The 434547-nt window shown below is 56.9% G+C and carries 323 protein-coding genes, 5 tRNA genes, 1 other RNA gene and 3 pseudogenes; 201 read left to right on the top strand and 131 right to left on the bottom strand.

Annotated features, from left to right (window positions below):
- Nucleotides 1–261: 261 nt before the first annotated feature.
- Together BLR44_RS15505 and BLR44_RS15500 are read right to left on the bottom strand one after the other, a co-directional pair.
- A complete protein-coding gene (locus tag BLR44_RS15505) occupies nt 262–1725 on the bottom strand; it encodes a T9SS type A sorting domain-containing protein (RefSeq protein WP_089683537.1) in 1464 nt (487 codons plus the stop codon).
- A gap of 240 nt (nt 1726–1965) precedes the next feature.
- A complete protein-coding gene (locus BLR44_RS15500; protein ID WP_089683535.1) occupies nt 1966–3360 on the bottom strand; it encodes a (R)-1-hydroxy-2-aminoethylphosphonate ammonia-lyase in 1395 nt (464 codons plus the stop codon).
- Between the two features lie 379 nt (nt 3361–3739).
- Between BLR44_RS15500 and yiaK the strand changes: the two genes are divergently transcribed.
- The 15 genes from yiaK (at nt 3740) to BLR44_RS15420 (ending at nt 23132) form a co-directional block, all read left to right on the top strand.
- Nucleotides 3740–4732, top strand: a complete 993-nt coding sequence (gene yiaK, locus BLR44_RS15495; RefSeq protein WP_089683532.1) for a 3-dehydro-L-gulonate 2-dehydrogenase — start codon at nt 3740–3742, stop codon at nt 4730–4732.
- A gap of 744 nt (nt 4733–5476) precedes the next feature.
- Nucleotides 5477–6178, top strand: coding sequence for a hypothetical protein (locus tag BLR44_RS15485; RefSeq protein ID WP_089683528.1), 702 nt, complete (start codon nt 5477–5479; stop codon nt 6176–6178).
- Between the two features lie 193 nt (nt 6179–6371).
- The gene (locus BLR44_RS15480) at nt 6372–8519 is read left to right on the top strand and encodes an outer membrane protein assembly factor BamB family protein (protein ID WP_089683526.1); all 2148 of its coding nucleotides are present in this window, start codon (nt 6372–6374) and stop codon (nt 8517–8519) included.
- A 236-nt stretch (nt 8520–8755) separates the two neighbouring features.
- Nucleotides 8756–9964, top strand: a complete 1209-nt coding sequence (locus BLR44_RS15475) for an imelysin family protein (RefSeq protein WP_089683523.1) — start codon at nt 8756–8758, stop codon at nt 9962–9964.
- Nucleotides 9965–10076: 112 nt separating this feature from the next.
- Nucleotides 10077–11465 carry a di-heme oxidoreductase family protein gene (locus BLR44_RS15470; RefSeq protein ID WP_245706078.1) on the top strand — a complete coding sequence of 463 codons (1389 nt, stop codon included), beginning with the start codon at nt 10077–10079 and terminating at the stop codon, nt 11463–11465.
- Complete coding sequence (locus BLR44_RS15465) at nt 11462–12568, top strand: DUF4856 domain-containing protein (RefSeq protein WP_089683521.1); 1107 nt, start codon at nt 11462–11464, stop codon at nt 12566–12568. The genes BLR44_RS15470 and BLR44_RS15465 overlap by 4 nt, the downstream gene beginning before the upstream one ends.
- An 18-nt stretch (nt 12569–12586) precedes the next feature.
- Nucleotides 12587–13693 carry an imelysin family protein gene (locus BLR44_RS15460; RefSeq protein ID WP_176956069.1) on the top strand — a complete coding sequence of 369 codons (1107 nt, stop codon included), beginning with the start codon at nt 12587–12589 and terminating at the stop codon, nt 13691–13693.
- Nucleotides 13694–13865: 172 nt separating this feature from the next.
- On the top strand, nt 13866–15248 hold the full coding sequence (locus BLR44_RS15455) for an HTTM domain-containing protein (RefSeq protein ID WP_245706077.1): 1383 nt from the start codon (nt 13866–13868) through the stop codon (nt 15246–15248).
- A gap of 178 nt (nt 15249–15426) precedes the next feature.
- A complete protein-coding gene (locus BLR44_RS15450; protein ID WP_089683517.1) occupies nt 15427–17922 on the top strand; it encodes a TonB-dependent receptor in 2496 nt (831 codons plus the stop codon).
- Between the two features lie 267 nt (nt 17923–18189).
- Complete coding sequence (locus BLR44_RS15445) at nt 18190–18678, top strand: hypothetical protein (protein ID WP_143017315.1); 489 nt, start codon at nt 18190–18192, stop codon at nt 18676–18678.
- 302 nt (nt 18679–18980) lie between these two features.
- A complete protein-coding gene (locus BLR44_RS15440) occupies nt 18981–19457 on the top strand; it encodes a hypothetical protein (protein WP_143017314.1) in 477 nt (158 codons plus the stop codon).
- Between the two features lie 455 nt (nt 19458–19912).
- Nucleotides 19913–20473 carry a hypothetical protein gene (locus BLR44_RS15435; protein WP_089683510.1) on the top strand — a complete coding sequence of 187 codons (561 nt, stop codon included), beginning with the start codon at nt 19913–19915 and terminating at the stop codon, nt 20471–20473.
- 64 nt (nt 20474–20537) lie between these two features.
- Nucleotides 20538–21464 (top strand): helix-turn-helix domain-containing protein, encoded by a 927-nt coding sequence (locus tag BLR44_RS15430; RefSeq protein ID WP_089683508.1) that lies wholly within the window; start codon nt 20538–20540, stop codon nt 21462–21464.
- 138 nt (nt 21465–21602) lie between these two features.
- Entirely contained in the window at nt 21603–22367 is a 765-nt protein-coding gene (locus BLR44_RS15425; protein ID WP_089683506.1) for an SDR family NAD(P)-dependent oxidoreductase, read from the top strand.
- 39 nt (nt 22368–22406) lie between these two features.
- A complete protein-coding gene (locus tag BLR44_RS15420; RefSeq protein WP_089683505.1) occupies nt 22407–23132 on the top strand; it encodes an SDR family oxidoreductase in 726 nt (241 codons plus the stop codon).
- 114 nt (nt 23133–23246) lie between these two features.
- Here BLR44_RS15420 and BLR44_RS15415 read toward each other — a convergent pair whose 3' ends face one another.
- Complete coding sequence (locus BLR44_RS15415) at nt 23247–24176, bottom strand: NYN domain-containing protein (RefSeq protein ID WP_245706076.1); 930 nt, start codon at nt 24174–24176, stop codon at nt 23247–23249.
- A gap of 261 nt (nt 24177–24437) precedes the next feature.
- Here BLR44_RS15415 and BLR44_RS15410 point away from each other — a divergent pair, with 261 nt between their 5' ends.
- Nucleotides 24438–24665: a hypothetical protein gene (locus BLR44_RS15410; protein ID WP_143017313.1), complete on the top strand. Its 228-nt coding sequence runs from the start codon at nt 24438–24440 to the stop codon at nt 24663–24665.
- A gap of 79 nt (nt 24666–24744) precedes the next feature.
- The gene (locus tag BLR44_RS15405) at nt 24745–25677 is read left to right on the top strand and encodes a prephenate dehydrogenase/arogenate dehydrogenase family protein (protein ID WP_089683499.1); all 933 of its coding nucleotides are present in this window, start codon (nt 24745–24747) and stop codon (nt 25675–25677) included.
- Here BLR44_RS15405 and BLR44_RS15400 read toward each other — a convergent pair.
- The gene (locus BLR44_RS15400; protein ID WP_176956068.1) at nt 25664–26383 is read right to left on the bottom strand and encodes an OmpA family protein; all 720 of its coding nucleotides are present in this window, start codon (nt 26381–26383) and stop codon (nt 25664–25666) included. The genes BLR44_RS15405 and BLR44_RS15400 overlap by 14 nt on opposite strands.
- 268 nt (nt 26384–26651) lie before the next feature.
- Between BLR44_RS15400 and BLR44_RS15395 the strand changes: the two genes are divergently transcribed.
- Complete coding sequence (locus tag BLR44_RS15395) at nt 26652–28259, top strand: DUF4139 domain-containing protein (RefSeq protein WP_218127095.1); 1608 nt, start codon at nt 26652–26654, stop codon at nt 28257–28259.
- A 78-nt stretch (nt 28260–28337) separates the two neighbouring features.
- Here the strand turns inward: BLR44_RS15395 and BLR44_RS15390 are convergent, their stop codons facing one another.
- The 5 genes from BLR44_RS15390 to BLR44_RS15370 all read right to left on the bottom strand — a co-directional run bounded on the left by BLR44_RS15390 (nt 28338) and on the right by BLR44_RS15370 (nt 33268).
- Entirely contained in the window at nt 28338–29411 is a 1074-nt protein-coding gene (locus tag BLR44_RS15390; RefSeq protein WP_089683491.1) for an efflux RND transporter periplasmic adaptor subunit, read from the bottom strand.
- Between the two features lie 103 nt (nt 29412–29514).
- Entirely contained in the window at nt 29515–30774 is a 1260-nt protein-coding gene (locus tag BLR44_RS15385) for an ABC transporter permease (RefSeq protein WP_089683490.1), read from the bottom strand.
- 40 nt (nt 30775–30814) lie between these two features.
- Nucleotides 30815–31183, bottom strand: coding sequence for a four helix bundle protein (locus tag BLR44_RS15380; protein ID WP_089683488.1), 369 nt, complete (start codon nt 31181–31183; stop codon nt 30815–30817).
- An 87-nt stretch (nt 31184–31270) separates the two neighbouring features.
- Nucleotides 31271–32515 carry an ABC transporter permease gene (locus tag BLR44_RS15375; protein ID WP_089683486.1) on the bottom strand — a complete coding sequence of 415 codons (1245 nt, stop codon included), beginning with the start codon at nt 32513–32515 and terminating at the stop codon, nt 31271–31273.
- Nucleotides 32516–32572: 57 nt separating this feature from the next.
- Nucleotides 32573–33268 carry an ABC transporter ATP-binding protein gene (locus tag BLR44_RS15370; RefSeq protein ID WP_089683484.1) on the bottom strand — a complete coding sequence of 232 codons (696 nt, stop codon included), beginning with the start codon at nt 33266–33268 and terminating at the stop codon, nt 32573–32575.
- A 239-nt stretch (nt 33269–33507) separates the two neighbouring features.
- Here BLR44_RS15370 and BLR44_RS15365 point away from each other — a divergent pair, with 239 nt between their 5' ends.
- Nucleotides 33508–34068, top strand: a complete 561-nt coding sequence (locus BLR44_RS15365; RefSeq protein WP_089683482.1) for a nitroreductase family protein — start codon at nt 33508–33510, stop codon at nt 34066–34068.
- 141 nt (nt 34069–34209) lie between these two features.
- Here the strand turns inward: BLR44_RS15365 and BLR44_RS15360 are convergent, their stop codons facing one another.
- On the bottom strand, nt 34210–34965 hold the full coding sequence (locus tag BLR44_RS15360; RefSeq protein ID WP_089683480.1) for an RDD family protein: 756 nt from the start codon (nt 34963–34965) through the stop codon (nt 34210–34212).
- Between the two features lie 21 nt (nt 34966–34986).
- Nucleotides 34987–35976 (bottom strand): YihY/virulence factor BrkB family protein, encoded by a 990-nt coding sequence (locus BLR44_RS15355; RefSeq protein ID WP_089683478.1) that lies wholly within the window; start codon nt 35974–35976, stop codon nt 34987–34989.
- 129 nt (nt 35977–36105) lie between these two features.
- On the opposite strand from BLR44_RS15355, the gene BLR44_RS15350 reads away from it, so the two are divergent.
- A complete protein-coding gene (locus BLR44_RS15350; RefSeq protein ID WP_089683476.1) occupies nt 36106–36402 on the top strand; it encodes a hypothetical protein in 297 nt (98 codons plus the stop codon).
- 166 nt (nt 36403–36568) lie between these two features.
- Nucleotides 36569–39082, top strand: coding sequence for a family 16 glycosylhydrolase (locus BLR44_RS15345; protein WP_143017312.1), 2514 nt, complete (start codon nt 36569–36571; stop codon nt 39080–39082).
- Between the two features lie 3 nt (nt 39083–39085).
- Here the strand turns inward: BLR44_RS15345 and BLR44_RS15340 are convergent, their stop codons facing one another.
- Genes BLR44_RS15340 through BLR44_RS15330 form a run of 3 tightly spaced genes read right to left on the bottom strand, consistent with a single transcriptional unit; the run spans nt 39086 to nt 41077 of the window.
- Complete coding sequence (locus BLR44_RS15340; RefSeq protein WP_089683472.1) at nt 39086–39463, bottom strand: hypothetical protein; 378 nt, start codon at nt 39461–39463, stop codon at nt 39086–39088.
- Nucleotides 39460–39756, bottom strand: coding sequence for a hypothetical protein (locus tag BLR44_RS15335; RefSeq protein ID WP_089683470.1), 297 nt, complete (start codon nt 39754–39756; stop codon nt 39460–39462). The genes BLR44_RS15340 and BLR44_RS15335 overlap by 4 nt, the downstream gene beginning before the upstream one ends.
- Before the next feature lie 58 nt (nt 39757–39814).
- Nucleotides 39815–41077, bottom strand: a complete 1263-nt coding sequence (locus BLR44_RS15330) for a DUF2264 domain-containing protein (RefSeq protein ID WP_089683468.1) — start codon at nt 41075–41077, stop codon at nt 39815–39817.
- Nucleotides 41078–41888: 811 nt separating this feature from the next.
- On the opposite strand from BLR44_RS15330, the gene BLR44_RS15320 reads away from it, so the two are divergent.
- Nucleotides 41889–43394 (top strand): amidase, encoded by a 1506-nt coding sequence (locus tag BLR44_RS15320; protein ID WP_089683464.1) that lies wholly within the window; start codon nt 41889–41891, stop codon nt 43392–43394.
- A gap of 1 nt (nt 43395) precedes the next feature.
- Here the strand turns inward: BLR44_RS15320 and BLR44_RS15315 are convergent, their stop codons facing one another.
- Nucleotides 43396–44391 carry a YihY/virulence factor BrkB family protein gene (locus BLR44_RS15315; RefSeq protein WP_089683462.1) on the bottom strand — a complete coding sequence of 332 codons (996 nt, stop codon included), beginning with the start codon at nt 44389–44391 and terminating at the stop codon, nt 43396–43398.
- 213 nt (nt 44392–44604) lie between these two features.
- Between BLR44_RS15315 and BLR44_RS15310 the strand changes: the two genes are divergently transcribed.
- Nucleotides 44605–45252, top strand: coding sequence for a DUF6624 domain-containing protein (locus BLR44_RS15310; RefSeq protein ID WP_143017311.1), 648 nt, complete (start codon nt 44605–44607; stop codon nt 45250–45252).
- 181 nt (nt 45253–45433) lie between these two features.
- On the opposite strand, the gene BLR44_RS15305 is transcribed toward BLR44_RS15310, so the two are convergent.
- Nucleotides 45434–46039 (bottom strand): 5-formyltetrahydrofolate cyclo-ligase, encoded by a 606-nt coding sequence (locus tag BLR44_RS15305; RefSeq protein ID WP_089683459.1) that lies wholly within the window; start codon nt 46037–46039, stop codon nt 45434–45436.
- Nucleotides 46032–47600 (bottom strand): bacillithiol biosynthesis cysteine-adding enzyme BshC, encoded by a 1569-nt coding sequence (gene bshC / locus BLR44_RS15300; protein WP_089683456.1) that lies wholly within the window; start codon nt 47598–47600, stop codon nt 46032–46034. Before bshC ends, BLR44_RS15305 begins: the two co-directional genes overlap by 8 nt.
- A gap of 154 nt (nt 47601–47754) precedes the next feature.
- Here bshC and BLR44_RS15295 point away from each other — a divergent pair, with 154 nt between their 5' ends.
- From BLR44_RS15295 to BLR44_RS15285, 3 genes are all read left to right on the top strand, one after another.
- Entirely contained in the window at nt 47755–48258 is a 504-nt protein-coding gene (locus BLR44_RS15295; protein WP_143017310.1) for a hypothetical protein, read from the top strand.
- A 69-nt stretch (nt 48259–48327) separates the two neighbouring features.
- The gene (locus tag BLR44_RS15290; RefSeq protein ID WP_089683452.1) at nt 48328–48897 is read left to right on the top strand and encodes a DNA-3-methyladenine glycosylase I; all 570 of its coding nucleotides are present in this window, start codon (nt 48328–48330) and stop codon (nt 48895–48897) included.
- 134 nt (nt 48898–49031) lie between these two features.
- Entirely contained in the window at nt 49032–49640 is a 609-nt protein-coding gene (locus BLR44_RS15285) for a tetratricopeptide repeat protein (RefSeq protein ID WP_089683450.1), read from the top strand.
- An 80-nt stretch (nt 49641–49720) separates the two neighbouring features.
- Here the strand turns inward: BLR44_RS15285 and BLR44_RS15280 are convergent, their stop codons facing one another.
- The 4 genes from BLR44_RS15280 to BLR44_RS15265 all read right to left on the bottom strand — a co-directional run bounded on the left by BLR44_RS15280 (nt 49721) and on the right by BLR44_RS15265 (nt 55559).
- Nucleotides 49721–50308 carry a DUF3347 domain-containing protein gene (locus tag BLR44_RS15280; protein WP_143017309.1) on the bottom strand — a complete coding sequence of 196 codons (588 nt, stop codon included), beginning with the start codon at nt 50306–50308 and terminating at the stop codon, nt 49721–49723.
- A gap of 47 nt (nt 50309–50355) precedes the next feature.
- The gene (locus tag BLR44_RS15275; RefSeq protein ID WP_089683446.1) at nt 50356–52518 is read right to left on the bottom strand and encodes a heavy metal translocating P-type ATPase; all 2163 of its coding nucleotides are present in this window, start codon (nt 52516–52518) and stop codon (nt 50356–50358) included.
- Between the two features lie 164 nt (nt 52519–52682).
- A complete protein-coding gene (locus tag BLR44_RS29400) occupies nt 52683–52772 on the bottom strand; it encodes a hypothetical protein (protein WP_410493089.1) in 90 nt (29 codons plus the stop codon).
- A gap of 111 nt (nt 52773–52883) precedes the next feature.
- Nucleotides 52884–55559 (bottom strand): MGH1-like glycoside hydrolase domain-containing protein, encoded by a 2676-nt coding sequence (locus BLR44_RS15265; RefSeq protein ID WP_089683442.1) that lies wholly within the window; start codon nt 55557–55559, stop codon nt 52884–52886.
- Between the two features lie 562 nt (nt 55560–56121).
- Between BLR44_RS15265 and BLR44_RS15260 the strand changes: the two genes are divergently transcribed.
- From BLR44_RS15260 to BLR44_RS15235, 6 genes are all read left to right on the top strand, one after another.
- Nucleotides 56122–57000: a DUF2911 domain-containing protein gene (locus tag BLR44_RS15260; protein WP_176956066.1), complete on the top strand. Its 879-nt coding sequence runs from the start codon at nt 56122–56124 to the stop codon at nt 56998–57000.
- A 105-nt stretch (nt 57001–57105) separates the two neighbouring features.
- A complete protein-coding gene (locus tag BLR44_RS15255; protein ID WP_089683438.1) occupies nt 57106–59799 on the top strand; it encodes a TonB-dependent receptor in 2694 nt (897 codons plus the stop codon).
- Nucleotides 59799–60773, top strand: a complete 975-nt coding sequence (locus tag BLR44_RS15250) for a DUF4249 domain-containing protein (RefSeq protein WP_176956065.1) — start codon at nt 59799–59801, stop codon at nt 60771–60773. The genes BLR44_RS15255 and BLR44_RS15250 overlap by 1 nt, the downstream gene beginning before the upstream one ends.
- A gap of 31 nt (nt 60774–60804) precedes the next feature.
- Nucleotides 60805–62952: a hypothetical protein gene (locus tag BLR44_RS15245; protein ID WP_089683433.1), complete on the top strand. Its 2148-nt coding sequence runs from the start codon at nt 60805–60807 to the stop codon at nt 62950–62952.
- Between the two features lie 83 nt (nt 62953–63035).
- The gene (locus BLR44_RS15240) at nt 63036–63767 is read left to right on the top strand and encodes a hypothetical protein (RefSeq protein WP_089683431.1); all 732 of its coding nucleotides are present in this window, start codon (nt 63036–63038) and stop codon (nt 63765–63767) included.
- 59 nt (nt 63768–63826) lie between these two features.
- Nucleotides 63827–64312, top strand: coding sequence for a tetratricopeptide repeat protein (locus BLR44_RS15235; RefSeq protein WP_143017308.1), 486 nt, complete (start codon nt 63827–63829; stop codon nt 64310–64312).
- Here the strand turns inward: BLR44_RS15235 and BLR44_RS15230 are convergent, their stop codons facing one another.
- Nucleotides 64313–64522 (bottom strand): hypothetical protein, encoded by a 210-nt coding sequence (locus tag BLR44_RS15230; protein ID WP_089683427.1) that lies wholly within the window; start codon nt 64520–64522, stop codon nt 64313–64315.
- 218 nt (nt 64523–64740) lie between these two features.
- Here BLR44_RS15230 and BLR44_RS15225 point away from each other — a divergent pair, with 218 nt between their 5' ends.
- Nucleotides 64741–65994 (top strand): TlpA disulfide reductase family protein, encoded by a 1254-nt coding sequence (locus tag BLR44_RS15225; protein WP_176956064.1) that lies wholly within the window; start codon nt 64741–64743, stop codon nt 65992–65994.
- A gap of 103 nt (nt 65995–66097) precedes the next feature.
- Nucleotides 66098–66616 carry a hypothetical protein gene (locus BLR44_RS15220; protein WP_089683423.1) on the top strand — a complete coding sequence of 173 codons (519 nt, stop codon included), beginning with the start codon at nt 66098–66100 and terminating at the stop codon, nt 66614–66616.
- A 98-nt stretch (nt 66617–66714) separates the two neighbouring features.
- Here BLR44_RS15220 and BLR44_RS15215 read toward each other — a convergent pair whose 3' ends face one another.
- The 10 genes from BLR44_RS15215 to BLR44_RS15170 form a co-directional block, all read right to left on the bottom strand.
- Nucleotides 66715–68832 carry a ComEA family DNA-binding protein gene (locus BLR44_RS15215; RefSeq protein ID WP_089683421.1) on the bottom strand — a complete coding sequence of 706 codons (2118 nt, stop codon included), beginning with the start codon at nt 68830–68832 and terminating at the stop codon, nt 66715–66717.
- The gene (locus BLR44_RS15210) at nt 68829–69671 is read right to left on the bottom strand and encodes a PorV/PorQ family protein (RefSeq protein ID WP_089683419.1); all 843 of its coding nucleotides are present in this window, start codon (nt 69669–69671) and stop codon (nt 68829–68831) included. Before BLR44_RS15210 ends, BLR44_RS15215 begins: the two co-directional genes overlap by 4 nt.
- Nucleotides 69672–69802: 131 nt before the next feature.
- Nucleotides 69803–70201 carry a GtrA family protein gene (locus BLR44_RS15205; RefSeq protein WP_089683416.1) on the bottom strand — a complete coding sequence of 133 codons (399 nt, stop codon included), beginning with the start codon at nt 70199–70201 and terminating at the stop codon, nt 69803–69805.
- A gap of 319 nt (nt 70202–70520) precedes the next feature.
- On the bottom strand, nt 70521–71150 hold the full coding sequence (locus BLR44_RS15200) for an NUDIX hydrolase (RefSeq protein WP_089683414.1): 630 nt from the start codon (nt 71148–71150) through the stop codon (nt 70521–70523).
- A 63-nt stretch (nt 71151–71213) separates the two neighbouring features.
- On the bottom strand, nt 71214–74216 hold the full coding sequence (locus BLR44_RS15195; RefSeq protein ID WP_089683412.1) for a glycosyltransferase family 117 protein: 3003 nt from the start codon (nt 74214–74216) through the stop codon (nt 71214–71216).
- 124 nt (nt 74217–74340) lie between these two features.
- Nucleotides 74341–75150, bottom strand: coding sequence for a hypothetical protein (locus BLR44_RS15190; protein ID WP_089683410.1), 810 nt, complete (start codon nt 75148–75150; stop codon nt 74341–74343).
- A 7-nt stretch (nt 75151–75157) separates the two neighbouring features.
- Complete coding sequence (locus BLR44_RS29395; RefSeq protein ID WP_089683407.1) at nt 75158–75601, bottom strand: YkvA family protein; 444 nt, start codon at nt 75599–75601, stop codon at nt 75158–75160.
- Between the two features lie 97 nt (nt 75602–75698).
- A complete protein-coding gene (locus BLR44_RS15180) occupies nt 75699–77723 on the bottom strand; it encodes a LysM peptidoglycan-binding domain-containing protein (protein WP_176956063.1) in 2025 nt (674 codons plus the stop codon).
- Between the two features lie 137 nt (nt 77724–77860).
- On the bottom strand, nt 77861–78508 hold the full coding sequence (locus BLR44_RS15175) for an O-methyltransferase (RefSeq protein WP_089683403.1): 648 nt from the start codon (nt 78506–78508) through the stop codon (nt 77861–77863).
- Nucleotides 78509–78551: 43 nt separating this feature from the next.
- The gene (locus BLR44_RS15170; protein WP_089683402.1) at nt 78552–79967 is read right to left on the bottom strand and encodes an APC family permease; all 1416 of its coding nucleotides are present in this window, start codon (nt 79965–79967) and stop codon (nt 78552–78554) included.
- A gap of 167 nt (nt 79968–80134) precedes the next feature.
- On the opposite strand from BLR44_RS15170, the gene BLR44_RS15165 reads away from it, so the two are divergent.
- The gene (locus BLR44_RS15165; RefSeq protein ID WP_089683400.1) at nt 80135–80815 is read left to right on the top strand and encodes a porin family protein; all 681 of its coding nucleotides are present in this window, start codon (nt 80135–80137) and stop codon (nt 80813–80815) included.
- Here the strand turns inward: BLR44_RS15165 and BLR44_RS15160 are convergent.
- The gene (locus BLR44_RS15160) at nt 80801–83266 is read right to left on the bottom strand and encodes a DEAD/DEAH box helicase family protein (protein WP_176956062.1); all 2466 of its coding nucleotides are present in this window, start codon (nt 83264–83266) and stop codon (nt 80801–80803) included. The two genes, BLR44_RS15165 and BLR44_RS15160, sit on opposite strands and share 15 nt — an antisense overlap.
- Nucleotides 83267–83558: 292 nt before the next feature.
- Nucleotides 83559–84626 carry a hypothetical protein gene (locus tag BLR44_RS15155; protein WP_089683397.1) on the bottom strand — a complete coding sequence of 356 codons (1068 nt, stop codon included), beginning with the start codon at nt 84624–84626 and terminating at the stop codon, nt 83559–83561.
- 279 nt (nt 84627–84905) lie between these two features.
- Here BLR44_RS15155 and BLR44_RS15150 point away from each other — a divergent pair, with 279 nt between their 5' ends.
- Nucleotides 84906–87029 carry a hypothetical protein gene (locus BLR44_RS15150; RefSeq protein WP_089683395.1) on the top strand — a complete coding sequence of 708 codons (2124 nt, stop codon included), beginning with the start codon at nt 84906–84908 and terminating at the stop codon, nt 87027–87029.
- Here BLR44_RS15150 and meaB read toward each other — a convergent pair.
- Nucleotides 87026–88012: a methylmalonyl Co-A mutase-associated GTPase MeaB gene (gene meaB / locus BLR44_RS15145; protein ID WP_089683393.1), complete on the bottom strand. Its 987-nt coding sequence runs from the start codon at nt 88010–88012 to the stop codon at nt 87026–87028. The genes BLR44_RS15150 and meaB overlap by 4 nt on opposite strands.
- Nucleotides 88013–88509: 497 nt before the next feature.
- On the opposite strand from meaB, the gene mraZ reads away from it, so the two are divergent.
- From mraZ to BLR44_RS15075, 14 genes are all read left to right on the top strand, one after another.
- Complete coding sequence (mraZ, locus tag BLR44_RS15140) at nt 88510–88995, top strand: division/cell wall cluster transcriptional repressor MraZ (protein ID WP_089683392.1); 486 nt, start codon at nt 88510–88512, stop codon at nt 88993–88995.
- Nucleotides 88996–89018: 23 nt separating this feature from the next.
- The gene (gene rsmH, locus BLR44_RS15135; RefSeq protein WP_089683390.1) at nt 89019–89936 is read left to right on the top strand and encodes a 16S rRNA (cytosine(1402)-N(4))-methyltransferase RsmH; all 918 of its coding nucleotides are present in this window, start codon (nt 89019–89021) and stop codon (nt 89934–89936) included.
- Nucleotides 89937–90012: 76 nt separating this feature from the next.
- Nucleotides 90013–90396 (top strand): FtsL-like putative cell division protein, encoded by a 384-nt coding sequence (locus tag BLR44_RS15130; protein WP_089683388.1) that lies wholly within the window; start codon nt 90013–90015, stop codon nt 90394–90396.
- Nucleotides 90386–92488 carry a penicillin-binding protein gene (locus BLR44_RS15125; RefSeq protein WP_089683385.1) on the top strand — a complete coding sequence of 701 codons (2103 nt, stop codon included), beginning with the start codon at nt 90386–90388 and terminating at the stop codon, nt 92486–92488. Before BLR44_RS15130 ends, BLR44_RS15125 begins: the two co-directional genes overlap by 11 nt.
- Before the next feature lie 54 nt (nt 92489–92542).
- Nucleotides 92543–94003, top strand: coding sequence for a UDP-N-acetylmuramoyl-L-alanyl-D-glutamate--2,6-diaminopimelate ligase (locus BLR44_RS15120; RefSeq protein WP_089683383.1), 1461 nt, complete (start codon nt 92543–92545; stop codon nt 94001–94003).
- On the top strand, nt 94003–95241 hold the full coding sequence (gene mraY / locus BLR44_RS15115; protein ID WP_089683381.1) for a phospho-N-acetylmuramoyl-pentapeptide-transferase: 1239 nt from the start codon (nt 94003–94005) through the stop codon (nt 95239–95241). Before BLR44_RS15120 ends, mraY begins: the two co-directional genes overlap by 1 nt.
- A gap of 186 nt (nt 95242–95427) precedes the next feature.
- Entirely contained in the window at nt 95428–96783 is a 1356-nt protein-coding gene (murD, locus tag BLR44_RS15110) for a UDP-N-acetylmuramoyl-L-alanine--D-glutamate ligase (RefSeq protein ID WP_089683380.1), read from the top strand.
- Nucleotides 96780–97970, top strand: coding sequence for an FtsW/RodA/SpoVE family cell cycle protein (locus BLR44_RS15105; RefSeq protein WP_089683378.1), 1191 nt, complete (start codon nt 96780–96782; stop codon nt 97968–97970). The genes murD and BLR44_RS15105 overlap by 4 nt, the downstream gene beginning before the upstream one ends.
- Nucleotides 97945–99060, top strand: coding sequence for an undecaprenyldiphospho-muramoylpentapeptide beta-N-acetylglucosaminyltransferase (gene murG / locus BLR44_RS15100; protein ID WP_089683376.1), 1116 nt, complete (start codon nt 97945–97947; stop codon nt 99058–99060). Before BLR44_RS15105 ends, murG begins: the two co-directional genes overlap by 26 nt.
- 80 nt (nt 99061–99140) lie before the next feature.
- Nucleotides 99141–100547, top strand: a complete 1407-nt coding sequence (gene murC, locus BLR44_RS15095; RefSeq protein WP_089683374.1) for a UDP-N-acetylmuramate--L-alanine ligase — start codon at nt 99141–99143, stop codon at nt 100545–100547.
- A 68-nt stretch (nt 100548–100615) separates the two neighbouring features.
- Entirely contained in the window at nt 100616–101389 is a 774-nt protein-coding gene (locus BLR44_RS15090; RefSeq protein ID WP_143017307.1) for a cell division protein FtsQ/DivIB, read from the top strand.
- A gap of 11 nt (nt 101390–101400) precedes the next feature.
- Nucleotides 101401–102717 (top strand): cell division protein FtsA, encoded by a 1317-nt coding sequence (ftsA, locus tag BLR44_RS15085; protein WP_089683370.1) that lies wholly within the window; start codon nt 101401–101403, stop codon nt 102715–102717.
- Between the two features lie 74 nt (nt 102718–102791).
- Nucleotides 102792–104357, top strand: coding sequence for a cell division protein FtsZ (gene ftsZ, locus BLR44_RS15080; protein ID WP_089683368.1), 1566 nt, complete (start codon nt 102792–102794; stop codon nt 104355–104357).
- A 158-nt stretch (nt 104358–104515) separates the two neighbouring features.
- Nucleotides 104516–105514 (top strand): beta-ketoacyl-ACP synthase III, encoded by a 999-nt coding sequence (locus BLR44_RS15075; protein ID WP_089683366.1) that lies wholly within the window; start codon nt 104516–104518, stop codon nt 105512–105514.
- Here the strand turns inward: BLR44_RS15075 and BLR44_RS15070 are convergent.
- Nucleotides 105483–106478 carry an ABC transporter ATP-binding protein gene (locus BLR44_RS15070; RefSeq protein WP_089683364.1) on the bottom strand — a complete coding sequence of 332 codons (996 nt, stop codon included), beginning with the start codon at nt 106476–106478 and terminating at the stop codon, nt 105483–105485. The genes BLR44_RS15075 and BLR44_RS15070 overlap by 32 nt on opposite strands.
- A gap of 208 nt (nt 106479–106686) precedes the next feature.
- Here BLR44_RS15070 and BLR44_RS15065 point away from each other — a divergent pair, with 208 nt between their 5' ends.
- Together BLR44_RS15065 and BLR44_RS15060 are read left to right on the top strand one after the other, a co-directional pair.
- The gene (locus tag BLR44_RS15065) at nt 106687–107625 is read left to right on the top strand and encodes a sterol desaturase family protein (protein WP_089683582.1); all 939 of its coding nucleotides are present in this window, start codon (nt 106687–106689) and stop codon (nt 107623–107625) included.
- A 460-nt stretch (nt 107626–108085) separates the two neighbouring features.
- Nucleotides 108086–108559, top strand: a complete 474-nt coding sequence (locus BLR44_RS15060; RefSeq protein WP_089683363.1) for a hypothetical protein — start codon at nt 108086–108088, stop codon at nt 108557–108559.
- Between the two features lie 63 nt (nt 108560–108622).
- On the opposite strand, the gene BLR44_RS15055 is transcribed toward BLR44_RS15060, so the two are convergent.
- From BLR44_RS15055 to BLR44_RS15035, 5 genes are all read right to left on the bottom strand, one after another.
- Entirely contained in the window at nt 108623–109456 is an 834-nt protein-coding gene (locus BLR44_RS15055) for a choice-of-anchor V domain-containing protein (RefSeq protein ID WP_089683361.1), read from the bottom strand.
- A gap of 36 nt (nt 109457–109492) precedes the next feature.
- Entirely contained in the window at nt 109493–110047 is a 555-nt protein-coding gene (locus BLR44_RS15050; RefSeq protein ID WP_089683358.1) for a YceI family protein, read from the bottom strand.
- Between the two features lie 25 nt (nt 110048–110072).
- A complete protein-coding gene (locus BLR44_RS15045) occupies nt 110073–110984 on the bottom strand; it encodes a DUF5777 family beta-barrel protein (protein ID WP_245706075.1) in 912 nt (303 codons plus the stop codon).
- 8 nt (nt 110985–110992) lie between these two features.
- Complete coding sequence (locus tag BLR44_RS15040) at nt 110993–111358, bottom strand: c-type cytochrome (RefSeq protein WP_089683356.1); 366 nt, start codon at nt 111356–111358, stop codon at nt 110993–110995.
- Nucleotides 111359–111614: 256 nt separating this feature from the next.
- Nucleotides 111615–111962, bottom strand: coding sequence for a hypothetical protein (locus tag BLR44_RS15035; protein ID WP_089683354.1), 348 nt, complete (start codon nt 111960–111962; stop codon nt 111615–111617).
- Nucleotides 111963–112221: 259 nt separating this feature from the next.
- On the opposite strand from BLR44_RS15035, the gene rpe reads away from it, so the two are divergent.
- The 3 genes from rpe (at nt 112222) to BLR44_RS15020 (ending at nt 115888) form a co-directional block, all read left to right on the top strand.
- Nucleotides 112222–112899: a ribulose-phosphate 3-epimerase gene (gene rpe, locus BLR44_RS15030; RefSeq protein ID WP_089683352.1), complete on the top strand. Its 678-nt coding sequence runs from the start codon at nt 112222–112224 to the stop codon at nt 112897–112899.
- A 19-nt stretch (nt 112900–112918) separates the two neighbouring features.
- On the top strand, nt 112919–115327 hold the full coding sequence (locus tag BLR44_RS15025; protein ID WP_089683350.1) for a TonB-dependent receptor: 2409 nt from the start codon (nt 112919–112921) through the stop codon (nt 115325–115327).
- A gap of 228 nt (nt 115328–115555) precedes the next feature.
- Nucleotides 115556–115888, top strand: coding sequence for a hypothetical protein (locus BLR44_RS15020; protein WP_143017306.1), 333 nt, complete (start codon nt 115556–115558; stop codon nt 115886–115888).
- A gap of 62 nt (nt 115889–115950) precedes the next feature.
- Here BLR44_RS15020 and BLR44_RS15015 read toward each other — a convergent pair whose 3' ends face one another.
- Nucleotides 115951–117393, bottom strand: coding sequence for an arylsulfatase (locus BLR44_RS15015; protein ID WP_089683345.1), 1443 nt, complete (start codon nt 117391–117393; stop codon nt 115951–115953).
- 204 nt (nt 117394–117597) lie between these two features.
- Between BLR44_RS15015 and BLR44_RS15010 the strand changes: the two genes are divergently transcribed.
- The 16 genes from BLR44_RS15010 (at nt 117598) to BLR44_RS14935 (ending at nt 140976) form a co-directional block, all read left to right on the top strand.
- Nucleotides 117598–118380 carry an SDR family NAD(P)-dependent oxidoreductase gene (locus BLR44_RS15010; protein WP_089683578.1) on the top strand — a complete coding sequence of 261 codons (783 nt, stop codon included), beginning with the start codon at nt 117598–117600 and terminating at the stop codon, nt 118378–118380.
- A 6-nt stretch (nt 118381–118386) separates the two neighbouring features.
- Nucleotides 118387–119241 (top strand): fumarylacetoacetate hydrolase family protein, encoded by an 855-nt coding sequence (locus BLR44_RS15005; RefSeq protein ID WP_089683342.1) that lies wholly within the window; start codon nt 118387–118389, stop codon nt 119239–119241.
- A 14-nt stretch (nt 119242–119255) separates the two neighbouring features.
- Nucleotides 119256–120086, top strand: coding sequence for an amidohydrolase family protein (locus BLR44_RS15000; protein WP_089683339.1), 831 nt, complete (start codon nt 119256–119258; stop codon nt 120084–120086).
- Nucleotides 120087–120124: 38 nt separating this feature from the next.
- Nucleotides 120125–120922 (top strand): L-fucose dehydrogenase, encoded by a 798-nt coding sequence (locus BLR44_RS14995; RefSeq protein ID WP_089683336.1) that lies wholly within the window; start codon nt 120125–120127, stop codon nt 120920–120922.
- Nucleotides 120923–121337: 415 nt separating this feature from the next.
- Nucleotides 121338–122375, top strand: a complete 1038-nt coding sequence (locus BLR44_RS14990) for a serine hydrolase domain-containing protein (protein ID WP_089683576.1) — start codon at nt 121338–121340, stop codon at nt 122373–122375.
- Nucleotides 122376–122509: 134 nt separating this feature from the next.
- The gene (locus tag BLR44_RS14985) at nt 122510–123493 is read left to right on the top strand and encodes an amidohydrolase family protein (protein ID WP_089683332.1); all 984 of its coding nucleotides are present in this window, start codon (nt 122510–122512) and stop codon (nt 123491–123493) included.
- Nucleotides 123494–123620: 127 nt separating this feature from the next.
- Nucleotides 123621–126368, top strand: coding sequence for a PQQ-dependent sugar dehydrogenase (locus tag BLR44_RS14980; RefSeq protein ID WP_089683329.1), 2748 nt, complete (start codon nt 123621–123623; stop codon nt 126366–126368).
- A 119-nt stretch (nt 126369–126487) separates the two neighbouring features.
- Nucleotides 126488–127108, top strand: coding sequence for an RNA polymerase sigma factor (locus BLR44_RS14975; protein ID WP_089683326.1), 621 nt, complete (start codon nt 126488–126490; stop codon nt 127106–127108).
- Nucleotides 127109–127225: 117 nt separating this feature from the next.
- On the top strand, nt 127226–128164 hold the full coding sequence (locus tag BLR44_RS14970) for a FecR family protein (RefSeq protein WP_089683323.1): 939 nt from the start codon (nt 127226–127228) through the stop codon (nt 128162–128164).
- 26 nt (nt 128165–128190) lie between these two features.
- Nucleotides 128191–131823, top strand: coding sequence for a SusC/RagA family TonB-linked outer membrane protein (locus BLR44_RS14965; RefSeq protein ID WP_218127093.1), 3633 nt, complete (start codon nt 128191–128193; stop codon nt 131821–131823).
- Between the two features lie 37 nt (nt 131824–131860).
- Nucleotides 131861–133705 (top strand): RagB/SusD family nutrient uptake outer membrane protein, encoded by a 1845-nt coding sequence (locus tag BLR44_RS14960; protein ID WP_089683573.1) that lies wholly within the window; start codon nt 131861–131863, stop codon nt 133703–133705.
- Between the two features lie 46 nt (nt 133706–133751).
- On the top strand, nt 133752–135338 hold the full coding sequence (locus tag BLR44_RS14955; protein ID WP_176956061.1) for a DUF4957 domain-containing protein: 1587 nt from the start codon (nt 133752–133754) through the stop codon (nt 135336–135338).
- Nucleotides 135339–135462: 124 nt separating this feature from the next.
- Complete coding sequence (locus BLR44_RS14950; protein ID WP_245706074.1) at nt 135463–136890, top strand: pectate lyase family protein; 1428 nt, start codon at nt 135463–135465, stop codon at nt 136888–136890.
- A gap of 224 nt (nt 136891–137114) precedes the next feature.
- Nucleotides 137115–138440 (top strand): pectate lyase family protein, encoded by a 1326-nt coding sequence (locus BLR44_RS14945; protein WP_317042791.1) that lies wholly within the window; start codon nt 137115–137117, stop codon nt 138438–138440.
- A 42-nt stretch (nt 138441–138482) separates the two neighbouring features.
- Nucleotides 138483–139253, top strand: a complete 771-nt coding sequence (locus BLR44_RS14940) for a rhamnogalacturonan acetylesterase (protein WP_089683318.1) — start codon at nt 138483–138485, stop codon at nt 139251–139253.
- A gap of 91 nt (nt 139254–139344) precedes the next feature.
- Complete coding sequence (locus BLR44_RS14935) at nt 139345–140976, top strand: glycoside hydrolase family 43 protein (RefSeq protein ID WP_089683316.1); 1632 nt, start codon at nt 139345–139347, stop codon at nt 140974–140976.
- A 106-nt stretch (nt 140977–141082) separates the two neighbouring features.
- On the opposite strand, the gene BLR44_RS14930 is transcribed toward BLR44_RS14935, so the two are convergent.
- Together BLR44_RS14930 and BLR44_RS14925 are read right to left on the bottom strand one after the other, a co-directional pair.
- Nucleotides 141083–141541 carry a hypothetical protein gene (locus tag BLR44_RS14930; RefSeq protein ID WP_089683313.1) on the bottom strand — a complete coding sequence of 153 codons (459 nt, stop codon included), beginning with the start codon at nt 141539–141541 and terminating at the stop codon, nt 141083–141085.
- Between the two features lie 201 nt (nt 141542–141742).
- Nucleotides 141743–142819 carry an acyltransferase family protein gene (locus BLR44_RS14925; RefSeq protein ID WP_176956060.1) on the bottom strand — a complete coding sequence of 359 codons (1077 nt, stop codon included), beginning with the start codon at nt 142817–142819 and terminating at the stop codon, nt 141743–141745.
- A gap of 605 nt (nt 142820–143424) precedes the next feature.
- On the opposite strand from BLR44_RS14925, the gene BLR44_RS14920 reads away from it, so the two are divergent.
- Complete coding sequence (locus tag BLR44_RS14920) at nt 143425–143700, top strand: hypothetical protein (RefSeq protein WP_089683306.1); 276 nt, start codon at nt 143425–143427, stop codon at nt 143698–143700.
- Nucleotides 143701–143703: 3 nt separating this feature from the next.
- Here the strand turns inward: BLR44_RS14920 and BLR44_RS14915 are convergent, their stop codons facing one another.
- Nucleotides 143704–144489 carry a DUF3050 domain-containing protein gene (locus BLR44_RS14915; protein WP_089683303.1) on the bottom strand — a complete coding sequence of 262 codons (786 nt, stop codon included), beginning with the start codon at nt 144487–144489 and terminating at the stop codon, nt 143704–143706.
- A gap of 157 nt (nt 144490–144646) precedes the next feature.
- Nucleotides 144647–146434 carry a translation elongation factor 4 gene (gene lepA, locus BLR44_RS14910; protein WP_089683300.1) on the bottom strand — a complete coding sequence of 596 codons (1788 nt, stop codon included), beginning with the start codon at nt 146432–146434 and terminating at the stop codon, nt 144647–144649.
- 91 nt (nt 146435–146525) lie between these two features.
- Here lepA and BLR44_RS14905 point away from each other — a divergent pair, with 91 nt between their 5' ends.
- Nucleotides 146526–147665, top strand: coding sequence for a DegT/DnrJ/EryC1/StrS family aminotransferase (locus BLR44_RS14905; RefSeq protein ID WP_245706073.1), 1140 nt, complete (start codon nt 146526–146528; stop codon nt 147663–147665).
- Between the two features lie 37 nt (nt 147666–147702).
- Here BLR44_RS14905 and BLR44_RS14900 read toward each other — a convergent pair whose 3' ends face one another.
- Nucleotides 147703–148779: a glycosyltransferase family 4 protein gene (locus BLR44_RS14900; RefSeq protein WP_089683294.1), complete on the bottom strand. Its 1077-nt coding sequence runs from the start codon at nt 148777–148779 to the stop codon at nt 147703–147705.
- A gap of 268 nt (nt 148780–149047) precedes the next feature.
- Between BLR44_RS14900 and BLR44_RS14895 the strand changes: the two genes are divergently transcribed.
- From BLR44_RS14895 to BLR44_RS14885, 3 genes are all read left to right on the top strand, one after another.
- Nucleotides 149048–150172 (top strand): ABC transporter substrate-binding protein, encoded by a 1125-nt coding sequence (locus tag BLR44_RS14895; protein WP_176956059.1) that lies wholly within the window; start codon nt 149048–149050, stop codon nt 150170–150172.
- A 95-nt stretch (nt 150173–150267) separates the two neighbouring features.
- Nucleotides 150268–150804 (top strand): ATP-dependent protease subunit HslV, encoded by a 537-nt coding sequence (hslV, locus tag BLR44_RS14890; RefSeq protein WP_089683289.1) that lies wholly within the window; start codon nt 150268–150270, stop codon nt 150802–150804.
- A 125-nt stretch (nt 150805–150929) separates the two neighbouring features.
- Nucleotides 150930–152036, top strand: coding sequence for an SGNH/GDSL hydrolase family protein (locus BLR44_RS14885; protein ID WP_089683287.1), 1107 nt, complete (start codon nt 150930–150932; stop codon nt 152034–152036).
- A 1-nt stretch (nt 152037) separates the two neighbouring features.
- Here the strand turns inward: BLR44_RS14885 and BLR44_RS14880 are convergent, their stop codons facing one another.
- A complete protein-coding gene (locus BLR44_RS14880) occupies nt 152038–152628 on the bottom strand; it encodes a riboflavin synthase (protein WP_089683567.1) in 591 nt (196 codons plus the stop codon).
- A gap of 93 nt (nt 152629–152721) precedes the next feature.
- Nucleotides 152722–153249, bottom strand: coding sequence for a DUF4168 domain-containing protein (locus BLR44_RS14875; RefSeq protein WP_089683283.1), 528 nt, complete (start codon nt 153247–153249; stop codon nt 152722–152724).
- 291 nt (nt 153250–153540) lie between these two features.
- Here BLR44_RS14875 and BLR44_RS14870 point away from each other — a divergent pair, with 291 nt between their 5' ends.
- Complete coding sequence (locus BLR44_RS14870; protein WP_176956058.1) at nt 153541–154752, top strand: tetratricopeptide repeat protein; 1212 nt, start codon at nt 153541–153543, stop codon at nt 154750–154752.
- Nucleotides 154753–154820: 68 nt separating this feature from the next.
- Nucleotides 154821–154893, top strand: a tRNA-Gly gene (locus BLR44_RS14865).
- A 262-nt stretch (nt 154894–155155) separates the two neighbouring features.
- On the opposite strand, the gene BLR44_RS14860 is transcribed toward BLR44_RS14865, so the two are convergent.
- Nucleotides 155156–161827 (bottom strand): choice-of-anchor D domain-containing protein, encoded by a 6672-nt coding sequence (locus tag BLR44_RS14860; protein WP_176956057.1) that lies wholly within the window; start codon nt 161825–161827, stop codon nt 155156–155158.
- A gap of 845 nt (nt 161828–162672) precedes the next feature.
- Here BLR44_RS14860 and rnpB point away from each other — a divergent pair.
- Nucleotides 162673–163073: RNase P RNA component class A (gene rnpB, locus BLR44_RS14855), an RNA gene on the top strand.
- Nucleotides 163074–163123: 50 nt separating this feature from the next.
- Here rnpB and BLR44_RS14850 read toward each other — a convergent pair.
- A complete protein-coding gene (locus tag BLR44_RS14850) occupies nt 163124–164095 on the bottom strand; it encodes a type 1 periplasmic-binding domain-containing protein (RefSeq protein ID WP_089683273.1) in 972 nt (323 codons plus the stop codon).
- 322 nt (nt 164096–164417) lie between these two features.
- On the opposite strand from BLR44_RS14850, the gene BLR44_RS14845 reads away from it, so the two are divergent.
- Entirely contained in the window at nt 164418–165995 is a 1578-nt protein-coding gene (locus BLR44_RS14845; RefSeq protein ID WP_089683271.1) for a sodium/sugar symporter, read from the top strand.
- Between the two features lie 41 nt (nt 165996–166036).
- A complete protein-coding gene (gene galK, locus BLR44_RS14840) occupies nt 166037–167185 on the top strand; it encodes a galactokinase (protein WP_089683269.1) in 1149 nt (382 codons plus the stop codon).
- Between the two features lie 113 nt (nt 167186–167298).
- Here the strand turns inward: galK and BLR44_RS14835 are convergent, their stop codons facing one another.
- The gene (locus BLR44_RS14835) at nt 167299–167829 is read right to left on the bottom strand and encodes a hypothetical protein (protein ID WP_089683266.1); all 531 of its coding nucleotides are present in this window, start codon (nt 167827–167829) and stop codon (nt 167299–167301) included.
- 329 nt (nt 167830–168158) lie between these two features.
- On the opposite strand from BLR44_RS14835, the gene BLR44_RS14830 reads away from it, so the two are divergent.
- From BLR44_RS14830 to BLR44_RS14735, 20 genes are all read left to right on the top strand, one after another.
- A complete protein-coding gene (locus BLR44_RS14830) occupies nt 168159–168776 on the top strand; it encodes a response regulator transcription factor (protein WP_089683263.1) in 618 nt (205 codons plus the stop codon).
- 213 nt (nt 168777–168989) lie between these two features.
- Nucleotides 168990–169769 (top strand): WecB/TagA/CpsF family glycosyltransferase, encoded by a 780-nt coding sequence (locus BLR44_RS14825; protein ID WP_089683260.1) that lies wholly within the window; start codon nt 168990–168992, stop codon nt 169767–169769.
- 923 nt (nt 169770–170692) lie between these two features.
- Nucleotides 170693–172087 carry an undecaprenyl-phosphate glucose phosphotransferase gene (locus BLR44_RS14820; protein WP_089683257.1) on the top strand — a complete coding sequence of 465 codons (1395 nt, stop codon included), beginning with the start codon at nt 170693–170695 and terminating at the stop codon, nt 172085–172087.
- A gap of 66 nt (nt 172088–172153) precedes the next feature.
- A complete protein-coding gene (locus BLR44_RS14815; RefSeq protein WP_089683254.1) occupies nt 172154–172933 on the top strand; it encodes a polysaccharide biosynthesis/export family protein in 780 nt (259 codons plus the stop codon).
- A 3-nt stretch (nt 172934–172936) separates the two neighbouring features.
- Nucleotides 172937–175288 carry a GumC family protein gene (locus BLR44_RS14810; RefSeq protein ID WP_089683251.1) on the top strand — a complete coding sequence of 784 codons (2352 nt, stop codon included), beginning with the start codon at nt 172937–172939 and terminating at the stop codon, nt 175286–175288.
- A gap of 19 nt (nt 175289–175307) precedes the next feature.
- Complete coding sequence (locus BLR44_RS14805) at nt 175308–176660, top strand: flippase (RefSeq protein ID WP_218127092.1); 1353 nt, start codon at nt 175308–175310, stop codon at nt 176658–176660.
- A 1-nt stretch (nt 176661) separates the two neighbouring features.
- Nucleotides 176662–177648, top strand: coding sequence for a sulfotransferase family protein (locus tag BLR44_RS14800; RefSeq protein ID WP_089683246.1), 987 nt, complete (start codon nt 176662–176664; stop codon nt 177646–177648).
- Nucleotides 177649–177676: 28 nt separating this feature from the next.
- Nucleotides 177677–178432 (top strand): glycosyltransferase family 2 protein, encoded by a 756-nt coding sequence (locus BLR44_RS14795; RefSeq protein ID WP_089683243.1) that lies wholly within the window; start codon nt 177677–177679, stop codon nt 178430–178432.
- A gap of 8 nt (nt 178433–178440) precedes the next feature.
- Complete coding sequence (locus tag BLR44_RS14790; protein ID WP_089683239.1) at nt 178441–179700, top strand: O-antigen ligase family protein; 1260 nt, start codon at nt 178441–178443, stop codon at nt 179698–179700.
- 45 nt (nt 179701–179745) lie between these two features.
- A complete protein-coding gene (locus BLR44_RS14785; RefSeq protein WP_089683236.1) occupies nt 179746–180651 on the top strand; it encodes a glycosyltransferase family protein in 906 nt (301 codons plus the stop codon).
- A 22-nt stretch (nt 180652–180673) separates the two neighbouring features.
- A complete protein-coding gene (locus tag BLR44_RS14780) occupies nt 180674–181273 on the top strand; it encodes a WcaF family extracellular polysaccharide biosynthesis acetyltransferase (RefSeq protein WP_218127091.1) in 600 nt (199 codons plus the stop codon).
- Between the two features lie 27 nt (nt 181274–181300).
- On the top strand, nt 181301–182782 hold the full coding sequence (locus tag BLR44_RS14775) for a capsule assembly Wzi family protein (RefSeq protein ID WP_089683228.1): 1482 nt from the start codon (nt 181301–181303) through the stop codon (nt 182780–182782).
- A gap of 58 nt (nt 182783–182840) precedes the next feature.
- Complete coding sequence (locus BLR44_RS14770; protein WP_143017305.1) at nt 182841–183947, top strand: DUF6588 family protein; 1107 nt, start codon at nt 182841–182843, stop codon at nt 183945–183947.
- Between the two features lie 158 nt (nt 183948–184105).
- On the top strand, nt 184106–185371 hold the full coding sequence (locus tag BLR44_RS14765; RefSeq protein WP_089683223.1) for a WcaI family glycosyltransferase: 1266 nt from the start codon (nt 184106–184108) through the stop codon (nt 185369–185371).
- A 161-nt stretch (nt 185372–185532) separates the two neighbouring features.
- Nucleotides 185533–186969, top strand: a complete 1437-nt coding sequence (locus BLR44_RS14760; RefSeq protein ID WP_176956056.1) for a capsule assembly Wzi family protein — start codon at nt 185533–185535, stop codon at nt 186967–186969.
- Between the two features lie 420 nt (nt 186970–187389).
- Nucleotides 187390–188874 carry a capsule assembly Wzi family protein gene (locus BLR44_RS14755; RefSeq protein WP_089683217.1) on the top strand — a complete coding sequence of 495 codons (1485 nt, stop codon included), beginning with the start codon at nt 187390–187392 and terminating at the stop codon, nt 188872–188874.
- A gap of 284 nt (nt 188875–189158) precedes the next feature.
- Entirely contained in the window at nt 189159–190280 is a 1122-nt protein-coding gene (locus BLR44_RS14750; RefSeq protein WP_089683213.1) for a hypothetical protein, read from the top strand.
- Nucleotides 190281–190284: 4 nt separating this feature from the next.
- A complete protein-coding gene (locus tag BLR44_RS14745; protein ID WP_143017304.1) occupies nt 190285–191106 on the top strand; it encodes a hypothetical protein in 822 nt (273 codons plus the stop codon).
- A gap of 44 nt (nt 191107–191150) precedes the next feature.
- Nucleotides 191151–194039: a tetratricopeptide repeat protein gene (locus BLR44_RS14740; RefSeq protein WP_089683207.1), complete on the top strand. Its 2889-nt coding sequence runs from the start codon at nt 191151–191153 to the stop codon at nt 194037–194039.
- Between the two features lie 7 nt (nt 194040–194046).
- Nucleotides 194047–194952 carry a hypothetical protein gene (locus tag BLR44_RS14735; protein WP_143017303.1) on the top strand — a complete coding sequence of 302 codons (906 nt, stop codon included), beginning with the start codon at nt 194047–194049 and terminating at the stop codon, nt 194950–194952.
- A 3-nt stretch (nt 194953–194955) separates the two neighbouring features.
- On the opposite strand, the gene murI is transcribed toward BLR44_RS14735, so the two are convergent.
- Nucleotides 194956–195765 (bottom strand): glutamate racemase, encoded by an 810-nt coding sequence (gene murI, locus BLR44_RS14730; RefSeq protein ID WP_089683566.1) that lies wholly within the window; start codon nt 195763–195765, stop codon nt 194956–194958.
- Between the two features lie 295 nt (nt 195766–196060).
- Between murI and BLR44_RS14725 the strand changes: the two genes are divergently transcribed.
- Nucleotides 196061–196354 (top strand): hypothetical protein, encoded by a 294-nt coding sequence (locus tag BLR44_RS14725; protein ID WP_143017302.1) that lies wholly within the window; start codon nt 196061–196063, stop codon nt 196352–196354.
- 51 nt (nt 196355–196405) lie between these two features.
- On the opposite strand, the gene BLR44_RS14720 is transcribed toward BLR44_RS14725, so the two are convergent.
- On the bottom strand, nt 196406–199288 hold the full coding sequence (locus tag BLR44_RS14720) for an ATP-binding protein (RefSeq protein ID WP_089683200.1): 2883 nt from the start codon (nt 199286–199288) through the stop codon (nt 196406–196408).
- Nucleotides 199289–199566: 278 nt separating this feature from the next.
- Between BLR44_RS14720 and BLR44_RS14715 the strand changes: the two genes are divergently transcribed.
- Both BLR44_RS14715 and BLR44_RS14710 read left to right on the top strand, forming a co-directional pair.
- Entirely contained in the window at nt 199567–201450 is a 1884-nt protein-coding gene (locus tag BLR44_RS14715; protein ID WP_089683197.1) for an ABC-F family ATP-binding cassette domain-containing protein, read from the top strand.
- Nucleotides 201450–201803, top strand: a complete 354-nt coding sequence (locus BLR44_RS14710; RefSeq protein WP_089683195.1) for an avidin-fold protein — start codon at nt 201450–201452, stop codon at nt 201801–201803. Before BLR44_RS14715 ends, BLR44_RS14710 begins: the two co-directional genes overlap by 1 nt.
- A 46-nt stretch (nt 201804–201849) precedes the next feature.
- On the opposite strand, the gene nudC is transcribed toward BLR44_RS14710, so the two are convergent.
- From nudC to BLR44_RS14695, 3 genes are all read right to left on the bottom strand, one after another.
- Nucleotides 201850–202683: an NAD(+) diphosphatase gene (gene nudC / locus BLR44_RS14705; protein ID WP_089683192.1), complete on the bottom strand. Its 834-nt coding sequence runs from the start codon at nt 202681–202683 to the stop codon at nt 201850–201852.
- Between the two features lie 70 nt (nt 202684–202753).
- Nucleotides 202754–204133 carry a GAF domain-containing protein gene (locus BLR44_RS14700; RefSeq protein WP_089683190.1) on the bottom strand — a complete coding sequence of 460 codons (1380 nt, stop codon included), beginning with the start codon at nt 204131–204133 and terminating at the stop codon, nt 202754–202756.
- A 21-nt stretch (nt 204134–204154) separates the two neighbouring features.
- Complete coding sequence (locus tag BLR44_RS14695) at nt 204155–204766, bottom strand: TlpA family protein disulfide reductase (RefSeq protein WP_089683188.1); 612 nt, start codon at nt 204764–204766, stop codon at nt 204155–204157.
- Between the two features lie 496 nt (nt 204767–205262).
- On the opposite strand from BLR44_RS14695, the gene BLR44_RS14690 reads away from it, so the two are divergent.
- Nucleotides 205263–205901 carry a carbohydrate-binding family 9-like protein gene (locus BLR44_RS14690; RefSeq protein ID WP_176956054.1) on the top strand — a complete coding sequence of 213 codons (639 nt, stop codon included), beginning with the start codon at nt 205263–205265 and terminating at the stop codon, nt 205899–205901.
- Between the two features lie 58 nt (nt 205902–205959).
- On the opposite strand, the gene nagB is transcribed toward BLR44_RS14690, so the two are convergent.
- Genes nagB through BLR44_RS14670 form a run of 4 tightly spaced genes read right to left on the bottom strand, consistent with a single transcriptional unit; the run spans nt 205960 to nt 211240 of the window.
- Nucleotides 205960–207891 (bottom strand): glucosamine-6-phosphate deaminase, encoded by a 1932-nt coding sequence (gene nagB, locus BLR44_RS14685; protein WP_089683183.1) that lies wholly within the window; start codon nt 207889–207891, stop codon nt 205960–205962.
- Nucleotides 207892–207915: 24 nt separating this feature from the next.
- Nucleotides 207916–209262 carry a Gfo/Idh/MocA family protein gene (locus BLR44_RS14680; RefSeq protein WP_089683181.1) on the bottom strand — a complete coding sequence of 449 codons (1347 nt, stop codon included), beginning with the start codon at nt 209260–209262 and terminating at the stop codon, nt 207916–207918.
- Nucleotides 209259–210128, bottom strand: a complete 870-nt coding sequence (locus BLR44_RS14675) for a sugar phosphate nucleotidyltransferase (RefSeq protein ID WP_089683180.1) — start codon at nt 210126–210128, stop codon at nt 209259–209261. The genes BLR44_RS14680 and BLR44_RS14675 overlap by 4 nt, the downstream gene beginning before the upstream one ends.
- Nucleotides 210125–211240: a mevalonate kinase family protein gene (locus BLR44_RS14670; RefSeq protein WP_089683564.1), complete on the bottom strand. Its 1116-nt coding sequence runs from the start codon at nt 211238–211240 to the stop codon at nt 210125–210127. The genes BLR44_RS14675 and BLR44_RS14670 overlap by 4 nt, the downstream gene beginning before the upstream one ends.
- A gap of 288 nt (nt 211241–211528) precedes the next feature.
- Here BLR44_RS14670 and BLR44_RS14665 point away from each other — a divergent pair, with 288 nt between their 5' ends.
- Nucleotides 211529–212533 carry a LacI family DNA-binding transcriptional regulator gene (locus tag BLR44_RS14665; RefSeq protein WP_089683178.1) on the top strand — a complete coding sequence of 335 codons (1005 nt, stop codon included), beginning with the start codon at nt 211529–211531 and terminating at the stop codon, nt 212531–212533.
- A gap of 95 nt (nt 212534–212628) precedes the next feature.
- Here the strand turns inward: BLR44_RS14665 and BLR44_RS14660 are convergent, their stop codons facing one another.
- The 4 genes from BLR44_RS14660 to BLR44_RS14645 form a co-directional block, all read right to left on the bottom strand.
- Nucleotides 212629–214149 carry a DUF4832 domain-containing protein gene (locus BLR44_RS14660; RefSeq protein ID WP_218127089.1) on the bottom strand — a complete coding sequence of 507 codons (1521 nt, stop codon included), beginning with the start codon at nt 214147–214149 and terminating at the stop codon, nt 212629–212631.
- 255 nt (nt 214150–214404) lie between these two features.
- The gene (locus BLR44_RS29275) at nt 214405–215265 is read right to left on the bottom strand and encodes a PKD domain-containing protein (protein WP_262482289.1); all 861 of its coding nucleotides are present in this window, start codon (nt 215263–215265) and stop codon (nt 214405–214407) included.
- Nucleotides 215266–215291: 26 nt separating this feature from the next.
- The gene (locus BLR44_RS14650; protein WP_089683172.1) at nt 215292–216812 is read right to left on the bottom strand and encodes a RagB/SusD family nutrient uptake outer membrane protein; all 1521 of its coding nucleotides are present in this window, start codon (nt 216810–216812) and stop codon (nt 215292–215294) included.
- Between the two features lie 12 nt (nt 216813–216824).
- Entirely contained in the window at nt 216825–219827 is a 3003-nt protein-coding gene (locus BLR44_RS14645) for a SusC/RagA family TonB-linked outer membrane protein (protein WP_089683171.1), read from the bottom strand.
- A gap of 315 nt (nt 219828–220142) precedes the next feature.
- Between BLR44_RS14645 and BLR44_RS14640 the strand changes: the two genes are divergently transcribed.
- Nucleotides 220143–221327, top strand: coding sequence for an acyltransferase family protein (locus tag BLR44_RS14640; protein ID WP_245706071.1), 1185 nt, complete (start codon nt 220143–220145; stop codon nt 221325–221327).
- Between the two features lie 12 nt (nt 221328–221339).
- On the opposite strand, the gene BLR44_RS14635 is transcribed toward BLR44_RS14640, so the two are convergent.
- From BLR44_RS14635 to BLR44_RS14620, 4 genes are all read right to left on the bottom strand, one after another.
- Nucleotides 221340–222263 (bottom strand): helix-turn-helix domain-containing protein, encoded by a 924-nt coding sequence (locus tag BLR44_RS14635; protein ID WP_089683560.1) that lies wholly within the window; start codon nt 222261–222263, stop codon nt 221340–221342.
- A gap of 62 nt (nt 222264–222325) precedes the next feature.
- Nucleotides 222326–223213, bottom strand: coding sequence for an SDR family NAD(P)-dependent oxidoreductase (locus tag BLR44_RS14630; RefSeq protein ID WP_089683169.1), 888 nt, complete (start codon nt 223211–223213; stop codon nt 222326–222328).
- Nucleotides 223214–223326: 113 nt separating this feature from the next.
- The gene (locus tag BLR44_RS14625; RefSeq protein ID WP_089683167.1) at nt 223327–223788 is read right to left on the bottom strand and encodes a YybH family protein; all 462 of its coding nucleotides are present in this window, start codon (nt 223786–223788) and stop codon (nt 223327–223329) included.
- 92 nt (nt 223789–223880) lie between these two features.
- A complete protein-coding gene (locus tag BLR44_RS14620) occupies nt 223881–224441 on the bottom strand; it encodes a Crp/Fnr family transcriptional regulator (protein ID WP_089683165.1) in 561 nt (186 codons plus the stop codon).
- 296 nt (nt 224442–224737) lie between these two features.
- Between BLR44_RS14620 and BLR44_RS14615 the strand changes: the two are divergent.
- Nucleotides 224738–227479: pseudogene (locus tag BLR44_RS14615) on the top strand (ATP-binding protein); the annotation flags it as partial.
- A 116-nt stretch (nt 227480–227595) separates the two neighbouring features.
- On the opposite strand, the gene BLR44_RS14610 reads toward BLR44_RS14615, so the two are convergent.
- The 5 genes from BLR44_RS14610 to BLR44_RS14590 all read right to left on the bottom strand — a co-directional run bounded on the left by BLR44_RS14610 (nt 227596) and on the right by BLR44_RS14590 (nt 235430).
- A complete protein-coding gene (locus BLR44_RS14610; RefSeq protein ID WP_245706070.1) occupies nt 227596–228753 on the bottom strand; it encodes a glycoside hydrolase family 26 protein in 1158 nt (385 codons plus the stop codon).
- Nucleotides 228754–228773: 20 nt separating this feature from the next.
- A complete protein-coding gene (locus BLR44_RS14605) occupies nt 228774–231335 on the bottom strand; it encodes a M14 family metallopeptidase (protein ID WP_089683161.1) in 2562 nt (853 codons plus the stop codon).
- Between the two features lie 109 nt (nt 231336–231444).
- The gene (locus BLR44_RS14600; protein ID WP_089683159.1) at nt 231445–232281 is read right to left on the bottom strand and encodes a universal stress protein; all 837 of its coding nucleotides are present in this window, start codon (nt 232279–232281) and stop codon (nt 231445–231447) included.
- Nucleotides 232282–232382: 101 nt separating this feature from the next.
- Entirely contained in the window at nt 232383–233345 is a 963-nt protein-coding gene (locus BLR44_RS14595; protein ID WP_089683157.1) for a DUF3667 domain-containing protein, read from the bottom strand.
- A 114-nt stretch (nt 233346–233459) separates the two neighbouring features.
- Nucleotides 233460–235430 carry a TonB-dependent receptor plug domain-containing protein gene (locus tag BLR44_RS14590; RefSeq protein ID WP_089683154.1) on the bottom strand — a complete coding sequence of 657 codons (1971 nt, stop codon included), beginning with the start codon at nt 235428–235430 and terminating at the stop codon, nt 233460–233462.
- A 180-nt stretch (nt 235431–235610) separates the two neighbouring features.
- Between BLR44_RS14590 and BLR44_RS14585 the strand changes: the two genes are divergently transcribed.
- From BLR44_RS14585 to BLR44_RS14575, 3 genes are all read left to right on the top strand, one after another.
- A complete protein-coding gene (locus BLR44_RS14585) occupies nt 235611–236099 on the top strand; it encodes a Fur family transcriptional regulator (protein ID WP_089683151.1) in 489 nt (162 codons plus the stop codon).
- 65 nt (nt 236100–236164) lie between these two features.
- On the top strand, nt 236165–236509 hold the full coding sequence (locus BLR44_RS14580; protein ID WP_089683150.1) for an STAS domain-containing protein: 345 nt from the start codon (nt 236165–236167) through the stop codon (nt 236507–236509).
- Between the two features lie 139 nt (nt 236510–236648).
- Nucleotides 236649–237938 (top strand): adenylosuccinate synthase, encoded by a 1290-nt coding sequence (locus tag BLR44_RS14575; protein WP_089683148.1) that lies wholly within the window; start codon nt 236649–236651, stop codon nt 237936–237938.
- A gap of 1 nt (nt 237939) precedes the next feature.
- Here the strand turns inward: BLR44_RS14575 and BLR44_RS14570 are convergent, their stop codons facing one another.
- Together BLR44_RS14570 and BLR44_RS14565 are read right to left on the bottom strand one after the other, a co-directional pair.
- A complete protein-coding gene (locus BLR44_RS14570; RefSeq protein ID WP_143017301.1) occupies nt 237940–238530 on the bottom strand; it encodes a porin family protein in 591 nt (196 codons plus the stop codon).
- Between the two features lie 94 nt (nt 238531–238624).
- Entirely contained in the window at nt 238625–239803 is a 1179-nt protein-coding gene (locus tag BLR44_RS14565) for a hypothetical protein (RefSeq protein WP_143017300.1), read from the bottom strand.
- Between the two features lie 505 nt (nt 239804–240308).
- Between BLR44_RS14565 and BLR44_RS14560 the strand changes: the two genes are divergently transcribed.
- The 15 genes from BLR44_RS14560 to BLR44_RS14490 all read left to right on the top strand — a co-directional run bounded on the left by BLR44_RS14560 (nt 240309) and on the right by BLR44_RS14490 (nt 254157).
- The gene (locus BLR44_RS14560; RefSeq protein WP_089683141.1) at nt 240309–241745 is read left to right on the top strand and encodes an anthranilate synthase component I family protein; all 1437 of its coding nucleotides are present in this window, start codon (nt 240309–240311) and stop codon (nt 241743–241745) included.
- Between the two features lie 59 nt (nt 241746–241804).
- Entirely contained in the window at nt 241805–242377 is a 573-nt protein-coding gene (locus BLR44_RS14555; protein ID WP_089683139.1) for an anthranilate synthase component II, read from the top strand.
- 130 nt (nt 242378–242507) lie between these two features.
- Complete coding sequence (gene trpD / locus BLR44_RS14550; RefSeq protein WP_089683137.1) at nt 242508–243518, top strand: anthranilate phosphoribosyltransferase; 1011 nt, start codon at nt 242508–242510, stop codon at nt 243516–243518.
- A 76-nt stretch (nt 243519–243594) separates the two neighbouring features.
- Entirely contained in the window at nt 243595–244431 is an 837-nt protein-coding gene (gene trpC / locus BLR44_RS14545; RefSeq protein ID WP_089683135.1) for an indole-3-glycerol phosphate synthase TrpC, read from the top strand.
- A 32-nt stretch (nt 244432–244463) separates the two neighbouring features.
- Nucleotides 244464–245120, top strand: coding sequence for a phosphoribosylanthranilate isomerase (locus tag BLR44_RS14540; protein WP_245706069.1), 657 nt, complete (start codon nt 244464–244466; stop codon nt 245118–245120).
- Nucleotides 245121–245124: 4 nt separating this feature from the next.
- A complete protein-coding gene (gene tnpA / locus BLR44_RS29390) occupies nt 245125–245544 on the top strand; it encodes an IS200/IS605 family transposase (RefSeq protein WP_089683133.1) in 420 nt (139 codons plus the stop codon).
- A gap of 178 nt (nt 245545–245722) precedes the next feature.
- Nucleotides 245723–246946 carry a tryptophan synthase subunit beta gene (trpB, locus tag BLR44_RS14530; RefSeq protein ID WP_089683131.1) on the top strand — a complete coding sequence of 408 codons (1224 nt, stop codon included), beginning with the start codon at nt 245723–245725 and terminating at the stop codon, nt 246944–246946.
- 67 nt (nt 246947–247013) lie between these two features.
- Nucleotides 247014–247814 carry a tryptophan synthase subunit alpha gene (gene trpA / locus BLR44_RS14525; protein ID WP_089683129.1) on the top strand — a complete coding sequence of 267 codons (801 nt, stop codon included), beginning with the start codon at nt 247014–247016 and terminating at the stop codon, nt 247812–247814.
- A gap of 4 nt (nt 247815–247818) precedes the next feature.
- Entirely contained in the window at nt 247819–248301 is a 483-nt protein-coding gene (locus BLR44_RS14520; RefSeq protein ID WP_089683127.1) for a hypothetical protein, read from the top strand.
- Between the two features lie 54 nt (nt 248302–248355).
- Nucleotides 248356–249366, top strand: a complete 1011-nt coding sequence (locus tag BLR44_RS14515; protein ID WP_089683125.1) for a bifunctional 3-deoxy-7-phosphoheptulonate synthase/chorismate mutase — start codon at nt 248356–248358, stop codon at nt 249364–249366.
- A gap of 35 nt (nt 249367–249401) precedes the next feature.
- Nucleotides 249402–249779, top strand: a complete 378-nt coding sequence (locus BLR44_RS14510; RefSeq protein WP_089683123.1) for a four helix bundle protein — start codon at nt 249402–249404, stop codon at nt 249777–249779.
- Nucleotides 249780–249822: 43 nt separating this feature from the next.
- Nucleotides 249823–250440 carry an imidazole glycerol phosphate synthase subunit HisH gene (gene hisH, locus BLR44_RS14505; RefSeq protein ID WP_089683121.1) on the top strand — a complete coding sequence of 206 codons (618 nt, stop codon included), beginning with the start codon at nt 249823–249825 and terminating at the stop codon, nt 250438–250440.
- A 189-nt stretch (nt 250441–250629) separates the two neighbouring features.
- Nucleotides 250630–251352 (top strand): 1-(5-phosphoribosyl)-5-[(5-phosphoribosylamino)methylideneamino]imidazole-4-carboxamide isomerase, encoded by a 723-nt coding sequence (gene hisA / locus BLR44_RS14500; protein ID WP_089683119.1) that lies wholly within the window; start codon nt 250630–250632, stop codon nt 251350–251352.
- Nucleotides 251353–251554: 202 nt separating this feature from the next.
- Complete coding sequence (locus tag BLR44_RS14495; protein WP_089683117.1) at nt 251555–252259, top strand: 3'-5' exonuclease; 705 nt, start codon at nt 251555–251557, stop codon at nt 252257–252259.
- Nucleotides 252256–254157: a DUF294 nucleotidyltransferase-like domain-containing protein gene (locus BLR44_RS14490; protein ID WP_089683116.1), complete on the top strand. Its 1902-nt coding sequence runs from the start codon at nt 252256–252258 to the stop codon at nt 254155–254157. Before BLR44_RS14495 ends, BLR44_RS14490 begins: the two co-directional genes overlap by 4 nt.
- A gap of 27 nt (nt 254158–254184) precedes the next feature.
- Here BLR44_RS14490 and BLR44_RS14485 read toward each other — a convergent pair whose 3' ends face one another.
- The 6 genes from BLR44_RS14485 to BLR44_RS14460 form a co-directional block, all read right to left on the bottom strand.
- Nucleotides 254185–255342, bottom strand: coding sequence for an aminotransferase class V-fold PLP-dependent enzyme (locus BLR44_RS14485; RefSeq protein ID WP_245706068.1), 1158 nt, complete (start codon nt 255340–255342; stop codon nt 254185–254187).
- A gap of 68 nt (nt 255343–255410) precedes the next feature.
- Nucleotides 255411–256172: a DUF2490 domain-containing protein gene (locus BLR44_RS14480; protein ID WP_089683112.1), complete on the bottom strand. Its 762-nt coding sequence runs from the start codon at nt 256170–256172 to the stop codon at nt 255411–255413.
- Nucleotides 256173–256272: 100 nt separating this feature from the next.
- Nucleotides 256273–258471 carry a carbohydrate binding family 9 domain-containing protein gene (locus BLR44_RS14475; RefSeq protein ID WP_089683110.1) on the bottom strand — a complete coding sequence of 733 codons (2199 nt, stop codon included), beginning with the start codon at nt 258469–258471 and terminating at the stop codon, nt 256273–256275.
- A gap of 98 nt (nt 258472–258569) precedes the next feature.
- The gene (locus BLR44_RS14470) at nt 258570–259913 is read right to left on the bottom strand and encodes a glycoside hydrolase family 28 protein (RefSeq protein ID WP_089683108.1); all 1344 of its coding nucleotides are present in this window, start codon (nt 259911–259913) and stop codon (nt 258570–258572) included.
- Between the two features lie 47 nt (nt 259914–259960).
- Nucleotides 259961–260959, bottom strand: a complete 999-nt coding sequence (rlmF, locus tag BLR44_RS14465; protein WP_089683554.1) for a 23S rRNA (adenine(1618)-N(6))-methyltransferase RlmF — start codon at nt 260957–260959, stop codon at nt 259961–259963.
- A gap of 76 nt (nt 260960–261035) precedes the next feature.
- Nucleotides 261036–264821: a hydantoinase B/oxoprolinase family protein gene (locus BLR44_RS14460; RefSeq protein WP_089683106.1), complete on the bottom strand. Its 3786-nt coding sequence runs from the start codon at nt 264819–264821 to the stop codon at nt 261036–261038.
- 179 nt (nt 264822–265000) lie between these two features.
- On the opposite strand from BLR44_RS14460, the gene BLR44_RS14455 reads away from it, so the two are divergent.
- From BLR44_RS14455 to BLR44_RS14415, 8 genes and pseudogenes are all read left to right on the top strand, one after another.
- On the top strand, nt 265001–265606 hold the full coding sequence (locus BLR44_RS14455; RefSeq protein WP_143017299.1) for an RNA polymerase sigma factor: 606 nt from the start codon (nt 265001–265003) through the stop codon (nt 265604–265606).
- A 98-nt stretch (nt 265607–265704) separates the two neighbouring features.
- Nucleotides 265705–266688, top strand: coding sequence for a FecR family protein (locus tag BLR44_RS14450; RefSeq protein WP_089683101.1), 984 nt, complete (start codon nt 265705–265707; stop codon nt 266686–266688).
- Nucleotides 266689–266719: 31 nt separating this feature from the next.
- Complete coding sequence (locus tag BLR44_RS14445) at nt 266720–270268, top strand: SusC/RagA family TonB-linked outer membrane protein (RefSeq protein ID WP_245706067.1); 3549 nt, start codon at nt 266720–266722, stop codon at nt 270266–270268.
- A gap of 20 nt (nt 270269–270288) precedes the next feature.
- Nucleotides 270289–271710 carry a RagB/SusD family nutrient uptake outer membrane protein gene (locus BLR44_RS14440; RefSeq protein WP_089683550.1) on the top strand — a complete coding sequence of 474 codons (1422 nt, stop codon included), beginning with the start codon at nt 270289–270291 and terminating at the stop codon, nt 271708–271710.
- Between the two features lie 192 nt (nt 271711–271902).
- On the top strand, nt 271903–274269 hold the full coding sequence (locus tag BLR44_RS14435) for a GH92 family glycosyl hydrolase (RefSeq protein ID WP_089683099.1): 2367 nt from the start codon (nt 271903–271905) through the stop codon (nt 274267–274269).
- Between the two features lie 149 nt (nt 274270–274418).
- The gene (locus BLR44_RS14430; protein ID WP_089683097.1) at nt 274419–276803 is read left to right on the top strand and encodes an ABC transporter permease; all 2385 of its coding nucleotides are present in this window, start codon (nt 274419–274421) and stop codon (nt 276801–276803) included.
- A 444-nt stretch (nt 276804–277247) separates the two neighbouring features.
- A pseudogene (locus tag BLR44_RS14420) lies at nt 277248–278870 on the top strand (ammonium transporter).
- 155 nt (nt 278871–279025) lie between these two features.
- Nucleotides 279026–279709, top strand: a complete 684-nt coding sequence (locus BLR44_RS14415; protein ID WP_089683091.1) for a DUF6090 family protein — start codon at nt 279026–279028, stop codon at nt 279707–279709.
- Between the two features lie 105 nt (nt 279710–279814).
- Here BLR44_RS14415 and BLR44_RS14410 read toward each other — a convergent pair whose 3' ends face one another.
- Nucleotides 279815–283582, bottom strand: coding sequence for an integrin alpha (locus BLR44_RS14410; RefSeq protein WP_218127087.1), 3768 nt, complete (start codon nt 283580–283582; stop codon nt 279815–279817).
- A gap of 554 nt (nt 283583–284136) precedes the next feature.
- On the opposite strand from BLR44_RS14410, the gene BLR44_RS14405 reads away from it, so the two are divergent.
- The 9 genes from BLR44_RS14405 to BLR44_RS14365 all read left to right on the top strand — a co-directional run bounded on the left by BLR44_RS14405 (nt 284137) and on the right by BLR44_RS14365 (nt 295894).
- Nucleotides 284137–285174 carry a sensor histidine kinase gene (locus tag BLR44_RS14405; protein ID WP_089683087.1) on the top strand — a complete coding sequence of 346 codons (1038 nt, stop codon included), beginning with the start codon at nt 284137–284139 and terminating at the stop codon, nt 285172–285174.
- Nucleotides 285174–285956, top strand: coding sequence for a LytR/AlgR family response regulator transcription factor (locus tag BLR44_RS14400; RefSeq protein WP_176956052.1), 783 nt, complete (start codon nt 285174–285176; stop codon nt 285954–285956). The genes BLR44_RS14405 and BLR44_RS14400 overlap by 1 nt, the downstream gene beginning before the upstream one ends.
- Nucleotides 285957–286175: 219 nt before the next feature.
- Nucleotides 286176–286787, top strand: a complete 612-nt coding sequence (locus BLR44_RS14395; protein ID WP_089683083.1) for an RNA polymerase sigma factor — start codon at nt 286176–286178, stop codon at nt 286785–286787.
- A gap of 68 nt (nt 286788–286855) precedes the next feature.
- A complete protein-coding gene (locus tag BLR44_RS14390; RefSeq protein WP_143017298.1) occupies nt 286856–287335 on the top strand; it encodes a hypothetical protein in 480 nt (159 codons plus the stop codon).
- 227 nt (nt 287336–287562) lie between these two features.
- The gene (locus tag BLR44_RS14385; protein WP_089683078.1) at nt 287563–288504 is read left to right on the top strand and encodes a FecR family protein; all 942 of its coding nucleotides are present in this window, start codon (nt 287563–287565) and stop codon (nt 288502–288504) included.
- A gap of 476 nt (nt 288505–288980) precedes the next feature.
- On the top strand, nt 288981–292001 hold the full coding sequence (locus BLR44_RS14380) for a SusC/RagA family TonB-linked outer membrane protein (RefSeq protein WP_410493088.1): 3021 nt from the start codon (nt 288981–288983) through the stop codon (nt 291999–292001).
- 12 nt (nt 292002–292013) lie between these two features.
- Nucleotides 292014–293474 (top strand): RagB/SusD family nutrient uptake outer membrane protein, encoded by a 1461-nt coding sequence (locus tag BLR44_RS14375; protein ID WP_089683548.1) that lies wholly within the window; start codon nt 292014–292016, stop codon nt 293472–293474.
- A gap of 100 nt (nt 293475–293574) precedes the next feature.
- Nucleotides 293575–295029: a glycoside hydrolase family 30 protein gene (locus BLR44_RS14370; RefSeq protein WP_089683074.1), complete on the top strand. Its 1455-nt coding sequence runs from the start codon at nt 293575–293577 to the stop codon at nt 295027–295029.
- A 130-nt stretch (nt 295030–295159) separates the two neighbouring features.
- Complete coding sequence (locus BLR44_RS14365) at nt 295160–295894, top strand: hypothetical protein (protein WP_218127086.1); 735 nt, start codon at nt 295160–295162, stop codon at nt 295892–295894.
- 133 nt (nt 295895–296027) lie between these two features.
- Here BLR44_RS14365 and BLR44_RS14360 read toward each other — a convergent pair whose 3' ends face one another.
- Both BLR44_RS14360 and BLR44_RS14355 read right to left on the bottom strand, forming a co-directional pair.
- The gene (locus BLR44_RS14360; protein WP_089683070.1) at nt 296028–297404 is read right to left on the bottom strand and encodes a M16 family metallopeptidase; all 1377 of its coding nucleotides are present in this window, start codon (nt 297402–297404) and stop codon (nt 296028–296030) included.
- On the bottom strand, nt 297397–298725 hold the full coding sequence (locus BLR44_RS14355; protein WP_089683068.1) for a M16 family metallopeptidase: 1329 nt from the start codon (nt 298723–298725) through the stop codon (nt 297397–297399). Before BLR44_RS14355 ends, BLR44_RS14360 begins: the two co-directional genes overlap by 8 nt.
- A 706-nt stretch (nt 298726–299431) precedes the next feature.
- Between BLR44_RS14355 and BLR44_RS14350 the strand changes: the two genes are divergently transcribed.
- The 3 genes from BLR44_RS14350 to BLR44_RS14340 all read left to right on the top strand — a co-directional run bounded on the left by BLR44_RS14350 (nt 299432) and on the right by BLR44_RS14340 (nt 304162).
- Entirely contained in the window at nt 299432–300409 is a 978-nt protein-coding gene (locus BLR44_RS14350) for a formylglycine-generating enzyme family protein (protein WP_089683066.1), read from the top strand.
- Between the two features lie 807 nt (nt 300410–301216).
- Entirely contained in the window at nt 301217–302524 is a 1308-nt protein-coding gene (locus BLR44_RS14345) for a Gfo/Idh/MocA family oxidoreductase (protein ID WP_089683065.1), read from the top strand.
- 351 nt (nt 302525–302875) lie between these two features.
- Nucleotides 302876–304162, top strand: coding sequence for an alpha-L-fucosidase (locus tag BLR44_RS14340; RefSeq protein WP_245706066.1), 1287 nt, complete (start codon nt 302876–302878; stop codon nt 304160–304162).
- A 4-nt stretch (nt 304163–304166) separates the two neighbouring features.
- Here the strand turns inward: BLR44_RS14340 and BLR44_RS14335 are convergent, their stop codons facing one another.
- Together BLR44_RS14335 and BLR44_RS14330 are read right to left on the bottom strand one after the other, a co-directional pair.
- Nucleotides 304167–304550, bottom strand: a complete 384-nt coding sequence (locus tag BLR44_RS14335; RefSeq protein WP_143017296.1) for a hypothetical protein — start codon at nt 304548–304550, stop codon at nt 304167–304169.
- Nucleotides 304547–305395, bottom strand: a complete 849-nt coding sequence (locus BLR44_RS14330; protein WP_089683060.1) for a TIGR02587 family membrane protein — start codon at nt 305393–305395, stop codon at nt 304547–304549. Before BLR44_RS14330 ends, BLR44_RS14335 begins: the two co-directional genes overlap by 4 nt.
- Nucleotides 305396–305716: 321 nt before the next feature.
- Between BLR44_RS14330 and BLR44_RS14325 the strand changes: the two genes are divergently transcribed.
- The 3 genes from BLR44_RS14325 (at nt 305717) to BLR44_RS14315 (ending at nt 311334) form a co-directional block, all read left to right on the top strand.
- Nucleotides 305717–309178 (top strand): hypothetical protein, encoded by a 3462-nt coding sequence (locus BLR44_RS14325; protein ID WP_143017295.1) that lies wholly within the window; start codon nt 305717–305719, stop codon nt 309176–309178.
- A 181-nt stretch (nt 309179–309359) separates the two neighbouring features.
- Nucleotides 309360–310907 carry a sensor histidine kinase gene (locus BLR44_RS14320; protein WP_089683056.1) on the top strand — a complete coding sequence of 516 codons (1548 nt, stop codon included), beginning with the start codon at nt 309360–309362 and terminating at the stop codon, nt 310905–310907.
- 19 nt (nt 310908–310926) lie between these two features.
- Nucleotides 310927–311334, top strand: a complete 408-nt coding sequence (locus BLR44_RS14315) for a response regulator (protein ID WP_089683054.1) — start codon at nt 310927–310929, stop codon at nt 311332–311334.
- A 44-nt stretch (nt 311335–311378) separates the two neighbouring features.
- Here BLR44_RS14315 and BLR44_RS14310 read toward each other — a convergent pair whose 3' ends face one another.
- Both BLR44_RS14310 and BLR44_RS14305 read right to left on the bottom strand, forming a co-directional pair.
- Nucleotides 311379–311957, bottom strand: coding sequence for a DUF6434 domain-containing protein (locus BLR44_RS14310; protein ID WP_089683052.1), 579 nt, complete (start codon nt 311955–311957; stop codon nt 311379–311381).
- Between the two features lie 394 nt (nt 311958–312351).
- The gene (locus BLR44_RS14305) at nt 312352–312906 is read right to left on the bottom strand and encodes a 2'-5' RNA ligase family protein (protein ID WP_089683050.1); all 555 of its coding nucleotides are present in this window, start codon (nt 312904–312906) and stop codon (nt 312352–312354) included.
- A 108-nt stretch (nt 312907–313014) separates the two neighbouring features.
- On the opposite strand from BLR44_RS14305, the gene BLR44_RS14300 reads away from it, so the two are divergent.
- Nucleotides 313015–313974, top strand: a complete 960-nt coding sequence (locus BLR44_RS14300; protein WP_089683048.1) for a calcium/sodium antiporter — start codon at nt 313015–313017, stop codon at nt 313972–313974.
- A gap of 25 nt (nt 313975–313999) precedes the next feature.
- On the opposite strand, the gene BLR44_RS14295 is transcribed toward BLR44_RS14300, so the two are convergent.
- Nucleotides 314000–314722, bottom strand: coding sequence for an FkbM family methyltransferase (locus BLR44_RS14295; RefSeq protein ID WP_089683046.1), 723 nt, complete (start codon nt 314720–314722; stop codon nt 314000–314002).
- A gap of 68 nt (nt 314723–314790) precedes the next feature.
- Nucleotides 314791–316188, bottom strand: coding sequence for a sugar transferase (locus tag BLR44_RS14290; protein WP_089683044.1), 1398 nt, complete (start codon nt 316186–316188; stop codon nt 314791–314793).
- Between the two features lie 450 nt (nt 316189–316638).
- On the opposite strand from BLR44_RS14290, the gene BLR44_RS14285 reads away from it, so the two are divergent.
- The 3 genes from BLR44_RS14285 (at nt 316639) to BLR44_RS14275 (ending at nt 321408) form a co-directional block, all read left to right on the top strand.
- Nucleotides 316639–317301, top strand: coding sequence for a protein-L-isoaspartate(D-aspartate) O-methyltransferase (locus BLR44_RS14285; protein WP_089683042.1), 663 nt, complete (start codon nt 316639–316641; stop codon nt 317299–317301).
- A 227-nt stretch (nt 317302–317528) separates the two neighbouring features.
- A complete protein-coding gene (locus BLR44_RS14280; protein ID WP_089683039.1) occupies nt 317529–319604 on the top strand; it encodes a M43 family zinc metalloprotease in 2076 nt (691 codons plus the stop codon).
- A gap of 103 nt (nt 319605–319707) precedes the next feature.
- Nucleotides 319708–321408 carry a PHP domain-containing protein gene (locus BLR44_RS14275; protein ID WP_218127085.1) on the top strand — a complete coding sequence of 567 codons (1701 nt, stop codon included), beginning with the start codon at nt 319708–319710 and terminating at the stop codon, nt 321406–321408.
- On the opposite strand, the gene BLR44_RS14270 is transcribed toward BLR44_RS14275, so the two are convergent.
- Nucleotides 321397–322176, bottom strand: coding sequence for an O-methyltransferase (locus BLR44_RS14270; protein WP_245706065.1), 780 nt, complete (start codon nt 322174–322176; stop codon nt 321397–321399). The two genes, BLR44_RS14275 and BLR44_RS14270, sit on opposite strands and share 12 nt — an antisense overlap.
- An 8-nt stretch (nt 322177–322184) precedes the next feature.
- Nucleotides 322185–322574, bottom strand: a complete 390-nt coding sequence (gene apaG / locus BLR44_RS14265) for a Co2+/Mg2+ efflux protein ApaG (protein WP_089683035.1) — start codon at nt 322572–322574, stop codon at nt 322185–322187.
- Nucleotides 322575–322688: 114 nt separating this feature from the next.
- Between apaG and ung the strand changes: the two genes are divergently transcribed.
- On the top strand, nt 322689–323351 hold the full coding sequence (gene ung, locus BLR44_RS14260; RefSeq protein WP_089683033.1) for a uracil-DNA glycosylase: 663 nt from the start codon (nt 322689–322691) through the stop codon (nt 323349–323351).
- A 37-nt stretch (nt 323352–323388) separates the two neighbouring features.
- On the opposite strand, the gene BLR44_RS14255 is transcribed toward ung, so the two are convergent.
- The gene (locus BLR44_RS14255) at nt 323389–324009 is read right to left on the bottom strand and encodes a DNA-3-methyladenine glycosylase (RefSeq protein WP_089683031.1); all 621 of its coding nucleotides are present in this window, start codon (nt 324007–324009) and stop codon (nt 323389–323391) included.
- A gap of 22 nt (nt 324010–324031) precedes the next feature.
- Nucleotides 324032–325009, bottom strand: coding sequence for a YheT family hydrolase (locus BLR44_RS14250; RefSeq protein WP_089683029.1), 978 nt, complete (start codon nt 325007–325009; stop codon nt 324032–324034).
- Nucleotides 325010–325159: 150 nt separating this feature from the next.
- Between BLR44_RS14250 and BLR44_RS14245 the strand changes: the two genes are divergently transcribed.
- The 4 genes from BLR44_RS14245 to BLR44_RS14230 all read left to right on the top strand — a co-directional run bounded on the left by BLR44_RS14245 (nt 325160) and on the right by BLR44_RS14230 (nt 328475).
- Nucleotides 325160–325236 (top strand) — tRNA-Asp (locus BLR44_RS14245).
- 246 nt (nt 325237–325482) lie between these two features.
- Nucleotides 325483–325902: an RDD family protein gene (locus BLR44_RS14240; protein WP_089683027.1), complete on the top strand. Its 420-nt coding sequence runs from the start codon at nt 325483–325485 to the stop codon at nt 325900–325902.
- A 315-nt stretch (nt 325903–326217) separates the two neighbouring features.
- Nucleotides 326218–326889 (top strand): class I SAM-dependent methyltransferase, encoded by a 672-nt coding sequence (locus BLR44_RS14235; RefSeq protein WP_089683025.1) that lies wholly within the window; start codon nt 326218–326220, stop codon nt 326887–326889.
- Nucleotides 326890–326909: 20 nt separating this feature from the next.
- Nucleotides 326910–328475, top strand: coding sequence for an FAD-dependent oxidoreductase (locus BLR44_RS14230; protein ID WP_089683023.1), 1566 nt, complete (start codon nt 326910–326912; stop codon nt 328473–328475).
- 99 nt (nt 328476–328574) lie between these two features.
- Here BLR44_RS14230 and BLR44_RS14225 read toward each other — a convergent pair whose 3' ends face one another.
- Entirely contained in the window at nt 328575–329579 is a 1005-nt protein-coding gene (locus BLR44_RS14225) for an aldo/keto reductase (protein WP_089683021.1), read from the bottom strand.
- A gap of 354 nt (nt 329580–329933) precedes the next feature.
- Here BLR44_RS14225 and BLR44_RS14220 point away from each other — a divergent pair, with 354 nt between their 5' ends.
- Nucleotides 329934–330743, top strand: a complete 810-nt coding sequence (locus BLR44_RS14220) for a HipA family kinase (RefSeq protein ID WP_245706064.1) — start codon at nt 329934–329936, stop codon at nt 330741–330743.
- Nucleotides 330721–331110, top strand: coding sequence for a DUF3037 domain-containing protein (locus BLR44_RS14215; protein ID WP_089683016.1), 390 nt, complete (start codon nt 330721–330723; stop codon nt 331108–331110). Before BLR44_RS14220 ends, BLR44_RS14215 begins: the two co-directional genes overlap by 23 nt.
- 43 nt (nt 331111–331153) lie before the next feature.
- On the opposite strand, the gene BLR44_RS14210 is transcribed toward BLR44_RS14215, so the two are convergent.
- Entirely contained in the window at nt 331154–331456 is a 303-nt protein-coding gene (locus tag BLR44_RS14210) for a hypothetical protein (protein WP_143017294.1), read from the bottom strand.
- Between the two features lie 335 nt (nt 331457–331791).
- On the opposite strand from BLR44_RS14210, the gene BLR44_RS14205 reads away from it, so the two are divergent.
- Nucleotides 331792–334506 (top strand): alpha-L-rhamnosidase, encoded by a 2715-nt coding sequence (locus BLR44_RS14205; RefSeq protein ID WP_089683012.1) that lies wholly within the window; start codon nt 331792–331794, stop codon nt 334504–334506.
- Between the two features lie 8 nt (nt 334507–334514).
- Here BLR44_RS14205 and BLR44_RS14200 read toward each other — a convergent pair whose 3' ends face one another.
- The 3 genes from BLR44_RS14200 to BLR44_RS14190 form a co-directional block, all read right to left on the bottom strand.
- The gene (locus BLR44_RS14200; RefSeq protein WP_089683010.1) at nt 334515–335690 is read right to left on the bottom strand and encodes a PepSY-associated TM helix domain-containing protein; all 1176 of its coding nucleotides are present in this window, start codon (nt 335688–335690) and stop codon (nt 334515–334517) included.
- 29 nt (nt 335691–335719) lie between these two features.
- A complete protein-coding gene (locus tag BLR44_RS14195) occupies nt 335720–336157 on the bottom strand; it encodes a hypothetical protein (RefSeq protein ID WP_143017293.1) in 438 nt (145 codons plus the stop codon).
- 92 nt (nt 336158–336249) lie between these two features.
- Entirely contained in the window at nt 336250–338721 is a 2472-nt protein-coding gene (locus BLR44_RS14190; protein ID WP_089683006.1) for a TonB-dependent receptor, read from the bottom strand.
- Between the two features lie 120 nt (nt 338722–338841).
- On the opposite strand from BLR44_RS14190, the gene BLR44_RS14185 reads away from it, so the two are divergent.
- On the top strand, nt 338842–339813 hold the full coding sequence (locus BLR44_RS14185; protein ID WP_089683003.1) for a helix-turn-helix transcriptional regulator: 972 nt from the start codon (nt 338842–338844) through the stop codon (nt 339811–339813).
- A gap of 65 nt (nt 339814–339878) precedes the next feature.
- Here BLR44_RS14185 and BLR44_RS14180 read toward each other — a convergent pair whose 3' ends face one another.
- A complete protein-coding gene (locus BLR44_RS14180) occupies nt 339879–342305 on the bottom strand; it encodes an endo-1,4-beta-xylanase (RefSeq protein WP_176956050.1) in 2427 nt (808 codons plus the stop codon).
- 227 nt (nt 342306–342532) lie between these two features.
- On the opposite strand from BLR44_RS14180, the gene BLR44_RS14175 reads away from it, so the two are divergent.
- The 5 genes from BLR44_RS14175 to BLR44_RS14155 all read left to right on the top strand — a co-directional run bounded on the left by BLR44_RS14175 (nt 342533) and on the right by BLR44_RS14155 (nt 351554).
- Entirely contained in the window at nt 342533–344650 is a 2118-nt protein-coding gene (locus tag BLR44_RS14175; protein WP_089682999.1) for a thioredoxin domain-containing protein, read from the top strand.
- 82 nt (nt 344651–344732) lie between these two features.
- Nucleotides 344733–346316 (top strand): tetratricopeptide repeat protein, encoded by a 1584-nt coding sequence (locus BLR44_RS14170; RefSeq protein WP_176956049.1) that lies wholly within the window; start codon nt 344733–344735, stop codon nt 346314–346316.
- A 186-nt stretch (nt 346317–346502) separates the two neighbouring features.
- Nucleotides 346503–349640, top strand: a complete 3138-nt coding sequence (locus BLR44_RS14165; RefSeq protein WP_218127084.1) for a T9SS type A sorting domain-containing protein — start codon at nt 346503–346505, stop codon at nt 349638–349640.
- Between the two features lie 92 nt (nt 349641–349732).
- Nucleotides 349733–350470 (top strand): carboxypeptidase-like regulatory domain-containing protein, encoded by a 738-nt coding sequence (locus tag BLR44_RS14160; protein ID WP_089682993.1) that lies wholly within the window; start codon nt 349733–349735, stop codon nt 350468–350470.
- Between the two features lie 268 nt (nt 350471–350738).
- On the top strand, nt 350739–351554 hold the full coding sequence (locus BLR44_RS14155; protein ID WP_245706063.1) for a sugar phosphate isomerase/epimerase family protein: 816 nt from the start codon (nt 350739–350741) through the stop codon (nt 351552–351554).
- A gap of 138 nt (nt 351555–351692) precedes the next feature.
- On the opposite strand, the gene BLR44_RS14150 is transcribed toward BLR44_RS14155, so the two are convergent.
- Nucleotides 351693–352445 carry an RDD family protein gene (locus BLR44_RS14150; RefSeq protein WP_089682990.1) on the bottom strand — a complete coding sequence of 251 codons (753 nt, stop codon included), beginning with the start codon at nt 352443–352445 and terminating at the stop codon, nt 351693–351695.
- A gap of 28 nt (nt 352446–352473) precedes the next feature.
- Between BLR44_RS14150 and BLR44_RS14145 the strand changes: the two genes are divergently transcribed.
- The 14 genes from BLR44_RS14145 to BLR44_RS14080 all read left to right on the top strand — a co-directional run bounded on the left by BLR44_RS14145 (nt 352474) and on the right by BLR44_RS14080 (nt 375015).
- Entirely contained in the window at nt 352474–353430 is a 957-nt protein-coding gene (locus BLR44_RS14145) for a stage II sporulation protein M (RefSeq protein ID WP_089682987.1), read from the top strand.
- Nucleotides 353423–354298, top strand: a complete 876-nt coding sequence (locus tag BLR44_RS14140) for a hypothetical protein (protein ID WP_089682985.1) — start codon at nt 353423–353425, stop codon at nt 354296–354298. The genes BLR44_RS14145 and BLR44_RS14140 overlap by 8 nt, the downstream gene beginning before the upstream one ends.
- A gap of 21 nt (nt 354299–354319) precedes the next feature.
- The gene (locus BLR44_RS14135) at nt 354320–355231 is read left to right on the top strand and encodes a DUF7847 domain-containing protein (RefSeq protein WP_089682982.1); all 912 of its coding nucleotides are present in this window, start codon (nt 354320–354322) and stop codon (nt 355229–355231) included.
- Between the two features lie 17 nt (nt 355232–355248).
- Nucleotides 355249–356091 (top strand): hypothetical protein, encoded by an 843-nt coding sequence (locus BLR44_RS14130; RefSeq protein ID WP_089682981.1) that lies wholly within the window; start codon nt 355249–355251, stop codon nt 356089–356091.
- Complete coding sequence (locus BLR44_RS14125; protein WP_089682979.1) at nt 356075–356794, top strand: DUF4129 domain-containing protein; 720 nt, start codon at nt 356075–356077, stop codon at nt 356792–356794. The genes BLR44_RS14130 and BLR44_RS14125 overlap by 17 nt, the downstream gene beginning before the upstream one ends.
- Nucleotides 356791–358008, top strand: coding sequence for a DUF4350 domain-containing protein (locus BLR44_RS14120; RefSeq protein ID WP_089682977.1), 1218 nt, complete (start codon nt 356791–356793; stop codon nt 358006–358008). Before BLR44_RS14125 ends, BLR44_RS14120 begins: the two co-directional genes overlap by 4 nt.
- A 22-nt stretch (nt 358009–358030) precedes the next feature.
- Nucleotides 358031–359026 (top strand): AAA family ATPase, encoded by a 996-nt coding sequence (locus tag BLR44_RS14115; RefSeq protein WP_245706062.1) that lies wholly within the window; start codon nt 358031–358033, stop codon nt 359024–359026.
- 68 nt (nt 359027–359094) lie between these two features.
- A complete protein-coding gene (locus BLR44_RS14110) occupies nt 359095–360429 on the top strand; it encodes a DUF58 domain-containing protein (RefSeq protein ID WP_317042790.1) in 1335 nt (444 codons plus the stop codon).
- Between the two features lie 92 nt (nt 360430–360521).
- Complete coding sequence (locus BLR44_RS14105; protein WP_089682971.1) at nt 360522–361472, top strand: mechanosensitive ion channel family protein; 951 nt, start codon at nt 360522–360524, stop codon at nt 361470–361472.
- Nucleotides 361473–362955: 1483 nt separating this feature from the next.
- A complete protein-coding gene (locus BLR44_RS28905) occupies nt 362956–364194 on the top strand; it encodes a T9SS type A sorting domain-containing protein (protein ID WP_176956047.1) in 1239 nt (412 codons plus the stop codon).
- Between the two features lie 385 nt (nt 364195–364579).
- Nucleotides 364580–366973 (top strand): ABC transporter permease, encoded by a 2394-nt coding sequence (locus BLR44_RS14095; protein ID WP_089682967.1) that lies wholly within the window; start codon nt 364580–364582, stop codon nt 366971–366973.
- A 109-nt stretch (nt 366974–367082) separates the two neighbouring features.
- The gene (locus BLR44_RS14090; RefSeq protein ID WP_089682965.1) at nt 367083–368384 is read left to right on the top strand and encodes an MFS transporter; all 1302 of its coding nucleotides are present in this window, start codon (nt 367083–367085) and stop codon (nt 368382–368384) included.
- Between the two features lie 557 nt (nt 368385–368941).
- Nucleotides 368942–371950, top strand: a complete 3009-nt coding sequence (locus tag BLR44_RS14085) for a T9SS type A sorting domain-containing protein (RefSeq protein ID WP_089682963.1) — start codon at nt 368942–368944, stop codon at nt 371948–371950.
- Between the two features lie 221 nt (nt 371951–372171).
- Nucleotides 372172–375015 carry a PQQ-dependent sugar dehydrogenase gene (locus tag BLR44_RS14080; protein WP_089682961.1) on the top strand — a complete coding sequence of 948 codons (2844 nt, stop codon included), beginning with the start codon at nt 372172–372174 and terminating at the stop codon, nt 375013–375015.
- 48 nt (nt 375016–375063) lie between these two features.
- Here BLR44_RS14080 and BLR44_RS14075 read toward each other — a convergent pair whose 3' ends face one another.
- Nucleotides 375064–375699, bottom strand: a complete 636-nt coding sequence (locus BLR44_RS14075) for an HD domain-containing protein (RefSeq protein ID WP_218127083.1) — start codon at nt 375697–375699, stop codon at nt 375064–375066.
- Between the two features lie 85 nt (nt 375700–375784).
- Between BLR44_RS14075 and BLR44_RS14070 the strand changes: the two genes are divergently transcribed.
- The gene (locus tag BLR44_RS14070) at nt 375785–376711 is read left to right on the top strand and encodes a bestrophin family protein (protein WP_089682959.1); all 927 of its coding nucleotides are present in this window, start codon (nt 375785–375787) and stop codon (nt 376709–376711) included.
- 237 nt (nt 376712–376948) lie between these two features.
- Here BLR44_RS14070 and glgX read toward each other — a convergent pair whose 3' ends face one another.
- The 3 genes from glgX to BLR44_RS14055 all read right to left on the bottom strand — a co-directional run bounded on the left by glgX (nt 376949) and on the right by BLR44_RS14055 (nt 383623).
- Nucleotides 376949–379081 (bottom strand): glycogen debranching protein GlgX, encoded by a 2133-nt coding sequence (gene glgX / locus BLR44_RS14065; RefSeq protein ID WP_089682957.1) that lies wholly within the window; start codon nt 379079–379081, stop codon nt 376949–376951.
- Between the two features lie 306 nt (nt 379082–379387).
- Nucleotides 379388–381064 carry a glutamine--tRNA ligase/YqeY domain fusion protein gene (locus BLR44_RS14060; RefSeq protein ID WP_089682955.1) on the bottom strand — a complete coding sequence of 559 codons (1677 nt, stop codon included), beginning with the start codon at nt 381062–381064 and terminating at the stop codon, nt 379388–379390.
- A 126-nt stretch (nt 381065–381190) separates the two neighbouring features.
- Entirely contained in the window at nt 381191–383623 is a 2433-nt protein-coding gene (locus tag BLR44_RS14055; protein ID WP_089682952.1) for an ABC transporter permease, read from the bottom strand.
- A 374-nt stretch (nt 383624–383997) separates the two neighbouring features.
- On the opposite strand from BLR44_RS14055, the gene BLR44_RS14050 reads away from it, so the two are divergent.
- A complete protein-coding gene (locus BLR44_RS14050; RefSeq protein ID WP_089682951.1) occupies nt 383998–384300 on the top strand; it encodes a hypothetical protein in 303 nt (100 codons plus the stop codon).
- Nucleotides 384301–384303: 3 nt separating this feature from the next.
- Here the strand turns inward: BLR44_RS14050 and BLR44_RS14045 are convergent, their stop codons facing one another.
- The 5 genes from BLR44_RS14045 to BLR44_RS14025 are packed head-to-tail and all read right to left on the bottom strand — an operon-like array spanning nt 384304 to nt 387886.
- Complete coding sequence (locus BLR44_RS14045; RefSeq protein ID WP_143017292.1) at nt 384304–384972, bottom strand: hypothetical protein; 669 nt, start codon at nt 384970–384972, stop codon at nt 384304–384306.
- A 13-nt stretch (nt 384973–384985) separates the two neighbouring features.
- On the bottom strand, nt 384986–385678 hold the full coding sequence (locus BLR44_RS14040; protein WP_089682946.1) for a DUF4097 family beta strand repeat-containing protein: 693 nt from the start codon (nt 385676–385678) through the stop codon (nt 384986–384988).
- 10 nt (nt 385679–385688) lie between these two features.
- A complete protein-coding gene (locus BLR44_RS14035) occupies nt 385689–386561 on the bottom strand; it encodes a DUF4097 family beta strand repeat-containing protein (protein WP_143017291.1) in 873 nt (290 codons plus the stop codon).
- 55 nt (nt 386562–386616) lie between these two features.
- Nucleotides 386617–387387 carry a HEAT repeat domain-containing protein gene (locus BLR44_RS14030; RefSeq protein ID WP_089682938.1) on the bottom strand — a complete coding sequence of 257 codons (771 nt, stop codon included), beginning with the start codon at nt 387385–387387 and terminating at the stop codon, nt 386617–386619.
- Nucleotides 387374–387886: an RNA polymerase sigma factor gene (locus tag BLR44_RS14025; RefSeq protein WP_089682936.1), complete on the bottom strand. Its 513-nt coding sequence runs from the start codon at nt 387884–387886 to the stop codon at nt 387374–387376. The genes BLR44_RS14030 and BLR44_RS14025 overlap by 14 nt, the downstream gene beginning before the upstream one ends.
- 246 nt (nt 387887–388132) lie before the next feature.
- Here BLR44_RS14025 and BLR44_RS14020 point away from each other — a divergent pair, with 246 nt between their 5' ends.
- From BLR44_RS14020 to BLR44_RS14005, 3 genes are all read left to right on the top strand, one after another.
- The gene (locus BLR44_RS14020) at nt 388133–388672 is read left to right on the top strand and encodes a hypothetical protein (protein ID WP_089682934.1); all 540 of its coding nucleotides are present in this window, start codon (nt 388133–388135) and stop codon (nt 388670–388672) included.
- A gap of 896 nt (nt 388673–389568) precedes the next feature.
- Entirely contained in the window at nt 389569–390129 is a 561-nt protein-coding gene (locus BLR44_RS14010) for a hypothetical protein (protein ID WP_143017290.1), read from the top strand.
- A gap of 324 nt (nt 390130–390453) precedes the next feature.
- Entirely contained in the window at nt 390454–391104 is a 651-nt protein-coding gene (locus BLR44_RS14005) for a DUF3826 domain-containing protein (RefSeq protein ID WP_176956046.1), read from the top strand.
- On the opposite strand, the gene BLR44_RS14000 is transcribed toward BLR44_RS14005, so the two are convergent.
- Entirely contained in the window at nt 391105–391770 is a 666-nt protein-coding gene (locus BLR44_RS14000; RefSeq protein ID WP_089682927.1) for a Rossmann-fold NAD(P)-binding domain-containing protein, read from the bottom strand.
- A 291-nt stretch (nt 391771–392061) separates the two neighbouring features.
- On the opposite strand from BLR44_RS14000, the gene BLR44_RS13995 reads away from it, so the two are divergent.
- A complete protein-coding gene (locus tag BLR44_RS13995) occupies nt 392062–393183 on the top strand; it encodes a Gfo/Idh/MocA family protein (RefSeq protein ID WP_089682925.1) in 1122 nt (373 codons plus the stop codon).
- 34 nt (nt 393184–393217) lie between these two features.
- Here the strand turns inward: BLR44_RS13995 and BLR44_RS13990 are convergent, their stop codons facing one another.
- The 8 genes from BLR44_RS13990 to BLR44_RS13955 form a co-directional block, all read right to left on the bottom strand.
- Nucleotides 393218–395530, bottom strand: a complete 2313-nt coding sequence (locus BLR44_RS13990) for a GH92 family glycosyl hydrolase (RefSeq protein ID WP_089682923.1) — start codon at nt 395528–395530, stop codon at nt 393218–393220.
- 55 nt (nt 395531–395585) lie between these two features.
- A complete protein-coding gene (locus BLR44_RS13985; RefSeq protein WP_089682921.1) occupies nt 395586–396905 on the bottom strand; it encodes a M1 family metallopeptidase in 1320 nt (439 codons plus the stop codon).
- A 26-nt stretch (nt 396906–396931) separates the two neighbouring features.
- On the bottom strand, nt 396932–399553 hold the full coding sequence (locus BLR44_RS13980) for an ABC transporter permease (RefSeq protein WP_176956045.1): 2622 nt from the start codon (nt 399551–399553) through the stop codon (nt 396932–396934).
- 60 nt (nt 399554–399613) lie between these two features.
- Nucleotides 399614–402220 (bottom strand): ABC transporter permease, encoded by a 2607-nt coding sequence (locus BLR44_RS13975; RefSeq protein ID WP_218127082.1) that lies wholly within the window; start codon nt 402218–402220, stop codon nt 399614–399616.
- A gap of 10 nt (nt 402221–402230) precedes the next feature.
- Complete coding sequence (locus BLR44_RS13970; protein WP_089682919.1) at nt 402231–402578, bottom strand: PadR family transcriptional regulator; 348 nt, start codon at nt 402576–402578, stop codon at nt 402231–402233.
- A 116-nt stretch (nt 402579–402694) separates the two neighbouring features.
- A complete protein-coding gene (locus tag BLR44_RS13965) occupies nt 402695–403516 on the bottom strand; it encodes a maleylpyruvate isomerase N-terminal domain-containing protein (RefSeq protein WP_089682917.1) in 822 nt (273 codons plus the stop codon).
- A complete protein-coding gene (locus BLR44_RS13960; RefSeq protein ID WP_089682915.1) occupies nt 403513–403977 on the bottom strand; it encodes an ankyrin repeat domain-containing protein in 465 nt (154 codons plus the stop codon). Before BLR44_RS13960 ends, BLR44_RS13965 begins: the two co-directional genes overlap by 4 nt.
- A 2-nt stretch (nt 403978–403979) precedes the next feature.
- The gene (locus tag BLR44_RS13955; RefSeq protein WP_089682913.1) at nt 403980–406397 is read right to left on the bottom strand and encodes a TonB-dependent receptor; all 2418 of its coding nucleotides are present in this window, start codon (nt 406395–406397) and stop codon (nt 403980–403982) included.
- Between the two features lie 178 nt (nt 406398–406575).
- Here BLR44_RS13955 and BLR44_RS13950 point away from each other — a divergent pair, with 178 nt between their 5' ends.
- Both BLR44_RS13950 and BLR44_RS13940 read left to right on the top strand, forming a co-directional pair.
- The gene (locus tag BLR44_RS13950; RefSeq protein ID WP_176956044.1) at nt 406576–407436 is read left to right on the top strand and encodes an FKBP-type peptidyl-prolyl cis-trans isomerase; all 861 of its coding nucleotides are present in this window, start codon (nt 406576–406578) and stop codon (nt 407434–407436) included.
- A gap of 150 nt (nt 407437–407586) precedes the next feature.
- Complete coding sequence (locus BLR44_RS13940; protein ID WP_089682910.1) at nt 407587–408132, top strand: DUF3124 domain-containing protein; 546 nt, start codon at nt 407587–407589, stop codon at nt 408130–408132.
- Here the strand turns inward: BLR44_RS13940 and BLR44_RS13935 are convergent.
- Entirely contained in the window at nt 408111–409328 is a 1218-nt protein-coding gene (locus BLR44_RS13935) for a potassium/proton antiporter (RefSeq protein ID WP_143017288.1), read from the bottom strand. The two genes, BLR44_RS13940 and BLR44_RS13935, sit on opposite strands and share 22 nt — an antisense overlap.
- A gap of 183 nt (nt 409329–409511) precedes the next feature.
- Here BLR44_RS13935 and BLR44_RS13930 point away from each other — a divergent pair, with 183 nt between their 5' ends.
- A complete protein-coding gene (locus tag BLR44_RS13930; RefSeq protein ID WP_089682906.1) occupies nt 409512–410951 on the top strand; it encodes a high affinity choline transporter 1 in 1440 nt (479 codons plus the stop codon).
- An 11-nt stretch (nt 410952–410962) separates the two neighbouring features.
- Here the strand turns inward: BLR44_RS13930 and BLR44_RS13925 are convergent, their stop codons facing one another.
- A complete protein-coding gene (locus BLR44_RS13925; protein ID WP_089682904.1) occupies nt 410963–411334 on the bottom strand; it encodes a hypothetical protein in 372 nt (123 codons plus the stop codon).
- Nucleotides 411335–411684: 350 nt separating this feature from the next.
- On the opposite strand from BLR44_RS13925, the gene BLR44_RS13920 reads away from it, so the two are divergent.
- On the top strand, nt 411685–412848 hold the full coding sequence (locus BLR44_RS13920) for an App1 family protein (protein WP_089682902.1): 1164 nt from the start codon (nt 411685–411687) through the stop codon (nt 412846–412848).
- Between the two features lie 733 nt (nt 412849–413581).
- Here the strand turns inward: BLR44_RS13920 and BLR44_RS13915 are convergent.
- Nucleotides 413582–416050 (bottom strand): ligase-associated DNA damage response DEXH box helicase, encoded by a 2469-nt coding sequence (locus BLR44_RS13915; protein WP_089683539.1) that lies wholly within the window; start codon nt 416048–416050, stop codon nt 413582–413584.
- 241 nt (nt 416051–416291) lie between these two features.
- On the opposite strand from BLR44_RS13915, the gene BLR44_RS13910 reads away from it, so the two are divergent.
- Nucleotides 416292–417350, top strand: coding sequence for a spore photoproduct lyase family protein (locus BLR44_RS13910; RefSeq protein ID WP_089682900.1), 1059 nt, complete (start codon nt 416292–416294; stop codon nt 417348–417350).
- A gap of 16 nt (nt 417351–417366) precedes the next feature.
- Here BLR44_RS13910 and BLR44_RS13905 read toward each other — a convergent pair whose 3' ends face one another.
- From BLR44_RS13905 to BLR44_RS13880, 6 genes are all read right to left on the bottom strand, one after another.
- The gene (locus BLR44_RS13905) at nt 417367–418956 is read right to left on the bottom strand and encodes an ATP-dependent DNA ligase (protein WP_089682897.1); all 1590 of its coding nucleotides are present in this window, start codon (nt 418954–418956) and stop codon (nt 417367–417369) included.
- Nucleotides 418957–419091: 135 nt separating this feature from the next.
- The gene (locus tag BLR44_RS13900; RefSeq protein WP_089682895.1) at nt 419092–419778 is read right to left on the bottom strand and encodes a dioxygenase family protein; all 687 of its coding nucleotides are present in this window, start codon (nt 419776–419778) and stop codon (nt 419092–419094) included.
- Nucleotides 419779–420102: 324 nt separating this feature from the next.
- Complete coding sequence (locus tag BLR44_RS13895; protein WP_089682893.1) at nt 420103–420873, bottom strand: EcsC family protein; 771 nt, start codon at nt 420871–420873, stop codon at nt 420103–420105.
- Nucleotides 420874–421039: 166 nt separating this feature from the next.
- On the bottom strand, nt 421040–421711 hold the full coding sequence (locus BLR44_RS13890) for an outer membrane beta-barrel protein (protein WP_089682891.1): 672 nt from the start codon (nt 421709–421711) through the stop codon (nt 421040–421042).
- A gap of 169 nt (nt 421712–421880) precedes the next feature.
- Nucleotides 421881–422970 (bottom strand): peptide chain release factor 2 gene (gene prfB, locus BLR44_RS13885; protein WP_143017287.1). Its coding sequence is split into 2 segments (ribosomal slippage): nt 421881–422909 and nt 422911–422970, totalling 1089 coding nucleotides; the frame shifts between segments, so codons are not numbered across the junction.
- A gap of 184 nt (nt 422971–423154) precedes the next feature.
- Nucleotides 423155–426637 (bottom strand): choice-of-anchor tandem repeat GloVer-containing protein, encoded by a 3483-nt coding sequence (locus BLR44_RS13880; RefSeq protein WP_089682888.1) that lies wholly within the window; start codon nt 426635–426637, stop codon nt 423155–423157.
- Between the two features lie 887 nt (nt 426638–427524).
- Between BLR44_RS13880 and BLR44_RS13875 the strand changes: the two genes are divergently transcribed.
- Entirely contained in the window at nt 427525–429108 is a 1584-nt protein-coding gene (locus BLR44_RS13875) for a hypothetical protein (protein WP_089682885.1), read from the top strand.
- Between the two features lie 2 nt (nt 429109–429110).
- Here BLR44_RS13875 and BLR44_RS13870 read toward each other — a convergent pair whose 3' ends face one another.
- Nucleotides 429111–429812, bottom strand: coding sequence for an SH3 domain-containing protein (locus BLR44_RS13870; RefSeq protein WP_176956042.1), 702 nt, complete (start codon nt 429810–429812; stop codon nt 429111–429113).
- Between the two features lie 128 nt (nt 429813–429940).
- Here BLR44_RS13870 and BLR44_RS13865 point away from each other — a divergent pair.
- From BLR44_RS13865 to BLR44_RS13830, 8 genes are all read left to right on the top strand, one after another.
- Nucleotides 429941–430013, top strand: a tRNA-Lys gene (locus tag BLR44_RS13865).
- Between the two features lie 56 nt (nt 430014–430069).
- Nucleotides 430070–430153 (top strand) — tRNA-Leu (locus tag BLR44_RS13860).
- Between the two features lie 127 nt (nt 430154–430280).
- Nucleotides 430281–430353: transfer RNA gene (locus tag BLR44_RS13855), tRNA-Thr, on the top strand.
- 1093 nt (nt 430354–431446) lie between these two features.
- Nucleotides 431447–431725 (top strand): phage integrase N-terminal SAM-like domain-containing protein, encoded by a 279-nt coding sequence (locus BLR44_RS29385; protein WP_410493087.1) that lies wholly within the window; start codon nt 431447–431449, stop codon nt 431723–431725.
- A gap of 45 nt (nt 431726–431770) precedes the next feature.
- Nucleotides 431771–432283 carry a tyrosine-type recombinase/integrase gene (locus BLR44_RS29380; RefSeq protein ID WP_410493086.1) on the top strand — a complete coding sequence of 171 codons (513 nt, stop codon included), beginning with the start codon at nt 431771–431773 and terminating at the stop codon, nt 432281–432283.
- A gap of 224 nt (nt 432284–432507) precedes the next feature.
- Nucleotides 432508–433005 (top strand): hypothetical protein, encoded by a 498-nt coding sequence (locus BLR44_RS13840; protein ID WP_089682876.1) that lies wholly within the window; start codon nt 432508–432510, stop codon nt 433003–433005.
- A gap of 114 nt (nt 433006–433119) precedes the next feature.
- Nucleotides 433120–433998 carry a hypothetical protein gene (locus BLR44_RS13835; RefSeq protein ID WP_218127081.1) on the top strand — a complete coding sequence of 293 codons (879 nt, stop codon included), beginning with the start codon at nt 433120–433122 and terminating at the stop codon, nt 433996–433998.
- 6 nt (nt 433999–434004) lie between these two features.
- Complete coding sequence (locus tag BLR44_RS13830; RefSeq protein WP_089682872.1) at nt 434005–434406, top strand: hypothetical protein; 402 nt, start codon at nt 434005–434007, stop codon at nt 434404–434406.
- A 21-nt stretch (nt 434407–434427) separates the two neighbouring features.
- On the opposite strand, the pseudogene BLR44_RS13825 reads toward BLR44_RS13830, so the two are convergent.
- A pseudogene (locus BLR44_RS13825) lies at nt 434428–434547 on the bottom strand (integrase core domain-containing protein); the annotation flags it as partial.

The raw sequence follows: 434547 nt of genomic DNA, 5'->3' as shown, positions 1-434547 counted from the left end.
GGTCGGTAGGATACATCTTTGGCGAGATTTACCTGCTAACTTATACTGGTTCCCTTGCTTGTCTTCAGTCCTTAAGCAATTTTTGGACAGGGTCTAAGGACTCAGTAGGAGGTTAATTTATTTCTGCTGTTCGGGCTGCCCGCCCCGTTGGGCATTGCCCTGTTGACCATCAGTGCGCAAACCCTGCGCGCCGCCCGCGCCAATCCGGTCGATTCGTTGCGGTACGAGTAGGCCTTCTGTAGTTTTTTGAGCTATCTTTTTTCAGTGAGTTACCATTACTTTCCGGGTAGCATGTCCTCGCTCGGTTTGTAAGTAGAGTAGATACACATCGGCCGGTAAACGATGAAGCGCTACTTGATTTTCTTCGCTTGTGATAGTGGCTTCATGCATCAGTGCGCCGGTCATGGAAAATAGGCGAATGTGCGCCTGCCGAGTACCTTCCGGAAGGGAGAGCAACACTACATCTTGGGTCGGGTTAGGGTAAAGCTTCCACGAATCGGCGGCGAGGAGATTTGGTGCGGAAGTGAGCGGAGTGGAGTAGTAGAAATACGTTTTTTCGGTGAGTATCCACGCATCAGAAGTTTCATCCTGCTCATATAAAATGCGCAAGTGTAGTGTTAAGTCGGCCTCATAGCGCGACTCGTATTTGAGAACCTCCGTCCAGTAGCGTTGGGCTTCATCCCACTCGTAATAGAAGCTGAGAAGCTCGTTGTTTTCTTCGTCATACGTATACTCATCTTTATACAGGCCCTTCCACCGGAGGTTATCCGGATCCCACTGGAAGTAAGCAAACAAGGTGGTGTTACCGGCGGCATCGTAAGCGGCTTCGTACTTGTCATCGTTCACCCACTGGGCAGTATTCGTATCCCACGCCGAAGAGACGGTCAGCGTATCGCGCCAGGCCTTGTCGTAAGCGATTTCGTACTTCTGCGCCCGCTCCCATTGATTAGCTGTGCTCCAGTTGTAACTGATCCCGGTACTGCGGAAGGCGTTTTCATCGTAGGTAGCTTCGTATTTACGGGTGGGTGTCCAGGTTTGAGCGCCATTGTCCCACTCAAAATCAGTGCTCAGGATTTCGTTGCCTCGGCTATCGTAGGCATTTTCCGATTTCCGGTTCAGCGACCACTGGGAAGAGAGAGCGTTCCACCGGGACCAGACCACCTCTGTGTCGTTGCCTGCCGCATCGTAGGTGAATTCAATCTTGAGGTTGTTTTCCCATTGAGAGGCGACGTCATCCCACTCCGAGGAGATGCGCAGGATCAGGTTCCCGGACTCATCGTAGCGATCGTCATACCTATTGCCGCCTTCCCACTGCTCTGTATCCTCATCCCACCAGTAATTGGCAAACAAGGTTTGATTCCCCGTTGCGTCGTAGGCCGCCTCTTCTTTATACCGTTCAATCCAGTGGGCCGCGGTCGGGTTCCACCCGTATGAAATCCGTGAAAGTTGCTGGCCGGCAGCATCGTACGTATAAACGGATTTGTAGGAACGCATGGAATCCTGCGGCGTGTAGAATTCATAGCGGACGATGCTATCCAGGTTTGAAGTTGCGGCTGCGAGCCTTTCGCGATGCGCATCCGGTTGGCGAGCGGGCATGGCGAAGGGAGACTTTTTGACGAATAACGTCTCTTTTTTAAGATCCTCAGGGGCGGGGACACGACGAAGCGATTGCGCCATCGATACCTGGAGGACCAGCAGGAAGGCAGTAAACAGACAGTAACGCATGGGAGCAAAGGACTAGGTAGTGGAACGGTTGTAATGCAGATCAGTCGAAATCGTAACAATCTGATATGCCTTCGCCCGAAGAGGCTCTTCTCAAGATACTAAAAAAAAGGGCAGTAGGTAAATCATGAGGAACTCAGTCCGGCGGCGATCTGACGGTAGCGATGGGAAAGCTAAAAAGGGGCGTATGCTTTGCGTTTGAAACCTGAAGAAAGGCTTTCCACCACTCCTAATTTTGTGACTCTACCCGATCCACGCGAAGGCGGCGCGGAGCGTCTCGACGATGAAGTCGGCGTCGTCGCGGGTCAGGACGAGCGAGGGGCGCATCGTGATGACGCTTCCGTCGATGATCTTGAAGGCCAGTCCCCGTTCCAGGCAAAACAGCATGATCCGTTCCGCTTCGTCGGTGGCGCGTTCCTTCGTCCGACGGTCTTTCACCAGATCGACGCCAAGGTGGAAGCCCACGCCCGCCACGTTCCCGATCAGCGGATAAGTCTCCTGCAAGGCCCGCAACTGGTCGATCAGGTAGTCGCCGAGGGTGGCGGCATTTTCCACCAGCCGGTATTGCGCGATGTAGTCCAGTTCGGCGAGCCCGGCGGCGCAGGCCAGCGGATTTTTCTCGTGCGTGAAGTGCCCGATGGAGCGGTGGCCCAGCACGTTGTGTTCTTCCCGCGTCACGATGCCCGCGAACGGCAACAGCCCACCGCCCAGCGATTTACCCAGCACCAGCACGTCGGGCGTCACGAAATGCTCGCAGGCAAACAGCTTGCCCGTCCGCCCGAAGCCCTCGATCACCTCGTCGAAAATCAGGAATGTGCCGTGTTCCCGGCAAAGGCGTTGCGCCTCCTCCCAGTAATGCCGACTCGGAATGGTGGGCGTGGAGGAAATCGGTTCACCGATCAGCGCGGCCACGTCCGGGTTCCGTTTGAGCACCGTGTGGAGCTGCCGCAGACACTCTTCGTCGACGCGCGCGGGATCGTCCCACCCCCAAGGGTTGCGGTAGTAGTCGGGAAAATCGACGTAGAAACTGCCGGGCACCATCGGGCCGTTGCCGCCCGTGAAGTGCTCCATGCCGCCCAGCGCCGCCGCCTGAAAGCCGGTGCCGTGGTAAGCATCCCAGAACGAAATCGTTTTCCAGCGGCCCGTCACCTGCTTGGCCAGCATCACCGCCATCTCGATTGCCTGCGAACCGCCGGGACAGAAGAGCACCCGCGACAGTCCCTCGGGCGTCACCTCCACCAGCCGTTTCGCCAGTTGAATCGCGGGCAAGTTGGTAAAGCGCCGGGGCGTAAAAGCCAGCCCTTCGGCCAGTTGCCGCTGCACCGCCTCCACCACCTGCGGATTGTGGAACCCGGCATTGTGGACTCCGTTGCCGTGCAGGTCGAGGTAGCGCCGCCCCTGCAAATCGTAAATGTAGGCGCCCTCCGTCCGGCTCAGCACGTTCATGACGGGCGTGGACAGCGCCTGGTGCAGAAAGTAACGGGCGTCCTCTTCCAGCCAGTGGCGGGTGGCTTCGTCCAGTTCGCGGGCCTGGTACGCCTGGCGCGTCGCGGTGTAGTTGACGTCTCCCTGGTCGGGGACCCCTCGGTCGGGGCCGCCCTGGCTAGGGAGTTCAGGGAAGGAAGAAGCGTTTTGCATGAGAAGGAGGGGAGAAGCGGTACGGCTCAAATTACACCGATTTCGATGTGGAAACACACGAGTCGCATTATGGCTTTATTAATTTGAGCAAGAATTTGGTGCGGTGGACCGGAAATTCAGCGAGGGGCGCGGTGGCCCTGCGCGGAGAAGCATTGAATTTCCTAGACTTTTTTGGTTACTTTTTGTGGCGATGACAAAAAGTAACAGAATATATTTCCTAAAGTAGATGCGTTGGCTACATGCAAAATACTTTGAACGAGTTCAATGACAAAAAGTAACATCTACATAGTAAGATAGGGTCATCATAATTAGGTATTTAGCAGAAGCGTATAGATAGCTTCCATCTACAAAACACAAACAACCCCCTTTACTTTCCCGCATGCGCATTCCCTTCGAGACCCTGCACGCGACCTTCCGGCGCGTGTTGCTGAAACACCACTTTTCTGAAGAACGGGCCGACCTGTGTGCCCGCCTGTTCACCGAAGCCAGTTGCGACGGCGTCGCGTCCCACGGCTTGAACCGCTTCCCCCGGTTTATTGAGTACATCGAGAAGGGCTACGTCGATCCGCAGGCCGAAGCCGAGCCGGTGTTGCGGCTGGGCAGCATCGAACAGTGGGACGGCAACCAGGGACCGGGCAACCTCAACGCCCACGCCGCCATGAGCCGCACCATCGAACTGGCGCAGGTACACGGAATGGGGCTGGTGGCGCTGCGCCACACGAACCACTGGATGCGGGGCGGGGCCTACGGCTGGCAGGCCGCCAATGCGGGGTGCATCGGGGTGTGCTGGACCAACACCATTCCGAACATGCCGCCGTGGGGCGGGAAGAAGAACGTGCTGGGCAACAACCCGTTGATCATCGCCATTCCCCGGCCCGAAGGCCACCTCGTGCTCGACATGGCGCTCTCGCAGTTCTCGTTCGGGAAGGTGGAATCGTACCTGCGGAAAGGGGAGACGTTGCCGCACGACGGCGGGTTCGACAAACAGGGGAAGGTGACGCGCGATCCAGCAGCGATCACTGAGTCCATGATGGGCCTGCCCATCGGGTACTGGAAAGGAGCGGGGCTGTCGCTGATGCTCGACCTACTGGCGGCGTTGCTGTCCGGCGGCCTCTCGTCGGTACAGGTAGGTGAACTCGGGGTGGAACGGCAGGCCTCGCAGGTGTTTCTCGCCATCGACCTGACGCAACTCGCCACGCCCGTCGGGGTGGAAGCCCTCACCGATACGGTCCTCACCGCCCTGCACGACGCGGGCGCGACTTCCGGCGACGTTCGCTATCCGGGCGAACGCACCCTCGCGACTCGCCGCGAGAATCTGGAAAAAGGCATCCCCGTCGACGAAGGCTACTGGAATCAGGTCTTGGGAATGTGAGGGGGGAAAAGGTATTGAAATCCAACACAAAGCGTTGATAGGTATTAGCTGAAATACCGAGTTCTACTTGCAGACAACTACGGTGGTAAAATACAGAATTTAGGGTGCATTCAGATTCGGCTTGTGCAATTCATTAGTTAAGTCAAGCACCACAGAGGTTTAATAAAAGCAATATAAAAATGTGCTCTTCGATGGGAAGTGATCATAAAAGAGCAGCAATTTGGGCACTCATTCTCTCAATGATCATTACAATTGGTGCTGGACATGGCGTAGCACCCATCATACTTATTCAACTTGAGTCGATACGTACATTAAGTAGTGGTTCTAAAGGTTGGTTACTCCCCGTGGCTTTGTTTTCGACAGGACAAATAGGGTTCTTACTATCCATGTTGAAGAGCAAAAAAAAGTCTTACTACTCTTTTTACTATTCAGGCGTAATCCTATGCATTCTTGGAACTGGCTCCCTGATTTCAATAGGCCTGGAAGACTATAACTCAGCTATACCAACGTTCATCACGGTCATTCCCTTCGCAGTAGCAATTATCAAAAGTGTAATAAACGACTTCTGGAACATTACGTAAAGCGATATACCGATTACAGGCTGATTCTGGCTTTTGCCTTTTCGTAACACCCAGATAGACGTGCTCCTCAGCACCGGTAGTCCTGTCCTCATTCCTCTCAACATGATCAGGTTGCCAAATCCTGCCTTCTGTCGCTAGTTTATGAGCAGAACGGTTTTATTGTATGACACCGGAAGACAGGCTGGAGTTTTGTAGACTTTGTTGGCATCGCCGCTTCCTGGCGGGCGAAGGGATCGTGTGTGGTCTCACGAATGTAAAGCCTCAATTTGAAGGACGGTGCCCTGATTATGTCGAAGAGGACTACGAGCGAAAGTTGTACGAAGAAAACTTGTTCGACCGTGTAATCAACGGGCATGAAGGGTCCTTCAGGAGTCAATATCCTACCCATCTCTGGTGGATCGCTCTCTTTTCACGTTACTTGCCCCCTCAACTGACGCTGCGTGCGCTCGACCTCTTTCAGTACGCAATGATGGGGATTTTCCTCTTTCTCCTCGGAGTCGTAGTGATTGTGCATGTGACGCCGAGTCAGTTGCACCAACTATTCGTTGGATTTGCCTTTGTCGTTCTGGCAGGTTGGGTCGTCTATCAGCAAGGACGAAAAGTTTGGTACCGAGCGCCTGTTGTAGCGACACTTGATCATCATGGGATTATTTTTCAGGGAGGGCAGTACCTCCCTTGGCAGGATGTTGAGCTTGCCTATATACAAAGTGGCGGATGGCGGAATAGCCGCAGGTATTTCCTGAAACTAAAGTGCCTGGGGCGCGTCGAGCCAATTGCCGTGCCGATCGCAGCCATAGGAATGCCCGCCCTAGTGCTCACTTGTGTAGAGGCCTACCGTGAACGCGCACGGCAGCGGGTAAGCTAAGGGAGCCAACCTTCTCTTGCGGAGAACATTAGCGTGATCCTATTTACAAGAAGACGCGCCCAATCTATTTTTGCCAATGCTCTTTTCCATCGGAACAAAAAGGAATTCATCATACTTCTCTTTTCTGTTTTGAGTAGCTTGACACCCTGAGTCTTCTCCTATCAAGCAAAACACCAAGCCACCACCACTCCCCATGCGCCACCACCTCTTGTGCCTTTTTATCGGTTGCCTGTTGGCGGCCTGTCAGCTCGAACGTTCATCTCCTGAAGCAACCCAAACCGCAGAGGAGGACGATCCGCGGAACTGGGCGGTGTACGGCGGGGATTTTGCCGGGAGCCGCTACAAGGCGTTAGGGCAACTCGATACGTTAAGCGTGTCGCACCTGGAACGGGCCTGGACCTACCGCACCGGCGACTGGGACGAAACCAGCAAAACGCAGATTCAGACCAACCCGCTGGTGATCGACGGGGTGTTGTACGGCGTGACGCCACAACTGAACTTATTTGCGCTGGATGCAGCCACCGGCAAGGAGAGGTGGACGTGCCCAACGCAGGTGGAAGGATTGCCCAGTTGGTCGGGGTTTAGTCGGGGGCTGGCGGCGTGGCAGGACGGGAGCGAACTGCGGTTGTTGTTCGGCGCGGGGGCTTTTCTGCACGCCATCGACGCGGCGACGGGCCAGCACATTTCCTCCTTTGGAAAAAAAGGAGTCGTAGACCTGCGCGAGGGACTGGGCGCAGATCCGGAAAAAGTTTTTTACGTGGCGACCACGCCGGGCGTCGTGTACAATAACCTGATCATTATGGGGGGACGCGTGTCGGAAGAGGCGGGCGCTGCGCCCGGGTACATTCGCGCCTTCGACGTGCGGACCGGCAAACTCGTCTGGACGTTCCACACCATTCCGCAGCCGGGCGAACCGGGCTACGACACCTGGGAAGACCCGGACGCGTGGCGCACGGCGGGGGGCGCCAACGCGTGGTCGGGCCTGAGCCTGGACCGCGCGCGCAGGCTCGTCTTCGCGGCCACCGGCTCGGCGTCGTACGACTTCTACGGTGGCGACCGACCGGGACAGAACTTGTTCGCCAACTGCGTGCTGGCACTGGATGCGGCCACCGGCGAGCGGAAGTGGCATTTCCAGACGGTGCACCACGACATTTGGGACCGAGACCTGCCCGCCCAGCCTAACCTGGTGACGATCCAACACAACGGAAGAATGGTCGATGCCGTGGCGCAGATCACCAAGACCGGGTTTGTCTTCGTGCTGGACCGGGACACGGGCGAACCTATTTTTCCGGTGAACGAAGTGCCCGTCCCGGCGTCGCCGCTGCCCGGCGAGAAGGCATGGCCCACGCAACCCGTGCCTGTCGCGCCGCCGCCCTTTACCCATCAGGTGTTGACGGAAGAGCTGCTGACGACCCGCACCCCGGCTGCCCATGCGGCAGTGAAACACCAGTGGGAGGGCTACCGCCACAAACAGCGTTTTGAGCCGCCTAGCCTGGAGGGAACGGTCCTGTATCCCGGCTACGACGGCGGCGGCGAGTGGGGCGGGGCGGCGTTCGACCCGACGAGTGGCTACCTGTACGTCAATGCCAACCAGGTGGCGGCCGTGCTGACCATGAAGAAAACGGAACCCGGACAACCCGACGGCACGACCCTGACCTTGGCGCAGGCCGGCAAGGTGCTCTACGACCAGACGTGCGTAGGCTGCCACGGTCCCGACCGGGCGGGCAACGGCAAACAATATCCTTCGCTCTTGCAGCTCGAAACGCGCCTGTCGCCCGAACAGATCGACGGCGTGATTCACAACGGACGGGGCATGATGCCCGCCTTCACGCACCTGACGAAAGACGAACGGAGTGCGCTGATCGCGTTTCTGACCGACAAAGAGGGGGGCGGTTCGCTGCAACTGGAAGCCAAAGCACAGCCGCCCTACGTCTCGACCGGCTACCACTGGTTCCTGGACCCTGACGGCTACCCAGCTACCAAGCCGCCGTGGGGCACCCTCAACGCCATTGACCTCAACAAAGGGGAAATCGCGTGGCAAGTGCCGCTGGGCGATTACGCCGAACTCGACGGCCCGCCGACCGGCACGGAAAACTACGGTGGACCAGTGGTCACGGCCGGGGGCTTGGTGTTAATCGCCGCCACACGCGACGAGAAATTCCGGGCGTTCGACAAACGAACTGGCCAACTGTTGTGGGAGACCCAATTGCCCGTCGCGGGGTACGCCACCCCCGCCACCTACGAAGTCGACGGGCGACAGTACGTCGTGGTCGCGGCGGGCGGCGGGAAACTCGGTACGCCCTCCGGCAACTATTACATCGCCTACGCCCTGCCCCAATAACCCCCTTGCATAAAGCCGTTTTAGCGCGTACTTCCTCCCCGGAGGGGCGTGCCGTGGCCTGTTCTACGTTTCAGTTACTTGTTTAGAAAGATTCCAGAAAAGCCTTTGTGGCCTTGGCTTCGCTTTGTATCATTGCAGTCAATTTGTAATCAGTCTAAATTAAGTTTAGAGAACGGTAACGCCTTTTTCGCGACTTGCGAACGCAGGGCTCTCCGTTCGTCCAACTCCTCCTGTATATGCGAAAAATTTACCTCCTGGGCGCGTTGAGCGGGGCACTGCTCGCTACCTCGTGCGACAACAGCAAAGACGTGGTGGAGCCTGAAGATCAGGTCACGCAACAGCAGGTCGTCAACCATTATGCGGAGCTGGTGTACGCCACCTACGTGGACGCGCATAGTCAGGCGGTGACCTTAAAAGCCAAAATCGATGCGTTGATCGCCAGGCCGTCGGAGACGACGCTGGAGGCCGCCAAACAGGCGTGGCTGGCGGCGCGCGAACCGTACGGCCAGTCGGAGGCATTCCGTTTTTACGGCGGACCGATCGACGACGAGGACGGCCCCGAAGGACAACTCAACGCCTGGCCGCTCGACGAATCGTACATCGACTACGTTGACGGCAGTGTGAACGGCGGCGGCGAAAACGCCAGTGTGAACATCATCGGCGATGAAGCCTCGTTCCCGACCATCGACAAAGCTCTGATTGCGTCGCTGAACGAGGACGGCGGCGAAACCAACATCACCGCGGGTTACCACGCCCTCGAATTTCTGCTGTGGGGGCAGGACGTGAGCGCCGGTCCCGGGGGCGGCGAACGCTCGTACACCGATTACGAAACCGGCCTGTTGTGTACCAACGGCCACTGTGACCGCCGGGGCGATTACCTCCAGGCAGCGACCGAACTGTTGCTGGACGATCTGCAAATGCTGCTGGACCAGTGGCAACCGGGGGGCGCCTACCGCACCGCGTTTACCGCCTCCGACGCCGTAGACTCTTCTCTTGAAAAGATGCTGATCGGCATGGGCAAACTCAGCAAAGGCGAGCTGGCCGGGGAACGCATGTTTGTGGCCTGGGACGAAAAGAGCAAAGAAGACGAGCACTCGTGCTTCAGTGACAACACGCATCGCGACATCGTGACCAACGAAAAAGGCATCGTGAACGTCTACACCGGGCGCTACGTCTGGTCCGACGGCACCGTGCTGGAAGGCCCCAGCCTGGCGCAACTGGTACAACAGGACGACAGTGACCTGCATGAGTCGCTGATGAGTACGATGAACGCGGCCATGACCGCCACACAGGCCATCCAGCCGCCGTTCGATCAGGAAATTCTGACGGAAGCCGGTCGGGTGCGTGTGAAAAACGCGATCGATCTGCTGCGCGAACAGGGCGATAAAATTGCAGAAGTGTCGGCCCTCTACGGCTTTGCGCTGGACCCGTCCGACCTGGAATAGCACCTACGAATAACGCATTACGACGCAGACATACCTTCTGAAAAGGGGGTATGTCGCGTGCATTACAAACCTCAAGCTGGTTGCCGGCGTGAACAAGGGAAAGAAGCGCATCTTGATCGGAACCCTGCTGGCGTACGCCGCAGTGATGGGCGTGATCGGCTGCCAGCCCGACGGCGAGCCGGGCATTACCTGGCTGGAAACGAACGAAGAATTTGGCGGCGGGGCCACGACGGTTTCGGACGTGTCGGTGAATGCTTTTGGCAATGCTGCGCCCAACCTGACCGGCGACAAAGACCTGTTGTTCGTGACGGGCAATTCCTTTTTTAATCGCAACTGGGTGACCGCCCCGTCGTCTACCGAAGACCTCGACGGGTTGGGCCCGATGTTCATCGCCCGCTCCTGTTCCTCGTGCCACTTCAAAGACGGACGCGGGGCACCTCCCGCCGCCGACGAAGCGCCGGTTGCGCTCCTGTTCCGGCTCAGTGTCCCGGGCCAGGCCGAAGACGGAGGTCCGCAGCCCGAGCCGACCTACGGCAGCCAGCTCTCGACCCACGCCATTCTGGGCACTACCGCCGAAGGGTCGGTGCAGATCCAGTACGAAGAAATTACCGGGCAATACGCCGACGGCACGTCCTACCACTTGCGCAAACCGCGCTACACCTTTACGGAGTTGGGCTTTGGGCCGATGGACCCGGCCGTGCAGGTATCGCCCCGCGTGGCGCAACACATGATCGGCCTCGGGTTGCTGGAAGCCATCGACGAAGTGACACTCACGAGCCTGGCCGATCCTGACGACCGCAACGGCGACGGCATTTCGGGGCGGATCAACCGGGTGTGGGACGTGGAAAAAGGGCAGGAGTCCATCGGGCGCTACGGCTGGAAGGCCAACCAACCTTCGGTACGGCAACAGGTGGCCGCCGCCTTTGTGGGCGATATCGGTATTACCTCGTCCGTCTTTCCGACTGAAGAATGTGCCGATGCCGAACTCGGCTGTCAGGGCATCGACGCCGGCGAACCCGAATTGAAAGAGAGCATCCTCAACAAAGTGGTGCTGTACAGTTCGTCGCTGGCCGTACCGAAACGCCGGAACTGGGACGACCCGACCGTGCTGAAAGGCAAGCAGTTGTTTGTCGAAGCGAACTGTTCGTCGTGTCACGTACCGAAACTGACCACCGGTACCCATCCCGACTTTCCCGAATTCAGCAACGAAACCATCCGGCCTTTCACCGACCTGCTCCTGCACGACATGGGCGAAGGACTGGCCGACGGACGTCCCGATTTTCTGGCCACCGGCAGCGAGTGGCGCACCCCGCCGCTGTGGGGGATCGGGCTGATCGAAACCGTGAATGGCCACACCAACTTCCTGCACGACGGGCGCGCCCGCAACCTGGAAGAGGCCATCCTTTGGCACGGCGGCGAGGCAGAGGCCGCAAAAAAAGCATTTCTGAACATGAGTGGCGAAGACCGTCGCTCCCTAGTAACCTTTCTTACATCTTTATGAGTACCCCTTCTTTTCCCACTTTCGTGTGTGCATCGGTGGCAATGGCCCTGACGTTGAGCGCCTGCCAGCAAGACGATCCCGGTCCCTCCAGGCAACTGCCGGAGACATACGCGTTCGAGAACGTCAACTATGCCGGGCAAACCACGCGACTGGACATGCTCAACGAAATTGTAACCTACGCGAAAACCAGCAACCTGGGCCTGCATGTGGAAGCCGATGTGCTGCTGAACATGTACGCCAACCAGGACTACACCTGGCAACAGGCCGACCTGAACGAAGCCACAAAAAAGATCGCCGACAAGCTCGACGCCACCGGTGCCACGCAACTGACGCAGTGGATTCAGGAACTGGACGAGTTGAGCCAGAACCCCGGCGAAGGCGATGCCCAAACCGCCGGGTTGGTGCGCAGCCAGGATGGCAGCAAGGAGTACCTGTTGACGGCCGAAGGGTTTGAGCTGGCGCAGTTGCTTGAAAAAGGCACCATGGGCGCGCTGGCGTATTACCAGGCGACGGCCGTTTACCTGAGCGAGAGCAAAATGAACGTGGACAACACGACCGTCGAGCCCGGGGAGGGAACGGCCATGCAACACCACTGGGACGAAGCGTTTGGCTACTGGGGCGTGCCGCAGGCGTTTGGCTCCGCCGATTTTGTTTACGACAATACCGCTGACTACCACCGGTTCTGGGCGAAATATACCCACGCCCTCGACGAAGCCCTGGGCGTCGATGCTACGCTGATGCAAGCCTTTATCAAAGGCCGCGACGCCATCGACCGTGCCGATTACGCTACGCGCGACGAAGCCATTGCAGAGGTGCGGAACACATGGGAGCTGGTCGTGGCGGGCATGGCGATTCACTACCTCAAAGGTGCCGAAGAGAACTTTGGCGATCAGGCCCTGCGCAATCACCAACTTTCGGAGGCCTACGGATTTATCTGGAGCCTACAGTTTAACCCGACGCACCGCATCAGCGATCATGCCTTGCAGCAACTGCTGGAAACCAACCTCAGCAACCTCAATACCCTGACGGTTGCCGACCTGACGGCCGCTAAGCAACAACTGGCGGACGTGTACGGGTTGGAAGACAAGCTGGCTGTACTGTAATCAATTCTTTCCATGAGCATGACGATCACTAGAAATTGGTGTTGGGCCTGCCTGCTTCTGCTGGGCATGGGCGTAGTGGGGTGTGGAACCGAAGCGCCGGACCCGGGCGATACGTTTGACCGGCAAGCCATGCTGGAGAACCTGGGCACGAACCTGATCGTCCCGGCCTACCAGTCGTTTGCGGCACGCACGGATGCCCTGGCGGATGCGACCGAAGCGCTGGCCGAAGACCTCACCGAAAGTAAACTTGTCGCGGCGCAGGCCACCTGGAAAGCCGCCGCCTTGCAATGGAAGGCGACCGAACTCTACAACCTGGGTCCCGTCGATGACCTCGCCCTGCGGACGTCCATCGACAACTGGCCCACCAACGCCAACGCCCTCGAAAACGCCATTGCCGACGGCACTACCATCAACGAAGCGTACGTGCATGCGCTTGGTTCGTCCAGCAAAGGCCTGCCCGCCCTCGAATACCTGCTGTTCGACAAAGAGGCGGGGAATGCGGCCATCCTGGAACAACTAGAGGACGATGCAAAGCGGGTGGCCTACCTCGTGGCGCTGACGCAGGACCTGCGTACGCTGGCGCACACGCTGTACGATGCCTGGAATCCGGCGGCCGGGAATTACCTCGCGACGTTCACGGCGGCCAGTGGCAAAGACGTGGGCAGTGCGACCAACCAACTGGCGAATCAGTTGCTGGTCCTGACCGAAGAAGTGAAGAACCAGAAGCTGGGCATTCCGCTCGGGAAAAAGAGCATGGGCGTGAAATTGCCCAACAATGTAGAAGCGTGGCGCAGCAGCACCTCTCTGGAACTGTTGCAGGCCAATGTCGATGCGCTGAAAAACGTCTTCACCGGCCAAAACGGCTCCGGCTTCGACGATTACCTCCATGCGGTGAACGCGCAGTACAACGGCGAAGCCCTCGCGACCGCCATCACCAACCAATTCGCGGTGGTGGAACAGTCCCTGGCGGCCATCTCGGTCCCGTTACAGGACGCCCTGGAAACCGAAAACGATAAGGTAGAAACGGCCTACGCGGAAACACAACGGCTCGTCATTCTCCTGAAAACGGACATGATGTCGAGCCTCGGTCTGCTGGTCACCTACAGCGACAACGACGGCGATTGATTGCGCTTTTGTAGCGACGGATTTTAATCCGTCGCTACAGATCCGGCCTCAGGCCAATCCTGAAGCGACAAAGGGAAGTGTTACGCTTCCTACCCAGACATCAGGAAACGTCAGCCTGCGCGTCGCGTCCGCAAGTGGAAAAAGAGTAGTAGAAAACAAATGTCCTAACTCAGTGCGTACTTTCTTTCACCGCCTTCAGGAGCCTTTTCCCATCGCGCCACTGGTCGTTTTCCGGCTGGTGTTCGGGGCAATGATGCTGGTGAGCACGGTGCGCTTCGTGTGGAACGGCTGGGTCGAGACGCAGTACCTCCAACCCCGATTTTTCTTCCCGTTTTACGGCTTTGCGTGGGTGAAGCCACTGCCCGCCACGGGCATGTACCTCGTGTTCGGTGGGATGGCGCTGGCGGCGGTGGGCATGTTGCTGGGGTGGCGCTACCGGCTGTCGAGTGTGGCGTTCTTTCTGCTCTTCACCTACACGGAACTGATCGACAAGACCAACTACCTCAACCATTATTATTTCGTCAGCCTCGTCAGTTTCCTGATGATCTGGTTGCCCGCCCACCGGGCCTTCTCGCTGGATGTGGTGCGCAACCCGCAACTCCGGCGGACGCACGTGCCGCGCTGGACGGTCGCGCTCCTGCAACTGCAACTGGGGTTGGTCTACTGCTACGCGGGCATCGCCAAGCTGAACCGCGACTGGCTCTTCGAGGCTCTGCCTCTGAAAATCTGGTTGCCGGTCCACATGGATTTTCCGGTGATCGGCCCGCTGTTCCGGTACGGCTGGGTGGCGTTTGCCTTCAGCTGGTTCGGGGCCCTTTACGACCTCACCGTTCCCTTCTTTCTTCTCTTCCGCCGGACGCGGCTGTGGGCGTACGGCGCGGTCATCGCCTTTCACGTCCTGACGTGGTTGTTGTTCCCCATCGGGATGTTTCCGTTCATCATGATCGGCATGACCCTGATTTTCTTTTCCCCGCGCTTTCACCAGCTTCTGTTGGCCAACCTGCGCCGTCTTGGCGTGCGCTTGCGGCTGGTCGGGCAACGTCCGGCGGGGTACTTGCCCCGCCTGTACCGACCGCGTGCCACGGGTGCGTTGGCGCTGATGCTGGGTGTGTACGTGGTGATACAACTGCTGCTGCCCTGGCGTTACCTGCTCTATCCGGGTGATCTGTTCTGGACGGAAGAAGGCTACCGCTTTTCGTGGCGCGTGATGCTGATGGAAAAGGCGGGCTACGTGACGTTCCACATCACCGATCCGGCAACCGGCCACGTGAGTGAGGTGTACGCCAGCGATTACCTGACGCCGCAACAGGAAAAGATGATGGCGACCCAACCCGACATGATGTTGCAATTCGCGCACTTTCTGCACGACGAATTCCAGAAGAGAGGCATTGCCGATCCGCAGGTGCGGGCCGAGGCCTATGTGACGCTGAACGGGCAGGGCAGTCGTCTGTTCCTCGACCCGACGGTAGACCTTGCGCAGGAGCGGGAGAGCTTCCGTCACAAGCGTTGGATTTTACCGTATCAGGCGACCCCCCATCTTTCTGCCCATGAGTAGTGCTAAGCAACATCGCGGGCGGAGTAAGCAGCTACAAATGATACCTTCCTGGCTTCAGTTTGTAACTGAAGCCTTCCGACCCAGGGAAGCTTTTAGCTTCCTGGATCGCCGGGTGCAGGAAGCTAAAAGCTTCCTAGTGTCAACGGGTTTCAGGTTGAACCTGAAACCAGGAGCGGTAATGCACTCATCCGTAGCGACGGATTTAAATCCGTCGCTACGGATCCGAACCCTAAAATCCAGGCGTTTTCAATCTTATATCGCGGCACTTGTAGTAACGCTGTTTTCTTTTACCGCGCAGGCCCAATCCATTCAGCTCCGGGGGCAGGTGAACGAAGCGGCGACCGGCCAGCCGCTGCCGGGTGTGGAAGTACTGTTGCAGGGCACCGGCCACCGCACCTTTACCGATGGGCAGGGGATGTACCGCCTGACCGATCTGCCATCGGGGACCTATACCGTCGTCGCCTTTTACGTCGGATTGCAAAGCGCATCACAGGAACTCGAACTCACGTCGGGAACCTATACGCTCGATTTCTCGCTGCACGAACTCGGGCAGACGCTCGACGAAGTGGAAGTGGCGGGCGTGCGGGAAAGCTTTGCGGGCATGCGGCGACTCGAAGCGGTGGAAGGAGCGGCCATCTACGAAGCGAAGAAGAACGAGGTGATCGAGGTGCAGGCCCTGACCGCTAACCTCGCGACCAACAACAGCCGCCAGCTCTACGCGAAGGTGCCGGGCCTCAACATCTGGGAGAGCGACGGCGCGGGGCTGCAACTCGGGATCGGGGCGCGGGGGCTGGACCCGAACCGGACGTCGAATTTCAACGTGCGGCAGAACGGTTACGACATCAGTGCCGACGCGCTGGGTTATCCCGAGAGCTATTATACGCCCCCAGCCGAGGCCATCGAACGGATCGAGGTGGTGCGGGGGGCAGCTTCGTTGCAGTACGGGACGCAGTTCGGCGGGCTCCTCAACTTTGTGTTGCGGCAAGGTCCGGACGACCGGAAACTTCAGGTGACCACCCGGCAGACGGGGGGCTCGTTCGGGCTGTTCAATTCGTTCAACAGCGTGGGCGGAACGGTCGGGAAAGTCAACTACTACGGATTTTACCAGCACAAGCGCCGCGACGGCTGGCGTCCTAACGAAGGCTTCACGCTCGACATGGCCTACGGGTCGGTAGTGTATCAGGCGACGGATCGGCTGTCGCTGACCGGCCAATACACCTACATGCACTACCTCGCGCAGCAACCGGGCGGCCTGACCGACGCACTCTACGCCCAAAATCCCCGGCAGTCGATTCGGAGCCGGAACTGGTTTCAGGTGAACTGGAACCTGGCGGCACTGTTGCTCGACTACCGGATCACAGACCGCCTCAAACTGAACGTACGGAACTTTGCGCTGCTGGGCGGACGGGATGCGCTGGGCAACCTGAACCGGATCGACCGGGTCGACGACGGCAGCGAGCGGAACCTGTTCGTGGACGATTTTCGGAACTTCGGGAACGAGACACGCCTTCTTTACCACTACAAGCTCGGGGCGCAACCGGCCGTAGGATTGCTGGGCTTCCGGTACTACCAGGGCTTTACGCACCGCATGCAGGGGAACGGCGACCGCGGCGATGGCCCCACCTTTCAATTTCTCCAGCCCGACAACCTCGAAAACTCCGATTTCGATTTTCCGAGCCAGAACGTAGCGCTGTTTACCGAGCACGTCTTCAACCTGACGCCCCACCTGAGCGTGACGCCGGGTCTGCGCTTCGAGCACATCCGCACGCAGTCGGACGGCTACTATCAGGATCGGGTGCTGGTGGCGAATCCGGAGACGGGCCTCGCCGAAGATTCGACCTTCCAGGTGCCGGAACAGCGCGACCGCCGCCGCTCGTTTGTCTTCGCGGGCTTGGGCGTCAGCTTCAAACAGACGCCTTTGCTGGAATGGTACGGCAACTTCTCGCAGAACTACCGCGCCATCAACTTCAACGACATCCGCGTGGTGAACCCCAATCAGACGGTCGATCCCGACATCCAGGACGAGACGGGCTACAACTTCGATCTGGGCATCCGGGGCACGAAAAACGAGCTGTTCAACTACGACGTCAGCCTGTTTTACCTGCGCTACAACGGCCGCATCGGCTCCATCCTCCGTACTGACGACGCCACCTACCGCATTTACCGCTATCGCACCAACGTCGCCGACTCACGTCACATCGGGCTGGAAAGCTTCGCCGAACTCAACTTGCTCAAACTTCTGCGTCCCGCCACCGCGCACCGTCTGAACCTGTTTGCGAACCTGTCGTTTATCGATGCGCGCTACATCGCGACCGACGAGCCTTCCATCAAAAACCGGCAGGTCGAACTCGTACCGCCGCTCAATTTTAAAACGGGACTGTCGTTCCAGCGCGGCCACTTCAAAGCGGCGTATCAATTATCCTATACCGCGCAACAGTACAGCGACGCGACCAACGCCCGCTTTACTCCCTCTGCCGTTGAGGGCGTCATCCCCGCTTATTCCGTGATGGACCTGTCGGCCAGCTACCGTTACCGATGGGTTACGCTGGAAGGCAGCCTCAACAACCTCCTCGACCGGCACTACTTCACCCGCCGCGCGGCCGGCTACCCCGGCCCCGGCATCATCCCCTCCGACGGTCGCAGTTGCTACGTAACCTTGCAGGTGCAGTTTTGATGCGGAAACTAGCGCGTTAAGTGCCTACCGGCGTGTGCTCCGGCAGCAGGGCGCGTATGCACCATTCCGGTACCCCAGAAAGCCGACCCCGAAGCAGCAGCGCACGAACCGCTTGCCTATACACCTTACACCCGCCCGTTCGAACCTGGAGAAGGCCAACGGAATAAACCGCTATCTTATGACGCATTGCCCACGCTTACGGCAGGGGGTAACATAACGAGGGCTTTGTCGTGTGTAAGCCGGCGGCCTACTACAGGAACATATCTTATGGCATCAAACGACACAGAAATGCATCCGTACCTGCCCAGCGGCGAATGGGAAGGCTTTTATTGTTACGGCGATTCGCCGAAGCAGCACAAAATGGCCATTGAACTCCGGTTTGCGGAGGGCGTAGTTTCCGGATCGGGCGTCGACGACGTAGCCCCCTTTGCGTGGAAAGGCACTTATACCCTGGATGCTTTTCGGGTGAGCATGACCAAGACGTACCCTACGCACCAGATTGCCTACCAAGGGGATGTCGATGAAAACGGGATCTGGGGCATGTGGGATGATTTAACAGATTTGAGTGCGCATTTTGATGCCGAAATGATCCAGTACATCAAAAGCGCCATGCACGATAAAATCAGAGGTGGGTTTCACATCTGGCCTAAAAAAGCGACCCACGAATTCGACGAAGAAGCCCTGACGGAGTCTAAAAAACTAGCGGAACTGTTCGTTGAAAAGATTGCGGTGCCGGTCAGAACCAAGTCCACGTAAGTTGTGCCACCGTAGCGCCGATCTTGTGCACCGGCGTAGGCCACTGACCGCGTAGTATTAAATTATTGATGGAAACTTTGGGTAGACTTAAGCATTTGGGCAAACAGACTACCACCGGTGGTTCACTCTGTACCGGACCTGACAGGACCTCCCAAGTCACGGCGTCGACACGTTTGAGTACAGGGCCGAAACGGGTGTCAGTATGGTCGACCGGGTAATGGAAAGGAGAGGGGTGGCAGAGACGATGCAGAACAGATGAGTCGGATTTTGAGTATCAAGAACGATTACTAAGTCTTAATGAAATGCGCCGAGAATTTGTACTTCCTTCACCTAAATCCTCTTTTCCGCGGAAGGGCATTGTTTTATTCGCATTGGCTTGTCTGATCGGAGGAGGAGTTGCTTTGATGGGAAACTGGGACCGGATGGATCTGGGGGCTTTCTGGTTTATTTTTCCGGTGCTGATAGGCACTGCCTTACTGGGGTTGGGGGCCGTTTTTCTCCATCTCCGGGCTCAGAAGCATCAGTGGATTTCATATCAACTGGTTATCGACAAGAAGGGCATCACACGCCATCAACTCAAACGTCCGTCCATTCATATCCAAAAGGAGGCGATGCGCGATGTGCTCGTGCATGAAAATGGCACGCTGGAAATCCGTTCGCGTTACACCGATGGTTCCCCTATTTACATTCCACCAGCCTTACTCGGTTTCGACGAAGTCCGTAAACTCCTTACCGCAGAGTGGAGCGTGCCGATGTATCCCGTCAATGAAGCCCCGTAAGTCACCGATAAAAATCATTCACTTTGCACGGGGGCTGATGAGCGTGATGCAGTACGTGCCTATGTCTTTTAGGCGTTTTGTAGTGCTGTTGATGTATGCAACGAAAATTCACGCTCTCCGCACAGGATACAAAGGTTCCGTGTAAATCACTGTGTGGGATCGTGCTACCGATGGTGTTGATGCTGGCGGCTGTCGCGTAGAATTTAACCCACCGCCCAAGGCTTCGTTTCCCTACTGGCAGGTATTCATGGCGCTGGTCTCCCCTTCGAGGCGAAGGCGCGCCGTAAGGCCTGCGAATTAATGAAACAAGCTCTTCAAAAGCCCCCGCGTCGGAGGCGTATCCCGCTTTAAGAATCATGTGCCTATCCGGGGCAGTGCCAGGGCACGAAGTAACGCAAGCGGCACAATACGAGAGCGTAGGGTTACGTTTCCATACATCACTTCACACAAACACCATGCGCTCAACATCCACATTTTTCGTCTGTTTTTGTGCATTTCTCCTGTTTTCGCTCACCGCTAAAAGTCAATCGGCCGATGTGGCACGCAACACCGTCTACTTTGAGGCGGGAGGGGCGGCCTTCTTTTATTCCCTAAATTACGAGCGGCTGCTGTTCAAAAGTTCGGACCAGAACCTGGCGGTTCGGGTGGGTTTTACAGGCGTGCCCATGTTCGACCGCCGGCGGCATGTATTGGGTGTGCCGGTGGGTGCGTCGTACCTGAACCGCCTCCGGGCCAGCAACAAGTACCTGGAACTGGGCGTTTCGGTGGCGGGTTTGCTGGACCGGTACGACTCTACCCCTGAGCCGCAAACGGCGGGCTACGAAAGGAACGAACTTGTGGCCATTCCCAGCATCCGCGCTGGCCTTCGGAAACAACCCCAGGGGCGGGGACTGTTCTGGAATGCGTTGTTGCAGGCCTCACTACTTGCGGTAGACGACGCGTCGCATTTCTCGTTCGCGCAGGCAGAAAAGCAGGTGCTACCTTTCCTGAGTGCCGGGCTCGGCTACAGCTTTTGAGTATCGTCTGGTGAAACGAACCGGTTCTTTTTCGTACCTTTGATTTTTGCAAACAAAGGGTTCCATGGAAATTACGTCGGTCGAGCAGTTTTACCGGGAGGCGATGGCCCTGAGTCCCGAAGGCACGGAACTGATCCCGAAGGGAATCAGCAAAGAAATCGGGCACTTTAACGTGTTCAACACGGCAGAAGTACGCGAGCGCATGAAGGTGAAACCCGCCATGCCTTACAACCGGCGTGCCTACTACAAAATCAGCCTGATTCAGGGGCGGAACCGGGCCGAATATGCCGACAAGGTGATCGACATCGAGAAAAGTGCGCTGTTGTTCGCCACCCCCAAGGTACCCTACCATTACCTGCCGCAGGACGATGACCAGGCGGGACACTTCTGCATTTTTACCGAGGCGTTCATGACGTCGGCCAAAACGGGCGTGGTGCTGGACGATTTGCCACTTTTTAAGGCAGGCGTGGTGCCGGTGTTTCACCTCACGGAAGAGCAGGTTCAGGAGCTGGGGCAACTTTTTGGGAAAATGCACCGGGAGATCGCTTCCGATTATGCCTACAAATACGATCTGCTACGCACCTACGTATTGGAACTTCTCCACTTCGGGCAGAAACTGCAACCCGCCACGGCCCTCCATCCGACCCACAACGCTTCGGCCCGTGTGTCGTCGCTGTTTGTGGAACTGCTGGAGCGGCAGTTTCCGATTGAGTCGCCGCAACAGACGCTACAGTTGCGGACCGCCAAAGATTACGCGGAGCGGCTGGCCATTCACGTGAATCACCTGAACAAAGTGTTGAAGGAAAATACTGGAAAGACCACGTCGCACCTGATCAAAGGCCGGATTGCGCAGGAAGCGAAACTGCTCCTGAAACAGACCGACTGGAGCGTGTCAGAAATTGCCTACAGCCTGGGTTTTGAGGAAGTCGCCCACTTTTCCAACTTTTTCAGGAAGCACACCACGCATTCGCCGATGGCCTTTCGGGCGTAATTAAGAGATTTGATTTTTGCAAAAGATGGATTGACTTTCGCAAACAGCACCTTGCGGTTTGGGAGCAACTTTGTGGTGTCGAAAGGGTTCTACTCGTCGACACGATAACGCGTCTTTTCATTTCAAATCAACATCGACATGGCAGAGCAACCTAAAATTGCACTCGTGACAGGCGGCAGCCGCGGCTTAGGCAAAGACATGGCCTTGCGCCTGGCCGAAAAAGGGCTGGACGTAGTATTAACGTACCACCGTAAAAAAGAGGAAGCGGAACAGGTGGTGGCTGCAATTGCGCAAACGGGTCGGAAAGCGCTGGCCTTGCAACTCGATACCAGCAGCGTGGCAGGCTTTGAGACCTTTATGGAAACACTCAAATCGGCACTGCGCCGCACGTTCGGCACCGACCGCTTCGACTACCTGATCAACAACGCCGGAACGGGGCATCACGCCCTGTTTGCCGAAACGACTGAAGCGCACTTCGATGCCCTTTCTCAGATCCATTTCAAGGGCGTTTTCTTCCTGACGCAAAAGGCGCTTGCTCTGATGCACGACGGGGGCGGCATCGTGAACATTTCGTCGGGACTGGCGCGGTTTTCCTTGCCCGGCGCGTCGGCCTACGCGGCGATGAAAGGGGCCATTGAGACGCTGACCCGCTACCAGGCGAAAGAGCTGGGTGCGCGCGGGATTCGTGCCAACGTTGTGGCACCGGGCGCCATTGCGACTGATTTTGGCGGGGGCGCGGTGCGCGACAATGCGGAGCTCAACCAGAGGGTCGCCGGCATGACCGCCCTGGGCCGGGCCGGAGTGGCCGAAGACATTGGCGGGGTGGTGGCTTTTTTGTGCACGGAAGAGGGCCGCTGGATCAACGGGCAACGTATCGAAGTATCAGGAGGAATGAATTTGTAAACAAAGCGGGAATCCCATCGCAACTAACCAGAAAGACTTATGAAATTATCCGGCCATAAAATTTTGATTACCGGCGGGGCCAGCGGCATTGGGCTGGGCCTCACCGAGCGGTTTGTGCAGGAAGGTAACACTGTGCTGATTTGCGGTCGGCGCGAAGCGCCGTTGCAGGAAGTCGCTCAAAAGCACCCGCAGGTGGTGACGCGGGTTTGTGACCTAGCGCTCGAAGAGGAACGCGTTGCGCTTTTTGAGTGGGTCGCCGCCGAGCATCCGGACCTGAATGTGCTCGTCAACAACGCTGGCATTCAGCAGTGGATGCAACTCACCGATGCCGATTTTTACCAGCGCGCCAAAGCGGAGATCACTACGAACGTAGAAGCGCCGCTGCACCTGACGTCGCTGTTTCTCCGGCTGCCTTCCCTGACCACCGTGTTGAACGTTACGTCGGGGCTGTCGTTTGTGCCGTTGACCAAAGTACCGGTGTATTCGGCCACAAAAGCCTTTTTCCATTCCTTCACCTTGTCGGCGCAGTATCTGTTGCAGGCGAAGGGCATAGAGGTGATCGAAGTGATTCCCCCGGCGCTCAATACCGACTTGGGGGGCAAGGGCCTGCACGATGCCGCTCCGCCGGTCAGTGCTTTCATTGAGGCCATTTTTGAGCAGTTGAAAGAAGGAAAAACTACCCTGACGTTTGGGTTTAGCGAGGCCATGGCCAAGGCAACACCGCAGGAACTAAAAGGCGCTTTCGACCGCATGAATCCTCGCTAACGAGCGTTGCAACTTGTGTTCCGCTATTGGCGCCTTCTGTACCTGTACTCAAAATCAAAAGCCGCCCCGCTCTTATGGACGGGACGGCTTTTGAGTAAACTGCGGGAAGCGCGTTTATACTTCTTCTTCGTAATTGTACGGAGCTTCTTCGGTTTCTTCGTCCCGATCCATGTACTCGACCTTCTGAATCTCGATGGCGCACTCGCCGCGGTCGTTGCGTCCCAGTTTATACTCTACCACGTCGCCAATGCTCAGGTCATTGAAGTCGCAGTTGTCCAGTTCCGAGTAGTGGAAAAACAGGTTTTTGCCGTTGATGTCCGCATCCAGAAAGCCGAAGCCGTTCAGCAACTGCGCAATAGCATTCCGGCGCGGCTCGTGCGACAGCACCGTGATGTTCGGCGTATGGTTGCTTTTGAAGTGTTCTTCGGGCAGGAACAGGTTGTTGATGGCCGGGTTGTTCCGCTGCGTTTTGTCGTCGATCACGTTCTGCATCAGCACCGGATAAGTCACTTCGTCGAACAGCGCGACCGAGGTGGTCGTCACCTGCCGGAAATTATTCTGGTCGGTGTATTCGAAATCCCATCCCAACAGCATTACCCGAATGCCGAGTGTGTTCAGTTTCCGGACCAGCGGTACATAATCGCTGTCGCAGGCGATCAACACCACTACGTCGAACTGTTTGTAAATGGCCAACTCGTAGGCTTCCAGCGCCAGCCATACGTCGATGCCCTTTTCGCCCCGCGGCGTCATCGGCAGAAAATGCGTCACCACATTCTCCTTCATCAGGACATCTTCGAAAATCCGGTCCGTCAACAATTTGTTACGTTCCTTGGCTTCGTGGGCAGAAAAGCGCCCGCGGAAATAATGGGCATCGACGATGCGGCAATAATTTTTGTCGACGCCTTCGAGGGCAGCCACACGGTTTTTGATGAATTCGTGAATCCCCGTGATGCTGAGCCGAGCACGACGTGGGTGCGTATAGTTATAATAATTGCTAACGTGCCAGAAATAACCTCCGTCGTAAAAGATTCCGATTTTTACCAAATTGTTTTGTTGCGACTTTATCATGTTAATGATGCAATAGAAATTTTATAAGAAATGTTGGAAAAGTTTTCTCGTTAATTTGTCTCGATTTCTGCTTCTGAGCCGTGCGGTGGGGCAGTGCACTTTTGCAAAAATAATGCACAGCGCTAACTTGGCGGGGGCGCCGTGGGGCTTTCTGCGGAATACCCAAGCGCATTCCGACAATTGTACTTACTTTATGGGCAGAACGAATTTATTCTCCGAAAATTTTACTTTCTTTTCATGAAGACAGATCCCATTCACCTGATTACCCGGCGCCTGCCGCTGGAATTTTCCGGCGACGAGGCCAATACCAAGATCGACATTGACGCCATTCGCCGCGAGTTCGAAGAGAAGAAGTATACGCTGCTGTCCGAACGGCCGGTGTCGGTTTCCGTAGGGGACAAGTGGTTGTACGTGACCTTCCTCTTGCAAGAGAAACAAGAGCGAACCTCGATTGGTTTTCAGTAAGTTGTGTGTAGCGCCGACTGCCCAGCCACAGCCTTTGCTCCCGCAAAAGTAGCTGGATTTGTTTAGTTTAGCCCACAATATGGATAAAGTGAGGCTTACGTACGGCGTAATCGGCGGCGGCCAGGGGCTGGGCGGCTGGTTCGCCCGTTTTTTGCGCAAGAAAGAATTGCCGGTGTTGGTATCGGACATCAGCGGGAAAGGGGATTTTACCGACAACCGCGAACTGGCACGGCACGCCAACGTTGTGATTCTGGCCGTGCCCATCAAAGCGATGATTCCCGTGCTGGAGGAGATTTATCCTGAATTACACGGCAAGGTTCTGATCGACGTGTGCAGCGTAAAGGAGTTTCTGGTGGAGCGCGTCGAGCAGTTACGCGAGGAAAACCCGGACCAGCACACGTACTATGCCTCCATTCACCCCATGTTCGCCCCGACGATGGAACAACTGCGCGGCCAGGGGTTGCTGTGGAACTACGAAACGGTATTGCCGGCACGATTCGAGCGCTTTTTCCGGGGACTTTTTTCGAAAGACGGAGCCCGCTGGTACGACGTCGATTACCGCATGCACGACCGATTGATGGGCGTGGTGCAGGGGTTGAACCATTTCAACGTGTTTGTCAGTGCGAAGGCGTTGCGCAAGTGTGGCGTGGCGCTGGCCGACATTAAGAACTTTGCGTCGCCGCCCTACCGCATCTTCATCGTTTTCTTCACGCGCTACGTCTTGCAAAATCCGGCGCTGTATGCCGACATTCAGATGTACAACCGGCACGTGGCTCCGGTGTTGCGCCTGTTCCGCGAGGAGGTCGACCGGTTGCTCACCATCATCGAAAACCAGGATCGTCCGGCTTTTACGGAGTACGTAAACGAGATGCAACCTTACTTCGAGCCGAATCAGGACGACAGTGCGTTGTCGAGCCACCTGATCCATCAGTTGGGGGTTTACCTGGACCGCGCCCGCAAAGCCGAAAGCCAGCAGGCCACTGCCGAAGTAGAAGGCACTAAAAAATCTTAAAGTCGACGCGGCGGTTCTTCTGCCGTCCCTCTTCCGTATTGTTGTCGTATTTGGGCTGCGATTCGCCGTAGCCCATCACCGAAACCCGGTCTTCGGGGACGCCCATCTGGTGCATCAATTCCTGAATGCGGTTTACGCGCTTCATCGACAACTGGAGGTTGTAATCGTCGCTGCCCCGGTTGTCCGTATGGCCTTCCACCAGCACCACGCGCCCCTGCAAGGCAAACTCGGCGGCGATCAGGAACGGCTCCATATCCAGGATGGCAAACTCGTCCTGGTCGGTGACGAAATAAAGCGACTCCGTGGTGGGTTCCCCCGGCTTCATGCTTTCCAGGCGTTTCCGGACCTCTTCCCGAATGCGGGCGTGTTTTTCAGAGATGGGCGGGGGTAGCTTTTCTGCGGGCGGCTTGGGCTTCTGCTCCGTTTTGGCCACGGAAGGTGTCGACGCTTTCGGCGATGTCGCCTTGCTTGGCGGTGGTTCTTGCGTCTTTACCTGCTCCCGGTACGAAGGCTTGGGGTGCCACGTATACGGCTCGCCCCCTTTTTCTTTCCGAAAAAAACGCTGTTTTTTGGGGCGTCGTGCCTTGTTCAGCTGACGGCATTGCTGATGAGGCAGGAATTGCGCCGCTACCTCATGCGTAGCCAGGAACCCCAGCAGACCGACGAGCAGTACAATGCGTAACGATATACTCTTTACATAAGCCATGCGAAGCCCGAAAATACGGGGGGTATCGCTTCGTAGAAACGTGATCCGCCCGGCGAGCACACAGGTGTAGGGTTTCGGAAGAGAAAACGGAAATCGCGAGGCGAACGAGTTTGTTCTGAGGGAGTTGACGCATGTAGAAAGGCCGTAAAATCTGACGTGCAGAGGTAGCGAGGGGCAGTCAGCGAAAAAAAGGCAGGAAAATTTCTGCCTGCCGTTGTGGAATTCGCAGGTTTGCGGCATCCTACGTAAAATTCACAATGCTATGGAAATGCGTAATCTTCTTTTCTTATTTCTTCTGACCATGACTCTTTCCTCGCTCCAGGCCCAGTCCACCACCGCGGTGGACGCGCAGGTCAAGGCTGTTACAGTCTACCTGAACCGGGCACAACTCACCAATACCGTACGGGCCAGCGTCCAAAGTGGCGCCAACGAAATCGCCATCGGCAACATCTCGCCGTCCATCGATGCGCAGAGCATCCAGGTTGCCTCCACGGGCGGCAGCGGCGTGGTGATGGCGGCCGTGCGGTTTGAAGAAAATTACCTGCGCGAAGACGAAAAGCCCCGTGCATTGACCGAGCTGGAAACTTCGCTCGAAGCCGCTCGCGACCGTCTGGAACAACTCAACAACGAGCAGGAAGTGTTGCAACAGGAAGAGTCGCTCGTGCTGGCAAACAAAGGCCTCGGCAGCGAGAATACCGCCGTGACGGCTGCACGCCTGGCCGAGATGGCCGATTTTTTCCGCACGCGCCTGACGGAGATCAAGCGTCGGCTTCAACGGGTAAAAAAGGAAATCAAAGACGCCGAAAAAGAGGTCGAGCAACTCACCCGGCAAACCCAACAGTACCGCGCTTCGAACCGCTCCGGACGGATTTTGGTGACGCTACGCAGCGATCAGGCCCGCACAGTAGAGCTAAACCTTACTTACGTGGCCTACCAGGCGGGCTGGTCGCCGAGCTACGACCTGCGTGTGTTGGAAGTAGGCCAGCCGGTGCAACTGACCTATCGTGCCCAGGTAACCCAGAGCACTGGCGTCAACTGGGAGGGCGTTAGGCTGACCCTCTCGACGGCCAATCCGTCGGCGGGTGGCAACAAGCCGGAGCTTATGCCGCAGTACGTGCGGATTTTTGAGCCGCAACCACGCCCTCAAATGGCCAAACGGATGAGTATGCGGGCACCTGCTCCAGCGAAAGAGGAAATCGATGCTGACATGATGTTAGAATCGCAAGCGGCGGGCTCTGCCGCCGATTACACCGCTGTGCAGGAAAATACGCTGGCCACGGAGTTTGCGATCGATCTGCCTTACACCATTCCTTCGGGCGGGCGTCCCGAACTGGTCGACATTCAGCGGTACGACCTGCCTGCCGAGTACCTCTACGCCACGGCGCCGAAGCTTGATCCGGCGGCGTTTCTGCTGGCCAGCATCACGGGCTGGGGCGAGTACAACCTGCTGTCGGGACCGGCCAACGTCTTTTTCGAGGGTGCGTACGTGGCCGAAACCTTTCTGAACGTGAACGCCACCACCGATACGCTCGACGTGTCGCTGGGCCGCGATGCCCGGATTGTGGTGAAACGGGAGCGCATCAAGGAATTCAAGGAGAAAAACTGGCTGGGTACCAAACGTGGCGAACAGTTCGGTTACGAGCTGACGCTGCGCAACACCAAGTCGGTGGCCGCCACGATTCGTGTGGAAGACCAGATGCCCATTTCTACAAACGAATCCATCAAGGTGACGCGCGGCGACTTGGGCGGTGCCGAGTATGAGGAGAAAACGGGTAAACTGACCTGGACCCTGACTGTGCCGCCCGGCGAAACCCGTACGCTCCAGTTCCGCTACACCGTCGAATACCCGAAAGGCCAGCAGATCACCGGCTTGTAATCAAAAAAAGCCGTACCACGTTTACTTTCGCATCGCTTCGGTAAACGTGGTACGGCTACAAATTGAAGCGGAGCTTCCTTAAAGCTTTTTGACGGGGGTGGCTTCGTCGATGCCGGACACGACCTCGATGTTGATGCCGTCGGAAAGGCCCACTTTGACGGGCCGTTTCTCGAACTGTTGTGGGGCGGTCATCACCTCGACGAAGGGTTTGCCGTTGTCGAACTGCAAATTACTTTCTTTGATGGCCAGCACCTTGTCGCGCTTGTCGAGGACAATGTCGGCATTGGCACTGTAGCCCGCCCGCAGGAACGTCCCTTCTTTCAGGTTAACGGCCGCACGGATTTCGAACTGAATGGCGCCCTCTTCTTCAATGCCCTTCGGCGCAATGTATTCCAGCTTGGCGTTGAACGTTTCCGTTTCGAGCGCGCCTACTTTCAGGACCAGGTCCATCCCTTCTTTCAGCTTCCCGACTTCTGACTCGTCGACCTGCCCCTCAAAAATCATTTCGTTCATGTCAGCTACTGACGCGATGGTCGTTCCTTCGTTGAACGAGTTGCTCTCGATCACGAAGCTGCCTTCTTCTACCGGTACGTCGAGGACCATGCCCGTCACCGTCGAGCGCACGATGTTCGATACGTTCTGTGAATTTTTCGAAGCGCCGTTTTTAATTAATTCCAGGTTGTTCTCGGCACCTTCCAGTTCCTGTTCGCGGAGGTTGTAATCCAACTGAAACGAACGGAACTCCTGCTCCGAAATGACTTTCTGCTCAAACAGCGTTTTGTTCCGCTCCAATTCGCGCTCGGCATTTTTGAGGTTGATTTGCGCGGTTTTCAGGCGATTTTGTGCGTTTTCGACCTGCACCACGTCGGGAATGATGCGGATTTTAGCAATCGGATCGCCTTCCTTGACCTGTGCGCCCGCTTCCACAAACAGCGTGGCAATAACGCCCGGCACCTGCGATTTGAGTTCGATTTCGCGGCGCGGCACGATGGAGCCGGTCGCCACAGTTTTCTTCACAATGTTGGTCACAAACAGCGAGTCGGTCTGGTAGGTGACGGGCGGCTCGGCCTGTTTTTGGTACAGGAAGTAGCCCGTTCCCAGCATACTGACCACTAAAACGATGATGATGGTAATGATGGCAAAACGATTCATGGGTAATGGCAAATAGCAAGTTTCAGATTATAACTAGTGAATGAGTTTTTGAGTCAAAAGCGCAGAACAATCCGGCATCCGGACGCCGGTGTCCTGCCTTCTTTTATTCATCGCGGATGGCTTCGATGGGTTGAATGGCCGCGGCTTTGGAGGCCGGTAACAGACCGGCCAGCCCGCCGCCGATTACAATGATGGCAAACGAAAGCAGTGCAAATTGCAAACTGACCCCCGGTCGGGCGAACATGTCCACACCACCGGCACTTTCGAGGGCGTTGTTGATGGCTTCCAGCAGCGCAATGCCGCCCAGTAGCCCGAGGTAGCCCGCAATGGCGGTGATCACGATCGACTCCTGAAGAATCAGACTGATGATGGACCCCGGCGTCGCGCCAATGGCCTTGCGGATGCCGATTTCGCGCGTCCGCTCTTTCACGATGATCAGCATGATGTTACTCACGCCAATGATGCCGGCCAGCAGCGTGCCCAGTCCCACAATGCCCACAAACACCTTGATGCCCGTAAACAGGCCGACCAGCTGCTTGTATTCCCGCTCCATGTTCCAGGAACCGATGGCGGCCTTGTCGTCGGGGTGCACCTTATGACGCGAGGCGAGCAGCGCCTCTACCTTCTCTTCCACCTCGGAGGCGGGTACGCCCGGCTTGGAGATGACGATGAACCAGTTGACCCGATCGCCGTAATTGTAGGTCTGCTGCACCGTCGCAAAAGGGAGGTACACCGTCCGCAGTTCGCGCTCCGCCCGGTTGCCGCTCACGTCCATGTTGAACACGCCCACCACCATAAAGTAGACGCCGTTGATCTTCACGTACTGCCCGATGGCGTCTTCGCCGGGTTCGAACAGTTCTTCGTACACCATCCGCCCGATCACCACCGACTTCCGCTTTTCTTTCATGTCGATCTCGTTGATGAACCGCCCGGCCATCATGTCGAATTTCTGCACCTTCGTGTAGTCCGGCACGTCGCCCGTTGCGTTGTAGCCCTCACTTTTCAGACCCCGCGTAATGGTGGCGGTGCCCCGCCAGCCTCCCAGCTGGTTCCGCGGACAAATCACCTCCGCCTCCGGAATCTGCTGGCGAATGGCCTGCATGTCCTGCGTCGTAAAATCGAAGTAACGTCCCGGCTTCATGCCCGCGTAGGGCATCGTCGTGGCTTGCGACCACATGTTGAACGAGTTGGTGGCCCGCCCCCCGAAACCGTCCAGCACACCGTTTTGCAGGCCCTTGCCTGCGCCCAGCAACAGCAGCAGCATGAAAATGCCCCAGAAGACCCCAAACATCGTCAGAAACGTACGAAGCTTGTTCTTCCGAATGGTCGCCCAGATTTCCTGCCATTTGTCAAAATCGAACATAGAAGAATTGGTGGGTTAGTGGATTGGAGGATTTATGGGTTTAAGATCTCTTACTTCTTGCCCTCAATGTACTTCTGGATTTGGCGAGAAATCCGCGGATTGCCTCGGATTGCGTAATTAAGGGCTCAAGTTGTTCGGTAGAACAAATCTCGGCTTCTTTCAGAAGTTCTAGCCAAAAGCAGGTTTCATCTGCCTCTTCAACGGCAATCGACAGTTTCGCATAAAACTCGGCGCCGGAGCGCCCTCGCGTGGCAGCACGGTAATTGGCTGCCGTTGACGTAGCAGCTCTCAAAAGTTGCTTTCCAAGGATGCGGGCCTCATCTGTCTTGGGTAATGTCTGATAAAACCGAATCACAGCCAATGCCAATAGCTTGGTACGTTGTCTAAATTCTTCCGCCAGTTCGTTCATCGGATTTTTATCTAGTAATCTCCCAACCCCTTAATTCACCAATCCACCAACCCACCAACCCACCAACCCACCAATCCTCCCATCTCTTCACTCCTCCCGCAGCGCTTCGATGGGGGGGATGGCGGCGGCTTTGCGAGCGGGGAAGAACCCGGCCAGTGCGCCGGCGATGACCAGCAGAAGCGTAGCCATCAGGGCCGTTTGCAGGTCGATTTCCGGATTGCGGAAGAAGTCGACCCCGCCGCCCGAGCTCTGGAGGAGGTAGTTGACCAGCTCGATGAGGCCGACGCCTGCCAGCAGCCCGAGGTAGCCCGCCACGATGGTGATGAAGATGGCCTCCTGCACGATCAGCCCCACGATGGAACCGGGCGTCGCGCCCAGCGCCTTGCGGATACCGATCTCCTTAGTGCGTTCTTTCACGATGATGAGCATGATGTTGCTGACACCCACAATGCCCGCGATGATGGTGCCGATGCCCACCACCCAGATGAAGATGTTGATCCCGGCGAACAGGTTGACGAAGCGCTGAAAGTTTTCCAGGCTGTTCCACATCCGCACGGCACTGCGGTCTTCCGGATCGAAGCGGTGGTGGCTGATTAAGATCTTCTTGGCTTCCTCTTCAATCTCCTTACTCTCTTCGACCGTGGCGTCGCCCATCGTAAACATCAGGTTGTCGATGCGGTTGGCGCCTCCGTAGGCCATCTGCGCCGTGGTGATCGGGATGTAGAGGGTTTCGCCCTCGCCGTCGTTGCCATCGTCCACAAATAGGCCCACTACGTTGTAGACGATGCCGTTCACGTCGATTTCGGTGCCCATGGGCTCTTCGCCGTTCGGGTAGAGGATTTCGGCGACTTTGGTGCCGATCACGGCCACTTTGCGGCGTTCGTTCAGGTCGATGGGGTTCAGGTAGCGCCCTTTTACCATCTCGGTCTTTTCCAGGTAGCGGTGGTCGGGGTGCACGGCCCGCACGTTGAACGACGAGTAGTAGTCGCCACGCCGCACGGTCGAAGCGCTTTGCAGGTAGAAGCGACCCGTCAGGTGCTCGACGCCCTGCATGCGTTCCAGCGCTTTGTAGTCTTCGTCGGTAAGTTGGATGCGCCGGTTGATGCCCATGCCGTTGGCGGCTTTGCTGGTGGTGCCCCCCGCGATGAAAATACTGTTGACGGCATCGTCGCGGAATTCGTACATCACGCCGTTGAGGAGTCCGGCCCCGAACCCTTGCAACAACAGCAGCATGAAGATGCCCCAGAACACACTGAACATGGTCAGGAACGTGCGGAGTTTGTTCCGCCCGATCGTGTAAAAGATTTCCTGCCATTTGTCAAGGTCGAACATGAGATCAAGTGTGAGGTGGCGATGTGGTGAACTGGTGAAGTAGTAAAGCTGGCACCTTTAACTCTTCACGCCTAACTCTTCATTGACCTGATCATCCACAATCAGGCCGTCGCGGACGCGGATAACGCGATGGGTCTGGGCGGCGATGTCTTCTTCGTGCGTCACGATGATGATGGTTTTTCCGGCTGCGTTCACCCGCTTGAAGATCTCCATCACTTCATAGGAAGTTTTCGTGTCGAGCGCACCGGTCGGTTCGTCAGCCAGAATCACCTTCGGATCGTGAATCAGCGCCCGGGCGATGGCGACGCGTTGTTTCTGTCCGCCCGACATTTCGCTGGGCATGTGTTCGGCCCAAGGCCCCAGTCCCACCTGTTCCAGGTACTGCAGGGCCAGTTTGTTGCGTTTGGAGCGCCCCACTTTCTGGTAATAGAGCGGCAGGGCGACGTTCTCCGCGGCGTTTTTAAACGACAGCAGGTTGAACGACTGGAAGACAAACCCCAGAAAACGGTTGCGGTACTGCGCGGCTTTTTTCTCCGACAGGTTTTTGATCAGCGTGCCCGCCAGGTGGTACTCGCCCTGGTCGTACATATCGAGGATACCCAGGATGTTAAGCAAGGTCGATTTTCCCGAGCCCGACGAACCCATAATCGACACGAACTCGCCTTCCTGAATGGTGAGGTCGATGCCTTTCAGGACGTGCAGCGACTGTTTCCCGGTCTGGTAAGATTTATGGATGTTACGTAACGTTAGCATGCGAAGAGAAAAGTTAAAGATAGAGAAGCCCTGGCTGGCAGATGGCGAAAAAATGATGAAAGGTAATTACAGGGTACAAGCCGAAAAAACCTCTGGTTGCTGGCGAGCCTTTGCCCCGCCCGCCGAAGAGTCCCCTCGGAAGGGGGAGTCCCTGCACGGGTTCCGACCGCAGGAAAATCGCGGAAAAAGCAGGCACAACGCGCCCGAAATCGTTTCCTTTGCGGAAAACAAATGTTATTATGGCTTTACCTACTCCCGAGCAAGTGAACGAACTGATTCACGAGCGTCGTTCCATATTTCCGAAATTCTACACCGGCGAACCCGTCGACGAGGCCATCATCCGGCAGCTCCTTGAAAACGCGAACTGGGCGCCTACGCATAAATTTACCGAACCGTGGCGATTCCAGGTGTTTACGGGCGCGGCCCTGGAGCGCATTTTTACCAAAATGGCGGATATGTATCCCGACAAGGCAACAAAGCTCCTGGGCATGCCCGAGGTAGTGTCGCACCTGATCGCCATCATCATGCACCGTGATCCGAATCAGGCCATTCCCGAAGTGGAGGAAATTGCGGCGGTTTCCTGTGCTGTGCAGAACATGTACCTGACTGCCACGGCATACGACCTGGGCGCGTACTGGAGCACCGGCAACGGCACCTACTCGGAGGTGATGAAACAGTACCTCGGTCTGGGTGAGCACGACCGCCTGATGGGGTTCTTTTTCGTAGGGCACCACAACATGAAAAATCCGAAGAGCATCCGCAAGCCCATTGAGGACAAAGTCACCTGGGTACGGGAATAGGCCTGTGGTGAGGTGGTGGTGTAGTGGGATGCGTTGGTAGGAAGAAGGGATAACGCCTTGAGAGAATGGGGTGAGGCGTGCGAGTGCATCCCGTGCCCGCTTCTCTTTCTCACGTCATTACCTCACCATCCCACTATAGGCTCACTCCTGCACGACGACGGTTTCGGCGATTTTGTCGTGGGTGGTCTGGTGGGCATGGTCCCAGAAGTATTGGAAATAGCCCATTAACAAAAAGGCCGAGGCAGAGTAGCCCGTAAAGCGCTCCACACTTTGCCAGAAGGTGAGGGGTTTGCCGTTGAGTTTAACCACGCGCAGCTTGAACAACCGCTTGCCGATGGTCTGTCCCTGCCACTTGTAAGTCAGGATGGAGAAGTAGAGAAAACCGCCTAAGAAACCGGTAAATATCGTTTTGAGCTGGTTGGCTTCGGCAAAGCGCTCCCGGAAAAAGCCGGTAAAGCTGTTGCCCACATTGGCTTCGACAAACGTCACCGCGTCGTGCGGTGTAAACCAGCGGACCAACGTGATCAGGATCAGGGCAATGGCAAAAACAACGGGTGCCCAGATCAGCACGTAGAGGTAGATGCGCATGTGGCGCTGAAACTGGTGGCGCAGCTTTTCTTCGATTTCGTAGTCGGCCAGGCGGATGTCGAGCTGACGTAACTGGCTGCGGACCATCACGGCCGCCCGCCGCAGGTTGGGCCGGAATTTTTTAGTAATCACCAGCACCAGAAACAAGCCCACAACCATGTATTCCATCACGGCCGAAGCGGCGGCAATGATGGCCAGATCGAGGCCATACGCCAGCGCGCGCCGGTTGAAACTAGCCAGATACGCCCCGTGCAGTTTTTCGTCGAAGCGTAAATGATCGAGATTGAGTTGTTCCTGGACTTTGGGCATACAAGACAAATGTAAAAAAAATCATGTCTTGTTTTTAGGGTGATGGGGGGCTTTTTTTGCGGCTTTTTCCAGTTCTTCCTCCACTTCTTCGTGCTCCTGTTCGTCGTGGATCTCGACCTCTTTGCTCACAACCTTGACCGAATTGTGCGTCGGCTGAATCTGGTGGCCACGTTCCGAAATCCAGACTTGCGTAAACGATGCGCCAAACAATACAATGAGGGACGAATAAAATACCCAGAGCAAAATGCTGACGAAGGCTCCGGCCGCGCCGTACGTCGCCGTAATGCCGATGTTGCTGAGCATGATGCCGATCACAAACTTGCCGACTTCGAACAGCAGCGCCGTAACGATGGCACCCACCCACACGTCTCGCCACTTGATTTTGACGTCGGGCAGTACCTTGAAAATGGCGGCAAAGATGATCACCGTAATGCCGATCGAAACGAGCGTATTCAGCGCCTGCATCAGGTAGACCGTGCCCCCGGAGAGGTAAGTCGAGATCAGCTGCCGGAAAAACGAAAGCATGGTATCGAGCAGGAGCGAGACCATCATCAGGAAGGCCAGCCCGATGATGATAGCAAAGGACGTCAGGCGGTCGATGCCGAACTTGACGATGCCCCGGCGGGGTTTGGGCTTCACGCCCCACAACGCATTGAGCCCCTGTTGAATGAAGTTAAAAATGACGGTCGCACTGAAAAGCAGTGTGCCCAGTCCGACGATGCTGGCCACTACGCCCGAACCCGTCTGGTTGGCATTTTCGATGACCGCCTGAATCTGTTGCGCACTCTCCCGGCCAATCAGGTCCTGCACCTGGGTATTGAGTTCGCCTTTGATGGCACTTTGGTCCAGAAACAGCCCGGCCACCGAAATGACAATGACCAGAATCGAGGGCAGCGAAAAAATGGTGAAAAAGGCAATGGCCGCGGCGTAGATGATCGGGCTTTCTTTGGAAAACTTTTCTACGGTGCAGCGAATCAACGTCCAGGTTTCGCGTGGCGTAATTACTCTCATGTAGGTACGTACGATTTTTTTATCGGATTGATTTCGAGTCGGTTGAAGAACGTCTCGTCAGTACGCTGATTTTTTGGCAAAAGATTTGATTAGTCGAATTAACATAGATTAACCCAAAAGCCAATTGCCATGAGAACGTTACTGAAGAGCCTGGTCCTGATCGGAATGTTAACCGCTTTTTCGGCCGATGCGCATCCGGTGCCGCCCCGCAAGCGTGTCGTGAATCGCATTGACCGTCGCGAGGACGTGCGCGATCGTCGGGAAGACCGTCGCGACCGCCGCGAAGACGTCCGGGATGCGCGCCATCAGGGGGGCGTGTTGGATCGCCTGGAAGATGTACACGATCGCCGTGAGGATGTAAGCGACCGGCGGGAAGATCGTCGCGACCGCCGCAACACCCCGGCCACGCGCCGCCGTCGCGGCTAGACGTCCGTTAACGCATCCCTGCCACAAGGCCCTGCGCACCCCTGGTGCACGGGGCCTTGTGGTGTAAATCGGTGAAAGAGAAGAGTTTAGGGTGCCTTTTTTGGAAAATCGTGGCAAGTTGCTCAACTTAAGTGCCACCTACAATTCCATCCAAACCACCACGTGTATGCCTACTTTCTACCGTTTTGTATCGCGTAGTTTTCGCTTCTCTCTGTGCTGCGGCGGGCTGTGTCTGTTGCTCGGCACCGTGCCACCGCTGGCCGCTCAGGACTATCAACTGGTCTGGGCCGACGAGTTCGACGCCGACACGGTCGATCAGACCAAATGGTCGTTCCAACTCGGCGACGGTACCGACGTAGGGCTGCCCGCCGGATGGGGCAACAACGAACTGGAGTACTACCGTGCCGAGAACGCCACCGTGGCCGATGGCATGTTGACCATCACCGCGAAGCAGGAATCGTTCGAAGGGTACGACTATACTTCGGCGCGTTTACGCACCCTCGGAAAAGGCGACTGGACTTTCGGGCGCATGGAGATGCGGGCGAAACTGCCGGTGGGGCAGGGCATTTGGCCGGCATTCTGGATGCTGCCTTCCGACTCTCCGTATGGTGGGTGGGCCGCCAGTGGTGAGATCGACATCATGGAATACACGGGCGACGAACCGAATCGTGCGTTCGGCACCCTGCACTACGGCGGCCCCTGGCCCAACAACGTCTATTCCGGCAACGACTTTTTTCTGACCGAAGGCACGTTCCCCGAAGCGTTTCACGTATTCGCCATCGAATGGGAGTATGGCGCAATCCGCTGGTATGTCGACGACTCGCTGTACGCTACACAAACCGATTGGTACTCTACGGCCGGGCCATATCCGGCACCGTTCGACGTCGATTTCCACATCGTCCTGAACCTGGCCGTCGGAGGAAACCTGCCTGGCAATCCTGACGAAAGCACGGTGTTTCCGCAGCAGTACATGATCGACTACGTGCGGGTGTACCAGAAAGAACAGGCCGCCCCGACCGTTATGCTGACCAGTCCGGCCGACAGCGCGATGCTGGAACCGGGGAGTGCCGTGACCCTGACGGCAGACGTGGTGTCCGAAGGCGTGGTCCGCAGTGTGCAGTTTTTCCAGGGAGATGGCCTGTTGGGGGAAGATGCTGAAGCACCGTACGAACTGACGGTGGAGGGCATTGCTGCCGGGTGTTACGAATTGATCGCTACCGTAACCGACGACCTTGGGCAGACCGGTGCCGATACCCTCCACGTGACCGTCGGGGCCGAGTGTGTACAAGCGCCTTACCTGATGCGTCCCGCCCCGTTGCCCGGCCGTATCGAAGCCGAAAATTTTGATCTGGGTGGAGAAGGAACTGGCTACCACGAATCCGACGAAACCAACCTGACGGGCGTGTACCGGACGGGCGAAGGGGTTGAGGTCGATGCCGTGCAGGACGGTGGTGCGGGGTATGCTGTGGCCGGTATTCAGGCGGGCGAGTGGCTTTCCTATACCGTTGAGGTCGCCGAGGCGGGTGAGTACGATCTGCAACTGCGGGTGGCAGCTGCCGATAGCGGAGCCGTCGCGATTGCCTTCGGGGAAGCCACGCCGATGGACACCCTTCGCTTTGCCGGTACCGGTGGAAACAATCAGTGGAAAACCGTGGGCGTGAACCGCCTCATGCTGGAAGCGGGCGTGCAAACCTTATGGCTGACGATGTTGCAAAGCGATTTTCGCATCAACTACGTCGCCGTCACCGCCTCGATTCCGCCCGGAACACCCGTGGTGTTCGACGACATGGAGCACGGCGCGCCGGAGGCCAACGGCTGGATTGCCTTCAACGGCGCGGTTGGGGGTGGGGGCATCGGACCCAACAACGCCGATCTGCCGCCGATGAATGGCGGTAGCTATTCGCTGCAAACCGGCTGGGGATCGGGAGGAACGCCCGGCTACGTGGGCGGCTTTGGCCGGAACCATCCGGTCGACCTGTCCGGCCTCACCTACTTCCATTTGTGGATTAACCCCGACTCACTCGACGGGGCCGAACGCGAGCAAACCTATACCCTGGAAATCAACCTGCAGGACGACGACGACGGGGACAATGCCATTCCTTCACCTAACAACGGTGCTGACGATGAGTTTCAGTACAACCTGACCGTGGGGCCGGAGGGCTCGGGGGCGGAAGTGATTACGGGGCAGGGGTGGCAGTGGGTTTCCATTCCGCTGAGCGAGTTTGTCGACGATAACTCTTTCCTGACAGGTGGCAATGGCGTGCTGGATGCCATCTCGACCGGCAACGGCGGCAACGGGCAGCTGGTCTACGTGATCGTGACGGTGATCAGCACTTCGGGGGCCGACGCTACGTTCCGCACCGACTACTGGCTGTTCGACGATCAGGATGTAACCGATGTATCGGACCTGGCAAGAACGCATGCATCGTTGCAGGCCTATCCCAACCCCGTAACCCGCGAGGCGACCCTCCACTTTGCGCTGCCGCAACGTAGTCCGGTTTCGCTACACATTCTGAATGCCTTGGGGCAAGTGGTCGATGTTTTGCTGGACGAAGCCTCGGTTCCGGCCGGTCCGCAACAAAAAACGTGGCGACCAGTGGACCTGCCCAACGGCGTTTATTTCGGTCGGTTGCAAACGCCGCAAGGGACGTATGTTCAGAAGCTCCTGTTGCAACGTTAACCGTTACGAGGGTTGCGTCACGGCCGGGCGGTTGAGCCAGCGCAGAAACCCCCAGGCCCCGAGCGCATACATCACCACGTCGAGCAGATCGGCCGTGTAACCGGCATGAAAGTGGGGAATGACCACTTCGAAGGCGAGGGCAAAATAAGCTGTGGCAAATACGACCTGCCGTGTGGAAAGCGTGTAGGTCGGTTGCCGCACCACGCCTTCGCGCAGCGCCACCAGCGCCAGCGAAAGTACCACCGGCAGGCACAGCAGATCGTCCAGGTAGTTGTCGAGCAACGGAATCGCAAGCCGAAGTCCTTTTTGCAGGAACTGATGCAACCCGAACAGCGCGGCGGCCGCCAGAAACAGGGGGTGAACAAGGGGCGTCAGTTTCATCCTGCCATCACGGTAATCAACCAGATAAAAAACGAGAGGATCGCGACGAACACGAGCTGGACCACATTGAACACCCGTTTGCCCAGGCGGGCAAAAAATCCGTCTTCCGGGTGAATGGGCAGCACGATGGCCTCGATTTTCTTTTTGTTTTCGGCTTCCTGTTCAGCACGTTCCTGTTCAATCGTGTGGGCGCGCGGATCGAGCAACGCATCACAATAGAAACAACGGTCATCCGGTTTCTGAAGCCAGGGCGACCATTCGCCGCAGGAGGGACACTTTTTCTGGGCTTTCATACGCAACAGGGATGGTGGAGCACCGGCAAGTTACAGCAGCGCGGGCAAAGCCCACAGGCTACACGCCAAGGGCATGATCGGGCGGTACGTTCAACCCCGCCCATACCTTTTTGGCCGTCCAGTCGGCATCGGCTTCCGACCAGAATACATCGTCCGGGGGCAGGCCGAGCGGCAGCAGCCCGACGCTGCACAGGTACAAACTGCCCGTCGAAATGTAGGTTTCGGCAATGTCGGGCTGGTGGCCGAAAAAGCCGATGCGCAGCCAGCCGTCTTTGTCGAACGTGCCCGGCGCCTCGATCATGCGGTGGATCACCGCCGTCAGGGCGCTCCGCACCTGCGAAGGCTGGATGTGGAGCGGCAGTGCGCGTAGCAAGGCCATCTGGGCCAGTAACTGAAAGGCCCCGAAGCGGTACGGAAGCGAGCGACCGATGGGCGGAAATGTGCCTTCCGGCGAAATGAGCCGTTCCTGAATTTCGGCATAGCGTTGCGCCCGCGCCAGCACTACGTCCAGGTGTTCGCCCAGCGGATGCTGGTACTTGTGCAGCACGCGCAAAATGTCGAGCAGCATCGGCTGGATCACATAGCTGTTGTAATAGTCCCAGTGAAAATCGGGGCCGTCGCCGTACAGGCCGTCGCCTTTGTACCACTCCAGGTGTTTGCGCACGGCCAGGTCCACGCGCATTTCGTCCCAGGGTTGGCCTGCGTCCAGCAGAAACGCTTCGACCATGGCGCTGAACAGGAGCCAGTTGCTGTAGTAAGGTGCAATGGCCCGCGACGAGACCATCGCGTCGATGAGGCGCTGTTGCGTGGTAGCGTCGGCTTTTTGCCAGAGTTGCGTGGGGGCACGCAACAACCCGTGCGCCAGAAACGCCGCATCGACGAGCGGCTGCTTCCCCCGGTTAAAGTTCATAAAATCGGGTCCCTTCGGATCGACGGCCTGTTGCAGCGCCCGGTGCGTCACCTGCAGGTAACGGTCGCGCACCTGTCCCTCCGACGTGCTGTCCGGTCCCAACTCAAGCCAGGGGGTCATTCCTGCCAGTAAGCGTCCGAAGGCTTCCAGGTACGTTACCTCACGGCGGTCCTGTTCGTGCCCGGCTTTCGCTTCCACAGGCATCCGTTTTTTCAGTTTGCCCATCGCCAGGTTGTCCAGTACCGGGTCGGCAATGCGCGCCAAGGTCGAATACCAGAAGTGGCGCACATTCGCGGGACCCTCCAGCGACGTTGCGCTGCGCAGCGTAGTCGCTGCTTCGGGCGTAGCGTGGGCAAGGGTAGGAGCCAGCAATAAAGCGGGAATGGATTTGGCAAAGGTACGGCGGTGCATGGGTGCTGAGTGGTCTGTCGGTTGTGTTTACCCGATCCGACTTTTCTTTGTACTCCTAGCGCGTGCTAAGCCAAACAGGAAGAAAAGAAAGCCGTAGATCGTGTGATGAAGAAAACCGTAATGAATGAGTAGATAAAGTAAAATTAAGAACAGAAATGTATTCCCAAAGGCATATCGGTCAATGTTGTCTTCGTCGTGCCAGGCACGTAGGCTTAAGCCGGACGTCAGCAGCAGTAGCATCGGGACGACCTGGAAACTCGTAAAGATCGTACCTCCTGACATCCTAAGCTCGTAAACTTCGTCTTCAACCTGGACAAAGCTGGTCTTGACCAAATTGAAAATTTGCGTAGACCGTACCTCCACAACTTCGGTGGGCCACCAAGCGAAAGTACTGAAACGAGGCACTTGGTAAGCATGCGCCTCCGTAACCAAAAGTTGTGTGTTTGAAGGCGAGCGCCCCGACTGATACCGCCCTCGCGACTCGTACTGTTGTTTAAGGTAGAGAACACGATCGTACGACGTGGTCAGAGGGAATACATTCAGATCCAAAAGGAGCAGCGTACAGAACCCTGCGTAAACGATGCAGAGCAACCGGCTGACCATCACAATGACTTGCATAGACGCACACGGATGAAAAAAGCTGAAATGAAACTAAGCGGAAGACAAGCGTTAACAAAACTCGCCTGGTGTCGCGTGTGTAAGGTGATGGCCGCTCAATGAACAGAAAGTTGGAGAAAGGTGACGACACTATTTACCTGCAATTCCATAATATCGCGGGAGACAATTGTATTCTTTCAGAACTGATACACGTTTGGCAACGCTCCCTTTTCCCGAATACGCGCATTTTGACGCTACCGGCCTAGCGGACCTCATCCGCCGGAACGAGCTTTCCGTGCGGGAAGTAGGCGAAGCCGCCATGGCGCGAATCGAGCGGTACAACCCGGCCCTGAATGCGGTCGTGCACAAGCTGTACGACCAGCTGGACGTCTGGACGCAGCAACCCGTGGCCGGACCGTTGGCAGGGGTACCGTTTTTGTTAAAAGACCTCAATACCGCGTTTAAGGGCGCGCCGCTCACGGCCGGGTCGCGGGCCTTGCGGCACCGGGTGGCGCATGCGGACAGCGCCTATGTGCGGCGGGTGCGCGCGGCGGGGTTGGTGGTGCTGGGGCTGACCAACACGCCGGAATTTGCCCTGATGGGGGTAACCGAGCCGGAAGCCTACGGCCCCACGCGGAACCCTTGGCAGACAGCCCACACGCCGGGCGGGTCGAGCGGCGGCGCGGCGGCGGCGGTGGCGGCAGGCATGGTGCCGATGGCCGGGGCCAGCGACGGAGGCGGGTCCATCCGAATTCCGGCAGCGTGTTGTGCGCTGTTTGGCCTGAAACCGAGCCGTGGGCGCGTTTCGGCCGCACCGGAGTACGGCGAGATCTGGCAGGGCGCGTCGGTGCCCCACGTAGTGTCGCGGAGCGTACGCGACAGTGCTGCCATGCTGGACCTGTTGCAGGGCGCAGAGCCCGGCGATCCGTACGTCATTACGCCGCCGAAACGTCCCTATGCGGACGAGGTGCGGCAGGAAGTCGAACCCTTGCGCATCGGCTGGAGCGTGGCGCATCCGTTGCCGCAGGGCGACGTGCACCCCGACTGCCAGCAGGCGGTCGCAAAGGCGGTCAGGATGTTAAAAGAAGCGGGCCATACGGTCGAGGAGGTGCCGCTGCCGTGGGAGGGTGTGCAGGTGACCGACGCGTACCTGATGATGTATTTCGGCGAAGTGGCCGCCACGGTCCGGCAACTGCGGGGGGACCTGGGCGGTCCGGCGCGCCCCGGCGATATCGAAGAGGCTACCTTTACCATGGCGTTGTTGGGCGAAACGTTTACCGCCGGCGATTTTGCCGAGACGCGTCGTCAGTGGAACGCGATTGCCCGCCGCTTCGGGGCGTTTCACGAACGCTACGACCTGATGCTGACGCCCACGCTGGCACAACCGCCGCTGCGTGTCGGGCAAAACCAACTCAAAGGAATGGAACGACTGGGGCTGAAGGTGCTGAATCGGATGGGAGCGGGCAAGCTGTTGCGCAAATCGGGCGTGGTGTGGGACACTGCCAAAAAAAATCTGCAGGCCGTTCCTTATACACAGGTGGCCAATTTGTGTGGGTTACCGGCCATGTCGGTGCCGTTGCACTGGACCGCGGCGGGGCTGCCGTGTGGCGCGCAGTTCATCGGGCGCTTCGGGGCCGAAGACGTGCTGTTGCGGTTGGCGGCGCAGCTGGAACGCCAGGCACCCTGGTTTGCGCGCCGCCCGCCAGACTACGCCGAATGAGCTACTCCGTCGAAAAATCTTCGTCGTCTTCGTGTTTGGAGCGCGTTCCGGCAATGAGCGCCTCTTCGTAGCGGGAAGGATCTTCGATCTCCTGCCGCACCACCCGCACCGCATTTTTGGCCGGGACGATGTACTCGCCCCGTCGGCGCATGTAGACGTAGATAAACTCCGCTCCGATGAAAAATATCCAGGCCGAGTAGTTCACCCACAGGATCAGAATGACCATGGAGGCCGTGGCCCCGTACGTAGAGTCATAGTCGCTTTGCCCGAGGTAAATGCTGATCAGCGATTTCCCGATCGAAAACAGCACGGACGTCAGGATCGCCCCGCGCCACACAAACCGCCACTTGAGGCGGACGTCGGGCAGAAACTTGAACATGGCCGCAAAGACCAGCGTCAGAATGGCGAACGTCAGCACGTACTGCATCCCTTCCAGCAAATACACCGAATACCCTTTGATCACGTCTTCGATCAGGTTGCGGAACGCCACCAGCAGCGTATTGAAGACCAGAAAAAGCAGCAGAAGGGCGCCACAGGCCAACACCATGGCGAACGACAACACACGGCTGATCAGGAAATACAGAAACCCGCGTTCGGGTTTGGCACGCACGCCCCAGATCAGGTTGAGCGAATCCTGCACGGTGGCAAACAGAATGGTGGCCGAGAAAACCAGCGTACCGACCCCGATCAGGCGGGGAATAAACTTCGACTCTTCTAGGTAAGCGTTTTCCACGATCTTCTGCACGCCCAGTGCCGCTTCGTCGCCGATCAGGGCGCTCAGGTTGTCGAAAATCTCGCCGCTGAACGCGTCCCGACCGTAGACGGTCCCGGCCGAATAAATCACGATGATGATGATGGGCGGCAACGAAAAAATGGTGTAATACGAAAGTGCGGCCGCCAGCTTAAAGCAGTTGTCGTTGATCCACTCTTCGTACATCTCCTGCACGAAGGCCCAGGCACCTTTGCCGCGGCGAATCAGAATCTTTCGTTTGGACATGGACAACCAGAAAAGTGAACCTGAAACTTACATCCGATTTCGGTCGGAAAAGCCCTGAACAATAATACAGGAATTCCTAACAATCGCCTTTCTGGCTGCGTAAACCTTTTCAGAATCAGGTGGTTAATAATCTTTGGATTTTTATAAAAAATCTCGCGAAAAACTAGTTTATTTGCACCCCCGCTTGACCGCGTGGTAGAATCTCCCTGGATCATGAAAACGTCGTTTGTCTGGATTGGAATGTTGCTGTGTTGGCAAATTGGGTATGGGCAGTTGGGTTACCCGGGGGGCGGTGTGCTCACCGTGGAGGAGGAAGAATTGCGTTTTCGGATCTTGCAATTGCGCGACGAGCGCGCGGGCCTGGAAGAGTCGCGCCTGGAGATTTTCCGATTGGAAGGTCCGCACTCCACGACGTATCAGCAAGTGATGCAGGAAATAGCCCGAACGCTGGCCGAACAGACCGACGAGTTGTTTCAGATCGTGTCGCGCTATGGCTGGCCCGACCGCACGCTGGTTGGTGACGACGGGGCCACGGCCTTCTGGCTGTTGGTTAAAGGAGCCGACCTGGAATTTCAGAAGGTGTGCGTGCCATTACTGGTACGTGCTGCCCGCGAAGGGCGGGTAAATCCGCTGCAGGCGGCCGTTTTGCAAGACCAGGTGCTGATTCAGCAACACAAAAAGCAGTGGTACGGAACGCAGTTTTTCTACGAGGAAGAGACCGGCAAAGTCACGTTGTTTCCGGTCGCCGTGCTGGAAGACCTGAACCACCGCCGCGCCAGCCTGCACCTGGAGCCCATCGAAGACTACCTCCGCAAGTGGCAACGGGAGCAGGACAACCTGGCGCTCCAGGAAATGCAGTAAGGTACGCCCACGCTCCGGTGTGGAAGCAGGTGGTTGCTGATTAACGTCAAGGATGCCTCCCTTCTCCCAAGCGGGATGTTCCGGGCAGGTGTCGCTGGGCCACTGCCGCCCCTTTTTAAGAAACTTGTTGGATAACGAAAGAAAGCTAATGCCGGGCAGGAGACCCCGTCGGGAAGCGAACTTATTGCCCGTTGGTCGCGGGTGGCGCAAACTGGTAGACTTTGTCGGGCGTCACACAGTAGTGTAGCGGAATGTCGGTGTCGTGCAGGTCGTCGATTTCGTCGACCGGGCCGAACATGGAAACGCCGATGCGCAGCGCATCTGGGCGGCAATGGTGCAAAAAACGATCGTAGAAGGCCTTCCCGTAGCCTACGCGATGGCCCTGTTTGTCGAACGCCAGCAGGGGGATCAAAACTAGGTCGATCTCTTTCGCGTCGACCGGCCATACTTCGATGGGTTCCGGAACGCCCCATTTGTTCGAAATCAGCTCGTCCGAAAGCTTAAAACGCGTGGTTTGCATCACCGAATTTTCGAAGTCGGTGATGTAGGAAGTCACTAACTGAACGTTGGCGTAGTCTTGTTCAATCGCTTCGATGATGTAATTGGTGTTGACCTCCTTGCGGATCGGCATCGAGAGGAAAACGTGCAGTACCCGTGTCTGGCTGAGTTGTGGCCCGAATTTATCGATGAAACGTTGGCAAATGGTCTTGCTCTTCTTGTCGACGTCCGGCCCCTTCAATGTTTCGCGCATCCGCAGCGATTCGGCACGGGCTTCTCGTTTAAGCATGATCAGTCAGTATAAAAAAGCTGAAATCGAATGGCTCTAAAGTTTCTAGCAGTTGGTGGAGGAATGCACTATCATTCAGGTAGAAAGATAGAAAATTTTCGGTACGTTCCTGCAGGTTGCCCTCCGGAAACAGCTTGTCTTTGAGTGTTGTAATCTGTTGCAGTGCCGTCTCTTCCTGCTTTTCTTCGGCCTTTCGTACACGCTTGCCGATCGTCTCCAGCACCTTTTCGGCCTTCCGCGCTTCGGCGCCTACAAACCCTTCGAGCGTAGGATCGATAGCCACGGCCTTCTGGCGAATAGCTTCGAACAGCGCAGCCATCTGCGTCGACTCTTCGTTTAGTTCAACCCGTTGCCCCAGCGTCTCTTCCATGTACCATGCCTTGATGTCCTCTTCCGGCTGCAGCAGCAGGGCGGGAGGCAAGCCTAGTTTGTCGACGCGCCGTTGGTTCGGTTTGTTGACCACCAATGCAAAATTGCGGGGCATCACGGCCGGGAAGGGCACGTCGAAATGGTCGAAAATCCCTTTCAGTTGCAACCAGTAGGCCACTTCGGCGGGACCTCCGATGTAGGCCAGGTTTGGCAGAATCAGTTCCTGGTACAGCGGGCGCAACGCCACGTTAGGGCTGAACCGTTCCGGATGGTCGGCCAGCAGTTGACGCAGTTCGTCAGCCGAGAACGACAGGTCCGTGTTGAGGACGTAGAAGCGATCGTCTTTTTGTTCAATCCGCTCGCGGCGCTGATCGTCCAGGTAGAAGAAATTAATTTCCCGAACGTATATCTGTTGTTTGTAGCCCGCCTCTTCCAGTTGACGGTTGGTTTTCTCCGATTCTTGCAACGTGACGTGATCGAACAGATCGGCCTCCACCACCGGGCGAAGCGTTTGCTTCAAGGTCGCGTGGTCGGCATCGAGCACCAGCAGCCCTTCTTTGCCGAACAATTCATTCACAAAGTAGCGCGTGGCGGCGGCCAGGGTCGGGTGGTCGGCATACGCCCGCTCAAACAGCGGTACGTGTTCGGCCAGTTGTGCCACCACTTCGGTCAGGCCGTTCGGCTGGAAACGCCCCACGGCCCCCTGTTGGTCGGTTTGCCACTCGTAGCGCTTGCCGAACAACGTAAAGTGATTGATCTCCTCGAAATCGTGGTCTTCGGTGGCCATCCAGTAGACCGGCACAAACCGGTAGTCGGGATAGCGCCGGGCCAGTTCGCGGGCGGTGTTGATGGTCGTAACGATCTTGTACATAAAGTACAGCGGACCGCTGAAGATGTTGAGCTGGTGACCGGTCGTAACGGTGAAAGTCCGTTCGTCAGTCAGCGCGTTCAGGTTCTCCGCCGCCTGCGGGTGCATGTACACGCTGGCGTATTGTTCTTTCCACACCTCGGCGAGGCGCTCGCGCTGTTCGGTCGGGAACGAGGCGGCTTTGGCCCGGATGATCTGCTCGAAATGCTCAGGCGCAGGGTAGTGCTGGTAAAAGGGAGCCACACTTTCTTTCCGGGTAATGTAGTCCTGGAAAAGCGACGAAAAGAAAGGGGTTTGCGCCAGAGGAACGCGGTGGCTGAGCATACTGCAAAAATGTGTTAGGGGGCCAAAGGTAACCGATTCAGGTACAATAATGCAATCGTAGCGGAGGAAGCCCTCCAGAATAACAGAAAGTTAATGGAGTTAAAAGATTTCGAATCGATTTAGCGTTATCTTTGTCGAATTAATACACGAAGAGATGTTACGCAAACGCCGTCGGCAACGGGAGAGAGAGGCTATTCGGAGGGTGCTGGATCGCCAGAAACTGGTTTTTGGTATTCAGGTGAGTTTGTTAGCGGTGGTGCTGGGAGGCTTTATGCTCTGGGCCTGGTGGACTTACCGACCGGTGCGTCGCTGGACGCCCCCCGGCGAAATCTGGATCTATACCATTGCGACGCTCTACCTGGCCATTTTGGTCGGGAGTCAGATCGCCTTCCGGAAAGTGCTGGAGCGCATTCCGGTTCGTCAGCGGCTTCGCACCAAAATACGCTACTACTTCTACGCCAACCTGATCCGCTACAGCGGTTATGAAATCGTCGGGATGTTGTGCATCGGGGCCTACTTCTTTACCGGGCACCTGATCTACCTGGGCTTCACGCTGCTGAGCCTGGTGCTGTACATTATTTACCGTCCGGCGCGCGAAATCATTGTGGAAGAGCTGCATCTGCACGAGCGCGAAGCGCGACTTCTGTTCGAAGCATAAGCGACTTCCGCGCTTTCAGAAAACGTCCGGTACTGCCCCGTATCGGACTTCTTTTTTTAACTTACCTCCATGAAAACCCGTTGCACCTGGGCCGAGGGAAAGTTTCCGGCCTACGCCCTTTACCACGACGAAGAGTGGGGCGTGCCCGTGTTCGACGACCGCAAGCACTTCGAATTTCTGGTTTTGGAAGCCGCGCAGGCGGGCTTGAGCTGGGCTACCGTATTGCGTCGCCGCGAAGGGTACCGGCGTGCCTTTGCCGACTTCGATCCGGGACAGGTCGCCCGGTTCGACGAAGCACGCATCGAGGCGCTTTGTCAGGACGCCAGCATCATCCGCAACCGCGCTAAAATTCGGGCGACGGTACACAACGCCCACCGTTTTCTGGAACTACAGCAGGAATTCGGAAGCTTCAGCACGTACCTCTGGGGATTTGTCGACGGAAAACCGATTGTCAACACGTGGGCTTCGTCTGCGGAAGTGCCCGCCCGCACAGCACTGTCGGACCGGGTAAGTGCCGACCTGCAAAAGCGAGGGTTCAAGTTTGTGGGCAGTGTGGTGATCTACGCGCATTTGCAGGCATGCGGGTTGGTTAACGACCACACAACTGACTGCTACCGCTGGGCTCAGGTACAGCACTAATTTTTTAAGGAGAAGGACCGCCTTTGCCACTGCCGCGCAATCGGAACCGGTATGCTGCACGTATATACCTCTAGCGAAAGGCCGCGTCTGTAGCGCGGCAATCGACTGATAATCATTCACTTAATTCCTCTCCTATGTTACGCTCCACCTTAGTTTTTCTTCTGTTGCTAGGCAGCCTTGTGCTGACAGGCAAAGCATGGGCCCAACCTGTTGCGCCGGGCATACCCAACGACACGGTAGCTTACGACCCTCCCGGTGCCGCCGAGGCACTTTATGCGCAGGGAATCAAGTATTACACCGGCGATGGCGTGGCGCAGGATTACGCACAGGCCCTGGAGTATTTCTTACAGGCTGCCGCACAAAACCACGCCTGGGGCGCTTACATGGCCGGTCAGCTTTACTACATCGGGGTGCCTGGCGTGCCGCAAGACTTATCCAAAGCCGTCGAACTGTACGTGCAGGCGGCTACCTTGGGGTTGGCGGAGCCCCAGTTTCTGGTGGGCACTGCGTTTTACGAAGGGCAACTGGTGCAGCAAGACTACCAGGCGGCTGCGGAATGGTGGCAGAAGGCGGCCGATCAGGGACGCGCCGACGCGCAATATGCGCTGGGCGTGCTGTACCAGAACGGGGAGGGCGTAGCGCAAGATCTGTCGAAAGCGACGGCGTGGTTTGAGAAGGCCGCCGACCAGGGCAATGCCGACGCCGCCAAGGCCTTGCAGGGACTGAGTTCTACCCAGAAGTAGACGCGGACGTTATGCCATAGAAAAAGAAAAGGCTCTGTTGCAATAACAGAGCCTTTCGTAAAGCTTGCCGGCGGTGAGGGCTAGTACGTGAGCGTCTCGTCGACGCGACCGCATTCCAGCATCTGATCGCCAAAGTAAGGGTTGCGGATCTTCTCGTTGCTCGAAAGCCAGAACGCGCCTTCGTTATCGAACGCCATGGGGCAATATTGTTGGTACAACGTTTCGCCTTCGGGCAGATGAAATTCCTTTACCGCCGCGGAAAGCTCTTGCGAAAGCTGCGAAAAGGCAGTCCGCTGTTCTTCCAGGTTGTCGGTGCCGGCCATTTGCTCGGCCAGCCCGTCTAGTTTTTCCTTGATATCGAGCCACTGTTCCTGCTGGCTTTCGTCCAGCGAGTCGATGCTGGAGTCGACCAGTTCCCGGCGCAGGCCATCGGCCGCATCGCGCACCGCCACTGAGTCAGACTCCACCAGGGCGTCTTTCACCAGCAGGTAGTTCTCGACTACTTTGTATAATTCGCCCTGAAAGCCAGGGTAGTCCTTGTCCACAAGTTTTTGAGGCTCGTCCGAGGCCGCTTCGTTTTCGTAGGCGGCTTGCTGTCGGGGTTGGTCGCAACTGGCTACCATACCGCCCAGCAGAAGGAGTAAAAAGAAGAGAGGTGCTTTTTTCATGATGTAGTTCACTATATGCTTGTACAAACGGAGGTCAAAAGTAGGGGTTACACGCGATCCGACTTCATGAAACGCAGCCGCAGGGAATTGAAAATAACGACTACGTCCGAACCTGCCATGGCCAGGGCGGCAATCATCGGGCTGAGCATGCCCACCGCTGCCAGCGGAATGGCCAGGACGTTGTAGAAAAACGCCCAGAATAAGTTCTGTTTGATGACTTGGATGGTCCGGCTGCCCGTGCGAAACGCATCGCGGAGGTAACGCAGGTCGTCGTGCAACAGAATGACCTGCGCCGACTGGATGGCGACCTGGGTAGCGTTGCTGAGCGAAATGCCGACGGTAGCGCGGGCCAGGGCCGGCGCATCATTGATGCCGTCGCCCACCATGGCGGTAGGATGCTGCGCTGAAAACGTTTCGATCGCGCGGAGTTTTTCTTCGGGCAATTGCTCGGCCAGCACACGTCGGATGCCGACCTGGCTGGCAAGGCGTTCGCATTTTTCCTGCCGGTCGCCACTCAACAGTACCGTTTCGATGCCCTGTTGGTTCAAAAAGCGTACGACGTCGGCGGCATGCGGCTTGATCTCGTCTTCGATCCACACCGCGCCGATCAGGCGATCGTCTTCCCACACGAATAAATCGGCATCGGGAAGGGGCGGTTCATCAGGACCTTCACCGGCCAGCACGGGTACGGCCGTCAGCATGCGCTTCGAGCCGACGGCGACCTGCGTTCCCTCCGGCGTCCGGGCACGGATGCCCTTGCCCCGTACCTCTTCCACGTCCAACAACGGCACCTCGGGCGCCCCCGCCAGCGCCGCCACCACCGACTGCGCAATGGGGTGGCGCGAGTGTTTTTCCAGGTTATAGAGCAGCGTGCGCACGGTCTCTTCGGTGCGGTCGTAGGCCTGCAACTGCCGGATGGCGAAACGCCCCGTCGTGAGGGTGCCCGTCTTGTCGAAAACTACCGTACGCACCTGGTTGAGGCGCTCCAGCGTGTCGGCGCCTTTGATCAGCACGCCGTGCCGCGCCGAGCGACCGATGCCCGTAATCACGGCGGTGGGTACGGCCAGCCCCATGGCACACGGGCAGGCAATGACCAGCACCGCAATGGCCCGTAGCATCGCCGTCTGAAAGGCGGCATCGGCCAGCCAGAGGTTCAGGACAAAGGTCAGCAGAGCAATGCCCAGCACGACCGGCACAAAAATGGCGCTGACGCGGTCGGCCAGCTTCTGCACCGACGGCTTTTGCGCCTGTGCGTTTTTGACCATGTCGATGATTTGCGAGAGCACCGTCGCGCGCCCGACGGCCGTCGCTTCCACGCGCAGGCTGCCTTCCTGGAGCACCGTGCCGCCAACCACCCGATCGCCCGGCTTTTTATCGACCGGCAGGCTCTCGCCTGTCAGCATGGCTTCGTCGACACTGCCTTCGCCACGCACAACTTCGCCATCGACCGGAATGCCCTCGCCGGTGGCGATCAGCAGACGTTGTCCGACATGCACCTGTGCGGCCGCTACTTCCGTAATGGTTTCTGCTCCGGTGTTCTCGTCTACGGTGACCAGGCGCGCCGTGGGGCGTTGCAGGCGCACCAGCGCTTCCACCGACGAAGTGGTTTTTTTGACGGCCCGGTGTTCCAACACATTGCCCAGCAACACGATGGAAACGATGCTGGCCGCCGTTTCATAAAAAAGGTAGTCGGGACCGAGGTGCAGCAGCGTGCCGGTCAGGCTGTAGATAAACGCCGCCGTCGTGCCCAGAATGATCAGCACATCCATGTTCGGGACGCCCGTACGAAGCGAACTCCACGCGCTGCGGCCAAAGTGCCAGGCCCCAATTAAGTACACCGGGGTGGCCAGCGCAAGCTGCACGTACGGATGGTGCAACCAGTGCCACGACACCACCATGTGGAGCAGCAACGGTAGGGTGAAAATCAGGCTGACGTAAAATTTCTTTTCGATGGGCAGCAAGCCGCTTTTGTCGGAAGCGGGTGTTTCCCCGCGGGTACTGACCTGATAGCCGAGGCGCTCGATGCCTTTCATGACTTCCTTCAGGCGGTCGGCCTGCGGCAACGTGAACGTTGCTTCCGACGAAGCAAAATCGACGTTCACGTCCTGAGCGCCCTCTTTTTCGAGGTAGCGGCGCACGCCCAGGGCACAGTTGGTGCAGGTCATGCCCTCGACGTTGAGTTCTATCGGATGCGTAGTTTCGGTTTCCATAGGCTTATCTGTCGTGTGGCGAAAATACCGATCGCCTCGGTTCGGGAGGCCATCACGCCACCATAAAGACAAAGCTGCACCGGATGCAGTTCACTTTCGGCACGGCCGCCATAATCTGGAAAAACCAATTAAAAATTAAGAAAACACCCGGCCCCGCCTCGGCGCTACGTCGGCATTTTGTCGATGGAGACCGTAAAACGGGAGCCTTCGCCCGGTTGACTTTCTACGTGGATAGAGCCTCCGTGCAACTCCACAATCTTCTTCACGATCGAAAGGCCTAGCCCGGTGCTTTTCTCGCCGCGCAGGCCCCGCCGCCGTGAAAGGTAAGCGGTACCACATTTCTGGGAAGATGACTTTTTAGGGAATTAGCTGGAGGGGCGGTTGCCGCTTTGTTGAATCAGCTTGGCGACCAGCGCCGTCCAGCCCGTTTGGTGCGAAGCGCCCAGCCCCGCGCCGTTGTCGCCGTGGAAGTACTCGTGGAACGGAATCAGGTCACGCCAGTGCGGATCGTGCTGAAACGTTTCGTTGTCGCCGAACACCGGGCGGTGGCCCTGCGCATTGCGGCCGAACAGGCCGATCATCCGCTTCGACAGCTCGACCGACACTTCCCAGAGGGTCAGTTCGTGCCCTGAGCCCGTGGGATATTCTACCTTGAACGACTCGCCGTAGTAGTAATCGAATTTCTGCAGCGCCTCGATCAGCAGGTAATTGATCGGAAACCAGACGGGGCCGCGCCAGTTGGAATTGCCTCCGAACAAGTCACTGTTCGACTCGGCCGGTTGGTAGTCGACCACGTGGGTTTCGTTGTCCAGGTCCAGCCGATACGGATGCTCCTGGTGAAATTTGGACAGAGAACGCAGGCCGTAGGGCGATAAAAACTCGTTTTCGTCGAGCATGTAGGCCAGGACTTTGCGCAGACGCTCTTCGTCGACCACCGAAAACAGACGCCGTTCGTTTTTGCCCCGGCGGCTCACCGAGGCGGCGTTGGCACACAGGTCGGGGCGGTTTTTCATGAACCACTCCATGCGGTCGGCAAAATGGGGCAGGCGCTTCAACAAGTCGTCGTCGATGGTGTCGACCGCCAGCAAGGGAATCAGGCCTACCAGCGAGCGGACGCGCAGGTACCGGGGCGGTTGGCCGGGCTGGTGCAGCACGTCATAGTAGAAATCGTCGCGGTTGTCCCACAGGTCGATCTCGTTGCGGTGGCTGGCGATGGGGCGGTCGTTGATGGCGTAGGCGATGTAGAAAAAATGCTCCAGAAACTTGGTCGCCACGTCCTCGTACGTAGGGTCCTGGCTAGCCAGTTCCAGGCTGATGGCCAGCATGTTGAGGCAGAACATGGCCATCCAGGCCGTCGCGTCCGACTGGTCGAGCCTTCCGCCGTCCGGCAGGGGGGCGCTTCGGTCAAAGACGCCGATGTTGTCCAGCCCCAGAAACCCTCCCTGGAACAGGTTGTGGCCTTCCAGGTCCTTGCGGTTGACCCACCATGTGAAGTTGAGCAGCAGTTTGTGGAATACTTTTTCGAGAAAAGCTGTATCGCCCTTGCCACGCAGCCGCCGTTCGATGCGGAACACACGCAGGGCGGCCCAGGCATGGACTGGCGGGTTCACGTCGCTGAAGTTCCACTCGTAGGCGGGCAGCTGGCCGTTGGGGTGCATGTACCACTCGCGCAGAAGCAGAATCAGTTGCTGTTTGGCAAAATCGGCGTCGATCAGCGCCATCGGAATGCAATGAAACGCCAGGTCCCAGGCGGCGTACCAGGGATACTCCCACGGGTCGGGCATCAGCAAAAGGTCGCGGTTGTTGAGGTGAGGCCAATGGTGGTTGCGCCCTTGCCAGCGTGTTTCCGGCGGCCGGGGTTGGGTGGAGTCGCCCTTTAGCCAGCGCGTCAGGTCATAATGATAGAACTGCTTGCTCCAGAGCAAACCGGCCAGCGCCTGCCGTTGGATGCGTTGCAGGTCTTCGTGACAACCGGCCGGCGACACGGTCTGGTAAAAGGCATCGGCCTCTTGTTTACGCTGCGCCAGAATGGCCTCAAAAGGGGCTTCCAGCGCTGCCGAAAGAGGATAGCGGTTGGTGAGGCGCAGCCGTAGGGTCTGCGTGGCACCCGGTGCTACCGTGAGGCGATAGCGTACGGCGGCTTTGGTCCCGACGCCTGCGGGGTTGACGGCCTCCTGCACGCCCCGGATTACGTACTCGTGGAAGGCATCTTTGACGTACGGCGTCGCGTTGGGCACGCCGAACAACCGCTGATCGTTCGTTTCGTTTTCGGTGAACAGAAGCTCTGCGTGGGCATCGTGCTGGCACAGCAGCCACCGCTTGCCCAGTTCTTCCTGCTCCGCTTCGATCACCAGCGGCTCGTGCGGGTTGGTGGTAAGGCGGCGCAGTTGCGGCCGGGCGACCGCCCCGCCGTTGCGGTACCACGACCAACGGTTGCGGAACCAGAGGGTCGGCAGCACGTCGAGGGTTGCCTCTTCGGGACCTTGGTTCGTGACCCGAATTTCGATCAGGAGGTCTTCCGGTGCGGCTTTGGCGTAGACCACCTCCACATCGAAGTAGCGGTTCTGCGCAAAAATGCCAGTGTCCATCAACTCAAATTCCGGGTCGTTGCGCGTCCGGCGGCCGTTTTCCTGCACCAGATGATCGTACGGAAATGCCCGCTGCGGGTACTTGTAAAGCGCCCGGCACCAGGCGTGCGTCGGGGTGTTGTCCAGGTAGAAAAAGTACTCTTTCACATCTTCCCCGTGGTTGCCCTGGCTGTTGGTCAGGCCAAAAAAGCGCTCTTTCAGAATAGGGTCCTGTCCGTTCCACAACGCCAGCGCAAAGCACAGCAGCTGGTTTTCGTCGCAAAAGCCCAGCAGACCGTCTTCGTTCCAGCGGTAGACGCGGCTGCGGGCGTGGTCGTGCGGAAAGAAATTCCAGGCATCGCCGTTGGCGCTGTAATCTTCCCGGACGGTTCCCCAGGCGCGTTCGCTCAGGTAAGTGCCCCATTTTCGCCAGGTGGGCGGCCCTTCGTGTAGTCGCTTTTCTTCTTCGGTCATGAACAAGTAAGAATGAGTGAATGAGTGAATAGGTATTCGCGGAGATCGATTCGATGCTGAAACCGGTGCACACTCGGCGCGAAAAGTACGGTTCCGGTCGCCAAAGACGCAAAGCTGCTGTCTGAGCTCAGACGGCAGAGAAAATGGCGGCGGGGCGGGAAGGGCTTATGCGAGGACGGAGCGGGTGCGTGCAGCATTGCGTTATAACCGGGTGTGTGGCCACCGGCGGAGGCTCGGGCGGGGCCGGAGTGCCGTTTCCAGTGGATCTGTTCTCCTGTTTACGACGTAGAAAAGACGCCGTAGGTTGAGGCGCATCGTCCTCCCGCTGCCCGGTAGAGCCCGGACACCCGTGCACAGAGCCCGACTAAAATCAGGATGTAGCGAATCAAAACAGTAGGAGCTTCCATACCTAAAGGTTCGATGAGGGCATTGCCTCCTACTAAATACGCTTCTGTGGGGAAACAAGGCATTAAATCCGAATTAAATCAAACGGTTGTCTGTCGGGCGATTTATCCTGATTTTTGCCGAAACGCTAGTCTACGATCCAAACTACCTGATGCTGATGAAAAAGTTTTTCTGTTTCCTCGTTCTGATGTGTTTCAGCCTGCCCCTCTGGGCGCAATTGCAGTTGCCGCAGCCCAGTCCGTCGGCAACGCTAACGCAAACCGTGGGCCTGACCGACGTCACCGTCGAGTACTCGCGTCCTGCAAAACGCGGCCGTACGGTCTTTGGCGAATTGGTGCCCTTCGGCGAAGTGTGGCGTACCGGAGCCAATGCCTCGACAAAAATCACCTTTTCCGATCCGGTCACCTTCAGCGGCCAGCAGTTGCCCGCCGGGCAATACGCGCTTTATACCATTCCGCAGGAGGGCAACTGGACGGTCATTTTCCACAAAAATCTGGAGCACTGGGGTTCGGATGGGTATGCCGAAGCCGACGATGCCCTGCGCGTAACGGCCCCCGTCCAAAAGACGGCCCTGCCGGTAGAGTCGTTCACGATCGGCATCAACAACGTCGACAACGAGCAGGCCACGCTCGACATCGCGTGGGACGATCGGATGGTGTCGGTGCCGTTTACGGTCGATGCCCACACCAAAGCCCAGGCCAATATCCAGCAGGCCCTCGCGACGGCGGGCGACAACTGGCAACCCTACGCCCAGGCCGCCAATTATTACCTCCAGAACGACCTCGATGCCGCTCAGGCAATGGCCTGGCTCGACAAATCGGTCAGCCTGACAAAACACTTCTGGAACCTGCACCTGCAATCGGTGGCGTATGCCAAGCGCGGCGACTATCAGCAGGCACTCGCCACGGCCGAACAAGCACTGCCGCTGGCGCAAGAAGCCAACAATCCGTTCTACATCGGACAGATCCAAAGCAACATTGCCGACTGGCAGACCAAAGTGCCTGCCAAAGGGAAAAGCAAGAAAAAGCGCAGCTAAGAGCAGGGCATGTGTCTAAAAAAAGAGAAGCCGGGTCGATTTTAACCCGGCTTTTTTGATTTCCTGTCCGAGGATGGTTAGCTTGTCTGGCAATCGCCTCTTTCTGTGAAACCACCCACCCGCTACCTACTTTTTTGCCTCTTCGGGCTGTGCGCTTTTTTTTCGCTTCGGGCGCAGCAGGCCACCGTTCAGGTAACCGACCGGTTCGAAAACAAACCCGTCGCCCAGATTCTGGCCGACTGGCAACAGCGCTATGCCGTGCGCTTTTTTTACCAGCCGCCCTGGCTGGCCGGGCAGACCGCCACCGCTACGTTTCAGGAGACGCCGCTGGCGCAGGCATTGGCGCAGGTACTGGCCTCCAGCAAGTTGTACGCCTTGTTTTATAACGAACGCTACGTTGTGCTGTCGCCCGAGCCGTTGGGCGATGAGACCAGGCAGGTGACCCTGATCGACACAAACCAAGTGCAGGATGCGCCGTTCGGGCCGTTTCCGGGCGGGAGCGACTTCGCCCTGAGCGGCTATGTACGCGAAGCCGAAACCGGCGAGACGGTGATCGGAGGAGCAGTCTACATCGAAGAACTGGAGCGTGGCACGCAAACCAACGCCTTTGGCTTTTACGCCCTGAAAATTCCGGCCGGGCACTATCACGTCTATTTCCGGTCCATTGGCCTGGAAGATCAGATCGTGGAGGTAACGCTTACGGCCGACCAGACGCAGAACGTGGAATTGCGCGATGAGGCCATCCAGTTGCGTGAGGTGACGGTGATGGGCGAGGCCGAAGACGCCAACGTGCGCGACGTGCGGATGAGTGCGAGTAAGATGGAAATCAGTACGATGAAGCACATTCCGGCCGCTTTCGGCGAGGTCGATGTGGTGCGGAGCCTGCTGCTGCTGCCCGGCGTTACCAGCGTGGGCGAGGGGAGCGCGGGCTTCAACGTGCGGGGCGGCAGCGTGGATCAGAACCTGGTGCTGCTCGACGACATGCCTATTTTCAACGCCTCGCACCTGTTCGGATTCTTCTCGGGCTTCAACCCCGATGCGGTCAAGGACGTGACGCTGTACCGCGGGGGCGTACCGGCCTCGTACGGCGGACGGCTTTCGTCGGTGCTCGACGTCAAAATGAAAGACGGCAACACCAAAGAGTGGACCGCGCAGGGCGGCATCGGCATCGTGGCGAGTCGCCTCACGGTCGAAGGTCCGCTGGTGAAAGACAAAAGTTCGCTGCTGCTCAGCGGGCGGGGCGCGTACGCCGATCTGTTCCTGAACATGATTCCGAACGATACGGTCCGCAGCAGCCGCGCCTCGTTCTACGACGCCAACCTGAAGTGGAGCTACATTTTCGGGGAGCGGAGCCGGGTCTACGTATCGGCCTACCGCAGTGGCGACCGCTTCCGTCTGGCGGGCGACACGACGTTCCAGTGGGCTACCACGGCCGGTTCGGTGCGGTGGAACTACCTCCTCCGCAAAAACCTGTTCGCCAACCTGTCGGTGGCCGCCAGCCAATATCAGTACGACGTGAGTCAGATGCAGGACACCGCCCAGGCGTTCCGGTGGCTAGCCGATGTGCGCTACCAGAGCGGGAAGCTGGACATGAGTTACTATCCGGGCAGTAAAAACCAACTGACCTTCGGCGGCAGCCTGACGCGCTACGAGCTGGAGCCCGGCAATTTCCAGCCCGGGGTTTACAACCGGACGGAAGCGCCTCAAAACCTGGACAACACCTACGGGCTGGAAGCGGCGTTCTATGCTTCGGACGAAATTAAACTGGGGGCGCGCGTCACGATGCAACTCGGCCTGCGCTATTCGTTGTACCAGCAGCGGGGGGCGGGAAAAACCTATCTTTTCCGCGAGGGCGTGCCGCGCCTGGAATCGGCCCTTGTCGATACGCTCTTTTACGGAACCGATGCGCTGATGCAGCAGTACGGCGGATGGGAGCCGCGCCTGGCGATGCGGATTGGCCTCAGTGACCAGACGTCGCTCAAGCTCAGTTACCAGCGCATGCGTCAGTACATCCACCTCATTTCGAACACCACGGCCGTTACGCCGACCGACATCTGGAAGCTGAGCGACCGTTACCTGCCGCCGCAGATCGCCGACCAGTATACCGTCGGATTGTTCCGCAACTTCCGCAGCAACGCCTACGAAACGTCGCTGGAAGCGTATTACAAACCCATTCAGAACCTGATCGACTACCGGGAAGGCGCAACCCTGCTGCGCAATCCGCTCCCCGAAACGGCACTGCTCACGGGGCAGGGCAAGGCCTATGGCGTCGAATTTCTGATCCAGAAAAAAGAAGGGCGTCTGAAAGGGTGGATGAGCTATACCTACTCGCGCACGTTGCGGCAAATCACCGGTACCTTTCCCGAAGACCAGATCAGCCTCGGCGAATGGTATCCCGCCAACTACGACAAACCGCATCTGCTCAACCTCAACGGCACGTACCAGATCCGGCAGCGGGTGCAGTTTACCGCCACGTTCGTCTACAATACGGGACGCCCCGTGACCTATCCGGTCGGGCGCTTTCAGTACCAGGGCATTGCGCTGCCCATCTACACCTACCGCAACCAGGGGCGCATCCCCGACTACCACCGCCTCGACGTGGCCCTGACGCTGGAAGAGTCGCTGCGGAAATCGAAAAAGTGGCGGGGAAGCTGGACCTTCGCGGTCTACAACCTCTACGGCCGGCGCAATGCTTATTCGGTCTTTTTCCGGTCGCGGGGTGGGCTCTATCCCGAGATCTACAAGCTGTCGGTCATCGGCGCGGCCATTCCTTCCATTACCTACAACTTCCGTTTCTGATGAAAAACCTACTTTTTATGCTGGGGACCTGGGTCCTGTTGGGAGGGTGCATCGAACGCATCAATCCGGAACTGCCCAAGAGTGAGCCGTATCTGGTGGTCGATGGCACCATTACCGATCAGCCCGGTCCTTACCAGATTACCCTGCGCGAATCGGTCGGGTTCAAGCAGGAAGACGGAAGCTGGAGCCTGCCTCCGGTCGTGGGCGCGCAACTGTCGATTACCGACGGCGGCGGCACCGTAACGACGTTGTACGAAGTAGAAGATGGGGTTTTTCAGACCCCCGATCGTTTTCGGGGCGAAGTGGGGCAGACCTACACGTTGCACATCACGCTCGAAAACGGGCGACAATACCGCTCGTCATCGGAACAGTTGTGGGCCGCCGGAGCCGATACGCTCTACGCCGCGTACCTGACCAGCGATGACCCGGAAGAGCGGGCGCATCAGTTGATTGCCGAAGTGGACGTTCGGGAAGGGGAGGCGCAGTTTTACCGCTGGACCTTCGACTATTACTACCAGGTCAATACCGAAATTCAGTACCCGGCCTGTTGCCCTACCTGCTACATCTCCAAAAACAGTTTGAATTCGATCGTGATCGACAAGAGCCAGGGAGGGCAGCAGTTGCGCACGGTGCTGGTCAAGGTGCCGTACAAAGCGCGCTACAAAATTATGTACTGGGTCGAGCAGTATACGCTCACGGAACAGGCCTACAATTACTGGCGGCTGATCGACGAGCAACAGAATGCCGTGGGTGGGTTGTTTGATCCGCCACCGGCGCTGATCCGGGGCAACCTCACGTCCGAAACCGATCCCGACGAAGTGGTGCTGGGCTATTTTCAGGTGGCGGCGTACCAGCGCAAAAAAGTTTTTATGTACCGGGACGAAAACGACCCCGTGCCCATTCCGATGGTGATCAAAGGCGATTGCCGCCAACTGGCCGACGCCTCGGTCGAAGAACCGGAAGGGTGGGAATAAGCGCTCCGTCTTCCTCAAAAAACAAACGTTTATGCGAGATGTGTTACGTCTGATTCTGCTCGGGTGGCTGACGTCCTCGGCACTGAGCTATGGCCAGGAAGCTCCCCCGCGTGCCGAAACCGTCGCGCTGGAGGCTGCGCGGGAGTGGTACCTCTTGGGCGACTCGGTCTGGTTTGTCGCCGGAGTGGCAGGTGGTGCGGAGCCGCGCAGTCAGGTGGTGTATGTAGAGCTCATCAGTCCGAACGGCCAGCTGATCCGGCGGCACCAGCTGACGCTGGAAAAAGGCCTTTGCGCCGGCGTGTTTGCGTTGCCCGATACGTTACCGGGGGCCTACCAATTGCGCGCGTTTACGCGCCTGATGGCGCAGAGCGCCCCACCCGCCGTGGTCCGCCAGACCATCTGGGCGTTCCCGCCCCAGACCGAGCATGAGTTTGATCCCGAAGTGCACGTGCCTGATGTGACACACCTGACGCTCGCTCCGGCAGGAGGTCTTTTGCTGGCCGACCGGCCGACCGACGTGGCGTTTCGTGTGGTGGGACAGGCGTCCGATCTGGTGTTGCTCGACGACAGCAATCAGGTACGCAAAGCCATCGAGATCCCTGCCGGGGGGCTGGGCACGTTCGCTTTGCGTCCCGAACGCGACCGCCACTACCGCCTGCGCTTCCAGAATGGGGCGCAGAAAATGCAGTATGTAACGCTGCCGCCCGTTCGCACCGAAGGTATGCTGGTGTGGCTGGATACGCTGACGCCCCAAGGTTTGCAGGCCCGACTCCAGCGGGTGGGACCGCCCCGCTCCGGCACTATAGCGCTGGTGCAGGACGAGAAAACGTGGCACCAACAGGCCCTGGCGATGTCCGATAGCGTAACGCGCGTGACGTTGCCGACGCAAGGCTTGCCGGGCGGATGGTATGCCCTGATCGTTCGCGACAGCCTGGGTCAGGAACAGAGCCGCCATGCCGTCCATCTGGAAGAACCCGCTCCGCTACAGATAACTTTGAATCGGCCCGATTACGCCCCCCGGGGAACGGTGACCGGGACTGTGCACGCCGCCGGACTGGCCGAAGTGGCCGTGGTGGTGACAGAACTTGAGCGCGAAGCACCGGCGCTGCCCGAGACGCCGACCCTGTGGCCCCTGCTTCGGCCGGTCGATCAGGCCAAGGCAACGCCCCCGGCTTCGGCCGTGGCGACGGGTACACCCGAACAGGAGCAGGCCATCCGCGGGCGCTTGGTGGCAGAAGGCACGCCGCTGGTGGCCCGGCGGGTGACGTTGTCGGTGCCGGGACCGCTTCCGGAATACGAAATGACCCTGACTGATGCCGAGGGACGTTTTTCGTTCCCCGTGCTGGCCGCGCGGCCGACAATCATTTCGGCGGTTGCGGCCGACGAACCGGGCGCACGCCTCGAGCTGGAAATGGACCGGCTTTCGGTGCCGGTAGCGCTGGAAAAGCCCGCGTTGCAGGACACTACGGGGTTGGGTCGCTGGCTGGCCGAGGCCCGGCTGCGGCACCAGATCCACCGCGTTTACTTTCCCGATACGGCCCAGCCCGCTGCCGACTACCGCTTGCGGCGTCCGTACGAGCGGCCTACGCTGGTGCTGCCGTTGGACGATTACCTGAGCATCGCCAGTGGAGAAGAGCTGATTCGCGAGGCGGTGATGGAAGTGAAAGTAAGCACGAAAAAGGGGGAACGCCGTCTGCAGGCTCTCAATCCGTATTCCAAAATGTTCTACAAACCGCCGCCCCTGTTGCTGATCGACGGCCTGCCCGAAGACGACCCGACTCGCTTTCTGGACATGCCTGCCCGCGACATGATCGCCGTGGAAATTCTCCGCGTACCGCAATCGAACCTGGAAATGGGAACCGAGGGGGGCTATGGAGTGGTAGCGGTCTACACGCGTGCGGGCACGTACCATCCCAGTCGGCCCGAACTGGTGCGGAAGTTACCGTGGGTGGGGTATGCGGGGCCACAAGTCCTGCCCGCGCCTTCGCTCCCCGCAACGGTGCCCGATTTGCGTGCTACGTTGTATTGCCGCACGCTGCCGCTCGATGCTCAGGGACAGGCCACGTTTTCGTTTCCGCAGGCCGATCAGCCCGGCCGTTTCCAGGTACAGGTATTCGGGGTAGATGCGGCGGGCCAGTGGCACGAGGCCAGCACCACCTATTCGGTCGTTTTTCCGTGAACTTCTCAAACCGACCACAGGGCTACGCTTCCGACCAATCCGGCACCCTATCTTTGCGGTGACGTTCGAAACCGGAGGCGATCATGAAGGAAATTCTGCGGCGGGTGTTGCTGGCGTGTTTGCTGGTGGGGGGCACGTTGGCGCTCATCGGCAACCACGTAGCGAACCATTACCTCCGGCAGCCGTACACGGCTCCGGCCGAGCCTACTTTTCAGGTCCATCGAGCTTACCTGCCCGAACAAGCGATTCCCCAGGCCGACGACCTACAGCGTACGTACGGGCACAACAAATGCATCCCCGAGGCCTTCAAGTGGCAGATCCTGATCGCCCTGGCGCATTACCCCGAACTGCGCGATGCGACCATCGAATTCATCGTGAAACCGGCCCTCATTCCGGCGGCCTCCCGTCCCGCACCGGTCAGCCTAGTGCGGACGAAAGAGCGGTGGGTCTACCGTGTGATCCTCTCGTCGGAGTCGTCGTTAGAAGGAACCGAAAAAGCGCTGCTTAAAAATCTGAGTTTCAACGCGCAGGTAGGGGTAATTGGCCACGAGTTGGCGCATACGGCATTTTACCAGAACAAGTCCCGGTGGGAGATGATGGGCATCGCGCTCGCCTATCCGTTTCCGAAATTCCGGGCCAGGTTCGAGAAAGATACCGACCGCCGCACGGTCGACCACGGACTCGGCTGGCAGCTCTACGCCTGGGCCTCCGAAGTGCGGCAGGGGCCGTATCCTGACCTGCTGGATACGTACTACCTGCGGCCCGACAGCATCCTGACGCACATGCGTTCTTCCCACCTTTATCAATTTAAGTAGAACTTTCGCGAGAGGTTTCGGTTTAATAGCTACAATACTTATTTGGAGGCAGCAGCCGTATGGCGAGTGAGAAACAACAGGCATTGGCCTATCTTTTTGCGCAACTGAGAGCAACCGAGGACCATCGTATTGCCCGACAACTGGAAAACAAGATCTGGTGTTGGTGGATGCAGAGTGGCGACGATGCGCTGGACCAGACGTTGATGCGGGGGTTCGTCGCGATGAGCGAAGGAGCACTCACGGAAGCGATTCGGCTCTTTACGGAGGTGATCGAAACGTTGCCCGACTTTGCAGAAGGGTGGAACAAGCGCGCCACGGCCTATTACCTGCGGGGAGATTACAAGGCGTCGGTCGACGATATTCAGAAAACGCTGGTCCTGGAGCCGCGCCATTTCGGGGCGTTGTCGGGTTGGGCAACCATTTGTGCACACCTGGGCGACGACGAAGGAACGCTCTACGCGCTGGAAAAGCTGTTGGAGATTTATCCCCACCAACCTTCGGTCGTAGACGAAATCCGGGCCATTCACCGCCGCCTGGGCCGCTGATCAGGGCGTGCTCAGGTCGGTCGTGTCGGGCATTACGTCCTCAGGTTCGACCTGCTTCAGCTCCTGTTCCTGCAAATCGGCCGGAATGGGGTCGTCGGGGCTGGTGTATTCGGACAAAAGCCAGATGGCAATCACCAGGATGATCACCGCCAGAACCCAGGGCATCAACGGTTTTTTGCGGGTTTTACGCTTGTAGTCAAAGTCAGCCATACCAGATAGAATGAAGGAAGTGGTTACGATAAGATACGCAGGGACGCGCACGAAGTTAAAATGAAACGGCCGAAAGCTCTGTGCCCCCGGCGGCGTGTCCTTTAAATCCGCTCCTTTGTCTGGCGGCCGACGCTTGTGTTTCGCCGATTCTTCCCAATTTTGAGAGGCAGCCTAGCCCTTCCCACCGTAGTTTACTATCATCCATGATTTTACGAGCCATGCGTCTACGCGTTTTGTTTGCCCTGATGGGTATTCTTTTCTTGATGAGTTGTCAGCCCGGTACTTCGGAGCGGCAGTCGACCGAACCGGTTGCGTTAAAAGAAGGCACCTGGCGCGCCACGTTGCAACTGCCCGATGCCGAACTGCCGTTCCTGATGGAAGTAGCCAACGGCACAGACGGCACGCCCGTCCTGACGGTGATCAATGGGGAAGAGCGTTTGCCCCTGAACGAAGTAGAAATCTCGGGCGATACGCTGCGTGCGCCGTTGCACATCTTCGATGCCGAGATTGTGGCACAGGTGACGCCGGAAACCATGCAGGGGTACTTCGAAAAGCTGGATACCGAAACGGAATACAAGGTGGATTTCGCCGCCACGTGGGGAAAAGACTACCGCTTTGCGCCGGTCAGCCAGGAGCCCGCGTCCGACGTGTCGGGCAAGTGGGCGGTGACGTTCGACGACGGCGAAGACCCGTGGGAGGCCGTCGGGATTTTTGAGCAGGAAGGCACGCACCTGTCGGGCTCGTTTGCCACCGCCACCGGCGACTACCGTTACCTGGACGGCGTGGTGCGGGGCAACACGCTGGAGCTTTCAACCTTCGACGGCTCGCACCTCTACGTGTTCACGGCCGATATTCTGGGCGATTCCATGCGTGGTAAATTCGAATCCGGCCTCACCGGTCACTACACCTGGACGGCCCGCCGCAATCCGGACGCGGCCCTGCCCGACGCCGATACGCTGACGCATCTCAAAGAAGGCTACGATCGGGTGGCGTTTTCGCTGCCCAATGTGGAAGACGGCCAGCCGCTTTCCCTCGACGACGCGCGTTTTCAAAACAAAGTGGTCGTGGTGCAGATTTTTGGGACGTGGTGCCCCAACTGCATGGACGAGACGGCATTTCTGGGACCCTGGTACCGTGAGAACAAAGACCGCGGCGTGGAGATTGTGGGCATGGCGTTCGAGCGAAAAAATGACCTGAATTACGCGCAAACGCGCATCCGGAAAGTGAAAGAACGCTTCGGTGTCGAGTACCCGTTTGTGTTTGCCGGCACCACCGCCGAGGAAGACCGCGCCAAAGCGCTCCCCGCCCTCGATCACATCATGTCGTTTCCCACCACGATCTTCATCGACCGTCAGGGAAAGGTGCGTCGCATCCACACCGGTTTTAGCGGCCCCGGCACCGGTGAGATGTACGAAGAATTTGTCCGCGACTTCAACCAGACCATCGACGAACTCGTTGGGGAGGACGTGTGAGACGTAGGCGGTTGAGGCGGTACAAAGCAGAAGGTTGCTGTGGTATGGGACCAGAAGGGGCGACGGATAAGGCACAAAACACGGTGAGCCTACAAGGATACTTATGAAAATCTCATTTCATCCAGTCCTGACGCAGGCAGAGTCAACGTTTAGGTCAGTAGTTTCGCCTCACGATGATGACCTGCTCAACTCCTACATCAGGAATAAGTTCAAACTACCTGAGTTACAAAAAGGTAGTTTGGAGAAATATGAGAAACCTTATGAATTGGGGGTAATTGACTGGGTTAGCGTATCGCCTTCTTTTAGATTTGATTTCATCAACCACAGCAACGAAGAGGTGAAACGCGTATTGAAGGGGATGCCGTATCGTTTGCACGAACTTGTTTATGTATCAATAAGGTTTTGGGAGCCTGTCGTGAAGATGCGTTTTGAAGATTTTGTGGAGTACTGGGAGGAGCTTTTGTTTGCTTCTTCGAGTAGCCTACTCGTCATCAATGAGATGGGAGAGCTTGTAATAGCATTGATTGAAAGAAAAGATAAGGTATACTCAAATTTTGAATTTGAAGGTTGTGAAAGCATGAAACAATACATAAGCCCGAATGCTATTAACAAAAATGGCTAACGTATTTTGTGCGAATCATGCCAAGCCAGAAGCGAAGCGCCTGGTTTAAGCAAGTTCACCCGTTACCTTCTCTGCTTTTAACCCATACCCCATCCCCCTTACTTCCCGAACTGGTGCATCACCTGGAAGCGCAGGTCGGTGCGGTGCGTGCCGTTGATCTGCTCTAGCCCGGAAGAAATGGAACGCTGGTCGCGGTAGTTGGTGCGGGCCACGCGGAACCAGAGGTCGGTGCGGCGTCCCAGTTGGTACTGCACCAGCAGATACCTGCGAATGCCCCGGCCGTAGTACGCGGGCAACGAAAAAGCGTAGAGCACGTCGCGCTCGTAGGCGTACTGGCGGTTGTTGTAATCGTCGGTGTCGAACAGCGCAAACCGCCCGCTCAGTCGCCAGCGGCCCCCTTGCCACGTAGCGTCCTGCATCAGTGCGTAGCCCGTAGTGCGGTCGCCCTCCTGTTCATACCGGCTCCACTGGACGCGCGACTTAAAGCTGAACGACTCGCGCGGGGCGAAATCCAGGTTCAGAATTACGTTGGTGCGGAGGTGTTCTGTCAGGAAATCCACCGGCGTCTGGTTGTCCGACCGGTTTTTCTCTTTGTTTTCCAGACGATACTGTCCGTAAAGCAACAGCTGCTTGTTGGGTTGATAGGCCACGCGCAACAGGTATTCGTGGCCTTTCGACGGGGCGTCGGCCAGGTAGGCCAGCCACGGAAAGCGAAACTGGTCGTAATAGGCACTGATGGTCCACAGGCGCGTTGGCCGGATGTCGATGCCCGTATACACCCCCTGTTCGTTGAGGTTGCGTGTGCGCTCGCCGAACGCGTTGCCGTAGAGGGCGTGGAAATTCCGGGTGTAATGGCGGTAGAGCAGCGCGTAACTGACCTTGTTGCTGAGGCTGGCCACCAGGCCGGTCACCAGCCCTTTACCCGGCGTAGCGGAAGCAGGATTCTGCGAAAGGGCGCCCTCGCCGAAGAAGCTGACGTTGCGCCAGGTGTAGCTGTAGTGCAGGCCGACGTTCAGGTTGCGCTGCCCGTTGAAATCGAACTGGTTGTAGAGGCGCGGCGTGCGTTGGAGGGGCAGTTCATAATGCGTGTACAGGCCGGTGGCTCCCACACGCAAATTCCCCTTGGCGAACGTCAGGTCGCCGCCCGCTACCTGTTCCAGCACCTGATTGCGCCGCGAAAGCTCGGTGGGCGTACGGTGCAACCCCGAAATGTTAAACGCGCTGACGTAATCGAGCGGATCGGAAAGCGAATCGGTGGCTTCCGACTGGACCGTGCCGTCCACCCGCTTGCGGGAGTAGAAGGCCGTCAGGTGGAGGGTGGGATGGAGCTGGTAAGTGGCGGCGACGCCCCGCAGAAAGTTCGCTTCGAGCACCGAAGTGTACGGGCGAATCCCCAACTGCGGCCGCCGCACGGTGGTGATGGTTTCGCTGCCCTTGCCGATCACAAAGCCTGAGGAGAGCAGGAGCCCCTGGCCGAACTGCAACTGGTAATCGCCCAGTACAATGCGCTGCCAGCGTCCCCGGTTTTCGAGCATGGCGTGGTACGACACAAAATCCATTCCGTACTGATGCGTCGACGGGTGCCAGCGGTACGGCTCGCCCGGATCTTTCTCGACCGTCATCCCGAACGAATAGTCGCCCCGACGGGCCAGCCGGTAACGGGCGTACACCTGCTCGGGAGGACCCTGGTACCGCGACGTCGGCTCGCCGCTCGCGGTCGTGTCGGGCGGCGTGTAACCGCGCCGGGGTTCCAGTGTGCGCGTGCCGCGCACCAATACATAGTGCTGATCGGGGTCTTGCAGGCGTTCCCAGAACGGCCGGGGATCGACTCCGGTCAAGGCATCGACCGTTAAAAAGGGCAACAGCCGGCGGATCGTCGTCAGGTCGAGGTCGGGCACAGCTTGCAGCTCGTACAGCGATAGAAAAGGGCCGAACTGCTGGCGGTGCGCCAGAATGGCGTTGATCTGCAATTCCGACAAAATGTAGAGCGATTCCAGCGCTTCGCGGTCGGCCTGGTTCAGGTCCAGCGGCGTGCGGTAGTATTGAAACAGCGCTTCGTAGATGTCTTCGTAATTGACGTCCTGGTCCTGAAGCGGAAAGAGCTGCTCGACAAACTGGTTGAGGTCCACTTCCGGTCGGGGTGGGGCCTGCGCCCGACTTTGCTGCGACAGCACAAGGGCGACGAGCAGCACGGCAAGCCTGACAAGCCGACTCATGAGGCGGGCGTCGGTTTCTTCTTGCGAACGTCGAACCGGTACTGCAACGACAAATGGTGCGATAACCCCAACGAAGGGTGCGTGCTCAGGGCATAATCGAGGGCAAACTGGTGGCGTGTGAAACCTGCTCCGAAGTAAAAGACAGAAGGATCGGTCGAAATGCCGGTGCGCAACGCCACTTCCGGGATGATCCGGTATTCCACCCCGGCCCGCACCAGCGCCGGGTAGTCCAGGTCTTTTTCGGTTTCCAGGTTGATCATCAGCGCGTCAGTCGGTCGGTACGAAAGGCCCGCTTTCATCACCGTCGGGACACGTTCGTCCAGGTAGTCGGCCAGTCGCGTTTGCGTCACGTTGAAGATGTACGCCCCAAAATGGAGATGCGGCAGGATGGACGCCACCCCGCCCAGGTTCAGCACGAACGCGTGCCGTGTGCCCACTTCTGCAATGGCCGTTTGCAGGTATTCCGCCTGCGCGCCGAGGGTTACTTCCCCGAGTTTGTGTCCGTAGGCCAGCCCGAGCCGCTGTTCATTGTACAGGTCCGTCCCAAAGCGCCGGAAACTCAGCCCCGCCGCCCCCCAGCGTTGGCCCGGAAACGCCACGGCCAGCGCGCCGACGTTAAACGCATTGGTGGCAAAGCGCCGTTCGAAAAACAGGCCCACGCTGGGTTTGTCCAGCCCGGCCAGGCCCCCTACGTTGTTGAACAGACTCCACGTGTCGCGCAGCGTTACGCCCGTGCCGCCCATGCCCTGGGCCTGGCCACCGGAGACCGGCGCGTCGTTTCCGGCAAGCGCAGGAAAAATGAGGATAAACGTGGTGAAAAGAGAGAGGAGGCGCTTCACCCGGTTAAGATAAACGCTTGCCCGGAGTTTTGCTAGCCCCGCACCGGAGGAAGTCTATTTCTTCTGCGCTAAAGCAAAATTCACGACGGGAAATCGGCAGCCACGAAAACAAAGGGAAGGCGCAAGGGGTGCTACCCTTTGAACACCAAGTACTTCTTGGTGATGAAGTTGAATACGGCAGCACCGCCAATGGCCAGCACTTTCCCGAACTTGTAGTTGATGTCCAAACCATCGACAAAGGCCCACATTAGCCCCTGGTTCAGGACAAAACCCAGCACGGAAAACACCATGAAGGCGACAAATTCTTTGCGACGGGAATACCGCCCACTTTCGAAAACCCACCAGCGACTGAGAAAGTAGTTCAGGACGGTGGCGACCAGAATGGCAAAGGGGTTGGCAACCAGCGGATTGAGTTGCAGGGTTTCGACAAGGCCTACCAGGATGGCAAATTCGATGGCGGCACATACAAGGCCTGCTACAAAAAAGCCGATGATCTGCCGAAGGTGAGACCGGGCAATGACGTGTTGCATCAGAAAAAATTTAGGGACCGCAGCGGCAAGTGCATAACGTTTAGGGGCGCAAACTACGAAACCCACCGCCACCTGCCAACCAGAACCGGTCGGGGGGCATTGGGGTGCGCGGCCCTGCCGCAGAGGTCGTTACAGCATACAAAACCGTATGGGTTCAACTGGCATGCACGCTCGCAGGAGGCGTTGCGCACAAAAGTTCTGTCCATAACGTTGACAGGGGCCAAGTAGATATACCCCAGGCGCGCATCAATGCAAAATAATTTTAATAGAACAGCCTGATCGCGAAATAGTTATAAAGTTCTGCGTGTGGGTTGCCGTTCTACCGAAGGTCGAGCGCCTCTTCCCATACCCAGAGAAATTCGCTCAGGATCATGGCCGTAGCCCCCCAGACGATCCGCCCCTGCACGTCGAAGTAAGGAGCTCGCAGGTCGGTGCCCCGCACGTGCAGATCGGTCTCTTTTTGCGTGGACGGATCGCGCAACGTGGTCACCGCGACTTCCAGCACTTCGTCTACTTCCGTGGGATCGGGCAGGAAAGCCGGACGTTCGGCCAGAAGGCCCACAACCGGCAGCACCAGGTGATTGCTGGCCCCGACAAACAGGTGGGAGAGGCTGCCGAGCACCTGCACTGCGTCGGTGTGGATGCCCACTTCTTCGCGGGCCTCGCGCAGGGCGGTGGCGAAAAGCGTCTCATCGACCGCCTCGCGTCGGCCTCCGGGCAGGGCCACCTGCGCGCTGTGCACCCCCGCGTAGGTAGGGCGCTGAATCAACGGCAGCATGATTTCCCCGTGGTGTGGGTAAAGCGCAATCAGCACGGCACTTTCACGCGTTTGGTCGTTGGGTTGCCATGTGAACCGGCCGCCGGTACGCAAACTGCTGGCCATGCGCCGGTGGGCTTGTTCGCCCGGAAGCTCCTGCGTGAGGCGTGCCTGAAGCTGTTGTAAATCCATAGGCTCCTAACAAAAAAAGAGGCGAATTTTCGCCTCTTTCCATCAATTTTTTTGAGTAACGGATCAGAAGCGACCGTATTGCTGCAGCAACTGGTTGTACTTCTGTGCCTCTTCGGCCTTGCCCTGGCTTTGCAGTCCCCGGGCCAGTTGGCTCAGCATGTACAGCTGGTACCGGATTTCCCGGTCCATGTTGGGTTTGTACTGCGTATAGTACGCCAGCTCTTTTTGCGCCCGGTTACCGATCTGTTCCGCAATCTGCATGGCCCGCTCTTCTTCACCCAGTTGAATCATCAGCGGGATGAACTGCGGGATGTAGAAATCGTACGGAAACGAACTGTCGGGCATCGTGTTCAGGCAGAAGTTGATGGCCTCTTTGGCTTTGTCTTTCTTGTTTTCGGCGAACAACTGCGATGCCAGGCGGAAGAACGACCCGCGCAGATTCAGAATGAACCGCTGGTAGTTTTCATCATAGTACACTGAAGAGTCGGCCAGCTCACGGTAGAAGAAGTTTTCCATCATGTTCGTGTACATGAGGTCTGTGTCCACTTCCCCGTCCGAAGCGCCCTGCGTGCGTACGGGCGTCAGGCGATAGGCCAGGCCTTCCACGCGCATGAACTCGCGGAGGTTCAGGTAGTTGGATGGCGACAAAGTCGACGAGAAGTAGATCGGGCGTTCCCAGTTGCTGGTGGCGATCATGTCGAGGATGATCAGGTCTTTTTTCTCCAGCGCACCCCGGTCGAACGTCCACGACATGCGGTCTTCCAGGCGATTGGTTTCCGAGGCGTTCAGGAAGCCGAGCGATTTTACTTTCTCGACATCGATGGGCAACGTGAACCGCTTCGAGGGCAGCGTCGAAATCTGCTCGCCGCGCGTTGACCGGACCATGATGGCGGGATTGTCTTCCTTCACCAGCTTGATGTACTGTTGCAGGTTCAGGCCGCTTTGCGGTACCCGCGGGTTCTCCACAAAGGGCAGGTAATCGTTTTTTCCCTGAATAAATTCGTCGAAATCGAGCGAAATGGGCAGCGGATCGGAATCGTAGGCCTGCATTTTCATCTGCTTGATGTACCAGTCGGTGTTGAGCAGGCTCAGGTTACACACCCGTACGTCGGTCCGGAAACCTTCCACTTCCTGCACGTACCAGAGCGGGAACGTGTCGTTATCCCCCCCGGTGAACAGAATGGCGTTTGGCGCGCAGGAGTTGAGCAGGTTCTTGGCCGAATCGACCGAGTGGTAGCGGTTCGAACGGTCGTGGTCGTCCCAGCCCACAAAGCCCATCAGCAACGGCACCACGGCGCAAATCGCCAGTGCAGCGGCGGCGCGGGGCACGTCGCCCTTCAGCACCTTGCCCAGGTAATCCCACACGGCCAGCACGCCCAGCCCGATCCAGATGCAGAAGGCATAGAACGAACCCGCAAAGGTGTAGTCCCGCTCGCGCGGCTCGACCGGCGGCTGGTTGAGGTACAGCACAATGGCGATGCCCGTAAAGAAGAAGAGCAGCCCGACGATGAACGCGTCGCGCCCCCGGCGGTTGATCTGGAACACCAGCCCCAGCACACCCAGCAGCAGCGGCAGGAGGTAGAACTGGTTGCGGGCTTTGTTGTGCTTCAGGACGTCAGGCAGATTTTTCGCCGAATCCCACGGCAGCAGCCACCCGGCATTCTGGATGTCGCTTTCCCGGCCGGCGAAATTCCACATGAAATAGCGCCAGTACATAAACCCGATCTGGTATTTGAACAGGAACGCCAGGTTGCTTCCGAACGAAGGTCGTCCGTCGTTGGGCGGCAGGTTCACCCACTGCTTGTACGCTTCCACGTGGTCGGGGCGGTTGCTGTAAATCCGCGGCAGCAGCGAGTAGTGCGACTTATCAAACTTGTTTTCTGTCTTGTAATCGTAAATCACGTACTCGTTTTCGGCCTTGCGGTAGAGCGGTGCACCCGCCACCTGATCTTCCAGCTTGGCCGTGAACTGCGGACCGTACAACAGCGGACGGTCGCCGTACTGCTCGCGCTTGAGGTACGATACGAACGAGATGATGTTTTCGGGGTCGTTTTCGTCGATCGGCGGGTTGTAGTTGGAACGAACGACGATGATGCCGTACGAGGCGTAGCCGATCAGGATGAACACCAGCGACAGCAGCGCGGTGTTGAGCAGGTGCTTTTTCTTTTGAATCGAGTAGAAAATGCCATAAACCAGCGCCCCGATGAACAGCAGCACAAAGAAGATAATGCCCGAGCCGAACGGCAGGCCGATGGAGTTCACAAAGAAGATTTCGAAGCTGCCCGCCACCGACGGCAGGCCGGGGATGACGCCGACCAGGATGATGCCGAGGATCAGGGCCGAAATGCCCAAGGTCACGATGACGCCCCCCGTGGTCACTTGGCCGTGGTACTTGCGGAAGTAGTACACAAACGCCAGCGCCGGAATCGTCACCAGGTTCAGCAGGTGAACGCCGATCGACAAGCCCATCAGGTAAGCAATCAGGATCAGCCACCGGTCCGAATCGGGGTGGTCTGCCACGTTTTCCCACTTCAGAATGGCCCAGAACACCATCGCCGTAAACAGCGACGACATGGCGTACACTTCTGCCTCTACCGCCGAAAACCAGAACGAATCGGAGAAGGTGCAGGCCAGTGCGCCTACTACACCGCTGCCCAGCACGGCAATTTTCTGGCCGGTAGTCATGTTTTCGTCAGAGACGGCGGCCGGATTGGTTTTGAGTGGCGTACCGCTTACCTGCGGCATCAGCACCACTTTGCGGGCCAGCAGCGTAATGGTCCAGAACAGAAACAGGATGGTGAAGCTGCTCGACAGGGCCGATACCACGTTCACCCAGAAGGCCACTTTGGTAACGTCGCCGAAGGCAAACAAGGAGAAAAGTCGGCCCACCAGCAGGAAGAACGGTGCTCCCGGCGGGTGAGGTACCTGCAGTTTGTACGAACAGGCAATGAACTCGCCGCAGTCCCAGAAACTGGCGGTAGGTTCAATGGTCAGGAGGTAGACGAGCGTGGCCACCGCAAAAACGGCCCAGCCCGTAAGGTTATTCAGCTTTTGAAATTCCCGCATCGTAAACTAGTTATGGCTGCGAAAATAGAAAATTCTGATGAGTAGGTTCTCGAAAATGCCGACTTCACCCCAGGGGAACGTAAGGAATAGAGCCTTGCGTATATTTTTGGTAACCGCTTGCTAGTCAGCGAATTTGCCAGTGGATGTGATCGTCGTGACGTACGGCTCGGCATCCGTGGAAGCGAAGTGCAGAAATTTGTTCGAGTTGCAGGCGCGTGACCAGATGGGGCTCCAGAAAGATTTTTTCCGTTTGCGGCTGTTGCGCCAGCAGGCGGATCAGCGCCTCGGTGCGCGACTCATCGAACTGAAGTGAGTGGGTTTGCGGGAACAGCGACCCCAGAAGGCCGTACTGCCAATACCCCTGCGCCCGGCAGCGGGCGGCCGTGTGGATTTCGCCGGGGCGGGGTTGCTCGTAGCCGCCGTAGGCCAGCGGGGTCAACGCGATGCCGTTGACCGGCGTGCCTGCCGCATCCTGGTAAAAAAAGGCGAGATCGAGCTTCCGGCCGTCGTCGTGGCTGAGGTGTGGCAGCAACGGAAAGCCTGACAGAAACGGAAAACCCGCATCAAGGTAGCTGACCACACTGCCGGGATGTTGCTGGGCGAACTGCGCCGCCACCGTTTCCATCTCCGTGCGCAGGGCGGGGTGGACGTAGTGGCGGTTGAGCACACAGGTAAGCAGCGACAACGGGCGGAGGGCCGACGTGTGGACGGGTAACGGCACGCGCCCGAACGCCGCCGCCAGCCACGGAAGCCAGGTAAAGGTGCTGAGGAGGTAAAAAGCCAGAAAAAGACTCACCTGAGCAAGACGCTGACCGCGCGCGAGGCGTTGCTTCACCCAGCGCAGCAGAGGCCAGCACATCAAAAGGAAAACGCCCCCCACCTGCGTGAGGAGCGTTAGCAGAAGTACAACGAAAAGAAAGAAGGCCGTGCGCATGCGAGGCTTACTTCGCTCTTACTTTCGTCGGCATATTTTTAGGCGTATCGGTAATCTCTTCAAAGTCAGCGTAGACCCCTTCCCAGGCTTGGAATTTCTCGATTTCGTGTTTCACGGTGTTGAACACCCAGACCAGCACGCCGAGGTCGTCGAGCAGACCAAATACCGGAATGAAATCGGGAACCAGATCCATCGGCGAAACGAAATAGACAAGCGCGCCCAGCACCAGAATGATTTTGGTTTGGGAAATCTCGCGGTAGCGACCCGAGCGGTATGCACCGACCAGCCGACCGAACGTCTTCACGTAATTGATGATCTCTTTGACGGTCTCTTCTTTGCGAAGTTCCTTGATTTTGACGTCCATGTAATCGATGAAGTTGTCCAGCTTTTCCGGATCGTTTATCAATTTTTTGGCCTGTCGTTGTGCCTTGCGGAAAAAATGTGAGTTCACTGTATTAGATAGGTTAAGTGGAGTTATGATAGCGAGAACCCCCTTTGGGGGCCGTTCTTCTTATACTTAATCCGATTCGCGAAAGTTTAGTTTCACGCTACTTTTCTCGACGGATGACGAGCTTCTCGCCGATGGTGAGCGCCCCGTCGGTTTTGTGGTTCCAGCTTTTGAGTTGCGCCACCGTTACGCCGTAGGCACGTGCCACGCCCCACAGCGTATCGCCGGTCTGTACCTCGTGAATCTGCACGCTTTCCGCAGGAGCATTGGGCTGAACGGCAGAGGCTTCGGTGCGGGTGTCGTCGGGCACCGTCTCGGTGCGGATGCGCAGCGTTTGCCCGATAGATAAATTGTTGGAGGCCAGTTGGTTCCACGCCATCAGGTCGTCGATGGTGGCGGCGTATTTCCGGGAAATGCTGTAGAGGGATTCTCCTTTCTCGACCACATGCTCGGTCCAGGCCACCGACGAAGCTTCTGTTGCAGGGGGTGGTGTGGGGGTAGTCTGGGTTTCGGCCTCCACAGGAGGTTTTGGATCAGTGCGGACCACCATGGTTCCTTCCTCGACCGAAGGCGATGGTGAGGTGGGGGTGGCGGTTTCCGGCGGCGAGGTCGTTGCCTTTTCTGCGGTACGAGGGTGCTCGTCCGGGTGCTCCGGTGTGGATGTCGCGGACTTGGTCGTTACCGAAACTGCACCCGACTGGTTTTTTTCGGTCGTTGGCGGGGCCGTCGGTCGTACTTCGGAGGTCGCAGCGGTGGCGGGGCGCGTGGTCGGTTGAGTTTCTGCCACCGGCGTGGTGGGCTGGGCTGCACTGGCCGGGAGTAGTTTCACCGGCGGGTCTTTCTTCTTCCGCTTTTTCCGGAGCGAAATGATCGTGCCGGGTTGGATGGGCAGGTAACCGTTTTTTACGCGGTTTTTTTCCATCAGCGCGTCCAGCCGTACGCCATGCTTCTGGGAAATGCTCCAAAGGGTTTCGCCCGCCTTTACGACGTGCGTCGGCGTTTTGGCGCGTTTCCATTTCTTCTTGAGGTAGTACAAATGCCCCGCCTGCACCTTGTCCTTCGCCCGCAGGTCGTTGTACGCCATAAATTTCTGCCGACTGATTTTGGCGTGCATGGCCAGCGTCGCGACGTTGTCGTTGCCCCGGGCTTTGATGGCCTTGCGTCCGTTCAGGGCATAAAATTCCGGTTCGGAGGGTTCGCGTCGGCCGCTAAAGCCCCACGGTTTCAGGTCGGTTTCCGCCTCGGCCGGAGGGGGCTCGCTGGTCGATGGCACGGGTGGTTCGGCCTGGGCGATGACTGGGGCAGCGGCCTCGCCGGGCACGGGCAGGGCCACGACGTACTGGCCGTCGTCCGGCACGCGGTGGGTGTTAAGCCACTTGTTGTAGGCAACTACCTCGTCGTAATTCAGGTTTGTTTCCTCGGCGATTTCCTTCAGGGTTTTCCCCTGCGCGTTCGGGTACTCCACAATGCGGAGCGGGGGCGTCTGGTTCTGACCGATGGCGTCTTCGAACGCCAGTTTGTGGGACAGAAATTTCAGAATGTACCAGTGGGTGTTGCCATCAATGGTTACGCGCCGCGCCCCGACATCGCGCGAGGAGCTTACTTTCCGGGCACCGCCCAGCCCCATGTTGTAGGACAGCAGCGTGGTAAGCCAGTTGTTCAGCGCCGCGTTGTTGCGTTTCAGGTAACGTGCCGCGCCCAGCGTGGACGAGACGATGTTCTTGCGTTCGTCGACGTGGCGGTCCACGCGCATCCCGACTTCTGTGGCCGAGGCTTCTTTGAACTGCCAGTACCCCACCGCCTTCGACGACGACACGGCGTCGGAAATCAGGCCGCTTTCCTGCAACACCAGATACCGAAAATCGGCCGGGATGCCTTCTTCCGCAAAAATCCGGTCGATGATGGGGAAATACGCATCGGCCCGGTCGACTTTGATCTGAAAAAATTTGGGACTACGGCGCAGTGCTTCGGCATCGGCCTTGATTTTCCGCCGTGCGGAAGTCGTCAGCGTGAGCTCCAGGTCGGCAAATTGCAGGTGCGTGGGAACGTCGACTTCGACGGATTGGGCCCACAGCGAACAACAGCAAAGCAGCGTAAGCAGACCAGAGAGGAAGGGACGTGTCATGCCAGGGGGATTTACGCGAATGGTTAGGTCTTCTGCGAATCGAACAGGTTCGGTTGGCAGCACCGGGTGGGTAATGTAATGTCTGATTTTTTTCGGAAAAACGCAGCTTCTGCCCGGAAATTGCCCGGCGCCGGGCATTACGCCAATTTTCGCATCACCATCAGGCCGTCGCGCACCGGAAACAGCACGTTCTCGACCCGCGGATCGTCGTGTACTTTCTGGTTAAAAGCCATCATGGTGTGCAGCGCCTTGTCTTTCAGTTCGGGTTGGGTCACCTTGCCTTTCCAGAGCACGTTGTCGGCAATCAGCAGGCCGCCCGGCCGCACGCGGTCGACCGTCAGGTCGAAGTACTGCGCGTATCCGGCTTTGTCGGCGTCGATGAACACAAGGTCGAACGTTTCGTCGAGGGTAGGGATGATGTCCGCCGCATTGCCGATCCGGTAGTCGATTTTCGCGGCCAGGTCGGATTGTGCAAACCAGTGGCGGACGCGCTTTTCCAGTTCCTCGTTGATGTCGAGGGTGATCAGCTTGCCGTCGTCCGTTAATCCTTCGGCCAGACAGAGCGCTGAGTACCCGGTGTAGGTTCCGATTTCGAGGATGCGCCGGGGCCGCAGCAGGTGAGAAAACAGCGCAAGCATACGCCCCTGCAAATGGCCCGACAGCATGTTGGGGCGCAGCACGTTGGCGTTGGTGTCGCGGTTAAGGCGACGCAACAGGTCACTTTCCGGCGAGGTGTGTGCTTCGGCGTAGGCGCTCAGGGCGGCAGGGAGAATGTCTAACGTCATGGGGCAAAGGTAGTTGTTTCGGCGAAAGCCAACACCGCGTCGGTTAGCGCTCCTGTTCCAGCCTGGGTTCCGGTGTGGCGCGCCGCGTGCGGGTAAACCACAGGTACATGGGCACGCCGGTCAGGATCAGCACCAGTCCCATGACGGCTTCGCGCGGATGCGAGAAAAACGTGTTGAGAATCAGGCCTGCACAGAACAGGATCACCAGTCCCGGCACGACCGGATAGCCCCACACTTTGTAGGGACGAGGGGCATCCGGCAGGGTCCGGCGCAGGATAAAGACGCCGAGGGTGGTGGCTCCGTAAAAAATAAAGACCGCAAAGATGATCATGTCGGTCAGTTGATCGAACGTGCCCGACAGTACCAGCAGGCTGGCCCACACCGCCTGGAACAGCAGCGACCGGGCCGGTACATGAAAGCGGTTGAGCCTGGCGACGCTGCGGAAAAATCGCCCTTCCAGCGCCATGGCGTAGTACGTGCGGCAACTGGCCAGGATGGTGGCGTTGGTGCAGCCCAGCGTGCTGATCAGAATCAGGACCGAGATGAACACGGCCCCGGCATCGCCCCACAGGCTGCGCATCGCTTCGATGGCCGCAATGCGGTTGCCCAACTGGTGGACTTCGATAAGTTCCGGCACGGAAAGCAGCAGCAGATACGTCAGGTTGACCAGCAGGTAAAGGCCGATGATGAACAACACCCCGATGCTGATGCCCCGTGGAATGTTCCGGTGCGCGTCGCGCACTTCGCCTCCGATGTATCCGACCGTAGCCCAGCCCTGGTAGGCCCAGAAGGCCGACATCATGGCCGTGAAAATCGCACTGAGGGTGATGGGCTCACCGGCGGGCGGCACGAGCGAAATGGTGTTGAGCCGGTCGAGCTGGCTGCTGAGGCCGAATAGGATGATGAGCAGAATCCCGGCGAACACCAGCAGCAGAATGGCCGTTCCGAACCCCGTACCGGCCTTCAGCCCCAGGTTGTTGAGCAGGGTCAGGACGACGATCAGGACAATGGCCGTGAGTTTGACGTTGAAATCGGCGAAGGGGTAGAACAACCCGGCCACGTGCACATCGGCCCAGGCGGTCAGCACCGGCGGCAGGGGGACGATGCTGTGCAGCGACTGCGCAAACACGTAGGCCAGCGACGAAATGGCCGCCGTCTGGATCACCGCAAACAGGGACCAGCCGAACATGAACGCAAAAAACCGGTTGTAAATCCGCTGGTAATACGAGTACTCGCCGCCCGTGTTGGCCAGCAAACCCGCCACTTCGGCGTTGCTCAGCGCCCCGAACAGGCTGATGATGCCCGCCAGCAGCCAGCACACCAGCACCCAACCCGACGAGTGGAGTTCGGCCGCCATCGGGGCGATTTTTTTGTACACGCCCGAGCCGATGATGTTCCCGACCACGATGACGATCACCAGGCGCAGGCCGATGGACCGTTCCAGTTGCTGTGTGCTCATACCCAAAAGGAAAACGTGGAAAGGTAGGCAGAGAAAGGCAATCCGTTATCGCCCTCACGTGTTCTGCAGAAAATTAAAGCCGGTCGGGCGAAAGGCAACGAATTGTAAAGGGGCACCGTCCCTTATACAAAACTCGTTTCCCAGTGCTACCTCAATTCCCGCAACGCATGAAACCCCTCTTCCTCCTGACACTGCTCTGCCTGTGCGGCCACGCTTTCGGACAGGAAATGGCCACGCCTTTTTACCTCATCGGCAAGGCGGGGATCGGCTTTGCCAACCAATACGGTCCCGATGCCACTTCCGAAACACGTTTGAACTGGGAGCGCGCCGACCGCTATTACGCCAACCATCCGGCCAGTCGCCGTTTCCAACCAAGTCCGGCGTTTTTTCTGGGAATCGGGAAACGGTTCGGGAAACTATACGCGCTCGAAATCGGAGCGGGCTACGTGCAGAAGGGTGCGAAGATTCATTTCTCGAACGTCGACGGTTCGGCACGGTGGAAGCAGGAGTACCTCTCGATTCCGCTCTACAACAAGTTTTACGTGGGACGGAACCGGCAGCTTTTCTTCGTCGGCGGAGCGTTTCTGGACGTGCTGTTGCGTGCTACCGAAAAAGGAAAAACCAGCGACGCAACGTACGAACGGGAGCGGGGTGCCAACCCAATCGATGGCGGGGTGGCCCTTGGGGTGGGCTATGACCTGAACTGGCGCGACCGCCGCCGCTTTGCGCTGGAGCTGATCGATCACCTCAGCTTCGTCTCCTACGGTCGGGAGATGGTGCCGCAGCCACAGCGGTACTACAACCAGTCGCTGGAACTGAAACTGGCCTATCGGTTAGCCTTCCGGTAACGCGCCCAGAAACGCCTCCCACGCCGCTACAGTTTCCAGGGCGATCCCCTCCACAACGTACGTATGGCCTTCCCGTACATGGGTTTCCCGGGGAAAGTTGTGCGTTTTTGTCCGGAACGAGCAATGTACCTGGTAACGAGTGGACTGACGCGCCAGCAGCAAGACTAAATCGGGCGTAATCACCTGTCCGTCCGGGGAAAATAGTCGTTCTCCCCAAGCGGGCGTAAGGGCATACACCTCCTCGAAGCAAGTCGACAGCGTGGCGTAATGCCGGTCAAATGCCGTAAGAAAAGGCAACCGGTCGGCCGTCGTCCAGACCTCTTCAAAGACATAGCCGGAGTGTGGCGGCGCGTGCCGTTGCGGCGCTTCCAGCGTTACCCGACGGGCGGCCAGATGCTGCCGGAGCGGCACGGGCTTCAGGGGAAGAATGTCCCGCTTTTCGGTGCTGATCAAGGCCTGGAGGCGTTCCAGGGCCGTTCGCGCCACACGAAGCCGTTCTGCCGGAGAAAGTTCGTGTGAGGGAGCAGGCAACGCTACCTGCACCGCGCTCAGGTAGTCGGCGGCGTGGATAAATTCCGTGATGGACGTCAGGCGGGGAAACCACGTTTGCAGCCGGTCGAACTGGTAAAAGGGCAGTTGGCAAAGGGCCTTGCGTACGATCGCCTCACCCCATGCAGTCAACCTCTCAACCGTCTCCATTTCTTGTTTCCCAGGTGCTTCGGCTGTGGACGTGTCTTGTACAAAGGCCTCGCCCACTAAGTGCCGCCCTGCCCTGATTGCGACGCGCAGTGGTCGAGTTGGCAGCACGGCGGTTAGCGTCGTGTGTGCCGTGCGTGGGGTTTTTCCAGATGGATGATGCCACCAGATGCCGTGCCGGTACGCGGCCGATGCCTGAAAGGCGGCGCTGGGACGTAGGGTGAGGTGCTGTGCATCAGGCGGTTGCATGCCGAGGGCGACGAGCGCCGTGTGCAGTTCGCGGATGTAGTGCGGATTGTAAGCACTGTGGTAATAGAGCGTCTCGCCGATCCGCAGCGGGTGGTCAGGTTGGGCATCGAACTTGCGCCGGTCCGCGGGGTGATCCGATTGCAACGGAAAGGGGCAGTAACGCGCCCCCCGGCCGATCAGTTGTGCCTCCGCCACGGTGGTACGGCCCGGTTTACCCGCCCGTGCGTCGCGCGTGTCGTACAGCCGTACGATGTCGAACAGGTTGAGCACGTCCCACCCCTCGTTGAGCTTGTCGACCGCAAACACGGCCCGGTACGGATTGGCGGGATCTTCCAGCGAGTTGACGGCCAGTTGCCCGGTTTCGCTCTCCGACTGGCTGTTGATGACCAGCAGGTTTGCGGGTGAAAAGGCGTTGCGCACTTCTTCTACAAGGCCGTGCAGCGGGAGGTGCTGCGTCTCAAAAAAGCGAAAGGCTTCGCTAAGCGGCGCGGGCACCGACCCACGCAGAAGGTTCTCCAGATCTGCCGTTGTCAGGTGGTACATCCGCTCGGTAAATTCCTCAAAAAACGCCCGGCTCTCGCGAATGGTACGCGACTTAAAAAGAAGGACCGGTTTGAGAGATTGGCCGTGCTGTTCGAACAATTTGAGCCGGTACTGACTCAACACAATTCCTTGCAACGCGCGCTCAAACGGGGGGGCGTCGGTTTGAAGTACCTTCACCTCTTTGGAGTAGCCGTCCTGCCGGAACTGCCGCAGCGGGTAATCGAACAAAAGCTTGTCCTGGTATTTTTGCGCGAGGTCGGGATGGTGCAGATCGGCCGTGGCCGTAAACTCCAGCAGCACGTTGTCGGCATGCGCCCCAAAAACGCGTTGCACGGTGCTTTCCCACGAGTGCAGTTCCGCCCGCTCGTTCGCAGAAAGCGCCTTTTTTCGTTTGGTGGTGGCATTCAGGTGGTGGGCTTCGTCCGACAGCAGCACCAGCGGCTGGTCAGCCAGATCTTCGAGCGTCAGGCTGTTTTCCCGGGGCGTTTGCAATCGGCTGTGTAACCCCTGAATCGTCGTGAACAATACTTGAATTTCGCCTTCCTCACGTCGCTCAAACGTCGTTACTTCCCGCACCCGGAGCGGCGCGCCCTGCCAGGTCATGCGTGCAGCGAACAAGTACTTCGACGATGCGGGATTCAGAAAATTCTCCCGCGTTTTCTCCAGAATGTTGGTGCTGTTTACGAAGAAGAGCACGTGTCGGTAGCCCTTCGCGTACAGGTCCAGCATCAGTCCCGCCATGAGTAGCGTTTTTCCACTGCCCGTCGCCATGTGAAACAGCAGGTGCGTGGGGGCGTTGGCGTCTCGCCGCGTCTCCCAATATTCCCTGAACCGCCCGAGCGCTTCCTGTTGGTAAGGCCGCAGCGGCCGCGCCGCCGACAAATTCTGCGTCAGCCCCAGGGGAACGCGCTGCCGGTAGAACGCAGCCGGATGGGCCGCCGAAAAGTGTTGATGCAGTGTCACGAGACTGTAAGATAAAAAAGCAGACCCGGAAGTCACGCGCCGCCTGGGTATCAGGGAGAACTGTAGCGACGGAATTAATTCCGTCGCTACGAATCCGAGCTACTCCGCCAGCCGACGGATCGCCGTTGGTCTCGGCCATGCAGCGATCCGACGTCCCCCTTTTTAAGATCCACACACTTTTAAAGGAAAGGCGTCGGAGGACTGGAAAAGGGAAAGTTAAGGCACTCCGCCAACTGATTCCGAGGATCGCTACTCTTCTCACTTCCAGCGACCTGATGGTCATCAAAAGCTATTACGGATGGGCCATCAGTTCCTGGAACAGCGGAGTCAGTTGACTGCGGTCACCACGAACGAGGCGCCGCCGCCGGTAATAGATCCACGGAAACGTATGTTTGCCGATCAGCAGCGGAGGGGCGTGTAGGGTCTGTTGCATCCGGTTCGCTTCCCAGTGTAGTGTGTAGGTCTGGAAGTGGTTCGCCACCTGCCAGCGCAGTTCCGCGCCCTTGTCGCCGTTGACGTACGCATGCAGCGCCCGTTTGTAGGCCTGTTGCTTGGGCCGGTCGAGGCGGCCGTTGTGGTGCGAAAAGTAGGGAATGGCGAGGGACTTGACCTGTTTCAGCATGAAGTCGTCCGTGTGCTGCGACCAGGTGATGACCCACAACCGCAGGCCCGACTGCACCCGCAGAATCTCCTGCGACGTCCACCGCCGGATGTCGTCGTGGTAGCGGACAGAGCCGTCGCGCTGGGTGCGTGCCTGCCCACAGAGGTAATAGTAATTGCTGGAATGCGTCTCGACCGGATGTTTCCCCGAGTTTTGAAATTCGATGAGGGCAATGGGCTGCTGTTGCGGATCGCTCACGAAACAGTCGACGTTGGTGGGCCAGGGCGTGCCCGCCTGCCGCAGCGCCCGGTCGAAGTAGGGGAGGTCTTGCGCCTCGCGGTACGCCTTGGTCGATTTCCAGCCTTTGATGTCGGCCAGCCACGCGCCAAATGCCGCGTACGACGCGAACGATTCGGTCAGCTGCACGTCGTCCAGCGAACGGATTTCCAGCAGCAGCACGCGCTCCGTCTCGTTCCGGTAAAGTACGTAGTGAAGCGGCAAGTGCAGCCGCGCGGCAAACCGGAGCTTCCGTTGCAGGGCCGCTTCGCCTTCCAGCGCCACGATGGCTTCCGCGGCCTCCGGTTTCGTCAGCGCCCGCGGCACCGTGATCCGCGCCCGCTCCATGAGGTGTGTGCAGGCATCGTCGCGGTTCTGGTTGCACCCTTCGATGCTCTCCAGAAAGTAGCCCGACTCGGCCTGCAACCGCCGCTTGGCCCAGTTCTGCGCATCGCTCCGTTCCGACGTTTCTTTGGTGAGCATAGAGGAAAGCTACCAAAGTTTACGCGAGAAATGGCCTGAACGTAAGGTAGTTACGAAAATGCTACCGGGACGAGGCCCGCTCCGGTCGCAACCGGCAGTGACAGCTGAAATGTCAGAGACCTTCCACGTCGGCGTAGCCATCTTCTGGTGATGCTCATGCCACTACCTATTTTTATTTTCAGATAAAATGACTCTCTTATTCGATGATAGGTTTATGTGTTTGGGTTTAATTTATAAATTAGCCAGTATTTTCAACTAAAGGGTTTAGTTAATAAACTGATGGACAAGAACAAAATAGTCACTTTTAGCTTGTTAGCTCACATAAATAATAGTCAAACCTTAGCAAAAGGATTACTTGATTTATTTGTTCCTATTGTCAAAAAGGCGCTTTCAGTACTTAATGGAGAGGGCATTCATTCTGGAAAAAACATTTCTGAAATTCAGAGTAGAATTCAAGAAATATCTTCACTTGATTTTCCATTACCCGTTCTTAGAAAGATCTTAAAAAAAATATCAGATGATGTTAATAAAGAAGATGATGTTAAATTCATGATATACGGTGACGATGCATTTTCAATTAAGGATTATTATTTTATTGATTTCGATGATGTTATTAATAAGAAGAAAGCAGAGATAGATGATCTGGAAAAGTTATTTAAGAGGTTTTGTGAAATAGAGAATGTAAAAAAAGATCAGTATGACTCAATATTTGAATTTATAGAGCAAAATAAACTTTCCATATCAAGGTATTTAGGAGGTAGACAGCAAGTGGATAATAGTCAAGCTGATTTTTTGGTTGAGGCACAGTTTGTGAAGTATTTTCAGCAAATGCCAAATATGTATAGAGTTATAAGGAATATTTATATTGGGTCAATAATATCAACATATATCGAATTTAGGATAGAAGGTGTTGATGCTGATGTGGAGTTGGTGTTTGACACCAATTTTTTGATAGGTCTATGCGATCTAAATACTCCAGAATCTTCTCATACATGTAATCAACTATTGGAGATAGCAAGAAGCATGAACTATAAGTTAACGGTGCTAAGTATGACTATCGTTGAGACAAAAAATTTATTAAGAGCAAAGGCTGAAAATTTTGATAGTGCATTTCTCCAGAGAAAAGTAAATCCTGAGGATATCTATAATGCTTGTGATCGGAGAAATCTGACTCGAACAGATTTGCAAAGATTTTCAGATAATATCGAAGAGTTTGTGCTCGCTAGAGGAATACATGTTATTCCTAATGTTGATAAGTATAAGAATTTAGCTAGGTTTAGTAAAGAGTATGAAATCTTTAGAGGTAGAAGAAGTAATGATTTTGCAGCTCTACATGATGCAACAGTTACACAATATATTAGAAGTAAAAGAATGGGAACTGGAAATATTATAAACTTTGAAGATGTGAATTGTTGGTTTGTGCACAACTCGAACACTTCTCGTGGTGAGTCATTGAGAAGCTTTGATGAAGGTAGAAGATATCAGCCTGAATCCATAAAAGCTGATGATCTTCTGAATATATTATGGCTTACAAATCCTGGTTTTGCTCAACGAGTTGGCGAAAATCAATTAGCTGATTTTGGGATAAATGCTTTAATTTCATGTTCTCTAAGTGATGCATTGCCCAAGGCCTCCATAATAAGGTCTCTAGACGATAATCTTGAGAAATATATAAAGGATAACACGCTTACCGAGAACGATATACTACGAATTGCAACAAGGATATCGCATAGGGAATTTATTGATATTGAAAAAGTTAATTCGTTATCTCATGAGAACCCTTCTGCTTTTATTGAAAAGATCAAAGAAGAGTCGGAAAGGCAAAGGATGGTCGAAGAGGAAAGAGCTAGAAACTTTGAGTCTATGTTTACTGAGCTTAAGGAACAAAGCTTTATGATGAGCAAAACTAGAGAAGGGCTTGAAAAGACAAGAGAAGATTTAAGTAAGGCTCTAAACGACTCTTCTGAAGAGGTGAAGTTGAAAGATGCAGATATTACTCTCCTTACGAAGGATTTGATAGCGCAAAAAGAGAAGAGGTTAGTTGCGGAAAATAATAGTAGGTGCATGAAAAGGGAGGAGTTTTTTGAGTCGGAGTTGAAAAAGTGGAGACTTAAGTCATGGATGCATCTTGCGTATGCAGTTGTAGCTCTAATAACTGCCTTAGTTTGTGTTTTTTGGATAGGTGGTTGGACAGTTAAGGGTGCTGCAGACGCTTACAGTGAATTACAGAGAAATGTAATCTTTGCTACTATTATTGCTTTAGCGACTATGGTTTTCTCAATAGTACTTATTGGAACATTGAATGTAAAGTATAACAATCAATCTAACATTAATGCGTTTAAGTCAATAATCAAAATACCAGAAGATTTAAAGGAAATAAAAGATATATCGGAACTTGATTAAGTGTTCCCATACCCTTCCAATAATTTTTTAGCGGCTTCCGGGACGGCGGTGTGGCCTTCGGCGACGGCGTTTTCCAGGTCGGGGAGGAGGGCACGGATGTGCGGATGCTGGTAGAACCGGTCGAGGAGGGTTTGCCGGAGGGTTTCATGAAGCCAGTAGCGGTTCTGTTCGCGGCGGTTGCGAGCAAACCAGCCGTTTTGCTGGGTGTGTTGAGCGAACGCTTCTACTTGTGCCCAGACGTCGGTGATGCCGCGTTCTTCCAGGGCGGAGCAGACCGTTACTGTCGGCGTCCAGCCGGATGCGGGCAGCGGAAATAAGTGCAGCGCGTGTTGCAGTTCGAGGCGGGCCAGTTGCGCGGCGTCCTGGTTGGGGCCGTCGGCTTTCGTGACGGTCAGCACGTCGGCCATCTCCATGATGCCCCGCTTGACGCCTTGCAGTTCGTCGCCCGCCCCGGCCAGCAGCAGCAAGAGAAAGCAATCGACCAGCTCGCGCACCGCCGTCTCCGACTGACCCACGCCCACCGTCTCCACGACGATCAGGTCGAAGCCCGCCGCTTCGCAGAGCAGCATTACCTCGCGTGTTTTTCGGGACACACCACCGAGCGAGTCGCCCGTGGGGCTGGGGCGGATGTAGGCATGCGGGTTGTTGGCCAGCGTCTCCATGCGGGTTTTGTCGCCCAGAATGCTCCCTCCGCTGCGGCGACTCGACGGGTCGATTGTCAGGATCGCCAGGCGGTGACCGCGTTCGGTCAAGTGGTGTCCCAGGACTTCCAGAAACGTACTTTTACCCACGCCCGGTACCCCCGTGACGCCTACCCGCAGCGACTTTCCGGTGCAGGGCAACAGCGCCGACAGTACCTCCTGGGCCAGGGCCGCATCGGCCGGCAAACGGCTCTCTACCAGCGTAATGGCACGGCTCAGCACCAGCCGGTCGCCCCGGCGGATGCCTTCTACATAAACCTCGGCTGGGAAGCGTTTGCGCATCGTCGTGAAACTAACCAATTCCGCAGAGATGTGGGACCGGCACTCCCCCGCGGATCGTGAGCGATGCCCCTGTTTCGGACGGCCACCTTGCCGAGCCGGCTTCCCGAAAAAGTGAAATCTTGACGGCGATTTCGGGAGCTTCCCGAAAAAAAGAAAAATTTTTAGCGGGGCCGCTTGAGCGGGCGAGCCGCCTGGGAATCAGCACGCTGGGCGTTCGATCCAGGCCCATGGTGCGGAAACGAAAAGGCTTTATGGCGCCTGTCAGGGCATTTTTAGGCGGTGGCAGCGGCCTCGGGCGGCGGTGCAGGCACGACCGAAGAGAGGGGCCCTGTGCGGGCGGCGGTTGGGTTTGCAGAAGAGGTTTTTGCGTTTTGTTAAGTACCTAATACTCAACTTTTACGTTAAGTGGAGGAAAGTGGGGAATTGTGGTTGGAATCTCTACCCTAATTCCTATTTTTGTGAGTAAGACGCGCTAGTAACACGCATAATGGCCCCGTATGAACGGTTTTTCGGGAGAGTACGAGAGCAAGCTGGACGGGAAAGGACGGATGATTTTGCCGGCCCGACTCAAAGCCAAATTGCCCGAAAAAACACCCGATGTGCCCGACGTTGTGCTGGTGCGTGGTTTTGAGCCCTGCCTGGTGGTATACACCTACTCGGTGTGGAAAGAGGTCTTTGAGAAAGTGGCGGCACTCAACGAGTTCAACGAGGCGTTTCGCACGTTTCAGCGCTCGTTTTTGAGAGGATGTACGGAGCTGGAGCTTGACCCGAACGGGCGGCTGCTGCTGCCGCGCCTGATGCGGGCCTACGCGGGTCTGGAGAAAGAAGTCGTGGTGGTGGGCCTGGGAAACCGCATGGAACTCTGGGAGCCCACGCGCTACGAGGCGCATCTGTTGCAGGATGCCAGCGCGCTTTCGCAAGCCGCCGAGGCGATTCTGGGCGACAAACGCGAAGAGTTTATTATTAAAGTCAATCACAATTAAGAGCGAATAGCGGATCGGAGCCTATGCCTATTGAGTCGGTTTACCATCAGCCCGTTTTATTGGCTGAGAGTGTCGAAGCGCTTCAGGTACGTCCCGATGGTGTCTATGCGGATCTGACTTTTGGCGGCGGCGGCCACAGTCGTGCCATTCTGGAGCAGCTCGACGGCGGGCGGCTCTTTGGATTCGACCAGGACGAAGCGGCCGTAGCCAACGTCCCGCCCGACTGGAAAGCACGCGGCTTTACGCTGATCGAGGGCAACTTCCGCTACCTGCAACGCTACCTGCGCCTGTACAACATTTCCCAGGTCGACGGCATCCTGGCCGATCTGGGCGTCTCTTCCCATCAATTCGATACCCCCGAGCGGGGCTTTTCCACGCGGTTCGAGGCTGACCTCGACATGCGGATGGACCGGCGTACCGTGCGTACGGCGAAAGATCTTCTGAACGACTTCTCGGAAAAAGACCTGCACCGCATTCTGGGGATGTACGGCGAAGTACGCAACGCCCGGACGCTGGCGGCCGAGCTGGTGCGGGTGCGGGCAGAACATCCGTTTCAGACGGTCGACGACCTGAAGGGCGTGCTGCGTCGGCTGGCGCCCCGCGGCAAAGAGCATAAATACTACGCGCAGGTGTTTCAGGCGCTGCGCATCGAGCTGAACGACGAAATGGCGGCGTTGCGCGAGATGCTGACGCAGGCCGCTGCCATGCTGAAGCCGGGCGGGCGGCTGGTGGTGATCTCGTACCACTCGCTGGAAGACCGCCTCGTGAAACGCTTCATCAGTACCGGCAAGTTTGAGGGCGAAGCCGAGAAGGACCTGTACGGCAACGTGCAGGCCCCGTTGCGGGCGGTAACGCGCCGTCCCATCGAGCCGGAAGCGGACGAGGTGGCGCGCAATCCGCGGGCCCGCAGCGCGAAACTCCGCGTCGGCGAGAAAGTGTAGGAAAAGTTGAAACTTGACTAGAAACGCATCTAACCTTCTAAACTTTATAACCTGATAACCTTGTAACTCATAAAAAATGGCTACGAACCGATTGAAATCACCCCCTAAAACGAAGACGCCGGGGAGCGGTCTGTTCGGGCGGCTGCGTGGTGGTTCCTGGTTGCGGACCATTGCGAGTCGGGGGTTTTCAGTGCGGTACGTGCCGCACCTGCTGTTTCTGGTGTTGCTGGGTCTTTTGTACATCGCCAACAGCCACTACGCCAACAAGACCTACCGGAAACTGGCGCGCCTCGATGCCCAGGTGGAAGACCTCCGCGTCGACTACACCTCGCAAAAGGCGAAGTACATGTTTTACAGCAAGCAGTCGGAAGTGGCCCGGCGCATTCGTGAGCAAAACCTGGGGCTGGTCGAAAGCGCACGGCCCCCGTTGAAAATCGTCGTACCGAAAGATGAATATTAAGATTTCCATCCTGCTTCGTGCGCGGATCGCCTTCCTGATGGTGGTGGTGATCTTTGCGGGCGGCATTCTGTACCGGATGTTCTGGTTGCAGTGGGTGGAAGGTGCTTACTGGAAAGAGGTGGCCGTGAAAAATCGCCTCAATTACCGCGAGGTGAAAGCCACACGTGGCAACATCTATTCGGACAACGGCAGCCTGCTGGCGACCTCGCTGCCTTTTTACCGGGTTGCGTTCGACCCGACCGTGGTCGATCGTGATATTTTTGAGCGCGATATCGATTCGCTGGCCTACCACCTGGCGAAATTTTTCGGCGAGCGGACCAAAGCCGAGTACGTCCGGAAGATCCGCGACTACCGCCGGCGCGACCGGCGTTTTCTCTACCTGAGCCGCCGCACAATCGACTACAGCAAGAAAAAAGAGATGGCGACGTGGCCCATTTTCCGGGAAGGCCGGATGGGCGGCGGTGTCATTTTTGAGCGGGTCAACCGCCGGTTCAATCCGTTTACGCACCTGGCGCAGCGAACCGTCGGCTACATGCGCGAGGACAATACCGGAGGGGCCGGACTGGAGTACAGCTTCAACCAGGAGCTTTCGGGCAAAAACGGCATGGCGCTGTTTCAGAAAACGGCCGGGGGCTTCTGGAAACCGGTCGACGATGCGTCGGCCGTGAAGCCGGAAGATGGGTACGACATCGTGACGACCATCGACGTCAACTGGCAGGACGTGGCCGAAACGGCACTGCTCCGCGCGCTGGAAGAGCGCGAGGCCGACAACGGCTGCGTCGTGGTGATGGAAGTGGCGACGGGCCACATCAAAGCGATGGCCAACCTCGGAAAAAACGGCAAGAACGGCTATACCGAACGCTACAACTACGCCGTGGCGGGGCGGACCGACCCGGGGTCTACGTTCAAACTGGCGTCGTACATGGCGCTGTTCGAAGAAACGTCGCTGACGCCGAAAGACAGCATCGAGACCGGCGACGGTGAATTTAAATTTTACCGCAGCACCCTGCGCGATTCCCACTACGGCGGGTTCGGTACGCTGACGCTGAAGGATGCGTTCGCCAAATCGTCGAATATCGCCATCGCCAAGCTGACCAACCAGGCCTTCGGGCAAAATCCGCAACGCTTTGTCGACTACATCTACAGTTTCGGGCTGGGGCGTCCGCTCCATTTCCAGATGATCGGCGAAGGCGAGCCTTACATCAAAAGTCCCTCGGATCGTACGTGGAGCGGCATTACGCTGCCGTGGATGTCCGTCGGGTACGAGTTGCAGATCTCGCCGCTTCAGATCCTGACCTTCTATAACGCCGTCGCCAACGGAGGGCGCATGATCCGGCCGATCATCGTTCGTGAAGTGCGCCACGCCGACAAAGTGGTCGACACGTTCGAGACGGCGGTGATCAACGAAAAAATCTGTTCGGACAAAACGCTGGGCTACCTGCGGGGCATGCTCGAAAGCGTGGTCGACAGCGGCACGGCCAGCAACATCCGCAACGCGGCCTACAAAATTGCGGGCAAAACCGGCACGTCGCAGAAAATCGAGAACGGCCGCTACACCAAAAATTACTACACGTCGTTCGCCGGGTATTTTCCGGCCGATCAGCCCAAGTACAGCTGCATCGTGGTGATCGACAACCCGCAGAACGGCTTCAACCGCTACGCAGGCGATGTGGCAGCTCCGGTCTTTAAAGAGGTGGCCGATAAAATCTACGGCATGGACGTGGAACTACACCGCGAGTTTGCGGCAGAGAAGCCCGCGCCCGGCACATTCCCCGTGATTCAGGCGGGCTACTATCACGACCTGGCGCGGCTGTGCAACGAGATGGGCATTTCGAACCACACGCAGAACCCCGGCGACGACTGGGTGCGCGCCGATGTGGTCAACAACGGCATCTTCTGGAAAAACGCGGAAGCGGTGCCCGGCCAGATGCCCAACGTAACGGGCATGACCCTGCGCGATGCGCTCTACATCCTGGAAAACAGAGGCGTCAACGTAAAACACGAAGGACGGGGCCGCGTGGCGCGGCAGTGGCCCACGCCCGACATGAACATCATCGAAGGGGCCACCGTGTCGCTCAAACTGGAAGAATAAGTCAACGTTCAAGGTAATCGTTAATTCACTCAATCACTTAGTCACTCATTCTCGTTGCAAACGCTCAAAGACCTATTGTATAAAGTATCGCTGGAAGAAGTAGCCGGCGATATGGAGGTGGAAGTCAACGCCATCGTATTCGACTCGCGTCAGGTAAAACCGGGCTGTGTGTTTGTCGCTACGCGCGGTACTACGGTCGATGGGCATACCTTTATCGAAAAGGCGGTGGCCGATGGCGCAACGGCTGTGGTGGGCGAGGCGATGCCGGTCGTGCGGCAGTCGAACGTGACGTACGTGACGGTGAAAGAAAGCCGCGAGGCGCTGGGCATCATGGCGAGCCATTTTTACGGCAATCCGTCTACCAAGCTCAAGCTCGTCGGCGTGACGGGTACCAACGGAAAGACCACAACCGTCACACTACTGCACCAGCTTTTCCGCAAACTGGGCTATCAGGTCGGCTTGCTCTCGACCGTACAGAACCAGATTAACGAAGAAATTCTGCCCTCGACCCACACCACGCCCGACGCCGTGCGGATGAACGAACTGATGGCGCAGATGGTGGAGCGGGGCTGCACGCACTGCTTCATGGAAGTGAGTTCGCACTCGGTCGACCAGCGGCGGATCGCCGGGCTGAAGTACAAAGGGGCGATTTTCTCGAACATCACCCACGACCACCTCGATTACCACAAAACCTTCGACGCGTACATCAAGGCAAAAAAGGCGTTTTTCGACGGGCTGTCGGCCGATGCGTTTGCGCTCGTCAACGGCGACGACAAGCGCGGCTTTGTGATGTTGCAAAACACCAAAGCCGCCAAATACTACTTCGCACTCAAAACCGAAGCCGACTTCAAAGGGCGCCTTCTGGCCAACTCGCTGCAAGGGCTGGAGATGGACATCGACGGCAAGCCCGTCTGGTTTCAGTTGATCGGGGCGTTCAACGCCTACAACATCCTGTCGGTTTACGGCGCGGCCGTGCTGCTGGGCGAAGATTCGGAGGAAGTGCTGACGCAGCTTTCCAGCATCAAGCCTTCCATCGGGCGGTTCGACCAGTTGGAGTTCGACGGCATTACCGCCATTGTGGACTACGCCCACACGCCCGACGCCCTGGAAAACGTCTTGCAGACCATCGACGATTTGCGATCGGGTGGCGAGCAGGTCATTACGCTGGTCGGCTGCGGCGGCAACCGCGACAAAACGAAACGTCCGCTGATGGCGCAGATCGCCTGCCGTTTCAGCGACAAAGTCATTCTTACTTCTGATAATCCCCGCGACGAAGATCCGGCCGAAATCCTGAAAGAGATGGAGGCGGGCATCAGTCCCTCCGACCGCCGGAAGGTGCTGACCATCGTCGATCGTCGCGAAGCCATTAAAACCGCTTGTATGCTTTCCCAACCCAAAGACATTATGCTGGTAGCGGGCAAAGGCCACGAAACCTACCAGGAAATTAAAGGCGTCAAATATCCTTTTGACGACAAGCAAGTAGTGATGGAGGCATTTAAAACGGTGAAAGGCTAATGCTGTATTATCTGTTTGCTTTCCTGGACGAGCAGTTCGACTTTATCGGGGCCGGCGTGTTCCGCTACATTTCGTTCCGGGCCGGTGCCGCCACCATTGTGTCGCTGCTGATCGCCGCCATTTACGGCAAGCGCCTGATCAACCTGCTGCGGCGCAAGCAGGTGGGCGAAACGGTGCGCAACCTGGGCCTGGAAGGGCAACTGCAAAAGCAGGGAACGCCGACTATGGGCGGCATCATCATCCTGTCGGCCATCCTGGTGCCAACGTTGCTTTTTGCGCGTCTGGACAACATTTACATCATTCTGCTGCTGATCTCCACCGTCTGGATGGGTCTGATCGGCTTTATCGACGACTACATCAAAGTCTTCAAAAAGAACAAAGAGGGACTAAAAGGGAAGTTCAAAGTCGTGGGACAGGTTGGCCTCGGGCTGATCGTTGGCTTGGTGCTCTATTTCAACCAGGACGTGGTGGTCCGCGAATACGAAGGGGCCGATACGGCGGTCTACACCGACGAGGTCTTTAACTCGGAAGACGCCATTCCGAGCACGACCTACCAGGATGTCAAATCGACGGTGACGACCATCCCGTTCGTCAAAAACAACGAACTGGACTACGGAAAGCTGGCCGAATGGACCATCGGCCGCGATTACACGTGGGTCATCTACGTGGTCGTGGTCATTGTCGTGGTCACGGCCGTGTCGAACGGTGCCAACATCACCGACGGCATCGACGGACTGGCCGCGGGCTCTTCCGCCATCATTGCCTTTACCCTGGCGGTGCTCGCTTACGTGTCGGGCCACGCCTTTTTCTCCGACTACCTGAACATCATGTTCATTCCCGACAGCGCCGAGATGGTCATCTTTTGTGCGGCGTTCATCGGAGCCTGCATCGGGTTTCTGTGGTACAATTCCTATCCCGCGCAGGTGTTCATGGGCGATACGGGCAGCCTCGCCATCGGCGGCATCATTGCGGTACTGGCGCTGGCCATCCGCAAAGAGCTGCTCATTCCGCTGCTGTGCGGCATCTTCCTGGTCGAGAACATCTCGGTCATGATGCAGGTGTCGTACTTCAAATACACGAAAAAGAAATACGGAGAAGGCCGACGGATTTTCAAAATGTCGCCGCTCCATCACCATTACCAAAAACTGAATTACCACGAATCGAAAATCGTCACGCGCTTCTGGATCGTCGGCATCATGCTGGCCATCCTGACGCTGGGCACCCTGAAGTTGCGATAAAAGGGAGACGGGAGGTCGGGAAGACCGGAGTCCGGAAGTTGAAATAAAGTAAACAATGTCATTTCGAGCGATAGCGAGAAACCTTTTGAGTCATGTAGAAGATCGCTCACGGTGTTCGGGATGACAAAGAAATAAAAAGGCGCATTTAGGCTACTCAATCATAGTACATCAGCGTTTAGAACCGACATGATCGTCATTTTAGGAGCAGGAGAAAGTGGAACGGGAGCGGCGCTACTGGCGCAGGCGAAAGGCTACGACGTGTTTGTGTCGGAACGGGGCACCCTTGCCGAAAAGTACCGGCAGGTGTTGCAGGAGCACCATATTCCATTTGAAGAGGGTGGTCATACGGAAGAAAAAATTTTAGCGGCCGAGTTGGTGATCAAAAGCCCTGGCATCCCCGACAAAGCGCCGCTTGTGCAGCAACTAAAGGCGCAAGGCACGCCCATCCTCGACGAGCTGGAGTGGGCCAGCCGCTTTACCGACGCCACGCTGGTAGCGATTACGGGGAGTAACGGCAAAACCACGACGACGCTGTTGACGCACCACCTGCTGACTCATGCCGCGCTGCCGTACGGGCTGGCGGGCAACGTGGGGCAGAGCCTCGCCAAGCAGGTAACTGCCGGTCACCAGCCGGGTTACGTGGTGGAGATGAGCAGTTTTCAACTCGATCACATTGAGGCGTTCCGGCCGCGGGTCGCCGTGCTGCTCAACATCACGCCCGACCATCTGGATCGCTACGAGTATAAATTTGAGAAATACATCGACTCAAAATTTCGGATCACGGAAAATCAAACGGCCGACGACTTTTTGATTTATTATCAGGAAGATCCCGTTGTCCGCGAAGAGTTAGCGAAGCGCAGTGTCGCCGCGGCATTGCTGCCGGTTTCGTTGGCTGACGTCCTGCCCGAAGGGGCATTTGTAGAAGGAACCGACCTGCGCATCAAAGTGGGAAAGACGGACTGGCGTTTTGCGATTGATGCTTTGCCTATCAAAGGGAAGCACAACCTGATCAACGCCGGGGCGGCGCTCCTCGCGGTGGCGCTCCTGGGTGCAGACGAAGCTCGCGTGCGGCAGGGACTACAAACGTTCCGCAACGCGCCGCACCGGTTGGAAGATGCCGGCACGGTACAGGGCGTGCGGTTTATCAACGATTCCAAAGCCACCAACGTCGACTCGGTCAAGTACGCGCTGGATGCGGTGCCGGCGCCCATCGTTTGGATCGCGGGCGGCGTCGACAAGGGCAACGACTACGGGCAGATTGCCGACCTGGTCCGTGCAAAAGTGAAGGCGCTGGTCTGTATGGGCACCGACAATCAGCCGTTGCAAAAAGCTTTCGGTTCGTTCGGGATGCTCGTGCGGGAAACGGCCAGCATGGCCGATGCGCTGCGCGTGGCGTTTGCCGAGGCCGCGGCGGGCGATACGGTGCTTTTGTCGCCGGCCTGCGCCAGCTTCGACCTGTTTCGCAACTACGAAGACCGCGGCGAGCAGTTCAAAGCGCAGGTCCAACAACTTCAATCCACCCAAACAACTACTCCCTCATGAGCGATACGGCACAAACCGCTTCCTGGCGCACCTGGATCGACCGCAACCTGCAGGGCGATTGGGGCATCTGGTTTATCGTAATGGCCTTGTGTTTCATCAGCGTACTGGTGGTCTACAGCGCGACGGGGACGCTGGCCTACAAGCGGATGGAGGGCGACACCGAGTATTACCTGCTGCGGCACGGTTCGCTGGTAATTTTGGGGCTGCTGTTCATGTGGGGCGCGCACAAACTGGACTACCGGTGGTACGCCACCTTGTCGCGCCTGGCGCTGGTTTTATCCGTACCCTTGCTGATTTACGCCTGGAAATTCGGGGATACCCTAAACGATGCTTCCCGGTGGATCACCATTCCGCTCATTCAACAGTCGTTTCAGCCGTCCGATTTGGCGAAGCTGGCGCTGATCTCGCACGTGGCGCTGATGCTGGCCAAGCGCCAGGAAAAAATCAGCAACCCGTACGAAACGTTCCTGCCCATTCTGGGGTGGTGTTTCGTGATTTGCGTCCTGATTGCCATGTCGAACTACTCGACGGCGATGCTGTTGTTTGCCACCTGCATGCTGCTGATGTTTATCGGACGTGTGCCCACCAAGTACCTGGCGATGCTGGTCGGGGTGGGGCTGGTCGGCGGGCTGCTGGCCGGCAGCATTGGGGAACGGGGCGCTACGTTCATCTCCCGGATCGAGGCGTTCCGGGAATCGTTTTCCGATCCTGATAAGGTGCCGTTTCAGGCCCAGCAATCGTACATCGCGGTGGCGAGCGGGGGAATCAAAGGCAAAGGACCAGGCCACAGCGACCAGCGCGACTTTCTGCCGCACCCGTACTCCGATTTTATCTACGCCATCATCGTCGAAGAGTACGGCATGATCGGGGGCGTGGGGGTGCTGGCGCTGTACCTCGTACTGTTGTATCGGGGGCTGGTGGTGGCCAGTCAGACCACCGACGCCTTCGGGGGATTGCTGGCGGCGGGCCTCAGTTTTAGTCTGGTGTTGCAAGCGCTCACCAACATGGCCGTGGCGGTGGGGCTGGTACCCATCACGGGGCAACCGCTGCCGTTGCTCAGCATGGGCGGCACTTCGTTGTTATTCACAGGCATTTCACTCGGCATCATCCTGAGCGTGAGCAAGGGAAAGCCGGTTACTGAAAATAAACGATCAAAGACCAATGGCCGCAGAAAAGCCATCGCTTAAAGTCATCATCAGTGGCGGAGGAACCGGCGGACACATCTTCCCGGCCATCGCCATCGCGCGGGCGTTGCAGGCCCACGATCCTCGTACCGAGGTGCTGTTCGTCGGCGCGCGCAACCGCATGGAGATGCAGAAAGTACCGCAGGCGGGCTACCCGATCGTGGGCTTGTGGATCAGCGGGATTCAGCGGCGCCTGACGCTCGACAATCTGCTGTTTCCCGTCAAGCTGGTGACCAGCATCGCCAAGGCGCGGAAGGTGATCAAAGATTTTAAACCCGATGTGGCGGTGGGCGTCGGGGGCTATGCCAGCGGGCCGTTGCTGTACGCGGCGGCGCGGGCCGGGGTGCCCACCCTCATTCAGGAGCAGAACTCGTACGCGGGACTGACCAACAAGTGGCTCTCGCGCTACGCGTCGAAGATTTGTGTGGCCTACGAGGGCATGGAGAAATTCTTTCCGGCCGAAAAGATTGTGCTGACCGGCAATCCGGTGCGCAAGGACATCGCCGATGCGCAGGCGAAACGCGAGCAGGCCCTGAAGCACTTCAAGCTTTCGCCCGACCGGCCAGTGGTGCTGACCATTGGGGGGAGTCTGGGCGCGCGGACCATCAACCGGAGCATCGCCGAGTCGCTTTACAAGTTTGAGCAGGCGGGCTATCAGTTGATCTGGCAGACGGGCGAATCGTACGCAGAAACAGGACAGCGGCAGGCGCAACCCTTCGAGCGGAGCGGCGTGCGGATGTTGCCTTTCATCAAAGAGATGGACTTGGCCTACGCCGCCGCCGACGTGGTGATTTCGCGGGCCGGTGCGCTGTCGATCTCCGAGCTGTGCATCGTCGGCAAGCCGGCGGTGCTGGTGCCGTCGCCCAACGTGTCGGAAGATCACCAGACCAAAAACGCGATGGCGCTGGTCAACCGAAATGCCGCCGTGTTGGTGCGCGATGCGGAGGCAGAAGAAAAATTGTTCGAGTCGCTCGATGCCCTGATGAAAGACGAGGCACAACAGAAACAACTGGCCGACAACATCAAGGCGATGGCCCATGTGCAGGCCGACCAGGAGATCGCTCGGTACGTGCGGGAGCTGGCCGGGAAGTAGTAACGATCATGTAAACATGTCCACCGTTTTACGCTGGCGAAAACACTGATAACTCAAAAACGGATTAACCAATCACCATTTTGCAACTCGATCGTTTCCATACCATTTACCTCATCGGCATCGGTGGCATCGGCATGAGTGCGCTGGCGCGCTACTTTCGCGCGGCGGGGCGGCGGGTGTCGGGGTACGACCGGACGGAAACGCCGCTGACCAAGGCGCTGGTGCAGGAGGGCATTGCGGTACATTACGAAGATCGCGTAGAGGCGATGGGCGATGAAGTGCTGCAGCACCGGGAAGAGACGCTGGTGGTATACACCCCGGCGGTACCGACCAACCATCAGGAGCTGACGTTTCTGCGGGAAGAGGGCTTTGAGGTGCAGAAGCGCTCTACGGTGCTAGGCTGGATTACGGAAGACCACGTCACCGTAGCGGTGGCGGGTACCCACGGCAAAACCACGACCTCGTCGATGGTGGCGCATCTGCTGACCGCCAACGGACGCAACTGCACTGCCTTTCTGGGCGGCATTACGCAGAACTACAACACCAACCTCTTGCTGGGCGAAGCGGCACGGCCCGACCACATCGTTGTGGTAGAAGCCGATGAGTACGACCGCTCGTTCCTGACGTTGCGGCCCAACGTGGCGGTGGTCACCTCGGCCGATGCCGACCACCTCGACATTTACGGCGATGCGGCCGCGATTCGCGAGTCGTTCGAGTTGTTCATCCAGCGCATTGTGCCGGGGGGACACCTGATGCTGCGCGAAGGGTTGCCGCTGTCGGTACCGGCCGGGTTGCAGGTACAGCAGTATGGACTGGACGCGCAACACAACTGCGTCGAGCACGTGCGGATTGAGGCGGGGCGGTATGTATTCAACCTGAAGCTGGGCGAAGAGCGCATCGAAGATGTGCAGATGCGCACGCAAGGATTGCACAATGCCGAGAATGCCCTGGCGGCGGCGCTGGTGGCGCGGCAACTGGGACTGAGCCTGGACGAAATTCGGCAGGCCCTCAATAGCTTCCGGGGCGTCCGTCGAAGATTTGAGTACATTTTTGAGAGTGATGAGGCCGTTTATCTGGACGACTACGCGCATCACCCGACCGAAATTGAGGCGGCACTGGCGTCGGTACGCCAACTTTATCCCGATAAAAAACTCACACTTTTGTTTCAGCCGCACCTCTTTAGTCGCACGCGCGACTTTGCCGAAGAGTTTGCGCGCGCGTTGCAAAAAGCCGATCAGCTGCTGTTGCTGCCCATTTATCCGGCTCGTGAAAAACCGATGGAGGGCGTCAGCAGCGAGTGGTTACTGTCGTTGATGGAAGTCGCTGGCGGGCAGGTATTGAGCAAAATCGAAGCGCTGGATTACATCTCGGCCCACCGGCCTGAACTGCTGATTACGATGGGCGCAGGAGATATCGATCAACTCGTCGAGAAAATCCGAAATATTTATTGGGAAGAACACGGTTTTCCGGCCACAAACGCCGGCTGAGGCATCAAACAAACGCTCAAAAAAGCGCTAAAATAGTTATCAACATACGCTAAGATAACCGCAAAGAAATGTTATTTTCACGAATCCGGATTAAAAAGCAGGTGAAGCTGGCCATATGGGCTTTAGTTTTGCCTGTATTCATTGGGTTTGTCGAAAAAAAGCAACACGATCGGTTCTGCAGAGACCTCCATATTCGGCTGGACCATAACTTTGAGCACTACTTCATCAACGATGAAGACATCAAAGACATGCTGGCCGGTCATGCACCGGGTGGGCGGCTCACCAATCTTTTTCAGGAACGTAGTCATGCCATCAACCTGCGTAGCCTCGAACAGACGTTAGATGCCAATCCGTTCGTACAGCGAGCAGAAGTTTCGCGCAACCTGGATGGTGGGCTGCGAGTCGACATCGAACAGATCAATCCCATTGCCCGGGTGCTTTGGCCCAACGGCGAAGACCTCTACGTGAGTCAGGAAGGGAAGCTGATTCCCATGTCGCCTCACTACACTGCTCGCGTATTGTTGGTGGAAGGGCCGCCGAAGTGGCCTTCGGTCAGTTTGACGCAACAGCCGTATACCGCCTCGTTGCTCCAACTGCTGCAGTACATTTATAACGATGCATTCTGGCGGGCTCAAATTGCACAGGTGCGTGTCTTACCCGACGGGGAAGTGCAGCTGTATCCGCAGGTAGGCAGGCAAACGATTGAGCTGGGTGCGCCCGAACAACTGGAGTCGAAGTTTAAGCGGCTGCAGATTTTTTATAAGAAAATTCTTCCGGCCAAAGGTTGGAATACCTACCGTCGGATCAATGTAAAATACGAGAACCAGATCATCTGTGAATAACCTCATAACCTATGCAAAAAGATAAAATCGTAGCAGGACTTGATATTGGCACTACCAAAATCTGCGCGGTCGTTGGCAAGCAGAACGAATACGGGAAGTTGGAAATTCTTGGGATGGGAACGGCCGTGTCGGAAGGCGTGAACCGTGGGATGATTACCAATATCGATAAGACCGTTACAGGAATTGCGCAGGCGATGCAGGAAGCTGAACGGCAGTCGGGTGTGGATATCGGGGAAGTAAACGTAGGAATTGCTGGGCAACACATCAAAGGGTCGATGCACCACGGCAGCATCACCCGGAGCTCTAACGAGGATGAGATCAAGGTAGAGGACGTCAACCGTCTGACCAACGATATGTACCGGACCGTGACGCCGGCGGGTACCAAAATCATCCACGTCATTCCGCAGGATTATACGGTCGATTACGAGTCGGGCATCAAAGACCCGGTCGGCATGTCGGGCGTGAAGATCGAAGGCGACTTCCAGATCATCACGGCACATTCCAATGCCATTAACAACCTGCACCGTTGCGTGCGTAAAGCGAACCTGGAAATCGACAACCTGATGCTGGAGCCGATTGCGTCCAGCCTGGCTGTGCTGACGGCCGAAGAGAAAGAGGCGGGCGTGGCGCTGATCGACATCGGGGGCGGCACGACCGACATCGCCATTTTCTACGACAACATTCTGCGCCATACGGCCGTGATCCCGTTCGGGGGCAACATCATCACCTCCGACATCAAGCAGGGCTGCATGGTGATGCAAAACCAGGCCGAACTGCTCAAGACCCGTTTCGGACACGCGCTGGCCGAAGAGGCGCGCGACAACGAAGTGGTGTCGATTCCGGGCCTGCGCAACCGCCCGCCGAAAGAAGTGTCGGTCAAAAACCTGGCCTACATCATCGAAGCGCGGATGGAAGAAATCGTCGAACTGATCCACACCGAGCTGATCATGTCGGGGCTGTTGAACCGCCTGGCCGGAGGGCTGGTGGTAACCGGCGGGGGCGCACAATTGCAAGGCGTGCAGCCGCTGTTCGAACTGATGACCGGCCTGGACACGCGCATCGGGTACCCGAACGAACACCTGAGCCGCGGGAAGGTCGAGGACATCAAGAGCCCGCAATTTGCCACTGCTGTGGGGCTGGTGCTGTCGGGTTTCCGTTCCGTCGACGACCGGCAGAACTACTACTCGGAAGTGCAGAGCCAGCAGACGCCCGACCGCAACACCAAGCGGGAAAAAACCGAGAAAACCGGGTCGGATTTCTTCCGGCGGTTCCTGGATCGCACGCGCGACCTGCTGATCGACGACCTGGACAACAAAGGCGAGTATTAATTTTATTGAACGAGAAATGCCTTCGGAAACCCCAGAAAACGGGCCTCCGGAGGTGGTAAAACATAAAGTCGCATATGATGGATAAATCATTTCGATTTGAAATGCCCGAGCGAGATCGGTCAATCATCAAGGTGATCGGCGTAGGGGGCGGTGGCAGCAACGCCATCAATCACATGTTCAACCAGGGCATCAAAGATGTCGACTTCGTGGTGGTCAATACCGATGCCCAGGCCCTGAAAAACAGCCCGGTCCCGAATCGCCTGCAAATTGGTGCGGGCCTGACCGAAGGGCTGGGAGCCGGTGCCAATCCGGAGCGCGGACGCGACGCCGCGCTCGAAAGTCAGGAACAGATCCGCGAGTTTCTGGACGACGGCACCAAAATGGTGTTCATCACGGCCGGGATGGGCGGTGGTACCGGAACGGGAGCCGCGCCGGTCATTGCCCGCATCGCGAAAGATCTGGAGATTCTGACGGTCGGCATTGTTACGGCCCCTTTTCTTTTCGAAGGACGGAAAAAGCGCCAGCAGGCTGATCTGGGAATCGCCGAACTCCGCGCCAACTGCGATACGGTACTGGTGATCCTCAACGACAAGCTGCGCGAAATTTTCGGCAACCTGTCGATCAGCCAGGCCTTCGCCCAGGCCGACAACGTATTGACCACGGCTGCCAAAGGCATCGCCGAGATCATCACCGTGCCGGGCTACGTCAACGTTGACTTTGAAGACGTCAAGACCGTCATGCGCGACTCAGGAGCCGCCGTGATGGGATCGGCCACCACGTCGGGCGACAGCCGGGCGAGCCGGGCGGCCGAACAGGCCCTCGCATCGCCGCTGCTGAACGAAAAAGACATTCATGGAGCCAAGAAGATCCTGCTTTCCATCGTTTCCGGCTCGAAGTCGGAACTGCAGATGGACGAGCTGTCGGAGATCACGGGCTACATCCAGGAAAAAGCCGGGGAAGATGCAGAGATGATCTTCGGTCACGGTATCGACGATGCCCTCGGCGAACACATCCGCGTTACGGTGATTGCTACGGGCTTCGACAAGCCGGACGAAGAGCCGGTGGTGGTGGAGCAGCGGAAAGTGACCGACCTGCTGACCAACCGGTCGGTGGTCAAGCCGGTGACGAGCCCGCCGCCTGCCGAAACCAAACGCATTTTCTCGGCCCCGCTGTCCGAAAAGCCGAAATCAGAACCTCGCCCGATGTCCGAGCGGAACCCGGCCCAGCCCAAGTGGGATGCGCCATCGGCAGACGACACGCCGAAAGAGACGAGCGTTTTGGAACCGACCAGCCGCTTCTCGTTCACTGAACCGGAACCCACCTCGCCACCGCCACCCGTTGAGCCGCCGCAGCGCGAACCGGCCCGGACGCCGGAAATGCCGGAGAACCACTGGGAAAAACGCCAGCGGTTGTTGCAGGAGCAGGCCCGTGAGCGCGTGCGTAAGCTGAAAGGCATGGGCAGCCGTTCGTTCATGGAAAGCACCGATCTGAAAATGTACGACGAACCGGCGTACCTGCGGCGCAACGTGGTGCTGCAAAAGTTGCCGCACTCGTCCGATACCAACATCTCGCGGTATAGCCTGACGGAAGACAACGAGATTCTGGGTAACAACAAATTCCTGCACGACAACGTCGACTAATCTTTACGAGCGCTTCTTTCGGGAAGCGCTTTTTTTATCGTATTCGAATACCGAGCACTTGCCAGCGCGCAGGTGCTTTTATTTTCCCGGCCTCTCGCGAAGCGAAACCCCGTAGATCCGCTACCTTCGAGGCCACCACCACCCCATTATTTTCAATGATGTATACTTCTGTAATGAAAGGCGTAGGGCACTACGTTCCCGAACGGGTTGTCACCAATGCCGAGTTGGAAGAGCAACTCAATACCAGCGATACCTGGATCAGAGAGCGCACCGGCATTCAGGAGCGCCACTTCTTTACGCCCGGTAAGGATACCGTGGCCAGCATGTCGGCCGCCGCGGCGCGCATGGCGCTGGATCGGGCCGGACTCCAGGCGCAAGACATTGACTTCATTGTGCTGGCGACCATCACACCCGACTATTACTTCCCGGGGTCTGGGGTCCTGTTGCAGCGCGAACTCGGGTTGCCCGGCATCGGCGCGCTCGACATCCGCGTGCAGTGTACCGGGTTTATCTACGCGCTGTCCATTGCCGATCAGTACATCAAAACCGGGATGTACAAGCACGTGCTGGTGATTGGGGCAGAAATTCAATCCTCGGCGATGGACATGACCCCCCGGGGGCGCGGCGTTTCGGTCATTTTCGGCGATGGGGCCGGGGCGGCCGTCGTCAGCGCTTCGGAAGAGCAGGGGCGAGGCGTGTTGTCTACGCACCTCCATGCCGACGGCACCTATGCTGAGGAACTAGTCATCAAAGATCCGGGCAGCAGCCGACCCCAGCGGATGTACGAGGCGATGGGCGAGCTGGACGGAACGTACTGTTACATGAACGGCAACGCCATTTTCAAGCACGCCATCCAGCGCTTTTCCGAGGCGGTGCAAGAGGCCCTGGCGACCAACCACGTCACCAAAGACGAAATCGATCTGCTGGTGCCGCACCAGGCCAACTACCGCATCACGCGCTACTTGCAGGAGCAACTGGAGCTGCGCGACGAGCAGGTATTCAGCAACATTCATAAATATGGGAACACCACCGCCGCCTCCATCCCGATTGCGCTGAGCGAGGCCTGGGCCGAAGGGCGCATTCAATCGGGCGATCTCGTCTGTCTGGCGGCGTTTGGCAGCGGCTTTACCTGGGGCTCGGCGCTGATTCGTTGGTAGCAGCCATCTGCGCCTGAAAACGATAGAAAGCATCGAGAAGCCCCAGGCGCGTGGTATGCGAAGACGACGTGGCCGTTGTTGCAATGCGCAGAGCCGGGGTAGGCCGAGCGGCTTGCTCCAGGCGCTCGAGCGCTTCCTGCACCGAAGTGGTGGCGGGTAGCGCCAGCGTTGTTGGTTCCGTGATGGCAACCGGCGGCAGGTGGGGCAGCAGATCGTGCAGGGTGGCGACGTGCAGTTCGGCCTGAAAGCGGTGCGGCTGGAAGAACGCCCGCACGAAGTCGTTCTGTGGACGGTAAATTAGGTCGCGTGGCGTGCCAAGTTGCTGTACTTCTCCCTGATCCATCAGGCAGATCAAATCGCCCAATTCCAGCGCTTCCATCAAGTCGTGGGTCACCAGAATCACGCTTTTCTGTTGCAATACATCCAGGTGACGAAACTCCTGCCGAATTTGCCGCCGGGTAATGGGATCGAGGGCCCCGAACGGTTCGTCGAGCAGCAGCACCGGCGGATCGGCCGCCAGCGCGCGTGCAATGCCCACCCGCTGCTGCTGACCTCCGCTCAGTTGTGCGGGGTAGGCTTCCGCCATCGAAACGGGCAGCCCCAGGAGCGTGAGGAGTTCGTCCACTCGCTGGCGAATTTGCGTCGCCGACCAGTGCAGCAGCCGCGGCACAACCGCAATGTTTTCCGCCACGGTATAATGCGGGAAAAGCCCCGTTTGCTGAATAACGTACCCGATGCGGCGGCGTAGTTGCTCTACCGGTAACTCCCGGATGTCTTCTCCGTTTAGGAAGATGCGGCCGGCGGTAGGTTCGATCAGCCGGTTGAGCATTTTCAGCGTTGTGGTTTTGCCGCATCCGCTTGTGCCCAGCAGAACTAACGTTTGGTGAGGCGCCACGGAAAAAGAGACTTCGCGGACCGCCTGGTGCGTGCCAAACACTTTGCTGAGCTTTTCGACGTTAATCACGAAGACAAGGTAACGGCGGGCGCGGACTCTACCAAAAGAGTAGGGCTAAACCGCGCATCTGTCGATTCATTGGCCTATCCTACTGAAAATAAGCCCTATGATTTGGGATTCCCAGCCATCGCTTTTTAACTTAGCAACAACGGAAACAAAGTAGCTACACTTTTAAACAGATACACTTTTGAAAGAGAAACTCACCCTGGAACAGGTCATGTCGATGGACCTTCCCCCCCTCATCAACTATGCGGTTCCGTTCATGTTGGCGCTCGTGTTGTTAGAATTTGTCATCAGTCAATATGAAAACCGGGAACTATACGTCGGGAAAGATTTTCTGGCTTCGGCCGGAATCGGGATCGGTAACCTGGTGGTCAGTGCGGTGGTCAAAGCCGGTCTGTTAGCGATCATTCTATTCTTTTACAACCTGGTGCCCTGGACGGTGCCCCCCACGTGGTGGTCTTTTGTCTTGTGCTACGTAGTCTTCGACTTCTTCCAGTACTGGGCACACCGGGTAGCGCACGAACGGCGCATTCTGTGGGCCACGCACGTTACGCACCACTCGTCGGAGCAGTACAACTTCTCCGTGTCGTTCCGCCTGTCGTGGACGCAGCACATCAAAGTCGTGTTCTTCATTCCCGTCGCCTTGATTGCGTTCGATCCGGTTGTGTTCTTCATCTGCTACCAGATTGCCGTCCTGTATCAGTTCTGGATTCATACGGAGCTGATCGGCAAACTGCCTGCGCCGATCGAGTACTTCTTCGTGACGCCTTCGCACCACCGCGTGCACCACGGCTCCGACCCCAAGTACCTGGATAAAAACTACGGGGCCTCGTTCATCATTTGGGACCGGCTGTTCGGTACGTTCCAGCCGGAAGAGGAGCAGCCCACTTACGGTATTACCACGCCGGTAAATTCCTACAATCCGGTCTATCTGGTCTTCCACGAGTGGTCCGATATTTTCCGGGATCTGAAGGGCGCACGTTCGCTGAAAGAAGCGTATGCGGTTCTCTGGTCCGGCCCCGGCAAGTACAACAAAGCCGATTTTCAGGCGGTTGCTAATACCTCGGTGGTAGCAACTACCGATGAAGAGCTAGGCGAGTTGGTCGAAGAAAAAGAAGGCAACGAGATGATGTCGCTCCCCCGCAGCGCATAACCGATAAAGACTACGATCCATAAAAAATCCCGGTCGCAACGCGATCGGGATTTTGTGTTTTCAGGGTAACTAGCTGGATATAACCCTGTTGTTCAAACGCTTGAAAGAGCCTGTCGCAGGAAGGAGAATGTAAGATTAGGACTGATTGTAGCGGGAATACGGCATTTTTTCGGCAGAGCCTGTACTTCCTGTTCCCACGGTGTCTACTAGACTATGCATCGAGCGTATAGCTGCTTGGTACTGAGTTGCATCTTTTTAGGAATGGTCTGTCATATTTAGAGAAGCCACACGTTCTACTCAAAAGCCGTTCTGATTTCGTGCGTGCCGGGGCAGGGATGCCGCAGAAATCACTACGACGTGGTGTAAACAGGCATTAACTCAAGTTATGGGGATAAAAACCATTTACTTTTAATTCAGAAATTGATGTTAAGCCATGTACCACCACGAGTAGAGAATCGCTATGGAAACTTTTAAGCTAACGCATTATGGTACCGTTCAAGGACTTCGTCTAGCCGGCTTCACGCTGCTGATGATTCTATTCCCCATTGTGCAGGTGGCATCGCTCCTCACGTTTCACGGGGTGAACCTGATGATCAGCCAGTGGGTGCAGTTGCCGTTGGTCTCCAGCACGCCGTTGCTGTTGGGCGTATTCGGCGCGTTGTCCGTCAGCCTGATGCTGGTGTGGTTGATTCGGTCGTACCGGACTGCCGCCACCAAGCCTAGCAACTCGTGGTTTCTGCTCGTCGGCATGGCCCACTTCTTTCTGCTGACCCCCGTGTTGTTCTTTATGATCACGGAGTTTTCGGCCTACGTCGAGGGCGCACCCATCAACAGCGACGACCTGTTGTACTCTTCTCCGTTGGTGAGCCTGCTGTTGATCGGTTTCGGCATCAGCTTCGATCTGGTACGTCGCCGTCCAGCCATGGCCTCTTAACACGCATCATCTTCATCTACTAACATAAAGCGGGTGGCCCAGCAATGAGCCACCCGCTTACTTTTATAATAAAACCAAACGACGTGTCGCCGAAAAGCGTCCGGCTTCTACCTGCAACAGGTACGCGCCGGCGGGGTAGGCCCGGTCGAGCCGCAAGCGGAGTGTATGGTTGCCTTCCGTCAGCAGCCCTTGTGGAAACGAAGCGACCTGCTGACCCGTCAGTGACAGAACGTGCAGCGTTACCGGGGCGGAGGTCGGGAGGTGAAACGAGGTGGAGAGTACTTCGGAAGCAGGATTGGGAAACACGCGGACGGCCGACGTAAACGCCAGCGCTTCGGCACTCGACGAGGCCACGGCTTCGCGTGCGATGAAGGCGGTCGTGTAGATGCGGTCGCCAGTGTTGGAACCGTTGCCGTTTGCTTCGTTCCCGGCGGCGTAGAACGTGACCGGCCCGGTGCCGGAAGCGGGGGCGGTCCACTCGAACGTCCAGGTGGTATCGGCCGTACCCGCCAGCGTATGCTTCACGTACGTGCGGTCGCTCTCCGTGCTCGACTGTGTTTTATCCTGATCGGTGATCGTGATGGTGCCGACGTTGGCGTCGTCGGCATCGAGCGCAACCCATTCAAAGCCGTGCACCGAGGCATCGCTGTTTGCAAACGTAACGGTCATCAGATACGTCGAGTCGGGCATGTACGACGTGCAATCGTTCGGCAGCGAAACACTGAACAGCGCACTGCCCGAATTAAGGTCGAAGCCCTGGTGGCATCCGGTGCAAGTCGGCTCGCCCGGGGCGTTGGTGCGTCCGTTCGGCGGACCCCCCGAAAACGTGAGGGCCAGGGGCTGCACCAGAACCAGGACGACGCCCGCCAACAGGAGAGAGGTAACGATTTTTTTCATGGGAGTTGATCAGGATTAAGGGTAAAGCGGAAAGAATTATTGGGCATTGCCGGAAGGCTGGTACGTAAAGCGTGCTTTCACATCTACCTTCTCGGCGATTTTCATCAGCATCAGCGAAGGGCGTTCGATTTTATGATCGACCAGCACCACCTCGAAATCGGTTTCCAGCGTGATCTGCCGGGGCGTTATGGTCAGGTGGCCGGTTAGGGTACGGTTCTGCGCTACACCGTGAATGGTCAGCGTACCGCGGGCCGATACAGGATAGGTGCCGGGTTGCGCAGGATCGATGGTCTCCTGCAACTTGCCTGCGAAGGTGGCCTCGGGGTACTTCGCACTCTCCAGGTAGTTTTCGTTGAAGTGCTCTTCCATCAGGTTGTTCGGAAAGTCGAACCCGCGGATGCGCAGTTTGACGGCCACTTCGCCCGTTTCGAAATTGAGGGCCGAGCGGGCACTTTTGTTCACCGCCTCGATGTCTTCGAGGGGCGCGCTGGAGAAGAAAGAGATTTCGCCGGACTGGCTGAGCCAAAGGCCCTCTTGGGGGGGCGTCACCACAAGGCTGAACAGCAGCAGAAAGGAAAGGAACGTGTGCATGGCAATAGGGTCTGATGGAAAAGAGTTACCAGCCTCCGGCGCGCGTCTGGCGCGGTCCGAGGTTAAAGGTGCGCGAGATGTTGAACCCGAAGCGGATGCCGCCGTCGGCCCATCGGTCGGTCGTGCGGGCGATGAAAAGCGGCTCGACCATGCCCAGCGAGTTGGTAAAATGGAGTTGAAACACGTGCCCACCCGTCTCGATGTCAATGCCGAGCGCCAGGGCGTTCTGGTAGGGCGCGCGGGTGGAGCCGGGCAATACGTAATAATATTCGCCGGTGAGGGCCATGCGGCGGGTGACCTTCATACGCCCCCCGATGCCCAGCGCCCACACGTCATTGGCGTCGGTAGCCAGTTCAACCAGATTGCGGTGCAGGTACGTAGGCATGAGCTGTACCGAAAGCTGTTCGCTGAATTTCCGGGCCAGGAGCAGTTGCGCCACGTGGGTGAGGCGGTGGTCGAACCGATAGTCCCGCTCCGTTTGCGCTCGTCCCAGCGAAGAATTGAGTGTGGTGGCACCCAGCACGGTCACGCTGAGCGGCGTCTCGTTGCTGAACGTCTGTCGCAGAAGTTTGTATTTCACAAAGCCGTCGAAGGTCTTTTCGGTCGAACTACGCCCGATGCCCAGCATCAGCCGCGGCGAAATACCGTATTCCAGCCCCAACCGGATGGTGGCCTGGTCCAGCCCGAAAAAGTTGTAGGCGCCGCCGTTCAACGGGCCAAAGCGGTGCGAGATCCGAAAGTCGAGGTGGCGGGCCGACACGGTTTCGATGGAGTGGCCGCTGATGATCCGCGTCGACTTAAAGGTCGCCAGCGTGTACTCCCGCGGGGGGGGCGTGGTGTCGTTCAGGGCCGACAGCAGGTCGTCCTGCGCGTGCAGGGTGGCCAGCGTCGTGGTGAGCCCCACCAGCAAAAGCAACATCGGAGAGAGGTAGCGCATCGTGCAGATCAGTTATTGGGAGTTCCCTGTTCAATCCAGCGGCGGACTCGCTCGATGTCAGCGGCGGGCAGTTTACTCCCTCCTTTGGGCATGGGCGAGAAACCCGTCTGGTGTGCAATGGCACCTAGCAACTGACCCGTATCGGCCCATTTTTTTACGTTGCTGTGCCCGACCAGACTGATCCCGGCCGAGGGCGTATCGGTACCGTGGCAGCCGGTGCAGTGGGCCGTGAGTAGCGGTTGGATGGTTTGTGCAAAAGAGATTTCGGTCGAATCGGGCGCAACGGGGGCCGGAAAAAGATCTTCTTCGTTGTCGTAACGGCATCCCGACAGGAGGATCACGCTCAGGGCGATCGTGGCAAAGGCTCTGGTCATAGGTAAGGCAGTTGGGAGAGGAAAACCTCACAGCGTCATCGCGTTCGTGTGGATGACTAATGCCTTACTCACGCGCAAACAGCGGCGAGGGAAGCCTGAGGGAAGAAAGTTTTTCGCCGTTCCAGAAAACCAAGGGGCAGTTGGGAGGGCCAAAGGCGATGGATCAGCAAGGTAGGAAGTGACCCTGCGTGGGCACAGGGCATAAAAAAAGAACCCACCGAGGGGTTCTTATGCTGTAAAGCCGGTGGGGAGTAACTTACCGGATGGAGTTGCCCGCTTTGGTCAGAATGTTGCCCAGCGCGGCCATCGAAATCTTGTATTCGCTGTCGACTTCGGCCGTGAGGCTGGCGGTTTTCTGGCCAATCGAAATCAGTTTATCGCTGATGGTTTGCCGGCTCACCACCTCTTCGTTCAGACTGTCTTTCAGTTCACGCAGGTCTTCTGCAATGCTTGTGAACTTCGGTTGGCCGGTTTCCATCAGTTGAGTAATCCAGTGATCGATCGTCACCACGCCTTTTTCCTTGTCTACGCGCTCAATGCCGCCTTGCAGGGCGATGATGGTGTCCTGAAGGGTAATCTCCCCGAAAGAAGTTTCTTCGCTCATATTATCGATATTAAAAGGTGTAACCACAGTGAGCCAGGACACAACGCAGCTGCGTGCCCCGGAGTCTAATACTATAACTACGCAGGGATTGGGAAAGAGGTACGGATTTTTTCAGATTCCCCGAAATTATGCCCGCTTTGTGCCGGGCGGCGTGGTAAAACGGCAGTCTTTTCGCTTGCGACAGTGGCCATAAGGCGGTCTTGCTGAGAAACTTACCACGCATGGGCCGATAACCACGCAACCTCGTATCTTTGCCGCCATGAACCCTCTGGTTGCTCCCTCTGTACTGGCGTCTGATTTTGCCAACCTTCAGCGCGAAATAGAAATGCTGAACGCAAGCGAAGCGGACTGGATTCACGTCGACGTGATGGACGGTCGGTTTGTGCCCAACATTTCGTTCGGCATGCCCGTGGTGAAGGCCATCAAAAAACACGCCCGCAAGCCGCTCGACGTTCACCTGATGATCGTAGAGCCCGATCGTTACCTCCAGGATTTTAAAGAAGCGGGTGCCGATTCGCTGACGGTACACTGGGAAGCCTGTCCGCACCTGCACCGCACGGTGCAGACGATTCATGAACTGGGATGCCGGGCGGGTGTCGCGCTCAACCCCCACACGCCGGTCGACGGCCTGGAGTGGATTCTGCCCGACCTGGATCTGGTGCTGGTGATGTCGGTCAATCCGGGTTTCGGGGGGCAGGCGTTCATCGACGCCTCTTATCGAAAAATTGCGCGGCTGCGCGAGTTGATTCAGCGCGTCGGGAGCCGGGCGGTGATCGAGGTCGACGGTGGCGTTTCGCCCGACAACGCCTCGCGTCTGGTGGAGGTGGGGGTGGATGTGCTCGTGGCGGGCAGCGTGGTGTTTAAGGCCCACGATCCGCAGGCCACCATTGCTACCTTGAAGCAGGCCGGCCGGAAGGCACATACCAAACAAGTGTAGGGGCAGCGTTGTGAAAGGAATGCGAAACGGCTACACTCTTCTTCTGTTTTTCCTGTTTTTTTATACCACCACCTGGGCACAAACGGCACTGGTGCGTGGCAAAGTGACCGACAAGCAAGCGGAGCCGCTGGAACTGGCCAGTATTGGGGTGGAAGGCACCAGCCGCGGCACGGTTACCAACGCGCGCGGCGAGTTTGAACTGCGCGTGGCAGCCGGCCGGGAAGTGACGCTGATTTTCGCACACGTCGGGTACAAGCGCCAGACGTTTCTGATACGGCCCCGAGCCGAAGAATTGCTGACGTTGGACGTCGTGCTGGAGGAAGATCCGCAGTACCTGAAAGCGGTAGAAATTGCCGGCACGCAGTACGAAGAAAAGCGAGACGAGGTCAGCGTTACCAAAATCAATCCGCGGACTGCCAAAGAACTGCCCTCGGCTTTTGGTGACTTTACGAAGATTCTGGCCACGCTGCCCGGCGTGATCAGCAACAACGAGCTCTCGGCCGAGTATTCGGTGCGTGGCGGGAACTTCGACGAAAACTTAGTCTACGTCAACGACATTCAAGTGTACCGTCCGTTTCTGGTGCGGGCCGGGCAGCAGGAAGGCTTGAGCTTCGTCAATCCCGATCTGGTCACCGACGTTGAATTTTCGGCGGGCGGGTGGCAGCCACGCTACGGCGACAAGCTTTCGTCGGTGCTGAACATTCGCTACAAGGAGCCGACCAAATTTGCGGCGTCGGCCAGCCTGAGTCTGCTGAGCAGCACAGCCCATGTAGAGGGCGCCACGCCCGAACGGCGTTTTACTTACGTGATCGGTGCCCGGCAGAAGAGCGCCCGTTATCTGTTCAATACCCTGGCTGTGCAGGGCGATTACTTCCCCCGGTTCTACGACGTGCAGTCGTATTTTACCTGGGATTTGACCTCGCGCAAAAGCCAACAGAACCGCAGGACGGTGCTGGGGCTACTGACCTCGTTTGCCCGCAACCGGTACGAACTGGACCCCAAAAGCCAGCAGACCACGTTCGGCACCATCCGACTGGCGCGCCGCCTTACGGCCGCTTTCGACGGGCAGGAAACGTACGGGTACGATACCTACCAGACGGGTTTGCGCCTGTCGCACCGCTTCAGCGAAAAGGTCCGTTCCGACATGGTGGCGGCGGTGGTCCGGACGCAGGAACGCGAAAACGTCGAGATAGAGGGGTTCTACCGCCTGAGCGAAGTCAATACCAACACGGCCGATCCCGACTTCAACCAGAACGTGAACGAACGCGACGTAGCCGGTTCGTACTCGTACAGCCGCAACGCCTTACAAGCCACCATTTTCCAGGCCACCAGCCGGAATTACTACTTTCCGAACGAGCGCCACGCCGTGGAATGGGGGGGAGGCTACGACCGGGAGATGATCGACGACCGGCTCTATGAATATTACTTTAAAGATTCGGCCGAGTACGTACGGGGCATCAACGGTTTCCTGAACGACACCATCACCCTGAACTCGTTTCGGTTGCGGGGGTACGCGCAGCACAGCATGCAACTCGGTGCCGAAAAGCGGAGTCGGCTGACCTATGGCGCGCGCCTGAACTATTGGAGTGTGAACCAGGAATTGCTGGTCAGCCCCCGTGTGCAATACAGCTTCGAGCCGGCCTGGCAACGTGACTTTGTGTTTAAGCTGGCCGTAGGGGCGTACCACCAGCCGCCCTTTTACCGCGAACTGCGCGACAGCAGCGGTGTACTGAACCTGAACCTGAAGGCCCAACGCTCAATCCACTTCATTGTAGGGAGCGATTACAACTTCCTGGCCTGGGGGCGTCCGTTCAAGTTTACGTCTGAAGTGTACTACAAGAACATGTGGAATGTGGTGCCTTACGACGTCGATAACGTGCGCATCCGCTACTTCGCCGAAAACAACGCGGTGGCCTACGCCGCCGGTGCCGATTTTCGGGTGAGCGGCGAGTTCGTGCGCGGCGCGGAATCGTGGTTCACGCTGAGCCTCCTTTCCACGAAAGAAAACATCCTGGACGATACGTTGGGTTACCTGCGTCGCCCTACCGATCAGCGCGTAACGGCGGCCATTATGTTCCGCGATCACCTGCCCAACAACCCCACCGTACGGATGTTTCTGAATCTGGTGTTCGGGTCGGGGTTGCCCTACCGTCCGCCGGGCGACCCGCGCTACCGGAACCTGATTCAGCGGACGCCTTTGTACCGCCGGGTTGATATTGGTTTCTCGAAAATCTTTATCTTTGATGAAGCCACCACCCTATCCAACTATATGGAATCCATTTGGATAGGCCTGGAGTTACTCAACGCCATCGGAGCACAAAACGTGATCTCCTACCAGTGGGTACGGGACCTGGACAACCGCCAGTATGCCGTTCCCAACACGCTATCGGCCCGCTACCTGAATCTTCGGCTAGTCGCCCGATTCTGACAAGCCTTCCTGGTTTCAAAAAGGTCCTGTCATCGCTGCCCATATATTCCCTTCGCGCAGACGTGATGGTGGAGATATGCTGATTTTCCTATTAAAAATTACATTCTCCGGTTCCGGGCATGTTTGTGCGTGCGGGGGCAACTACGGTGTCTACCTTTGTTCCGCCCGACATCAAACAGGAGGCTAACTTACTGATGCCCTTCTGGTTCTGGGTTGATCCATACATTCATGAGGCGCGAACTCCGTCAAATTTTCTTCCTGATGCTTTGCACGCTGCTGTTCTCAGCCTGCGTTCGCAAGGTGTGTCCGGCTTACCAAAGCGCCTTCATCATGAACGGACGGGTGCAACGCGAACAGTTTTCGTTGTTCGAAGGCGACTCTACGCCGCGTTCGGTAAACCACGTGCAGAAAAACCGTTACCTGGTGATCGAGCACGTCAGCAAGCGGAAAAAGGAAAAAATGCTCAACTCGATCCGCGCCGAACACATCTTCCCAGATCAGATGGAGACCGGAAGCGACAGCACGCTGATTGCGACCGACAGCACCGAAGACGTAGAATAAACCGGCTTTCTCCGCTTTCCTGTTTTGTTTTCCCCAAACCCTCCGGGTTTCTTACCTGACTTTCACGGCATTAGCCCTGTACCCGTGGTCGATTCGTACGGCAACGGAAAAAGCGTGGAAGGCTCGTGGGCTGCTTGCATGCGTTCGGCCAGTTGTTGTGTGACCTCCGGATGTTGTGCTGCCACGTTTTTTGTTTCGCCGGGGTCAGTGGCCAGGTCGTAGAGTTCCAGTGGCCCGGCCGGGTCGTCTGCGAGGTTCCGCCGAATGCCTTTCCAATCGCCTTGGCGGAGGGCTTGTTTGCCGCCCTGTTCCGTAAATTCCCAATAAAGATACGCGTGCGTAGGTTGAGTGCCCCGGTCCATCAGCGTCGGCAGGTACGAAATTCCGTCGGTACGGGTATCGACTTCGACGCCTGCCAACGCGCAGGCGGTCGGCATAAAATCCCAGAAAGCCGACACGTGGTCGGTCGTACGTCCCGCCGCTATTGTTCCTGGCCACCACGCCAGCATCGGCACGCGGATGCCGCCCTCGTACATGTCGCGCTTGTGCCCCCGCAACGGCCCGCTGCTGTCAAAATTTTCCGGATGATGTCCGCCTTCCTGGTGTGGCCCGTTGTCGCTGGTGAAAATAACCAGCGTCTGTTCGGCCATCCCCAGGGTTTGCAGCCGGTCTAGCAGTCGACCGACGTCCCGGTCCAGACGCGATACCATCCCGGCGTAGGCGGCTTTGGGCGTCGGTTGGGCAACATACCCGCCCGCATTACCAGCGAAGGGTTCCTCATCGAACCGACCCGCGTAGGGCTGCTGCGAATCGTCCGGTACGTCGACGTCGGCGTGAGGCAACGAATAGGCCAGGTATAGAAAAAATGGACGTTGCTGATGCTCCTCCACAAACGCTAGGGCTTGGTCGGTAAACAGGTCGTGCGAATACGTCTGCCGTTGTTGGTGCGCGTTGCCCGCCAGAGCCACCTTGGTGTCGTTGCGCCAGAGGCTGTCCGGGTAATGATGGTGCGCAGCGCGCTGGCAGTTGTACCCGAAGAAGTAGTCGAACCCCTGCCGGTTCGGTACGCCTTCGGAACCGGGATACCCCAGTCCCCATTTGCCGATGACGGCGGTTGTGTAACCCGCGGTCTGCAATCGCTCCGCCACCGTAACCGTCGCGTCCGGCAGAGGAGCCTGGCCTTCGGGCTGTACTTCTTTATTGCCCCGCACGTAGCTGTGTCCGGTGTGGAGGCCCGTCAGCAAGGCGCACCGCGACGGCGCACAGACCGTATTGCCGGCGTAGTGTTGCGTAAAACGCAGGCCCTCGGCCGCCATCCGGTCAAGTCGGGGCGTTTGGATCACCGATTGTCCGTAACAGCCGAGGTCGCCGTAACCCAGGTCATCGGCCAGAATAAAGATGATATTGGGCGCGCGGTTTTCTACAACCGGAGCTTCCGACGTAGAACGCGACTGGCAGGCGCATGCCCAAACAAGACAGCACACAAAGAGAGGGGAGAGGCGCATGGAGCGTGGTGGAGATGGAAAGCGGAAAGTAGAAGGCAAGCGGGTTTTTTCCAAAAGTAAAAGGCAAATGAAGGCTTGCGGTGTAGTGACGTTCGGCCCGCCGGAAAGTGAGCGACGGGCAAAGGTTTGATCACCCGGACGGCTTTGGAAACTTCCTGAATTTGTCAACCTTTGGAGCCGAGTGACAACCTGCAGTGCAACTTCATGTTTCAATTAACTGATAAAATCGCTCTGATTACCGGAGCCGCCAGCGGCATCGGCCAGAGCATTGCCTTACGTTTCGCCGCTCAGGGCGCGCTGGTCATCGTGGCCGACCGCGACCAGGCGAACATCGATACCACCCTCCAGCTCATTCAGCAACAGGGAGGAAAAGCGCATCCGCTTCTCCTCGACGTAACCGACCATGCGGCCGTGAAAACCGCGTTCGAGTCGGTGGTGGCAACCTTTGGGCGGCTCGACATTCTGGTGAACAACGCGGGGGTGGCCCACGTCGGAAACCTGGAAAATACCAGCGAGGCCGACTTTGATCGCGTCTACGCGGTGAACGTAAAGGGCGCTTACAATTGCCTGCAGGCCGCCATCCGCCCGATGAAGGCGCAGGGCGGGGGCATCATCCTCAACATGGCGTCCGTTGCCGCTACGGCGGGCATTCCCGACCGCTTTGCTTACTCCATGAGCAAGGGCGCGGTGCTGAACATGACGCTTTCTGTGGCGCGCGACTACGTACAAGACGGCATTCGCTGCAATGCCATTTCGCCCGCCCGCATCCACACGCCGTTTGTCGACGGCTTCCTGAAAAAATATTACGAAGGACGCGAGGAGGAGATGTTCGAAAAACTTTCGGGCACGCAACCCATCGGTCGCATGGGCAAACCCGACGAGGTCGCCAACCTGGCGCTCTACCTCTGTTCCGACGAAGCCGCGTTCATCACCGGTTCCAACTTTCCCATCGACGGCGGGTTCCTCTCGCTGAATATGAACAACTAATTTGCTATGAAATTTATCCGTTTTGGCCAACCCGGCGCCGAAACCCCCGGCCTGATCGAAGAGGGGAAGCGTCTTGATGTGAGCGCCTTTGGCGAAGATTACGACGAAAACTTTTTTGCCACCGACGGCCCGCAACGGCTGGCCACCTGGCTGGAAACCTTCCGGGCTACCTGCCCGGTCGTCGACGAAAACGAACGCCTCGGTCCGCCACTGGTGCGCCCCAGCAAGATCATCTGCATCGGCCTGAACTACAAAGATCACGCGGCCGAAAGCAACATGGACTTGCCTAAAGAGCCGATTATTTTCTTCAAGGCGACTTCGTCGATCGTGGGGCCGAACGATGACCTGATCATTCCGAAAGGCTCCGAAAAAACCGATTGGGAAGTGGAACTGGCCGTGGTCATCGGCAAAAAAGCCAGCTACGTTTCAGAAGCAGAGGCGATGGACTACGTGGCGGGGTATTGCCTCCACAACGACTACAGCGAGCGCGCGTTTCAACTGGAGCGTTCCGGCCAGTGGGTGAAAGGCAAAAGCTGCGACACGTTCGCGCCCCTCGGTCCGTTCGTAGCGACGAAAGACGAGATCAGCGACGTTGATAATCTGCGCCTCTGGCTGACGCTGAACGGCGAAACCATGCAGGATGGCACCACCGCCGAGCTGATCTTCAACGTGCCCTACGTAGTGAGTTACCTGAGCCAGTTCATGTCGCTGTTGCCCGGTGACATCATTTCGACCGGGACGCCCGCCGGCGTAGGACTCGGCATGAAGCCCGCCCGGTTCCTGAAACCCGGTGACGTTGTGGAATTGGGCATCGACGGACTGGGCAGTTCCCGTCAAGTGGCCAAGGCCTGGGGCGCCTAGCCGAACGAAACCTCATGGAAAAAATCGACGCCCATCAGCATTTCTGGCGGTATTCGCCCGCGACCCACGCGTGGATCAGCGACGCCATGCAGGTGTTGCGCCGCGATTACCTGCCGCCAGACCTGAAACCTGCGTTGGAGACCAACGGCTTCGCGGGGTGTGTGGCGGTACAGGCCTCGCAAACGGAAGCCGAAACGGACTTTCTGCTGCAACTGGCTGACCAGTACGACTTCATTCGGGGCGTGGTGGGATGGGTCGACCTGCGCGATCCGCAGTTGGGCGAGCGGTTGGCGCACTGGACACAACATTCCAAACTAAAAGGGGTACGCCACGTGGTGCAGGACGAACCCGATGACCGGTTTCTGTTGCGGCCCGACTTTCTGCGGGGCGTAGCGATGTTGGCCGACTTTCACCTCACGTACGACATCCTGATTTTCGAGCGACAACTGCCGGCGGCGGTGGCGTTCGTCGAAAAATTTCCGGAACTACCGTTGGTCGTCGACCACATTGCCAAACCGCGCATTGCCGACGGAATGCTGGAGCCCTGGGCGCAACACATGCGGCAACTGGCGCAATTTCCCCACGTGCATTGCAAAGTGTCCGGCATGGTAACCGAGGCCGATTGGCAAGGCTGGACGCCCGACCACTTCAAGCCGTACCTGGACGTAGTTTTTGAGGCTTTCGGGCCGGAGCGCCTGATGTTCGGGTCCGATTGGCCGGTCTGCCGCCTCGCGGGCGAGTACGATCAGGTCGTGCAGCTTCTCGACGATTACCTGAGCGGTTACTCAAAAGAAGAACAGGCGCGGGTGTGGGGCCAGAATGCCACTCAATTTTATAAGTTATAAATCACGCTTTTTAACAAGTTTCCTTTCTCATTTCCACCATGGATCTACACCTCGACGGCAAAGTCATCATCACCACCGGCGGTACCAGCGGCATCGGCGAAGCCATCGCCTGGCAAGTAGCCCGCGAAGGCGCCATTTCTGTCGTCGTAAGTCGTGACCCGGACGCCGTTGCACAGGCGGCCTCGAAATTTGAGTCAGCCGGGTTACAAGGGTGGGGCGTGCTGGCCGAACTGACGGACGAAGCGCAGTGCAAAGCCGCCGTCGACCAGGTCCTGGAAAAATACGGGCGCATCGACGGGTTAGTCAACAACGCCGGAGGGAACGACCACGTCGGGCTGGAGCGGGGTAATCCGGAGCGGTTCATGCAGTCGCTGCGGCAAAACCTGCTGCATTACTACACCATGGCGCATTACTGCCTGCCCGGCCTCAAAAAAGTGCAGGGCGCCATCGTCAATATCAGCTCTAAAACCGCTGTGACCGGCCAGGGCAACACGTCGGCCTACGCTGCCGCCAAAGGTGCTCAACTGGCCCTGACCCGCGAGTGGGCCGTAGAATTACTGCCCGACCTGATCCGGGTCAATGCCGTGATTCCTGCCGAAGTGCGTACGCCCATGTACGACCGTTGGCTCAATTCCTACGACAACCCCGAAGAAAAACGCCGGGCCATCACGCGCAACATCCCGCTGGGGCAGCGCATGACGCGCGCCGACGAAATCGCCGATACTACCGTCTACCTGCTGTCCGACCGCGCCTCGCACATCACCGGGCAGCACATCTTTGTTGACGGCGGGTACTCTCACCTCGACCGCGCCCTCAATACCTTGGTTCAGGAGTAAATTTCGGTCGGCCCTCGCACGGTAACATCGCTATCGCGGTGCGAGGATACGCTTTTTTGTAAGATGCTCTGGTAGCGGAGTGCGTGTCGGTGCGTGCAGAGTGATTCCGTACGCGCCAGTAATGCTGCAAACGCTTTTGAGGTACGTAGAAACCTATACGTGGCCGCCCCCGTGGCCGCCCCTAACTTGGGATTGCATACAGAATGGCGTACCTTCCGTCGGCATGCCTTTGCCAGCGTGCGCGTTGCGGAGAAGCTCCGGCCTTAACAATCAGCTAGGAATTATAATTGTACGGAATTGCTTACTCAAATTATGGAGTAAGTAGAAAACGCATATGCCTTTCTCTAAGAGAAAATAAGCAATGCCAAGTTGTTTGCTGCATTGGGCAAGGGGGCTGATTAAAACTCAAAACAGGATGACAACTAAAAAAACAAAGCGGATCATCAGGGTACTGTTGTTGGTGGGAACAATTATCTCGTTATACTTCGTGCCCTGGCCCATCGTAATCGCTTGGATCGCACCCTTGCCTGATACCGTGCAGGAACAAGTCAATAAAGCGCCTGATTATGGATTTGATGGCATCATCGTTTACGTCGATAAGAAGGGAGAACCACCGGCCTTTTACACAGCGGGCGTGAAAAGCCGAGAGGGTGAAATTCCTGCCGATCCTCAATCATTATTTAAGATTGCCAGTGTTAGCAAAATCTACACCGCGGTTGCTATTGCCAAACTGGCAAGTCAAGGGCGTTTGTCGTTGGATAAAACACTGGCGGATTACTTCCCCGAACTTGTGGGGCGTATAGAAAATGCGGATAAAATCACGGTAAAGATGATGGTGCAGCATCGGAGTGGCATTCCCAATTACACCGATACTAAAAACTACTGGGTTTACCCAAAGAAAAACGACAGAGAACGGCTGGCGTTGGTGCTTGACTTACCCGCTAATTTTGAGCCGGGGACTGATTATGAATACAGCAATACCAATTACTTACTCCTTTCGCAGCTTATAGAACGAGTCACCAACGGTACTAAATTTCAATTTATCAAAGAAGCAATTTTAGATCCGTTAGACCTTGAAAATACGTACGGTTCTATTCAGGACGTTGATCTGGATGAGGTGATGAGTGGCTATTACGTGGGCTATGAACAGGATTTGAAAACAGACGATAACGGGGTGATGCTGGCCACAGCAGAAGACTTGGGTAAATTCATCAGAGCGCTCAACGAGGGCTCCGTGTTCAAAGACCAGAAAGAACAAGAACTGTACTCTTCAATCTACCGATACGAACACACCGGCCTGATACCCGGTTACCAAACGATTGCCAAATGGCACAAAGACATCGATACAGTGATCATTCAATTCACCAATACTGTCGACTTTGGCGGCTATAACTGGAACATGTCGGAAGTAATGTATAACCGCATCGTTAAAATAGTGAGCGATACAGACTAAGTATAAAGGATAGGGAAGGGGCGCAGTTCCAAAATCCCCTATGGTTTTACGGCATTTAGCGCTGTCTGGCCACTCCCTGACCAATCGCTCGCGGGCTTGCGCACGTCATCGAAGAAATGCTTAGCTTGGCGTGCATGAAACACACCTACCTGCTTTCCTCTTTTCTTCTGCTCTTCTCTTTCCTGACCTACGCGCAGGAAACCGACTCCCGACCACCCATCATCGATGTGCACGTGCATGCGATGAAGGTAAACCCGGCGTTTGCGTCCGACATGTGCCCCTGGTTTCTGAAAAACATGCCGGGTGGTGACCCCAACGGCCCGCCGCCGTCGTTCATGAATCTCGATTGCGTCGATCCACTCAAAGCGGCCAAGTCCGACCAGGAGATGCAGGACGCCCTATTGGAAGCCTGCGAACGGCTCAACGTCACGATGGTGGCCAGTGGCGATGCTCAAATTTTGCACAACTGGTACAACGCTGCGCCCACGCGCATCATTCCCTCGCTGGGCATCAGCAACGCCGACCAGATGACCGTCAAAGCATTTGAGGACTCGCTCAAAGGTGGGTTCTACAAAGTGATGGGCGAGGTGGCACCGCAATACCAGGGCCTATCGCCGAGCGATATGTCGTTGGATGCTTACTTCGGCGTGGCCGAGAAGCTGGGCGTACCGGTCGGCATTCACATGGGCACGGGGGGCAACGGCATGGCGAACATCACCGCTCCCAACTACCGTGCTTCGCTGGGCCGTCCGTTTCTGTTGGAAGACATGCTGGCGCGCCATCCCAAGCTGAAAATCTGGGTGATGCACGCGGGTTACCCCATGATCGACGAGATGATTGCGCTGATGGGCGCGAATGCTTACGTATACGTCGACCTGGCCGGGTTCATCTGGAGCTACCCGCAGGACGAAATCCACATGTACCTGAAGCGACTGGTGCAGGCGGGCTTCGGCAAGCGCATTCTGTACGGCACCGACCTGATGGTCTGGCCCAAGTTGCTGGAAACGTCGATTGGGGTTATCGAAAATGCCGACTACCTGTCGTACGACCAGAAGCGCGACATCCTGTTTAACAACGCCGTGCGCTTCTTCAACCTCGATGCCAGCAAGTTTGAGTAAAGAACCGCACTGCATTCCCGGCACGAAGTCTACTTTTTTCGGGAAAGATCAAGTAGTTTTCCAGGCAATTTTCCGTCTGTAGACGGCACGCTGAATTTCGAGCACCTCCGCTAATTTTTGCTTTCGTATGCACGCACCCCTCCGTACCACCACCGCTGCGCTGTTGCTGGCGTTTTTGGGAATCGGCGCTTGTACGTCGGACCAACCCACGACAGAACGCTCCACCAGTCCGTATTACCTCACCTCAGGCACGCCCAAAAAGCCGGAAGAGAACCGCTTCTCACGAACGGTCATTACCGAAGGGCTGCGCGAACCGATGGAACTGGTCGTGTCGTCCAAAGGCCTGGTCTTGTTCGTCGATCGGCGGGGCGACGTGCGGCGGTACGATCCCGCCACGCAAGAGGTGACGCTAATCAATTCCCTGCCGGTGGTGACCGCCGAAGGCAACGGCTTGCTGGGCATTACGCTCGATCCCGAGTTCGAGCAAAATCGCTACGTCTACCTCTTTTATACGCCCGCCCGCGATTCAATCCGGCTTCACCAGTCGGTGTCGCGTTTCACCCTCGGCCCCGATAGCCTGGACTATGCCTCAGAAAAGGTGGTGCTGGAAATTCCGATCGAAATGGAGGCCAGCGCACACACGGGCGGTTCGCTCCAGTTCGACACGCAGGGCAACCTGTTCATTTCGGTGGGTGACAACACGACGCCCTTTGCTTCCGACGGCTTTGCGCCCATCGACGAGCGCGAAGGACGGCTGGTCTACGACGCACAACGTTCGGCGGGTAATATGAACGACCTGCGGGGGGCCATTCTGCGGATCACACCGCAGTACGACAGCGTGGCGGGCAGCGCGCCCTACACCATTCCCGACGGCAACCTGTTTCCGAAAGACGGCTCTCAGGGCCGCCCCGAGATTTATGTAAAGGGATGTCGGAATCCGTACCGCATGTCGGTCGATCCGGCAACGGGGTACGTATACTGGGGCGAAATCGGTCCCGATTCCGGCGTGGACGGCCCGCAAGGCCCGCGCGGGTACGACGAAATCAACCAGGCCCGGCAGCCCGGCTTTTTCGGGTGGCCTTACTTTGTGGGTGACAACAAGCCTTACCTCGACTACGACTTTGCGACCAAAACCGTAGGCGATACTTTCCGCATTGCCGAGCCGGTGAACCGCTCGCCCAACAACACGGGCGGGGAGGTGCTGCCGCCCGCCCAATCGGCATTCATCTGGTATCCGTATAACGAATCGACCGAGTTTCCGGAAGTGGGCAATGGCGGCCGCTCCGCGATGGCCGGACCCGTCTACCACTTCGATCCCGACCTCGACTCCGAGGTGAAATTTCCTGCGTATTACGACGGCGCGCTGTTTGTCTTCGACTGGATGCGCAACTGGGTGATGGCCGTCTTTATGGATGAAGAAGGCAATTTCGAGCGGATCGAACGCATCATGGAACACACGCAGATCGATCGTCCGATCGACATGCAGTTCGGACCCGACGGTGCGCTGTGGATGCTGGAATACGGCGAAGCCTACGGCAAAGAAAACCCCGACGCCAGTCTGGTGAAGCTCGAATTCAATCCCAACAACCGCCCACCGGTGGCCGTGGCCATGACCAGCGATACAGTTGGCGCGGCACCGTTGCAAGTGGCGTTGCGGGGCGGAAAATCCTACGATTTTGATACGGACGATGCCCTGACCTACGCCTGGGCCATCGACGAAGCCGATTTCAAGTCGGACACCCCCGATGCCGAGTACACGTTCGAGAAGCCCGGTCTCTACCACGCTACCCTTTCGGTAACCGATACGTCGGGTACGGTCTCGAAATCGACGATTGCTATCAAAGTCGGCAATACGCTGCCGCAAGTACACATTGAAACCCCCCGAAACCGGACGTTTTACTGGGACAGCGACGAGCTGAAGTATCAGGTGGTGGTGGAAGATCCGGAAGACGGAACGCCCGACGCCTCGCGACTGCAGGTGGCTTTCCATTACCTGCCGCAGGGGAAAGATGTGCCCGGCATGCTGATCGGCCACCAGCAGACGTCGGTGACCAAAAACCGGGGGAAAGAGTTGCTGGAAAGCAGCGACTGCAAAGCCTGTCACCTGGTCGACGAGCGGACGGTCGGCCCGTCGTTTCAGGAAGTGGCTGCCAAGTACGCCCAGAGTCGTCCGATTGCGCAACTGGCGCAGAAGATCATCAAGGGTGGCGGTGGCGTCTGGGGCGAACACGCCATGAGTGCCCATCCGCAGCTTTCGGTCGACGAAGCCTCTGAAATGGTGAATTACATTCTGACCCTGGCCGAAGAAGCGCAGGTCCTGCGCAACCTGCCCGCCGAAGGTGCAGTGCCGCTGAAACACCACGTAGGCCAGCGCGAAGCCGGGACGTATCTGCTGGAAGCGTCCTATACGGACGGCGGTGGCGAGGTGATCGGACCGCTGACAAACAGCGCGTTGCTGACGCTCCGCTCGGCGCGTGTGCAGGCCGAAGAGGCCGACTCGCTGGTGGGAGGGCAGGTATTTTCGCGGGGCGAGTTATCGGCGGTGGTGCTGGGCGGAAAACAGGCCTACCTGATGTTCCGTCAGGTCGATCTCAAAGGCATTGCGCAGGTGGCCTACCGCCTGTCGGCACCCAAAGTCGGGGCTACCATCGAGATGCACCTCGACACGCCGGACGGACCGCTGGTCAGCAGCACCTCGTACGAATCTACGGGCGACTGGCAGAAAATGAAGGACATTCAGGCGTCGGTAACCGCTCCGGAAGGTCTGCACGACCTGTACATCGTTTTTGTCCGGACAGAAGAGCCGAACGATCAACTGGCCGCGCTCGACTGGATCGACTTTAAAAAAGCACGCTCCGCAACCGCGATGCGTTGAGTACAAACGCAGGATAGGTCTGTCTTTGGAAGTATATCGATGATCGAAACTTTGAATCTATTGGATTCTTGTTTAGATTAGTTAGATCGTTCTAACTTTCCTGCAGACCTACCACCACCATGGAGCTGGCCCGTTTTTCACATTTTTCTGACGAAGACCTCTGGCAACATCTGAGAGAAGGAGACGAAAGCAGCCTGTCTCACCTCTACCACCGTTACCGCGATCCGCTGTACCACTACGCCCTTAAAATCACCGGAGATGCCGAAATGGCCCTCAACGGCTTGCAAAATCTGTTCGTGCAACTCTGGCAGTCGCGGCAGAAACTGAGCGAGGCCCGTTCCGTAAAGGCGTACTTGTTCATCTCCCTACGGCGGCTCCTGTTGCAGGACATGCAGCGTGACCGCCGGTATGTGTTGCAGATGGACCAATGGGCCTCGCTCCGGACCGACCTTGTATTTTCGCCCGAAGAAATCGTTATTCTCGACGAGCGCTCCCAGCTCAAGAAAGAATACGTCGCGCAGCTGTTGAACAACCTTACCCCCCGGCAGCGCGAAATTGTCTACCTGAAGTATTACGAAAGTCTGAGCCTCCAGGAGATTGCCGATACGCTGGACATCAACTACCAGTCGGTCATCAATCACCTGAACCGGGCTTTTCTCAAACTCAAAGGCAGCGCCACGCCCGAACAACTCTCCGAACTGTTGTACGCGGTTGGTTTTATGATGCTCGCGAGTTGGTAGCCTAAGCCCCGTTTCGGCGGTCGCCTCCCCATTTTTAAAAAATTTTTCACGAAGCTGGGTTGTTGGCGCAGCGCCCTTTCTCTTTATGTATAACGAAGCCATTCTACGCCATTTCGTATGACGACCGATCGCCATTCTTCAGAAGAGTCTCAGCCCTTTTTCGGGGATTTGTCTTCTGACGAGAAAAACCCGCTGCACCATGCCGGCCCCCGCCGTCCGGAGGCCTCCTCGCAGGCGCAGCGTGAGGCCGAGTACGCGCAGATTCAGGCGCGTCTGCGGGCCGAGCGGCCATCGGTGCCTACTACGTCGTCGGCGCGGCGCTTTCCTTATGCCGCTGCCGCGGCCATTGCTCTGCTGATGGCAGTGGCAGTGGGTTACGGCTGGCTGTATTACCCTTCGCAGGAGCAGTACGCCACGGCCTACGGCGAGACCCGGTCGTTCACGTTGCCCGACCAGTCGGTCGTGACGCTCAATGCCAATTCTACCTTGCGTTTTGCGCCGTCGTGGGAGGTGGGGCAGGCACGGGAAGTCTGGCTGGACGGGGAAGCGTACTTTTCGGTTCAGAAACAGTCTTCTTCGAGCGGTGCCGTCAAGTTTGTAGTGCATACCCCCGACCTGGATGTAGAGGTATTGGGTACGCAATTCAACGTCGCACAGCGTGCGTCCAAGACGCAGGTGGTGCTGGAAGAAGGCAGCATTCGTGTCGACCTGCGCGCCGATACCTCCGCCAACATCCTGATGCAGCCGGGCGATCTGGTGGAGTATTCGGCCGAAAGCCATCAGTTGACACACAAGGTGGTAGAAACCTCACCTTATGTCGTCTGGAAAGAAAACAAACTGATTCTCAACAATAAAACCATTCGAGAAATTGCGGAGCTGATTCAAACGACCTACGGGTTTACCGTGGAAATCCAGGACAGCAGTATCGCCGATCTGAAGCTTTCGGGCACCATTCGGTCCGATAATGTTGACCTGATTCTCGACGCCCTGGCCATCACGCACGGGATTGAGTATCGCAAAGGACCTGATCGGATTACCCTGCAAAAACCTCGCTAACACCATCACATAAACAGCAACCTTTTATGAGAATTCCTACGAACGACATGCTCGCCCGGGCGTGTGGGGTGGCTCTGCTTTGCCTATTAGGAAGCCCCAGCAGGAGCTTCGGCCAAACTCCGCAGGTGGCGCTGGCTAACGGAACTCATCTGTCACCAAGAAGAGAACAACCCAAGCAGGCAGCACAAAACCAACGTCCCCTGGTCGAGGCACTGAAAGAAATCGAGCACGAGTTCAACATCTTGTTCGTCTACTCGCCCGATGTGGTCGAAAACACGTTCGTACCGAAGGTGCTGAACCGGGAGGCCTTCGGGCAGACCATGAGCCAACTGCTGGAAAATACCAATTTGACTTACCGGCAACTGGACGACACCCACTACGCCATTATCCCGGCACTGGAACCCAAGCGTTCCAAAACGTTCGCCCCGATGACGGTACCGCCGCTCTACACCGAACAGGCACCGCAGCCCCTGCTGGCGAATGTACGTCGGTCGCGTCCCGAGCAAAATGTATCCGGGCAGGTCACCGACGGCAGCGGAGAAGGAATCCCGGGGGTCAACGTGCTGGAAAAAGGTACGACCAACGGAACCATCACCGACGTGGAGGGACGGTTTGCGCTGAACGTGCAGGACGGCGCCACGTTGGTATTCAGCGCGGTAGGGTATCTGACACAGGAACTGGCGGTGAACAACCAGAGTAACGTCAGCGTGACGCTGAAAGACGACGTAAAGGCGCTGGACGAAGTGGTGGTCGTCGGTTACGGTGAAGTGAAACGCGAAGACCTGACGAGTGCAGTATCGTCCGTTTCGGGCCGTGAACTGGCTAAAATTCCCGTGTCGAGCACGGCTCAGGCCATCACCGGGCGCATGGCCGGCGTACAGGTCACCACGACCGACGGCTCGCCCGACGCCGAGATTGTGATCCGGGTGCGGGGGGGCGGCTCAGTAACGCAAGACAACTCTCCGCTGTTTATTGTCGACGGTTTTCCGGTCGATAACATCAACAACATTCCACCGACCGACATTGTGAGCATCGACGTGCTGAAAGATGCGGCTTCGGCGGCCATCTACGGTGCACGCGGGGCCAACGGCGTCGTAATCGTGACGACCAAAAGCGCCAAGGCGGGCAATACGTCGGTATCGTACAACGGTTACGTGCAGCAGCGCAACCTGCCCCGAAAGCTGGAAGTGCTTTCGCCGTACGAATTTGTCCTGGCGCAATACGAGTACGCGCAGTTGCGGGGAACGGACGACATCGACCGGTTTACCCGCTACTTTGGCGTATATGACGACCTGGAACTGTACAAAAGCCAGCGCGGCACCGACTGGCAGGAAGAGTTGTTCGGCAGCCCGGCCTACATGCAGTACCATAATGTGAGTGTGACGGGCGGGACGGATCGCACCAAAATGAGCCTGAGCCTGACCGGCAACGACGACCAGGGAATTCTGGTCGGATCGGGTTACCAGCGCACCACCGTCAATTTTAAGTTGAATCACAAAATCAGCGACAAACTTCAGTTGGACCTGGCACCCCGCTTTTCCAACATCATTGTGGACGGTGCCGGTACCTCGGGAAGTTCGCAGTTGCGTATTTCGGACGGCATCACCACCCGCCCCGTCAACGGGCTGGCCGATCAGATCGTCCTCGATCCGCTCGACGCCGCGGGCGATTACGAGCAGTTCATGCGCAGCCTGATCAGCCCCCTGAAACTGGTGGAACAGGATTATCGCAAGCGCATCGACCGTTCGCTGGTCATGAATGGCGGCATTTCCTGGAAAATTCTGCCGGAACTGACGTACCGCTCCGACTTCGGGATCGAATACGGTTTCGAGACGCGCCGGCGGTACTACGGTCCCCTGACGGGCGAGTCGTTCAACAACGGACGGAGCCTGCCCCTGGCCGAGATCACGGATTATGATGACAACCGCCTGCGTTGGGCCAACACACTGAGCTACAACCTTTCCAAGGGCATGCACAGTGCTAACATTCTGTTCGGGCAGGAAGTATTGAAAATAGGCCGTCAGTCGACGTTCAACCGCGCGTTGTATTTCGATGAGTCCATGTCGCCGGAAAAAATCTTCGCCAACATGGTGTTGGGGACTTCCGACCGGTACGAGACCTACATTAGCCCCGACAACAAGCTACTCTCCCTGTTTGGGCGGGTCAACTACCAGTTCAACGACCGCTACCTGGCTACGCTGACGCTGCGGGCAGACGGCTCCAGCAAGTTTGCTCCGGGCAACCGCTGGGGCGTGTTTCCGGCCGCGGCCCTGGCCTGGCGTATTTCGCAGGAAGACTTTATGCAAAACCTCGGTTTTGTCTCGGACCTGAAACTGCGCGCCAGCTACGGCGAAGCGGGGAACAACCGGATCGACGACAACCTGTGGCGGCGTACCTACACGCCGTCCAGCTACCGTCCCATCGGGTTCGACGACGTGCAGCAGACGTATTGGACCGCCGCTTCGTCGACGCTCGTCAACCCGGACCTGAAATGGGAAACTACCGTGACCCGCAATTTGGGCCTTGATTTTGGCCTGTTCAAAAGCCTGGTGACCGGTACCGTCGAGTTGTACTACAACACCACCAAAGACCTGTTGGTCGAGTCGGACATTCCTTCGTACACCGGATACGCCAAGCAGATGCGCAACATCGGACAGACGTCGAATCGCGGGGTTGAGCTGACCATGAAGGCTTATCTGGTAGATCGCAACGACCTGTCCGTTTCGGCAGACTTCAACATCGGAATCAACCGGGCCCGCATCGACGAATTGGACGGCGTAAACGAACGCCAGTTATTTTCCAACTGGGCCGGCACGGACCTGAAGAGTCAGGACGATTACCGCCTGATTGTAGGCCAGACCATCGGCCTGATTCAGGGATATGTCACCGACGGCTTCTACACGGTAGACGATTTTCAGGCTTACGATGAAGCCACCGGCAATTACATCCTGAAAGAAGGGGTACCCGACGTAACCGGCATTGTGACCGGCTTCAGCGGGCGGGTGCGTCCCGGCATGCTCAAGTTGAAAGACCTGGACGGCAACGGCGTTATCACTGCCGACGGAGACCGTCAGGTGATCGGGAATGCCCTGCCGAAGCACAGCGGTGGCTTTGGCCTCAACGCCACTTACAAAGGATTCGACGCTTCGGTGTTTTTCAACTGGGTGTATGGCAACGACGTGTACAACACCGGCAAAATTTCTTTCAACATGTACCACCGGACCACGTTCGGCAACATGCTGAACACCATGAATTCCGACAACCGCTTCAAGTACATCGATGCCGAAGGGCAATTGGTGTCCGACCTGGAGTCGCTGCGGCAGTTGAACCAGAACGCCACCATCTGGTCGCCGTTCTCCATGGGCAACGCCGCGCCGGTGGTGCACTCATACGCCATCGAAGACGGCTCTTTCCTGCGCCTGAGCAACGCCACCATCGGCTACTCGCTGCCGCAATCGATGATTTCCAAACTCCGGATGTCGCAGTTCCGCGTGTACGTTACGGCCTACAACGCCTGGTTGTGGACCAAATATTCGGGTTACGATCCGGAAGTAAGCACGACGCGCAGCAGCTCCTACGCCGCCCTGACCCCCGGTGTCGACTATTCGTCTTACCCGAAAAGTCGCTCGTTTACCATCGGCGTAAACGTTACTTTCTAATTGAACGCCTACTAGATCACACCAAGTCATGTCCATCATGAAATATAAATTTCCTCTTCTTCTGACCGTCGTCGCGCTACTGACCGTGGCGTGTAAAGAAGACTTCCTGGATACCGACTCGCCCTCGGCGTTCACGGAAGACTACATTTTCTCGCAGGAGACCGATGCTGCCAAGGCGCTGTATGGCGTATACGCCATGTTCAACCAGGACGCCTTCACGTCGCGGGTATCGAACAACTTCACGGGCAATACCGACATCGAGTGTGGCAGCGTGGGGTCGGCTCCCGACAACTCGCGGCGCGACATCTGGTCGTTCGAGGCTTCTGACGCCAATGCCGACCTGTTGCGGGTGTGGGACAACGCCTACGTGGCCATCAACCGCGCCAACGAAGTGATCGAGGGCATTCAGAACAGCCCCATCTACGACGACCCCAACCATCCGATGATGAAGCAGTACCTGGGCGAAGCGCTCACGCTGCGCGCCATCTGGTATTATCTGCTGATGAACCACTGGGGCGATGTGCCCTTCAAAACCACACCGACCAAAGCGGGCGATAACTTTTACCTGCCCCGCTCGCCGCGCGATTCCTGCCTGACGGTGCTGATCCAGGATCTGGTGGATATTGAGGCCGACATGATGTGGGCCGATCAGTTGCCCTACGGCATCGAGCAGATCAACCGCGAATTCGTACTGGGCATGATTGCACGGCTGTCGCTGATGCGCGGGGGCTACTGGCTGACGCCCGACATGCAGATGGTGCGGCAGCCCGACTACCTCGATTACTATACGCTCGCCCGCGATTATGCGAAGAAACTGGTGGACCTGAAGCCCCATACGCTCAACCCCGATTTCCTGCAGATCTTCAAAAACGAGTGTGAGTTCATCAAACCGCTGAACGAAGACGTGTTGTGGGAAGTACCGTTTTATCCCGGCTCGGGCGATGTGGCCTGGAACAACGGTATCCGGGTCGATGCCGGGACGCACCCTTACGGTTCCGGCTCCAACTACCTGAGCTTTCCGCTGACCTACGTGTACTCGTTCGATACCCTCGACCAGCGTTTCGACGCCACGTGTGCCTTCTATTACTACGAGGACAACCTGGTGCAGAATCCGCAGAGCTACAGCTCCGTAGGGCCGGGGAAATGGAACCGCCTGTGGTTGCCCTATCAGCCGGGGGCTTCGTCTGCCAAAGGCACGGGCATCAACTGGCCGATGATGCGTTACACGGACGTGTTGCTGATGATGGCCGAAGCCGAAAACGAACTGAACGGCCCCACCGAACTGGCGAAGGGTGCTCTGCGGCAGGTACGCCAGCGCGCCTTTGACCAATCGGTGTGGGGCACGAAAGTGGACGCTTACATCAGCGAACACGGCGATAAAGAATCGTTCTTCCGGGCCATCGTCGACGAGCGCGCCTGGGAATTTGGGGGAGAATGCCTGCGGAAATACGACCTGGCCCGCTGGAACCTGTACGGCGAGAAAGTGGCTCAAACCCGCAACGACCTGATTCAAATGGGCAAAGACGCCTACGCCGGCGTTGGCAAGTGGGCCGCCTACCCGCATTACCTCTACTACAAACTGCAGGAGCCGATGCAACCGATGCTGATCCTGAATAAATTCCGGCAGCCCGAAACGGAACCCGCGCTCGAAGATTCGCCGAACGTGGGCGACAATCCGGACGGCTGGATGCGTCAGAGCTGGTTGCTGGGACTTTACAATACATCGACCGGCGAGCCTTCCGACTACGTGATGCGCCAGTGGCGCGGCTACACGGACAACACAGGCCAAATGCCGGTGCGCTACATTTTGCCGCTCCACAGCTCCACCATCAGCAGCAGCCAGGGCGTGCTACAGAACAATGGCTATAACTATGGCGAGTAAGGCCGCGGTTATTCAAAAAATCAACCTACTAACGAAGAGCACAGAGATGATCAAACATAAGCTATTTACCCACCGTAACGGCTACCTCTGGCTATGCCTGAGCCTACTCTTGCTGGGGGCGTGTAAACCTGAAGAAGAAGAACTGGGGCCGGTGCGGTTGTTTCGCCCCACCCTCAAAGAGCCTTTGATGTCGCAGGGCAACTGGGTGCAGGCCACGTGGCAGCAGGTCAAGGAAGCCAGCTCGTACACGGCCGAAATCAGTAAAGACACGTTCCAGACCGTTGCCGCCACGGTAGAAATCGACACCAACCTGGTCACGTTCGAAGGGCTGGAATGGGAGACCCTCTACCAGGTGCGGGTGCGGGCCAACTCGAGCAATCCGGAATTTAATTCCAAAATGGCCGAACTGGGCGAGATCAAAACGCCCCGGTTCCCGACCATCTGGATTCCGCCGACGAAGTTCGACGTGACCGACCGGGCTATCATTGTACGATGGAAAACCGAAGGCGCACCCGTGACGGCCATTCGGGTCTTGCTGGGAGCCGATTCGTCGCTGGTAAAACAGGTGGAAGTAACGGACGACGACCGCGCCGCCGCCATGAAGCTCATCGACGGGCTGCAACCGTCTACCAACTACTTGGTGTACCTGATGAGCGGTGAGGCCGAGCGCGGCTGGGGCAACTACGTAACGAAAGAATCGCTCGGCGCGGCCGATATGATCATCGACCTGACCGACATCGACGATCCGAATGCCCTGGAAGATACGCTCGATGCGGTGCCGGACGGTAGCGTAATTGTGCTGAAGAAGGGCGTGCCTTACACGCTGTCGTCGTACCGGTTCGGCAAATCGCTGACCATTGCTAGTGAGATTGACTTCAGCCCCGAGCTGGCCACCATCGAGGTGGGGAGCCTGGCGTTCGAAGAAGGCACTGAAATAGAATCGCTGACGCTGCGAGGCATTCGTTTTACGGGCGAATTTTCGTCTCACTACGTATTTAACATCGACAAGGCCACCACCGTCGGTACCATCAAAATCGAATCGTGCGAAATCCACAGCCTGCGTGGGGTGGCCCGGATCAAGACGAGCGCCGTACAGATCGATTCGTTTCTGATCAACAACTGCGTGATCGACAGCATCAGCGGCTACGGCCTTGTCAACATGGACAACGACGACGCCCACGTAGAAAACATCAAGATTTCGAACTCGACCATTTCGCAGGCGGAGCAGTTTATCCGCAGCAAAACCAGCACCAATTCGATTGTGATCGAAAACTGTACGTTGTTCGAAGTGACCAAGACCGGCTCGACCATGTTCGATTACCGGGGCAGCGACGGCGCGAACAACGTCAATCAGGTCAAAATCTACAACACGATCATCGGGCCGGGCTGGGATAGCGGCGGTGCCGAAAGCGTGGCGATCAAAGGCCGCAACGGCAACCTGAACGGCATCGACGTTTCCAACTCGTTCATCACGTCCGACTTCGAACTGTCCGACCCGGCGACCGAAATTCCTGGTTTGTCGGCCCACGGACGCCCCGCCGACGAGCTATGGGCCGATCCGCTCAACGGCGACTTCACCATCGTCGACAACAGTTTTAACAGCGTAGCGGGCGACCCGCGCTGGAATCCCTAGGTGTTCATAGATGCGGGGGCGGCTGCGGTGCCAAAGCAGTCGCCCCTCTTTTTATTTTTTCGTCATTCCCCTTGCTATGGTTCGCTCTTTATCCCTCCTGATTGGAGGTTGTATCCTCGCGCTCTTGAGTTGCAAATCCGGACCGACCGGGTCTACACCCGGGCCTGATCCGGAACCTGAAAAGCCCACTCCTGTCGAAGAAGCGGCGCTCGCCTTTCCCGGGGCAGAGGGCTTCGGCCGCAACGCTACGGGCGGGCGGGGCGGCAAGGTGCTCTACGTTACCAAACTGACCGACGACGGTTCGCCGGGCACACTGCGCTACGCCATTAACCAGGCCGGTCCGCGCTACATTTTGTTTCAGGTATCCGGCACCATTTCCCTGCGGTCGCGCCTCGACATCAAAAATGGCGACGTCACAATTGCGGGACAAACGGCGCCGGGCGATGGCATTTGCCTGAAAGACTACCCCGTCACCATCAGCACCGACAATGTCATCATCCGGTACCTGCGTTTCCGGATGGGCGACGAAGCGCAACAGGAAGCCGACGCCCTGGGCGGGCGTTTTCACCACGACATCATCATCGACCATTGTTCCATGAGCTGGTCAACCGACGAGTGTGTCTCGTTTTATGCCAACGAAAATACGACGGTGCAGTGGTGTCTGATTGCCGAGAGCCTGCGCAATTCGGTGCACGACAAAGGCGCGCACGGCTACGGCGGCATCTGGGGCGGGCGAAAAGCCTCGTTTCACCACAACCTGCTGGCGCACCACGACAGTCGTAATCCGCGTCTGGGCGAAGAGGCCGGCAAAGCCTTTGCATTGACCGATCTGGTCGATCTGCGCAACAACGTATTCTACAACTGGGGCAACAACAGCACGTACGGCGGCGAAGCCATGAACGTCAACATCGTCAACTGTTATTACAAGCCCGGCCCGGCCACCAAAAAGCGGCAACGGATCATCTCGATCGATAAAAATACCAACGAAGGCACCGACGTCTACGATACCTGGGGCAAGTACTACATCGCCGGGAACGTGATGGAAGGAAGCCCCGACGTAACAGCCGACAATTGGACCTACGGCGTGTTCAACCAGTTTCACAGCAAGTACGGTACTGTATCGGACGAAGAAAAGGCCGCCATCCGGCAGGCGGAGCCGCATCCGATCAACGACAACGTCACGACACACACGGCCGCCGAAGCATACGACAACGTGCTGGCGTACAGCGGGGCCTCCCTGCACCGCGACACGGTAGACGCCCGTGTGGTACGGGAAGTCCAGACCGGATTGTTCACTTTTTCTGGCTCAAACGGCAGTAGCAACGGCATCATCGATACGCAAAGCGACGTAGGAGGATGGCCCGAACTGCGTTCGGCCGAGCCGCCGCTGGATACGTCGGGCGATGGCATGCCCGATGCCTGGAAAACCGAAAAGAAACTGGACCCCGCTCAGGATAATGCCAACGGCCACGACCTGAGCACAGGCTACGAGAACGTAGAAGTCTATTTTAATAGCCTGGTGCATGAAATCACCGAACGCCAGGTCCAGTAAGCATTACGCCTGGCCGCAAAACCTTCTGCGAGGGAGATGAGGACGATGTGCAGCGAAAGGGGGCCGAAGGGGAATTGAACGCCCCTTTCCTGCGCATCATTCATCCGATTCGGCAGGAAAGCGTCCCGAGTGGGTATACTCAGGGCCGGAGTTCGTCTTTCTTGATAAGGAGCAAAGCGCCCCCAACGTTTAATAAGGCTGACATGGAGAAGTTACGCATGAGTATGAACTGGATTTTTCGCCTGAGCCTGGTGGTCGTGACCCTGGGAAGCACCGTGGAAATGCACGCACAACCGCTGGCGTTTCCGGGGGCAGAAGGCTTCGGTGCGCATGCTACCGGCGGGCGGGGCGGAACGGTCTATGTCGTGGAGAACCTAAACGACGAAGGGCCGGGCAGCCTGCGCGAGGCGGTGCGTAAACACGGGCCACGCATCATCGTCTTTGCCGTGTCGGGCACCATTGCCCTGAAATCATCGCTGGACATCAACAACGGTGATCTGACCATCGCCGGGCAGTCGGCACCGGGCGACGGCATTTGCCTGAAAGATTATCCGGTCAACGTCAAGGCCGACAACGTCATCCTCCGGTACCTCCGGGTGCGCATGGGCGACGAAACCAAGCAAGAGGCCGACGCTCTGGGCGGACGGAAGCAGGACCGCGTGATGATCGACCATTGTTCCATCAGTTGGTCGACCGACGAATGTGCGTCGTTCTACTGGAACAAGAACTTCACGATGCAGTGGTGCATCATCTCCGAAAGTCTCAATGAATCGGTGCATCACAAAGGTGACCACGGGTACGGGGGCATCTGGGGCGGCGAAGGCGCCACGTTCCACCACAATCTGCTGGCGCACCACACCAGCCGTAATCCCCGCTTCAGCGGCTCGTCCTCTACGCCTAACACCGATAAAGAACTGGTCGACTTCCGCAACAACGTGATTTACAACTGGGGCGGAAACAGCATCTACGGCGGCGAAAAAGGGCACTACAACGTGGTCAATAACTATTACAAGCCCGGACCGGCCACCGAAAAATCGAAGCGCGAGCGCATCATCGCCCCGTGGGAACCCTACGGACAGTACTACATCCACGGCAATTACATGGTCGGCAGCGAAGCCATCTCGGCCCACAACTGGGAGGGGGGCGTACAGGCCGACAATCCGGCCGCAGCGCGTCACCCGGAACCCTTTCCGGCCCCGGCGTTGGAAGATGCGCAGGATGCCGTCACGGCCTACGAAGCGGTGCTCAAAAAGGCGGGCGCCAGCCGCGTGCGCGATGCGGTCGACCAGCGCATTGTCCGGGAAGTGCGTGACGGAACAGCCACGTTTGGCACGGGCATTATCGACTCACAGGCGCAGGTGGGCGGGTGGCCCGAACTGAAGTCGACCGATCCTCCGGCCGATCAGGATCGCGACGGCATGCCCGACCGCTGGGAGAAGAAGCACCGGCTCGATCCTCGCGACAGCGCCGATGGTGCGCAGCACACGCTGAACCCCCTGTACACCAACGTGGAAGTATATCTAAACGAATTGGCCGAGCGGCCATTATAATTTTACACCCTGACCTTCTACCTTCTAAAAACCTATTTCCGGATGCGTTTTCGTGCTCTCCTGCTGCTTTTGGGCCTGATGTCGTTTACCGTGCTCAAGAAACAACCGACGCAGGTGTTTCTGGTCGGCGACTCGACCATGGCCGACTATACGACTTACGACGAAGATTATCAGAAGAAACGCTACCCGCTGATGGGATGGGGGCAGGTGTTCCAGCATTTTATGAGTGCCGATAGCCTTGGCAAAGTGCGGAATCTGATCAAGACCGACAGCGTGTTGGTGCGCGATGTCGCGCGCGGCGGCCGCAGCACCCGCACTTTTTTTGAGGAAGGGCGCTGGCGGAACGTGTACGAATCGCTGCGGAAGGGCGATCTGGTACTGATCCAGTTCGGGCACAACGATGCCGCCAAGGAGAAAACGGAGCGGTACGTCAACGAAGCGGGATACAAAGAATACCTCCGGTTGTTTGTCCGCCAGACCCGCGAAAAAGGAGCGCGTCCTATTCTGCTGACGCCCGTGGCACGGAACTACCCTTGGGAGAACGGACACCTGGCCAACGTTCACGGCGACTATCCGCAGGCGATGAAGGAAGTGGCGCAGGAACTGCAAGTCGACCTGATCGACCTGAACCAGCTATCGATGGATGCGTTCTCGGACCGGGGGAAGGAGTACGTGACGGACCATTATTTTATGAATCTGCCCGCCAACACCTACGAGGCCTATCCCGACGGGCAAAGCGACAATACCCACTTTCAGCCCGAAGGGGCCGAAGCGGTCGCGCAACTGGTCTTTCAGGGACTGCAAAGGTTATAAAGCCTCACGTAGTGAATACATATAGGATGGAAGTAGAGGCCTGTGCTCAAAGCGCTTTTGTTTCTGTCATTTGCCCATTTGTTATTGATACATGAAGTATTTCGTAGCCGTCGGACTGGCGGCAGGTATGTGTAGCGCAGCGTTCGCGCAAAAAAGCGCCGCCCCCGTTTCCAGCGTGTGGGTGGCCGACCAAGGTGCCACGTACAAAAATCCGATTCTCTACGCCGACTATTCCGACCCCGATGCCTGCCGTGTGGGCGACGATTTTTACATGACGTCGTCGAGTTTCAACGCTGCACCCGGTTTGCCCATTCTGCACTCAAAAGACTTGGTGAACTGGGAACTGATCGGCCATGCGTTGCCCCGTCAGGTACCGATTGCGCATTTTGAGACGCCCCAGCACGGCAATGGCGTATGGGCTCCTGCCATTCGGCACCACGACGGCGAATTCTACATCTACTACCCCGATCCTGACTTCGGGATTTACGTGACGAAAGCGCAAAATCCGGCCGGACCCTGGTCTGACCCGATTCTGGTGGAAGGGGGCAAAGGGCTGATCGATCCGTGTCCCCTGTGGGACGACGACGGGCAGGTCTACCTCGTCCATGCCTATGCCGGGAGCCGGGCGGGCATCAAAAGCGTGATCGTGGTGAAGAAGATGAACCCGGAGGGGACCAAAACGCTCGACACCGGCGTGCTGGTTTACGACGGGCACGAAACAGACCCGACCATCGAAGGCCCGAAGTTTTACAAACGCAACGGCTACTACTACATTTTTGCGCCGGCCGGGGGTGTTCCCACGGGCTGGCAATTGGTCTTGCGCTCTAAAAATATTTACGGACCGTATGAACGCAAAGTAGTGATGGAACAGGGCCGGACGGACATCAACGGACCTCACCAGGGGGCGTGGGTCGACACCCCGACCGGCGAAGACTGGTTTCTGCATTTCCAGGACCAGGGACCGTACGGGCGGGTGGTGCACCTCAATCCCATGCAGTGGAAAAACGACTGGCCCGTGATTGGGGTGGACAAAGACGGCGACGGGACGGGAGAGCCGGTCCATACGTACCAGAAACCTAATGTTGGCAAAACCTACCCGAAGGTGACGCCGCCGGAATCGGACGAGTTCAACGACGCGCGGCTGGGCCTCCAGTGGCAATGGCACGCCAATCCGCAACCGTACTGGGCTTTTCCGAACCCCGCGAAGGGCGTGTTGCGCATGTACACGATGCCGGTGCCCGATAGCGTACCCAACCTGTGGAATGTGCCCAACCAATTGTTCCAGAAATTTCCGGCCGGTGTGTTTCAGGCCACCACAAAACTGACGTTTACCCACAATCCGAAACTGCAAAACGAAGAGGCCGGGTTGGTGGTGATGGGCTACGACTACGCTAACCTGACGGTCAAAAGCCAAGAAGACGGTCTGCATCTGATGCACGGCGTAGCGATGGATGCGGAAAAAGGGGCGCCCGAAAAAGAGACGGAAATCACCCGGCTGAAAGATCCGACCGTTTACCTCCGCGTCACGGTGACCCCCGGTGCGAAGTGCCAGTTCAGTTACAGCACCAACGGCAAAAGATTTACGCCGGTCGGCGATGTGTTCGAGGCGAGCGAAGGCCGTTGGGTCGGCGCGAAAGTGGGGCTGATGTGTACCCGCCAGGCGCAGACCAACGATGCCGGCTACGCCGATTTCGACTGGTTCCGCATCGAGCCGGTTAAGTAGCTACGCGCGCGAGACGAGCCCTCGTCAGGTATCCTTCTTTACTTCCATACCCAGTTATCTAGCAAGCAACTCGGGAGCGGGAGGGTGCCTGCCGGGGGCTTTGGCGTTAGACAAGGGCTTCGATTACCAACGTCCGGCCGCCGAATTGCACCGCGTCGCCGGTTGATTTGCCCTGCAAAAGTTGCCCGATGGGCGAGGCAAGCGAGACGGTAAAGTACGTCTGCCCTTCCGCGTCGACCTTTCCCAGTCCGATGGCCAGCAGGTAGGTGCCCTGGGTCGTAGCAACCAGACTTCCAAACTCTGCCTTTGCATACGTTTTGGTAAGGTCCACCCGGGCCAGTTCGTTTTTAAGGGCCAGCGCTTTGCCGAGTTGAGCCTCGTGTCGGTCCATTTCGATCTGCATCATGGCACGCCCGGTCTCGTATTTATCGCCTGCCGTACTCTTGGTCTCGCCGTCCCGCGACTCTTTCGCCGACGCAATGGCTGCCTGAGCCGTCGCGATCTTTTCATCCACCACAGCATGCAGCTGGGTCAATAAAGCTTCTTTCTGGGTACGGAGTGACATGGACGTGGTCGGAAACGGTACGGACGGCAAAGGTACTACTCACGATCAAAACCCTTGCGGGTCGCCCGCACTGGGGCACCAACTGTTGGGTTATGCGCGGTTACGCGTTGTTGGGTAAGCCCCACTAATCCCGCCCGTTACAGAAGGTCGAGCGGATATGGGCCTGATGGTGATGCAAAGAAAGCCTTGCCGGGCCGCCCGTCAGGAGCCGATCAGGTAGCGCGAATACTTGCCGAGTACTTTTTTAATCAACATGCTGACCCAAAGGGTAATCAGGCAAATCAGGGCCGTATAGAGCAGCGAAATCGGGGCAATCAGGTAAAGCGGCAGCGTCATGATCACCTCGTAAATCTGTTTTTTGATGAAGTACACGTCCACGATGGTGTGCAGAAAGAAGATGGAGAAACTGTACACCGCAAACTGGTCGAGCAATTTGACTTCCACGTGTTCGTACCGCATCAGGAATACGAAAATCAGGAATGTAAACGCCATTTTCTGTACGTAATACAGTGCTTCAAGCACGCCGTCGGGCTGGCTGGGGTACAACCGCAACCAGAAAAGCACACCCGACAAAACGACCGCCACCAGCGCAATCCCGTATTTGTACTGTTGAATGACCCGCACGAATGCGTCGTAGTTTCTGGCGGCGTACATGCCCCACAGGTAAACCGGCATAAAATACATGTAGAGCTCGAAGCTCACTTCAACGGCCGTGCGCGTACCGAACAGCGGTAGGAAGCTACAGATTAGCGTCAGGGCATTGAAAATCCGATCGGGAATTTTGAGCAGCAGGGGGCTGATGAGGAACACCAGCGCAATGAACGGAATGTACCAGTACTGCACCTGTATGCTCCCGGTCAGAATCGCCTCCGCCCAACCCTGGCCCAATTCACCCAGGGCCGCTTGCTTGATCAGCGAAAGATTGCTGGCCAGAAACAGCCCGGTCGTGATCAGTATATACGGCAAAAGCACGTTGAGGAACTTGCTTTTGTAGTACTTCCAGGTATCGAAATTGGAGGAGAGATAGGCAAACAGAAATCCGGAGATAAACAGGAAATAGATGGTCGAAGCGTGGAAAATCACCTCTCTGAAATGGCTGAGAAACACTACGTCGGGCGTGTCTTTGTACTTCTCCGGGAAAAACCAGATGTGAATGAACGCAATGTTGAGGATGGCAAAGCCGCGGAAATAGTGGACGTGCCGTAAAAACTTCCTTTTAGAAGACTTAGGAGCCTGAGGCACCTCGAGTGTCGTAGACGTTTCTGCGTTTGGATGCATAGTTTTCAACGTTGATGACGAGAGCGCAGCGCGCTGCATGGATACGTTCCGGCTCACCTATGGTCTGCTAAGTTGTACGAATACATGGTGATGAAAGCGCCAGGTGCCCTGCGCGACGACCGTACCGAAACGGACCGAAGCCAAGTGGCATTCCGAATGTATGCCCGTGAAGATCGGTTGGTAACCGTCGATTTTTCATAGAAAGCGAACAAACGTGCTGGTTAATGGTGCGATGTGTAAAAAAGTAGCCGTATGCTTCACAAAAGCGCTTCAAGCGTAAAAAAAGTCAGATAAAAAGCGCCCGCGTCGTCACGATCTGATAAGACTATTTTTGTGAAATATTGCTAAGATATAGTTATTTTTTAATACTATAAGACGGGGTTTAAGAAAAGATTTTCGGACACCATGGAGGACATTTCGTAAACCGCAGCCTGCGAGCGAGTTGCCGTTAAGGATGGTGAATTCGTTTGCCGGACGAAGGTAGGTATATTCCCTGGAAAAGAAGAGTGCCGCACCAGGAACCGGGGTGGCCAGAGGGCTGTATAATCGCCTCTTGCTGTAGAACAGGAAATGTAAAATCAGTCAACCACAAAAACTTGTCGTGTATGGGATTTGCCAGCCAGTCGCAGGATCGCTTTGAACAGAATCGTAACCTGTTGGGCAAGCGCACCACATTTGAAGCAATCAGCGACCGCTACCGCCGCTACCGCCGCTACCGCCGGGGTGCGCTGCACCTCAAAAAAGCTTCTCCGCAGGAAGTCGACGTATGGCGGCGGAAGATGCAAGCCGTTCGCCGGGACGAAAATTTCAAATGGGCTTTGGTGCTGACGGGCGTGCTGCTGTTGGCCGGTGCGCTCTTGTGGAGGGCTTTTGGCAAGTAAGCCTTACACGCGCGCGGGTTCGGCTTGTGTCAAGTGTTGGTAAATGCTGTCCCACAGGGCGATGCGTTGGCGCAACGCCGCCTGACTGATCTCCGTCGCTTCCTGCCACTTTTTAGGATCGTCGCCGCACAGTTCCTGAATCATTTGCAACGCCATGGGACCATGTTCGCCGCTGTCGACTTCGATATGGCGTTCCAGGTAATAAATCAACTTGCGCAGGTCCACGTCCGATTCGGCCTGTAAGTTCTTGACGATCTGAATGAACATATCAGGAATCAGGTCTTCGCGGCCAAACGTGAAAACGGCCGCAATTCGGTGCAGTTGGCCGGTGGCAATCACGTCGAACGTAAAGTCTACAAATGCCTGGGCCTGCGGCAGGTGCGCAAAGGCCGCCTCCGCTTCCGTGACTGACTGTCCCTGGTGAAGCCGATCGATAAACTCCCGGATCGGGGCGGTATCGGCACCGAGTTGTGCCATCGCTTCCAGGTACATTTCGAAGTGACTCATGGGCGCGCCTTCCTCATTCACATCGCTCTCTTCACCGAACACAATCTCGTTGATCAGTCGCCGGGCCACCGGGCTTCCCTGCGGCACCCACGGGACGGCCACGCAGGTCAGGTCGCGTTGCAACGCTTTCAGCAGCGACATAAAATCCCACACGGCAAACACGTGCGACTCCATAAACTGACGGATGTCGGCAACCGACCGGATGTGTACGTAAAGGGGATGGGTCAGGAGTTGGTTTCGGTACGGAACCAGGGTGCTTTCTAACAACTCGATGGCTTGCATAAATTCTAAGAATAAAATCGTTGATCGGGTGTGGGCGATTTAGGGCGTTGTGGACCCGCCGTGCCCGAAAAGTAAACGCAGAAGCGAGCCGGAAGTTTAAAAAAGAAGACTACGGCTTTTGACCGTAGTCTCGTATCGTTATCTGGGTAAGAACAGACTAGCTTTCCAGCTTCAGCACGGCCATAAAGGCTTCCTGCGGAATTTCTACGTTGCCCACCTGGCGCATGCGCTTCTTCCCTTTTTTCTGCTTTTCCAGCAGTTTCCGTTTCCGCGAAATGTCACCACCGTAACACTTGGCCAGTACGTTTTTGCGAAGGGCTTTTACCGTTTCACGGGCGATAACCTTGGTGCCGATGGCCGCCTGAATGGCGATTTCAAACTGTTGGCGGGGCAGAAGTTCGCGGAGCTTTTCGCACAGGCGTTTGCCCCAGTCGTAAGCCTTGTCGCGGTGCACGATGGCCGACAGCGCATCCACTTTCTCGCCGTTCAGCAGAATGTCGAGTTTTACGAGATGGGACGGCCGGAAGCCGATCAGTTCGTAATCGAGCGACGCATACCCCCGCGAAATGGTCTTCAGCCGGTCGAAGAAATCGAAGACAATCTCGGCCAGCGGCAGTTCGAACGTCAGTTCCACGCGGTCGGTCGTGAGGTACACCTGATTTTTCAGGATGCCGCGTTTGTCCATGCACAGCGCGATGATCGGGCCGATGTATTCGGCCTTGGAGATCATCTGGGCCCGTACAAACGGCTCTTCCACGTGGTCGATGTAGTTTGGCTCGGGCATGTCGGACGGGGCGTTGACCTTCGTCATCTCGTCCTTGGTCGTGTAAGCGTGGAACTGCACCGACGGCACCGTGGTGATGACCGTCATGTCGAATTCGCGCTCCAGGCGCTCCTGCACAATTTCCATGTGCAACATCCCCAGGAAGCCACAACGGAAACCAAAACCTAGCGCCGCCGACGTTTCCGGTTCCCAGATCAGCGCCGCGTCGTTCAGTTGCAGCTTTTCCATGGCCGCCCGCAGGTCTTCGAACTCCGACGTATCAACGGGATAGATCCCCGCAAACACCATCGGTTTCACGTTCTCGAACCCCTGAATAGCCGGACCGGACCGGGTGACGTGCGTGATGGTATCGCCGACTTTGACCTCGCGCGCTTCTTTGATGCCGGAAATCAGGTAGCCTACGTTGCCGGTCGAGATGGTGTCGCGCGCTTCCTGTTTCAGCTTCAGCACGCCGATTTCGTCGGCGTCGTATTCGCGTTTCGTGTTGACGAACTTAACCTTGTCGCCTTTTTTGATTTCGCCGTTGTACACGCGGAACAAGACTTCAATGCCCCGGAACGTGTTGTAAACCGAGTCGAAAATCAGGGCCTGCAACGGGGCCTGCGGATCGCCTTTCGGCGCAGGAATGCGCTCGACAATGGCTTGCAGAATTTCGTTGATGCCGATGCCGGCTTTTGCACTGGCACGGATGATCGAGTCGCGTTCGCAACCGATCAGGTCGACAATCTGGTCGCTGACCTCTTCGGGCAAGGCGCTCGGCAGGTCGATTTTGTTGAGCACCGGAATGATTTCCAGGTCGTGCCCGATGGCCAGGTATAAGTTCGAAATGGTCTGCGCTTCAATGCCCTGGGCGGCATCGACCACCAGCAACGCGCCTTCGCAGGCGGCAATGGCCCGCGACACTTCGTACGAGAAGTCAACGTGCCCCGGCGTATCGATCAGGTTCAGCACGTACGTTTCGTCGTTGTAGACGAAATTCATCTGAATGGCGTGGCTCTTGATGGTGATGCCGCGCTCGCGCTCCAGGTCCATATCGTCGAGCAGTTGCGCCTGCATGTCCCGATCCGAAACCGTCTGGGTGAACTCCAGGAGTCGGTCGGCCAGGGTGCTTTTGCCGTGGTCGATATGAGCAATGATGCAGAAATTACGGATGTGCTTCATGAATCAAGAATAATGTGCAAACTTAGCACGAATGCGGCGATTGTATGGAATGATAAAGCAAAAGGCCGCCGTTTGGTTCGTAGAAATCGCTGTGAAACGTCACGAAATCCCCCCGATCCCTTTTTTCTCGCTGGAGGCTACCAATGCCGACCTGGAACCGGAACTACAAACGGCGTTTGCCCGGTTCGTAGCGCGACAGTGGTACATTCTGGGCGAAGGCCTAGCTGCCTTCGAACAAGCCTACGCCCATTTCAGTGGAACGCGCTTTTGCGTCGGCGTCGGGAATGGCTTTGATGCCCTCTACCTGGCGTTGCGTGCGCTGCAGATTGGTCCGGGCGACGAGGTCGTGGTGCCGGCGCATACCTTTTCGGCTACGGCGCTGTCGGTATCGCATACCGGTGCGCGGCCCGTTTTTGCGGAGCCCGATGCGCAAACCGGTAACGTTACCGCTGCTACACTGGAGCCCTGCCTTTCGCCCCGCACGCGGGCGGTGGTGCCGGTCCATTTGTACGGACAACCGTGCGCGATGGACGCGATTCTGGCGCTGGCCGCGCGGCGGGGCCTCCAGGTGGTGGAAGACAACGCGCAGGCGCACGGGGCCACGTTTCAAGGCAAGACGACCGGCAGTTTCGGCCTGGTGAATGCGACTAGTTTTTATCCAACTAAGAACCTCGGCGCGCTGGGCGACGGGGGAGGGATCACTACAGACGATCCGGCGCTGGCCGATCAGTTGCGGCAGTTGCGGAACTACGGCTCTGCCGAAAAATACCACCATGCAGAAGCGGGTGTTAACTCCCGCCTCGACGAATGGCAAGCTGACGTCTTGCGATTAAAGCTGGCCCATGTGTCGCGCTGGACCGACCAAAGGCGCATCCTGGCCGCACGCTATCACACTGCACTGGCGGGCGTTGGCGATCTGCAACGGCCCGTCGTTGCAGAAGGCGCTTCGCCCGTCTGGTACCTCTACGTAGTGCGTACGGCCCGGCGGGACGCGTTGCAGCGTTACCTCGCCGACCGGCAGATCGGTACGCTGCTTCATTATCCTGTTCCGGTGCCGCTCCAACCGGTTTACGCCCGCGAGGGCTACCGACCCGGCGATTTTCCGGAAGCGGAGCGCTGGAGCGCCACCTGTCTTTCCCTACCCCTCTACCCGGGCCTGACGGAAGCGGCACAAACCCGCGTGATCGACGCCATTCGGGCCTTCTTCGCAAAAAAAGAGAGCGACGTTTAAGCCGCTCTCCCAGTTCAACCTGTTCCTTCGCCTCAACTCATTCTTCGACCAGGTGTTCCTCCAGCATGGACTGGTACAAGTGAAAATACTGAGTAGCCATGTGCGACGGTGAGAAATCGAGCGCCCGAATCCAGGCACGATGCCCCATTTCCCTGCAGCGCTTCGGGTTGTCGATCAGTTGCTGAAGGGTAGCCGCGATGGCGTCGTCGTCGTACGGATCGACATAAAGGGCCGCCTCGCCCCACAACTCGCGTAGAGTAGGCAGGTCGCCCACCACCAGAGCGCATTGAGACAAGGCCGCTTCCAGAATGGTGAACCCGAACGGCTCGTAGAAGGCAGGTAGGGCGTAGATGGCCGCCCGCGACAAACGCTCCGCGAGTTCTTCACGGGGCATTTCGCCTTCGTACACGACGTTCACCCGCCGACCCCGATCCGCGTCCGGATCGCTGGCCAGGTGCACCGGCCACGAAAGACGCGAAGCGATGCGTTCCAGGGCCATCACATTTTTCGCTTCGTTGCTGCGCGGGGCTGCACAGAACAGAAATTCTTCTTTGGGGCGTTGGTAGAAAGGGTCGCCCAGGCAAGCCGTCGGAATCACCTGTGCTTTGGGCAGGTCGCCGTAGTAATGCCGCAGCGTATCCAGCATCGCCTGTGTTGGCGTCACGATCCGGTCCACGGCGTTCAACTTCTTCCGTACGTTGCGGCGGTGTTGTTTCCACACCTCGCCTTCAATTTCTTCGCCTTTTACGGCTTCCCACCAGGAACAGACGCACGAATGCGCCACCACCACGGTCGGGACGTGCCAGGGCAGATGGGCGTACGTATAGCCATTCAGGTGCACCAGTTCAGAAGCGGTGCGGTGGGCTAGCGAGAGCAGCCATTCGCCGGCTTCTTCCGTTTCGTGATCGGTAATTTCAGGCCCAAAGGTTTTTTCGTGTAACTGGACAAGGGGGAGGTGGGCAAGCTGCTCGCGCTGCCAGGGGGTGAGTGTAGGACCGGTGTAAGCCAGGTTGATGTGAAATCCGAGCTTTTGCAATGCCCGGCAAAGCTCCACAGCGTAGGTCCAAATGCCGCCGACTCCGTCGACCGACATTAATAAAGTAGGCTGATACATAGGTGTAATCGTTTTGATGTGTAAGGCGGCAAAATGTGGTGTTTTACCGGTTGTTACGGTGGGTTGGTGGATGGATTGCTATAAAAAGGTAAGAATTATATACGGACTTCCGATGCACCGGGTTAGCCGGAATGGATTAAATCAAAGCTTTACACGTTAGGGTCCAATTCGTTTGTGGAAAACCCCTTCGGGAAAAGCGCCGTGGATGTGCCACTTGAAAAATCCGTAGCATTGCACCATGAGTACAAAGGCGCGTATATTTTTTCTGATGAGTTTTTTATGGGTAGTCGTAACGGGATGTTGGGATCGGTCAGCAACGCAGCCGGTCGCCGAAATTTCGGGAGATACGGTGCTACCCGCGGCGTTGCAAGTGAAGTATGCGCGTGGCTTTCATTTCAGCAAACAGGAGGCGTATACGCTGTTGCACCTGCACCCCGGGGAGGATACGCTCACGTTGGTGTTGGTACCTCGCGATCAGTCCGGGTCGATTGCGCTGGTGGAATCACCCCGCATTTTGGTGCCTGTCCAGAAGCTGGTGGCGCTCTCTACTACTCACGTGGCGCTGCTCCACGCGCTTGGGGCCGATTCGGTCCTCTCCGGGTTGATGCGGCTGCAAGACGTCTACGAACCCACGATCCGCAAACGTGCGGCCGCTGGTAAAGTGGTAGAGGTGGGCGTGGCGTACGAGCCGAATCAGGAAGTGATTCTGGGCTTGTCGCCCGATGTCGTCATGGTGTCGGGAGGGGCCAGCGGAGAAAATCGGCGTCTGGAAATTGTACAGGAGGCAGGCATTGCGGTATTGCCCAACACCGAATGGCTGGAGCCGCATCCGCTGGGGCGTGCCGAATGGCTCAAGGTAATGGGGGCATTGCTCGGCCAGGAACACAAGGCGGCCCAGGAGTTTGAGCGCATCGCCACTGCTTATGAAACGCAAGCTGCCCTGGTGGACCGCGTCGACAGTCGTCCGACCGTGGTGGTGAACCTCCCTTACAAAGACACCTGGTTTGTGCCGGGCGGGCAAAATTACCAGACGCAACTGCTGCACGATGCCGGGGCCGATTATCCGTGGCACGATGCCGGGCAGCAACAGTCGCTGCCCCTTAGCTTCGAAGCGGTATATCCCATCGCCCTGGAGGCGGAGGTCTGGCTGAACACCGGTACCGCCACCACCCGGACCGCTATCCGCGAGCAAGATGCCCGGTATGCCGACTTCCGGCCGATGCAGACGGGCCGGGTGTACAACAACACGCGGCAGATGGACGCCGAAGGCCGGAATCCGTACTGGGAGCGCGGCGTGATCGAACCGCACGTGCTACTGGCCGATCTGATCAAAATCCTGCATCCGGAGTTGCTGCCCGACCATCAGTTGCAGTATTATCAGCAGTTACCTTGAAGATTTGTCAGGCCAAGTCGGCGGTTTAGGCAGAGTTTTACCTTCGGCACCATTCCTGTGCAGGCACTCCCTTTTTGAATGTAACTGAACGAATCATGAAAATACACGCCACAACCGTCGTCGGGATTTTGCATAACGGACAAATTGCGTTAGGTGCCGACGGACAGGCTACGATGGGAAATACGGTCGCCAAAAGCAACGTACGGAAGGTACGCTCGCTGATGAACGGCAAAATCCTGACGGGCTTTGCGGGATCTACGGCCGATGCCTTCTCGCTGATCGACCGGTTTGAAGAAAAACTCAACTCGTACGGGGGCAACATGCGCCGCGCGGCCATCGAACTGGCAAAAGACTGGCGTACCGACCGGTACTTGCGCCGGCTGGAGTCCATGCTGATCACGGCCACGCAGGGGGAGCTGCTCATCATTTCGGGAACGGGCGACGTGCTGGAACCCGATAACGAAATTGCGGCCATCGGTTCGGGAAGCATGTATGCACAATCGGCCGCGCTGGCCCTGAAAAAGCATGCGCCACAGCTCACCGCCGAAGAGATGGTGCGCGAAAGCCTCAACATCGCCGCCGACATTTGTATTTATACCAACCACAACCTGGTGATCGAAACGCTGAAGTAGCGTTCTGACCATCAACCTTCTTTAAAAGACCGGGCCGTTACGCGTCCGGTCTTTTTTTGTATCGGCAAGAGGGCGTGCGCCTGGGCCAAATTCCGTTACTTTGCCCGTTAACGCAATAGCTTTTCATGAACGCAAAATCTTTTGGGTGGCTGTGGCTCGTCATCGCGGGCTGTTCTTCCGTACAACCCGCCACCACCGACGAAGCGGTCCTGCCCGCCTCGGCACTGTACCCGGTTGGACGGAGCCTGCCTGCCCCGCACGGAGGCGTGGAGCTGATCGGCTCGGCCGTGCACGTGGGCTTCCGCTTTGCGGGTGATAGCTGCCGGGTGGTGGCGCACCTGACGCAGCCGGGAGCGCACAATTACCTGCAATACGAACTGGATGGCGTCTACCAGAAGCGAATCCGGGTAGCCGATACCAGCCGCAGCGAAATCACCATTCAGGCAACGGGCGAGGGGCCGCAGACGGTTTGGCTCTACAAAGCCACCGAAGCGCACACGGGGCCTATCATCCTGGACGAAATTGTGGGGCAGGGGGTGCGTTCCCTGAAGCGTCCCGAAGCTCCGTTCATCGAATTTATCGGCAACAGCATTACCTGCGGGGCCGCCGCCGACCCGTCGGAAGTGCCCTGCGGAACGGGCGTATACCACGATCAGCACAATGCTTATCAGGCGTACGGACCGCGTGTGGCCCGGGCGTTGGGCGTCAACTACCTGATGAGCTGCGTCAGCGGCATCGGGGTGTACCGCAACTGGAACAGCGACGGCCCCACCATGCCGCAGGTCTACGAAAAGGCCGATTTGCAGCAGGACAGTGAACGCATGTGGGAATTTGATGCCTACCGGCCTGCGGTGGTGAGCATTGCGCTCGGTACGAACGACTACAGCAACGGCGATGGCCAGCGTCCCCGGCTTCCTTTCGATCCTGAAGCATTTGTCAGCCACTACGTTGCGTTTGTGCAGCAGGTCAAGGCGCACTACCCCGAGGCGCAGATTGCCCTGTTGAGCAGTCCCATGGTGCAGGGCGGGCGGCGCGATACATTGCAGCAATGCCTTACCGCCGTGAAAACGCAGGTCGACGCGTTGCATCCCGCCGCGCGGCCCGTTGCCCTCTATTTTTTCGAGCCGATGCAAGCCAGCGGATGTACGGGCCACCCGAGTGTGGAGGAGCACGCCCGACTGGCGGAAGAGTTACGGCCGTTTTTCCGGAAGCTGTTGCAGCACACGAACTGACCTAGCGCCGGGCAGCCATGATTTTCTGGATGTATTTGCCCAGAATGTCGAATTCGAGGTTCACCGTGTCGCCTTCTTGCAGGAACTGGAAGGTGGTGTGCTGGTACGTGTAGGGAATGATCGTCACACGAAAGGCATCGGCTTCCGAGTGAAAGACGGTGAGGCTAACGCCGTTGATGGCAATCGATCCTTTTTCGACCGTCAGGTTGCCCGTCGAGGCATCGTACGCAAAATCGTAAAGCCAGCTGCCGTCGCGCGACTCGACGCGCGTGCAGGTACCCGTCTGGTCTACGTGGCCTTGCACAATATGACCGTCGAAGCGGCCGTGCGCAGGCATGCAGCGCTCCAGGTTCACGGCGTCGCCGGGGCAAAGTTTCCCCAGGTTGCTCTTTTGCAGCGTTTCTTCCACCGCGAGCACTTCGTACTGACGGTCCGCAATCTGGGTGACCGTCAGGCAGACGCCGTTGTGCGAAATGCTCTGGTCAATCTTGAATTCGGTGGCCAGTTCGGTTTCGAATGTAAAAATGCGGTTGGTGCCTTCGTCGCGCAGTTGGGTCAGGCGGGCCAGGGTTTCGACAATGCCGGTAAACATGATCAGGAAAAGTGAAGCACAAAGGTGCACGAAATAAAAGAAATGCCCTGACGGTTTCGCCAGGGCATCGGTATCGACAGTGGAAATGTGGGCTTATTTGGGCGTATCGGCTACGTCTTCCATCGCGCCTTCCTCTTCTTCGGTAGGCGTGGCCTGGGCCAGTTCTTCCACTTTGGTATTGATTTTAGCCTTCAGCTCAGGATCTTTCCGGGCGGCCTTCTTGATGTCATTATAGCGTCCCAGCTCCAGTCCTGTTGCCTTGATGGCTTCGGTGGCGTTGCTGTTCAGGCTCGCTTTGATATCGGTCATCCGATCTTCGATCTTCTGAAATTGCATCCGCTCTTCCTCAGGCACGGCCGTTTCGAAATCATCTTTTTTGCTGGCGCGGTTTACTTCGTTGTAGCGTTTCGGCTCCATGCCTTCTTCCTGAATGATGACCAGCAGGGTGTCGTTGATGCCCTTTTTCAGCTGATCGATCTCGTAAACCGACTGCGCATACAATTCTACTTCCTCGTCAGTAAAGCTCTCTCCGTCTTGCGCAAAAACGTTTGTGACCGCAAAAACGCTCAGGCTCAACAGCATCATAAGAAAACCCGAGATTCTTAACAGATTATATTTCATGTTGATGGTAAGGGTTGATTATTGAATTAATACAACGATAATAGATTTTGCAGAGTTTCAGCACGTATGCCCTAAGCTACATACGTTCGAAACTGAAATTTACCAAAAACTATGGTGAGGGCAAATTGTTCAGAAGGATGTTCGCCAGAAAAAGTCGATCGCGGGAGGGGCAGAAGGCTCCTGATTTCGAGCAAAATATTGAAAATACTAAACTTTCGTTCCGACGTTTGGTGTTGTGCTAGCAATCACCTTTTTGCAGATAACTCCTTGATTACAAGACTTTTTATTCTCATGTGTCTGGGGCTTCTCCTGGAACCGGCGTGGGGGCAGTCGGCCGACCGAACCGACTACCGGTCCGTACCGAACCGGGAAGCACGGCAATGGCTGGAAAAAGCGTACCTCGCCTACGACCGTGAGGCCTATCCGGAAGCGCTCCGGGCGCTGGATCAGGCCGTTATGGTGCAGCACGACCTGGTGGATGCGTACGTGTTGCGGGCGCAAACGCGCGAACACCTGAACGACCTGGGCGGCGCCATCACGGATTATTCGATCATCCTGCACCTGTCTCCTGCGTATTCGGAAGCGTTGCTTGGGCGCGCGCTGGCGCTGTACCATCAGGCGCGCTACGAAGAGGCCATCGCGGACCTGACGACGCTGTTGCACGTGCCGCCCGGCGAAACCAACGCGGTGTTGTTTTCGGGATCGTATGCGGCCGACGGCTCTTTTGAAGCGACGGGACTGACCACCGTGCAGTCGGGCATGCAGGCCGACTATCTGAATTACATCGGGCTGGCGCGTATGAAGCTGGAACAGTACGATTCGGCCCGTGCACGTTTTTCGGAAGCCATTGCGCTGCAAAGCTCGCGCCCCGACTATTGGGTAAACCGGGGGTTGGCACATTTGGCCCTGACCGATACGGCCCGCGGGGTGTCCGACTTTGCGGCGGCTGTTGCGTTGGATGCCGATCACGCCGGTGCTTTGCGGAACCTGTCGCTCTTGCGTTACACCAGTGCCGGTGCGGCCAAGGCCTACGCCCGGGCTTTGGAAGAGGGGCAGTCGGAAGAAACCCTGCTCCAGCGTGGCATGCAACATCAGGCCGACGGCGATTTTCAGGCCGCACTGGCCGCCTACGATCAGGCCTTGCGGTTGAATCCGCGTTCGGTGGACCTGCACATGCAACGCGCTTTTACGCTCGAAAAGCTGGAGCGATCCGACGAAGCGTTGCGCGCCTACGAGCGGGCGCTGGCGTTGCAGGCCAAGCCTGAAGCCTACCTGAACCGGGGAAACATCTACTTCCGGCAAAAGGATTATACGGCGGCGCTGCGTGAGTACGACCGGGCGTTGAACATGGACCCTTTAAATCCCAAAGCCTTTTACAACCGAGGACTGACGCGCCATTACCTGCGGCGGAATCAGGAGGCCTGCGAAGATCTGCTGCGTGCCAAGCAACTCGGGATGGAAGTGGCGGCCAAGCCGCTGGAGGTATGGTGCAACCGTCCCTGACGGAAGTGAAAAAAATAGGCCGACGTAGGTTTGTAGCGGACTTTTTCTAATTTTGCTCCCTACCGATTGCGAGAGTAGCTCAGTTGGTAGAGCATCAGCTTCCCAAGCTGAGGGTCGCGGGTTCGAGCCCCGTTTCTCGCTCCTGAATCCTCCTTTTTCCGGAGGATTTTTTTATGCCCTTTGCGTAACTTTCTCTGGGGCGGGCTAACCCCCGAAGCCACCGCCGGATGTATAGCGCTGGGCTTCTCTGGAACACGGATGTAGCTTGCTACGAAGGTATCTCCTTCCCACGGGGTGCTTGCGACTAAGTACCCGTATCAATATTAAGCTAAGCAATGGCTTTTGCACATAAAAAAAGCCCCGGCACTGAGCGCCGGGGCTTTTTGCTTGGGTTCTTCTTTTACTACAGTTTTTGGATACGCTGCATGCGCACCGTATTGGTTTCTTCGGAACGATCGCCAAACTCGATTTGCAGGATGTACATCCCAGCGGCCTGCTCTTGCAGTTCGAATTTCCACTGGGCTTTTTCCACCTTGATTTCGCGCAGGGTAACGCCCGTCAGAGAGATCACTTTGATGCTGCCGGTTTCGGGTTGCGGACCTTCGAAGGCCACGTTGTACGAACCGAAGCTCGGGTTCGGGTAAACCGACACGTTCACCGTGCTCCAGTCGACCGAGGCACTGCTGGGAGCTGCGCTGCGCACCAATGCGCTGTTGCAGTTCGATGCAGCTTCGCCAAGACCCGTCGGCATCACCGCGCTAGACGTCACACACAGTTTGTCGAGGTTGGTGTTCGGCTCACGGTACTCTACGTCGATGGTGTTAGCACCTGCATTCAGCTGTACGGTGCCGCCATCTTTCTCGTACCACACGTAACCGCCGTCGGGTTCCATTTCCCAGAGCACCCAGTTGCCGCCGTTGACGCGAATCCAGAATGAGTTTCGGTTGCTGCTCATCGCCCGGATCCGACCGAAGACGTGATAGGTTCCGGCACTGCTCACACTAAAGTTGAAGCGGACCCGATCGGCCGCCTGGCCCGATGGCGCGGTGCCATAACCGCTCTTCACGGTAACGATGGCATTGTTCGAAGCGCTTGAGCTGCTAACGGTGCTCCAGTTGCTGCCCAACGTTGCGCACTCGGCTTCCAGCCAGTAGGTGCTGGCCGCAGGAGGCGTCGGAGGTGTGGGCTTCGTAGTGCCACAGTTAGAGGCCGTATTGCCCAGGCCGGTAGGCGCGCTGGTACCTTTCGTGAGGTACAGCTTGTCGAGGTTCGTATTCGGTTCGCGGTACTCCACGTCGATCGTGTTGTAGCCGGCCGCCAGTTGCACGGCACCTCCGTCTTTTTCATACCACGTGTAGTCGCTGTTGACCGGCATCTCCCAGAGAATCCAGTTGCCGCCGTTGACGCGAATCCAGAATGAGTTCCGGTTGCTGCTCATCGCCCGGATCCGACCGAAGATACGGTACGTACCTGCCGAGCTTACGTCGAAGCTGAAGCGTACGCGGTCATTTGCCAGGCCGGACGGTGCTGAACCGTAGCCGCTCTTCACGGTGACGATGGCACTGTTCGAGGCGCTTGAGCTGCTGACGGTGCTCCAGTTGCTGCCCAATGTAGCACACTCGGCTTCCAGCCAGAGGTCGGTCGATGCCGGCGGCGGGTTGGTCCCGTTCGAAATCACCTGGATGATCACATCGTCGGTGGCCGTAGCCCCCTGGTTATCCGTGACGGTCAGTGTAATGGTATGCGTACCCACTGCCAGCGTCACGTTAGGCGTAGCGCCCGTCGCAATCTGCGTCCCGTTCTCGGTCCATTTGTAGCTGGTGATGCTGCCATCCGGATCGGACGAGCTCGCTCCGTTCAGGGCTACTACTTCCGAGCCATTGCCGTCGCTGTCGGTCACCGTTTTGTCGGCACCTGCATTGGCGGTGGGGTACTGGTTGCCCGAGCCACCCGTAATGGTCAGGGTGTAGCTCGACGTCACGGCGATGCCGTTCACATCAGTAGCGGTTACCACAATGTTGAGCGGGCTTGCACCACCGGCCGTACCGCTGAATACACCCGTTTGCGGGTTCAGGTTCAACCAGCCGGGCAGCGCACTGCCGTTGCTCAGTTTAGCGCTGTAGGTCAGCTTGTTGCCTGGGTAGCCCAGGTTAAAGTAGCTGGCAACAGGGTAGTTCAACTGCGAACCAGCGGCTACCGTCTTGTTCGGAATGGAACCGGCAGACGGATCGTTTGCAGGCCGAAGGTTGATGACGTAGTGAATGTCGTCCTGGAAGTCACAGTTACCGCTGTTCGATGAATTCACACGCGGATCTGTAGAACCACATCCCCAGCTACGGATCAGGTCACGCGCCACGATGTAGTGGTTCGGAATGACGTTGCCGTTGCGGTCCCGCACTTTATAGACTCGGGTGCCCAACATCCGTTTGTCGTTAGGATCCCATCGGCCGTAGGTGTGGTAGCCTTCGATGTTGATGTAGAAGGTACCGCTCACCGTGCTGGACGCTGCGCCTGCAATGCGCGTGTTGTCGTTTTGAGCACGCGGCAGGATCGACTGGCAGTAAGCGGAGTCAGAATCGTAAATGACACCGCCTACACCTTCCAGTTTGCCCAATTCGGCTTGCAGGAAGAATCGACCACGGCCGGCATCCCGGAGTTGCAGGATCTGGAAGGCATTGACCGGCTTGTTCGGATCGGCGCGCTTGAATTTGGTCGACAACACCAGGTCGCCGTACACACCGTTGTTAACATCCTGATCGGTAGGATAGTCGGAACCCAACTGCCCCATATCGGTAGTGAATCCGAATGCTTTCAGGATGTCCTGTGCCGAGGCTTCGGAGCCACCTTGTACGTTGGCCTGTTGCGAGCCATGCAGCGTGACGCTAACCGAGCCGTTGCCCGCGTTAGAAGCAATCTGCAGCGTCGACTTGAACAGGTGTTTGCCGTAGTTGGTGTTCCCCACAAACTTGAGGGTCACATCCTGATAGGCGCCCGGCTGTACCGAGAAGGTTGACGGCGTATTCTCCAGCACGAACTCTTTGCCCGAAATGGTCAAGCCGGTCACGTTCAGCACGCTGGTGCCTTCGTTATGAATCCGCATGACGTTTTTCTGATGCCACGCTTTCGACGAATTGTCCTTGCTGGTGCTCAGGTTATGGTTGAACGAGTAGTAGTCGTCAGCCGGGAACCCTACGCTGGTAAACGGAATCTTCGTCATGTTTTCGACCCGGATGAAAGGACCCGTAGCCGAACCGGAATTGACGTTTGCAACGATCTGCAGCGTTGCCGACGTAAAGTCAGGGGCCGATGCGGTCACCGTCGCCGTGTAGCTGCCCTGTGCCAGACCTGCCGTGTTAACGTCGAACGACATGGGGCTGCCTACCGACTTCTGCGGCAATACGACCCACGATTGGTTAGACGTGAGCGTCACGTTCGAGGCGTTGATGGAGCTGCTGGCCGTCAGGGTTGCGCTTTGCGGTGTAGAAGCACCGTTGTACGTGTTGAACGTCAGGTTGCCAGGGCTAAACGACAGGGTTTTGCCGCCGCCGGTGTTGCTGGTCGGCATGACGTTGCGGGCAATTACCACCACGTCGTTGTAATCGAAGCCGGTCGGGTTTTCTTCCGTCGCGATCAGGTACGTGTTGGCCTGGCCGGGTACCTGGTACACCCGTACGTGGTGAGGAATAGCACCTGAGAAAGTATTCAGGGCGTCTTCGCTAAACACCAGCCGGTTGTCGAAGTAAGGCCAGCGGCTGTAGAATCCGAACTCACTAATGCCTGGATCAAATTCCAGCGCACCGTCGGCAATGGGGTTGATGCTTTCTGCATACGTGTTGCTGACGGTAAACAGCGGGTTCAGTGCACCGGCGTTGCCGGACGGATACCATCCGAAAGCAACCGTCGGGTTAACTGCACCAGGACCGTATACGCTGATCAGTTCCAGCGTGACCGGCGCATCTTCGGCGCGTACAAAGCGCTGGGCAGAAACTTCCTGACCCAACAGGGGCGCACCGGGAGTTGACGAGTGGATGGGTTCTGATGCCTCGTTGTCGTCGCCGATGTTGATGAAGTTATCACCGAAATACGTATCGGCAATCCACTGCAGCGAAGGCTCGCCGTTGGCCGGCAGGCCGACTGCTTTCAGGCTGACCTGCTTGGGCGCTACGCTGCCCGTCGACGTAGCGATGGTCAACTGCGCGTACTTCGGACCTTGACCCGTCAGGGCGGCGTTGAACGTTACCGTAAAGCTCGACGTTTCACCGGGCGCGAGGGTGCTTTTCAGCGACGATTGGTTCACCGTGAAGCCTCCGGCATTGGTACCACTCTTGGTGATAGAAATGTTCGAGAGGTTGGCGTTCCCTTCGTTGGTGATGAACACCGTCTGCGGGCTGCTGGCACCGCCGCTGGTGTAGTCCTGGAACACCAGTGTTTCGGGGCTAACCGAAATGATCGGTGCAGGAGTAGAGGCGGAGTTGGGCTTCAGAAGCGTGATTTTGCTGGAGCCGTATTCCGAGACGTAAATGTTCCCGTTCCGGGTGTCTTCTACCAGATCGAGCGGATCGCTGAAGCCATTGAAGCCCGGGATACCGATGCGAGACGAGCCGATGTTGCCACTGGTGCCGTTGGGAAGCATGGCGACGATGTCGTCTCCACCGCTGTAGCGCACCACCAGAATGGCACCTTTCAGTTTGCCTCCTTCGGCGTTGCTTTTGTATTCGATCACCCCATTGGGCGAAACGTTGAAGCCGAAATCGTAAGCGGCGCCACGGTAGTTCGGGTCAGGTGCCGTTCCGAACGGATAGGCAGGCACGTCGATCGAACCGCGGTTCATCACGTACTCACCACGAAGCGGGTTGGGGTGGCCGTAGTAACCTACGCTCTGGGCCGGATCCACCCGGAACAGCCAGTCGCGCTGTACGACGTTGTTGGTCGTGGCCGGAATTTCTCCGAAGTTATAAGTCGTACCGTTGGGACGGCGTGTGCCGTTGACCGAAGCCGGTGTGTTGCTGCCACCCGCTGTTCCGTTGGCCGGAATATAACACTGGCCGTTTGTGTGCCAGATCAGGTCGTACGCATTCCGGATGCCCGAGCCGTAGATGGTCAGCGGCGAGTTGGTGGCATACGGGTTGTACGTGCCGTCGGACATGAGAATCGAGTTGCTGGGCGCGTTGTTGATCACCGACGGGTTGGTGGTCGTTTTGGCATCGAGCGGCCAGCTTGACTGCGGCAGTTTGTTCAGATCCAACCGCAGCATGGCAGCCGACAGAAGGCACTCCGAACGGTTCCCCCAGGCATTGTCGGGGGCACCGCCTGCGCTCGTGCTACCTTGCATGAAGTACAGCACGTTGTTTTCGCCGGGTTTAAAGGCGATGCTGTTGGTCAGGTGATCTTTGCGCGAGCGCGGCAGGTTGGTCACGACCAGTTGTTCGGTCTCCAGGTTAGGACCTGACAGGCGCGAAATTTTGCCATCCCATTCCGGGGCGTTGTTGAAGCCGGCAGAGCAATGCGAAACCCAGGCAATCAGGTTGCTGGCCGTTGACTTCGGATCGAACGTCAGGCCGACAGCCGTGCGGCTATTGGCATAGTTGGCTTTCCAGGAGCTGACCGCTTCTTTGTTGCTGAGGGTCCCATCGCTGTTGATGGTCCAACGGTGGATATCACCGAAAATCGTGATGCCGTACAGTTTGGTATCGGGACCGATTGTGAGCGTCGTGTACATGCTGCCCGACGCGACGGTGCCGTACTTGATGAACGAAACGCCATCGAGCGTACCGCCGTTGCCCGTGTTTGAGCCCGAGCCCGTTGTGAAGGTCGACGAGAACGGCTCGAATTCGACGCCGGTCAGGTCGCGTACGCCGTTGATTTCGAAGCGATACTGCGTGTTGGGTTCCAGCGAAGAAGCGGGCGTCAGGATGATGGCATCGCCACCACCAGTACCGTTCACGTTGGCCGGAACCAGGGTCGTGCCTTTGTACAGACGCACTGTGCTCTGGGTGATGGTTGTATTGTCCACCCCGTAGAGCCCATCGGCCGTTGCATTGGGCAGTTCCAGTTCGTTGGCTGAAATGCTGCTGTTAAGCGGCTGGTTGGTAGCGCCGTTGGCCGGTGTTACGCCCACCACGCGCGGCGTGCCGCTGCCCCCGCTGGTTGTGGGGGTGATGGTAACCGAGTTGATCTTCGTGTTAAAGCCACCTACCGCCGTCAGCGTCAGGCGTCCGTCGTTCACCGAAACCGTGACGCTGGCGCTTTTGTGCAGTGTAGCGCTGCCGTCGCCACCCGTCGGAATGTAACGGTTAATGGCCGTTACGTTCTCTACGTTAATGGTGTGGCGCGGATTGTTGCTCACCTCCGCGTTGGGGTCACCCACCATCACCGATACCGCATAGGTGCCGTTCGGGAGGGCCATTTCCCAGATCCCTTCCGTTTTGTTACCGCTGGTACCCGTGCCGTTGTCAATGTCCCCGTATTGCATGTGAATCAGGGTATTCTTCCAGACGTCGACGCCGCTTTTGTTCCGGTTGCGGGCATTGGTGGTCAGGTTCAGACCCGTCTGGCCATTCAGCGTCAGCCAGCCGTAGGTCAGACCGTTGCCGCGGTCGCCGTAGGCTTGACCGTAGTCTTTCAGCCAGCCGTTCGGTGTGGCCGTGGCCTGGTCCGAAAAGTTGATCTGATAGGCATTCGTAGCGGCGGCCGTAGCCGGAGCGTTGTCAGAAACCACCAGCGACAGCTCGACCGAGGTGCTTTCGTAGCCAGCTGCAGAGGCCGTTACGGTAGCTTGGTAGGTGCCGTACTTCAGACCGGCGGCATCGAACTCGAACACCAGCTCAGAGCCACTGGTATACGGAATGCCTGTCAGCAGTTTCTGATTGACTTTTAGCCAGGAGGGTGCCGCTCCTGATTTCGCGTCGACTGCCGTAAGTGTGGTACTGACCGGGTCGGTGTAGTCGGCTGTGCTGAGGTAGTTGTTCAGCGAGCCGCTTCCGTTTTTACCCAACTGCAGGGTATTGGGCGTTGATTCCAATACCAACGCGTGCGACTGGGCGAAGGCCACTGACCCACCCCAGACCAAGTACATAACAAGGAATGTAAAAAAAGTGCGAACGGTGAGTGCCCGCTGGAGTAAATGGGGGGGGGATACCCTTGCAGGGAAAGAACCTGCCGATCGAATCCCACTACTTTCGTGGATGTGTTTCATAGTTTTTTAAAAAGATGAGCTGAAAGAAGAACCAAGAACTTAATGGATATGGATTGTTGCGTAATGTCGTTGGCAGTCAGCGTTGATGCATCTGTGGCTACAGAATTGGAAGTTAAGGTTGGTTAACTCCGATTCTCGGGTTACAGGTTGTGGTAAGTGTGTTTCTCGAAAGCTCTACTTATCTCAGAAAGATGCCTCGCTGAGGTAAGAAAGCGTTATACAAACGTATACAGGCAAATAGCTAACTACTTGACCTTCAGGTCCCAGATATGTGAAGGCTGCAAGTTACCACTGCCCTCCAAACAATTGCAAACCAGTATGAAAACTTACGTGTGGCGGTTCTGTCCGTAATTTCATTACAATGTTATGGAAGAAATGGATCTTTTTCAACATTTTCAAGGTTTTTTTTAAATAAAATTAGAATTGTTGTACAGAGTATCTATTTCTTCCGCAAACGGCGCTTAGGCTTCACGCGCTTTGAACTCCTTGATTGCTAAAAAATTAGCCTTCTTTTTTGGCAATCTTTGAAAAATAAGGCAGGGTTGTAGGATTATTACCATTGTTGATATGTTTATTTTTGTAGCAACAGTGACAAACCCTATAACGACCGCACCTGGTCGATAGTTACCTGCAATTTTACTTATTTTTCATACATAGTTTTACTGTGCTGACTATCATTCGATTAAAGGTTCGCTCCGGGATGATGATTGTTACTAATATTGCCATCAGAAGATTATCTTATCGCCTTACTTACGGGTAAGGAGGAAAGTCCGGGCAACGCAGAGTACCGTACTTCCTAACGGGAAGGCACCCCGACTGCAGACGGGGTGACAGCCAGTGCCACAGAAAACGAACCGCCCCGCCATGGGTGGGGTAAGGGTGAAAAGGTGGGGTAAGAGCCCACCGGGCCGCCGGTGACGGAGGTTGCAGGGTAAACCTTACGGGTTGAAAGGCCAAATAGGTCGGCATCCGGCGCAAGCCAGGATTAAGGGTGACTCGCCCGACGCCGACGGGTAGGCTGATGGAGCGGTTTCGTGAGGGACCGTCTAGATAAATGATAAGACCTTTGTCGGCGCCTTGTGCGTTGGCAGAGCGACAGAACCCGGCTTATCGATCTTCTGCATCTGCCAGAGCCTATCTGTACTTGTTGCAGGTAGGCTTTTGTTTTTTCGGAGGTTATTCGGTCGGCGTCACCAACCGACTCTGGGCGACGAGCGCTTCGCTAAAGGTCAGGTCGATTTGCCCGGCCAATTCAGGGTTCAGGATGCTTTGTGTCGCGGGTTGGTACGGTACCTCAAGCGGGCCTGGTTGGGCTCCGTCGAGGAGGCGCTGTACGACGGCCGCCGCCCACTGCCCCCGCGTACGATTGTCTTGTGTTATTCCCCATACGGCGTAAGGGACCATGTCGGGTGCGGACGTAAGCACCGGACGGCGGATGTACTGACGGGCCACGTCGTAGGCAAGGGTGTCGTTCCAACCGGGCAGATCTGTAGCGGATGCCAGGTACAGCAGATCGAAATTCTCGTTCCCCGACGTGTACTGTGCAGTCCACTCCGCAAAGTCGTTGACCCAGGCAAACATGGGGCGGAGTCCGGTCCGTCGGCAGAGGCTGTCGAGTGCAGGCTGCGCCGCTTTCTCGGTGGCGGGCAGCAAGAGCAGCACCGAGCGCAGCGGTTGGTCGGTCAGGCGCAAGGTGTCCACCATCGACGGAAGTGCCGAAGGCGAAGAGAGCGCAACGACCGGAGGGGCGTTGGGCGGTGGCGTCCATGCGTAAGCACCGCAGTACACGACGGGCTTGGACCCTAACGCCACGTGTTGGTCCAGCACCGCCTGCAAACTGGCCAGATCGCCGGCTACCAGCACATCGGGAGAGAAGGCTTGCACGGGTTCCCACCCGTTTTGCACCGCCCCACTGTCCTGAGCGGCAGCCGAAGGCAACACGAACGTGCTGATGGACAGTGAGTCGTCGGCCAGCGTGGTGCGCAGCGCCGCTTCGGTTTCCTGGTGCGGCGAACGCGCAGAGGTAGCCGTAGTGAGGTACGCGACGCGAGGCGGGCTATGCAGCGAATGCTCGGGCGACGTACAGCGGCCTAGTGCCAGCAGCAGGAGAACAAAAAGAATGCCTTTGGGCAGGAAGGTGTCCATCATACGGAAAAGTGCAACATCGGCTGAAACCGCAAAGCTACGGCAGCGGGGGGCTTGCGTCCTAATGAGCGGTTGCCGGGACACGGGGCCGGCGGATGCCCTGGTTTTCGCTAGGGGTGACACTGAAAAAGTATTATGTTTGTCCATCGCTGGACACGGGCTGTTTTTGCCTGCCTGCCAAACCCGACGTTGATGCACCAACATAACGCAACAAGCCCGCTGGGCGACACCCTTTTGCGGAAAAGCCTGGCCTTGGGAACAACAGCCCGTTGTTGGCATGCCCCATCGCTTCGCAACTCTCATCCTGTTTATCTAGACAACCCTTATGCAGTTTCAAACCATTGACTTAGTTATTTTCATCGCCTACTGCCTGCTCATCATCGGCATTGGCCTCTGGGTATCGCGGCGCAAAGGCGGTGAAGAAGAAACCTCTCAAGATTACTTTCTGGCGAGCAAGACCCTGCCCTGGTGGGCCATCGGGGCGTCGCTGATTGCTTCCAACATTTCGGCCGAACAGTTCATCGGCATGCAGGGGTCGGGCTTTGCCATCGGGCTGGGCATCGCCACCTACGAATTTATGGCGGCCGTAACGCTGCTGGTCGTGGCCAAGTTCTTCCTGCCTATTTTCATCGAGAAGGGCATTTTCACCATGCCCCAGTTCCTGGAGGTGCGGTACGACAACCGGGTGCGGACCAGCCTGGCGGTGTTCTGGCTGCTGGTCTATGTATTTGTAAACCTCACGTCGGTGCTGTACCTCGGCGCGCTGGCGATGGAAACCATCCTGAACATTCCGCTGTGGTGGGGCATCGTGGGGCTGGCCATCTTCGCGGCCGTCTATTCAATTTACGGTGGACTGAAGGCGGTGGCCTGGACCGACGTCGTGCAGGTGATCTTCCTGGCGGGGGGGGGCCTCATCACGACTTACCTGGCGTTGCAGGCGGTGAGTGGCGAGAACGGCGGTTTCTTCGATGGGCTGGCGATCTTGTGGGAAAAGGCGCCCGAGAAGTTTGATATGATCATCAGCAAAGACGGCGTTAATGCTGAACATTATAGCAACCTGCCCGGCATTTCGGTGCTGATCGGGGGGATGTGGATCGCCAACCTGAACTACTGGGGCTGTAACCAGTACATCATCCAGCGGACCCTGGCCGCCAAAAGCATTCAGGAAGCGCAGCGGGGCGTGGCCTTTGCCGGTTACCTGAAAATTCTGATGCCCCTGATCGTGGTCATTCCCGGCATCGCGGCCTACGTGTTGGATGCACCCATCGGCAAGCCCGACGAAGCGTATCCGTGGCTGCTGGCCAATTTCGTCCCGGCGGGGATTAAGGGCCTGGCGTTTGCGGCGCTCATCGCGGCGGTGGTGTCGTCGCTGGCCTCGATGGTGAACAGCACCGCGACCATCTTTACGATCGACATCTACAAACACTTTATTAATAAGTCGGCCTCGGAACGTACGCTGGTAAACACCGGCAGGCTGGTTGGGGGAATTGCGCTGGTCATCGCCGTGCTGGTAGCGCCGCAACTGCGCGTGCTCGATCAGGCCTTTCAGTTCATTCAGGAGTACACCGGTTTTGTGAGCCCAGGGGTGGTCGCCATCTTCCTGCTGGGGCTTTTCTGGAAACGTACCACCGCCAATGCAGCGTTGTGGGGCGCTATTTTGACCATTCCTTTGTCGGTGCTGGCCAAATCGTTCCTTGACTCCATGCCGTTTATCGACCGGATGGGCGTTGTGTTTCTGGTGATCGTCGCCGTGATGGTGGTTGTCTCGCTGCTGGAAACCAAACAGCCGAGTCCCAAGGGCATTGCGTTGTCGCGCTCGCTCTTTCACACGGGGCCCATTTTCAACATTCTGGCGATCGGGATCTGCATGATCATCGCCGCGATTTACCTGCTTTTCTGGTAGGGGACGGAACACTCATTTTTTAGTGCCATACACACGTACGCATGGAAGTACAGGACATTGCCGACAAATTCAAACAGCTTTTCGACGCCACACCGCTGCTGGTGCGCTCGCCGGGACGGATCAACCTGATCGGGGAGCACACCGACTATAACGACGGGTTTGTGTTGCCGGCCGCCATCGACAAGGAGATCATTTTTGCCATCGCGCCGAACCAGACGCGGAAGGCACGTTTCTATGCATTTAACTTCGATGATTCGTTCGAGGTCGATCTGCTGGAGCTGACGCGGAATGAAAAAAACTGGGCGAACTACTTGATGGGCGTGGTGTGGGAACTGCAACAACTCGGCCACCGGATCGAGGGGTTCGACCTGGTGTTGGGAGGAAACGTGCCCATCGGCGCGGGCCTCTCTTCGTCGGCGGCCGTCGAATGCGGCCTGGCCTACGCCCTCAACGCGCTGTTCGAACTCCAGGTGCCTACGCTCGACCTGATTCAGCTGGTGCAACGTGCCGAAAACAATTTTGTGGGCATGAAGTGTGGGATCATGGACCCGTTTGCGGTGATGCTCGGCAAACGCGACCGGGTCATTAAACTCGACTGCCGTTCCCTGGAATACGAGTATTATCCCTTCGAAATCGATGCGTACCGGGTGGTGCTGTGCGACTCGAACATAGAACACGCCCTGGTCGATTCGGAATACAACGTCCGGCGGCACCAGTGCGAAGAGGGCGTTCGGATCATCCAACGCCGTGCGCCCAACGTGCAGTCGCTGCGCGACGTGACCATGGGGCTGTTGCGGCAATGTCGTGACGAAATGGACCCGCTGATCTACCGCCGGTGCAGCTACGTGGTGCAGGAGAATACACGCGTCGAACTGGCCTGCCGCGACCTGGAAGTGCGCTCGCTGAACGCGTTTGGCAAGCAGATGTACCGGACGCACCACGGCCTGAGTCACGACTACGAAGTCAGCACGCCTGAACTCGATTTTCTGGTGGCCCGCAGTCAGGAAGATCCCCACGTGCTGGGTGCCCGGCTGATGGGCGGCGGCTTCGGGGGGTGTACGATCAACCTCGTGGAAGTCGACCACGTAACCGATTTTGCCGAGCGTATGAAAAATGCCTATTACACCGAAACCAAACGCGACCTGTCGCTGTACGTGACACGCATTGTCGATGGCGTCAGTCCCGTCTAAGTGCGGACAGATTCACCGGGCGGTAAACCACAATAAAAAGGCGCATGCGATCTGGATCGTATGCGCCTTTTGGGTAAGGTTCGTAAGGAGGTAAGCCCTTTCTGCCCGCCGCTCTATTCGTCCGGGTCGGAGTCGATGCTGATCAGGGCCGGGGGCGCCTGGTCGATTTCTTTCGATAACACTTTGAAACTTTTCTTATCCATGCCAATGGGGTCGTACGCGAGGTTTTTACCCAAATCGGTGAAGTAAAAACCGCCGTCGCACCACGACCAGTCGTCGGCCGCTTCGCAGGCCATGGTGTAGCGCACCACATAATGGAAGTCGGACGCATACTGTTCGTATTCTTTCGCGGGCACCACCTGGTACGTTACCTGCTGTTCGGTGAACAGTTCCTGCAGCTCTTTCAGACTGGCAAGGTGCTGTTTGTAATAGGAGACGCGTAGCTCGTCGTCAACGTCCTCCAGATCACCCTGTACGGTCGCCATCAGGTCGTCGAATTTGTACTGCAGCAGGAGGACCCGTGTCTGTGCCAGATCGTTGGGAATGTTGGCCTTCAGCGCACGTTGGGCTTGCACCGAAGCCGAGGCGAACGTGAAAGCAAGCGTGAGCAGAAGGAAGTGCCAAAGAGTAACCGGGGACCGCATAAGCCAGTAATTACGTGAATAATTAACAATATACACTCAGAGGAGGAGTCCTGCCAAGTGGGGCGTTCGAGCGGGGGACCACGGGGATGTAAGGTTAGACCGGAACGCTCCGTAAAAAATCAGGCGCCGGCGCTCAACCGAAGGGACCGAGAGCCGTAGACACGAAATAAAAGTGGTTTGGTAAGAAATCCAGCAACTTTTGTAGAAATTAGATGTAGCGACAAGTAATTTGTAGTATCTTGAGACAGAATTGCTTTTACGCGTGTCTTACACAAAGGGGATTACGGAGGCCCTTTGTATAGGACGGAGATTTTGATCAATTGTAACGTATGTCCCCGATTCGGATCATTTTGGCGGATGATCACCCGATTTTTCTCCAGGGACTGACGCAACTGCTGGCGGACTTTCCCGACCTGGAGGTCGTCGCTACGGCGCGTAGCGGGCTGGAACTCCTGGCCCGGCTTGCGGCCCATCCCTGCGAGGTGGTGATTCTCGACTTGCGCATGCCGCAATTGGACGGCTTGCAGGCTACTTATCGCATTCGTCAGGAATACCCCGCGGTGAAGATCATCATGCTGACGGTGGAAGATCATCCCCACATCGCCCGGCAAGCGCTGTACGGGGGCGCTTCAGCGTACCTGTTCAAATCATCTTCCCTGCAGGAAGTGCACCTGGCCATTCGGAAGGCCATGCAGAACGAACTCTACATCGGCGAAGAGCTGCGGGAGAGTTTGCAGGAACAATGGAGCGAAACCGAATTGAGCGAGCGCGAGCTGGAAATTCTGGGACTGCTGGCCCGGGGGCACACCAGTAACGAAATTGCACAACAGCTCAAGATCAGCATCATGACGGTCAACACCCACCGGCGGAATATCCTGAAGAAAGCGGGCGTCAAAAATACCGCCGAGTTGGTACGACTCGCACTGCGCTATGGCTTAGTCGATTAGCGGGATCGGTACGCCCCGCACTGCGAGGCACTGACGCACCCGGCTCGTTTTCTGTTTGACACAACCTACCAGAAAGGCGTATTTTTACCTGCCGCCGCGCTGCCCGCCACCCTGCACACGGACTGCCGCGGCCCGGGGAAGTAGAACCGCTTCGTCCGCTGACGCTCCTGCAGGAGGGTTAGCCACAGACCATTGTTAAGAACGCATAAACCCATGCATACCAAAGAATCACGTCAGGCACTCCGCAAAGTAGACATCGTGGGAGCGCCTGTAACCACGGCCCCTTACGCAACCATTCGGGAAGAGATCCTGCAGTTGGGCCGGGAACGGCGCGGCTACGTCTGTTTTGCCAACGTCCACATGACCATCGAAGCGCATCAGGACCCGACGTTTGTCCGCGTGCTGGAGGAGGCCACGATCGTCAGCCCCGACGGGCGGCCCCTGTCTATTCTGATGCGCCTGCTGTACGGCATTCCGCAGGAGCGCGCCTGTGGCATGGACCTGTTGCCGGAACTGTTGGGCGAAGCGGCCCGGCGCGGACTCTCGGTCTACTTTTATGGTTCTACGGAAGACGTGCTGGAAGCCTTGGTGAGTCAGGCGCTCGCGCAGCACCCGGACCTGACCATTGCAGGAACGCATTCGCCGCCCTTCCGGCCCCTGACCGCCGAAGAAGACGCCGCCGTCGTCGAAGAGATCAACGCCTCGGGAGCCAACCTCGTGTTTGTCTCCTTGGGCTGCCCAAAACAGGAAAACTGGATGCATCAGCACCAGCATTCCGTCCAGGCGTGCATGCTGGGGGTGGGGCAGGCATTTCTGACCTACACAGGACGCGAGAAACGACTTCCCAAATGGACGCGCGACCTTTCTCTTGAGTGGGCCTACCGACTCTACCTCGAACCCAAACGACTCTGGCGGCGCTACCTGATCGGCAACAGCCTGTTTTTAATGCTTGCCGCCAAGGCCATGCTCAAAAAGCGCCTGCGCCCGTCGTAAAAGCACAGGGCGGCTGAAGCACTTGTCGCTTGCACTAAATTTCTTACGCTTTTTAAGGGACGTCTTGTCGTTGTGTACGAATACAGCACAGCGGCAAGACGTTTGTTTTGAGAGGCGGCCGGACGAGAGGCGTGAGGCTGATCCGATGCCGCGACCCTTCTACTGGACAAGCCGAAAAAAGGTTTTTACTTATTTGGGAATTGTTTTGAATTATATCAATAAAATGAAAAAATGAAGGCCGTTGACGTCCGATCAGCGCGGTATACCTAAAAATAGGTATTGCGTTCGGAAGCGATTGCTTGTAATATCGCATTGATAATCGGTAAAATTTTCTATGCTTCCGTAGCAGTCATGGTTGTTTTATGACAAACGCACCAGCACAGAAGATCAACGCATTCACCACCACGCGGGAGCGTTTACTGCGAGTTAGGTAAGGAGAGACACCAAAAAAGACACTCGATTAAACACCTACACAAAAAAACAGGTACATATTTAAAGATGTTAAAATGTTTTCGAAGCTAGGCCGGTAACTGTAAGAAAGTCCTTGATTTACAAGGATCTATTTCTACCTTTGTTATGTACGTTTGCGATTACACTCACCACCTCGTATTGATTGAAAGCAATCGCCAACGTCCTGCTGTACACTGACCACCTGTCTGGATACCATCAACGTTATTACTGGTTTTCTTTGGAGAAAGGAGCAATCCGTACCGGCGTTGCATCCGACCATATTACACACCACCAGGGAGAGGGCCGTAATATGTTTTTAGTATAGTATAAGCCACCACCGTCTGATGTGTTTGTAAAACTTGAATAAACTAAATTCAGGGCGGAAAAGGTATGTCTTGAAAGAATTGTTTTAGTCGTGTGAGGAATTTTTAGTGAGTGATGCGAGTGAATTATTTTTAGCGCATGTCTGTCTTATGAGTAAAGAACTGAAGTACTCTAAACTGATTGGGATTATCCTGCTGGTGGTCGATGCATTTTTGATCGACTGGTCGTGGGAGCTGGCGAGCTACGTAGAGGTCGATCCCGTGTTTATCAAATCGGCACGGTACATGAACCTGCTGATGCTGTTCAAGCTGACCTGGGTTGTCTCCTGGCTGACGATCGTATCGTTCATCTCCTCCAGCCTGATCAACATCCTGATCAACCGCAGAGAGATTTTGAAGAGTGTCGTGTATGCCTTTGGGTTTCACCTGCTGTTGCTGTCGGCCTACGCCATCAGCTTCCCGGCACTCTCATGGAATTCCCTGGCCATCCTCTACGGCATCTCCGGGACGGTGGTTCTGCTCATCCGGCTCATTTTTCGCACGGTGTTGCGGCAGTTTGTGCGGATTCGGCGGAAGAACCGCAAAGCCGTGATCGTAGGGGCCAACCACGCCGGTCAGGAACTGCACCAGTACCTGGTGAGTCATAAATCGTTAGGCTACCAGTTCCTGGGCTTTTTCGACGATGAGCCTGAGCTGAGCTACCTGCCCTTGCAAGGCACCCTGGCCGACGTAAAAGCCTTTTGTGTGGAGCGAAAGGTCGACGAGATCTATTACGCCCTGCCGCTCGACCAGGCCGACCTGATCAAAGACCTCACGGATTTTGCCGACGACAGCTTCATCAGCTTCAAAATTGCGCCGGACCTGCGCAGCTTGCTCAAGCGGAAAGTCAACATCGACTTCTACGGCGACGTGCCCGTCATGAAATTCCGGAAGGACCCGCTGCAAATCTTCTTGAACCAATTGCTCAAACGGGGATTCGACATCGCCTTCTCTTTGCTGGTCCTGTCAGTGCTGGTGCCGTTGGTCTTCCCGATCATCGCGCTGCTGATCCGCCTCGAATCGAAGGGGCCGATTTTCTTCGAGCAGCCCCGCTCGGGCCGGAAGAACAAGCCGTTTCTGTGCTATAAGTTTCGCTCGATGTATGTGAATGCCGAAGCGAATGCCCAATCGGCCACGCGGGGCGACCGCCGCATCACGCGCGTAGGCGCCTTCCTGCGCAAAACCAGCCTCGACGAACTGCCGCAGTTCATCAACGTGCTGCTCGGGCAGATGTCGGTCGTGGGACCACGTCCGCACATGGAAGCCCACACCCGCGAATATTCCCAATCGGTCGACAAATACCTGGTGCGCCATTTTGTGACCCCCGGCATTACGGGCTATGCGCAGGTAAACGGCTCCCGCGGCGAGATCTCCAACGCGGATATGATGAAGAAACGTGTCGAATACGATACCTGGTACATGGAAAACTGGAGCCTCTGGCTTGACCTACGGATCATCCTGCGGACGGTGACCAACGCCATCCGGGGCGAAGAAAATGCTTACTAACGACTATCAGCTCCCTCTGTACCTCCAATGCGGTACGGCACGTGCAGTTGAATCAGTGAACTTTACATGAGAGTACTTATTTATTGCCTGCTGGGGGCAATCTGTTTCACGTCGTGCACACGACGCAACCTGACGTATTTTAGCAATCTTCCTATTCAGGGGATATATCAAGATAGTGTCAATAATGCTACTGAGCCGAAAATTCAGCCTGACGATTTGCTGAATATCACGGTGACAAGTCTGAGTCCTGAATCAAACATGCTGTTTAATCGGGGAGTGGTTATGCCGACAACTACTACCGCATATGGTGCAATGGATAATCCACAAAACGTTTATCGAGAAGGATATATTGTAGATAAAAAAGGCTTTATTGACTTTCCAGTATTAGGAAAAACAAGGTTAGCTGGGCTTACTAAAACACAGGCAAAAGATACCCTTACCAAAGCTTTATTGTTGTACTTGAAGGAGCCTATTGTATACATACGGTTCTTGAATTACAAAATTACTGTGGTAGGGGAAGTAAACCGACCTGCCACCTTTACAATTCCTTCTGAGCGAATTAGTGTTTTGGAAGCTTTAGGTATGGCTGGTGACATGACCATTTTCGGTAAGCGTGAAAACGTATTAATAATACGTGAAGAGCAAGGGGCAAGAACAGCTACACGATTGAATTTAAATGATAAATCTGTTTTGAATTCTCCATACTTCTATTTGCAACAAAATGATGTGGTATATGTGGAGCCAGACCGTATGAAGCAGGTACAAGCTAGTACAAATACAAGAACTATTTCTATAATAGCCTCTGTCACTACACTCCTGATTGTAGTGGCCACAAGAGTATTGTAAATTATGGTAGACAAAGGGTTAACTCAAACTCAAATTGAGGTTGAAGAAGAGATTGATATAAGATTGATTCTTAATAGATACTTGCGTTACTGGTATTGGTTCGTTGCCAGTGTTTTATTGTGTTCAATAGTAGCATTCCTGTATTTAAGATACACTTCGCCTAAGTACAATGTTAGGGGTACTCTATTAATTAAGGATGATGAAGCTGGCCCTAGTTTCTCACGACAAGATATATTTCAAGAGCTTGATATATTCCAGACTTCTAATAATTTAGAAAATGAAATTGAAATATTGAGATCAAAGAGTTTGATGGAAAGGACACTTTCTGAACTATCTCTCCAAACTAGTATTTATGTGAAAGGAAGGATTAGAGATGTAGAAGTCTATGGTTATGAGTCACCGGTTAAAGTATTCGTAAAGGCGATCGATTCGAGTATGTTTGATGGTATTGTGACAATCCATGCTACAGGTAACGATTTTCAATTAGAATATGAAGATGACAATGGAAATATAGAAACTACGTCACATCAATTTGGACAAGAGATACAAAAAACTTTTGGAACTTTTACTGTTGTAGGAAATAGCGGAGCCTTTGAAAATAAGGACGTAATTGTAAAGTTCCATGACTTGAGAAAACTGGCAAATGATTACAATGAAATTCTGTCAATCAGAACTGTAAACGAGGATGCTACAGTACTGAGCATTAGCTTGAACGATCCAGTGCCTTTAAAAGGCATAGATATTATCAGTAAATTAATAGAGCTATATAACAAGGAGTCAATAGAAGATAAAAACCAAATCGCATCAAATACTATTGAATTCATAGATGAGCGCCTTAAAAGCTTGACAATCGAGTTAGCAAATGTGGAGAAAGATGTAGAGCAATATAAGCGTCAAAATGAGTTGACAAATGTCAGCTCAGAAGCGCAATTATATCTTGAGGGTGCTAGCGAATATAATAAACAGCTAGCTGAGTTTGATATTCAAGTAGATGTGTTAAATTCCATAAAGAATTATTTGCAGAAACCAGATAATCAATATGAGTTTGTTCCAAGTTCGCTAAGTATCCAAGATCCTACTTTATTAGGTTTGGTTAATAAATATAATGAATTGCAAATAGAGAGAGATAGACTACTTCGACTCAGCAAACCAGAGAATCCTATAGTATTAAATGTAAATGAGCAGTTGATAAATCTGAAGTACAATATTTTAGAGAATATTAAGAATATTCAGAGCGGATTAGAAATAACACGTCGAAACTTAAAGGCTAATTCTAGGCAATTTGAATCTAGAATCCAGAAGGTGCCTCTCATTGAGCGTGAATTGCTAGAAATTAACAGACAGCAAGTTATTAAGCAAGAACTTTATCTGTTTCTATTGACAAAAAGAGAGGAGTCCGCTTTGTCATTAGCTTCTACGATTCCAAATTCCCGTGTTATTGATCCGCCAGTGGCTGACGATGATCCTGTAAGTCCTAAAAAGTTACTTATCCTATTAATTGCTTTTATTTTAGGAATAAGTATTCCTTTTGGGGTCATATTTGTTAGTAGCATATTTGATAATAAAGTAAATGATTTGAAAGATCTAGAGCGTGTTACAAAAACACCGGTAATAGGAGAAATACCTAATAGTGGATTGAAAAAAACTCTAGTTGTTACTGAGAATAATCGCACGCCAATAGCGGAATTATTTAGGTTAATTAGAACTAACTTGCAATTCACAACTTTGGGGAAGAAAAATAAAGTGACTGTAGTAACATCAAGCCAAAGTGGAGAAGGTAAGACTTTCTTTAGTATCAACTTGGGAGCTACATTAGCTTTATCAGGAAAGAAGGTGGTTATAGTGGGATTCGATCTACGTAAGCCAAAATTGATGCAAGAGTTAGGTATTGTAAATAATTTAGGTGTGACTAATTATATAATTTCTGATGATCTTATAGTTAGCGATCTAATCAATGCAGTAGTGGAAGTGCCTCAACTCTATGCAATTGGGTCAGGTCCTATTCCTCCTAACCCCGCAGAGCTAATGATGAGTAGAAAAGTTGAACAGTTAATCAGTGAACTTGAGACTGAGTTTGACCATGTAATAATTGATTCGCCTCCTGTAGGCCAGGTGGCCGATACATTTGCATTGGCTCCATATGTAGACTCAACTATTTATGTGGTTCGCTACAATTATACCTTTAAAGCGCAATTAGCCATTGTAGAAGATATCTATAAAAATAATAAAATGCCTCATAGCATGGTCATATTGAATGACTCTAAAAATAATGGGTATGGGTATGGGTATGGGTATGGGTATGGGTATGGGGAGAATGGAACAAAGAAGGAAAAATTGAAAAGAGCCCTTAATTAGCTTTAGCTTCATGCAGGCCATGTGGGTTAAAATAAAAGAAAAATTACGAGGCGATGTTGAGCTAACTGAACTGATAATAAACTCAGGTGCAGCATTTGGAATCAAGCTAATGGGTGTCCTTTTTAGCTATGTTTTTACTTTTCTAGTTGCAAGATTTTATGGGGCGAATGCATTAGGAATATTTTCTATCTGTTTGTCTTCTATCAACATAGCTACTATAGTAAGTAAACTTGGGCTAAATACAATTTTACTTCGCTTAACTGCTAAGTACAAAGCGTTAGCTCAGAATCATAATATCATTGAAACTTATCAAAGGGTTTTTGCCTTAATCTCTTTCTCTTCTTTGATGGTTACTTTGATTGTTTGTGTTTATTCTGATCGGATTGCCATAAGAGTATTTGATAAGCCCTATTTGAGCGAAAGCTTGAAATTAGTTGGTCTAAGTGTTTTCCCATTTACATGGATGTATATCAATATCGAGGGATTGAGAGGTATAAAACGCGTTTACCTGTTTTCGTTTTTTGAGAGCTTGTGGCCGCAATTGGGTGCTACCATCACATTAGTACTCTTATTTTGGTTCTATCCTTCAAATGGCGAAAATGTACCCTATTTAGCCTATTCAATTCCAGCCACAATTGCTGCAGTGTCTAGTTTCATGGTGTTGAATAATAATATTTCAGTTGCATCATTTTCACGTTTAACGTTAAAATGGTTTGGCCAGGGTTCAAAATTTAAATCTCTTCTGAAATCTTCAATGCCATTACTATTAGCAAGTTCTTTGCAATTAGTAATGAATACTACAGATACCTTAATGCTAGGAGCTATGCAATCCGATAGTGAAGTAGGAATATTTAATGTTTGTGTAAAAATTACAAATATCACGACTATTGGTTTATTAGCCGTCAATAGTATTGTAGCACCTAAGTTTGCAGAAGAATGGGGGCGTAATAATCTTGTAGGATTACAGAAGGTTGCTCGTCAAGCAACGGCCTTAACTTTTTGGAGTTCATTACCTTTTTTCGTAGGTATCTTCCTTGTTCCCGAATTTATACTAAATCTCTTTGGACAAGAGTTTATTGAAGGGAAAGCAGCGATTCTTATAATTGCCTTGGGGCAATGCGTTAATATTGGCTGTGGCTCAGTAGGGTATATTCTGCAGATGACCGAACACGAAAATGCATTTAAAAATATCATTCTTATTTCTGGTATTCTTAATGTAATACTGAATTTCTTTTTGATACCGTCATATTCTTATTTTGGAGCAGCCTTAGCAAGTCTAGTTGCAACATGCTTTTGGAATATTGCAATGAGTTTCTATTTGAAAAATAAATTAGGGATTTCTGTTTCTATTATTAGTTACAAGTTTGATTAATATGAGCTTAGGAAGTATAACTCCTATATTTATTTTTTCTTTGCCCAGGTCGGGCTCCACATTGCTCCAAAAAATAATAGCGAACCATGAAAAGGTTGCTACTACTTCAGAACCCTGGATATTACTGCCTTTATTAAGCCCATTGAGGCAAAGTGGTAGTACTTTTTCTGATTATGGTTTTGAGGCAAGTAGTAATGCGTTAAAAGAATATTGTGGTAATCTGAAATTAGGTCTTGGTGCTTATCGCCAAGTAGTACATGAAGTAGCTATAAAGCTATACCATGGTGCAGCACATCCAGAAGCCTCATTCTTTATAGATAAAACCCCGAGATATCATTTGATTGTTCAGGAAATTATTAAGTGTTTTCCTGAAGCAAAATATGTGTTTCTCTGGAGGCATCCTATTGCAACAGTGAGTTCACTGATGAGCACATTTAATGATGATAAATGGAATTTATATAGGTATAAAGTGGATTTATTTAACGGATTGCATAATTTAGTAGATGCTTATGAAAGCAACAAGTCTACCTCTTTTAGTTTAAATTATGAAGAATTAGTTAATCCGGAACTGAATAATATAGTGCTTGATAAACTATTTGATTATTTGGGCTTGGTTTACGATAGTGAAATAAAAAGCAGCTTTCAGAATGTAACACTGAGCGGAAGCTTTGGTGATCCTAATATAAAACTTAAGAAGAGTATCTCTAGTGATTCGGTTAGCAAGTGGAAAAGTAACATGAATAGTGTAATAAGAAAGAGATGGGCTATAAATTATGTGAATTGGATTGGGGAGGAGAGATTGAAAACTATGGGATACGACATGAATACGATACTGACTGATCTTAAAGATATATCGCCAACTAGTGCGCATCTGCTTTCTGACGTGAGAGGATACTTAGAATATGCATTAAGACCTTGGATTGAGCCAAGCCTTTGGAAAGCTAAGCTAAGAGAAAATAATCGGAAGTTTAATGTGCAGCACTATTAAGTGTTTATAATAAAAAAAACAGGAATGTATGGGTGTGGTGAAGGGTTATCTCCCTAAGATAACAATCATAACTATTGCTTATAACGCTGTAGATTCTATTGAAGCAACTATTCAAAGCGTAATTGAGCAAAAATATCCTAACTATGAATATATTATTATTGATGGCGGAAGTACAGATGGTAGTACAGATATTATCAGAAAGTATGAAAATAATATAGATTACTGGAGGAGTGAACCAGATGAAGGGATATATGATGCTATGAATAAAGGCATTGCTAAAGCTTCTGGCCATTGGATCAACTTTATGAATAGCGGTGATACATTCTGCTCTAGTCAAGTTTTAGAATCTATTCCATGGGGCGAGTACGAGAGCTATGCTATTATTTATGGTAATTCAATGTATAAAGGCAATAATGATCATATACGATTGCCGTTGCCTCTTAAGGCTCTTGAATATGGTATAATGATGGGCAACCATCAATCTATGTTTTTTAATAAAAGAATATTACAAAAACAATTGACTTATGATACAAAGTATAAAATATATGCTGATTATGAATTAGTTAATAGGATATATCAGACCAAAAGATATGGTTTTAAATACATAGATACTTTGGTTGCAGTCTATGAAGGAAACGGGATTTCAACTCAAAGAAGTGCGAGGGTAAGAAAGGAGAAGTATAGATTGATATTTAATAATTATGGCTATATCAGAGCTATCTCCTGTTTTGTTGACAGAATAATAAATGGAACTTCATTGGAAAGGTTTAAGGACGTAATTTAATATTATTAATGACATTAAATTTAAAAAAAAGAGTTACTGTTATAACCTATGTCCTTAGTCTATCAGGACTGGCTATTGTTTCTAGCATAGTAGAAATATTAAATATCTCTACTGATTCAAGCGTGCCTTTTATATTATTCAGACTTCTCTTTCTAATGCTTTCTGTGGTTTTGATAGCATTCAATATACAAAATGTAAAGCTTATTAATAGTATTGATGGTTTGCTATTTGTGGCATTTGTGTTGATGTATACCTTGCGGATTTTGCTAGATACTGTTTTCTTTACTACGCCCCTACGGCTCCCATCTTATAATTATATATTATTCGCATATGGAGTGTGCTTTATACCTTTTATTGCTTTTAGGTTTAGTCAAATTAAGCTCTTTAAAAGAGAGATAGTAATTGCCTTGCTGGTGATTCTTTTGATTGCGTCGGTTTTTGTTTTGATTTCAGTTCTTGATAAGATACAGTCTCAGGAATTTAGAAATGGCAGGTTGTCTAACGATAAATTTAGTCCTATATTTTTAGGTCATCTTGGTGCCTCTTTGTTTGTGATGTCTCTGTATTGCTTTTTTAGTAAATTGATTGATGGTAATATTTATGTTAAGTTGGTTAGTATTTTAGGTATTGTCGTAGGAATGATAGTAGTCATTATGGCTGCCTCTAGAGGTCCTATTTTGTCGTTGATCATTGTCGCTGCGGTGTATATGTTTTATTATAGTAGTAAAAAGTTTTTTATTTATCTGTTTTGTGTATTTGCTTTTGGATTTATTTTTAGTGGTGAAATTTTTTCTTTTATTGATGTCTCAGGTAGTAGTGCTGTTAGGAGGCTTGAGAGAATGTTTGACGGTGAAGATGAGTCAGGTAGTATAAGGCTGGATGAGTGGGATGGAGCAATTGATCAATTTGTTGATTCTCCATTAATTGGTAATTCTTTAGAAGAGCAGAAGTATCACTTTTATCCTCATAATATTTATTTGGAAGGATTTATGTCTACCGGTGTAATTGGTGGCATGCCATTTATTGGGTTGTTGCTTATGGCAATGTATAGAGCTTTTAAACATATACAGTATAGTTCAGAGTATACTTGGGTTGCATTGCTTTTTATTCAATATGCAATTGCATCTTTTTTCTCAGGAGCCATTTATTCTAATGGGCCATACTGGTATTTTATGGCATCTGTTTTTTCAATAGGTCTACCTACTAGATTAGTCGATTCTAGAATTATATTTAAGAGACGTTTGTTGAAAATGTATTCGCGGTTTTGATTGTTACAAATGTTTTATTAATACAAAGTATGACTTTACTTTAAAATGAAAAAAAGAGCTATTGCCTTGTTTGTGTATAGTAGGCCTGATCATACTGAACAAGTTCTCGCAGGATTAAAGGAAAATGGTATTGATAAGCTTTATGTTTTTGCCGACGCTCCTGCTTGCGAAGACGATATGGAGGGGGTAGTGAAAACTCGTAAATTAATAGATGAGATAGATTGGTGTGAAGTTCAAAAAGAGTACAAAGGGAAGAATGTAGGACTAGCTAAATCTATCATAAGAGGAGTAAGTCTATTGTTCGATAAGGGCTATGATAGAGTTGTGGTCTTAGAGGATGATTGTGTTCCAAGTAATGATTTTGTGTCTTTTATGGATGCTTGTTTTGATTTTTATGAAGCGGTGCCTGAAGTAAAGCATATCTCAGGATTCGGGCTTCCTCTAAAATACAAGAATCATAATGATACCTATATCGCTCCATGGCCTTGTTCCTGGGGATGGGGAACTTGGAAAGAGTGTTGGGAAGAATGTGACTTTAATAATGAGGTTGAGTATAAAGCCTTATTGTCGAATCCCTCTGAAGTTAAAAAGTTTAATTATGCCGGGGATACGTTTTCTAGTTTTTTGCAAAGTTATTTAGAAGGCAGGGTTAACTCTTGGCAAATTAGGTGGTATTTTTATTTGTTTAAAAATAATGGGCGTTGTGTGTGGAGTGCTCATAGTAAAATTACGAATATTGGATTTGATGGTACAGGTGTTCATAAAGTTAGATTGAACTGGCGCAACCAGAAAAAACAAGTAAAATCTCATCCTGTTACGTCTTTTGAGTCTGATATGAACTACAATCAGAAGCTTATATCGGAATTTAGGACCTTTTTCCCTGGCAAGTCTATTAAAAGTAGGCTGAGCAGTATGCTTACTGTTTTGCGAGTTAACCTGATAGAAAATTAATAAGAAGCTCAGCTTTGTTGATATGAGAGCTATGGTGGAAAAGCACTTTATTTCACAGGTAAAGCTTAAAGAGTTTAATCCTTCAGTAGGATTAGATAGAGGTGTTGCGAAGTGGAAAGAAGGCTTTTGGTACGTTGTGAAAATAGTGTTCTTTTTATCGGCGTTGCCGTATCCACATCACTTAAAGGCTTCGATACTTCGTTTATTTGGTGCGCATGTAGGAAGTAGAGTGGTTATTAAACCACGAGTGAATATTCATTTTCCCTGGAAGTTGGAGATAGGTGATGACGTCTGGATTGGAGAAGAAGCCTTTATTCTCAACTTCGAACCCGTGCGTATCGGAAGCAACGTATGCATTTCGCAGCGCGCCTTCCTGTGTGGTGGAAATCACGACTTTCGGGTGCCGTCAATGCCCTACCGCAATGGCCCCATTACCCTGCAAGACGGGTGCTGGATCGGTGCCGGCTGTTTTATTGGACCTGGCGTAACCGTAGGCACTGATACCGTAGTAACGGTAGGATCAATTGTGACTTCCGATTTAGGCGCAAATCGGATATGTCGGGTACATCCACCTGCGTTTGAGAAAATCCGTTGGAGGTCTGAAATTGACATTAGTAAGTAGAGGAAATATAGATGACGAGCTTGTTCCATGAAATGCATCTGGCTATTTCTCGCCTTTACTTTTGCTGGATTGATTTTTCAAGGACATGCACAACGCAGTACCTTTCACTACAGTATGTCTGTAGAAGGCAGTATTACATCGCTTCAATCCATTCCCTTTTGGATGCAAGCCAATCGTTTCGGCAGCGTTCCTGTTGCAGGCCCCTCTGTCAGCATCGTAGGAAGCCTTCGAAAAGACTATCGTACCGATCGCAAACGTTTGGTGGATTGGGGACTCTCTTTTGAAGGACGCGGAAATGCAGGCAAGACGGCCGAATTCTTATTGATCGAAGGTTACGCCAAGGCACGATTGAGCATTTTCGAAGCGAAGGTAGGGCGGGCAAAGAGTCAAATCGGATTGGTCGATTCTACCTTATCTTCTGGTTCCATTGCCCTTTCGGGTAATGCCCTGGGCATTCCGAAGGTGGATCTGGCCATTCCTGAATTCTACAGTATTCCGATCCTGGGAAGGAGGCTGGCTATCAAAGGGAACTTTGTACACGGGTGGCTGGGGAAGACAGACATCAGGTTTGGAAATGCTCCCCCTAAGTTAAACACTCGGTTTCATATGCTATCGGCTTACGGCAGACTCGGCAAACCCGATAGCCCCTTAAAGTTGTATGCAGGAATTAATCACATGGTCCTCTGGGGTGACGAGCAACAGATTTTCGGCGACGATTTTACCATCGCTTCTAAGAAAGCTTACTTCTATGTACTTACGGGAAAGAAAGTAGTCGGTAGCGAAAATATCTCGAAAATTGGTAATCAACTCGGTTCTATTGATTTTGGGTTTGATTATGACTTCCCCACGGTGAAACTAGCGGTGTATCGTCAGCACTTTTACGACAAAGGAGCCATTCGCTACTTAGCCAATCTACGCGATGGCTTGAACGGCGTAAGTCTCACCAATAAGCAGCCAGTTACCCAGAAGCTTCAGTGGCGGAAACTATTGCTCGAAGTCTTGTTCACCAAGAACCAGGCCGGCGAGATTTGGTCTCCCTGGACACCTTCCGGGCCAGAGCACTATTACAATCATTCGGTCTATGCGGATGGATACTCGTATCGGGGCAGGGGGATTGGTACGCCTTTCATCACGCCTCGACACATGGCCCGAGAAGGGCAGGCTTCCGCTCCGCAAGACTATTTCATCAACAATCGTGTCTTCCTGACCCATTTAGGCGTTGAAGCCTGTTACCAGCGCTGGACTTTTACTGGCAAGGTTTCTTACTCACGCAATTACGGCACGTACTGGACCAGTGATGTCGAGTATTTCTGGTTTAACAACCAGCGGGTACCGCACGATCCCGGCGAGAATGTCTTCCGGGAAGTGGGGCAATTTTCCGCCTACCTGGAAGGAAAAAAAAAATTAAGTAACGGTTATCGGGTGCGTTACAGTACGGCCTTCGACGTGGGCAATCTGTTGAACAACGCCTGGGGAGGAAATGTGTGCGTGACCAAGATTTTTCAGTAAGCTGACAGACAATTTATCACTAGCTTCCGCATTTGGATGCGTTAATGCCTCCTTGCCGGTGAAAAGAGTTTTCTTGTGCATCTTGTTTTTCTTTACCCAGAGGTTCTGCCCTGCGTTTGGGCAAAGCGAAGTCTCTTTTTTTATCCTGAGCGGACAGCCCAACGCTGACCTCCTGGCCCGTGCCTACTTTATGCCTGTTGCTAAAAGCATCAACAGTAATTTAAACCGGGGGTGGTTGTTTGGCGGAGAGGCGCTGACCCCCGGTCGTGTAGAGGTAGGCGTCACCCTGACGACCGCGTTTGTGCCCCCTGATCAAAAGAGCTTTGACGTGACGGCGATTGGTCTGGAGGCGACGACTCAACTGGCAGCGGGCTACGGAAGTCAGACGCCTACAGCCTTGGGTGCGCATACGTTAGGACCTCAGCTTAACGTCACCACCACTCTTCCCGGTTCAGGCGAGGAGGCGGTTATTGCGACGTATCCTATGCCGGAAGGGGTGGGGGTTCCGCTCATTCCTTTGCCTTCGCTTCAGCTAAATTTAGGCCTTATGAAAGGTACCGAACTGCGCACCCGCCTTTTGCCTAGCATCAAATTTCGTAGTGATGGTACTAATTATGCAACGGCGATGTGGGGGATAGGAGTGACGCACCGGTTGCATCAGTCTTTTGTGCGCTACCTGCCCTTTTCCGTAACGGCCGGGCTCACCTATGCGCGTCAGCGCGTGCAGGGAAACTTTGAGCGGGTTGGAAGTTGGCATCAGGTACTTAACGGCCAGGAAGTAGTACGTACCGAGCAGCAGAAAGACCCTTCACATTATGATGACCAGAAGCTACAGCTGCGAGCGGAATCCTTGATTCTGGAATGCATTCTCTCCAAAGAGGTGCGTGCATTTACATTCTTTTCCGGGTTGCGGTACAGCATCGGAAGAACGTATGTGGAAACATTGGGAATTTATCCTCAGATAGCAGTTCGTCCTACAGATGAAGACCCTTATTATGAGTTATACTTTAAGGATGTGAAGAACCCAATTAAAGTCGCAATTCCTTACTATCCTTTGGCATTGCAAGCCGGAGTAAGCTGCCGGCTCAGCGCCTTCACCCTCGGGTTATCAGGCACGTATGCGACGTATACGTCTTTGAGCGCCGCCTTGAGCGTTTCGTTTTGAGCGGAATTGCCTTTATGAAATGACAAACCCAGCTGATCACGGTAATGAGACGTCTGGCTGGGGAGCACAGAAAAATGGGCTTTCACGCTCTTACAGGGTCGTGATTGCTGGTTAGACATCCGAATTTTAGACGTAGAACGGCGAGATTGTAACACGATATGAAGAAAAGGATACTGTTGATCGGGGGAAATTTTTCGCCTGAACCTACCGGCATCGGAAAGTACAATGGCGAGATGGTGGCCTGGTTGGCGCGGCAGGGATACGCCTGTACGGTGATCACCACCTATCCCTACTATCCGTACTGGCAGGTACAACCTCCTTATGCCAAGAAACGATTTGGGTACTTGCAAGAGACCTTGCCTGTTGAAGGGGGCGTTCCGGTGACGGTTTACCGCTGTCCTCAGTACGTTCCTGCACAACCCTCGGGCCTGAAACGTATCTTACAAGATCTGACGTTTTCTTCGTCTGCTTTCCTTCGCATGCTGCCTCTGCTGGTACAGCAACCTTTTGACGTGGTGATTTCGGTGGTGCCCTCGTTTCACATCGGACTCCTGGCTGTTTTGTATCGGAAACTCCGGGGCGCGCGCATGGTGTACCACATTCAGGATTTGCAGATAGAAGCCGCCCGCGATCTGCAGATGATCAAGTCACCTCTGATCATTCGCCTGATGTTTCGCTTAGAAACGTTCATCTTTCGCCAGTCTGACCGGATCAGTACCATCTCCGAAGGCATGGTGCAGCGTGTGGAAGCAAAAGCCGAGAAGCCCGTTGCTCTTTTACCGAACTGGGCAGACACCCAGCGGTTTTACCCTCTTGCTGGCCGGGATCAGCTCAAAACAATGTTCGGCTTTGCGCCTACCGATCAGGTGGTACTCTACTCGGGAGCGATCGGCGAAAAGCAGGGCCTTGAATCCATTCTGTACGCAGCTCAGGCCTTGCAGAACGATGCAACGGTCAAATTCGTGATCTGCGGTTCGGGCCCTTATCAGGAGCGACTGCAACAACTGGCACAAGCGCTCTCGTTGCCTAATGTGCTGTTCTTTCCGTTGCAACCTCTCGAGAAGTTTACGCAGTTTTTAAACATGGCGGATTTGCATCTGGTCATCCAGAAAGCAAACGCCAGCGACCTGGTAATGCCGTCGAAACTGACAACTATTTTGGCGGTAGGCGGACTGGCGTTAATCACGGCAAATGAGGGCTCCAGTTTACACGCCTTGGTGCGTAAATATGGGGCAGGCCTTTTGGTAGCAGCCGAGAACCAGGACGCTTTGAATGCGGGCATCAGGCGGGCACTCTATGCCGATCAGGAAGACGTGCGGGAGAAAGCCCGGCAATACGCAGAGCGATTTCTCGACATCAATACGGTGATGAAGGGGTTATCCTCATTTATAGAGGGGGCAACCAAAGTGCAACATGCCCACTGATGCTGTTGAGGAATTGACGCAGCCCACTTTTGCTTTTTAGAAACTGCCTGTTGAGGCAAGTGTAACTTGTCGGTAGGGCATCCCCAGGAGAAATGCATCTTACGTTATCAGAGTACTGTGGACGTGCGTGTAAGCGCAAGGTTGGTAGGCAAACTACTTGGTTGAGTGGCCGGACGCTCTGGGGACTTCTGATTTTTCTGCAAGGAACGGTAGCTGCCTCCGCGCAAGGGCTCGATTCCCTGCAGATTACGTTGGGCGCGGTGGGAACGGTGGCGGCTCAGCCGTACCAGCCGTTGTGGCTTGTCTCCAATCAATTCGGAGCGCTGGCCGATCAGGGGATGGACCTGGCGACGCACGTCCGGCTCAGCAACGCACACGTGGATGTTGAGTACAACACGCAGGGCGACTTGATCGATCCGCGCACGGGGCTGATTCAGGTGACGCCCCCGCGGAAAGGTCTTTACCTGAACTACGGCCTCGACGTGTACAACCACCGCAGTTTCGGACGGACGTTTGTACAGGAGGCTTTCGCAAAAGCCGGCTATCGTCATTGGGAAGTGCGGGTCGGTGCCTTCGAAGATGTACGTGAGGAAGTCGATCCGGTGCTGTCGAGCGGTTCTCTGGGCATCAGCGGGAACGCTCAGCCCATTCCACAGGTAGGCCTAGCGGTCACCGAGTTTACGCCGGTGCCTTTTACCGGCGGCTGGTTGCAGTTCAAAGGGGGAATGAGCCACGGCTGGCTGGGCCGACAGCGTTGGTACCAGCACTCCTACCTGCACGAGAAGCACGCACTGTTGCAGATCGGGAAACGTCGCTTCCGTCTGTTCGGGGGCTTTCATCATTACGCGATCTGGGGCGGTCGCCGAAGTGAACAGGCTCCTGCCGATCGGTCTACCCGCGAATTTGCCCGCATTGTTCTGTTGCGGCGCGGTACCGGGGCCGACCAGCGGGCGGTGGTGGAAGGGGGGCTGTCGTACGAAACGGCGTGGGGCATGCTTCGCCTCTACCACCAGACGCCGTATGAGCTGTCGGTGGCCACCCGACTGTTGAACCTGGATCAGGTGACCGGCGTGAGTTTCGTGCCGCGTTACGCCGATGCGGTGCTGCAGCGCCTCGTGGTGGAGGTGATCTATACGAATTACCTGCAGGGAGAACGCTACTACAACGATTACAAGTACGCGACCGGCTGGGAATACCAGCAGCGGGTGATCGGTGCCCCCTTGTTAACCAACCGGATACGTGCCCACCACTACTTCCCGGCGATTGTGCCCTTCTCGTGGGAAAACACGTCGGGCGGCGTGCCCGGCAATGACAACATTGTCAATACGCGTGTGGCAGGGGGGCACCTGGGCGTCGTCTACCGGTTAGGGGCACTGTTCACCGGAAAAACGGTGCTGACGCTGGTGCAGAATTACGGCAATAATCCACGGAGTCCCTTCTACCAGAAAATGCAAAGCTACAACCTGCAGGAAATCACCTACTGTTCTCCGCACAGCGGCTTCTCGGTTTCCGGAGCCATCGGGTTCGACGGGGGCGAGCTGACCGACAACCTCGGCGTGCGGCTATCGGTACAGCAGCAGATCCGCCCCTTCCGATAAGCGTGAGACTTAGCACAGCCAGCTTGTGGCTGCTCCCGCTTTCTTCCTGCAACACCGGCCATTTTGTGTACGCTGTCCGCTCCACCGGCGTTACCTCTGTTGGCCATCGACGCCGTGACGACCTACACCGGTCGCGGGGGCTTGTCTCTTGGCATCAAAATATGTTGAATCATACATGTGTGATGTGACGTGATTTATGCGGGCTACGCCGCAACGTCGGGTTTTATCTTTGGCCCCGAAACGAGAACAGTCGCTTGACACAGAGCCCACTACACGGCAAGGGTCTGTTCTCGTACACCTGACTTGCCCTCGGCACGTCCCTACTTTTTGCTTTGGGTTGGCGTCACCGCCACCGACCGCAGATCGCCACGGACCCACACCGGGATCAGGTCTACACATCGGGGATTTTAGACACATCGCATGTTGATTCGAAAGGTATGTACCTTGCTTCTCACGGGGGCAGGATGGTTCGGGATGGTAGGGGGGATGCAGGCCCAGGGCCTGGACTCATTGCAAGTCTCGTTGGCCACGACCGTGACCGCCGCTACGCAGGCCTATCAGCCGTTGTGGCTGGTGTCCAACCAGTACGGTGCGCTGGCCGACCGGCAGTTGGATCTGTCGTCTCATCTGCGCATCACGAACGCTCATTTTTTAGGAGGGTACGACGGGGCCCGTTCCAAAGTCAACACCCAGACCGGGCTGATCGGGGGGGGGCCGCCGCAGCAGGGCTTTGCCGTGCGCTACGGGCTGGACCTATACAACAACGCCGCATTCCGCCACACGTTTCTGCAGGAAGCGTACGTGAAACTTAGCTTTCGGCGGTGGGAAGTACGCGGCGGGTTGTTTCGGGAGACGATCGGCGAAGTCGATCCGGTCTTGTCGAGCGGCTCGCTGAACATCAGCGGGAATGCCCTGCCCGTCCCGCAGGTGGGCCTGGCAGTGGTCGAGTATACAGAGGTGCCCTACACAGGCGGTCTGCTGCAATTCAAGGGCGGCCTCAGCCACGGCTGGCTGGGAACAAATCGCTGGTACAAGCACGCCTTTCTCCACGAAAAATACGGTTTTTTGCGCCTGAATCGTCCGACTTATGCTGTGTACGGCGGCTTGCATCACTACGCCCTGTGGGGCGGGATGGCCGCCGATGCGGAGCCTCAGGAAGCAACCGCCGGCTATAGTACGCTACACAACTATGGCGTAGCCGTTTTTCCCCGCCCTCAAAGCGGGGTGGATCACCGGGCCATCATCGAATTCGGGGGCGATTACAAAGCCGATTTCGGGACGTTCCATCTGTACCATCAGACGCCTTATGAGGTGAGCCAGGGCATGAAGTTGCTGACGCCCGATCAACTGACGGGTGTAAGTTTTACTCCCAACCAGGCCGATGCGGTGCTGAAACGGGTAGTAGTCGAGTTTATCTATACCCGCCACATGGCCAACCGGGTTTACTACAACGATCACAAGTACCGTACCGGGTGGGAGTACGAAGATCGCGTGCTGGGCAATCCGCTGTTGACCAACCGGATGCGGGCCAGCCACTACTTTCCTGCCTTCGTGCCCTTCGACTGGTCGGGTGCAGGAGGCGTGGTGCCCGGCAATGCCAACATCGTGAATCCCAAAGTAGCCGGCATTCATACGGGCGCGCAGTACCGACTGGGGACGTTGTTTACGGCCCAGACGCGGCTGACGCTGGTGCAGAACTACGGGCAAAACGAGCGAAGCCCTTTCTACCAGACGACCCAATGTTACACCGTGCAGGAGGTGACTTATCAGCACGAACCCCTGGGCCTTGCCGTTTCGGGTGCGATCGGATGCGACTTGGGGCAACTCACCCGCAACGTAGGCGTACGCCTCACGGTGAAAAAGCAACTTTTCCCCAGTTCCCTTTTCTTCTCGAACGGGCGCTGATTCTCAGCCTTCTATCGTCGAACGAGGCACGATTGATCGGCGCAAACCGGAGGCATCGGTGGGCCGGGCAGAGCATTCCCGCGTTGCCTGAGGAGGCATAACAAAAGCATACTTCGTGGAAATCCGTCGGCAGGGCCGCTTGGGAACCGAAAAAAAGTATTACTTTTGTTTTGCGTATTACATCATTTCATAAGGAAAGTATTGTCTGATTTCCTTATGCACGATGAGGGACCTCCCTTCCCGACGCACGACTGAATCTGTAACCTGAATTTCAGTGCTCATCCATGCGACGCTTTCTGCCTCTTTGCCTTCTGTGTCTTTTTTACGGTGCGGTTTCAGCCCAGGATGTCATCTACGAAACCGACGGAAGTAAGGTGCTTTGCCAGATTGTGGGCATGGAGCCGGACTTTATCAAGTTCAAAAAACTCGACAACCTGAGCGGCCCCAACTACGCGGTCGAAAAGTCGCGTCTGCTGATGGCGTTCAGCGAAAGCGGCAGCTACGTGGTATTCGACCAAGACGGTAAAGATTACACCAACGCCGAGAGTCTGGAGGCGTTTGTGAGCAACAAACCGGCGAATGCGTTCGACCTGATGGTGACGCAGCAGAAAGAGGTCATTGCCGGCACGATCCGCGACAGCACCGAACAGGAACTGATTTTTGAGCGCCGGGGCCGGAATGGCGTCAACGCGGGCATCCAGAGTGTGGCAAAAGATCAACTGCTGGCCGTGATTTACCACGACGGCAAGCACCGTTTCTGGGCCGCCCCTACGGTAGTATCCGACGCGTTGAAAGGCGTGTCGGCGCAGATTGCCGAGGTAGTGCCGGGTGCCCCAAACGGCCAGACCGACGTGCTGAACCCACCCGCCACCAAAGAAGTGAACGGCGAGTTTACCCGGGTGGAGTTCGAAGAGTTCAAAAACAAGGCGCTGCTGAAGACCGAAGAGCTGGCCGGCTACATGCAAACCATCGTTTCCCAGGACGTTACGTCGGAAGAGTCGAACAAGGCCATCGATCTGGCGGTGGGGTTGTTCCTGAGCGAAGAGTCGCAGGTAGAAATCACCAACGCGTACGACAAGTCGAACAAAATTGTCCGCAAAATCCGCGATTACCTGCGCAAGCTGAAGCTGCTGGGTGAACAGTACGACAAAGTCAAAATCTCCTGGTCGGACATCAGCTACGTGAGTGACTTACGCAAAGGCGCCGACGGCAACTACTACGGCGTGGTGACGGTACAACAGAAGTTCGAAGGGTTTTCCGAAGGCAAACTGGTGTACAGCGACATCACCCAGAAAAACATCGAAGTGGTGTTGAAAGGCTACCAGAAAGTGGCCGGTGGCGTTACGCAGGATCTCTGGGACGTGTTTCTGTCCAACATCGGGGTCGTCGAAACCAGAAAAATTTAGGGGCGTGCGGGGCTGGCGAATGGTCTGGGGTTGGGCACTGTGGGCGGGCATCGTCGTGAGCGCACAAGCCCAGTGGCCGAGCATGTCGGAAGAAGAGATCAACTTTCTGTTCTCCGTCAAGCAGGTCGACGAGTTCATGGAACGTTTCAACCACCAACCTACGCTTTTTACGTCGTGGATGAACCGGATGGACTCTTCGTTGCAGGTCTCGCGGCAACGCATGATCCTGAGTCTGTTCAACCAGGAAGACCAGGCGTGGAACCTGAACCAGGTACGGAGCTTTGTCGAACAGGTCGACGACAGCCTGCGCCCGGCCCACCTCGACTACTACGACCATGACTGGTATGCCGACCTGGAGTGCCTGGTCCAGTACCAGGGCAAACCCCGCACCGTCCATTTGCTGCTTCGGGTGCAGGCCGAGCCGATCAACGCTTCCCGGTGGGTGATTGCCGGAGCGCAAGCCGACTTTCTGACGGTACCGGCTTCGGTCGATTCGACCACTTCGCTGACGCCCTTTAGCCACGGGACCGATTTTATGAACCTGACCCGGGCCTTGCACGATCGGCAAAACATTCGTAATTATTTGCCGCAGGAGTTTGAGGTCAATACGCTAAGCGTGTTTACGTTCCTGAGCGCCACCGGGCAGCTCGAATTCAAACAGGTAAACCGGATCGTTTACCATTTTCTTCAGGTCGAAGGCTGGATCTTTACGGTCGACCATTTCAACCGGCCGAGCCGAAATTCCGGCTGGCTGATCAGCAGCCTGCAACCGGCCGACGCAGCGGCCAAGCAACGCTACCGGCACGAGGTGCTTTCCCTGCAGTAGGAGCGGTGCCCTATTTTCTTAACTTACGACTAAACAGTATCAAGATGAAAAAGAGCGGAATTCTCATCGGGGCGATGGGCTGGCTCCTGTGGTGGCCGGCGGTGGCTCAGGATACGCTCACGATTCGCGAAGGGGCGGAAATCACCCACCAGGCCGAATTGGTCGTTTACGAACTGGAAGATCTGCTGAACGTCATCACCAATACCGACATCGGGTCGAAAATGACGCAGGACCTGATCCGCAACAGCTACTCCAGCTCGAAAAACCAGATCTTCTACGACGAGAAAGTCATCATCGAAAGTGACGACGATCCCGACGCTACGCTCAAAAATTTCAAGGATGCGGAAGTGCCGAAGTACCTCAATACGTTGGATCTGTACTACGAAAAAAGCTCCGAGCCCAGCGTTTCGCTCACCAGCGTGAAAACCTCTCCCGTCAAAAAGAGCGACTACTATTACGTTCGCACCTACTTCGAACGGAACTTCGAGAACAAGCACAAGCAGAAAAACAAAGGGTACGCGACGGTACCACGGGTGGCCGATGTGCGGGTCGACAACGTGGACGGGAAGTGGCAGGCGCGGATCATCGGCATCAGCTTCTTCGGACCGGAAGAGGACCTGAACACCCCGGAAAACAACGTGGAGCTGATCGCGGGCGATGACGATGTGCTGGGCAAAAGTGTCGCGTCGCTGGAGCGGAACCGGTCGGTCGATGCGGACATGATCAAACAGGAAATCGCCAACCTCTTCGCCGAAGAGATGCGCAAGCTGAAAGAAGTGGGCTCGGCCGAGGAGACGGAAAAGAAGAACGAATATGAAGAAGCGATCAAGATGGGGGACCAGGCCTACGCCGAAAAACGTTATCAGGCCGCGAAAGACGCGTACGAAGCGGCCATTGTGATCTACCCGTACAAATACCACCCGAAAGTTCGCCTCAACGAAATCGCCCGCCTGACCGAACGCTCCAACCAGTACGAAGATTTTGTGCGCAAGGCCAAACACGCACGGAGCATTCGGAAGTACGAGGACGCCATTACGTTCTATCAGAAAGCCCTGGAACTTCAACCGGATCAGCGGAAGCTGAACGACGAGATCATGGCCATTTCCAGCACGATCCGGGAAGTGTCGCTGCCGAAAAACGAGATGATGGCCGGCGATTACGATGCCGCCATGAAGAGTTGCAACAAGCTGATTCGTACGCACAGCGACCACCCGGAGCGCTTTCCGGAGCTGTTTCTGATGCGCGGCATCTGCTATGCGAAAGAAGATAAGACCAAACAGGCACTGAAAGATTTCACCGATGCCATCAGCTACGATCCGCAATACCTGGATGCGTACCGCGAGCGGGGACAGTTGTACGCCAAAAGCGGCGAATTGGCCCAGGCTGTGGCCGATTATGACGTGATCGTCAGCTTTCTGCCCGACGACCCGCGCTACCTGTCGGAGCGGGCCAACCTAAAACGGCGCATGGGGTCGGTCGACGGCGCCATTGACGACTATCAGAAAGTGATTGCGCTGGCGCCCAGCAGTCAGGTTTACTACGAGAAAGCCATGCTGCATTATCAACAGGAGGCCTACCGCAAGGCGCTGGCCAGCCTGGAAAACGCCATTCACCTCGATGCACATGACGGTAAAATGTACTTTCAGCGCGGTTTGACCCAGGTGCGACTGCAGAACTACAACGAGGCCCAGCAGGATTTTACATTGGCGCTGGAGAAAGGGCTGGGTACCGAAGAGCAGAAAGCCATTCGGCAGGAAAGTGAACAGCTGTACCGCGAGGGGCTGGCGGCGCTCGATCAGAAAGCGTACGACACGGCCCTCGAAATCTTGCGCAACGCTGCCGTGCTGGACCCGACCAACGTAACCGTCTGGTTTAAGCTGGGTGAGGTGTACGAGTTGCAGCGGCGCTACGAAGACGCGATCGGGGCCTACACGCAAATTATTGAGCAGGAGGAAACCAATTGGATGGCGTGGTACAAGCGAGGCGTGAGTCAGCTCAAACTTCGTTCGTACGACAGGGCCGTGAACGACCTGTTGCGGGTGCGGCAGTTGCAGGTGCACTATTTTCCGGCGCTGGTTGGCCTTGGCGATGTCTACGCGGCGCAGCGCGATTTCGGAAAGGCGATTGACGAATACGAAAAAGCCATTGCAACCATTCGGGATCGGCAGAAAAAAGATAAAATCGATGATTACCAAAGCCGGTTGGCGGATATCTACGTCCGAATAGGCGATGCCAAGATTGAATTGGCCGACTACAAAGAAGCGATGGAAAAGTTCGAAGAGGCCACCAAGCTGGATAAAAAAGCCGGAGCACCCCTGTTTTACCGCGGGAAGGTGTACTACATCACCGGCGATTACGATAAGGCGCTCAAGGATTTGAGCGAGGCCATTACGCTCAAGTACGACAACCCCGAGGTGCGTTTTGTGCGGGCGCTGACCTACCAGGCCAACAACGATTACCCCAACGCCATCAAAGACCTGGGGGTGGTGATGGAGTCGTCGGATACGGCCGAGTATCCTGAAGCGTTTATGTACCGAGCCATGGTGTACCGCCGCAAGACCAATAATTTGCAGGACGCCCTGCACGATCTGGAAACGTTCCAACATCGCGTGGTTACGCCGGGGCCGCTGTTCCACACCACCCTGGGGCTGGTCCAGTTGGACTTGAACAACCCGGAAAATGCTAAAAGTCAATTTGCCCGTGCGCGTGCAGCGGCCGACAATTACGGACCTGCCTGGTTGGGCGAGGCGTGTCTGGTGGCGCGCGAAGCAAAAACGGACGAAGCGCTGGCGTTGTGCGAGAAAGCGTTCAATGCGGGGCAGGTAACCGTTCCGATGATCGACGAAGCGGAGAGTACCTACCTGGCCGATTTAAAAAAATCTAAAAAATACCGGAAGCTTAGAAGAGCCTATGAAGCTAAACTCAAAAAATAGCCTGCGTTTGACAAGCCCTGTCGCTGCGTGGTTCCTGAAAAGGATCTGTCTGCTCGTAGGGTTGTACTGCTGCGTAATCGTGTCGGTCCGCGCGCAATCGGATAATTCTCAAAAGCCCGACATCATTTATAAAACTGATGGCACCACCCTCGAAAGCATTGTGGTGGAAATTTCTCCGACGGAAATACAATACCGGCGTTTTTCTTCACCGCAGGGGGCCATTTTCAAAATGTCGACCGACAAGGTGCGGAAAATTGAGTACCCCAATGGCATGGTCGACGATTTCGATGCGCCGCTTTCGCCCGATCGGCCGTTGCCGTACATCGACCGTGCCGAACCGGCACCGGTCTTTACCAACACGCCTTCCAGTCAATCGGCGGGCATCGAAATGGACCCCATCGGCGACGACGAAGAACGGGTGGAAGGCTCGGAAGAGCGCGAACGTTCGCGGAAGCGCTATCGCGTAGCCAATACCGAAAATGCCGAGATGGTGATGAAAAAGCGCAAGTACATGCGTGGTCCCGACATCCCGGTGGAGCTACCGGCGCGTAGCGTGACGGGGTTGGACATTGTGCGGGTGCGTCTGGACAGCCTGTTGCAGGACGAGCGGCCGGTGGGCGAATACGCCGGTGTGTACGAGTGGCAGGGAGTCGACTTTGCCAGCCCCAACGCGCGGGTCGCCTGGAAAATTGAGTGGGACAACGTCTACCTCAATCCGAAAGAATGGACGGGCTACTCTTGGCGGAGTCACCCCAAAGCCGACAAGAAAGTGAAGATCAAGGGCAACGAACTCTTTGTGGGCGGAACAAAGCTAGGCGACTTCGTGATGCTGGAGCGGGGCGATAAAATCGTGAGGGGGTTTTTGTATACCAGCAACAACGGCCGCGAACTCTTTCTCTGGAAAGTGGAGTAACTGCTACTCCCAGAGAGGATAGGTTTCCAACTCTACCTTTTCCCCAAAAAACAGGCGCGTCTGGCTCTGGAACGTGCGCGTGAAGTCTGAAACCAGAAATCTTTTAGTACCTTCACCGGACTGATTGAGCAGGTGATGCTCCTCCAGCAGTTGGTACAGCGCCCGTGCCACCATCTCGGACGAGTCGATCACCTCAAGTCGATCGCCATAGTACGCCTCTACCTCGGGACGGATAAGCGGGTAGTGTGTGCATCCTAAGATAAGCGCTTCGACCGACTCTAGTTGTTTGTGAGTCAGGTACATGTCCAGGATGTATTGACTCAGCCGGTTATGAACGAACCCCTCTTCAATCATGGGAACGAGCAGAGGCGTCGCCAGCGATTTTAAGGTGATGTTTCGTCGTAGTGCTTTGATTTTCTGGCGGTAGACCCCGGAACTTACCGTACGCCGGGTGCCGATAAGGCCCACCGTGCGGTTTGCGTAATTTTCGCCTATGTAGTGTACTACCGGATCGATGACGTTCAGTACTTTCGCGCGGCTCCCGACGTACTCACGCACCAGATCGTAGGCCGACACCGATGCCGAGTTGCAGGCAATGAGAATGACTTTAGCGCCCTGTTGCAGCAGAAGGTCGCAAATCTTGATGGAGTAGGCCTGGATGGCGGCGGTCGACTTATCCCCGTAAGGAAGGTGGGCCGTGTCGCCGAAGTAGATGATGGATTCGGAAGGAAGCAATCGGGTGACCGCATGCGCCACCGTAAGTCCTCCAATTCCACTGTCAAAAATGCCGAGCGGTTGTTCCGGACGTAACAAATTGTTTTCCAAGGAAGTAAATCAGTTTCGGAGCAAAGATACGGAAGCAGTCCGCAACGTGCGCTCCGACAATTGGCCGAGTATTTTCATAATATTACATAAGCATAATGTCGCTTTATGGCGTAAGTCTCGAAAATTTATTATGGAAATACGGCACGAAACGTTAATTTTCGCCCCTTATTGGATACTGGACACGCAATCCTAACTTATACCAAAAAATTGGCGCTAATTACGCAAGGCAAAAAGTAGTTAGTTTACTTTTGAATTCTAGTCGCACGCCTTTAACATTTGCCTTATGACACACGATATATCGGACGAGAAACTTCGATTGATTGCAGAGATGGATCGGAAAATCGGGGAATTCATGCAGAAACGAGCCGATGTAGTCAACAAGATTATTTACACGACCGCTACACTGCGTGCGGGAGATGCCGTGAAAATATACGATCAAGCTGGCGTTCTCCTCGGTACCGGAACCATTGTGCAACCGCTTTTTCTGAAGCGGCAGGGCATCATTACGTACCGGGTACGCCGCGACGAAGGCGACGTGTTTACCAACGAAGAGTATCGTCTGGAGCGCATCGACTAAAAAGAACACGACACGTTGACGATCACCGGAACCGCGGTTTCGGTGATTTTTTTATGCCCGACCGGCCGACGTATTTTTGAGTTCTTCCAGTTTTTGCTTGATCAAAACGATAACCCTTTTATTGAGATTGAGCAGTTGGGCAATTTTTTTCTTGATGACCTTGAAATCGATTTCCGATAAGTCGACCGTTTCCAGTTCGCCGGTAATGTCGCGGTATTCTTTGATGCGCAGGCTGCCGTAGGCCGATTTAAGCTTGTGCACGTAGAAGCGGTAGATGTCGCGATCGGCCTGGTCGCGGGCAATGACCAACTGTTCGCCGAACGTGTGCATCTGGTCGGAGAACATCTCAAGGGCGCGGATGGCAAAATCCGGATTGTCGCCGGAGAGGGTTTCCAGGTAGCTGAAGTCCGCTGCGATGGCGTTGGCCGAAGCGCTGCCCTTTTCTTCCATAAGTTCGAGGTTTGAGAGAGCCGCCGGTGTGGCTTGTGGAGCATACCGGCCAATGGTCTCGTACAGTTCACGTGGGTCGAATGGCTTGGAGACGCATCCGTTCATGCCGACTTGTCGGATGTCCTGCTCAATGTCGGTAGTGGCCGATGCCGACATGGCGATGATCGGTACTTGACTGACAGCAGGGTTTTCGTGCTGGCGAATGCGGCGAGCCGTTTCGTATCCGTTGATGCCCGGCATGTGGATGTCCATCATCACCAGATCGTATACTTGCGTCTGGAGCTTTTCAAGCGCCTCGAATCCGTTTTCGGCCAGGTCGGCTTGCACCTGCCATTTTTCCATGAAGCGGCTGGCCACCAGGCGGTTGAATTGATTGTCTTCAACCATCAACACCCGCACATCGCCCAACGGCGAAATTCCAGTGGTTTCTGCAGGTGCGGGCGCTACCTGATTCTCGGCAACGGTAAACGTAAGCTCGAAGCTGAACTCAGAGCCAACCCCGAAGGTGCTTTTCACGCCAATGTGACCGCCCTGTAATTCGACCAATTTGCGGCAAATCGCCAGGCCCAAACCCGTACCGCCGTACTTCCGACTGGTGTCGGCGCTCGCCTGCTGGTAACTTTCGAAAATGGCGTCGAGCTGATCTTCCGAAATGCCGATTCCCGTATCGCATACGCTAAACCGCAACGCAATGCGGCGCTTTTTCTGGGCCAGGAGTTCTACCTTGATGTCGACGGCGCCTTCTTCCGTGAACTTGATGGCGTTGCTAATCAGGTTGGTCAGGACCTGGTTGAGGCGCATGGAGTCACCTTCCAAAAACGAAGGGATGCGCTCGTCCCATTGCAGCGTAAGCGCCAGATGCTTTTCTTTCGCTTTGAGAAGGAGCGCTTTCCGGATGTCCTGCAACAGTTCGTGGACGTGGAACGTGTGGTTTTCGAACGTGATTTTCCCCGCTTCGATTTTGGAGAAGTCGAGCATGTCGTTGATCAGCGACAGCATGTTACCCGACGAGAACCGGATGGCGTTCAAATATTCCAGCTGCGTAGGGGTGAGCGTTTCATCGAGCAGCAGGTGCGTCATCCCCACCACGGTGTTGAGCGGTGTGCGCAACTCGTGAATCACCATCGAAACAAACTGCTCCTTTGCCTCCAAGAGGGCCTCAGCCGCTTCCTGGTTGCGCCGTAACAGGGCTTCGTTATGTTTCTGCTCGCTGATGTTGCGGAAAATGGACAGCCAGGTCATCTGCCCCTGATGCTGATACGGCGAGGTTGTAACGGACATGTCGAACAATTGCCCGGTGCGCGTAATGCCTTTTGTCTCGAACGAAGATGCCCCCCCGTCTTCGGACGGAAGCGGCAGGGTATCGGTTAGTACATCGTCCAGCCGTTTGCCGTTTAGTTCCTGCGGAGCATACCCCAGCATGGTAGCCAAGGCTTGGTTTACTTCAAAAATCTTTCCGTTTGTATGCAGGGCGATGCCATCGGATATGGCGTTGATGAACGACTGGTGCTCGTCCGGTAAAGGTTCTGCCCCCTCGCGCCGCCGTTTGGTCGGCGCCGGGGTCGTCAGAAAGTCACTCATGCTGTCGGCTAGCAGCTCCAGAAGCTCCATTTCATGAGGTGCCGGGCCTGTGTGGGCGGGTCGGTCATCAAAAAAGAGAAGAACGCCTTCGGACCTGCCGCCCCAGGTTACAGGGATGCCCGCAAAGCTACTCCAGGTATACAGCGATTGTTCGGGTGCGGGTGTATCGGTCGGAGCATGCGCCTGTCCCATCAGTTTGCCCTGACGGGAAGTCACTTTTTGCGCGAGGGGATCTTGCGTTGTGCGTTGGAGCAAGCTGCGGACCGCCTCGCGGGGACTGTGAACGAACTCGGGACAAAACCCATCCGGAGTCATGCGGGTGAAATAGCCGTGACGCATGCCCAGCATCTGACAGCCCAGGCGGACATGGTGCTGAACCATACTTTCGCGATCCGGGTAGTGAGTGCGTTGAAGCGTACGAATGAGCTGTAAATTATGAGCCTGCCGGTGCGTGGTATAGGCCTCTTGCGATGCTGCAGGGTCCGGTTCAACGCGTGGGCTTTGCGGATATAGCGTAATAAGCATGTCTCGATGTTGGTCTGCGGTGACGTAGGCCCGGAGTCGGCAGGAAGTGCCGGAAGCCGCGTATTCGAAATCGACAGCCGCCGCAGCCCCTGTTTGCTTGCTGAGTTCGTAAGCCTGTGCCAGGCGGCGAATCAGCCGTAGGGGAAAGTGCGAGAAGATGGACTGCCCTACCAGCTTGCCGAATTCTTCACTCCAGATACTGGCTTCGGCAGCTTCGTAGCTTTTGATAATGCCCTGCATGCTGATACAGCAGGTCAGCAACAGCGTCTCCGCTGTGGGATGCTGCTGTAGTGATGCAAGTTTGACGTTTCGATACGCTGCCGTCATACGAAGTTGGGACAACGTTACTTCCTTCATCAAGGGGTGATCGAGAGCCATTCTTGCAGGTTTGGGGCGGCAAATAAACAATTATTCAGTTCCTCACCGAATCTTCCGAACCCCTCTGTTCCTACTTGGCCCGTCGGTGCCTTGTAAGGTTTTACGTCGGTTTATTTTGTTATTAGATGCAAATATATGAATAACATTATAAAATCTAAAATTATATTAATAACGAAATTGCTCTATATCCTACTCATTCTGTTCACAAAAGACGCCCTGATCTCGGGGGGCGTTGTTGTATATTTGCGAGGATTGTACGCATCCATTCTTCAAACCATATGCCTGTATTTCTATCCGCTCACGAAATTTCTAAGACCTACGGAGACCGCTGGCTGTTTCATCGGGTGTCGCTGGGCGTGAGCCAGGGCGATAAAGTCGCGCTGGTAGGGGTGAACGGCTCTGGAAAATCCACGTTGCTGAAGGTGTTGGCCGGGTTAATTCCACCGGACGAGGGCGAGGTGGCTGTTACGGCTGGCATACGGGTCGGGATGATGAGCCAGAATCCGACGTTCCACGAAGACGCAACGGTGCTCGACAATGTGCTGTCGATGGACCATCCGCTGGCACTTGCGGTAAAAGCTTACGAGCAAGCGCTGACCGGAGGCAAGGCGGCAGAAATAACAGCGGCTACTCTGCGCATGGACGAGCAGCAGGCCTGGGAATTCGAAACACAGATTCGCCAGACGCTTACGCAACTGGGAGTGCCCGACTTGCACCAGGTTGTACGCCAACTCTCGGGCGGTCAGCGGAAGCGCCTCGACCTGGCCCGGGTGTTACTCTCCGAGCCGGATCTGCTGATCCTGGACGAGCCGACCAACCACCTGGACCTGGCTACCATCGAATGGCTGGAGGGGCATTTGGCCTCACGGCAACAAACCCTGCTGTTGGTGACGCACGACCGTTACTTTCTGGAGCGGATCACCAACGTAATCGTGGAACTGAACGAAGGTCAGTTGTATCGCTACGAAGGAAATTACGCTTACTTTCTGGAGAAAAAGGAGGAACGGCAAGCACAGCAGGCGTCCGAAACCGACAAGGCGCGTAACCTGATGCGGCGCGAGTTGGAGTGGATGCGCCGCCAGCCCAAAGCCCGCGGTACCAAGTCGCAGGCCCGCATCGATGCGTTCTACGAACTGGAAAAAAAGGCCCAAGGCCCCGGGCAGAAAGCCGGCCTGGACCTCAGCGTGCCTACCGCCCGGCAGGGAAAGAAAATTATGGAGGTGGAGGACCTGCAAAAAAGCCTGGGCGGCAAGCGCCTGGTCGACGACTTTTCTTACGCCTTTAAACGGAAAGACCGGATCGGCATCATCGGGCCGAACGGTACAGGGAAAACAACCTTCCTGCGCCTGCTGACGGGGCAGTTGTCGCCCGATGCCGGCGTGGTCGATGTGGGCTCTACCACCGTGTTTGGATACTACGAGCAGGAGGTGTTCGATCTCCCTGCCGACAAACGCGTCATCGATGTGGTGAAAGAAACGGCCGAGGTAATGACGGTCGGAAAAGGCGAAACGGTTTCGGCTTCGCAGTTGTTGCAGCGCTTCCAGTTTCCTCCGGCCCGCCAATACACCCCTGTCGGCAAATTGAGTGGTGGGGAGCAGCGCCGGATTCAACTGTTGCGCGTCCTGATCCGACAGCCCAATTTCCTGATCCTGGACGAACCGACCAACGATCTGGACCTGATCACCCTGAATCTGCTCGAAGAATTCCTGCTCGATTTCGAAGGGTGTCTCCTCATCGTTTCGCACGACCGCTACTTTATGGATCGGCTGGTGGAGCACCTGTTTGTGTTTGAAGGGGACGGAAAGATTCGCAACTTTCCGGGCAATTACACCGACTACCGCGCGTTTGCCCAACAGCAGGAAGCTACGGCGGCAGAAGTGAAGTGGGCGGAAGAGAAAAATCGGCCAACGCCGACCCCGTCGACCGCTCCAAAAACCTCATCCGCTAAGAAACTGTCGTTCAAAGAGCAGCGCGAGTACGAAAGTCTGGAAGCCGAAATTGATTCGCTCGAAGGTCGCAAGGCCGAATTGATTCAATTGCTGAGCAGTGGTAGCGAAAATCACGAGGACCTGACACAATGGGCCCAGCAAATCGAAACGCTCGACGCAGAACTGGAGCAGAAAACAGACCGCTGGTTAGAACTTAGTGAACGTGCCGAATAATGTCTTCGATCAATTACCATAACCGCCGTTTCCGTTCGGTGAGCAACTCTGATAACGGCGAAGTCAGCAGCGATACGCTGTTTGAATACCAACAAGAGGGCTCACTGGTGTGGGCTACGTATCAGGGTGGGGGCATCCGCTTCGGAACGCTCATCGCTTCGGTCGATGCGGCCGGGAATCTCGACATGCGCTACCAGCATATGAACACAGCCGGCGAGCTGATGACCGGCGTTTGTCAGTCGCGCCCGGAGTGGTTACCCGACGGCCGCCTCCGCCTGCACGAACGTTGGCGCTGGACCAGCGGCGACGCCTCGGAGGGCGAATCGATGATTGAAGAGGTGCGCGGCACGTAAGGGGCCCGGCCGCTTCGCAGAACGCAGGTGCACCGGCTGACGAAGCTCAGTCATCAGACAAGACTTTGCCGGTTTCTCGCGCGACGAACCAATCGATCAGTTGGCGGGCAATGCTGAGTTTCGGTGGGATGGGGGGCAATTCGTCGGCACGGAACCAACGCGCCTCGGCCAGTTCGTTCGGGTCAATTTCGATCTCGCCAGAAGCATGTTCGGCCGTAAAGCCCACCATCAGCGAGTGCGGAAAGGGCCACGGCTGGCTACCGAAATACCGGATGTTTTTGAGCTTGAGACCTACCTCTTCGTGTACTTCGCGCTGTACACACTCTTCCAGCGATTCGCCCGGTTCGACAAACCCCGCCAGCACACTAAAAAAGTAGGCCGGGAAACGATTGGCCCGTCCGAGCAGAAGCTCATGGCCCCGCGTAATGGCCACGATCACGGCCGGTGAGATGCGCGGGTAGTTGACCAGCCCGCAATTAGGACATCGTTTGGCCAGTTCGCCCGGTTGCTCGGTGGTCGGGGTGGCACAGTGACCACAGAAGCGAAAATTCCGATCCCAGTCCAGAACCTGAATGGCATAACCCGCCAGGTGAAACAGCGCATCGGGCAAAAGCCCGTACACTTTGCGCAGGTTGACCCACTCGGCCTGCGGTGGCGCCTCAGCCTCGTGCTCTACTTCCCCGGCCGAAAAAGAGGTGTCCCCCAGGCTTCCCAGGTAACGCTGGTTAGGCAGAGACAGGTGCTGTACCTCTGCGGGGCCGGGGAGGCGGACCGCATCGCCCACTCGCATTAGCAATACGTCGCGGTTCCGAAAAACGAACCACTCGATGCGTCGCGTCGATGCATCGAGTGGTGGAGTGTCTCTGACAAAAAAGTGCATAGTATCTTTAAACAAGCGGGCGGCTTGCTCCGCCCAAAGCGCAAAAGTAACCCTCCGTGTGCACTTGCGCCTACGCCATCTGCTCCTGTTCCTGGCGCTGCCGCATCATCTCTTCCTGCGTGGCCTGCATTTCTTCCAAGTTCTGGAGCAACTCTTCTTCCTGAGCTTGCATCCGTTCGGTCAGTTGGCGCGACTGTTCCAGCAGACGCGAGGTTTGTTCATTGGTGCGCACGGAGATAACCGTCGATGCGATGCTCTCCGCGCTCTTTTTCAGGAAGTCCAGTTCGTGCGGTTGGTATTCGCGGAACGAGGCCAGTTCCATCACCCCGACGGTTTGCCCGTTGAGGCACAGCGGTACCAGAATGAGCGAGGTCGGCGTGGCCTCCCCGAGGCCCGACGTAATGCGGACGTAGTTCGAAGGAATTTCCGTCATGTACGTCAGGTCGCCTTCCAGGTACACCTGACCCACCAGACCTTCGCCCGGCGCGATTTCCATCTGCATGTATTTTTTGCGGTTGTAGGCGTAGCATCCCCGCATAATCAGACGGGGGGCCGCGTCGTCGTCGTTGAGCAGGAAGATGGCCCCCTGGTTCAACTTCAGGTAGCTGACCAATTCGTGCAGGACCTGGTCGGCCAGCTGGTCGACGCTCTGGTTGTTTTGACGGAGCACTTCGTTCAAACGCGAGTGACCCATCGTGGCCCAGTTGCGGCGTTCTGTAGCACGTGCTGCCTGTTGGAGGCCGTCGCGCATCGAAATCAGCGCTTTGCCCAGGGTATCTTCTTCGTCGAGTTCGTAGGCTACTTCCAGCTCACCCGAAGCGATGGCGTTTGCAAACTGCACGTTTTTCTCCTGGAGGCGACGCTGTTCTTCGCGCAATACGCGCTGCGTAAGGCTGTACTGGTGGTTGCGGTGGGCCCAGAAGCCACAGAGCACTACCTGCACCACAAACAGACCGTAGTGAAAGACGAGGGTTTGCAGGCCGACGTAGTCCAGTTGCGAGAAATACACCTGGCTGTAGCCTACGTTTTGCAGGTACGCAAATGTGGTGTGGTGTACTACGACCACCAGCGTAACGGGCACCAGCACACGCCAGTCTTCGTAGAGGATCATGACCGTGACGACCACAAACAACGTAAAGTGCATTTCGAAAAGACCGTGCATCTGGTAGATGTACTGCACAGCCAGCACACCGAGCACGGTGGACGTCACGTAGCGGTGCAATGCCGACGTACGTGCAGTCATGTAGGTAAGCACGTATGCCAGGGTCGCACACGTCCCAACGCCCATGCCTACCACCCAGGTGTCGTAAAAGAGCGCCAGAAAGACACCGAAGCCAAACATACCGAGCACAACGTACCGGATGATGTATTCGGCCTGTTTGTATTTTTCTTGTGTCACCGCTTCGCGCAGTGCCGGCGAAAGCGAGGGTTGGGTTGAAGGATTCTTCATAGCTGGTCGATAAAAGTTCGTTTAGTGTTGGTTGGCGGGTAACTGACAGCCGTAGGCACGCAATGCCGTCTGGGGCCACAGGGGCGGGGGCATGGGGCTGGTGCCCTGGCCAAGCAATCTTTCGATCGCTTGCTGCGCGTAGTTGGTACTGGGTTGCGTGCAGTAGCGTGACTGGTTGTAATTACCGCGATAAAAAAGAGTGCCTGCCGTGTCGATCACCACGGCCTGCGGCGTAGCGTATACGCCGCACTGCTTTGCCCACTGGCCTTTAGCATCCCATACCGCTTCTACGTCCAGATCGTAGTCGGCAAACTTTTCTTGGGCCGTCTGTTCGTGGTCGGACTGCAACACCGCAATGAAGTTGACTTCATCGCCGTAGCGCCGCACCAACGCCCGAAAGTGATCGATGTTGAACCGGGAGCATGGGCACTCCGGATTGAAGAAATGAAGGACCGTGGGTTTGCCGTTGGTCGGTAGGGGCAGGCCCGGCGTACTTCCTGGCGCTACGGCTTCGTAATGGGCAGGTAGTGGCGTGGGCTGCGAGTAGCGCAGGTCTTCGTGCCAAAAAATATAGACGATGGTCGTAAGCAGGCCAATAAGGGCCGCTCCAATCAATAAAAAGCGTGTCATCATGGTTCCGTTATACCTTAGATCTGTTTGCACTAAGGTGGTGGTACAAAACGCACCTGCGGAGTAGGGGCCGGAGGCGAGAGGTAAAAAACGTTTTGTGGTACAATGATCAGAATAAATAGGACTGGATGCAAAATGAGCGGGGTGTAGGCGAGAAGATGCAAGTAAGACGCCTAGAGTGAACAAATAAATCGGTTTGCTTTTCTAGAAAATGTGAAGATTCCGTACGCTTTTGTGACGCTTGCTTCGTTCGATTGGGCGATAAAAATCAAAAAATAATAGGAATATTTATATGAATATGCTCAAAAATGCGGGTAAAGTACAACCACAAGTAGGCGAACCTTAGAATTCCTTACTAGTGTAATTATTGTTATAAATAGTGACTAAATTGCCTGTAGGTACATATGCCAGAGTGCAATGATTTTCCGATTATTGGCATAGTACTCGCCAAATCAGAGGACCGGTACCTACTTTTGCCCCTCATCTACCTGCCCCGACCTTGTTACAAGCTCCTTTCTTACCCTTATCGGATGCCGCCCTTGCCTTACCAGACGTAGCGGCGCAACTGGACCAACTCACCCCTCAGCCATTGACCCACGGCTGGTTCGATCGCTATCCTTACAGACCGGATGTTGCTTTCGTGATTGCGCATCGCGAAGAGGCGATCTACGTGAAGTTTTACGCCAGCGAACCCTACGTCCTGGCGCGCTTTCATGCCCCGAACGACCCGGTCTACCGCGACAGTTGCGTGGAGTTCTTCGTCGCGTTCGACAACGCGGGCTATTACAACCTGGAGTTTAATTGCCTGGGTACCTGCCTGATGCAGTACGGCAAAGACATCACCCATCGGGAGTCGATCGATCCGGCGATCATCCGGCAAATCAAAACTTACGCCGCCCTGCAACAGGAAGGCGTGGGGCCATGCCGCTGGGAGCTGACGCTGGCCATTCCGCTGACGGTGTTCAAGCACCATCGCCTGGCTTCTGTAGCCGAACGCACCATACGCGCCAATTTTCAGAAATGCGGGGACGACACGCTACAGCCCCACTTCCTGACGTGGCAGAAAATCGAAACGCCCGGCCCGGATTTCCACCAGCCGCGCTTTTTTGGGGAGGTCACGTTTTTGCCGCGGCCCTAAACAAAAACGCCGGACCTGCGGGGCCCGGCGTTTTGCAAAAGCGTGTACCAGCGATCTGCTATAAGAAGTGGTGCCGCACAAACGCCTCCATGGCGGCGTATTCGGCCAGGCCCAGCTTGTTGTACAACTCGGCTGTTTCGTGGTTGCGGTCTTCGGCGCGTTGCCAGAACTCGCGCGAATCGCTTCCCTGAAAGACCACCCCGTCTTTTTGTGACTGGTGTTTGAAGATGCCGTAGCGCTTCTGCAGCACCTGATCGGGACTCATCGGCACGGCCATTTCGATCTCGTGGATGGCCCATTCGGCCCAGGCACCGCGGTACATCCACACCCAGCAATCCTGCATGTAGGGTTCTTTCTTCAGACGCTCCAACGCCTCGAGCACGGCGTCCAGGCAAACTTTGTGCGTCCCGTGCGGGTCGGCCAGGTCACCGGCGGTGTAGATCTGGTGCGGTTGAATTTGCGCGATGATGTCGACGGTCAGTTGAATGTCTTCTTCGCCGAGCGGTTTTTTCTGAATGGTACCGGTTTCGTAGAACGGCATGTGCAGGAAGTGGACGTTCTCGTCCGGGATGCCCACGAACCGGCAGGTCGCTTTGGCCTCGCCCCGGCGGATCAGTTCTTTCACCTGACGCACTTCCGGGCTGTCGATTTCGCTGTCTTCTTTCGTACGCAGAAATGCCTGGGCTTTCAAGAAAATCTCTTTGGCGGGCGCTTCGTCCAGTTGGAAATCCTTGTTGAAGTCGACCACAAAGTCAATGAACCGCAGGGCTTCGTCGTCGGCAACGGCAATGTTCCCGGACGTCTGGTAGGCTACGTGGACGTCGTGTCCCTGGTCGACCAGCCGCTGAAACGTGCCGCCCATTGAGATGATGTCGTCGTCGGGGTGGGGGCTGAAAATCAGGCAGCGTTTGGAAGCCGGTTGCGCGCGCTCGGGGCGGTGCGTATCGTCGGCATTGGGTTTGCCACCGGGCCAGCCCGTGATGGTCCGCTGAAGCCAGTTGAACACGTCGATGTTGATGTCGTAAGCCGAGCCGTATTCGGCCAGCAGATCGCTCAGGCCGTGTTCGTTGTAATCGCGGTTGGTGAGTTGCAGCACGGGCTTGTTCAGCGACAGCGCCAGTTGCGTTACCGCTTTCTTGATCATCGGCCGGTCCCAGTTCACCTCCTGTACCAGCCACGGCGTCTTGCGGCTGGTCAGCTCAGAGGCACACGCCTCGTCGACCACAAACTTGGCGTTCTGGTGGGTTTGCAGGTACGAAGCCGGTACCAGCTCCGTCATCGGGCCTTCGATGGCTGATTTTACGATGTCGGCCTTGTGCTCTCCCCAGGCAATCAGCACCACCCGGCGGGCGTTCATGATGGCCCGTACCCCCAGGGTGATGGCGCGGCGCGGTACTTTGGCAATGCCGCCGAAATCGCCTCCGGCGTCCTGACGCGTCACGGCGTCGAGGGTCATCAGGCGCGTGCGCGACGAGATGTGTGAACCCGGTTCGTTGAACCCGATGTGACCGTTGCGGCCAATACCCAGTAATTGAAAATCCAACCCGCCCAGGGCTTCAATCTTTTGCTCGTACTGTTCGCAGAACGCTCTGACATCTTCCAGCGGCAGGGTGCCGTCCGGCAGGTGATAATTCTCCGGCTGAATGTCGATGTGGTCGAACAACTGTTCGCGCATAAACCGGTGGTAGCTCTGGATGGCGTCCGGTTTCATCGGATAGTACTCGTCCAGGTTGAAGCTAATCACGTTGCGGAAGCTGAGACCCTCCTCGCGGTGCAGGCGAATCAGCTCGCCGTACACTTTTTTCGGCGAAGATCCCGTAGCCAGTCCCAGCACAACGTGTTGCCCGGCCGCCTGCTTGTAGCGAATCAGGTGGGCGATTTCCAGCGCTACCGCCCGCGACGCTTCGTCGGCGTTGCGAAACACGCTGGTCGGCACCCGCTCGAACGAGACACTTTCTGTGGGTAAAAGATTTTCGAGTTGTAACTCCATGGTAATACAGATGGATGGATTGGATTAGAGCCCAAAGATAGGACGGTTTGACTTCCATTTCCCACGAGTGAAGTCAGGAATTTCGATTGGAGCCGATCCCTGAGCGATCGATTGCTCGGAAAGCGGGCTGATTGCCGACCAGGCCGCCGCATCGTAGACGTCGATCGGCGGGGCGGTTTGGGTCTTCACGGCGTTGATAAAATCGCGGATCACGAAGTAGTCCATGCCGCCGTGCCCGGCTCCTTCGGCCACCGACGCCGACGCCTGCCAGTAGGGGTGGTCGTACGTTTTCATGTAAGCCGCGTCCGATTCCCACTCGTCGTTGGTCTGGGTCGTGCCTTCGATGTAAATCTGGTCGCCGTCGTCCAGCCAGAGGCCCTGCGTGCCCTGTACCCGGAAGCCCAGCGAATAGGGGCGGGGCGAGTTGGTGTCGTGGGTAATCAGGATGGTTTCGCCGTTGGCGCATTTGATCATGGTCTGCACCACGTCGCCCAGCTTGAACTGCACCTTGGCGTTGGGATGGTTCGGGCCGCCGTTGTCGACGATGTATTTGTGCAGCCCCCGGCTTTTGGTAGCCATCGAGGTTAGGTACAAAAACTGGTTGCCCCGATTGATGTCGATCATCTGCGCGACGGGCCCCAGGCCGTGTGTCGGGTACAGGTCGCCGTTCCGGTCGACCGAGTGTTGCGTCCGCCAGCGGGCTTCGCTGAACGCCTTCTCCCCGAATTCCACGCCGCCTCCGTAGGGCTGTTTGCCGTTGTTGAACTTGACCGGCCGCAAGTCGTGCTGGTAGCCGCATTGCAGGTGAATCAGCTCGCCGAACAGGCCCTGGCGCACCATGTTGAGCACGGCCATCACGTCGCGACGGTAGCAGACATTCTCCAGAATCATGCAGTGCGCCCCGGTTTTTTCGTAGGTATCGACCAGATCCCACGATTCCTGTAGCGTCACCGTGGCCGATACTTCCACCCCGGCGTATTTCCCAGCTTTCATTGTTGCGACCGCCATCGGCACGTGCCACTCCCACGGCGTCGCGATGATCACCCCATCGAGGTCGTCGCGCTTCAGCATCCGCTCGAAATCGTGGTCGCCTTTGGCGTAGGCCGCGGCTTCTTTCCGGCCCGATTCCCGAATCAGCTTCTGGGTAGCGGCGATGGCTTCCGGATCAACGTCGCAGATGGCCGGGATTTCCACGTCTGCGAAGCCGAGGGCGTTGTGGACGTGGTTGCGCCCACGCAAACCGACGCCGATGAAGCCTAGACGGACTTTTTTGTCGGGTTGGGCGTAGAGCGACTGGGGCCAGAGGGCCGCGGCAGCGGCCGCAACGGAAGACTGACGGAGAAAGTCGCGCCGCTGAATGGGGTAGTTCATGCTGAAAAATCCTGGTAATGGTGGAACAAGTAATCCTGTACGAGGCGGATGTCCTGCTTGCTGGTCAGGTCCGGCACCTTTTCGGCCCGAGGAACAACAAAGAACGAAAGCGGGTGCTCTTTTACAAATCGGTTGACGGTCGTGGGCAACTCTTTTTCGTTCCGCACCGGATGGAAGGGCGTCGTCGCGAAATATGGGAGCATCGCGGCGGCTTCCATAACGAAGATGTTCATGCTCACTTCCACGCGTCCCCACGTGCGCACGGCCTCGGCCACCTCATCGTCCGAAGGTTTTTCGGTGATCTCTTCCAGAAAACCGTCCTTGTTTTTTTTGATCAGGGCGAAGGCGCGGATGCGCTCCTCCGGAAAGTCGAGGGCGTCGCGGTCGTAGCCGATCAGGGCATTGGCGTGCGCGCCCTCCCAGAGCTGCCGCATCGCTTCGATCGAATAAAGATTGTCACTGTTGCACACAATCAGGCGGCCCTGATGCCAGTCGGGGTGCTGTTGCAGCGCCTGGTAGACCGCGTCGGCAGTGCCGGCCGGTTTGGCGCGGTCGGGCGCGATGTGCTGCCGTGCGAAGCGGATTTGCAGGCCCCAGGCATTGCCTTCGGCCATCATGCGTTCGTAATACGGCTGGGTTACGTCGTCCTGCGGATGCAACAGCAGCAATACCTCTTCCATGCCCGCCTTGTAGGCGTTGTAGAGCAGATAGTCGATAAAAGGGCGACCGGCGTAACCGAGCCCGATCATGCCTTTGTTGACGGTGTCGGCCTGGTCCAGCAGATGCTGGTCGATGTCCTGCACTTCGGCGGCTTTTTTCATGCGGGAGGCCACCCCCCCGGCAAGGATCAAGATTCGTGGTTTCATTTCACGGCAAAGGTTTCGGTAGGAGATTCGACGCGGGTGCCTTCGTCGACGGTCACGATGTAGGCCTTTCCGCCCGCCCGCTCTACGGCTTCGGCCACCACTTCGGGCTGGTCGGGGGCGTAGGCAAACATGCAGCCGCCGCCGCCCGAACCGTTGATTTTGCCGCCCACCGCCCCGGCCCGAAGCGCGGCGTCGAGCATGGCGTCTATTTTCGGGGTAGAAATGCGCTTGGCGTCGCGCAGGTTATCCTGGTGCTGATTGAGCAACGCACCCAGGTGCAGCCCGCGCCGTTCGTCGGAAAGGGTTTCGTTTTCCAGCAACTGTTTGGCGTCGCGCAGAATGTCGCGGTCCGACAGGTTGCTTTGCAGCAGTTGCAGCTCGTCGGCCGTCAGAATCGTGCGGTACGCTGCGGCGCTTTCCTGGGGCGCGTGGTGCAGGTCGAACGTCGGGTCGTAGGCCTGAATCTTCCGGAGGGCTTCGAGCATGCCGTACTTCACCCGACGCAGAATCCCGATCGTATCTTTCGGTTCCAGCGAATCGCCCAACACGAACGTGCCCAGACTCGGCCGGAATTTCTCGATGTGGATCGTGGGTTGCGACTCGAAATACATCACGTTGCCCAGCGCGGTCGAGTAGTGGTCCATCATTCCGCCCGGTTCCCCGAATTCCAGCACTTCCGCCCGGTAGGTCATGTCGCCGATGGCCTCCGGCGATTGCGCCAGCGTGCCGTCGAAACAACGGAGCAGAAAATGAATCCACGTGACCAGCAGCGCCGACGAACTCGACGTCCCCGAATTGATCGGAATGTCGCCGCGCACCGTCACTTCTACGCCGTGGTCGATGGCGACGCCTTCGCGTTGCAGGATGTTGACCACACTGCGGAAATAGTCGCGGGGTTTTTCATACGCCAGCGTGGGGGCCAGTTCGAACGTTTCGCGGGCGTTGATGTCGGGCAGTTGGATCACCACCCGGCGGTCGGGGCGCAGTGTGCCCGTCATCCGGATGCGCCGCGAAATGGCCGCCGCAATCACCGGCAGGCCCAGGTAATCCTGGTGTTCGCCAAAGAGGCAGATCCGTCCGGGCGTCGAGACGGTAAGCGGAGAGGGGGTCATGCGCATAAGACGGCAAAGGAAGGGCGTACGGAACGCAGCAAGCGTAATTGTGAAAAGAGCAGAGTCAGGATCATCGTCATAATTCTAGGTCAAAGTAACGATCTGTCGTAGGTTTAATCAATTCGTCGCCGGGGGGGCGGCAACGGGAAACGCTGCTTAATCGGTTGCGCACGACGCACAAACGGTTGTGCAACTTGTGCAAAGCGCCGATCGCAGGGCCATTTCAACATATCTTGTAAATTACAGGTTAACGCGACGTAAATTGCAGGTTAATCCGAAGCGCTCCTCATGCCCTCTTCTCCTACGACCATGAAAGAGATTGCCCGCCAGTTGGGCATCTCGATTACCACCGTTTCCCGGGCGTTGCAAAACCACCCGCGGATCGGGCTGCGCACGCGCGAAAAGGTGCAGGAACTGGCCGAACGGCTGAACTACATTCCCAATTCCACGGCCATTTCGCTCAAAAAGCGCCGGACGTTCAACATTGGGGTGGTGTTGCCGTACCTGACGGAACAGTTCTTTTCGCTGGCGATTACGGGCATCGAAGATGCCACGATCGACAAAGGCTACAGCGTGTTGGTGGTGCAGTCGCGGAACGATTTCGAGCGGGAGCGGACGGCCATCCGGTCGCTCATCCGGCACGGCGTCGACGGCATTGTGGTGTCGGTGGCATCGGGTACGCACACGTACCGGCACTTTGACCGGGCCAACGAACACGGCATCCCGATTGTCTATTTCGACCGGGTGATCAAGCGTTTGCACAGCAGTTGCGTCTATTCGGACATCACGAGCGGCGCCTTCGAAGCGGTCGATTTCCTGGTGCAGAAAGGGCTGACCAACATTGCGTTGCTCAACGGCCCCATGACCCTCCAGGCCACCGACGAGCGGCTGAACGGCTACGCCCGGGCGTTGCAGAAGCATGAAATTCCGGTCAATCGTCATTACATCGTCGGGTTAAACCTGACCCGGGAAGATACCCTCAAGAAAACCGCGGCCCTGCTCGACCTGCCCGAGCCGCCTCAGGCCATCCTGGCCTTTCACGACTACATCGCCCTCGATGCGATGGAGGTCTGTCGTCAGCGCGGACTGCGCATCAACGAGGATATCTTCTTCGTCAGTTTTTCCAATCTGTCGTTCTGTTCTTACCTCGAACACCCGCCCATTGCTTCCATCGAGCAATTTCCCTACGAAATGGGCGAGAAAGCCGCCAGCCTCCTGATCGAAGCCATCGAACACCCCGACCAGCAAACGCGTCAGGAAGTCGTCATGCAACCCCAACTCGTCGTGCGGTGAGCACGGCGAGCGTTGAGTCGGCAGCTCTTAACGCTTAGCGCCCAACGCCTCCCGCTCTGCCCTTAGCACTCTGCTCTTTGTCCTACGCCCTGTCTTCATTCCGTTACGGTGAGCGTGTGCTGGAGGGCGTTGTAGCCGGTAGCCGCTTCCCAGACGTTTTCGTTGGCCAGGCGAATGCTGTATTCCGGGCGGGTAGCCAGATCGGTGGCGGCGTCGGGCAACTGTAAGAACATTTCGTAGTCGCCGGCCGGGAGGGTATCGGGGACGATAAACGAGGCATCGAGCGAAACGGACCCGGTAAACCAGCGACGGATGTCGGTCGCGAACGGAAACGAAAATTGCTGTTGCGTGGCGTCCTGACGCAAGACCAGCTGCACCGGCCGCGGGTTGTAGGGCGAGGCGTACCCGAGGTTTTCCAGCGCAAGCGAAACGGCCAGCGTGTCGCCTTTCGCCACGCGGTCGGGCAGGGTCGCTTCCCGCAGCACCAGCCGGTAGCCGAGCTTGCGCTGGATGCTGGCCATGCAACCGCCGTCGACCCAATCGTTATTGACGTCCACGTTGTAAGCCGCATTGAGGTAGCTGTAGTGCATCTCCCGAAACGCCTCTTCGGCCTGTCCGGCGGGGGCACAGTCGTTCTGCGGACTGTAGGCATCGCTGCACGTTTCCCCGCCCACCACCGTATAGCGGCTGTCCATCTTGGCATAATTGCGCAGGGCGGTGTTGGCGTCCTTGCGGGGCGTCGACGAGTTGCCGTAATCTTCAAACGTGCCGTAGTCGGTAGCGCTGGCCTGAAAACAGTCGTTGTGAAAGCCGATCCTCGCTTTGTCGGTGGCTTCGAACGCTTCCGATTCCTGGAGTGCCGCCGCCGAGACCGGCGCGTTGACGCCGTATACTGCCCGCTGTTTCATCTGTGGCGTCCGTACCTGCACCATCCGGTCGTCGGGCAGCGCGTCGAGAAGGGCCTGGAGCACTTCGGTCCGATCCTGCCAGTTCTCGTCCAGAAACTTGCCCTGCGTTGCGTTGGTCGAGGGATCGCCGAAATAATCGGTGTAGTAATTCTCGCCCCAGATGCCGATAAAGCCCATTTGCAGGCAGGCAATCACGTCGCTGTTTGCGCGCAGCACCGGTTTGAGTTGCGCAATGTGGTTCAGCACGACCTCTTTCGGCGCGTCGCCGTAGGGTGGGCAGGCAAAGCCTTCGGGACAGTTGCCCGCCCGGGCGGCAACGGTGTAGGCAAACCGGGGAATCAGCTTGACGCCCGCCTGCCGCACGGCCGCAAAGTCGGTCTCCATCCGGCTCAGAAACTCGGCTGGCAGCGGTTGGTCCGTGTAGCCGTCGAGTACGTAATACCGAAACACCAGCGTACTGGGCACGCTGTAACGCGCGCCGCTCACCGTTTGCGGCTGGCGGTACGACGCCAGTTCCGTTGCATCGAGCGGGGTGTAGGCATCGACGTGGGTTTCGGAGTAGCGGTAGAAACCCCGTTCCGGGTTAGGAAAGTCTTCGTCGCTCTCCGTATAGGTCGTGGTGATTAGCTGCGGAGTCGGGTCGGTAGCGGGATTTTTGGCGCAGGCGACCATGCCGAATAGCGCCACACTCAGAACAAGTTTATGCATGGGGTAGAGGGGGGAAGAAAAGGAAAGCCGGAAAGATCCCCGCGGGGGGTAGCCAATGTCCTCCCGGCTTCCTTCTATCACTCAAACAACTACTACAGGATTAGTGATTTAGAGAATCGGTGACTGAGTGATTAGGGTATTGAGTTGGCTGATGCTTAATTCAAACCCCACTCCACTGGATTCAGGCTATGCCTGAATCCTATCAACACAGGGAAGCTACAAGCTGAAGCTAGAGAAGGGTTTCAGCCTACTCATCTACTCGCTCATGTCGAGCATGACCGCGTTGGTGGCCTTGGTGGGCAACACCCCGAGTTCGGTCGACCAGTCGTTGCTGGTGGCCACGATGCCGAACCGCAGGGCGTTGCCGGCTAGCCCTTTGATTTTGGAGCGAACCAGGGCCATTTCCATCCGCAACAGGTTGCCTTCCTGTTGGACCGTGCCGAGCTGATAAAAATCGGGAACCGACTGCGCTTCGAACGAGAAGGCAGTTTGTTCGCCCACGTGGTAAAACATGTCGAACCAGCCCCCGAGTACGGCACCTTCCAGCAACACGTCGTAAGCTCCTTCGGGGAAGTACCAGGTGAGTAGCCCGGTGCTGGCGTTGTTGTCGGTGTCGAGGTAGAAGTCGAAAATATCGCCGTTTTCGGCCTTCGAGGTCATTTCAAGGTAGAAGTAAATCTTCTCGCTGTCGTAGTCGACCTTGGCGCGTTTGAACACACCGGTTTCGGCCGAGCCTTCGAGCGTAACGGTCGCGACGTCGTTCCAGTCGTCGAGCGAGTTGTCGGTCAGCTTGACCGGCGAGTTTTTCGACAGCCGCAGGATCGTGGAGCCTTCCACCCGGTGGCCGTCGGAAGCGGTGGCGTACAGCGTGACCACGTACTTGCCTTTGCCCGGATAGGTGTGGGTGGGGCTGGCCTCGGTCGACGTCTCGCCATCGCCGAAATCCCATTCGTAGGCCGTGGCGCCGGTGGTTTCGTTCGTGAACGTGACCTCCATGCCGTTGGTCGCTACCTGGTAGAAAATGTCCGGATCGGGGGCGGCTTCGTCTTGGGAGCAGCCCTGCACCAAAACGGCCGCAGGAACCAGCAAGAGAATATAAGGTAAGATGCGTTTCATGTTGTTGTAGGAAAAAGGTGAGGGACTTACGGATTCTGCTGGCATTCGGGGTTGGACAACACCTCGTCGACGGGGATGTAGTAGATGATGCGCGGACTCTCCCAACTGGTCGTCAGATTCGGGTAGTTGCCCGGCTCGGTCGACAGGTCAATGTCCGATTCCTGTAGCCCCGTCAGGTGGTAGCCCCAGTAAGCCCGGTTGAGGTCGCGCTTGTTGCGGTATACGTCGAAGTTGCGGTGCCCTTCAAACGCCAGTTCCATCCGCCGTTCCTGCAACACCACGTCGAGGGCGGTCATGCCCGCCGGGAGTTGCTGGGCGTAGAGTGCGCCGTCCAGCCCCCGGTTCTGGCGGATCTGGTCGACGTCGTCGAGTGCGCCGTTGGTGTCGCCCAGTTTGGCTTTGGCTTCGGCACGGTTCAGGTACATTTCGGCCAGGCGAAACAGAATCGGCGAACTCAGGTTGGGCAAGCCGTCCTGAAACGAGAACTTGGAGATGTAGTACTTCTCAATGCCGTTGAGTTTCTGCACGTCCCCGGCGTCGTTGGTGTCCGGCACGATGTACGACCAGCGGACGTCTTCGGGGTGCGCGCTCATCACCTCCCGCAACGAAGCCGACGCAAACTCTTCGCCCCAGCCGGAGTTGCCGTCCGAGAAGATCATGGAGGCGATGGAACCGAACTTGCCGTAGTTGTCGATTTGCGTAAAGGCCACGCAGAAGATGGTTTCGCTGCCCGAAACGGCGTTGGCGAAGAGAGACGGATAGGTGGCGGCCGTGGTCAGGTTGAACCGCCCGGAGTTGATGACCTTGTCGGCGTACTCGAGGGCCTTTTGGTTATCTTCTTTGTACAGATTGACCCGCGACAGCAGCGCCCAGGCGGCCTCTTTCGAGCCGTATTGCACGCCCCTCGGCTGATTCATCAGTTCGGCCCCTTTTTCAGCGTCGGCGATGATGGCGTCGTACACTTCGCCAACCGTGGCACGGGCTTCCTGGGCTTCGTCGGCCAGCGACTGGCGGATGATGACGCCCGGTGCGTTCGGGTCGTGGCTGTAAGGCCGACCGTAAATCCGCACGAGGTTGAAGTGGGCCAGGGCGCGCAGAAAGTAGCACTCACCGACCAATTGTTGCGTGGCCGCGTCGGGGTTTTCCACGCGCTCGGCGGCGTCGAGCACGGTGTTGACGCCGTTGATGATCTTGTAGGACACGTACCAGAAGTAGCGCGTGTTGGTTTGCGTAGCGGTGTGGTTCAGCGTGAAGCTGTAGTAGAGCGGATCGGTCGTGACCTGTCCGCAAACAATGTCGTCGCTCGCAAAGTCCGACAACTGGTAGTACTGCCGCAGGTACATCAGGTTATCGTCCTGGGTGCCGTTGAAGGCGATGTGGTCTTTGAACAGCGCGTAGGCACCGTTCAGGGCATTTTGCAGCCCGTCCGACGTATTGGGCAGCGAGGCGGTCGTGATGGCATCCGACGGTTCCACGTTCAGGTCGCAACTGCCGAGCGTACACAGGCCACTGAGGAGAAAAACAAGAGAATATTTAGGATAGCGCATGGTCGGGTCCGGTTAGAAGCTGAAGAGAAGATTGAACAGAAACTGCTGGTTGTTCGGATACTTGAAATCCGAGACGCCCGGCGTGGTGTAAACATTCGGCGTGATGGTCGTCTGCGGGTCCTGTCCGACAAAGTTCGTGAAGGTATAGACGTTGTCGGCCGTGAGCGACACCACCAGCGATTGCAGCTTCAGGCGCTCGACAAAAGCTTTGGGGATTTCGTACGACAGCGCCACGTTACGAATCGTGAAGTAGCTGCCGTCCATCAGGTAACGCGACGACGTTTCGGTCGAGTTGGCCGCGTTCTGCGGGCTGGGTTCGGTCGCCTGGTCGCCGGGTTGGGTCCAGATGCTGCGTCCTTCCGGCAGCACCATCTGGTTGTAGTAGGGCTCGTGGCCGTCGTTCAGCACGAAGCGCAGGTTGTTGCTGAACACCTTGTTGCCCGAGAGGAAATAGGTATTGACGCGCAGCGAAAGCCCTTTGTAACTAAACGTGTTGTTGAACCCACCCTGGAACTTCGGCAGGGCCGAGCCCACTTCCTGCGGCGTGGCTTTTGCGTAATCGGAGGTCGGCTGGCGACCCGTCACGTTGCCCGCTTCGTCGGTCAGCACTTCCTCCCACAACGGCGCGCCCGTTTGGGAATCGACGCCCAGCCACTTCGGAATGTAGAATTCGTAAAGGTTGCCGCCGTTGCGGTAAATCTGCGAAATGCCCCACGAACCGGTCCGGATGATGTCGCTCGGCAGCCCTTGCAGGCGGTTGCTGTTGACGTTGATGTTGAAGTCGGCATTCCACGCAAACGCGGGCGTCTGCACCGGCGTCACGGCCAGCCCCAGTTCCACGCCCTTGTTGATCACCTCGCCCACGTTGTCCCAGCGTTGCTCAAACCCGACCGAGAGCGGTTGCGAGACTTGCAGCAGCAGGTTGCGGGTCGCGTTGTGGTAGACGTCGGCCGTCAGGCTGACGCGTCGCGCCAAGCCCAGGTCGATCCCGGCGTTCCACTGGTACTTGCTTTCCCAGGTCAGGTTGGGGCTGGGCAACTGCAGCGGAATGGCGCCCACCATCGAATTGTACTGACTGGTCAGCGCGAACAAACCGAGGTACCGCGACGCGCCGATGTCCTGCGTGCCGGTTACGCCGTAGCTGAGGCGCAGCTTCAGGTTGTCGATCAGGTTGCTGTTTTGCAGAAACGCTTCCTTACTCATCAGCCACGCGGCCGATACCGCCGGGAATCCGGCCGACCGGTTGGTGGGCGGGAAGGCCGACGAACCGTCGATCCGGTACGAGCCGGTCAGGAAGTACTTTTCCTGATACATGTAGTTGACCTGCGAGATGAACGACTGCAAAATGTCTTTCTGGTAATTGCCGCTCACCACCTGGTTGCTCGAAATCACGTTCGGCGTTTGCAGCCCCTGGGGCAGGCCCCGGCCCGCCAGGCCCAGCGTTTCGTACCGCCCGCCCTGGAAGGCGACGCCCGCCAGCCCGTTCAGGTTATGATCCCCCAGCTGGAAATTGAATTTCAGGAGTTGGTTGGACACGCCGCCGTAGTTGAGCGAGACGTCTTCGGCCAGGTAGCCGGTGCCGTGGTATTGCCCCGCCACCAGCGGCGAGAAGAAGTTGTGGCCTTTGCTGAAACCAATCGCCGCCCGGTTGGTGCTGGCGAACGTCAGCCACGGGGTGATGTCGACGTTCAGGTTGAGGTCGTAGTTAACGTCCCCGCCCTTGTAGGTATGCGTCGAGTTGTTGATCGTGTGCAGCGGGTTCACCTTGTCGCGCGACCACCAGCGGAACGACGAGTTGCCGTCGACGTACACCGGGTGGCCCAGGCTGTCGTAAGGGTTGTCCCACGGCAGGTTCAGGTAGGCATAGTAGATGTCCATGTAGTCGTAGCTCTTGCCCAGGTTGGCGCTCACGTTCACGTTGTTGGTGAGGCTAATGGCGTCGGAAAAGTGGTAAGTCGAATTGCCGCGCAGGTTCAGGCGCTGGTAATCGGTGTTGAGGAACGTCCCTTTTTCGCGGTAGTACGACATCCCCACGTAGTAATCGTGCTTTTCGGTGTTGCCGGAGGCCGAGAAGTAGTAGTTCTGCACCGGAGCGGGCCCGAAGATGGTCCGCAGCCAGTCGAAATCCTGATCGCGGAGCGTGCGGGGGCGTTCGCTGTAAAATTTGAGAAGGTCGATTTTGTAGGAGTTGTCGGTGACGGCCGTGTTGTAATCGCGGTAAAATTCCTTCTGGTAGTTGTAGAGCTGGCTGCCGTTCATCATCTCCATCGTCCCGAAATAAGGCGTCCGCACGCCCACGGTGACTTTCCCGTCGAAGCGGGTTTTTCCAGCAGCGGCCCGTTTGGTCGTTACGATGATCACGCCCGCGTTGGCCTGCGAGCCGTACATGGCCGTGGCCGCGGCGTCTTTCAGCACCGTGATGCTCTCCACGTCGTTCGGGTCGTAGTTCCCGCCGATGATGCCGTCCACCACAAACAGCGGGCTTTGCGACGCATTGATCGACGAAACACCCCGCAGTCGAATTTCCGGAGCCGCCCCCGGTACGCCCGAACTGTTCACCACCTGCAACCCGGCCACTTTACCTTGCAACATGCTGCCGACGTTGTTGGTCGTCACGTCTTTCAGTTGCCGTGCCGAAACGGTCGTCACCGAACTGGTCAGTTCGCTCTCTTTTTTGTCGTCGTACCCGACGATGATCACCTCGTTGAGCGACGTCAGGGACGGGTCGAGCGCCACGTTGAGCGTGCTCTGGTTGCCGATGCGGACTTCCTGGCTCTCGTACCCGATAAAGCTGAAGACCAGCACGTCGTCTTCCGACGAGGCCGTCAGTTGGTAGTGGCCGTCCAGATCGGTGATGGTCCCGTTCGAGGTGCCTTTGATCAGCACGTTCACCCCGGGAATGCCCTGGTTGTTTTCCGAGTCGGTCACCTGCCCCGACACCACGGTCTGGGCGTGGGCGAAGGCCAGCGGCAGCATCCACAGGAAGAGAAGAGAATAACGTAAGCGGTTTTTCATAGAGCCAGGGAGTGGTTAAGGAATCGCGTAAAAAGAAACAGACACTTGGAAAAGCACGGCGCTCGCAGGCCGGAGGCTGACGAATCGGGAGGCAGCGTGGTGCCTCGGCGCTCTCGAAGGGTTGGAATCAAATATAGACGGGCGATAAACTACGAGTCAACGCGGCGGCAGCAGGGGAGGGGGTTCGCAAACTGCACAACCGATTGCACCGGATGCACAAACGGTTGTGCAAATTGTTGACCGTTCCCGAAGCGGCGGTTTGGTGGCTTTCCACGGGGATTTTTCCATATTTGGAATCCCGATCCTTGCCTGCCTATGTCTGTCTCCACACCCGCTTCTACCACCCTCGCGTCCGAAAAACCACCCGTCTACCGCGACAAGCCCAGCACCGCCTCGGGGCGTGTGGTGTCGATCGATTTTATGCGCGGGGTGATCATGTTTCTGCTGGCCGCCGAAAGCACGCTCCTCTACGAACGGCTGTACGATGTCACCGGTGAAACGGGCTTCTGGGCCGGGCTGGTCGAACAGTTTTTCCACGTGCCGTGGGAGGGACTTCACTTCTGGGATCTGGTACAGCCGTCGTTCATGCTGATCGCGGGCACGTCGCTCTACTTTTCCACGCAAAAGCGACTGGCCCGCGGCGAAAGCTTCGGGGACCTCTGGCGGCATACGCTCGTGCGTAGCTTAAAACTGCTGGCGTGCGGCGTGGGACTGCACTGCGTCTACGCGGGCGAACTGGTGTGGGAACTCTGGAACGTGCTCTCGCAACTGTCGGTCACGCTGATCGTCGCCTTTGCGCTGATTCGCCAGTCGGTGCGGATGCAACTGATCGTCTCGTTTGTGCTGATTCTACTGACCGATGTGCTCTACCGCTTCTTTCCGCTCGAAGGCTTCAACCAGCCGTTCGTGCCCGACCACAGCTTCGGCACGTGGATGGATTTGGTGCTGATGGGCAAGATCAACGACGGCCACTGGATCGCCATCAACTTCCTGCCCACGGCGGCGCACACGATCTGGGGCGTGGTGGCCGGGAAATGGCTGGCCTCCGACCGCGCTGCAAATGAAAAAATCAAACTCCTGTTGATCGCCGCGGCGGTCGGGCTGGTGCTGGGCTACGCGCTGGACTGGACCGGCGTTTCGCCGATCATCAAACGGATCTGCACCGCCGGGTTTGTCCTGGCGTCGGGCGGCTGGGTCTTCGCCCTCATGGCGTTCTGTTACGCGTTGATCGACGTACGGAAGGGGGAGGGCGCCTCGGAAACGAACTGGATTCGCTTCTTCATCATTGTGGGGATGAACCCCATCTTCATCTACCTCCTCTTCGAAACCCTCGGGCACCAGTGGCTCAACCAAACGGTGGGCATCTTCACGAACGGCCTGACCGGCTTCCTCGGCTTCCCGGAGCCGCTGCAATGGATCGTCACCTCCCTGGCGACGCTGATGGTCCTGTGGTACATCTGTTACTGGCTTTACCAGAAACGGATTTTTATCAAGTTGTAGCATACTACACACTCAATTGAACGACCTTCTGAATTCCAGGGGCGACAGGTCGGTCTTGGTTTTGAACAGGCGATTGAACGACTGGGAATACTCGAAGCCCAGCAGATAGGCGATTTCGCTAACCGACAGATTCGTCGTGGACAAGAGTTCTTTGGCTTTCTCGATCAGTTTGTCGTGGATGAGCTGCTGGGCATTGCGTCCGGTGAGGGAGCGCAGCATGTCGCTGAGGTAACTCGGAGAAAGGCTCACGTGGTCGGCCAGCGACTGCACGGTAGGAATTCCCTGCGTCAGGGGTTTTTCATGGTCCAGGTAGTCGTCCAGGTACGTTTCGAGCGTGCGCAGAATGTCGTGGTTGACCGCCTTGCGGGTGATGAACTGGCGGTGGTAGAACCGGTTTGCGAAGTTCAGCAACAGGGCGATCTGCGAGAGGATGACCCCCTGGCTGAAATCGTCGATGCGGCCGCGTAGCTCGGTTTCGACCATCCTGAAAAGGGCAAGGATCGTCTCTTTTTCTTCCTGCGAGAGGTGCAATGCCTCGTGGGTGGCATACGAAAAGAAACCGTACTGTTTAATGTCCTGAGCGATGGCGTGGCCGAGGAAAAAATCCGGATGGATCAGCAACGTGTACAACGAGCAGGTAGCCGTCTCCTCCGGGTTGTCGTCCCCACCGATGAGCTGATGGGGCGAGGCAAAAAGTAAGCCCCCTTCCGTAAAATCATAGTAGCCCTGCCCGTACCGCAGCCGGGTGCTTTGCTCAGGCTTGTACGAGATCTTGTAGAAGTTCAGGACATGCGCGCCGGACGGTGGGTGGAGATTGTCGTGCCCCGCGCCGTTGATCAGGCTGATGAGGGGGTGCTGCGGCTCCGGCAACCCGAACACACGGTGTGCATCGGCGATGGAGCCAAAGGTGTGGGGGCGTCTTTCTTCTTTCTTCATGGTGCAACGGTAAAACGCGCTAACCGACACCCGCAATGCGTATCGGTTGGCGCTGGAAACGGTTAATGTTGAACGGGCTCGCCCTGCGCGGCACGGGAGACCGCATCCCAGGCTTCCCATTCGTGCAGGCGCTCGGAATACGCCTCCCGGACGCCCGGCAGATTGTGACTCCCCAGGTGGAACCGAAGGGGCGGATTTTCCGCATCGACCACCGCGAACAACGCTTCCGGCGTCGCCTCCGGGTCGCCTCGCTCCATTGTGCCCAGTCGCTTGAAGAAATTCGCTTTAAAGTCGGCATAAAGTTCCTGCCCTTCCGCAAATTTCAGCGACTGCTGACTTCCAAACTCCGTGGCATAGGCACCGGGTTCAATGATCGTCACCTTAATGCCGAATTGGGCGACTTCGGCCGCGAGGCTTTCGTGGATCGCCTCAAACGCCCACTTGGAAGAACAGTAGTAACCGATGACCGGGAACGTGATGTGACCCAGGTTGCTCGACGTGCCCAGAATGTGCCCGTAGCCCTGCTTGCGCAGAAGTGGCAGCGCGGCTTTGATCACCGCCAGCGGCCCGAAAATATTGGTTTCGTAGAGGGCGCGTACGTCGTCGGCGCTGGCTTCTTCGATGGTGCTCACCAACGAGTAACCAGCATTGTTCAACACGATGTCCAGCCTGCCAAAGTGAGCGTAGGCTTGTTCCACGGCTGCGTTCACTTGTTCCGGCTGGGTGACGTCCAGGGGAAGCGTCAGCACCTGATCGCCGTACTTTTCATTGAAGTCGGCGATGCTCTCCAGCTTACGGGCGGTCGCCGCTACCTTGTCGCCACGCTTGAGCACCGCTTCGGTCCAGACCCGGCCAAACCCGCGCGAGGTACCGGTGATGAACCATACTTTATGCTCCTTAGCGGCTCCGGGCGTTGCGCCGGTGTCCGCAGGGTTCTGTTGCTGTGTCATGATATTTCGTTTTGGTAACACAGCAAAGGTCCACCGGGGCAGATCGCCGGTTGTAACCAAAACGAGCGGAGTTGTAACCGAATCGACGGAGCAGATGGGGCGTGACGATTCGGCTACTCAAAAAAGCGCAGCTCCGTGGTGGGGACGCCTTTGGGCACCCCGGAGGTATCGGTGTTATGGACCAGCGTAATCTGCCAGTCTCCCTGTTCGCATCGGCAAATCACCTGCAGCACACCGGCCCGGGGCGGTAGGGGTTTGCCGTCGGGCGTAGTGCTCCCGTTCAGCACCCAGTGGGCTGAAATCAGCACGAGGTGGGGCGCAAGGGGCCGCATGTACAACTCATGCAGGCGCAGTACCGCCAGTTTGTTCACCACCGCGAAGGGAAACCGGTGCTGCGCCACAATCGCGTCTCGCCCGCGGGCAATCTGCCCCACGATGTCCACAAACTCCGCCTCCTCGGTAAAGAGCGTGCCGAACTGTGCCGGATCTTTGCGGTTCCAGAGGGTGACGAACTGGTCCATCAATGCGAGAAGCGCCTCCGTTTCCGGGTGGGGCAGGGTACTCAGGTGTTTCATGGTTGACTTTTGCGTGATGAAGCTACCGGCGTTGATAGCGAGGCAAAAGTAACGACCCCACGCGCGCTTAAAATTGCCAAATGGCAAGTTCGTCACCTGGGCTTGCGCAAGCGGCTGAGTGAAGACGGTGTAATGCCGAGGTAAGAGGAGAGGTATTTGAGGGGAACGCGCTGGATCAGTTTTGGGTGCTGCAGCGCTTTTTCGTAGCGTTTTTCGGCAGTTTCGGTTTGGAACGAGATGATGCTCTCCACCAGATGGGTAATGATTTGCTCCCAGAATTTGCGCACGAACGTTTCAAATACGGGAACTTCCCGGAACAGTTGCTCCATCTCTGCCCGGCTGAGCACAAGGAGGGCGGTGTCTTCCAGCGCCTGCACGCCGTAGACGGAAGGCCGTTGCGGCAGGAAGCTGCTCAGCTCGCAGAAAAATTCGTCCTCAAATGCAAACCACCCCGTTACTTCCCGGTCAGCCTGTTGCCAGAACACCCGCAGGCACCCCGTTTCAATGAACAGAAACTCCTGGCTGATCTGTCCGCCGCGGATCAGAAAACGACCTTTCTTGAGGACTTTGTGCCGGAAACGGGAGACGATTTTTTCCAGATCGTCCGGTTGGGGGTGGATGTAGCGGGCAAGACTGGTGGCTAGTCTTTGCATAAACGTAGGAGTAAACAGAGGTCAACGCGCGAAAAGTAATGAATACCCTAGAGGACCGGCAAAGCGCATGGGCTAAGGTGCAAGGACATAGTAAGGCCGTTGGGGGTGCCTGGTTCGGTTAATCGAAAGATAGTCTAGATATAAAGATGTGATTATTCGTTATAAAATATAAACTAAGAAGTTTTTGGGTGAATTCCTGGCGGTAAACCTTTACATTAGGAAGAAGACCCTTGTGGCTTAGGCGATGGAGTGGAGAGCTTTCGTCCAGAGGGTTGCAGAGAGGAGAACAGTACGTTATGAGAAATTCAGGAGAACCACAAACGCATGGTCCTCAGATAGATAACGCGGAGCGGTTTCGTATGCTGTACGAGATATCGGCCGTCAACTCCGGTGATTCTGAGGCGCAGTTGGACGCGATTGTGCAGATCGCCACCAACTTATTTCACATGGACATCGGCATCATCAGCCGGGTCGAAGGTCCTCAGTATACGGTGCTGAACAGCTACCACTTCGAAGGGGTACCGATGAAGGGAAAGACGTTCGACCGCCGCAATACCTACTGCGACATCACCCTGGCCAGCGACGATGTGCAGGCCATCGAGAAGATGGCCCAGTCGCCGTGGGCGTCCCATCCTTGTTACACTACGTTCCGGTTGGAGGCCTACATCGGCATTCCGCTGCACGTGAACGGCCAAGTGTTCGGAACGCTAAATTTTTCGAGCCCCCGCCCCCGCCAGCATCCGTTTACCGAAGAAGACCGCCGCACGATGCGGATCATGGGGTCGTGGATCAGCAACATCCTGGCCAATCAGGAGAACCTCCGGGCCATTCAGAAAAGCGAGGCGCAGTACCGCAACGTGGTCGAACATGGCCTGGCGCTGCTGGGCATTCACGACCTGGAAGGAACCTTGGTGCACGTCAACAAAACCATGCTGGATGAGCTGAATTATCAGTATTCGGAAATGGTTGGCCGAAACATCCGGGAGTTTATGATGCCCGTCTATCACCCGGAATTTGAGGCTTACCTAAAGCGGATCACCGCGCAGAAAACGGACCGGGGTGTGGTTTCCATCCTGACCAAAGCCGGACACGTGCGCTATTGGTCGTACAAAAATACGTTGAACGGCGACGAGGTCATCGGCTTTGCGCAGGACGTAACGGAGGCCATTCTGGCGCAAAAAGCGTTGAAAGAGAGCGAAGAAAACCTGAAAGAAGCCCAGGCCCTGGGGAAAATCGGGAGTTGGGAGCTGAACCTGGCTACGCAGCGGGTGCAATGGTCGGAAGAACTGTTTCGGATTTTTGAGCTCGATGTGCGCGACGGCCCTCAACCGATGGACGTCGTGCGCCAGTACATTCATCCGGCCGAGCGGGATCAGTTCGACGTGCTGCGCGCCGAGTTTCGGGAAGGTGGCAAGCCGTTTTCAACGGAATTCCGGCTCTTGATGCCCCGCGGCCACCTGAAACACGTACACCTGCGGGGCAGTGTGGTGCCGCCGCGCCAGCCCGGGGCCGGCAAACGACTGATCTGCACCGTGCAGGACGTTACTGAGCAAATCATCGTGCACAACGAACTGGTTCAGGCCAAAGACGTGGCCGAGGAGGCCGCCCGTCTCAAACAGGAATTTCTGGCCAACATGAGCCACGAGATTCGCACCCCGATGAACGCCATTCTGGGATTTTCGCGGCTGTTGTGCCGGGCAACGCTCGACCAGGAACTGGACGCGTACGCCCGTTCGATCTACGATTCGGCCGAAAACCTGCTGGTGGTGATCAACGACATCCTGGATTTCTCGAAGATCGAGGCCGGCAAACTTTCCATTGAAGAGGTCGACTTCGACCTGCGCAGTACGTTGGACATGTTGCACAAACTGTTTCAGGTCCGCGTCGAAGAAGGCTCTGTGCATCTGGGATTTTACACCGATACGGACCTGCCTCCGGCGCTGCGCAGTGACCCGGTTCGGATCAACCAGATCCTCAGCAACCTGATTGGCAACGCCATCAAGTTTACGGACAAAGGACGCGTGACGGTCACGACGTCGGTCCTGAACAAAGCCGACGATCATTACGACATCCAGTTCAGTGTAGAAGACACGGGCATCGGCATTCCCGAAGAGAAACAGCGGTCGATCTTCAACAGCTTTGAGCAGGCGCAGGGCGACGTTACGCGGCGGTTTGGTGGGACGGGGCTGGGCCTCACCATCGTGAAAAAACTGGTCGAGCTGATGGGCGGCGAAGTCTGGGTCGAGAGCGTAGTCGGCCAAGGCTCCGCCTTCATGGTGGTGCTGCCCATCAAACTCGGCGATGCGTCGCAGGTCAATACCGACTTTTCCGATCAGATCGACCTGTTGCCACTGGACCAGTTGCAGGGAAAGCGTATTCTGCTGGCAGAAGACAACCGGAACAACCAGCTTCTGGCGTGTAAATTTCTGTCGGAAGTGGGGTGCGAAATCGACGTGGCGAACAACGGAAGCGAAGCGGTCGAGTTGGCACAGCGGGGCACGTACGACCTGATTCTGATGGACATCCAGATGCCGGAAATGGATGGGATCGAAGCGACTCGGCAAATCAAAGCCCTGCCGTCGGCACACCGTTCCGTCCCGATTCTGGCCATGACGGCCCATGCCCTGAAGAACGAAGAGAACGAGTACATCCGGCAGGGCATGAACGGTTACATTTCCAAGCCTTTCAAGCCGCAGGTGTTGTACAGCAAGCTGTTGAGTGTGTTGAACGAAGAGGAGTATGTTGCGCCGCCTGCACCGGCCACTGCCGGGGCAGATTCGCCCGTGCCCGAACCTGTATTGCGCGAGGACATTGCCGACGAAGTAGACCTGAATGCGTTGCGCGAGTACGCCGACGGCGACGAGGATTTTCTCCAGGACCTGATGCAGGTATTTTTGGCGGACGTGCCCCAATACCTGGACGCCATTCAGACCGATCTGGACAACCGCGATTGGAAAAAACTCGACCGGTCGCTCCACAGCCTGAAAAGCAGCGTCGGATTTTTTGGCATGAAACGCGCCCACCGCATGATTGCGGACGTGGAGCTGCGCGGCCTCTCACACATGACGCTTGACGAAATCACCACAACCTGCGCTACCCTCGTTTCACTTTGCGAACAGGCAATGCTGTTTCTGCGTACCGAGGCCGTCCGGCGTTAGGGAGCGGACACGTGATACAGGTCGGGCAGGTCGGTTTCGAACCACGTGTACGGATCTTGGTAAAAGCGCTGGAAGTCGGGGACGCTCGGGTGCCCCGGAAACGGCGCGTAGTAGTGCGTGGGGCTGCGTACGTCGTTCCGCCAGACCAGCACGTAACACAACGCCAGCGAATCGGTCCGTAGCGTTTTCAGAAGGCGGTTGGTCCACCAGGTACTGTCGGGAATGGACTCCAGCCCGGTCTCGGTGAAGGCTGCCAGTTTACCCGCCCGTTTTGCGTAGTCGGAAACAATTTTGAGGCGCTGTGCGCCGGCTTCCAGATCGTAATGGCCGTCGCGGCCAAAATCATGGTAATCGTCCATCCCGACCAGATCGACCCACGCGTCGCCGGGGTAGCGATCCAGGTAGTCGGCTTCGGAATTGAACTGCACGTCGGGCGAGAAGGCGTATAGGAAGTTGTGGACGTCCAGGCTATCGCGCAAATACGACACGGTAAACTGCCACAGCGAAACAAAGTCTTCGCGTGAGGTGTGCGGCGCGCCCCACCAGAACCACCCGCCGTCGAATTCGTGGTACGGGCGAAAAATCATCGGCGCCAGGGTGCCGTCTTGACCGGTTACGTCGTGGGCCAATGCGCCGACCGTCTGCAAAATCGCCTTGTAGGCTTCGTGGTAGTCGCCACCGGGAATCAGCCGCTCCACGGTCCGTACCGAAAGCGAGTCGTTCCAGTAAAACCCCGTTTCTTCGACGATCGGGTTGTTGAAGTGCCACGCCACCGTCACCACGCCGCCTCGGTTGTAGGTATCCACGATCTGTTGCTGAAGCAAAGCCTTGTTCCGGGCGATTTCCTCCGGGGTGCGTCCCGATAAGCCGCTGAAGTCCACGCCGATTACGGCCGGGTGCGACCCTACGACCGACTTGACGTCGGAGCGGTCGGCCTCACCGTACCATCCGTGCCCGTATTCCGTCGCATGTTGGTGGCCGAACAGGATGTGTTCCTGCGAAAGCGCTTTCAGGTGCTGGAACAACGCCACGGTTTCGGGCGTGGCGTCTGGATCGACCAGGGCCGCGGGGGCACCCGTTGTGGTTCTGGCTTGTTCGTGCGAAGCGCAGGCGCCCAGCAAAAGGCAGGACGCGAGCATAAAACGATGCAGCATGGGGTGGGGAGATGAAGGCATTAATAACTGCGAAGGGTGGCTCCGAAAAAGAGCGCGTTCGCAAACAACTTGTTGGTACCGTACCAGAACGCCCGGAAATTGGGATTGTCGGCAAACGCGATGACGCGGCCCCGACCCTGTGGCGAAACGACCACGGCCGGTGTGTTGCGCAACTCGTTCAGGTTAGGAGCGGTTACGTAGCCGCTCAGCAAAGGCTGTGCGGTATACCGCAGCGGCAGGTGCGTCGCATTGGCGCTGGAGTTGAGAAACAACTCGCCTTGCTTGAACACCGCGAGCCGGTCGTTCCGATACCCGAAGGCCAGGGGGTGGGTCACGTCGACGTCGACCTGGAAAATGGCCCCGCTGATCTCCTGCGCACCGCGCCGGTCGGGCAGGTCCACGTAGCGGGTATAGCTGGTATCTTTCGGCGGAGTTTTGAAGCTGAAGTCGCCCAGTCCTACGCTTTGCACCCACCGCAAAGCGCCCTGCAACGCCACCAGCGTCCCTCCAGCGCGAACCCAGCGTTCCAGCGTTTCTTTGAAACCGTCGTTGAGGCGATAATTGCCGTCGGGCATGATCAACACCGTATAACGGTCGATGTTGCTGCCGCGCCAATCGTCGAGGTCGAGCAGCGTCAGCGGCATCTGATAGCGTTGGTCGAGCAGGTGCCAGATTTCCCCGGCATCATACGAACTGATGCCGCTGCCGATGAACATCCCGATTTTCGGTTGGGGGACCGGCGCGAGCGAACGGCTGCCCAGGTCGACACCGCTGGCCGCCAAACCGGTCGGAAGGGCGTAGACGTCCAGCGCGTCGTCGGTCGTCAGCTGTTCCATCAGGGCCGCAATGGAATCGGCAGGAACTTCTTGATTGAACGTGGGCACCAGGATGGTGCCGTACGAAAAGTCGATGGTCTCGTTCCCGATTTGTTGGGAAAACGGTTTCTGTGCTACCAGCGTCCGCACGCCGGCCTTTTGCAGGCGATATAGCGCGCGGGGAGCGTAATACCCGTCCCACGCAAACGCCCAGCCGACTGCCCCGTCGGTACGGCCGCGCACGCGCCCGACCGGGAAAGGCAGGCTGTCAATCCGCTCGCCGAGGCGCGGCAAACCCGCCTGGTAGGGCAGGTTGAACGCCAGCGGAAAGGTCCACGACGAGATGTCATAAAATAAGCTGTCGGTAAACTCCGTCTGTGTGCGGAAAATCGCCTCGATCAGGCGGCGTTGCCGTTGTGCCAGCGGCACCACGTAGGCTTCGTTGGCGGACACCGACTGGCCGTTGATCGTGACCGACTGGCCCGCCCGGTAGACGTCGATCTGGTGGCGGCGCAGCATTTCGATGAAGTGATAGGCGCGTGCCAGATCGCGCGTGCGGCTGAACACATAGCCTTGCGGCGCGGTAGTCCGCCCTCGGGTGGTGGGGGCGCTTTCCTGAAAAAAGCTGCGTTGGTAATCGAGAAGTTCCGGGCGCAGGGCTTGTAGGGCGCGCAGGGTAGAAAGGGCAGTGGTGACCTGGTTCCGAATGGTGAACGGAAAACGCAGCACGCCGTGGTCGCTCTCCTGCGCGTGTCCCCGCGACGAAGCCTGTTCGAACAAAATGCCGATGCTGCCCTGCACGTCGGGGTAAGTTGATCCCTTGCCGTAGTAGAAGTCGTCGTACCCCTCCTTGGTGAAGTACAGCGAGCCGATGCTGTCGAGGGCGGCCGCGTGGAACTGCCCGATTTTGCTCGTGAGTTCCTGGTTTTGCAGCGGCGTCAGCGGATTGACCCGGGTCGAAACGCCCGGCTGAAAAAAGAACGTACTGTTGGTGCCCATTTCGTGGTGGTCGGTCAGCACATTCGGTTGCCACCGCTGAAACAGCCGCACCCGTCCTTGCGATTCGGGGTGTTGGGCGGGAAGCCAGTCGCGGTTCAGGTCAAACCAGTAATGGTTGGTGCGGCCACGCGGAAACGGCTCGTTGAACTCCCGCGCGTTGGGATCGGCTACTTCCGTGATGCTTTTGTGCGCGTTGACCCAGGTCGAAAAGCGCTGCAGCCCGTCCGGGTTGAAGCTGGGGTCGAGCAGAATCACGGTGTTGCGCAGAATTTGCTCCACTTCCGGGCCTTCGGCAGCGGCGAGGTAATAGGCCACCAGCGTAGCGGCATTGGCACCGCTCGGCTCGTTGCCGTGGATGCTGTACCCGTTGTAGAGTACCGTCGGCATCTGGGCGGTATTGAAGGAAGCGGCCTGGGCCGGATCGTTCAGCGCCACGTGCTGGCGGCGGATTTCTTCGAGCCGCTGGTGGTTGTCCGGATGGGTGATGATCAGTACCTGCAACGGCCGGTCTTCGTACGTGCGGCCGTATTCCTCGATCTTGATGCGGTCGGGAGCGGCGGCGGCCAGCGTGCGCAGGTACCACACCTGCTGGTCGTGCGACAGATGCCAGGTCCCGATCTGGAACCCCAAAACTTGTTCCGGCGTCGGAATGGCGGGGCGGTAGCGGGTGGCAGCGGGGAGGTAGTAGTCGAGGGTGGGTGGAGTTTGAGCGAATGCGTAGAACGAAAAAAGTAGGCTGAAGCACGCAAAAAGGCAACGTTGTTTCATGCTCGCTAAATACACCATTTTGCAGGAAGGTGCAACTGACGGCACACTTCCGCCCGGAATGGCCCGCGAAGAAGAGAGAAACGCTGAAAGGCTGTGTTGAGGGGCTGCGCTATTCGCGCAGCCGGTAGGTCCAGAGCGCTACGCGCGTGTGGTTCAGTACGTTTTCGGTGATGCTGCCGCCGGCAATCAGGCGCGTGATGCCCGTACGGCCGTAGGTGGGCATGGCGACAAGCTGCGCCCCGATGTCGGAAACAAAGTGGTGAATGCCCTCTTCTTCGGTAGCATCGCTGTAAAGTGTAAACTGGGCGTTCAGGTTATGCTGAGCCCTGAAGGCCTCCATCTTCTTGAGGGCCGCGCGGCTGGTGATCCAGTCGGTAGGCGTGTTGATGTACAGCAGGTGCACTTCGGCCTCCAGCAGGCTCATAAACTTCAGGAAATGGGAGACGGCTTCGGCCTGTTCGGGAGCGAAGTCGGTGACGTAAACCACTTTTTTGATGGCGGCCAGGCTCAGGTTGCCTTTCACGACCAGCACGGGGCAGGGCGCAAACCGAACCACGCGCTCTGCGTTGGAGCCGATCAGCAGTTCGTCGAGGCCGCTACTGCCCTTCGATCCCATCACAATCAGGTCGACCCGTTGTTCCGACGCCCGCTGGTCGATGGCCCGGAACGGACTTCCCTGCCGTACCAGGTACCGAATCGGGACATCTGCATACGCTCGGGCGGTTTTCTCCAGTTGTTCGCGGGCGGAAGCTTCCAGGTAATCGAGGAAGGTATTGCCCGTGGCCCCCACTACTTTTTCGGGGAGATCGTAGGGGGCCGTGCTGGTGGTTTCCAAAACGTGCAGAAGCTCTACTTCCGCGCCGGTTTGTTGTGCAAGCTGCGCGGCCAGGTGGAGGGCGTGGTGTGCTACATCGGTAAAGTCGGTAGGGACCAGGATCTTTTTCATGGGGTGAGGAAGCGGAGGATGGATGACGAGGCCAAAATAGTAAAATCGCGGGGAGAAATGCGATGGTCTCGCTTACGCTAAACCATGACGTTCGTCATTTTCTAGAAAATCAACAGACTCATGAAGCCCGACACGGCGAAGGAGACAAGCAGAGTCAGGCCATACACCATCAGCAACAGGAAAAACTTCGCCACTGTGCGGCCCCACCCTTGCTGGTACGCCTGTTTGAGAGCCAGCAGCAGATAGACCAGAATGAGAAGGCCGATCAGCGCATTGATCAACTCGCCGATGGCCGGAATCAGTTCAACACCCGCCTGCACAATCATCAGTAGAAAGACGAGGGAGTGGAAATAGATGGCAAAAATCAGGTGCTCGAAGTAGTAGCGTGACGAACGCCGGTACAGCAGCCAGAGCCAGAACGCAAAAATGGGCATCAGGAAAAACATGGCGACGGAGATGATCTGAAAAAACTGGTCCACAAACGAGTGCTGTTCGGCATGCAGCAGGCGTACGGCCCGGCGCACCATCAGCCGATTCAGAAACGTGGGTTCCGCCGACTTGGCGCTCAGGAGCGAGTCGAGCTGTTCATTGGAATACCCGGCGATCTGGGCCAGTTCGGACTGTAGAAAAACGGCATCGTTCCCGCGCAGGGGCAATTCGACGGAGTCCAGGTCCTGCATCGTGGTGATGCCGATCGAGTCGCCATCGCTCTGAAACCGGATGGGCGTCCGGCGGGGACGGTCGTCGGTGCTCAGCAATGCCGTCAGCAGGAAAAACAACGCACTGACAAAGAGGTACAACCGGACGGGCGGCACGTACCGCACGCGCTTGCCTTCGTTGAACGCGCGGATCATATGACCGGGCCGTCCCAGCAGGTCGCGAAACGTGCGGGCGGCTTTGGCGTCTACGTTGAAGGCACTACCCAGGTATTCGCCGATCAGGTCGCGAAACGAAACACGGAGTTCGCGGTTTTGCTGGCCGCAGGTAGGGCAGTAGTTGGGCCGGTCGGGCAGGGGCGTCGCGCAGTTGGGACATACCTCGTACGTCGGAGGGGCGAGGGGCATGAGAGCAAGTTTTCCTGAAAGATAAGGTGCGGAGGGCAGATCTGTAAAATGCACAAAGGGCGCTGAGGGAGATTTCCCGAGCAGCGCCCTTTGCAGCTAGAGGGTCGAAGCAGATTACTCGCGCTCCAGGTTGATCTTCCAGTTCAGGCCCAAACGCAGCCAGCGGCCGGGCATTTGCACCCAGCCCGACTCCACATAGTGGGTATCGGTCAGGTTCGTCATTTCGGCAAACAGCCGCACCTGGCGGTGCGTCCACATCACGCGCGAGTCGAGCACCCAATAGGCAGGACGGTTCACACGCTCTACCCAACGGGCGCGGAAATGGTGCGTCAGGTTACGGTAAATCTGGTGGTCCAGCTTAAAGATAAACTGGTGCCGCAACTGGTCCAGCACGTAGCGCGATACGTACAGGCTGGTGTCGATCTGCTTGCTCAGGTCTGACTGAAGGTAGTTGTAACTCACCGAAAACCGGTCCAGTACCGGCAGATTCAGCGCTTTTCCGTCGAGCGAGGCCGAGAGTTCAAGGCCCTGCGTGCTGACGCCCAGGAAGTTGACCGGGACAAACAGCGTATCGTTCGGGTCAAACAGGTCGGGATTTTCCTGGTAGCGGGCAGGCTTCAGTTGAACGCGTTCGATAAAGTCGGTCGCGTTGCGCCGGAAAACATTCGCTTCGGCCGTTAAGCCCAGCGTACTGTTCAGGTACCGGAGGCCCCCTTCGTAGCTAAAGGCTTTTTCAGGAAGCAGATTCGGGTTGCTGCCGCTGGTGCGATCCACGTAATACAGGTCGGTGTAGGTCGGAATGCGGTAGGCCGTTCCGGCATTGGCGTAGAGCCGCAGGTGGGGAGTCAGGAGCAGGCCCGCATCCAGCCCCGGAAAGGCATTCCAGCCCCAGTCGGAATAGCCATTGACGTACACACCGGGTGTAACGTCCAGCCGCCCGAAGAAACGAAACAGGTGTTCGGCATAAATGCCCAGTTGGTAGCGGTCGTGTTCGCCCAGTGCCCAGCCCGAATTGTTGTGGCTGACGATGGACTCGCGGCGTGTTTCCACCCCGAAGCCCGTGGTGCCGAACCTGTTGACATAGCGGCTGTTGATTTCCGCACCCAGCACGTGGGTGAGGTGGTGGTTGCGGTAAAACTGCGGCTCGTTGCGGCGCAGGCGAAACTCGTCCTGGTTGTAGCGCCAGTAGACCCGCGGCCGGACGAACCAGTTGCCGCGCTCGTAGGTATAATCGACGCTGGCCAGTCCGGTTTTGATGGCTTCCCACTGGTCGGGGAAGCTGGGCGAGTAGTAGCCGTTGGCCCCGAGTTTCCGATCTGAGAAGCCGCCCAGCACGTTCCACTTGCCGCCGGTGGCGTCCAGTTCGGCCTGGTAAAATACGTTGGAGTTGCGGTAGTCGGAGTTGGGCTGGTAGCCGCCGGAGGCATCCTGTGATACCGAAATGTATTGTTTATACGGCCCAGTGGGAAGAGATAGCGACACCGAGCCGCCGTACGAAAAAGGGCCAAATAAAAGAATTAGCGCAGATTTGTCATAGACTTTAATAAGGTTGGTATATGGACCAAAGCCACCTGCGTACCCACTGACGTAGAGCGCTTTCTCGTCCGGCACCCGGGTAATGATGTTGACAGCTCCGGTAAAGGCATTCTGCCCAAACAGCCGCGCGCCCGGTCCTTTCAGCACCTGGATCTGCGCCACGTTGTCGAGGTTGAGGGGCAGGCTGAGCAGGTGGTGGCCCGTTTGCGGGTCGGACACCTTGACGCCGTTGATCAGCACCAGCGTCTGGTCGAAGGTCCCCCCGCGGATGCTCAGGTCGGCCTGCGCCCCGAGCGGGCCCCGTTGCCGGATGTCGACGCCGGGCGTGTAGCTCAGAATCTCCGGAATGCTCTGGGCCGGCGTCTGTTGTAGCTCCTGCGCCGAGATGATCGAAATGTTGCGAGACGTCTCCCGGAAGGGGAGCTGAAGGCGGTTTTCCAGGACGGTCACTTCCGGCAGCGTGACGGTCGTGTCGTTGGCTTGCTGGGCCAGTAGCGACGTAGGGAATAAAGCTGCGAGTGAAAGAAGAAACGGGTAAGCGTTGCGCATAAAGTTTTGGTAAGCGAGGCGCAAAACTAGGAAAGAAGCCTATGGAGAGAAATCTCCGGCAGAAATATACACTTGAGCGAGGCCAGGAAGCACCGCAGGGATGCCCCGAAAGGGCCTCCCTGCCGAACGTAATAATTTTGTACTTTTGAACTTCTTTATGCGGGGGTGAATTTACTCTTTATGCCACTGAATGTAACCGTTTACGAACAAGTCCGTCAAATCTTCACCGAATATCTGGAGAACCAGGGATTGCGCAAAACACCAGAACGGTTTGCCATCCTGGAAGAAATCTATTCGCGTGATGGGCACTTCGATGTAGAATCGCTCTACATCAGCATGAAGAATAAAAACTACCGGGTGAGCCGCGCTACCGTCTACAATACGCTCGATTTGTTGGTGGAATGCAACCTGGTGAGCAAGCATCAGTTCGGAAAAAACCTGGCGCAATACGAGAAGTCATACGGCTATCGGCAGCACGATCACCTGATCTGTTCCGACTGCCACCGCGTGATCGAGTTCTGCGATCCCCGGATCTACAACATCCAGACGATGGTGGGCGATCTGCTCAAGTTTGACGTATCGCACCACTCGTTGATCTTATACGGCAACTGCACCCGGCAGAATTGCGAAAATAAACCGACTTTGCAGGAACAGGAAGGAAATGCCTGAGGCAAACAATTCGCCTGTTTTCTCGTTTTTACTCAACACTTAACCCATAGCTACAACTCATTCTCATGAATTACAGCATTGAAGAGAAAGAAAATATCATGCTCGTCCGGTTAGAAGGGAACCTGATGGGAGACACCAGTGCGAACCAACTGCTGGACGACGTCGCGGCGCGGGTCGAGGATGACCGTCATCTCTGTGCGGTCGATCTGTCGAACGTAAGTTACATGAATAGTAACGGCATCGGCGTGCTGATCAATCTGCTCACCAAAATGCGGAACCGGGGTGGCGAAGTGGTCTTGATCAATCCGTCGCAACAGATCCAGAAGCTGCTGGTCATCACGAAGCTGAACTCTATTTTCGACATTGTCGATTCAGAAGAGGACGCTATGGCGCAACTGAATAAGAAATAATCGAGCAAGATTCCTAAAAACTTGGTTACTTAGCGGTCAGGCGGCAGGACACTGTCGCCTGATCTTTTTTGTTTCGTTTTAAGATTAAAGAGTGCCGGGCGGTGGCAGCCGCTGTCGGTGTGTAATGTGAGAATAGCCAATGGCCGTAGATGTTTTATTAGGACTGCAATGGGGCGACGAAGGGAAAGGAAAAATCGTCGACGTAATGGCCCCGCGTTATGATGTAATCGCACGTTTCCAGGGTGGCCCCAACGCCGGGCATACCCTCGTGATCGACGGGAAAAAGCATGTGCTGCACCAGGTTCCGTCCGGAATTTTCCATACCCATATTCAGAATGTAGTCGGCAACGGGGTGGTCCTCGATCCGGTCATTTTCCGGCGCGAGTTGGAAGGACTGCGCGACAAAGGCATCGACCCCGGCGTCAACCTGTTTGTCTCTAAAAAAGCGCAACTGATTCTGCCGACGCATCGCCTGCTCGACGCTGCCTATGAGCAGTACAAAGGCGACGCAAAAATCGGCTCGACCCTGCGCGGCATCGGCCCCACTTACCAGGACAAGTACGCCCGCGTTGGCCTGCGCGTGGGGGATATCCAGGCGGACGATTTTCGGCAGAAGTACGACCAACTGGTGGACCGCCACCGCATGATTCTCGATTATTACCACTTTGATTATAGCGCCCTGGCCGACGCTGAGGCCGAGTTTTTCCAGGCGGTAGACTACCTACGTGCTCTGCAACTGACCAACAGCGAGTACCTGATCAACGACGCGTTGACCGAAGGGCGGACGGTACTGGCCGAAGGAGCCCAGGGCTCGCTGCTCGACATCGACTTTGGTTCGTATCCCTTCGTTACCTCCTCCAGCACGATGGCGGCCGGTGCCTGCACCGGACTCGGCATTGCACCGGCACGTGTGGGCGAAGTGTTCGGCATCTTCAAAGCCTACTGTACCCGCGTGGGCAGCGGACCTTTTCCGACGGAACTGAACGACGAAGTCGGAGAGCGCATCCGGCAGGAAGGTCACGAGTTCGGCGCAACCACGGGCCGTTCGCGGCGGTGTGGCTGGCTCGACTTGCCCGCGCTGAAGTATGCGGCGATGATCAACGGCGCGACGCAACTGCTGATGATGAAGGCCGACGTGCTGAACAGCTTCGAAACCATCAACGTCTGCACCCGCTACCGGCTAGCTGACGGCACCGAAACCGATCAGTTGCCGTATGACCTGTGCACCGAGCCGGTCACGCCGCTGTACGAAACGTTACCCGGCTGGCAACAGTCGTTGCAGGATTGCCATCAGTTCGACGATCTGCCCGAAGCGCTGTTGCAGTACGTAGCCTTTATCGAATCGTACCTCAACCTGCCGATCACGCTCGTGTCGGTAGGCCCCGATCGTGCTCAGACCATTCTGCGCGAAAGCGCCGACGTTCGGTAAATTACCAGATTACAAAGCCGGTTTGTAGCATCAGCGCCTGATCCAGGCGCTGCTTGCGGTTGCGTTCGTAACTGTAACGGACGCTGATGCGCAGGCGGTCGCTGTGAAATGCTATGCCGCCCATCAGGCCTACGTGCGTCCGGGGGCGAGAGAGCGGCTGGGGCTGGGCATCGGTCCCCTGTTTCAAAAGATGGAGGGGGGTAGTCCGCCGGCTCATACCCAATAAGTAATCGGCGTAGGGCCCCGCCTGCAGGTAAATTGTGCCTACCTGCACCTGAAGCAAAACGGGCAGCCGAAACGACTCCTGACGATAATACACCGACGAATCGCCCGGCGCAATCCGCCCCACCCGCCGGTAGCCCGGTTCGGTCAGCATCGAGAGCCGACGCTGCGGATAAACGTGCGCCATGGCCCCGGCACTCCAGCCGTAATCCCACTGCGCTAAGCGTCGGCCGGCGGCGCCATCGCTCCGGATAAATTGTCCCCATACGCCCAGATGGTACGAGTGCTCAACCGGAATTTCAATTTCGCATTGGGAATAGGCGGTATACGATAGAAGCAGGAGAGCAAAGGCAAACAAACAACGTAGCATTCAGCAAGAGTAAACGTGGGAGAAAAAAAGCCATCCAGACGTGAAACGCCTATTGGATGGCCGGAACTGAAAATAGCTTGTCAGGACACACGCATCAATGTTTCCGAATGGGCTCCAGCCATTCCAGGCTTTTGCTGATGTATTGTGCGCGGTCGGTGCAGAGCGAGATGCGGACGTGGCCGATGCCGCCGGTAGCCACCAGGCGGAAAAACAACTCGATTTGTTCCCACGAAATGGACCGGTTGGAGGTCTCCTGGAACATGCGCATATACGTCTGCGGCATAAAGTCTTTCAGGCTGTTGGCCTGCAAGGCAGCGATGAACTCGCTTTCGTCGTCCTTCGAATTGCCTTTGCCCTTCCCCTTGTTGGATTTTACTTCGAAGCCGGCTTCCAGGCCTTTGAGGAATTCGCTGGTGAACAACTGACTTGCCTTCTTCGGCATTTTCGTTTTGAACAGCTCGCCTTCAAACTTCTGCTCCGTACACAGGGCCGATACTTCGTCCAGGTAAGCCTGCTTGAAGTAGTGAGACAAGTCACGATTCCAGCCGTAGTACTGGTTGTAGCGGATCACCAGCGCAGCGCAGAGGGCCAGTTCGTTGCTGCTGACGTCGTCTTTCTGGGCAACGCGTTCCATCAATTCGGCCGGATCGATAAAACCGGCGGTGGTGGTGGCCCCCGCCACGACGAACCGGCTGTTGTGTCCGTAAGAGGTCTTGATCAGGCGCATCAGGGCCAGCATAGTATAAGCACCGTCTTCCGAGCCGGCCATGAAAATCTGGTTGTTGGTCTTGATGTGCTGCCGATCACACATCTCGAAGGCGGCGGTCAGCAGGTCGTAACCGGCTTGTGCGGCCGCATCGGCCTGGAAAAAAGGCGTGAGGTCGGGGCTGGCGGCCCAGTCGACCACGGTCACAATGTAGCCGGCCGAGGCAAAGGCGATCGCTTCCCGCGAGTTGCCCGCGTACTGACCCGTCGAGGGGCGCTCGGCGTAATTGTCCAGCAAGCTGGGTTGGTAAAACATCAGGGGCAACGTGTCCTTGGTGACCGGGATGTAGACTACACCCGTTGCCGAAACGGTTTTGCCAGCAAGGTTTTTGGTACGAAAAGAGACGACCGACGTCTTGATGTCGTAGTGCGCATCGACGCCTGCCCAGTCCTGCTCAATGGCATTGGTCTGGATCACCGTCTTCTCTTCGGTCTTTTCCAGTTGCAGCGGCTCGATAAATACTTCTTTATCCGAGTTGCATGCCGATAACAGGCCTAGGGCTGCCATAATTCCGAAAACTGATTTGTGATAGGTAAACATACGCCAGCGTAATTCGTGTGTGAAAGGGTGGTGTGTGTTGATATATATTACAAAAATAAATTAGTTAAATTATATTAACAATAATTACTCGTAAAATTTTCAAAAAACATTCGGGAATTGTACAACTTTCTGAGCGCCAGGTGCCCAGCTTCTAGGGACAGGATGTAAGGCGGATTAGCGTTTCTGGGCCGTCAGCGCCCTTTTTGGTCAATATTCTAACGCTGTAAGGGTCGAATCATGGGACCTTTCAGGATAAAAGAAAAAAACGGGCTTGCTTCTGTGAAAAGGGTGATTTACTTTGCAAACGCAATTTCCAGCATATGCAAGTTCAAGGCCTGGTAATGAATTGGTGGTGGCACGGCGGCATACTTCCCTCCGTGAACCGGCACTCTATGGCTTAGGCTAACTTAACAGATAAACTAGAGGCTCGCTTTCACGGTGAGCCTTTTTTATTGCTATACCGTCTCGAACCATGAACGAAACTTCACTGGCTACCCCTCACATCCACGTCCGCACCCGCTACCGGCGTTTGCTGGCCGATACCATGACGCCCGTCAGCATCTTTCTGAAACTGCGCGACCGCTTCGTCAACACACTCTTGCTGGAAAGCTCGGATTACCACGGCCACGAGAACGCCTTCTCCATCATCTGTTGCCAGCCGTTGGCCGGCATCGAAATGCACGAAAAGGCAGTGGTGCAGTCGTTTCCTGATGGGCGGACGATCCGCACCAACGTGCGCGAGCGGTCGCAGGTGCTGGAGGCCCTGACGGAGTTCCAGGAAGCGTTCAAGGCGGATACCGATCTGCCTTCGTTTCTGCCCAACGGCCTCTTTGGTTACATCGCCTACGACGCCGTACAATACTTCGAAGATCTGGAGTTGACCCAGACGTTGGAAGAAGCGCGCTACATACCCGCATTCCGCTACCAGTTTTTCCGCTTTCTGATCGCCGTCGACCACTTTAAAAATGAGTTATACCTGGTGGAAAATACCACCGATAACGAGGCCTTCGACGACAAAGGGCTGGAAGAAGTGTTATCGCTGATCAGTAACAAAAACATTCCCAGCTATCATTTTAAAACGGCTGGCCCCGAAACTTCGAACTTCTCGGACGAAGCGTTTCTGGAGGCCATTGGCAAGGGGCAGCAGCACTGTTTCCGGGGGGATGTGTTTCAGATCGTGCTGGCGCGGCGGTTCGCGACTCCTTTTCAGGGCGACGAGTTTAATGTCTACCGCACGCTCCGCTCCATCAATCCGTCGCCTTACCTGTTTTACTTCGACTACGGCAGCTTCCGGATTTTCGGCTCGTCGCCTGAGGCGCAGATCACCATCAAAAACGGAGAAGCCGCCATTCACCCGATTGCGGGCACTTTTCTTCGCACCGGCAACGACGCGGCCGACGCCGAACTGGCCCGCAAACTGCTGGACGATCCCAAGGAAAATGCCGAGCACGTCATGTTGGTCGACTTGGCGCGCAACGACCTGAGCCGCAACGGCGACCACGTACACGTCGAAACATTCAAAGAAATTCAGTACTACTCGCACGTTATTCACCTGGTTTCGAAGGTCACGGCACGGCTGACCGACACTACCCGCACGTTGCAGCTGGTCGCCGACACGTTTCCGGCGGGCACGCTTTCCGGCGCGCCGAAACACCGGGCCATGCAACTGATCGATCAGTACGAACGGGGCGCGCGGGGCTATTACGGCGGGTGCATCGGATTTCTGGGCTTTGACGGAAGCTTCAACAATGCCATCATGATTCGCTCTTTTTTAAGCAAAGACGGGGTGTTGTATTACCAGGCCGGTGCAGGCGTGGTGGCCAAGTCGAACGTAGAAAGCGAATTACAGGAAGTCCACAACAAGCTGAAAGCCTTGCGCACTGCCATCGCCGAAGCCGAAAAGATTTAAACGATACGCTGGTCAAGGAAGCGATTTATTGAGGGAACGCTAAACCCGCAACACGAACGATGAAAATTCTAGTATTTGACAATTACGACTCCTTCACCTATAATCTGGTGCACCTGATTCGGGAATTGGGATATGGAGCAGAGATGGAGGTTCACCGCAACGACAAGATTCCGCTGGACGCCGTGGCGAAGTTCGATAAAATTCTCCTCTCGCCAGGACCGGGCATTCCGTCCGAAGCGGGGTTGCTGCTGCCTTTGATCGACCGCTTTGCTCCGACCAAAGACATCCTGGGAGTTTGCCTGGGCCATCAGGCCATCGGCGAAGCGTTCGGCTCGAAGCTGATCAACCTGTCGAGCGTCTTGCACGGCATTGCGCTGCCCACTCACGTGACTTTATCGGATGAGTTGCTGTTTCAGGGTTTGCCCCCGCGCTTTCAGGCCGGTCGGTACCATTCGTGGGCAGTCGACAAAAACACAATGAACGGCAGCCTGGAGATCACCGCCACCGACGAACGGGGCGAAGTGATGGCCCTCCGACACCGGCAGTATAAAATCCGGGGCGTGCAGTTCCATCCCGAGTCGGTCCTGACCGAAGGCGGCAAACAGATGATCGACAACTGGCTGAAGAGTTAAGTAGAACAATGTATACAGGGAAGTTACTAATGTTATAGTGAAATGATCTGCGGAACTCTGCGAAAGACTCCCTGAAACTCAGCGAGAAAACTTTCTCAACCTTCAAAACTTTTAACCTCAAACTCCATCCATGAAAGATACGCTCAATCGCTTACTGTCGTACCAAACACTTAGCTCCGACGAAGCCCGCACCATTCTGAAAGAACTGACGTCCGGGCAGGTCAACCAGAGTCAGATGGCGGCCTTCATTACGGTCTATATGATGCGCAGCATTACGGTCGAAGAACTGGCGGGCTTTCGGGATGCGATGCTGGATTTGTGTCTGCCCGTCGATTTCTCCGACCACAGCACCATCGACGTGTGCGGCACCGGCGGCGACGGCAAAGACACGTTCAACATCTCGACCCTCTCGGCGTTTGTGGTGGCCGGGACGGGACAGAAAGTAGCCAAACACGGCAACACGGGCGTCTCGTCGGTCTGCGGCTCGTCGAACGTCATGCAACACTTTGGCTACCAGTTTACCAACGACGTCAGCGTTCTGCGTCAGCAGCTGGAAGAAGTCGGCCTTTGCTTTCTGCACGCGCCGCTGTTCCATCCCGCCATGAAGAATGTCGCGCCCATCCGTCGCGAGCTGGGCATCAAAACCTTCTTCAACATGCTGGGGCCGATGGTAAATCCGGTGCAGCCACAGAACCAGATGGTCGGGGTTTTCAGTTTGGAACTAGGGCGCCTGTATGCGTACCTCTACCAACAGACGGGGAAAAACTTCGCCATCGTCCATTCGCTCGACGGCTACGACGAGATTTCGCTGACGGGGCCGTTCAAGCTGATCACCCATCAGAGCGAACGGGTGGTGCGTCCGGAAGAACTGGGGCTACCGCAACTGGACCCCGCCGAGCTGCACGGAGGCGATACGGTCGAGTCGGCCGCCGGTATCTTCCTGAACGTATTGGAAGGGAAAGGTACCGAGGCACAAACGGCGGCGGTGTGTGCCAACGCCGGGCTTGCCCTGCACTGCGTCGATCCGGCCCTGTCGCTCAAACTGGCGGTGGAACAGGCACGCGACACGCTGGAGTCGGGCAAAGCGCGCGAGGTTTTCGAGCAACTGATGAAACTGAGCCGCGAGAAAGTAACGTCCTGATCACGGACATACGCAACAGCTACGCGGGCACTGAAAAAATACGAATGAATTAACTGATCAACCAAACACCAATCGCATGTCTATTCTGGATGAAATCATGGCCAACCGGCGCAAGGAAGTGGAAGAGCGGAAGGCGCTGTATCCGGTAGCCTTGCTGGAAAAAAGCATTTTCTTCGAGACCAAGCCGGTTTCGCTACGCAAGTATGTGCTGCGCGAAGACAAGTCGGGCATCATCGCCGAGTACAAACGGAAATCGCCCTCGAAGGGCATGATCAACAAGTTTGCGCCCGTCGAACGGACTACCATCGGCTATATGCAGGCGGGGGCGTCGGCCCTCTCGGTGCTGACCGACACGAAGTACTTCGCAGGAAAAAACGAAGACCTGCAAACCGCCCGGAAATTCAATTTCTGCCCCATTCTGCGGAAAGATTTTATGCTGGATGAATATCAGGTATTCGAAGCGAAGTCGATCGGGGCCGATGCCATCCTGATCATCGCCGCGGCGCTTGATTTGCCGACAGCCAAGCAACTCACCGATCGAGCTCATGCCTTGAACATGGAAGTGTTGCTGGAGGTCCACAATCGCGAGGAACTGGAGCGTTACCACGAGATCGGTCCCGACCTGATTGGCGTCAATAACCGCAACCTGAAAACTTTTGAAACCACCATCCAGACGTCGCTTGAGCTGGCCGAGCAAATTCCGCAAACCTTCGTGAAAGTGTCGGAAAGCGGCATTTCCGATCCGCAGACCATCCTCCGTCTTCGTGAGTACGGGTACCGGGGCTTCCTGATCGGCGAAACCTTCATGCGCAGCAGCCGTCCCGAGCAAGCGTGTGCCGATTTCATCAAACGGCTGCACACCCGCGGCGAGAAGGTCGTGGAAAACGCGAAGATCGGCGATTTCGAAGCGTAATCGTGAGGGGCCTGAAACTAAAAGTCTGTGGGATGCGCGACCCGGAAAACCTTCGGGCACTGGCCGCGCTCGCGCCCGATTTCGTGGGGTTCATCTTCTTTCCCCGTTCCAAACGCTACGTCGGGAACGACTTTGATCCGGCGGTGCTGGACGTCTTGCCGGCAACCACACAGCGCGTGGGGGTCTTCGTCAACGAATCGCTGGCGGAGATACAAGCTTTGGCCAACCGGTACCAACTGGATCTGTTGCAACTCCATGGTGACGAGCCGCCCGACGTATGTCGGCAGTTGCAGGCTGCTGGCCACCGTGTGATGAAGGTCTTTTCCGTCGGCGAAACGTTCGATTTCGCCCAACTGGATGCCTACGAGCCGTTTTGCGACTTCTTTTTATTCGATACGAAAGGTGCCGAGCGGGGCGGTAACGGCGTCACCTTCGACTGGTCGATCCTGAAAAACTACGAGGGGCCAGTGCGCTTCTTTTTGAGTGGGGGCATCGGCCCGGAATCAGCGGAGGCGATCCAGGCATTTGCGCATCCACAACTTTACGCGCTGGATGTGAACAGCCGCTTTGAGAAGGAGCCGGGCGTAAAAGCGGTGGAGGAGGTAAAAGCGTTTTGGGTATTCGTAGCGGCGGATTTAACCGCGGGGGCAGTCCCCCCACCGCTGCGAATCGAGAGAAAAGATAGTTGAAAATATGGGCAGGACTTATACGAAGCTGTGGATTCATGTTGTATGGGCTGTAAAGGAAAGAGAACCTCTCTTAACGCCACAGTTTCGTGTGAAGTTGTTCAAAATTATGATAGAATATGCACGACAAAATGATATCTATCTTGATTGTGTTAACGGAGTAGAAAACCATGTTCACTGTCTCCTTTGCCTCAGCCCCATTCAGTCAGTAGCGGGAGTAATCAAAAGACTAAAAGGCGCATCCTCAAGGTGGCTAAATGACAAACACTGGATCGAAGGACTGTTTGCTTGGCAAGGAGGATATAGTGCCTTTTCGGTGAGTGCGACCCAGTTGGAAAAGGTGCGAAAGTATATTTACAAACAAGAACAACACCATCAAACAGAAAGCTTTGCTGATGAATGGAAACGGTTTGCGATCAACTCGTAGCGATGGAATTAATTGGGCGAACTTAGCCAAACCAAACTTCCTTTTTCTATACAACTAGAATAACTTAATAGACGCATTCATTCGTAGCGACGGAATTAATTCCGTCGCTACAAAATAAAATGACACCGACATACAACCGTGTCAACATAGAATAAAATAACTTCCTGAAAAGACATCTATGGAAACCAACATACAAGAAAAAACTTCGTTTTCCGTCAATCCGAATGGCTATTACGGTTCCTTCGGCGGGGCGTTCATCCCCGAGATGCTCTACCCGAACGTCGAAGAGTTGCGGGAGAATTACCTGCAGATCATGCAGGACCCTGCCTTCCAAAAAGAGTTTCAGGAACTACTGCGCGATTACGCCGGACGGGCCACGCCGCTCTACTTCGCCAAGCGTCTGTCGGAGCACTACGGCACGCAGATTTACCTGAAGCGCGAAGACCTGTGCCACACCGGGGCGCACAAAGTGAACAACACCATCGGGCAGATTCTGCTCGCCAAGCGGCTGGGAAAACAGAAAATCATTGCCGAAACGGGAGCGGGGCAACACGGCGTAGCGACGGCGACGGTCTGTGCCCTGATGGGGTTTGAGTGCATCGTCTACATGGGCGAACTCGACATGCAGCGCCAGCGCCCCAACGTGGAGCGGATGCGGATGCTGGGGGCACAGGTGATTCCCGCCACGAGCGGCAGCAAAACCCTGAAAGACGCCACCAATGAAGCGATGCGGCACTGGATCTCGCATCCGACCGATACGCACTACATCATCGGTTCGGTCGTGGGGCCGCATCCCTATCCCGACATGGTCGCACGCTTTCAGTCGGTGATCAGCGAAGAAATCAAGTGGCAACTGAAGGAGAAAATCGGAAGGGAACTGCCCGATGCGGTGGTGGCCTGCGTGGGCGGGGGAAGTAACGCCGCCGGTGCGTTTTTCCATTTCCTCGACGAATTGTCGGTGCAACTCATCGCGGTGGAAGCCGCCGGACAGGGCATCACGAGCGGACATTCGGCCGCGACGACGGCCCTCGGCAAGCCGGGCGTACTGCACGGTAGCCGGACCATCCTGATGCAAACGGAAGACGGTCAGGTGACGGAACCTTATTCGCTCTCGGCGGGGCTGGATTACCCCGGCATCGGACCCATGCACGCGCATCTGTTTGCGACGGGACGGGCGAAGTTCTACAGTGCCACGGACGATCAGGCGTTGGATGCGGTGTTGCGGCTGAGTCGGCAGGAAGGCATCATTCCGGCGCTGGAATCGGCGCATGCGCTGGCTTACCTCGAAAACCGCAAGCACGGCCCCAACGACGTGGTGGTCATGTGCCTCTCCGGTCGGGGCGACAAAGACCTGGAAACGTATATGAAAATGGGCTTGGCCGACCGAAAAATCGACGCATAATCCTTCGTGCTCCTTTGTGTTATTAGCCGCCTTGGTGCGGTGTCTTAGTGGTAAATCTCTTTGCAATATGAATCGCATTCAACAACTCTTTCAGGAGAAAACCGAAAACGTCCTCTCCGTCTATTTCACGGCCGGTTTTCCGCACTTGGACGATACACGCACGGTGCTCCGCTCCCTCGCTGATGCCGGGGCCGACGTGATTGAAATTGGCATTCCCTTTTCCGATCCGGTCGCCGACGGTCCGACCATTCAGCAAAGCAACCAGCAGGCGCTCGACAACGGCATGACGCTCCAGACGCTTTTCGCGCAACTGGAAGGTATCCGCGCCGAAGTCGACACGCCGCTGATTCTGATGGGGTACGTCAATCCGATCATCCAGTACGGTGTTGAAGCCTTTTGCCAGAAGTGTGCGGACATCGGCATCGACGGCATGATCCTGCCTGATCTGCCCCTGCCGGTTTTTCAGGAAGAATACGCTGAGCTTTTCAAGCAACATGGCCTTCTCAACATCTTCCTGATTACGCCGCAAACCTCGGAAAAGCGTATCCGTCAGATTGATGAGGCCTCCGAAGGATTCATCTACATGGTCGCGACAGCCGGCACGACGGGCGCACGTCAGGGCATCTCCGACGAACAGGAAGCGTATTTCGCGCGCATCCGCGCCATGCAACTCAAGAATCCGACGCTCATCGGCTTCGGCATCTCCAACCATGACACCTTTGCCCGTGCTTGTCAGCATGCCAGCGGTGCCATCATCGGCAGTGCGTTCATTAACCTGCTCCACAAAAGCGAAAACCTTTCCGACGACATCCGCACGTTCGTCCACGATGTGAAAGGCGAAGCGGTAGAATTATCCAAAGAAGATTAGGGTCATGCTGAAAATTGTCTTCGTTGGGATGTTGATCATTGCTTCACAAACGGCCTTTTCGCAGTCCTACTGGGAAAAAGGCGAAGCCTATATTGAACAACTTAAAGGGAATAGCCCTGATCATGATGGAGCCTCTCTACGAACCTATCTTTTTCAAGATGTTAACTACGATGGTATTTATGAAGTAGTAGAGATGACCAATAAAATAGAAGAAAGATCGCCGGGGTTCTTGGTATACGAATTATCAGCAGCTTTTTATCAACCCAACGTGTATTCATACACTAATGGAGAGTTCAAGGCAGGGTGCGAGGATTGCTCGTGGTATTGGCAAACTAAACTATTGGACCATGAGCATTGGAAACATTTGCTTGAGAACCCTGTGAACTTATCAAAAGACTCCCAGCAATTGATTGATGCGAATCGAAAACTGTTCATGAGCGAAATTGATCGCCTTATTGAAGAAACGAAACGACATTTGAGTCAGTAGTGATAATGTTGGATTTTAGTTTTACTCACTCCATCAGCCTAAAATTATTAAACCATGATCATTCAAGTAGATCCCGATATTGAGTCGCCTCTCAAAGCGGCCATTCTCAAACAAATTCACGACCTCGGCTACAAAACCACCGAAGTGACCACGCAGCGCGCTAGCTACGTCGTGGGCACGGGCAAGAAGGAGTTCGACGTGCGTAGCATCGGACATCTGCCGGGCATTCAGGACATTCACATCGTGTCGGACGACTATAAACTGGTCTCTCGCAAGTGGAAAGTGAATCGCACGCGCCTCGACCTGGGCGACGGCGTGGTGATTGGCGAAGGCACGTTTTCCATCATGGCGGGGCCGTGTTCCATTGAAAGTGAGGAACAGATTGAGCGGACGGTGACGCACCTGCTTGACAACGACGTGAAGATCATGCGCGGGGGCGTCTACAAACCGCGTAGCTCGCCCTACTCGTTTCGTGGGATGGGGCTGGACGGCCTCAAAATGTTCTACGACATCTGCCGCCAGAACGGCATCAAAATCATCACCGAAGTGATGCAGCCCTCTCAAATCGCGGACATGCTCGATTACGTCGACGTCTTCCAGGTGGGCGCGCGGAACACCCAAAACTTTAACTTACTCGACGAACTCGGAAAGGTCGACAAACCGGTGATGATCAAACGCGGTCTCTCCGGCACCCTCGACGAACTGCTCCAGTCGGCCGAATACGTCTTTTCCGGCGGTAACGAGAAGATCCTCCTGTGCGAGCGGGGCATCCGTACCTACGAAACCGCCAGCCGCAATACGCTGGACCTCAATGCTGTCCCAATTCTGAAAGAAAAGTCGCACCTGCCCGTGATCGTCGATCCGTCACACGGCATTGGCATCCGCGAGTTTGTTGAACCGATGGCCCTGGCGGGCGTCATGGCCGGTGCCGACGGCATCATCGTGGAAGTCCACGACACCCCCGAAGAGGCCGCCTCCGATGGCCAGCAAACCCTCAATTTCGACGAAGCCAGCCGCCTCTACCAGCGCATGCGCCAAGCCTATCAACTGCGGGAAGAGTTCTGATTACAAATTGCACATGACAAATTGCAGATTGTGCAATGGCAAAGATCGAACGTTTTGAGGATCTCCAAATCTGGCAGGACGCGGCAAAAGTAGCGGTTGAAATGTACCAGCTTTCGGAGATAGGAAGATTGAAGAATGATTTCGGTGCGAAAGATCAAATTCGTCGTGCGGCGTCTTCCATCTCAAACAACATTGCCGAAGGATTTGAGTATGATAACAATGGGGATTTTATTCGCTTTCTTCGCTACGCGAAAGGCTCCTGTGGCGAGTTACGCAGCCAACTTTACGTTTTGAAGGAAGGGGGGCTAATCGGCAACGAAGCGTATGAACGCCTGTACGAAAGACTAATCGGCCTGTCGAGACAATTAGCGGGTTTTATCCGCTACCTGCACCAACGGACGAAAGAAAGCTAATTTGCAATTTGACAATTTGACAATTTGTAATCTTTAATTCCACATGAAAACCGTCATCATTAAATACAACGCGGGGAATGTACAGTCGGTGAAGTACGCCCTGGAACGCCTGGGCATTGAGCCGATTCTGTCTGACGAAGAAGAGGTGATCCGCTCGGCCGACCGGGTGATCTTTCCAGGGGTGGGGGAGGCCAGCACCGCCATGGGCTACCTCCGGGAAAAGGGACTCGACCAACTCCTGCCCACCCTGACGCAACCGGTACTGGGCGTGTGCCTGGGGTTGCAACTGATGTGTACCCATTCGGAAGAGAATGACACGCCGTGTCTCGGCATCTTCGACGTGGAAGTGAAGCGGTTTCGGCCGGACGAGGCGGGGCAGAAGGTGCCGCACATGGGATGGAATACCATCTCGCCTGCGGCTGACGCGGATTTCCCCTTGTTACGCGAGATTGAAATTCCGGCGTACGTCTACTTCGTACACAGCTATTATGCCGAAATGAGTTCTTACACCATGGCCGCCTGCAACTACATCGTGCCGTTCTCGGCCATGCTGCACAAAGACAACTTCTATGCCGCGCAGTTTCACCCCGAAAAGAGTGGACTGGTCGGGGCGCAGATTCTCAAAAACTTCGTCGAACTCAAACAGGAAGAGTTGGTCTGACGGAGCACCGAAGTCAGGAGATCCGGAAACCGGATAACGACCTGCCCAACACTTTGTCATCGCGACCATCGGGAGAGATCTCGGTCCAAAAGCTAGGAGATCTCTCACGTTGTTCGAGGTGACAGGATAAGAGTACAAAGCGTTGCTTAATTTGCCCCCTGAAAGTTTCAATTTGTAATCCATTCCCCCATGCACATCATTCCCGCCATCGACATCATCGACGGTAAGTGCGTTCGCCTGACGCAGGGCGATTATGCGCAAAAGAAAGAATACGCCGCCGATCCGCTCGACATGGCCCTGCGGTTTGAAGACGCCGGACTGCAACGCCTGCACGTGGTGGACCTCGACGGCGCACGCGAAAAGCGGGTGATCAACTACCGGGTGCTCGAACGACTGGCCTCAAAAACTGGATTGCACATCGATTTCGGTGGGGGCATCCAGTCCGATGACGACCTGCGGATTGCGTTTGAGTGTGGGGCAAAACAGATTACGGGCGGCAGCATCGCCGTGCGGGAACCCGACACGTTTGAGCGCTGGTTGAAGGAGTACGGACCGGAAAAAATCATCCTGGGAGCGGACGCGCGTGACATGAAAATCGCCGTGAGTGGCTGGCAGGAATCGTCCGGGCGACACATCTTCGACTTTCTGGAGGAGTACCAGGAACGCGGCGTGCGCTACGCGATCAGTACCGACGTCGCGAAGGATGGCCTGTTGCAGGGCCCTTCGATCCATTTGTATCAGGAATTGCGTGACCGGTTCCCCGACCTACACGTGATTGCCAGCGGCGGCGTCAGCTCCCTCAAAGACTTGGAGGAACTGGAAGAAGTTGGCGTATGGGGCGTCATCGTCGGCAAGGCCATCTACGAAGGGCGCATTCAGTTGAAAGACCTGGCTCCCTGGATTGCGAGTTGATAGATTAAAAATGAATAAATGTCAAATTGCTTTTTAGGCGTTTGCAATTATTGTCATCCTGAGCCAAACGAAGGATTTTGCACACAAACGATTCAGCACCTTATTTGAACAATAAGACCCTTTCAGGGTGACATTACTCCGGTAAATAGGTAAACCCCCAATCCACTCATTCACCACACCACCAATTCACCATACTCACCACATGATTCCGGAGTACTTGCTTTTTGTGGACACGGAAACGTCCGGGCGGCCCAAGCACTGGGACAGCCGCCGGGTGGAGGAGTGGCCCTACATTGTGCAGGTCGCGTGGGTGATCTTCACCCGGGACGGGAAGGAAGTGAAGGCGCGGAATTACCTGATCAAACCGGACGATTACGACATTGAGCGGAAGTCGGAGCGGATTCACGGCATTTCGGTGGCGGTGGCGCAGGAAAAGGGAATTGCGCGTCGGAAGGCGTTGCGGGCGCTGTATTCGGACCTGCGGCAGTACAAACCCATGATGGTGGCGCATTACATGGACTTCGACCAGCGCATGCTGGAGATGGGGTTTCGGCGCGCCGGGCTCAAAAACATCATCAAAGAAACGCCCCGGTTTTGCACGATGAAGGCCACAAGCGAGTACATCCACGTGCCCGGGCGACACTACCCCAAACTCGGGGAACTCTACCAAACCTTGTTCAAGAGACGACTGGAACACCAACACGACGCGATGTGCGACGCCCGCGCCGTGGCCGATTGTTTTTTCGAACTGGTCCGAAAAGGCGATATTGACGAACACGTGATCGAAGCCCAGCAAAGTCGCAGCCGCATCACCAAGAAAATCAAAAAGCGGACCGGCTATGGTCTCCTCATGTTACTCACGGTGATTCTCACCGCATTACTTATTCTCTTCTTAGTTCTCCAATGAGTACACCGCTAGAACTCCTCCGGCAGAGTACGCCTTTTCAGTTGTTGCCGGACGACAAGCTCGTGGAAATCGCCCGGTTTCTCAAAAAGGTGGTACATCCTAAAGAAAAGGTGGTCTATCATCAGAATTATACGCGCCTCAAAGGCATCGACATCGTAGCCGAAGGTGAGTACGAGTCGTTCTTTTATGATGAAGAGAACGAAAAGAAACTGGTTCGGTACTACCTGCGCGAAGATGTGTACGGGGGGCTGTCGCTGTTGTTCAATCAGAAAAAGTCGATTCGTACGGTGATTGCCAAAAAGGGCACCGTCGTCTACTTTTTGCCGCAGGATGTGTTCCGGGCACTTACGGAAGAGTACGAGGCCTTCGCCGATTATTTTAGTACGGAATTCGGGCGGGAAATGCTGGACGAAACCTATGCCAGCTACGTGCGGATCAGAAGCAGCGAGCTGGAAAATTACGCGGGGTCCGACATCTTTTTCTCGAAAACCCTGCGTACGCTGGCGCTCAATAAAATCTACTCGTGCCCGCCGGATACGCCCATTTACCGGGCGGCGCAGATCATGACCACGAACCGGATCGGCTGTCTGTTTATAAAAGACGGGAAGGAGTTTGTCGGGTACCTGACCGACATCATCTTGCGCGAAAATGTGGTGGGTGGGCAGGTCGATACGGCATTGCCCGTTACGACGGTTATGGGAAATCCGATCTTCAGCATTTCGCTGGATGCGTTCATCTACGAAGCCATCCTCCTGATGTTCAAGGAGAAAATCCGGTATCTGCTGGTAGAAGACGGAGGGCAGTACGTGGGCGTGATGAACCGGAACAAGCTGCTGACCGAGCAGTCGTACTCGCCGTTTGTGTTCATCCAGTCGGTGCGGCTGGCCAATACGCTCGACGAGTTGCGCAACAAGTGGAACCGCGTGCCTTCCATCGTGTTTCAGTTGCTGTCGCGGGGCGTCAAAGCCGAAAATGTCAATCAGGTCATTACGTCCGTTTCCGATTACATTTCCGTGCGCATCATCGAAAGTGCCCTCAAAGAAATGGGAGCGCCGCCGGCTAAGTTCGTGTTTATGGCACTGGGCAGCGAGGGCCGTAAAGAACAGACGCTCAAAACCGATCAGGACAACGCCATCATTTACGAAGACACGCCCCCGGAACGGCGCGAGGAAGTGCGGGCGTATTTTTTACGCCTGGCCGAGATCATCTCCGAACAGCTCGACTACGTCGGGTTTAGTTTTTGTACGGGCGGCTTTATGGCGAAAAACCCGCGCTGGAACCATTCGCTGTCGCACTGGAAGGCGAATTACGAAAAATGGATGAACCGCCCCGCCCCGGAGTCGGTCATGAACTTCGCTACGTTTTTCGACTGCCGGATGCTGTACGGTGACGCAACGCTTTTTGAGTCGCTCCGGGAATTTATCGGCGAAAAACTCACAGAGCATACGCCACTCACGTATTACCATTTTGGCGAAAATGCCCTCAAATACGAGCCGCCGCTGACGTTCTTTAACTTTTTCCGTACGTTCTCAAAAGGAGAAGAAGAGGTGCTGAACATCAAAAAGGCCATGACGCCCATTGTGGATTTAGTGCGCTTGTATTCGCTCAAGTACGGCGTATTCAAAACCAATACCGGCGAGCGGCTGGAAGAACTGTACCACCGCGACCTGTTCAAGAAGCACGAGTATTACGAGCTGATGCAGGCGTATTACTACATGATGGCCCTGCGCCTCACCCAACAGGCCAAGACGATCATTCGCAAGCAGGGCGAACCCAACAATTACATCGCGCCGGGAAGCCTGACGAAAATCGAGCAGGTTACGTTGAAAGAGATTTTCAAAATCATCGAGAAATTTCAGACCAAGATCCGCATCGAGTTCACGGGGCAGTTGAAGTAACGCCGGGAAGCGGTTGCGCTCAAACGACTATCGCGCTTCTGCCAGTACTTCGATCAGCGCCGCGATGTCGTCAGGGGTATTGTACAGGTGGGTCGAGATGCGAAGAGCATGGCCCCGCGCCGACACCGAGATGTTGCGCTCCTTGAGGCGCGTCAGCGTGGCCGCCTGATCCAGGTGCGCCGGCAGCGTAACGCCGAACAGGTGTTCGCCGCGCCAGGTCGCCTCTTCCACCCCGTAGCCGTTTTCCTGTAGGAAGGCGATCAGCGGTTGGGTCAGGGCCGCATCGTAGGCCTGAATCCGCGCCGGTTGCCAGTCCAGAATCTGGTCGAGCGCCCGTTGCATCATCGGCAGGAGAATGAAGTTGCCGCTCTCGCCCACGTTGTAGCGCGCCGCGCCGGGTTTGTATCGCGGTTCGTACGCCACCAGCCGGTTGAAATCCTCGCTGCCCAGGCGGTTAACCCAGTTTTCTTCGAGCGGAACGCCGTCGTTGAACGCCTCACTGACGTACATCATCCCGAGGCTGTACGGCCCCATCAGCCACTTGTAACCCGCACAGATCAGCGCATCGATTCCACAGGCCTGTACATCAATCGGCAGCGCGCCGACCGACTGGGTACCGTCTACGACCAGCCGCGCGCCCACGTCCCGGCACCGCTTACCGATCGCCGTCAGGTCAAACCGGGTGCCGTCGGCCCAGTGGACGGTAGAAAGCACCACCAGCGCCGTTTTGGGCGTGATGGCCTCCAGCAGACGTTCGTTCCAGCGTCGGCCGCGGTCCTGCCGCGCTGTGGGCGGCTCGATCGTCACCAGGTCGAGCGATTTTTCAGCACACAGCCGATGGAGGGCGTAGATGTCGCTCGGAAATTCTTCGTGTACCACCACCACCCGCTGCCCTGCCGATGCAGGAACGTTGCGGGCGACCGTACTCAGTCCGTACGACACCGACGGGATCAAGGCCACTTGCAGTGTCGGAGCGTTGACCAACTGTCCGAACCGCTGGCGTACTGCTTCGGCCTGCGCGAAAAAATCGTCGGGCGTAATGGCGAACGGATTGCGTTTGCGTTGCACGCCTTCGATGCCCGCCGCTTCGACGGACTTCAGCAGCGGCGACATGTACGCGCAGTTCAGGTAATGCAGGTCTTCCGGAAGGGAGAAAAGGGGTTTCTGGCAGGGGAGAAGGGACATAGCGGGAAGCAGCGGCTAAAAGGTATGTGACTCTAAGATAGCACGAACAGAAACTTCGGTGCGGAAATTTAGCGGGTCAGGTCCAGCTTGTGTCGGACGCCGAGCCAGAGGATTCCGTCGCGGTTGTAGCGCCCCGGCGTGGTGGTGCTGGCAAACTGGTGGTTGTAGGTAAGGGCCAGGTCCAGATTTTCGTGAAGTTGGAGCGTCGGGCCGATCAGCAACCGGTTCTGGTCAAAAACGGTATAGACGATGTTGCGCCCGAGGTTGATGAAGAGTTCGTCGCCCACGTCGAGCACCAGTTTCGGGTACGGACGACGGGCAGATAACTTCAGGAGCGGCACCGTGACCATCAGCCGGTACCGCAGCCGATGGTTGAAGCTGTGCGTTGCGGGCGCCTCGGCCAGGGCCAACGTTTTGAGGAAGCGCTGTTCTGCCCGGAAACGGTGCACTACGTCGATGCGCCCGTACGTATGCGAGGATTGAATTTCCTGGTAAGGCCGCCACTCGATCCGCCGCAACCGGTCGTTCGTGTACGAACCCAGATGGGCCATGCCTGCCGCTACGCGTATGTTTTCGTGCAGACGATACCCCAGGCCCGTTCGGACGACGTACTGGGCGGGATGGCGCATTTGATCCCGCCACCGAAAGCCTCCGTCGGTCATCCAGGTCCATTGCTTCGAAAGCTTGGTCTGGTTGTAATACTGAATCCACTGTTGGTTTGAGGGAACCACGTCTTTCTGCTGAGCATAGCCCATGTGCGCCGTCAGGCAGACCAGGAAGAGGAAAGTTCCCAGGAAACGCGCGGATTGCCGAAGTCGAAAAAGTGCCATAAGAGGGACGTCGTGAAATGGGCGGCGTGTGGGTAACGTGCGGTGCCGCCGGGCCAGCGTGCGAAAGTACAGGCTGGCGCGCAACCGTTCACCTGCCTCCTTACAAATTCCACCAATAGGTCAGCTTGACCACCAGCGCGCGGTTTTTGACCGACAGCGGTGCGGGCAAGTAGTTGTCCGTGTAGACAATGAATAGGTCAGACGCCGGTTGGTAGCGCCACTGCAGCCGCGTGTTGAGGTTGATGTTGTCGAGTTGGTCGTTGTATTGCGCAAACGCCGTGAAGAACAACTTGTTGGTCAGGGTCACGTCCATGCGCGGCCCTACGAGCCAGAATTGCGTGGGCGTGAGGGGCTCGGGCAGGCGGATGTCGTTGTAACTGGTGCTCAGCGCCAGACTCACGTACGGCTGAAATCGGTAGCCCAGGTCGGTCGTAAAATTCAGGCGCGTGCCGTGGGCGTAGTAGCCGCCGTAACGGGCCGTGAAACCGTAGGTGAACACACTTTGTGGCTTGGAGATGAACTCGGTGCCCACTGTGTTCCAGCGGTGTTGCGTCCCGCGGGCCAGCGTATCGCCCCCGGCGTTGGTCGGGTCGAAAGGCTGAAGCAACTGCACGTAGTTGTGCGTCGTCCACAGCGCCCAGGTGCTGCGGCTGCGGAAGGTGGTCAGGTAACCCACGTAGTGCTCGTAGTCGATGGGTTGGAACGACTCGTTCATGAAGTAGGTCGACATCACCTGCGGGCCGTGGCTCAGCACCGCGCCGCCTTTGGGAAAGAAAAAATAGGAGAACGATGGATTGAGTTTGATGTACCCGCGCCGGGGCACGTAGCCCACTTCGGCCACGTAATTGCGACCGACGTACTCGTGCTGCCAGTTCCACAACACGGAGCGACTGCTGTATTGCAGGTTGGCAGCGTGGGCCAGACTGCGGCTTTGATCACCCGGCTGAAACGACTTCAGTGCCAGGAATTTCCCCGTCCAGATGTTGTTCGACGAGGCCAGGTTGTACTCCAGCCCCACGTTCCGGTTGTACTGTGAGTAAATAGGCATTTCGCCGTCCGGGTCGGGGCGGTAGGCCATCGAACTTTTGTTGATGACCAGGGCTCCGATGTTGGAGCGGGCAAACACGCGGCGTTGCAACGCCACCACGGCAAAGTTCTGCGCGGGCAGACCGGTCTCTTCGACCGCACCGGTTTGCATGTCCATCGCCCCGATGCGCCAGTCTTTGTTCAGTTTGCCGCTCAGCCGGGCACCGTAGCGGATCGGCACGCCCAGCCCGATGCGGCGGGAGAAAAACGGCCGCAGGTTGGCGTACCCGAAGTTGGCGAAGAGGTCGCCGTTTTCCAGGAAGAACTGACGGCGCTCGGGAAAAAACAGCTCGAACCGATCCAGGTTGGTCACTTGCCGGTCCACATCGACCTGCGAGAAATCGGGGTTGACGGTCAGGTCTAGGTTCAGCGAGGAGGTAATCGCCACCTTGGCGTCAAGGCCCACCGCTTTGCGGGTCTCGGTCGGATCGTCGTGCTCGTAGTCGCGGCTCAGCCCCCCGAGGGCGTAGGGAATCAGCGAGACGTTCGCGTTGGCGGTCGGCGGCGGCTCGTCCCACACCAGCGTACCCGTGTAGGCCAGCGAGGCGGTCGGAAACTGCCGGGGTACGGGTGCCCAGCTCGACTTCTCCGTCGATTTCAGGTCGTTCCGGCTGAAGTTGATGCCCCAGCGCGTGATGCCTTTTTTGTAGCGGATGCTCTTGAACGGAATCGCCGCCTCGAAAATCCAGCGGTCCGGGTAGTTCTTCACCGCCGAGGTCCACTTGTTGTCCCAACTCAGGTCGACCTTTCCGCCTTCGTACATAATGCCGTCCCACTGCGCGCCCACCGCGTTGGCCCCGAACGAGAAGCCGTTCGTCTGGTCGTCGAACGTATCCATGAACAAGAGAAAGTTGTCGTTCTTCCCGAACGTAAAATCCCGCCGCATCGACTCTACGAAGTAGGGCGCGTCGCGTTCGTGGTAACAGATCGCCATCAGGTAGAGATGCTTCGCGTCGTAGGTCATCAGCACGTCCGTCTGCACCTGCGCGTAGCTGGTGTCCATCGGCAGCACCATGTAAAACTGACCCGCCACCTGCGCCTCCTGCCACGACTGCTCGTTCAGCACGCCGTCGATCACCACGTCGTCGACCGCGCGTTGCAGATGATACTCGTATTCTTCATTTTTTTTCTGGGCACGGAGGGCGAAACACGCACCGACTAGGTACAAGGCCAGCGTCAGGCTAAGCCGCGTGGTGGGACGAAGGTGGGGCAAGGAAGTGGTAATTAAGTAGGAAAAGGCGGAGGTTTTCTTTTATAAATGAGCTTCTAAAACTACCAAAACTGCATCGACATTTCCTACAGGAAAACCGGCTACCGCGGAAGCACTTCGCCGACGTCTTCCGTGACCAGCCAGGGGCGGGCGTCGGGCTGGGCGGTGGTGATGTCGCAATTCTGAAACGAAACGGTATCGACGTGGCGGACGAAAAAGCCCGAGGCAGGCGTATCGCCGAACTTGCTGCCTTCCGGGTAAGTACCGTCGTATTCCATCACGCTTTGTTGGTTGGTGTTGACGCCGCCTTTGTGTTGCAGCTGCACGTTTTCGAACGTCACGTTCTGAATGCGATGCCCCGGCATGCCCATCACGATCGACGGATACGTTTGCGTGAAATTTTTCCCTTCGATGTTCCGGAAGTGGACGTTCGAAATGGTGCCCATCCGGGGCGGACGTCCCGGTACCGTCCGGTTGCGGTTGGCGAGGAGCACGAAAAAGGCTTGCCCGCAATTGTCGATGGTGCAGTCACTAAAACGGAGGTTGTCGATCACCGCCCCGTCCATCGACTCCACCACCAGGGCCGAATTTTGAAAGGCATTTTTGAGGGTCAGGTCCGACACCTCGAAGTTCATGAAACTGCCCAGCCCGTCGGTTCCGAGTTTGAAACAGTTGCCCGCGTTTACGTTCAGTTTGTCGATCACGCACCGCCGCACCACCACGTCGCGCACGCCGTATTCACTGCCACTTTTGAAACAGATGCCGTCGTCTTCCGAGCGGATGTCGCAGTCCTCGATCAGCACCCCGTGGCAATCCACAATGTCGATGCCGTCGCGGTTGGGTGTCAGTTTGTGGCTGTTGATGGTGAGGCGCTGGAGCGTGATGCTGTCCGACTCGATGTAGACTTGTGTCCAGCAGGCCGGGTCCAGCAAGGTCAGGTCGGAAACCGTGATGTTGCGCGCGCCCACGAACGCAAAAAGCGAGGGGCGGTCTTTCTCCGTACCCAACTCCTTCACGTGCATCCAGGGCTCGAAGTCGCCCTGCCCGTCGATGGTGCCGCCGCCCGTGATCGTCACGTCGCGTACGTGGTTGCCATAAATCAGGCGCCGCTGGCAGTCCTGTTCCATCCGGTTCGGAAATTGGGTCTCGATCAGGTGATGCGGGTACTCTTCCTCCCGATCCGACTGGATGCCCAGCAGCGTGGCCGTCGTATCGATGTGCAACGTCATCCGGCTCCCCAGCACCAGTTGCCCCGTCAGGAACGTGCCGTTTTTGAGAAGGACCGTCCCGCCCGTTCCCTGGCACGCGTCAATCGCCCGTTGAATGGCCTGCCGGTCGTTGGTAGTGCCGTCGCCCTTCGCGCCATATTTCCTGACGTCGAAGGTTTGGGCCACGGCAGGGCAGCCGAAAAGCAGGAGGAAAAGGCAGGCGAGGAGGTGGTGCATACACGGTGAAAGTCAGGTGGTTAAATCAAGAGTATTGTTCAGGCGCATCAAAGCGGAGGCCGCAGCGCTTCGGCCCAGCGGGAGCGGACCCAGTCTTCCTGCTCGGGTTTCGTCAGAAACGTCCAGGTCACGATGCGGCTGATCTTGTTGCCATGCCCCATCGGAATGGTGTTTACGTCGGCAGCAGCCACTTGCTTCAGGGTTTGGTAGACCGTTTTCAGGTGCGCCTGTTTGGCCACCAGCGTCGAAAACCAGAAACAGGACGTTGCGAACCGCTGGCTCTCGCGAATCATCTTTTGCACAAACGCTTCTTCGCCGCCCGCGCACCACAGTTCGTTGCTCTGACCGCCGAAATTCAGGGTCGGGTTACGGACTTTCTTCCGTTTGAGGTTACTCAGCTTGCGGACCGACCCGGCGTGGGCTTCCGCGCGTGACGCATGAAACGGAGGATTGCAGAGGGAAAAATCCACATATTCGCCCTTTTGAAGAATGCCTTGAAAGATACGCGTCGGCTCCCGTTGGTGCCGCAGGGTAATCCGCGCGTGCAGGGTGGGGTTCCGGTCCAGAATCTTTGTCGCTGCCTGGAGCGCCACCGGATCGATGTCCGAGCCCACGAACGACCAGCCGTACTCTTGCGTGCCCAGGAGCGGGTAGATGCCATTAGCTCCTACACCTACGTCCAGGCACCTGATGGTCGGCCCGGTGGGAATCGCCTGACCTAGCGGAGCGGGCACACTGTCGCGCAACACGTCGGCCATGTAGTGCAGGTAGTCGGCTCTGCCGGGGATGGGCGGACACAGGTAGTGGGCAGGAATGTCCCACTGGTCCACGTGGTAATGGTGTTTCAGCAGCGCTTTGTTCAGCGTCTTGACCGCCTGCGGATCAAAAAAGTTGATGGATTCGTCTCCATACGGGTTCAGCGCCACAAACGGCGCCAGTTCCGGACAGCTTGCGATGAGTTCCTGAAAGTGGTAACGTCCGCGATGCTTGCTTCGGGGATGCAACTGATGCTTTTCGGCAGGATGTTCTTTCTTGGCAGGACGCATGGGTACGTACAAAGGTAACTAGCGCGCGGTGGCGATGCATGATTTTTACAAGCGGAAGGATGGCGCTGTGGGGTCACTATGCCTTCGGTTCGGGTTGCGTCGCGCTGCCCCAGCCGCCGCCGCCTGGCGTTTCGATGACGACCCGATCCCCGGCGTTCAGGTCACGCCCGTCGACGCCTTGCAACCCCTCTTCGGTGCCATCCTGTCGGATGACGCGCTGTCGACCGGGTTGTCCGGCGTGCCCCCCCGCTTGGCCGTAGGGACCGGTCTGCCGCCGTTGCGTGAGCAGGGTGAGTTGCACCGGTTCCAGAAAGCGGATCTCCCGCACCAGCCCATCACCACCGGCCCATTGACCCTTCCCACCGGAGCCTCGACGCACCGCGAACCGTTCGAGGCGGACGGGATAGCGCTGTTCCAGCACTTCGGGATCGGTGATGCGCGTGTTGGTCATGTGCTGATGCACCGCCGACGCCCCCGCGTAGCCCTCCGTTGCCCCCACACCGCCACCCAGCGTCTCGTAGTACCCGAACCGCGCGTTGCCAAACAGGAGGTTGTTCATCGTACCCTGACTGGCCGCCGCCACCCCGAACGCCTTCAGCAACGTATCGACCAGGCGCTGGCTGACTTCCGTATTGCCGCCGACCACGGCCGGACATTGCGTCGGATCGGCGGGAAACGGCGGATTCAGGCAGCCTTCGGGGAGGTGTACCGAGACGTCCTGCAACATGCCTTCGTTGAGCGGCACGTCTTCTGGACAGAGGAGGCGCAACACGTAGAGAATCACGCTGCGCACGATGGCGGGCGTGGCGTTCAGATTGCCGGGATGCACCCCGCCCGAACCGGTAAAATCCATCGACAGATGCTCATGCGAGACATCCAGGTGTACCCGCAGAGGCGTGCCGTCGTCGAGCGATTCTTCAGCCTGGTACGTACCGGGAGCGAAACGGGTCCAGCCCCGGCGGGCCACCTGGGCCGCGTGGGTCTGCAATGCCCGCATGGCCTGTTGCAATGCGGAAAGGCCGTGTTGCTCCGCCAGTTGTTGCAATGCCGTCACGCCCAGGCGGATGGAGGCGAGGGCGGCGTTCAGGTCGGCGCGGTTTTCTTCCCAGGCGCGGGTCGGGTAGGAACCGGTCGTAAAAAGCTTTTCCAACGTATCCCACTGTACTTCGCCACCTCGCACGAGGTAGGTCGGCGCGATTACGACGCCCTCTTCGGACAGCGAGCGGGCATCGGGCGGCATGGAGCCGGGACGGGAACCGCCGAGTTCGGCGTGATGGGCGCGGTTCGCGACGTACCCGATCAGCATACCGTCGGGGGTGTGTGCGGCGGCAATCAGCGTGATGTCGGGGAGGTGCGATCCGCCGTAGCCGGGATGGTTGGTGATGATCACGTCGCCTTCGCCCAGCGGAAGCGCTTCCCGAACCTGCCGGACGCAAAGGCCCAGGCTCCCCAGGTGGACCGGAATGTGCGGCGCGTTTACGACCAGTTGCGCGTCCTGATCCAGCAGCGCACAGGAGAAATCGAGGCGTTCCTTCACGTTTACCGAAAAGGCGGTGCGTTGCAACAGCGCACCCATCTCTTCGGCCACACCCGTCAGGCGATTGGCAAAGAGTTCGCGTTGCACGGCTTCGGGCGCGGCGACCAGGTCGGCGGTCGTGTTTTCGTGTTCGACGGAAAGGAGGGCGTTGCCCGCCGCATCGATGCGTGCCGCCCACCCGGCTTCTACTACTGTGGTGCTGTTTCGGTCGATGAGCAAAGCCGGACCCGCACACACGGCTCCCGGTCGCATGGCCTCCCGCAGGTAGACCGGCACCTCGTGCCATCCGCCGCCGGTGTAGTGTCGGCGATGCCCCTCCGGCGAAGGGGTGTAGGTTTCCATCTCGGACGGGAGATCCTCGGGAGCGGGCGGACGCGTGGCGACCTGCACCTGCCAGTTCACCACTTCGATCGGGCGTTCGACGACGTGGCCGTAGACTTCCCGGTAGCGTTGCAGGAAGCGGGTTTCCAACGTGTCCGGTTCATCGTACACGATTTCCAGCGACGAGTCCTGTCCCCGAAAGCGGAGAAACGCATGGACCTGTTTCACCTCCAGCAACTCGTCGGCGTACCCCTCGGCGTGGAGTTGGGCACGTGCTTCTGCGGCAAGGGCCTCGGTCAGCGCCGGCAGGTCGGGTTTTGCCTCTTCCAGGGGACGTAGCACCTGCCGGCTGGCGAAGCGTTCCACCACGGCCGCGCCCATGCCCAGCGCACTAAGCAAGCCCGCATCGGCCGGAACCAGCACCTGCAAGATCCCCAACCGTTCGGCCACGCGACAGGCATGTTGTCCGCCCGCCCCTCCGAAGGCCAGCAGCGTGTATTCCGTGGGATCGTAGCCTTTCTGAACCGAGATATGCCGGATGGCGTCGGCCATTTTTTCGTTCGCGATGTCGAGCAATCCCTGCAACAGGGCCGCATCGTCGGTTTGGGACGGGAGTTGCGTTTTGAGTCGCTCGAACGCACGTTGTGCCGCGTCCTGGTTGACCGGAATGCCGAAATAATCGGGTGCCAAGCGGCCCAGGAGCAGGTTGACGTCGGTGATGGTCAGCGGCCCGCCCGCTCCGTAACAGGCCGGGCCGGGTTGTGCGCCCGCGCTTTCGGGACCGACCTGGAGACGGTGACCGTCGTAGGCACAGATGGAGCCGCCGCCCGCCGCCACCGTTTCGATGGCCAGCGCCGGACTGAGCAGATGCGCGTCGCCTACCCGCAATTCCTGGCGGTAATCGTACACCCCGGCCCAGCGGGCCACGTCGGTACTGGTACCGCCCATGTCGAGCGTGAGAATTCTGTCGATGCCGGAGCGTTGCGCCGACCAGGCCGCGCCGACCACACCCCCCGCCGGACCGCTGAGCAGACTGTCTTTCGGGCGGAAAAACGCGTCGCCGACCAGACCACCTGCACTGGTCATCACCAAAAGTTGGCTTTCCGCGAGCTTCGCCCGAATGTTTTGCAAGTAATCGTTCAGCACGGGCGTCAGGTACGCATTGACTACTGCCGTTTCCGCGCGGGGCAGGATGCGGATACCCGGGGCCAGCGCCGAAGACACCGATACCCACGCTATGTCTGCGGCCTGCAAGGCTTCGGCCAGTTGCTGTTCGTGGGCAGGGTTGCGGTAGCTGTGCATCAACGCGAGAGCTACCGTGGCGGCCCGGCTTTGTTGCACCGCCGTCACCACCCGTTCGATTTCGTCCGGCGTCAGCGACCGGAGTACAGAGCCGTCGGCCTGCAACCGCTCGTCTACTTCAAAGACCTGCGTGTACAGGGCCGGGGCTTTTTCGACCTGCAACGTGAACAGATCGGGGCGTTGCTGGGTCCCGATGGCGAGCAGATCGGCGAACCCTTTCGTGATGACGAGCGCGACCGAAGCGCCCTTGCGTTCGAGCAGCGCGTTGGTGCCGCGCGTCGAGCCGAGCCGCATTTCTAGCGGAGGAAGCGGTTCGGAGAGGGGCGTACCCGTCACCAGCCGGGCCGCCAGGATGGGCGCTTCTTCGCCTGCCGTCAGGGCAAAATCGAACGGAAAGGAGGGCAGGGGATCGGGCAGCGCCTCCAGTTCCAGCCAGCCTTCCTGTAGGTTCACGTGCCGGACTGTCGTCGAGAAGGTGCCCTCCGGTAGCGTGAAGGTGTATCCCGCAAAGATGTCCTCATCGGTCGCCCAGCGTTGCCGGATTTGTAATCGGTCGCCGTCCCGCCCCACGACCTGTCCGCGCAGGGCGCTACTACTCAGGACTTTCGCGCGACGAAGGCGGTGGTCAGGGGTGAGGGCCAGGCAATCGGTGAAGGTACCACCCGTATCGATGCGGATGCGCCAGCGGGACGTGTCAGTCATAGAGTCAAAATCAAACGGAGGGCTAAAGATAGAAGACAGCGGCGAACGCCGGGTTGCGAAAACCGGGTTGCGTAAACCGGGTTGCGTAAACCTGTGAACAGCATTTGTGTCGTGGGCTTGCTTGGAAAAGGAGGGTGAATTCTTTAGCTTGGGCAGTCACTACCACCTACCTGCCTACGATGACCACCAACGTCGAAGCACGCTGGCTTCAATTCCTTGCTGGGGACGAAGCGGCTTTTTCGGAACTCTACCTCACGTTCTACCGCGACTTGTATGGGTATGGGCAGCGTGTGCTCCAGCACGAAGAAGATACCCGCAACCAGATCCACGAACTTTTTCTTTACCTCTGGGAACACCGTGCGCAACTCAAGCCGGTTCATTCGGTCAAAGCGTACCTGATCATCTCGTTTCGCAACCGCATTTTTCGGTTTCTGGCGCGGAAGCGCATGATTCCGACCGAGAACGTGGAGCAGCGGCTGGAGCGCGACGGGTTTCATTTTTCGAGCGAGGATCTGCTGGTGGCGGCCGAGTCGGATCACGAGCGGGTGGCGGGCGTAGCGCAGGCCATCAACGAACTGCCGGCCCGGCAGCGCGAGGTGATTTACCTGCACTACTACCACGAACTGACCATTCAGGAGATTGCCGATGCGTTGTCGCTGAATTACCAGTCGGTGGCGAACTGTTTGCAGAAAGCGTATAAAAAACTGCGCCAGCAACGGCGCATGCAACTGCTGCGCACGCTGCTCTCGCTGGCGTTGCCGTTCTCCCTGCTTTTGGGGGCATAAAGGAGCCTCCGAAAATTTTTTGCCCTTTCCTGAAAAAAAAGTGGAAACGGGGGTATAAACCAAAGCCCTGAGCGTCTTTCCCTAAACCGAAAGGAATCTTGAACCGAAACCCGCATTCCCGACGCAAGCCTACCCTTTTTGGAGCCTGGTGGAAAAGCCTTTCTCCGGAGGAACAAGCGTCCCTTTCGGACGAAGAGAAAGAACTGCGCGAGGTGCGTTTTGCCGACCGACTGCCTTCGGAGCCACCGGTATCCGACGAAACGATGCACCAAGACCTGGCTCGCCTGCAAACGGCTTTGCGCAAAAACGCGCACCCAGCCCGGCCCAAAGCGCGGGTACGGCAGATGCCGGTATGGGTATATCGGGCGGCGGCCGTCGTGTCGGTCGGGGTGATGCTCTGGCTCGCGGTGCTGTGGATGAATGCGTACTGGGGCGAGACGACCCTGGCGACCGGCTATGGCGAAACCCGCGAAGTGGTGCTGTCGGACGGGTCGCGGGTAATGCTCAACGCCAACTCCGAATTGCGCTATCCGACGCGCTGGGACGAAGGCGCGCCGCGAGAAGTCACCTTGACCGGTGAAGCTTTTTTTGAGATCGAAAAACGGGAGCAGGCCGGGAATAAAATCAAATTCATCGTCCATACCGAGCAACTGGATGTGGCCGTATACGGTACCAGCTTCAACGTGATGAACCGGCACGACCAGACGGAAGTGGTGCTGAAAGAAGGCAGCGTCCACCTGAACCTGAAGACGGAGCCCGGTGAAATCGAAATGGTGCCGGGCGATCTGGTGTCGGTGTCGGCGGCTTCCGGCGAAATCCTGCGCAAGCGGGTGGAACCGGAGCAGTTCAGCGCCTGGCGGGCGTCCCAGTTAATTTTCAAGGCGACTTCGTTGCAGCAGATTGCCCAGCGCATCGAGGACATCTACGGGCAGAACGTAGTTTTTGAGCGTCCTGCGCTGGGACAGCTCGAACTAACCGGCACCTTTCCGGCCGACGACCTGGATCAGTTGCTCCGCCTGATCGACGCTTCCTCCGACGAAATCGTCGTCGTGCGGGAAGGGGAGACGATCGTGTTTCGCTAACGCACTACTCACAATCAATCGATAACCTATCATGAACACCAGTGTACACCACTTGATGGGAAGGGTATGCCCTTTGCTCATCGGCCTGATGCTGGTCTGGGATGCCTCAGGCCAGGGTTGGGTCAGTCTGGACCGATCCCGGGAACCTGCCCCGGAGGCGCTTGCGCCGGCCCACGAACCCCAACAGGCGCAGCAGTACCAATCCCTACAAGAAGCGCTTGAAGAAGTGGAACGGCAGTACGACGTCTCGTTTACCTACGTGGCCAAGGTCGTGGAGGGAAAGCAGGTGGTGCGCAAACAGCCGAACGGCACCCAGACCAGTGCAGAACAACAGCTACGCGAGTTGCTGAACGGCACGAACCTGACCTACCAACGCCTGGGCGACCGCTATTTTGTGATCAAACCCCGCGAAGAGACGCGCAACGCCAACCGGGAAGCCGGAACACGCCTCCAGCGCATGACGCCGCCGGTCGATCCGCTGGCCTTGCGGCAGAGCGCCCTGATGCGCATTGCACCGCTGGATAAAAACATTTCGGGCCGCGTGACCGATACCAAGGGCGAAGGGATTCCGGGCGTGAACATTCTGGAGAAGGGTTCGGCCACCGGCACCATCACCGACGTAAACGGCAACTTCACACTGACCGTCTCGGAGGGGGCCACGCTGGTGGTCAGTGCGGTGGGTTACATGTCCAAAGAGATTGCGGTCGGGAATCAGGCCTCGATCAACGTCACGCTGGAGGACGACGTAAAAGCGTTGGACGAAGTGGTGGTGGTGGGCTACGGCACACAGAGCAAACGGGCCGTGACGGGCGCGGTAGCTTCTATCGACTACGAGCGCTTCAAAGACCGGTCATTCAGCAACGTGACCCAATCGCTGGCGGGGCAGTTGCCGGGCGTCAACATCACGCAGGCGCAAGGCGCGCCGGGGCAGTCGCCCATCATCCGCATCCGGGGCATCAGTTCCATCACCGCCGGGACCAATCCGCTCTACGTGATCGACGGCATGCCCATCGAAAACTTCAACCTGAACACCATCAACCCCCAGGACATTGAGTCGGTCGAGGTGCTGAAAGATGCGTCATCGGCCGCGATTTACGGATCGCGCGGGGCGAACGGTGTTATTCTGATTACGACCAAACTGGGCCGTCCTGGCCAGACCAACGTCAACGTAACGTACGAACACGGCATTCAGGAAGTGGTGCGGCAGATCGACCTGATGGACGCGCAGCAGTTTGTGGACTACTACGTCGATGCGCACAACAACGCCTGGGTGGCGGCCGGTGGCAATGCCAGCGACCCGAACGACGTGCGCGGCACCTCGTACAAGATTCCGGAAGACTTCATCAACAACCCCGGGCAATTCGGGGCGGGGACCAACTGGCAGGACGTGATGTTCCGCGTCGCGCCCATCGACAACGCGCAAGTGTCGCTGTCGGGTGGTTCCGAAAAAACGCAGTACCTGTTGTCCACGGCGTTTCTGAACCAACAGGGCGTGCTGGACCAGAACTACTACAAGCGCCTGACGGTGCGCGCCAACCTGAAGCAAAACATTTCCGAGAAGTTTACGGCGGGCGCGAACCTGACGTTTGCGGGCATTTACGACCGGACCGACGGCATCCAGGGGAAAAGCGATGTGGTGAGCCTGGGTCTGCAAAGCGACCCGATTTTCCCGGTTTACAACGAAAACGGCAACCTGGGTTTCAAAGATCCCAACTCCGTGTGGTACCGGTTTGCGGCGTATAACGACCTGCAACTCTGGCACCCGTATTCGCTGACGCGCGAAATCGACAAACAGAACAAAACGTTCAACACACTCGGCACCGGCTATTTGGAATACAACATTCTGGAGGGGCTGCAGTTTCGTTCCAGCGTGAGTGTCAACCTGTCGAACAGCCGCTACGATTCGTACCGCTACGACAAAATGAAGTACGGCTACTCGTCGCCGCTGGCGGCGCAGGGCGACGTCAACTCCACGTTTATGATGAACTGGCTGACGGAGAACACGCTGAATTACCAGAAACAGTTCGGCGCGCACCAGCTCAACGCCCTGATCGGTTACACCACCCAGAAGCAGCGTGACGAGTACATGGCCGTGGGCGCGGGCAACTACCCGAACGACCTAGTCCACACGCTCAACGCCGGGACGGTGAACGGCGGCACCTCGACCGCCTCCGAATGGTCGATGCTGTCGTACCTGGCACGGGTCAACTACAACCTGAACAACAAGTACTTCCTGACCGGGACCATTCGCCGGGACGGCAGCTCGCGCTTCGGGAACAATACCAAGTGGGGCTATTTTCCGTCGATTTCGGGCGGCTGGGTGCTGTCGGATGAGGCGTTCATGAGTGGCCTCAACTGGGTCAATACCCTGAAACTGCGCGCCAGTTACGGGGTGGCCGGAAACAACCAGATTCCGAACTACGGGGCGGTCAGTCTGCTGGGTGCGGCCAACTACGTGAACGGCACCAGCCTGGCCAACGGCCTGAAGGTGACGACCATCGCCAACCCCGACCTGAAATGGGAAAAGACGCATCAGTTCAACCTGGGCGTCGACCTGCTGATGCTGAACAACCGCGTGCGGATCGCGGCCGAGCTGTACAACTCTACCACCAACGATCTGTTGCTGAACGTGCCCGTGCCCGACATCACCGGCTTCTCGACGCAGCTGACCAACATCGGCAGCATGCGCAACCGGGGTTTTGAATTCAACCTCCATTCGGAAAACATCAACCGGCAACTGTCCTGGACCACCGATTTCAATTTCTCGCTGAACCGCAACCAGGTGATGCAACTGGGACCGGGCGATGCGCCGATCATCTACACCGACTACGTGGTGACCGTGAAGACCGAAGTGGGGCAGCCCATCTCCAACTTCTACGGCTACATTTTCGACGGGGTCTACAACAACCAGGGCGAGATCGACGCCACCCCGCACCACCCGTCCACCACGCCCGGCGACCCGATTGTGCGCGACGTGAACGGCGACGGGCAGATTACGGAAGACGACCGGACGGTGATCGGCAACTACCAGCCCAACTTCATCAGCGGCATGACCAACACGTTCTACTACAAAGGGTTTGAGTTTTCGTTTATGCTGCAAGGCTCGTACGGCGGCGAAATCACCAACCAGTTGATCCGCTACAACGGCATCTGGAACGGGGGGCGCAATGCCTACGCCGACGTGGCCAACTACTGGCGCTCGGAGAGCGATCCCGGCGACGGCAAGCACTTCAAGCCGACCATTGCCCCACGCGGGTTGCAGGAGAAATTCTCGACCTACTGGGTGGAAGATGCGTCGTTTCTGCGGGTGAAAAACATCCGGATTGCTTATTCGCTGCCGAAGCAGTTGCTGGCGCGGACGCCCATCAAAACGGCCCGCGTGTACGTGAATGCCGAGAACGTCTTCCTGTTTACCGACTACTCGAACTACGATCCGGAAAACACGACGTATCCGGCCACGACCTACTCGCCCACAGCGACCGCAACCACCGGCATGCCCTCCGGCGCCATGATCGGTGTCGACTACGGTTCGTACCCGGTGCCGCGGATCATCACGATCGGGACCAAGATTGATTTTTAATGACCTTATTTCCTACCACGATGCCTACCTTCCAAAAGCTATCTCTCGTGCTGTGTCTCGGTCTGCTCCTGGCCGGGTGCAAAGACGATTTTCTGGAGCTGGCGCCCCTTTCCAACGCCAACGCCAATAACTTCTACAAGACCAAAGCCGACTTCGATCTGGCGGTCAATGCGGCCTACTCGACGCTGTACGTCACGTTTGCGCCCGAAAGCGGCATTTCCTACGCCGCCGAGCAGATGTCGGACAACGCCACGCTCTACAACGTGGCGGGCATTCAGGCCGACCGCTGGGCGTTTAAAGACTACGCCCTGAACCCCTCGAACACGGAAGTGTACCGTTTCTGGCGGGAGCACTACAGCGCCCTGTTTTCGGTCAACATTGTGCTGGACCGCATCGAGGCGGCCGAGCTGGACGAAGCCTACAAAGACCAGGTACGGGCCGAAATGCGTTTCCTGCGGGGCATGTACTACTACTACATGGTGCAGATGTGGGGGCCGGTGCCGCTGGTGACCAAGCCGCTGACCGCCGAAGAAAGCTACGACTACCTGCGCGCACCCGAAGCTGAAATTTATGCGCAGATTACCAGTGATCTGACCTTTGCCGCCGAGCGGTTGCCGCTGACTACGCAGGTGCCTGCGTTGGGCCGGGCGTCCAAAGGCGCGGCGCAGACGTTCCTGGCCAAAGTTTACCTGACGCAAGGCGACAAAGCCGCCGCGACGCAACAGTTGCAGGCGGTGGTGTCCAGCGGGCAGTATGCGCTCCTCGACGATTACGATGACCTGTGGGCAGTTGCGAACAAAAACACGCAGGAGTCGATCTTCGAGATTCAGTACCTGGGGGGCGCGGGCAATCCGTTCAGCCCGTACTGGACCTCCTTTTCGCCTACCGAAAACTTTACGCTGACGCAGTACGGCGGCGGGATGAATCAGGTGACGGACGATCTGTACAACGAATTTGAGGAGGGCGATCCGCGGCGGGAGCGGACCATCGCGCTCGGGTACACGAACAACGCGGGCACGTTCGTCTCAATCAAGTTTCCGTACAAGTGGGTCGATACCAACGCCGTCATCGTGAACGGCCGCGAACTGGCCGACAACAACTTCATGGTGCTGCGCTACGCCGATGTGCTGCTGCTGCTGACCGAGGCGACCGGCGATCCGTCTTACCTGAATCAGGTGCGTGCCCGGGTGGGCCTGCCCGGTTTCGGCGAAGCCGGGTATCCGAGCGACCTGTACCCGACGGTAGAGCGCGCCCTGGAACACGAACGGCGTGTGGAACTGGCACTGGAGTTTCACCGCTTCTTCGACCTGAAGCGCACCGGCCGCGCCGTGGAGGTATTGCAGGCCAAAGGCAAGCCCGTCACGGAAGGCAAGCTGGTGATGCCCATTCCCGAAATGGTCCGGCAGCAAAACCCCGGCATCGAACAGAATGCGGCCTATTGAGCCACTTTTGATTTTTGAATAAAAGAAGGCGCAGCCAGGGAGTAAGCTCTTGGGCTGCGTTTTTTCTATACACCGTGAAGAGAAAGAATGCAGTTTTTGGAGAAAAGGAGGTTGCGTAGGCGAAACGCTTCTCGGGAAATATGAAGCCGGGTGCCTATCTTACGCGCCTCACCATCACCCGCGTCTGATCCCGTGATACGTTGTTTCCGTCTGCTTTCGTTGGCCTGCGCCGTTTTTTTCCTGAGTGGGTCGACCGGCCTGCGAGGCCAGAGCCGCACCCCGGCCCAGTGGGTCAATCCGTTTGTCGACACCCACAATTCCCGCTGGTTTTACTTTAGCTCCGCGAGTCGCCCGTTCGGGATGGTCAACCTCAGTCCCGATACCGACACCAAATCGACCTGGAGTTCGGGCTATTTGTACGACAGCCCTACCATTCGGTGCTTCAGCCACATCCACGCCTGGCAGCTGTCGGGCATTGCCGTGATGCCGACCGTCGGCACAATGCAGGGCCACCTGGGCATGGACGCTTACCAGTCGCGGTTTTCGCACGAGGGCGAAGTGGCCGAGCCCGGTTACCACAAAGTCCATCTGCAGGAGTACAACATCGGGGTAGAGCTGACGTCGACCACGCGCGTCGGCTTCCACCGCTATACGTTCCCCCGGACCGACAGTGCGTTTGTGTTGTTCGATACCGGCGCGTACCTGGCTCACGGCCCCACCGAACATTCGGAAGTACGGCGCGTGAGCGACCGGGAAATCGAGGGAATGGCCGTGATGGGCAAGACCATCCGTCGTCCGAAAGAGACGCCCGTTTACTTCGTGGCGCGGTTCAGCAAGCCCTTTGCCCACTTCGGCGGGTGGCAGGACAGCACCCGGCTTACGCAGGCCGTGAACCGCCTTGGGGGGAAGCACGCCGGTGCGTACCTGCACTTCCAGATGACCGATCAGGAGTCTCTTTTGCTCAAAGTCGCCATTTCCTACACCAGTCTGGCCAACGCCCGCTCTAACCTGGAAGCCGAGTTGCCGCATTGGGATTTCGACCGCGTACATCGGGAATCGACCGACCAATGGAATGCGATGTTAGGCCGCATTCGGGTGGAGGGCGGTACCGAGGCGCAACGCGTTAAATTCTATACTGACCTGTGGCACAGCTTGTTGGGGCGGCGCATCCTCAGCGACGTGAACGGCGACTACCCGGACATGACCGGCCCCCGGCCGCAGATCCGCCGGGTCGCGCTCGACGCCCAGGGGCAACCGCGTTTTCCCCATTACAACTTCGATGCGTGGTGGGGCAGCCATTGGTCGCTCAACATCCTCTGGTCGATGGTCTATCCCGAAATTATGGACGGCTTCTGCAACACGATGGTCGACATGTACCACAACGGAGGGCTGATTCCGCGCGGCCCGTCCGGGGGCAACTACACGTTCGTGATGATCGGCGACCCGGCGGTTTCCTTTTTTGCCACGGCCTATAACAAAGGCATCCGCACCTACGACGTGGCCGCCGCTTACGAAGGACTGCGCAAAAATGCGTTTGTCGGGGGCATTCGCGACCACGCCGGGTACGAGCACCGAAGCCCGGCTTTCGGTGGCGGCATGCAGTACTACGAAACACAGGGCTGGGTGCCCGAAGGCATCGGAGGACCGGGCGGTCACAAGGACGGCGCTTCCATGACGCTGGAGTATGCCTACCAGGACTGGTGTCTGGCTCAACTCGCGCAGGCCTTGGGCAAAACGGACGATGCAACTTTGTTCCGCCAACGGGCCGGCAATTACAAGCACCTCTGGAATCCGGCGACCCGCTACATGCATCCGCGCGAAAAAGACGGCTCCTGGATCGCGGACTTTACTCCGGTGGTTGATGCGTTCAACACGCGCGGCTTCTGCGAGAGCAACGCGGCGATCTATACCCACTACGTCCCGCACGACATGGCCGGTCTGATCCGGCTGTTCGGTGGGGCGGCGGCCTACAGCGCCTACCTCGATTCCTGTTTCATCAAAGGCCAGCCGCTGGGGTTTGTCGGCGCAAATAAGAAACACGCGTCGACCTGGGTCGATTACGGCAACCAGCCCGGCACCCAGATGGCGCACCTGTTCAACTACGCGGGCAAGCCCTGGCTGACCCAGAAGTGGGTGCGCGAGGTGAAAATGGCCTTTAACGACACCACACCCTACGGCGGCTATGACGGCGACGAAGACCAGGGACAGATGGGGGCGCTCGGTGTCCTGATGGCCATTGGTCTGTTCGAAGTGGATGGCGGGGCCTCCACGCAGCCGTTTTATGAAATCAGTTCGCCGCTGTTCGACCGCGTGGAGATCAAGTTGAACCGGCAGTATTATGAAGGCGAACGGTTTGTGATCACCACCGAAAATAACGCGACCGATCGGCCCTACATTCAGGCAGTGACGTTGAACGGAAAACCGTGGCGACAGAACTGGTTTTCGCACGAGCTTTTTCAGCGGGGAGGGGAGCTGCACCTGCGCCTCGGCACGGAGCCGAACAAAAAATGGGGCACGAAACCGCCTCCGTCGCTATCGGCGCCGGCAGGTCGTCGTTGAGCATTCCTCGGGGGTGCTTGCCGCTCATCGCGCGTACACGCCTGTCTTCCCGGGATTGGTGGGGTTAGCACATATCCACAGGAGTTGGGAACAAAAATTTACATCTTGCTGGCTACGAAAATCCTCGTACTCCTTTTCCCATCCCTCTCATGTTCAAGAATCTTCTCAAAGTAGCCCTTCGCAACCTGCGCCGTGAGCGGGGCTACACGGCCATCAACGTGCTGGGCCTGACGCTGGGCATTGCCAGTGCCCTGTTCATTCTTCTCTACGTGGTGGACGAACTTAGCTTCGACCGCTTCCATGCGAACGCCGACCGGATTTACCGCGTGGCCACCCACATCAAAGAGCAGGACGACGAGTTTACGTGGCCTTCTACGCAGATTCCGTTCGCGGAAGAAATTCAGGAGAAGTACCCCAATGCCGAGCACGCCGTCCGGTTCATCGGGGTGGGGCGGGAGCTGTTTGAGAACGGCGATCTGAAATTTTACGAAGAAGATTTTCATTACACCGACCCCGACATCTTCGCGATGTTTACCTATCCGTTTGTGGCGGGCAATCCGGAGACGGCCCTGCGCGACCCCTATACGGCGGTGCTGACGCAGGAAACGGCTCACAAGTATTTCGGTGAGGAAGATGCACTCGGCAAAACCCTTCGGAAGGGCAAAGAGGTCTATACCGTAACGGGTGTGATGGAAAACGTTCCGAAAAACTCGCACTGGCGGTTCGATGCGCTGCTGTCGCGCAGTTCCCTGCCCGAAGAGATGGGCGCGTGGGGGGGATGGGGCGTGCCCACGTACGTACAACTGCGCGAAGGCGTAGCGCCGGAAGCGTTCCTGGCCGACATGGAACAACTGAATACGGAGCACGTCAAGCCCATTTTTGATGAGTTCGGCATTTCGATGCGTTACCTGCTAGAACCGCTACCGGACATTCACCTCTACTCGCACCTCGGCAACGAAACCGAAGCTAGCGGCGACATCACGTACGTGTACATTTTTGCCAGCGTAGCGCTGATCATGCTGGTGCTGGCCTGCATCAACTACATGAACCTGGCGACGGCCCGCTCGGCCCGCCGGGCGCGCGAAGTGGGCATTCGCAAGGCGATGGGCTCGACGCGCCGCCTGCTGGTGGCGCAGTTCATGAGCGAGTCGGTGGTGCTGACGCTCCTGGCCACGGTGCTGAGTCTGGCCCTGGTGTTTCTGCTGTTGCCGTTCTTTAACGACCTGAGCGGCAAGGCATTGGGCTACGGTTTTCTGGGCAAGCCCATCGTGCTGGGCGGCCTGCTGCTGACGATTGTGGTGGTGGCGCTGTTCAGCGGCAGCTACCCGGCGTTTGTGCTGTCGCGGTTCGATCCGGTCCGTACGCTGAAAGGCAACGGCACGACCGACTTGTCGGCCGGGGGGCGTAGCCTGCGCAAGGGCCTGGTGGTGGTGCAATTTGCGGCGGCGGTGGTGCTGCTGGTCAGCACCTGGGTCGTGTACGATCAGCTGAGCTTTTTCCGGAGCAAGGACCTGGGCTACGACAAAGCGCGGCTGGTGGTGGTAGAGATGGCCGACTCTACCATTCGTGCGCATTACCCGGCGTTGCGGCAACAGTTGGTCAACCTGGCCGGTGTGCGGCAGGTGGCGTCGGCCTCGACCAAGCCAGGAAACAGCATTGGTAAAAACCTGATTTCGGTCGAGACTGAGAACGAAGGCCGCGCCGACCGGGGCGTCAACCTCTACGAAGCCGATTGGGATTACCTCGATGCGGTGAACATTCCGGTGCTGCAGGGGCGGCTGTTTTCTCGCGACGTCGTCAGCGACACCAACGGCGTGCTGGTGAACGAAGCCATGGTGGCGCGCATGGGCTGGGAAGAGCCCCTGGGCAAGCACTTTTACATCGGTCCGTCGGAAAACCAGCGTGAGTGGCACGTCATCGGGGTGATTAAGGATTACCACCAACTTTCGCTCTACGATGCCATCGAGCCACTGGCGATTTTCTTCGACGACGAAAATAATTACTACCTGCACATCAAGCTCGATGCCGGAGATCCCAAGCCGCCGCTGGCCCGCATCGAACAGGCGTGGCAGCAGGTCAACCCCGGCTATCCGTTTCACTATACCTTTCTGGACCAGGATTTTGAGGCCCAGTTTGAGGCCGACGGCAAGCGGGGCGTGATCTTCGGCGTGTTTGCCGGACTGACCATCCTGATTGCGGCCCTGGGTCTGCTGGCGCTGGTGTCGTACACCACCGAACAACGGACGCGCGAAATCGGGGTCCGGAAGGTGCTGGGTGCCGAGGCGCGCGACGTGGTGATGCTCATCGCCCGCGACTTCCTGCTGCTGATCGGCGTGGCCCTGGTCATCGCCCTACCGCTGGCCGGCTATTTTGCCTACCGCTGGCTCGAAAGCTTTGTGTATCGCACCGATCTCCACTGGTATACGTTTGTGGCGGCGGCGGTCGTTACCCTTCTCCTCACCATGCTGACGGTCGGCTACCACACCCTGCGGGCTGCACAGACCGACCCGGTGCGCGCGCTGCGTGCAGAATAGACGAAGAATTGGATTGTTGATTAGAGACGGCGCTCTCCGCAAGGGGAATGCCGTCTCGCTTTTAAAAGGCCCGGATGGCGTACGTAAGGAGGAACGGTACTTTGGAAGAGAAATGCGACTTTTTCGTGATTGCGGTAGCTTGGTATAGTGCGGATGGGGAGAGGAGTAATGTGCTCTGAATCAGATAGAGGAGTGTTGTTTTTGTGGTGTTTAATGTTATGTAAGGTTATTTACCATTTTTGTGCTTGTGTAAGATGAATGCATGCTTATGTATTCATCTAATCGAAAAATTGTCCCGTCATTTGTGCAGGCTTCTGGGTAGCGGCCACACTTTCTCCCCCTGGCGTTACCTGCCCCTGCTGAAGCACTGGGCGCTTGGCGCAAGTGCGACCGTCGCCGCTGTCTCTCACCGCCTTACGCAGTTCAACCTGATCGATCGTTACGATGAAAAAAGCAGTTATAAGCGTGCTTCTTCTACTATGGGCGCCCCGAGCCTGGGCCGAAGGCACTACCGAAGCAGTACCGGACGTAGCCGGTCCTTCCAGTGACGATGCCTTGTGGGTACTGGTGGCGGGGATCCTGGTGTTTTTTATGCAGGCAGGCTTTAAATGCCTCGAAGTCGGGATGGTGCGTCCCCAGCATGCCGCGACCGTAGCGATGAAAAACATCGTGGACTGGACCGTAGGGCTGCTGGTCTTTTTTCTGGTGGGCTTCGGGCTGATGTTCGGGACCTCGGTCCAGGGGATGTTCGGTGGGTCGCTTTTCGCACCGGAGACTTTCGATGTGGCGGGGAGCAACAGCCTTGGCGCGATTTTCTTCCTGTTCCAGATCGCCTTTGCGGGCACGGCGCTCACCATCGTGTCGGGAGCCATGTCGGAGCGGACGGGCTTCGTTCCGTACCTGACGGCCTCGTGCGTCATTGCCATGTTGATCTATCCGGTCTTTGGACACTAGGCGTGGGGCAACCTGTTCTTTGCCAACAATACGGCCTGGCTGGCCGACCTAGGCTTCATCGATTTCGCCGGATCTACCGTTGTGCATTCCATAGGGGCCTGGGTTTCGCTGGCCGGCCTGTCGCTGCTGGGGCCTCGCCTGGGGCGCTATACGGCGGAAGGGAAACTGCGCAGTTTCCCGGCGTCGAGCATTCCCATGGCGGTGCTGGGGGTTCTGATTCTCTGGCTGGGCTGGTGGGGCTTTAACGGAGGCAGTACGCTGGCCTTTAACGGCGAGGTAGGAAAGATCATCCTGAATACAAATCTGGCTGGTGCTGCTGCCGGACTAGCCGCCTACTTTCATTCGTACTTCGTTCAGCAGAAAGATAGCATTTACGAAAAAATGCTCGGTGGCATTCTTGGGGGATTGGTCGCCATCACGGCATCGCCGCACATCCAGACGCCGCTGACGTCACTGGTGATCGGACTGGCGGCGGGCATAATCCACAACCTAGCGTACGACTTTGTGGCCAAAAAGCTCAAGATCGACGATGCCGTCGGGGCTATTCCAGTGCATGGCTTTTGCGGTGCCTTCGGAACGCTGGCCGTGGTGCTGGCTCCGGCCTCCACCCTGGCAAACGGATTCTGGCTGCAATTGGGCATACAGGCCATGGGCGTAGTGCTCTGTTTTGTCTGGGCCGGTGGGCTGGCTTACGCTATGTTCTTCGTACTGCGCCGGACCATCGGGTTGCGCGTTTCCCCCGCAGGAAGAGCGAGAAGGACTTACCCTGTTCCCGAAAGAGCAGGAGGAAGAACAGGTGGCGGATGCGGACCTGGAAGCTCTGTTACAACAAATGGAGGTATAATCCCAAGCGACATGAACGAGTACATCAAAGAAACCAACATCGCGCAGGTCGCGGTCAAACAGTCGGACACCGATTTCGAGGTGATGTCCCTGTTACAGTTCCTGAAAATTAACGCCCTGGAGCGCAATAAGCTGGTGATGGCCAAGCGGGTTGAGTTTGTCGATTTTGAAGGAAACAAAATTTCCATCCTGTCGGCGCTTACGGCCATTACCGCCCTGATGGCCAAGCTGCGGGCTGACAACCAACTGGTCACAGCACTGAAGTCCTGAGTTAAAAAAAGTACGTTCGTTCCTCGAAGCCGCCTCAAAAGGGTGGCTTTTTTTTGAAGTCTTTCTTTTAGGAAAAGAGATGCTGTAAAATTGTAATTCCAGTTTTTCGCGGTTATGTTGTTGACGTAGCAACCGACTCACTTTTTCATGTTTTCATGAAGCGTAAACTGCGTTCCATCAACTTCCTGAAGGGTATAAAATGGGGAGACAAACTGATTGACATTGTGGTCGTGGTGCTGGGCATTACGATTGTCTTCTGGCTCAATACTTGGGGAGAAGCACGGAAAAATCAAGCCACAGAACAATCCTACCTGAAGCGACTGCAATACGATCTGGTCCAGGATTCGACCGATTTGGCCGACATCCTGGAAGGGATGGATACCATCGCATTCAGCATCGAACGGATGTTGCGACTGGCGCCCCACGCAGAAGCTGCCGATAGCGTAGCCACCTATTTTAATTTCATGATGGGGCGGGACGAATTTGTCTTTCTACCGGAAGAGTATACCTATCGGGCCTTGCAGCAGAGCGGCGACATCGGGTTGATTCAGAGCGACAGCACCCTGAAGTACCTGGCGGAGCTCTGCAAGTATTACGAGGCACTGCAGCTGATGAGCGACATTGCCTATAGACTGCAGTTTGAGGAATTAAGGACTTACTTCAGAAACTACGACATGCGGAGGGAGCACCTGGTGGACCCCGATTTGTATAATTCTCAGACCTTCGATGATGTGCTGATTACGTATCGTACCAACCTGTTCAACCGTCGGCGGTTCATCCACGAAGCATTGGTGCGGCATCGGAAACTGCAAAGGCTGCTCCATGAGCAAATCGACTAAGCACCGTCGACCTTACATAAGACAAACCTCTCGTGATCGGAAGCGGGTGCCGACCACGAGAGGTTTGTCTACTTGATTCCTGTGACGTTTCCTGTTGCTAATGCACTATTCTGTTTTAAGCACTTTCACGACCTGGTGTTGCGTGCCACACCGCAGGGTGAGGTAATACACACCGGGCTGCGGGAACCACTGGGCTGGAAGCACATGACGCGTATGCTGCATCAGCGGTAGCGTCCGCTCGGCAATCAGGCGCCCCTGCGGCGTGACTACCCGAATTTCGGCCGTGCCTTCGACGGTTCCCTGGTAATAGAGAGTGAGGTCGGCATCGAACGGATTGGGTGACGCCACCCAGTCGAAGTAGCCCTGCCGGAAAACAGACTGCGTTTCCGTATAGGACACGGTGCCATCCAGGTCCACCTGCTTGAGGCGGTAGTAGTTTTCGCCGGTGTAAGGCCGCTGATCGGTAAACTGGTAGGCAAGACGCTGGTGCGAGGTACCGGCTCCCCGAAGCTGTCCTATCGTTTCGAAGTTTTGACCGTTCTGGCTGCGTTCGATCTCGAAATGGCTGTTGTTAAACTCCGCGGCCGTTTCCCATGTCAGCTCCACCGTTTTCGTTGTGGGGACCGCCGCAAAGGAGACCAAGGTGATCGGCAGGGGAGCAATCTGACGGTAGTCGGCCATGCCGTTGCCGTCCTCGTCCGGAATGGTGGCGGCCATGCCCGACTGGTCCGGGTCGAGTAAGTCAATGATGCCGTCCTGATCGGAATCGAAGAAGTAGGAGCCCCCCGCGAGCGGAGAAGCCAGGGTCGTGGCGGCAGGGAAACCTGTTCCCTTTTTCACCTGCTGTCCCTGCGTAGGCTTGGAGACTACCCGCCCGGAAGTGGGGGCATACGTCGTATTGGCCTGTAAGAAGTTGGGGGTGCCGTTCTCGTCGTCGTCTTCCATCCAGTTCGGAATACCGTCGGCGTCGTCATCGAGCGAAGAATCGTAGTAGCCGGGCGACCCGTTGGCGGCTTCCCAGTCAGCCGCACGTGCCAGCAACTCAGGCTTGATGTCGTCGTCGTAATTGTCGTCCAGGGCTTCCACATAATCCAGCAGATCATCGCTATCGGAATCCAGGTCCAGAAAATCTTTCTGTCCATCCGAATCGGTATCCGGATTTTCGTAGCTGGTCCCTCCGTTGTCGGTATCGTACAGGTCGATCCAGCCGTCGTTGTCAGAATCGTTGGCTTTCACCAGCGAAAGAGGGAAGAAGCCGTTGGGCAGGAGGTTGGCTGGCGTCACGCCGCCGTTGGCTTCGACCGCATCGGCCATGCCATCGTTGTCAGAGTCCACATCGAGGTGGTTCGGCAGGCCGTCGTAGTCGTAGTCGAAAGCGTCGTTGATGCCATCACCGTTTTCGTCGATAAAGTCGATGTAGGTAGAATCGAGGTAATTGTAAATACCGTCGTTGTCATCGTCGCCCGCCGGGTCGTTGCCGTTGCTTTCTTCCAGGTTGCTCATGCCGTCGTCGTCCCAGTCGTTGTCAGAAGGGGGCGACAGGAAGCTTTTGCAGCCGTGGTAGCCGTGTGCGCGGCCAACGCCGCCGGTGGTTAGGTACCCCACAGCGTTGCCGATCAGTCCTGTCAACGAAGTCGATAAGTTAAGGGTGCCGGTAGGAGCGCTGATCATAAAGTCGGAACCCCCGTCGCCGTTGATGTCGCCCACACCACTGACACACGCCCCCATCAGGTTGGCTACGCTGGGATCGGGCGTCTCTTTCAGCTGCCACAGGAACTGGTTGATCGGGCCGCTGCCGGATTTGCCGAAGTAGACATACGCATGCCCTGACGACTGGCTGGCGTCGACCAGCCCCAGAATGCCGGTGCCGGTGCTGACGGCCAAACCTCCGGGCTCACCGATAATCACGTCGGTAATGCCGTCGCAGTTGACGTCACCAGCGTCGCTCACGCTAAAGCCGTAGAGCAGATTTCCCTCTACCGCTTCGAGCACCAAGGGGCTGCGTGGGCTGGTCAGGGTGGTGGCGCCGGTGGTCAGAAGCCCCGCGTTGGCGCCGTAATACAAATGGACGTTGCCCACCGCAACCAGGTCGGCCCCGAACAGTTCGAGCGATAACGGTTCGCCGACGGCTACGTCGTCGCGTCCGTCGCTGTTGACGTCGTTTAAGGTGCTGACGCTAAAACCGAAGAGGGTGTTTAGTTCCAGACCCACCGGGCGCAGGCTCGTCGCAGCACCGGCCGTAGACGTGGCAGTGATGCCGGTCGCGCTACCGTGGAAAACGTAAGCGGCACCCGTCAGGCCAGCGCCCATCGAAGCCGGGGCACCCACGATGACGTCGTCGTACGTGTCGTTGTTAATCTTCGCCCCGCCGTCCACACTGTAGCCGAACAGACCGCTGGCCAAGCCGCCTTTGATCTTGCGGGCCGGCGCGGACCCGAGACCGGTGCTGGACCCGTGGTAGATGTCGGCTCGCCCGGAGACATTCAACAAAACCAGGTCGGTATAGGCCGGAGCACCGACAATAACGTCGGCATACCCATCACCGTTTACGTCGCCCGCTTCGCTCACGCTAAAACCGTAGAGGGGGTTCGCCGGGGTACTGACCAGCACCCCGAAATCAGCTTGTTTGGGAAATACGGTGGCCGAAACGGTCGGCGACGTCATCAAGTCACCATCGAAATCTGCACCGGAATAAACATAGACTTTGCCGACCGCCACGCTGACGGTTCCTAAGCCGATGGTCAGATTGGTGCGGTCGCCTGGCGCGCCGACAAGTACGTCGTCATAACCATCGCCGTTTACGTCGCCTGCTCCGCTCACGCTGAAGCCCATCAACGCACCGGCTTCGGTGGTGGGTTGCAGTACTTCGTCGGGTGTGATAGAAGGACCGGTAGCGCTGCCCAGATACAGGAACGCCGCCCCTACGGACACGAAGTTGAACGTCTCTGCGCTGACGTTGATGATCTCCACGTACGTCGGTGCCCCGACAAGTACGTCATCGTAACCGTCGCCGTTCACGTCGCCTGCCCCGCTTACCGAATAGCCGTACAAAGTCGGAGTGGTGAGGTCGCTAAGGGTTGAAAACAGCAGGCCGTCGCCTGCGTCGGTCCAGTCGGGAGCGTGGTTGAGCGGATCGACCGTAACCGGATACACGGCTTCGCGGTCGTCGACTACCAGCACCAGTTCCTGTTCGTTCCGCAGCTCCATGGTCGCGGGCAGCAGCCGTTGCGTGGCATCCCACACTTTGATTTCGTCATACACCAGCTGGACGTCCTGCGCCGCGCCGGGCGTATGAAACGCTACCTGACGGGCGTGACGTTGCTGGGCGGTCAGATCACCCGACAGCGACAGCGTAACTTCCAGTGCACCCGTGCCTTCCGGCGCCTGGGACACCACAAAATTCTGGCGCATGCCCTGCGTGCTGTTGGTATACTCCACGCGGTAGTGGGCAAATTGGTAGGTCAGCGCGGTGGTTTGTGCTTCGCTTCGCTGGTAAGTTGCGGGCAGCGCACCCTGGCCCGCGCGACCGATGCGTTGCAATCCGAAATGGAGTTGCCACGCAGGCCGATCGGTTCCTGCAACCCCGTATTTCTGTACAGTATAGCCCTCGGGAGTGTAGACAAACCCTAACGAGTGCTGAGGATTGGCCGATGCGTACGTATGTGGCGACTTGGCCGCCTGCATGCGATATTGCCGCAGGTCCAACTGTTGCTGGGCCTGCTGATACCAATCACTTTGGTTGGGGGTGTTAGCGGCAGACTGCTGCGCCTGCGCGGCAGAAATGCTAATGGCCAGGAGCGCCAGCAAGTAGGCCTTGCGGGGTTTGTTCGATACCGGCATGAATTGAGCAAACCAGGCGGATGTAGCGTGCATTGCTTTGCCATCCACACTTTCAGCACTACCGGAAAGCTTTTTGCGAAACATAGCTTTCATGAATCTGTCTACTAATGGTGTGTTACTATTTACGAAACGCTAATTTATGTAGTCTAAACGTGTGAAAGCGGCGGGCTTTTCGGAGGATTGGCAGATGTACCGTCTGAAAAGAAATCGATTTGCGGGCATCTCTCCCCACAGGACGTAGGAGAGGGGTTTATTTCTAATCTTCGTATCTTTTATTAGTTTAATCCAATTTATGGCATTGATGAATGTGTAGGTTGAGAAGATAAAACCGCCTTAATGTTGGACGAATTTGGACAATGCGACCGGTAAACTACTCGCAACTCAATGGAAAAGAGGCAGTTTGGCGTTTGGCGCCCCCGCTCCTCAACCGTGTAAAAAGTGAAACAGCGTTTCGAAAAAAGAGGGAGCGAGGGCGTGAAGGAAGGCTTGTGTACAGAAGCTAATCCGTAAATTAACACCGCGCTTGGGTGCGAAACTTAGCCTGGAAATAAGGCCACTCAAGCCGGAAATTGACGCTCTGAACCTGTATGACTGCGCAACCTCGCTCGATCAACGACGTCCCCGCCCGCCTTGTCGGGATTCCGCTGCTGGCGTTTCTGATCCCGAACCTGACGGGTATCCTCGACTACGAACACATGGCGTGGCCGCTGATCGCGGCCAGTTACGGGTGGTTTGTGCTGCTTTCGGCGGCCATCTGGCAGGGCAACCGGTTTCTGTTGTTTACCCTGCGGGCGCGCTACGACTGGCTGAATCAGCCGTTAGAAAAACTGCTGTGGCTGGTAGGGGCCAACGTGCTCTACACCGCGCCGCTCACGTTTCTGATGCTAAGCGCCTGGTACCTGGGCCTCGGGCAACCCGTCGACTGGCACGAGGTGGCCATCGTGACGCTGGTCAATGTGATTTGTGTGCTGATCGTGACGCACGCTTACGAAACGGTATTTCTGATCAAACAGACCAAAGACGATGCCTTGCGGGTGGCGCAACTGGAACGCGCCAAGGCCGAGATGGAACTGGCCAGCCTGAAAAACCAGCTCGATCCGCACTTCATGTTCAACTCGCTCAACACACTGTCGTGGCTCATCGAAAACCAGCCCGCCCGCGCCCTCACGTTCAGCGAGCACCTGGCCGACGTGTACCGCTACATCCTCTCGAACCGCAACCGGGAGCTGGTGCTGCTGAAAGAAGAACTGACTTTTTTGCAGCACTACTTCGCCCTGTTGCAAATCCGGTTCGGGGAGGCCGTACACCTGACGGCCACGTCGCCGTTGCTGAAGACGGACGCCTACCTGATTCCGCCCATTTCGCTGCAACTTTTGCTGGAAAATGCGGTGAAACATAACGAGTTCTCCGAAGAGCGTCCTCTGCAAATCGAGTACCGGTTGGAGGACGATTTTATAAGTTTCACCAATCCGATCCGCCGGAAACGCTCGGCGCGCCGGTCTGCCAAAGTGGGCCTCCGGAACCTGAACGAACGATGCCAGCTACTGACCAACCAGGGCATCGAAATTTTGCTGGTAGACGACCGCTACACGGTCCGGCTACCCATCTTAAATGTATCTGCCTGATGGAAATTCTGATTGTCGAAGACGAAAAACCGGCGCTGCAACGTCTGATGCAGGCCGTCGAACGGTACGACCCCGCAATTCGCATTGCCGCCACCCCCGGGAGCGTGCGCGAGGCGGTGCGCTGGCTGATTGGCCACCCCGCCCCCGACCTGATTCTGCTGGATATTCAGTTGTCAGACGGGCTGTCGCTCGACATCTTTCAGGAGTGCGCCGTGGCTTGTCCCGTGATCTTCACCACGGCTTACGATGAGTACATGGTCGACGCGTTTCAGCACAACGGCATCGATTACCTGCTCAAGCCCATCCGTCAGGAAAAACTGGAGCGTGCGCTGAACAAATACCTGAAACTTCAGACCCACTTCACGACGCAGGCGGCCATTTCGCCCGATCTGTTTGCACGGCTGGGGGCTTCGGTCGCTGCACCGGAAACGGCCACAGAGACGTACAAATCGCGCGTGCTGGTCCGCAAAGGCGTGGAGTTTCTGGCGATCCGCACAGAAGACGTCGCCTGGTTTTTTTCTACCCACAAAGTAGTATTCCTGGTGGACCGGGCGGGCACCCGTTACCTGACTGACAAAACGTTAACCGAACTGGAGAACGAACTGGACCCGGACCTGTTTTTTCGGGCCAACCGGCAGTACATCGTCCACGTCGACGGCGTTGCGCGGTTTCGGTCGGCGGGCAAAGGAAAAATTTCGCTGGAGTTGACCCCACCCGCTGGCGAGGCGGTAGTGATCAGCCAGGAGCGTGCCGGCGTTTTCCGGTCGTGGCTGGAACGCTGAGCGGGCGAGCAAGTCGCTCAGCATGAACGGAATGGTGGCAAAATCGGACCAAACCCCACGTGACTGGGGAAGGGGAGGTCAGAAACGAACCCCCGACCTTCGTCTTTTGTACTACTTTTGTGCCCCGTTGGACGGAGAACAGAGTAGGACGCAACCGCTTTGTTGCTCTGACAAACGGAGCATTACCCGGCATTTTTACTTTTTAGTCGCTTTCGTGTCATGCGCGCAGCCTTATCCATACAGGACGAACAAGAGCTCTGGCGGAAGATCAATCAACAGGATCGCCAGGCGCTGACGTCCCTGTACCTGGCGTACCACGATACCCTGCTGGATTACGCGCGCAAGCTGGCGCACGACGAAGCGCTGGCGCTGAATTGCCTGCAAGAGCTGTTCGTCCAACTCTGGCACCAGCGGGGACGCCTGAGCGACGTCAAATCCGTGAAGATCTACCTGATTGTGGCGCTGCGCCGGCGGGTGGTCCGCCAATTAAAACAGGAACAGGCACGTTCCAGACGGCAGTTCTCGTTTCAGGAAGTGCAACCTGCCCTGGAATTCAGTGCGGAAGAGCTGGTGATGCTACACGAAACGGAGGCGGAGGTGCGCGAACAGATGGCCGATTCGCTGAACCGGTTGCCCGAACGCCAGCGCGAAATCATCTACCTGCGCTATTACGAAAACCTGTCGATTCAGGAGATCGCCGATCTGTTGCACATGCAATACCAGTCGGTGTCCAACAACCTGCAACGCGCCTACAAAACGCTCCGCACCAACCCGCTGCTCCGGAAACTGGCCCAGACTTTTCTGTTGCTGATGCTGGGTTTCCTGAAGTAGCAACGGATGGATCGTCACCCTTGTTTATATTGAGAGATGGCCGTTATCTCCAGTTATACACCATTAAAATGAAGAAACCTTTACTGTTATATTTTTTATTTCAATACAACTTTGTTGATGCTCAAAAATCCATTATAGGTAATTATAGAGATAATTTTGGACATCAAATAGAGCTTTCTAATGATTCGACATTTGAGTTCAATTATCGATTTGATTTGGCATCAGAATGGTCAGTTGGTAACTGGAGGATGAAGGGTGATACAGTCATTTTTACATCAACACCAGTAATGGATACATTGATAAGAGTGGGTATGCCTGATTCACTAGTGCTTTCGCTAAATAAGATACCCAAAAGAATGTCGGAGCGAGAGTTTGCAATAGATAATATCACTAGTGGAAGGCAGTTGCCTGATTACGTTCCAAAAAAAATGGTCTTTAAAAAACAAAGACTTTACGAAGTTAAAAAGAATGGAAAGCTCAAAAAGAAAAAAGTAAGGGGGTTCTTTACCAAAAAGAGATTTGTCCCTTGGTACAGAAAAATTGATTAAAACGGTGTAAAGTAAGGTACAGACCTTAATCTAGGTATGATGAGCTAGATTGTTCGTTGCACCAAGAAGTATGAAAGCTAAACGAAAGTAAAACCGCCAACAAGTCGGCCAAGGGCTAACATCGTCAGTAGGTGAAGCCCCGCTTTCCCCAATTTTTTTCAGATTTTTTGATCGGTTGCGAGTACGACGGAAAAGGCGGATGACTCCGCAGGTCGTATTCCGAACGTATGAAGCAGTCTGACTCCCGCAACCCTCGACGACTTTTCTGGGATTGGTTACGGCCCTCCGCCGACGCGAACCAACCGAACGAAGGTGATTTACCGCCGGTGGCGTTCCGTCCGCACACTTACAGCGACGACGTCCGGCAGGCCCACCTGCGCGACCTGGAAAATCGCCTCGGCCGACACGACACCCATCGTACACGTACGCGCCGACTTCGCACCTGGACCCTGGCCGCCGCCGCCAGCCTGTTGCTGCTGCTGAGCACAGCCGGCTACTGGTGGGCCTACTTGCGTCCCCTGCACTACACGACGGGCAACGGCGAAACGCTGGCGTTGCAACTGCCGGACGGCACGCGGGTGACGCTGAACGCCAACTCGACCCTGCGCGTGTCAGACGACGAAACGCCCGACCAGCCCCGCGAAGTGTGGCTGACCGGCGAAGCGTTTTTTGCGGTGACCAAACAACCGCGGCAAGGGGAGAAGAGTCGGTTTATCGTCCATACCCAGGACCTGGACGTCGAAGTGCTCGGCACGGAATTCAACGTGCGGCAGCGCGGCGAAAAAACGCAGGTGGTGCTGGAAGAAGGCAAAATCAAACTGCAACTGCACGATGCCCCGGTCGATACGCTGATGCTGGCCCCCGGCGATCTGGTCGACTATTCAGGGGGCGCGAAAGATGTGCGGCGCGAGCGGGTGATGCCGGAACAGTACCGCGCCTGGACCGAAGGGCAACTCATCTTTACGAACCAAACCCTGCAGGAGGTGGCCGAGCGCATTCGCGAAACCTACGGCCTGCCCGTGGACGTCGACCCGTCCATTGCCGACCTGCGCCTGACCGGTACGGTGCCCGCCCACACCCTGGAAGAACTTATCAATGCCCTGGAAACCGTTGCCGAGGTGGACATCGTCCGTCGGCAGGGGACGCTTCAGGTGCAGCCTATTCCATAAACTTTTCGATCTATACTAATTCTTTTGCACTTGTGAACATCTCACCACTTTCATTTGTACGAAACAGCAGTCTCTGGTTGGGATTGCTGGCGCTCGGCAGCGGACCGCTCCGGGCCCAGGGGCTGGCCCACGCCCGGATCAGTCCCGTCATCGAACAACCGCAAGCCCCCGCCTCCCGCTCGTTAGAAACGGTGTTGGGCGAACTGGAAGAGCGCTACCAGGTGCGCTTCTTTTACCAGTCGGCCATGGTTGCGGGAAAAACGACCTCGTTCCAGCTGAGCGGTACGCACGGCACCATCGAAGAGGCCCTGCGCGCGTTGCTGAAGCCGCTGCAGTTGCGGTTCACGCCGTTGAGCAAAGGGTATTACGGCATCGGTCGTGAAGAACTGACCAGCCCCCGCCCGACCGATCTGCCCGAAGGCATCGGCATGCGCACCGGAAACGCTTTGCCTGTGCCGCAGGTGCGTCCTCGGGTAATGGCCCCGGCCGTCGCCATCAGCGGGACCATCGTCGATCAGAACGGCGAAGGCATTCCCGGCGTCAACGTGCTGGAGAAAGGCACCTCGAACGGCACCATCACCGACGTCACGGGGCGGTTTGCCCTGAACGTGCAGACCGACGCGATCCTGGTGGTCAGCGCGGTAGGGTACCTGAGTCAGGAAGTCGCCGTCAACAACCGAACCGTGGTAGACATCACGTTGCAGGACGACGTGAAACAACTCAACGAAGTGGTCGTGGTTGGATACGGCACGCAGGACCGGCAGGAGCTGACCACCTCGGTCACGTCGGTCGACAGCAAAGCACTGGAGCGCCAGCCCGTCGCCGGTTTCGACCAGGCGTTGCAGGGCCAGGCACCGGGGGTGCAGGTAACGGCGCCGTCGGGCGCACCGGGCGCGGGAATCAACATTCGCATCCGGGGCAACAACTCGATCAGCCTGACCAACTCGCCGCTCTACGTGATCGACGGTGTGCCCGTCCTGCCGACTTACGACCAGGAACTTTCGATCGGAAACCAGCGTCCGAATCCGCTCAACACCTTGAACCCGGCCGACATCGAATCGATCGACGTGCTGAAAGACGGAGCCGCCGCCGCGATTTACGGACTGCGTGCTTCGAACGGTGTGGTGGTCATCACCACCAAGCGCGGCAAAACGGGCAAACCGCAGGTCAGCTTCAACGCCTACTACGGCGTTCAGCAACTGCGGAAGAAGCTCGACATGCTGAATTCGACACAATTCGCCTCGTATTTTAACGATGCCAGCGTAGCCGCCGGCAACCCTGCGCCGTACGCCGATCCGTCGGCGGTGGACTACAACACCGACTGGCAGGACGAAATTTACCGCCCGGCGGGCATCCGCAACTACCAGCTGAGCCTGAGCGGCGGCACCGAGACCACGAAGTATTACGTGTCGGGTGCGTACTTCAAACAGGACGGGATTATGCTCAACTCGGGCTTCGACCGGTTCAGTTTCAAAATCAACCTCGATCAGGAAATGGGCGATCGGTTCCGGATGGGAACCAGCCTGAATTTGAGCCGCACCAACAACAACAACAGCGTCCGTAGTGAAATTGGACTGCAAAACTCAGGCACGGTGCTCGGGGCGCTGGCGCAAATCCCGACCATTCCAATACGGAACGCCGACGGCACTTACGGACAGAACCCTTTCCAGCAACTGGACAACCCCGTGGGGAACCTGCTGGAAACGCACAACCGCGCGATGATCTACCAGGCCATCGGTAACGTGTACGGCGAGCTGGACCTCCTCAAAAACCTGCAGTTCAGGAGCTCGCTCGGGCTGGATTTCCGGAGCCAGATCGAAAACGAATTTCTGAGCCGCGATTATCCCGGTACGCAAAATGCCGACCCCGCCACCCGGGGCAGTGCCCGGACCGGCACGAACCAACAGGTGATCTGGCTGTGGGAAAACACGCTGACCTACAATCCGGAGTTGCAGGGCGGACACGACCTGACGTTGCTGGTGGGTCAGTCGGTACAGGAGTCGGATCGGTTCACGTCGGGCGCCTCGGTGAAAGGCTTCCCGACCAACGCCGTGCCGTACCTGTTTGCCGGTACGCAGTTTACAAAGCCGTCCAGCTACCAGGACCAGTGGGGGCTGATGAGCTACTTTGCACGTGCCATTTACAACTTCGACCAGCGGTACCTGGCGACGGTCAGCCTGCGCGCCGACGGCTCCAGCCGTTTCGCACCGGGCAACCGCTTCGGCTACTTCCCGGCTGTGGCGCTGGGCTGGCGCATCGGACGCGAAGCGTTCTTCCCGCAAAACAGCGTGGTGACCGACCTGAAACTGCGGGCCAGCTTCGGGGCCAACGGCAACCAGGAAATCGGGGCGTATGACCGCTTCAGCACCTACGGGGTCGGGTACAATTATCCTCGGGCGGGCAGCATCCAGGGGGGCATTGCGCCCGAACGGATCGGCAACAGCAACCTGAACTGGGAAACGACCTTCCAGTACAACGGCGGCCTCGACCTGGGGCTGTGGCGCGACCGCGTGACGCTGACGTTTGATGCGTACCTGAAGCAGACCAACAACCTGCTGACCAGCGTGCCGCTGCCGTACAACACGGGTGCCCAAAACGCGCAGATCGTGCAGAACATCGGCTCGGTCGAAAACAAAGGCCTGGAGTTGGGCATCAACAGCACCAACCTTCAGGGACTGGAAAGCGGCTTTACGTGGAACACGCAGTTCAACTTTACGCTGAACCGCAACCGGGTGCTGGACATCGGAACGCTGCTCGACGAAAACGGTGAGGAAGTGGATCGGGAGATCATCGGAGATTACACCATCACCCGCAAAGGTGCGCCGCTGGGCGCGTTCTACGGGTACGAAGTGGTCGGGATCTTCCAGTCGGAAGCCGCCATCGCCGCCGCCCCGACCCAGCCGAACAACCCGCAACCCGGCGATTTGCAATTCGCCGACCTGAACGACGACGGGCAGATCAACGCTGAAGACCGGACCATCATCGGGAATCCGAACCCGAACTTCGTGGCAGGTCTGACCAATACGTTTTCGTACAAAGGACTGGAGCTGAGCCTTTTCTTCCAGGGAAGTTTCGGTAACGACATCTACAACCAGAACCTGGTGTCGATCGAAGGCATGGCCGATCCGTTCAACCAGACCACCCGCGTGCTGGACCGCTGGACGCCTGCCAACCCCGACACCGACATGCCTCGGGCCGTGCGGTACGATCCCAACAACAACCGTCGCTTCTCGACGCGCTTTGTGGAAGACGGCACGTACGTGCGCCTGAAAAACCTGACGCTGGCCTACAACCTGCCCAACGCGCTGATGCAGCGTGCCAAACTGGGCGGGGTGCGCATCTATGCGACCGGACAAAACCTGCTCACGTTCACGAACTATTCCGGCTATGACCCAGAGGTCAGTGCCGATCCGTTCTCGTCGGTGGGCTTTGGTCGTGACTACGGCGTCTATCCGCAGGCGCGTACCTATACCGTGGGTCTGAATGTTACTTTCTAATTGAACGCCACCATGAAAAAAATCACATTACCTTTCTGCGCATTCCTATTGCTCGTGGGATGCGACGTACTCGAAAAAGAGCCTTTGCCGACGATTTCGCCGGAAACCTTTTTTGCCAATGCCGACGATGCTGAATCGTCGCTGACGGCCGCCTACGACGCGTTGCAGGCCACCGGCTACTACGGCCAGGACATGAACGTGGTGGGCGAAATGCCCTCCGACAACTGCACCAGCACGAACGGCGACGTGGCCGCGATGGAGCAGTTCATCTGGACGCCGCAGACCAGCCAGGTCAACAACATCTTCCGCGATGTGTACCGGGGCATCAACCGGGCCAATGCCGTACTGGCGTACGTACCCGCGATCGACATGCCGGAAGAGCGCAAAAACCAGATTCTGGGCGAAGCCCACTTCCTGCGTGCGTTGCACTACTTCAACCTTGTGAAGCTGTATGGGGCAGTGCCGCTGCGGCTGGAACCCACCGGTTCGGGCGATGGTAATTCGGTTTCGATGGAGCGGGCCTCGGCCGAGCAGGTGTATGCCCAGGTGGTGGCCGACCTGACGCAGGCCGAAGCGATGACCGCCGCCGATTTCGGTAGCCAGGTCGCCAACCGCACGCGCGTCATCAAAACGACGGTCAACGCGTTGCAGGCCCGTGTGTACCTGACGCTGCGCCAGTGGAACGACGCCGCCACGGCCGCCAACAAGGTGATTTCCAGTGGTCTTTATCAACTGGCCGCCACGCCGGGAGAATTGTACCCGCCGGACAACAACATCGAGTCGATTTTCGAAGTGCAATTCTCGGGGAACGAAGACGGCGGATTTATCCTGCCCGACCTGCTGTTGCCCTCGCCGCCGGCGACCTACTCGTTCCCGAAATTCAACATTCCGACGAACGAGCTGATCGAGCAGTATGCCGACACGGTGAACGATGCCCGCTGGCGCTTCACGCAAGAGACCAACGCCGGGCGCAGCCACGTCAGTTACGTCTCTTCGGCGTCGAGCAACGCTAACGACAACGGCTACTTTGTGTACAAATGGAACGGGAGCCCCAATGGGTTCAACAGCGCCGACAACTACTACGTGCTGCGGCTGGCCGACGTAATGCTGATGTACGCCGAAGCTTCGAACGAGGCGGCGGGGCCCAGCCAGGCGGCGCTCGATCAACTGAATGCGGTACGCGAGCGGGCAGACCTGCCGGCCCTGACGTTGACCGACTTGCCTTCGCAAGAGGCCTTCCGCGACGAAGTGGACCGGCAGCGGCGGCTAGAGCTGGCCTTCGAAGGGGAGCGCTGGTTCGATCTGATCCGCTACGCGCGCCACGAGACGGCCGACGGCGTTGACCACGCGGTCACGGCCCTCGACCTGATCGAAGCGCAGACTGGCACGGCCAACGCCGATTACCTTCTGTTCCCGATTCCGCAGACGGAAGTGAACAACAACGCTCTGCTGGAACAAAACCCTGGTTATTAATTGGTGGTGTACTTGTGGATGCCGGACCTGGCGTGCTACGGGTTCCGGCCTCTTTTTTATCGTCCACCTTCCTTCTTTTCCACCTCAATCCATCTTTCGTATGGCTTTCTTTCCTCATGCCTTCAGCCGTTATGCCGCCGCGGCGTGCGTCGTGCTGCTGGCCCAATGCCAACCCAAAACCGATGACACCACCGGACCGAACCCTTCGGATACGACCGGTACGGTAGCGGGCGATGTCGACGTCTGGGTGACGCACCCCGACCAGAGTGCGTTGCTTTATCATCAGCCGCAACCGCTTGCGTTTAAAACCACGGCCGACAGCAGCCTGCCCACCATTCGGATCGATACCACCCAGCGCTTTCAGACGATGGACGGCTTCGGCCTGACGTTTACGGGAGGCAGCGCGCACGTTATCGGCCAGTTGGATGCCGCCAAACGCAACGCGCTGATGCGCGAACTGTTCCTGCCCGACAGCGGGATCGGGATCAGTTACCTGCGGCTGAGCATCGGGGCGTCGGACCTGAACGACCGCGCCTTTACCTACGACGACCTGCCGGCCGGGCAGACCGACCCGAACATGGAGCGCTTTAGCCTGGACCCCGACCGCGAAGAGCTGATTCCGTTGCTGAAACAGGTCAAGGAATTGAACCCCGACATCAAGTTTATGGGCTCGCCCTGGACCGCACCCGTCTGGATGAAAACCAACAACAACACGAGCGGCGGCAGCCTGAAGCCGGAGCATTACGCGGCGTACGCGAAGTATTTTGTGAAGTACGTGCAGGAGATGGAGAAGGAGGGCTTGCCGATCGACGCGATCACGATCCAGAACGAACCGGAGAACCCAAACAACAACCCCAGCCTCGTGATGACGGCCGAAGAACAGGCCGATTTTGTGAAGAACCACCTGGGCCCGGCCTTTCGCGATGCGAATATTTCGACCAAAATCGTGGTGTTCGATCACAACTGCGATCACCCGAATTATCCGATCAGCATCCTGAACGATCCTGACGCCAAGCAGTACGTTGACGGGTCGGCCTTTCACCTGTACCTGGGCAACATCAGCGCCCTGACGCAGGTGCACGACGCCCATCCCGACAAAAACGTTTACTTCACCGAACAGTGGACCGGCTCCAATTCCAGCTTCGCCGACGACCTGAACTGGCACATCCGCGAGGTGGTGATCGGCTCGACCCGCAACTGGGCCAAAACGGTGCTGGAGTGGAACCTGGCGAACAACGCGCAGTACGAACCCCACACGCCCGGCGGCTGTACGCAGTGCAAAGGCGCGCTGACCATCGACGGCGGCGAAATTACGCGCAACGTCATGTACTACAACGTGGCCCATGGCTCCAAATTCGCCCGGCCCGGCTCGGTGCGGGTGGGCTCTAACGTCCCCGACCAACTGCCCAACGTGGCGTTTGTGACGCCGGACGGCAAAAAGGTGCTGATCGTGCTGAACGACAGCGGCGCAATGACGCGCTTCAACATTCAGGCGGGCGACCAAATCGTGACGCCGCAGTTGCAGGCGGGCGCGGTGGCCACGTTTGTGTGGTGAGTAAACTGACGAACTGTCGTCTCTATCTGCGTGGTATCGCCCGGTGCGGTACCACGCAGTCTTTTTTTGAGCCCTTCCCTAACGCAGCGCGCAGAATCACGTAACAGGAACGAACCCTTTTGGCGCGCTCATGCACATGTCTTACCGCTTCCTGCTTTCGCTCGTCGGCCTCTGGCTGGTGACCCTGACGTCCGCACGGGCGCAACGCACCCTGTTCAACATGCCGCAGGCCGAGATCATCGAGTACCAGAAACTCTTCTTTCAAGCCCAGCTTGCGTTTACCAACCAGTGGCAGGGCGGTCTGGCGTGGGCCTACGGCATCGGGAAAGATTTTGAGGTGGGCCTAAACGTGAACAACCTGACGGGCTATTATCCCGGTTCCCATCAACCGTTGCTGGAACTGCGCAGCGAATCGCCCGAGGTGAATCCGGACCTGACGCTGACGCTGCAAAAGGGCGTGGGGCTGGGCGAGTGGGGCTACCTGGGCGTCGGTACGCGTACGGGCGTGGGCTATCGGGATACGCCGTCGCATCCGCGACTGGCCAACTTTACCTACGCCACCAACCTGTTCACTTTCGGCGACTCGGACATCAAGCCCAGCGTGGGCGGCTACTACACCACCCCGGCCTTTGCCGGACCGGGCAACCGCTGGGGCTACATGGTGGGCCTGCAGGCGCCCTTTCTGCACGAACGCATGGCCCTGATGGGCGAGTACATTTCGGGGACCAACCTCTACAGCAACCTGACGCTGGGCCTGGCGGTGCAGTCGGGCAAGCGCTGGCAGGTAGCCGTCGGCGCGCAAATTCCTGCCCCTCACAGTTCCAACTCGCTCGGCGGCACCATTCAGTTGAGCCTGCGGGACTGAGGGAAGTGATGAATCAGGAAGCGTACAACGGTTCCTCTTCTTGTTTTGTCATCTCGACCAACGGGACCGGGCGCGGTGCCCCGCCGGGACCGGGGCCGAGATCTTGGCGCGGGCGCTTTGGTAGAATGCCTCTTTAAAACCCTTCGGCGGTGATCTCTTTTTCGGTGACTTGTCCGTATTTTTTGGCGATGTCGCGGATCTCGTCGGCTTTTCCGATCAGCACGAATTGCAGGTTCTTCGCCGGAAAGTATTTCTGAATCACTTCACGGGTTTTCGCTACCGTCAGGCCATCCACATTCCGCTGAAACTGGTTGATGAAGCTGGCGTCGAAGCCGTATACAAACATGTTGGTCAGCAGATTGGCCAGTTGCGACGAGGTTTCGTAGCGCGGCGGATACCCCCCTTTGATGTAATTCTTCGCGGAAGCCAGCGTCTCGGCATCGATGCCGTGCTGGTGCAGGCTGTCGAGCACTTCCAGCGCCAGGTCGATGGCCGGTTCGGTCGTCGGGTTGGCGGTGAAGGTCGAGATGGAAAACGTGCCGCCCAGCTTCTCGGTGGCGAAGCCGCTGCGCGCGCCGTACGTCAGGCCACTGTTGACCCGCAGCGCGTCGTTGAGCCACGAGGTGAAGCGTCCGCCCAACACGGTGTTGACCACCTGAATGGCAACGTAGTCGGGGTGGTTGTAGGGGACGCCCGGGCCGCCGATCAGAAACGTGGTTTCGCGGGCGTCGGGTTTGTTGACCAGCAAGACGCGGGCCTGGTCGAACTGCAGGACGGGTGCCGCGAGGGCCGGGTCGGTCGGGGCTGCGGTCTTCCACGCACCGAACAGCTTCTGAAGCTTTTTCTTCATCTGCGCGGTCGAGAAATCGCCCACCACGGCGAGGGCGGCGTTTTGTGCGTGGTAGTGCTGTTGGTAGAATGCCGCCACTTGGTCGCGGGTAATGTCGGCGATGCCCGAGCGCGTGCCGCTCAGCGGGTGGCTGTAGGGATGATCGCCGTAGAGAAATCCGTCGTAGTACTCGCCGATGACGCGCCGGGGGCTTTCTTTCGCCTGAATCAGCTCCTGGGTGAGTCGATCTTTCCGCTTGGTCAACTCTTCCGCGTTGAACGCCGGTTGCGTCACGATCTCCTTCAGGATGTCGAACACCTGATCCTGGTCTTTCGCCGCGAACTCGGCCTGAATGCGGGCCGCCTCTTTCGTGGCGTAGGTCGAGAGGTCCGCTCCCAGAAAATCCATCGTCTCTTCGATCTGCGCCTTGGTGTACTTCGGCGTGTCAAAAATCAGTGCGTCGGCCGTCAGGTTCGCCAGACCCGCCTGCGCGCCGTCCTGCACCGCACCGGCCTGAAACGCCATCGACACGGAGATGAGCGGCACTTCGTGCTGTTCCATCAGGTAGACCGTTATGCCGTTTTTGAGGGTGAACTTCTCGAACGGGGGAAGCTGGTACGTTTGCGCCCAGACGGGGGCCGTCAGCATCAGCAGCAGGCTGAACAAAAGTCGCTTATTCATCGGTTGCATCGTCTTCTTTCGGTTGGAGATAGCCGACCGTGCGGTTGTCGGCCGAGAAATAGGTTTGCGCCACGCGCCGGATGTCCTCTTTCGTCACCTGCTGGTAGAGGGCCGGGGCCTGGAACAACTTGCGGTAATCGCCGAAAAACAGCTCGTAGGTACCCAGGCTGTTCGCCTTGCCGTTGATGGTCTGGATTTCGTCGTAAAACTCCATCAGCTTCTGGTTCTTCACCTTTTCCAGTTCGCGGTCGGTAATGCCCTCACGCTTGATTTTGTCCAGCTCGGCCAGCATGGCCTCTTCCAGTTGCGTGGGCGTCACGTCGGCAGCGGTAACGCCGTACATCACGAACAGGTTGGGATCGAACGTAACGGGTTGGTAGGTAAACACCGACGTCGCGAGGGGCTGGTCGAATACCAGGTTCTTCATCATCCGCGAGGAGTTGCCACTCGACAGGATGCTGCTCAGCAGTTCGAGGGCGTAGTAATCTTTGTCTTCGGCGGCGGGCGTGTGGTGCGCAATCATCACGTTGGGCGACGAAACCTCCTTGTGCACCAGGAGGCGCTTTTCGCCGTTTTGCGGCGGCTCCACCGTCCGTACCGAATCGGGCGGCGTCTGGGCCGGAATGGGCGCGAAATACTGCGTCGCCAGCTTTTTGACCTGCGCGACCGTTACGTCACCCACCACCACGACCACCGCGTTGTTCGGCGCGTAGTACGTTTTAAAATACCGCTCCAGATCCTCCTGCGTCCAGGCTTTGATGTCCGACTCGTAGCCGATCACCGACCATTTGTACGGATGCGCAAAAAACGCCACCGCGTCGACCTGTTCGGCCAGCATGCGGTAATTCGAGTTTTCCAGGCCGGTGCTGCGTTCCGACAACACCACCCCCCGCTCGCTCTCGACCATGTCGGGGTCGATGCTCAGGTGCGCGATGCGGTCGGCTTCCAGCTGGAAAATCGTCTCCAGCCCGGAGGAGGGGAACCAGTCGGTGTAAACCGTCACGTCGTTGGTCGTATAGGCGTTGTTGCTGCCGCCCGCGGCTTCCATGGTCCGGTCGAACATCTTCGGCCCGTACTGTTGGGAGCCGTTGAACATCATGTGTTCGAAGAAGTGGGAGATGCCCGTGATGCCGGGGTATTCGTTGCGCGACCCCACCCGCCAGAACAGGTACATGTTGGCGTTGGGAATGGAGTGATCTTCGAGCACCAGCACCTTCATGCCGTTGTCCAGCGTAAACGACTGCACGTCGTCGGCCTGGGTTTGTGCGAAAGAAGGCGTGAGACTCAGCGCGCAGAGGGCGATGAGAAAAAGGCTTCGCATAGGGTTAGAACGGGAAAACACGTCAAAAAGCGAAGCTACGCAAACGGCGGGGATGTAGGGCGCGAAAAAAGGATGGATGCGGCCTAAACCGTGACGAGCGAATCCCAGTCAGGAAGATTCACTCGCCAGGCCGCCGTAGCCGAGGTAAAGAAAGGGAAAGGTTGTGCTGGTAGGCGAGCAATAGCATCTGAAGGACGTGCTGATCCAACTGAACCCCCGAAGCGTAGAGGCCTATTTTCCAGGAACGGCCGTCTTTCAGCGTCCACGCCCGGCGTCGTCTACCGTAAGCACAAGATGTGTGCAGGAGGTGCGCAGGGCGTACGTACTGCATACGTCTGGGATGATGGGTGCAAGTGCAGGCTGCAGTGCAAATCCAAGTGCTTCCAGCTGGTCGGCTACGGCGGTATTCATGCCTCAAAGTTGAGTGGTCCGGCCCGTTTCTGGCTGCCAAAAGGCTTTATCGTTTTGTGATGAAACGGTGAGCGGTGTGTTAAGCGCAGAGCGGGTGGGGCAGAGCGCGTAGGGCGCAGGGAGTGCAATGCATTTTGCGCTGACCCTGCTCCCTCGTGTCGGCGAACCGCTTGTGTGCTGGCTCCACTCGTAACAGGAAGATGTTCATTGCACCAACCGCGCTGCCCTCCGCGCCGCGCCCGCCGCGATTCGCGCTGATTCTGTAATTTGTGCGCCCTGAACCAACCCACCTCGGATGAACTACCCCCTTCTGCGCATGTTGTTCCTGTGGGGAACGATGCTGCTGGTATGGCCTGCTGCCGGGCAGAATGCCTTCACTCCCTATACGGAAACCCTTCCCGTCTTCAACCTGACGTTCGACCTGGTGCCCATCCCCGGCGGAACGTACCAGATGGGCAGCCGGAGCCTGGAATCGTACCGCAAAGACGACGAGGGACCGCAGCATCAGGAGACGGTCGAGCCGTTCTGGATGATGACGCACGAAGTGACCTGGAACCTGTACGACAAGTTTGTGATGCTGAACACGAATGCCCAGCAGGTGGCCGCCGCCGAAAAGTTACCCCCGGGGGTGGATGGCGTCTCGCGCGCTACGCCGCCCTACGTCGACATGAGTTTCGGGATGGGGAAAGACGGCTACCCGGCAACGGGCATGACCAACTTTGCCGCCGCCCGCTTCTGCGAGTGGCTGACCGCCCTGACGGGGCACTTCTATCGCCTGCCGACCGAAGCCGAGTGGGAGTACGCCTGCCGGGCGGGCACCACCACGGCCTACTCGTTTGGCGACGATGCCTCAAGGCTGAGCGACTACGCGTGGGCGTACGACAACAGCAACAACAAGTATCAGAAAGTAGGGCAGAAAAAGCCCAACCCGTGGGGCTTGTACGACATGCATGGCAACGTGGCCGAGTGGACGCTGAACCAGTACACGACCGACGGCTACCAACGCACGCAAGGCCAACCCTGGTCGCCTCCCACGCAGCTCTACCCCCGGACGGTCCGCGGTGGTTCGTGGGACGACGATCCCGGCGAGTTGCGCAGCGCTGCCCGCCGGGGCTCCAGTCCGAAGTGGAAAAAACGCGATCCGCAGGTGCCCAAAAGCCTCTGGTGGCTGACCGATGCGTCGTTCGTTGGCTTCCGGGTGATTCGTCCGCAAAACCCGCCGCCTAAATCCGAATGGAAAAAGTACTGGCTGGAACCGATCGAGGAATTGTAAAAGAGGGCCCTTTTCTATATCCGTGGCGACGGAATTAACCGCGGGGGCAGCCCCTCCGTCGCTATAGAATAAGTTTTAGTTTGTAGCTGGGATGCGTGGTCTGAGACGTCAAGAATTTATTGAAAGCTTTTAGCTTCTTAAACTTCTTGGAATAGCAGGAAGCTGAAAGCTTCCCTGTGTTCGTAAGCTTCAGGTTCAACCTGAAGCCAGTCGAGATAACCGATCAACTTCCTTTCTTCTCAAAATGGATTGTAAAGGCATTCGCATTTACAAGTTTAGGTTACGCGATGCTGAGGCGCGTTGGCGGCAGCGGCCAACCGTCCGGAAATTCAGCGAGGGGCGCGGTGGCCTTGTGTGGGCGGGGCGGCGGCATCGGCCGTCCGACCGTGCCGAAGCATTGAATTTCCTAGCGTTTTTTTGCGACTTTTTGTGCGGTTCCCCGCCGGGACGATGACAAAAAGTCACAGAACATATTTCTTAAGATAGATGCGCTAGCTCGTTGACAGAAAACTTTAAACGAGTTCCATAGAAGAAGATGGAAATAGTGACAGTTACCATATCACCTATTTCGATCATCCTCTAGATCCTGCTTCTGTTGGGGATAGGGGTGGCCATCCTCTATTTTCTGAAGCGCAATAAGTGGAACTGGGTTGTTTTACTACTGATCCTCTTACTGCCGTTGCTCTACCTATTTGTGTTTCTAGTCTTGTCTCCGCAAACACGATCCGCAGCACTTCCTTTTTCGGTGGATCTTCTTACCTTGGAACCTCCCAACCTGGAACTTCTAATTTCCTAATATTCCCTCCTATGAACACACCTACGTTTCCACCGCTTTCCCGTCGTGATTTTGTGAAGGGCTCCGCCCTGGCGGCGGGCGGCCTCCTGCTGAATACCTTGCCCTACGGCGCGTACGCCGGTGCGACCGACGGCCCCATCAAAGTGGCGGTGATCGGTTGCGGCGGCCGGGGTACCGGCGCGGCCAGTCAGGCCCTGAGCACGAGCCAGAACGTCGAACTGGTCGCCATGGCCGATGCCTTCGAAAATCAACTCGAAGAAAGCTACGGCAACCTGATGCAGAAGCACGGCGACAAAAAAGTGAAGGTCAAAAAGAAAGCCAAGTTCGTCGGGTTCGATGCCTACAAGGAAGCCATTTCGCTGGCCGACGTGGTGATTCTGGCGACGCCTCCCGGTTTCCGGCCCATCCACTTCGAAGAGGCCATTCGGCAGGGGAAACACGTCTTTATGGAGAAGCCCGTCGCGACCGACGTGCCCGGCATCCACAAGGTGCTGGCCGCCGCCGAAGAGGCGAAAAAGAAAAAACTGAACGTGGTGGTGGGGCTACAGCGCCATTACGAAACCAAATACCGTGAGCTGGTCAAGCGCATCCACGACGGGGCCATCGGCGACGTGACGAGCGGGCAGGTCTACTGGAATTCGGGAGGCGTGTGGGTGCGGCCCCGCGAAGCGCAACAGACCGAGATGGAATACCAGATGCGCAACTGGTACTACTTTACCTGGCTGTGCGGTGACCACATTCTGGAACAGCACATCCACAACATCGACGTGGCCAACTGGGTGAAACAGGGCTATCCTGTGAAAGCGCAGGGGCAGGGGGGACGCCTCGTGCGGACCGGACTCGACCACGGACAGATTTACGACCACCATTTTGTCGAATTTGAGTACGCCGACGGGACCGTGGTCAGCAGCCAGTGCCGCCACATGCCCGGCTGCCTCGACCGCGTCGCCGAGTACTTCACCGGTACCAAAGGACGGGCCAGCAGCGACGGCATCATCACCGACCTGAAGGGCAACACCGTGTGGCGTCACCGCGACCGCGACGATCCCGATCCCTACCAACAGGAACACGACGAGTTGTTTGCCGCGATTGCCAACGGCGAGCACAAATTCGTGGATGCCGAAAACGGCGCGAAGAGCACGCTGACCGCCATCATGGGCCGCCATGCGACCTACACCGGTCAGCAGATCGTGTGGGACGAACTCCTGAAATCGGACGAAAGCCTGATGCCGACGCGCTTCGCGTTCGACGCTACGCCGCCCGTGGTGCCCGACGCCAACGGCCACTATCCCGTTCCGATGCCGGGCCGGGTTTCCTGAATGGATTCACGCAAAAGGCTTGCCGCTCCGGTAGGCCTTTTGCGTTTGGCGTGAAAGCGTGACCTGCCTCTTTTCTCCGGACCTGATGCCACTAAAACAGAAAGCGTAGGGAGCAAATTGTCGCGTCCATCCGTAGCGGCGAGTTAAATCCGTCGCTACTCGTAACGGTTGATGGGGGACGCGCTGCAACGTTTGGACTCTCTGGTCTGGGGGGCGAGGTGATAGCGTTAATATGCCGTTTCTCTACCGTACGCGAAGCATCTCCAAAAGCTTCTGCACGAAACATAATTTTACGAACACCTACTTTTCTTTATGCACTTCCGACCTTTTCTTCTTGGACTCTGTCTTTTTTTGAGTGTCCTTTCCGCGCGGGCACAAGCCGATTACCAACCCACGGCTGAAAACCTGCAAGCCCGCGAGTGGTTTCAGGATGCCAAGTACGGCATGTTCATCCACTGGGGCGTCTACAGTGTGGTGGGGGGCGGGGGCGACCGGGGCGTCGCCGAGTGGCTCATGCAGCAGAAACAAATTTCGGTCGACGATTACGAGCAGCTGCCGCACTATTTCAACCCGACGGCCTTCGACGCTAAAGCATGGGTGCAACTCGCGAAAGATGCCGGGATGCACTACATCACCATCACGAGCAAGCACCACGACGGCTTTGCGATGTACGACTCCCAGGTGTCGGACTACGACATTGTGGACCGGACGCCTTACGGCAAGGACGTGCTCAAACTCCTGAAAGACGAGTGCGACCGGCAGGGCATCAAACTCTTCTTTTACCACTCGCAACTCGACTGGCACCATCCCGGTTACTACCCGCGCGGCCGCACGGGGCAATATACCGGACGTCCCGACGAAGGCAACTGGCAGCACTACCTCGATTACCAGAATGCGCAACTCACCGAACTGCTGACCCACTACGGCGACGTGGCCGGCATCTGGTTCGACGGCTGGTGGGACAAGGCGGAGGCCCCTGCCTGGAAGCTGGACGAAACCTATGCGCTCATCCACAAGCTGCAACCGCAGGCGCTGATCGGCAACAACCACCACCGCGCGCCCTTCCCCGGCGAAGACTTCCAGATGTTCGAGAAAGACCTGCCCGGCCACAACACCACCGGCTTCGGTTCGTCGGCGAACGACATCGGCACCCTCCCCCGCGAAACCTGCGAAACGATGAACGGCTCGTGGGGCTACAACCTGACGGACGACCGCTACAAAAGCACGAAAGACCTGGTGCACTACCTCGTGCGGGCGGCGGGCTACAACGCCAATTTCCTCCTGAACGTCGGTCCGCAACCTAACGGCGAAATCCAGTCCGAATTTCAGGATACACTGCGGGCGGTCGGCACGTGGCTCCAGACCTACGGCCCCACCGTCTACGGCACACGCGGCGGTCCCGTCGCCCCCAAAACCTGGGGCGTCACCACACAGAAAGACAACAAAGTCTACGTCCACGTCCTCGACTACGCCGACCGGACGCTCCTGATTCCCGACTTCAAAGGCAGGGTGAAAAGCGCCCGATTGTTCAACAGCGGCAGCAAGGTGAAGTACCAGACCAACGCCTACGGCCTGCTGCTGGAACTCCCACAAAACCGCACCGGCGACCTAGATACGGTGATCGAGTTGACGTTGTGACGCCTCACGGTTCCAGGTAACTGACGACGCGGACGCGGACAGTGTCGGCCTGGGCAGGGTTGTGGTGAAAACCGACCCAGCCGTTCCGGGTCGATTGCCGGGGGCAGTAGTCGAAGGTGAGTTCGCCTGTCTCGAGGGCCTGTCCTTGGGTTTCCAGCACCACTTCCAGTTGAACACTTTCGGCCGACATGCCGCCCTGGTTGGTGACCGTGACGGGCACGGCATAGTAATCGGCGTGGGGTTCGGCAGGATGGGCAGTGGCCTGCAAATCAGGCGGCGTGGGCTGGCGGGTGGCCCACAGGTATCCCAGGAAGGCGAGGGCAGCGGCAATCAGCAACAGGCTGATGCCGAAGACAGACCATTCCAATCCGTTTTTTTCTGGTTTCATTTGATGAGGAGTCGGGCGGCGGAAGTGCCCAGCGCGGCGGGCACGGTTAACACTACGGTTTCGATCAGGGCCATTTCCAGCGAAATGTCTTCCAATTGCAGGAAAAACAGGAGCATCAGCGCGGAAAGGGCCATGGCTACGGTCAGGGCCAGCGTACTTTCGTAGAGAACGTCTACCACCAAAGGACCGTCCTGGCCGGTCTGCGTTCCCCGGAAGTCGACGTAGTAGAGAATCGCCACCACCAGCACCAGCGCGAACAGCAGCAGGAGCAGCGCCTGGTAGGGGACAATTTCGTAGGCGGTTTTGATGATCTCTTCGGTAGGCGCCACATTGGCCGCCACCAGCACGCCACCGCAGGTCGCCAGCGTCAGGGTGCGACCCAGGCGTTCGCGCGGGTGAGCGTCGGGCCCTTCGCCCCGCGCGGTGGCCGGTGCTTCGTCCTCCTCGGGCGAGACCCCCAATTGGGCCGTGCCGACCGAAATGCCAATCGCCACGGGCATCGATTCCACCATCACCGTTCCCAGAATCTGGTCCAGCGGCATGGTGGCAAATTCAATACGGCCTGTCAGCCAGAGCACCAGAATGGACAGCAGAATGCCGAGACCCATTTCCTCCACCGAATCGATCAGAATGGCCTGCCAGGTCGATTCCGGTCGCATCCCCGCGAAGCGGTTGTAGCCCAGCAGAAGCCCGAAGGCCGCCACCATGTAGCAGATCAGGTACGGGGGCTGGATGATAAAGCCGGTCTGCCATACCTCCATCGTGTAGAGCATGGGCAAACTAAACAGAAAGCCACCGACAATGCCGCGGCCGTATTCTTTGAACGAGTCAGCAAGGGGACGCATCGCAAACGGAAAGGCCGAAAGTTACAGCGGTTTTCCTATTTCCGCATCAAGGGTCAGGCGCGTTCCCGGCGCAAATGCAATGGGACCCGGCCCGACAGCAATGTGCAGGAAATTCGTTCGTTGGGTAGACATGGCGGGTTGGGTTGAGCATGCGAAAATACCGTGGAGTTGGCATCCGGTACAGGGGGCGGAATCCGAAGAAGTAACGTGCTGATTTTGAGCGTTCTGCCACGGAACCTTACGCTGTGGTAGGAGAAACGAACCGAATTTGGGTAAACTTGTATATTGGTTGGCCTTGTGCCTCATTGTCTGGGAGTTATCGTGAAACGTCGGGTACTCGGGTACGGATTCCTCATCTGGGTGGGATGCCTCCTGTCGGTTCCGGCATGGGCGCAGTTTTCCAACCTCCGGTGCCGCCGTGTGGCGGTCGTACCGACCGGCATTACGCTCGATTCGCTCAGCCTCGTGCCCGGCTCCATCCACCTGACCGACGTCCGCCACGGCCTCGACAGCGTCGACTACGAGCTGAACACCCACACCCTGCGTTTCGCCTTTCCGGAACAACTGCCCGACTCCGTCACGATCTGCTACCGCGTATTTCCGCTGCGGTTCGACGCGCCCCGCTTTCACCGCGACCCTGAGGCGTACGACTCGACCGACTATTATTTCGACGACGTTTCGTTCCGGGGACCCTCCGAAACCCGCGAGCAGCTGTTCAACACGCCGGGCATCAGCAAAAACGGGAGCATCACGCGGGGCATCTCGTTCGGCAACAACCAGAACGTTTTTGTCAATTCCACCCTCAATTTGCAGTTGGAAGGGCAACTGACACCCGACATCAAACTCACCGGCGTCATTTCGGACCAGAACGTGCCGTTTCAGCCGGAAGGCAACACGCAGCAGTTGCAGGAATTCGACCAGGTTTACCTGACGCTGGAGCATCAGAAAGGACGGTTGACGGCGGGCGACATTGTGCTGAAAAATCCGCCATCGGCGTTTCTGCGCTATTACAAAAACGTGCAGGGCGGGCAGGCGCAGGCGACTTACGCGACCGGCGAAAAGGGGCAGGCCACCACCACCGTCAGCGCCGCCGCCGCAAAAGGAAAGTTTTACTCCACGCCGCAGTTGGCCGTACAGGAGGGGGTGCAGGGGCCGTACCGTCTGGTGGGGCCGAATGGCGAAACGGGCATCATCGTCCTGGCCAATTCGGAGCGGGTGTTTCTGGACGGACGGTTGCTGACGCGTGGCTTCAACAACGATTACGTCATCGACTACAACCAGGCCGAAATCACCTTTACGCAGCGCATCGTCATCACCCAGTACTCCCGCGTGCGGGTCGACTTCGAGTATGCCGAACGCAACTACAGCCGCACGATTTTCAACGCGTCGCATTACCAGACTGTCGGGAAGTTCGACGTATTTTTCAACCACTACCAGGAAGGTGACAACCGCAACAATCCGCTGACGGTGGAGCTGGACACGGCCGCCCGGCGTCGGCTGAGCCTGATCGGCGATGACCTGAATCAGGCAGTGATCGACGGGGCGCAGCGGGTCGATTTTACAGAAAACGAAGTGCTGTACGTGCAGCGCGATACGCTCTACAACGGCACGGTATACCCGACCTACGTGTTCGCCACAAACCCGCAGGATACGGTCTACCGTGTGGTTTTTTCGGATGTCGGCTATGGTCAGGGCGACTACGTGCAGCGAAAGGGCGTTTACAACGGGCGCGTGTTCGACTGGGTAGGACCGGGGCAGGGGCGCTACCGGCCCGTGCGGCTCATCCCGACCCCCAACCGCCGCCGCCTGACCACGTTGGGAGCCAATTTCCGGCTGCGCGAAGGGGAGAAGTTCTACACGGAAGTGGCCTTTTCCGGCTACGACAAAAACCGTTTTTCCAAGCTGGATGCCGACGATGACCAGGGCCGGGCTCTGAAGCTGGGCTACCTGAACGAAGGCCGTGCGCTGGGGTTCTGGGAGAAAACGCGCTGGATGGCGGGCGTCGACTACGAATACCTCAGCTCCTATTTCAATCCCATCGACCGGTTCCGCGACGTGGAATTCGACCGGGATTGGAGTGCAAACCAGGGCGATACGTTGCGGGCCGACGACCACCTCCTGAATGTGCACACCGGCCTGATGCGCGACCTGAACAACCGACTGCTGTATCGCTTCAGCCTCCGCGACAAAGGCGAAAACGTGTCGGGCACGCAACAGACGCTGGAGGCGGCCAAGGAAATCTGGCGGTTTCAACTCCGCACACAGGCGTTTCTGCTCCGCAACCAGCGCCAGGACTACGACTCCGAATGGGAGCGGCTCAGCCTCGATCTGGCCTACCAGGGGCGCTGGCTCGTGCCGGGCTATACCTACAACCTGGACCACAACCGGATCTATGCGCCCGGCACGGATTCGATCGTGCGGACGGCGATGAATTACGAAGAGCACCGCTTTTACCTGCACACGCCCGACACGGCGCGTACCCGCCTCACGGCCGACTACAGCCTGCGCTACGACCGCCTGCCTCAACGGGGCGAGTTGGTCCGGAACACCGAGGCGCAAACCGGGAACCTAGGGGTGAGTACGCCGCTGGGCAAACACCAGACGCTGGGCTTTACGGGCACCTACCGAAAGCTGGACTACGTCAACGCATCGGAGACCGGCGACTCGCTGGCGCGGGGCGAAGAGACGGTGCAGGGACGCCTCGACTGGTCGGCCGATCTGCTGGAGCGCCACATCCGTTCCGAACTGACGTTTGCTACCGCAACGGGACGCGAACTGCGGCGCGAGTTTCAGTACATTCCGGCGCTGGAACCGGGGCAGGGCACGCACGACTGGATCGATTACAACGGCAACGGCATCCAGGAACTGAACGAGTTTGTGGAGGCGGTCAATCCCGACCGGCGGCTCTACATCAAAATTCTGGTTCCCACCAACGAGTACGTCAAGGCCTTTACGAACAACCTGGTATACCGGCTGAACCTGGACGCACCGCGTGGCTGGCGGCAGAAAAAGGGCCTGCGCAATCTGCTGTCGCGTTTTACGAACGTTTCGTCGTGGACCGTCGACCGGAAAATTACCCAGGGCAGTGTGTTTCAGCGCTTTGTGCCTTTACTCGCCGTCGACGACGAAGATCTGCTTTCCACACAACAGGCCCTGCGTTCTACCCTCTTTTTCAACCGCACCAATCCGCAGTTTGGGTGGGACATGGGTACGTTGCAGCTACGGCAGAAGCAATTGCTGACGGCGGGGTTCGACGCGCGACAGACCGACGAACTGCGGCTGAACATGCGCCTGAACCTGAAACGCAAGTTCAACGTGCAACTGGCCGCATTTCAGCAGCAACGCACGTCACGCTCCGATTTTCTGGACAACCGCAACTACACCATCCTGATTCGCGAGCTCAACCCGGAGTTGTCGTGGCAGCCGGGTGCCAGTTTCCGCCTGACGGGATTGCTGAGCCGCTCCGGCAAACAGAACCTCGACGGTGCCGAGCGCGCTACGGTGAGCAAAGCCGGTACCGAACTGCGCTGGCAGAAAGTCTCGGTCCGCAGCGTCAATGCGTCGCTCCAATACGTGCGCATTGCGTTTACGGGCAACGCCAATTCGCCCCTGGCGTACGAAATGCTGGAAGCCCTCCAGCCGGGCAACAACTTTACGTGGGCCGTCAACTGGCAGCAGAAACTGGCCAACGGCCTACAACTCACCTTTCAGTACGAAGGCCGCAAAGCACAGTCGACCGCCCCGGTCCACATCGGCCGCATGCAGGTGGCCGCGTTGTTCTAAAACGCTTGAAAATCAGGGCACTACTTACATGACCTTGGAGGATTCGCGGCAAATGCGATGCAAGGAACTAGCGCCGATCTTGTATATTGCAATGTTGTTTCGTCTATTATTATCGTTCATTCGTCGTTTAATAGAGTTGTTGCAGGTAGCTTGACTGCTCTTGTCGGGTACCTCACCGGTTATGGATCAGCTACACCATTTTCTTACGCATTTGTGGGATACCGCCGATTTTCCGGCTCGGTGGCATTGCGGTCGCTGGAGCGATCTGCATGGGTGGTTGTACATCGGCGCGAATCTGGCCGTCTGGAGCGCGTATTTTGCCATTCCGCTCATGTTACTCTATCTGGTGCGGAAGCGCCCCGATCTGCCCTTTCGGAAGATATTTGCCTGGTTCACCGCATTCATTTTGTTCTGCGGTGCGACACACCTGATGGACGCGCTCATGTTCTGGGTGCCGGTCTACCGGTTCAATGCCCTTTTGTTGCTGGGCACCGGCTTGGTGTCGTGGACCACGCTCATCGCCATGTACCGGGTGGCGCCTCAGGCCCTGGCCCTGAAAACCCCCGCCGAACTGGAGGAGGCACTGCAACGACGCACGGCCGAGCTGGAAAAAGCCAACCAGGAGCTGCGTCGCAGCGAAGCACAGTTCAAAGCCCTGGTCGAGCACAATCCGGACATTGTGGCGTACCTCGACGAAGACATGCGCTACAAGTTCATCAACCAGTCGATCCGCCGCCTGGCCGGCATATCGCCTGACCAGATCGAGGGTCGTACGTTTCAGGAGGTGAGCCGACCAGGGCCACAGGCCGAAATCTTTGTGCAGCAGGTGCGGGAGGTGATTGCGACGGGCGAGGCCCGTACGTTCGACTACCTGTCGGGCATTCCGGGCGAGGGGGGAATCCGCCGCAATTACGTCATCTCGGCAGTACCGTTGTCGCTGTCCGAAGCGGGCGCGCCCGCGGTGTTGACGGTGGCGCGCGACGTGACCTTGCTGAAGCAGTTGGAGCACGAGCTGCAAACCCACGTGGCGGCGCTGGAAGAGACCACGCACCTCTTGCGTGGCCGCAACCAGATGTTGCAGGAATTTGCGTTTATCGTTTCCCACAACCTGCGCTCGCCGGTGACTAATCTGGCGACTATTCTGGAACTGTACGACCGCAGTGCCCACAGTGCAGAGAAAGAAATTCTGCTGCAACAACTCCGCAAAGTGGCGGGGCGGCTCGCCGAAACCGTCAAAGACCTGACCGAAGTGGTGCGCGTGCAGACGGACGATACGCTGGTGAGCGAAGAGCTGCGCTTTGAGGAAGTGCTGTGCCATCTGAACGAAAGCCTGGTGGCGCAGATCCAGGAGAGTGGCGCGCGCGTGTGTGCCCATTTTACGGAGTGCCCGACGGTCACTTACCCGAAAGTGTACCTGGAAAGCATCATGCTGAATCTGCTGACCAATGCCATCAAGTACCGGGCTGCCGATCGGACAGCGCAGGTCTGTTTCCGGACCCACCGCAGCGAAGACGGACGCGTGGTACTGACCTGCCAGGACAACGGCGTTGGCATTGATCTGGAACGGCATGGTACCAAGCTGTTCGGACTGCACAAAACGTTCCATGGACACCCCGATGCCCGCGGAGTGGGGTTGTTCATCACCAAGAATCAGATCGAATCGCAGGGCGGCTCGATTGGGGTGGAGAGCCGTGTGGGAGAGGGCACTACGTTTAAAATCGTATTTTAACCGCTAAAACAAAACACAAATGGTTGAGAAGGTGTGGGTAGTGGACGACGACGATATCTACCAATTTACCATCCGCCTGGAAATTGAGCGGACGCAACTGGCCGGCGAAGTAAAGGCCTTTCTGAATGCGGAACTGGCCATCCAGGAACTGGAAGCGGCGGCGGCCGAGGCGGCCCGGTTGCCCGACCTGATGCTGGTAGACATCAATATGCCGATTATGGACGGGTGGGAGTTTCTGGAACGCTACCGCGAACTGGTACCGCGTTTGTGCAAGAAGACCCAGATCTACATGGTGAGTTCGTCGGTTAATGCCAGTGATATCGAACGCGCCAAGCACCTGAGCGTCGTGTCCGATTACATTGTGAAACCCATCAGTCGCGATTTGTTGCACGCCCTGTTGTCGGCCGACATAAAAAATGCCCTTTGAGTCTGGTTCAAAGGGCATGGAGCGTATAACCGGCAGGATGGAAACTAGGCCACCTGCTGCGATTGCTTGTGTCGGTGCCAGGCCGCAATGGCCTCTTTGAAAGTCGCTTCCGGGTGCGCTTCCCGGTAGTCGCGAATAAACTGGTTGTACCGTGCCTGCGGACCTGCCTGCGGACGATACACCCCTTTCTGTCGATCTTCCTGTTCCCGCTGGTATTCCTGAATGGCATCGCCGAACGTTTTGCCCACGTTGGCACGCATCCAGCGCGTCAGGCGGGTTGTAAACCGGAATTGCGGACCCAGAATGGAGCGGAAAAACTGACGGTTTACCTGGCTTCCCCGGAAATCGGGCGTGATCACGGTCTTGAGCGACGGCTTCTCCAGTTTCTGTCGGGCGCGCTTGGGACGCGTCACGCGTGTCTTTGTATTCATGGAACGGCGGCGTACCTTTCGTTCGCCCACCGTCAGGTGATTGATAATGCGCTGCTCTAACTCTTCTTTCGAGCCGGAAGCGGATAACTGGTGATCACGGCAATACGACATCAGATCGGTTTTGAGCCAATCGTGTTTTTTGAATTCTTTTAACGTAATGCCTGAGTCTAGTTTGATTTTTTCTCTGCTCATGTGGGCTAAGCTAATCGTCAAGGGGTTTTCTGCCAATAGGTGAAAAATCGGCACGGAGTATTATTCGTCAATCGCGGTAACGTTCAAAACGAAACGTTTGCTTTTCGATAAAACACGACATCTTGTCTAGAGAACGCGTCGTCTATCCGCACCCGGGTGGGCAAAGGTTTGAAAAATGATTTCTAAACAGGTTTTCAAACGAAAAATCGCCGAAAAGTAAAAATATTAATCCAGTTTGTACTGTACTTTAACAGGCTTTTTCCGAAAATCGTTGGCAATCGGGAGCGCCCAACATAAAGCCTGTTTTCTACGCGTAAGAGGCACGGCATCCTCAAAAATATCCCGGTACGCCCGGGATTTGCCTCTATTTCTGCGCCTTACGGGCAAAGTTACTTTATTTAGCCGAAGTGGGACCCAACGGGTACGTGGCGATGATGTGCCATTTCTGCGCATCGTGACGCAATAGCGCCAGGTGATCGGCCCGGAACGAGCGCTCGTACGAGCAGGTCGAAAAGTAGGCCCAGGCCGCTACAAACTTCGAGCGGGTCAGGTCGCGAAAGGCTACGGTCATGTGCGGATGAAACGGCCGGTCGGGCTGACCCAGGGGAAGGTGCCCGGCAGCGTGCATCTGTTGCGCCAGGTCCTGCTGCAAGGCGACCAGCGCCTCCGACCCGACCACGTCTACGTAGATGACTCGCGGTGCGAACGCGGCGAAGTTGCGCAACGTGACTGGAAACGGTGCGTGGCGGGTGGCAAACTGCCGAAGAAAGGGTGCCAGCGCTTCGGCATCGTCCCAGGCAAAGGGCGGAATCAACGTGATGTGCGCGGGCGAGCGCAACGCCCGCTGCGTCTGAAATTGCCGGGCGGCTTCCCGCTTAAACGCCGTCACTTCTTCCTGCAGCGGCGACGGCGGAACCAGGGCCAGAAAGTGAAGGGCGGTAGACGGCATAGCACGATGGCAAAACAGGATGCGGACAGAAACTTTACGCAGAGGAACGGGGGGGCGTTGTATATTTGCCCGCCAACGGTGGCGAAAGGATGCGGTTCCTGCTTATCTATGACCTTTACTCTTCTGCAAATTTTCCTGGGACTGGTGGTGCTGATCGGCGGGGCCGAGTTGCTGGTGCGGGGCGCTTCGTCGGTAGCCTTGCGTTTCGACATGTCACCGCTGGTGGTCGGGCTTACTGTGGTTGCGTTCGGCACGTCGCTGCCCGAGCTTCTGATCAGCGTCACGTCGGCGCTGCGCGGCAGTTCCGACCTGGCCATGGGAAACGTAGTTGGCTCCAACATCTGCAACCTGGCGTTGGTGCTGGGCGCTACGGCGCTGGTCTATCCGGTGGGCGTGCAGCGCGATTCACTGCGGTTAGACTGGCCCATGACCATGGGGTGCTCGCTCTTGCTGTACCTGCTGTCGCTCGACGGTGAACTGCGCTGGTACGAAGGCGTCCTGTTCGTTGCCATTCTGGTGACCTACATCGTGTGGATCATCCGCCGTTCGCGCAAGCAAACCCGCGCCAATCGGGAACTGGAGCAGCAGGCCGAAGCGGTAGAAGTACCGGAAGCGCCTTCCAGCAGCCCCTGGAAAGATGTGTTGCTCATTGGGTTGGGCTGCGTGGGTCTCTTCTGGGGAGCCGACTGGTTTGTGAACGGGTCGCAAAAGCTGGCCCTTTCGTTAGGCGTAAGCGAGCGCATCATTGGTCTGACCGTGGTGGCCGTGGGCACGTCGTTGCCCGAACTGGTCACGTCGATCGTGGCCGCGTACCGGCGCCACACCGACATTGCGCTGGGCAACCTGCTGGGTTCCAACATCTTCAACATCCTTTCGATTCTGGGCATTACCAGTGTGATCAGCTCCATCGACGTGAGCCAGGATATCCTGGACGTGGACATGTGGTGGATGCTGGGCATCACCCTGGTGCTGTTGCCCGTTATGTGGACGTTCCGGCGCATCAGCCGGCTGGAAGGCACTTTTCTGCTGGGATTGTACCTCTACTACGTGTTCATCGTCGTGGTGTAAACGCCTCCTGTGCTGGGGCCTGCGCTTACGGAAAAGCGATGAAGTAATACTCCTGGTTGTTGTGAAAGTAGTTTTTGAACGCTTCCGGCGATAGGGCTTCCTTGCTCTGCACGAACGCTTTGAGCGTGGCTAGCTTCAGGCCCACCTCTCGGGTCAGAAACGTGTACAGTTCGAGCGGATCGGTACCGTAATAGTCGCTGGCACCGAGGCCGCATTCGAACACCACCACGGGCTTGTGGCGTTTCAATAGCTTTTTCCCGCCTTTCAGCACCGCGAACTCGCCGCCTTCCACATCGATTTTCATGAAATGGATCGGCACATCCGCCGGAATGAGGTCGTCCAACGTTGCGATTTCAACCTCAATCTCTTCGATATCGGGCTGCGCTACTGCGTAATGCCGCCGCCGAATGCCGCTGTAGGCCGGTGCGTTTTTTACGAACTGGAACGACGAAGTGCCCGCTTGGTCGGCCAGGGCGTACGGGTACAGGGTGACGCGGCGCGGGTAGGTCGCCTGCAATTGCTTGAAAAAGTAAGGAATCGGTTCGAACGCATAGTGCTGTCCGTCCGGCGCGTACGTCAGGATCTGTTGCAGAATTTCGCCTTTATGACAGCCCACGTCGATGCAGTTCGACCGGGAATGGATGACGCGTTGCATGATCAGCCGGGTGAGCCGGTCGTATTCCAGGTTCTTGGTGAGGTCGAGGCGAAGAAACAGAAGCGTTTCTCGGAGAAGGTCTTTGAAATTCATCAGGGGTGTCGAAAGAGGGTTCAGGCTTCGGGTGCGCCGACCAGAGGGCCGTGCTGCCGCCCCGGTTGCTATTTGCCGCGGCCTTGCAGAATGATCATGATCGTATAGAGCAGAATGCGCATGTCCATGGCCAGCGACATGTTTTCGATGTAAATGATGTCGTATTTCATGCGCCGCACCATTTCGTCCACGTTGCCGGCATAGCCGTATTTAACCTGTCCCAGCGACGTGATGCCGGGGCGAACTTTGAGCAGGTGCTTGTAGTGCGGGGCGCGGGCGGTGATCTGGTCGATGAAGTACTGACGCTCGGGCCGCGGACCGACGATCGACATCTCGCCTTTCAGCACATTGAAAAACTGCGGCGTTTCGTCGAGGCGGGTTTTGCGCATGATGCGCCCCCACGGAGTGATGCGCGGGTCGTTGTCGGACGAAAGGGCCGGGCCGTTGGTTTCGGCATCGATGTACATGCTGCGAAACTTGTAGATGCGGAAAGGCTGGCCATCTTTGCCGATGCGCTCCTGCGAGTAGAGCGAAGGCCCAGGCGACGTGACGCGCGTAATCAGCGCCACAATCAGGTAGAGCGGAGCCCCGAGCACCAGCACCAGCAGGGCAATCAGAAAGTCGAACAGGCGCTTGGCAACCCGTTGCCAGACGGGCATCAGGTTCTGCCGAATTTCGATGAGGGGCGTCCCGAAAATGTGTTGCACCCGGACCGACCCCAGCAGGATCTGGTACAGGTCAGGAATGATGCTGATGTACACCCCGGCACCTTCCAGCAGCGTCAGAATTTCTTCCATCCGCTTGTGTTCCGACGGCTCCACAGCAATGATCACCTGTTCGATCTTGTGCTTTTTGAGAATTTCTTCCAGGTCGCGGTAATCGCCCAGGCAGGGCAGAAAATGTTCGACCGGGCTCTCTTTCCGGAACACGTGTACGTAGCCCATAAACCGCAGCCCGAGCAGATCGTGGTTGGTATCTACTTCCTGGTAAATCTCCAGCGCATTCTTCTCCGAGCCGATCAGAAGCGTGTTGAACCAGATGCTGCGCCGCCGGATCAGCCGCTTCGTGTAGGTCATGACGACCATCTTTTCGAGGGCGACCACGGTAAAGTGGAGCAGGAAATACGTACTGACCGTTTTGTAGTACTGGGTGTACGTACTGACGCCCTCGTCGTCGAGCAGCAGCGCGAAGAAGATGACCACCACCCCGGTCAGGCAGGCCGTGAACAGCGAAAACAGTTCTTTCACCCGCGATTTTCGGATCACGTCGACGTACGTGCCCCACAGTGCGAACAGGAGCGTCCAGAACGTGGCGATCGGTAGGGCGCTGTATAGCAGTGAGAACGAAACGCCCACCTGGATTTCGTTCAGCAGGTACTTGCGGAAGATGTAAAATGCGATCCAGGCAAGGAAGGCGGCCAGAAAATCGGCAATGAGGTAATTGATGGAAAAGGCTGCTTTCTTCATCTGCCTAAACTCCCGAAATGCATGGATGAGGAACCACAGACAAGGAAATCAGTCACGAAAAGAAAGCCGACGGCCCGTGGCGCGCTGGCCCGTGTGGCTGACCTGAAAAGAGACGGAGCAAGCATCCGGAGGTAGTTTTTGCCAGAAATCATCGCGTGCTGTAAAGCGGCGCAGGTCCTCTCTACAGGCATATGTAGGTAAGTACGGCTGGCGCGACGGAAGTAAGCGCACCTCTCCCGGATTTCTGCCCGTCGTGCGGACGGACGCAGGGATAGTAGGAAAAGCGCAGGCCACAACGCCCGAAGCGCAAAGAAAGAAGCGAACCGCATGTCTGAAAATTCGAAACTTCTTCGTGCGGACACGTGTCGCAAGAAAGCTGATTGAAGCATAGAAGCCTCAAAATTAGGTTTTTTTTTATCCAACGGGAAAGCCCTACCTTTAGCGCAGTATATGAGAGAGTCCATTGAGGATAGCTATCGCCACCGGGGCATGCGCAGGGCGTTGTTGGGCAAACTGAGAGAAAAGGGCATCCACGACGAGCGGGTGCTGCATGCCATCGGCCAAATTCCCCGTCACATCTTTTTCGACGCTGCGTTTCTGGAACACGCTTATCAGGACAAAGCCTTTCCGATCGGCGAGGGGCAGACCATTTCGCAGCCTTACACCGTGGCGCGGCAGACGGAACTGCTGGACGTAGGCCCCGGCATGAAAACGCTGGAAGTCGGGACCGGCTCGGGCTACCAGGCGTGGGTGCTGGCGCTGCTGGGCGCGAAGGTGTTCAGCGTGGAGCGCATTCCGGCCCTGTACCAGAAAGCCCTGCACTTGTTTCGGCGGTTGCCCTACGCGGTGCAGCTGCACCTGGGCGACGGAACCCTGGGGTGGAAAAGCCGGGCGCCGTTCGAGCGCATTCTGGTCACCGCCGGCGCGCCGTTTGTGCCCGATGCGCTGCTCGAACAACTCAGCCTGGGCGGAAAGCTGGTGATTCCGGTGGGCGACGACCAACAGCAGCGGATGATTCGCCTGACCAAACTGGCGGGCAACGAAATCCGAAAAGAGGAGTTTGAAGTATATCGGTTTGTTCCCCTCAAAGGAAAGCTGGGCTGGAACGAGTAACCGGCAGGGAGGAAAAATCTGCCAATCGCCTGATTTTTCCCCTCAACAGGCCTGCGGCCGGATATAAATTAGCCGTTCCGGAGCGTTGTGTTGTTACCTTGCCTGAAACCGGCGGTGTAAAATAAGTTGACAAAGAGACGGGCGTGTGTTGCGCAATTTCACGTTATTTTTGTAAGACTGACCGGAGAAGACGCGAGGTGAACGGCCAGGTCAGGACGTAAGTCATTATGAAAAAAATTCTTTACGCTTTTCTGTTCGGGGCGCTCTTCGGAACGACCGTCCCCGAAGTAGGGCATGCCCAGTACATTTGTGGGACCGAAATGCCCAGTATCCCCACCCCCGGCCGGCTGGGCAATCCGAAAACGAACGCGCTGCGCACGGCTGCCGACGAGGTGCTCGTTGTGCCGGTGGTGTTCCATGTGGTGCATCAGAACGGGTCGGAGAATCTCAGCAAGTCGGAAGTAGCGCGGGCGCTGAAAATCGTAAACGACTATTACCGGCGCAACCGTGCCGATACGTCGCGCATTGTGGCGGCCTTCAAACCCATTGCGGCCGATACACGCATCGAGTTCCGGCTGGCGCAAATCGATCCGAATGGGAACTGTACCGATGGCATTACGCGCCATTTTTCGCCGCTGACCAACGGCGAAGCCGCTACGGGCACCCGGGCGAACCTGACCAACGAGTTGATCGACCTGGTGAGCTGGGATCGAAACAAGTACATCAACATCTACGTGCTGAAAGACATCTTCGCCAGCAGCGAGGGGGTGATCGCCGGGTACGTGAGTTACGAAGGGAGTCGCCCGGCCGTGGCCGTGTTCCGGGCCGGCAGCGCTTTCGACAACACCATCGCCCACGAGTTGGGGCACTACCTGGGACTGGCGCACCCGTGGGGTGCTACCAACAACCCGCAGGTAGAAAGTAATTGCGACACCGACGATGGCATTGACGATACACCGAACACCCTCGGATCGCCCATCGGCGCCTGTAACCTGCAGCAAACCACCTGCGGGTCGCTCGACAACGTGCAGAACATCATGGACTACTCCAGTTGCGGCATCATGTTCACGCAAGGCCAGGGCACCCGCATGCGCGAACTGCTGACCGACACTCCGGACAATGGCGTGTTGAATAGTCTGGTGACCTCGGCCAATCTGGTGGCGACTGGTACAAACGACGGTTACGTAGCCGGAACCTGCCCGCCGCGCATCGACACCTTTTACCCGGCCGATACCCTGATCTGCGACAACACGGCCGTGAAATTTTCAGCGTCCCTGTACAACACCGACCTGTCGGGGGTTACGTACGAGTGGTATTTTCCGCAGGCCACCCAGAACGAATTTACCGCCCAGAATCCTACGCCTGCGTTTTCCGGCTCGGGAACGTTCAGCGGCCAGTTGATCGTCCGCAATAGTGCCGGAGCCGATACCTTGTCGTTGGAAGGGCTGGTGCGCGTGCGCGACCGCTCCAAGAACAAACCCTTTCCGTTCGTGGAGTATGCCGAAAGCGCTACGTTCCCGGTATTGAACAACGATCCCGCCAACAGTTGGCAGATTCAGGCATCTCCCGAAGTCTCCAGCAACAACTTTACGTGGAATCGTACGGTCACGGCTTCGTCGCAGGGGGCGGCGTCTATCCAGCTCAGCAACCGGGCAACCGAGGGAACGCACCACTACCTGACTTCGCCTCTGATCGACCTGACCGGTCAGACCACCGCCCCGAAACTCTATTTTCACATGGCGTATGCGCGCCGCCCGAACGATACCAAAGAAGAGGTGATGAACATCAACATCTCGACCGATTGCGGACGTAGCTGGAGCAAGGTGCGGGTCTTGTCGGCAGCGCTGATGGCGACGGCGCCGGAGCAGACCAGCAGCGACTGGGTGCCTACCGAGGACCAGTGGAAGGAGTTTGTGTACCCCCTCCCGTCGGCCGTAGCGGGTCAGTATCTGCTGGTGCAGTTCGACGTAACGTCGCAACGCGGGTTAAGCCTCTACCTCGATCAGATTTCCATCGGCGATCCGCCCACTTCTTCGGCCGACGATCTGCCGGAACTGAGCGGCTTGAAGCTATACCCCAACCCTACGGCGGGCACATCAACGCTTCGCTACCAGCTGACGTCGCCGCAGGCGGTCGAACTACGGGTGGTCGATGTATTGGGCCGTCGGGTGTGGTCTTCGGGACAACTCTGGCGCGGGGCGGGTACGCAGGAAGATGAAATTCAGGTTGCGGCACCCGGCATCTATTTTGTGCAGGTCGTGGCCGATCAAGTCACACGAACCATCCGTCTGGTGCGGCAATAGCGCACAGATTTCCGTACTTTGCCGATCCTTTTTCGCCGAAGAAGGATCGGCTTTTTTATGTCATTTCACCGTGTGCGCACCACACGCAAATCACTCATTTCCCTTGACCAACCGCGACATCATTCGTGCCTTTAAGCTGACCGCCAGCCTGCTGGAATTACACGCCGCCAACCCGTTCAAAATTCGTTCGTATCAGAATGCCGCCCTTAACCTGGAGCGCCTGGAGCAGCCGCTCTTGGGCATGACGCCCGACGAAGTGGCGGGTCTCGAAGGCATCGGTAAGGGCATGGCCGAGCGCATCGCCCGCCTGGAAGAAACCGAAAGCTTTCCTGAGCTGGACGAACTGCTCACCCAGACGCCGCCCGGGGTGGTAAAGATGCTTTCGCTGAAGGGCCTGGGACCCAAAAAAGTCCGGACGCTGTGGCAATCGCTCAAGGTGGAAAGCGAACAGGCCCTGTTGGAAGCTTGCGAAAACGATCAGGTTGCCGCGCTGAAAGGGTTCGGCAAAAAAACGCAGGAGTCGATTCGCGAATCCATCTTGTTCTCCATGCGCAACGCCGGAAAGCTACATCTTTCGGCGGCCGAAGCCCTGGCTGAACAGGTGCGGCAACTTCTGCTCGATACCGGGGCCGTACAGCGGGTAGAAATTGCCGGGCAGACACGCCGGAAACTCGAAATCGTTGACCAACTGGAGCTGCTGGCGGCGATCGAACAGCCCAGTGTTTTGTGGAAGGCGCTGGAAAACCACGTGATGCTGGCCAAAGACGAAAGCGCTTCCGGGCCTTTTGTGTGGCGCGGGCACCTGACCGAGGCAGACGTACCGGTGGCCATTCTGACGTGTCGACCTGAGGAATTTGCTGGTGAGTGGCTCCTGCTATCGTCGGCCGATGCCCACCTGCAATGGGCGGCTGCCAGCGGACATGCACTGGTCTCGGTTGCGCGCAACGGGGCATTTGCTTCCGAAGAAGCTATTTATCAGGAGGCGGCTTTGCCTGCCTTTCCGCCGGAACTGCGCGAAGGCATGTTGGAAGCGCAGGTATTGGAACAAGGCGAGGTGCCCCGTTTGCTCGAAATGGCCGATCTCAAGGGCATCTTGCACAACCACTCGACTTACAGTGACGGGAAACATACACTCGAAGAGATGGCACGCTACTGTCAGGAATTAGGATACCAGTACCTGGGCATCTCCGACCACTCGAAAACGGCAGCTTACGCCGGTGGTTTGCAGGAGTTTCGGGTGCAGCAACAGCACGAGGAGATCGACCGGCTGAACAAAACACTCGCGCCTTTCAAGATCCTGAAAGGGATTGAATCTGATATTCTCGGCGATGGCTCGCTCGACTATGCCGACGACGTGCTGGCCTCGTTCGATTTTGTGGTGGCCTCGGTGCACTCCAACCTCGGTATGGATCAGGCCCACGCCACCGACCGCCTCCTGCGCGCCATCGAAAATCCGTATACCACCATGCTGGGGCACCCGACGGGCCGTTTGTTGTTGCGTCGGGAAGGCTATCCACTCGACTTCCGGCGCATCATCGATGCCTGTGCCGAACACAACGTAATTATCGAAATCAACGCCAATCCTTGGCGACTGGACCTGGACTGGCGCTGGGTGCCGTATGCGTTGGAGAAAGGTGTATTGATCAGCATCAACCCCGATGCGCACGAAAAGGCGGGTTACGCGGACATGTACTACGGCGTCTGCATGGGGCGAAAAGGCGGGCTAACCGCCGACAAAACGTTTAATGCCTGGCCGCTCGACAAGGTAGAAACCTGGTTGCAAAAGCGCCGCTCAAAGGCGTAGGCGGAAATGTTGCTTGGGCTGTTTCTGCCGAAAAAAGACCAGACCCAGCCAGAACAGATCGAGGGTGAGCGTAACGTCCGGATGCGCCTGAATCTCCTGCCAGGCCTGTTCCATTTCGCGTGACCAGTGAATGTCGTCGAACACAAAACAGGTTGCTTCGTGCGCTTTGGCAAGGCACTGACGAAAGTAGCGGAGGGTGGGCTCCCGGCGGTGGTTTGCGTCGAAGTACACGAAATCGACGTGCGGTAGGCGGGCCAGGGCAGGAGCGAGGGTCTCTTCCAGCGGACCTACCACAAGCTGTGCCTGGGTATCGCGTAGCGTTTCACGCGCCAGGGCCGCCGTGGCCGGGCATCCTTCCAGCGTTACGACAGATGCCTGGGGATTCGGTGCCGCCAGATACGCCGTGGTGAGGCCCAAGGACGTGCCGAGCTCGACCAGATAAGCGGGGCGCAGAAATTCTACCAGCCGAAACAGCAGTTGGGCGCGTTGGGGGCGTTGCGCCGACCGGCGAGCCAGTTCCTGCACCGTGCGCTGACGGGAACGTGCGGCACCCGCCCCGAAATCGGTGATCTCCAGCGAGCGGGTGTCGCGCAGCAAACGCTGCCGGTGCTGCTCAATGCCCTCAAACGCATAATACTGCTTGTCGGGCCGCAACACTTCCGTGTACAAATGAAAAACAAACGGCGAATGAATGCTGTGGGCGTCACCGGCGTGCTGTCGGAAACGGGCGTAGCGGTAAAGCGTGCCTAGAACCTGCGAAATGGACAACGGGGACGCTAGTTCAGCCGGTAAGGAGACACCATCGTAAACTCGGGGATCTGCACTTCGAACAGGTGGCCGTCCATGATGCGTTCCATCTCGTAGGTGCCGTACATTTTGCCCAGCCCCGATTTTAGATTACATCCCGATACGTATTCGTGCGTCTGACCGGGTTCCAGCGTTGGTTGCTGGCCCACCACGCCATCCCCTTTCACCTCACGGGCCGTCAGGTTGTGCGCATCGTGAATGAACCAGTGCCGCCGCAGGAGCTTGATGGTGTGGTCGCTACAGTTTTCGATGGTAATCTTGTATGTGAAAACAAAATGAGCTTGTATCGGATTAGAATACTCAGGCTGGTATTCGGTCACAACACTTACCCGGACGCCTTGCGTAGTTTGAGTGACCATAATGTGGAAAGTTTTACGTATACAGCAGGAAACGTCTAAAATTAAAGATAAGTTTTGGGTTGTCAACCCTAACACCTAATAACCGCAAGCTTCCTTACGCTAAAAAAATTACCTATGGATGTAAAAATTGCCCCTTCCTGGAAAGACCATCTGCAACCGGAATTTGAGAAGCCTTACTTCCGCGAACTGGTTTCGTTCGTCAAGCAAGAATACAAAACGACCACCGTGTATCCGCCGGGCAATCTGATTTTCAACGCTTTCGACCATTGTGCCTTCGACGAGGTGAAGGTGGTGATTCTGGGACAAGACCCGTACCATGGCCCCAACCAGGCCAACGGATTGGCCTTCTCGGTCGCCGACGGGGTCACCAAGCCGCCTTCGCTGATCAATATTTTCAAGGAAATTGAGCAGGAGACGGGCAAGCCAGTACCGAAATCGGGTAATCTGGAACGGTGGGCCGACCAAGGTGTCCTTCTGCTGAACGCCACGCTGACGGTGCGCGCACGCCAGGCCGGATCGCATCAGAAAAAGGGCTGGGAGATTTTTACCGATGCGGTGATCAAAACCCTTTCCGAGCAAAAAGAGCACCTGGTGTTTATGCTCTGGGGGGCATATGCACAGAAAAAAGGCGCCGTGATCGACGGGAAAAAGCATCTGGTACTCCAGTCGGCGCACCCGTCGCCCTTTGCCGCCGACCGGGGTTTTTTCGGCAATCGCCATTTTGTCCAGGCCAACGAATACCTGCGTCAGCACGGCAAAGCGGAAATCGATTGGTAGGTCCGTTTGTGCATTGGCCGTTGCGGGCAAAAAAGACCTAACGCGTGCCGCCTTTGGCGGGGCTGACCCAGGGACTATCGCGTACTGAAAAGCGCCACGGCAGGTCGATGTGTTCTTCAGCATAAGGTATACCGACACGAGGTCCGGCTACGATTTGTGCGTCCGGTACCGACGCGTGGCGGTCTTCCAGCCAGACGTCAGGGCTGGTAACCAGATCGGTTCCGAAATGCGCCTTGGAGAGCCCCAATGACTGGGTCATCACGCCCGGGCCGGCCGTCAGGTTGCGTTTCACCTCGGTCATCTGCCGCCGTTGCAGCATCGTCGCTACGCCGTCGGTCGGTTGAAGGGCCCGGATCAGGACCGTGTCGGCCAATCCTTCGCGATTCGTCACAATGTTGAACAAATGATGAATGCGGTAGACGGCGTAGATGTACAGCAACCCACCTTCCCGGTACAGCAACTGCGTGCGCGCATGTCCCTTGGCCAGATGCTTCTGTGTCGCGATGTCGTCGCGGCCATGGTACGCCTCCGTTTCCACAATCCTCCCGCCTGTCAGCTCCCCGCCAAAACGGGTGAAGACGTACTTGCCCAGCAGCTCGCGGGCAAGCTGCACTACATCATCGCGGGTATAAAATGAACGGGGGAGTCGGGGAAACATCGTGTTGTGGTGAAATGGCAGGCTAGGACGTCAGGCCCAATGACTCAACAAACTCCAGCGCGCGTTGTTCAGCCCAGTTAAGACGAAAGCCGTAGCGTGTGAAACCGACGTGGCCGCCGGTCAGCGGCATTTCCAGGTGTAGGAAAGTGTGGTCGCGGGCTTCGGCGACCGGGAAACATTTGCCCGCCAGCATGGGATCGTTTTGCGCATTGACCAACAGCGTCGGCCGCCGGATGCCCGCCAGGTAGTGGACGGCGCTGGCTTCGTGGTAAAACCGTGCGAGGTCCCGATAGCCGTGCAGCGGCCCCATAAACCGCTCGATGAACGAAGGAAAGTCCTGAATCAGGTCCAGGTTACGTATGTTGACCTGGTCAGGAAACTGAAGCGCTTTGCGCACCATTTTCTGTTTGAGCTTCTGCAGAAAGCGGCGGCGGTACAACACGTTGTGGGGGTGGTGCAGGCGCACGATGCTGCTGTACAGGTCGCAAGGAACCGAAAATACCACGGCCCCTTGAACGGCTTCAGGGACGGGAGCTGCAGTCCGACCCAGGTACTTTAGGGTCATGCTGCCGCCCATGCTAAAACCGATCAGCACAAGCTGCCGGTATTTTCCTGGTGCCAATGCGTGCTGCACGACGGCTGCCAGGTCGTCGGCATCGCCGTGGTGGTAAAAGCGGGGCAGACGGTTCATCACGCCGCTGCACGTCCGGCAGTTCCACGCCAGCACGTGCCAGCCCTGTGCCGCAAACGCGTGCGCCATCCCGACCATGTAGGCCCGGGAACTGTCCCCTTCCAGACCATGCGACAGCACGACCAGCCGATTCTGGTCCACAGCGGCATCTACCCAGTCCAGATCCAGAAAATCACCATCGGGGAGTTCCAGGCGCTCCCGCCGGTAAGCCACGGGGGGCTGGCGTCGCCACAGGTGGGGCGCGATGGTTTGCAGGTGCCCATTGAACAGAAGGCGCGGCGCACGGTAGGGGGAAGCAACAAGAGGCATATCACTAGAACAACGAAAAAGGGGCGCAGGAGATGCGTACCGCACGCCTGACCGATTATTTTAATTTTTTTCAGCCCCCGCTTGCATCCAAACAAAAAACACCTACTTTTGTGCCCACGTTCGCCGAAAGGGAGAACAAAAACAAAAGTTGGTCTGGTAGTTCAGTTGGTTAGAATACATGCCTGTCACGCATGGGGTCGCGGGTTCGAGTCCCGTCCAGACCGCCACTCATAAGGATAAACCCTTGTAAGTCAAGCACTTGCAAGGGTTTTTTGTTTGTGGATAAAAATTATCCAAGTCCCCTTTACCTCTCTAAACTAAATCACTCTCACTCTTAAAGTTTTATTCGATTGAGTCCGAGGGATTTAGCGAATCATTCGAAATTTTAGTGACGACCCTGACGACTCCCTTTCGTGCTTTGGGCTTTCATGCTTCTTTCCTGATTGCTATATTGTATGCTAAAACTTCAAGTTATGGTACAATCAGAAATTCCGGGCGTGTTTGTTCGTGTGAAGGCCGTCGTCCTCGATTCTTTTGTGTTGATGTTACTGATGCTGATGGTGACGGAACTGTTTTCTAGTTTCGAAGCCGTACCGGACCTGTACCGAATTCTGGCCTTTGTACTCATCTTCGGCCTGTATGACCCCATCTTGACAAGTTCGGTCGGAGGGACCATAGGCCACATGGTGTTTGGTCTCCGGGTGAAAAGAGACAACCACGAAGGCAAAAACATTCTGTTTCCGGTCGCTGTGGTCAGGTTTCTGGTGAAAGCGACGCTAGGTTGGATTTCGCTGGTAACCGTGATGGGCCACAAACAGGGAAAAGCGATTCACGACATGGTAGCACGGTCGGTGGTTGTCTATCACACAAAGAACTTGAAAGTAGCAGCGTAGGAGACATTGAAAGGATGCTCCAGGCGCTGGCGCATGCTGACCTACTATTCATTGCTACCTATCTTCAAGGAAACGCAGAGTTAAAAAGAGGATACACGTACAGAGGCGCGTGGGATTTCACCCTTCCAAAAAGCAACAGCTATACAGAGGCCCGGAAAGCTATTCTCTATAGGTCAGTAGGCTGCGAATGCTTTAGGGGTTGTCCGCTGATAAGGGTGCCCTGGGCTGATCTCAGTTCGGCAGAAAGCGCTTCGGCTTCCTCGAAGGCGTCTTGCTGGTGGCGGTCCGATCATCTTATCCCAATCAAACGGATTTATGTTAAAAAAGGCGCTGAAACTCCTGAGGACAGCCACGCTGGTCCCCCGAAAAATCTCTTATTACGATTTGAGAGCCTTTGCCAAGCGGGTGGAGGCTAAGCCTAAAACGCTGATTGTTTACATCGAATTTGAGTTTGAGGACATCATCAAGGAGTACGACATCCTGCCTCAATACCAGTACCAAACCGACCGCTATTACGAGCTGTTGGAGGGCATTGCACCGGCGTCTTACAATACCATCATCTGTACCGGATTGCTGGAGCATATGTCAGACCCGGCCCGTCTGGTGAAACAATGCCACTCCATTCTGGCACCGGGCGGAAAGCTCTACCTGTCGGTCAGCAGCGTGTTTGCGGTGCATCGGGGCCCGGAAGATTACTATCACCTGACACAATACGGCACCCGCCATCTGTTCGAGCAGTGCGCCTGGCAACACCTCGACATCCGGGGGGCGTGTGGGCCTTTCCGTACGATCGGCATTTTGCTGCAACGCATTCTCCTCCAGGCAGAAGTCCGGTTTGTGTTCAGGCCCCTTATCGAGGCGCTGGCCTGGTCGATTACGCTGCTCGATGGTCTGGTCATCCGGCAATACGACGGCCGTACGAAAACAAACGAGCACCTCATCGATTCCATGATGCCGAGCAACGTGCAGGTCATTGCCACCAAGTGAATACTTCAAGTTGAGTCCCAATGCTAATTGATGCCAATTCGCTTTCGTCCGAGACCCTGGTAACAGAAGTCTGCATTGTGGGAGGAGGCCCCGCCGGCATCACGCTGGCGCGGCAACTTGCGGCCGAAGGGCTACGCGTGCTGGTGGCCGAGAGTGGCGGGATAGCATCCGAAGAGGCGGCCAACCAGTTGAATGCTATCGATTACACGTCTAATTTTACGTATCGTCCGCATCATACGAACCGGTGTCGTCAGGTCGGCGGTACGGCCAACCTGTGGGCCGGGCGGGTAGTGTCTTTTCAGTTTCACCCGGTGCTGGATCGGGAGTGGGGCACGTTGCCTGCCCTGTTGGAAGCCTCAAAAAGTCGGGCGCATGCTACCCTGGGCATTGCGCAGCGTTTCGTGGCGGCATGTCCGGTGAGCGAGGGCGAAGTAGTGAGTTTGTGGGGGAAAAAAATTGAGCGATTCAACCGACGGTCCACGCACCTTCGTGCAGGCGATTTTGAGCTGGTCTACCACCTGACGTACCGGGCAAAGGCCACCGAACGGCAGGGGCGGTTTACGGCTTTTGAGTTTCAAGCTGCTAACGGGCGGTCTATTACGGTCGAGGCTGCCTATTTTGTGCTGGCGGCGGGCGGCATCGAGAATGCCAGGACGTTGCTGCTGATGGAGGAGGTGCTGAAACCTCGCATGGGAGCCAATTTCCGGAATGTCGGGAAGTACCTCATGGACCACCCTAAAATTGTGCACGGGTCTTTTTACTTTGAGAACTTCCCGGCCTCGTTGCAAAAACTGAAAATGCAGGTGGCAAAGGAGGGAAAGCTCAAATACGGTCTCAAACGCGTAAACCCTCGTACCGGCGTTCGGGCGTACGCCAATCTGATCGAAACCGAGCCTACGCTTTTGAGCAAATGGTTTACCCAGGCGATGAGTCTTTACAAAAGGGTGAAGAAAAACCTAAGCGGACCCGGTGCCCTGCCCGAGCCTTCTCAACGCATCCCCAGTGTCCACCTGGAATCGAAAGAGTTGATCCCCCACGCGTTTCTCTACCGTTTGCGATCCCTGGCGCTGTTCTCTAAAAAGAAAGACAACTGGTTTCGGGTGGTTTGCTACGTGGAGCAACGGCCCGAGGCCGCCAATCGGATGGTATTGCGCCATGACACGCCCGATGCTCACGGACTGCCCACCCCGGAACTGCACATGCGTCTCGGCCCGGAAGCGATGGAAGAGGCGGTGCAGTTGTACCGTGACTTGCAGCGCCACATGGCCGCGCTGGGCGGTACGCTTACCTTTCAGGAACAAGCGCTGCGCACCTCTGCGAATTATACGGACGCTTCGCATCATCTGGGAGGCACCCGCTATTCCATCGACCGTGACCGGGCCGTCGTGGACGAATCTCTGCGGGTGATCGGCTGTCCTAATTTGTTTGTGGTAGGAAGTTCGGTTTTTCCTACCGGCAGTGTGGAGAACCCCACGCACCTGATCGTCAACCTGGCCCATTACCTCGCTTCTGTCATCGTAGAAGAACATCGAACCGCCGCCCTCTCCGCCAACGAAACCGCGATCCTGAAAGCCAGCGGGCGCTGATCCAATTCCGGCGAAATACTGCTTTACCCATAAACAAGGCCGCTTGAAACGCATTGCTAGGAGACGTTTCAAGCGGCCTTAATGGGTTATCGCCAGCGCTTAAGCTTCCGCCAGTTCGAGCTGTTCCAGGTGTTCGGAGATCAGGTTCAGTTCCTCAGAAGAGAGGTGGAGGTTCTGCGCCTGGGCGTTTTGTTCGGCCTGTTGCCGGTTGCGGGCACCGACCAACGCCACCGTGATGCCGGGCTGTTCGATCGTCCAGCGGATGACCAACTGGCTCAGCGTAGCACCTTTCTCGTCGGCCAGCGGCTTTATTTTCGACAGGAAGGCGTTCACCCGTTGCAGATTTTCGTCGGTGAAGTACGACATCCCCGCCCGGTGATCGCCTTTGCCGAACTCGTAGCCGGGCTTCATTTTACCGGTCAGCAAGCCCCGTTGCAGCGGACTGTACGCCAGGATAGACGTCTGGTGTTCGAGGCAATAAGGCACCAGTTCGGTTTCAATGTCGCGCTTCACCATGCTGTAAGGTACCTGGTTGGACACCACGTCGACGTACTGTTGCGCCTCGGCCAGTTGCGCGGCGCTGTAGTTCGACACCCCGGCGTAGCGAATTTTGCCTTCCTTGATAAGTTCCGCCACGGTTTCCATGGTCTCCTGAATCGGTGTGGTGGAGTCGGGCCAGTGGATCTGGTAGAGGTCGATGTAGTCGACACCCAGCCGTCGGAGGCTGTTTTCGCATTCACGGCGGATGCTGTCGCGGCTGGCGTATTTGTAGACGTCTACTTTCTCCCGCTCGTTCGTTTCCGTTTTAAACGCAAAATCGCCTCGGGGCTGGTCCAGGTCCCAGCGCATGCCGTATTTGGTCAGGAGCTGTACTTGGTCGCGCGGAAGTCCCTTGATCGCTTCGCCGACGATTTCTTCGCTGTTCCCCATGCCGTAGATCGGCGCGGTATCAATGGAAGTGACGCCCAGGTCATACGCCGCCTGGATGGCTTCAATGGCGTCTTTCCGATCGTTGCCGCCCCACATCCAGCCGCCGGCTGCCCAGGCGCCGAAGGTGATTGCAGAGACCGCCAGGTCTGATTTTCCTAAAGTTCGGTAGTGCATGTTGTTGTCTTATAAAGTTGTGTGGAGGGCATGCGCATTTCAAGAAAGCCCACGCCACTCACTTTGGTTGTACGAGATTAACAAATTTTGTTTCAAGGCCTTGGAAAGCAATGCTTTCTTCTCGTACCTCCAGCTCTGTTAAGGAGGAAGGAAGTTCAATGTGTCGACCGAGGCCTTTCTCAACGGCAGACCAAGCCTGTTTTTAGTACAATGGGCCGGACGGGCCGAACCCGTGAGGCTTCTCCGGAGGGCATCTCGCGCAACGCCCCGTTACGCCGGGTTCGACAATTTACGCTATTTTTCCACCCAACTTTCGCACCGGTTGCAGGGTTGACGAAAGAAATTAAGTGATGTATGGCACATGAATCGATGGCGCGCGCGCCGGAACTGCGGACGGTGCAGGTGATCCGCTACGTCACGCCCCTGCGCGAAGGCGGGTCGCTCCCCGCCTTGGCCGAAGCCGACGACGAGTTTCTGTACGTCCTGAAGTTTCGGGGGGCGGGGCAGGGGCCGAAAGCCCTGATTGCGGAACTGATCTCAGGTGAGATTGCCCGGCTACTCGGCTTCAACGTACCGGAGCTGGTCTTCGCTGAACTCGACGAAGCCTTCGGGCGCTCGGAAGGTGACGAGGAAATTCAGGATCTGCTGCGGGCCAGCGAGGGGCTGAACCTCGGGTTGCATTACCTCTCCGGAGCCATCACGTTCGATCCACTGGTAACAACCATCGATGCGCGGCTAGCCTCGCAGGTCGTCTGGCTCGATTGCCTGATTACCAACGTAGACCGCACGGCGCGCAACACCAACATGCTGACGTGGCACAAGGAACTGTGGTTGATCGACCACGGGGCGTCGCTTTACTTTCATCACAACTGGGAAAGCTGGGAAGGGCAAAGCCGACGCCCGTTTGCCGCCATCAAAGACCATGTCTTACTGCCCTGGGCGACGGAACTGGAAGCCGTCGATGCCGAATTTCGGGAACGCCTGACGCCGGACCGGATCGCCGCCATCGTCGCGTTGGTGCCCGACGCCTGGCTAACCGACGCGTCCATTCCCGGTACGCCGGACGAACAGCGAGACGTCTATTTTCAATTTCTGACGACGCGCCTTGCCGCGTCGGACCTGTTTGTAAACGCTGCGGAACATGCCCGAAAAGCACTTGTTTGAGTACGCCGTCGTCCGCGTGGTGCCGCGCGTGGAGCGTGAGGAGTTCCTCAACGTGGGCGTCATCCTGTTGTGCGCTCCGAAAGGCTTTTTGCAGATCCGCTACGAATTGTCGGAAGTCCGGCTGGCCGCTTTTGGAAACACGATTGACTGCGGAGAATTACGGGAGCGGCTTCGGGCTTTTGAGCGGATCTGCGCCGGTCGGAAGGAGGGAGGGCCCATCGGGCAGTTTCCATTGGCCGGCCGGTTCCGGTGGCTCACCGCCGCCCGCAGCACCGTCGTGCAGACCTCGCCCGTCCATCCCGGCCTTAGCGCCGATCCTTCCGAAACCCTCGACCGGCTATTCAGGCAACTGGTCGCGATTGAGTAATAAACAGTGACGAATGAAATACGACAGGTGGTACTTTATTTATTTATATGTTATTGTTAATTATTTTGTCTTGCTCCCATCTGCTTATCATTGATTCTGGTACTACATCATATAAATTCCACGTCCCTCTTAAGCTGCCTCCTAAATCAATCAACGCACAGATGGTTGCACCGAATAAATAAAACATTTCATTTCGATAAGCGAATACGCTATAAACATTGTCAAACATATCAACATGTACAGCGTAATCTATGGTTTTCTTTTTGCTTATCAGCGTCGCATTAACCTTGGGGTGATACTCAATTTCTAGACCTGCATTGTTCATGGTAAGAATCAACTTATCCATGGTTGGTGCTGATTCGTCAAAGTCAATAGTATATATGTTTATCATTTTGTCTTATGAGATTGAACTATTTGAATGATATAGCAACCAACGGTAATATCGCAAAACGATCTGATTTGTAGATTGATTTGAGAGTAGAATGGCTCCTTTAGTGAATGAAAAGCCCATTCTGAAGTAAAATAACTTACAAATCATCTGACTTTGCTATAAAAGCAAACCCTTGCTTTTATAGAATTAGGTGTACGCCCCTGCAAAAACAATTTTAGAAGGTGTGGCGACCATTCTAACGCCAACTAACGACGCTTCTCTACTTTTAGAGCCTAATCCGTTCCCTTGCTATGCAACCCTTCCTGTCACAGTATCTTGGTTTTTTTGCTCTGATCTTCAGCTGTTTTTTTTCCACCCTCCTTTGTGCGCAACCCGTACAACTCCGGTGCGAGTACCTGGAAAATCCTCTAGGACTCGACGCGGCACAGCCACGCTTCACGTGGCGGATGGAGGACGACCGGCGGGGTGCCCGGCAAACGGCGTATCAACTGGTCGTCGGGACCGATTCGCTGGCGGTGATGCAGGGGCGGGGCGATGTGTGGGATTCAGGCAAGCAGACGACGAATCAACAACTGGTGCGCTACGCGGGAAAGCCGTTGCAGCCGTTCACCCGGTACTACTGGCAGGTAACGATCTGGGATCAGGACAGAACCCGCAAAACGCCGGCGGGCGCGGCTCGTTTCGAGATGGGGATGATGGCACAAGCAAATTGGCAGGGCGCGTGGATCAGCGACAACCAGGACCCGAACCTCAAACCTGCACCCTATTTCCGGAAGGTATTTCGGGTGTCTAAAAAGATCAAACAGGCACGGGCCTACATCGCCGCGGCAGGCTTGTTCGAACTGTCAATCAACGGACAGCCCATCGGGAACCACCGGCTCGACCCGATGTACACCCGCTTCGACCGGCGGACCCTTTACGTGACGCACGACGTCACGGCGCAACTGCAACGTGGCGATAACGCCATCGGGGTGCTGTTGGGCAACGGCTGGTACAACCACCAGTCGACGGCCGTCTGGTATTTCGACAAAGCGCCCTGGCGGAACCGCCCCACCTTTTGCCTGGACCTGCGCATTACCTACGAGGACGGTTCGGTTGAAACGATTTCGTCCGGAAAAGACTGGAAAACGCACCTCAGCCCGGTGATTTTCAACAGCATTTATACGGCCGAACACTACGACGCCCGACGCGAACAACCCGGCTGGAACACCGCCGCGTTTGTCGATACGGCCTGGCACGACGTGATGCTACGCAGTGCACCTTCCCCAAACATCGTGGCCCAGGCATTGCACCCCATTCGCAACGTAGAGACGGTGCCGACGCAGCGCATTGAGCGCCTGAACGATACGACCTACGTGTTCGACCTCGGCCGGAACATTTCGGGCGTGAGTCAACTGCGGGCGCGGGGGGAGGCAGGGACGGTACTGCGCCTGAAACACGGCGAGCGGGTGTATCCCAACGGCCACGTCGACCTCTCCAACATCGATGTTCATTACCGCCCAACCGACGAGAGCGATCCGTTCCAAACCGACATTTTCATCCTGAGCGGGAAGGGCGAGGAGACGTTTATGCCGCGCTTCAACTACAAAGGCTTTCAGTACGTGGAGGTGACCAGCAACCGCCCCGTCCGCCTGACGCAGGAAAGTCTGACGGGCTACTTCATGCACAGCGATGTGCCGCCCGTCGGCGAAATCTCATCTTCTAACCCGACGCTCGACCAGATCTGGGCGGCCACGAACCACTCGTACCTCGCCAACCTGTTCGGGTACCCGACCGATTGCCCGCAACGGGAGAAAAACGGCTGGACGGGCGACGCGCACATCGCCAGCGAAACGGGGCTGTACAGCTTCGATGGCATCACGATCTACGAGAAATGGCTGGCCGACCACCGCGACGAACAACAGCCGAACGGCGTGTTGCCCTCCATCATTCCGACCGACGGCTGGGGCTACGAGTGGGGCAACGGGCCCGACTGGACCAGCACCATCGCCATCATTCCCTGGAACATCTACCTGTTTTACGGCGACACCACGCTGCTGGCTGCCTGTTACGACAACATGCGGCGGTACGTCGACCACATCACCGACCTCAGCCCCACGGGCCTGACCGCCTGGGGGCTGGGCGACTGGGTGCCCGTCAAGTCGAAATCGCCGGTCGAGTTAACTTCTTCGGCGTATTACTTTGCGGATGCAACCATTCTGGCACAGGCGGCGCACCTGTTGGGGCACCCCGACGACGCCCGGAACTACGCCGCGCTGGCCGCCAAGATCAAAGCTGCCTACAACGCCAAGTACCTGGACCGGGAAACCGGCCTGTACGGCAGCGGGTTGCAGACCGAGCTAAGCGTATCCTTATACTGGGGACTGGTGCCCGACGAGTTGCGGGCCAAAGTGGCCGCCAACCTGGCAGAACGGGTCGCGGCCGATGACTATCACCTCGATGTGGGGTTGCTCGGCACGAAGGCCATTCTCAACGCCCTCAGCGAAAACGGTTATGCCGACGTGGCCTACCGGGTGGCGGCACAGGAAACGTACCCGTCGTGGGGTTGGTGGATCGTGAACGGCGCTACCACCCTGTACGAAAACTGGGACATCCAGGCGGCGAACGACATCTCGCTGAACCACATCATGTTCGGGGAAATCGGGGCGTGGCTTTACAAAGGGCTGGGCGGCATCCATCCCGATCCAGCGCAGCCCGGTTTCAAACGTGTGCAACTTACGCCGCACGTGGTGCCGGGCCTGGATGCCTTCACGGCGGCGCACGACGGGCCGTACGGAACGATTCGGTCGGCCTGGAAACAGACGGGGAAACGCCTCCTCTACACCGCGACCGTTCCGCCGAACGCTACCGCCCATCTGACTCTGCCGGTCGGCAAAGACCAGAAAGTCTACGAAAGCGGCAAGCCGGTCCAAAGAGGGAACCTCAACATTCGGCTCCTGAGCACGTCGGAAGGCGCGCACGTCTACGAGCTCATGTCCGGTACGTACGCGTTTGAGATCCGCTAAGGGCCGCCTTAGCGTACCGGTTGCGGTTGCCGCGCGGCCGATTTTTGTCTTTTGACTTTCTTCTTCAGCTTGTTGATCCAGATGATCGTACCGGTAACGGGCAGGCTGGTGCCGATCAGGCAGGCCAGAAAGTAAAGGATCTTGGAAAAGGTGCCGTAAACTTCGCCGGTGTGGAGCGGGCGGATCAGGCCGGCGATCTGTTCGTTCAGAGGTTTGTCCGCAAAGATTTCCTGCTTCAGTACTTCGCCCGTGTACGGATCAAACTCCAGCTTGTCGGACGCCGCCAGGGCAAAGAACCCAACCCGATGCTTACGCACGGTGACCGCCGTTTCCGGGTCGTTGGGGAGGGAAAGTTGTGTATCGCCTTCGTAAGGCAACTGCTCGTCAGCCAGGGTAAGAAACGCCGAAGCCGGCAGGGCGGTCATCTCGGGGTGGGGGGCCACCTGCGTCGGTTTGCCGCCTCGTCCGCCGAATACCTTGGCCCCCAACACGTTGCTCAAGCCGTCGCGGTACCATTCGAACGACCAGCACAGGCCGGTCAGGGCCATGACCAGCAACAACCCAAAAGCGTAGAAGCCCAGCGTGTTGTGCAGGTCGTGGTTGATGCGTTTCCAGTTGCCCGACGTTTTCACCGTGAAGCCTTGTTTCCACTGTTTGCGTTTCTTCGGCCACCAGAGCACCAGTCCCGTCAGGATCAGAGATACGAAAATCAGCGTCGACACGCCCACAATCACGCGTCCCACGCTCTGTTCCATCAGCAGCCAGCGGTGCATCCGAAACATGAACATGAAGAAGTCGGCCGCGGCGCTTTCGGTAGTGCCTTGTACCGTGCCGGTGTAGGGATTGATCAGGAAGGTGGTGCCGTGTCGCTCTTCCGGCGACGTCTTGACGCTGACTTCGTACGGACGAGCCGGGTCGGCCGGGACGGTGATGGCGCCGACCACGCCCGCCTGCGTCTGTTGCAATTGCCGAAGAATGGTTTCCGGCGACAGGCGCACCGCTTCTGCGGGGACGTTGATGCGGTATTTTTCGGAGGCAAGGGCTTCCTCAATTTCGGACCGGAAGGTATAGACCGTTCCGCTGAGGCACACCAGAAACAGAACCAGGCCGCTGGCGATGCCGAGCCACAGGTGCAGATCGTTAAAAAGTTTCCGCAAATTGAACGAGGGGGAAGGAGAAGCCATGATAGAACGCGATTTGGGTAGAAACGTGATTACCGGACGGAAATAATGACGCTGGCCGGCGTGCCGATCGTGATGCCGTTCTGGGTAGATGCCAGCGTAAAGCGAATTTGCTCGTCGCCTTCGAGGGGCGGTGTGCCCAGTTTCACCACCTGAAACGAAGTGGTCTGTGCGCCTTTGGCCAGGGCCAGAAACACCGTGCCGTTCACTTCCAGCGAAGCCGGTTCGACCGTAAACTGATTGCCGTGCACCAGGCGGTTCGACTGCATCGTGAGGGTGATGGGTGTATTTTCGGCGGCGGGGCGCTCCAGCGTTAACTGCACCGTGACGGTATCGTGCGAGGACGAGAGCGTCAGGTCGCTTTCCTGGAAACGCAGAGGATTGGCGGGCTCATCGGGGGCGCAGGCGCCGAGCAGAAGGACGAAGGCCGCCAGCAGAGCCGAGGTCAGGGACTTAAAAAAGGAAAACATCTTGTTTTGTAAGGGGGTAAACACAGCAACAAACGACCCCGGGAAACCCCGGAGCCGTTTGCAACACACTTGAACTTCCTGATCTATCGCATTCAAAATTTGTAGCTCACAATCGCGGCGAAGTTGCGCGGATCGGTCTGGTTGATGAAGCTCGTGCGGTACGCGTTGTAGCCGATCTTGTCGAAGAGGTTGTTGAACAGCACCCGAACGCCAAACTGCTTGTACATGTAGCCGAGCTGCGCATTCACCACGGTGTAGGCTTTCACGTCGAAAGGCTTCTGGTTAGGCACAATGCCCTGGTGCGTGACCGTGGTCGCCCAGTCGTTGACGGGCCGTTTCCCGATGTAGTACGTGCCAACGCCGATGTTGAAGCCTTTCAGCAGTGTGTAGTGCGCCCAGAAGTTGGCCGTGTGGCGTGGTGTGTTGAGCGGTGCCGAGCCTTCGTAATACGACGTGTGCTCTTTGTACTGCGCGTCGATGTGCGCGTAGCCCGCCACCAGTTCCAGGTTCGGCAGCACCCGGCCGATCAACTCGACTTCCACCCCTTTGCGCTCGTCGTTGCCGCCTTTCTGGTAGTAGCCGGTGGCGTTCCAGTTGGCGTCGTAGACCGGCAGCGACATGTTGGTGTTGTTGATTTTGAAGAGGGTCAGGTTGAAACGCAGTCGGTTGTTGAACCAGTCGGATTTGATGCCCGCCTCCAGTTGGTCGATGCGCTGGTCGCCCAGTTCGTTGCCGTTGACGTCCACGTTGTCGGCGCCGCGCAGGCTGGTGCTGGACGTATACGAAGCAAACACGTTCAGCCCTTTTTTCGGCGTCAGCATCACACCCAGCTGCGGATTGAGGGCATCGCCCCGCGAAATTTCGGTTTCGGTAGCCGAGCCGGTGCTCTGTTGCGTGCTGTAGCGCAGCCCCAGGAAAGCCCGCGCCCAGGGCGTCAGGGTAACGACATCCTGCGCCATCAGGCCGTAGGACGTGTTGCGCGACGAGACGGTCGTGTTGGCCGAGAGGCTGATGGGGGCCACTTCGGTGCGTCCGGGCGTTACGATGTTGCCGTTTTCGTCGCGTTGGGGGGCGATGTACACGTAGCCCTGGTCAGGCAGCGTGTTGGGAATCGGTTCGAAGACGTCGACGATGTCCACGTACGTGCCGGAGGCCATGGAACTGCCGCCCGTTTCGAGGTAATTGTTGCGGAAATCGACGCCCACCTGAAACGTATGTTTCAACGCGCCGGTACGAATCTCCTGCCCAATCAGGTCCACCTGCAAGACCGAGTTGTTGTCGAGGCGGCTCGAACCGCCAATGGTGCGGTAGCGCTGGCTGAGGGTTTCCAGGTTCGGCAGGCCGCGACCGCCCGCCGAAAGGCCCGTCGTGATGCCCTCCACGTCTAGGTCAGAGCGGATGTAAGCCGCGCGCAGGCTAAGCTGGCTGCTCAACTGGCGCAGGAACCGCAGCGAATAGGTCGCGTTGCGGGTCGTGACGCGGTTCGACGAAAAGCCCAGGAATTTGTCGTAAGGCAGGTCGTAGATCGCGTTGACGTCGTTGGTCGAAAGATTGATCGTGCCCGGGTCGGGCGTACGGCTGTCGTCCAGGTAATCCATCTCCAGAATGATGCTCGTCTTGTCGTCCGGACGCCATTCCAGCGAAGGGTTGATGTAGAACTTCTCCAGCGAAACGCCCACGCGGTAGCTGTTGGTACGCTCGTAAGCCCCGTTCAGCCGGAACGCTATTTTGTTCGATTCGGACAGCGGACCGTACACATCGAAGGCCGGGCGCAGTTGCCCGAAGCTGCCCACGCGCAATGCTGCCGCGCCCCCCGCCTCAAACTTCGGCGTTTTGGTCACGAGGTTGATCACCCCACCCGGACTGCCCAGGTCGGTCGCGATGCCCTGCGTAATGGCGGCGGCTCCTTTCAGCACCTGCACGCTTTCGATGCCCTGCATGTCGGTCAGAACGCCGATGCCCCGGAAGTCGGAGTTGACGCGCACGCCGTTTTTCAGGATCGGGATGCCCCGGTAGCCCCGCGACGACATGCTCTCGCGTTGGTTGCCGTAGGTCGCAAACGTGTAGACCCCCGGCACGTTGCGGGCCGCTTCCGAGATGGTCAGGTCGCCCTGTAACTCGATCAGCCGGTCCGAAATCACCGAAATGCTCTGGATCTGGTCTGACGGTTTCAGGGGTAGGCGCGTGATCGTCGCCAGTTTCTCGGGTTGTTTGTCGGGCACACCAAAAACTTCCACTTCGGCCAACACCGCGTTGGTGGCGGCTAACTCAAACGTAAGGACGGCCGTCTGGCCCGCTTCCAGCACCACGGCCCGCGACTGTGGTTTGTAGCCGACCATCGAGACGCTTACCTGATAGGCACCCGCCGGAACGCCCGAAAGGCGGAAGTTACCGGCGTCGTCGGTCGAGGTACCGAACGAAGTGCCTTCCAGCATTACGTTGGCCGGCGACAGGGGCGTTAGATCGTCGCCGACGACCTTCCCTTGTACAAAAGCGGTGTTTTGTGCCCACACCGCAGGCGATAAGAGGAGCAGCAAGCCCAGCAGTGTAAAAAATCGTTGCATATAAGTTATTTATTTAGACTAATTACAAATAATGTATCTTGCCGCAAAACTGCCCGTCTGCCGCGGAAGCTGTTAACGCGATCGGGAATTCGACTAACGCAAAACGAAAAATTTCACCTCATGCCCCCTGGCGCGTCCCTGCAGGAATGGAACGAGGAGCTGACCTTGCCCGGTCAGTTTCAGGTGGTGGCCGCGTCGGCCCAAAAAACCTACCGCATCGAAACGACCGGAACGGGTCGGTTGTCGTGTGTGCAACTGGCGTTTGGCGAGGTGGTCATCTCGCAGGCACAAGTGCAACTGCCCCAGCCGGCGCTGTTGCAGCGTTCGAGCGTCGGCGAAAGCGTCGAGATGATCTTTCTGTTAAGTGGAGACAGTACCGAAACTTCCGAAAATCCGGCATCGGCACCGTTGTGGGGAGCGCAACACAATCTGTATTACGATGTGGGAGGCGCCCAACAGATTGAGCTGGTGCCCGACGAGGGGCGGTACGAAGTCACGGTGATTCACCTGCCCAAGCCGTACTTTTTGCGGCTGTTGCGCGAAGAGGCGAGCGACCTGGCTTTTCTGGCCTCGTTTCAGGACGGACAGCCCGGTTTTTTGTGTGCCGAACACTTGGCGATGACGCCGCAGGTGCGGTGGGTGTTGCACGAGTTGCAGCATTATGCCGGGCAGGGGGTATTGAAACGCCTCTTTCTGGAAGCAAAAGTGTTGGAATTGCTCACGTTGCAACTGGCCCAGATGGCGCAGCGTTGGGACGAAAGCGCTACGTCGCCCGAGACCGAATTCCGGCCGCTTCAGGAAGCCCGCAAGATCCTCGACGACCACTGGCAGCGTCCGCCGACCATCGTCCAACTGGCCAAACGGGTCGGTGTCAACGAATTTCGCCTGAAAAAAGGGTTCAAAGAGACCTTCGGTACGACCATCTTCGGTTACGTGAGCGACCTGAAAATGACCCACGCCAAGCGGATGTTGCTGCACGAAGGCCGCACGGTAACCGAAACCGCTACCGCCGTAGGCTACAAAAATCCACAGCACTTTACGGCCGCCTTCAAGCGGTGCTATGGCATTCTGCCCAGTGAGTTGAAACAATAAAAGCCTAAAAAAGAGCGACCCACCGCGGGGCGGCGAGTCGCTGGTACTTGTAGGTTGCTTTAAGATTATTGCACCAGAAGCTTGCGGGTCGTGCTGCCCTGCGCGCCGGACACGCGCACAAAATAAAGGCCTGGCGTTAGCGTGTGCTGCACAGTTTCCAGCGAGCGGTGTAGGGTTTGCTGTTGCAGAAGCTGTCCCTGCGTGTTCAGAATTTGAAGCGTGGCGGGCGACTCGCCCTCGCGCATTACGGTAAACTGACCGGCCACGGACGGGTTCGGGTAAAGCCGCCACGAAGCACGCATCAACTGGTTTTCGTCGAGCGCCGTCGGTAGGCCGGAAACGTACTCGCGCAACCAGACCAGCGCCGGTCGCTCCGCGCCGTTTTCCTGGGCCAGAAACGCCCCCTGGGCCGTGCGCCACTGGCCGGGCTTCCAGCCCCATAAGGTGATGCCCATCATGGCCGGATGTTCCCACAATACCGGAAAAATGCGTTGGTATTCCGCCAACTGCTGTGCGTCGGTAGGGCCGTCGATGTCGAGTTCGGTGACCTGAAGGGGCAGACCGGTGCTCGCCAGCGAATCGAGGTTGGTCTTGAACGTGGCCTCCGGGCCGGTGGTCGAAAATGCGTGTCCCTGGACGCCGATGATGTCGATGAGCGATTCTTCCTGCAACAGACGGACGATTTCCAGGTACCGCCGGGTGGCGTTCCCGTCGTTGATGATGCTGTAATCGTTGATCATCAGTTGCGAATTCGGGAAGTATTCCCGCGCCATGCGGAACGAGTTGATGATCCAGTCCCAGCCCGTGACGCCGTCGCCGCCCAGCGCTTCAAGGTAATTTCCCCGGCCGTTGCCCGGCTGGTTCGGTGGTTGGTGGAGGGGCTCGTTCACGACTTCCACAAATTCGATGTCCGGATAGCGCTCGGCTACCAGCGACATCCATTCCTCAATCTCTTCGAGTTGCGTGGCGGGCGCGAGCGTGTCGATCCAGTTGGGTTGTTGCGACCCCCAGATCAGCACGTGGAAGTGAAACGGAAAGCCGTTGTTTTTCGCCAGGGCGTAGGCCGAATCGAGCTCGGTCCAGTTCATGTTGTCGCGTATGCGTTCCACACTGCCCCATTTGCCGGCGTTTTCGGGCGTAATCTGGTTCCAGTAATTTTCGAAGTAAGGCCGCTGGGAGGCGCTGTAGACGTTCCCCAGAAATTTGCTTTTGCCCTGGGCAATGGGCGGCCCCGTTGGCGTGAAGGGCGGCGGGGGTGGGGTGACCGAACCCGCTTCGCCGTTGTCGAGGTTGGCTACCGTGTAATAGACAGTATCCGGCCCGAAGGCCAGCTTGTCGAAATCGAGTCCGTTTTCCCGTCCTCCGAGTTGAAACGTTTGCACCAGCGCCTCTTCCGTCACGGTAAACGTAATGGGCGTTTCCCCTTGTCCGGCAAACTCCGAAAGGTTGATCCACTTCCATACGTCAGTGCCGTCAGAGCCGCCCCCGGCCACCACATCCGTCGCGTCGGCGTATCCAGCCGCCCCCAGGCCGTTGACGGTGATCCAATCATTTTCGTCCGTAGGCGATTTCGCCCCGAATCCGTTGCCGTAGTAAAAACTGTCGTCATTGAAGTTACCGGCACCGACCCGGATGCGCGCGTACAGATCGTAGGTTCCCGCATTGGGAAAATTCACCTCGTAGGTGATGACGTGCAGCGAGTCGCCGGGCGCCTGCGTGGCGGCAAAATCTTCAACCACCCGGACGTACTGGAGATCGCCTTCGGTGGCGATGGCAAAAACGGGGGTATCGGTCTCCAGAATCAGGTCACCCCGTTCCGCTTCCACCAGCCGGGGCTCGTTCGGGCCCAGCGGCGGGTAATACGTTCCGGCCTGCCCGCTATCGAGGTTGGCGACGGTGTAATAAACGCCCACCGGCGCAAACGCGAACTGATCGAAGTCCAGGCCATCTTCCCGTCCTCCGATCTGGAACGTCTGGGTCAGGGCTCCTTCCGGTACGGTAAAGGCAGGCGGGGCCTCGCCGCCGTTGAAGTCCGACAGCTTGATCCATTTCCAGACGCCCGTCATCGCGTTGCCGCCCGCACCGACCACCGCGTCGGCATCGGTATAGCCGACCGAACCCAGTTGGTTAGCCGTAATCCAGCCATTGTCGTCGGTCGAGGGGTGGGTGCCGAACCCGTTGCCGTAAAAGAAGCTATCGTCGTTGCCCGCACCGGGGCCCACACGCACGCGTGCGTAGAGGGCGTACGAACCGGCGCTGGGAAACGTTACCGAATAGGTAACCACGCGAGCATCGCTGCCGGGATTGGTTGTGTTGATAAAATCGGTTTGTGAAGTGATGTACGAGACGCTCGCTTCGGTCAGGGTGGCGAAATCGGCTCCCAGGGTGCCCGATTCGGCCTGAACGGTGATCGGCGGACCCTGCGCCCATCCGAGAAACGGAAAGCCAAAGACCAATGCTGCGCCCAGCACTTTGGAGGCAATGTGTTGCATGAGGTGAAAATGTAGGGTGTAAAAAAAATATTGGTCGCTTTCGTGTCTCAACGGGAGTTCGGTGCGACCCGAAGCAAAGTAAGAAAAGAAGGAAAGTAATGCAATCGGTTGCATTTGTAAGGGTGAGATTTTTTGCTGCCGCCAGTGCGGGGAGGAGGCTAGCCCATCCTCCTGATTCTCATGCTTTTCCCGTAGTTTGCCTTTGGTTTGAGCGTTTCAGAATACCGATGAAGTATCGAAAGCGGTGGCGGGTGTGGGTGCTTTGTGGTGCCCTCGTGAGTGGGTGTGCGCCGCAGCAGGCTCAGCAACCGCCGACCGAAAAGGCCGAACAGAATCACCTGGCACAGGCCCGCAGCCCGTACCTGCGGCAGCATGCCGACAACCCCGTCCATTGGTACGAATGGGGTCCGGAAGCCCTGGCGAAGGCGCAGGACGAAAACAAACCACTCCTGATCAGCATCGGGTACGCGGCCTGCCATTGGTGCCACGTCATGGAACACGAATCGTTTATGGATACGGCCGTGGCGCGCGTGATGAACGACCACTTTGTGGCGATCAAGGTCGACCGCGAAGAGCGTCCCGACGTGGACCAGATTTACATGGAAGCGGCGCAACTTTTGTCGGGCCGGGGCGGCTGGCCGCTCCATGCCTTTGCCCTGCCCGACGGGCGGCCGTTTTATGCGGGCACCTACTTTCCGAAAGCGCAGTGGGTCGAGGTGCTGCAACAGGTCGCGCAGGTGTACCGGGAGCAGCACCAGAAGATCGTGCAGCAAGCCGAAGGGCTTACGCAAGGCATCCGTACGAACGACGTGATTACCCTGCCCGCCGATACCGCCCAAGCCATGCAACAGAAACTGTACGAAGACTTGCTGTCGGCCTGGGAGCCGCTGCTCGATTTCGAGCGGGGAGGCTTCAAGGGCGCGCCAAAATTCCCTCTGCCGGTAAGCGGCGAGTGGCTGTTGCAGTACCATTACCTGACGGGTGATGAAAAAGCGCTGGCGGCCGTCACCACCACGCTGGACGCGATGGCACAGGGGGGAATGTATGACCAGATCGGCGGCGGCTTCGCACGTTATTCGACTGACAACCGGTGGTTTGTGCCGCATTTTGAAAAGATGTTGTACGACAACGCGCAACTCGTGAGTCTGTACGCCCATGCGGCTCAGGTAACCGAAAATCCGCGCTACACCGACATAGTTCGGGAAACGCTGGCGTTTGTGGAACGTGAACTGCAGGACGAAAACGGTGGCTTTTATGCGTCGCTCAACGCCGACAGCGAAGGTGAAGAGGGCAAGTTTTACGTCTGGTCGGCCGACGAACTACACGAAGCGCTCGGCGCAAACGACGCGCAATTGCTGGCTGAATACTACGGCGTGACGCCGGAAGGAAACTGGGAAAAGGGCCGCAACATCCTGTACTGCACAACATCGGCAGCGACGTTTGCCCAAAAACATGGCCTGACGGAATCGGTGTGGACGGCTCGGCTCGCTGCGGCGAACCGTCGGCTGCGGGAAGTGCGCAACCAGCGCGAGCGCCCTTCGACCGACGACAAAATCCTGACCGGCTGGAACGCGCTGATGCTGAAGGGCTACGTGGACGCCTACCGGGCGTTGGGAGACGAGGCGTACCTGCACACGGCGTTGCGCAACGCACATTTTCTGGAAAAGGAGATGTTGCGGCAGGAGGGAGGGCTGTGGCGAAACTACCGGGACGGCAGGGCTACGATTCCGGCGTTTCTGGACGACTATGCATTGCTGGCCGACGCCTGGATCGCCCTTTATCAGGTGACCTTCGACCTGCACTGGCTGACGCAGGCGCGTGCCCTGACCGACTACGTTCTGGCCCATTTTCAGGACCCGACCAGCGGGCTGTTCTACTACACGTCCGATCAAGCCGAAAACCTCATCGCCCGCAAAATGGAGCTGTCCGACAACGTGATGCCCGCTTCCAATTCGGTGATGGCCCACGTCCTGTTTCAGTTGGGTCACTATTACGATCAATCCGACTACCTGACGATGAGCCGCACGATGGTGCAACAGGTGCAAGGGGACCTCCCGGACGGTGGTCCTTACTACGCCAATTGGGATCGCCTGCTGGGCCTGATGACCTACGAACCTTACGAAGTGGCGATTGTGGGAGCCGAGGCGGCAACAAAACGTGCCGCGCTGCAACGCCACTACCTGCCGACGAGTCTGTTTTTGGGGGGAACGGACGAAAACCTACCGTTGCTGGAAAACAAATGGGTAGCGGGAAACACCCTGATTTACGTCTGTCGGCGCAAGGTGTGCCAACAACCTGTGACAGAGCCTCTTCGGGCATGGGCGCAACTCAACCCCGTGCACTGAGCCAGCGACTTTTGTGCGGCGTCCTCGTTTCTGCGGGCGAGTTTGTCTACCTTTAATGAGCATCTCCCTCCGCCTTTTGCTTATGAACTCTTTGGTAGTATGGACGCGCCTGTTGTGTATACTGTGTGGCCTGGGCAGCCTGTCGGTGCGGGTGCAGGCGCAACTGGTGACGAAAGAAGCGCCCGTGCTGGCGCGGGTCGAGCACCTACAAACCACCTCCGACCACGAAGCGGCCCTACGGTTGCTGAGGGACTACCTGCCAACCGTCTCACCCCAGGATACCTTGCAGCTGACCGAGGTTTATCACCACATCGCGCTGAGCCACTGGTACTTGAGTCAGTATTACGATGCCCTGCGCTATTACGAAAAAGCTTTTGCCCTGGACCGTGCCCTGAACCACCGCCGGAACATGGCGCTCCGGCTGAACAACATCGGTCTCGTGCACTGGCGACTCGGGCAGTGCGACATGGCCATCGAAAATTTCACGGCCTCGGCCCGGATGGCACAAGCCGAACACGACGAGCGGTTGCTGGGCGTCAACTACCTGAACCTGGGCCTGTTGTGGAAGAACCAGCGCGATCTGCCCAAGGCCTACGCCTTCAACCAACAGGCCATCGCCCTCCTGACCCGCACCCACGACGACAAAAACCTGGCAAATGCTTTCAACAACCGGGGGCAAACCTTCAAGATAGAAGCCCGCTACGACTCCGCCGAATACTACTACCGTGCGGCGCATCGCCTCCGGGAACGGCTGGGCGACCGGGAAGGCATGGCTACGTCGCTGAACAACCTGTCAGAAATCTACTTTCACACGCAACGTCTGCCCGAAGCCTTCGACGCGGTGCACTACAGCCTGGCGCTGAGCGAGGAAATCCATAACCACCTGCGCATCAAAGAGGCCCTTGCCAACCTGTCCGAGTACCACGAACAGACCGGGCAACTCGATTCGGCGCTGTACTACCATAAAGCCTACGAGGCACTCAGCGACAGCCTCCATGCGCAGACGCAAACCAGCGAGGTGGCATTTTACCAGGCGCATTTGGGATCGGAACTGAAAGAGTTGAAGATCCGCGATTTGCAGGCGGCACAGGCGTCGATGCAAACGCGGGTGTGGTGGGGCGTGGCCGTGCTGCTGGGTGGTCTGCTGGCAGGCGTTTGGGTCGGGCGCTGGCGGTGGCGAACGGTACAGCGCGAGCGCCGGCAGGCCGAGCAACAACTCGTGCAGGCCCGGCAGCAGCTCACCGCCCGGGAGCAGGAACTGAAAGAGTACGTCATTACGCTGTCGACGCAACGCTCCCTGATTCATTCGTTGGAGGAGGCGCTGACGCAACGTCGTCCCGCACCCGAAGCCGTGCCGGTTGCCGAAGTAGACGAGTTGTTGCAACGTAAAATTCTGACGGACGAAGACTGGGAACTCTACAAAGCCAAGTTCCAGAGCATCTACCCCGGTTTCTTTTCGCAATTGAAACTTTCGAAGGTCGCATTCACCGAAGCCGAAGTGCGCTACATGGTGCTGTTCAAGCTGAACCTGACAAGCCGCGAGATGGCCGATCTGCTGGGAATTTCGCCGCAGAGTGTGCGGGTGAGCAAGCTGCGGTTGAAGAAGAAACTCCAGCGACACCAGTACGATTCGGTCGAAACGTTTCTGGAAGAGGCACTTTGCTAACTGTCAACGCTTTTGTCAACGCCTGATGCTAGGCATTCTGCGCAGAATTCAGAAAGCTTGTGTTTCCCTCCGGCCGGTGAGCCAGTACGTGGCGTGTCGCAGGGAATTTTCTCACTTTCCTTTCCCATGCGTATGCCGACCTCGACCCGTTTCTGTTTTTTGCTGATTTGTACTATTTTGTTAGGGATGATCGCCCAGAATGGATGGGCACAACCTTCTTCTGCCGTGCTACGCCACATCAGAGGTGCTTCCGTGGCCTACCAGGCCGGTGTGTTGGGACGCCTCCAGGCACCACACGATTCTACCCGATTAATGCACCGCAATACCGTCGGACAGGCAACCCTTTCCCGAACCGCTGCACCCGGCCTGTTCCCTCAGGCCCTTCCGGACGACTGGCGTCTGGATACTTACTATGCACCGCGCACCCAGGGCGGGTTCGACCAGCCGTTGGCGAGCATCAGCGACGGCCAGGGCAATACGTTTATCACCGGTACCAGCTCGGCGACCGAGCAGCCCGGCAACGAGGTGTACACCCTCAAGCTCAATGCCGAAGGGGATGTTGTGTGGCAAGCCCGGCAATCGGCCGCGCCGTTTGCGGCCGAAGCCGGCTTGCAACTAGCGCAGGATGGCGCTCAGAACATTCTCGTTTCGGGTACTTACTGGAACGGGTCGGACAACGACCTGCAAGTCTTGAAATACGATCCGAACGGACAACTCGTCTGGCAGCAGGTCTACAGCGGTCCCGCCGAAGGAATCGACGTGCCCGCCGCCCTCACCGTCGACAGTCAGAACAATATTATCGTAGCCGGGTTCAGTTGGTCCGGCGTGTCCGTCGACTATCTGGTCATCAAGTACGACCCACAGGGACAGGTCGTGTGGGTGGCGCGCGACGCAGGGCTGGGCGACAATACGTGGAACGAACCGACGGCCGTCGCGGTCGATGCGGACGACAACGTCCTGGTCACGGGCTACAGTCCGAACGAAAGCGGCTACGTAGGGTACTATACCATAAAATATGACGCAGCGGGCGATGTACTCTGGCAGCAGCGCTACGACTACCAGCACCTGGAAGAAGGGGAGGAAGCGCTTCCGACGAATTCGTTGCCGCAGGCCGTTGCTATCGATGCGCAGAATGCGGTGTACATCACGGGTATTTTCGATTATCGGGGCCTGGACCGTTTCGGTACGTTGAAATACACGGCCGCCGGGGAACAGCAGTGGGTGCGTACTTACCGTTCGCCGCAGGAGTTCGAGTCGACGCGGGCCTATAACCTGGCGCTCCACGGCGGCGATACGTTGTACGTGGCGGGGCAGCACAACGGTGGTTTTCGCGACGACGGCTACGCGGTGGTGGCCTACACTACGGCCGGCGATTCGCTCTGGGCGGCCGAGACGAACGGCATGATGGAAGTCACAGCCCCAGGTTTCGTCCTCGATGCCGCCGGACGTCCGACGGTGGGCGGCAAAGGCTTTTTTATGGCCGATAGCCTCAACTTCACACTGGGGAATGTCGCCTCTGCGGTCACGTTCGACCTCGACGGAACGGTCGTGCAGCATGCCGTATTCGAGCAGATCGTGGCCGATACTGCTTCGTTACAAAGTTTGGTGGGCCTCGGCCGCGACGCGACAGGCGCGTTTTACCTGACCGTACACAGTGCCTATTCGTCCCTGAGCGATGTCTACGAAACCGTGAAGTTCGCGGCTGCACCCGCCGATTCGCTGACCGAACCGGCCTGGCAAACCCGCTACACCGGACCCAAACACGCTTCTCTGCAAATGCTCGACATGGTGGCCGACGGGCTGGGCAACACCTACGTCACGGCCACGTACGGCCTGTTCAAGGCCGAAGTCAACCGGCTCGACATTGGCTATGCTCTGGTGAAATACGACGCGACGGGGGCGCTGGTGTGGGAGCAAACGTTTATTGGGGATGACGTGGCATCGGTTGAGGGCATGCGCGTGCTGGTAGACGCCGATAACGACCTGCGCGTTCATCTGACGCAGTTGCCGCGCACCAGCTTCGACAGTACGTTGCAGGTAATCCGCAAATACACGGCCGCCGGAGAACTGGCGTGGGAAACGCAGACGTCGTTGCAGCGGGCACAGGTCGTTGCTCCCCGTACCGATGCCGCCGGAAATACCTACCTGGCCGGAACCGCCGCCGAAACTCCCGATGGAATGCCGACCTTTGCGCTGGTCAAACTCGACGCGAACGGAACCGAGCAGTGGGCGACGTATTACGCGATCGATTCCCTGCCCAACTGCGGCACGACGAACACCCTTCTGACGAACGACGGCGGTATGCTGCTGGCCGGCACCGCTTCGGATGGGGAGACCACTTACCTGACCGTACTGAAATTCAATGCCGAAGGGGAGGCCGTCTGGGCCACACCCGTGCTGACCGAACCCAACGAGCGCGGCACTGCGCTGCACCTGACCGAAGACGCCGCGGGAAGCATCTACGCCGCCGGGATCAGTCTCAATCCGATGGAGTACCTGAACGATCTGGTGACGGTGAAGCTCGACGCAGCGGGGCAATGGCAGTGGACCCGGCGCTACGGCGAAGCTTCGACCGACGAACGGCCTTACGGCATCCGAATGCTGACGAATGGCGATCTGCTGGTGTGGGGCTACACCCTGAACTGGGAAATAGGCGTGAAAACGGCGCTGATGCGCTATACACCCGATGGGGAGCAGGCGTGGCTTACCACCCTGGAGCCGAATTTCTACTACCGTTCGCTGGAAACCGACGGGGAAGACAACAGCTACATTCTCCAGCAGGTCTTGCTGGACCCTTTCCCGCAACGGGCCGATCTGTTCAGCATCACCGGCTTTTCGGCCGCGGCCCTGAGCCAGGTGGACAGCACGGGGGCCTTCATCGAACTGCATGCCTTTGCCGGGCAGGCGGGCAACCCGATTTTTCCGGGAAAAATGGTGAAAAATGCGCAGGAGCAATTGGTGATTGGTGGCGAGACCTACAACGAGGATTTTTATAGCTTTCTGACACTTTTCCGGTCCGACGAGGGGCTTCCGACCGCGCTGACCGACTGGAGCACACAACTGCCGACGTCGTGGTTACAGCAAAACTACCCGAACCCGTTCCGCACGCGCACCACCATTCCCTTCACGGTGACGGAACGCGGTCCCGTCGAAGTCAGCATCTTCGATTTGCAGGGGCGACACCTACAAACAGTGCGTGAACCGGTGCTGAATCCGGGAAAACACGCGCTTTCGGTCTCTGGTGCGGGGTTGCGTCCGGGCGTGTACCTCTACCGCGTGACAACCGCCACCACAACGCAGTCGCGAAAAATGATCGTCGACTAGCCCGGCGAGCGCGGAGCGTCGGCTTTCTACAAGAAGGAGAGACGTGTGCGGATGCACCTTTGTGAAGGAACACTCCTCTTTCCACAAAGGCTATGAAAAAACTTCTTCTTCTGGGCAACCTCGGTATCATGCTGGGTTTGCTGAACTGTACCGACCCGGACATGCCCGCCCCTGCCGACGATAAAAAATACGCGGCGGGAAAAGTGGTCGATACACAGGGCCGTCCCTTGTCGGGTGCCGACATCGTCGTGAGCAATACGCAGTATTACAACGACAACATCCTGGGGAAAACCGACGCTGCAGGCAACTACCAATTGGAGGTCACGCCGGGTTCCTGGTACGTGATCGGCACGATCGACGTCACCTACGACAACAAGAAGTATACGCTCGATCTGGACCCGGAAAGCAGTGATGCCTTCGCCGGGACAGAGGGAGCGGTGCGCAACTTTCGCTGGAAACTCACCGGTGAGCGACCGGACGATTTCGGGGGTGGAGGCTACTATGGGGGCTCAATGGAAGTGATCGGCGTCTTGGGATTTTTTGATGTGGATCAGGTCGAACTGACGCTGGAGCCGGTCATGCCGCTGATCGACGGCAGTACCGGACAGACCCTCAGGCTACAACCCCAATCTTCGATGATTGAAGACATTCCCCTGGGCAAATACAAAATCACGGCGCGGTACCTGCCCGACAATGCCCCGATGAACATTCGCATCCGCGACAAGAACCAGGCATACGGCCCTTCGGTGACCGACAGCTTTGATCCGATTTATCCGGGTGCTGAAGCGCTGGGTATCTATTCCATTACCGTCGAAGTAGAACCCAACTAATCTTGTTCCGCAATTTCCTGAATTAGCCATAAAGTAAGCCGGAAGTGATGTTTTTGCAACGCTTCCGGCTTCTTCGTTACCCGGCAAGCGAGGCTTATGCAAACCATCTGATTTGTGCTATTTTTAGCGGATGAACACCACCTCCCTTTCCCGCCGCAAAGCCCTCGCTGGCATTGGTCTGGCCGCTAGTGCCAGCTTGCTACCCCTTTCCCTCCACAGTCGTCCGAAAACTCCCCCAACCGAATCACCCTTCCGGTACTCACTGAACATGAGCACCTTACGAGGTCAGAAGCTGGGGTTTCGCAAAGAACTGGAAGTGGCCGCACAAGCCGGTTACGACGGGGTCGAAATCTGGATCAACAGCCTGCAAGAGTACCTGAAACAGGGCCACACGCCGCAGGAAGTGCGCCGGATGATCGGCGATTTGGGTATCAAAGTCGAGGACGCCATCGGGTTTGCGACCTGGATTGTGGACGATCCCACTACCCGGCGAAAAGGCATGGACCAGGCCAAACAGGAAATGGAGTTGCTGGCCGAAATCGGGTGTCCGCGCACCGCTGCCCCGCCAATGGGCGCGACCGAACAACCGGGACTCGACCTGATGGCCGCTGCCGAACGCTACCGTGCTCTGCTGGAGATCGGCGATCAGACCGGCGTGGTCCCTCAACTCGAGATCTGGGGCTTTTCGAAAAACCTGCACACGCTGGCGCAGGTCATGTTCGTCGCCGTTGCGAGTCAACATCCGCAGGCGCACATCCTGCCAGACGTGTACCACTTGTACCGGGGCGGATCGGACATTGCCAGTTTGCGGCTGGTGAACGGTGAGGCTATCGACGTGTTCCACATGAACGATTACCCGACCGCCCCGCCGCGCGAGCAACTGAAAGACAGCCACCGCCTCTATCCCGGCGACGGCACAGGTCCGCTGGTGGAAATCATCAAAACGTTGTACCGCGCGGGAGGACCAAAGCTCCTTTCGTTGGAATTGTTCAACGAAGCCTACTGGAAACAGGACGCGTTGCAGGTCGCCAAGACCGGTCTGGCGAAGATGAAGGCCGTCGTGGAAAAAGCGATGCAGTCGTAACGCGTTCGTTCAACCTTACTGTCCTCTCGACCGCAGCGGTCTGCCGCAGTGGGGAGAACGCTGGTTGCACAAGCAGACGATCTCGGCCCGATCATTATCGTTCGGGATGACAACCGGAGGGCCTCAAAAGGGAATTTATCATCCCCAGGTGCCGGTGGAGGTCGTGTTTTGAGTCGCCGCCGGACGCGTCGCGATGAAGTGGTAATCTCGCACGATGGTTTTGAGGAACTCTACCGGATTCATGCCCTTCATGTCGGTCTGTAGGGTTTCGGTGAGGCGTTGCACCAGCGCATAGACCGGGCCGCTTTGCTGTTGCCGTCGGTAGGCCAGCAGCACTTCCTGTACCAGTTCGATGTCGTGGTCGTCGAGGCGCACGACTTCGGGGAAGTACGGTGCATAATCGGCGGGAAGGTTGGCGAGTGATGGATGTTCGAAGGTCTGGGCGGGGCGTTTGAGACGAATGACCGTGGTGCCTGCGGCCAGATCGCCCAGACGTTGGCCCCGGCCACTCAGCAGAATGGTCAGGATGGCGGCTACCCCGAAAAACAACAGATCGACCGGGTAGAGTAGCCACCGCAGCAGGTAATTGCTCACCCCGGCGGCCCCGCCGTCCAGCCGTACCACCCGGATTTTAACCAGCTTTTTGCCCAGGCTTTGCCCTTCCAGGAAAATCTCGCAGAGCAGCTGGTAGAGGAAGACCGGCAGGTAGTAGATCACAAATGCTGCCCCGGAGGTGGGCAGGGACAGAAGGCCGATCAGGTACGTGAGAAGTATTCCGTAAGAAACTAAGATGATCAGATCGATCAGCAATGCGATGATCCGGTCACCTACCGACGCCAGTGGGTAGTCAATTCTTACATTATGGGTCGTTTCGACGCTTACTTTTTCCATTATATTTGGCTGAACTTCGATGAAAGGTATGCGCGAAGCCGCTTTTATCCAAACCCATGTCGAGAAGTGGCGTAAGTTTGAAACGCTCGTGAACGGACAGCAGTCGGCTGACCCGGATTTGCTGGCGAATCTGTTCGTCGAGGTAAGCGACGACCTGGCTTTTGCGCAAACGCACTTCCCCAACAGTAAAAATACGGCCTACCTGAACGAACTGGCGGCACGGGTGCATCAGCAGATTTACCGGAACCGCCGCGAGCGCAGCAACCGCCTGGTGCAGTTCTGGAAAACGGAACTCCCCCTCCTCATGGCCGAGGCACGCCGGCCCTTACTCTATTCCTTCCTCATCTTCTTTCTGGCCTGCGTCATCGGGGCACTGTCGGCTGCGAACGACGCCACCTTTGCGCGGCTGATCCTGGGCGATGCCTACATCAACATGACCCTGGACAACATTGAACAGGGCGATCCGATGGGTGTCTACAAACAGGCGGGCCAGACGGACATGTTTTTTGGCATTACCTTCAACAACATCCGGGTGTCGTTCTATGCCTTCGCGATGGGCCTGCTGCTTTCGTTCGGGACCGGCTACATGCTCTTTCAGAACGGCGTGATGCTCGGCGCGTTTCAGTATTTCTTTTACCAGAAGGGCCTGCTGCTGACTTCGTTCCTCACCATCTGGATTCACGGGACGCTCGAAATCTCGGCGATTGTGATTGCCGGGGCGGCCGGGTTGGTGATGGGCAACAGCATCTTGTTTCCCGGGACCTATCCGCGGGGCGTCTCGTTTCGGAAGGGTGCCCGCAAGGGCGTGAAGATCGTCGTCGGGCTGGTCCCGATTTTCATCGTGGCAGGTTTCCTGGAGTCGTTCGTTACCCGCCTGACCGACATGCCCTGGCCGGTGAAAGTGGCCATCATTGGCGGGTCGGCCAGCTTCATTTTGTGGTATTTTGTGGTCTATCCTTACCAATTACAGAAAAAGCATGAATAATTCGTCCTTTATCCAGTTTCGGTACCACCGCAACTTCAGCGAAATCATTCATGCCACCTTTGCTTTTATCCGTCAGGAAATCAGGCCTCTGGGCCGTGTGATGCTGGTGACCGTCGGCCCTTTTGCCGTGGCGTCGGCGTTGTTGCAAGCCCTGACCGATGAGGAAAACGTGCTTTTGTTTTCGATGCAGGACCTGCCGTTTGCCGGTATGGGGATGCAGGTGGTGGCGACCGTGCTCGATCGGATGGTGGGCATTCTAGCCTTTGCAGTCGGTTACGGCTACGTGGCTAACTACGTGGCGGGCAACCGACAACAAATTCCACACGACGTGTGGCGGCAGGTAAAAGCCCATTACCTGTTGCTGTTGCTGACGGCGTTTCTCTACGCCCTGGGCATTGGGCTGAGCATGCTCGTCTTCCTGATACCCGGCGTCTGGGTAGCGGTGGCGTGGTCGCTCGGCTATGCGGTGGTGGTGCAGGAACGCGCCGACATTGGAGAAGCCTTTAGCCGGTCGCGGGCGTTGGTTCAGGAGCATTGGTGGGAGACTTGTGGCATTGTCGTGGTGCTCTGGGGGATGATTCTGCTGCTCTCGATGATCGCCGCGATGATCCCAAGCCTGCTCTTCGGTGTGTACCAGATGCACAGCACCGACTCCTGGATCGAGATGCCCTTCTTTTTTCAGATAATCCGGATGCTTCTGTTTGTCGGCGTTACGGTGGCGTACCCTTTTTTGATGATCATTCCTGTCTTGGGGCTTTCGTTTCAGTATTTCAGCCTCGTCGAAGAAAAAGAATCGGTGGGTTTGATGCAGCGCATCCAGCAGGTAGGCATAACTGCCGGCGGCCAAACACACGAAGAACAGTATTAATGCTTTGCTCTATACACCAGCATGATAACACAAGAACGCATTGAGTTTCGCCGGGTTCGTGATTTCGGCGACAAAGTCGGCGCCACCTTCGGCTTCATTCGTCAGGAGATCCGCTCACTCGGCAAAGCCCTGCTTTTTATCGTAGGCCCTTTCGCTTTGGCCACGGGTATTCTGATCGGGCTGATTCAGCAGTTTATTTTCTCGTCGGTGCTGATACCCGCCACCTCTTCCGATCCGCTGACAACCGTGGCGAATCCGATGGTAAGTGGCACTTACCTGCTTTCACAACTTCTGCTGATGCTGTTGTTCGTTGCGGGTTTCATTGTCAGCACCGGGGTGTTGAACGTGTACGTTTCGCGGTATGTGCGCGGGGCTACCTCGTTCGAGGTCAGTGAGATTTGGCAAGAAACCTGGCCTCGGCTGGGGCGTCTGCTGCTAACGGGCATCCTCTACTATTTTGCGGTTGTACTGGCGACCTTGTTTTTCTTCTTCCCCGGCATCTGGCTGGCCGTCAGCTTTTCCTTCGCCTACCTCGTGGTGGTGCACGAAAATGCAGGCCCTGCGAAAGCCCTGTCGCGTTCCTACGAATTGATCAAAGGCAAATGGTGGAGCACGTTCGGCCTGATGGTAGTACTGTATCTGCTAATTGTGGTGTTCATCTGGGCCATTACCATTCCGCTGAGCCTCATCGCAGGCATGTTCATGGAGCATTCGGTAGCGACCGAAACTGCTGCACCCGCCTGGCTGGGTGTGATGATGGTGGTAGGCTCGACGCTCGGCATGTTGGCTGCGTATCTGTTTTCGGCCGTGCTGGGGCTGGGGCTGGCCTTTCAGTATTTTTCGCAAATCGAGCGCAAAGAGGCAGTAGGGCTGATGGAACGCATCCAGTCCGTCGGCACGTCCAAACCCTCCGACGAAACCGAAACCTACTAAGCCCTGGAGCAACGCTGATGCGCGAAACGTTAACCACCCAACTCGACCTGCGCCAGATCCGGACTTTTCAGGAAAGCGGTGCCTACGTGTTTGCCTTTATTCGCCAGGAGTTCCGTCCGCTGAAAAGTTACCTCTCGCGATCCGTGGTGCCTTTGGCCCTGGTGTCGGGTATGGGTACGAATTTTCTGCCGTTCTACCTAGCGCCTCTGACGTCGCCGGCGTTCATGATGCTGCTGAATGTGCTGTGGCTGGGGCTGATGTACCTGGTGTTTACCATCATGATCGGCACATACGTAGGAAGCTACGTCGCGGGCGAGGCGCCAACGGTGGGTGCGGCCTGGCGCGCTACCAATCGCCTCATCGGGCGGCTGATGGGGGCTGGCCTGGGCTACGTCGTAATATCGACCCTGGCGGGCGTGCTGCTGCTGTTTCCGGCGATCTACCTTGCGGTCGATTTCTCGCTGACCTTCACGGCGCTCGTACAGGAAGATAGTAACGTCGCTACCGGGTTTGCGCGCTCGGGCATCCTGCTGAAACAACAGTGGTGGGCCACGTTTCTGTTGCTTCTCTTGTTTTGGGGATTAGTCTACGTCATCAACCTGTCGTTTTCGCTGGCCTACTACAACCTCTTTTCGGTGGTGAGCCTACACGCGCTGGAAACGGCCTCCTGGCGGCAGGGGGTGTTCCTCGGGCTGGCGGCTCTGTTCTCGTCAGCCACTTATGTTTTGTACCTTTTGCCCATTCTGGCACTTCTCATGCATTATTATAGTCAGGTAGAACGCACCGAAGCCACCGGCCTCTTGGCGCGTATTCAGACCGTGGGGCTCTCCAAAACAAGCGACGATGCCGAGCTGTACTAACCATTGCCGCCTTTGGGGCCTACTACTTTGGTGCCTGCTGTGGGGTGGGGGGAAGGTGGGTGCTCAGCCGACAGACGTGCCCCCGGCAACGCCGGAAATCCGCCATTTCGATCCGGCCAAGCGAGATGTTTTTCTACACGACCGCGATTTCCGGTACGACCGACAAGCGCCGCCGACGGCGGGGTGGTGGGAGCGTTTCCTGCACTGGCTGTACCGCCAAATCGCGAAGGTGTTCCAATACGAGGGTTCCGGGTTTCTGTTCCGACTGTTGGTCTACGTAGGGGCCGCCGCGTTGCTGGTCTACGTGGTTTTACGGGTGATCGGCACCGACGTGAGCGGCCTGTTTTACCGCAACCGGGCTTCCGGACAGGTAAAGTTTGAGGTGATGGAAGAGAACATCCACGCGGTAGATTTCGAGAAAGAAGTGGCCGACGCCCTGGCGGCCCAGGACTTTCGCCGGGCGGTGCGGATGCGCTACCTGCATGCCCTCAAGCTCCTGACCGACCGGGGGCTGATTCGCTGGCAACCCGGCAAAACCAACCAAGAATACGACAGTGAGTTGGCTCATGCCGCGGTGCGTCAGCCCTTTCACGACCTGCGGACCGTCTACGAATACGCCTGGTACGGCGATTTTCCCGTCGGTGCTTCAGGCTTTGAGCGGGCCGGGCGACTTTTCCAACAATTGCAACAGCAACTCCGATGAAACAGAACCGCAAATACATCGCGTGGCTGGTCGGGCTGTTTCTGGTCTTGGTCATCGTCGAATGGCTGGCGCCTACCCCCCTGCGCTGGGACCTGTCGCTGCTGCGTCGCGGCAAACAGCCGTTCGATACTTACGTGCTTCATGACCTGTTGCCGGACCTGTTTCCCGCGCATGCCGTACAGACCGGCAGCGAAACGGTTTACGAGCTGTTCCACGAAACTGAAGAGGATCGACGTGGCAATCTGTTGAGTCTTTCTGAACGCTTTTACCTCGACTCGCTGGAGACGGGTACCCTGCTCGAGTGGGTGGGCGCAGGCAACACGGCGTTCATTGCCGCCGCCGATGTGGGCGGCGAATTGGCCGATACGCTCGACCTGGACCTGGAAATGAGCGCGTTTACCCTGCCGCAAGAGGGAAAACTGGTCGACACCATTGCTCTACACTTAGAGGGCAGGGGCATGCCCACCACCGACTTTCACTACCGGCAGTATTACCACTTCGCGCACTTTACATCCTACGACACCGCCCGCACGACCGTGCTGGCGCGCAACGAGGCGCAGGAACCTGTGTTGATACGGCTGGTGTGGGGAGAGGGGGCTTTTCTGTTGAGCTCGACACCGGCAGCTTTCACCAACTACCACCTGCTGAACCCGAACGTGGGGTACGCCGAGGCGGCACTTTCGTACCTGCCGGTGCAGGACGTGTTTTGGACCGAATATTACCAGACGGGACGGCAAGAGCCCCAAACGCCGTTGCGGTTCATCCTGCGTCAGCCGCCGTTGCGGGCGGCGTATTTCATCACGATGGGGGCTCTGCTGTTGTTCATTGCATTTGAAGCCAAACGGCGACAGCGCATCATTCCGGTCGTGGAACCGCCGCGGAACCGCTCAGTCGAGTTTGCCGAGACGCTGGCGCAACTTTACCTGCGGCGCGGCCATCCGGCCGACATCGCCCGAAAAAAGCTCCTGTTCTGGCGCGAGCACCTGCATCAGCACTACCGCCTGTCGACCGATCTGGCGCCTGACGAGTGGGTACATCGGCTGGCAGAACTGAGCGGGCACGACGCGAAAGCTCTCCGGCGACTGTTGCAGTGGGAAAATCACCTGCAGGCCGTGCAACCGTTCTCGTCCGACGATCTCTTGCAACTCAATAAAGAACTGGAGGCCTTTCAGAAGGCCGAGAAGCAAGGCCCGTTGAGAGAATCAAAACGATAAATCAACTAAAGGAAACGCTATTTTGGAAGAAACGAACGAATCATTTGAGCGCCAACTGGAAAGCCGGTTGGATTTGAGTCCGATTCGCGACAGCGTGCGGCGGGTAAGAACGGAGATCAGCAAGATCATCGTGGGGCAGGACGAAATGCTGGAACAACTGGTGGTGGCGCTGCTGGCCGACGGACATGTGTTGCTGGAGGGAGTACCCGGCGTCGCCAAAACGCTCACGACCAAGCTGTTGGCACGTACACTGGCGGTGGACTACGCCCGCATTCAGTTTACCCCGGACCTGATGCCCTCCGATGTGCTGGGTACGAGCGTCTTCAACCTGTCGGAGTCGCGGTTTGAGTTTAAGCCCGGTCCCATCTTCTCCAATTTTGTGCTGATTGACGAGATCAACCGGGCCCCCGCCAAAACCCAAGCCGCCCTGTTTGAGGTGATGGAAGAGCGGCAGGTGACCATCGACGGCAAAACCTATCCGATGGGCGCGCCTTTTTTAGTAATGGCGACTCAAAACCCCATTGAACAGGAAGGAACCTACCGCCTGCCGGAGGCGCAGCTCGACCGTTTTTTGTTCAAGGTAGAAGTGCCGTATCCATCCATGCAGGAGGAAGCGATGATTCTGCGGGGGCACCACGAGCGGCGACAGCAGGCGCCCGTCGGCGAAGTAGATGCGGTGCTCACGGCCGAGGAGTTGCAACGGGCACGCGCACAGGTGCAGGCCGTACATGTTGAAGACAAACTGATGGAATACATCGCCGGCATTGTGGACCTGTCGCGTCGTTATCCCGACCTCTACCTGGGGGCTTCGCCGCGGGCCTCGATTGCGCTGCTCAACAGCGGGAAGGCCTTCGCCGCCACGCAAGGTCGCGATTTCCTGACGCCCGAAGATGTGAAGCGCATGGCAGCGCCGGTGCTACGCCACCGCCTGATGCTGACGCCCGAGCGCGAAATGGAGGGTACGAGCATCAACACCGTCATCAGCCAGTTGGTCGATAAGGTGGAAGTGCCGCGGTAAAAGGAAGGGCGGCCGCCTCATCTGGCCTTTGTGTGTAATCAGCAATTTCCAATCTGTCTTTGACTCTCTTGCGATCATTATACCTGACCAATCGGTTGTTCTGGGGCGTGGGCCTGGTGGTGTTTCTGTTCCTGCTGAGCTTTCCCTATCCGGCGCTGTTCGGCGTGGCGTGGGTCGGCTTCGGGGCGCTGGTCGCGCTTCTCCTGCTCGACCTGGTGCTGCTTTACGGGCGGCGGGGGGCAGGGCGGTTTGGCCTCGAATCCCGCCGTGTTTGCCCGGAACGTCTCTCGAACGGCGACGAAAATGAATTGTTCATTCATCTGGATAATCTATACACCTTTCCGGTGTCGGGCTACGTGATCGACGAATTGCCGGAACAGTTCCAGTTGCGCGATCTGCGGTTTCCGTTTCAGCTGAAAGCCGGGGCCAGCCGTGTCGTCCGCTACCTGCTGCGGCCCGTCAGGCGCGGAGAGTACGAATTCGGGGCGGTCAATGTGTTCGTGCGCAGCCCCTTGGCGCTGGTCAGTCGGCGGTACCGCACGGACCAGGGGCAGCGGGTGCCGGTCTATCCTTCGTTTCTGCAAATGCGGAAATACGAACTGATGGCTGCGTCGCCGCGCCTGACCGAGTTCGGGTTGAAGAAAATCCGTCGTGTCGGGCAGAATCGCGAGTTTGAGCAGATCAAGGAGTACGTCATCGGTGACGATTACCGGACCGTCAACTGGAAAGCCACCGCCCGCCGGGGAGGCCTGATGGTCAACACATTTCAGGACGAGCGCGCCCAGCCGGTCTACAGCCTGATCGACAAAGGACGGGTGATGAAAATGCCGTTCGCCGGCATGACCCTCCTCGACTACGCCATCAACGCCAGCTTGGTCATCAGCAACATTGCCCTGCGCAAAGACGACAAGGCGGGCCTCATCACGTTTCACCATCGTCTTGCTACCCACGTGCCTGCCTCGCGCCGCAACCAGCAGCTTCAGCAATTGATGGAGGCGCTCTATCACGAGAAAACTTCTTTCAAAGAGACCAACTACGAGGTGTTGTACCAGCACCTGCGTCGCAACGTGACCCAGCGCAGCCTGTTGTTGCTGTTCACCAACTTCGAGACGCTGACGGGGCTGCAGCGGCAACTGCCGTACCTGCGCCTGATGGCCCGCGACCACGTGCTGGTGGTAGTTTTCTTCGAAAACACGGAACTGCGTGATCTGATCGAACAGCCGTCCCATGACCTGACGGGCATTTACGTACAGACCATCGCCGAAAAAATCGCGTTTGAGAAGCGTCAGGTCGTCCGCGAGCTGAGCCGTTACGGCATCCAGTCGATCCTGACTCCACCAGACCAACTTACGCTCAAAACCGTCAACAAATACCTGGAACTGAAAGCCCGGGGGTTGGTATAAGGCAGATTCTCAGGGAGTTGCCCTGATGCTTGCAAGCGCCTGAAGAAGGTCATAAGTTTACACCGGTGCCTAGTGCCGATGGCCCCCTGCGTATGGAGGAAGAACGACAAGTAGAAAGCAAAGTCCTGGACCAGCTCAAAGAGTGGCTCGGCGACATCGTGCAGTTTTTTACTGAGCCCTTGGGCCTGGGCAGAGCCTCTAGCCTGAGTCTGTGGGACATCATCTTTTTCATCACCTGCCTCGTTCTGCTCTATACCGTTTCGGGCAAAATCCGCACGCTACTGGTCAAGCGCATCCTGATCCGCTACAACATGGACATCGGGATTCGGGAGATCATCGGGACCATCACGCGCTACATCATCATGGTGCTGGGGCTACTCGTCATCATCCAAACGGCGGGGGTAGACCTGAGCGCCCTCGGCCTGCTGGCCGGTGCGTTGGGCGTAGGGATTGGGTTTGGCCTGCAAAACATCACCAGCAACTTCATCAGCGGCATCATCATCCTGTTTGAGCGGCCCATCAAGGTGGGCGACCGCATCGAAGTGGGCGACGTGACCGGCAATGTGGTGGACATCAGCGCCCGCGCCACCACGGTCGTCACGAACGACAACATCGCTATCATCGTGCCCAATTCCGATTTTATCTCCTCCAAAGTCATCAACTGGAGTTACCGCGACCGCACGGTTCGCTTCAATTTTCCCGTGGGGGTATCCTACAACGAAGAACCGGAGCGCATCAAGAAGCTTCTCCTGGAAGTCGCGCGCGAAAACACCGGCGTCCTGAACGAACCGCCACCCGACGTGCTCTTTGATGGTTTCGGTGACAGTTCCCTGAACTTCAACTTGCGCGTCTGGACCCGCCGCTACACCGACACGCCCCGTGTCCTGAAAAGTCAGTTGTACTACGCCATCGCAAAGAAGTTTCGCGAAAACGGCGTAGAAATTCCGTTCCCGCAACGCGACCTGCACCTCCGCAGTGGCTTTGACCAACTCGCCTCCTCCGCAGCTCCCAAAGAAAACGGTTCCTCCTCTACTGAACGCTAAACTCCAACGTTATATTTGAGCCTACTGGGTTACTACCTATTTTTCAGTATAAATTAGGTATAGACTCAATTGTTGTCTTTTGTTTTGAGTTGTATGCGTGTTGTTTAGTTGAATACTGAAAAGTAGGTATTTATTTTTAGTGCTCCCTTCTCTACTTTCGTTGAGCATATTTTTTTGGAAAACAGGCGTGAGCATCTGCCTGAGAATGTATGTGAGCCACTCATATACAGGCGAATGGTTTCTGCATACCATCTGAAGTAATCTTCCTTTTTGGCGATCCAATACAGGGGCGAGTGCCTGTGTCGCCTCATGCGCTTTTTTGTCTTTACTGATACGTGCTTGTGTCGTCTCTTGAATTGAATTGTATCTGTTTTTTTAAACTATAACCTACTTATTTCGCATGAAAACTTTGATGAATTCTACGCTTTTTTTAGTGCAAGCGCCCGTTAACTGGCGCCGAATTAGCTGGATGCTTTGCTTTTTTTTAGGAAGCACTGTAGCGTGGGCTTCCCATTTTAAAGGAGGGCAGATAACCTATGAATACATAGGAAGCAATCAGTACAAAATCACGGCGCGTGCTTACTGGCGGTCTAGTTACATTATAGAAGATAGACTGGCTTCACTGGCTGCAACCGGGCCTGTAAGTGCAAGCACGATAGACTTGACCTTGGTATCTGACGGAATTTTACCTGATGGAATTACGTATTATTCTGTTGAGGAAGGAGTCGTTACATTCACAAGTGCTGGAATAAGCGAGCTATCATGGGGATCTTGTTGTCGTTATGATGGGAGTGATGTATCAGACTATAGTCCTAAAAATTATTCTGAATTTGATGTGATGGGGCTTACCGCGGCAATCAGCCACACGCCAAGTTCACCAAGTTCTTCTCCACAATTTTTTGATATCCCAATTTTTACCTTTGCGGCAGGTCAACCCCTGAGTTTTAGTTTTAACGTTACTGATCCTGAAGGCGATGTACTGGAATACTCGTTGGATGACGTCATTGGAGTAAGTAGTCCATACTCTCAAATGGCGGGTCTATCTATTTCACAATCAGGCACCATAGCATGGACACCTTCTGCAGCACAGACAGGCTTTTGGATCGTTTCAACGCTTATTGAAGAAAAAAAGAATGGTGTTAAAACAGGAGCACAGGTGAAGCGGGATTTTACGCTACTTATTATTGACAATGCGGTCGTGAATCCATATACACCTGAATTTGAGCCGATTTCCACTCTGCAAACAACGACTGTAGGAAACTCTCTTTCTTTTAATGTATCTGCCTCTGATGAGGGAGGTGAGAATGTAACCATTCAGGCGTCAGGATTACCTTTCACCCAGGGAGCCACATTTGTTCAAAACAATGTTGGCAATAACGTTACGGGCACTTTCTCTTGGACGCCTTCTGGAAGTGGTATATTTAACGTCACCTTCACTGCTACTGATGACAATTCAACTTTGCCACTGTCAGCGCAAGCGGTTGTGACCATAGAAGTGAATGCCGATAGTACAGGGGGTGGTGGCGCTACCGACCTTTGGCTGGAGGCAGAATGTGCTACTGTGGGCAGTGCTTGGCTGACCCGAACCGATGGGAAGGCCTCGAATGGCAAGTACGTGACCATCACCAACACGTATGGATACGCACCGAGCGAGAATCCGGCTGATCAGGTGCAATTCGCGTTCTCGGTGAGCGAGGCGGGCGATTATCACTTCTATGGGCTGTTGCGTTCGCTGGGGCGTCATGCCAACTCGTTCTGGGTACGGTTGGATGGTGGCGATTGGTACAACTGGGGGTGGGGACCCAATGAAACGTACCAGTGGCACGGTGTGATGGACGACAGCACGTTTGCACTTTCGGCAGGAGTGCACCAACTCGATTTCAGCTTCCGTGAGCCGAATGCGCGTTTCGACAAGCTCTACATCACCAGAGACGACACCCCGCCAGCAGATCAGGGCATGCCTGCCACCAACTGTGGCGGTGACGAAACAGATACCTGGTTGGAGGCCGAGTGCGCAACCGTGGGCAGGAGCTGGCTGACCCGAACCGATGCAAATGCTTCAAACGACCAGTATGTGACCATCACCAACACGTACGGGTACACGCCGAGTGAGAATCCGGCCGATCAAGTGCAGTTCTCTTTTACCACCAGCGAGGCCGGTGACTACCACTTCTACGGGCTGTTGCGCTCGTTGGGCATGCACGCAAATTCATTCTGGGTACGGCTCGATGGCGGCGATTGGTACAACTGGGGCTGGATGCCTGACCCAAATTACCAGTGGCATGGCGTGATGGACGATAGTACCTTTACCTTATCGGCAGGAACGCACCAGCTCGATTTCAGCTTCCGCGAACCCAACGTACGTTTCGACAAGCTTTACATCACCCAGGGCACTTCTGCCCCCATTGGGTATGGGTTGCCGGCAACCAACTGCGAAGCGCCCGCCCGTGTGGCAAGTGCCTCCCCCGGCGCCTCGCCACAGGTAACTGGCTTTACGGTCTATCCGAACCCCAGCCGGGATGTATTTCAGGTTTCGTTTGAGGAAGAGACCCCGGCTACAGGCGTCTTGAAGGTGCTGAGCATGACAGGCGTGACCGTACACGAGCACCAGGTGACATCGGGCCGTTGGGAAGTCGACCTCAGCACACAACCCGCAGGCATTTACATTCTGGTCACCCAACAGACAAAGGGCACAACTTATCAGAGAATTCAGAAGCTGTGAATTAAAATAACTTGGTGGTACAAAAAAGGGGGTATGGCAGGGCCATGCTCCCTTTTGCATTTGATTCCCCTCTGTCCAGAACCGTACAATGCCTGTTCAGTTCTGAACAACTGACGCTGCTCCAAGTGCTACCAGCGCCACACAAACGGCTCTGTACACTTTTGGCAGGTTTCTTGGCGGCTTGCCGAAGGGGTTGAGGGGCGCTGCGGGTGGATCAAAAAGACACACGGCGGCGCCTTCGGTGAGGTTGTCAGGTGCTTCTTACTTGTAACATGGAGCCGGATTTTTAAGGCATGAGCCTTCTGTGATTTGGGCTTCTGCGGCCACACACGACTTTCGCCTACTCGTCCCTTCAGTGTCCACAGACCATTCCTAACCTCTGGCTATGTTCCTCAACTACCTGAAAGTCGCGCTGCGCAACCTGCGGCATTACAAAGGCTACGGCCTCATCAGCATCCTGGGCCTGGCCCTGGGCATCACCTCGGCGCTGCTCATTTTTCTGCTGGTGCAGTACCACCTGGGCTTCGACGCCGGCCACGCCAAGGCTGACCGGATTTACCGCATCGTGAGTGCTTCGCAACGACCCAACGGCGCGCGGAGCGGCTCTCCGGGCACGCCCGTCCCGATGGCAGAAGCAGTACGGCAGGATTTCTCCGAGGTAGAATTGGTGGCCCCGATTAACCACACCAGCGGGTTGATGAGTGTGACGGAGGGAACGGAGACGCGCCGCTTTCGGGAAGACGATATGTTGTTTGCGACTCCGGAATTTTTCGAGGTGTTCGATTTTCCGGTCGAACATCAGGCAGGGGCTTCGCTGGCGCGTCCGGGGACGGTCCTTCTGACGCGTACCCTGGCCGAGAAACTCTTCCCGCGGCAGAACCCGGTCGGACAGAGTGTTCAGTTGGCAAACCGACTCGACCTAACCGTGACCGGCGTGCTGGACGATCCGCCGGTGCAGTCGTCGTTGCCCTTTTCGGCACTGATTTCCTATCAATCGCTCGAAGAATATTTCGCTGATCCGAGCGACCTGGAATGGGGGAGTATTTCGAGCGATCACCAGCTCTACGTGCTCTTGCACGAAGGCATTACACCCGAACAGGTAGAGGCCCGCATGCCCGAACTGGCAAAAAAATACAAGAACGAACGTGCGCAACGGCAGGATATCAATCCGTTACAACCCTTGCGCGAGGTGCATTTCGACGAGCGTTATGGGGGCTTTAGCACGACCGTCTCGAAGGCCCAACTCGGCATGCTTGCGATGGTCGCCTTTTTTCTGATTCTGCTGGCGTGCATCAACTTCGTGAACCTGGCGACCGCACAGGCCGTGCAGCGGGGGCGCGAAGTCGGCATTCGTAAAGTATTGGGCAGCGGACGCGGGCAACTGATCACACAGTTTCTGGGCGAAACAGCCCTGATTGTGATCAGTGCGCTGGTGTTGACGCTGGGTGCGGTGCAGCTGCTGCTGCCGACGTTCAACCAGTTTGTGGGGCAGGCGTTGGTCTTTGCGCCGCTTCGCGATCCGTGGCTGTTGGGTGGCTTGGTCGGGTTGACGCTTCTGCTCACCGTGGCGGCAGGGCTCTATCCGGCGCTGCTGTTGTCGGGATTTCAACCCGCGCAGGTATTGAAGGGAAGAGCGCAGGGCGTGCGGGTCGGGGGGCTGACGCTCCGGCAGGTCCTGGTGGGGTTTCAGTTCGTTGCGGCGCAGGTGCTGCTGATCGGGACACTGGTCGTCTGGGCGCAGACGCGTTACCTGCAAACCGCCGAGATGGGTTTCAATCGCGAGGCGGTGGTGACCGTCCCGTTGCCCGACAACCGCCCCACGTCGCTGGAAACATTTCGGCAGCGGCTGGAAACCTACCCGGAGTTTCAGCAGATAAGCTTCTCTAACCTGGCACCCGCCAGCGACTCCCGGTGGATGAGCAACTTCGGAATGGCCGATCAGCCCGATGCCGACGTGTCCGTACAGTTGTTTATGACCGATGCGCACTACGCCGACCTGTACCGGTTGCCCCTCCTGGCGGGGCGCATGTTGCAGGAAAGCGATACGGTGCGCGAATACGTCGTAAACGAAGCGCTCCTGAAAGTGGTAGACATCGCCACGCCGGAAGACGCCATTGGGCGCATGTTGCGGCTGGGCGGCGGCGAACCCAAACCGATCGTCGGCGTCGTGCAGGACTTCCATCAGGGTTCGTTGCGCGAAAAAATCAACCCCGCCTTGTTAATGACCGACTCGCGCGAGTTTTACGAAGCGGCCCTTCGGCTGGCCCCTTCTGTCCCGCTGTCGCAGGCGCTGGCTCACGTCGAAGCGGCCTGGACGGCCACGTTTCCCGAAGCAATCTACAGCTACGCATTTCTGGACGACGAAATTGCGGAGTTTTACCGGGGAGAAGAACGCATCACGCAACTGCTCGGCGTATTTGCCGGTATCGCCATCTTCATTGGGTGTCTGGGTCTGTACGGACTGGTTTCGTTCGTCGTAACGCGTCGCACCAAAGAGATCGGCGTGCGCAAGGTGCTGGGGGCCTCGCTGGCGAGTGTGGTCAGCCTCGTTTCGCGCGAGTTCGGGCGGATTGCGCTGCTGTCGTTCCTGATCGCCACCCCGCTGGCGTGGTACCTGCTCCGGCAGTGGCTCAGCGACTTTCCGTATCACGTTTCGCTTCATCCGGGTTATTTTGTGGTCGGGGGAATGATGCTTTTCGGAGTCGCGGCGTTGTCCGTCAGTTACCAGTCCCTCCGTGCTGCACTCATCAATCCTGTACAGGCCTTGAAAACGGAATAGCTCGCGTGTGGCGTTCGCCGCTATCCGGATCGGGGTGCAGTCGAAACAACTTGAGTGCGGGTCGGTTATGTGAAAGAACCACCGGGGGTTCGACAGATCATACGGGCGCTTGGCAGCTTATCCTTTTGTACTGGCGGAGCACCGCTGGTTACGGTACACAACGTTTTTTGCCCTTTATGTCGTGCAGGGGGTACCCTCGGGTTTCGCCCTGACGGCGGTTGCCAACTACTTAGCGGCCGAAGGCGTGCCCTCCTGGGAGATCGGCCGCTTTATCGCCATCGTAGGGTTGCCCTGGACGCTCCAGTTTGTGTGGGGACCGCTGATCGACCGTTTTCAGGACTCACCGATGGGCCGTCGGCGGCCGTGGGTATTGTGTGCACAGGGGTGTGCCTTTCTGGCGTCGCTCATGCTCCTGAGGATAGACGACCCGAGTACGCAACTGAACCTGCTGGCGTGCGCTTTTTTGGGGCACAGCGTATTTGCCTCCATACAAGACGCTAGTGTCGATGCCATGGCGATTACACTCACCTCGGTCGACGAGCGGGGGCGGGTCAATGCGTTTATGCGCGGAGGCATGCTGACGGGAAGCGCGCTGGGCGCAGCCGGTTTTGCGTACCTCCTGCGGGCGTACGGCTTTCGCACGGCGGCCCTCCTGCAAGCGGTGCTACTGTTCTCCATGATGCTCGCTACGTTTTTTCTGAAGGAGCAACGGGCCGATCGTTGGATCACGTGGCCGGGCACCGCACGCGCTTCGTCGCTGTGTTCGTACGACGTACCGCATACGCTACGTACCCTCTTTCTGCGCTTGTTTCGGGGACTGACACGAGCCGTCAGCCTGCGTTTTTTCGCCGTCATTGCCGTTGTGTATCTGGCGCAGAGCGTGTTTCAGCGGACCATGGCCGTTTATCTGATTCAGGAGTTAGGGTGGCAGGATACCGAACTGTCGCTGCTGTCGGGAACGGTCGGCACGGCTGTGGCCGTTGGCGTGGCGCTGGCGGGGGGCATTCTGGCCGACCGGCTGGGGGCGCGTCGGATGCTGGCCGGAGTGGGGCTGGGGAACGGACTTTTTCTGCTCACGTTCGCCCTGCTGCTGGCCGTGAGCCACACCACCGCCTGGCTGGCCGGTGGCATGACGCTCTCGTACCTGATGGACCCGGTGTTCAGCGTAGCTGCGTTTCCGATCCTGATGGCCCTTTGTGTGCCCGGCGTGGAAGGGTCGCAGTTTACCACGTACATGGCCCTCATCAACCTGGCCGATGTGGCCGGTGCTTACCTGTCGGGGTGGCTGCTTCCCCTCGTTCCGGCGCCTTTCCTGGTGCTGGCCGCCGGTGGTACGTTGGTGAGCAACGCCATCCTGATCGGATACCTGATGCGCCGGGTGCCGTCCGAGGCCTTCCCCGCGCGAGCCTAAGCGGCTTTATGTTCATTTCTCCTTCGTGCTCTATAAAACAGAATCAGCGGGCGATGGTCTGAGTTTTATAACAATTTGTATACTAGTAAGGGGGTGGCAGCTTTCGTGCGGTGCCTAGCGGGTGCCGACCTGCATCGTTTCGTGACGGGAATTGCCTGCGGGTGACCGATGGACATGCGGTCGCAGAATCGCACGCTCCTCACTTCAGGGAACGATTGGGACCAAGGTTTTCGAGTGAAAAGGTGTTATGGAATCCACGCCCCAGACGCCCACGTGGCGCGTCCTACTTTTTAACCTACGCGCCAGCGACCCGACGTAAGAAATATAAAAATTGCGGGACGTATTTTGTTGAAAATCATCAACTTGTTGTCTGGTTTATTGTACCTTATGGCGTGTTGGCGGGACGGTGCCCCAACACCCGCTGCTCGCAGGCTCTGCCCGCGAGCAGCGGGCCTGGCTTTTCTGTTGTAGCGCGATCTGAATTTAACTGCCACTTCATGTTCAGGGCATGACTACGTCGTATTTCCATATCACTTCCATACCCAACTCTACTTTGTATGTACACCCACCTCTACCCCCGGGTCGCCAGACCGCTCCTGTGTTGCGGGCTGATGTTCCTGTCTGCGTTGCTGTCACTTCGTGCGCAAACCTGTGAGGGCGACGTCACCCTCTCGACACAAACCCAAGTGAATGCGTTTGCCTGTTCGGTCGTGACGGGCAACCTGACCATCAAATCGGCGTCTGCCGTTGCCGATCCCATTACCTCGCTGACCAAGCTTACGACCTTGACCCGGGTGGTCGGCAACCTGAACATCCAGGACAACGCTTCCCTGGCGACCCTGGAAGGCCTCAACAACCTGACGACCGTCAGTGGCAACCTGAGCATCGCCGGAAATGGTAGCTTGAACAACCTCCAGGCGCTGGCGAAGGTGATGGCGGTCGGCGGTGCGCTCGACATCGGCTTTAATGGCGTCCTGACGTCCCTGAGCGGACTGAGCGGCATCGTCTCCGTGGGCGACTACCTCAACATCCGGTTCAATGCCGCGCTGCCCAACTTGCAAGGGCTTTCGGCCCTCACGACGGTGGGGGGCTATTTGTCCATCTACCAGAATGCTGCACTGACCAGCTTGACGGGCCTCAACAAGCTGACCACCGTGGGGAGTTCGTTGCTGGTACAAAGCAACCCGAAACTGTCGGAGTGCTGTGTTTTGAAGTCGGTGATCGAAGCGGCCAAAGGCTCGGTCACCATCCAGAACAACGCCGCGGGGTGCAGTTCAGTCCCCGACCTGATGGCTGCCTGCGAGGCGCCTTCCGGTTGTGAAGGCAACGTGATGCTGACCACCCAGGCGGAGGTTAATGCCTTTGCGTGCCAGGCCATTACGGGAAATTTGTCGATCGTGACGGCCACAGGGAGTGCCGATCCGATCAAAACTCTGAAACCACTCGCCAGCCTCACTTCCGTCAGCGGAGATTTGTACATCGGGCAGAACGATGCCCTGGCTACCCTGGAGGGGCTACAGAACCTGACGACCATCGGCGGGGGACTGGCCCTCGGCAACAACGACGCGCTCCCCTCGCTGCAAGGGTTTCGGAAGCTGACGTCGGTAGGTGGTGCGTTGCAAATTTATTACAACGACAAACTGGCCACACTGGAAGGGCTCAATGGCCTGAAGACACTGGGCGGGGCGCTTTCCATCACCTACAATCCCCAGCTGAGCACGTGTTGCGTGTTGCAATCGGTCATCGCCGCCGCGCAGTCGGTGGTTACGATCCAGAACAACGCCACGGGGTGTAATTCGGCTACCGAGATTGCAACGGCCTGCACTCCCGACGAGCCGACGCCGGATGTCTGCGATGGTACGGTGGTACTCGCCACCCAAGCCGACGTCAACGCCTTTGCCTGCAAAACGGTGAAGGGAAATCTGGTCATCGGTATCGGCGATCTGGCCAATACGACGGTTTCCGACATCACCGACCTCTCGCCTCTGGCCAGCCTGACGTCGGTCGGAGGGACACTGATGATTCGTGCTACGCGGCTCAAAACCCTGGCGGGACTGGGCCAGCTGACGTCGGTCGGCGTGCGGTTGCTGATCCGCGAGAATGCGGTGCTGGAATCTGTTGCGGGACTGGGCGGCGTCCGCACCATCGGTGAGTTTCTGGTGATCCGCGAAAACAATGTCCTGAACAACCTGACGGCGCTACAGGGCGTCACCTCGATCAGCGAACTGCACGTGTTCAATAACCCTGCGCTGACGTCGTGTTGTGTGCTGGAAGAGGTGATTGCTGCAACTCAAGGCAAAGTCACGATCCAGAACAACGCCAAGGGCTGCAACTCCGTCGCCGACATTCAGAAAGCCTGCGCGCCGGCCTCGGTGCAGAAAATCTGGCTCGAAGCCGAATGCGCCCAGGTGGGCAGCAACTGGGTGACCAATACATCGGTGAGCGCGTCGAACGGCGGTTACGTAACCATCGCGGCGGGCTCGAACAGCCTGGACGTTGCGCCCACGGCGCTGGCCGACCGGGTGCGCTTTACGTTCACGGCGCAGGGCGGAGCGTATCGCATCTTCGCGCGCGTGGCAGCGCCCGATCCCAACGACGACTCGTTCTGGATTCGGGTGAACGGCGGCGACTGGCTGAAGTGGAACAGCCTCTTCGGCACTACCGACTGGGTATGGAAAGAGTTCGGGTCCAGCCCCTTTGCCCTCGTCGCGGGGACCAATGTGATCGACGTGGCGTACCGTGAAGACGGGGCTTTGCTCGATAAGCTGTACCTCACCACCAACAACGACCGGCCTGCCGGAATAGGGGGGGCGGCGGCCGCCTGCGTGGCCGATCCGACGCCCGTGCCGCCGCCGACCACAAGCGACCTCTGGTTCGAGGCGGAATGCGCGCAGGTGGGTAGCCGGTGGGATACCGTGCCGAACCTGTATGCGTCGCAGGGGCACTATGTAACGGTCCGCTTGCCCAACTATGGACACACACCGAGCGACGACCCGGCCGATCAGGTCTCTTTTGCATTCAACGTGGCGAAGGCGGACTCCTTCCAGTTCTTTGTGCGGGTACGTTCGCTGGGACGCGGGCAGAACTCGTTCTGGGTGAAAGTCGACGGCGGATCGTGGGCGTTGTGGAACGGCTGGGCCCCGTCGTACGACTTCCAGTGGGGGCAAGTGCTGGGACGCCGCTTCTGGTTGAAAGCCGGTGCGCACACACTTACGTTTGCGTTCCGCGAGCCCAATGTGCGCATGGACAAAGTCTACATCACCGCCCGCAACCAAGTTCCGGTGGGGCTGGGCGAAGCAGCAGACAACTGCGTAGAGGCCCGCCTGGCGTCGTCGGAGTTGCTTCCCAACGCGAAGGTATTCCACCTCTATCCCAATCCGGTACACGATCGGCTGACGATCGAGACCGACGTGCCGGCCCAGATCCGGCTCTACAATGCGTTGGGGAGTCAGGTGCTGGAGCGGCGGGTAACCCAGCGGCAGGTGCTGGACCTGAGTACCCTGCCGGCCGGGGTGTATTTCCTGAAGCGTGAGGGGTACGCTGCCGAACGGATCGTGAAACAGTAAACCAAGTTGCTTACAGATATTGATGGCACAAAACGACCCGGTCGGTCCGATCGGGTCGTTTTGTGTTCGGTAGGGCCGGGTGCATTCTACCGTTGGGCCGATATTCTCGACCATTTCCGCTGCAAGATTCTGGTAAAATGGATAGATTGCGTACCAAAGACACATTGATTTTGGTCGCATCGGCCATTCATCGTCTTTCTCCTACGAAACTATCTTGTGCTATGCTTTTACACCCGTACCACCACCTGATTCCGAGGGCGCTTCGGCCCTGTCTGAAATGGGGACTTTTCGCTTTGCCGCTGGTTCTTTTGAGCCACTGCAAACCTGCCGAACAAACCGCGGCCGCCGAAGAAACCGGCCCGCCCGAAGACAATCGTTTCACCAAAGTAGTGCTGACCCAACCCGGCGAACTCGACGAGCCGATGGAAATGACGTTTCTGGACGGCGGCCGTCGGGTGCTCTTTGTGGAGCGCAAGGGAGGCGTGAAGCTGGTCGATACAGAAACCAACCGCGTGAAACAGGTCGGGACCATCCCGGTCAATACGATTTACACCAACAAAGAAGGGCAAACGCGTCCTGCCGAAGAGGGCCTGATGGGCGTCGTGGCGCATCCCGACTTCGCCACCAACCACTGGATTTACCTCTACTATGCCGACCCGGACGAGCCGAAGCACGTGCTGGCGCGCTGGGAGTTGCGGGGCGATACGCTGGACCAGCGTACCAAAAAAGTGGTGCTGGAAATTCCTACGCAGCGCGAGGAGTGTTGCCACACCGGCGGCGGCATGGTCTTCGACAAAGAGGGCAACCTGTTTCTGACGGTCGGCAACAACACGGTCAATCCTCAATCGGGCTCGTCTAACCTGGACGAACGGCCCGGCCACGAAAACTCGGACGACCAGCGCACCGCCGGCAACACCAACGACCTGCGCGGCAAAATCCTCCGCATCCATCCCGAGCCCGACGGTTCGTACACCATCCCCGAAGGAAACCTCTTCCCGGTCGGTACCGAAAAGACCCGCCCCGAGATCTACACCATGGGGCACCGCAATCCGTGGCGGCCGACGCTCGACAGCAAAACCGGCTATCTCTACTGGGGCGAAGTGGGTCCCGATGCTTCGGAAGATACCGAAGAATGGGGACCGCGCGGCTACGACGAATTTAACCAGGCGCGCGAAGCGGGCTTTTTCGGGTGGCCGTATTTCATCGGCGACAACAAGCCGTATTTCGATTACGATCACGCGAACGAGCAGGTCGGCGCGCCGTTCGATACGGCCCACGTCATCAACGATTCGCCGAACAACACGGGCCTGCGCGAGCTGCCTGCGCCCCACAAAGCCTTCATTTGGTATCCGTACGGTCCGTCAGAAGAATTTCCGCTGGTGGGCAGCGCGGGCCGGAACGCCACCGGCGGACCGGTGTTTCGTCAGGCCGATTTCACCAACGCCGCCCGGCCGTTTCCCCGGTATTTTGAGGGCAAATGGCTGATTGTCGATTTCATGCGCGGGTGGATCATGGCCGTCACGATGGACGAAAACGGCAATTACGAGTCGATGGAGCGATTCCTGCCGGGCGAAAGCTTCAGCAGCGCCATCGACATGGACTTTAGCCCGACGGGCGATCTGTACGTGCTGGAATACGGCAGCGCCTGGTTCCGGGGGAACGACAACGCCCGCCTGGTTCGCATCGAATACAACGCCGGGAACCGCAAGCCGCAGGTGATGGCCTCGGCCGACAAGCTGGCGGGTGCGTTGCCGTTGCAGATAAAGCTTTCGTCGGAAGGCACGAAGGATTACGATAAGTACGATCAGGGAGCCCTGACTTACCAGTGGCAGGTCACGGGGCCGGATGGCAACGCCACGACCTACGACGAAGCCAACCCTACCGTGACCTTCGAACAGCCCGGTACGTACCAGGCCCAGCTGACCGTTACCGATACTAAGGGGGAGAAGAACAGCCAGTCGCTGGAAGTGAAAGCGGGCAACGCGCCGCCGCAGGTAACACTCGATCTGACACAAGGCAACCAAAGCTTTTTCTTCCCCAACCAGCCGCTGACCTACGCCGTGCAGGTGAGCGATCAGGAAGATGGCAGTCTGGCCGATGGGAGCATTCAGCCCCCTCAGGTGGCCGTAAACTTCGACTACGTGCCCGAGAGCTTCGACCCGATCGAAATTGCCCAGAACCACCGCAATGCCGAAGAGGCCGCCGCCCGGTTTGTGGCCGGCACGGCGCTGATGGCGCAAAGCGACTGTAAGTCGTGCCACCAACTCGACACCCGGTCCATCGGGCCGAGTTACCAGGAAGTGGCCGCCAAATACAAAAACGACAAAAACGCGCCCGACTACCTGGCGAACAAGGTGATTTCAGGCGGAAGTGGGGTTTGGGGAGAACACGCCATGAGCGCCCACCCGCAGCTCTCGAACGAAGATGCTCACACCATGGTGCGGTACATCCTGAGCCTGAACGATGCCCAACCGCAGCGCTTGCCTCTGCAAGGCACGTACACGCCGCAGGTACCCGAAGGAGAAAGCGGCAAGGGCGGATACCTGTTGCGGGCTGCCTATACCGACAAAGGTGCCGGACAAGTGCCTGCGCTGACCTCCGAAGCGGTTGTGGTGCTGCGCAATCCGGCGCTGGTGCCCGAGGCCGCCGACGTCAAAGAAAGCACCCAGCTGATGATTACGCCCGGCCGGGCCTTCTACATGGTGGGCGACCAGTCGCACCTGGGCTACCGGCAGTTGGATCTGACGGGCGTCAAGCAGGTGATGTGCCGGGTGCAGGTTTCGCCGCGCTCCGGTTCGCTCGGCGGGGTAATCGAGGTGCGCCTGGATGCGCCGGACGGAACGCTGATCGGCAAGACCGACACCTTGGCGCCGATTCAGCCGCAGGGCTGGCGGCAGCCGCCGACCGAGGCCGTAGCACCGCTTGAGCCTACGCAGGGCCGTCACGACGTCTATTTCGTGTTCCGCAATCCGGAAGCTAAAACCGATCGGTTTGTGATGAACGTCGTAGAACTGGAATTTCAGAATACCGATGCGCCGCCCGCCAAAGGGGTCGCCAGTAACTAAATGTTGTGCTTTGATTTTTGGCCCGGTCAGTTGCTGACCGGGCTTTTTTTATGCCTCGATTTCGTGGCGCAGCACGTCCAGGTAGTGCGTCATGAAGGTGACCCGCGTCTGTGCTTCCTGGCGACCCGCCTCGGTTTGCATGGTGGCAGGAAGGCGCAGCAGTTTGGTGTAAAAATGGTCGATGGTGAACTGCGCATCGTCGGCGGGGCGGTGTTCGGCAAACGGATCGTCGGGATCGTACAGCGGTCGCCCCAAAGCCCCACCGGTCAGCAGACAGCGCGAAAGGCCGATGGCCCCGAGCGCGTCGAGACGGTCGGCATCCTGCACGACCCGCGCCTCCAGCGTTTCGGGCGGAATGTTGGCAGAAAAACTATGCGCCGCAATGGCGTGTGCGATGGGGGAGAGGTGCGCCTCCGGATACTCGACGGACCGAAGGAACGTTACGGCGGTTTGTGCCGCCAGGCGAGAGGCCTCTTTGCGGCGTGGGTCGTCTTTCGCCACGATGACGCAGTCGTGCAGCCAGGCTGCCGGAACGACGATTTCCAGCGCGGCACCCTCGGCGTGCGCCAGTCGCTTGGCCGAGGTAACCACCCGGCGGATGTGGGCCAGGTCGTGCGCGGCATCGGCCGCTTGCAGGCAGGTATACAGAAATGATTCGAAGCGGGGTTCCCAGAGCGTGATCAAGAGCAGGAAAGGTTTGTCCGCCACAAGACTACCCAAAAGTCTCTTTATCACGTATCATTGTACTACCGCACCTAATGCTCTCTACATGCTTGTTAATCAGAACCTTCGACTTCATCGCTTCTTCAAATTCACCTGGAAAGTCGACATCCTCATGCTGCTGACCTGTCTTGCGGCTTTCCTGTTCGACAAATACGTGATCCTTACCTACACGCCCGTGCCGACTACCCTGCCTGCGCTGATCGGTACGGCCATTGCGTTCTTCATCGGTTTCAACAACAACCAGGCCTACGGCCGCTGGTGGGAAGCCCGCATCATTTGGGGCGCCATCGTGAACGATTCGCGGTCGTGGGCGCGGAACCTGCTGGCCTACTGTTCCATTCCGGTCGGGTCCGACATCACGCCCGAAGAGTTAAGGTTCCGGCAGCGGCGGATGATCATGCGGCACATCGGCTTTCTGTACGCCCTGAAGGAAGCACTCCGCAAGACGAAAGACACGACCTGGGCCTTCTACCTGTCGGAAGAGGAGGCCAAGGCGTTGAAAGAGTTCACCAACATTCCGAACGCCATTCTCGATCTACAGTCGCACGACCTGGAACAATTGCAGAAAGACGGCCTGATCGAAGGCTTCCGCTTCCTGGCGTTGAATGACCTGATCCGGGCCTTTTGTGACGGCATGGGCAAGTCTGAGCGCATCAATAACACCGTGTTCCCGACGCCCTACCTCTACTTTACGCGGGTCTGCATCTGGATTTTTATCATCCTGGTGACCATGGCGTTTGCCGAGTCGTCGGGGTTGTGGTCGGTATTTTTCGGCTGGGTGGTCGGGTTCATCTTCAACGTGACGCACCTGAACGGGATGCACATCATGAACCCCTTCTCCATCGACGATCTGCCCACCGGTGTGCCGATCAGTAGCATCACCCGCGCCATCGAGATCAACCTGCTGGAGGCGTTACAGGACGAACAGGTGCCCGACCCGATGGTGCCCGTGCGGGGCGAGTACATCTTCTGATAAATAAAAAAGGGGCTGTTTGCAGCCCCTTTTGATTGGTAAAAAATGCCCGTCGGTTGGCGCTCCGTTCATTCGGCGATTGTTTGACCCCATTCGTCTGGTCAGGAGGTCGTGCAACCGATCCGTGGCGCAATTCAGCAACTCTACCGAAGCCTTCCCGTTCGAAAAGACAGGTAGTAATCACTTTTTCAACTTTTACTTTTTCAACTTAAAGCTGCGCTCCGTGCAGCTTTTTTTTTATTTCTTGAGTGGATTCTTGAGTACCACGACCGAGCGGCTGTCGACGGTGATGTCCTGACCCGCTTCGAACGTAGGTCCACCTTCTTCGGTCAGAAAATCCTCGGCGGTGTCCAGCACTTTGGTCCAGGCTACCCCGTAGCGTTCCGGCGGCAGGCGGTACGTGAGCGGTTCGTAGTGCGCGTTGAAAATCAGGTAGAAATTATCGTCCACAATCTTCTCGCCGCGCGACCCCACCGAGCGAATGCCCCGGCCGTTCAAAAAGACCGCCAGCGACTTGGCGTAGTCGTGACTCCAGTGTTCGTCGTCCATCTCCGTACCTTCCGGCAAAAACCAGTTGATGTCTTCCAGCCCGATGCCCTTGATGGGTTGGCCCTGGAACCAGCGACGGCGGCAGAACGAAGGGTGCCGGCGGCAGAAATGAATCAGCTTCTGCGTGAACGACAGCAGGTGCTGGTCGGCTTCGGCCCAGTTGACCCACGAAATTTCGTTGTCTTGACAGTAGGCGTTGTTGTTCCCGTGTTGGGTGCGGCCTATCTCGTCGCCGGCCAGCAGCATGGGCACCCCCTGCGAAAGGAACAGGGTCGTCAGCATGTTGCGTTTCTGGCGCGCGCGCAGTTCGAGGATCTCCACGTCGTCGGTCGGGCCTTCCACACCACAGTTCCAGGAGCGGTTGTGGCTTTCGCCGTCGCGGTTGTCTTCGCCGTTGGCGTCGTTGTGTTTTTCGTTGTACGCCACCAGGTCGTGGAGCGTGAAGCCGTCGTGCGCCGTAATGAAGTTGATGCTGGCCGTCGGGCGACGGTAGTCTCCCTCGTACAGATCGGAGCTGCCCGTAAAGCGCTGGGCAAACTCGGCCAGCATGCTGTCGGCACCCCGCCAGTAGTCGCGCATACAGTCGCGGTAGAGGCCGTTCCACTCGGCCCATCCGGGAGGAAACTTACCCACCTGATAGCCACCCTCACCAACGTCCCAGGGTTCGGCAATGAGCTTGACCTGCGAGATGACGGGGTCCTGGTGAATGATGTCGAAGAAGGCACTGAGGCGGTCCACGTCGTGCAGCTCGCGCGCCAGACTCGACGCCAGGTCGAACCGAAATCCGTCCACGTGCATCTCGGTGATCCAGTAGCGCAGGCTATCCATGATCAGGCGCAACACGCTGGGCAGCCGCGCGTTGAGCGTGTTGCCCGTGCCGGTATAGTCGAAATAAAAGCGGTTGTCTTCCGTCAGCCGGTAATACGAAGCGTTGTCCACCCCGCGGAACGCCAAAGTGGGCCCCATGTGGCTTCCTTCGCCCGTGTGGTTGTAGACGACGTCCAGAATCACTTCGATGCCGGCGTTGTGCAGCGCTTTGACCATGGCTTTGAACTCCTGTACCTGGTGGCCCAGCGTTTTGTCGCTGGCATAGCGGACGTCGGGCGCAAAGAAGGCAATCGTGTTGTACCCCCAGTAGTTGGTCAGGCCCTTATCGTCCAGGTGGCGATCGGTCAGAAAATGGTGTACGGGCATAAGCTCTACCGCCGTGATCCCCAGTTCTTTCAGGTACTTGATGGTGACGGGGTGGCCCAGCGCAGCGTAAGTACCACGAATTTCCTCGGGAATGTCCGGGTGCATCTGGGTGAAACCCTTCACGTGCATTTCGTAAATGATGCTGCGGTAGTAGGGGATCTGCGGGCGCTTTTCGTCTCCCCAATCGAACGAGGAGTCGATTACGATGGATTTGGGCAGGTAAGGAGCGCTGTCGATCTCGCTGAAACTCAGGTCCTGATCCGGGTGACCGATTTCATAGCCAAACAACGCATCGTGCCACTGAATGGTACCCGACAGCGCCTTGGCGTACGGGTCGAGCAGCAGTTTGTGCGGGTTGAAACGGTGGCCGCTGTGCGGATCGTAAGGTCCGTGCACCCGGTACCCGTACAGTTGTCCCGGCTTGAGGCCCGGCAGGTACGCATGCCACACGTGGTGCGTCCGCTCGTGCAGGGGGATGCGGACGGTTTCGGCGTCCTGATCGGCCGCATCGAAAAGGCAAAGCTCCACACCGGTGGCATTGTCGGCATAGAGGGCAAAATTGACACCCTTCCCGTCCCAGGTAGCGCCCAGGGGATAGGGATGGCCAGGGTATACAGTACTATTCATAAAAATTGTTGCGTTTCTGTGATAAAAGTCTGGTAAAAGTAGATAAACAAGTGATAAGGCTATGTGTGCCCGATGCTTGGCGTGTGCTCGTCCGTGTGAGACCGCTTTTGTAGAGCGCAGCCGCAGAAGCCGATGCAGAGAACACAGTAGCGCATTCCGGCTCTCTGAGCATTAACTATAAAAAAAATCTTTGGTTACAGCGAATGCGATCAAAAACGGGTGTAACCGGGTGGTTTGGAGGCATAAATACAGAAAACCCAGGCCACTTGTCCAAAAGCGACTTGGGTTTTCGAAAAAAGAGTGCCGCTAACCTTTCTGCTGTTGCTTGGCCCAGTCGTCTTTGAGGGTGACGGTCCGGTTGAAGACGGGCTTGTGGTGCGTAGTGGTATCAGGATCGACACAGAAGTATCCTTTGCGTTCGAACTGAAACAGCGCGCCGGTTTCTACCTCCCCCAGGCTCGGTTCCACCACCGCATTAGGGAGCACCACGAGCGAGTCAGGATTCAGAAACTCTTTCCAGTCACGTTCCTTTTCACCCGCCGGATCTTCTACGGTGACGAGGCGGTCGTACAGACGAATTTCTGCGGCCACGGCGTGTGGTGCCGAAAGCCAGTGCAACGTCGCTTTTACCTTTTTGCCGGTGGTGTCCTGGCCACTGCGGCTGTCCGGATCGTAGGTGCAACGCAACTCCACGATCTCGCCGTTTTCGTTTTTCACCACGTCGTCGCACCGGATGATGTACGCGTACTTGAGGCGCACTTCCCGACCGGGGGCAAGGCGGAAGAATTTCTTCGGCGGATCTTCCATAAAGTCTTCGCGCTCGATGTACAACTCGCGGGAGAACGGGACCGACCGCGTGCCCGCTTCCGGATCTTCCGGATTGTTGGTGGCTTCCATCTGTTCGGTTTGTCCTTCCGGATAGTTGGTAATCACCACTTTCAGCGGATCGAGCACAGCCAGCCGACGCGCGGCGCGTTTGTTCAGGTCCTCGCGGATGGTGAATTCCAGCAGCGCCACGTCGATGATGTTGTCGCGCTTGGCCACGCCGACCCGCTCGGCAAATTTGCGGATGGCTTCGGGCGTATAGCCCCGGCGGCGCAGGCCCCGGATGGTCGGCAGGCGCGGATCGTCCCAGCCGTGCACGTACCCGCCTTCGACCAGTTCAAGCAGGCGGCGCTTGCTCATGATCGTATAATTCAGGTTGAGGCGCGCAAACTCGATCTGCTGTGGATGGTAGATGCCCAGCCGGTCGATGATCCAGTCGTAGAGGGGGCGGTGTACCTCGAACTCCAGCGTACAGACCGAATGCGTAATGCCCTCGATCGAATCCGACAGGCCGTGGGCGTAGTCGTACATCGGGTAAATGGGCCACTGGTCACCCGTCCGGTGATGGTGCGCCTTCCGGATGCGGTACAGCACGGGGTCGCGCATGTGCATGTTGGGCGAAGCCATGTCGATCTTGGCCCGGAGAGTTTTCGATCCGTCGGAGAACTCGCCGTGGCGCATCCGCTGAAACAGGTCCAGGTTCTCCTCCACCGAGCGATTCCGGTACGGACTTTCCTGACCCGGCTCCGTAGGCGTGCCCCGGCGCTCGGCAATCTCTTCCAACGTCAGGTCGCACACAAACGCATCGCCCGATTTGATCAGTTGCAGAGCATACTGGTAAAGCTGCTCGAAGTAATCGGAAGCGAAAAACTTCCCGGCCCACTCAAACCCGAGCCAGCGAACGTCTTCCTCAATGGCCTGTACGTAGTCGACCTTCTCGGTAACGGGGTTCGTGTCGTCGAACCGCAAATTGCACCTGCCGTTGTAGTCGCGCGCCAGCCCGAAGTTCAGGCAGATGGACTTGGCGTGGCCGATGTGCAGAAATCCGTTCGGCTCGGGGGGGAAGCGCGTGTGCACCCGCCCTCCGAATTTTCCGGTTTCTTCGTCTTTTTCTATGATTTGCTCAATAAAGTTGAGCGATTCTTTCACGTCTGACATAACTTATCCTTGCCTAATGGAGCAAAGATAACAGGAGAAAGGCAGATAAGGGTTCGCGGCCCGAAAAGTAGCGCCCACTCTCCGGCGTTGCCGCGGGAAATCGTAGCGAACGCTGCCCTCATCCGCTCATTCCGAGCGCAGTATCTTAGCCGGATTGGTATTGGCTCCACGCAGAATCTGTACGCTCACGGTGCCCAGGGCCAGCAACCCTAAAATCAGGACCGGCACCACGAACAGTTCCCACCCCAGCCCCATTCTGAACGCAAAGTTTTGCAGCCACGCGTCAACGCCGTACCACGTTAGGGGCAGGGCAATCAGGCTGGCGATGAGGACCAGTTGAAGAAACTGCCAGGAGAGGAGCGACAGGATGCTGCTCACCGAGGCCCCCAGCACCTTACGAATGCTGATCTCCTTGAGTTTGAGGGTAGTGGTGAAGGACGCCAGCCCCCACAGGCCCAGGCAGGCAATGACGATGGCGAGGGTGGCAAACGACGTAAAGATCTGCGCGAACTGCTGTTCGGACTGGTACTGCCGGTTGAAGAAATCGTCCAGGAAGTAATAATCGAAGGGATTGCCGGGAAACGCCGCCTTGTATTTCTGTTCTACCTGTTGAATGGTTCCGTTGAGGTCTGTGCCGGTCAGGTGAATGGAAAATGCCCGCTGCGAGACGGTATCGGCCAGGAAGAGCCACGGCGTGTGCTCCATTTTCAGCGAACTCCAATGGTAATTTTTCAGCACGCCCAGAATGGGGATGGTGTCGCCGCCCAGAATCAGGCGCTCTTCCAGGGCATGTTCCGGATCGCCCAGCCCAAAGGCGGTCAGGGCCGCTTCGTTGACCAGCACGGCGTGCAGGTCGGAGGCCATCTCCAGGTTGAAGTTGCGCCCGGCCAGCACCGTAATGCCGTACGTATCGACGAAGTCGGGATCGACCCACACCACCCGTCCGCTCTTCGCTTCCTCCGGTGGCGTGCCGTCCCGCCGCATGCCCGTACCCCAGTTGTGACCGCCCCCCGGAATGGCCCCCGAGGTGGTGACCGCTTCCACGCCGGCAAGTTGCTGCAGCTCCCTTTTCAGGGACAGCAGGCGGGTGGTCGAACCGTCACGTTCCAGCACCTTCGGTCCGTTGACCACGAGCATCTGGTCCATCGTCAGGCCCTTGTCCTGGTCCCGCATGTACACCACCTGCCGGTAGATGGCAAACGTGCCGGCAATCAGCACCAGCGAGGCCGCAAACTGAAACACCACGAGCGCTTTGCGCAGGGAAAAGCCGCCCTGCACGTTTCGCACCGAGCCTTTGAGCACCTGAATCGTGTTGAACGAAGACAACACAAAAGCCGGGTACGCCCCGGAGATGAGGGACCCCAGCAAAAACAAGGTAGTGAGCATCAGCCAGAAGCGGTAGTCACGGAACTCAAACGTCAACGCCTTGCCTACCATTTCGCCCAGCAGAGGAAGCAGGGCGAGGGCGATGAGAACGGCCAGCACGATGCTGATCAGATTCACCAGGACCGACTCAAAAATAAACTGGAGCATGAGCTGGCTGCGGTAAGCACCGATCGCTTTCTTGATCCCCACTTCGCGGGCGCGCTCCATCGCGCGGGCGGTCGAGAGGTTGATGTAGTTGATCCAGGCAATGGCGAGAATAAAAAACGAAATGAGCAGGAAAAAGTAGACGGTAGGAGTTTCGGACGTGTTTCCAGACTCGGTCGGCAATCCCTGGTTCAGGTGAATGCTCGGGAGCGGTTGTAGGACCATCTCCGCTTTGCTGTTGGTTTCGGCAAGGTCGTCTCCCTGGTATTTGGTGATGAACGCGGGCATCTTCGCCTCGGCCGTAGCCACGTCGGTGTGCGGCTGCAACTGTATGTACGTGAAGAAATTCTGCCACCCCCAGCCGTCGTCCTGCCGGTACTGTCCGCCCTGCAACAGGTTATGAATCGGAAAGAGGAACTCAAACGTGAAGTGCGAATTTTGCGGGACTTCTTCCAGCACCGCCGTCACCTCGTACTCGCCGTCGGCCCAGCCGCCCGACACCTGCACAATCTTCCCGAGCGGGTCTGCCTGTCCAAAATACTTCTTTGCCATCGCCGGACTGATCACCACTGAGTTGGGGCGATCCAGCGCCGTATGCAGATTCCCTTGCGCGGCCGTGTAGGTGAACACGTCGAAGAAAGTGGAGTCGACAAATTGCATCGATTCCTCGTAAAACGTCGTGGGCATACCCACCTCGTCCTGGTAGGTGACCACTGCGCCGCCGTACATCGGGTGGGTACGCACGTAGGTTTTCACTTCCGGGATATCGGCTTGGAGCAGAGGCCCTTGCGCGTAGCCGGTTTCCAGATCGACACCCCGGAATTCGCCGTTGCGGTAGGTGGCCGTGGTGGTCCGGTAAATCTGCGCGGCATTTTCGTGAAACCGGTCGTAACTCAACTCAAATTCGACGTATTTGAGAATCACCAGACAGACCGCCACCCCGAGGGCCAGGCCGAACAGGTTGATGAAGGAGTAGACTTTCCGTTTGAGGAGGTTGCGGACGGCCAGGGTGAAGAAGTTGCGAAGCATACGCGTGGGAATTTTTGGAGTGAAGCACGAGGGTGAAGAGAGGAAAACGTTGAGTAGCCAGAAACCTGCCAAAACGGGGATGGCGCTCCTCCGACGCCGGGAAGCGATGCACCGTATGGAGAATGTCCAGATTCGCACAGTCGCTGTGCGGTAGTGAACAGGTTTAGTGCGCAGAAGTGGACGACAGGGAGCGGAGGTAGACCCCGACGGATGACAAAAGTAGGGCTCGTGATGGAGAAGCGTTTGTCGTCAAGATCTGGTAAACTGCGTACTTGGGTTTGAGGTCCGGCGGAAGCAAGCTTTTTATTTTTACTCTTGTCACTATGGCTAGTTCACACAAAAGAAGCACCAACAGGAAAGTTAGATATAGCGCGATGGTATGGGCCGTAGTGGCGTGGATGACCTGCGCCTGCGATCAGGTGATTCGGTACGGATGTGGAGAATTGACCGGCGAGCGGAAAGCCTTCGTCGAACGTCTCAATGCGTCCCAGGTCGGTAGGTTGGAAGCGGCCCCGGTGCCCTGTTATGATGACTATCTTGAAGTACGTTGCCAACAGGAAATCCCCGCCGCGTTCTGGCCGAAGCTGGATTCCCTCGCGGCAGCGCTGGGCTGGCAGGAAGTGTTGGTCTACGACCGCACCGGGACATTGATCAGAGGCCATACGGGCTCCATGTAAACACTACTCTTTCTTCCGGATGTAGAGATTGCTGCCGGTCGAGGCGAGCGTGATCGGCACCTGGCCGCCGTGCCAGTCGCCTTCGTACTGCGCACCCACCTGAAAGCGCCCCGATTGCGGTTGCGTCGGCAGGTCCAGATTCGTGAAGATTTCCCCGCCGATGGTTTTCAGGTCGAACCGTGCCGACTGACTCTCCGCGATCCGCAGCTCCACGTCACCCCCGACCGACTGGACGTCGAGTGGCCCGCCGTTGTGGTCCAGTTCCACGTCGCCGCTGATGGTCCGCAGGTAGACCGACTGGCGGGGCGGCACCTGAAGGGTGATGTAAATCCGCAGCCAGTCGTCGTCTGCCGAGTAGACGTTTCGGTCGTGGTAGTGCTGACGCGACAGTTCTTTCAGGTTTTCGATTTCCGATTCAAGCGAGAGGCGATCGTCGGTCTGCGTCACCCGGTACTGAAAGGCGTCGTCGTCCTGCCCGTCGTTAATGGAAACGGAGGCTTGGAACACCACCGCCCCCGGTTGGCCTGGCGTCACGGCGATGGTGGTGGCGAATGGCAGATCGAGCTTCACTTCCGTAGTCGGCTTCACGGCATAGGTCTGTTCGATCTGTTTTTGCGCGTGGGCCGAGACACAAAGGGCCAGCCCACACAAAAGAGGGAGAAAGGGTTTCATAGGAAGAAGGAGGTTAGTATTGATGAATCAGCACGTCGCCGGTGACGGTTTCCAGCGTCAGGGGAATGCCGCCGCCGTTGATCGTCAGCGCATTTTCCTGCCCGGCAATGCGGTAGAGGCCGTCTTCGCGAACGGGCTCGAAGGGAAAGTCGGTGTAGAGCACGCCCATTACCGTCTTGGCCGTGACGTCCGTGCCCTGGTTCCGGGGAACGAAGAGGTCGACTTTGCCGCTGATGGAATGGACGCGGAGTGGCGCTCCGGTCGGGGGAATCACGAGCGATCCGTTGATCGTCTCCAGCGCCAGCGGAACGCCTTTCGGCAGAAACACCTCGTAGCGGATGTCGACCGTGACGCCCCACGCCTGGCCGTTGCGGCGGGAGTACATTACTTTATGTGACGTCTTGTCGGGCAGCGGCCGCGCCAGCGAATCGAGGTCAGGAATGTCGGCCACAAAGGCCACCGTGTCGGGCGTGGTTTCGGTGTTCAGTGCGTACGCGTCGTCGTCTTGCCCGTCGTTGATCGAGACCAGCGCGATGACCTGAGCCTCCGGCCGATCCCAGGTTTTCACCACGATCGAATCGGCCAGTTCCAGCTTCAGGCGCAGGGCCTGCCCTGAGGTCAACGGCAGTTGCTTTTCGACGCGACGCTGTGCCCGACCGGCGAAGGAGAGCCCCAACAGGAGGGAGGTAAGCAAAAGGAAGCGCATGGCCGGGGGGTTATTTCTTCCGCAGATAAATCGTGCCGCCCACCGACTGCAACCGGATGTCGACGCCGCCGCCGTTCAGCGAACCTTTGATTTTGCCCTGCCCACCGAAGCGGCGCATGTTTTTCTCCTGATTCGCTTGGTCCAGTTGCACGTCCATATCCGTGTAAATCTCGCCACCCATCGTGCTCATTTCCAGGTTGGCCGGGGTATTGGACGGAAGGGTGACGTCGATCTCGCCGCCCGTCGAGGCGATGGAAATGGGGTTGTTCTGGTTGACCTTCGAGAAGCGGGCGTTGATGTCGCCCCCCACGGTATTGACCACCGCCGGACCGGTAATTTCCTCCAGGTTGACCTCCGACGCAAACGCATCGATCTCGATTTTGCTCGACAGGTTTTTCAGGTGAATGGCTCCCGACATCGGACTTTTGTAATCCATCACGACCGCGACATTGGCCGGTAGCTTGATCAGGTAGGGTTCAGAACTGCGCTGCGGGGCCACGCCGAGCACCTCGACCGTATTGTTGGCCTCTTTCACCTCCAACCCGATGCCTGTGTTGTCGACACCCGCCGCGGTCAGCGAGCGCATCCCTTCGGCTTTTTTCGGCGGCGGCTGGTACCCTTGCTGCGTAATCAGGATTTCGTTGCCGGCATACGCTTCGATGACCACGTCGGCCCCGAGGTCGGCGATTTTGAGGGAGCCCGGCTGCCCGGCTTTGCTCAGTTTGATGCGATACTCTTTTGTTTCGCCGGAAGCGGCGCGATTCTGGCCGCTGCTGGCACGGGTGCCGACGCTCTGGCCGCTTCCTACGCGGGCAGTTTGGGCGGTCAACAGGGAGGGAGCGCTTACGAACAGGGCGCAAGCGAGAAGGGTGACTTTATACATGATGTTAAAAGATGGCTAAGGTTGAACTCGGTGTAGTTATGTGTTGTGTTGGGTGTTAGCTCTGTTGCAGCATCGTCAGGCCCTGGCGTGCCACCCGCTTGACGACGTCCATCGTCTGCTGGTCATCCAGGAGCAGTTCCAGCGAAGGGCGGGCCCGTTTTTCTTCCAGATCGACCAGCACGTTGATGACGGCGATTTGTACAATGGGCTCGGTCTGTTGCGGTAAGGAGTGGATGAGTGCCTGCCGGACCGCTTCGCTCTGGCTGAACCGGCCCAGCGCCTCGGCGGCGGTGAGGCGCACGTTCGGATTGCCGTCGTGGTTGAGCGTGCGGACCAGTGCGTCGACCACCTTGGGGTCGGGCGGCAGGGCATCGGCGTAGCTCACCGCCTTGATGCGCTCGCTGGCCGAGGGGTTGTCGAGCAGCGACAGCATCATCAGCTGTTTCATGTCCTTCATCTCCTCGTGCAGCGCCGACACCTGCGTTTGCGTGGCAGCTTCGTGGTACTGATCGGTCCACCACCAACTCACCAGCGACCCGAGCAACAGGCCCACCAGACTGGCCGCGATGCCCACTTCCCAGAGCATCCGGCGGATGCGCGTCCGGTCCGTTTCCGCATCGATGGCCTCCAGGAGTTGCGGCGTATGGCGCAGCGGAAACGTGTCGTCCTGCCGCGCCGCGAAGAACCGGAATTGGGCCGCGTAGACGCGCAGGTGTTCGGGCACCTCTTCGTAGGTGAAGTAGTCGGCGAGTAGCTTTTCTTCTTCCAGCGTCGTTTCGCCCGCCTCGTATTTTTCCACCAGGGTTTCGATCTCAGGGGTTTTCATAGCTACTGATTTTGAGGAATCCTTCTTTCACGTGCTGGCGGGCGCGGTGCAACAACACCCGGAGGTGGTTGGCCTGCAGGCCGGTAATCGCTTCCATCTCTTCGAACGAGTAGCCCTCCACGTTGCGCAGGTGCATCACCAGACGTTGCTGCGGCGGCAGGTCGGCAAAGAGTTGCTCCATGATCCGTGTCTGGTCGGCCGCTTCCATCGTCTGGTACGGCGTCGCGTCGCCGCCATTCAGTTCCAGGCGGTTGGCGTCGTACATCGGTTGGCGCTTGGCCGATTTCAGCGTATTCAGGCACTGATTCTTGGTGATCTGGAGCGCCAACGCCTCCACACTGCGGTAGGCCGACAGGTCATCGCGCTTCGTCCAGAGCTTCAACAGCACCTCCTGCGTCGCGTCCTCCGCCTCCTGCGTATTCTGCAACAGGGCCTTCGCCAGGCGAAACACCTGATTCCGAACCGGAAACACGCGATGCAAGAAGGTCTGTCTGTCCATAGTCATCGGTAAGACAACCGAAGGAAGGAAACATTACAGCCATTCGAAAAAAAAGTTGAAAAACTTCGCGGAAGGTCGGTGCCAGTACCAAAAGTACACGTATGGGAGAAGAAATCGCTTGGTAATGTCATGCTAGAAATGCGAGAAGATTACAGCAGATGGGGGGGCGTTTTTTGCTTTCTTTACCAGCCGTAAGACCTAAAAGCTGCGCTAAAACGATACTGTAGAACGCTACTCGCCAAGAAGATGAAAGAGTACAGAATAGACCCTACCAAAATTCCGCAATACACCCGTCGAAAGGACAACCGCGTATTCAGAATCCTGCTTATTGCCCTCCTTAGCTTTCCATTGTTTGCCTTGCTGCTGCCACAACCTGCAGGAGCGCCTACCGAAGCCATGTGGACCGTCGTGGCAGCATTCTTGGTGACAGGGGGGATAGTCGGGTCGATCTACCTGAATAACAAGAAACTTACCCGCCTAAGCGCAGAGAATTTAAGAATCGTCCTCGATGATGCTTCTATTACCAGAACTATTGATCTAGAAAAAGAACCCAGGATGAACTTCCTGCATCGATTCAGCTACCAGCGAGCGAAAGCGAGTACAGGGGGATTTGATGCAAGAATGTCTTTGGAGGAAATAAAAGGGATGGAGAGCCGGAATGGAGATCTGTTGATCAAGTCCAAAACATTGACTGGCAAATACGAGATTTTGATCCCTCAGGAGTTAGATGGATTTGAAGAACTTGAAAAGACTCTAAGAGACAAGTTAGAGGCAAATGGGTGCTAATTTTGTTGATGCCGCATGATTTTGAACGACTCATTGAAATAGGACTTGGATTTAGAAATTTAGGAGTGTGATGAGAATAGCGATTGCTCTGTGCCTAACAGGTACCTACTGTTCATTTGATGGCCTTGGGATCGTGTCATCGCGGTTTGCTTTGCTCTCTCTACTCATCAAGGCTGTGTTTTGCATCTTAGGTTTCTATTACCTGAGAGTACTTTTTACCGCAAGTAAGCTATCTGCTTATAAGCTTGTCGCGATTGCTTTCATTCCTTTCCTAATTCTCATTACAGGCGTCTTTAACTACTTTAGTTTCTTCCCCACCTTGGAGACGTATGAGCTAAAAGTGATTTACTTCAATAATTCAGACAAGGAGCCAGAAGAACAGAATAGAATTGAGTACTTTGAAGTGGAGTATGGGCTGTTCAATACCGCTACGAAATACGAGCGCGTGTCTACTTTCTTAGAGGTATTCGAAATCAGGAAAAGAATTTTCCCTCCATACGAAGAGTTAAGGCGATATAAACTTCGAAGATTTTACAATGGATATCCGGAGATTTGAATCTTTATAATTTATCCAGATGTATTCCAGAGCTATTTCCGGGAAAATTACCACTAACCTATGCATCAGTATGTTGTCCAAGGCACGCCTGCATGAGTAGATTGAATCTCACTGCTTACTGTATCGCTTCGCAACATAGCTATTGAGATGGGGGAGTTCTAGCTATATTGAATTCCTGATGTGCTCTACATCGCGTAAGATTACAGAAATTGATACGTGCGTCGCCACACTTCAACGGCGACGTAGCTTCGATCAGTTAGACAAGGACCGCATGATAGGGAAATAATACACAGAAAATATAACACACATGTGTGTTACTCATACGTTATTAATCATAAAGATGACAACCGTAAAAATTATTTTTAGCACACTAATCTCAGCAATCACCTATGGAATAATACATGATATGATTACCGCTCATCTTTGTGTTGAGTACTTTACTATAGGACACCCAAGAGTAATCGAAAGTGAATCTCCCGTTCTTCTAGCACTATTGTGGGGAGTAATCGCAACATGGTGGGTCGCTTTACCTATGGGAATATTAATCGCAGGATTTAGCCAATTTGGCAAGAAACCAACTTTAGAATTTCGGGATGTGATAAAACTAATTCTAAAATTGTTGCTTATCATGTTTGGGATCGCTCTAATTGCGGGTGTTGTAGGTTATGTGCTTACTGAGCTTGACATAATTTACCTAGTACTGCGGCTTGCAGAACAATTGGACCCTTCGGTTCATAGTAAATTTTTAGCGGTTGGTTGGGCGCATACATCATCATATTTGAGTGGAATAATAGGAACGATAATCGTTTGTACTATAATTTCTAAAAAAAGAAAAAGCTTAATAATATCAAATAAAAGCCCCGGGCTGAACAACCACAATCGAAAAGCCCGCGTCTCCTAGTTGAGAACCGTCAGACAAGCAACACGTTCTTCCAAATGGGCACCCACCGTCGCGACGTAGCCTCTGATTTCCGATGAGGAGGCGAAACAGCATGGAAGCAGCAAATCGGAGGTTCAGCGCTCAACTCACCGAAAACCGGTTGGCGAAGACTGTTTTCTCGCGGAGTTTCGCAGAGGGATGCGCGGAGTTTTCGCAGAGGTTGTTTCCGACATTGCGCGACTCTGCGGAAGACTCTGTGAAACTCCGCGAGAAATGGAAGCGCCGGCGTCGGGTATAACGCGGCTTTTTGTTGCACTATCTGCATATACTCTTTTCCCCAACGACATGCAGACCCTTCGCCTCTTTTTGCTGATTTCCTTCCTCACCACGACCGCCGTTTGCAGCCAATCCGCCGACGACCAGCAACGGGCCAAAGCCGCCGAGTGGGTCGCGACGTTGCAGTTGCAAGATGCCGCCAAGGAAGCGCGACTGACGAACGTCATTTCCACGCACCTCACAGCCGTTCGCGACTGGCACAATGCCCATCCCGCGTCGGAGGTGCCGGAGGGCCTCAATCCGTCGACCGGTGAACCTTTGAGTGAGCTGCACCGCACGATTATCGCGCATTCGGCGAAACCCGCGTCGGTCCACGAAAACCTGATGAGCGGCCTGCGAAAAGACCTATCTGAGGCGCAGGTGGAAGCGATTCTGGATCAGTACACCGTCGGGAAAGTCGACTTCACCATGAAGGCCTACCGCGAGATTGTCCCCAACTTCACCGCCGAAGAGGAATCGACCATCCGGGGCTACCTGGAACAGGCCCGCGAACAGGCCGTCGATTTCAAGAACATGAAGGAAATCTCGGCCATTTTCGAGATCTACAAAACCAAGGCGGAGCAGTACCTCAACGCGAACGGCCGCAACTGGCGTCAGATGTACAAGGATTACGTCAACGCCGCCAAAGCCCGCAAAGCCGCCGAGCAGTCGTCCAACTGATTATGCTTTCCCCACTTCGTTGATGTCGAGGCTTTCAAGCACCTGCTTGGCGTACCCGTGCTGCGCGACGTGGAGCATCGCCTGCCCGAGGATGATGGTCGAGGTGGCGTACTTGGGAAACTTCCGCAGCAGCGGCACCAGTGGACGAATCACCTGGTACAACCGGTTGTAGAGCGGCGTGCGGGAAGAAACGCCCTTCCGTGCCTCGATAAAGCCCGGCCGGAACATGTACGCCTGTCGGAAAGGGAGGGCTAGCAGATCGTTCTCCGTTTTGCCCTTCACGCGTGCCCACATCGTGCGCCCCTGCTCCGTGCTGTCCGTGCCCGCCCCCGAAACGTAACAGAACGTCATGTCTGCATTCAGGTCCAGCAGCGTCTTCGCAACCTGCAGCGTCAGGTCGTAGGTAATCTTACGGTACGCCTCCTCCGACATCCCCGCCGACGACACGCCCAGGCAAAAGAAACAGGCGTCGTAGCCTGCCAGTTGCGCGGCGATGGGCGAGAGGTTGAAAAAATCCTGGTGAACGATTTCGGTGAGTTTGGGATGGGTGAGCCCAATCGACTGCCGGTTGATCACCAGCACCGCTTCTACCTGCGGACTCGCCAGGCATTCCAGCAGCACGCCTTTCCCCACCATGCCGGTCGATCCGGTGATGATTGCTTTCATGCGACAAATGTTGTGTCTCAAACGCGTATGTGCCCAAGGTACGGAAATCCCGCCGGGCGACTTAAGACAAGTCTAGGGCAACGGTAAAAATCGTAGAAGAACGTGCGGAAACTTCTGCCGTCGTGCTCAAGAGCCCGAGTGCTTTGAAGCTGACTACAAGAAAAACCGCCGGGCAGGCCGTCGAAGACCTGTTGATTTTTTGAGCGAGGCACCCGTCTACACCTCGCTTTTGGGTATGTTCGCAGGCGAGCGAGGTTTCGACTTCTCTCCGAAACCACTCAATTCCCCACCATGCCTACTCCTCTACTTTCTTGCTTCCTGCTTGCTTTGTACCTGCCCCTGTTTGCCGTGGCGCAGGGAAAAGAGAAACCCCTGAAAATCGGGATCGTGAGCCTGACCCACTCGCACGTGCATGGCCTTCTCGCTGCTTTTCGTAACCAGGGCCGTGCTGATATTCAGATCGTGGGCATCGCAGAGGCCAATCGGCAGGTCGCGCAGCGTTATGCCACGCAGTACGGATTCTCGATGGACCTGGTCTACCCGACGATGGAGGCGATGCTCGAAGCCACTCGTCCCGAAGCCGTAACGGCCTTTGGCCCGATTGATCAGCACCTGGCGGTGGTGGAGGCGTGTGCGCCACGCGGCATTCACGTCATGGTCGAGAAGCCGCTGGCCGTCAACCTGGACCACGCCCGAAAAATGGAGGCGTTAGCGAAAAAACATAGCATCCAGCTCCTCACCAACTACGAAACCACCTGGTACCCAACCAACGCAAAAGCGTACGCGCTGCTTGAGGCCGGCGAAGTGGGCGATCTGGTCAAAATAGTGGTCCGCGATGGGCACCGTGGGCCGAAGCACATTGTCGGCGAGCCGGAATTTCTGGAGTGGCTCATCGATCCGATCCAGAACGGGGGCGGGGCCATCATGGATTTTGGATGTTATGGGGTGAATCTGTCGACTTGGCTGCAACGTGGCAAAAAGCCCTTATCGGTCACGGCCGTCACGCAGCAACTCCAGCCAGAGAACAATCCGAAGGTCGATGACGAGGCCACGATCATCCTTCACTACGACGATAGCCAAGCGCTTATTCAGCCCTCCTGGAACTGGCCCATTGGCCGGAAGGACATGGAAGTGTACGGTCGGACGGGTGTATTGCTGGCCGATAACAAATACGACCTCCGCGTGCGGTATGCAGAAGGGTATGACGGCTTCCAGGAAAAGGCATTCCATCTGGAAGACCGAGAATCGCCCTATAACGATCCCTTCGCCTTTTATGCGGCCGTTGTCCGAAAGAAGATCACGCTGGAACCGTACGATCTTTCTTCATTGGAAAACAACATGATTGTGATGGAGATTCTGGAGGCAGCCACCCGAAGCGCAGCCGAAAAGAAGACCATCTTTTTGGGAAAGTAGCCTTTTTCGGCCGCGCACTTACGAGTCGTAGACGTTATTTCCCTTCCCGCGAAAGCGAATAAGGGGCATCTTCGGGTGCAGTGCCCCAGCTTTTGTTCGGCGTGGCCGACATGTTGAACTGCAAAGTGGCCCCCTGCATCAGGTCGCCGTGCGTCAGGTAGGTTTTGGTGTAAGGCTGGCCGTTCCATTGCATCGCCTGGATGTACCGGTTTTCGGCGCTGTTTTCGGGAGCCTGGATAGTCACTTTCTTTCCGTTTTCCAGCGTTAGCGTGGCTTTTTTGAAGAGCGGTGTGCCCAGCACGTACTGATCCGTGGCGGGGCAAACGGGGTAGAAACCCAGCGCCGAAAAGACGTACCAGGCCGACGTCTGGCCGTTGTCCTCGTCGCCGCAGTAGCCATCGGGCGTGGGGCGATAGAGGCGGTTCATCACCTCACGCGTCCAGTGCTGCGCTTTCCACGGCGCGCCCGCGTAGTTGTAGAGGTAGATCATGTGCTGGATGGGCTGGTTGCCGTGCGCGTACTGCCCCATGTTGGCGATCTGCATCTCGCGAATCTCGTGGATCACGAAGCCGTAGTAACTTTCATCGAAAATGGGAGGCAGGGAGAAAACCGAGTCGAGCTTGGTTACGAACGCCTCGCGGCCGCCCATCAGGTCGATCAGCCCCTGCACGTCCTGGAAGACCGACCACGTGTAGTGCCAGCTGTTGCCTTCGGTAAATGCGTCGCCCCACTTAAACGGATTGAAGGGTGCCTGGAACGTGCCGTCCTGGTTTTTGCCGCGCATCAGGCCCGTGGCCGGATCGAATAGCTTCTGGTAGTTCATCGCGCGGGCGCGGTACAAGTTGAGTTCTTTCTTCGGGCGTTTCAGCGCCTTGGCCAATTGATAGATGCAAAAGTCATCGTAGGCGTATTCGAGCGTACGGGCTGCGTTCTCGTTGATGTCGACGTCGTACGGCACGTAGCCCAGCTTGGTGTAATAGTCGGCCCCGGCACGCCCCACGGCGGTCAGCGGTCCGGCGTTGTTCGCGCCGTGCAACAGCGCTTCGTAGAGGAGATGGATGTCGTAGCCCCGGCCGCCCTTGAGGTAAGCATCGGCCACGATCGAGGCGGAGTTGTTCCCCACCATCACGTTCCGCAAACCGGGACTGGCCCACTCGGGCAACCAGCCGCTTTCGCGGTAGGCATTCGCCAAGCCTTCCTGCATTTGCGCGTTGAGGCTCGGGTACATCAGGTTCAGAAACGGAAACAGCGAACGGAACGTGTCCCAGAACCCCGTGTCGGTGAACAGGTAGCCGGGCAGGACTTTGCCGTTGTAGGGACTGTAGTGTACCACCTGCCCGTCGGCATCGAGTTCGTAAAACTTGCGCGGAAAGAGCAGCGAGCGATACAGACACGTGTAGAACGTCTTGACCTGATCGACCGTGCCGCCCTCTACGGCGATGCGCCCCAATTCCTGATTCCAGGTCTGCTTGCCTTTTTCGACCATCGCGTCAAAATCGTCGGTGCCCAATTCCTGCAAATTCCGTTCGGCCTGTTCCGGGCTGATGAACGAAGAAGCCACGCGGATGTGGACCGTCGCGCCACCCGCTGCGGCAAAGCCTACAACCGCGCCGGCGTGGTCGGCTTCCAGTTCGGTTTGACCTGCCTGCAACGTGGAGTCGCGCCAGACCGCCGTGTAAGAGAAGGGCTGGTCGAATTCCAGTACAAAGTAATTCTTGAAGTTGTCGGGCACGCCGCCGCTGTTCTTCGTCGTGTAACCGATCAGCTTCCGCTCGCCGGGCAGCACCTTGACGTACGAACCCTTGTCGAACGCGTCGAGGACCAGGAAGGCACTGTCGGTTTTGGGGTAAGTAATGCGGAACAGGGCGGCCCGCTCCGTCGGGGTAAACTCCGTGGTGACGTCGTGGTCGGCCAGGTACACGCTGTAGTAATACGGCTTGGCAACCTCCGTTTTGTGCGTAAACCAACTGGCCCGCTCGTCTTCGCGAAAGCGGAGTGCTCCGGTCACAGGCATCAGCGAAAACTGGCCGTAGTCGTTCATCCAGGGCGACGGTTGGTGCGTCTGTTTAAAGCCCCGGATCTTGTCGGCGGTGTACTGATAGGCCCAACCGTCGCCCATTTTCCCGGTCTGCGGCGTCCAGAAATTCATGCCCCACGGCATCGCAATCGCAGGGTATTCGTTGCCGTTCGACAGTAGCGGCTTGGAGTCGGTGCCCATCAGGACCTGCACCCATTCGACGGGATCATTGACCTGGGAGACTTCGGGGTCCTGGGCTTGCAGGACAGAAAAAGAAGCAATGAAGGTGAAGAGAAACGCGAACAGCGAAGAACGCACAGAGGTGGACATGGGAAAGGAAGGATGGATTGATGCGCCAAACTTACAAGAAAACCGATAGCGTGGGTTAGTTCTGTGGATGATACACCCACCGGTCGAAAAAGGCCTGCAACTTCCGCCCGCTGGCCCTTTCCATCGCCCGTTGAAACTCGACGGTGGTGACCGATTGGCCGAAGTAAGTTTGCGTATACGCCCGCAGGGCTTTCCAGAACCGCGCATCGCCCAACTCCTGCCGAAGCAGGTGCAGCACGTACGCGCCTTTGTTGTAGACCAGCGTCCGGTCGTCGGCAGAAGGATGGTTCCAGTCGGGGAAGACGAGGGCACGGTCGTGTCCGGCGGCTTTCACCTTTTCGTACGCTGCGCGCGAGACCTCAATTTCCTGTGCGTAGGCCGCCCGCCCGAAGCGATGTTCCTTGTAAGCCGCCGTCATGAAATTGGCCATGCCTTCGTTGAGCCAGAAGTGGGCCCAGTCGGCACAGGTCACGCCGTTGCCCCACCACTGGTGCGCCAGTTCGTGCGCCGAGAGCCAGATCGCCTGCGCATCGGCCAGCGCGTCGGGGCCGTAGCTTTCGCGCATTACGGCGAAGCTGCTCATCTCCTGCGCCACGCGCCCGGCCGCGAGCACCTGCGTGTAGACGGAATCGGGGTAGGGGACGCCGGCTTTCTCCTCAAAAAAGTGCAGGATGTCGCCCGTCGTGGCAAATACCTGCCGCACTTCGGCTTTCGAAAGGCTGTCGGTCAGAAACCGGAGTTGCGTCTGCCCGGCGGGCCACGTTTGTTGCTGAAATGGCCCCGCCGCAAAGCCAAAGAGGTACGTGGAGACGGGTGCATCCTGTCGCCACGTGTGCAGCGCCGTGCCGTCGGGAAGCGTTTCTGTGCGCAGCAACGCACCGTTCCCTACGGTTTGCCAATGGGTCGGCACGGCGAGCGCCAACTCAAACGTCGCTTTGTCGTCCGGGGCATCGACACACACCATCCACTGGCTCGTCGAGAAGACAGTGTAGACCTGCTCTCGTGCGGGAAAAAAGCGGATGCCCGCCGGCGGAGTGCCGTGGTACGCCAGGGCCACTTCGTAGAGCGAATCGGCAGGCGATAAATCGCCGACCGCGAGCCAGACCCGACGATCGTGCACCGAATAGGGGAGCGGTTGCGCCTGGTGGGTGGCCGTGGTTAGGGTGAGCGCCCCGCAATCGAACGCAATGGAATCGGGCACATCGCCGGTGATGCGAAAGCGGATGAGCACTTCACCCCGTACCGACTGGTCGGTCAGGTGGGGTGTAAGCCGCACACGGTAATTCAAAACGTCCAGTGCCGATTGCGCTGCGCCGGATCGGCTGATCAGGAGCAACGTCCACACGAGCCAGCGCATGTTTACGAGTTGATGCATGTCGCAAACATACACACCCGGCGGGCTTACTCGTTGCGCAGGCTGTTGACCGGATTGACCAGTGCCGCTTTGATGGTCTGGTAACTTACCGTCAGGAGTGTAATCACCAGCGCCCCCGCGCCCGCCACCGCAAAGATCCACCACGACAGTTCGGTGCGGTACTCGTAGCCCTGCAGCCATTCGTGTAGGAAATAGTAGGCGAGGGGCGTGGCAATCAGGCAGGCAATCAGCACCAGTCCGACGAAATCGGTCGAGAGCAATTGCCACAGGTGCGACACCGAAGCGCCCAGCACCTTGCGAATGCCGATTTCCTTGGTACGGCGTTCGGCCGCATAGGCGGCTAACCCGAACAGGCCGAGGCACGAAATGAGGATGGCCAGTCCGGCGAAAAGCGAGGCGAGGGTGCCGATGCGCTCCTCATTGCCGAACTTCTTGGCATACTCCTCATCGGCAAACTGGTACTCGAACGGATTGACCGGATCGTATTTTTTGAAGACGGTTTCGAGGGACGAAAGCGCCTCGTGGGGGCGGGCCTGCGGCGTGAGTTTGACGTTGACGAGTGAAGTCCAGTCGGGGTTGTTGATGAAAATCATCGGGCGAATGGGCGCGTAGGGCGACTGGGTCACCAGATTCTTGACCACCCCGATGACCGTATAGGTCCCGTTGTCACCCCACCGCACGGCTTCCCCGACGGGATGCTCCAGCCCCATGTACGCCACGGCCGCTTCGTTGAGAAGAAACGCCGCCGTATCCGACGGAACGTCGGCCGAAAAGTCGCGCCCTTCCAGCACCTGCCACCCGATCATCTTCCCGAATTCCGGCGTCATGCGCAGGGTCACAAACTCATCGGTCATGTTCGGATCTTTCCCCGCCCACGTAAACCCGCTGTTCGTCACGTAAGTACTGGTGACAGACACGTCGGTCTTGGCCACTTCGTCCACCACGCCCGTCTGCAACAGTTCGTCGCGGAGCGCCTGGTAGTGTTGGTGGATGTCGTCCGTTTTGATGGGTACCTGAATCAGTCCGTCGTCGTCGTAGCCCAGCGGACGATTCTTGGCGAACTGGATCTGCCGGAACACGATGAGCGTTCCGATGATCAAGGTCACCGACACGGTGAATTGCACCACCACCAGGGCCTTGCGGGGCAGGGCCGCGAAACGACCGCCATGCAACGTACCGAGCCATCCCGCGCCTTTCAGCACCCGCACGGGGTTGAAGGACGAGAGAAACAGGGCGGGATAACTCCCGGCCAGCAGACCGGTCAACACAATAAAGCCCAGGCTGAGCGCCCAGAAGTAGCCGTTGGCCCACGGCAGAGAAAGGTGCTTGTCGGCGATCTGGTTGAACCCCGGCAACACGAGCACCACCAGCGGAAGCGCCAGCACAAACGCCAGCAGCACGATCAGCAGCGACTCGCTGAAGAACTGGGCGATCAGCTGGCTCCGCACCGAACCGATGGCCTTGCGGATGCCCACTTCTTTGGCCCGACGCTCGGAACGGGCCGTGCTCAGGTTCATGAAGTTGATGCAGGCCAGCAGCAAAACGAAGACGCCGATGATGCCGAAGAGCCAGACAAAGTGAATCATGCCGCCGGTGTTGACCCCGTTTTTGAAGTCGTTGTAGAGGTGCCAGCGGCGCATCGGATGCAGAAACACCTCGGGCTCGTAGCGGGCCTCTTCGGCGTCGACATGGTTGCGTTTGAGATTTTTGATTTTGGCCGAAACTGTCTGGAGATTGGCTGGGTCGGCTACTTGCACAAAAGTTTGAAACCAACTATTCCCCCAGCCGATCCATTCGGGCAAGCTCGGCTCAAGCAGTTTCCAGGGGGTGATGAAGCCCACGCCGGCAAAATCGGTGCTGGCGGGCAGGTCTTCGTACACACCCGTGACCGTCACGTCCAGTTGGTTATCGAGTTGCATGAGTTGCCCGAGCGGATCTTCCTCGCCGAAAAACGCCTGCGCCACCGAGGCCGAAAGCAGAATGGAATGCGGATCGGCCAGCCCGTTACGGGTGCCGCTTCTCATCTGGAGCGACAGCAGGTCGGGCGCGCCGGGTTCCATAAAGTTGCCTCGCTGGGTGAGGCGCGTTTCGCCGTGTGCGAGCGTGTGGCCCTCCGTCCAGGACGACCGCACCACGTGGGTGAAGTCGCTGCCGTACTCTTCGCGCAGGGCGGGGCCGAGTTGCATCGGGACCGAATTCCAGGTATGAATTTCCCCGTTGAACGTATGGTTTTGCATCACCCGTGCAATCCGGTCGTAGTGGGTAAAGTGCTGGTTGAACGACCATTCGTCCCAGCTCCACAGCCCGATCAGCAGCGCGACGGCCATGCCCACGGCCAGTCCGCCGACGTTGATGAACGAATACCCTTTGTGGCGGAAGAGGTTGCGCCAGCCGACTTTGAAATAGCTTTGGTACATGGCAGAGGGAGTAGAAGGCGTGAACAATGAGTTTCGGATCGCGAACGGCCGGAGGTACGTAAAGACCTGATACCAATATCTTAGCCGTGCGCGGAAAAGCGACGTCTGTGCGAGTCGCTCGTAAAACGCCTCTTCCAGGTCGCCCTCCACTTCCTCCGCGAGGTCGTCGCGCAGAAACCAGCAGAGGAAGCGCTGGGCCAGGCGGGGCGGTTGTGGACGAAGCGGTTTCAACGGGTTGGTCTTTGACGTGTACGCTTGGAGCTACCGTCATCCGGCAACTCCTGGTGCAGGTTACTCGCTGCGGAGGCCATCGACCGGATTCATCAGGGCGGCTTTGACGGTCTGTAAACCCACGGTGAACCAGGCCACCAGCAAGGCCACCAGCCCGGCGCCGGCGAAGTACCACCAGTGCAGGTCGATGCTGAACGCGAAGCCGCTCAGCCAGCGCTGGGCCAGGAAGTAGCTGATGGGCAGGGCGAGGACGATGGCGATGAGGACCATGCGGGTGAAATCGCTCGACAGCAGGTAGACAATGCCGAGGTCGGACGCGCCCAGCACTTTGCGAATGCCGATCTCTTTGGTGCGGCGCTCGGCGGTAAAGGCGGCCAGCCCGAACAGCCCGAGGCAGGAAATCAGGACGGCGATGCCCGCGAAGTATTTCGAGAGCGACGACACCCGTTGTTCGGCGGCGTAGAGCGCCTGGTAGTCCTGGTCCAGAAAGCGGTAGTCGAACGTGAATCCGGGGTTGAACGTCTGGTAAAGCTTTTCCAGCGTGGCGAGGGTATTTTGTTCCTGACCGGGTGCGAGTTTCACCAGAATGTTCCCCGTCGATTCGGGCGAAAGCCGGAAAAAGGCCGGTTTGATTTCCTCGCGGAACGAGTCGAAATGGAAGTCTTTCACCACCCCGATGATCTCCTTGTTTTCCCCCCAGAGTTGAATCACCTTGCCGACCGGTTCGTCGAGGCCCATAAATTCGATGGCCGCTTCGTTGAAGATGATTTTGTCCTGTTCGGCCCCAAACTCCTCCGAAAACGAGCGCCCCTCTTTCATCGACATGCCCAGCATCTCAATCAGCCCGTAGTTGACGGCCATGCGCTCAAATTCCGTTTTATCGTTCGGATCTTTGCCCGGCCACTGAAGCCCGTAGGTGCCGCCGTTGTGACCGGTCAGGTCGTGCTCGGAGCTGGAGGCGGCCAGGACGCCCGGCGTGCGGTTGAGTTCGGTCAGAAGGGCCTGGAGCTTTTCTACGTTCGCCAACGGGCCGTCGCGCCTGAACAACAGAATGTTCTCTTTGTCGTAACCTAAATTTTGTGTCTGGACAAACTGGATTTGCCGGTAAACGACCCACACGGCCACGATCAGGATGATGGAGAGCGTAAACTGAAACACCACCAGCCCTTTGCGTACCCAGACTTCTCCGGTCAGGTTGCTCAATTTGCCTTTCAGGACCGTCGCCGGATGGAAACTGGAAAGGTAGAGGGCCGGGTAGCTGCCGGCCAGCACGCCGGTGAGCAGCACCACGCCCAGCAGCGTGAGCACCAGCGGAACATCGAACGACAGGTGAAGTTGTTTCTCGGTGAGGTCGTTGAACTGAGGCAGGACCAGGGCCACCAGCAGCAGGGCCACGCCCAGCGACAACAGTGCCATCCAGACCGATTCGCCCAGGTGCTGCGAAATCAGCGCTCCGCGATGCGCACCCACCACCTTTTTGATGCCTACCTCTTTGAGCCGGCGCGACGCCCGGGCGGTCGAGAGGTTCATAAAATTGATGCAGGCGATCAGCAGAATAAAGCCCGCGATGACGGAAAACAGGCGCACGTACGCGATGCGCCCGCCGGCCTGAACCCCGTTCTCGTACTGACCGTGCAGGTAGACGTCAGAGTAGCGGGTGAGGAAAGGAGTGCGGTGGGTGATGTTGCCTTCCGTTTTGGCCGTGACGTAGCCCGCCAGTTTCCGGTTCAGTTGCTCGACGTCTGTGTTTTCGCGCAGCAGCACGTACGTCTGAAGGCCCGTGTTGCCCCATTGTTCGACCCAGGGGTTGTCTTCCAGAAAGAACGTCAGGGGCATCAGAAAGTCGAATTGCAGCGACGACTGCGCGGGGGGATCTTCGTAAATCCCGGCCACCAGCAGTTGTTTTTCGTGTTGCCACTCCACCAGCTTGCCGACGGCCTCTTCGGGGTGCGCAAACAGGCTCCGGGCCAGCGATTCCGAAAGCACGATATGATTTTTCCCGGCGAGTACCTGATGCCCATCGCCCTGCAACAGCCGGAAAGAAAAGAGGTTAAAGAAGTTGGAATCCGCATACATGCCTTCCGCCTTGAGATCCTGATCACCGACCGACAGGGTATAGGTGCTCACGAATTTGTAATCGGCATTGGCCCGGATGGCTTGCTCGACTTCAGGAAATTCCCGCACCATCCCCTCCGCCATCGGCCCCGAGGTCGTCTGTCGGGTGAGGATGCCGCCTGCCTCCTGGACGTTTTCCATGAGTTGATACAGACGCGCATCGTTGGCGTGGAACTTGTCGACGCTCCGTTCGTCTTGTACCCACAGGAAAATAAGCAGGGCACAGGCCAGTCCGGTCGAGAGACCGATCAGGTTGATGATGAAGGAGCCTTTGTAGCGCTTGAACGTGCGAAACGTCAGCAGAAAATTGTGTCGGAACATAAGCAGAAAGAGGGGATGGAGGGAGAAAAAAGGCCGCATCGCGAATGGCCGGACGTAACGAAACACCTGGTACCAGTAGTGGAGGCGCGCGCGGAACAACGAGGTCTGTTCGAGCCGGACGTAAAACGCTTCCTCCAGATCGCCCTGCACTTCTTCAACGAGTTCGTCGCGCAGAAACCAGCACAGAAAGCGCTCGGCCAGTCGGGGCGGTATGGGGGACGTGTGGGACAACGGAATGCGTTTAGAATTGACCTCCGAAATTGAACATACCGGCGAAGGCCGGATACTGCCGCCAGAGCGATAGTTTGAAGTCGCGGGACGTTTCCAGGGCGCGTCGCCCGTAGGCCGTGATGGTGTAGATGCGTTTGCGGCGCCCGCCCCGCTCGGCGGTGGCCTGGCCCATTTCCGACGTCAGGAAGCCTTTCTTGGCGAGCCGGTCGAGCGTTGAATGCACCGCCCCGATGGAAACGGATCGGCCGGTTTGCGACTCGAACTCCTCCGAAATTTTGAAGGCGTACGCATCGTCGCCCAGAATGCCGACCAGCAGCAGCAGGGTCTCTTCAAAGTCACCTAATCGTGTTTCCAGCATTTGTTTCTAACTTGTAGAAGTTAAGGTAAAACGAGTTTTGAGATTTGCTCTACAATCTAGTAAGAAATTACAGGAACGGTCGGCTGGCGTGACGAACGACGGGCGTCTTGCCGACGCTATGCCATGACAGAAAGCATGCCGACAATCTCCTGCCCGAGCCGGACATCGCCTTCAATTTGCAGACGAGAGAGGGCTTCGGCGCGGGGAACGGCCTTCGTAAAAATGCGCCACGCCAGTCCGCGCGGCAGTAGCACGCGACTCTGTGGGGAAGTTTCGACCCGATCCATCAATACCCAGCCCTCGGACGCTTTCCGTAGCCACCAGGCGGGGGCAATGCCTTCGACGCTAAACTGGAGCACGGTACCCGCCGGAGCCGCTACGTTTCGGTAGTGGTGCGGTAGCGCCCGCATGAATGTCTCGAGAAGCGGTGTGTAGAGTTCCTCCCTGAGCAGCGCGTCGTCTTGCCCGACGGCCACCCGAATCTGTTGCTGGTGGTGCCACTTTTCGGTGTATTCCCGGGCAATGTGAAACCAGTTGGGTGAGGTGTCTTCGCCGGCCCAGCCGACCGCAAAAAGTGCATCCGCGTCCGGGTCGAGCGAGGCCAGGTGCGCGTGGTATTCCGCGTTGGTGCTTTCCAGCAGGGAAATGAGCAGGCGCGGGCTGATTCGCCGGGTCGCCTTGATCCAGTCGGCATTCAACGCATTCAGAAAGCCCACCAGATCCTGATACGAACGGATTTCCGGCGGCGTAATCCCGAAAAACTGATCTTTCGACATCGAAATGCCCCGGATGTTCCCGTCCAGCAAATGCAACGCCACGTCTTTCACCGTCCAGAGGGGCGCCAGGGTCTGCCGATTCCAGTCCTCGGCTTGCAACGACCGCAGCAGGTCAATCAACATCCGGTCGATGTGAGCAATCGGGGCGAGGGTCTGGATCATGAAAAGTCTTCCTTGAAAACAAGTAATTTGTCTATGTCGTGGATGATCGGCCGAAAAATAGTTTTGAGTGATTCAAAGAAATGCTTCGAGCCTGTAGCATAAGCAGCGATTACATCCACTGGGCGTTCATGTTGATCATTTATGATTTCCAGATCGGCACCGTTAGCAAGCAGAATGCCCACCATTTGCAGCGCTTCCGGATAAGGGGCACTTCTTCTATTCTGGAGCATGCCATCAATACAACCATCAATCGCTACGGCTAAGGGAAAGCCTCCGTCAATATTCACATCGGCACCATTAATGATCACAAATTCAAGGTTTTTAGGATGAGCGCTTTCTATGGCTGCGACGATGGGGTAAGTGTTGTGATTACTCTTTGTATTGATATCAACACCTGCGTCAAGTAATCGCTGGGCGTTGATTAGGTCTGACGCAAAAATATAGGTATTCAGCTTGCTCATTCTTAAAAATCGATGCGGTAGTAGAACAGGGGCAGGAACCCGAGTTGGTACTCTTCGCGAATGGGCGAGGCGTTCGGATCGAATTCGTTCGGGGCGTAGGTGAGGTTGAGCACGTTCTGTCGGTCGAGGATGTTGACCAGGTCTAGCGAAAATTCGTGGGCCACTTTGGGGCGATTCAGGCGGTAGCTGATGCGCAAATCTACCCGAAAATACGGCCGGATCTGCCAGGAGTTGCGCAGGGAATCGACGTATACCACTTCGCGCTCGCGTTCTGAGGCGGGCAGGTCGACCGGGCCGTAGCGGCGTCCGCCGGCGGTGGTCCACTTGGTGCCCAGTTGCAGGGTAGAATTGTTTTTAAAGCTGAACTCTTTGGTGACGAGGGCGTTGGCCGCGTAGTTGCCGTTGAAGTCGGTGTCGCGCCAGATGCCGTCGCTGCCCCGGTAGGTGGATTCAAACAGCGATCCGGTAAGCAGGAAGAAATAGCCCTGACTGAACGCTTTTTCCAGCGTCAGTTCCACGCCATAGTTCCGCCCGATGCCGGTATTTTGCAGCGTGTCGGGGAAAAAGCGGCTGAAGCCCACCCCCGTGTTGACCAGCGAAAACGACGAAGGCCGTACTGTAACCGGAATGTCGAACAGGTACTGGTAATACGTCTCGGCTTTCAGGCGCATGGTCCGGCTCAGGGCGCGGTTGTAGCTCAGTACGGCGTGGTTGCTCCGCGTAAAATCCATCTTCAGGTTGTGGAGTTGCGGCACGCCGTCTACGGTTTCCTGGCCGTAAAAATAGAGGTAGGGTGACTGCATCTGGCTGTGCCGGCCCAGCCCCAGCGAAAGCGCTTGCCCGTCGGCCAGGTTCCATTGCACGCCCAGCCGTGGCTCGAACGGCGATACGCTGCCGCTGAGCGAAAAATACTGCGCGTGTACACCTGCATTCAGCGTCCAGGCGTCGGAGAAACGGTATTTCCACTGCACGTACGGCTGCGCCAGCACGGCACTCCGCTGGGCGTCCCATCGCGTGCGGAACTGGTAATAGCGCGGCGTGCCTTCCACAATGTTGCGGAGGCTGTCCTGAAAATGAAAGAAGTACCAGTCGAGGTTCGCGCCGACGCTCAACGTGCTGCGGGCGCCGAATTTGTGGTAGGTCAGCAGGCCGCCCGACAGCTTGTGTTGCCGGAAATTGTAGTCGAGCAGCGGCACCAGCGAATCGACCTGGTAATTGTCGTTGGCATCGACGTGCCGGTAGACCAGTTCGTGAAATGCGCTGACCCCTTCGGTCGCCGTCAAGACCGTGGCTTTCAGGAAGGTGCGCGTACCGTAGGGGCGCGAGTACGTAAGGCCCACCGTGCCCATGTGCGACGAAAAGTACTGGTCGCGGTCGTTTTGTCCGTAGAGGTCGCGCACCGGTTTCTTCTGATCGGAAATCAGGATGTCGACGTGCGAAAGGCCGCCCAGCCCGAACAGCGCGAGGTTGCCGCCCTTCTTCAGCGGAAAATTGACGCGGAAGTTCAGGTCCTGGTAGCGGGGCACAGACGTTGTGCCGATGTCGATGCCCAGCGCCTGGAACAGCGACAGCGTAGAGTAACGGTAGGTGGCGAGGTACGAGGAGCGGTGGTTTTTGGTGAGGGGCCCTTCAGCCGAAAGCTCCGTGCCCAGCACGCCCAGTTGCCCGCTGAACTCGTGTTGTTCGTTGTTGCCGTTCCGGAATTTCAGGTCGAATACCCCCGCAATGGCGTTGCCGTACTGCGCCGGAAATGCGCCGGTGAAAAAATCGGAGTTGGCCAGCACTTTGTTGTTCAGAATGGTGACGGGGCCGCCCGCCGTGCCGGGAATGTTGAAGTGGTTCGGGTTGGGAATGGGCACACCCTCCAGTTGCCAGAGCACGCCCTGCGGCGAGTTGCCCCGGATCACGATGTCGTTCCGCGAATCGTCGGCCCCCTGCACCCCCGCGAAGTTGGAGGCCATCCGGGCGGGATCGCCCCGGCTGCCCGCGTAGCGTTCGGTTTCGTCGACCGTGAACGCCCGGGCCGAGACGGTGGCCATCTCGTTTTGCACTTCGCCGACGCCCGCGGCCTTCACTTCGACCTCGGCCATGGTGGTAATGGCTTCGCGCAGCGAACTATTTAAAATAACTTCTTTGGCCGAACCCACGATTACGTTCTGTCTGACGTCTTCTTCGTAGCCCAGGTACGTGAAACGGAACGCGTGGCGACCGACCGGCACCCCTTCCAGCCGGTAGTAGCCCTCCGTATCGGTGACCGTGCCCTTGGGTTGTTCCGGATTGCCGTCCAGCAACAGTACGTTGGCACCCACCAGCGGGGCCTGCGTTTCGGCGTCGGTGATGCGCCCGCGCACGGTTTGGGTGAGCGACTGGCAGACGGCAGAGAAGGTAGTGAGAAAGAGAAATGGAATCAGGAAGCGCATGTGGTGGAATGGCGACTTTGCCGGTAAGATACGCATTCTCGGGTATCTGTCTGCATCAGTGGCACTACCGTTGTCGCCCGGCCGTTATGCTGATTACCATGTTGGCTTTCGGCTACCAACTCCCGGAAACAGCCAGTACATTTGTCAGAATTTTCAAATCAGCTTTTTTACACACTTTATGAAAACAGTTCAGTATGTGTCGATTTTGTTAACCGGTGTCTGCCTGTGGTCATGTCAGGACAAAGAGCCTTCCGCCAACGAGCGGTTCGACGAGAACGCCAACCAGATTCAGCAGTACCTGAGTGACAACAGCATTGACGCACAACAAACCGCTTCGGGGGTTTTTTACCGCATTACCGAAGCGCATGCCGACAGCATAAAGCCGAAAACCGGGGAGCAGGTGTCCATTTCGTACGAAGGGTACCTGTTGGATGGGGCGCAGTTCGGTAAGGCCGATTCGACCGAGCCGCTGTCTTTTGTACTCAACGCCGGTCTGATCATCCCCGGGTTGAACGAAGGCGTGGCGCAGTTCCGGAAAGGTGAAAAAGGACAGATCTTTATCAACTCGTACCACGCGTTCTGGGACCAGGGGCGCGACAGTGAAACGCCTTACGTCGACATTCCGCCCTACGCACCGTTGCGGTTCGACATCAAGGTGCTCGACATCAAAACCGAAGATCAGCTGATTCGCGAGTTTATCGCCGACAGCAGCCTGACGGCGACGCGTACCTCGTCGGGCCTGTACTACGTGGAGCAGGAAGAAGGCCAGGGCGAACAGGCGGTCAACGGCAAGGAAGTATCGGTCGATTATACCGGGTATCTGCTGAGCGGCTACAAGTTCGATAGCGGCAAGTCGTTTGGATTCAAAGTCGGCAGCGGGGTCATCAGCGGCTTCAGCGAAGGCATCAGCCTGATGAAGAAAGGGGGCAAAGCCCTGTTGATCATGCCTTCGAGCCTGGCGTACGGGGAACAGGGAAGCAATGCCATCCCCCCGTATGCACCGCTGATCTTCGAAGTGAAATTAGTGGAGGTCAACTAAGCTGGCTTCCGATGCCTTTTCAAAAGCCGCTTTCCGGGCCGGGAAGCGGCTTTTTGGGTTGTTAGGCCTCAGGTCTGTCACTTTCTTTGTAACATCGTTGCGGTAGCGGCCCGGTTCCGGGGTGCGTACGCTTCCGATCACCACTCGTCTATGCTGATGCGCTTCGTCATTTTTCTGTTGGGGATAGGCTTCGTCGCTTGTCAGTCGGCCACCGAACCGCCGGCCGTGGAGCTCCTGCCCAGTCACGACTATACTTACGTGGACGTAACGCCCGCCGACCTGGCCTACCGGGAGGCGGTGTATGTACCGATCTACTCCGACATCTACTACATGGACGGCACCCGCCGCTTTCTGTTGACGGCCACCCTCAGCATTCGCAACACCAGCCTAACCGATTCCCTTTACGTGACCCACGTCGACTACTACGATTCGCAGGGGGAGCTGACGCGCACTTACCTGGAACAAACGGCGCTGGTGAAGCCGATGGCTTCGCTGGAGTTTGTCGTGGAGGATGCCGAACACCGGGGCGGGGCCGGGGCCAACTTCCTGGTGCGGTGGGGAACCCGCGCCGCTTCGGCACAACCCGTGATTCAGGCCGTGATGATCGGCGCGCGCTCGCAGCAAGGCATTTCGTTCCTGACCGAAGGTGTAGTGATTGAGCGGGATTCTACCGTTCAAAGCCCCTTGCCCGAGTGAGCAGAAGCTTCCTCTTCCAGCCCTAGCCAGCGGGCAACGGGGGCGACGGTGGTGCCTTGTACGAGGATGGAAACGATCACCACGATGAACGAGATGTTGAAGATCAGCTCGGCCTGGGGCACGCGTTGCACAACCGGAATCAGCGCAAACACAATCGGCGTGGCGCCGCGCAGGCCCACCCACGCGAAAAAGACTTTGCCCCGGCGCGAAGGCGACCGGAAAAACAGCAGCGACAGGTACGTGCCCACCGGGCGGGCCACCACGATCAAGAGTAAGGCGACGTAGAGACCGTAGCGGTACATGTGCGTGAGTTCCTGCAGGTACACTTGCAGTCCTAGCAGCAGGAACAGCCCGGTTTCCATCAACCACGAAAGGCCCTCGAAAAAGTGGATGTTCAGTTGCCGGTGTTGCCACGGTGCGTTGCCCAGCACCAGCCCCGCCGTGTAAATCGCCAGAAAGGCACTACCGCCCAGCAGCACGTTCAGGCCATACAGTACCAGGATCAGGCCGATCAGCACGACGATGTTTTGCCCACGTTTCAAGGTCACTTTGGTGATGATCCACCAGGTGACGCGCCCCAGCAGCAGGCCACTCCCCAGCCCGATCAGCATGGTCAACACAAAGCCGGGCAGCAGCGACAGCACGGGTTGGTCGGGGAGGAGCAGAAGGGTGGTCAGGCTGAAGGTCAGGAAATAGGCCATCGGGTCGTTGGTGCCCGATTCCAGTTCGAGCACTTCGCTGACGCCTTGCTTAAGCCGCAGGCCGGTGTTTTCCAGGATGGAGAAGACGGCCGCCGCATCGGTCGAAGAGATGATGGCCCCCAGCAGCAGCGCAGGTAAAAAGGCCCACCCCAGTACAAAATGGACAAACAGTGCGACACACAGGGCGGTCAGCAGCACCCCCAGCGTGGCCAGGGAAATTCCCTGCCACAGCACCGGCCGGAAGCGCTTCCATTCGGACGTGAACCCGCCGGCGAAGATGATGACACTCAGCGCCATTTCGCTGATTCGCAACGTCAGCAGCGGATAGTCGAAATCGAAATCGTAACGCCCGCCGTTGCCGACCAGCATGCCGATCCCCAGCGTGACGAGCAGCGAAGAGAAGCCAAAACGGGAGAGAAACCGACCGCCCAGAATGCTGAGGATGACCAGTACACCGGCAATGACCAAAAAAGCTGCGTAAGGGAGGGTAAGCATCGGCAAATCAGCAAAATGAGGACGGGCAGAACAGATCTCGGCCACGAAGATAGCGGACGCAGCGGCGGCCTGTGGGAGGTGCCCGGGCTTTCCCGAAAAAACTTTGCGCTAAAATCTGTCGGTTGTTTAATTTACACGCTTCCCTTGTCGTCCCACCCGGCAGCGTAGGAAAAAACAAGGCCTATGGTAGTCGTTGCGGTACTCCTGTACCTGGGAGGTACTTTGCTGATTGGCGCACTGACCAGTCGCTTCGTCAAGAACTCTGAAGATTTTGTGCTGGCCGGGCGTCAGTTGCCGCTGGTGCTGGCGGCCTCTGCGTTATTTGCGACCTGGTTCGGGGCCGAAACGGTGCTGGGGGCTTCCTCCGAATTTGCAGAACACGGCCTGATCGGCGTCGTGGAAGATCCGTTCGGGGCTGCGCTGTGTCTGTTCTTGGTAGGCTTGCTTTTTGCCCGGCCGCTCTACCGGATGAACCTGCTGACGTTCGGCGACTTTTATCGAAAAAAGTTCGGGCGGCGGGTCGAACTCGTCGCCAGTCTCCTGTTAATTCCCTCGTATTTTGGTTGGATTGCCGCCCAGTTGGTGGCGACCGGCATTCTGTTCCACACGCTGTCGGGCATTCCGGTGCTCTGGGGCGTATTGATCGGGGCCGCTTCGGTGCTGATTTACACGTACCTGGGCGGGATGTGGGCCATTTCCGTGACTGATTTTCTGCAAACGTGTGTCATCATCGTCGGCCTGCTGCTGCTGGCGTTCAACCTGCTGGACCGCGCGGGTGGGTTTGCGCCCATCCTGGCGGAAGTCCCCGACGGATTTTTCCGGTTTCTGCCCGAACACACGTGGGACGGGTGGATTACCTACTTGGCCGCGTGGATGACGATCGGACTGGGGTCCATTCCCGGGCAGGACATCTTCCAGCGGGTGATGGCGGCGCGTTCGGCACGGACGGCGGTGCGGGCTTCGTATCTGGGGAGTGCGCTGTACCTCTCGGTGGCAGCCCTTCCGTTATTTATTGCACTGTGCGTCAAGGTACTGCACCCGGAACTGCTGGCGGGCGACGCACAACTGGCCCTGCCGTCGATCGTCCTGGCCGAAGCACCTCCCTGGTTGCAGGTAGCGTTTTTCGGGGCATTGCTGTCGGCAATTCTCAGTACAACGAGCGGAGCGATTCTGGCACCGGCCACCATCCTGGCCGAAAACATTCTACGGCCGTACCTACAGCCCGACGAGCGGGTGTTCCTGCGGTTGTTGCGCCTCAGTGTCGTACTGATTACGCTCGTGAGCACGGTACTGGCCAGCATTCGTGCCGACATCTACGAGTTGGTGGGCGAGTCGTCGGCGTTTACGCTGGTCGCGCTTTTTGTGCCGCTGGTTGCCGGAATTTACGGCCGCCGCACCACGCCTACCGGCGCGATGGGGGCCATGGTGGGTGGATTTACCGTATGGGTGAGCATGACGTATGGACCCGTGCCCGAAGGGCCCCTGCCGTCCATCCTGTGGGGATTGCTGGCCAGTGTGGTGGGACTGTGGCTGGGCAATCGGGTACACAAACGGCCGCACAAAATGGTGGTCGGAAGCGACACTTCGCTGGAAGAAGTGGGCCCCCGCCGTACGCGGCGCTGAGCATAGCTGGTTTACCGGGCCAGCGAGGTCTCCGCCAAATCAAGTTCGATCAGATCGACAAGGCGCTGGTCGTGTGCACTTTTGGTCCCCGCACCCCGGTATCCCTGGTCGGGTCCCAGCAAAACCACGCGCGTGATGTCGGCGGGTGCTTGTGGTTCGCAGAAGTACAGCGTCACGTAATCGTGGTCGTGGGAGGGAAGCGAGCCGATTACCTGGTGCAAGGTCGTCTCGACCTTATGGGCGTCCGATGCCTGAAAAGCGAGGTAGTGGTACTTGCCAATCTTTTTGCCGTAGTGTTGCGGGTATTTCCGCACGACCGCCTTTTCGAAATTCGAGCACACGTCGGGCACGTGAAAGCGGTGAACGATCACAAAGTTTGTCATGGTGCAGGTGTGTTTGGTTTTACTAAAAAAAGTAATTTATTCAGATATACGCAACTCATTTTCAGGGTGTTAACCAGGATCGGAAAGCCTGCGTACTAGCATCATATGTCTTCACTGAGTTTTGCGGTTCCGTGCGAGATGTTACGACCCGCCGTCAGGAGCAGACCCGTTCCTCTGCATCTGACTTCAATCCTCCGACATACGACGACAAAAGTACGCGTCTTGTCGTCGGTTTGCCGAAATTTCTGCTACCTCCGGGCTTTGGTAATGAAAAAATAATCTTCTGGTAGGCGGCTAAAAGGAACTCGCAACGCTTGCCATCTCATCGTACTCGATCCAGTTTTTAACACATGTCTGAACTAAAACGCATTTTTCAGCGCATTGCCAGCAATGCCGACGACTTCATCGACGAACTTCGCGACCGTTTTACCGAGCATACCGGGGGCTACGGTCCCGTGCAACTTGTGACTTACCGGGGGCTGGGTAACAAAGAGGAAATCTACCTGAAAGGGCGGGTACTGCTGGACCGGAACGTGAAACCCGCGGGCGAAACCGACAGCGTCTGGCGTAACCTGATGGCGATGTACAAGCGGTTCAACACGCGCGAAATTCCCAATGTACGGGTACGGGCGCGGTTCGCGGGGCAGGAGCAAACCGTTCGGACCAACGCGGAAGGTTACTTCGAGGTACGCTTTGCGCTGCAGTTGCAACTTCCCGACTGGCGCGACTGGTATGAAGTAGAATTGGAGTTGCTCGACCAGGTCGCCGAAGGCCAGGAAACGGTCCGGGCAACCGGCCACGTGCAGGTGGCACACGCCGAAAGCGTGTTTGGGGTCATCTCCGACCTGGACGACACCGTACTGGAAACCGGGGCAACCAACCTTCTGAAAATGGCGCGGTTGACGTTCCTCAACAACGCCCGCACGCGTCTGCCTTTTGCAGGCGTGGCTGCTTTTTACCGGGCGCTGCAACGCGGGCCGCAGGGCAAGGGCTTTCATCCGATCTATTACGTATCGAGCAGCCCCTGGAATCTGTACGACCTGCTGGTGGAATTTTGCCAGGTACACGGCATTCCCGACGGACCGCTGATGTTGCGCGACATTGGCATCGACCAGGAAATGACGGGTGGCCATCACACCCACAAGCTGGCGCAGATCGAGCACATCATGCGCTATACTGATCCGTTGCCTTACATCCTGATTGGCGACAGCGGCCAGCAAGATCCCGAAATCTACGAGCGCGTGGTGGAAGAATATCCCGGCCGTGTCAAAGCCATCTACATCCGGGACGTGAGCGAAGATGCTCGCGACAGTGAGGTATTCCGTATTGCGCAGCGTGTGCGCGACCAGGGCGTGGAATTTGTGTTTGTGCGCGATACGCTCGACGCCGCGCACCATGCGCTTCAGCACGGGTACCTCTACGCCGGGGCACTGGAAGACATTGGGCTCGATGCCAAGCTCGATAAGGAAGCGCCTAGCGATCTGGAACAGATCATGGGATTGGAGGGCAAGTAAGTTGCCGGTGCTTCCAGAGAAGCGCGTAAAACTGATGAAAATGTCGTAACGAACCGCCAAAAAAAACGAAGGATTTTATCAATGTGTAAAAGTGACACATGAATTTGTTAAAAAGATTTGAAAAATAAGCCCTTAGTTTGGCGACCCTGGGCCGTGTGGGTACCTTTGTAATAGAAAGTCAGACGGACTTTCAAATGTAGGTTGTTTGGACAGTCAACTTGTGGTGGGGTTGGCTGTCTTTTTTTTGTCTTATTCCTGACGAACTCTTCGTCGGAGCAAACGATATGCAGCGAAAGCCAATCGGGTTACCTCGGTTGGCTTTTTGCATTTAGGAAAACCAGACGTGACGGGAGCCTGTCAAGGCTGCCACATCGCTTCTGATGAAGCATACGGATTGGAAAGAGCTTGCTTTGAAATTGAAGCTGTTTTTGGAAAATTGATCTACATTTCGAGAAAGTGGCTCTGGTTTTGAGGTTGGTTATCAGAAATGACTGTACTATTGGTAATAATTGCTTGAAATATGAGGATGGTGTTGCGAATCTCTAACCTCTGGGTAAAGGATCATGAAAAGATTGGAAAAATGAAGGAGGGGTTTTGCAGATGTGGTCCGTGGGGTTACCTTTGTAATAGAAAGTCAGACGGACTTTCAAATGTAGGTTGTTTGGACAGTCAACTTGTGGTGGGGTTGGCTGTCTTTTTTTTGTCCTATCCGGCCGAATTCACCTCCGTCGGCTTACTCCAGTGCCCGTTCTAGTTGGAGCGTCATCTTGGCAATCCGATCTTCCAGTTTTTCTGAGCTAATGGTTTCACGCATCCGGTCTACCAGAATGGGGAAGCCGAGAGGTGTGGGGCGTGGCGGTTGCTGCACCAGCGGCGTGAGTGCCTGGAGCCGCATCAGCACGTGGTGCAGTCGTGTGCTTTCCAGTTGCCCTTCCATCACCTCCCGATGGGCCTGTTGCAACAGCAGGTTGTGCGGATCGTAGCGTTGCATGACGTCGTACATCAGTTTGGTAGAGGCCTGTAAATGGCGTCCCGTCAGAGGCCGCCCCGGATATCCCTGAAACACCAGCCCGGCAATGACCGCGACTTCGCGAAAGCGCCGACTGGTCAGTTCGCTGGTGTGAACAGCCTGTTGCAGATCTTCCCTCAGGTGCTCTGCACTGAACAGCCCGCCTTGTTCCAACAGCTCCAGCGGAAACGGCTGATCGGCCAGTAGTTCCAGGCCGTAATCGTTGCTGGCGAACGAAATGGACACCGGGCGCAGCTGGCTGAACCGATACGCAAACAGGGTGGCGAGCATTTCGTGGACCACGCGCCCTTCGAATGGGTAGAGAAACAGGTGGTAACCTTCGCGGGTTTTTACATGTTCTACCAGCAATTCCTGTCGCTCGGGCAGGGCCGACCAGCCGCGCTGCACGTCGAATAAGGGTTGCAGGGCGACCAGTTCTTCGTCCACGATTTCATGGTGCGCTGCCTCTTCCATCTTTTCCCGCAACAGGTCGGCCAGGACCGACGAAAGCGGCATCCGGTTGCCCTGCCAGCGGGGCAGCACACCGGTTTTGCGCCGCGCTTTCCGCACGAATACCGTCAGCTCTTTCAGGCGCACAAACTCCAGGACCTGCCCGGCAAACCAGAACGTGTCGCCCGGCTCCAGTTTGCCCACAAAATTCTCTTCCACCTGCCCGATGGTTGAGCCACCCACCAGTTTCAGGCGGAGCATAGGGTTGCTCACGATGGTGCCTATGCCGAGGCGATGCCGCAGTGCGGCTTTGCGGCTGGCAATGCGGAAAAGGCCATCGTCGGTAACGTCGACCCGTGAGAACTCGTCGTACGCGCCGAGGCTGGCCCCGCCTGTGGTGATAAAATGCAGCACCCAGTCCCATTCGTCGAGTGATAAATTGCGGTACGCGTGCGTGGACGTGACCACGTCGAACTGTTCGTCCGCCCGGAAGCCTTCGCCCACGGCGAGCGTCACCAGGTATTGCGCCAGCACGTCGATGGGAGCCTGCAAGGGTGCCCGCCCTTCGATCACGTGGCGCCGGATGCCTTCTTTAAAGGCCGCCGCTTCCATGAGTTCGAGCGCATGCGTCGGGACGAAGTAGAGGACGCTTTCAGCCCCGGGTTGGTGCCCACTGCGCCCGGCCCGTTGCAGAAGCCGCGCGAGGCTTTTGGTACTGCCGATCTGCACGATGGTCTCTACCGGCGCGAAATCAACGCCCAAATCCAACGACGACGTGCAGACCACCACTTTGACGCGGCCTTCTTTCAGGGCCTCTTCCACCCAACTACGAATCTGAGCGTCGATGGATCCGTGGTGCATCGCGATTTGTCCCGCCAGCGTAAGGTCGGCTTCCAGCAGTTGCCGGTACCAGAGTTCGGTCTGCGCCCGCGTGTTGCAAAAGAGCAAGGTGGTGCGGCTTTGCTGAATGATGGGCAACACTTTCTCGACCATCTGCAGGCCGAGGTGGCCGCTCCACGGAAAGCGGTCGATGCGATCGGGAAACAAGGTTTGTAGCCGCAGTCGTTTGTCGAGCTCGGCGCGTACAATGACCCGCTGGTCCGTTCGCCCGGGCCAGGATTCTCCCAGCAGCACGTCGCGTGCTTCTTCCAGGTTGGCGATGGTGGCCGAGATGCCCCACGTCCGGAAGCCGGAGGGACGGAATTCCCGCAGCCGGGCCAGCCCCAGTTCGACTTGCACCCCGCGTTTGTTGCCCAGCAGCTCGTGCCACTCGTCTACCACACAGGCGCGGACCTGCCCCAGCAGTCGGCGGGCGTCTTTCTGACTGAGCAGGATGTGTAAACTTTCGGGCGTGATGATGAGGCACTCAGGGGGACTTTTAAGTTGCCTTTGCCGTACCGAAGAGGAGGTATCGCCGGTGCGCAACTCGACCCGCCAGGGCAAGCCGAGGTCGTCGCAGAAACCCTGCATCGCCTTTTGCAGGTCTTTCGCCAGCGCCCGCAGGGGCGTGATCCACAGTACCCGCAGCCCGTTTTTGCGCGGCGTTTGCCAGGCGTCGGGATGGTCGTGGAGGTAATCGGCAACGCAGGCACCCCACAGGGCCAGCGTTTTCCCGCTCCCCGTCGGTGCGTTAAGAAGACCGTTTTTGCCTTCCAGGAACGCCTGCCACGTCTCTTCCTGAAACGGAAATACCTGCCAGCCGCGCGCGTGGAACCAATGGTGCAGAGGGGAGAGTGTAGACATCAGGAACATAAACCGGGAAAAGGGGCCGTAGGTTCTGCGAAAATCAAGTCAACGGACTCGTCGCGCGGAGAAGAAAGGTTCATGTGTGGTGAGGTGGAAATGGTATTTTGTTGCGAAATAGGTGGTGCTCTCTAAACCCTGAATTCCAGGGATTGATGTGCCGATTTAATTGCAGATTGGGCTTGATTTTGAGAAACGTTCTGTTCGGGTAAGGTGTTGTGGTATATAGGATATTTTTTATATGATCGATTCCTTTTCTGTCGAGCCCATTGCTGGTCGTGCGTCACGCCTTTGGTATCCCAAACGGGTGTTGTTTACGCCGGATACCCTGCGCGAACCGTTCGGGCAACGCATCTACGAGCGGATTACTCGCTTGGGTTTGCCCGTCGAGGTCTTGTCGTCCAACCGGCTGACGGGTTTGCGGGGAGCCACCGAGCGGGAAACCTACCGTCAGGCGAAACAAACGCTGGCGATTGTCAACGCCCCGCCCAGTGCCCTGAAATTCCAACCGATTCCGCCTTCCGCCGACTGGCAGTTTCACCTGGCGCAGGGCTGTCCGGCCCACTGTCAGTATTGTTACCTGGCGGGCAGTTTGCAGGGGCCGCCGGTGGTGCGGGCGTACGCCAACCTGCCCGCCATTCTGGAAGCGACCCAAGCCTATGAACGGCCCCATCAGGTGACCACCTTCGAAGCCAGTTGTTACACCGATCCGCTGTCGCTGGAACACCTGACGGGCAGTTTGTCGACTGCCATCCAACATTTCGCGACGCGTCCCGGCACGCAGTTGCGCTGGGTTACCAAGTTTCATCAGGTAGCGCCGCTGTTGAATCTCCCGCACGCGGGACGGACACGGGCGCGAATCAGTCTGAATGCCGCCCCGGTCGCGCGATACCTGGAGGCGGGGACCTCGTCGCTTCCGGATCGGCTGGCGGCTTTGCGGCAGCTTGCGCAGGCAGGCTACCCGGTCGGCGTAGTGCTTGCGCCGATCATGCCGCTGGAAGACTGGCCGCAGCACTACGGCCAATTGCTAGACGCCTTGCAGGCCACGCTGGATTTTCCTGTTGACCTGACGTTTGAGTTGATCAGCCACCGGTTCACGCCCGGCTCCAAAGAGGTTTTGCAACGGTGGTACCCGCAGTCGAAACTGGAGATGGACGAGGCACAGCGGGCGGTCAAGCGGAACAAGTTCGGCGGCCTGAAATACGTGTATCGTCCCGAGGAGATGCGTGCGCTGCGGATGTTCTTCACCGACGAACTGGCCCGGCGTTTTCCTCAGGCGCCTATTTTGTACTGGACGTAAGCAAGGTGATGGGTCGCTAACTCCCGTACAATTGTAGCATTTCCTGCAGGGTTTCCAGCGTGTCGGCTTCTTCTTTGGGTTTGTCCTCGCGCCAGCGCAGGATGCGCGGAAAGCGGAGCGCCACGCCCGATTTGTGTCGTTTGGAAGCCTGAATTCCTTCGAAGGCCAGTTCAAAGACCAGCTTCGGTGTGACCGTCCGGACGGGACCGAACTTCTCCCGTGTGTTGCGTTTCACAAAGGCATCGACGCGGCGCATTTCGGCGTCGGTCAGGCCAGAATAGGCTTTGGTAAAGGGTACCAGATTGGGCCCATCCCACACGGCAAAGGTGTAGTCGGAATAGAGGTCGGCCCGGCGGCCGGTGCCGCGCTGCGCGTAGACCAGTACGCCGTCGATCGTCAGCGGTTCCACTTTCCATTTCCACCAGTCGCCCCGTTGCCGCCCCACGCGGTAGGGCGACTCCAGCCGTTTCAGCATCAGCCCTTCGGCCCCGAACTCGCGGGCGGTGCTGCGCAATTCACGGAGGGCCTCCCAACTGACCGAGGGCACTTTGGGTGACAGGTGGAGGATGGGCAGGTGTACATCTTCTACCAACCGCTCGAGCATCGCGCGACGTTCGTGTAGCGGTTGGGACCGCAGCGATTCGCCTTGCCACTCCAACAGATCGTAGGCGTAGATGACCACCGGTGCTTCTTTCAGCAGTTTGGGCGTGAGGGTTTTGCGGCCGATGCGCGTTTGCAGAATGCCAAAGGGCAGCGGCCGCCCGTCCCGGAAGGGCAACAGCTCGCCGTCGATGACCGTCCCTTCGGGCAGGTAATCGCCCAACGGGGCCAGCTCAGGGTATTTGTCGGTGACCAGTTCCTCCCCGCGCGACCAGATGTAGAGCGTGTCGTTGCGTTTGATCGTTTGCGACCGGATGCCGTCCCACTTCCATTCGGCCTGCCAGGCGTTCGGCTCGCCCAACGTTTCCGGCTCTTCGACCGGATGCGCGAGGAAAAAAGGGTAGGGCCGCGAATGATCTTCATCAGCATCTTCCTGCAAAATCAGTTGCTCGAACGAAGTTTCGCCGGGCTGCCAGTTGCCCATCAATCGGTGCGAGAGCGACGCCTTTTCCACCTCTGTGGCTTCGGCCAGCGCGCGTTCCATCAGGTTCCGCGAAATGCCGATCCGGAAATTGCCGGTGAGTAGTTTCGTGAATACCATCCGCTCGGCCGGGGTCTGTTCCCGCCAGGCCGATACCAGCGCTTCCTTGCGTTCCGGCTCGGGCATAGCCGACAGCGTCTGAAGCCAGTCGATCCATTCCGAAAGGCTGCGATCGCTCGTGCTGTCCGGGGGCGGCAACAGCAGCGCCACCGTCTCGGCCAGGTCGCCCACCACGTGGTACGATTCCTCAAAAAGCCAGAGCGGAATGTCGGCCGCTTCGGTGGCCCACTGGCGCAGTTGTGTGGTGTTGACTTGGCGGCGGGGGCGGCGGTGCGAAAACAGCGCGATGGTCCATATCTTGTCAGCGTCGTTGGCCGTCTGGAAGTACTCCTTCAGGATGGCGACTTTCTTGTTGGTTTTGTTGGTCTGGTCCAGCTGTTGGTAGAGCTGCGCGAACTGTTTCATGCGTCGGTTGGGTCGGTGTACCGTAGAAACGCGCGAAGGCCCCGAGAGGTTTGCTACAAAAGAGAAGGCACTGCCCTCCGAAGAAGACAGTACCTACCGTAAAACAAACGCACCACTACGTTCGCTTCTTTTGCTCTACACCACCAGGGTTTTTGTAAGGGTGTAACCATCCGTCACGTTGCCGGTCACGGCGTCGGCCATGTTGCCGTCCAGGCTGTCGGAGAAAATGCCGTCCTGCGTGTTCGACGTATCGGGCGCCCCGTTGTAGCCTTCAGAACTGTACACTTCCGTGTAGACGTCGACGGGAAACGCAATTTGCGACACCATGAGCGACCGCTCGTCCGCATCGAGCACTTCCACGTGAATGTGCGGTGCCCGCCCCCGGTACCAACCCGGAAAGATGCTGATGAACGACGCCTGACCGTTGGTATCGGTCGTTTGCCGGCCTCTCAAAAAGCTCACGTTGGTGTAACCGCTGTACTGTGAATAATTACCGTCCTTGTCGCAGTGCCAGACGTCGACTAAAACGCCTGCCAGCGGAGCACACGCGTTGCTTTGGTCCTGCACGGTAATCGTCATCAGCAGCGCCACGCCGGTGCGGTCGGCGACGATGTTTTCGCGCACCAGTTGCGCCGGCGTTTTAATGGGATAGGGTCCTTCCGTTTCGCGCGGCGACAAAGCACAGGCGTCCGTATCGGTGCCCGTGGGATTTTCCGGGTTGATGGTGTCTGCCTCTCGGGAACAGGCGGTGATGGCGGCCGGCAACGCCACAATGGCGCTCAACCCTGCCAGGCTATTTCTGATAAATTTCTTTCTGTCCATGGAATAAAACGATACGTGTTTGATGCTTTTTGAGAACTGACTTCACTCGGGCCCCCGCCTCTTTAGAGGAAGCATCGGCGATTTGTGAAACGTGTAAGGACACATGGAGCGCATCGCTTTTCACCGCTTTGAGCGTACCGTTTGAGAAGCGGACGTAGCGCAGGTCATGTGCGTACAACAGGATTTTTGTGAAGGCTCTGGTGCACTAACGCCGAAAAGGGAAGGATATGCGTGGGGGCAGGAGCGTGTCTAGACGCTTCGACCAATTGTCCCGACCAACCGGAGAAGTCTGCCGACCGTAGCCGGAACAGAAAAAAAGCGTGGTTACTTGAGCAGTGAAACGGCGGTGGGCGCGAGGGCGCGGCGCTCGTACCAGCGTAGGCGGTAGGCGTTCATGGCGGTGTTGCCCAATTTGGTCACCAGTCGGTAGTTGACAATCACCCCGACGGGCGCTCCGATGAAGGGGAGTAGCTGCGCAAACTTGGCGACGTCGAGGTAGTCGCGGTACTCCTGCTGAAACGTACGCCAGTCGTACTGGTGAATGTCGTCGGGCAGGGCCAGTTTCCGGGCTTCCCACTGAATCATCTGCTCGTAAACCGCCTGGCGTCGGTCGGCCGTACTGAAGGCCAGTTGCATGAGGTAAAGCAGATAGAGCCGCTCGCGGTAGTCGCTGACGTCGTAGCCGTACAACGCCGCAAGTTCGAACAGCATTTTGAGCTTGAGCCCCAGCAGCATCGGGAAATCGGCCAGTCCCAACAGGAATCCGCCCGCTCCGGTGATGCCGCCTTCGGCCGCGGCGGTTTTCCGGTAAAAGTCGATCCGTCGCTCAACCGCATGTTCGCGGCGTTCCAGAGTGGCCTGCCGGAGTGGCGCCGGATTGGTCAGTTCGGCTCCGAACAAAACCGCGCGGATCATCTGTTTCACGGCAGCCGTAATGGCGTCGGTCACGCGGTCTGGCATCAGGCCGTTGAGCTTGTCCTGCACTTTCTGCGCCACCTGATGCGTAAACGTGGGGCGTTCGTAGATGCGTTGTTGCCACGCTTGCATTTCCTGCAAGGCCTGGGCTTCGTACGAGGAGGGACGGGCAAAGTTCATACCTGGGGCATATTACGACGAAAGAACCTATGCTAAGTACGAAGCCGCCTGCCGAGATGATACGAAATTAGGACGAGGGGGAGATAGGGGGGATAGCCGGTGAGGGGCCACAAAAAAGCCCGGCGCAACTGCCGGGCTCAAAATGCTTGTGATTGGGTTCGACCGGTTAGCCACCGATGAAGAACGTAAGCCGGGCGTGGATGGCGCCGTTTTCGATGGTATTGTGCTGACGCGACTCCTCGTCGGCCACCAGGTTTTGCATGCCCAGCGAGTAACCCGTCTGGAGTTGCACGTGGTTGGAACGTACGCCGATCCCGAAGTTCATGCCGTAGTCAAAGCTGCGGAGATCGTAGTTGTCGCCGTCGCCGAACTGCAACGTTTCATCATCCGAAACCCGCATCTTCACGCCAAATAAATCGCTGGCGTAGTCGTACTTGTTTTTGCCGTACACCGCCAAGCTGGCGTAGGGGCCTGCAAAGAACTGAAACTGCGCCTCCGACAGCCCTACGCTCAACACGGCATTGACCGGCACCTCCAGGTACGAAACCTTGGTCCGCGAATAGCCCTCCACATCCTCATTCAGGGTATAGGCCGTGCCTTTGCCGCTGTACAGAAACTGCGGTTGCAACGAGAGCAGCGGCAGCAGTTTTACGTCGACTGCTACGCCGGCGGTCGGTTGAAGAAGCAGTTGCGTCTCCGGCGTCTCGCCTTCGTCGAAGTGCATGCGGTGGTGCGCCAGATTAACGCCGCCCGTCGGGCCGATCGAAAGTTGTGCAAAAGAAGAAGCCGAGGCCAGAAGGCTGATCCCGGTCGTTAACAGGAAATACTTGATTCTCATAACCGTCTTGATAACATTTTGCACTCGCAAGATAAGGCCTTCGGCTTTTCGAAGGTCGCGAGCGTACCTTTTCGGCGACAATTGCGTGAGAACCAGCGTCTAGATAAGAAAATACCCGGCAGATGGCGCGAGGCTCTGCCGGGTAAAAGGAATGATGATCGGGATGAGGTCAGACTTCCTGCCCCTGATCCAACAGAAACGCTTTAATGTATTCGTCGAGGTCGCCGTCGAGTACATTTTGCACGTCGGTCCGTTCCACCCCCGTTCTCAAATCTTTGATCAATTTATACGGATGCAGCACGTAGTTGCGGATCTGCGACCCGAAGTCGATGCGCTTTTTAGTGCCTTCGATCTTTGCTTTTTCTTCGTTGCGTCGCTCAATTTCCAGTTGGTAGAGCCGCGACTTCAACATTTTGAGCGCCTTGTCTTTGTTCTGCAACTGCGAGCGTTCCTGCTGACATTCGATGATGAGGCCCGACGGTTTGTGGCGCAGGCGCACGGCGGTTTCCACCTTGTTGACGTTCTGCCCACCGGCCCCGCCCGAGCGGAAGGTATCCCACTCGATGTCGGCCGGGTTGACGTCGATTTCTATGGAGTCGTCCACAACCGGATAGGCAAACACCGAGGCAAACGACGTGTGACGTCTTCCGCCCGAATCGAAGGGGGAAATGCGCACCAGCCGATGCACCCCGATTTCTGCTTTCAGGTAGCCGTAGGCAAACGGTCCGTCGATTTCGAGTGTGGCCGATTTGATGCCCGCCGTTTCGCCGGGCTGGTAGTTGACCTGCCGCACGGAGAAGTCGTGCTGTTCGCCCCACATGATGTACATGCGCAGCAAAATGTCGGCCCAGTCCTGACTTTCGGTGCCGCCTGCGCCCGGGTTAATCTCCAGGATGGCCGGCAGTTGGTCCTCTTCGCCAGAAAGCATCTTCTTGAATTCCAACTCTTCCAGCACCTTGATGGCCTTCGCGTATTCCCGGTCCATCTCGGCGTCTTCCACGTCGCCGGCCTCGTAAAATTCCCAGAGCGTTTCCACGTCGTCCATGGCCTGCTGCACTTCCGCGAAACTCTCGGTCCAGGCTTTCTTTTCCTTGATGGCTTTCATCACCGCTTCGGCGGCCTTCGGGTCATCCCAAAAGCCCGGCTCTGCGGTTTTGCGCTCTTCTTCTGCGATTTCTTCTACTTTCTGATCGTAGTCAAAGATACCCCCTTAAGGCCGAGGTGCGTGCCTTCAAGTCTTTCAACTGTTCGTTCGTCATGGTTTGATTTCTTTTCCACAAAGGTGGGCAATTTTTAAGAAACCGATTTTCTGTCCCCGGTGGGATGGAGCGGTGCGTGCCCGCGGTGGCTGGGTGCGGCCACGCTAGCGCTGCGGAGCGTCTACTAAAAAAACGAAACCCCCAGCGGAGTCGCCGGGAGTTTCGTCGTTGGGGCGCAATAGCGCTATTGTTTGATGGCACGCTGAAGCAGGACCTGCTGCGGCGTGGTGACTTTGATGAGGTAGAGACCGGCCGGCTGGGCCGAGAGGTCGATCTGCCAGCCGTTGCCCTGAGCACGCACCGGCACCTGCGGCAAGAGGCGTCCGTCCAGTGCCGTGACCTGCACCTGGGCCTGACTCAGATCCAGTTCCGCATCCGTGAGCGTGAAGCGTCCCTGGGTCGGGTTGGGGTAGACCTGCAAATGCGAAGTCAACTGAGCCGCTGCCGGGCTCAACCGGCGGGTGTTGTCGCAGTTGGTGGCCGCCTCGCCCAGCCCGGTGGGCATGGCCCCGGTGTTGGTGACGAAGACTTTGTCCAGTTGCGTGTAAGACTCGCGGAACTCCACATCCAGGGTGTTGCTACCCTGACTCAACGCACTGCCGCTGACGGGCAGGCTGACCCATTGGTAGTCCTGACCGACGGGCAGGTCCCAGCGTTCCCAGGCTCCGTCGTTGAGGCGTACCCAGAAGGAGTTGCGGCCGGAGCCGATGGCCCGCACGCGGGCCGAGATCGTGTAGGCATCGGCCTGCGGCGCGTCGATCACGAAGCGGACCCGGTCGGCGGTCTGCCCGGAGGGGCTGAAGTGGGAGGCCGTACTGTAGACGTACTGACCGTTGGCTGCCAGCGTGCTGGTGCTGGTGGTCCAGGCCGCGCCTACCTGAGCGCACTCCGCTTCCAGGTAAGTAGAGAAGTCAACGGTGCAGTTGGTGGCGTCGGGTCCCAGGCCGGTGGGCAGTGCGCCGTTGGTGAGCACCAGCTTGTCGAAGTTGGTGTTGAACTCGCGAATGCCCAGCTCCACCGTGTTGGTGCCCTGGCTCAGCGACTGACCGCTAAAAGGCAACTCGGCCCACTGGTAGTCCTGGCTAACGGGCAGGTCCCAGCGTTCCCAGGCGCCGCCGTTGAGGCGCACCCAGAAGGAGTTGCGGTTGCTGCTGATGGCGCGAACCCGGGCGGCAAGCGTGTAGGCACCGGCCTGAGGCACGTCGAGCGCAAAGCGAGCTACCTGGCTGTCGTCGGTAAGAGGGGCGAATGCAGAAGAAGCTCCGTAAACAAACTGTCCGTTGGCCGCCAGCGAACTGTTCGAGGTGGTCCAGGCCGATCCCAGTTGGGCACACTCCGCTTCGTAAGCGAGCGTAACTTCGGGGGCAGAAGCATCGTCGAGGAACAACACAGCCCCACGAGGCTGGCTACCGTCCAGGGCAGAAAAGTCATGCAGTTTGGTGAAGGTGGCACCATCGAGCGAGATCGAGAACAGCGTGCCGGCGTCGTGGCTGCCGCCGAAGCGGGTCAGGCCGTACAGCAACTGATCGGCCCCCAGGCTGAGGTTGCCTACCGGATGGGTACCGTTCGCCTCGGTGAAGTCGTACAGCTTCTGGAAGCCAGTGCCGTCCAGCTTGATGCGGAACACGGTGCCGTAACCGTTCGCGCCGCCTTCGCTGGTCAGGCCGTACAAGTAGCTGCCAGGACCTTCCACCAGGCGACCGAACGGTTCTAGGCCATCGGCGGTCGAAAAGTCATGCAGCACCTCGTAGCCGTCGGGGTTATCCCGCTTGACACGCATCAGCACATCATCTTCTGTGAACTGCCCAAACTCACCCACTTTGCTACGCGCTGTGTAATAGAGGTAGCCGTTGCTTGCTTCCAGGAGGCCGTTCATGTCCCAACCCGGCGAGCTGATGCCGTCCCCGATCGGATCGACCAGGCTGCCACTTGTATTCAGCCGGTAAACGAGACCGTAGTTGCCAAGAAACGACTGACCATAATAGCCGCCACCTCCTTCGGTGGTGTAGAGGAAGCCGTCGCTGCCCCGGATCACCCCCCAAAAGACTTCGTAACGGTTGTCGTCGTCGTCGGTGACTTCGGCCAGTGTGGTGTAACTGCTGCCATCCAGCGCAATCTGGTAGAGATAAGCCACGCCGCTTGTGGAGACGATACCGTTGGGAGCTACTTGGCCGTACTGATCGTCGACCGCGATGCCGTAGATGTACCCGTCCTGGCCGTCGACCAGCGTACCTACCGGGAAAATGCCGTCGTTAGGCGCATTTGTGTTGTTAAAGTCGTGCAGCTTTTCAACCGTGTGGTCTTGCAGAGAGTAGCGGAAAAACGTGCCGTACTGATACTGGCCTCCGTCGCGGCAGGTGCCATACAGATAATCGCCGATCTGGAGCAGGCTCTGGCCGTCGCTGTTTTTTCCCAGCGGTGCGCCTAATGACGCGATAACGTTGGCCGAGTAGGCAGTGCCCCCTTGCGATGACAGCTGATACAGTCCGGTTTCGGCACGGAATTGCGTTTCCGTCACGCCGTAGAACGAGCCATCGTTTCCGCGTACGAGACCGCCGAACGTATAAAAATCGGGTTGGGCGAGGGTGGTCAGGGCATCGTTGCTTTCCACGCGGAAGATGGTGCTGCGCCCTGCATCGTTCGAGTTGGGAACTGCTCCGTAGAGTAGCTGGTCACTGCCGACAACCAAAGCGGCGTGTGGGAAGAGCGCAAAGGTAGACGACCCGAAAAACTCAGGAGAAAGCACAGTGAAACCAGCGCCGTCGGGCATGATTTTGTACACCTGTGTGTACCGGTAGACTTCCGGGTAAGCGGCATCGTTTGTGTACCCCGCAATCCCGTAAAGGGCACCGTTTGCGGCTGCGGTAAGCGCTCCGGCCGGCACGTACTGCTCGTCGAACACGGCCAACGTTTCGAAGTTGCTGCCGCTCAACGTCATGCGGAACACACTCCCTTGCGAGGCACTGCCGTTTTGGGTGACACCGTACAAGAAGCCGTCGTGTTCCAGCAGCGCGAAATGCGGCTGGTAGCCGTCAGCGGAGCTGAAGTCGTGGAGTTTCTGAAAGCTGGTGCCGTCCGGCATAATGCGGAACAAGCTCCCTGCGCCTTCGATACCGCCGGAGCGTAGCCCTCCGTAGAAGTAGCCGTCGCTTCCGAGCAGCAAGGTCTGGCCTTCCAGACCTTCCGGCGCCGTAAAGGTACGGAGAACGGTCAGCGTCCCGTCCGGGCTGAGGCGGTAGAAGCTGGTGGTGGTCATTCCGTAGAGGTTGCCGTTGGGCCCCAGGGTCAGTCCCGACGTAGGCTGCCCTTCCTGCAACTGGAAGGAATGCAGCGCGACCGGCATGCTGCCCCCCTGAGGCATTACTTTGTAGGCAACGCCTAGTTCGTAAGCACCTCCTTCGGAAGAAACGCCGTAGAAAGCGCCATCGGTCCCCATCACGGGGCGATCGGTAGGTTGTGAACCAAAATCCGGGAATGTATACTCGACCTGGAAATCAGAGCCATCCGGGTCGCTGGAGAAGAGCGTGCCTGCTCCTGCGCCTCCCTCGGCGGTGGTGCCGTAGAGGCGGGTTTGGGCATACAAGAGGGTCGGGCTGAGGGTGCTGCCCAGCAGCATGCTCAGCCACAGGAGCGCAGCAGCGCGCCGTGGGTAGAGGTGATTGTACATGAGAGATTGGGTATGGTTGGAAAAAAATAAAAAAGCGACGGGAACTGCACACCGGGTTGTCCTCCGGGTCTGTGGTTGACAGATGCGAAAAAAATGGCGTGGCAGCAGAGGTGTTTCATAACAATCGAAGTCGAGCGGTTGACCTCACTGCTATCGCATGACCGTGCGGTGGCAGGGGTGGTTCGCTGGTACTGCGGTGTGGTGAGCACACCGTCGACAAAAGCCCTTCGTGAGAGGGTAACGCGAAGATATAGAATTGGTTACAAAGGAAGATTAAATTGTGTAAAAATAATATAGGGATAATTTAATAAGAGGAAGACCGGTATGCAAAAGGCAGCGCTGCGTAACCGGGAAGGGCATTTTTATCCAAATCAGAGGGGATAGGAACCTTAATTCCGGCACGTAACCAGGTGCGCTCTGCCGAAGGGTTTCTGTACCGGATCGGCCTGCCGGACCTCACACGACTCCCTAGCGACGGGAGCACTTCGGACGTTGCAGATCTCGTAAGCACAGCGTAAAAAAACAGGAGCGGATTACCAAACTGCTTTCGAAAAGGTATGCATGCATAAAAAGATTTGAAAAATGGCAGTCGGGTTTTGTGCCGCTGGGCCCTGTAGGTACCTTTGTAACAGAAAGTCAGATGGACTTTCAAATGTAGGTTGTTTGGACAGTCAACTTGTGGTGGGGTTGGCTGTCTTTTTTTTTGCCCTTTCCCGCTCCCCGTTGCCGTTGCGCCATTCTTTTTCCAAACCGGCAACCTATTTTGTTTTACGTAGGTTATTGTAGAACTTAAAGGAGCGTTGCGTGCCCCTGCCTCGTCAGGCGTCCACCACCCCCTTTGTCGGGGAACCCTGCGCGGCAACGCCCGACACCTACACACCTGAGCTATGAAGTATCTTTATTTTTTGCTGCCTGCGCTGCTGAGCACGGTTTCCCTCGCCCAGGAAATCGCGCAGAGCAACAGCATGGCCTATACCGACATCCCGGTCGTGCAGTCGTATCCCGATCGTCTGGAGTTCGATGTGGAAACCAACGCGTTGCGCGAACCCATCGTGGTGCCGCTGGGCGAAGCGGGGCTGCTGTACCTGCTGCAAACCACCCGACCGGTCGACCGCTTTTCGTATCGGTGGCTTTTTGTGAAGTGTGACACCACGCTGGGCGAACAGTGGCGGGGCGATTACATGATCACGGCCGATCAGTTTTACAAAACCTGGGCGCGCGACGGCGACAACCTGTACCTGCTTTTCGGAAAACAGGGCTCGTTCGATAACCTGTTGTATCAGATCAACCTGCAGGAAGGCAGTGTGGCGGTCTACAACATCTATTCTCTGCTGAAGGCCGATCTCGACCGGCTGGACGTTTCGGGCTACGACGCGCTGCTGACGGGCAACATCAACACGCGCCCGGTGGTGGTGCATTACGACCTCAACCTGCGGCGCTCGCGCGTGTTGTCCTCCATCTACGGCAACAATACCGAAGTCGACGCCATCTACTTCGATCCCTACACGCAGGACATCAACGTGCTGCTGGCCGTGTACCGGCGGCGGCGGTTCCGGCTGCACCTGAACGTCTACGAAACGGGGGGCGACCTGCTGCACACGGAAGAAATTGAGTCGTCCAAGGCACGCAATTTTTTGTCGGCACGCCTCACCACGCCCATGCCCGGGCGGCAGATGGCCATCGGGACCTACTCGGACCGGTCCCTGTACTTTCCGCAGGGCACCTTTGTGCTCAACTGGGCGCGGGGCGAACGCGAGGAGGTGGAGCTCAGCAAATTCACGGAGTTCGATAACTTCTTCAACCACCTGAAACCCCACCGCCAGGAGCGGATCAAGCGGCGCATTTTCCGGCGGCGCGAAAAAGGGAAGGAGTACCGGGTGCGGTACCGCTTTTTGCTGCACGATCTGGTACCGGTAGGCGACAAATACCTGTTTGTGGCCGAGGCCTATTATCCGCAGTATCGCTCGGAATCGTACCGGGGGAGCATCGGTCCGTCGGGGTATTCCTCGTATCGGGTGTTCGACGGATTTCGTTATACCCACACGTTTCTGTGCATGCTCGATGCGGACGGGAATCGCCTGTGGGACAACAGCCTCACCATGCCTTCGGTAGTGTCGTACGATCTGGTGGAAATGGCCGCCGTCTACACGCAGGGCGATACGGTAACGGCCGTGTTCAGTGACGAAGACCGCGAACTGATCGTCAATCGCCTGGTGAACGGGGAAAAGCTGGAAGAGCCCGCCGCCATCCATTACCCCATGGCCCACGAGGGCGACGAGGAATCCAAAACCAAAAGCTTGTATCTGTTTCCGTGGTACGGCAACCAGCTCATTGCCTGGGGCGAACAGCGCATCGTCAACAAAGACGCACCGCTGAGTGAGCTGAACCGGGGCGTCTTTTTCATCAGCAAGGTTAGCGCCGCGCCGTTGCCCGCGCAGGCGGAAGCCGACGCACCCAAGCGAAAACCTTAAGATCAGGCGGCGATGAGCCGCAGTTGGCTGCGGTGGATGTAGCCCGTCTGGCCGTTCCACTCCACTTCATACCAGACATCTTCCACACCTTTGACCGTGACCCGGTGGCCCCGGTCGATGACCTGTTCGACCGGCGACGCGGCCGACGGCGCCCCCATGAGGTAGATCTTCTCGCCACTGACGATGCCCTTGCGGTACGTGTCGCCGTAGTTGATGAGGTAAAACGCCGCCGTGAGGAAAATCAACAGAAACAGGGGATGGTAGATGGAACCCTCCTGGCGCTTTCGGTAGTACAGCGTGGCGGCCAGCATCGCCGCGGCGCCCACCAGCATGGCCGCCAGAAACCAGAGGCGGTACTGGTAGTACCAGGCCAGCATCCAGTCCAGTTCACTGAAACGATAGCCCTGAAGCTTGTTCTTCTCGGCAAGCGACTTCATCTTTTCAACCGTTTGCCGGTCGGGGTGGCGCAGGAAGTACACGTTCAGGTAATAGAGCGCTTCCGGGTAATTGCCGAGCCCCTCCTGGATAAACGACATCCGCAGCAGCATCTGCGGGGAGTAGACGTCATACTGCGTCCAGAGTTGGTCATATCGCTGAAACGCCCGCCGGTAGCGCGAAGCCGCAAACAGGGAGTCGCCCTCGTGCAGCAGTTGCAGGGCGGGCGTGGGGGGCGCGGCCTGCGAAATGCCGAGGGAAAAGAACAAACACAAGAAACACAATATTTTTCGGAGGCTGGGTTGCATGTAACGGGAGATAACTATACTTTTGCAACCGCAATTACGGGAAACACCCCGGAAAAAGCAACGGAAACACCGTTTCCATTTTAGTTTACGATTCCGTAGCTCAGCTGGTAGAGCAATACACTTTTAATGTATGGGTCCTGGGTTCGAGCCCCAGCGGGATCACAAAAGAAACAGTAAATAACGGAGAAAAGGCCGGGCTTTGCTGTTTTTTTATCGACGCCCAGGTGGTGAAATTGGTAGACACGCCATCTTGAGGGGGTGGTGCTCGTCAGGGCATGCTGGTTCGAGTCCAGTCCTGGGCACATTAAAAACATTCCGGGCAAACACGTTGCCCCGCAAGGTAGTAAGCCTCCTTAGCTCAGCTGCGGTTCGGTGCTCCGATAGAGCAACTGACTGTAGCGGCAAGAGAAAAGTAAAGTAAAGTATAAAGCCTCCTTAGCTCAGCTGGTAGAGCAACTGACTTGTAATCAGTAGGTCGCTGGTTCGATCCCGGCAGGGGGCTCCTGAAAATCAAGCACTTATGAGAAATCGTAAGTGCTTTTTTGTTTTTGGTGTAAGCAAAAGAGCAAACATCTCGACTTGCTTACACCAATATGCATTCTCCCATAGGTAGACTTTACACATGTTTAAAAAGGTTTTTCAAGGCATCGCGTCTCGGCGTATTGCTCTTAACTTTTCTCATCATGATACTAAACAGGGGTAAAAATTTAAGCGAGTAAAGAAATATAATAAATGTGAAAATATTTTTGCTTAATTGCACTTTATAGTTTCGTCTATCTCCCAAGTAGGCATGCTAAACGCACCTTTTGCATGCATGATCCGATCCGCGTTTCCCGTATCGTGTACCGGGTATCGCATACCGGCATCAGTCACGATTAGAGGTTTTTCTTCCTTATAATCCAAAGCTGATCGCTCGCATCAAAGCTATTTCCGGTGCCCAGTGGAATGCTCCCGGTCGGTGCTGGTGGTTACCCGATACGCCTGAAGTCCTACAACAACTACAGCGACTCCTGCCCTCGGCTGATTTTACCTGGTTGGTTGAAAAAACAAAGCCAGCGTTACCGCAGCTTCGTAAACAACTTCCTTCTACTCCCCTATACCTGATCAGCGGCGAGAGGTTCGCTTAGAAATAGTGGCTTCCAAGCTAGTACTTCATCTGCCAGCAGAGCTTACCGATATTGCGTTTGTAAAGGGACTTCAATGGTCACGGTGGAATGTCACTTCTTTCGTGTGGGAGATCACCCACGCTGAGGCGAATTTGAACCTATTACGACGCTACTTTCGGAACAAGACTTAACGAAATACAGCATCTGCCTTCACCAACCACGAAAGATGCTGCGCTGCCAAGGCTTATCCAGGTCCACCCCTTGGCTAGCAGGCGCTTACGACTGGTATTTCCGTTTGACGTAGGACTGATTACATTCGTTAAGCAGCTACCATATCCCAGATGGGATGCAGCCAACCGATTGTGGACCGTACCCGACACAGAAGTCATCAGAGAGCAGATCGCACGCTATGCGGAAGAAACGGATCGGGCACTACATTTTTTGCCTCTGAAAGAAAAGAGAGGTACACCATGTATTTCACCAGAACAGGTGCCTAATTACCGGACTTGCCCCAAAGAATACATTGAAAAGCTTCAGGTGCTGCGCTACAGTCTCAAGACGATCCGTACCTACAGTTACAGTAGCTTGTTCGAAGAGTTCATTAACTACTTTCACCACGAGGATTATCGAGCTCTCACCGAGAAAGATATTCTGGAGTTCATGCGCTACCTAGTGGAAGAACGACAAGTAGGTACCTCATACCAGAACCAAGCCGCGCCACGGTGGCCATCAATGCCATCAAGCGCTCCACGCCGGATTCTACTATGAAAAGGTGCTAGGGGACGTCGTAAGTTCTACCGCGTCGGCGGTCCGATTTACCGAACGCCCACACCGGGAGCGTACATTACCTATAGTATTGAAGGAGCACGAAATCCAGCCAATTCTGCGGATCACCAAGAACCTGAAGCACAGTGTATGCTCATGCTTACTTACTCAGCGGGTCTTCGAGTAGGAGAGTTGCTATACTTACCGTTGCGAGATTTGGACCGAGAGCGTATGCAGGTGCATACACGAGGGGCGAAAGGCAAGAAAGACCGAATAGGTATCCTATCTACCAAAACCTTACGATATTTGGAGGAGTACCTGATGTTATACCGTCTTAAAGTTTACTTGTTTGAAGGGCAGAATGGCGGCCAGTACTCCTTTCGAAGTGTCAGCAAGTTGCTGAAGGTAGCAGCACAAAGGGTCGGGATTCGGAAACCAATACGATGCATACGCTACGGCATTCATTTGCGACGCATTTGCTCGAGAAGGGCCGCGGCGGCGTACCGCACGGATCTTCGCTACATACAGGTGCTGTTAGGGCATGCGAACGGTCCGCCGTAGCGGCAGTAAACCACGGAGATATATACCCATGTGAGCACCAAAATGCTGAGTAGCATTCGCAGCCCGTTGGATGATATTGACCTCTAAACTATAATCATCAATGGTAAAAAGACTATATTCAAACTTTAATGAGCAACTTAGTATAACTATCGCTGGAAACAGAAGGGGTCGACTATAGCAGAAATAACGGCACCTTTTGGAAAAGGTGCGTCTATACATACGTTATGCTCAATGAAATAATGAATAAAGAAAAACATCTAACAAGCATAATAGGGTACCTGAATGATTTCTTTGGAGTTCTATCTGACGGATATAACCCAACGATAATATGGTTAAATATAGATTTAGAAAATAAACCTAACCCATCAGATTTATTCAAAGAACATTGGATAGGTGAAAATTCAATTGAAAATATATTAGAAACTAAAACTGAACTTAAAAATGATTTTGAATCACATCTGAATCACTATTTTGAATGGTCATTAGAGCATCTTAAGCTTGATAATAAAGCACCTGATATTTTCAAGTCTGAATATCATTTGGAAAACTTGAATGAACTAATTAACAAGGTGAAGTTGGAGATTTTTGAATACTTTGGTGAGAAAAAGTTAACCCTTATTGAATATACTATTGATGGTATTGATGGAAGCATAGTCAAGTATTTATTTATAGACTTTGAAGGTGGAAATGCTCATTTCGCCTTTGGGAATTATGTACATTAAAAAAAGAGCATAACACTATGTATGAAATCATAGCCCCGCAAAACCATCGCACAAACCCAAGCTACAGATTCATACATTAAACGTTAGGCATCATCAAAGACAAATAAAATGAACTTGTTGCATAGAATCCTAGGGACACAAAAACAGAAGAAGAAATTCAAAGAAATCAAAACCGAAGGATTTATTTATGCGACGTTAGTATTCTCACATGGTTGGAATGATCAAAGTGAACATTTGAATAACCGAGCATCAGTTATATTAGATATAGTACCAAATGAAAATGATATTGAATCAAAACTCAATTATTGGAACAAATTATATTACGATAATATAACTCGACATTTTTCAATTGGTGAAGAACAGCTGGATTCAATTTCGACAATTATTAATATAACAAAAGACAAGTTCAGAGAACTTTATAAGTATTGGCCAAAAGCATTAAGCGAGGAACAGTATGATCAAATATTTGATAGATTAAATTTAAAATTTGTACAATTTAAACCTCTCCAAGAACAACACAAGGGTAAATATGTGATCAAAGTCAATGAATCCTTCTGGAAAATTAAAACTCATAATAGTACATTACTTAACGACATAATGAATACTTATGAAGCAGAATTAAAAGACTTTGAATTAATACATAACACATATGAAAGTGCTATGAACTATGGTATAATTATCGTGGATAGATTATGCAATCAAAGAGACCCAAATAATCCCTACTATTATGAACAAAGGATAAAAGATCAGCTTAGAAAATTTAAAAATCTACCAATATTCAATTATAACATTATCGACAAAAAAGAAGAACTTGTCATTGGTGAATACAACAGGATAATAAAGGACAAGGAATTTGAACTTAAAATAATGAAAGAAACAATCGAGGTACTTAAGATTAAACCTTTTGAAATATTAAAAATAATGACGATGCCTAACAATGGCCAGCACACTGCCCAAGCCCCACATGCTAGCCGGACCGTTGTGCGCTACTAGAGTAAAATGACTTTAGACCAAGCAAAAGAGAAAGTACTTCAAGCTATTAAAGACAATCCAGTCTATAGTGGTGAACATCGAGTTGATGAAAATAGAATTATCGAAACCGATTTCGCTTGGTATATTCCATTCGTAAACGTTGACCTGGATAATCAACCATTACTTGCCGGGGCATACCAAGGATTTATTGTAGGTAGAATAAACGGAGACTTACATCAACCGGGCAGCGGATTTAGTCTTGATACGTGGATGATAGGTTTCAAATTGGGATTGCTCAACGGTCCTTACGACTTAATCATTACGAAAATCAATGACCTAAAGGCAACTAAGGATTTACTTAAAAAATTAGAACTTCAGTATTTCAATATGGTGGTCCCCAATGTTAGGACAGCGTTCGTTAGAATTTAAGTTGGTTCAAGCGGCTAGGTTGTAGATAGTTTCGGGCGTCTTATACCCAAGCGACTGATGCAGCCTTTCCTGATTGTAGAACTGAAAGTACTGCTTTAGCCCGAGGAGTAACTCCTTACAAGTTTCTGGTCGCTGTAAGTA

This window comes from Catalinimonas alkaloidigena, assembly GCF_900100765.1.
Classification (GTDB): Bacteria; Bacteroidota; Bacteroidia; order Cytophagales; family Flexibacteraceae; genus Mooreia; species Mooreia alkaloidigena.
Note: the sequence above shows the minus strand (reverse complement) of the source record. Positions and strands in the feature narration are given on the sequence as shown.

Bases quoted from the DNA above. Each gene is read 5' to 3' on its own strand.
- BLR44_RS15505 (WP_089683537.1), bottom strand. From the start codon at position 1,725: ATGCGTTACTGTCTGTTTACTGCCTTCCTGCTGGTCCTCCAGGTATCG.
- BLR44_RS15500 (WP_089683535.1), bottom strand. From the start codon at position 3,360: ATGCAAAACGCTTCTTCCTTCCCTGAACTCCCTAGCCAGGGCGGCCCC.
- yiaK (WP_089683532.1), top strand. From the start codon at position 3,740: ATGCGCATTCCCTTCGAGACCCTGCACGCGACCTTCCGGCGCGTGTTG.
- BLR44_RS15485 (WP_089683528.1), top strand. From the start codon at position 5,477: ATGACACCGGAAGACAGGCTGGAGTTTTGTAGACTTTGTTGGCATCGC.
- BLR44_RS15480 (WP_089683526.1), top strand. From the start codon at position 6,372: ATGCGCCACCACCTCTTGTGCCTTTTTATCGGTTGCCTGTTGGCGGCC.
- BLR44_RS15475 (WP_089683523.1), top strand. From the start codon at position 8,756: ATGCGAAAAATTTACCTCCTGGGCGCGTTGAGCGGGGCACTGCTCGCT.
- BLR44_RS15465 (WP_089683521.1), top strand. From the start codon at position 11,462: ATGAGTACCCCTTCTTTTCCCACTTTCGTGTGTGCATCGGTGGCAATG.
- BLR44_RS15460 (WP_176956069.1), top strand. From the start codon at position 12,587: ATGACGATCACTAGAAATTGGTGTTGGGCCTGCCTGCTTCTGCTGGGC.
- BLR44_RS15450 (WP_089683517.1), top strand. From the start codon at position 15,427: ATGCACTCATCCGTAGCGACGGATTTAAATCCGTCGCTACGGATCCGA.
- BLR44_RS15445 (WP_143017315.1), top strand. From the start codon at position 18,190: ATGGCATCAAACGACACAGAAATGCATCCGTACCTGCCCAGCGGCGAA.
- BLR44_RS15440 (WP_143017314.1), top strand. From the start codon at position 18,981: ATGCGCCGAGAATTTGTACTTCCTTCACCTAAATCCTCTTTTCCGCGG.
- BLR44_RS15435 (WP_089683510.1), top strand. From the start codon at position 19,913: ATGCGCTCAACATCCACATTTTTCGTCTGTTTTTGTGCATTTCTCCTG.
- BLR44_RS15430 (WP_089683508.1), top strand. From the start codon at position 20,538: ATGGAAATTACGTCGGTCGAGCAGTTTTACCGGGAGGCGATGGCCCTG.
- BLR44_RS15425 (WP_089683506.1), top strand. From the start codon at position 21,603: ATGGCAGAGCAACCTAAAATTGCACTCGTGACAGGCGGCAGCCGCGGC.
- BLR44_RS15420 (WP_089683505.1), top strand. From the start codon at position 22,407: ATGAAATTATCCGGCCATAAAATTTTGATTACCGGCGGGGCCAGCGGC.
- BLR44_RS15410 (WP_143017313.1), top strand. From the start codon at position 24,438: ATGAAGACAGATCCCATTCACCTGATTACCCGGCGCCTGCCGCTGGAA.
- BLR44_RS15405 (WP_089683499.1), top strand. From the start codon at position 24,745: ATGGATAAAGTGAGGCTTACGTACGGCGTAATCGGCGGCGGCCAGGGG.
- BLR44_RS15400 (WP_176956068.1), bottom strand. From the start codon at position 26,383: ATGGCTTATGTAAAGAGTATATCGTTACGCATTGTACTGCTCGTCGGT.
- BLR44_RS15395 (WP_218127095.1), top strand. From the start codon at position 26,652: ATGCGTAATCTTCTTTTCTTATTTCTTCTGACCATGACTCTTTCCTCG.
- BLR44_RS15390 (WP_089683491.1), bottom strand. From the start codon at position 29,411: ATGAATCGTTTTGCCATCATTACCATCATCATCGTTTTAGTGGTCAGT.
- BLR44_RS15385 (WP_089683490.1), bottom strand. From the start codon at position 30,774: ATGTTCGATTTTGACAAATGGCAGGAAATCTGGGCGACCATTCGGAAG.
- BLR44_RS15380 (WP_089683488.1), bottom strand. From the start codon at position 31,183: ATGAACGAACTGGCGGAAGAATTTAGACAACGTACCAAGCTATTGGCA.
- BLR44_RS15375 (WP_089683486.1), bottom strand. From the start codon at position 32,515: ATGTTCGACCTTGACAAATGGCAGGAAATCTTTTACACGATCGGGCGG.
- BLR44_RS15370 (WP_089683484.1), bottom strand. From the start codon at position 33,268: ATGCTAACGTTACGTAACATCCATAAATCTTACCAGACCGGGAAACAG.
- BLR44_RS15365 (WP_089683482.1), top strand. From the start codon at position 33,508: ATGGCTTTACCTACTCCCGAGCAAGTGAACGAACTGATTCACGAGCGT.
- BLR44_RS15360 (WP_089683480.1), bottom strand. From the start codon at position 34,965: ATGCCCAAAGTCCAGGAACAACTCAATCTCGATCATTTACGCTTCGAC.
- BLR44_RS15355 (WP_089683478.1), bottom strand. From the start codon at position 35,976: ATGAGAGTAATTACGCCACGCGAAACCTGGACGTTGATTCGCTGCACC.
- BLR44_RS15350 (WP_089683476.1), top strand. From the start codon at position 36,106: ATGAGAACGTTACTGAAGAGCCTGGTCCTGATCGGAATGTTAACCGCT.
- BLR44_RS15345 (WP_143017312.1), top strand. From the start codon at position 36,569: ATGCCTACTTTCTACCGTTTTGTATCGCGTAGTTTTCGCTTCTCTCTG.
- BLR44_RS15340 (WP_089683472.1), bottom strand. From the start codon at position 39,463: ATGAAACTGACGCCCCTTGTTCACCCCCTGTTTCTGGCGGCCGCCGCG.
- BLR44_RS15335 (WP_089683470.1), bottom strand. From the start codon at position 39,756: ATGAAAGCCCAGAAAAAGTGTCCCTCCTGCGGCGAATGGTCGCCCTGG.
- BLR44_RS15330 (WP_089683468.1), bottom strand. From the start codon at position 41,077: ATGCACCGCCGTACCTTTGCCAAATCCATTCCCGCTTTATTGCTGGCT.
- BLR44_RS15315 (WP_089683462.1), bottom strand. From the start codon at position 44,391: ATGTCCAAACGAAAGATTCTGATTCGCCGCGGCAAAGGTGCCTGGGCC.
- BLR44_RS15310 (WP_143017311.1), top strand. From the start codon at position 44,605: ATGAAAACGTCGTTTGTCTGGATTGGAATGTTGCTGTGTTGGCAAATT.
- BLR44_RS15305 (WP_089683459.1), bottom strand. From the start codon at position 46,039: ATGCTTAAACGAGAAGCCCGTGCCGAATCGCTGCGGATGCGCGAAACA.
- bshC (WP_089683456.1), bottom strand. From the start codon at position 47,600: ATGCTCAGCCACCGCGTTCCTCTGGCGCAAACCCCTTTCTTTTCGTCG.
- BLR44_RS15295 (WP_143017310.1), top strand. From the start codon at position 47,755: ATGTTACGCAAACGCCGTCGGCAACGGGAGAGAGAGGCTATTCGGAGG.
- BLR44_RS15290 (WP_089683452.1), top strand. From the start codon at position 48,328: ATGAAAACCCGTTGCACCTGGGCCGAGGGAAAGTTTCCGGCCTACGCC.
- BLR44_RS15285 (WP_089683450.1), top strand. From the start codon at position 49,032: ATGTTACGCTCCACCTTAGTTTTTCTTCTGTTGCTAGGCAGCCTTGTG.
- BLR44_RS15280 (WP_143017309.1), bottom strand. From the start codon at position 50,308: ATGAAAAAAGCACCTCTCTTCTTTTTACTCCTTCTGCTGGGCGGTATG.
- BLR44_RS15275 (WP_089683446.1), bottom strand. From the start codon at position 52,518: ATGGAAACCGAAACTACGCATCCGATAGAACTCAACGTCGAGGGCATG.
- BLR44_RS15265 (WP_089683442.1), bottom strand. From the start codon at position 55,559: ATGACCGAAGAAGAAAAGCGACTACACGAAGGGCCGCCCACCTGGCGA.
- BLR44_RS15260 (WP_176956066.1), top strand. From the start codon at position 56,122: ATGAAAAAGTTTTTCTGTTTCCTCGTTCTGATGTGTTTCAGCCTGCCC.
- BLR44_RS15250 (WP_176956065.1), top strand. From the start codon at position 59,799: ATGAAAAACCTACTTTTTATGCTGGGGACCTGGGTCCTGTTGGGAGGG.
- BLR44_RS15245 (WP_089683433.1), top strand. From the start codon at position 60,805: ATGCGAGATGTGTTACGTCTGATTCTGCTCGGGTGGCTGACGTCCTCG.
- BLR44_RS15240 (WP_089683431.1), top strand. From the start codon at position 63,036: ATGAAGGAAATTCTGCGGCGGGTGTTGCTGGCGTGTTTGCTGGTGGGG.
- BLR44_RS15235 (WP_143017308.1), top strand. From the start codon at position 63,827: ATGGCGAGTGAGAAACAACAGGCATTGGCCTATCTTTTTGCGCAACTG.
- BLR44_RS15230 (WP_089683427.1), bottom strand. From the start codon at position 64,522: ATGGCTGACTTTGACTACAAGCGTAAAACCCGCAAAAAACCGTTGATG.
- BLR44_RS15225 (WP_176956064.1), top strand. From the start codon at position 64,741: ATGCGTCTACGCGTTTTGTTTGCCCTGATGGGTATTCTTTTCTTGATG.
- BLR44_RS15220 (WP_089683423.1), top strand. From the start codon at position 66,098: ATGAAAATCTCATTTCATCCAGTCCTGACGCAGGCAGAGTCAACGTTT.
- BLR44_RS15215 (WP_089683421.1), bottom strand. From the start codon at position 68,832: ATGAGTCGGCTTGTCAGGCTTGCCGTGCTGCTCGTCGCCCTTGTGCTG.
- BLR44_RS15205 (WP_089683416.1), bottom strand. From the start codon at position 70,201: ATGCAACACGTCATTGCCCGGTCTCACCTTCGGCAGATCATCGGCTTT.
- BLR44_RS15200 (WP_089683414.1), bottom strand. From the start codon at position 71,150: ATGGATTTACAACAGCTTCAGGCACGCCTCACGCAGGAGCTTCCGGGC.
- BLR44_RS15195 (WP_089683412.1), bottom strand. From the start codon at position 74,216: ATGCGGGAATTTCAAAAGCTGAATAACCTTACGGGCTGGGCCGTTTTT.
- BLR44_RS15190 (WP_089683410.1), bottom strand. From the start codon at position 75,150: ATGCGCACGGCCTTCTTTCTTTTCGTTGTACTTCTGCTAACGCTCCTC.
- BLR44_RS15180 (WP_176956063.1), bottom strand. From the start codon at position 77,723: ATGACACGTCCCTTCCTCTCTGGTCTGCTTACGCTGCTTTGCTGTTGT.
- BLR44_RS15175 (WP_089683403.1), bottom strand. From the start codon at position 78,508: ATGACGTTAGACATTCTCCCTGCCGCCCTGAGCGCCTACGCCGAAGCA.
- BLR44_RS15170 (WP_089683402.1), bottom strand. From the start codon at position 79,967: ATGAGCACACAGCAACTGGAACGGTCCATCGGCCTGCGCCTGGTGATC.
- BLR44_RS15165 (WP_089683400.1), top strand. From the start codon at position 80,135: ATGAAACCCCTCTTCCTCCTGACACTGCTCTGCCTGTGCGGCCACGCT.
- BLR44_RS15155 (WP_089683397.1), bottom strand. From the start codon at position 84,626: ATGCTCACCAAAGAAACGTCGGAACGGAGCGATGCGCAGAACTGGGCC.
- BLR44_RS15150 (WP_089683395.1), top strand. From the start codon at position 84,906: ATGGACAAGAACAAAATAGTCACTTTTAGCTTGTTAGCTCACATAAAT.
- meaB (WP_089683393.1), bottom strand. From the start codon at position 88,012: ATGCGCAAACGCTTCCCAGCCGAGGTTTATGTAGAAGGCATCCGCCGG.
- mraZ (WP_089683392.1), top strand. From the start codon at position 88,510: ATGAACGGTTTTTCGGGAGAGTACGAGAGCAAGCTGGACGGGAAAGGA.
- rsmH (WP_089683390.1), top strand. From the start codon at position 89,019: ATGCCTATTGAGTCGGTTTACCATCAGCCCGTTTTATTGGCTGAGAGT.
- BLR44_RS15130 (WP_089683388.1), top strand. From the start codon at position 90,013: ATGGCTACGAACCGATTGAAATCACCCCCTAAAACGAAGACGCCGGGG.
- BLR44_RS15125 (WP_089683385.1), top strand. From the start codon at position 90,386: ATGAATATTAAGATTTCCATCCTGCTTCGTGCGCGGATCGCCTTCCTG.
- mraY (WP_089683381.1), top strand. From the start codon at position 94,003: ATGCTGTATTATCTGTTTGCTTTCCTGGACGAGCAGTTCGACTTTATC.
- murD (WP_089683380.1), top strand. From the start codon at position 95,428: ATGATCGTCATTTTAGGAGCAGGAGAAAGTGGAACGGGAGCGGCGCTA.
- BLR44_RS15105 (WP_089683378.1), top strand. From the start codon at position 96,780: ATGAGCGATACGGCACAAACCGCTTCCTGGCGCACCTGGATCGACCGC.
- murG (WP_089683376.1), top strand. From the start codon at position 97,945: ATGGCCGCAGAAAAGCCATCGCTTAAAGTCATCATCAGTGGCGGAGGA.
- BLR44_RS15090 (WP_143017307.1), top strand. From the start codon at position 100,616: ATGTTATTTTCACGAATCCGGATTAAAAAGCAGGTGAAGCTGGCCATA.
- ftsA (WP_089683370.1), top strand. From the start codon at position 101,401: ATGCAAAAAGATAAAATCGTAGCAGGACTTGATATTGGCACTACCAAA.
- ftsZ (WP_089683368.1), top strand. From the start codon at position 102,792: ATGATGGATAAATCATTTCGATTTGAAATGCCCGAGCGAGATCGGTCA.
- BLR44_RS15075 (WP_089683366.1), top strand. From the start codon at position 104,516: ATGTATACTTCTGTAATGAAAGGCGTAGGGCACTACGTTCCCGAACGG.
- BLR44_RS15065 (WP_089683582.1), top strand. From the start codon at position 106,687: ATGTCGATGGACCTTCCCCCCCTCATCAACTATGCGGTTCCGTTCATG.
- BLR44_RS15060 (WP_089683363.1), top strand. From the start codon at position 108,086: ATGGAAACTTTTAAGCTAACGCATTATGGTACCGTTCAAGGACTTCGT.
- BLR44_RS15055 (WP_089683361.1), bottom strand. From the start codon at position 109,456: ATGAAAAAAATCGTTACCTCTCTCCTGTTGGCGGGCGTCGTCCTGGTT.
- BLR44_RS15050 (WP_089683358.1), bottom strand. From the start codon at position 110,047: ATGCACACGTTCCTTTCCTTTCTGCTGCTGTTCAGCCTTGTGGTGACG.
- BLR44_RS15045 (WP_245706075.1), bottom strand. From the start codon at position 110,984: ATGCGCTACCTCTCTCCGATGTTGCTTTTGCTGGTGGGGCTCACCACG.
- BLR44_RS15040 (WP_089683356.1), bottom strand. From the start codon at position 111,358: ATGACCAGAGCCTTTGCCACGATCGCCCTGAGCGTGATCCTCCTGTCG.
- BLR44_RS15035 (WP_089683354.1), bottom strand. From the start codon at position 111,962: ATGAGCGAAGAAACTTCTTTCGGGGAGATTACCCTTCAGGACACCATC.
- rpe (WP_089683352.1), top strand. From the start codon at position 112,222: ATGAACCCTCTGGTTGCTCCCTCTGTACTGGCGTCTGATTTTGCCAAC.
- BLR44_RS15025 (WP_089683350.1), top strand. From the start codon at position 112,919: ATGCGAAACGGCTACACTCTTCTTCTGTTTTTCCTGTTTTTTTATACC.
- BLR44_RS15020 (WP_143017306.1), top strand. From the start codon at position 115,556: ATGAGGCGCGAACTCCGTCAAATTTTCTTCCTGATGCTTTGCACGCTG.
- BLR44_RS15015 (WP_089683345.1), bottom strand. From the start codon at position 117,393: ATGCGCCTCTCCCCTCTCTTTGTGTGCTGTCTTGTTTGGGCATGCGCC.
- BLR44_RS15010 (WP_089683578.1), top strand. From the start codon at position 117,598: ATGTTTCAATTAACTGATAAAATCGCTCTGATTACCGGAGCCGCCAGC.
- BLR44_RS15005 (WP_089683342.1), top strand. From the start codon at position 118,387: ATGAAATTTATCCGTTTTGGCCAACCCGGCGCCGAAACCCCCGGCCTG.
- BLR44_RS15000 (WP_089683339.1), top strand. From the start codon at position 119,256: ATGGAAAAAATCGACGCCCATCAGCATTTCTGGCGGTATTCGCCCGCG.
- BLR44_RS14995 (WP_089683336.1), top strand. From the start codon at position 120,125: ATGGATCTACACCTCGACGGCAAAGTCATCATCACCACCGGCGGTACC.
- BLR44_RS14990 (WP_089683576.1), top strand. From the start codon at position 121,338: ATGACAACTAAAAAAACAAAGCGGATCATCAGGGTACTGTTGTTGGTG.
- BLR44_RS14985 (WP_089683332.1), top strand. From the start codon at position 122,510: ATGAAACACACCTACCTGCTTTCCTCTTTTCTTCTGCTCTTCTCTTTC.
- BLR44_RS14980 (WP_089683329.1), top strand. From the start codon at position 123,621: ATGCACGCACCCCTCCGTACCACCACCGCTGCGCTGTTGCTGGCGTTT.
- BLR44_RS14975 (WP_089683326.1), top strand. From the start codon at position 126,488: ATGGAGCTGGCCCGTTTTTCACATTTTTCTGACGAAGACCTCTGGCAA.
- BLR44_RS14970 (WP_089683323.1), top strand. From the start codon at position 127,226: ATGACGACCGATCGCCATTCTTCAGAAGAGTCTCAGCCCTTTTTCGGG.
- BLR44_RS14965 (WP_218127093.1), top strand. From the start codon at position 128,191: ATGAGAATTCCTACGAACGACATGCTCGCCCGGGCGTGTGGGGTGGCT.
- BLR44_RS14960 (WP_089683573.1), top strand. From the start codon at position 131,861: ATGAAATATAAATTTCCTCTTCTTCTGACCGTCGTCGCGCTACTGACC.
- BLR44_RS14955 (WP_176956061.1), top strand. From the start codon at position 133,752: ATGATCAAACATAAGCTATTTACCCACCGTAACGGCTACCTCTGGCTA.
- BLR44_RS14945 (WP_317042791.1), top strand. From the start codon at position 137,115: ATGAACTGGATTTTTCGCCTGAGCCTGGTGGTCGTGACCCTGGGAAGC.
- BLR44_RS14940 (WP_089683318.1), top strand. From the start codon at position 138,483: ATGCGTTTTCGTGCTCTCCTGCTGCTTTTGGGCCTGATGTCGTTTACC.
- BLR44_RS14935 (WP_089683316.1), top strand. From the start codon at position 139,345: ATGAAGTATTTCGTAGCCGTCGGACTGGCGGCAGGTATGTGTAGCGCA.
- BLR44_RS14930 (WP_089683313.1), bottom strand. From the start codon at position 141,541: ATGTCACTCCGTACCCAGAAAGAAGCTTTATTGACCCAGCTGCATGCT.
- BLR44_RS14925 (WP_176956060.1), bottom strand. From the start codon at position 142,819: ATGCATCCAAACGCAGAAACGTCTACGACACTCGAGGTGCCTCAGGCT.
- BLR44_RS14920 (WP_089683306.1), top strand. From the start codon at position 143,425: ATGGGATTTGCCAGCCAGTCGCAGGATCGCTTTGAACAGAATCGTAAC.
- BLR44_RS14915 (WP_089683303.1), bottom strand. From the start codon at position 144,489: ATGCAAGCCATCGAGTTGTTAGAAAGCACCCTGGTTCCGTACCGAAAC.
- lepA (WP_089683300.1), bottom strand. From the start codon at position 146,434: ATGAAGCACATCCGTAATTTCTGCATCATTGCTCATATCGACCACGGC.
- BLR44_RS14900 (WP_089683294.1), bottom strand. From the start codon at position 148,779: ATGTATCAGCCTACTTTATTAATGTCGGTCGACGGAGTCGGCGGCATT.
- BLR44_RS14895 (WP_176956059.1), top strand. From the start codon at position 149,048: ATGAGTTTTTTATGGGTAGTCGTAACGGGATGTTGGGATCGGTCAGCA.
- hslV (WP_089683289.1), top strand. From the start codon at position 150,268: ATGAAAATACACGCCACAACCGTCGTCGGGATTTTGCATAACGGACAA.
- BLR44_RS14885 (WP_089683287.1), top strand. From the start codon at position 150,930: ATGAACGCAAAATCTTTTGGGTGGCTGTGGCTCGTCATCGCGGGCTGT.
- BLR44_RS14880 (WP_089683567.1), bottom strand. From the start codon at position 152,628: ATGTTTACCGGCATTGTCGAAACCCTGGCCCGCCTGACCCAACTGCGC.
- BLR44_RS14875 (WP_089683283.1), bottom strand. From the start codon at position 153,249: ATGAAATATAATCTGTTAAGAATCTCGGGTTTTCTTATGATGCTGTTG.
- BLR44_RS14870 (WP_176956058.1), top strand. From the start codon at position 153,541: ATGTGTCTGGGGCTTCTCCTGGAACCGGCGTGGGGGCAGTCGGCCGAC.
- BLR44_RS14860 (WP_176956057.1), bottom strand. From the start codon at position 161,827: ATGTACTTGGTCTGGGGTGGGTCAGTGGCCTTCGCCCAGTCGCACGCG.
- BLR44_RS14850 (WP_089683273.1), bottom strand. From the start codon at position 164,095: ATGATGGACACCTTCCTGCCCAAAGGCATTCTTTTTGTTCTCCTGCTG.
- BLR44_RS14845 (WP_089683271.1), top strand. From the start codon at position 164,418: ATGCAGTTTCAAACCATTGACTTAGTTATTTTCATCGCCTACTGCCTG.
- galK (WP_089683269.1), top strand. From the start codon at position 166,037: ATGGAAGTACAGGACATTGCCGACAAATTCAAACAGCTTTTCGACGCC.
- BLR44_RS14835 (WP_089683266.1), bottom strand. From the start codon at position 167,829: ATGCGGTCCCCGGTTACTCTTTGGCACTTCCTTCTGCTCACGCTTGCT.
- BLR44_RS14830 (WP_089683263.1), top strand. From the start codon at position 168,159: ATGTCCCCGATTCGGATCATTTTGGCGGATGATCACCCGATTTTTCTC.
- BLR44_RS14825 (WP_089683260.1), top strand. From the start codon at position 168,990: ATGCATACCAAAGAATCACGTCAGGCACTCCGCAAAGTAGACATCGTG.
- BLR44_RS14820 (WP_089683257.1), top strand. From the start codon at position 170,693: ATGAGTAAAGAACTGAAGTACTCTAAACTGATTGGGATTATCCTGCTG.
- BLR44_RS14815 (WP_089683254.1), top strand. From the start codon at position 172,154: ATGAGAGTACTTATTTATTGCCTGCTGGGGGCAATCTGTTTCACGTCG.
- BLR44_RS14810 (WP_089683251.1), top strand. From the start codon at position 172,937: ATGGTAGACAAAGGGTTAACTCAAACTCAAATTGAGGTTGAAGAAGAG.
- BLR44_RS14805 (WP_218127092.1), top strand. From the start codon at position 175,308: ATGTGGGTTAAAATAAAAGAAAAATTACGAGGCGATGTTGAGCTAACT.
- BLR44_RS14800 (WP_089683246.1), top strand. From the start codon at position 176,662: ATGAGCTTAGGAAGTATAACTCCTATATTTATTTTTTCTTTGCCCAGG.
- BLR44_RS14795 (WP_089683243.1), top strand. From the start codon at position 177,677: ATGGGTGTGGTGAAGGGTTATCTCCCTAAGATAACAATCATAACTATT.
- BLR44_RS14790 (WP_089683239.1), top strand. From the start codon at position 178,441: ATGACATTAAATTTAAAAAAAAGAGTTACTGTTATAACCTATGTCCTT.
- BLR44_RS14785 (WP_089683236.1), top strand. From the start codon at position 179,746: ATGAAAAAAAGAGCTATTGCCTTGTTTGTGTATAGTAGGCCTGATCAT.
- BLR44_RS14780 (WP_218127091.1), top strand. From the start codon at position 180,674: ATGAGAGCTATGGTGGAAAAGCACTTTATTTCACAGGTAAAGCTTAAA.
- BLR44_RS14775 (WP_089683228.1), top strand. From the start codon at position 181,301: ATGAAATGCATCTGGCTATTTCTCGCCTTTACTTTTGCTGGATTGATT.
- BLR44_RS14765 (WP_089683223.1), top strand. From the start codon at position 184,106: ATGAAGAAAAGGATACTGTTGATCGGGGGAAATTTTTCGCCTGAACCT.
- BLR44_RS14755 (WP_089683217.1), top strand. From the start codon at position 187,390: ATGTTGATTCGAAAGGTATGTACCTTGCTTCTCACGGGGGCAGGATGG.
- BLR44_RS14750 (WP_089683213.1), top strand. From the start codon at position 189,159: ATGCGACGCTTTCTGCCTCTTTGCCTTCTGTGTCTTTTTTACGGTGCG.
- BLR44_RS14740 (WP_089683207.1), top strand. From the start codon at position 191,151: ATGAAAAAGAGCGGAATTCTCATCGGGGCGATGGGCTGGCTCCTGTGG.
- BLR44_RS14725 (WP_143017302.1), top strand. From the start codon at position 196,061: ATGACACACGATATATCGGACGAGAAACTTCGATTGATTGCAGAGATG.
- BLR44_RS14720 (WP_089683200.1), bottom strand. From the start codon at position 199,288: ATGGCTCTCGATCACCCCTTGATGAAGGAAGTAACGTTGTCCCAACTT.
- BLR44_RS14715 (WP_089683197.1), top strand. From the start codon at position 199,567: ATGCCTGTATTTCTATCCGCTCACGAAATTTCTAAGACCTACGGAGAC.
- BLR44_RS14710 (WP_089683195.1), top strand. From the start codon at position 201,450: ATGTCTTCGATCAATTACCATAACCGCCGTTTCCGTTCGGTGAGCAAC.
- nudC (WP_089683192.1), bottom strand. From the start codon at position 202,683: ATGCACTTTTTTGTCAGAGACACTCCACCACTCGATGCATCGACGCGA.
- BLR44_RS14700 (WP_089683190.1), bottom strand. From the start codon at position 204,133: ATGAAGAATCCTTCAACCCAACCCTCGCTTTCGCCGGCACTGCGCGAA.
- BLR44_RS14695 (WP_089683188.1), bottom strand. From the start codon at position 204,766: ATGATGACACGCTTTTTATTGATTGGAGCGGCCCTTATTGGCCTGCTT.
- nagB (WP_089683183.1), bottom strand. From the start codon at position 207,891: ATGGAGTTACAACTCGAAAATCTTTTACCCACAGAAAGTGTCTCGTTC.
- BLR44_RS14680 (WP_089683181.1), bottom strand. From the start codon at position 209,262: ATGAACTACCCCATTCAGCGGCGCGACTTTCTCCGTCAGTCTTCCGTT.
- BLR44_RS14675 (WP_089683180.1), bottom strand. From the start codon at position 210,128: ATGAAACCACGAATCTTGATCCTTGCCGGGGGGGTGGCCTCCCGCATG.
- BLR44_RS14670 (WP_089683564.1), bottom strand. From the start codon at position 211,240: ATGACCCCCTCTCCGCTTACCGTCTCGACGCCCGGACGGATCTGCCTC.
- BLR44_RS14665 (WP_089683178.1), top strand. From the start codon at position 211,529: ATGCCCTCTTCTCCTACGACCATGAAAGAGATTGCCCGCCAGTTGGGC.
- BLR44_RS14660 (WP_218127089.1), bottom strand. From the start codon at position 214,149: ATGCATAAACTTGTTCTGAGTGTGGCGCTATTCGGCATGGTCGCCTGC.
- BLR44_RS29275 (WP_262482289.1), bottom strand. From the start codon at position 215,265: ATGAAACGCATCTTACCTTATATTCTCTTGCTGGTTCCTGCGGCCGTT.
- BLR44_RS14650 (WP_089683172.1), bottom strand. From the start codon at position 216,812: ATGCGCTATCCTAAATATTCTCTTGTTTTTCTCCTCAGTGGCCTGTGT.
- BLR44_RS14645 (WP_089683171.1), bottom strand. From the start codon at position 219,827: ATGAAAAACCGCTTACGTTATTCTCTTCTCTTCCTGTGGATGCTGCCG.
- BLR44_RS14640 (WP_245706071.1), top strand. From the start codon at position 220,143: ATGTCTGTCTCCACACCCGCTTCTACCACCCTCGCGTCCGAAAAACCA.
- BLR44_RS14635 (WP_089683560.1), bottom strand. From the start codon at position 222,263: ATGAAGAAAGAAGAAAGACGCCCCCACACCTTTGGCTCCATCGCCGAT.
- BLR44_RS14630 (WP_089683169.1), bottom strand. From the start codon at position 223,213: ATGACACAGCAACAGAACCCTGCGGACACCGGCGCAACGCCCGGAGCC.
- BLR44_RS14625 (WP_089683167.1), bottom strand. From the start codon at position 223,788: ATGAAACACCTGAGTACCCTGCCCCACCCGGAAACGGAGGCGCTTCTC.
- BLR44_RS14620 (WP_089683165.1), bottom strand. From the start codon at position 224,441: ATGCAAAGACTAGCCACCAGTCTTGCCCGCTACATCCACCCCCAACCG.
- BLR44_RS14610 (WP_245706070.1), bottom strand. From the start codon at position 228,753: ATGCTGCATCGTTTTATGCTCGCGTCCTGCCTTTTGCTGGGCGCCTGC.
- BLR44_RS14605 (WP_089683161.1), bottom strand. From the start codon at position 231,335: ATGAAACAACGTTGCCTTTTTGCGTGCTTCAGCCTACTTTTTTCGTTC.
- BLR44_RS14600 (WP_089683159.1), bottom strand. From the start codon at position 232,281: ATGAAAAAGATCCTGGTCCCTACCGACTTTACCGATGTAGCACACCAC.
- BLR44_RS14595 (WP_089683157.1), bottom strand. From the start codon at position 233,345: ATGCCCCTCGCCCCTCCGACGTACGAGGTATGTCCCAACTGCGCGACG.
- BLR44_RS14590 (WP_089683154.1), bottom strand. From the start codon at position 235,430: ATGCGCAACGCTTACCCGTTTCTTCTTTCACTCGCAGCTTTATTCCCT.
- BLR44_RS14585 (WP_089683151.1), top strand. From the start codon at position 235,611: ATGCCACTGAATGTAACCGTTTACGAACAAGTCCGTCAAATCTTCACC.
- BLR44_RS14580 (WP_089683150.1), top strand. From the start codon at position 236,165: ATGAATTACAGCATTGAAGAGAAAGAAAATATCATGCTCGTCCGGTTA.
- BLR44_RS14575 (WP_089683148.1), top strand. From the start codon at position 236,649: ATGGCCGTAGATGTTTTATTAGGACTGCAATGGGGCGACGAAGGGAAA.
- BLR44_RS14570 (WP_143017301.1), bottom strand. From the start codon at position 238,530: ATGCTACGTTGTTTGTTTGCCTTTGCTCTCCTGCTTCTATCGTATACC.
- BLR44_RS14565 (WP_143017300.1), bottom strand. From the start codon at position 239,803: ATGGCAGCCCTAGGCCTGTTATCGGCATGCAACTCGGATAAAGAAGTA.
- BLR44_RS14560 (WP_089683141.1), top strand. From the start codon at position 240,309: ATGAACGAAACTTCACTGGCTACCCCTCACATCCACGTCCGCACCCGC.
- BLR44_RS14555 (WP_089683139.1), top strand. From the start codon at position 241,805: ATGAAAATTCTAGTATTTGACAATTACGACTCCTTCACCTATAATCTG.
- trpD (WP_089683137.1), top strand. From the start codon at position 242,508: ATGAAAGATACGCTCAATCGCTTACTGTCGTACCAAACACTTAGCTCC.
- trpC (WP_089683135.1), top strand. From the start codon at position 243,595: ATGTCTATTCTGGATGAAATCATGGCCAACCGGCGCAAGGAAGTGGAA.
- BLR44_RS14540 (WP_245706069.1), top strand. From the start codon at position 244,464: ATGCGCGACCCGGAAAACCTTCGGGCACTGGCCGCGCTCGCGCCCGAT.
- tnpA (WP_089683133.1), top strand. From the start codon at position 245,125: ATGGGCAGGACTTATACGAAGCTGTGGATTCATGTTGTATGGGCTGTA.
- trpB (WP_089683131.1), top strand. From the start codon at position 245,723: ATGGAAACCAACATACAAGAAAAAACTTCGTTTTCCGTCAATCCGAAT.
- trpA (WP_089683129.1), top strand. From the start codon at position 247,014: ATGAATCGCATTCAACAACTCTTTCAGGAGAAAACCGAAAACGTCCTC.
- BLR44_RS14520 (WP_089683127.1), top strand. From the start codon at position 247,819: ATGCTGAAAATTGTCTTCGTTGGGATGTTGATCATTGCTTCACAAACG.
- BLR44_RS14515 (WP_089683125.1), top strand. From the start codon at position 248,356: ATGATCATTCAAGTAGATCCCGATATTGAGTCGCCTCTCAAAGCGGCC.
- BLR44_RS14510 (WP_089683123.1), top strand. From the start codon at position 249,402: ATGGCAAAGATCGAACGTTTTGAGGATCTCCAAATCTGGCAGGACGCG.
- hisH (WP_089683121.1), top strand. From the start codon at position 249,823: ATGAAAACCGTCATCATTAAATACAACGCGGGGAATGTACAGTCGGTG.
- hisA (WP_089683119.1), top strand. From the start codon at position 250,630: ATGCACATCATTCCCGCCATCGACATCATCGACGGTAAGTGCGTTCGC.
- BLR44_RS14495 (WP_089683117.1), top strand. From the start codon at position 251,555: ATGATTCCGGAGTACTTGCTTTTTGTGGACACGGAAACGTCCGGGCGG.
- BLR44_RS14490 (WP_089683116.1), top strand. From the start codon at position 252,256: ATGAGTACACCGCTAGAACTCCTCCGGCAGAGTACGCCTTTTCAGTTG.
- BLR44_RS14485 (WP_245706068.1), bottom strand. From the start codon at position 255,342: ATGTCCCTTCTCCCCTGCCAGAAACCCCTTTTCTCCCTTCCGGAAGAC.
- BLR44_RS14480 (WP_089683112.1), bottom strand. From the start codon at position 256,172: ATGGCACTTTTTCGACTTCGGCAATCCGCGCGTTTCCTGGGAACTTTC.
- BLR44_RS14470 (WP_089683108.1), bottom strand. From the start codon at position 259,913: ATGCACCACCTCCTCGCCTGCCTTTTCCTCCTGCTTTTCGGCTGCCCT.
- rlmF (WP_089683554.1), bottom strand. From the start codon at position 260,959: ATGCGTCCTGCCAAGAAAGAACATCCTGCCGAAAAGCATCAGTTGCAT.
- BLR44_RS14460 (WP_089683106.1), bottom strand. From the start codon at position 264,821: ATGACTGACACGTCCCGCTGGCGCATCCGCATCGATACGGGTGGTACC.
- BLR44_RS14455 (WP_143017299.1), top strand. From the start codon at position 265,001: ATGACCACCAACGTCGAAGCACGCTGGCTTCAATTCCTTGCTGGGGAC.
- BLR44_RS14445 (WP_245706067.1), top strand. From the start codon at position 266,720: ATGAACACCAGTGTACACCACTTGATGGGAAGGGTATGCCCTTTGCTC.
- BLR44_RS14440 (WP_089683550.1), top strand. From the start codon at position 270,289: ATGCCTACCTTCCAAAAGCTATCTCTCGTGCTGTGTCTCGGTCTGCTC.
- BLR44_RS14430 (WP_089683097.1), top strand. From the start codon at position 274,419: ATGTTCAAGAATCTTCTCAAAGTAGCCCTTCGCAACCTGCGCCGTGAG.
- BLR44_RS14415 (WP_089683091.1), top strand. From the start codon at position 279,026: ATGAAGCGTAAACTGCGTTCCATCAACTTCCTGAAGGGTATAAAATGG.
- BLR44_RS14410 (WP_218127087.1), bottom strand. From the start codon at position 283,582: ATGCACGCTACATCCGCCTGGTTTGCTCAATTCATGCCGGTATCGAAC.
- BLR44_RS14405 (WP_089683087.1), top strand. From the start codon at position 284,137: ATGACTGCGCAACCTCGCTCGATCAACGACGTCCCCGCCCGCCTTGTC.
- BLR44_RS14400 (WP_176956052.1), top strand. From the start codon at position 285,174: ATGGAAATTCTGATTGTCGAAGACGAAAAACCGGCGCTGCAACGTCTG.
- BLR44_RS14395 (WP_089683083.1), top strand. From the start codon at position 286,176: ATGCGCGCAGCCTTATCCATACAGGACGAACAAGAGCTCTGGCGGAAG.
- BLR44_RS14390 (WP_143017298.1), top strand. From the start codon at position 286,856: ATGAAGAAACCTTTACTGTTATATTTTTTATTTCAATACAACTTTGTT.
- BLR44_RS14385 (WP_089683078.1), top strand. From the start codon at position 287,563: ATGAAGCAGTCTGACTCCCGCAACCCTCGACGACTTTTCTGGGATTGG.
- BLR44_RS14380 (WP_410493088.1), top strand. From the start codon at position 288,981: ATGGCCCCGGCCGTCGCCATCAGCGGGACCATCGTCGATCAGAACGGC.
- BLR44_RS14375 (WP_089683548.1), top strand. From the start codon at position 292,014: ATGAAAAAAATCACATTACCTTTCTGCGCATTCCTATTGCTCGTGGGA.
- BLR44_RS14370 (WP_089683074.1), top strand. From the start codon at position 293,575: ATGGCTTTCTTTCCTCATGCCTTCAGCCGTTATGCCGCCGCGGCGTGC.
- BLR44_RS14365 (WP_218127086.1), top strand. From the start codon at position 295,160: ATGCACATGTCTTACCGCTTCCTGCTTTCGCTCGTCGGCCTCTGGCTG.
- BLR44_RS14360 (WP_089683070.1), bottom strand. From the start codon at position 297,404: ATGAATAAGCGACTTTTGTTCAGCCTGCTGCTGATGCTGACGGCCCCC.
- BLR44_RS14355 (WP_089683068.1), bottom strand. From the start codon at position 298,725: ATGCGAAGCCTTTTTCTCATCGCCCTCTGCGCGCTGAGTCTCACGCCT.
- BLR44_RS14350 (WP_089683066.1), top strand. From the start codon at position 299,432: ATGAACTACCCCCTTCTGCGCATGTTGTTCCTGTGGGGAACGATGCTG.
- BLR44_RS14345 (WP_089683065.1), top strand. From the start codon at position 301,217: ATGAACACACCTACGTTTCCACCGCTTTCCCGTCGTGATTTTGTGAAG.
- BLR44_RS14335 (WP_143017296.1), bottom strand. From the start codon at position 304,550: ATGAAACCAGAAAAAAACGGATTGGAATGGTCTGTCTTCGGCATCAGC.
- BLR44_RS14330 (WP_089683060.1), bottom strand. From the start codon at position 305,395: ATGCGTCCCCTTGCTGACTCGTTCAAAGAATACGGCCGCGGCATTGTC.
- BLR44_RS14320 (WP_089683056.1), top strand. From the start codon at position 309,360: ATGGATCAGCTACACCATTTTCTTACGCATTTGTGGGATACCGCCGAT.
- BLR44_RS14315 (WP_089683054.1), top strand. From the start codon at position 310,927: ATGGTTGAGAAGGTGTGGGTAGTGGACGACGACGATATCTACCAATTT.
- BLR44_RS14310 (WP_089683052.1), bottom strand. From the start codon at position 311,957: ATGAGCAGAGAAAAAATCAAACTAGACTCAGGCATTACGTTAAAAGAA.
- BLR44_RS14305 (WP_089683050.1), bottom strand. From the start codon at position 312,906: ATGCCGTCTACCGCCCTTCACTTTCTGGCCCTGGTTCCGCCGTCGCCG.
- BLR44_RS14300 (WP_089683048.1), top strand. From the start codon at position 313,015: ATGACCTTTACTCTTCTGCAAATTTTCCTGGGACTGGTGGTGCTGATC.
- BLR44_RS14295 (WP_089683046.1), bottom strand. From the start codon at position 314,722: ATGAATTTCAAAGACCTTCTCCGAGAAACGCTTCTGTTTCTTCGCCTC.
- BLR44_RS14290 (WP_089683044.1), bottom strand. From the start codon at position 316,188: ATGAAGAAAGCAGCCTTTTCCATCAATTACCTCATTGCCGATTTTCTG.
- BLR44_RS14285 (WP_089683042.1), top strand. From the start codon at position 316,639: ATGAGAGAGTCCATTGAGGATAGCTATCGCCACCGGGGCATGCGCAGG.
- BLR44_RS14280 (WP_089683039.1), top strand. From the start codon at position 317,529: ATGAAAAAAATTCTTTACGCTTTTCTGTTCGGGGCGCTCTTCGGAACG.
- apaG (WP_089683035.1), bottom strand. From the start codon at position 322,574: ATGGTCACTCAAACTACGCAAGGCGTCCGGGTAAGTGTTGTGACCGAA.
- ung (WP_089683033.1), top strand. From the start codon at position 322,689: ATGGATGTAAAAATTGCCCCTTCCTGGAAAGACCATCTGCAACCGGAA.
- BLR44_RS14255 (WP_089683031.1), bottom strand. From the start codon at position 324,009: ATGTTTCCCCGACTCCCCCGTTCATTTTATACCCGCGATGATGTAGTG.
- BLR44_RS14250 (WP_089683029.1), bottom strand. From the start codon at position 325,009: ATGCCTCTTGTTGCTTCCCCCTACCGTGCGCCGCGCCTTCTGTTCAAT.
- BLR44_RS14240 (WP_089683027.1), top strand. From the start codon at position 325,483: ATGGTACAATCAGAAATTCCGGGCGTGTTTGTTCGTGTGAAGGCCGTC.
- BLR44_RS14235 (WP_089683025.1), top strand. From the start codon at position 326,218: ATGTTAAAAAAGGCGCTGAAACTCCTGAGGACAGCCACGCTGGTCCCC.
- BLR44_RS14230 (WP_089683023.1), top strand. From the start codon at position 326,910: ATGCTAATTGATGCCAATTCGCTTTCGTCCGAGACCCTGGTAACAGAA.
- BLR44_RS14225 (WP_089683021.1), bottom strand. From the start codon at position 329,579: ATGCACTACCGAACTTTAGGAAAATCAGACCTGGCGGTCTCTGCAATC.
- BLR44_RS14220 (WP_245706064.1), top strand. From the start codon at position 329,934: ATGGCACATGAATCGATGGCGCGCGCGCCGGAACTGCGGACGGTGCAG.
- BLR44_RS14215 (WP_089683016.1), top strand. From the start codon at position 330,721: ATGCCCGAAAAGCACTTGTTTGAGTACGCCGTCGTCCGCGTGGTGCCG.
- BLR44_RS14210 (WP_143017294.1), bottom strand. From the start codon at position 331,456: ATGGATAAGTTGATTCTTACCATGAACAATGCAGGTCTAGAAATTGAG.
- BLR44_RS14205 (WP_089683012.1), top strand. From the start codon at position 331,792: ATGCAACCCTTCCTGTCACAGTATCTTGGTTTTTTTGCTCTGATCTTC.
- BLR44_RS14200 (WP_089683010.1), bottom strand. From the start codon at position 335,690: ATGGCTTCTCCTTCCCCCTCGTTCAATTTGCGGAAACTTTTTAACGAT.
- BLR44_RS14195 (WP_143017293.1), bottom strand. From the start codon at position 336,157: ATGTTTTCCTTTTTTAAGTCCCTGACCTCGGCTCTGCTGGCGGCCTTC.
- BLR44_RS14190 (WP_089683006.1), bottom strand. From the start codon at position 338,721: ATGCAACGATTTTTTACACTGCTGGGCTTGCTGCTCCTCTTATCGCCT.
- BLR44_RS14185 (WP_089683003.1), top strand. From the start codon at position 338,842: ATGCCCCCTGGCGCGTCCCTGCAGGAATGGAACGAGGAGCTGACCTTG.
- BLR44_RS14180 (WP_176956050.1), bottom strand. From the start codon at position 342,305: ATGCAACACATTGCCTCCAAAGTGCTGGGCGCAGCATTGGTCTTTGGC.
- BLR44_RS14175 (WP_089682999.1), top strand. From the start codon at position 342,533: ATGAAGTATCGAAAGCGGTGGCGGGTGTGGGTGCTTTGTGGTGCCCTC.
- BLR44_RS14170 (WP_176956049.1), top strand. From the start codon at position 344,733: ATGAACTCTTTGGTAGTATGGACGCGCCTGTTGTGTATACTGTGTGGC.
- BLR44_RS14165 (WP_218127084.1), top strand. From the start codon at position 346,503: ATGATCGCCCAGAATGGATGGGCACAACCTTCTTCTGCCGTGCTACGC.
- BLR44_RS14160 (WP_089682993.1), top strand. From the start codon at position 349,733: ATGAAAAAACTTCTTCTTCTGGGCAACCTCGGTATCATGCTGGGTTTG.
- BLR44_RS14155 (WP_245706063.1), top strand. From the start codon at position 350,739: ATGAGCACCTTACGAGGTCAGAAGCTGGGGTTTCGCAAAGAACTGGAA.
- BLR44_RS14150 (WP_089682990.1), bottom strand. From the start codon at position 352,445: ATGGAAAAAGTAAGCGTCGAAACGACCCATAATGTAAGAATTGACTAC.
- BLR44_RS14145 (WP_089682987.1), top strand. From the start codon at position 352,474: ATGCGCGAAGCCGCTTTTATCCAAACCCATGTCGAGAAGTGGCGTAAG.
- BLR44_RS14140 (WP_089682985.1), top strand. From the start codon at position 353,423: ATGAATAATTCGTCCTTTATCCAGTTTCGGTACCACCGCAACTTCAGC.
- BLR44_RS14135 (WP_089682982.1), top strand. From the start codon at position 354,320: ATGATAACACAAGAACGCATTGAGTTTCGCCGGGTTCGTGATTTCGGC.
- BLR44_RS14130 (WP_089682981.1), top strand. From the start codon at position 355,249: ATGCGCGAAACGTTAACCACCCAACTCGACCTGCGCCAGATCCGGACT.
- BLR44_RS14125 (WP_089682979.1), top strand. From the start codon at position 356,075: ATGCCGAGCTGTACTAACCATTGCCGCCTTTGGGGCCTACTACTTTGG.
- BLR44_RS14120 (WP_089682977.1), top strand. From the start codon at position 356,791: ATGAAACAGAACCGCAAATACATCGCGTGGCTGGTCGGGCTGTTTCTG.
- BLR44_RS14105 (WP_089682971.1), top strand. From the start codon at position 360,522: ATGGAGGAAGAACGACAAGTAGAAAGCAAAGTCCTGGACCAGCTCAAA.
- BLR44_RS14095 (WP_089682967.1), top strand. From the start codon at position 364,580: ATGTTCCTCAACTACCTGAAAGTCGCGCTGCGCAACCTGCGGCATTAC.
- BLR44_RS14085 (WP_089682963.1), top strand. From the start codon at position 368,942: ATGTACACCCACCTCTACCCCCGGGTCGCCAGACCGCTCCTGTGTTGC.
- BLR44_RS14080 (WP_089682961.1), top strand. From the start codon at position 372,172: ATGCTTTTACACCCGTACCACCACCTGATTCCGAGGGCGCTTCGGCCC.
- BLR44_RS14070 (WP_089682959.1), top strand. From the start codon at position 375,785: ATGCTTGTTAATCAGAACCTTCGACTTCATCGCTTCTTCAAATTCACC.
- glgX (WP_089682957.1), bottom strand. From the start codon at position 379,081: ATGAATAGTACTGTATACCCTGGCCATCCCTATCCCCTGGGCGCTACC.
- BLR44_RS14060 (WP_089682955.1), bottom strand. From the start codon at position 381,064: ATGTCAGACGTGAAAGAATCGCTCAACTTTATTGAGCAAATCATAGAA.
- BLR44_RS14055 (WP_089682952.1), bottom strand. From the start codon at position 383,623: ATGCTTCGCAACTTCTTCACCCTGGCCGTCCGCAACCTCCTCAAACGG.
- BLR44_RS14050 (WP_089682951.1), top strand. From the start codon at position 383,998: ATGGTATGGGCCGTAGTGGCGTGGATGACCTGCGCCTGCGATCAGGTG.
- BLR44_RS14045 (WP_143017292.1), bottom strand. From the start codon at position 384,972: ATGAAACCCTTTCTCCCTCTTTTGTGTGGGCTGGCCCTTTGTGTCTCG.
- BLR44_RS14040 (WP_089682946.1), bottom strand. From the start codon at position 385,678: ATGCGCTTCCTTTTGCTTACCTCCCTCCTGTTGGGGCTCTCCTTCGCC.
- BLR44_RS14035 (WP_143017291.1), bottom strand. From the start codon at position 386,561: ATGTATAAAGTCACCCTTCTCGCTTGCGCCCTGTTCGTAAGCGCTCCC.
- BLR44_RS14030 (WP_089682938.1), bottom strand. From the start codon at position 387,387: ATGAAAACCCCTGAGATCGAAACCCTGGTGGAAAAATACGAGGCGGGC.
- BLR44_RS14025 (WP_089682936.1), bottom strand. From the start codon at position 387,886: ATGGACAGACAGACCTTCTTGCATCGCGTGTTTCCGGTTCGGAATCAG.
- BLR44_RS14020 (WP_089682934.1), top strand. From the start codon at position 388,133: ATGAAAGAGTACAGAATAGACCCTACCAAAATTCCGCAATACACCCGT.
- BLR44_RS14010 (WP_143017290.1), top strand. From the start codon at position 389,569: ATGACAACCGTAAAAATTATTTTTAGCACACTAATCTCAGCAATCACC.
- BLR44_RS14005 (WP_176956046.1), top strand. From the start codon at position 390,454: ATGCAGACCCTTCGCCTCTTTTTGCTGATTTCCTTCCTCACCACGACC.
- BLR44_RS14000 (WP_089682927.1), bottom strand. From the start codon at position 391,770: ATGAAAGCAATCATCACCGGATCGACCGGCATGGTGGGGAAAGGCGTG.
- BLR44_RS13995 (WP_089682925.1), top strand. From the start codon at position 392,062: ATGCCTACTCCTCTACTTTCTTGCTTCCTGCTTGCTTTGTACCTGCCC.
- BLR44_RS13990 (WP_089682923.1), bottom strand. From the start codon at position 395,530: ATGTCCACCTCTGTGCGTTCTTCGCTGTTCGCGTTTCTCTTCACCTTC.
- BLR44_RS13985 (WP_089682921.1), bottom strand. From the start codon at position 396,905: ATGCATCAACTCGTAAACATGCGCTGGCTCGTGTGGACGTTGCTCCTG.
- BLR44_RS13970 (WP_089682919.1), bottom strand. From the start codon at position 402,578: ATGCTGGAAACACGATTAGGTGACTTTGAAGAGACCCTGCTGCTGCTG.
- BLR44_RS13965 (WP_089682917.1), bottom strand. From the start codon at position 403,516: ATGATCCAGACCCTCGCCCCGATTGCTCACATCGACCGGATGTTGATT.
- BLR44_RS13960 (WP_089682915.1), bottom strand. From the start codon at position 403,977: ATGAGCAAGCTGAATACCTATATTTTTGCGTCAGACCTAATCAACGCC.
- BLR44_RS13955 (WP_089682913.1), bottom strand. From the start codon at position 406,397: ATGCGCTTCCTGATTCCATTTCTCTTTCTCACTACCTTCTCTGCCGTC.
- BLR44_RS13950 (WP_176956044.1), top strand. From the start codon at position 406,576: ATGAAAACAGTTCAGTATGTGTCGATTTTGTTAACCGGTGTCTGCCTG.
- BLR44_RS13940 (WP_089682910.1), top strand. From the start codon at position 407,587: ATGCTGATGCGCTTCGTCATTTTTCTGTTGGGGATAGGCTTCGTCGCT.
- BLR44_RS13935 (WP_143017288.1), bottom strand. From the start codon at position 409,328: ATGCTTACCCTCCCTTACGCAGCTTTTTTGGTCATTGCCGGTGTACTG.
- BLR44_RS13930 (WP_089682906.1), top strand. From the start codon at position 409,512: ATGGTAGTCGTTGCGGTACTCCTGTACCTGGGAGGTACTTTGCTGATT.
- BLR44_RS13925 (WP_089682904.1), bottom strand. From the start codon at position 411,334: ATGACAAACTTTGTGATCGTTCACCGCTTTCACGTGCCCGACGTGTGC.
- BLR44_RS13920 (WP_089682902.1), top strand. From the start codon at position 411,685: ATGTCTGAACTAAAACGCATTTTTCAGCGCATTGCCAGCAATGCCGAC.
- BLR44_RS13915 (WP_089683539.1), bottom strand. From the start codon at position 416,050: ATGTCTACACTCTCCCCTCTGCACCATTGGTTCCACGCGCGCGGCTGG.
- BLR44_RS13910 (WP_089682900.1), top strand. From the start codon at position 416,292: ATGATCGATTCCTTTTCTGTCGAGCCCATTGCTGGTCGTGCGTCACGC.
- BLR44_RS13905 (WP_089682897.1), bottom strand. From the start codon at position 418,956: ATGAAACAGTTCGCGCAGCTCTACCAACAGCTGGACCAGACCAACAAA.
- BLR44_RS13900 (WP_089682895.1), bottom strand. From the start codon at position 419,778: ATGGACAGAAAGAAATTTATCAGAAATAGCCTGGCAGGGTTGAGCGCC.
- BLR44_RS13895 (WP_089682893.1), bottom strand. From the start codon at position 420,873: ATGAACTTTGCCCGTCCCTCCTCGTACGAAGCCCAGGCCTTGCAGGAA.
- BLR44_RS13890 (WP_089682891.1), bottom strand. From the start codon at position 421,711: ATGAGAATCAAGTATTTCCTGTTAACGACCGGGATCAGCCTTCTGGCC.
- BLR44_RS13880 (WP_089682888.1), bottom strand. From the start codon at position 426,637: ATGTACAATCACCTCTACCCACGGCGCGCTGCTGCGCTCCTGTGGCTG.
- BLR44_RS13875 (WP_089682885.1), top strand. From the start codon at position 427,525: ATGAAGTATCTTTATTTTTTGCTGCCTGCGCTGCTGAGCACGGTTTCC.
- BLR44_RS13840 (WP_089682876.1), top strand. From the start codon at position 432,508: ATGCTCAATGAAATAATGAATAAAGAAAAACATCTAACAAGCATAATA.
- BLR44_RS13830 (WP_089682872.1), top strand. From the start codon at position 434,005: ATGACTTTAGACCAAGCAAAAGAGAAAGTACTTCAAGCTATTAAAGAC.